At 59.4% G+C, this 461373-nt stretch carries 393 protein-coding genes, 6 tRNA genes, 11 pseudogenes and 2 riboswitches (2 of these 412 running past the window's edge); of the genes and pseudogenes, 203 read left to right on the top strand and 207 right to left on the bottom strand.

Features of this window, described 5'->3' with window-relative positions; all coding sequences use genetic code 11:
* The 9 genes from CFU_RS17550 to CFU_RS17585 form a co-directional block, all read left to right on the top strand.
* Positions 1 to 1421, top strand: partial view of a DNA cytosine methyltransferase gene (locus CFU_RS17550; RefSeq protein WP_014007354.1) — the 3' portion only. The gene continues 691 nt to the left of window position 1, outside the view; 1421 of the gene's 2112 nt are visible here — the last part of the coding sequence; the start codon falls outside the window, past its left edge; the stop codon is at positions 1419 to 1421.
* A 103-nt stretch (positions 1422 to 1524) separates the two neighbouring features.
* Positions 1525 to 2583 carry a hypothetical protein gene (locus CFU_RS25035; protein WP_014007355.1) on the top strand — a complete coding sequence of 353 codons (1059 nt, stop codon included), beginning with the start codon at positions 1525 to 1527 and terminating at the stop codon, positions 2581 to 2583.
* A complete protein-coding gene (locus tag CFU_RS17565) occupies positions 2580 to 2783 on the top strand; it encodes a hypothetical protein (RefSeq protein WP_041742299.1) in 204 nt (67 codons plus the stop codon). Before CFU_RS25035 ends, CFU_RS17565 begins: the two co-directional genes overlap by 4 nt.
* On the top strand, positions 2780 to 3259 hold the full coding sequence (locus CFU_RS17570) for a DUF1643 domain-containing protein (RefSeq protein ID WP_041742300.1): 480 nt from the start codon (positions 2780 to 2782) through the stop codon (positions 3257 to 3259). Before CFU_RS17565 ends, CFU_RS17570 begins: the two co-directional genes overlap by 4 nt.
* 61 nt (positions 3260 to 3320) lie before the next feature.
* Positions 3321 to 3452, top strand: a complete 132-nt coding sequence (locus tag CFU_RS25385; RefSeq protein WP_014007357.1) for a hypothetical protein — start codon at positions 3321 to 3323, stop codon at positions 3450 to 3452.
* Positions 3452 to 3685 carry a DUF4224 domain-containing protein gene (locus CFU_RS25575; RefSeq protein ID WP_190275171.1) on the top strand — a complete coding sequence of 78 codons (234 nt, stop codon included), beginning with the start codon at positions 3452 to 3454 and terminating at the stop codon, positions 3683 to 3685. Before CFU_RS25385 ends, CFU_RS25575 begins: the two co-directional genes overlap by 1 nt.
* Positions 3682 to 4782 (top strand): tyrosine-type recombinase/integrase, encoded by a 1101-nt coding sequence (locus CFU_RS17575; protein ID WP_014007358.1) that lies wholly within the window; start codon positions 3682 to 3684, stop codon positions 4780 to 4782. The genes CFU_RS25575 and CFU_RS17575 overlap by 4 nt, the downstream gene beginning before the upstream one ends.
* Before the next feature lie 353 nt (positions 4783 to 5135).
* Entirely contained in the window at positions 5136 to 5447 is a 312-nt protein-coding gene (locus tag CFU_RS17580) for a DUF1778 domain-containing protein (protein ID WP_041742302.1), read from the top strand.
* A gap of 15 nt (positions 5448 to 5462) precedes the next feature.
* Positions 5463 to 5903 carry a GNAT family N-acetyltransferase gene (locus tag CFU_RS17585; RefSeq protein WP_238531332.1) on the top strand — a complete coding sequence of 147 codons (441 nt, stop codon included), beginning with the start codon at positions 5463 to 5465 and terminating at the stop codon, positions 5901 to 5903.
* Between the two features lie 9 nt (positions 5904 to 5912).
* Here CFU_RS17585 and CFU_RS17590 read toward each other — a convergent pair whose 3' ends face one another.
* Entirely contained in the window at positions 5913 to 6554 is a 642-nt protein-coding gene (locus CFU_RS17590) for a LysE family translocator (protein ID WP_041742303.1), read from the bottom strand.
* 229 nt (positions 6555 to 6783) lie between these two features.
* Between CFU_RS17590 and CFU_RS17595 the strand changes: the two genes are divergently transcribed.
* Positions 6784 to 8367, top strand: coding sequence for a porin (locus CFU_RS17595; RefSeq protein ID WP_014007360.1), 1584 nt, complete (start codon positions 6784 to 6786; stop codon positions 8365 to 8367).
* A 59-nt stretch (positions 8368 to 8426) separates the two neighbouring features.
* Here the strand turns inward: CFU_RS17595 and cfa are convergent, their stop codons facing one another.
* The 3 genes from cfa to CFU_RS24225 are packed head-to-tail and all read right to left on the bottom strand — an operon-like array spanning position 8427 to position 11166.
* Positions 8427 to 9587 carry a cyclopropane fatty acyl phospholipid synthase gene (gene cfa, locus CFU_RS17600; protein ID WP_014007361.1) on the bottom strand — a complete coding sequence of 387 codons (1161 nt, stop codon included), beginning with the start codon at positions 9585 to 9587 and terminating at the stop codon, positions 8427 to 8429.
* Positions 9588 to 9636: 49 nt separating this feature from the next.
* Entirely contained in the window at positions 9637 to 10284 is a 648-nt protein-coding gene (locus CFU_RS24220; RefSeq protein ID WP_014007362.1) for a LysE family translocator, read from the bottom strand.
* A gap of 33 nt (positions 10285 to 10317) precedes the next feature.
* Entirely contained in the window at positions 10318 to 11166 is an 849-nt protein-coding gene (locus CFU_RS24225; RefSeq protein WP_014007363.1) for an aldo/keto reductase, read from the bottom strand.
* Here CFU_RS24225 and CFU_RS24945 point away from each other — a divergent pair.
* The 4 genes from CFU_RS24945 (at position 11102) to CFU_RS17625 (ending at position 14943) form a co-directional block, all read left to right on the top strand.
* Positions 11102 to 11356 (top strand): hypothetical protein, encoded by a 255-nt coding sequence (locus CFU_RS24945; RefSeq protein ID WP_190275272.1) that lies wholly within the window; start codon positions 11102 to 11104, stop codon positions 11354 to 11356. The genes CFU_RS24225 and CFU_RS24945 overlap by 65 nt on opposite strands.
* Positions 11353 to 12129: an isocitrate lyase/PEP mutase family protein gene (locus CFU_RS17615; protein WP_238531491.1), complete on the top strand. Its 777-nt coding sequence runs from the start codon at positions 11353 to 11355 to the stop codon at positions 12127 to 12129. Before CFU_RS24945 ends, CFU_RS17615 begins: the two co-directional genes overlap by 4 nt.
* A gap of 21 nt (positions 12130 to 12150) precedes the next feature.
* The gene (locus CFU_RS17620) at positions 12151 to 13020 is read left to right on the top strand and encodes an alpha/beta fold hydrolase (RefSeq protein WP_014007365.1); all 870 of its coding nucleotides are present in this window, start codon (positions 12151 to 12153) and stop codon (positions 13018 to 13020) included.
* Between the two features lie 153 nt (positions 13021 to 13173).
* Positions 13174 to 14943, top strand: coding sequence for a M14 family metallopeptidase (locus CFU_RS17625; protein ID WP_014007366.1), 1770 nt, complete (start codon positions 13174 to 13176; stop codon positions 14941 to 14943).
* Between the two features lie 672 nt (positions 14944 to 15615).
* On the opposite strand, the gene CFU_RS17640 is transcribed toward CFU_RS17625, so the two are convergent.
* From CFU_RS17640 to CFU_RS17690, 11 genes are all read right to left on the bottom strand, one after another.
* Positions 15616 to 17157 carry a GMC family oxidoreductase gene (locus CFU_RS17640; RefSeq protein ID WP_425304707.1) on the bottom strand — a complete coding sequence of 514 codons (1542 nt, stop codon included), beginning with the start codon at positions 17155 to 17157 and terminating at the stop codon, positions 15616 to 15618.
* Positions 17158 to 17376: 219 nt separating this feature from the next.
* On the bottom strand, positions 17377 to 17601 hold the full coding sequence (locus tag CFU_RS17645; RefSeq protein ID WP_014007369.1) for a hypothetical protein: 225 nt from the start codon (positions 17599 to 17601) through the stop codon (positions 17377 to 17379).
* Positions 17602 to 17732: 131 nt separating this feature from the next.
* On the bottom strand, positions 17733 to 18053 hold the full coding sequence (locus tag CFU_RS17650; RefSeq protein WP_041742307.1) for a hypothetical protein: 321 nt from the start codon (positions 18051 to 18053) through the stop codon (positions 17733 to 17735).
* 137 nt (positions 18054 to 18190) lie between these two features.
* Positions 18191 to 18841 carry a Pr6Pr family membrane protein gene (locus tag CFU_RS17655; protein ID WP_014007370.1) on the bottom strand — a complete coding sequence of 217 codons (651 nt, stop codon included), beginning with the start codon at positions 18839 to 18841 and terminating at the stop codon, positions 18191 to 18193.
* A gap of 27 nt (positions 18842 to 18868) precedes the next feature.
* Positions 18869 to 19495 (bottom strand): riboflavin synthase, encoded by a 627-nt coding sequence (locus CFU_RS17660; RefSeq protein WP_014007371.1) that lies wholly within the window; start codon positions 19493 to 19495, stop codon positions 18869 to 18871.
* Positions 19496 to 19512: 17 nt separating this feature from the next.
* Positions 19513 to 20601 (bottom strand): bifunctional diaminohydroxyphosphoribosylaminopyrimidine deaminase/5-amino-6-(5-phosphoribosylamino)uracil reductase RibD, encoded by a 1089-nt coding sequence (gene ribD, locus CFU_RS17665; protein ID WP_041742309.1) that lies wholly within the window; start codon positions 20599 to 20601, stop codon positions 19513 to 19515.
* A gap of 133 nt (positions 20602 to 20734) precedes the next feature.
* Positions 20735 to 21658 carry a PilW family protein gene (locus CFU_RS23420; RefSeq protein ID WP_014007373.1) on the bottom strand — a complete coding sequence of 308 codons (924 nt, stop codon included), beginning with the start codon at positions 21656 to 21658 and terminating at the stop codon, positions 20735 to 20737.
* Positions 21652 to 22206, bottom strand: a complete 555-nt coding sequence (locus CFU_RS23425) for a GspH/FimT family pseudopilin (RefSeq protein ID WP_014007374.1) — start codon at positions 22204 to 22206, stop codon at positions 21652 to 21654. Before CFU_RS23425 ends, CFU_RS23420 begins: the two co-directional genes overlap by 7 nt.
* A 97-nt stretch (positions 22207 to 22303) precedes the next feature.
* Positions 22304 to 22771 (bottom strand): transcriptional regulator NrdR, encoded by a 468-nt coding sequence (nrdR, locus tag CFU_RS17680; RefSeq protein ID WP_014007375.1) that lies wholly within the window; start codon positions 22769 to 22771, stop codon positions 22304 to 22306.
* Positions 22772 to 22964: 193 nt separating this feature from the next.
* Complete coding sequence (gene glyA / locus CFU_RS17685) at positions 22965 to 24212, bottom strand: serine hydroxymethyltransferase (protein ID WP_041742311.1); 1248 nt, start codon at positions 24210 to 24212, stop codon at positions 22965 to 22967.
* An 86-nt stretch (positions 24213 to 24298) separates the two neighbouring features.
* A riboswitch (ZMP/ZTP riboswitch) is annotated at positions 24299 to 24424 on the bottom strand.
* A 132-nt stretch (positions 24425 to 24556) separates the two neighbouring features.
* Positions 24557 to 26884, bottom strand: coding sequence for a TonB-dependent receptor (locus CFU_RS17690; RefSeq protein ID WP_014007377.1), 2328 nt, complete (start codon positions 26882 to 26884; stop codon positions 24557 to 24559).
* 279 nt (positions 26885 to 27163) lie between these two features.
* Between CFU_RS17690 and CFU_RS17695 the strand changes: the two genes are divergently transcribed.
* From CFU_RS17695 to CFU_RS17740, 10 genes are all read left to right on the top strand, one after another.
* Entirely contained in the window at positions 27164 to 27910 is a 747-nt protein-coding gene (locus tag CFU_RS17695; protein WP_041742314.1) for an SDR family NAD(P)-dependent oxidoreductase, read from the top strand.
* A 12-nt stretch (positions 27911 to 27922) separates the two neighbouring features.
* The gene (gene ybgC / locus CFU_RS17700; protein WP_014007379.1) at positions 27923 to 28381 is read left to right on the top strand and encodes a tol-pal system-associated acyl-CoA thioesterase; all 459 of its coding nucleotides are present in this window, start codon (positions 27923 to 27925) and stop codon (positions 28379 to 28381) included.
* Positions 28382 to 28618: 237 nt separating this feature from the next.
* Entirely contained in the window at positions 28619 to 29320 is a 702-nt protein-coding gene (tolQ, locus tag CFU_RS17705; RefSeq protein WP_014007380.1) for a protein TolQ, read from the top strand.
* Entirely contained in the window at positions 29320 to 29754 is a 435-nt protein-coding gene (locus tag CFU_RS17710) for a biopolymer transporter ExbD (protein ID WP_014007381.1), read from the top strand. Before tolQ ends, CFU_RS17710 begins: the two co-directional genes overlap by 1 nt.
* A 10-nt stretch (positions 29755 to 29764) precedes the next feature.
* Positions 29765 to 30691 carry a cell envelope integrity protein TolA gene (gene tolA / locus CFU_RS17715; protein ID WP_041742316.1) on the top strand — a complete coding sequence of 309 codons (927 nt, stop codon included), beginning with the start codon at positions 29765 to 29767 and terminating at the stop codon, positions 30689 to 30691.
* A 3-nt stretch (positions 30692 to 30694) separates the two neighbouring features.
* Positions 30695 to 31978 carry a Tol-Pal system beta propeller repeat protein TolB gene (tolB, locus tag CFU_RS17720; RefSeq protein WP_014007383.1) on the top strand — a complete coding sequence of 428 codons (1284 nt, stop codon included), beginning with the start codon at positions 30695 to 30697 and terminating at the stop codon, positions 31976 to 31978.
* 51 nt (positions 31979 to 32029) lie between these two features.
* Complete coding sequence (gene pal, locus CFU_RS17725) at positions 32030 to 32548, top strand: peptidoglycan-associated lipoprotein Pal (protein WP_014007384.1); 519 nt, start codon at positions 32030 to 32032, stop codon at positions 32546 to 32548.
* A gap of 2 nt (positions 32549 to 32550) precedes the next feature.
* Positions 32551 to 33297 carry a tol-pal system protein YbgF gene (gene ybgF / locus CFU_RS17730; protein ID WP_041742318.1) on the top strand — a complete coding sequence of 249 codons (747 nt, stop codon included), beginning with the start codon at positions 32551 to 32553 and terminating at the stop codon, positions 33295 to 33297.
* 90 nt (positions 33298 to 33387) lie between these two features.
* Positions 33388 to 33463 (top strand) — tRNA-Lys (locus CFU_RS17735).
* A 427-nt stretch (positions 33464 to 33890) separates the two neighbouring features.
* Positions 33891 to 34592, top strand: a complete 702-nt coding sequence (locus CFU_RS17740; RefSeq protein ID WP_014007386.1) for a pirin family protein — start codon at positions 33891 to 33893, stop codon at positions 34590 to 34592.
* Positions 34593 to 34654: 62 nt separating this feature from the next.
* Here the strand turns inward: CFU_RS17740 and CFU_RS17745 are convergent, their stop codons facing one another.
* The 5 genes from CFU_RS17745 to CFU_RS17765 form a co-directional block, all read right to left on the bottom strand.
* Positions 34655 to 35578 carry a LysR substrate-binding domain-containing protein gene (locus CFU_RS17745; RefSeq protein ID WP_014007387.1) on the bottom strand — a complete coding sequence of 308 codons (924 nt, stop codon included), beginning with the start codon at positions 35576 to 35578 and terminating at the stop codon, positions 34655 to 34657.
* A 25-nt stretch (positions 35579 to 35603) separates the two neighbouring features.
* A complete protein-coding gene (locus CFU_RS17750; RefSeq protein ID WP_041743639.1) occupies positions 35604 to 36527 on the bottom strand; it encodes a DedA family protein/thiosulfate sulfurtransferase GlpE in 924 nt (307 codons plus the stop codon).
* A 61-nt stretch (positions 36528 to 36588) separates the two neighbouring features.
* Complete coding sequence (locus CFU_RS17755; RefSeq protein ID WP_041742319.1) at positions 36589 to 37293, bottom strand: YoaK family protein; 705 nt, start codon at positions 37291 to 37293, stop codon at positions 36589 to 36591.
* Between the two features lie 116 nt (positions 37294 to 37409).
* Positions 37410 to 39275 carry an amidohydrolase gene (locus CFU_RS17760; RefSeq protein ID WP_014007390.1) on the bottom strand — a complete coding sequence of 622 codons (1866 nt, stop codon included), beginning with the start codon at positions 39273 to 39275 and terminating at the stop codon, positions 37410 to 37412.
* A gap of 191 nt (positions 39276 to 39466) precedes the next feature.
* Positions 39467 to 40930 carry a GGDEF domain-containing protein gene (locus CFU_RS17765; RefSeq protein WP_014007391.1) on the bottom strand — a complete coding sequence of 488 codons (1464 nt, stop codon included), beginning with the start codon at positions 40928 to 40930 and terminating at the stop codon, positions 39467 to 39469.
* Positions 40931 to 41119: 189 nt separating this feature from the next.
* On the opposite strand from CFU_RS17765, the gene CFU_RS17770 reads away from it, so the two are divergent.
* Positions 41120 to 42097, top strand: coding sequence for an NAD(P)H-quinone oxidoreductase (locus CFU_RS17770; protein ID WP_014007392.1), 978 nt, complete (start codon positions 41120 to 41122; stop codon positions 42095 to 42097).
* Between the two features lie 23 nt (positions 42098 to 42120).
* Here CFU_RS17770 and CFU_RS17775 read toward each other — a convergent pair whose 3' ends face one another.
* The 5 genes from CFU_RS17775 to CFU_RS17795 form a co-directional block, all read right to left on the bottom strand.
* The gene (locus CFU_RS17775) at positions 42121 to 43416 is read right to left on the bottom strand and encodes a c-type cytochrome (protein WP_014007393.1); all 1296 of its coding nucleotides are present in this window, start codon (positions 43414 to 43416) and stop codon (positions 42121 to 42123) included.
* Between the two features lie 16 nt (positions 43417 to 43432).
* A complete protein-coding gene (locus CFU_RS17780; RefSeq protein ID WP_148264876.1) occupies positions 43433 to 44188 on the bottom strand; it encodes a c-type cytochrome in 756 nt (251 codons plus the stop codon).
* A gap of 135 nt (positions 44189 to 44323) precedes the next feature.
* Positions 44324 to 44515: a hypothetical protein gene (locus tag CFU_RS17785; RefSeq protein ID WP_148264877.1), complete on the bottom strand. Its 192-nt coding sequence runs from the start codon at positions 44513 to 44515 to the stop codon at positions 44324 to 44326.
* Positions 44516 to 44669: 154 nt separating this feature from the next.
* The gene (locus tag CFU_RS17790) at positions 44670 to 45104 is read right to left on the bottom strand and encodes a glycine zipper domain-containing protein (RefSeq protein ID WP_041742322.1); all 435 of its coding nucleotides are present in this window, start codon (positions 45102 to 45104) and stop codon (positions 44670 to 44672) included.
* Positions 45105 to 45236: 132 nt separating this feature from the next.
* Entirely contained in the window at positions 45237 to 46535 is a 1299-nt protein-coding gene (locus CFU_RS17795) for an NAD(P)/FAD-dependent oxidoreductase (protein ID WP_041743642.1), read from the bottom strand.
* 346 nt (positions 46536 to 46881) lie between these two features.
* Here CFU_RS17795 and CFU_RS17800 point away from each other — a divergent pair, with 346 nt between their 5' ends.
* Positions 46882 to 47322, top strand: coding sequence for a universal stress protein (locus CFU_RS17800; protein ID WP_014007398.1), 441 nt, complete (start codon positions 46882 to 46884; stop codon positions 47320 to 47322).
* Positions 47323 to 47370: 48 nt separating this feature from the next.
* Here CFU_RS17800 and CFU_RS17805 read toward each other — a convergent pair whose 3' ends face one another.
* From CFU_RS17805 to CFU_RS17830, 6 genes are all read right to left on the bottom strand, one after another.
* Complete coding sequence (locus tag CFU_RS17805) at positions 47371 to 49434, bottom strand: PAS domain-containing sensor histidine kinase (RefSeq protein WP_050808633.1); 2064 nt, start codon at positions 49432 to 49434, stop codon at positions 47371 to 47373.
* 158 nt (positions 49435 to 49592) lie between these two features.
* Positions 49593 to 49928, bottom strand: coding sequence for a response regulator (locus CFU_RS17810; RefSeq protein ID WP_238531334.1), 336 nt, complete (start codon positions 49926 to 49928; stop codon positions 49593 to 49595).
* Positions 49929 to 50121: 193 nt separating this feature from the next.
* Positions 50122 to 50754, bottom strand: coding sequence for a response regulator (locus CFU_RS17815; protein WP_014007401.1), 633 nt, complete (start codon positions 50752 to 50754; stop codon positions 50122 to 50124).
* Between the two features lie 193 nt (positions 50755 to 50947).
* On the bottom strand, positions 50948 to 51214 hold the full coding sequence (locus CFU_RS17820) for a BON domain-containing protein (protein ID WP_050808763.1): 267 nt from the start codon (positions 51212 to 51214) through the stop codon (positions 50948 to 50950).
* A gap of 91 nt (positions 51215 to 51305) precedes the next feature.
* The gene (locus tag CFU_RS17825) at positions 51306 to 51857 is read right to left on the bottom strand and encodes a hypothetical protein (RefSeq protein WP_238531335.1); all 552 of its coding nucleotides are present in this window, start codon (positions 51855 to 51857) and stop codon (positions 51306 to 51308) included.
* A 58-nt stretch (positions 51858 to 51915) separates the two neighbouring features.
* The gene (locus CFU_RS17830; protein ID WP_014007404.1) at positions 51916 to 52125 is read right to left on the bottom strand and encodes a CsbD family protein; all 210 of its coding nucleotides are present in this window, start codon (positions 52123 to 52125) and stop codon (positions 51916 to 51918) included.
* 285 nt (positions 52126 to 52410) lie between these two features.
* On the opposite strand from CFU_RS17830, the gene CFU_RS17835 reads away from it, so the two are divergent.
* A complete protein-coding gene (locus tag CFU_RS17835) occupies positions 52411 to 54027 on the top strand; it encodes an FMN-binding glutamate synthase family protein (protein ID WP_014007405.1) in 1617 nt (538 codons plus the stop codon).
* Positions 54028 to 54079: 52 nt separating this feature from the next.
* Here the strand turns inward: CFU_RS17835 and maiA are convergent, their stop codons facing one another.
* The 7 genes from maiA to dusA all read right to left on the bottom strand — a co-directional run bounded on the left by maiA (position 54080) and on the right by dusA (position 60269).
* Entirely contained in the window at positions 54080 to 54742 is a 663-nt protein-coding gene (gene maiA / locus CFU_RS17840) for a maleylacetoacetate isomerase (RefSeq protein ID WP_014007406.1), read from the bottom strand.
* A 10-nt stretch (positions 54743 to 54752) separates the two neighbouring features.
* Positions 54753 to 55448, bottom strand: a complete 696-nt coding sequence (locus tag CFU_RS17845; protein ID WP_041742323.1) for a fumarylacetoacetate hydrolase family protein — start codon at positions 55446 to 55448, stop codon at positions 54753 to 54755.
* Positions 55449 to 55518: 70 nt separating this feature from the next.
* The gene (locus CFU_RS17850; protein WP_014007408.1) at positions 55519 to 56697 is read right to left on the bottom strand and encodes a pyridoxal phosphate-dependent aminotransferase; all 1179 of its coding nucleotides are present in this window, start codon (positions 56695 to 56697) and stop codon (positions 55519 to 55521) included.
* Between the two features lie 112 nt (positions 56698 to 56809).
* On the bottom strand, positions 56810 to 57280 hold the full coding sequence (gene nusB / locus CFU_RS17855) for a transcription antitermination factor NusB (protein WP_014007409.1): 471 nt from the start codon (positions 57278 to 57280) through the stop codon (positions 56810 to 56812).
* 72 nt (positions 57281 to 57352) lie between these two features.
* Complete coding sequence (ribH, locus tag CFU_RS17860) at positions 57353 to 57838, bottom strand: 6,7-dimethyl-8-ribityllumazine synthase (RefSeq protein WP_014007410.1); 486 nt, start codon at positions 57836 to 57838, stop codon at positions 57353 to 57355.
* Positions 57839 to 57936: 98 nt separating this feature from the next.
* The gene (gene ribBA, locus CFU_RS17865) at positions 57937 to 59049 is read right to left on the bottom strand and encodes a bifunctional 3,4-dihydroxy-2-butanone-4-phosphate synthase/GTP cyclohydrolase II (RefSeq protein WP_014007411.1); all 1113 of its coding nucleotides are present in this window, start codon (positions 59047 to 59049) and stop codon (positions 57937 to 57939) included.
* A 254-nt stretch (positions 59050 to 59303) separates the two neighbouring features.
* Positions 59304 to 60269: a tRNA dihydrouridine(20/20a) synthase DusA gene (gene dusA / locus CFU_RS17870; RefSeq protein ID WP_238531336.1), complete on the bottom strand. Its 966-nt coding sequence runs from the start codon at positions 60267 to 60269 to the stop codon at positions 59304 to 59306.
* 487 nt (positions 60270 to 60756) lie between these two features.
* Between dusA and CFU_RS24600 the strand changes: the two genes are divergently transcribed.
* On the top strand, positions 60757 to 61095 hold the full coding sequence (locus CFU_RS24600; protein WP_148264879.1) for a hypothetical protein: 339 nt from the start codon (positions 60757 to 60759) through the stop codon (positions 61093 to 61095).
* 213 nt (positions 61096 to 61308) lie between these two features.
* Here the strand turns inward: CFU_RS24600 and CFU_RS24605 are convergent, their stop codons facing one another.
* The 3 genes from CFU_RS24605 to CFU_RS17880 all read right to left on the bottom strand — a co-directional run bounded on the left by CFU_RS24605 (position 61309) and on the right by CFU_RS17880 (position 64470).
* Positions 61309 to 61806 carry a hypothetical protein gene (locus tag CFU_RS24605; protein WP_148264880.1) on the bottom strand — a complete coding sequence of 166 codons (498 nt, stop codon included), beginning with the start codon at positions 61804 to 61806 and terminating at the stop codon, positions 61309 to 61311.
* Between the two features lie 3 nt (positions 61807 to 61809).
* On the bottom strand, positions 61810 to 63075 hold the full coding sequence (locus tag CFU_RS23430) for a PAAR domain-containing protein (RefSeq protein ID WP_014007413.1): 1266 nt from the start codon (positions 63073 to 63075) through the stop codon (positions 61810 to 61812).
* Between the two features lie 327 nt (positions 63076 to 63402).
* The gene (locus CFU_RS17880; RefSeq protein ID WP_202946126.1) at positions 63403 to 64470 is read right to left on the bottom strand and encodes a M35 family metallo-endopeptidase; all 1068 of its coding nucleotides are present in this window, start codon (positions 64468 to 64470) and stop codon (positions 63403 to 63405) included.
* Between the two features lie 252 nt (positions 64471 to 64722).
* Between CFU_RS17880 and CFU_RS17885 the strand changes: the two genes are divergently transcribed.
* Positions 64723 to 66066 (top strand): aspartate aminotransferase family protein, encoded by a 1344-nt coding sequence (locus CFU_RS17885; RefSeq protein WP_014007415.1) that lies wholly within the window; start codon positions 64723 to 64725, stop codon positions 66064 to 66066.
* A gap of 99 nt (positions 66067 to 66165) precedes the next feature.
* On the opposite strand, the gene typA is transcribed toward CFU_RS17885, so the two are convergent.
* The 9 genes from typA to uraH all read right to left on the bottom strand — a co-directional run bounded on the left by typA (position 66166) and on the right by uraH (position 78906).
* A complete protein-coding gene (gene typA / locus CFU_RS17890) occupies positions 66166 to 68001 on the bottom strand; it encodes a translational GTPase TypA (RefSeq protein ID WP_014007416.1) in 1836 nt (611 codons plus the stop codon).
* A 256-nt stretch (positions 68002 to 68257) separates the two neighbouring features.
* Positions 68258 to 69211: a tRNA pseudouridine(55) synthase TruB gene (truB, locus tag CFU_RS17895; RefSeq protein ID WP_041742325.1), complete on the bottom strand. Its 954-nt coding sequence runs from the start codon at positions 69209 to 69211 to the stop codon at positions 68258 to 68260.
* 101 nt (positions 69212 to 69312) lie between these two features.
* Positions 69313 to 69702, bottom strand: a complete 390-nt coding sequence (gene rbfA / locus CFU_RS17900; RefSeq protein ID WP_014007418.1) for a 30S ribosome-binding factor RbfA — start codon at positions 69700 to 69702, stop codon at positions 69313 to 69315.
* A gap of 145 nt (positions 69703 to 69847) precedes the next feature.
* Positions 69848 to 72688 (bottom strand): translation initiation factor IF-2, encoded by a 2841-nt coding sequence (gene infB / locus CFU_RS17905; protein WP_014007419.1) that lies wholly within the window; start codon positions 72686 to 72688, stop codon positions 69848 to 69850.
* Positions 72689 to 72746: 58 nt separating this feature from the next.
* Entirely contained in the window at positions 72747 to 74306 is a 1560-nt protein-coding gene (gene nusA / locus CFU_RS17910) for a transcription termination factor NusA (RefSeq protein ID WP_014007420.1), read from the bottom strand.
* On the bottom strand, positions 74303 to 74788 hold the full coding sequence (gene rimP, locus CFU_RS17915) for a ribosome maturation factor RimP (RefSeq protein ID WP_014007421.1): 486 nt from the start codon (positions 74786 to 74788) through the stop codon (positions 74303 to 74305). The genes nusA and rimP overlap by 4 nt, the downstream gene beginning before the upstream one ends.
* 403 nt (positions 74789 to 75191) lie before the next feature.
* Entirely contained in the window at positions 75192 to 77198 is a 2007-nt protein-coding gene (gene rluB / locus CFU_RS17920; RefSeq protein WP_014007422.1) for a 23S rRNA pseudouridine(2605) synthase RluB, read from the bottom strand.
* The gene (gene scpB / locus CFU_RS17925; RefSeq protein WP_014007423.1) at positions 77185 to 78108 is read right to left on the bottom strand and encodes an SMC-Scp complex subunit ScpB; all 924 of its coding nucleotides are present in this window, start codon (positions 78106 to 78108) and stop codon (positions 77185 to 77187) included. The genes rluB and scpB overlap by 14 nt, the downstream gene beginning before the upstream one ends.
* A gap of 432 nt (positions 78109 to 78540) precedes the next feature.
* Positions 78541 to 78906 carry a hydroxyisourate hydrolase gene (gene uraH, locus CFU_RS17930; protein ID WP_014007424.1) on the bottom strand — a complete coding sequence of 122 codons (366 nt, stop codon included), beginning with the start codon at positions 78904 to 78906 and terminating at the stop codon, positions 78541 to 78543.
* A 146-nt stretch (positions 78907 to 79052) separates the two neighbouring features.
* Between uraH and puuE the strand changes: the two genes are divergently transcribed.
* The 4 genes from puuE (at position 79053) to CFU_RS17950 (ending at position 82290) form a co-directional block, all read left to right on the top strand.
* Positions 79053 to 80012: an allantoinase PuuE gene (gene puuE, locus CFU_RS17935; RefSeq protein ID WP_014007425.1), complete on the top strand. Its 960-nt coding sequence runs from the start codon at positions 79053 to 79055 to the stop codon at positions 80010 to 80012.
* A 127-nt stretch (positions 80013 to 80139) separates the two neighbouring features.
* Positions 80140 to 81240 (top strand): porin, encoded by a 1101-nt coding sequence (locus CFU_RS17940; RefSeq protein ID WP_041742327.1) that lies wholly within the window; start codon positions 80140 to 80142, stop codon positions 81238 to 81240.
* 96 nt (positions 81241 to 81336) lie between these two features.
* Positions 81337 to 82083, top strand: coding sequence for a class II aldolase/adducin family protein (locus CFU_RS17945; RefSeq protein ID WP_041742329.1), 747 nt, complete (start codon positions 81337 to 81339; stop codon positions 82081 to 82083).
* A 24-nt stretch (positions 82084 to 82107) separates the two neighbouring features.
* Positions 82108 to 82290 carry a 4-oxalocrotonate tautomerase gene (locus CFU_RS17950; protein WP_014007428.1) on the top strand — a complete coding sequence of 61 codons (183 nt, stop codon included), beginning with the start codon at positions 82108 to 82110 and terminating at the stop codon, positions 82288 to 82290.
* A gap of 69 nt (positions 82291 to 82359) precedes the next feature.
* Here the strand turns inward: CFU_RS17950 and CFU_RS17955 are convergent, their stop codons facing one another.
* Together CFU_RS17955 and CFU_RS17960 are read right to left on the bottom strand one after the other, a co-directional pair.
* The gene (locus CFU_RS17955; protein ID WP_014007429.1) at positions 82360 to 83988 is read right to left on the bottom strand and encodes an HAL/PAL/TAL family ammonia-lyase; all 1629 of its coding nucleotides are present in this window, start codon (positions 83986 to 83988) and stop codon (positions 82360 to 82362) included.
* Between the two features lie 104 nt (positions 83989 to 84092).
* Complete coding sequence (locus tag CFU_RS17960) at positions 84093 to 85346, bottom strand: urate hydroxylase PuuD (protein WP_014007430.1); 1254 nt, start codon at positions 85344 to 85346, stop codon at positions 84093 to 84095.
* A 421-nt stretch (positions 85347 to 85767) separates the two neighbouring features.
* On the opposite strand from CFU_RS17960, the gene CFU_RS17965 reads away from it, so the two are divergent.
* From CFU_RS17965 to CFU_RS17980, 4 genes are all read left to right on the top strand, one after another.
* On the top strand, positions 85768 to 86706 hold the full coding sequence (locus CFU_RS17965) for a LysR substrate-binding domain-containing protein (RefSeq protein WP_014007431.1): 939 nt from the start codon (positions 85768 to 85770) through the stop codon (positions 86704 to 86706).
* Between the two features lie 207 nt (positions 86707 to 86913).
* On the top strand, positions 86914 to 88308 hold the full coding sequence (locus tag CFU_RS17970; RefSeq protein ID WP_014007432.1) for a nucleobase:cation symporter-2 family protein: 1395 nt from the start codon (positions 86914 to 86916) through the stop codon (positions 88306 to 88308).
* Positions 88309 to 88408: 100 nt separating this feature from the next.
* Positions 88409 to 90169, top strand: a complete 1761-nt coding sequence (locus tag CFU_RS17975) for an allantoate amidohydrolase (RefSeq protein WP_041742330.1) — start codon at positions 88409 to 88411, stop codon at positions 90167 to 90169.
* 44 nt (positions 90170 to 90213) lie between these two features.
* Positions 90214 to 91575: an 8-oxoguanine deaminase gene (locus tag CFU_RS17980; RefSeq protein WP_014007434.1), complete on the top strand. Its 1362-nt coding sequence runs from the start codon at positions 90214 to 90216 to the stop codon at positions 91573 to 91575.
* A 67-nt stretch (positions 91576 to 91642) separates the two neighbouring features.
* Here the strand turns inward: CFU_RS17980 and CFU_RS17985 are convergent, their stop codons facing one another.
* Genes CFU_RS17985 through CFU_RS18000 form a run of 4 tightly spaced genes read right to left on the bottom strand, consistent with a single transcriptional unit; the run spans position 91643 to position 96145 of the window.
* A complete protein-coding gene (locus CFU_RS17985; protein WP_041742331.1) occupies positions 91643 to 92989 on the bottom strand; it encodes a 3-oxoacyl-ACP reductase in 1347 nt (448 codons plus the stop codon).
* 14 nt (positions 92990 to 93003) lie between these two features.
* Complete coding sequence (locus tag CFU_RS17990; RefSeq protein ID WP_014007436.1) at positions 93004 to 94296, bottom strand: acetyl-CoA C-acetyltransferase; 1293 nt, start codon at positions 94294 to 94296, stop codon at positions 93004 to 93006.
* Positions 94293 to 95210, bottom strand: coding sequence for a lipase secretion chaperone (locus CFU_RS17995; protein ID WP_014007437.1), 918 nt, complete (start codon positions 95208 to 95210; stop codon positions 94293 to 94295). Before CFU_RS17995 ends, CFU_RS17990 begins: the two co-directional genes overlap by 4 nt.
* A 2-nt stretch (positions 95211 to 95212) precedes the next feature.
* Positions 95213 to 96145 (bottom strand): esterase/lipase family protein, encoded by a 933-nt coding sequence (locus tag CFU_RS18000; protein ID WP_041742332.1) that lies wholly within the window; start codon positions 96143 to 96145, stop codon positions 95213 to 95215.
* 435 nt (positions 96146 to 96580) lie between these two features.
* On the opposite strand from CFU_RS18000, the gene CFU_RS18005 reads away from it, so the two are divergent.
* A complete protein-coding gene (locus tag CFU_RS18005; RefSeq protein WP_238531337.1) occupies positions 96581 to 97174 on the top strand; it encodes a TetR/AcrR family transcriptional regulator in 594 nt (197 codons plus the stop codon).
* Between the two features lie 85 nt (positions 97175 to 97259).
* Here the strand turns inward: CFU_RS18005 and pyk are convergent, their stop codons facing one another.
* The 5 genes from pyk to gcl form a co-directional block, all read right to left on the bottom strand.
* The gene (gene pyk, locus CFU_RS18010; RefSeq protein ID WP_014007440.1) at positions 97260 to 98681 is read right to left on the bottom strand and encodes a pyruvate kinase; all 1422 of its coding nucleotides are present in this window, start codon (positions 98679 to 98681) and stop codon (positions 97260 to 97262) included.
* Positions 98682 to 98804: 123 nt separating this feature from the next.
* Positions 98805 to 100103 carry a glycerate kinase type-2 family protein gene (locus CFU_RS18015; RefSeq protein ID WP_014007441.1) on the bottom strand — a complete coding sequence of 433 codons (1299 nt, stop codon included), beginning with the start codon at positions 100101 to 100103 and terminating at the stop codon, positions 98805 to 98807.
* A 185-nt stretch (positions 100104 to 100288) separates the two neighbouring features.
* Positions 100289 to 101176 (bottom strand): 2-hydroxy-3-oxopropionate reductase, encoded by an 888-nt coding sequence (locus tag CFU_RS18020; protein WP_014007442.1) that lies wholly within the window; start codon positions 101174 to 101176, stop codon positions 100289 to 100291.
* A gap of 49 nt (positions 101177 to 101225) precedes the next feature.
* A complete protein-coding gene (hyi, locus tag CFU_RS18025) occupies positions 101226 to 102005 on the bottom strand; it encodes a hydroxypyruvate isomerase (protein WP_014007443.1) in 780 nt (259 codons plus the stop codon).
* An 18-nt stretch (positions 102006 to 102023) separates the two neighbouring features.
* A complete protein-coding gene (gene gcl, locus CFU_RS18030) occupies positions 102024 to 103799 on the bottom strand; it encodes a glyoxylate carboligase (RefSeq protein ID WP_014007444.1) in 1776 nt (591 codons plus the stop codon).
* Positions 103800 to 104034: 235 nt separating this feature from the next.
* On the opposite strand from gcl, the gene CFU_RS18035 reads away from it, so the two are divergent.
* From CFU_RS18035 to CFU_RS18060, 6 genes are all read left to right on the top strand, one after another.
* The gene (locus tag CFU_RS18035; RefSeq protein WP_014007445.1) at positions 104035 to 104943 is read left to right on the top strand and encodes a LysR family transcriptional regulator; all 909 of its coding nucleotides are present in this window, start codon (positions 104035 to 104037) and stop codon (positions 104941 to 104943) included.
* A gap of 192 nt (positions 104944 to 105135) precedes the next feature.
* Complete coding sequence (locus tag CFU_RS18040; protein WP_041742335.1) at positions 105136 to 105675, top strand: glycine zipper 2TM domain-containing protein; 540 nt, start codon at positions 105136 to 105138, stop codon at positions 105673 to 105675.
* Positions 105676 to 105803: 128 nt separating this feature from the next.
* Positions 105804 to 106106 carry a hypothetical protein gene (locus CFU_RS18045; RefSeq protein ID WP_014007447.1) on the top strand — a complete coding sequence of 101 codons (303 nt, stop codon included), beginning with the start codon at positions 105804 to 105806 and terminating at the stop codon, positions 106104 to 106106.
* 606 nt (positions 106107 to 106712) lie between these two features.
* Complete coding sequence (locus CFU_RS18050; protein ID WP_041743646.1) at positions 106713 to 107966, top strand: HlyD family secretion protein; 1254 nt, start codon at positions 106713 to 106715, stop codon at positions 107964 to 107966.
* Positions 107963 to 110116: a peptidase domain-containing ABC transporter gene (locus CFU_RS18055; protein ID WP_050808765.1), complete on the top strand. Its 2154-nt coding sequence runs from the start codon at positions 107963 to 107965 to the stop codon at positions 110114 to 110116. The genes CFU_RS18050 and CFU_RS18055 overlap by 4 nt, the downstream gene beginning before the upstream one ends.
* Positions 110113 to 111534, top strand: coding sequence for a TolC family protein (locus CFU_RS18060; RefSeq protein WP_014007450.1), 1422 nt, complete (start codon positions 110113 to 110115; stop codon positions 111532 to 111534). Before CFU_RS18055 ends, CFU_RS18060 begins: the two co-directional genes overlap by 4 nt.
* A 45-nt stretch (positions 111535 to 111579) precedes the next feature.
* On the opposite strand, the gene CFU_RS18065 is transcribed toward CFU_RS18060, so the two are convergent.
* The 5 genes from CFU_RS18065 to CFU_RS18085 form a co-directional block, all read right to left on the bottom strand.
* Positions 111580 to 111655 (bottom strand) — tRNA-Glu (locus tag CFU_RS18065).
* Positions 111656 to 111811: 156 nt separating this feature from the next.
* Positions 111812 to 111887 (bottom strand) — tRNA-Glu (locus CFU_RS18070).
* A gap of 41 nt (positions 111888 to 111928) precedes the next feature.
* Positions 111929 to 112004 (bottom strand) — tRNA-Ala (locus CFU_RS18075).
* 71 nt (positions 112005 to 112075) lie between these two features.
* Entirely contained in the window at positions 112076 to 113518 is a 1443-nt protein-coding gene (gene gltX, locus CFU_RS18080; RefSeq protein ID WP_014007451.1) for a glutamate--tRNA ligase, read from the bottom strand.
* Positions 113519 to 113622: 104 nt separating this feature from the next.
* The gene (locus CFU_RS18085) at positions 113623 to 114030 is read right to left on the bottom strand and encodes a DUF4399 domain-containing protein (protein WP_014007452.1); all 408 of its coding nucleotides are present in this window, start codon (positions 114028 to 114030) and stop codon (positions 113623 to 113625) included.
* A gap of 140 nt (positions 114031 to 114170) precedes the next feature.
* On the opposite strand from CFU_RS18085, the gene CFU_RS18090 reads away from it, so the two are divergent.
* Positions 114171 to 114533 carry a cupin domain-containing protein gene (locus CFU_RS18090; protein ID WP_041742337.1) on the top strand — a complete coding sequence of 121 codons (363 nt, stop codon included), beginning with the start codon at positions 114171 to 114173 and terminating at the stop codon, positions 114531 to 114533.
* Here CFU_RS18090 and apbC read toward each other — a convergent pair.
* Positions 114530 to 115618 (bottom strand): iron-sulfur cluster carrier protein ApbC, encoded by a 1089-nt coding sequence (apbC, locus tag CFU_RS18095; RefSeq protein WP_014007454.1) that lies wholly within the window; start codon positions 115616 to 115618, stop codon positions 114530 to 114532. The genes CFU_RS18090 and apbC overlap by 4 nt on opposite strands.
* A 197-nt stretch (positions 115619 to 115815) precedes the next feature.
* Here apbC and metG point away from each other — a divergent pair, with 197 nt between their 5' ends.
* Positions 115816 to 117909: a methionine--tRNA ligase gene (gene metG, locus CFU_RS18100; protein ID WP_081466500.1), complete on the top strand. Its 2094-nt coding sequence runs from the start codon at positions 115816 to 115818 to the stop codon at positions 117907 to 117909.
* A gap of 12 nt (positions 117910 to 117921) precedes the next feature.
* A complete protein-coding gene (locus CFU_RS18105; protein WP_014007456.1) occupies positions 117922 to 118401 on the top strand; it encodes a GNAT family N-acetyltransferase in 480 nt (159 codons plus the stop codon).
* A gap of 92 nt (positions 118402 to 118493) precedes the next feature.
* Here the strand turns inward: CFU_RS18105 and bamE are convergent, their stop codons facing one another.
* Complete coding sequence (gene bamE, locus CFU_RS18110; RefSeq protein ID WP_041742339.1) at positions 118494 to 119000, bottom strand: outer membrane protein assembly factor BamE domain-containing protein; 507 nt, start codon at positions 118998 to 119000, stop codon at positions 118494 to 118496.
* A gap of 139 nt (positions 119001 to 119139) precedes the next feature.
* Between bamE and CFU_RS18115 the strand changes: the two genes are divergently transcribed.
* From CFU_RS18115 to CFU_RS18130, 4 genes are all read left to right on the top strand, one after another.
* Positions 119140 to 119349, top strand: a complete 210-nt coding sequence (locus tag CFU_RS18115) for a DUF3460 family protein (RefSeq protein WP_014007458.1) — start codon at positions 119140 to 119142, stop codon at positions 119347 to 119349.
* A gap of 38 nt (positions 119350 to 119387) precedes the next feature.
* Positions 119388 to 120251: a segregation and condensation protein A gene (locus CFU_RS18120; protein ID WP_014007459.1), complete on the top strand. Its 864-nt coding sequence runs from the start codon at positions 119388 to 119390 to the stop codon at positions 120249 to 120251.
* A 78-nt stretch (positions 120252 to 120329) separates the two neighbouring features.
* The gene (gene panC, locus CFU_RS18125) at positions 120330 to 121169 is read left to right on the top strand and encodes a pantoate--beta-alanine ligase (protein ID WP_014007460.1); all 840 of its coding nucleotides are present in this window, start codon (positions 120330 to 120332) and stop codon (positions 121167 to 121169) included.
* Between the two features lie 14 nt (positions 121170 to 121183).
* The gene (locus CFU_RS18130) at positions 121184 to 122098 is read left to right on the top strand and encodes a cobalamin-binding protein (RefSeq protein ID WP_014007461.1); all 915 of its coding nucleotides are present in this window, start codon (positions 121184 to 121186) and stop codon (positions 122096 to 122098) included.
* 14 nt (positions 122099 to 122112) lie between these two features.
* Here the strand turns inward: CFU_RS18130 and CFU_RS18135 are convergent, their stop codons facing one another.
* The 5 genes from CFU_RS18135 to CFU_RS18155 all read right to left on the bottom strand — a co-directional run bounded on the left by CFU_RS18135 (position 122113) and on the right by CFU_RS18155 (position 128524).
* A complete protein-coding gene (locus CFU_RS18135; protein WP_041742342.1) occupies positions 122113 to 122916 on the bottom strand; it encodes an ABC transporter ATP-binding protein in 804 nt (267 codons plus the stop codon).
* Positions 122913 to 123899: a FecCD family ABC transporter permease gene (locus CFU_RS18140; RefSeq protein WP_014007463.1), complete on the bottom strand. Its 987-nt coding sequence runs from the start codon at positions 123897 to 123899 to the stop codon at positions 122913 to 122915. The genes CFU_RS18135 and CFU_RS18140 overlap by 4 nt, the downstream gene beginning before the upstream one ends.
* A gap of 40 nt (positions 123900 to 123939) precedes the next feature.
* A complete protein-coding gene (locus CFU_RS18145) occupies positions 123940 to 125817 on the bottom strand; it encodes a TonB-dependent receptor plug domain-containing protein (protein WP_014007464.1) in 1878 nt (625 codons plus the stop codon).
* Between the two features lie 95 nt (positions 125818 to 125912).
* Positions 125913 to 126146: riboswitch (cobalamin riboswitch) on the bottom strand.
* A 43-nt stretch (positions 126147 to 126189) separates the two neighbouring features.
* The gene (locus CFU_RS18150; RefSeq protein WP_014007465.1) at positions 126190 to 127362 is read right to left on the bottom strand and encodes an HPP family protein; all 1173 of its coding nucleotides are present in this window, start codon (positions 127360 to 127362) and stop codon (positions 126190 to 126192) included.
* Between the two features lie 25 nt (positions 127363 to 127387).
* Positions 127388 to 128524, bottom strand: a complete 1137-nt coding sequence (locus tag CFU_RS18155) for an ABC transporter substrate-binding protein (RefSeq protein ID WP_238531494.1) — start codon at positions 128522 to 128524, stop codon at positions 127388 to 127390.
* 310 nt (positions 128525 to 128834) lie between these two features.
* Here CFU_RS18155 and CFU_RS18160 point away from each other — a divergent pair, with 310 nt between their 5' ends.
* The 8 genes from CFU_RS18160 to CFU_RS18195 all read left to right on the top strand — a co-directional run bounded on the left by CFU_RS18160 (position 128835) and on the right by CFU_RS18195 (position 138071).
* Positions 128835 to 129587 (top strand): FadR/GntR family transcriptional regulator, encoded by a 753-nt coding sequence (locus CFU_RS18160; protein ID WP_014007467.1) that lies wholly within the window; start codon positions 128835 to 128837, stop codon positions 129585 to 129587.
* Between the two features lie 12 nt (positions 129588 to 129599).
* The gene (gene ltnD, locus CFU_RS18165) at positions 129600 to 130493 is read left to right on the top strand and encodes an L-threonate dehydrogenase (RefSeq protein ID WP_014007468.1); all 894 of its coding nucleotides are present in this window, start codon (positions 129600 to 129602) and stop codon (positions 130491 to 130493) included.
* Positions 130494 to 130496: 3 nt separating this feature from the next.
* Positions 130497 to 131789, top strand: coding sequence for a 3-oxo-tetronate kinase (gene otnK / locus CFU_RS18170; protein WP_014007469.1), 1293 nt, complete (start codon positions 130497 to 130499; stop codon positions 131787 to 131789).
* Positions 131786 to 132460 (top strand): aldolase, encoded by a 675-nt coding sequence (locus CFU_RS18175; protein ID WP_014007470.1) that lies wholly within the window; start codon positions 131786 to 131788, stop codon positions 132458 to 132460. Before otnK ends, CFU_RS18175 begins: the two co-directional genes overlap by 4 nt.
* A gap of 69 nt (positions 132461 to 132529) precedes the next feature.
* Positions 132530 to 133852, top strand: coding sequence for an MFS transporter (locus tag CFU_RS18180; protein ID WP_014007471.1), 1323 nt, complete (start codon positions 132530 to 132532; stop codon positions 133850 to 133852).
* A 50-nt stretch (positions 133853 to 133902) separates the two neighbouring features.
* A complete protein-coding gene (gene otnI, locus CFU_RS18185; RefSeq protein ID WP_014007472.1) occupies positions 133903 to 134691 on the top strand; it encodes a 2-oxo-tetronate isomerase in 789 nt (262 codons plus the stop codon).
* A gap of 31 nt (positions 134692 to 134722) precedes the next feature.
* Positions 134723 to 135697: a D-erythronate dehydrogenase gene (gene denD, locus CFU_RS18190; protein ID WP_014007473.1), complete on the top strand. Its 975-nt coding sequence runs from the start codon at positions 134723 to 134725 to the stop codon at positions 135695 to 135697.
* Positions 135698 to 135872: 175 nt separating this feature from the next.
* Positions 135873 to 138071 (top strand): mechanosensitive ion channel family protein, encoded by a 2199-nt coding sequence (locus CFU_RS18195; protein WP_238531339.1) that lies wholly within the window; start codon positions 135873 to 135875, stop codon positions 138069 to 138071.
* A 1-nt stretch (position 138072) separates the two neighbouring features.
* On the opposite strand, the gene CFU_RS18200 is transcribed toward CFU_RS18195, so the two are convergent.
* From CFU_RS18200 to CFU_RS18210, 3 genes are all read right to left on the bottom strand, one after another.
* Positions 138073 to 138720, bottom strand: a complete 648-nt coding sequence (locus CFU_RS18200) for a class I SAM-dependent methyltransferase (protein ID WP_014007475.1) — start codon at positions 138718 to 138720, stop codon at positions 138073 to 138075.
* Positions 138717 to 140102: a chloride channel protein gene (locus CFU_RS18205; protein WP_014007476.1), complete on the bottom strand. Its 1386-nt coding sequence runs from the start codon at positions 140100 to 140102 to the stop codon at positions 138717 to 138719. The genes CFU_RS18200 and CFU_RS18205 overlap by 4 nt, the downstream gene beginning before the upstream one ends.
* 153 nt (positions 140103 to 140255) lie before the next feature.
* Positions 140256 to 141266 carry a molecular chaperone DnaJ gene (locus tag CFU_RS18210; RefSeq protein WP_014007478.1) on the bottom strand — a complete coding sequence of 337 codons (1011 nt, stop codon included), beginning with the start codon at positions 141264 to 141266 and terminating at the stop codon, positions 140256 to 140258.
* A 233-nt stretch (positions 141267 to 141499) separates the two neighbouring features.
* Here CFU_RS18210 and CFU_RS18215 point away from each other — a divergent pair, with 233 nt between their 5' ends.
* The 3 genes from CFU_RS18215 (at position 141500) to CFU_RS18225 (ending at position 143899) form a co-directional block, all read left to right on the top strand.
* Positions 141500 to 143095: an MFS transporter gene (locus CFU_RS18215; RefSeq protein WP_041743655.1), complete on the top strand. Its 1596-nt coding sequence runs from the start codon at positions 141500 to 141502 to the stop codon at positions 143093 to 143095.
* 163 nt (positions 143096 to 143258) lie between these two features.
* A complete protein-coding gene (locus CFU_RS25390) occupies positions 143259 to 143387 on the top strand; it encodes a hypothetical protein (protein WP_041742347.1) in 129 nt (42 codons plus the stop codon).
* A 53-nt stretch (positions 143388 to 143440) separates the two neighbouring features.
* Positions 143441 to 143899 carry a hypothetical protein gene (locus CFU_RS18225; protein ID WP_014007480.1) on the top strand — a complete coding sequence of 153 codons (459 nt, stop codon included), beginning with the start codon at positions 143441 to 143443 and terminating at the stop codon, positions 143897 to 143899.
* Positions 143900 to 143973: 74 nt separating this feature from the next.
* Here the strand turns inward: CFU_RS18225 and CFU_RS18230 are convergent, their stop codons facing one another.
* A complete protein-coding gene (locus CFU_RS18230) occupies positions 143974 to 144915 on the bottom strand; it encodes a CysB family HTH-type transcriptional regulator (protein ID WP_014007481.1) in 942 nt (313 codons plus the stop codon).
* A gap of 241 nt (positions 144916 to 145156) precedes the next feature.
* On the opposite strand from CFU_RS18230, the gene CFU_RS18235 reads away from it, so the two are divergent.
* The 7 genes from CFU_RS18235 (at position 145157) to cobA (ending at position 152138) form a co-directional block, all read left to right on the top strand.
* Entirely contained in the window at positions 145157 to 145930 is a 774-nt protein-coding gene (locus tag CFU_RS18235; protein ID WP_014007482.1) for a sulfite exporter TauE/SafE family protein, read from the top strand.
* Between the two features lie 105 nt (positions 145931 to 146035).
* Positions 146036 to 147733, top strand: a complete 1698-nt coding sequence (locus CFU_RS18240; protein ID WP_041742349.1) for a nitrite/sulfite reductase — start codon at positions 146036 to 146038, stop codon at positions 147731 to 147733.
* Entirely contained in the window at positions 147717 to 148250 is a 534-nt protein-coding gene (locus tag CFU_RS18245; RefSeq protein WP_041742351.1) for a DUF934 domain-containing protein, read from the top strand. Before CFU_RS18240 ends, CFU_RS18245 begins: the two co-directional genes overlap by 17 nt.
* A 2-nt stretch (positions 148251 to 148252) precedes the next feature.
* Positions 148253 to 149008: a phosphoadenylyl-sulfate reductase gene (locus CFU_RS18250; protein ID WP_041742352.1), complete on the top strand. Its 756-nt coding sequence runs from the start codon at positions 148253 to 148255 to the stop codon at positions 149006 to 149008.
* Positions 149009 to 149039: 31 nt separating this feature from the next.
* Positions 149040 to 149975 carry a sulfate adenylyltransferase subunit CysD gene (gene cysD / locus CFU_RS18255; RefSeq protein ID WP_041742354.1) on the top strand — a complete coding sequence of 312 codons (936 nt, stop codon included), beginning with the start codon at positions 149040 to 149042 and terminating at the stop codon, positions 149973 to 149975.
* Positions 149975 to 151330: a sulfate adenylyltransferase subunit 1 gene (locus tag CFU_RS18260; protein WP_014007487.1), complete on the top strand. Its 1356-nt coding sequence runs from the start codon at positions 149975 to 149977 to the stop codon at positions 151328 to 151330. Before cysD ends, CFU_RS18260 begins: the two co-directional genes overlap by 1 nt.
* A gap of 28 nt (positions 151331 to 151358) precedes the next feature.
* On the top strand, positions 151359 to 152138 hold the full coding sequence (gene cobA, locus CFU_RS18265) for a uroporphyrinogen-III C-methyltransferase (protein WP_041742355.1): 780 nt from the start codon (positions 151359 to 151361) through the stop codon (positions 152136 to 152138).
* A 24-nt stretch (positions 152139 to 152162) separates the two neighbouring features.
* On the opposite strand, the gene CFU_RS24950 is transcribed toward cobA, so the two are convergent.
* From CFU_RS24950 to CFU_RS25580, 4 genes are all read right to left on the bottom strand, one after another.
* A complete protein-coding gene (locus CFU_RS24950) occupies positions 152163 to 152339 on the bottom strand; it encodes a hypothetical protein (RefSeq protein WP_014007489.1) in 177 nt (58 codons plus the stop codon).
* A gap of 131 nt (positions 152340 to 152470) precedes the next feature.
* Entirely contained in the window at positions 152471 to 152671 is a 201-nt protein-coding gene (locus CFU_RS18270) for a hypothetical protein (protein ID WP_041742357.1), read from the bottom strand.
* A gap of 275 nt (positions 152672 to 152946) precedes the next feature.
* Positions 152947 to 153339 (bottom strand): hypothetical protein, encoded by a 393-nt coding sequence (locus CFU_RS23435; RefSeq protein ID WP_050808638.1) that lies wholly within the window; start codon positions 153337 to 153339, stop codon positions 152947 to 152949.
* A 470-nt stretch (positions 153340 to 153809) separates the two neighbouring features.
* On the bottom strand, positions 153810 to 153971 hold the full coding sequence (locus CFU_RS25580; RefSeq protein WP_167351421.1) for a DUF3563 family protein: 162 nt from the start codon (positions 153969 to 153971) through the stop codon (positions 153810 to 153812).
* A 170-nt stretch (positions 153972 to 154141) separates the two neighbouring features.
* Here CFU_RS25580 and CFU_RS18290 point away from each other — a divergent pair, with 170 nt between their 5' ends.
* Complete coding sequence (locus tag CFU_RS18290) at positions 154142 to 155053, top strand: LysR substrate-binding domain-containing protein (protein ID WP_014007492.1); 912 nt, start codon at positions 154142 to 154144, stop codon at positions 155051 to 155053.
* Here the strand turns inward: CFU_RS18290 and CFU_RS18295 are convergent.
* The 3 genes from CFU_RS18295 to lptF are packed head-to-tail and all read right to left on the bottom strand — an operon-like array spanning position 155034 to position 157779.
* Positions 155034 to 155465, bottom strand: a complete 432-nt coding sequence (locus CFU_RS18295) for a sirohydrochlorin chelatase (protein WP_014007493.1) — start codon at positions 155463 to 155465, stop codon at positions 155034 to 155036. The two genes, CFU_RS18290 and CFU_RS18295, sit on opposite strands and share 20 nt — an antisense overlap.
* Before the next feature lie 26 nt (positions 155466 to 155491).
* Positions 155492 to 156631, bottom strand: coding sequence for an LPS export ABC transporter permease LptG (gene lptG / locus CFU_RS18300; protein ID WP_014007494.1), 1140 nt, complete (start codon positions 156629 to 156631; stop codon positions 155492 to 155494).
* Complete coding sequence (lptF, locus tag CFU_RS18305; RefSeq protein ID WP_041742360.1) at positions 156628 to 157779, bottom strand: LPS export ABC transporter permease LptF; 1152 nt, start codon at positions 157777 to 157779, stop codon at positions 156628 to 156630. Before lptF ends, lptG begins: the two co-directional genes overlap by 4 nt.
* A gap of 37 nt (positions 157780 to 157816) precedes the next feature.
* On the opposite strand from lptF, the gene CFU_RS18310 reads away from it, so the two are divergent.
* Complete coding sequence (locus CFU_RS18310; RefSeq protein ID WP_041742361.1) at positions 157817 to 159328, top strand: leucyl aminopeptidase; 1512 nt, start codon at positions 157817 to 157819, stop codon at positions 159326 to 159328.
* 67 nt (positions 159329 to 159395) lie between these two features.
* Here the strand turns inward: CFU_RS18310 and xth are convergent, their stop codons facing one another.
* Positions 159396 to 160163: an exodeoxyribonuclease III gene (gene xth / locus CFU_RS18315; protein ID WP_041742363.1), complete on the bottom strand. Its 768-nt coding sequence runs from the start codon at positions 160161 to 160163 to the stop codon at positions 159396 to 159398.
* 168 nt (positions 160164 to 160331) lie between these two features.
* Between xth and ampC the strand changes: the two genes are divergently transcribed.
* The 4 genes from ampC to CFU_RS18335 all read left to right on the top strand — a co-directional run bounded on the left by ampC (position 160332) and on the right by CFU_RS18335 (position 164778).
* A complete protein-coding gene (gene ampC / locus CFU_RS18320) occupies positions 160332 to 161501 on the top strand; it encodes a class C beta-lactamase (RefSeq protein WP_014007498.1) in 1170 nt (389 codons plus the stop codon).
* A gap of 157 nt (positions 161502 to 161658) precedes the next feature.
* Positions 161659 to 162843 (top strand): NHL repeat-containing protein, encoded by a 1185-nt coding sequence (locus tag CFU_RS18325; RefSeq protein WP_014007499.1) that lies wholly within the window; start codon positions 161659 to 161661, stop codon positions 162841 to 162843.
* A 178-nt stretch (positions 162844 to 163021) separates the two neighbouring features.
* Complete coding sequence (locus tag CFU_RS18330; RefSeq protein WP_190275172.1) at positions 163022 to 163474, top strand: MarR family winged helix-turn-helix transcriptional regulator; 453 nt, start codon at positions 163022 to 163024, stop codon at positions 163472 to 163474.
* Positions 163471 to 164778 (top strand): MFS transporter, encoded by a 1308-nt coding sequence (locus CFU_RS18335; protein WP_014007501.1) that lies wholly within the window; start codon positions 163471 to 163473, stop codon positions 164776 to 164778. The genes CFU_RS18330 and CFU_RS18335 overlap by 4 nt, the downstream gene beginning before the upstream one ends.
* On the opposite strand, the gene CFU_RS18340 is transcribed toward CFU_RS18335, so the two are convergent.
* From CFU_RS18340 to prpB, 9 genes are all read right to left on the bottom strand, one after another.
* Positions 164775 to 165410: an esterase/lipase family protein gene (locus CFU_RS18340; RefSeq protein ID WP_014007502.1), complete on the bottom strand. Its 636-nt coding sequence runs from the start codon at positions 165408 to 165410 to the stop codon at positions 164775 to 164777. The genes CFU_RS18335 and CFU_RS18340 overlap by 4 nt on opposite strands.
* An 8-nt stretch (positions 165411 to 165418) precedes the next feature.
* Entirely contained in the window at positions 165419 to 165676 is a 258-nt protein-coding gene (locus CFU_RS18345) for a hypothetical protein (protein WP_014007503.1), read from the bottom strand.
* A 158-nt stretch (positions 165677 to 165834) separates the two neighbouring features.
* Positions 165835 to 166740: an RluA family pseudouridine synthase gene (locus CFU_RS18350; protein ID WP_238531340.1), complete on the bottom strand. Its 906-nt coding sequence runs from the start codon at positions 166738 to 166740 to the stop codon at positions 165835 to 165837.
* Positions 166740 to 167231, bottom strand: coding sequence for an arsinothricin resistance N-acetyltransferase ArsN1 family B (locus tag CFU_RS18355; RefSeq protein WP_041743661.1), 492 nt, complete (start codon positions 167229 to 167231; stop codon positions 166740 to 166742). Before CFU_RS18355 ends, CFU_RS18350 begins: the two co-directional genes overlap by 1 nt.
* 82 nt (positions 167232 to 167313) lie before the next feature.
* Positions 167314 to 169206: a propionate--CoA ligase gene (locus CFU_RS18360; protein WP_041742364.1), complete on the bottom strand. Its 1893-nt coding sequence runs from the start codon at positions 169204 to 169206 to the stop codon at positions 167314 to 167316.
* Between the two features lie 126 nt (positions 169207 to 169332).
* Positions 169333 to 170784, bottom strand: a complete 1452-nt coding sequence (locus tag CFU_RS18365; protein WP_041742366.1) for a bifunctional 2-methylcitrate dehydratase/aconitate hydratase — start codon at positions 170782 to 170784, stop codon at positions 169333 to 169335.
* Between the two features lie 104 nt (positions 170785 to 170888).
* Positions 170889 to 171293: a hypothetical protein gene (locus CFU_RS18370; RefSeq protein WP_014007508.1), complete on the bottom strand. Its 405-nt coding sequence runs from the start codon at positions 171291 to 171293 to the stop codon at positions 170889 to 170891.
* 108 nt (positions 171294 to 171401) lie between these two features.
* The gene (gene prpC, locus CFU_RS18375; RefSeq protein ID WP_014007509.1) at positions 171402 to 172562 is read right to left on the bottom strand and encodes a bifunctional 2-methylcitrate synthase/citrate synthase; all 1161 of its coding nucleotides are present in this window, start codon (positions 172560 to 172562) and stop codon (positions 171402 to 171404) included.
* A gap of 45 nt (positions 172563 to 172607) precedes the next feature.
* Positions 172608 to 173498 carry a methylisocitrate lyase gene (gene prpB, locus CFU_RS18380; protein WP_014007510.1) on the bottom strand — a complete coding sequence of 297 codons (891 nt, stop codon included), beginning with the start codon at positions 173496 to 173498 and terminating at the stop codon, positions 172608 to 172610.
* Between the two features lie 278 nt (positions 173499 to 173776).
* Here prpB and prpR point away from each other — a divergent pair, with 278 nt between their 5' ends.
* Positions 173777 to 175426: a propionate catabolism operon regulatory protein PrpR gene (prpR, locus tag CFU_RS18385; RefSeq protein ID WP_014007511.1), complete on the top strand. Its 1650-nt coding sequence runs from the start codon at positions 173777 to 173779 to the stop codon at positions 175424 to 175426.
* Positions 175427 to 175445: 19 nt separating this feature from the next.
* Here the strand turns inward: prpR and ntrC are convergent, their stop codons facing one another.
* From ntrC to glnA, 4 genes are all read right to left on the bottom strand, one after another.
* Positions 175446 to 176957: a nitrogen regulation protein NR(I) gene (gene ntrC / locus CFU_RS18390; RefSeq protein WP_041742368.1), complete on the bottom strand. Its 1512-nt coding sequence runs from the start codon at positions 176955 to 176957 to the stop codon at positions 175446 to 175448.
* 88 nt (positions 176958 to 177045) lie between these two features.
* Entirely contained in the window at positions 177046 to 178128 is a 1083-nt protein-coding gene (gene glnL, locus CFU_RS18395) for a nitrogen regulation protein NR(II) (protein ID WP_041742369.1), read from the bottom strand.
* Between the two features lie 259 nt (positions 178129 to 178387).
* Positions 178388 to 178849 carry a DUF4124 domain-containing protein gene (locus CFU_RS18400; RefSeq protein WP_337999059.1) on the bottom strand — a complete coding sequence of 154 codons (462 nt, stop codon included), beginning with the start codon at positions 178847 to 178849 and terminating at the stop codon, positions 178388 to 178390.
* Positions 178850 to 179258: 409 nt separating this feature from the next.
* A complete protein-coding gene (glnA, locus tag CFU_RS18405) occupies positions 179259 to 180674 on the bottom strand; it encodes a type I glutamate--ammonia ligase (RefSeq protein ID WP_014007515.1) in 1416 nt (471 codons plus the stop codon).
* Between the two features lie 416 nt (positions 180675 to 181090).
* Between glnA and CFU_RS18410 the strand changes: the two genes are divergently transcribed.
* On the top strand, positions 181091 to 181555 hold the full coding sequence (locus CFU_RS18410; RefSeq protein ID WP_041742372.1) for a rhodanese-like domain-containing protein: 465 nt from the start codon (positions 181091 to 181093) through the stop codon (positions 181553 to 181555).
* Between the two features lie 10 nt (positions 181556 to 181565).
* Here the strand turns inward: CFU_RS18410 and CFU_RS18415 are convergent, their stop codons facing one another.
* Positions 181566 to 182030 (bottom strand): GNAT family N-acetyltransferase, encoded by a 465-nt coding sequence (locus tag CFU_RS18415; protein ID WP_050808640.1) that lies wholly within the window; start codon positions 182028 to 182030, stop codon positions 181566 to 181568.
* A 186-nt stretch (positions 182031 to 182216) separates the two neighbouring features.
* On the opposite strand from CFU_RS18415, the gene CFU_RS18420 reads away from it, so the two are divergent.
* On the top strand, positions 182217 to 182696 hold the full coding sequence (locus tag CFU_RS18420; protein ID WP_014007518.1) for a DoxX family protein: 480 nt from the start codon (positions 182217 to 182219) through the stop codon (positions 182694 to 182696).
* Here CFU_RS18420 and CFU_RS18425 read toward each other — a convergent pair.
* The 8 genes from CFU_RS18425 to CFU_RS18460 all read right to left on the bottom strand — a co-directional run bounded on the left by CFU_RS18425 (position 182679) and on the right by CFU_RS18460 (position 190676).
* The gene (locus tag CFU_RS18425; RefSeq protein ID WP_041743663.1) at positions 182679 to 183614 is read right to left on the bottom strand and encodes a delta(1)-pyrroline-2-carboxylate reductase family protein; all 936 of its coding nucleotides are present in this window, start codon (positions 183612 to 183614) and stop codon (positions 182679 to 182681) included. The genes CFU_RS18420 and CFU_RS18425 overlap by 18 nt on opposite strands.
* A gap of 37 nt (positions 183615 to 183651) precedes the next feature.
* A complete protein-coding gene (gene lhpH, locus CFU_RS18430) occupies positions 183652 to 184662 on the bottom strand; it encodes a trans-3-hydroxy-L-proline dehydratase (RefSeq protein ID WP_041742374.1) in 1011 nt (336 codons plus the stop codon).
* A gap of 111 nt (positions 184663 to 184773) precedes the next feature.
* Positions 184774 to 185901 carry a branched-chain amino acid ABC transporter substrate-binding protein gene (locus CFU_RS18435; RefSeq protein WP_014007521.1) on the bottom strand — a complete coding sequence of 376 codons (1128 nt, stop codon included), beginning with the start codon at positions 185899 to 185901 and terminating at the stop codon, positions 184774 to 184776.
* Positions 185902 to 186143: 242 nt separating this feature from the next.
* Complete coding sequence (locus CFU_RS18440; RefSeq protein ID WP_014007523.1) at positions 186144 to 186959, bottom strand: transporter substrate-binding domain-containing protein; 816 nt, start codon at positions 186957 to 186959, stop codon at positions 186144 to 186146.
* A 9-nt stretch (positions 186960 to 186968) separates the two neighbouring features.
* Positions 186969 to 187742 carry an ABC transporter permease gene (locus CFU_RS18445; RefSeq protein WP_014007524.1) on the bottom strand — a complete coding sequence of 258 codons (774 nt, stop codon included), beginning with the start codon at positions 187740 to 187742 and terminating at the stop codon, positions 186969 to 186971.
* Between the two features lie 51 nt (positions 187743 to 187793).
* A complete protein-coding gene (locus CFU_RS18450) occupies positions 187794 to 188801 on the bottom strand; it encodes an ABC transporter substrate-binding protein (RefSeq protein WP_014007525.1) in 1008 nt (335 codons plus the stop codon).
* Positions 188798 to 189571, bottom strand: a complete 774-nt coding sequence (locus tag CFU_RS18455; RefSeq protein ID WP_014007526.1) for an ABC transporter ATP-binding protein — start codon at positions 189569 to 189571, stop codon at positions 188798 to 188800. The genes CFU_RS18450 and CFU_RS18455 overlap by 4 nt, the downstream gene beginning before the upstream one ends.
* 169 nt (positions 189572 to 189740) lie before the next feature.
* A complete protein-coding gene (locus CFU_RS18460; RefSeq protein WP_014007527.1) occupies positions 189741 to 190676 on the bottom strand; it encodes an SDR family oxidoreductase in 936 nt (311 codons plus the stop codon).
* Positions 190677 to 190687: 11 nt separating this feature from the next.
* On the opposite strand from CFU_RS18460, the gene CFU_RS18465 reads away from it, so the two are divergent.
* A complete protein-coding gene (locus tag CFU_RS18465; RefSeq protein ID WP_014007528.1) occupies positions 190688 to 191713 on the top strand; it encodes a CDP-6-deoxy-delta-3,4-glucoseen reductase in 1026 nt (341 codons plus the stop codon).
* A gap of 7 nt (positions 191714 to 191720) precedes the next feature.
* Here the strand turns inward: CFU_RS18465 and CFU_RS18470 are convergent, their stop codons facing one another.
* Both CFU_RS18470 and CFU_RS23440 read right to left on the bottom strand, forming a co-directional pair.
* Positions 191721 to 192269: a hypothetical protein gene (locus CFU_RS18470; RefSeq protein WP_041742376.1), complete on the bottom strand. Its 549-nt coding sequence runs from the start codon at positions 192267 to 192269 to the stop codon at positions 191721 to 191723.
* Entirely contained in the window at positions 192266 to 193342 is a 1077-nt protein-coding gene (locus CFU_RS23440; RefSeq protein WP_014007529.1) for a hypothetical protein, read from the bottom strand. Before CFU_RS23440 ends, CFU_RS18470 begins: the two co-directional genes overlap by 4 nt.
* A 387-nt stretch (positions 193343 to 193729) precedes the next feature.
* Between CFU_RS23440 and CFU_RS18480 the strand changes: the two genes are divergently transcribed.
* Together CFU_RS18480 and CFU_RS18485 are read left to right on the top strand one after the other, a co-directional pair.
* Complete coding sequence (locus tag CFU_RS18480) at positions 193730 to 194938, top strand: acetylornithine transaminase (RefSeq protein WP_041743666.1); 1209 nt, start codon at positions 193730 to 193732, stop codon at positions 194936 to 194938.
* A 17-nt stretch (positions 194939 to 194955) separates the two neighbouring features.
* Positions 194956 to 195438, top strand: a complete 483-nt coding sequence (locus tag CFU_RS18485) for a C40 family peptidase (protein ID WP_041742377.1) — start codon at positions 194956 to 194958, stop codon at positions 195436 to 195438.
* Between the two features lie 161 nt (positions 195439 to 195599).
* Here the strand turns inward: CFU_RS18485 and lpdA are convergent, their stop codons facing one another.
* The 10 genes from lpdA to CFU_RS18535 all read right to left on the bottom strand — a co-directional run bounded on the left by lpdA (position 195600) and on the right by CFU_RS18535 (position 206637).
* The gene (lpdA, locus tag CFU_RS18490) at positions 195600 to 197696 is read right to left on the bottom strand and encodes a dihydrolipoyl dehydrogenase (protein WP_014007532.1); all 2097 of its coding nucleotides are present in this window, start codon (positions 197694 to 197696) and stop codon (positions 195600 to 195602) included.
* A gap of 75 nt (positions 197697 to 197771) precedes the next feature.
* Complete coding sequence (locus tag CFU_RS18495; protein WP_041742378.1) at positions 197772 to 198365, bottom strand: MFS transporter; 594 nt, start codon at positions 198363 to 198365, stop codon at positions 197772 to 197774.
* A 108-nt stretch (positions 198366 to 198473) separates the two neighbouring features.
* Entirely contained in the window at positions 198474 to 199802 is a 1329-nt protein-coding gene (aceF, locus tag CFU_RS18500; RefSeq protein ID WP_014007534.1) for a dihydrolipoyllysine-residue acetyltransferase, read from the bottom strand.
* Between the two features lie 140 nt (positions 199803 to 199942).
* Complete coding sequence (gene aceE / locus CFU_RS18505; RefSeq protein WP_014007535.1) at positions 199943 to 202639, bottom strand: pyruvate dehydrogenase (acetyl-transferring), homodimeric type; 2697 nt, start codon at positions 202637 to 202639, stop codon at positions 199943 to 199945.
* A 443-nt stretch (positions 202640 to 203082) separates the two neighbouring features.
* Complete coding sequence (locus CFU_RS18510; protein ID WP_041742379.1) at positions 203083 to 203529, bottom strand: excinuclease ATPase subunit; 447 nt, start codon at positions 203527 to 203529, stop codon at positions 203083 to 203085.
* Between the two features lie 65 nt (positions 203530 to 203594).
* Positions 203595 to 204215, bottom strand: coding sequence for a glycerol-3-phosphate 1-O-acyltransferase PlsY (gene plsY / locus CFU_RS18515; RefSeq protein ID WP_014007537.1), 621 nt, complete (start codon positions 204213 to 204215; stop codon positions 203595 to 203597).
* Positions 204216 to 204246: 31 nt separating this feature from the next.
* Complete coding sequence (gene ybaK / locus CFU_RS18520; RefSeq protein WP_014007538.1) at positions 204247 to 204732, bottom strand: Cys-tRNA(Pro) deacylase; 486 nt, start codon at positions 204730 to 204732, stop codon at positions 204247 to 204249.
* Between the two features lie 114 nt (positions 204733 to 204846).
* On the bottom strand, positions 204847 to 205032 hold the full coding sequence (locus CFU_RS18525; protein ID WP_014007539.1) for a hypothetical protein: 186 nt from the start codon (positions 205030 to 205032) through the stop codon (positions 204847 to 204849).
* A 136-nt stretch (positions 205033 to 205168) separates the two neighbouring features.
* Complete coding sequence (gene xerD, locus CFU_RS18530; RefSeq protein WP_014007540.1) at positions 205169 to 206107, bottom strand: site-specific tyrosine recombinase XerD; 939 nt, start codon at positions 206105 to 206107, stop codon at positions 205169 to 205171.
* On the bottom strand, positions 206104 to 206637 hold the full coding sequence (locus CFU_RS18535) for a methylated-DNA--[protein]-cysteine S-methyltransferase (protein WP_014007541.1): 534 nt from the start codon (positions 206635 to 206637) through the stop codon (positions 206104 to 206106). Before CFU_RS18535 ends, xerD begins: the two co-directional genes overlap by 4 nt.
* 527 nt (positions 206638 to 207164) lie before the next feature.
* On the opposite strand from CFU_RS18535, the gene CFU_RS18540 reads away from it, so the two are divergent.
* Positions 207165 to 208058, top strand: a complete 894-nt coding sequence (locus CFU_RS18540; protein ID WP_014007542.1) for an AEC family transporter — start codon at positions 207165 to 207167, stop codon at positions 208056 to 208058.
* On the opposite strand, the gene queG is transcribed toward CFU_RS18540, so the two are convergent.
* On the bottom strand, positions 208055 to 209161 hold the full coding sequence (gene queG, locus CFU_RS18545; RefSeq protein ID WP_014007543.1) for a tRNA epoxyqueuosine(34) reductase QueG: 1107 nt from the start codon (positions 209159 to 209161) through the stop codon (positions 208055 to 208057). The two genes, CFU_RS18540 and queG, sit on opposite strands and share 4 nt — an antisense overlap.
* 47 nt (positions 209162 to 209208) lie before the next feature.
* On the opposite strand from queG, the gene tsaE reads away from it, so the two are divergent.
* Together tsaE and CFU_RS18555 are read left to right on the top strand one after the other, a co-directional pair.
* On the top strand, positions 209209 to 209703 hold the full coding sequence (gene tsaE / locus CFU_RS18550) for a tRNA (adenosine(37)-N6)-threonylcarbamoyltransferase complex ATPase subunit type 1 TsaE (protein ID WP_041742380.1): 495 nt from the start codon (positions 209209 to 209211) through the stop codon (positions 209701 to 209703).
* A complete protein-coding gene (locus CFU_RS18555; RefSeq protein ID WP_014007545.1) occupies positions 209667 to 211016 on the top strand; it encodes an N-acetylmuramoyl-L-alanine amidase in 1350 nt (449 codons plus the stop codon). The genes tsaE and CFU_RS18555 overlap by 37 nt, the downstream gene beginning before the upstream one ends.
* A 75-nt stretch (positions 211017 to 211091) precedes the next feature.
* Here the strand turns inward: CFU_RS18555 and CFU_RS18560 are convergent, their stop codons facing one another.
* A complete protein-coding gene (locus CFU_RS18560) occupies positions 211092 to 211739 on the bottom strand; it encodes a VTT domain-containing protein (protein ID WP_014007546.1) in 648 nt (215 codons plus the stop codon).
* Positions 211740 to 211989: 250 nt separating this feature from the next.
* Here CFU_RS18560 and mutL point away from each other — a divergent pair, with 250 nt between their 5' ends.
* The 4 genes from mutL (at position 211990) to CFU_RS18580 (ending at position 215595) form a co-directional block, all read left to right on the top strand.
* Complete coding sequence (gene mutL, locus CFU_RS18565) at positions 211990 to 213855, top strand: DNA mismatch repair endonuclease MutL (RefSeq protein ID WP_014007547.1); 1866 nt, start codon at positions 211990 to 211992, stop codon at positions 213853 to 213855.
* 5 nt (positions 213856 to 213860) lie between these two features.
* A complete protein-coding gene (gene miaA, locus CFU_RS18570) occupies positions 213861 to 214841 on the top strand; it encodes a tRNA (adenosine(37)-N6)-dimethylallyltransferase MiaA (protein ID WP_050808642.1) in 981 nt (326 codons plus the stop codon).
* Positions 214842 to 214927: 86 nt separating this feature from the next.
* Positions 214928 to 215004, top strand: a tRNA-Met gene (locus tag CFU_RS18575).
* Between the two features lie 375 nt (positions 215005 to 215379).
* The gene (locus CFU_RS18580) at positions 215380 to 215595 is read left to right on the top strand and encodes a phage integrase central domain-containing protein (RefSeq protein ID WP_041742384.1); all 216 of its coding nucleotides are present in this window, start codon (positions 215380 to 215382) and stop codon (positions 215593 to 215595) included.
* 293 nt (positions 215596 to 215888) lie between these two features.
* Here the strand turns inward: CFU_RS18580 and CFU_RS18585 are convergent, their stop codons facing one another.
* The 5 genes from CFU_RS18585 to CFU_RS18605 form a co-directional block, all read right to left on the bottom strand.
* The gene (locus tag CFU_RS18585; RefSeq protein WP_041742386.1) at positions 215889 to 216404 is read right to left on the bottom strand and encodes a DUF2059 domain-containing protein; all 516 of its coding nucleotides are present in this window, start codon (positions 216402 to 216404) and stop codon (positions 215889 to 215891) included.
* A 315-nt stretch (positions 216405 to 216719) separates the two neighbouring features.
* The gene (locus tag CFU_RS24010) at positions 216720 to 217667 is read right to left on the bottom strand and encodes a fimbrial protein (RefSeq protein ID WP_081466502.1); all 948 of its coding nucleotides are present in this window, start codon (positions 217665 to 217667) and stop codon (positions 216720 to 216722) included.
* A 166-nt stretch (positions 217668 to 217833) separates the two neighbouring features.
* The gene (locus tag CFU_RS18595) at positions 217834 to 220515 is read right to left on the bottom strand and encodes a fimbria/pilus outer membrane usher protein (protein ID WP_148264881.1); all 2682 of its coding nucleotides are present in this window, start codon (positions 220513 to 220515) and stop codon (positions 217834 to 217836) included.
* A gap of 199 nt (positions 220516 to 220714) precedes the next feature.
* A complete protein-coding gene (locus CFU_RS18600) occupies positions 220715 to 221482 on the bottom strand; it encodes a fimbrial biogenesis chaperone (RefSeq protein ID WP_014007552.1) in 768 nt (255 codons plus the stop codon).
* Positions 221483 to 221569: 87 nt separating this feature from the next.
* The gene (locus CFU_RS18605) at positions 221570 to 222142 is read right to left on the bottom strand and encodes a fimbrial protein (RefSeq protein WP_014007553.1); all 573 of its coding nucleotides are present in this window, start codon (positions 222140 to 222142) and stop codon (positions 221570 to 221572) included.
* A 625-nt stretch (positions 222143 to 222767) separates the two neighbouring features.
* On the opposite strand from CFU_RS18605, the gene CFU_RS18615 reads away from it, so the two are divergent.
* Both CFU_RS18615 and CFU_RS24015 read left to right on the top strand, forming a co-directional pair.
* Positions 222768 to 225122 (top strand): ESPR-type extended signal peptide-containing protein, encoded by a 2355-nt coding sequence (locus tag CFU_RS18615; protein WP_081466503.1) that lies wholly within the window; start codon positions 222768 to 222770, stop codon positions 225120 to 225122.
* A 294-nt stretch (positions 225123 to 225416) separates the two neighbouring features.
* Positions 225417 to 225956 (top strand): REP-associated tyrosine transposase, encoded by a 540-nt coding sequence (locus CFU_RS24015; protein WP_148264882.1) that lies wholly within the window; start codon positions 225417 to 225419, stop codon positions 225954 to 225956.
* A gap of 169 nt (positions 225957 to 226125) precedes the next feature.
* On the opposite strand, the pseudogene CFU_RS18620 reads toward CFU_RS24015, so the two are convergent.
* Positions 226126 to 226401 (bottom strand): annotated as a pseudogene (locus tag CFU_RS18620) (YceI family protein); the annotation flags it as partial.
* 330 nt (positions 226402 to 226731) lie between these two features.
* On the opposite strand from CFU_RS18620, the pseudogene CFU_RS25585 reads away from it, so the two are divergent.
* From CFU_RS25585 to CFU_RS24610, 3 genes and pseudogenes are all read left to right on the top strand, one after another.
* Positions 226732 to 226827 (top strand): annotated as a pseudogene (locus CFU_RS25585) (hypothetical protein); the annotation flags it as partial.
* A 1085-nt stretch (positions 226828 to 227912) separates the two neighbouring features.
* Positions 227913 to 229976: a tetratricopeptide repeat protein gene (locus tag CFU_RS18630; RefSeq protein WP_050808645.1), complete on the top strand. Its 2064-nt coding sequence runs from the start codon at positions 227913 to 227915 to the stop codon at positions 229974 to 229976.
* Positions 229977 to 229987: 11 nt separating this feature from the next.
* Positions 229988 to 230500, top strand: a complete 513-nt coding sequence (locus CFU_RS24610; protein WP_148264883.1) for a hypothetical protein — start codon at positions 229988 to 229990, stop codon at positions 230498 to 230500.
* A gap of 109 nt (positions 230501 to 230609) precedes the next feature.
* Here the strand turns inward: CFU_RS24610 and CFU_RS18640 are convergent, their stop codons facing one another.
* The 5 genes from CFU_RS18640 to CFU_RS18660 form a co-directional block, all read right to left on the bottom strand.
* The gene (locus CFU_RS18640; RefSeq protein WP_014007559.1) at positions 230610 to 231527 is read right to left on the bottom strand and encodes a glycosyltransferase family 2 protein; all 918 of its coding nucleotides are present in this window, start codon (positions 231525 to 231527) and stop codon (positions 230610 to 230612) included.
* A 208-nt stretch (positions 231528 to 231735) separates the two neighbouring features.
* Positions 231736 to 232581, bottom strand: coding sequence for a hypothetical protein (locus CFU_RS18645; protein ID WP_014007560.1), 846 nt, complete (start codon positions 232579 to 232581; stop codon positions 231736 to 231738).
* A complete protein-coding gene (locus CFU_RS23445; protein WP_014007561.1) occupies positions 232581 to 233045 on the bottom strand; it encodes a transposase in 465 nt (154 codons plus the stop codon). The genes CFU_RS18645 and CFU_RS23445 overlap by 1 nt, the downstream gene beginning before the upstream one ends.
* A gap of 209 nt (positions 233046 to 233254) precedes the next feature.
* Positions 233255 to 236863: a transporter substrate-binding domain-containing protein gene (locus CFU_RS18655; RefSeq protein WP_190275173.1), complete on the bottom strand. Its 3609-nt coding sequence runs from the start codon at positions 236861 to 236863 to the stop codon at positions 233255 to 233257.
* A 55-nt stretch (positions 236864 to 236918) separates the two neighbouring features.
* Positions 236919 to 237545, bottom strand: coding sequence for a response regulator transcription factor (locus CFU_RS18660; RefSeq protein WP_014007564.1), 627 nt, complete (start codon positions 237543 to 237545; stop codon positions 236919 to 236921).
* A 230-nt stretch (positions 237546 to 237775) separates the two neighbouring features.
* On the opposite strand from CFU_RS18660, the gene CFU_RS18665 reads away from it, so the two are divergent.
* Positions 237776 to 238960: an EAL domain-containing protein gene (locus CFU_RS18665; RefSeq protein ID WP_041742391.1), complete on the top strand. Its 1185-nt coding sequence runs from the start codon at positions 237776 to 237778 to the stop codon at positions 238958 to 238960.
* 16 nt (positions 238961 to 238976) lie between these two features.
* Here the strand turns inward: CFU_RS18665 and CFU_RS18670 are convergent, their stop codons facing one another.
* The 19 genes from CFU_RS18670 to CFU_RS23455 form a co-directional block, all read right to left on the bottom strand.
* Positions 238977 to 239597 (bottom strand): DUF2968 domain-containing protein, encoded by a 621-nt coding sequence (locus CFU_RS18670; protein ID WP_238531341.1) that lies wholly within the window; start codon positions 239595 to 239597, stop codon positions 238977 to 238979.
* A gap of 190 nt (positions 239598 to 239787) precedes the next feature.
* The gene (locus CFU_RS25240) at positions 239788 to 240363 is read right to left on the bottom strand and encodes a TolC family protein (protein ID WP_274377034.1); all 576 of its coding nucleotides are present in this window, start codon (positions 240361 to 240363) and stop codon (positions 239788 to 239790) included.
* Positions 240364 to 240373: 10 nt separating this feature from the next.
* Positions 240374 to 242479 (bottom strand): TolC family protein, encoded by a 2106-nt coding sequence (locus tag CFU_RS25395; protein WP_050808648.1) that lies wholly within the window; start codon positions 242477 to 242479, stop codon positions 240374 to 240376.
* A 4-nt stretch (positions 242480 to 242483) separates the two neighbouring features.
* Positions 242484 to 243731 (bottom strand): HlyD family type I secretion periplasmic adaptor subunit, encoded by a 1248-nt coding sequence (locus CFU_RS18680; RefSeq protein ID WP_014007569.1) that lies wholly within the window; start codon positions 243729 to 243731, stop codon positions 242484 to 242486.
* Positions 243732 to 243892: 161 nt separating this feature from the next.
* Positions 243893 to 246115 (bottom strand): type I secretion system permease/ATPase, encoded by a 2223-nt coding sequence (locus tag CFU_RS18685; protein ID WP_014007570.1) that lies wholly within the window; start codon positions 246113 to 246115, stop codon positions 243893 to 243895.
* A gap of 543 nt (positions 246116 to 246658) precedes the next feature.
* Positions 246659 to 248179, bottom strand: a complete 1521-nt coding sequence (locus CFU_RS18690) for an Ig-like domain-containing protein (protein ID WP_041742394.1) — start codon at positions 248177 to 248179, stop codon at positions 246659 to 246661.
* Positions 248180 to 248572: 393 nt separating this feature from the next.
* Positions 248573 to 248884 carry a helix-turn-helix domain-containing protein gene (locus CFU_RS18695; RefSeq protein WP_081466507.1) on the bottom strand — a complete coding sequence of 104 codons (312 nt, stop codon included), beginning with the start codon at positions 248882 to 248884 and terminating at the stop codon, positions 248573 to 248575.
* Entirely contained in the window at positions 248874 to 249155 is a 282-nt protein-coding gene (locus tag CFU_RS18700; protein WP_238531342.1) for a type II toxin-antitoxin system RelE/ParE family toxin, read from the bottom strand. Before CFU_RS18700 ends, CFU_RS18695 begins: the two co-directional genes overlap by 11 nt.
* A 345-nt stretch (positions 249156 to 249500) precedes the next feature.
* Complete coding sequence (locus CFU_RS18705) at positions 249501 to 249863, bottom strand: hypothetical protein (protein WP_148264885.1); 363 nt, start codon at positions 249861 to 249863, stop codon at positions 249501 to 249503.
* Positions 249864 to 250290: 427 nt separating this feature from the next.
* Complete coding sequence (locus CFU_RS18710; RefSeq protein ID WP_041743679.1) at positions 250291 to 251298, bottom strand: DUF475 domain-containing protein; 1008 nt, start codon at positions 251296 to 251298, stop codon at positions 250291 to 250293.
* Between the two features lie 388 nt (positions 251299 to 251686).
* Complete coding sequence (locus tag CFU_RS18715) at positions 251687 to 252643, bottom strand: OmpA family protein (RefSeq protein WP_014007575.1); 957 nt, start codon at positions 252641 to 252643, stop codon at positions 251687 to 251689.
* Between the two features lie 174 nt (positions 252644 to 252817).
* The gene (locus CFU_RS18720; protein ID WP_014007576.1) at positions 252818 to 259162 is read right to left on the bottom strand and encodes an Ig-like domain-containing protein; all 6345 of its coding nucleotides are present in this window, start codon (positions 259160 to 259162) and stop codon (positions 252818 to 252820) included.
* 765 nt (positions 259163 to 259927) lie between these two features.
* Complete coding sequence (locus CFU_RS18725) at positions 259928 to 261130, bottom strand: EpsG family protein (protein WP_014007577.1); 1203 nt, start codon at positions 261128 to 261130, stop codon at positions 259928 to 259930.
* A gap of 166 nt (positions 261131 to 261296) precedes the next feature.
* The gene (locus CFU_RS18730) at positions 261297 to 261725 is read right to left on the bottom strand and encodes a type IV pilin protein (protein ID WP_014007578.1); all 429 of its coding nucleotides are present in this window, start codon (positions 261723 to 261725) and stop codon (positions 261297 to 261299) included.
* Between the two features lie 36 nt (positions 261726 to 261761).
* A complete protein-coding gene (locus tag CFU_RS18735; RefSeq protein WP_014007579.1) occupies positions 261762 to 265271 on the bottom strand; it encodes a pilus assembly protein in 3510 nt (1169 codons plus the stop codon).
* Positions 265272 to 265287: 16 nt separating this feature from the next.
* A complete protein-coding gene (locus CFU_RS18740; RefSeq protein ID WP_190275174.1) occupies positions 265288 to 265815 on the bottom strand; it encodes a pilus assembly PilX family protein in 528 nt (175 codons plus the stop codon).
* 31 nt (positions 265816 to 265846) lie between these two features.
* Entirely contained in the window at positions 265847 to 266743 is an 897-nt protein-coding gene (locus CFU_RS18745) for a PilW family protein (protein WP_014007581.1), read from the bottom strand.
* Positions 266740 to 267285: a type IV pilus modification protein PilV gene (gene pilV, locus CFU_RS18750; RefSeq protein WP_014007582.1), complete on the bottom strand. Its 546-nt coding sequence runs from the start codon at positions 267283 to 267285 to the stop codon at positions 266740 to 266742. Before pilV ends, CFU_RS18745 begins: the two co-directional genes overlap by 4 nt.
* 21 nt (positions 267286 to 267306) lie before the next feature.
* The gene (locus tag CFU_RS23455) at positions 267307 to 267900 is read right to left on the bottom strand and encodes a GspH/FimT family pseudopilin (protein ID WP_148264886.1); all 594 of its coding nucleotides are present in this window, start codon (positions 267898 to 267900) and stop codon (positions 267307 to 267309) included.
* Positions 267901 to 268295: 395 nt separating this feature from the next.
* Here CFU_RS23455 and CFU_RS18760 point away from each other — a divergent pair, with 395 nt between their 5' ends.
* The 17 genes and pseudogenes from CFU_RS18760 (at position 268296) to CFU_RS18835 (ending at position 285929) form a co-directional block, all read left to right on the top strand.
* Entirely contained in the window at positions 268296 to 268646 is a 351-nt protein-coding gene (locus CFU_RS18760) for a hypothetical protein (RefSeq protein ID WP_050808651.1), read from the top strand.
* 38 nt (positions 268647 to 268684) lie between these two features.
* Entirely contained in the window at positions 268685 to 270025 is a 1341-nt protein-coding gene (gene miaB, locus CFU_RS18765) for a tRNA (N6-isopentenyl adenosine(37)-C2)-methylthiotransferase MiaB (RefSeq protein ID WP_041743684.1), read from the top strand.
* Positions 270026 to 270076: 51 nt separating this feature from the next.
* Positions 270077 to 271237, top strand: a complete 1161-nt coding sequence (locus tag CFU_RS18770) for a PhoH family protein (RefSeq protein ID WP_014007585.1) — start codon at positions 270077 to 270079, stop codon at positions 271235 to 271237.
* A 5-nt stretch (positions 271238 to 271242) separates the two neighbouring features.
* Positions 271243 to 271710, top strand: a complete 468-nt coding sequence (ybeY, locus tag CFU_RS18775; protein WP_014007586.1) for an rRNA maturation RNase YbeY — start codon at positions 271243 to 271245, stop codon at positions 271708 to 271710.
* A gap of 198 nt (positions 271711 to 271908) precedes the next feature.
* The gene (locus CFU_RS18780; RefSeq protein ID WP_050808652.1) at positions 271909 to 272544 is read left to right on the top strand and encodes a cytochrome b/b6 domain-containing protein; all 636 of its coding nucleotides are present in this window, start codon (positions 271909 to 271911) and stop codon (positions 272542 to 272544) included.
* A gap of 17 nt (positions 272545 to 272561) precedes the next feature.
* Positions 272562 to 273335 carry a molybdopterin-dependent oxidoreductase gene (locus CFU_RS18785; RefSeq protein ID WP_014007588.1) on the top strand — a complete coding sequence of 258 codons (774 nt, stop codon included), beginning with the start codon at positions 272562 to 272564 and terminating at the stop codon, positions 273333 to 273335.
* Positions 273336 to 273403: 68 nt separating this feature from the next.
* On the top strand, positions 273404 to 273718 hold the full coding sequence (locus tag CFU_RS18790) for a pentapeptide MXKDX repeat protein (protein WP_014007589.1): 315 nt from the start codon (positions 273404 to 273406) through the stop codon (positions 273716 to 273718).
* 176 nt (positions 273719 to 273894) lie between these two features.
* Positions 273895 to 274776 carry an HlyC/CorC family transporter gene (locus CFU_RS18795; protein ID WP_014007590.1) on the top strand — a complete coding sequence of 294 codons (882 nt, stop codon included), beginning with the start codon at positions 273895 to 273897 and terminating at the stop codon, positions 274774 to 274776.
* A 67-nt stretch (positions 274777 to 274843) separates the two neighbouring features.
* Positions 274844 to 276391, top strand: coding sequence for an apolipoprotein N-acyltransferase (lnt, locus tag CFU_RS18800; RefSeq protein ID WP_041742404.1), 1548 nt, complete (start codon positions 274844 to 274846; stop codon positions 276389 to 276391).
* A 116-nt stretch (positions 276392 to 276507) separates the two neighbouring features.
* Positions 276508 to 277488 (top strand): glycine--tRNA ligase subunit alpha, encoded by a 981-nt coding sequence (gene glyQ / locus CFU_RS18805; protein WP_014007592.1) that lies wholly within the window; start codon positions 276508 to 276510, stop codon positions 277486 to 277488.
* 11 nt (positions 277489 to 277499) lie between these two features.
* Positions 277500 to 279620 carry a glycine--tRNA ligase subunit beta gene (gene glyS, locus CFU_RS18810; protein ID WP_041743687.1) on the top strand — a complete coding sequence of 707 codons (2121 nt, stop codon included), beginning with the start codon at positions 277500 to 277502 and terminating at the stop codon, positions 279618 to 279620.
* Positions 279621 to 279730: 110 nt separating this feature from the next.
* Positions 279731 to 280288: a D-glycero-beta-D-manno-heptose 1,7-bisphosphate 7-phosphatase gene (gmhB, locus tag CFU_RS18815; protein WP_014007594.1), complete on the top strand. Its 558-nt coding sequence runs from the start codon at positions 279731 to 279733 to the stop codon at positions 280286 to 280288.
* Positions 280289 to 280346: 58 nt separating this feature from the next.
* Complete coding sequence (locus CFU_RS18820) at positions 280347 to 281090, top strand: lysophospholipid acyltransferase family protein (RefSeq protein ID WP_014007595.1); 744 nt, start codon at positions 280347 to 280349, stop codon at positions 281088 to 281090.
* A 20-nt stretch (positions 281091 to 281110) separates the two neighbouring features.
* Entirely contained in the window at positions 281111 to 282076 is a 966-nt protein-coding gene (locus CFU_RS18825) for a M48 family metallopeptidase (protein WP_014007596.1), read from the top strand.
* 87 nt (positions 282077 to 282163) lie between these two features.
* Positions 282164 to 282574 carry a lactoylglutathione lyase gene (gene gloA / locus CFU_RS18830; protein ID WP_014007597.1) on the top strand — a complete coding sequence of 137 codons (411 nt, stop codon included), beginning with the start codon at positions 282164 to 282166 and terminating at the stop codon, positions 282572 to 282574.
* Between the two features lie 439 nt (positions 282575 to 283013).
* Positions 283014 to 283094, top strand: a pseudogene (locus tag CFU_RS25590) (ESPR-type extended signal peptide-containing protein); the annotation flags it as partial.
* A 33-nt stretch (positions 283095 to 283127) separates the two neighbouring features.
* The gene (locus tag CFU_RS18835) at positions 283128 to 285929 is read left to right on the top strand and encodes a YadA C-terminal domain-containing protein (RefSeq protein WP_041742405.1); all 2802 of its coding nucleotides are present in this window, start codon (positions 283128 to 283130) and stop codon (positions 285927 to 285929) included.
* 43 nt (positions 285930 to 285972) lie between these two features.
* Here the strand turns inward: CFU_RS18835 and rsmA are convergent, their stop codons facing one another.
* From rsmA to CFU_RS18855, 4 genes are all read right to left on the bottom strand, one after another.
* Positions 285973 to 286746 (bottom strand): 16S rRNA (adenine(1518)-N(6)/adenine(1519)-N(6))-dimethyltransferase RsmA, encoded by a 774-nt coding sequence (gene rsmA / locus CFU_RS18840; protein WP_041742407.1) that lies wholly within the window; start codon positions 286744 to 286746, stop codon positions 285973 to 285975.
* Between the two features lie 105 nt (positions 286747 to 286851).
* Positions 286852 to 287922, bottom strand: coding sequence for a 4-hydroxythreonine-4-phosphate dehydrogenase PdxA (pdxA, locus tag CFU_RS18845; RefSeq protein ID WP_014007600.1), 1071 nt, complete (start codon positions 287920 to 287922; stop codon positions 286852 to 286854).
* 33 nt (positions 287923 to 287955) lie between these two features.
* Positions 287956 to 289335, bottom strand: coding sequence for a peptidylprolyl isomerase (locus tag CFU_RS18850; protein WP_238531344.1), 1380 nt, complete (start codon positions 289333 to 289335; stop codon positions 287956 to 287958).
* 68 nt (positions 289336 to 289403) lie between these two features.
* Complete coding sequence (locus tag CFU_RS18855; protein WP_148264887.1) at positions 289404 to 291755, bottom strand: LPS-assembly protein LptD; 2352 nt, start codon at positions 291753 to 291755, stop codon at positions 289404 to 289406.
* Between the two features lie 182 nt (positions 291756 to 291937).
* Here CFU_RS18855 and CFU_RS18860 point away from each other — a divergent pair, with 182 nt between their 5' ends.
* The 5 genes from CFU_RS18860 to CFU_RS18880 are packed head-to-tail and all read left to right on the top strand — an operon-like array spanning position 291938 to position 296976.
* Complete coding sequence (locus CFU_RS18860) at positions 291938 to 292990, top strand: aminoglycoside phosphotransferase family protein (RefSeq protein ID WP_014007603.1); 1053 nt, start codon at positions 291938 to 291940, stop codon at positions 292988 to 292990.
* A 22-nt stretch (positions 292991 to 293012) separates the two neighbouring features.
* Entirely contained in the window at positions 293013 to 293720 is a 708-nt protein-coding gene (gene murU, locus CFU_RS18865; RefSeq protein ID WP_014007604.1) for an N-acetylmuramate alpha-1-phosphate uridylyltransferase MurU, read from the top strand.
* A 45-nt stretch (positions 293721 to 293765) separates the two neighbouring features.
* The gene (locus tag CFU_RS18870; RefSeq protein ID WP_014007605.1) at positions 293766 to 295118 is read left to right on the top strand and encodes an aminopeptidase P N-terminal domain-containing protein; all 1353 of its coding nucleotides are present in this window, start codon (positions 293766 to 293768) and stop codon (positions 295116 to 295118) included.
* A gap of 5 nt (positions 295119 to 295123) precedes the next feature.
* Positions 295124 to 295780 carry an HAD family hydrolase gene (locus CFU_RS18875; RefSeq protein ID WP_041742410.1) on the top strand — a complete coding sequence of 219 codons (657 nt, stop codon included), beginning with the start codon at positions 295124 to 295126 and terminating at the stop codon, positions 295778 to 295780.
* Positions 295777 to 296976 carry an FAD-dependent monooxygenase gene (locus CFU_RS18880; protein ID WP_014007607.1) on the top strand — a complete coding sequence of 400 codons (1200 nt, stop codon included), beginning with the start codon at positions 295777 to 295779 and terminating at the stop codon, positions 296974 to 296976. Before CFU_RS18875 ends, CFU_RS18880 begins: the two co-directional genes overlap by 4 nt.
* A 76-nt stretch (positions 296977 to 297052) precedes the next feature.
* Here CFU_RS18880 and CFU_RS18885 read toward each other — a convergent pair whose 3' ends face one another.
* The 4 genes from CFU_RS18885 to CFU_RS18900 form a co-directional block, all read right to left on the bottom strand.
* The gene (locus tag CFU_RS18885; RefSeq protein ID WP_014007608.1) at positions 297053 to 298489 is read right to left on the bottom strand and encodes an NAD(P)(+) transhydrogenase (Re/Si-specific) subunit beta; all 1437 of its coding nucleotides are present in this window, start codon (positions 298487 to 298489) and stop codon (positions 297053 to 297055) included.
* Entirely contained in the window at positions 298486 to 298812 is a 327-nt protein-coding gene (locus CFU_RS18890; RefSeq protein ID WP_014007609.1) for an NAD(P) transhydrogenase subunit alpha, read from the bottom strand. The genes CFU_RS18885 and CFU_RS18890 overlap by 4 nt, the downstream gene beginning before the upstream one ends.
* 55 nt (positions 298813 to 298867) lie before the next feature.
* Complete coding sequence (panD, locus tag CFU_RS18895) at positions 298868 to 299230, bottom strand: aspartate 1-decarboxylase (protein ID WP_041742412.1); 363 nt, start codon at positions 299228 to 299230, stop codon at positions 298868 to 298870.
* An 80-nt stretch (positions 299231 to 299310) separates the two neighbouring features.
* Complete coding sequence (locus CFU_RS18900; protein WP_014007611.1) at positions 299311 to 300426, bottom strand: Re/Si-specific NAD(P)(+) transhydrogenase subunit alpha; 1116 nt, start codon at positions 300424 to 300426, stop codon at positions 299311 to 299313.
* Positions 300427 to 300754: 328 nt separating this feature from the next.
* Here CFU_RS18900 and CFU_RS18905 point away from each other — a divergent pair, with 328 nt between their 5' ends.
* From CFU_RS18905 to CFU_RS19015, 21 genes are all read left to right on the top strand, one after another.
* The gene (locus CFU_RS18905; RefSeq protein WP_014007612.1) at positions 300755 to 301240 is read left to right on the top strand and encodes an NUDIX hydrolase; all 486 of its coding nucleotides are present in this window, start codon (positions 300755 to 300757) and stop codon (positions 301238 to 301240) included.
* Entirely contained in the window at positions 301233 to 302354 is a 1122-nt protein-coding gene (gene mnmA, locus CFU_RS18910; protein ID WP_014007613.1) for a tRNA 2-thiouridine(34) synthase MnmA, read from the top strand. Before CFU_RS18905 ends, mnmA begins: the two co-directional genes overlap by 8 nt.
* 347 nt (positions 302355 to 302701) lie before the next feature.
* Positions 302702 to 302968 (top strand): DUF4148 domain-containing protein, encoded by a 267-nt coding sequence (locus tag CFU_RS18915; protein ID WP_238531345.1) that lies wholly within the window; start codon positions 302702 to 302704, stop codon positions 302966 to 302968.
* Between the two features lie 200 nt (positions 302969 to 303168).
* Positions 303169 to 304683 carry an efflux transporter outer membrane subunit gene (locus tag CFU_RS18920; RefSeq protein WP_014007615.1) on the top strand — a complete coding sequence of 505 codons (1515 nt, stop codon included), beginning with the start codon at positions 303169 to 303171 and terminating at the stop codon, positions 304681 to 304683.
* A 12-nt stretch (positions 304684 to 304695) separates the two neighbouring features.
* Positions 304696 to 306807, top strand: a complete 2112-nt coding sequence (locus tag CFU_RS18925) for an FUSC family protein (RefSeq protein WP_014007616.1) — start codon at positions 304696 to 304698, stop codon at positions 306805 to 306807.
* A gap of 2 nt (positions 306808 to 306809) precedes the next feature.
* Positions 306810 to 307013 (top strand): DUF1656 domain-containing protein, encoded by a 204-nt coding sequence (locus CFU_RS18930; protein ID WP_041742414.1) that lies wholly within the window; start codon positions 306810 to 306812, stop codon positions 307011 to 307013.
* A gap of 43 nt (positions 307014 to 307056) precedes the next feature.
* Positions 307057 to 307950: an efflux RND transporter periplasmic adaptor subunit gene (locus tag CFU_RS18935; RefSeq protein ID WP_014007618.1), complete on the top strand. Its 894-nt coding sequence runs from the start codon at positions 307057 to 307059 to the stop codon at positions 307948 to 307950.
* A 381-nt stretch (positions 307951 to 308331) separates the two neighbouring features.
* A complete protein-coding gene (locus CFU_RS18940; protein WP_148264888.1) occupies positions 308332 to 310038 on the top strand; it encodes a SulP family inorganic anion transporter in 1707 nt (568 codons plus the stop codon).
* A gap of 2 nt (positions 310039 to 310040) precedes the next feature.
* On the top strand, positions 310041 to 311042 hold the full coding sequence (locus CFU_RS23460) for a hypothetical protein (RefSeq protein ID WP_148264889.1): 1002 nt from the start codon (positions 310041 to 310043) through the stop codon (positions 311040 to 311042).
* A 230-nt stretch (positions 311043 to 311272) separates the two neighbouring features.
* Complete coding sequence (locus CFU_RS18955; protein WP_014007621.1) at positions 311273 to 311797, top strand: cytochrome b; 525 nt, start codon at positions 311273 to 311275, stop codon at positions 311795 to 311797.
* 29 nt (positions 311798 to 311826) lie between these two features.
* Positions 311827 to 312399 carry a YceI family protein gene (locus CFU_RS18960; protein WP_041742416.1) on the top strand — a complete coding sequence of 191 codons (573 nt, stop codon included), beginning with the start codon at positions 311827 to 311829 and terminating at the stop codon, positions 312397 to 312399.
* Positions 312400 to 312435: 36 nt separating this feature from the next.
* A complete protein-coding gene (locus tag CFU_RS18965) occupies positions 312436 to 313008 on the top strand; it encodes a YceI family protein (RefSeq protein ID WP_014007623.1) in 573 nt (190 codons plus the stop codon).
* A 147-nt stretch (positions 313009 to 313155) separates the two neighbouring features.
* Positions 313156 to 314772 (top strand): alkaline phosphatase D family protein, encoded by a 1617-nt coding sequence (locus tag CFU_RS18970; protein WP_014007624.1) that lies wholly within the window; start codon positions 313156 to 313158, stop codon positions 314770 to 314772.
* A gap of 102 nt (positions 314773 to 314874) precedes the next feature.
* Positions 314875 to 315243 carry a DUF2946 family protein gene (locus CFU_RS18975; RefSeq protein ID WP_014007625.1) on the top strand — a complete coding sequence of 123 codons (369 nt, stop codon included), beginning with the start codon at positions 314875 to 314877 and terminating at the stop codon, positions 315241 to 315243.
* Positions 315244 to 315314: 71 nt separating this feature from the next.
* A complete protein-coding gene (locus tag CFU_RS18980) occupies positions 315315 to 316340 on the top strand; it encodes a TonB-dependent receptor (RefSeq protein ID WP_014007626.1) in 1026 nt (341 codons plus the stop codon).
* Positions 316341 to 316691: 351 nt separating this feature from the next.
* Positions 316692 to 317234 (top strand): DUF3761 domain-containing protein, encoded by a 543-nt coding sequence (locus CFU_RS18985; protein ID WP_041743693.1) that lies wholly within the window; start codon positions 316692 to 316694, stop codon positions 317232 to 317234.
* 191 nt (positions 317235 to 317425) lie between these two features.
* The gene (locus CFU_RS18990) at positions 317426 to 317671 is read left to right on the top strand and encodes a GlsB/YeaQ/YmgE family stress response membrane protein (RefSeq protein WP_014007628.1); all 246 of its coding nucleotides are present in this window, start codon (positions 317426 to 317428) and stop codon (positions 317669 to 317671) included.
* A 245-nt stretch (positions 317672 to 317916) separates the two neighbouring features.
* Positions 317917 to 318351 (top strand): ATP-binding protein, encoded by a 435-nt coding sequence (locus CFU_RS18995; RefSeq protein WP_014007629.1) that lies wholly within the window; start codon positions 317917 to 317919, stop codon positions 318349 to 318351.
* 143 nt (positions 318352 to 318494) lie between these two features.
* Positions 318495 to 321197, top strand: coding sequence for a M1 family metallopeptidase (locus CFU_RS19000; RefSeq protein ID WP_041742418.1), 2703 nt, complete (start codon positions 318495 to 318497; stop codon positions 321195 to 321197).
* A 114-nt stretch (positions 321198 to 321311) separates the two neighbouring features.
* The gene (locus tag CFU_RS19005; protein WP_041742420.1) at positions 321312 to 323393 is read left to right on the top strand and encodes a M13 family metallopeptidase; all 2082 of its coding nucleotides are present in this window, start codon (positions 321312 to 321314) and stop codon (positions 323391 to 323393) included.
* 558 nt (positions 323394 to 323951) lie between these two features.
* Positions 323952 to 325118, top strand: coding sequence for an ABC transporter substrate-binding protein (locus CFU_RS19015; protein ID WP_050808768.1), 1167 nt, complete (start codon positions 323952 to 323954; stop codon positions 325116 to 325118).
* 74 nt (positions 325119 to 325192) lie between these two features.
* Here CFU_RS19015 and CFU_RS19020 read toward each other — a convergent pair whose 3' ends face one another.
* Both CFU_RS19020 and CFU_RS19025 read right to left on the bottom strand, forming a co-directional pair.
* Positions 325193 to 326125 carry a 2-hydroxyacid dehydrogenase gene (locus CFU_RS19020; RefSeq protein ID WP_041742424.1) on the bottom strand — a complete coding sequence of 311 codons (933 nt, stop codon included), beginning with the start codon at positions 326123 to 326125 and terminating at the stop codon, positions 325193 to 325195.
* 100 nt (positions 326126 to 326225) lie between these two features.
* Positions 326226 to 326867: a class I SAM-dependent methyltransferase gene (locus CFU_RS19025; protein WP_050808654.1), complete on the bottom strand. Its 642-nt coding sequence runs from the start codon at positions 326865 to 326867 to the stop codon at positions 326226 to 326228.
* A 153-nt stretch (positions 326868 to 327020) separates the two neighbouring features.
* On the opposite strand from CFU_RS19025, the gene CFU_RS19030 reads away from it, so the two are divergent.
* From CFU_RS19030 to CFU_RS19085, 12 genes are all read left to right on the top strand, one after another.
* Positions 327021 to 328376, top strand: coding sequence for a galactosyl transferase GMA12/MNN10 family protein (locus CFU_RS19030; protein WP_041742425.1), 1356 nt, complete (start codon positions 327021 to 327023; stop codon positions 328374 to 328376).
* A gap of 87 nt (positions 328377 to 328463) precedes the next feature.
* Complete coding sequence (locus tag CFU_RS19035) at positions 328464 to 329741, top strand: cation:proton antiporter (RefSeq protein ID WP_014007635.1); 1278 nt, start codon at positions 328464 to 328466, stop codon at positions 329739 to 329741.
* A gap of 317 nt (positions 329742 to 330058) precedes the next feature.
* A complete protein-coding gene (gene wecB, locus CFU_RS19040) occupies positions 330059 to 331249 on the top strand; it encodes a non-hydrolyzing UDP-N-acetylglucosamine 2-epimerase (RefSeq protein ID WP_190275176.1) in 1191 nt (396 codons plus the stop codon).
* 120 nt (positions 331250 to 331369) lie between these two features.
* The gene (locus CFU_RS19045; RefSeq protein ID WP_014007637.1) at positions 331370 to 332758 is read left to right on the top strand and encodes a glycosyltransferase family 2 protein; all 1389 of its coding nucleotides are present in this window, start codon (positions 331370 to 331372) and stop codon (positions 332756 to 332758) included.
* A gap of 2 nt (positions 332759 to 332760) precedes the next feature.
* Positions 332761 to 333822, top strand: a complete 1062-nt coding sequence (locus CFU_RS19050; protein ID WP_014007638.1) for a polymer-forming cytoskeletal protein — start codon at positions 332761 to 332763, stop codon at positions 333820 to 333822.
* Positions 333823 to 333850: 28 nt separating this feature from the next.
* The gene (locus CFU_RS19055) at positions 333851 to 334834 is read left to right on the top strand and encodes a hypothetical protein (protein WP_148264891.1); all 984 of its coding nucleotides are present in this window, start codon (positions 333851 to 333853) and stop codon (positions 334832 to 334834) included.
* The gene (locus CFU_RS19060; RefSeq protein WP_014007640.1) at positions 334831 to 336684 is read left to right on the top strand and encodes a hypothetical protein; all 1854 of its coding nucleotides are present in this window, start codon (positions 334831 to 334833) and stop codon (positions 336682 to 336684) included. Before CFU_RS19055 ends, CFU_RS19060 begins: the two co-directional genes overlap by 4 nt.
* Positions 336681 to 337760, top strand: a complete 1080-nt coding sequence (locus CFU_RS19065) for a YaiO family outer membrane beta-barrel protein (protein WP_014007641.1) — start codon at positions 336681 to 336683, stop codon at positions 337758 to 337760. The genes CFU_RS19060 and CFU_RS19065 overlap by 4 nt, the downstream gene beginning before the upstream one ends.
* Positions 337757 to 338584 carry a hypothetical protein gene (locus CFU_RS19070; protein WP_014007642.1) on the top strand — a complete coding sequence of 276 codons (828 nt, stop codon included), beginning with the start codon at positions 337757 to 337759 and terminating at the stop codon, positions 338582 to 338584. The genes CFU_RS19065 and CFU_RS19070 overlap by 4 nt, the downstream gene beginning before the upstream one ends.
* A gap of 77 nt (positions 338585 to 338661) precedes the next feature.
* Positions 338662 to 338928: a hypothetical protein gene (locus CFU_RS19075; protein WP_014007643.1), complete on the top strand. Its 267-nt coding sequence runs from the start codon at positions 338662 to 338664 to the stop codon at positions 338926 to 338928.
* Between the two features lie 139 nt (positions 338929 to 339067).
* Positions 339068 to 339874 (top strand): molybdate ABC transporter substrate-binding protein, encoded by an 807-nt coding sequence (modA, locus tag CFU_RS19080; RefSeq protein ID WP_081466510.1) that lies wholly within the window; start codon positions 339068 to 339070, stop codon positions 339872 to 339874.
* 101 nt (positions 339875 to 339975) lie between these two features.
* Entirely contained in the window at positions 339976 to 341037 is a 1062-nt protein-coding gene (locus CFU_RS19085; RefSeq protein WP_041742429.1) for a hypothetical protein, read from the top strand.
* Here CFU_RS19085 and CFU_RS19090 read toward each other — a convergent pair.
* The 3 genes from CFU_RS19090 to CFU_RS19100 form a co-directional block, all read right to left on the bottom strand.
* A complete protein-coding gene (locus CFU_RS19090; RefSeq protein ID WP_081466511.1) occupies positions 341023 to 341613 on the bottom strand; it encodes a hemerythrin domain-containing protein in 591 nt (196 codons plus the stop codon). The two genes, CFU_RS19085 and CFU_RS19090, sit on opposite strands and share 15 nt — an antisense overlap.
* A gap of 185 nt (positions 341614 to 341798) precedes the next feature.
* Positions 341799 to 342572, bottom strand: a complete 774-nt coding sequence (locus tag CFU_RS19095; protein WP_041742432.1) for a DUF3050 domain-containing protein — start codon at positions 342570 to 342572, stop codon at positions 341799 to 341801.
* A gap of 145 nt (positions 342573 to 342717) precedes the next feature.
* Entirely contained in the window at positions 342718 to 343146 is a 429-nt protein-coding gene (locus CFU_RS19100; protein WP_041742433.1) for a DUF3574 domain-containing protein, read from the bottom strand.
* Positions 343147 to 343294: 148 nt separating this feature from the next.
* Between CFU_RS19100 and CFU_RS19105 the strand changes: the two genes are divergently transcribed.
* Both CFU_RS19105 and CFU_RS19110 read left to right on the top strand, forming a co-directional pair.
* Positions 343295 to 343546, top strand: coding sequence for an energy transducer TonB (locus CFU_RS19105; protein ID WP_014007649.1), 252 nt, complete (start codon positions 343295 to 343297; stop codon positions 343544 to 343546).
* Positions 343547 to 343849: 303 nt separating this feature from the next.
* Positions 343850 to 345232: an NCS2 family permease gene (locus tag CFU_RS19110; RefSeq protein ID WP_014007650.1), complete on the top strand. Its 1383-nt coding sequence runs from the start codon at positions 343850 to 343852 to the stop codon at positions 345230 to 345232.
* 193 nt (positions 345233 to 345425) lie between these two features.
* Here CFU_RS19110 and CFU_RS24960 read toward each other — a convergent pair.
* Positions 345426 to 345548: pseudogene (locus CFU_RS24960) on the bottom strand (septal ring lytic transglycosylase RlpA family protein); the annotation flags it as partial.
* 542 nt (positions 345549 to 346090) lie between these two features.
* Here CFU_RS24960 and CFU_RS19120 point away from each other — a divergent pair.
* The 3 genes from CFU_RS19120 to CFU_RS19130 all read left to right on the top strand — a co-directional run bounded on the left by CFU_RS19120 (position 346091) and on the right by CFU_RS19130 (position 349941).
* On the top strand, positions 346091 to 346834 hold the full coding sequence (locus CFU_RS19120) for a Crp/Fnr family transcriptional regulator (RefSeq protein ID WP_014007652.1): 744 nt from the start codon (positions 346091 to 346093) through the stop codon (positions 346832 to 346834).
* Positions 346835 to 346948: 114 nt separating this feature from the next.
* A complete protein-coding gene (locus CFU_RS19125; RefSeq protein WP_148264892.1) occupies positions 346949 to 349030 on the top strand; it encodes a PAS domain-containing hybrid sensor histidine kinase/response regulator in 2082 nt (693 codons plus the stop codon).
* A gap of 74 nt (positions 349031 to 349104) precedes the next feature.
* Complete coding sequence (locus tag CFU_RS19130; protein WP_041743699.1) at positions 349105 to 349941, top strand: response regulator; 837 nt, start codon at positions 349105 to 349107, stop codon at positions 349939 to 349941.
* Positions 349942 to 349994: 53 nt separating this feature from the next.
* On the opposite strand, the gene CFU_RS25400 is transcribed toward CFU_RS19130, so the two are convergent.
* Positions 349995 to 350321, bottom strand: coding sequence for a hypothetical protein (locus CFU_RS25400; protein ID WP_041743700.1), 327 nt, complete (start codon positions 350319 to 350321; stop codon positions 349995 to 349997).
* Between the two features lie 425 nt (positions 350322 to 350746).
* On the opposite strand from CFU_RS25400, the gene CFU_RS19140 reads away from it, so the two are divergent.
* Positions 350747 to 351226, top strand: a complete 480-nt coding sequence (locus CFU_RS19140) for a GNAT family N-acetyltransferase (RefSeq protein ID WP_014007655.1) — start codon at positions 350747 to 350749, stop codon at positions 351224 to 351226.
* A 7-nt stretch (positions 351227 to 351233) separates the two neighbouring features.
* On the opposite strand, the gene CFU_RS19145 is transcribed toward CFU_RS19140, so the two are convergent.
* Positions 351234 to 352142 (bottom strand): LysR family transcriptional regulator, encoded by a 909-nt coding sequence (locus CFU_RS19145; protein ID WP_041742437.1) that lies wholly within the window; start codon positions 352140 to 352142, stop codon positions 351234 to 351236.
* A gap of 112 nt (positions 352143 to 352254) precedes the next feature.
* Here CFU_RS19145 and CFU_RS19150 point away from each other — a divergent pair, with 112 nt between their 5' ends.
* The gene (locus CFU_RS19150) at positions 352255 to 353133 is read left to right on the top strand and encodes an aldo/keto reductase family oxidoreductase (RefSeq protein WP_014007657.1); all 879 of its coding nucleotides are present in this window, start codon (positions 352255 to 352257) and stop codon (positions 353131 to 353133) included.
* Positions 353134 to 353272: 139 nt separating this feature from the next.
* Positions 353273 to 353785 (top strand): nuclear transport factor 2 family protein, encoded by a 513-nt coding sequence (locus CFU_RS19155; protein WP_081466513.1) that lies wholly within the window; start codon positions 353273 to 353275, stop codon positions 353783 to 353785.
* A 41-nt stretch (positions 353786 to 353826) separates the two neighbouring features.
* Here CFU_RS19155 and CFU_RS19160 read toward each other — a convergent pair whose 3' ends face one another.
* Complete coding sequence (locus CFU_RS19160) at positions 353827 to 354678, bottom strand: class I SAM-dependent methyltransferase (RefSeq protein ID WP_050808656.1); 852 nt, start codon at positions 354676 to 354678, stop codon at positions 353827 to 353829.
* Between the two features lie 302 nt (positions 354679 to 354980).
* On the opposite strand from CFU_RS19160, the gene CFU_RS19165 reads away from it, so the two are divergent.
* A complete protein-coding gene (locus CFU_RS19165; RefSeq protein WP_014007659.1) occupies positions 354981 to 355628 on the top strand; it encodes a hypothetical protein in 648 nt (215 codons plus the stop codon).
* A gap of 125 nt (positions 355629 to 355753) precedes the next feature.
* Here the strand turns inward: CFU_RS19165 and CFU_RS19170 are convergent, their stop codons facing one another.
* On the bottom strand, positions 355754 to 356392 hold the full coding sequence (locus CFU_RS19170; RefSeq protein ID WP_014007660.1) for an FMN-binding negative transcriptional regulator: 639 nt from the start codon (positions 356390 to 356392) through the stop codon (positions 355754 to 355756).
* A 141-nt stretch (positions 356393 to 356533) separates the two neighbouring features.
* Here CFU_RS19170 and CFU_RS19175 point away from each other — a divergent pair, with 141 nt between their 5' ends.
* From CFU_RS19175 to CFU_RS24625, 7 genes are all read left to right on the top strand, one after another.
* On the top strand, positions 356534 to 358051 hold the full coding sequence (locus CFU_RS19175; RefSeq protein ID WP_014007661.1) for a PLP-dependent aminotransferase family protein: 1518 nt from the start codon (positions 356534 to 356536) through the stop codon (positions 358049 to 358051).
* Between the two features lie 255 nt (positions 358052 to 358306).
* Positions 358307 to 358921 (top strand): ATP phosphoribosyltransferase regulatory subunit, encoded by a 615-nt coding sequence (locus CFU_RS19180; RefSeq protein ID WP_202946127.1) that lies wholly within the window; start codon positions 358307 to 358309, stop codon positions 358919 to 358921.
* Between the two features lie 614 nt (positions 358922 to 359535).
* Positions 359536 to 360804 (top strand): PAAR domain-containing protein, encoded by a 1269-nt coding sequence (locus tag CFU_RS23465; RefSeq protein ID WP_014007663.1) that lies wholly within the window; start codon positions 359536 to 359538, stop codon positions 360802 to 360804.
* Positions 360764 to 361297 carry a hypothetical protein gene (locus CFU_RS24620; RefSeq protein ID WP_148264894.1) on the top strand — a complete coding sequence of 178 codons (534 nt, stop codon included), beginning with the start codon at positions 360764 to 360766 and terminating at the stop codon, positions 361295 to 361297. The genes CFU_RS23465 and CFU_RS24620 overlap by 41 nt, the downstream gene beginning before the upstream one ends.
* 89 nt (positions 361298 to 361386) lie before the next feature.
* A complete protein-coding gene (locus tag CFU_RS25260) occupies positions 361387 to 361536 on the top strand; it encodes a hypothetical protein (RefSeq protein ID WP_238531346.1) in 150 nt (49 codons plus the stop codon).
* 132 nt (positions 361537 to 361668) lie between these two features.
* A complete protein-coding gene (locus tag CFU_RS25595) occupies positions 361669 to 361974 on the top strand; it encodes a DUF4359 domain-containing protein (RefSeq protein WP_190275178.1) in 306 nt (101 codons plus the stop codon).
* A gap of 89 nt (positions 361975 to 362063) precedes the next feature.
* Positions 362064 to 362789, top strand: coding sequence for a hypothetical protein (locus CFU_RS24625; RefSeq protein ID WP_014007664.1), 726 nt, complete (start codon positions 362064 to 362066; stop codon positions 362787 to 362789).
* 174 nt (positions 362790 to 362963) lie between these two features.
* Here the strand turns inward: CFU_RS24625 and CFU_RS19190 are convergent, their stop codons facing one another.
* The 4 genes from CFU_RS19190 to CFU_RS19205 all read right to left on the bottom strand — a co-directional run bounded on the left by CFU_RS19190 (position 362964) and on the right by CFU_RS19205 (position 367110).
* Positions 362964 to 363965, bottom strand: a complete 1002-nt coding sequence (locus CFU_RS19190) for an NADP-dependent oxidoreductase (RefSeq protein WP_014007665.1) — start codon at positions 363963 to 363965, stop codon at positions 362964 to 362966.
* A gap of 24 nt (positions 363966 to 363989) precedes the next feature.
* The gene (locus tag CFU_RS19195) at positions 363990 to 364844 is read right to left on the bottom strand and encodes an oxidoreductase (RefSeq protein WP_014007666.1); all 855 of its coding nucleotides are present in this window, start codon (positions 364842 to 364844) and stop codon (positions 363990 to 363992) included.
* Between the two features lie 88 nt (positions 364845 to 364932).
* Complete coding sequence (locus CFU_RS19200; RefSeq protein WP_014007667.1) at positions 364933 to 365553, bottom strand: TetR/AcrR family transcriptional regulator; 621 nt, start codon at positions 365551 to 365553, stop codon at positions 364933 to 364935.
* A 516-nt stretch (positions 365554 to 366069) separates the two neighbouring features.
* Positions 366070 to 367110 carry a hypothetical protein gene (locus tag CFU_RS19205; protein WP_050808657.1) on the bottom strand — a complete coding sequence of 347 codons (1041 nt, stop codon included), beginning with the start codon at positions 367108 to 367110 and terminating at the stop codon, positions 366070 to 366072.
* An 822-nt stretch (positions 367111 to 367932) separates the two neighbouring features.
* Here CFU_RS19205 and CFU_RS24030 point away from each other — a divergent pair.
* The 4 genes from CFU_RS24030 to CFU_RS19220 all read left to right on the top strand — a co-directional run bounded on the left by CFU_RS24030 (position 367933) and on the right by CFU_RS19220 (position 370936).
* Complete coding sequence (locus CFU_RS24030; protein ID WP_081466515.1) at positions 367933 to 368838, top strand: ankyrin repeat domain-containing protein; 906 nt, start codon at positions 367933 to 367935, stop codon at positions 368836 to 368838.
* Between the two features lie 300 nt (positions 368839 to 369138).
* Positions 369139 to 369777 carry a glutathione transferase gene (gene yfcF, locus CFU_RS24035; protein ID WP_081466516.1) on the top strand — a complete coding sequence of 213 codons (639 nt, stop codon included), beginning with the start codon at positions 369139 to 369141 and terminating at the stop codon, positions 369775 to 369777.
* Complete coding sequence (locus CFU_RS24635) at positions 369774 to 369992, top strand: hypothetical protein (RefSeq protein WP_238531348.1); 219 nt, start codon at positions 369774 to 369776, stop codon at positions 369990 to 369992. The genes yfcF and CFU_RS24635 overlap by 4 nt, the downstream gene beginning before the upstream one ends.
* Before the next feature lie 155 nt (positions 369993 to 370147).
* Positions 370148 to 370936 (top strand): SDR family oxidoreductase, encoded by a 789-nt coding sequence (locus CFU_RS19220; RefSeq protein WP_050808658.1) that lies wholly within the window; start codon positions 370148 to 370150, stop codon positions 370934 to 370936.
* 296 nt (positions 370937 to 371232) lie between these two features.
* On the opposite strand, the gene CFU_RS19225 is transcribed toward CFU_RS19220, so the two are convergent.
* Complete coding sequence (locus tag CFU_RS19225) at positions 371233 to 371580, bottom strand: hypothetical protein (protein ID WP_041742445.1); 348 nt, start codon at positions 371578 to 371580, stop codon at positions 371233 to 371235.
* Positions 371581 to 371866: 286 nt separating this feature from the next.
* Positions 371867 to 372388 carry a hypothetical protein gene (locus tag CFU_RS24645; RefSeq protein WP_148264895.1) on the bottom strand — a complete coding sequence of 174 codons (522 nt, stop codon included), beginning with the start codon at positions 372386 to 372388 and terminating at the stop codon, positions 371867 to 371869.
* A 182-nt stretch (positions 372389 to 372570) separates the two neighbouring features.
* On the opposite strand from CFU_RS24645, the gene CFU_RS19230 reads away from it, so the two are divergent.
* The 6 genes from CFU_RS19230 (at position 372571) to CFU_RS19255 (ending at position 376440) form a co-directional block, all read left to right on the top strand.
* Positions 372571 to 372644: transfer RNA gene (locus tag CFU_RS19230), tRNA-Gly, on the top strand.
* A 162-nt stretch (positions 372645 to 372806) separates the two neighbouring features.
* Positions 372807 to 373514 carry a tRNA (guanosine(46)-N7)-methyltransferase TrmB gene (gene trmB, locus CFU_RS19235; RefSeq protein ID WP_014007670.1) on the top strand — a complete coding sequence of 236 codons (708 nt, stop codon included), beginning with the start codon at positions 372807 to 372809 and terminating at the stop codon, positions 373512 to 373514.
* Between the two features lie 36 nt (positions 373515 to 373550).
* Complete coding sequence (locus CFU_RS19240) at positions 373551 to 374099, top strand: hypothetical protein (protein ID WP_014007671.1); 549 nt, start codon at positions 373551 to 373553, stop codon at positions 374097 to 374099.
* Positions 374100 to 374329: 230 nt separating this feature from the next.
* Positions 374330 to 375325: a thiamine-phosphate kinase gene (gene thiL / locus CFU_RS19245; RefSeq protein WP_014007672.1), complete on the top strand. Its 996-nt coding sequence runs from the start codon at positions 374330 to 374332 to the stop codon at positions 375323 to 375325.
* A complete protein-coding gene (locus CFU_RS19250) occupies positions 375322 to 375852 on the top strand; it encodes a phosphatidylglycerophosphatase A family protein (protein ID WP_014007673.1) in 531 nt (176 codons plus the stop codon). Before thiL ends, CFU_RS19250 begins: the two co-directional genes overlap by 4 nt.
* 78 nt (positions 375853 to 375930) lie before the next feature.
* Positions 375931 to 376440, top strand: coding sequence for a CinA family protein (locus CFU_RS19255; RefSeq protein WP_014007674.1), 510 nt, complete (start codon positions 375931 to 375933; stop codon positions 376438 to 376440).
* A gap of 2 nt (positions 376441 to 376442) precedes the next feature.
* Here the strand turns inward: CFU_RS19255 and pyrF are convergent, their stop codons facing one another.
* Complete coding sequence (gene pyrF, locus CFU_RS19260; protein WP_014007675.1) at positions 376443 to 377270, bottom strand: orotidine-5'-phosphate decarboxylase; 828 nt, start codon at positions 377268 to 377270, stop codon at positions 376443 to 376445.
* Positions 377271 to 377411: 141 nt separating this feature from the next.
* Between pyrF and CFU_RS19265 the strand changes: the two genes are divergently transcribed.
* From CFU_RS19265 to CFU_RS19275, 3 genes are read left to right on the top strand one after another with little or no spacing between them, the layout of a single operon-like run.
* The gene (locus CFU_RS19265; protein ID WP_041742446.1) at positions 377412 to 378011 is read left to right on the top strand and encodes a LemA family protein; all 600 of its coding nucleotides are present in this window, start codon (positions 377412 to 377414) and stop codon (positions 378009 to 378011) included.
* Positions 378011 to 378877: a TPM domain-containing protein gene (locus CFU_RS19270; protein WP_014007677.1), complete on the top strand. Its 867-nt coding sequence runs from the start codon at positions 378011 to 378013 to the stop codon at positions 378875 to 378877. The genes CFU_RS19265 and CFU_RS19270 overlap by 1 nt, the downstream gene beginning before the upstream one ends.
* Positions 378877 to 379380: a TPM domain-containing protein gene (locus tag CFU_RS19275; protein WP_041742447.1), complete on the top strand. Its 504-nt coding sequence runs from the start codon at positions 378877 to 378879 to the stop codon at positions 379378 to 379380. Before CFU_RS19270 ends, CFU_RS19275 begins: the two co-directional genes overlap by 1 nt.
* A 70-nt stretch (positions 379381 to 379450) precedes the next feature.
* Here the strand turns inward: CFU_RS19275 and dacB are convergent, their stop codons facing one another.
* The 3 genes from dacB to CFU_RS24650 form a co-directional block, all read right to left on the bottom strand.
* Complete coding sequence (gene dacB / locus CFU_RS19280) at positions 379451 to 380845, bottom strand: D-alanyl-D-alanine carboxypeptidase/D-alanyl-D-alanine endopeptidase (protein WP_238531508.1); 1395 nt, start codon at positions 380843 to 380845, stop codon at positions 379451 to 379453.
* Between the two features lie 232 nt (positions 380846 to 381077).
* A complete protein-coding gene (locus CFU_RS25270; protein WP_014007680.1) occupies positions 381078 to 381389 on the bottom strand; it encodes a hypothetical protein in 312 nt (103 codons plus the stop codon).
* Positions 381390 to 381440: 51 nt separating this feature from the next.
* Positions 381441 to 381623, bottom strand: coding sequence for a hypothetical protein (locus tag CFU_RS24650; RefSeq protein WP_148264896.1), 183 nt, complete (start codon positions 381621 to 381623; stop codon positions 381441 to 381443).
* Between the two features lie 323 nt (positions 381624 to 381946).
* On the opposite strand from CFU_RS24650, the gene mgtA reads away from it, so the two are divergent.
* Positions 381947 to 384709, top strand: a complete 2763-nt coding sequence (gene mgtA / locus CFU_RS19290) for a magnesium-translocating P-type ATPase (RefSeq protein ID WP_014007681.1) — start codon at positions 381947 to 381949, stop codon at positions 384707 to 384709.
* A gap of 147 nt (positions 384710 to 384856) precedes the next feature.
* On the opposite strand, the gene CFU_RS19295 is transcribed toward mgtA, so the two are convergent.
* From CFU_RS19295 to CFU_RS19310, 4 genes are all read right to left on the bottom strand, one after another.
* A complete protein-coding gene (locus tag CFU_RS19295; RefSeq protein WP_041742451.1) occupies positions 384857 to 385510 on the bottom strand; it encodes a DUF1345 domain-containing protein in 654 nt (217 codons plus the stop codon).
* Between the two features lie 162 nt (positions 385511 to 385672).
* A complete protein-coding gene (locus tag CFU_RS19300) occupies positions 385673 to 388759 on the bottom strand; it encodes an efflux RND transporter permease subunit (protein ID WP_014007683.1) in 3087 nt (1028 codons plus the stop codon).
* A 13-nt stretch (positions 388760 to 388772) separates the two neighbouring features.
* Positions 388773 to 389957, bottom strand: a complete 1185-nt coding sequence (locus tag CFU_RS19305; RefSeq protein WP_014007684.1) for an efflux RND transporter periplasmic adaptor subunit — start codon at positions 389955 to 389957, stop codon at positions 388773 to 388775.
* Positions 389958 to 389980: 23 nt separating this feature from the next.
* Complete coding sequence (locus CFU_RS19310; protein WP_014007685.1) at positions 389981 to 391462, bottom strand: efflux transporter outer membrane subunit; 1482 nt, start codon at positions 391460 to 391462, stop codon at positions 389981 to 389983.
* Between the two features lie 855 nt (positions 391463 to 392317).
* Here CFU_RS19310 and CFU_RS19315 point away from each other — a divergent pair.
* The gene (locus CFU_RS19315) at positions 392318 to 395539 is read left to right on the top strand and encodes a di-heme oxidoredictase family protein (protein ID WP_050808659.1); all 3222 of its coding nucleotides are present in this window, start codon (positions 392318 to 392320) and stop codon (positions 395537 to 395539) included.
* A 1142-nt stretch (positions 395540 to 396681) separates the two neighbouring features.
* Here the strand turns inward: CFU_RS19315 and CFU_RS24045 are convergent.
* A pseudogene (locus tag CFU_RS24045) lies at positions 396682 to 397062 on the bottom strand (helix-turn-helix domain-containing protein); the annotation flags it as partial.
* 544 nt (positions 397063 to 397606) lie between these two features.
* Here CFU_RS24045 and CFU_RS19320 point away from each other — a divergent pair.
* A pseudogene (locus CFU_RS19320) lies at positions 397607 to 397786 on the top strand (helix-turn-helix domain-containing protein); the annotation flags it as partial.
* A gap of 87 nt (positions 397787 to 397873) precedes the next feature.
* Here the strand turns inward: CFU_RS19320 and CFU_RS19325 are convergent.
* Positions 397874 to 398206, bottom strand: coding sequence for a hypothetical protein (locus tag CFU_RS19325; protein ID WP_014007688.1), 333 nt, complete (start codon positions 398204 to 398206; stop codon positions 397874 to 397876).
* A gap of 277 nt (positions 398207 to 398483) precedes the next feature.
* Here CFU_RS19325 and CFU_RS19330 point away from each other — a divergent pair, with 277 nt between their 5' ends.
* From CFU_RS19330 to CFU_RS19345, 6 genes and pseudogenes are all read left to right on the top strand, one after another.
* The gene (locus CFU_RS19330) at positions 398484 to 399614 is read left to right on the top strand and encodes a YopT-type cysteine protease domain-containing protein (protein ID WP_190275179.1); all 1131 of its coding nucleotides are present in this window, start codon (positions 398484 to 398486) and stop codon (positions 399612 to 399614) included.
* 43 nt (positions 399615 to 399657) lie between these two features.
* Entirely contained in the window at positions 399658 to 400062 is a 405-nt protein-coding gene (locus CFU_RS24050) for a TnsA endonuclease N-terminal domain-containing protein (RefSeq protein ID WP_081466518.1), read from the top strand.
* Between the two features lie 219 nt (positions 400063 to 400281).
* A complete protein-coding gene (locus tag CFU_RS24660) occupies positions 400282 to 400584 on the top strand; it encodes a site-specific integrase (protein WP_148264898.1) in 303 nt (100 codons plus the stop codon).
* Positions 400585 to 400684: 100 nt separating this feature from the next.
* Positions 400685 to 400957, top strand: a pseudogene (locus CFU_RS24665) (porin); the annotation flags it as partial.
* A gap of 181 nt (positions 400958 to 401138) precedes the next feature.
* The gene (locus CFU_RS19340) at positions 401139 to 402869 is read left to right on the top strand and encodes an alpha,alpha-trehalose-phosphate synthase (UDP-forming) (protein WP_014007691.1); all 1731 of its coding nucleotides are present in this window, start codon (positions 401139 to 401141) and stop codon (positions 402867 to 402869) included.
* Positions 402870 to 402894: 25 nt separating this feature from the next.
* A complete protein-coding gene (locus tag CFU_RS19345) occupies positions 402895 to 403857 on the top strand; it encodes an IS481 family transposase (protein WP_041742459.1) in 963 nt (320 codons plus the stop codon).
* A 261-nt stretch (positions 403858 to 404118) separates the two neighbouring features.
* Here CFU_RS19345 and CFU_RS19350 read toward each other — a convergent pair whose 3' ends face one another.
* The 4 genes and pseudogenes from CFU_RS19350 to CFU_RS25275 all read right to left on the bottom strand — a co-directional run.
* Complete coding sequence (locus CFU_RS19350; protein WP_014007692.1) at positions 404119 to 404376, bottom strand: helix-turn-helix domain-containing protein; 258 nt, start codon at positions 404374 to 404376, stop codon at positions 404119 to 404121.
* Positions 404377 to 404752: 376 nt separating this feature from the next.
* Complete coding sequence (locus CFU_RS24060) at positions 404753 to 405676, bottom strand: hypothetical protein (RefSeq protein ID WP_190275180.1); 924 nt, start codon at positions 405674 to 405676, stop codon at positions 404753 to 404755.
* A gap of 252 nt (positions 405677 to 405928) precedes the next feature.
* Positions 405929 to 406135, bottom strand: a complete 207-nt coding sequence (locus tag CFU_RS25600) for a transposase (RefSeq protein WP_148264899.1) — start codon at positions 406133 to 406135, stop codon at positions 405929 to 405931.
* A 68-nt stretch (positions 406136 to 406203) separates the two neighbouring features.
* Positions 406204 to 406512, bottom strand: a pseudogene (locus CFU_RS25275) (helix-turn-helix domain-containing protein); the annotation flags it as partial.
* 1037 nt (positions 406513 to 407549) lie between these two features.
* Here CFU_RS25275 and CFU_RS25605 point away from each other — a divergent pair.
* Both CFU_RS25605 and CFU_RS25280 read left to right on the top strand, forming a co-directional pair.
* Complete coding sequence (locus tag CFU_RS25605) at positions 407550 to 407696, top strand: transposase (RefSeq protein ID WP_190275181.1); 147 nt, start codon at positions 407550 to 407552, stop codon at positions 407694 to 407696.
* Positions 407697 to 407698: 2 nt separating this feature from the next.
* A pseudogene (locus tag CFU_RS25280) lies at positions 407699 to 408169 on the top strand (integrase core domain-containing protein); the annotation flags it as partial.
* Positions 408170 to 408327: 158 nt separating this feature from the next.
* On the opposite strand, the gene CFU_RS25610 reads toward CFU_RS25280, so the two are convergent.
* On the bottom strand, positions 408328 to 408816 hold the full coding sequence (locus CFU_RS25610; protein WP_190275182.1) for a YopT-type cysteine protease domain-containing protein: 489 nt from the start codon (positions 408814 to 408816) through the stop codon (positions 408328 to 408330).
* A 1204-nt stretch (positions 408817 to 410020) separates the two neighbouring features.
* Between CFU_RS25610 and CFU_RS19375 the strand changes: the two genes are divergently transcribed.
* From CFU_RS19375 to CFU_RS19405, 7 genes and pseudogenes are all read left to right on the top strand, one after another.
* Complete coding sequence (locus CFU_RS19375; RefSeq protein WP_041742465.1) at positions 410021 to 410773, top strand: hypothetical protein; 753 nt, start codon at positions 410021 to 410023, stop codon at positions 410771 to 410773.
* Positions 410774 to 411028: 255 nt separating this feature from the next.
* Positions 411029 to 411327 (top strand): annotated as a pseudogene (locus tag CFU_RS19380) (IS66 family transposase); the annotation flags it as partial.
* A gap of 643 nt (positions 411328 to 411970) precedes the next feature.
* Complete coding sequence (gene groES / locus CFU_RS19385; protein ID WP_041742468.1) at positions 411971 to 412264, top strand: co-chaperone GroES; 294 nt, start codon at positions 411971 to 411973, stop codon at positions 412262 to 412264.
* A gap of 108 nt (positions 412265 to 412372) precedes the next feature.
* A complete protein-coding gene (gene groL, locus CFU_RS19390) occupies positions 412373 to 414025 on the top strand; it encodes a chaperonin GroEL (RefSeq protein ID WP_014007697.1) in 1653 nt (550 codons plus the stop codon).
* Positions 414026 to 414357: 332 nt separating this feature from the next.
* Positions 414358 to 415407 carry a methionine ABC transporter ATP-binding protein gene (locus CFU_RS19395; protein WP_014007698.1) on the top strand — a complete coding sequence of 350 codons (1050 nt, stop codon included), beginning with the start codon at positions 414358 to 414360 and terminating at the stop codon, positions 415405 to 415407.
* Complete coding sequence (locus tag CFU_RS19400; RefSeq protein ID WP_014007699.1) at positions 415397 to 416050, top strand: methionine ABC transporter permease; 654 nt, start codon at positions 415397 to 415399, stop codon at positions 416048 to 416050. Before CFU_RS19395 ends, CFU_RS19400 begins: the two co-directional genes overlap by 11 nt.
* 66 nt (positions 416051 to 416116) lie before the next feature.
* Positions 416117 to 416926 (top strand): MetQ/NlpA family ABC transporter substrate-binding protein, encoded by an 810-nt coding sequence (locus tag CFU_RS19405; RefSeq protein WP_041742469.1) that lies wholly within the window; start codon positions 416117 to 416119, stop codon positions 416924 to 416926.
* A gap of 100 nt (positions 416927 to 417026) precedes the next feature.
* Here the strand turns inward: CFU_RS19405 and CFU_RS25615 are convergent.
* From CFU_RS25615 to CFU_RS24090, 3 genes and pseudogenes are all read right to left on the bottom strand, one after another.
* Positions 417027 to 421064, bottom strand: a pseudogene (locus tag CFU_RS25615) (ESPR-type extended signal peptide-containing protein).
* A 67-nt stretch (positions 421065 to 421131) separates the two neighbouring features.
* Positions 421132 to 425307, bottom strand: coding sequence for an ESPR-type extended signal peptide-containing protein (locus CFU_RS25620; protein ID WP_014007704.1), 4176 nt, complete (start codon positions 425305 to 425307; stop codon positions 421132 to 421134).
* A 726-nt stretch (positions 425308 to 426033) separates the two neighbouring features.
* Entirely contained in the window at positions 426034 to 436938 is a 10905-nt protein-coding gene (locus tag CFU_RS24090) for an ESPR-type extended signal peptide-containing protein (RefSeq protein WP_014007705.1), read from the bottom strand.
* A 355-nt stretch (positions 436939 to 437293) separates the two neighbouring features.
* On the opposite strand from CFU_RS24090, the gene CFU_RS24685 reads away from it, so the two are divergent.
* Entirely contained in the window at positions 437294 to 437566 is a 273-nt protein-coding gene (locus CFU_RS24685) for a hypothetical protein (protein ID WP_148264900.1), read from the top strand.
* Between the two features lie 739 nt (positions 437567 to 438305).
* Here the strand turns inward: CFU_RS24685 and ylqF are convergent.
* Positions 438306 to 439244, bottom strand: coding sequence for a ribosome biogenesis GTPase YlqF (ylqF, locus tag CFU_RS19450; protein WP_081466523.1), 939 nt, complete (start codon positions 439242 to 439244; stop codon positions 438306 to 438308).
* A gap of 152 nt (positions 439245 to 439396) precedes the next feature.
* Positions 439397 to 440335, bottom strand: a complete 939-nt coding sequence (locus CFU_RS19455; protein ID WP_041742474.1) for a histone deacetylase family protein — start codon at positions 440333 to 440335, stop codon at positions 439397 to 439399.
* Positions 440336 to 440647: 312 nt separating this feature from the next.
* Between CFU_RS19455 and CFU_RS19460 the strand changes: the two genes are divergently transcribed.
* The 4 genes from CFU_RS19460 to mltB are packed head-to-tail and all read left to right on the top strand — an operon-like array spanning position 440648 to position 445818.
* A complete protein-coding gene (locus CFU_RS19460) occupies positions 440648 to 441568 on the top strand; it encodes an AAA family ATPase (protein WP_014007709.1) in 921 nt (306 codons plus the stop codon).
* 19 nt (positions 441569 to 441587) lie between these two features.
* On the top strand, positions 441588 to 442595 hold the full coding sequence (locus tag CFU_RS19465) for a DUF58 domain-containing protein (protein WP_014007710.1): 1008 nt from the start codon (positions 441588 to 441590) through the stop codon (positions 442593 to 442595).
* Positions 442592 to 444703, top strand: a complete 2112-nt coding sequence (locus CFU_RS19470) for a transglutaminaseTgpA domain-containing protein (RefSeq protein WP_014007711.1) — start codon at positions 442592 to 442594, stop codon at positions 444701 to 444703. Before CFU_RS19465 ends, CFU_RS19470 begins: the two co-directional genes overlap by 4 nt.
* Complete coding sequence (mltB, locus tag CFU_RS19475; protein WP_014007712.1) at positions 444694 to 445818, top strand: lytic murein transglycosylase B; 1125 nt, start codon at positions 444694 to 444696, stop codon at positions 445816 to 445818. The genes CFU_RS19470 and mltB overlap by 10 nt, the downstream gene beginning before the upstream one ends.
* A 28-nt stretch (positions 445819 to 445846) precedes the next feature.
* Here the strand turns inward: mltB and CFU_RS19480 are convergent, their stop codons facing one another.
* Complete coding sequence (locus CFU_RS19480) at positions 445847 to 446383, bottom strand: YaeQ family protein (RefSeq protein WP_041742477.1); 537 nt, start codon at positions 446381 to 446383, stop codon at positions 445847 to 445849.
* A gap of 187 nt (positions 446384 to 446570) precedes the next feature.
* Between CFU_RS19480 and CFU_RS19485 the strand changes: the two genes are divergently transcribed.
* Both CFU_RS19485 and CFU_RS19490 read left to right on the top strand, forming a co-directional pair.
* Positions 446571 to 447173 (top strand): DUF1415 domain-containing protein, encoded by a 603-nt coding sequence (locus tag CFU_RS19485; protein WP_041742478.1) that lies wholly within the window; start codon positions 446571 to 446573, stop codon positions 447171 to 447173.
* Positions 447174 to 447559: 386 nt separating this feature from the next.
* Positions 447560 to 447895, top strand: a complete 336-nt coding sequence (locus CFU_RS19490) for a hypothetical protein (RefSeq protein ID WP_041742479.1) — start codon at positions 447560 to 447562, stop codon at positions 447893 to 447895.
* 39 nt (positions 447896 to 447934) lie between these two features.
* Here CFU_RS19490 and cysM read toward each other — a convergent pair whose 3' ends face one another.
* The 11 genes from cysM to aroA form a co-directional block, all read right to left on the bottom strand.
* Positions 447935 to 448837 carry a cysteine synthase CysM gene (gene cysM / locus CFU_RS19495; protein ID WP_041742480.1) on the bottom strand — a complete coding sequence of 301 codons (903 nt, stop codon included), beginning with the start codon at positions 448835 to 448837 and terminating at the stop codon, positions 447935 to 447937.
* A 206-nt stretch (positions 448838 to 449043) separates the two neighbouring features.
* Positions 449044 to 449367, bottom strand: a complete 324-nt coding sequence (locus tag CFU_RS19500) for a ComEA family DNA-binding protein (protein ID WP_014007718.1) — start codon at positions 449365 to 449367, stop codon at positions 449044 to 449046.
* A gap of 121 nt (positions 449368 to 449488) precedes the next feature.
* On the bottom strand, positions 449489 to 450430 hold the full coding sequence (gene rfaE1, locus CFU_RS19505) for a D-glycero-beta-D-manno-heptose-7-phosphate kinase (RefSeq protein ID WP_050808666.1): 942 nt from the start codon (positions 450428 to 450430) through the stop codon (positions 449489 to 449491).
* 4 nt (positions 450431 to 450434) lie between these two features.
* Positions 450435 to 451817, bottom strand: a complete 1383-nt coding sequence (locus tag CFU_RS19510; RefSeq protein ID WP_014007720.1) for a UDP-glucose dehydrogenase family protein — start codon at positions 451815 to 451817, stop codon at positions 450435 to 450437.
* Positions 451818 to 451866: 49 nt separating this feature from the next.
* Entirely contained in the window at positions 451867 to 453042 is a 1176-nt protein-coding gene (gene lapB, locus CFU_RS19515) for a lipopolysaccharide assembly protein LapB (protein WP_014007721.1), read from the bottom strand.
* A 98-nt stretch (positions 453043 to 453140) separates the two neighbouring features.
* Complete coding sequence (locus tag CFU_RS19520) at positions 453141 to 453455, bottom strand: LapA family protein (protein WP_041742482.1); 315 nt, start codon at positions 453453 to 453455, stop codon at positions 453141 to 453143.
* Positions 453456 to 453664: 209 nt separating this feature from the next.
* Positions 453665 to 453970, bottom strand: coding sequence for an integration host factor subunit beta (locus CFU_RS19525; protein ID WP_014007723.1), 306 nt, complete (start codon positions 453968 to 453970; stop codon positions 453665 to 453667).
* A 29-nt stretch (positions 453971 to 453999) separates the two neighbouring features.
* The gene (rpsA, locus tag CFU_RS19530; RefSeq protein WP_014007724.1) at positions 454000 to 455721 is read right to left on the bottom strand and encodes a 30S ribosomal protein S1; all 1722 of its coding nucleotides are present in this window, start codon (positions 455719 to 455721) and stop codon (positions 454000 to 454002) included.
* A gap of 171 nt (positions 455722 to 455892) precedes the next feature.
* Positions 455893 to 456591 (bottom strand): (d)CMP kinase, encoded by a 699-nt coding sequence (cmk, locus tag CFU_RS19535; protein WP_014007725.1) that lies wholly within the window; start codon positions 456589 to 456591, stop codon positions 455893 to 455895.
* Positions 456592 to 456647: 56 nt separating this feature from the next.
* Positions 456648 to 460163 carry a DEAD/DEAH box helicase gene (locus CFU_RS19540; RefSeq protein ID WP_014007726.1) on the bottom strand — a complete coding sequence of 1172 codons (3516 nt, stop codon included), beginning with the start codon at positions 460161 to 460163 and terminating at the stop codon, positions 456648 to 456650.
* A gap of 15 nt (positions 460164 to 460178) precedes the next feature.
* Positions 460179 to 461373: the 3' portion of a 3-phosphoshikimate 1-carboxyvinyltransferase gene (gene aroA, locus CFU_RS19545; RefSeq protein ID WP_041742483.1), read on the bottom strand. Its footprint extends 146 nt past the window's final position; the window shows 1195 of its 1341 coding nt (coding positions 147-1341); the start codon falls outside the window, past its right edge — the gene reads right to left on this strand; the stop codon is at positions 460179 to 460181.

A 461373-nucleotide genomic window follows, 5' to 3' on the forward strand; every position in this document is an offset into this window, starting at 1 on the left:
CGACGCATGCACCACGCGACTCCGAGGCCGTCAAGTCCGGCCGCTTGCTGCCGTATCTCAGTGCCGCCAGCTGCATCGACTGGTCGATTCCGTGCCCGTCGATCTTCGGGCGCAAGAAGGATTTGAAACCGGCCACCCTGCGCCGTGTGGGCAAGGGATTCGAGCGCTATACGAAGGACGCCGCCAATCCTTACATCGTCGGCCAGGGCGGTCCCGCGTATGCCGGGAAGCCGACGTCGACGGACGCCCCATTCGGCACGCTGACAACTGAGAACCACCGAGCCATAGTCATCCCCAGTATTGTTCCAATGACGCATCACGGAAGCGATCGCACTGGCTCGATAGATGAGCCACTGGCAACGGTCACTTGTGCGAATCGCGGTGAACTCGCACTGGCCGCTGTGTCCATGGTGCAGATAGGCTATGGCGAAGCACCCGGGCAGGCTCCCCGCGTTATGGATCTTGAATCACCGCTCGGGACCGTTGTGGCCGGCGGCGGCAAGCACGCAATCGTGGCCGCGCACATCACCAAGTTCAACACCGGCAGCGTCGGACATGCCGCCGACGAGCCGCTGGCCACCGTGACCTCTGGCGGCGGCGCTGCGCGTCCGGCCGGTGCCGCGCACGGGCTTGGAATCGTCGCCGCGTCGCTGGTCCAGTATTACTCCAACGGCAGCCAAAACCGCAGCATCCAGGATCCGATGCCCGCTATCGTTACCAAGGACCGCATCGGCGTGACGTGCGCCTATCTGGCAAAACACTATAAGGGCGTTGTCGGGGCCAGCGTCGAGCAGCCCATGCCCACAGTGACGACGTCGGACCACTCCTCGCTGATCACCGCTCACCTGGTGGGCATCGACAACCAACGTAACGGCGACCGCGACACATGGCCTGTGGAAAATCCGCTCGGCACCATCGTGACGGAGAATCGGCACGCACTGGTGACCAGCAACATGATCAAGCTACGCGGCGACAACGTCGGGTCGGCCAACCGCGATCCACTCGGCACGATCACCGCCGGCGGCCAGCACCACGCTGAAGTGCGCGCCACGCTGGTACCGGTTGGTGCGTACGAAGAAAAGCGCCACGCCATCCGCGAATTCCTTTGGGAATATTGCCCGAGCCTGAAAGACGTCGAGCGGCCGGAACTGCTTATGATCCAGGGCGTCATGATGGAAGTAGTCGACATCGGCTTGCGCATGCTCAAGCCGCGAGAATTGGCCAATGCGCAAGGCTTCCCGGCAGACTATATTCTCGATCCACTCTACACGAAAGTGAATAAGCGTGGAAAGACTGTAACGAAGCCGCTATCTGGCAGCGCGCAAGTGCGCATGATCGGCAATAGCGTTTCGCCACCACCAGCTGTGGCATTGATTCGGGCAAATTGCACTCACGAACAAGCAATTGCGAGGGCAGCATGAGACGTACCCAATATCAAATCTTCGTCATCAACACGCTAATTTTCCTAACTGCGCTGGTGACGATGGTCTTCCTACTGATTGAAGCAATGATGGAGCCTATTTTATGAATAACGATATTCAAACCACTCTCCTGGATGAGCACGCTGTCGATATATTCAGCAAAGCCATGAAGAAAAAACTGCAGTTCAAGCGCGAGCAAGGTTTTGGCGGCTGGAACGACATTACCAAATGCAGTGGAGACCGCCTAGCCGAATTACTTCTCGCCGCTGTGGCCAAGGGCGACCCTGTCGATGTGGCCAACTTCGCAATGATGCTGTTCTGCCGGCACGAAAGCCATGACGCCCTGAAAGACGCATGTGCAGCTGCACTGACCGCGCCGCAGCGCAATCCATGGCAGGAATTGAGAAATGCAATATCGCCAGAAATGGATGCTGCTTTCGATAGAGCGGCCGGCGTTCACACAATGCCGATCGCTAAGCTAGAATCGGCGGCGCAGGCTATTAGTGATGGCCGGAATGAAGATGCAGCGAGATTAATCACCTTAGCGACATCGCAAACGCTACCGTTCCAACAGCGCGTTCAACCATGGATGATGGAATGCTTCGGTTCTGAAATAGCAGCCGATCGAAAGGAGCGCAATCATCGCTTCTTCGAAGAGGCAACAGAGCTGATCCAGGCTTGTGAGATGACGCGCAGCGAAGCCCATCAACTTGTGGACTATGTCTATGCCAGGCCGGTCGGCGACGCGCGGCAGGAAGTCGGCGGTGTCATGGTGACGCTGGCGGCGCTTTGCCTCGCGCAAGATATGGACATGCATGCTGCCGGCGAAATAGAACTTGTCCGCATCTGGACGAAAGTCGATCAGATCCGTGCCAAGCAAGCTGCCAAGCCGAGACACTCGCCATTGCCAGCGGTGCCAGCAGATCCGGTGCTGAGTGATGAGGATGCGGAGCATATGCAAGCGGCACGCAAATCCTTGTCAGAATTGCGCGAAGCTGTCGAGTTGTGCGGCCTAGCGCTCGGTCGTGGCGAAGGCTTCGATGAGGCATGGCAGATCGTTCAGGAAAAGGAAATAGCAGCCTATCAGTGGCTGCTTGCCGACGTGCCGCGTGTACCAGCGCGTCAGCACGCTATCGCCCTACTCGCCAAGGTGCGGCCATGAGCGAAACTCGTGAGCACAGGTTAGATCGTCAAGCCGAATTTGGCATGACGCAGTCGGAAAAAGACGAGTACGACCGGCTTGCAGAAGCGCAATGGCGTGCCGACATTGCCCATCGTGAGGCGCACCAAGCATTGATCGACAAGGCTTATGCGAATTTGCCAAGCTCCGAGCCTATCAATGAAGTGTGGTGGTTACCATGAGTGCGATCATCAGCGAATGTGGTCAATACCGCTACCGGCTCTCTCGAGACCCGCACGACCTATATACGACGTGCGGCCCGGCGCTCTTTATTATGCTGAACCCAAGCACCGCTGACGCGGCGCTGGACGATCCGACGATTCGTCGCTGCCATAGTTTCGCCAAGTCCTGGGACTGCGCCGGCATCATCGTTGCCAATCTCTACGCACTGCGAGCTACGAACCCGGAAGATTTGTGGATCAGCCAAGATCCTGTCGGTCCCGATAACGATATGCACCTCGCGGCGCTGATCCTGGAGCATGAAACCGTTGTTTGCGCCTGGGGAGCAAATGCGCGGCCAGAGCGTATCGTTGCGGTCGCCAAGATGTTCAGCAAGCGAAACCGTCCAATGTGCCTTGGCATAACAAAGCATGGCGCACCACGTCATCCGCTCTATGTGTGTGGCAATCAACCACTGATCGACTGGAGCCAACCATGAGCGACCGTGACGACATCTGTACCCTCTGCGGGCGCGTGGGGCACCGGCCAGCGGACTGCCCGTGGCGCAAGTCGACAGTGAATTTTTTGATGCAATGGAGAGTGCGATGAAAGAACGTCCAATTTTATTTACCGGCGCCAACCCATGGGTATGGGTTGTGGATTTTCAACGTGTTACCGATCGGGTGGAATAATGGACGACTACTTAACAGCTAGTCAAATCGCTACTCTCGTAGGGTGTAGGAATAATAGTTATTCCTGCATGCGCCGGTGGTTGGATAAAAACAGCTGGCCATATGCCAAAAGCATCACTGGCTTTCCGATCGTCAGTCGCGCATACCACGATGCGCGGATGTCAGGTACTCAAACTGGCAAGCCAAGCGGTAAAGTACGCGTAGAGCCAAATTTTGGAGCATTGGCAGCATGATCGGAAGAAGAAAATCACCGGATGGCATGCCATTCCGATTATACGAGCGGATCGGCAAGTTTAAGGTTAGCTATGGCTATAAATTGCCAGATGGAACATGGCATTTCCGCCTGACTGCGGGAGTCAATAACCCAGAGGCTGTCGCTGCCATTCGACGCGAAGCGATTTCCCGCGCTGAGGCACTCAATGGCAATTCTGTCGCAGTTGGAACAACCGAAGCATTGATAAAAAAGTATTTTGCTTGGCAAAATTCAATGCCGGTAGATAGTGAAATGCGCAAGGCGACGATCACGCTCGATGAAAACGTAGTTGAATCAAAAAACCTAGTCAAAGTGTTCGGCAAGACCAGCCCGGAAGACATCCGGCCGAAAGATATCTACGGTTATCTCAGCGCACGTGCCGCCCTCGGTGCACCATCAAAAGCAAACAAAGAGATAGCGTTACTTTCTGCAGTGCTGGAGTATGGACGACGTCTCGGCGAGCTTGAGGACAATCCGTGCCGCGGCATTAAATATAACAAGACAAAGCCACGGCAGAAATATGTCGGCCCCCATGAAGTCGACATGATGATGGCGACGGCACGTGTTCACGGAGGTAGCTACCTGATACTCGCGCTTTGCCTATATACCGCCTATCTGACGGTGAGTCGCCCTACCGAGATGCGCACCCTTGCCCGCCAGAACGTGAAACCAGGGCTAGGCATCGAGATTGCGATCGGCAAGCGCAAAGCCGGCCAGGCGCAGCGCACGAAGCTGATTCACTGGTCGCCAGCATTAAAGGCCACTGTGGACGAAGCATTGGCCTTGCAACGCATTCCGGGTATCTACGTGTTCGCCAACAGCTCCGGCCAAGTGTACACCCGCAGCGGCTTCAATACGATCCTGACACGACTGATGAAACATTGCGAAGCCAAAGCGAAAGCGGATGGGACTGATTTTGTGCGCTTCACCCTGGCCGACATGCGCCCCACCGCTGTCACCGATCGGATGGACGGTGGCGACACGCATATCACCGACGCCACCGGACACAGCGATGGCAGGATGGTAGCAAAGGTTTACGATCGCCGTAAAGTGAAGACGGCAAAGGCGACAAAATGAAGTCTGATTTCTTTGGAAGATTGCATAAACGGCCTAGCGTTCATGCTGGTTTTCGGGCTGTTCATGTTCCAACAAATCATTGTAATCTATTGATTGTATTGAAAAATATGATAGGATTGTGATTCCTGTTGTCGCGGGTTCGAGTCCCGTCAGCCACCCCAATAAAATCAAACACTTAGCCCGCTCATTGAAGCGGGCTTTTTGTTTTCTGACCCGCCCTTTCTTTCATCATGCTCTAGCCGCAGGCCATGGTGACAATTTGGCACCACATACAGTACAATAATTCAGTCCGCTGAAATGCAGGACAAACTTATTTAATTGGCAATTAGAATATACCTGTAGAGGTTCCCAAAATGCATGCAATCGAAGAACGAGGCCGGATAACGGCAAGAGTTTCTCAGCCGGTAGCGGAGAAACTGCAAGAGGCAGCGGATTTGACCGGTGCAACGGTGAATCAATTCCTGGTTCAGGCGGCGCTGGAAAAAGCGGAGAAAATCATTGATCGGGAAAGAGCGATCAGATTGACGCTTGAAGACGCGGCCATGCTGATAAACCTGCTTGAAAACCCTTCGAAGCCCAACAGCGCACTTTTGGGAGCCTTCGAACGATTCAAGGACAAGGTCGAAAATGGCGCATTCCGTAGTAACTCTGGATCAGGCACATGATATAAAAAGTTTTGATTGCGGAACAGCTGTTTTAAACATCTGGTTGCAGACAACTGCACGCCAGCACCAAAAAAATCGCTATCGAGTACATTCGTACTGGTTGATGACGACAACCCTGATCGCATCATAGGCTTCTATACCCTGGCGATCCGCGGCTTGATGCCCATTACTGAGTTGCCCTCAACGATGGCAAGCAGACTGCCCTTGCACATACCGGGATTGACCCTTGCTCGCTTGGCCATAGCAGCGTCACATCAGAGCAAGGGCTATGGAGAACTTCTTCTTGTGGATGCAATGCTGCGAGCAAAGGAAGTGGCAAAACAAACCGGTGGCTTTGCTCTTTTTGTAGACGCAAAAGACGACAAGGCAGCAAATTTTTACACCAAATATGGCTTTGCCCCTTTGGTCTCTTACCCGCCCACACTCGCGATCCCAATTGCTTCAATCACGTTGTAACTGATAAATTCAAGAACTCCGCTTAACAAAAAATAAAGCCGTCCCCACTCCCATCAACACGCCGCCGAAGAAACGATTCTGCCTCTTCATCGCGCGCGCATCGCGGAAATACCCCTGCATGGTCGACGCAGCAAAAGCGTAGCTGTGCATCACCACCAGGTCCACCGTGCACATGGTCGCGGCCAGCAGCAGCAACTGCGGCAGCAAGGCGCTGTCGCCGCTGATGAACTGTGGCAGCACCGCCACCATGAAAATGATTCCCTTCGGATTGGTGGCATTCGTCATGAAACCCAGCAACATGCGCTTGCGCAGGGTCGGCGGCATCGATTGCAAGGCCGGTTCAGGCTGCTGCAGCGTGACGGCATCGACCTTCGCCCGCCATTGGCTCAGGCCGAGGTAGATCAGGTACAGCGCACCAATCGTCTTCACCACCGTGAACATGGTTTCGGATGCCAACAGGATGGAGCCGACGCCGGCGCCAGCCACGAACAAGATCAGCAGCAGGCCCAGCTGCAGCCCGGCGATGGTGGCGGAGGTTTTCTTGACGCCGTACGACAAGCCATGCGACATCGACAACACGGCGCCGGAGCCGGGAGAAATGGCGATCAGCCAGCAGGCTGCAAAAAATGTAAACCAGGTATGGAAGTTCATGATCAAAAAAAGCGTATTTGGCGGTCTTGGATGGAATTCAGCAGGATAACACTGACCGTCAATCCTGGCGTCCACACAGGCGCGGCAAAATTACCACAAAGACTTTTCATTACGCGCCTCGCGTCGCAATTATTTTTAAAAACTTGAGCCAGGTCAACGCAAGGCGTCCGCAAACGGCCGCACTCTGAACCCGTCGTACATACAAATATTCTATAACGATGGAGACAACATGACGTTCAAACTGAAGCCGCTGCAAGCGGCATTTATTGTTGCATTTTCCCTTCCCTCACTGACGCTGTCCACCGCGGCCAAGGCCGACGCAGCAACCGACGCCCGCATCGAGGCGCTGGAACAGCAGGTAAAACTGCTGACGACAAAACTGGAGCAGGTGTCCACCAAACAAGAAGCTCCCGCCGCCGCGGAAGTTGCCGCTGCAACACCTTCCGCATCGCCAGCGCTGGGTGAACGGGCGCGCAAGTTCTTCGAAGCGATCAAGGATGTCGAGTTCTACGGCAACCTGGATGTATCGATCGACGGCAGCACCAAAGGTTTGAAGAATTCATACAACGACGTCGGCGGCAACCGGGTGGTGTCTCCGGTCGGGCAAAACGGCTGGCAATCCGATCTGTCCACCAACCTCTCTTATGTCGGCATACGCGGCAAACATCCGATCGGCGACACCTTGTCGCTGGTCTATCAGCTGGAAACGCAGATCGATATCACCGCCACTGCCGGTTCCTCCAATTCCACCAGCGCCCAGGATACGACTGTCAAAGGCGCGCTGACCGCGCGCAACAGCTATCTCGGCCTGGCCGACGTCAGGTGGGGCGCAGTCAAGCTCGGCAAAACCGACGCCCCGTACAAAACTTCCACCGCCCGCATGAATCCTTTCTCCGGCATGTGGGGCGACTACTCGGTCATCATGGGCAATACCGGCGGCGACAACCGGGTCGAATTCGGCACCCGCCTGGACCACGCGCTCTGGTACGAATCGCCCAAGTGGCATGGCTGGAGTTTCAATGCGCTGATCTCGCCGGGCCAGAACCGCGGTTATGAAAACTCGATCCAGGCCAGCGGCGAATCGAGCTGCACCGGCGGCAATATCCCGGGCAGCGGCGGCGGCGCGATTGCTTGCGTCGACGGCAGTTACGGCACTGCGTACAGCGCCAATGTCGCCTATGAGAACGGACCGTTGTATGTAACCGGCGCCTATGAACTGCATTCCAGGGTTAACCGCAGCGGCGATGTCGGCGGCACGCCGCAAGCACTGGTCAATCCGATAGGACTGGATCCGAACGATGTCGGCAATGAGTATGCCTATAAAATCGGCGCGCAGTACGCCTTCCCGACAAAAACCACCCTTAGCGCCATCTACGAGGTGATGCGCAGGAATATTCCGGCTTACCTGAACGAGCAAAACGAACGCTCGCGCAACGGTTACTGGCTGGCGCTGACGCAAGAGCTGACGCCGGACGACAGCTTGTCGATCGGCTGGGCCCACGCCAACGCCACGCCCGGCGATCCGGGCCAGCACAATACCAGCGCGGCCGACAGCATAGGCACCATCAGCCCCGACAATGCGGCCAACATGTACACCCTGGCGTATAAACACAAGATCGACAAGCAAACCACCTGGTATGCGAACTATGCGCTGACTGCCAACCACGCCCTGGCCCACTATGACCTGGGCGCAGGCGGACGCGGCGTGACTGCCGATTGCCACGACGGCCAGACGATTGCAGCCGGTGCACCGAACTGCTATGCAGGAGGACGTTTACAGGGTGTATCGGCAGGCGTGAATTACAAATTCTGATGCAGCGCAAGGACGGCTGCCTGCGGCGAGATGGCCGTCCTGTTTGCCCTTACCGCAACTTATCGTATTGAACGATAGGGAGCGCTGCGCCCGCGCTTGCTCAATACAAGCTGCCAGAGCTGGCCTTGACCCGAGCGGAAAAATCCCGCCGAAGAAAGTATGAAATATTTCCACATGCGATAAAAGCGCTGGTCGTATTTTTCCGCCAGCCGCGGCCAGGCGCGCTCGAAATTGTCCCACCAGGCCATCAAAGTCAGGTCGTAGTCGCGACCGAAATTATGCCAGTCTTCGATCAGGAAGCGCCCTTCCAGCACCTGCGTGATTTCCTTGGCGGATGGCAGGTGGCCGTTCGGGAAAATATACTTGTCGAGCCAGACATCGCGCTTCTTTTCGGTGACGTAGTTGCCGATCGTATGCAGCAGGAACAAGCCTTCTGGCGTCAGCAGTTTTCCAGCAACATCGAAGTAGGCGGCATAATTCTTGGCGCCGACATGCTCGAACATGCCGACTGAAACAATCTTGTCGTATTGTCCGCCGAGCTGACGGTAGTCGGTCAGTTCAATCGTCACCGGCAGTCCGGCGCAGCGTTCTTGCGCGAGTTTTTGCTGTTCTTTCGAGATCGTGACGCCGGTCACTGTCACCTGGTAGTGTTCCGCCGCATAACGGGCCAGGCCGCCCCAGCCGCAGCCGATGTCCAGCAGGCGCTCGCCCGGTTTCAGTTCCAGCTTGCGGCAGATCAGTTCCAGCTTGTGCTGCTGCGCCTCGTCGAGATTGGCGGCGCGCGGCCAATAGGCGCAGGAATACATCATGTACGGATCGAGCATGCTTTCGAACAGGTCGTTGCCGATATCGTAGTGCTGCTCGCCGACCTGGAAAGCGCGGCCCCGGGTTTGCAGGTTGAAAAAATTCTGGCGCAGGATTTCCAGGAAAAAACCGATCTTTGCAGGGCCGACCACTGTCTGTTCCAGGTCGTGGCCGGTGACCCTGAAGAAAAATTCGTCCAGCTTGTCGCAATCCCAGTCGCCGTCCATGTACGACTCGCCGATGCCGAGCTCCCATTTGGTGAACATCTTCTGGAAGAAAGCCGGATCGTGGATCTGCATGTCCCAGGGCTGGTCGCCGTTGAGCCGGATGCCGGCATGTTCGAATAGCTGCTGGATGATTCTCGGCGCATTCGCCTTCATGTCAAACGTCGCAGGGACAGCCTTCACTTTATCCATGTAGTACTTCCTTCAGAGGCAGCGCTATGGAACAGAACGGACGTATTTATCAGCTTGCAGGACGCCGCAGCAACGCCAGCAGCAGGCCGAATCCTATCATCAGCGTACCGCTGGCGCGGTTGAACCAGCGCAATCGGCCGGCGGCGTTGGTGAAGGTCCCGAGCCTGGCGCCGATAGCGGCATAGATGGCGATCGCGATCAATTCAAGCAGCAGGAAAGTCGCGCCCAGCACGATAAAACTGGTGGCGTAGGCCGAGCGGTCGACAAACTGCGGGAAGAACGCGGTGAAGATGAGGATCGCTTTCGGGTTGCCGGCGGCTACCAGGAACTCTTGCCGGGCGAGTCTGCGCAGCTTGTCCGCCGGCGTTTCGGGCCTGAGCTCGATTTTGCCGGAGGCGGCTGCCAGCTCGATCGGCGCGGAACGGAACAGCTTGACGCCCAGCCATACCAGGTAAGCCGCGCCACCGAATTTCAATAGTGTGAACAGCGTTTCCGACGCCAGCAGCAATGCTCCCAGGCCCAGGCCGGAAATGGCGATCATGGCCGCAAACGCCAGCAACCGTCCAAACGCCGCGAGGACCGAATAGCGCATGCCGTCGCGCGCGCCGTTCGACAGCGACAGCATGTTGTTCGGCCCGAACGCCATGTTCAGCGCAAAGCAGGCCGGCAGGAAAAGCCAGTAATTCTGGAATGACATCAGATTTGCCTCTCGGTGTTTTTAGAAAAACGCTTATCTCATGTCCAGCGCACTGCCGTGCCGCGGAGGCGGGAATGCCCGGTCAAGCTCCGCCAGGTCCTGCGCCGTGAGCACGATATCGAGCGCCGCGCGATTCTCGCGCACATGCGCCGGAGCGACTGCCTTGGGAATGACGATGACCTGCTCTTGCTGCAACAGCCACGCCAGCGCGATCTGCGCCGGGCTCGCCGTATGCCTTGCCGCCACCGCCAGCAGATGCGCGTTGCCGAGCAAGCGCTGCTGTTCGCTGGCGGACGATTCCAGCGGCGAATACGCCATCACGGGTATCGCACGTTCACGGCACCAGGGCAGCAGATCCCACTCGACGCCGCGCCGTTTCAGGTTGTACAGCACCTGGTTGACTGCAACCTGTCCGCCGCCGGGCAGCTCGCTGGCTTCCTGCATGCCGTCGCGGTCGAAATTGCTGACGCCGAAGTCGCGTATCTTCCCTGATTGCTTGAGCGATTCGAATGCTTCGAGGGTTTCCGCCAGCGGCACCGAACCGGGCCAGTGCAGCAGGTAAAGATCGATATGGCCGCAGCCAAGCCGCTTCAGGCTGCGTTCGCAGGCGGCCTGCATGCCGCGCCTGTCGGCATTATGCGGATATACCTTGCTGACAACGAATACCTCGTCGCGGCGGCCCCGGATTGCTTCGCCCACGATTTTTTCGGCGCCGCCGTCGGCATACATCTCGGCCGTATCAATCAACGTCATTCCGAGGTCCATGCCCAGCTGCAGCGCGTCGATTTCGCGCTTTTTCCGGGCCGGATCTTCTCCCATGTACCAGGTTCCCTGTCCCAATACAGGAATGACAGCACCTGAAGGTAAAAGCAAGGTCTTCATTGTCGAGATTGCGATTCAAAAGGTTATTTTTGCACCAGAACAGCAGTTTTTTCCAAGTTTTGGCGCTGCATCGCTCCTAAACTCGATTTCATTCTACAACGTAATCAAATGGAGAAAACCATGCAATCCAGCGCAGCCCGGAAGCAGTCAAACATTTTTCATCAGTTGCACCTCGGCCCTCAACCGTTGACTTTATTGAATGCCTGGGATGCTGCCAGCGCACGCATCCTCGAACGCGCCGGGGCGCCAGCCATTGGCACCACCAGCGCCGGCATGGCGTGGGCGGCCGGTTATGCCGACGGCGAGCGGATGCCGGCTACCGAACTGATCGCTGCTTGCGCCCGCATCTGCCGTGTCGCCGGCGTTCCGGTGAGCGTCGACATCGAACGCGGATTCGGCCGCGGCGCCGAGGAGGTGTGCGATGTAGTACGGGCATTGGTGGATATGGGCGTAGCCGGCGTCAACATCGAGGATGGCGTGCTGCCAGGGACAGGCCAGCTGGCGCCGCCGGAGATCCTGTGCGAACGGATAAGCGCGCTGCGCAAGATGCTGGCGCAGATGGATGCGCAGCTGTTCATCAATGCCCGCAGCGACACCTATTTTGTCGCCAACGACGATCCGGTGGCTCGTTATGAAGACACCGTCCGGCGCGCGCAAATGTATGCCGCGACCGGCGCCGACGGCATCTTCGTGCCCGGCATGGCGAACATCGACGACATAACGCGCTTCACGCAGACGGTTTCCTTGCCAGTGAACATCTACGCCGGTTACGCCGGCGCGCCAGATGTCGATGTGCTAGGGCAGGCTGGCGTGCGGCGCATCAGCGTGGGTTGCGGCCCCTTGCAATCCGCGCTCGGCCTGCTGCAGAGGATTGCCGGCGAAGCGCTCAGCCAGGGCAGCTTCCATGCCATGGGCAGCGGCATGCTTTCCGGCGGCGAAATCAATGCCCTTTTCCCCCAGTAACTTCATAGAAAGCACACGACCATGAACAAGAATGATTTTGAAGCACTGCGCAAGTTCATCGACACGCCTTCGGGCCGCATCAGCTATGTCGAACAAGGTACAGGGCCGGTTGCCTTGTTCGTGCACGGCGTGCTGGTGAACGGCTATTTATGGCGCCACCAGCTGTCCGAGCTAAGCGCGATACGGCGTTGCATCGCCGTCGACCTGTTGGCCCACGGCGCGACCGAGATCAAGCCGGACCAGGATGTGTCGTCGGCGGCAAACGCCCTGATGCTGCGGCAGTTCCTGGATGCGCTGGAGATCGACAGCGTCGACCTGGTCGGCAACGACGGCGGTGGAGGCATGGCGCAGATTTTTGCCGCAGCCAATCCACAGTGCGTGCGCAGCCTCACCCTGACCGACTGCGATACCCACGACAACTGGCCGCCGGAGGCATTCAAGCCGTTCCTGGCCCTGTCCGCCGGCGGCGGCCTGAGCGGGGCGCTGCATACCATGCTGTCCGACAAAGGATTCTACCGGTCCGTCAACGCACTTGGCCCGGCGTACGAAGATCCGGCCAGCGTGAGCGATGAGGCAATCGAAATCTATTTGCGCCCCCATCTGGCCAGCGCCGAGCGTACGCGCGACCTGGAACGGTTCCTGGCGGCGTTCGATTGCGCGGATACGGTGTCGGTGGAAGCGCAGCTAAAAAAACTCCACGCGCCGACGCTGATCGCCTGGGGCAGCGACGACATATTTTTTGACGTGGAGTGGTCGCACTGGCTTGAGAAGACCATTCCTGGCACACGCCGGCGGGTGCAACTGGATGGCGCCCGCCTGTTCTTCCCGGAAGAGCGCTGGCAGGCATTCAACGCGGAACTGCGCGCGCATTGGCGGCATGCGGCTGCCTGAAAAATGCACACGGCGGCGCCCTCGATTGCATCCGCGGACGCTGCCAGGCAGACAACTGAATGCCATTGAATGCCACTAAGCAATATTCCGGCAGGCGCGCTAGAATCCTCCAACCATTTTGTTATTCATCATCCAACCGTTGGAGCTTGATTCATGCTGCGTTCTGCTGTGTTGTCCGCCCTGCTTACCCTTTCCGTCACTCCCTTCGCCCAGGCCGCCGATCCGCTGAGTACGGTGGCCGAACGTTCCGGCTTCCAGAAAACCGGGCGTTACGAAGAAGTCATCGCGCTTTGCGCGGCTTTTCAGAAAGCTTATCCGAAGCAGGTGCGCTGCACCGAGTTCGGCCGTACCCCTGAAGGCCGGCCAATGCTGGCCCTGATCGTCTCGCGCAGCGGCGCGTTGACTGCGGAAGCCGCGCACCAGCGTAATTTGCCGGTGCTGCTGATACAAGGCGGCATCCACGCCGGCGAGATCGACGGCAAGGACGCCGGTTTCCTGGCCCTGCGCGAGGCCTTGCAAGACACTTCCGCCAACAGCGTGCTGAACAAGCAGGTGCTGCTCTTCGTACCGGTGTTCAATATCGACGGCCATGAGCGCTTCGGCCGCTGGAACCGCCCTAACCAGCGCGGTCCGGAAGAAATGGGCTGGCGCACCACCGGCCAGAACTTCAACCTGAACCGCGACTACGCAAAAGCCGACGCACCGGAAATGCAAGCCATGCTGCAGCTGGTCAACCGCTGGGATCCGCTGGCTTATATCGACCTGCACGTGACTGACGGCGCCAAGTTCGAGCATGACGTTTCGATCCAGGTCGAGCCGGTGCACGCCAGCGACCTGGCCCAGCGCAAGGATGGCGAGGCGCTGCGCGACGCCGTGATCAGCGACTTGAGCAAGCAGGGTTCGCTGCCGCTGCCGTTCTACATGTCGTTCAAGGTCGACGACGACCCTAGTTCAGGTTTTGTCGACGGCGTCTCGCCGCCGCGCTTTTCCACCGGTTATTTCCATCTGCGCAACCGCTTCGGCATGCTGGTCGAAACCCATTCCTGGAAAGACTACCCGACCCGGGTGCGCATCACGCACAACACCATCGTCTCGATCATGGCGCAGATCGCTGCGCACGGCGACGCTTGGCTGAAGACCGCGCAGCAGGCAGACCTGCGCGCCGCCAAGCTGGGCGGCCAGCCGGTTGCGCTGAGCTACGAGGCAAGCGAAAAGACCCGCCCGGTGGCGTTCCGCGGTTATGAATATACGCGTACCCAGTCAGATATTTCGGGCGCGCTGATGACGCGCTACGATGAGAGCAAGCCGCAAATCTGGAATGTCACGGTGCGCGACGAGCTGCTGCCCGACGTCAGCGTCAACGCGCCGCAGGCCGGCTACCTGGTGCCGGCAGCGCACGCTGCCTGGGTCGGGCAAAAACTGCAGCAGCACGGCATCGCTTTCCGCGTACTGCCGGCGGCGCTGAACCGGGTGGCGCTGGAAACTTTCCGCGCCACCAAAACCAGTTTCGCGGCGCAATCGATGGAGAGCCATCAGCTTCTCAAGCTGGAAGGGACATGGCATGGCGAAACCCGCGACCTTGGCGCCGGCGCCCTGTTCGTACCGATCGCCCAGGCCAAGGCGCGGCTGGTGATGGCATTGCTGGAGCCGCAGGCGCCGGACTCGCTGGCGGCCTGGGGCGAATTCAACAATGCGTTCGAGAAGAAAGAATATATGGAGGCGTATGTGGCGGAGGATGTCGCGCGCGAACAGCTGGCGGCGGATCCAGTGCTGGCGGCCGAGTTCAAGAAGAAATTGGCGGACGATCCTGAATTTGCCAAAGACCCGGCAGCGCGACTGGAGTTTTTCGCGCGCCGCCATTCTTCCTGGGACGAGCGTTTTAACCTGTACCCGGTGATGCGGACCGCGGTCGTGCCAGGCTAAGCGCGGGTCTTGTTGACCGGCTTGCGACTGGCCGCTCTGGGCTACGGCAACCCGGCTGCCGGCCGAGAATTACTTCTGGCTGTTGCCGATTTTTTTCGACAGGTAGAAACGCAGGGCAAAAGCGGCGACAACGGCGAGTAAAGGCAGGGCTTGAACGAAAGTCATAGTAGGGCTCCGGTTAGATAGACTGTGTTGATGCATCGCAGCATATAAAAACCAGGCACATATGGCCAATTCTTATTTCTGATTCCTTATATAAGGTTCATGAATATCAGGCCGGCCGCCGAACCCATCCTGGAATATAAAAAGCCCGCTATCTTTAACGATGCGGGCTTTCCCTGTCTCCTCACCTCTAGAGAGATGGACTCTTTTTTGCGTGAAGCGATACTGATCCAAAAAACTTTAACAGTCATCATGCGCCGCAACATAGCGTTGTTTTGCACCAACAAGCGCATATACCACTTGTCTTGTCAGGCTATTTTCGCGTAGCGATAGCGATATTCGCCGCTATTGTCATTTTTGAAATAATCGGCATTGGTAACAATGCCGTTTGAAGCCCAGTCGGATACAGCGCCGCGGCGTGCGCAGCCACCAGCGGCTCCAGGATCAGGTGCCGGGTAAGCAAGATGGTGTCCGCCGGTTTCGAGCCCTGCGCGGCCTGGTGAGCCGGCATCATCGTCCTTGGCGGATGAAGTCCACCGCCTTTTCAGCGATCATGATGGTGGGCGCATTGGTATTGCCGCCGATCAGGGTGGGCATGATCGAGGCATCGACCACGCGCAGGCCCTGGATGCCGCGCACCCGCAAGGTCGAATCCACCACGGCGGCCGGGTCGACGCCCATCTTGCAGGTGCCGACCGGATGGTAGACCGTATCGACGTGCTGCCTGAGGATGGCGCGAATCTGCTCGTCTGATTCCACATCCGCAGTGCGCATGTCGCGTGTGCTGTAGGCAGCCAGGGCCGGCGCCTCGAGCAGTTTGCGTGTCATCTTGAAAGCATCCACCATGTCTTCCAGGTCTTGCGGGTGGTCCAGGAACTTGGGGTCGATCAGCGGCGCGTCCTGCGGATTGGTGTTGCGCAGACTGACGTCGCCCTTGCTCTGCGGCCGCAGCAGGCAGACATGGCAGGAAAAGCCGTGGCCGAGATGCAGCTTGCGCGCATGGTCTTCGACGCCGGCCATGACGAAATGCAGCTGCAGGTTGGGTGCAGGCAAATCCGGCCGGGTCTTCAAAAACCCGCCGCATTCGGCGAAATTACTGGTGAGCATGCCGCGCCGCTCATGGCGGAAGCGCTTCAGTTCCTTTAGCATGCGCAGCGAACCGCTGGCCGAGATGCCGAAGGTATCCAGGCTGTCCGATTTGTGGCAGAACACAAAATCCGGATGGTCTTGCAGGTTCTTGCCGACGCCGGGCAAATGATGGCGGACCTGGATGCCGAGCTTGCGCAGTTCGGTGCCGTCGCCGATGCCGGACAACATCAGCAATTGCGGCGATTGGAAAGCGCCGGCGGCCAGGATCACTTCGCGCCGCGCACGCAATATGCGCAACTTGCCGCCTTGCCTGACTTCGACGCCGACCGCCCGCCCCTGCTCGATGATCAGGCGTTCGGCATAGGCGCCGGTTTCCACCAGCAGGTTGCTGCGCTGTCCCAGGTGCGGCATCAGGTAGGCGCGTGCCGCGCTCCAGCGCTCGCCGTTTTTTTGCGTGACCTGGTAAACGCCCAGTCCTTCTTGCTGCTCGGCGTTGAAATCCGCACTGAGCGGATAACCTGCCTGGCGCGCGGCTTCCAGGTAGTGCTGCTGGATCGGGTTGTCGCTGCGCAGGTCGCTGACCCACAAAGGGCCGTCCTGGCCGTGCCAGGCGTTGGAAAACTGTTCGTTATGCTCTGATTTCTTGAAATAAGGCAGCACATCGTCGAACGACCAGCCGCTATTGCCGAGCTGGGCCCAATGATCGTAATCGGAGCGATGGCCGCGGATATAGACCATGGCGTTGAGCGCCGACGACCCGCCCAGCGCCTTGCCGCGCGGCTGGTAGCCGCGGCGGCCGTTGAGGCCGGGTTGCGGCACGGTTTCGAAAGCCCAGTTGTTGATCCGGGTCGGCACCATGGCAACCGCGCCGACCGGCATCTTCACCATCCAGCTGTCGCCGCTGCCGCCAGCTTCCAGCAGGCATACCGATATTTCAGGATCTTCCGTCAGGCGGCCCGCCATGACGCTGCCGGCCGAACCGCCGCCTATCACCACAAAGTCGAACTCGTCATTCACTGTGCGTCTCCCGCTCTGGTTATATTTATGCGACTGGACAAGCCAACGGCAACAAATTTAACAGCTGCGGGAAGATCGCGCCATGTGGTGAGTTAGAGCATTTGTTTCAATTACGTAAAATATCCAATCGAAAATCCATTCAATCGGGACAATGCCGCAACAGCGTCAGTGCGCTTTCGACATGACCACCAGCCATTTGCGGAACAGCAATATTTCAAGATGGCCAGCCTGGATGCCGGCATTGCATTCGAGTATGGGGTTGCTTCGATAGAGGCGCTTGTAGAAATCGCGGCAGATGAACAGCTCACGTTTGCCGAAGCGCATCAGGATTGAGGAAGGGGTAGACTCCATACCAAAGCGGGAGCCGGAGGTAATATCCAAGTTCGTCATGGCAGCAATTCCAATCTCGTTGAGGGGAATTGCACTGTACCATAACTACTGTATATGCATACAGTAAATTGCAGGGTGTCTGTTTTTAGTCACGCCGCAGGCCAGAGGCCGGCAGCGTGGCCTGATGCAAATCAACGGCGCCAGCCGCGGTCATGCCAGTAATGGTCATGCCAGCCGCGGTCTCCGCGCCAGTAACCCGGACGGCCGTAATAAGCCGGCGGATAGTAGCCAGGAGCGCCGTACACCACGACCGGAGGCGGCCGCACGTACACTGGCGGCGGCGGTGCGTAGTAGACCGGCGGTGGTGCGTAATAGACCGGCGGCGGTGCGTAATAAGCAGGTCCCGGCACACCGATATTCACCGACCAATGGGCTCCGGCAAACGCCGGGGCTGCCGAGAACAGGCTGACGGCAAGCAGTCCGAGCAGGGCAACGCGCATGGGATTTTTCATGGCAGGTCTCGATGGCTTTGAGTTAAACATGACTATATTTAACCTAATTTTCGAAGGCTGCGCTAGGTACAAGTCGTAAGGCCTGTAACAACATGTATCTCTCTATGCAAATTGTGGCCTTTTTCGCACGGAGAAGCTTAATCAATCGCCAAGTCCTGGCGTCTATACCGGGCGATGGCGACCAGGGCCATCGCGATCAGGAAAAATCCCATCAGCAGCATGGCGGCATTGGCCATCACTCGCGGATAACCGAGCTGGATGACATTCAGGAACGGATAGGGATAAAACCCCGACAAGCCGCCGCGCACCATCGCCATCGCGAAATAAGCCAGCGGGTAGATCAGCCACAGCAGGCTGTCTTTTGCCTGCAAGCCGCTCTTTGCGGAAAACAGCAGCCAGTACAGGACGAACAGCAACGGCACCACGGTGTGCAAACCCTCGTCCGACAGCCGGTGCAGGCCGGTGAACGGCGCGTGGTTGCGCAGCAGCAGGTTGTAACCAAGCCCGACAATGATGATGTACAGAGTCATTGCAGTGAGCACCCCAGGCCGGGAAAAGAAACGCCCAGGCGTGGAATCCGGCTTGAGCAGCAGCAGCGTGCAGCACACCGCCAGCAGGACATTGGTCAGGATGGTCAGGTAGCCGAACATGCGCCAGACGGCTTCACCGTAGGTCATGCCCTTGGCCAGCAGGATCGGGATGGAAATGGAAAATTGCGCGGCGATGGAAAACCACGCAACCAGCGTAATCAGCAGCAGCAACAACTGCGGTGCGATGGCTTTTTTCATGAGCGAATTCCGGGATAGCCGAGCGTCTTAGGGAACCACGCCCTGGTCGACGCTCAACATGCGTTCTACATAGCGGGCGATCAAGTCCACTTCCAGGTTGACCTGCTTGCCGACCTGCAGGTGTTTCAGCGACGTCACTTCAATCGTGTGCGGGATCAGGTTGATCGAAAACAGACAGCCGTCGGCCACGTCGTCGACCCGGTTTACCGTCAGCGACACGCCGTTGACCACCACCGAACCCTTGTAGGCGAAATATTTGGCAAGATCGCGCGCAGCCTTGATCACCAGTTCCCAGGACTCACCCACCGGTTCGAATTTCTGCACCAGCCCGAGGCCGTCGACATGGCCCGACACCAGATGGCCGCCGAGGCGGTCGGCCAGGGTCAGGGCCTTTTCCAGGTTGACCTCGCCGGCGGCATCGAGGCCGACGGTGCGGTTCAGACTCTCGCGCGAAACGTCGACTTCAAAGCTGCCGGCGTCCTTCTCGACCACGGTCATGCAGGCGCCGTTCAGGGAAATCGAATCGCCCAGCGCAACATCGGCCAGCGATAAGGCGCCGACGTCGATCTTCAGCCTGACGCCATCCTCGGCGCTGGAACCCAGCGGTTTAACGGAAGTGATTTTGCCGACGGCGGCGACGATACCAGTGAACATGATGACAATATAGAAAATTAACGGAATCGTGCAAGGATACGCAAATCCTCGCCAACCTGCTTGATTTCATGGAATTTCAGGCTCAGCTTGTGGTCCAGGTTCTCCAGCGCCGGCAGGCTGAACATGCCGCGGCCGTCGCCCAGGATGGACGGCGCCAGGTAGACCAGCAATTCGTCGACGCAATGTTCGCGGATCAGCGAGGCATTCAGCTTGGAGCCGGCTTCGACATGCAATTCGTTGACCTGGCGTTTGCCGAGTTCGAGTATCACCTGCGGCAAATCGACCTTGCCGTCAGCGTTCGACAGCACCACGACCTCCGCGCCTTGCTGCTCCAGCAAGGCCTGTTTGTTGGCATCGGCGGTAGCGCTGAAAATCAGGTTGCCGCCGCCCGCCAGGATTTTTGCATCCGGGCTGATGCTGAGCTTGCTGTCGACGATCACCCGCAGCGGCTGCCGCAGTATCGGCGGCACGGTGCGCACCGTCAGTTGCGGATTATCTTCTTTCACAGTGCCGATGCCGGTCAGGATGGCGCCGGCGCGGGCGCGCCACATGTGGCCGTCGTCGCGCGCCGCCTGCGAGGTGATCCACTGGCTCTGGCCGTTATGCAAGGCGGTCTTGCCGTCCAGGCTGGCCGCCACTTTCAGCCTGACCCAGGGTTTGCCGGTTTGCATGCGCGTGAAAAAACCGATGTTCAGCTCGCGCGCCTGCGCTGCAAGGACGCCGGATTCGACCGCGATTCCCGCCGCCTGCAGGCGCGCCATGCCCTGCCCTGCCACCAGCGGATTAGGATCGCCTATCGCCGCCACTACCTTTGCCACGCCGGCCAGCACCAGCGCATCGGCGCAAGGCGGCGTGCGGCCGAAATGGCTGCACGGCTCGAGCGTGACATACACCGTGGCGCCGCGCACATCGTGGCCCTTGGCGGCGGCATCCTGCAGCGCCTGGATCTCGGCATGGTTGCCGCCCGGCGGCTGGGTGAATCCACTGCCGATGACCTGGCCGTCCTTGACGATCACGCAGCCGACGGCGGGATTCGGTGCGCTCGACAGCAGGCCGTTTTCGGCAAGCTGCAGAGCCTGCGACATCAACTGCTCAACCGCGGTCATGGGAAAAGCCTGGAAATCATGTAAAAGCCGTGAGAAAGGAGAGATGCAATGATTGTACAAAATATGCCGCCGCCATCGTTAATTAATATGCGATACAGTTTATAAGCGGTTTATAAGCCATTCTATAGCCGGTTCAAGGCATGGCGGCGGCGCGGTTGCGCAAGGTCACCACTCGCTTGAATACGGCGCGCAGACGGCGATCGCTGGCCACCCTGGCGCTGCCGGCGCAATCGACATAGCGCTGCGGATCGATGGCCAGGTTGTTCTCGCCGCGCAGCTGCAGGCACAGGCCGACGCGGACCACCCGTTCCCAGTTTTGCCGCTGGTCGTCGGACAAGGCGGCTACCTGGGTTGCGTTCAGGAACTGGTGCCGCGTTGCGTCGCCAGCCGCAGCCACGCCAAAGGTCAGCTGCAGGTCTTCGACGTTGTTGACCACCGGTTGCGCGCTGCCATTGCCCTGGCAATAAAGAGAGTTTGCACTGCCGCCGACACGCGTCGCGACAAAATAAAGATTGCGCGCAATGGTCACGTGCGGCCCCAGCATATAGGCCGGATGGTCGGGCGGCACGGCAATCGCGGCCAGCCGCGCGCCGTTGCAGTCGACGCCGGCGCCGCTGGACGGATCGGAGTAGTCGTCCGAGCGGTAACTGACTTCAAAAGCGGCCATCCCGGCCTCCGGGCTGCACGAGAAATCTTTCGTTCCCGGTCCCAGCGGCTTGACGAAGCCGTGCTCGCAGCCGCGCAAGCCTTGCGCCGGCGAACCGTCGTCGAGGATGAAATCGGTGATGGGCGCCGTACCTGCGGGCGAGACCGCGCTCGCCACATTGCCGAACCAGGCTTGCCGCAGATCCCTTTCCATCAGGATCATGGCGTAATTGCCGTCCTGGTACAGGCGCCGCTTGTCTTCGTTCAGGCGGAAGCTGGCTTTGCCGCCCAGGTAGAGCGTCGTGCTCAACAGCAGCAGACCGGATGCAATCGCCAGCGCCGCCAGCAATTCCACCATCGACAGCCCACCGTGGACACAAGCTTGCCTGCGGCGGCTAGCGATGTTCAGCATTTGCTGGCATCCGGCTTTACGCTGATGCGGCCGGTGTTGGCGATGCATATCGTGCGCGCAAATTCATCGTTATGGCTGACGACCAGCTTCGTGAAGCTGCTGCTGGTGTTGCCGCCGCTGTGGTAGGTGATCGTCGTCCTGCCGGCAACAACCTGGACATCCTCATCCAGCGCGCCGTGCCGCAACAATATTTGCCGGCTGTCGGCCGCCAGCACCAGCCAGCCGGCGCCCCAGTCGCCAGCGGCGCGCGTGGCCGTGGCTGCCGCGCTGCATAGCGCATCGGCAGAATCGGCATCTATGCTGCGGCAGAGCTGCACCGCGCGGCCGCGCTGGATGGCCTCGCTGCGCGCCAGGGTGAGTGCGGCGACCAGCTGGCTGGTATCGGCGGCCAGCCGGTTCTGGATCACGAACGCCCGCATGGACGGCAACGCCAGGCCCAGCAGGATGCTCGCGATCGCCAGCGTGATCATGGCCTCGACCAGGGTCAGGCCAGAATCCGGCGCAATTCCGGTTGCATCAGCGCGCAGGGAGGATCGCGGCAAAGGCATATAGAGTTCCCGGTTATTGGATTTTTTATTTCACTTTTATCAATCATTCTGACAAAAAAATAGCGCCGGACTGAGCGGCGCTAGCGTATTTAAGAATTTACTTTCGTCGGCTCGGCGGCCCGGAAAACTCTTCGATCATGTTCTGGAATTCGGCGACGTCTTCAAAGCTTTTGTAGACCGAGGCGAAACGGATATACGCAATCTTGTCCAGGCGCTTGAGTTCCCGCATCACCAGTTCGCCGACATGGCCGGACAGCACTTCGCGCTCGCCGCTGGACAGCAGTTTTTCCTTGATGCGCTGCAAGGCCTCATCCAGCGCCTCCACCGATACCGGACGCTTGCGCAGGGCCAGCATCAGGCTGGCGCGCAGCTTGAGCGGATCGAAGTCGGTGCGGCTGCCGTTCTTCTTGACGATCACCGGCATCGCCAGCTCTATCCGTTCAAAGGTGGTGAAGCGTTTGTCGCATTGCATGCAACGGCGCCGGCGGCGGATCGAATCGCCCTCTTCCGACACGCGCGTGTCGAGCACCTGGGTTTCTTCATGCTGGCAGAATGGACATTTCATGATGGCGGTAATCCGAAGGTTATAACGGCGTGCAATGTCGGCAGTTCCATCTCTACATTATTCCTTTTCGTGGCCGCGCGCCAAACTGGCCAGACTGGCGTCATATGGCGCATGGGCCCGGGCAGAAGCTGCACCGGGCCCATGACTTCTCTCGATTGCCGGCCTGCCCCGCGGCACACCGGCAATCGCTGCATCAGGCTGCGTATACCGGGAAAGCGTCGGTCAGTTTCTTGACTTCGGCCTTGACCCGTTCGATGGTCGCTGCGTCATGCGGATTGTCCAGCACGTCGGCGATCAGGTTGCCGACCTTGGTCGCTTCCGCTTCCTTGAATCCGCGGGTAGTGAACGCCGGGCTGCCGACACGGATGCCGGAAGTGACGAACGGCTTTTCCGGATCGTTAGGAATCGCGTTCTTGTTGCAAGTCATGTGCGCCGAACCCAGGATCGCTTCGGCTTCCTTGCCGGTGATCTTCTTGGCGCGCAGGTCGACCAGCATCACGTGCGATTCGGTACGGCCGGAAACGATGCGCAAGCCGCGTGCGATCAGTGCTTTCGCCAGGGCGTCGGCATTCTTCACCACCTGCTGCTGGTAAGCCTTGAATTCCGGCGTCAGCGCTTCCTTGAACGCTACCGCCTTGCCGGCGATGACGTGCATCAGCGGACCGCCCTGGATGCCTGGGAAAATCGCCGAATTGATGGCTTTTTCGAACTCGGCCTTCATCAGGATGATGCCGCCGCGCGGGCCTCGCAGGGATTTGTGGGTAGTCGACGTCACGAAGTCGGCGTGCGGCACCGGATTCGGATATTCGCCGGCGGCGATCAGGCCGGCGTAGTGCGCCATGTCGACCATGAAGTAAGCGCCGACCGCCTTGGCTACTTTAGACATGCGCTCGAAATCGATGCGCAGGGCGTAGGCCGAAGCGCCGGCGATGATCAGCTTCGGCTTCTTTTCGTGCGCCAGGCGTTCGAATGCTTCGTAATCGATTTCTTCTTTTTCGTTGAGGCCGTAGGACACCACGTTGAACCATTTGCCAGACATGTTCAACGCCATGCCGTGCGTCAGGTGGCCGCCTTCGGCCAGCGACATGCCCATGATGGTGTCGCCTGGCTTGAGCATGGCGAAAAACACGCCTTGGTTGGCTTGCGAGCCGGAGTTAGGCTGGACGTTGGCGGCTTCGGCGCCGAACAGTTCCTTGACGCGGTCGATCGCCAGCTGCTCGGCGATGTCGACGAATTCGCAGCCGCCGTAATAACGCTTGCCTGGATAACCTTCAGCGTACTTGTTGGTCAGCTGCGTGCCTTGCGCTTCCATCACGGCAGGCGAAGTGTAGTTTTCCGACGCGATCAGCTCGATGTGTTCTTGCTGGCGGTGGTTTTCTTTCTGGATGGCGCTCCACAATTCCGGATCGACATTGGCGAGGGTATGGTTTTTTTCGAACATATGATACTCCAATCGATAAGGGTGTGCCTAAATCGAATGAGGGCCAGGGTATTTTGGAATGCGGCAGCCTCAGTCGTACTTTCCATTAGGGCTGCCCAGGCGCACGGCGGATGAAATCTCACGCTTCCCGGTGGATGCCCACCTTTTGCCGAAGCCGCCGCGATCTTATGAATCCGCGCGGTCCGGTTTTTTCGCCAGTCACGTGAGACGAAATGGTGCGGCTATTGTAAGCGAAGCACCTGGTTTGGGCAAGATTGGCCCTGGCCTCGGCGCTGGATAAAAAAAGCCGCCCCGGAGGACGGCTTTTGCGTGAAATTTACCAAAAAAACAATAATTACAAGCGTTTATATCTTTCCCGCCAGGCTGATGCCTATCGTGCGCGGCGCAATCCGGTAGCCTTCCGATACCGACTGCACGTTCGGACGCTGGATCACCTTGTCGCTATTGGTTGCATTCTTGACAAACAGGGTCAGTTCCCAGCGATCGAAAGTGGCGCCGACGCTGGCGTCGACGGTGCTGTAGGCCGGGCGCTGGTAATCCGGATCGGTAGCCACCAGGGTGCCGTGGCTGCTGCCGGTCCAGTGCGCGGCGGCACGGGCAAAACCGTAATAATCGCCGGTCAGGTTGAAGCTATATTGGCCGGTCAGGCTGACGTTGTATTTAGGCACGCCCTGGATCGGATCGCCGGCGTGCGCTTTCAGCGACGGCACGTCAGACGACAAGGTCGCCTTGGTGTAGCCGCCGGACAGGCCGAGCAGGATGTTGGACGTCGGCTTGCCCTTGATCTCGAACTCGGCGCCATAGCTCTTGGCCTTGCCGACGTTGGTTTCGTAATCGAAGCCGCAGCCGGGCAGCGCGATGTCCTGCTGCAAGCCGTCCCACTGGATATAAAAGACCGATGCGTTGACCGACAGGCGGTTGCCCAGCAGGCGCGACTTGTTGCCCAGTTCATAGCTCCACAGCTTGTCGGACTTGAACGAAGTCGGCGCTTCGCTAATGCCGAGATTGGCGAAGTCGGACGCGCACAGCGACGCCGGGATCGGACGGGTATTGCCGCCCAGGCGGAATCCTTCGGTGGCCGAGGTGTACACGGTATTGTTAGGATCGACTTCCCAGATCAGAGAAAACTTCGGCGTCAGCTTGGAAGAACTGCTGCTGACCGATGAACTGGTCGGGCCGCCGTTCCAGTAATCGTCGCCGTTGCGGCTCAGGCTGTCGGTAGCTTGCAGGTAGCGCAGGCCGACGGTGCCGTGCACGGTCGGCACGAAATAATAATTCAGCTCGCCGAACAGCGCTTTCTGCTCGGTGCGGTAGTGGCGCTCGCTGAAATAGGAATTGTCGTTCGGGAAGGCGATCCCGAGCTGGCTCGGATCGGCCGGATTGGCGCCGAACGCGGCGTAAGTCGCATTGAGGCCGAAGATCGGTTCGTTGTCGGTCACATTGGTATGCAGGTTGGCGTAATAGACGCCGCCCAGCCAGGTGAACGGCGAGACTTTCTGGTCATACGGCTTGGAAGTGACGCGGAATTCCTGCGAGAACTGCCGCACCTGGTTCTGCAGGTACACCGCCGATGGCAAGGCGCCGATGGCAGCGGCGAGGCCAGGCGGCGTGTCCGGCACCGCCGAACCGAGGTTGTTGACGGTGGTGCCGTCCTGGGTGCGGTTGAAGGTGCGCTGGTAGAAACTGGAAACCGAGATCAGGTCGGCCTGGCCCAGGTCGTAATTGACGGTCAGGCTGGGCACCAGCAGGCGGTCGTTGCCTGGCTCGCGCACCAGCTTGCTGGTCTGGTTCTTGGGCAGGTCCAGGTAGGAGGCGTCGATATCCTTGGAATTGACTTCCTGGTAGAACACCGAGGGCGTGATGCTCAGGTTGCGGGTCGGCTGCCATTTCATCGCCAGCTTCACCACGCTCGAATCCTGGGCGTTGATGCCGGAAGCGATCACATTGCCGGTGGTCGGCGATACCTGGTCGATATAACCGCTCTCATGGCCGGTCTGGATGCCGATGCGCAGCGCCAGTTCGCCCGGGATCAGGGGCTGGTTGACGACGCCGTTGACAGTGTAGTTGGTGCCGCCGCCCTTGGTTCCCGAGACTTCGGAATAGACGCTGGCTTCGCGCTCCTTCAGGTTGGGCTGGTTGCTGATGAACTTGATGGTGCCGCCCATCGAACTGGCGCCATATAGCGTGCCCTGCGGGCCGCGCAGCACTTCGATGCGGTCGATGTCGAAGAACTTCGGTTCGGAACTGCCCATGCTGTACAGGTTGCGCGTGGTCATCGAGACATCGTCGAGGTAGACGCCGACGGTGGCCGAACCGGCGGCTGAACTGATGCCGCGGATTTCGATGTTGCTCAGGCCCGCGCCGGAACCGCTGGCGCCGGAGAACGAGATGTTCGGCATGGCCCGCGTCACGTCTGCAAAATTGTTGATGTGCGCGGCTTGCAGTTCCTCGCCGCTGATCACCGAAATGCTGAGCGGCACCTTGCTGGCATCTTCCTTGCGCTTTTGCGCCGTAACGAGCACAGCTTCAATCTGGTCGCTCTGCTTCGCCGATTTTTTTGTCTCGGGCGCATCGGCGGCAAGCTGTTGCGCTGAAGCCGTAGCCAGCAGTAGTGTGGAAGTTGCTGCGGCCACAGCAATCGCACAGGTCAGATTCGAGGAACCAGGTCTCATTTTTTTATAACCCTATGGTAGGCAGCGGTGAAAAATACTTATCAGCAATATTTATGCCACGCCCGGCATTCCTCCAAAAGGGGCATTACTGCCAGCAGCACCCCAGGGCGCCAAGTTCAGGGGCTGTTTTTATGTCACGTTCTGGTGCGGCTTGCACCAAAGCAAATATACGACCGTACTACCGCACTTCAGCGATAGGGAATAGCGCGCCGGCAAATTGGGCTACAATTTCCGGCTGGACCGACACGCAACCGATAAGCAACAACAGGAGCATTGACCATGATTGTCTTGATTACCGGCGCAACCGCTGGCTTCGGCGCCGAAATGGCGCGTAAATTCACCAAGAACGGCCATCAGGTCATCGCTACCGGCCGCCGCAAGGACCGGCTGGACCAGCTGGCCGCCGAACTGGGCGCGGCAGTGTTGCCTATCGTCATGGACGTCACCGACAAGGCCTCGATCAGCAGCGCGCTGGCTGCGCTGCCGCCGGCATGGCAGGAAATCGACGTGCTGGTCAATAACGCCGGCCTGGCGCTGGGCGTGGAATCGGCGCAGCAAGCCTCGCTGGAAGAATGGGAAACCATGATCGAGACCAATTGCAAGGGCCTGGTGACCATGACCCGCCTGGTGCTGCCCGGCATGGTGGCGCGCGGACGCGGCACGGTGATCAACCTCGGTTCCATCGCTGGCGAATACCCTTATCCGGGCGGCAATGTGTACGGCGCCACCAAGGCTTTCGTCAAGCAGTTCACGCTCAACCTGCGCGCCGACCTGGTGGGCACCGGCGTGCGCGCTACCGATATCGCGCCGGGTTTGTGCGGCGGCACCGAGTTCTCCAATGTGCGCTACCGCGGCAACGACGAAGCGGCCGCCAAAGTCTATGAAGGCACACAGCCGCTGACGCCGGGCGACATTGCCGATACCGCCTACTGGGTCGCGACCCTGCCGGCCCACATCAATATCAACCGCATTGAAATGATGCCTACCTGCCAGGGTTTTGCCGGCATGAGCATCAAGCGCAACTAAGCAAGCCAGGCAATGAGCAAGATGACTCCCCTCCCGCATGCAGACTTCAGCTGGCGTATCCGGGTCTACTACGAAGACACCGATACCGGCGGCGTGGTGTTCTACGCCAACTATCTGAAATTTTTCGAGCGCGCCCGCACCGAGTGGCTGCGCGCGGCCGGCGTCGGCCAGCGCACGCTGGAACAGACCGACGGCGTCATGTTCGTCGTGAAAAACACCAGTGTCGATTACCACGCGCCGGCCAAACTGGATGACGAACTGGAATTGACGGTAGTAGTCGAGCGCCTTGGCCGCGTCGGCGTCGATTTCATCCAGCAAGCTTGGCGCCTGGGCGAGGATAAGCCAACCCTGCTGGCGACCGGCCGCATCAGCGTAGCCTGTGTCAACGCCGTCACTTTCCGGCCGCAAGGCATTCCGAAACCGGTATTGCACAACATCAAACCCGGCGCCCGGCATGCTGCAGCGGCATAAAGCTTGCTTTAATGCACTCAGTGAAAATAGTTCATTACAGCAACCCTTGAACCTTCGGACGCCCGCTGTGGTCTGAGCAACATTGCAACAAAATCCGGGGCAAGCGATAACGTCTGGTAACAATTCCTTCACCAATTGCTAATTTGGCGGTAAGCACTTTACGTTTACAATTCGTTGATTCGTTGTTTAATAAGGTCTTTTACTTAAACCTAAGACCATTCCTCAAGACCGCTATCCATGAATGTCACCCAAGATCTTTCGTTTATCACTCTCATCACCAATGCTTCAGTATTAGTACAGCTAGTCATGGCGCTGCTGCTGGCAGTCTCCGTGATGAGCTGGACTTACATTTTCCGCAAGATGTTCGCGATCCGCAGCGCCCGTTCGCAGACGGAAGAATTCGAGCGCGCATTCTGGTCCGGCGGCAACCTGGCTACCCTGTACCAGGACGCCACCTCGAACCGGCGCAAAGGCGCCGGCCAAACCGGTGCCCTGGAACGCATTTTCGAAGCCGGCATGGATGAGTTCAACAAGGTCAAGGCTTCGCTCGGCCACAAGAGCGCGGGCGATTCCGCCGCCTTGCTGGACGGCGCCCGGCGCGCCATGCGCGCGGCTTACCAGCGGGAAATGGATGCGCTGGAATCGCACCTGGCCTTCCTCGCCTCGGTCGGTTCGGTATCGCCGTATGTCGGCCTGTTCGGCACCGTGTGGGGCATCATGAATGCGTTCCGCGGCTTGGCAAACGTGCAACAGGCTACGCTGGCGGCGGTTGCGCCCGGCATCGCCGAAGCCCTGATCGCCACCGCAATCGGCCTGTTCGCCGCGATTCCGGCGGTGGTTGCCTATAACCGTTTCTCGCATGATGTCGACCGCCTGGCCATCCGCTTCGAGAGCTTCATCGAAGAATTCTCCAACATCTTGCAACGTCAGGCGCGCTAATGTCCGGCTCCTCATCCATGCGCGGCGGCCGCACCCGCAAATTCAAGGCGGACATCAACGTCGTTCCGTACATCGACGTGATGATGGTATTGCTGGTGATTTTCATGGTGTCGGCGCCGCTGACCAATCCGAGCGTGATCAATTTGCCGAACGCGGCGAAATCGGCGACGCCGCCGACCGAATACATCGAAATCACCCTGAAACCGGGCGACCTCACCAGCGTGCGCATCAACAGCCAGAAAAGCGGCACCAGCAAGGCCGAGAGCGTGCCGCGCAACGGCCTGAAGCAGAAGCTGCAGCTGCTGCATGCCGACAAACCCGACATGCCGGTGATGATTTCGGCCGACAAGGACATCAAATACGACGAAGTGATCAAGGTCATTTCGGAAGCCAAGATGCTTGGCATTAACCGCGTCGGACTGGCGACAAAGTGACGATCAGGTTATGACAGGCAACTCCCCGTATTCCGTACCAAAAGAACCCGGCAGCATACGCGCCATCTTGCTTGCAGCGGCGGTGCATGCCGCCTTGTTTGCCTTCCTCTGGTTCGGCATCCACTGGCAAAGTACGCAGCCGATAGCCGTCGAGGCCGAAGTCTGGGATCCGCAGATCAAGGATGCCGCGCCGACGCCGCCGGAACCAGTGCCGCAACCGACTCCGGAACCGAAGCCGGAACCGGTGATCCAGGACACCACGCCGCCGAAGGTGGTGGCGCCGCCGTTGCCGGATCCGGAAATCGCGCTGGAACAGGAAAAGAAACGCAAAGAACAGGAACGCAAGGACCTGCAGCGCCAGGAAGAACTGGAAAAGCAGCGGAAATTGCAAAAACAGCAAGACGAACAAGAGCAGAAAGACAAGCTGAAGGCCGAGGCTGAGCAAAAAGCTGCCAAGGACAAGGCCGCGGCCCAGGAAAAACAAAAACTGGATGCCGCCAAAAAGACTGAAGCCGATGCCAAGAAGAAACAGGCAGCTGCAGAGGCCGCCGCCGAAACCAAGCGCCGCAGCGATGAAATGAAGCGCATGCTGGGCCAGGCAGTCGGCAACGGCCCGGCCAACAGCACCGGCACCGCGGCCCAGTCGCAAGGGCCGCGCGGCGATCCTGGCTATGCGCAAAAGGTCGCCAGCAAGATCAAGTCGAACATCATCTTTAACGTGCCCGAAGGCTTGGCCGGAAACCCGGCAGCGGAATTTGATGTCCAACTGCTGCCGGACGGTTCGGTAGCGAGCGTGCGCCTCAGGAAATCCTCTGGGGTTTCCGGTTTTGACGAGGCAGTCAAACGAGCGATTGAGAAATCGGCGCCTTATCCAAAAGACAAAACGGGTTCTGTTCCGTCCAGCTTCATCGGAACCCATAAACCGAAAGATCAGTAAGCCATGAAAAACAAACTGCACCAACTATTCGCAGCCGTGGGGCTTGTGCTTGCCACGGTGGCGTTCAGCGCCCCGGCCAACGCCCAACTGCGCATCGAAACCTCCGGCGTCGGCGCCAGCCAGATTCCGATCGCCATCGCCGGCTTCAGCAACGAAGACCTGGCGCCTCAACAGGTTACAGCGATCATCAAGGCTGACCTGGCGCGCAGCGGATTTTTCAAGATTATCGACACCGGCGATGTCATCTCGGAAGCGAGCCAGGTCAACCTCGGCGACTGGAAAGCGCGCGGCGCCGACGCCCTGGTGGTCGGCAGCGTGCAACGCCTGGCCGACGGCCGTTTCGACGTCCGCTACCGCCTGATGGACACCGTCAAATCGGCCCAGCTGTCGGCGCTGGCGATGGCTGCCGCGCCACAGTACACGCGGGTCACCGCCCACAAGATCGCCGACGACATCTATGAAAAACTGATCGGCGCACGCGGCGCATTTGCTACCCGCATCGCTTACATCATCAAGGCCGGCAAGGAATACCGGCTGGAAGTCGCCGACTCCGACGGCGAAGGCACCCAGGTCGCGCTGCGCTCCAACGAACCGATCATTTCGCCGGCCTGGTCGCCGGACGGCACCAAGGTCGCCTACGTCTCGTTCGAAGCCAAGAAACCGGTGGTCTACGTGCAGAACCTGATCACCAAGCAGCGCATCGTGGTGGCCAACTACAAGGGCAGCAATTCGGCGCCGTCGTGGTCGCCTGACGGCAGCAAGCTGGCGATTGCGCTGGCGCGCGACGGCCTGACCCAAGTCTACGTGGTGAACTCCGACGGCGGCGGCTTGCGGCGCCTGACCCAGACCAACGGCATCGACACCGAGCCGCAATTCTCGGCCGACGGCCAGAACATCTACTTCACCAGCGACCGCAGCGGCGGCCCGCAAATCTACAAGATGAGCGCCAGCGGCGGCGACGCCCAGCGCGTGACCTTCGGCGGCACTTACAACATCAGCCCGCGGATTTCGCCCGACGGCAAGACGCTGGCGTATATCTCGCAGCGCGGCGGCCGCTTCCAGCTGTATGCGCTGGACCTGACCAATGGCCAGGAACAGCGTTTGTCGGACACCGTCAAGGATGAATCCCCGAGTTTTTCGCCGAACGGCAAATACATCATGTACGCCACAGAATCGGGCCGCCGCGGTTCGCTGGCAGTGGTCTCAGTTGACGGCCGCGTAAAACAGCGCTTAACTATGCAGGCAGGCGATATACGGGAGCCTACTTGGGGTCCTTTCATGAAATAATCACGTAGTTACTTTGAATCGACGTTCGTTTCCCACTCTGGAGAATTAAAAATGCTAAATATCAGAAACTTTGCCCTCGTCGTTGCCAGCGCCATCTTGCTGGCCGCTTGCTCGTCCCCTGTCAAGCTGGACGACAAGGCAGTCCCAGTCGTCGACAGCGGCGCTACCGGTGCTGATACCCGTTCCGTCAATACGGTTGACGCCGGTTCCAGCGATCCGCTGAACCAGCCAGGCGGCATCCTCTCCAAGCGCAGCATTTACTTTGACTTCGACAGCTACACCGTCAAGGACGAGTTCAAGTCAGTAGTTGAAGCGCACGCCCAGTATCTGAACAGCCACAAGAACCGCAAGATCATCATCCAAGGCAATACCGATGACCGCGGCGGCCGCGAATACAACCTGGCGCTGGGACAAAAACGTGCCGAGGCAGTACGCAAGGCATTGGTGTTGTTAGGCGTATCGGACACCCAGGTCGAAGCAGTTTCGCTGGGCAAGGAAAAGCCTAAGGCGCTCGGCAGCGACGAAGCGTCCTACGCTGAAAACCGCCGTTCCGACATCGTTTATCAATAATGATGCGGACGTTCTTCAAAGCCACGATGACTGCGGCCATGCTGGCCGCGGTTTTTTCCGCTCCGACCGCCCGCGCCGGGCTGTTTGACGACGATGAAGCACGTCGGGCGATATTGGATATACGCAGCAAGATCGATGCGGTGAATGCCAAGGTCGATACCAAGGCGGACAAGACCAGTTCCCTCAACCTGTCCGACCAGAATGATCGCCTGAACCAGGAAATCGCCAAGCTGCGCGGACAGATCGAAGTGCTGACCAACGAGCTGGCAAATACCCAGCAGCGCCAGAAAGATTTCTACGTCGACCTCGATACCCGCATGCGCAAGCTGGAGCCGCAGAAGGTCAGCGTCGACGGCCAGGAAGTGAGCATCGGCGCCAACGACCAGAAGGCCTACGATGCAGCGCTGGCGACCTTCAAGGCTGGCGACTATAAAACCGCGGCAACGGCGTTTTCGAATTTCGTGCGCTCCAGCCCGGACTCAGGCCTGGCGCCATCCGCGCAATATTTCCTGGGCAACTCGTATTACGCCCTGCGCGATTACAAGAATGCGATTGCAGCGCAGCAGGTGGTGGTCAGCAAGTACGCCGACAATCCCAAGGCGGCCGACGCACTGTTGACTATCTCCAGCAGCTACACCGAGCTGAAGAATAAGCCGCAGTCCAAGCGCGCACTGGAACAGCTGCTGTCGCAGTATCCAAACACGCAGGCGGCCCAGACAGCAAAGGAACGCCTTGCCACGCTCAAGTGAGCGGCAAAATCTAATTTTGCAGATTATATAAATAAAAGTGCATATGGGTTTGACAGCTCATATGCACTTTACATATAATAGCGGTCTTTCGGGTCGTTAGCTCAGCTGGTAGAGCAGCGGACTTTTAATCCGTTGGTCGCAGGTTCGAATCCCGCACGGCCTACCACGAATAAGCAGCAAGAAACAGAAACGCAGAAGCAGCCGCTTGCAGAAATGTAAGCGGCTTTTTTGTTTTTGCCTGCCCGCTTTTCCGTCATCGCGGCGCCCTCTTTCCTTCTTCAAATCCCGGCGGCTGGCCGCGCATTTGTTGTAAATAATTTCCATCCAGCTATCTATTTTCGAATTTTATGTTGTAATGCCCGTTTTTTTAATCTTTACGGCGCTCACAAAGATTGATGTATGGCCCGGTCAGCCGCATAAACAAAGGCATTTTCATAATGTTCGATAAATTCGAACATACACCCCTATTTTTTCCGTTTTTCTTTTGATTTGGCAACGCGCATACTTCTTCCAGTTGCTTCAACACTGCAGCCATCGCTACCATTCTTCATAGTGAAAAATGGCGCTGCCTGCAGTCACTGACGGAGAAAATCATGCTTCAAATTCGTAAAAGCGAAGAACGCGGCGTCGCCGATCACGGTTGGCTGAATTCGCACCATACATTTTCGTTCGGCCACTATTTCGACGCTGAACATACCGGCTTCGGACCGCTGCTGGTGATCAACGAAGACCGGGTAAAAGCCGGCCAAGGTTTCGGCACCCACGGCCACAGCGACATGGAAATCATTTCCTATGTGCTGGACGGCGCGCTGGAACACAAGGACAGCATGGGCACCGGTTCGGTCCTGCATTACGGCGATGTGCAAAGGATGAGCGCCGGCAGCGGCGTACGCCACAGCGAGTTCAATCACTCGGCTGCCGCGCCTGTGCATTTCCTGCAGATCTGGATCAAGCCGAATGTCACCGGCATTCCGCCCAGCTACGAGGAAAAGCATTTCACGGTTGCGCAAAAGCAGGAACAGCTGCGCCTGATCGCATCGGCCGACGGCCGCGACAACTCGGTGCTGATCCATCAGGATGCGTCGATCTATGCAGCGATCCTGAACGGCGGCGAGCCGCTGCGGCACACGCTGGCAGATGGACGCAACGCTTATGTGCATGTGATACGCGGCCGCGTCAGCGTTAACGGCGTCGAGCTGAACGGCGGCGACGCGGTGAAGGTGACGGCCGAGAATGCGGTCGTGCTGGCCAACGCCGAAGCCGCAGAAGTATTGCTGTTCGACCTGCCTTATTGATCTGGCGGGCGAAGCAGAGGCCGGGCAGGCCGGAACAACGCTACGTTGTCCGGCCTGTTTTTTTAGAGCGCTCCCGGCACATGGCGGATCAGGCGCGCCATGGCGTCGCTGTCGCGCATGCGCGCCATCCACCAGCTCAAGGCGGCGCCGTCGTCGCCGGTGCGCCACGCCAGCGAAAAGATTTCATCCGGCTTCGGCTCCTCCACTTCTTTCACGATCAGGGCGCCCGAAGCAATCGCCGCGCTTGCGCACGGCTCCGGCAAAAAGCCGAAGCCGATGCCGGCCAGCTGCAAGTCGTATTTGCTGCGCATGTCAGGCACCGTCAGCGTATCTTGCCCAAACAGCAGGCCGACCGTGCGCGACGCCATCTTGCGCGCCGAATCGGCCACGCTGATGGCGCGGTGCGGCAGCAGCTCGGCCTTGCCCAGCACCCGCTTCACCTTGGCCAGCGGATGCGTCGGCGCCACCACGAATACAAAAGAGATCGTACCCATCTGCTCGGCGATGTAGCCGCCTCCCGCCGGTCCCTGCCCTGGCGCTGCGATCAGCAGATCGACGCGCCGTTCCAGCAAGGCTTCCCAGGTGCCGGCCAGCGATTCCCTGGCGACACGCAAGCGGGTTTTATCGGCGACGCTGCAAAAAGCGGATATGTCGGACTCCAGGGCCGCTACCGAAAACAGCGAGTCTATGCAGACCGTCAGTTCGGTTTCCCAGCCGGAAGCCACGCGGCGCACACGATGCTCCAGGTCTTCCGCCGCTTTCAGCAGATAGCGCCCTTCCTTCAGCAATTCGGCGCCGGCGCGCGTAAGGGCCACCTTCGGCCCTTGGCGCTCGTAGACCTGCACGCCCAGGTCCTGTTCCAGTTTCGATACGGTGTAGGAGATGGTTGAAGGAACCCGGTGCAATTCACTGCCGGCGGCGGAGAACGAACCGCGGCGGTCGATGGCGTCAAGGATCAGCAGCGCATCGAGACTGATTCTGAACATGGAGCTCCCGATAGAGAGGAAAGGATTAGGAATCGATCGCGTAGCCGGCCGCGATCCAGGCGTCTATGCCGCCAGACAGCGGCCGCACCTTCTTGTAACCCCTCAGCATCAGCTGCTTGGCGACCAGCGCCGCCGAAGCTTCGTTCGGGCAGGCGCAGTAGACGATCACTTCCTGGTCCACCGGCGCATCGAATACAAAGCTGTTGATTTCCTGGTGCGTGATGGTGCGCGCGCCAGGGATGCGCCCGGCCTGCTGCGAAGCCGGCGAGCGGACGTCGACGATGGCCGGCGTAATGCCCTGCTTGAACAGCTGGTCCAGTTCCGCCACCGAGATGCGCGCCATGCGCAGGGACATGCGGAAACGCCGGCGCTGCCACCATTTGCTGGCGACGAATATTGCAAAGCCGGCGGCGACCAGCATCATGCCGTACTGGCCGAGCTCGGTCAGCACGCTCAGCAGGTCGTCGATGGTGGTGCTGAACAGCGAGCCGAGGAAAATCGCCAGGCCGGCCCACAATGCCGCGCCTATGCTGTCGTAGAGGATGAAGGTGGTGCGGCTGGTGCCGATGGTGCCGGCCAGCGCGCTGGCGATGGAAGCAAAACCCGGGATGAACTTGGCGACCAGCAGCGAACGCGCGCCCCAGCGCGAATAGATGGACTCGGTTTGCCGCACGCAGGAATCGGGCGACAGCGAAATCCGGCACAAGGTAGACAGCACCTTCCTGCCGTAACGCCGGCCCGCCATGTACCAGAGGAAATCGGCGATCAGCGCCGCAACCACCGCCGTCAGCAACAGCACCGGCGCAGAATACTCGCCGCGGTGCATCAGCGCGCCGGTAATCACCAGCGTCGGATAAGCCGGCACCGGCGCTCCCAGCTGTTCAGCCAGCACATTGAAAAAGACGATGACCAGCCCATATTGCTCAATCAAATGAAACAGGTAGGTCATTTCTTTCGTCGCCTCGGTCAAGGATTGCCAGATCGGCAATATCGCCGTAATTCCTCGACCATTATAAAGTTGATGGCGATCCCGCTTCGCCCTTTTCTGAAAGATATTCCGTCACCGCCAGCCAGACCAGCAACGCCGCCGGCAACAGCAGGGACAGGAACAGCAGGTACTTGTAGGCAAAGGCGCCGCCGATGGCGCCGACGCCGAACATCACTACCGGCCAGAAGAATTTGATGCAGCGCTGGCGCACCGCTTCATCCGCCGCACCGCGCAGGATATCGACCAGGTCAATCACCAGCTGGGTGACATTGCCGGTCATGACCGTGGTTGGCGTCAGGTGCTGCAGCACCAGGCGGCTGCTGGCGTTCTGCACACCCATGCAAGCCGCGCCGCAGATGCCTGCCAGCAGGGCCAGCGGCGCTTCCGTGTCGCCGAGCGGCTGCGCCAGGCAGCCGGCGGTCATGAAGCCCAGCAAAAAAATCAGCTGCAGCATCAGCAGATAAGGCATCGGCGGCCGGGCGCCGCGCTCGAGCCAGATCAGCGTGACGCGCGTGAGCGCCACCGCGAATATAAAGGCCGGGAACGCCAGCAGCTTGATCAGCACGCCGTGCGAATGGTTGGCCAGCTCGCTGCCGATCAGCACGAAGTTGCCGGTGACGTGGGCGGTGAACAGGCCGAACAGGGCGACGAAACCTACGGTGTCGACATAACCGGCCAGGAAGCTCAGTACGACCGATTGATGGGTCCTGCGATTGCTTGCCTGCATCGTGCGTCCTCCGTCAAGCTTAGGGCCGGTTAACATGTGATTTTCGTTTTGTATAGCGCATAGTAATCCTCAAATCGTTCCCAGGCCGGACTTCCACCGGGCCGTCCGCAATAAGCCTAAAAAGCGAAACAGCTGCAACCCAACGCGCCCCAGAATCCCGAATAGTCCGAAATCGGCACCGTCGATTTTCTTGCTGCATCGTGCGCATGAGCGTGCACGCCGCAGGCGCCCGCGCACTGATGCGGCAGGGCCTGGCGCTGCTGCGGCACCGGACGATAATGACCCGGCACATTCTTCACCGGCGACCAGTCCGGCAATACCGGGATCGGCGGCGGCGCCAGCGGCCCGAATTCTGCGGCGCCGTAGACGATCTTGCCGCCCACTACCGTCAGCACCGATTCCAGCGCCTTGATGCTGTCTTCATCGATACTGAAGAAGTCTGCCGACAGCACCGCCAGGTCCGCCAGCTGCCCTTGCCTGATGCGGCCCTTCTTGCCCTGCTCGCTGGAGAACCAGGCGCTGCCGTTGGTCCACAGTTCGAGCGCGGTTTCGCGCGGTAGCCGGGCTGCGCTGTCATACAGTTTCATGCCGCCGACGGTGCGTCCCGATACCAGCCAGTACAGCGCGGTCCAAGGGTTGTAGCTGGCCACCCGGGTGGCATCGGTGCCGGCGCCGACCGGCACGCCCATCTCCAGCATGCGCGCTATCGGCGGCGTATGGGCGGCAGCTTCGGCGCCATAACGGTCGACAAAATATTCGCCCTGGAACGCCATCCGGTGCTGGATGGCGATGCCGCCGCCCAGCACGCGCACCCGTTCGATGTTCTGCGGCGTGATGGTTTCCGCATGGTCGAAGATCCAGTGCAGGCCGTCGAAAGGAATCTCGCGGTTCACTTTTTCAAACACGTCCAGCATGCGGCTGATCGATTCGTTGTAGGTAGCATGCAGGCGGAACGGCCAGCGCTGCGAGACCAGGTGCCGCACCACTTTTTCCAGTTCGTCTTCCATGCCGGCCGCCAGTTCCGGCCGCGGCTCCAGGAAGTCTTCAAAGTCCGCCGCCGAAAACACCAGCATCTCGCCGGCGCCGTTATGGCGGTAGAAATCGTCGCCCTGGCCGGGCGTGACCATGCTGGTCCATTTCTGGAAATCTTCCAGCTCCTGCCCTTTGCGCTGGGTGAACAGGTTGTAGGCGATGCGTATCGTCAGCTGCTGGTCGCGCGCCAGCTGGTCGATGATGGCGTAGTCTTCGGGATAATTCTGGAAGCCGCCGCCGGCATCGATGGCGCTGGTGAGGCCCAGCCGGTTCAGCTCGCGCATGAACTGGCGGGTGGAATTGACTTGCAGCTCGTGCGGCAAGGCCGGGCCTTTGGCCAGGGTTGCATACAGGATCATCGCATTCGGCTTGGCGATCAGCATCCCGGTCGGATTGCCGGCGGCGTCGCGCTGGATTTCGCCGCCCGGCGGATTCGGCGTGTCCTTGGTATAGCCGACGGCGCGCAAGGCGGCGCGGTTGAGCAAGGCGCGGTCGTACAGGTGGAGGACGAACACCGGCGTGTCGGGCGCGGCGGCATTGATTTCTTCCAGGGTCGGCATGCGTTTTTCGGCGAATTGGAATTCGGTCCAGCCGCCGACCACCCGCACCCACTGCGGATGCGGCGTGCGCAGCGCCTGCTCTTTCAACATGCGCAAGGCGTCCGCCAGCGAAGGCACGCCTTCCCAGCGCAATTCCAGGTTGTAGTTGAGGCCGCCGCGGATCAGGTGCAAGTGGGAGTCGTTCAAGCCGGGGATCGCGGTGCGGCCGTTCAGGTCGATCACCTGGGTCGCCGCGCCGCGATGACGCATCGCCTCTTCCGCATCGCCCACCGCAATGAATTTGCCATCCTGTATCGCCACCGCCGTCGCCAGCGGCTGCGCCTTGTCGACCGTGTGGAAGCGGCCGTTCAACAAAATCATGTCTGCGCTTATGGTTTTTTCGGTTGGCATGATATGTCCTTATGCAATTAATTCGAAATTAAAAACAGGCATCGGTTTCTTCCGACTGGCGCTGATACAGCACCGGTGAATTGCAGTATGGCCGAGGGAAAATTAAAAGAAAAACGGAAAATTTACGGGAAAGCGATCGAATTCATCGATTATTGATTTAATGATATTTCCAGCAGGCGGACTGCCTCGCTTCAAGCCATCTCATCCAGCAGCGTATGGCCGTATACCGTGAAGCGGCTTTTGCCCTGGCGCTTGGCCTGGTACATTGCTTCATCCGCCTGGCGCATGGCGGAATCCCATTCCATGTTTTCAGCCTGGCACAGGGCGATGCCGATGCTGCAGCCGATACCGTCGCCGATGGCGGCGACGCGGCTGACGATGCGGCCGGCGACCGCGGTGGCGGTAGCTTTGATGACGGCGGCGGGCGCCACCAGGCACACCACGAATTCGTCGCCGCCGACACGGCCGGCGATATCGCTGTCGCGCAGCACCGATCTGAGGGCGGCAGCCACTTCGATCAGCACGGCATCGCCGCGGTCATGCCCGAGATCGTCGTTGATGCGCTTGAATCCGTCCAGGTCAATGAATAGCAGCGCCACCGCATGGCGGCCCGGCAAATCGCGGCTGCGCAAGGTTTCCGCCAGCTCCAGGAACAGGGAACGGCTGGGCAGCCCGGTCAGGTCGTCCAGCCGCACCTGGTCCATCCTGACTTCCAGCATGGCGTTGTTCAGCGCCAGCAAACGGGCATCCTGCACCGTCTTCAGATAGACCTGGTTCATTTCGCGCAGGTAGATCAGCAGCAGCAGCGTGGCGGAAACCAGTGCGTTGCAGCGGCCGACATACCAGCCCACGGAAAACTGGCTGCCGCCGGCCATGGTGATGGCGTTGTCGCATAGTAGCGCGACCAGTGCTACCCCCAGCCACACGTGCAAGACCGCCCGAAAGCGGGTGGCCTGCCACAGCACCAGCAAGGCTAAAGCGGTGATCCCTTGCAGCAAGGGGCCGACGCCACTGCTGACCACGCCATGAAAGTCGCCGTTGTTGTCGAGCACCGGCAACTGCTCATGGAATGCCGTGACCAGCGCCAGGCTGGCGACCAGCGCCGCCATCACCGCGGCCATCAGCCATTGCGCCATGCGCTCGGGATGGTAATGCGCCAGGGCCGGGCTCCACCAGCGGCTGGCGGCATAGGCCAGGATGCCCAGCGCCAGGCCGGCATGCCAGAAAAACCATAGCCAGATCGTGGTCTGCGGCCCGCCCAGCAATGCTCCCTGCGGCAGGAACATGTCGGGCAAGGCCAGGAACTGCAGCAGGAAAATCCCGGCGCAATAAAAGCAGGCGGCGCCGATATACAGCAGATCGAGCGTCCTGGTGGCGCGGTAGTGGGCAAAAATCAGGTAGGTGATGATGATGTAGGCGACCACGGTCGCGGTCTGGTAGGAAGGCAGGAAGGCCGGCACCCGCGGCCCCATGACCGCTGCCGCCGGCAGCAACAGCAGCGTTCCCAGCACGATGCCGACGCAGACCCACAATGCGCGCCGCCGCTGGCGGCTGCTCGCCTGCCGCGTCGCCGGCGACGCGCTGATAGGATGCCAGGCCGGCTTGGACATGGCTTTGTTGCCTGCATTACGTGCATGATGTGCGCGGTCGGTCATCGCCTGTTCTTTAAGCCCTTGACTTTAAGTCCCTGACTGATTGAATTTCCATAAAGAAATCTTACCCAAGAGCATCAAAATAATAACGTGAATACTTATGCCGGGCTAATACAGAAAAGCTATTACTTGTGCTTTCAAAAGAGAAATTGGACTTGTCATACAATGGTTCTTTTACCTTGAGGCCATGTCATGCGCGCTATCGAAATCACCCATCCCGGCGGCCCAGAAGTACTGCAGATCTGCGAACGTCCCCTGCCCTCGTTCAAGCCAGGTGAAGTCCTGATCAAGGTGCAGGCCGCCGGCATCAACCGGCCGGACGTGTTCCAGCGCACCGGCAACTATTCGCCGCCGCCCGGCGCTTCCGATTTGCCGGGGCTGGAGATCGCCGGCGAAATCGTCGACGGCGATTTCGCCGGCAGCCCCTTCAAGAAAGGCGACTTGGTATGCGCCCTGGTGCAAGGCGGCGGTTACGCCGAATACTGTTGCGCGCCAACCGCCCAGTGCCTGCCGCTGCCAGAGGGATGGAGCGCGGTGGAAGCGGCGTCGCTGCCGGAAACCTTTTTTACCGTCTGGAGCAATGTCTTCGACCGCGCCAAACTGGCGAGCGGCGAGACCCTGCTGGTGCAGGGCGGCAGTTCCGGCATCGGCGCGGCGGCGATCCAGATCGCCACGGCGCTCGGCCACCGGGTATTCGCCACCGCCGGCTCGGATGAAAAATGCCGCGCCTGCGAAGCGCTGGGCGCCGAACGCGCGATCAATTACCGCACTGAAGATTTCGCCGCGGTCATCAAGGCCGCCACCGACGGCAAGGGCGTCAACGTGATCCTGGACATGGTGGCCGGCGATTACGTGCCGCGCGAAATCAGCTGCCTGGCCGACGACGGCCGCCTGGTCTTCATCGCCACCCTGGGCGGCAGCAGCGCCAATATCGATTTCCGCCACATCATGATGCGGCGCCTGACGATTACCGGCTCGACCCTGCGGCCAAGGCCGATCGCCTTCAAGGCTGCCATCGCTGCCCAGCTGCAGGAGCGCGTCTGGCCGCTGCTAGCGGCAAAAAAAATCAAGCCGGTGATCTTCAAGACTTTCCCGCTCGAGCAGGCGGCGCAAGCGCATGCGCTGATGGAAAGCAGTTCGCATATCGGCAAGATCATGCTGACTGTGTAGGGCGGGCACGCCTCTGTGCCCCCTTACTCCAGCGGCACCGCGCGATAACGATTGACCTCGGCCGCGCTCACGATCGGCGCCTTGTTGCCCCAGCTGTTGCGAATATACGAGACCACTGCCGCCACTTCGCTATCGCTCAAGGCCGGCCCGTAAGGCGGCATGCCGTAAGGACGCGGATTGGCCGCGGTGCTCGGCGCAAATCCGCCGTTGAGGACCACCCGGATCGCATTCACCGGCGCCGGCATGGTGATCGCGTGATTGCTTGCCAGCGGCGGATAAGCCGGCCACTGGCCTTTGCCGGAAGCCTGGTGGCAATCGATGCAATGGTTTTTGTAGATCTTCTGGCCCAGCTCCATCACCCGCGCCACTTCGTCCGGACTGGCACGCTCCTTGGGTTCCGACGCTTCCTTCTGGCGCGGCAAGGATTTCAGGTAGACCGCCATGGCGCGTACGTCCTGGTCGCTCAGGTGCTGCAGGCTGGCGCCCACCACTTCCGCCATCGGTCCCAGCACCGTGCCGCGCGGCGAGACGCCGTTTTTCAGCAGGCCCGTGATGTGCTCGATATCCCAGTTGCCAAGGCCGATTTCCTGGTCCGAAGTGAGCGACGGCGCATACCAGTTGACCACCGGGATAAAACCGCCGCCCAGGTCGGCTTTCAAGTCGGTGCCGCCCAGGGCATTGCGGGTAGTGTGGCAAGCGCTGCAATGGCCCAGTCCCTGCACCAGGTAGGCGCCGCGGTTCCATTCGACCGATTGCCGGGTCTCGTCCTGATACGTCCCAGGCCGGAAATACAGGGCGCGCCAGCCGTAGAGCAGGAACCGGTTGTTATAGGGAAAACGCAAATCGGACTGGCGGTTCTTCTGCTGCACCGCCGGCACGCTGCGCAGATACGCAAACATGGCGTCGGCGTCGCTGCGTGTGACCTTGGTGTAGTTCGTGTACGGGAAAGCCGGATACAGCAGGCTGCCGTCTTTCGATTTGCCGTTGTGCAGCGCTTGCCAGAAATCGTCAGCCGACCAGGAGCCGATGCCGGTTTCCCTATCGGGCGTGAGATTCGGCGCATAGATGGCGCCGAACGGCGTCTGTATTGCGCGCCCGCCGGCCAGTTCCTTGCCGCCGCGCGCCGTATGGCAAGCCATGCAGTCGCCGCCCTGCACCAGGTAAGCGCCGCGGCTTATCTGCTCGGCAGGATTCGCTGCCGCTTGCGCCGGCTGCGACGGCGCGCTGCGGTCATCGGCATTCAAGGCCACCACGACCGCGACAGCCGCAATGATCAGTAACAGCAAACCCGCCAGCAGCCACTTGAGTAGTCGTTTCATTCTGCGCTCTGTTTGATCAAGGGTTGGCCGGAGGCAGGAGGATGCTGCCGCAAGCCAGCGGCAGCTTGGCGGTGGTGGGAGCGGCCGCCGTAGCGTCGGCAGGCACCGGCTGCGCCGCCAGCCAGGACGCCACCGCGCCGATGTCTTCCGCGCTCAGGCGCTGCACTACCTGCGCCATGCAGTCGGGCGCCACGGCGTGGCGCGCACCGGTTTTCCAGGCGCCGATCTGGCCCACCAGGTAATCGCGCGGCAGGCCGAGCAGGCCTGGCGTGGTCGGCAAAACGCCGGTCATGGCGCTGCCATGGCAGGCGATGCAGGCCGGGATCTTCTTGGCAGAGTCGCCCCGGTTGACCAGGATTTCGCCGCGCGCCCGCGTCGCGCTCGACGGATCGGGAGGCTGCGGCGGTGGATAAGGCGGATGCTGGTCGGCAAAATACTGGGCGATTTCCTGCAGGTAGGCGTCCGACAGATGGTCGACCAGGTAAGTCATCATCGGATACTGCCGGCGTCCTTCGCGAAAATTGTGCAGCTGGTTATAGAGATAACCGGCCGGCTTGCCGGCGATGCGCGGGTAATAACCGTCGTTGGTGGCGCGTCCCTGCTCGCCATGGCAGGCGGTGCAGGCGGCGAGGCGTTGTTTAATGGTGTCCGGCACTGGACCTGCATCCGCGTCGGCCGCAGTGACGAGGACAGGCGACAGCGCGGCCGCAAGGAAAAACAGGAACTGTGCGCCAAGACGGCGCTCGGCCGGTCTTACCGAAAGAATCGACATGATTTTCCTGCTTATTGTTGGATTTTTTGGGAAGGCGTTCTCAATGCGATTATAGCCTAGCAAATGAGTAGCAATTCGGCCCGGCAGCAGCCATGAGGGCTTTTCCGGCTGGACAAATTGTCCCAGGCGGGACGGTCATTTCGGCGGTTTCTGCGGCACCAGCGGCTGGTCGATGGTGGTGCCAGGCTCGTTCACATACATCTGCTCTTCGACGATATCGAGCTGCTGGCTGCCATCCAGCGCGTGCCCGGTCCAGCGTTCGGCGGGATTCACCGGCTGCATTTTTTTCTGAATTTCTTTCTTACTATGCTTGATGTTTTTTTCCACAGCAGTCTCCTCCATGTATTGGCCAGCTGTCGCTGGCCTTTTCAATATAGGACGTATGGCGCCTGGCGCATAGCAAAGAATCCGGCGCGCCAATAAAAAACGCCGGTCCAGATTCTCATCTGGGCCGGCGTCCCTTGTTTAATTCAGCCTCGGATCAGCGCTCGTAGTAACCGCCCCGATATTGCTGGCGATAGTAATCGCGGTTTTCCACATAGACCGGAGCTGGGCGGTAATACACAGGCTGCGGACGGTAATACACCGGGGCAGGCCGATAATAGACCGGCGCAGGCTGGTAATAAGTCGGCTGAGGACGGTAGTACACCGGCGCAGGCTGCGCATAATAACCTTGGCCGCGATCGTAATAGCCGCGGTTGTCGTCGCGGTAGCCGCCGGAAGTTGCGCCCACGGCAGCACCCAATACGCCGCCGACGATAGCGCCGTTACGGCCGCCCACGGCGCCGCCGATGACAGCACCCGCCACCGCGCCGATGGCGGTATTGGCGCCATCGTTGTATGCCAGGGCAGAGGTTGAAACCGCAGCAGTCGTGCTGGCCAGCAGCGCAACACATATCCATTTTTTGTAAAGCATGATTGACTCCTTCAAGGGTCGTATAGTCACAGACCGCTAAGTCCACGGCTGTTGATTTGAACTATAGACCAACTTTCAGGGAAAGCACGCAAACGATACATACTTTTACATCTGAACAACATGCTTACAAAGTCAGTGCAACTTGACTGAGGGCTTGGCATGCTTCATCAGGCTGCTGGCGGCGGCGGTGACGCCGGTGCGCACCGGCCCCAGCAGGGCGTTCAGGTGCATCAGGTGCAGGCTGGAATACATCATGCGGGCGAAGAAACCGTCGACAAACCAGCCGAGCTTGGTCAGCGAGCCCATGAGGGTGCCGACCGAGGTATTCCGGCCGAACGACACCAGCGAGCCATGGTCCTTGTAGACGTAGGGCGTATCCTGCGCCGCCTGTCCTTTATTCGAGCGCACGAACATCTCCAGCAGGTAGTCGGCCTGCTGGTGCGCGGCCTGGGCCCGCGGCGGCACCATTTTGCCGTCGGGGCCGACGCAAGCAGCGCAATCGCCCAGCGCGTAGATATTGTTGCTGCCGGCGACCTTGAGCATGCCGTCGACTTCCAGCTGGCCCGATTTGGTCACCTGCAAGCCCAGGGTCTTGAGGAAATCGGGCGCCTTGATGCCGGCCGACCATACGCACAGGTCGGACACATAATTGTTGCCGTTGGCGTCGGTCACGAAATTCTCCGCGATGGCGGCGACGCGGCAATCGGTGACCACCTTCACTTCGCGCTCCTGCAACAGCTTGGTGGCGGCCTTGGAAACCCGCTCGGTCAGCGGCGCCAGCAATCGCGGCGCGCCTTCCAGAATGGTGATGCGGACGTCGCGGTTGGGGTTCAGGTGCGGGAAATCGTAATCGGTATAGACGCTGCTGGCGTCGCGCAATTCCGCCGCCAGTTCGACGCCGGTGGCGCCGCCGCCGACGATCACGATGTCGACGCCCGCCTCCGGATCCTTTTCTTTCTGCAGGTCCGCCAGCGCCAGCATTTTCAGCAGGCGCAGCCGGAAATGTTCGGCGTCTTCGGTCGTGTTGAGCGAGATCGTATTTTCTTCGGCGCCGCTGATGCCGAAATAGTTGGAAACGCTGCCGACCGCAATCACCAGCTTGCTGAAGCCAATCTGGCGCGGCGGGATCAGTTCCAGCGCCGACTCATCCAGCACCGCATCCACCGTGATCGTGTTGTTGACGCTGTCGAGCGCAGTCATGGCGCCATAGACGAAGCGGAATTTATTGTCATGCGCCAACATCTGGTAAGACAGGCCTTCCTGATGGATATCGCGCGTACCCGCGGCAACTTCATGCAGCGACGGTTTCCAGATGTGGTACAGCGCCCGGTCCACCAGCGTGACGTGGCCGCTTCCCAGCTTGCGGCCGAGCTTGCAAGCCAGTTCCAGGCCGCCGGCGCCGCCGCCGACAATCACGATTTCATCCGACATCCATTTTTCCTTCGACTTTTTATTGATCAATCACGTTGCGAAACGCTGCAGCTTGCGCAGCCCAGAATCGGCGCGCTACGCGCCAAGTCTACTTTTATAGTGCTGCATAGCGCAATAGTGCCGTAGTTTTACCGCTTTTTGATCAGGCGCGGCCAATTTGCAGTATTCGGGGAAACCCGCAACGCGCCAAAAACGGCATCGGCAGAATCCGAAAACCCCCTTTCATCATGCAAAACAGGCGCTGCAAAACATCGCTGCAAATACCCAAATGGCCTCTGGTTGACAGCCGCAGACTGCGCTATGATGAAAGCAGAGACCATTGCAAATATAATTTTCAGGAGGGTATATGTACCGGAAAATTCTCGTCGCCTACAATGGCACGCCCGAAAGCCGTTCTGCCCTGTATTCCTGCATCCAGCTGGCGCCAGGCGCTGACGTCGAGGTCCACCTGCTGGGAGTCATCAACCTCGCCACCTACCTGATGGCAGGCGAATTTGTCGCCGAATCCGCCATCAGGGCTGAAAAAACCCTGCTCGAACAAGAACTGATCAAGGGCCACAAGCTGCTCAGCGACGCCGGCATCAAGGCGATCGACCATTTTGAAAGCGGTGAACCGGTGAACGTGATCAGCGACCTGGTCAGCAAACTGGCGATAGACCTGGTAATCGTCGGCCATTCGCGCAAGAAACCGATGGCGACCCGCTGGTGGCGCGGCTCGGTCGATACCCTCCTGGTCGAAAAAGTACCCTGCAGCGTACTGGTGGCGACCGATCCCTGTCCGCCGTAAGCCCGCACCAGGCTGGTGCTCCCAGCCTTCCGCCCTGCCATCGCCTGCTTATGCCTTAGGCCCATCCGCCGGCGCCTGCTCAAGCACCGGCAATTCGATCACCACCGTCGTGCCCTTGCCTTCGCCGCCGCCAAAGCGGACTTTCCCACCCAGGTAAGTGGCCCTTTCATGCAGGCCGCGCAAACCGTGGGTGGTGGTGTTTTCAAAACGCTGCTGCGACATGCCGACGCCGTTGTCGCGCACCGTCAGCGCCAGCCGGTCTTCGTCGATGTCGAGAATCAAATCGACCTGGGTGGCCTGGGCGTGCTTGGAGACGTTGTTCAGGATTTCCTGCAGCATGCGATAGACTGCGATTTCGATCTTGTGATCGACCGTAATGTCCTCATCCGGCAAGCTGGATTTGCAGACAATCTCGGTGCGCCGGCCAAAATCTTCCAGCTGTTCGAGAATCGCCGCTTTCAAGCCGAACAGCTCAAGCGTGTTCGGCCGCAATTCAACCTGGATCCGGCGCGTGGTCGCCACCAGCGAGCTGAGCAGGGTTTGCATCTGCGCCTGGCGCTGCTGCCAATGCTCATTCTCCGGCAGGATCTTGTAGACACCTTCCAGGTGCATGCTGAGCGCCGTCAGGGATGCCCCCATGTTGTCGTGCAGCTCGCGCGCAATCGCCCGCTTCTCTTCTTCCCGTATGGTTTCCATATGGTTGGCCAATTCGCGCAGCAAGGCGGTGCGCTGGGCGATAGTACGCTCCAGCTCCAGTTCGCGCTGCCTGAGCGAATCCTCGGCGCGCTTGCGCTCGCTGATGTCGGTGGCGATGCCGACCACGCCCATGACCCGCCTGTGCTGGTCGAACCATGGCGCCTTGGTGGTCTGGAACGTCGCTATGTCGCCTGGCAGTTGTACCGTCTGTTCCAGCGTTTCCGAGACCCCGCCGCTCATGATGCGGGCATCATCCCTGTCGATGCGCACCGCATCTTCTTCGCACGCGAACAGTTCGCCGCTGCTGCGGTGCTTGGCCTCTTGCCACGTCAGTCCAAGCTGGCGCAAATAAGCCGGGTTGGCGAAAATCAGGCGTCCCTGGTGGTCTTTCACGAAAATCGGATCGTTGGTATTGTCGCTCACGGCAATCAGCAAGGCGGTGGCTTCGGCCAGCTCCGCCGCGCTTTGCAGGCGGGCGCCGTATTCGCGGTCGACCTTGCCGGCGGTGCGCCAGAAAATGAACAGCACCAGCACGCCGTCGATCAAGGTCAGCAACGGCGGCACCGAGGTACGGTCGTAGAAACCGTGGCGCGCGCCCCAATCCGCCAGCCAGTGCAGCGCGACCAGCAGCACCAGCATCTGCGGCAGGGAGCGGCGCAGCATCTGCCCCCCCGGCGCATGGCGCGTGATGATCGCCATCAGGCGCCGGTGCGGGCGCGACATCAGCAGTGCTATACCGAACAACAGGAAAGCGATGGCCGACAGCCCCGGAATGCTCGTTGCGTAGACCATCTGGGTCATTGCCGCAACGTTGTACAGGTAACCCAGCAGCGGGATCGCGCTCAAAAATATAAGGGAGATCGCCAGGTATTCGGCCAGGTGGCTTTCCTTTTTGCTGCGGCGGTCAAGCAGGAGCAAAGCCAGTCCGCACAAAATGAACCCGATAGCCACCATGGGATGCAGGCCGCTCGGGTTGTGCAAACCAGGCTGCGGCGCCAGCGCCGCAAGGAAGATCTCAAGCCAGGCGGCGTTATGGAAGGCTTCTTGCCAAAGCGCGGCGCCGGCAAACAGCAGCAGCAACACAGCCAGCACTTGCGCGATGAACCGGATCGCCTGTTGCGGCCTGGCCGTCAGGCACCGCAGCAGCAGGCTGCCGGCAGCCAGTAAAAACCCGGCTGCGGTGTTGGCCCGCATCAGTGGCAGCTGCGAAGTCGGAAACGGCAGCGTTACCTGGCAGACGCAGGCAATCAGCACCACGGCGGACACGATCATCAGCGCCGTGCTCACGACGATGGCGGCGATGGTGGTGCGCGACACATAGGTGCGGGTAGTGGCGAGACTTTCCAGCGCGCGTGTCTTCAGCAACTCCCGGTAGTGCGGATTGCCTAGCCCAGCCTCGGGGCTGTCTGTCGTCAAGTCGCCTCCAGCAAGTAGTCGGTCAATGCGTGCGGTCAATGCGTGTCGGTCAATACCTCCAGCACTGGTCATGTCATGAAAGCACAAAACCCGCTGGCTGCCAGCGGGTAAGTATGACTGAAAGCGCTGCAAACAGCCAGCGGACGGCAACCGCCCGGTCAGTGATCAGGCAATCCCGTCCCCAATGCTGCCAGCAGATCGCGCAGCTGGGTGAATTCGGAACTTTTATCGAAGAAGAAACGCACGCCGTATTTCGCGCCGGCATTGCGAAAAGCGTTGCTGACGTTATTGCTGAAAATGATTTTCAGGGAATTGAGCGGTTTGTGCGCTTCCGCCAGGGTGCGCAACAGGCTCATGCCATTGCCTTCCTTGAGTTCGATATCCAGGATCAGCACATCAAACGGCTCGGCATCGATTTTTTTCAATGCATCGCCTTCCCCCTCGGCAAACCCGGCAAATACCACACCGGGAATTTCGCTCAAGGTATCAATCATCAAATTCCTGACAGCCGCTGAATCTTCCACCAGAAAAATCCGCAACGGCGTGGCGCCGGATTTGGCAATATCGGAGGTTGTTGTATGGTCCATTTTTTTGGCGACTAGCTTGCAACACCCCTCGCTTCAATTCATGCATTGCGCCAGGCCGGAGGGCAACTGGCATTCCTTGCATACGGCACGATCGCATCCTCTAATCGATCAGGTTGTTCTTGATCGCATAATAAATAATGTCCGCGTTGCTGGCCATGCTCATTTTCTGCAGTACGCGGGTACGATAAGTACTAATGGTCTTTACGCTGAGACAAAGCTCCTCGGCAATCTTGGTTACCCCTTCGCCCTGGCTCAATTTATAAAAAATCTCGTATTCGCGCGCTGACAGTGTTTCATGCAGCGGCGTGTTTTCATTGCTGGCGGGGTCCGCCGTCAACAGTTCGGCCACTGCATAGCTGATGTACTTGTGGCCTTGCAGTACGGTCTCGATTGCTTTCACCAATTCTATCGCCAGCGCCTCTTTCTGCACATAACCGTCAGCGCCGCTGCGCAGCACCTGCACCGCGTAACGGCTCTCCGGATGCATGCTCAAGATCAGCACCGGCAGTAGCGGCTTCTCGCGCTTGATCTGTTTCAACACTTCCACTCCGCTCTTGTCCGGCATTGCGATGTCGAGCAGCACGATGTCATAATCCTGCGAACGGATCAGCCGGATCGCTTCCTGCGCATTGGCGGCTTCCCCGGTGATTTCCATCTCCGGGATGTCGGCAATAAAATACTGGACGCCGGCACGGACTACCGCATGGTCGTCAACCACCAAAATTTTTATCATCTATTCAACCGTCGCAATCAGATAAGTTATCCGGCCAGCGTGTGACGCAATCCGACTGCCGTCAATGTAAATGCTATAAATTCAGTGTATATCCGTTTCCTGCATCTGTTCAATACCTTACCTTGCACTTCACCCGGAATTCCTGTCCGCCGGACGCTTCCCATTCTGGCTCACGCCGGCGGACAGGCACAACCTATTTCAGCAAGATATTGTTTTTCACCGATTTCACGCCCTTGACCCCGGCCGCCACTGCGGCAGCCCTGGCGGCGTCATCCCGCTGCGCCACGAAGCCGCTCAGCTGCACCACGCCCTTGAACGTCTCGACATTGATTTCAGCCGATTTCAAGCTTGGCTCGTTGAAGATTTCAGCCTTGACCTTGGTCGTGATGACAGCGTCATCCACATAACCGCCGGTGCCTTCCTGCGTCGAGGTCGCAGCGCAGCCGACCAGGGACACCATGCAGAGTGCGAAGAAAAATGCCGAAAAGCGTTTATAAAAAGTGGTCACGGATAGTTCTCCTTAAAATGGTGGGGCCAATCTAGCTCGCTTGTTATTTACCAGCGTCTGCCTTGGCTGCGGCAACACAATCATCCTTGGCGGCGCCTGCCAGCGCATCGCACTTGGCCATGGCTACCTTGTAGCGCGCATCTGCCCGTTCTTCCCGGGCGTCGGCCTTGGCCTTGGACACATCTTTCTGGGTGTTGGCGTTGGCTACGGCATTGGTCTGGTCTGCCTTGGCCTGCTTGACGCAGACATCCTTGGCGTTACCTGCCAGCGCATCGCATTTTTCCTTGGCTACCGCATAGTCGGCGTCGGCTTCGGATTTACGCGCGCCTGCCACGGCCTTTGGCGTGTTTTTATACTCGGCCTTTGCGTCTTGCTTGGTATGCTCACGGGTGGCCTTGGCTTGCTTGAGGCAAACATCCTTGCCGTTGCCGCTGAGCTCGTCGCATTTTGCCTTGTCGGCCTTGTAGGTAGCGTCGGCCGCATCTTCCGCCGCCTTGTAGCTGGCTTTGGCGCTGTCGGCCGCCAAGGCCAGCGAGGTGCCGCTGAAGCCGGCAACGCCGATCAGCATGGTCGCGAGGATTTTGTTGATAGTCATGTCAATGTCCTTTCTTCGACTGATGAATGTCATTGCCCAATCATGGTGAAAAAAGCCTTCAGAACTGGTCCTTCTGGCGCTTTTCGAACTCGCGGATCTGTTTTTCAACTTCATCCTTCTCGATCCCGTAGGCTTCCTGGATGCGCCCTGCCAGCTGGTCGCGCTTGCCGGCGATCCTGTCCAGGTCGTCGTCGGTCAGCTTGCCCCACTGCTCCTTGACGTTGCCCTTGAATTGTTTCCAGTTGCCTTGAATAGTGTCCCAGTTCATTGTGTACTCCTTGATGGTTGTCAATGTGCGTTATCGATTTATGCCAGGGTGGTCCGCAGAGCGATGCGCCCGGTCGGCGTTGCTACCCTTGCATCGGTGAATCCATACTAACCAGCCCTCCCATGCGGCGCTATAGGACAGGGACCGATGTCCTTGTAGGACAAAAGGAAGCGCCGCTCGCACGAAATCGACCGCCAATGTGTAAAATTGTCAGCCTGCTACTGCCCGATGCGGTTTTCCACCAGCGAACCGCCATGCCAGCGGCAACCTTAAAAGGAAGGAATCATGAGAGTCAGTCGTTATCTAAGTTTCTGGGCAGTGCTGTTGCTGACTTTGCTGCTTGCCGCCGGCGCCGCGGCCGGCAAGATGGGATGGTGGTGGGCGCTGCTCCCTGCCCTGCTGACCGGACTCGGCATCTGGGACATGAACCAGCGCAGCCACGCGATCCTGCGCAACTATCCGCTGATGGGACATTTCCGCTTCCTGTTTGAAATGATCCGCCCCGAGATGCGCCAGTATTTCTTCGAGAGCGACAACGACGGCGCGCCGTTTACCCGCAAGGAACGCAGCCTGGTCTACCAGCGCGCCAAGGGCGAAGTCGACAGCCGGCCGTTCGGCACCGAGCTGGACGTCAAGCTGCGCGGCTATGAATGGGTCGGCCACTCGCTGGCGCCGACCATCATCGCCAGCCACGATTTCCGCGTCACGGTCGGCGCCGAACGGGCGCAGCCGTATTCAATGTCGGTCTTCAATGTTTCGGCGATGAGCTTCGGCGCACTGTCGGCCAATGCGATCCGCGCGCTCAACCGCGGCGCCAAGAAAGGCGGCTTCGCACACGATACCGGCGAAGGCTCGATCTCGCCCTACCATCGAGAATTCGGCGGCGACCTGCTATGGCAGATCGCCTCCGGCTATTTCGGCTGCCGCAACGGCGACGGCAGCTTCAACGAAGAAAAATTCGTGGCGCAAGCCACTACGCCGCAAGTCAAGATGATCACGGTCAAGCTATCGCAGGGCGCCAAACCTGGCCACGGCGGCGTGCTGCCGGCGGCCAAGATCACGCCGGAGATATCGGCCACGCGCGGCGTGCCGATGGGCGTCGACTGCATCTCGCCGGCCACTCACTCTTCGTTTACCAATCCTATCGGCTTGCTGGAATTCATCCAGAAACTGCGCACGCTGTCGGGCGACAAGCCGGTCGGATTCAAGCTGTGCGTCGGCCATCCCTGGGAATTTTTCGGCATCGTCAAAGCCATGCTGCAGACCGGCATCCTGCCGGACTTCATCGTGGTCGACGGTTCCGAAGGCGGCACCGGCGCGGCGCCGCTGGAGTTTGTCGACCATGTCGGCATGCCTTTGCAGGAGGGTTTGCTGCTGGTGCATAACACCCTGCTCGGCGCCGGGCTGCGCGACCGCATCAAGATCGGCGCCAGCGGCAAGGTGATCACCGCCTTCGACCTGGCGCGCACGCTGGCGATCGGCGCCGACTGGTGCAACTCGGCGCGCGGTTTCATGTTTTCGCTCGGTTGCATCCAGTCGCAGAGTTGCCATACCGACCGCTGCCCTACCGGCGTCGCCACCCAGGATGTCGGCCGCCAGAAAGCGCTGGTGGTGCCGGACAAGGCCGAGCGCGTGTACCGGTTCCACGAAAGCACGTTGCATGCGCTGCAGGAACTGGTGCAAGCCGCCGGCCTGCCGCATGCTTCTGCGCTACGCGCGCATCACATCGTGCGCCGCACCTCGGACCATGAGGTGAAGCTGATGTCTGACTTGCTGCATTATCTGCAGCCGGGGGATTTGCTGAACCAGAAATACCGCTACCCGGTATTCGAAAAATACTGGCCGATCTCGCGCGCAGAAAGTTTTCATCCTGCAGCGCCGATCCAGGCCAGCGTCGGATAAAAAAAAGCCAGGGTTGTTCGTAACCCTGGCTTTTTTGTTTTCTGGCGCTGGTTCAGGCCTCGGCATCCGGCTGGTTCTGCGGCGCCGCCTTGATAAAGGCATCCAGTTCCTGGCAGTTCTGGTAGATGCCCATCACGGTCGGCATCGCCGACAGATCGCATTTCAGGCGCTGCGCATTGAAAATCTGCGGCACCAGGCAGCAGTCGGCCAGCGTCGGCGTGTCGCCGAAGCAGAATTTGCCGGGCCGGCCATCGCGGGCCAGCGTTACTTCGAGCGCCGCCAGGCCGCTTTCGCACCAATGCCGGTACCAGGCATTCTTGGCGTTTTCATCGATTTTCAGTTCGTGCACCAGGTAACGCAATACACGCAAGTTGTTCAGCGGGTGGATATCGCAGGCAATCGACAAGGCTATGCTGCGTACGAATGCCCGGTCCAGCGCAGCCGCCGGCAGCAATGCCGGCGCCGGATGGATTTCTTCCAGGTACTCCAGGATTGCCAGCGACTGCGTCAGCACCGCCTGGCCGTCGACCGCATCGTCGTCGACCATGGTCGGCACCAGGCCGTCGCTGTTCAAGGTCCGGTACATCTGGCTCAGCTGTTCGCCGCCATGTTTCAGCAGATGCACGGGAACGGTATCGTAGGACATGCCTTTCAGGTTCAAGGCGATCCGTACCCGGTAAGAGGCGGAGCTGCGGAAATAACTATACAGTTTCATCGGTATCTGCTCAGACCAGGCGTACGCGCAGATCGCCGACGCCGGCTACCGAGCCTTCCAGCAGGTCGCCCTTGCCGACAGCCGCAACGCCGGCCGGGGTGCCGGTAAAAATCAGGTCGCCGGCCTGCAGTTCAAAGTAGGCGGACAGTTGCTCTATGGTCTCGGCGATGTTCCAGATCATCTGCTTGATATCGCCTTTCTGGCGCAACGTGCCGTTTACATCCAGGTGGATATCGCCTTGCTCGATGACGCCAGTGGCGCCGACCGGATGGATCGGTGAAATCGGCGCCGAATAATCAAAGCCCTTGCCGGTGCACCATGGACGCCCCAGTTTCTTGGCCTCGCCCTGCAAATCGCGGCGCGTCATGTCGAGCCCGACGGCGTAGCCCCAGATGTGCTTGACCGCTTCCGCTGCCGGGATATTCTTGCCGCCGGTGGATAAAGCCACCACCAGTTCGATTTCGTGATGCAGGTCCTGCGTCATCGGTGGATAAGGCATCTCGCCTATGCTGCCGTGGGCGACCGGCAGCACCGCATCGGCAGGCTTCATGAAGAAGAACGGCGCTTCACGGCCGCTGCTGCCCATTTCCTTGGCGTGTTCGGCATAATTGCGGCCGACGCAATAAATCCGGTGCACCGGAAACAATTGATCGCTGCCGGCTATGGGGACGGCTGCTGCCGGCTTGGGAGGAAAAACGAATTGCATGGAAGCTCCTTTTTCAATACCGCCGTCATGCCGGCAGCAAACAATGTCTGAACTCAGGGTCTGTTGATATTTAACTCTTGCCGAGAAACTGCCCCAGGCGACGCACTGCTTCTTGCAGGTTCTCCATCGAGGTGGCATACGACAGGCGAATGTAATGCTGCGCGGTGTACGGGCCGAAGTCGAGGCCGGAAACCATGCTGACGCCGGCCTGGTTCAAGGCTTCCTTGACGAACTTGTCGGCGTCGTCGCCTTCCTTAAGCAGCCCGCTGCAATCCGCATATACATAAAACGCGCCGTCCGGCAGCACCGGCACCTTGAAACCCAGTTCGACCAGCGCCGGCACCAGGTAATCGCGGCGGCGCTTGAATTCGCTCCTGCGCTCTTCGTACAGGGCCAGCGAAGCAGGCTCGAAGCAAGCCAGCGCTGCGTGCTGGGCAATCGCCGAGGGGCAGATGAACAAGTTCTGCGCGAGTTTTTCGATAGGCGCCACCAGCGATTCCGGCAGCACCATCCAGCCGAGACGCCAGCCGGTCATGTTGAAGTATTTGGAGAAGCTGTTGATGACGATGATGTCGTCGCCCAGCGACAGCGCCGAAAACGGCTCGCCTTCGTAGCTCAGGCCCTGGTAGATTTCATCGACGATGGAATAGCCGCCCTTGCCGCGCACGGTAGCGATGATCTTGGCCAGCTCGCTGTGCAGGATCGAAGTGCCTGTGGGGTTCGACGGCGACGCCAGCAGCACGCCGCGCGTATGTTCGCCCCAGTGCTCCTGCACCATCCGGTCGGACAGCTGGAAGCGCTGCTCCGGGCCGCTGGCGATCATTTTCGCCTGGCCGTCGAAAGCCGCGACGAAGTGGCGGTTGCAAGGATAGGACGGATCCGGCATCAGCACTTCGCTGCCCTTCTCCACCAGTGCGGCGCAAGCCAGCAGCAAGGCGGCCGAAGCGCCGGCGGTGACGACGATGCGGCCGGGTGCGATATCGAGGCCGAATACCCGGCGGTAATGGGCCGAAATCGCTTCCCGCAACGCCGGCAAGCCGGTGGCAGAGGTGTATTGCATCTTGCCGTCGGCCATGGCCTTGGCGGCGGCTTCGATCACCAGCGGTGCCGCGGTGAAATCAGGTTCGCCGATACCCATGTGGATAATGTGGCGGCCTTGCCGTTCCAGCGCCGCAGCCATTTTTGCCAGCTCCATCACATGGAAGGGTGCGATGTTGTCAAGGCGGGAAGCCAGTTGCGAGAATGTCATGGATGCTCTTCCGAATGGCGTGGCGCCACTCGCTGGCGCCTCGCCTGAAACACGGAACCGGAAGCGATGCGCTGACGCGGCATCCGCGGCTCCGCCTACATTGATTGCTGGATCAGGCTTTCTTGCCGGCGCCGATTTCCGTGGCGCGCGTCTTGGCGGCAAACTTGTCCAGCACGCCGTTCACATATTTGTGGCCATCGATGCCGCCGAACGATTTGGTCAGTTCGACCGCTTCGTTGATCACCACGCGATAAGGAATTTCAACGTGGTTCTGCAGCTCGAAAGCGCCGATCAGCAAAGCCGCATGCTCGACCGGCGACAGTTCGCTGATCTTGCGGTCGATCAGCGGCTCCAGGCCGGCGCGCAATGGGACCGCGTCCTTGATCGCACCGTACAGCAGCGAGTTGAAATGCTCGGCGTCGGCCTTGTCGAAACCGTGCGCCTGGCGGATGTTTTCGCTGATCGCTGTCACGTCTTCATTGTTCAACAGCCATTGGTACAGGCCCTGCAACGCGAATTCGCGCGCGCGGTGACGTGGCGTGCGGCTCTTGCTCGGATTGGCGTGCAAAGTTTTATTAGTCATAATTTTTCCAGCTATCGTTCACATACAAAAATACACGGCCGGCGCCGGCGGCGCCCAGCCTGGCACAACATCTTATTCTTCGCTGGTGGCTTCCGCCAGCTCTTCCAAGGCGATCGCCAGGTTGGCCATTTCGACCGCCACCCGCGCGGCGTCGGTGCCCTTCTCTTCCATCCGCGCTTCTGCCTGCTCGTCGTTCTCGGTGGTCAGCACGGCGTTCGCAATCGGGATGCCGGCATCGAGGCCGACGCGTGTGATGCCGGCGCCGGATTCATTCGAGACCAGCTCGAAATGGTAAGTCTCGCCGCGGATCACGGCGCCGATCGCGATCAGCGCGTCGAACTGCATGGTTTCCGCCATCTTCTGCAGCGCCAGCGGGATTTCCAGCGCGCCGGGCACGGTGACGTGCAGGATGTCTTCATCCGCCACGCCCAGGTGCTTCAGCTCCGCCAGGCAGGCCGAGATCAACCCGTGGCAGACATCTTCGTTGAAGCGGGCTTGCACAATACCGATGCGCAAATCTGCACCATCCAGATTGGTTTCGTAAATTCCGACAGTCATGGCTTTCCTCTTATGCGCACCTGGCGCTTATCTACTGATGATTTACAAAAAAACGTTACGGGAACACGTTGCAACAACCACTGCTACGGCCCTGCTCTTCAGGCATTCGGCTTGTTCTGGTAGCCGGTGACTTCCAGGTCGTAACCTGTCATCGACGGCATCTTGCGCGGACTGGCCAGCAATTTCATCTTGCCGACGCCGAGGTCCTTCAGGATCTGTGCGCCGATGCCGTAAGTCCGCAGGTCGACCCGCGGCGGCGGCGGCTTGACGCCGCTGCAGGCGGCTTCCAGCGCGGCGAACTTGGCGAAAATCTGGTCGGCCGATTCTTCGCAATTGAGCAATACCACCACGCCGCACGGCGAAGCGGAGATGGCGGCCAGCGCCGACGCCATGTTCCAGGAATGGTTGGTGGCTTCGGTTTCCAGCAAATCCAGGATCGATACCGGCTGGTGCACGCGCACCAGGGTTTCCACATCCGGCGCCGGCGTGCCGTGCAGCAGGGCCAGGTGGGCGCCGCCGCTTGGCGTGTCGCGATAGGCGATGGTCTTGAACGTGCCTTGGGCAGTATGGGTAGTGCGTTCGGCCAGGCGCTCGACGATGCTTTCATGCTGGCCGCGGTAATGGATCAGGTCGGCGATGGTGCCGACCTTGAGGCCGTGTTCCTTGGAGAATTCCAGCAGGTCCGGCAGGCGCGCCATGGTGCCGTCTTCCTTGAGGATTTCGCAGATCACCGCGGCCGGCGTCAGGCCCGCCATTTCGGTCAGGTCGCAACCGGCTTCGGTATGGCCGGCGCGCATCAGCACACCGCCCTTGCGTGCCTTGATCGGGAAGATATGGCCAGGCTGCACGATATCGCCAGCCTTGGCGCCAGGCGCCACCGCTACCTGGATGGTGCGGGCGCGGTCAGCCGCGGAGATGCCGGTGGTGACGCCTTCGGCGGCTTCGATCGATACCGTGAAATTGGTGCCGTAGGCGGTGCCGTTGCGGCTGGTCATCATGCCCAGGTTGAGCTGGTCGCAACGTTCTTCGGTCAAGGTCAGGCAGACCAGGCCGCGCGCATATTTCACCATGAAATTGATGGCTTCCGGCGTCACAAAATCGGCGGCGAGCACCAGGTCGCCCTCGTTTTCGCGGTCTTCCTCATCCACCAGAATCACCATGCGCCCGGCACGGAGTTCAGCAATGATTTCCTCTGTTGTTGCAATTGACATGTTTCGCCTTGGAGATAACCGGCACGGAGGCCGCCTTGTGGGCAGCCTGGTCCGGCTTTGCTATAAATCTTGCTATGAAGGTTGCGGTTTACGCGCCCATGGCTGCGGCTGAGCAGGCCAGGTAAAGCAAACATAAACCAGAGGTCGCTATTTTAAAGGATTTAGCAGACTGAAAATGTTTTACGGACACCAGTTTGCCGCTGTTTTATGCCAAGAGCCGGCCAAAACCCGCGATCGTCGGCATCCAGACTGGTTTAGGCCGCCAATGGTTGCATGTTTGCCAATGCATCTGTCAGCAACCGAGGATCGCCCAGGGCCAGCCTTTTGGAGTCCGACAGCGCCTGCCGGAACGATTTGGCGCCTGGCACGCCGGCCATCAGGCCCAGCATGTGGCGGGTGATGCTGTTGAGGCGCAAGCCCTTGCCGTCGTGCCCGTGCAGCGCCAGCTGCTGGCGGATATAAGGCAGCATGGCTTCGATCACCTCGGCGCGCGTCTTCGGTGCGGCATCGGCGGCGCCGTAATAGCGGGAATCGAAATCGGCCATCAGGTAAGGATTGTGATAAGCCTCGCGGCCCAGCATCACGCCGTCGACATACTGCAGGTGGAAATCGATTTCTTCGGTAGTCTTGATGGCGCCGTTGATGATGATTTCCAGCTCCGGAAAATCGCGCGCCAGCTGGTAGGCATATTCGTACTTGAGCGGCGGGATTTCACGGTTTTCCTTGGGACTGAGCCCCTTCAGGATGGCATTCCGGGCATGCACGATGAAGGTCTGGCAACCGGCTTGCGCCACGGTGCCGACAAAATCGCGGACAAATTCATAGGATTCGGTCTTGTCGATGCCGATCCGGTGCTTGACGGTAACATCGATGCTCACCGCATCGCGCATCGCCTTGACGCAATCGGCCACCAGCTCGGCCTCCGCCATCAGACAGGCGCCGAACGCACCCTTCTGCACCCGTTCGGACGGGCAGCCGCAATTCAGGTTAATCTCGTCGTAACCCCATTCCTGGCCCAGCTTGGCGCTCTTGGCCAGGTCGGCCGACTCGCTACCGCCCAGCTGCAGGGCGACCGGATGCTCCACGTCGCTGAAATCGAGGTGGCGCGGCACATCCCCGTGCAGCAAGGCGCCGGTGGTCACCATTTCAGTGTAGAGCCAGGTATGCCGGGTGATCTGGCGGTGGAACACGCGGCAGTGGCGGTCGGTCCAGTCCATCATCGGCGCGACAGATACTAAGCGCTTGTTTATTAAAGGATTTTTAGTACTCATTTACTTCTATTTGCACACTTTGTGTACACGATATGCATACGGGGTTAATAATTGGTACATATTCTGTACATCGTTTGACACACACAAATTGCACACATGGCTACATTAACTCTACTAAAAAGCGGCTCATGGAGGGTACAAGCTAAAAAGAGATGCTCAATTGTGGGCGTCGGCAGTAGAGATGCAGGCAACCCACATTATAGCAAGCGGATATCCGATGCCTAAATATGCAGCACCATCGGCGGAGAATCCTGAGAACTCCAAGATGGCACTACAAAAAAATTAATAATCTTCAGGCATTTACGTTAAATCAGATAAGCATTATCGACATTTGACGTCCTTAGCTGCCTCTTCCGTTTACCCGCGCCCATAAATTTATCATTACAACGAACTGCAAATAGTAAAATGTCATCATCGATAATATAAGGGGAGCTCTATGGAGACAATTCAATTCTCGGTTCAGGGATCAGCGGAAGTGCCCTACGAAGTAACTTTTATTCGTGATGAAGACGGCCTATTTGCAGCATGTACATGCTCTGCGGGCACCATGGGAGCGTCATGCAAGCATCGTATCTCAATATTGGAAGGCCATAGAACTGACATCGTAAGTGCGAATATCGAGCAAGTTGCGACCGTCGCCAGTTGGTTACCAAATTCCCGTATCGCCGCATGCATTGATGAAATCACAGTTGCTGAACACGAATTTGACCGCGCAAAAAAGCAGGTTTCTGCTGCGAAAAAGAGATTAGGTGCAGCAATGTCGGGGAAGCAGTAATTCTGTAAAACGCATTAGCTGGAGATATGTCAAAAATGGTGGCCGATTTTAGTTACTGCGTTTTCCACAGCAATTGGCAATTGATATCTAGGTCGTACATGATTCTTCACACCCGGCTGGCAAGAAACAATTCGTAGCAGCGTTTGATGTCGTCAGTGCCATAGCGCACCTGGCAATATTTGGACAGGCTCTTTTTTCCACTGTCATCTACCGCTAAGGCTTGTTGGTTTCGTTTAATGGCACATCTGTGCAATGATCGCCATCCTTAGCCCACTTAGTAAGTAGTGACTGTCCGCTTGTATTTTTTGACAGGCAAAATGCAACGCGAAAAAGGTACTTTGTTCCGATATCAGCGCGATAAGGGACTGCATATTTCAAGGGAGATGCTTCTTTTAGCACCTTTCCCGTAGGCCAATTATCGCCATACTTGATGCATTGCTCAACACTGGACGGCATCGGTGCAAGTCCGCGGTCATCGTAAATGTGCCATACCTTTTCACCGCGATTTACTCTTACTTCAAACGATTTATATTGCGAAACTTTGTCGTCGCCGGCTATCGTCGCAAAAAAACATGGAACACCGTCCTTCAAAATTACTTGTGCTGGTGCATCATAGCCGCTAGACATTGCGCTCGATTGGCCTGACGTAGCAGTGCCAACGACAAGCAAAATACAAGCAATTTGCAGTTGCAGAAAATTGCGAAAAGACATTTTTCAGTCCTCAATATGAGTTGTTTTCGGCAACAACGAGGTATCCGATGGATTGCGTATAAATTCGGCAAGGACACTTTGAAGGAATGGCAAAATTTGAACACGTTGCCAGTGCGGTGCGTATCCCTCTCCTGATAGATATATAGCATCAAAATAGTGCGAGACCAAATCCCCTTGCTGTTCCATATTGAAATCAGACATAGTTTTGCCGAAGTCCGCAGTGGGATCATATTTATAGGCGCGAGCCACTGTTTGACCAGGGTTGTATTTATACCCGCCTTTGAGTTGAATTTTAATCCCACCCCATTTAACGCTGTAACCCAGTTGATATTGCCAGACATGTGTCATTTCATGAATGAACCATATCCGATCAGAATCGTCGTTGATTGAAAAATCAGCTTGATAATAGTCACTTGGAAAATACATTTCTCCATTAGGCGTCATTGCATTGGAGCCAGCGCCCACCATGTAAGCCCCGTTGTGGACCTTGATCTTAGAGTAATCCACCGAGGTACCGAATACCTTCTTGGCCAAATCGATCTCGCCTGGTGTCAATGGCCTGACTTTTTCTTCCACTTTGTGTTCTATCACTGATGAGCCAAGGGCGCTCGCGTTTGTTTTGACGCCACTCAATTCGACGTCGATACCACCTTCGCCGCCGCCTTCAGAATTTTCAGCCTGTCGGGCGCAACAAAATGCCACATTGGGCAGCAAGTTAGCCTGAGTGATCGTGCGCGGTTCGGTCGTTGTGATCCGCTCGGTTCTACCATCGGCATCAGTTGTTCCGCTAACCGTACTGCCGTCATCAAGCGTCAATGTGTAAGCCGCGCCAGCCAGGGCCGTTCCTGAACCGAGCAGGAACTTAATCTGCTCGTCATAGCGTTTCGTTTGAGCCACTAGTTGATCGTCGGCCATGGGCATGCTGGCGGCAGAGGTAGCGGTTGGAGGAGGCACTACACCTTGAGACTCTGCTTGGTCGTCGTAGGTCATTGTTTGGTGGAGATTTGATATGAGCTTCGGAGGGACGGGACAGCCGCAAATCACGATGTCGTTTTCCAGGGCTACTTCTCCCATAAAGTTCATTCGGCGTGGCCCGCCAGCCTTGGCAATGGTCCCAACGCCTTTACAGGCTAAGCAGGTTGCCTGTCCCCCGATTAGTGCGACCTTGTGACCAACATCGCCAACTGAAAAAGTTGAATTCGCGTTCGGCAGAATTACGCCGCTAGTAGTCGTCTTGTCGCCCACAACGACAATTTTCCGCATTGTCATAGATAGCCCTTAAAATTGCTTCGGAGCCATCTTTGCAGAAGATTAACTATATTGCAAGTAAATTTGCTGGCGGTCGCCGAAGCAATAGGGAAACAATCAGGAAACGAGGGTATTCTGATTCGCGCAAATTCGGCGAAAGACCGTAGCTTATCGGCAAGTCGGCCTTCGCCAAAGACCCTGCCCTAAACCTGCGACATCAACGCCATCGAGGCAGATTCCACAAACTTGCACCACAAACAAAAATGCCGAGCACAGCCCCTGAGCCGTGCTGGGTCTGGTTCAAGCTAGACGAGATGCGCGACGCCGCATCTCGCCCGGCTCCTGCCTTTACTGCCGTGCAGGTGTATTTTCAGCGAAGTATTCGTGGTTGTCGGCGTTGTCGACGGCATTGGTCGGATTGCTGACAGCCAGGTTGTGCGCGCCGGTCTGGCCGTACACATGGTCGCTGGTGCCGGCCACCACGGTGAAGTGGCTGGTTTCATGGACCAGTGTGCCTGCCTTGGAATCGGTGCCGTTGGCCGGTGCATTCCAGTAGGCGCCGCACAGGTAAACCGTGTACGGCTGGTCTGGATAGACATAAGCGTAAGTATCGGACTCGGTGCAGCTGCAGTCGAATTTATACGCCTGGTTGCCGAGTACGCTGCTGATGTTGGTGTAGTGGCTGGTGACCGTTGTATAACGGCCGCTGGTGACCGCGCCGAACCACCAGGTGTAGCGGCTGCCGGTGTTGTTTGCATTCAGGTAGCTCTTGGCGTTGGTAGCTATCGAAGTAGCGTCGGCGCGGGCTGTGGTCAACGCGGTTTTCTGGCTGTTGCTGCAGCTGGCGAAGGTAGTGGATGCCGCTGCAGCGCCATTGATTGCGCCCAGCAGGTCGGAAGAAGCCAGCTTGGACGATGGCGCAGGACCGCCGTCGACCGACAGCGGGATCGCATTGGTTTCCAGCGTGACGGCCGGAGCAGAAGCAGCAGCGCCGCTGGCCTTGGCGGCGACGGCGTTACCGGCTTCGCGCACCAGGGTGTCGGCGCTGCGCTTGTACTTGATCACGTATTGGCCGGCGCGATACATCTCGTAGTAGGCGCTGAGGTCTACTTCAACCACACGGCTTTCGTTCGGCTTGAGCGTGATGTAATCCTTGTCGGTAGCCGGTTTGCGTTTCACCAGGCGTCCCACATAACGCACCGGCTGACCGCCCAGGGCGACGCTGAACAGGTCGCCGCTGACGCCGTTCAATGGCGTTTCCCAGTTCAGCACATGCAAGGGCGCGGCGCTGGTGTTGGTGATGGTGTAGAGCACCTTGCCGGAGCCCGCCGCGCCTTTCGCACTGGCCTCCTGCAAGGTCACTTCGATATCGGCCCGCGCTGCATAAGCCGAGCCGCTGACAGCGATTGCTGCCACACATGTAACGCCTGCCAACCATTTTCGAAAACTGTGCATGGATCACTCCTCTTGTAGAGTTAAATGAGCCCCTGCCTTATGGGCATAGGGAAATTTATGCTAGCACGCACATTTCCATGCGGAATCCTGTCAAAGTTGACAGGGTGCCGCGACCTTATCGGAGAAAACCGCGTTTATATGCGAAGCGGCTCCAAACGTACTACCATCATCGGCAAGAGCCTGAAATCCGCCAACCGCCGCCAAGGAGACGCCATGCCGACCACCCTGAATACCGACCATTTCTGGATGCCGTTCACCGCCAACCGCCAGTTCAAGAGCAAGCCGCGCTTGCTGGTCGCCGCTTCCGGCATGCATTACACGACCGACGACGGCCGCCAGATCCTCGACGGCACCGCCGGCCTGTGGTGCACCAACGCCGGCCACTGCCATCCGAAGATCGTCGAGGCGATCCAGCAGCAGGCGGCCAAGATGGACTTTGCACCGGTGTTCCAGATGGGCCATCCGCTGGCCTTCGAAGCAGCCAGCGCGCTGGCGGCGATCGCGCCGGAGGGACTGAACCGCGTGTTCTTTTGCAACGACGGTTCGGAATCGGTCGATACTGCGCTGAAGATCGCGCTGGCATACCATCGCGTGCGCGGCGACGGCTTGCGCACGCGTTTGATTGGCCGCGAGCGCGGTTACCACGGGGTCGGCTTCGGCGGCATTGCGGTGGGCGGCATCGCCGGCAACCGCAAGCATTTCGGTCCGACGCTGGCCGGCGTCGACCATTTGCGCCATCCGCTGGATATCGCGCGCAATGCGTTTTCACACGGCTTGCCGGAGCATGGCGCCGAGATCGCCGACGAGTTTGAACAACGCTTGCTGGCGCTGCACGATCCGGCCACGGTGGCGGCGCTGATCGTCGAACCGGTGCAGGGTTCGACCGGTGTGATCCTGCCGCCCAAGGGTTACCTGCAAAAGCTGCGCGCGGTCTGCGACAAGTACGGCATCCTGCTGATTTTCGATGAAGTGATCACCGGCTTCGGCCGCCTCGGCGCGCCATTCGCGGCAGACTACTTCGGCGTGATGCCTGACATGATCTGTTGCGCCAAAGGCTTGACCAACGCCAGCGTGCCGATGGGCGCGGTGATCGTGCGCCAGGATATCCACGACGCCTTCATGAGCGCCGCCGGCGAAAACGCTATTGAATTCTTCCATGGCTATACCTATACCGGCCACCCGCTGGCAGCGGCAGCGGCGATCGCCACGATGGCGGTCTACAAGAGCGAAAACCTGTTCGACCGCGCGGCTGCGACAGCGCCGTATTTCGAACAGGCCGCGCATAGCCTGAAAGGCCTGCCTTTCGTCAAGGACGTGCGCAATCTGGGACTGGTGTGCGGAATTGAACTGGAGCCTGTCGCCGGCAAGCCGGGCGCGCGCGCCTTCGATGCCTTCTTGAAATGCTTCTGGGAGAAAGGCGTGCTGATCCGCACCACCGGCGACATCATCGCCCTGTCGCCGCCGCTGATTATCGAACCGGGACAGATCGACCAATTGTTTACGGCAATCGGCGATGTGCTGAAGGAACAGCATGCGGCGAGCTCGACAGTGGCCTGAACCCGGAAAGTAAAAAACCCGCCGGTGCGTGCCCTGGACAAGGGCGTGCACCGGCGGGTTTTTAGTGGCGGAGCCCGAAGGCCCGGTTCACTCGACAGCTTACGCGTCGCGCGAAGCCTTTTTACGCTCATGTTCCTTCAGGTAACGCTTGCGCAGGCGGATGCTCTTCGGCGTGACTTCAACCAGTTCGTCGTCGTCGATGAATTCAACCGCGTATTCCAGCGACATTTCGATTGGCGGCACCAGGCGCACCGCTTCGTCGGTACCCGAAGAACGGACGTTGGTCAGCTGCTTGCCCTTGATCGGGTTGACCACCAGGTCATTGTCGCGCGAGTGGATGCCGATGATCATGCCTTCGTAGACCGGGTCGTTGTGGCTGACGAACATGCGGCCGCGATCTTGCAGCTTCCAGATAGCGTAGGCAACGGCAGCGCCGTCGTCTTGCGAGATCAGCACGCCGTTGCGACGGCCGCCCAGTTCACCCTTGGAAGTGTCAACCGGTGCGTATTCGTCGAACACGTGGCTCATCAGGCCGGTGCCGCGGGTCAGGGTCATGAATTCGCCCTGGAAGCCGATCAGGCCGCGTGCAGGAATACGGTACTCGAGACGCACACGTCCCTTGCCGTCCGGTTCCATGTTTTGCAGGTCGCCGCGGCGACGGCCCAGTTCTTCCATGACGCCGCCCTGGTTGGCTTCTTCGACGTCGACAGTCAGGTTTTCGTACGGCTCTTGACGCACGCCGTCGACCATCTTAAACACCACGCGTGGACGCGAAACGGCCAGCTCGTAGCCTTCGCGACGCATGTTTTCGATCAGGATGGTCAGGTGCAATTCACCGCGACCCGACACTTCGTAGGTCGAATCATCGCCTTCAGCCTGTACCACGCGCAATGCCATGTTGGCTTTCAGTTCGCGGTCCAGACGGTCCTTGATCTGACGGGTGGTGACGAACTTGCCTTCGCGGCCAGCCAGCGGCGAGTTGTTGACCATGAAGTTCATGGTCAGGGTCGGCTCATCAACCTTCAGCATCGGCAAGCCTTCCGGATGGTCCGGTGCGCAGATGGTGGAGCCGATGCTGATTTCTTCGATGCCGTTGATCAGCACGATGTCGCCGGCCAGCGCTTCATCTGCCAGTACGCGGTCGAGGCCGCGGAAAGTCAGCACCTGGTTGATGCGGGCCTTGGTTGGCTTGTCGTCCGGACCGTTCATCCAGACTACGTCTTGCAGGGCTTTGACTTTACCGCGCAGGATACGGCCAACGCCGATCTTGCCGACGTAGGAAGAGTATTCCAGCGAAGTGATCTGCAGTTGCAGCGGGCCGTTAGGGTCGTCTTCACGCGCTGGAACGTGCTTCAGGATCGCGTCGAACAGCGGTTCCATGTTGCCGTCGCGGACGGTGTCTTCCAGGCCTGCATAGCCTTTGAAGCCCGATGCGTAAATGATCGGGAAGTCCAGTTGTTCGTCGGTTGCGCCGAGCTTGTCGAACAGTTCGAAAGTAGCGTTCACAGCCTTTTGCGGATCGGCGTTTTCGCGATCGATCTTGTTGACCACGACGATAGGCTTCAGGCCCAGGGCCAATGCTTTACGCGTCACGAAACGCGTTTGCGGCATCGGGCCTTCTTGCGCATCGACCAGCAGCAGAACGCTGTCCACCATCGACAGTACGCGCTCGACTTCACCGCCGAAGTCGGCGTGGCCCGGGGTATCAACGATGTTGATGTGGGTGCCCTTGTATTCGACTGCGCAGTTCTTCGACAGGATCGTGATGCCGCGTTCTTTTTCAATATCGTTCGAATCCATCACGCGTGCATCGACGTGCTGGTTGTCACGGAAAGTGCCGGATTGACGCAGCAATTGGTCAACCAGAGTGGTCTTGCCGTGGTCAACGTGGGCAATGATGGCAATGTTGCGGATGGCGCGAGGTGTGTTTGACATGGTCAGTTTGGAGATTGAAGAACTTAGTAAGGGCGCAGGTAACGATTGCGCAGAAAATATATAGCTACAGATTATATGACTACAAATGCGGCGGCCAAAAATGCTCGCTAAGGCACTGCACAGAAGTACGGCAGATGTAGCGGAATTTGGGAGGCCGCGCATTATAGCATGACGCGCTGCACTACTTTATGAAAAGCCTTGTAATTTCAAAGAGTTGCTGCCTCAATCGCAGCACAGACATTGCTAAAAACATATTTTACGCAGGCTGCGCGGTGGCGATCAGGCGTTCGGGAGCCAGGACCCCGTACTCATGCAGTTGCGCGGTGCCCAGCAGTTGCCGGACGGAGACTGCATCCGCAGGCTGCAGGTAGACCCGCACGCGTCCGGCGTCTGCCGGCAGGGCCACGCCTTCTTTTGCCAGCGTCAAGCGCTGGCCTTGCAGGAAGCGTTTGGCCAGTGGTTCGGATAACAACACCTCGGGAAAAGTCAGCAGCAGGCTGTCGACCGGCGCCAGCAAGGCGCTGCGCTCGGCCTGGCCGGTGGCGTCCAGCTGCTCCAGGGTGACGCAGCCATCCAGCGTCAGGTGGCCCACCTGGATCCGCCGCAACTCCTGCAGATGCGCGCCGCAGCCCAGGGCAGCGCCGATGTCTTCGCCCAGCACGCGGATGTAAGTGCCTTTGCTGCAGGCCACGCGCAAACGCAGGAACGGCGCCTCGTAGGCCAGGAATTCCAATGTGTGGATGCTGACGTCGCGCGCTTCGCGCTCCAGGGTAATGCCAGCCCGGGCGTATTCGTACAGCGGCTTGCCGTCGCGCTTGAGCGCCGAGTACATCGGCGGCACCTGCTTGATCGGGCCGCGGAACTGCGCCAGCACGGCATCGATCTGCGCGCGGCTGACGCTGACATCCTTGCGCTCCAGCACTTCGCCTTCGGTATCGCCGGTGGTAGTGCTCACTCCCAGGTGGATCAGCGTCTCGTACGTCTTGTCGGCATCCAGCAGGTCCTGGGCAAACTTGGTGGCCTCGCCGAAGCACAGCGGCAGCACGCCAGTGGCGAACGGATCGAGGGTGCCGGTATGCCCGGCCTTCTGCGCATTGAGCAAGCCTTTGGCCTTGATCAATGCGTCGTTGCTGGAGAAGCCGACGGGCTTGTCCAGCAGCAGGACGCCGTTGAGCGGGACACGGATTCTTTTGGGTGGGCGTGATGCCATTGGTAGCGGATGCAAAAGGAGAAAGCGGAAACGGCTTGCTGTGCCAGGCCGCATCGAATTTTAACGGTGACCGTTAGTCAATTTATCAACTAAACAATCGTTTAGTCTTGGCCGTCGTCCTTGGAACGGGTCGCATTCGCCAGGTCGATCAGGCGCGACATCTCGACGCCGCGGGCGGTCGAATTGTCATGGATGAAATGCAAGGCCGGCAAGGTATGGATAGACAGGCGGCGGCCTAGCTGGTTGCGCAGGAAACCGGCAGCCTGGGTCAGGCCCTTGACGGTATTCGCAATCGCTTCCAGATCGTCGTTCAGCATTGTGAAAAACACCTTGGCATGGGCGTAATCCGGCGTCACCTGTACTTCGGTAATCGTGATCATGCCGACCCGCGGGTCTTTCAGCTCGAAAACGATGATCTCGGACAAGTCCTTCTGGATCTGGTCTGCAACCCGCAAACCGCGGCCAGGGATGGATTTACTATGTTTAGCCATGCTTTTATTCAGCGCTTCTACACGCTTTGTCTTTCACAAATGAACTGCCAACCAACGTTACACAGGTTACTACAAAATGAAAATCGGGCTGTTAGGCCCGATTTTCCTGCCTACGCACATTCCTGCCGTGCGTGTGCTTGCGTTATTACAGAGTCCGCGCGATTTCTTCGACTTCAAAGATTTCGAGGTGATCGCCTTCTTTGATATCGTTGAAGTTCTTCAGGGTCAGGCCGCATTCGAAGCCGGAACGGACTTCCTTGACGTCATCCTTGAAGCGTTTCAGCGAATCCAGCTCGCCTGTCCACAAGACCACGTTGTCGCGCAGCAGGCGGACCGAAGCGCCACGTTTGACCAGGCCTTCGAGCACGTAGCAACCGGCGATCGCGCCGACTTTGCTGACCAGCAGCACCTGGCGAATCTCGACCAGGCCGAGGTTCTGTTCGCGCTTCTCTGGCGACAACATGCCGGACATCGCTGCCTTGATCTCATCCACAGCATCGTAAATGATGTTGTAGTAACGGATGTCGACACCGTTGGCTTCCGCCAGCTTGCGTGCCGACGCATCGGCGCGGGCGTTGAAGCCGATGATCACGGCCTTGGAGGCGACCGCCAGGTTGACGTCCGACTCGCTGATGCCGCCGACGCCGGCGTGCACCACTTGTACCCGGACTTCGCTGGTCGACAGCTTCTGCAAGGACTGGACCAAGGCTTCTTGCGAACCTTGCACGTCGGTCTTGATGATCATCGGCAGGTTCTTGACTTCGCCTTCGGCCATCTGGTCGAACATGTTTTCCAGCTTCGCGGCTTGCTGCTTGGCCAGCTTCACGTCGCGGTATTTACCTTGGCGGAACTGACCGATTTCGCGCGCCTTGCGCTCGTCTGCCATGACCATGACTTCTTCGCCGGCAACCGGCACTTCCGTCAAGCCCTGGATTTCGACCGGGATCGATGGGCCGGCTTCGGAAATCGCCTTGCCGTTTTCGTCCAGCATCGCACGGACGCGGCCGTAAGCCGAACCCGCCAGCACGACGTCGCCGCGCTTCAAGGTGCCTGACTGCACCAGGATCGTTGCAACCGGGCCACGGCCCTTGTCGAGACGGGCTTCCACCACCAGGCCGCGGGCCGGTGCGGCAACCGCTGCCTTCAGCTCCAGCACTTCAGCTTGCAGCAGTACCTGTTCCAGCAAGTTGTCGATGCCTTCGCCAGTCTTGGCCGATACCGGCACGAACGGCGATTCGCCGCCGTATTCTTCCGGCACCACTTGTTCCGCGATCAGTTCCTGCTTGACGCGGTCCAGGTTGCCGCCCGGCTTGTCGATCTTGTTGATCGCCACCACCAGCGGTACGCCGGCGGCTTTCGCATGGGCGATCGCTTCCTTGGTTTGCGGCATCACGCCGTCGTCGGCAGCGACCACCAGGATCACGATATCGGTCGCCTTGGCGCCGCGGGCACGCATGGCGGTAAACGCTTCATGGCCCGGGGTGTCGAGGAAGGTGATCATGCCGCGCGGTGTTTCCACGTGATATGCACCGATGTGCTGGGTAATGCCGCCGGCTTCGCCGGATGCAACCTTGGCGCGGCGGATGTAATCGAGCAGCGAGGTCTTGCCGTGGTCGACGTGACCCATGACAGTGACCACCGGTGCGCGCGGCAGCAGTTCGGCGTCGGCATGTTCTTCGCCGTCGACCAGCAGTGCTTCCGGATCGTCCAGTTTCGCAGCGTGCGCGGTGTGGCCCATTTCTTCGACCAGAATCATCGAAGTTTCCTGGTCCAGCACCTGGTTGATGGTGACCATCTGGCCCAGTTTCATCAAATGCTTGATGACTTCCGAAGCCTTGACCGACATCTTGTGCGCCAGTTCGGCGACAGTAATGGTTTCAGGGACATAGATGTCCTTGATGACCGCTTCCGTCGGCACCTGGAAATTGCTTTCATGATCGTCGTTGTGCGCATTGCGACGGCCCTTCGGACCGCCACGCCAGCCATCGCGACCGCCGCCGGTATTGCCGCGGGTCTTGATGCCGAGGCCGCGCTTCTTGGCCGCATCGTCTTGCCAGGTGGAAGAAACGTTGGCGGACTTGATCGACTTCTTGTCGACCACGACTTTCTTGTCGTCTTTCTTCTCGCCAGGCTTCTTGTCGGCAGGCTTGTGCAACGTGCCTTCGGCAGTCTTGGCCGGGGCTGCGGCAGGCGCAACCGGCTCAGGCGCCTTGATGACGCGGCGCGGCGCATTCATCATGGCCTTGATCTGCGCCACTTCATCTTGCACGGCCTTGCGGGCGCGTTCAGTCGCGGCCGATTTCTCGGCAGCTTCCTTGGCGGCCAGCGCGACCTTTTGCTTGGCTTCTTCGTTCGCCAGGCGTTTCTTTTCTTCAGCCGCAGGGTCTTCCTGCTTCTTGACCGCATCGGCAGCTACCGGGGCGGGAGCTTCGGCAGCCGCTTTTTTAGCTTCGCTTTCCGCTTTCTTGGCCTCGTTTTCCGCTTTCAGCGCAGCCTTGGCTTGCGCTTCCTTTTCCGCTTCCAGCTTGGCCAGGCGTTCCTGTTTTTCCAGCAGTTCGGCTTCCTGGCGAGCGATCAATTCGGCCTGGCGGCGCGTTTCTTCGATGCGGCGCGCCTGTTCAGCTTCATCGATGACCGGCGCGGCAGGCGCAACCGGTGCGGCCGCAGCTTCGGCAACCGGCTCGTCACGCTTGACGAAAGTACGCTTCTTGCGCACTTCAACCTGGATCGTGCGCGACTTGCCGGTGGCGTCAGCCTGCTTGATCTCGGTGGTTTCCTTGCGGGTCAGCGTGATCTTCTTCTTTTCGCTGTCTGGCACCGCACCGTGCGAACGGCGCAGGTGTTCCAGCAGGCGATCCTTGTCTTCTTTCGACAAGGCGTCGTCAGTCGAATTTTTCTGGACGCCAGCCGATTGCAGTTGTGTCAGCAGGAGATCCGCTGGCATTTTCAGCTCGGTGGCAAATTGGGCTACATTGTTACTCGCCATTCAGTCCTCTTTTTCTATGTGGCGCGGCAGACGATACGGAACCTCTCGGATCACTCGATCACTTGGCTTCCGCTGTATTCCATGCCTTGGCCTGCAGGGCCTTGGCATGATCATCGTACTTGGCATCGATGAGTTTCATCTCATCGTCGGTCACATCTTTAAACTCTTGTTCAATCAAATGACGCGCACGGTCGGCCGATAAAGCCAGGATCGCGCCAAACTCGTCATACGCCAGGGCGGCGAAGGCAGCCAATGTCTTGACTCCAGCCAGTCCCAGCTTGCCGGCGGTAACCCGGTCCATGCCTTCGAAGTTGACCAGGGCATCTTCCATGCCTTCCAGTCCTTCTTCCGAGGCAATCGCTTCTGTCACCAGCGCATCGCGAGCCCGGTTACGCAATTCGTTGACGGTGTCTTCGTCAAACGAATCGATTTCCAGCATTTCGGTAATCGGCACGTAAGCGATTTCTTCCAGGCTGGCAAAACCTTCTTCCACCAGGATGTCGGCGACTTCCTGGTCGACGTCCAGTTTTTCCATGAACAGGGCGCGGATCGCGGCGGTTTCCACCGCCGATTTGTCGGCCGACTCTTCCGCTGTCATGATGTTGATCTGCCAGCCGGTCAGTTCTGCCGCCAGGCGCACGTTCTGGCCGCCGCGGCCGATGGCGATCGCCAGGTTTTCTTCGTCGACCACGACATCCATGGCGTGCTTCTCTTCGTCAACCACGATCGAAGAAACGTTGGCAGGAGCCAGCGCGCCGATGACGAATTGCGCCGGGTCTTCCGACCACAGCACGATGTCGACGCGTTCGCCGCCCAGCTCGCCGGTCACGGCCTGCACGCGCGAACCGCGCATGCCGACGCAGGTGCCGATAGGATCGATGCGCTTGTCGGCGGTGAATACAGCGATCTTGGCGCGCACGCCAGGGTCACGCGCCGCCGACTTGATTTCCAGCGAACCTTGTTCGATTTCCGGCACTTCCAGCTCGAACAGCTTCATGATGAATTCCGGCGCGGTACGCGACAGTATCACTTGCGGGCCGCGTGCATTGCGGTCGATACGCAGGATGAAGGCGCGGACACGGTCGCCGATACGCAGGTTTTCCTTAGGAATCGTCTGGTCGCGCGGCAAGCGCGCTTCGATCTTGCCCGACTCGACGATGGCGTCGCCGCGTTCCATCCGCTTGATGGTGCCTGTGACCAGCGAATCGCCGCGTTCCAGGAAATCAGCCAGGATCTGTTCGCGTTCAGCATCGCGGATCCGCTGCAGCACGACTTGTTTGGTGTCTTGCGCAAAACGGCGGCCGAAATCGACCGATTCGATCGGCTCTTCGATGTGGTCGTCGACTTCGACGTCTTCAATCTGTTCCTTGGCTTCGAACAAGAGGATTTCCTGGTCCGGCAGTTGCAGGCCGGCTTCGTCCGGCACTACGTGCCAGCGGCGGAAGGATTCGAATTCGCCGGTTTCACGATCGATCGTGACGCGGATATCGACGTCGCCCTCGTAGCGTTTTTTGGTTGCCTGTCCAAGCGCGTGTTCGAGCGCACCGAACACGACATCCCGATCGACGTTTTTTTCATGCGCGAGCGCATCGACCAACAATAAAATTTCGCGACTCATGCTTTGCGACTCCTAAAATCCACTTGCGGCACCAAGTGTGCCTTGTCTACGTCAGCGAGCGTGAAATCCAGCAGCGCCGACCCATCTTTTGTTTCAAATTCGATTTTCAAGTTCTCGCCATCCGGTTCACCCAGGACACCCTGGAATGATTTGCGATGCGCGGCGCCTGGCATCGGCACACGCAATTTCACGATGGCTTCCTTGCCGGCAAAACGCACATAGTCCGCCAGTTTCTTCAGCGGCCGGTCCAGGCCCGGCGAGGATACTTCCAGACGTTCGTACACGACGTTTTCGACCGTCAGCACATGCAGCAGTTGATGCGTCACTTTTTCGCAATCTTCTACCGTGATCTGGCCTTGCTCGGCATTTTCAGGCGTGAAGTCGATGTATACGCGCAACACGCCACGCGCCGCCTTTTCGAATTCGACCAGCTCGTAGCCCATGCCTACCACGGTTGTTTCAATTAGCTCCAGCAACTGCAAAGCAACTCCCTATAAATATAACTGCAGGCCCGACAACTACAGGCCTGATGTCTGCACACCTACAAACTAAAAGCAGCTAAAACGAAAAGCAAAAAAAAAATGGGCATCTGCCCATCTTCTTATCGTTTGTCATTTCGAGCAGTTTCACGAGATCGGCTGCGAATCGGCTCTTCGAGCATCCGAGAGATTTAATTCCCCGATTTTCTTTTCTCGTTAATGACTTCTGTTAACTTGTAAATTATAAACGATTAGGCTATGGACCGCAACGTAAGCGAGTGCAGGAAATTTGCATTTATTGACAATCTGCCGTCAACAGACGGTAAATTGATCATTATTGCAACACTCCCCGCCACTTCTTTCAGCCATCCAAAAGCGGCAAATGCCGCCAGGACGAAAACACCAATCAGCCGCGGGGACGGCGGCGCGGCCCGCCTTGCGCGCCGTAATGCCCGCCGCCGGTTTGTCCGCCAGCCGCTTTGTTGGGGCGTGCCGGACGCGCAAAACCGTTACCGCCGCCATTGCGTCGTTGCTGTCCTGCATCAGGGAAGCCCAACGCGGTCTGCAACGGATCCGGCTGCCGGCTGCGCGGCGGCTGACCGCCGCTGCCACCTTGCGGACGGCCCTGGCCGCCACCCGGGCCGCGGCCTTGATTGCCTCGCGGCTGACCGCCAAAGTTGCCGCGCGGCTGGCCGCCAAAACCCTGGTCGCCGCCACGGTAACCACCGCCGCCCGGGCCTTGCGGGGCACTATCCGCGCGATTGCCGTTAGGCTGGCGATCCTTGTTGAAATCGGGACGGCCTTTGCCGCCGCCGGCGCCTTGGCCGGCAGCCGGCTTGTCCAGGCCGTGCGCAGCCAGCATGTCGCGTACTGCGTTTTCATCCAGTTCTTCCCAGCGGCCGCGCTTGAGGCCGCGCGGCAGCGTCATGGCGCCGTAACGGGTACGGATCAGGCGCGACACGGTCAGGCCGATGGCCTCGAACATGCGGCGCACTTCGCGGTTGCGGCCTTCGCCGATCACCACGCGATACCATTTATTGATGCCTTCACCGCCGCCATCGGCAATTTTCGTGAATTGCGCCACGCCGTCTTCCAGCTCGACGCCGGCCAGCAGTTTCTGGCGCATGCCCTGCTCCAGTTCGCCTAAGGTACGCACCGCGTATTCGCGGTCGATGCCGTAGCGCGGGTGCATCAGGCGGTTAGCCAGGTCGCCGGAGGTGGTAAACAGCAGCAAACCTTCGGTGTTGAAGTCCAGCCGTCCGACGGCCAGCCATTTGGCCGCCTTCATGTTCGGCAAACGGTCGAATACCGATGGCCGTCCGTCCGGGTCGTTGTGGCTGACGATTTCGCCGGCCGGCTTGTGGTACACCAGCACTCGCGGCGGACGCTTGCTGACTTTACGCTGCAGCAGCTTGCCGTTGATGCGGACTTGATCGGTTGGCAAGATACGCTGGCCGATATGGGCCGGTTCGCCATTGACCGAAACCCGGCCGGCGATGATCAGCTCTTCCATGTCGCGGCGCGAACCGAGGCCGACATCCGCCAGGACCTTGTGCAATTTTGGTGCATCGTCTTCGGCGGTGAGGTCGCGCCGCACGCTTTTCTGCGCCTGACGGCCGGCGGCATCTTCTGCCGTGACCAGGGTATCGAACGATTCTGAGGTAACAAACGAGAATGCTTCGTCGGCGTCGCCGCCACGGCTTGGCTTGCCGCCACGCGGCCCCTGCCCTGGCTTGCCGTTCTGCGCCAGCGGCTTCTTGCCCTTTGGCTGACGCTCGCGCGAATTGCGTTCGCCGTTGCGGCCAGCGCCGTTATTGCGGTCGCCGCGCTGCTGGCGCGGTTCGCCTGCCGCCGGATCGCCGGCCGGCGCTTGGACTTGCGCAACACTTGGCTGGCCTTCCGTCACGGCGGCGTTGCCCGCTTCAGCAGCGGAACTGGCCGCTGCCGCCGATTCTTGCGCACGCTGGGCGGCGCGATTGCTGCGCAGGGCGCGCGGACCGCGCACGCCGCGCTTGGCAGGCCGTTCCCTGGCTGGCGCCTCCGATATTTCCTGATTTGCAACAACCGGAACAACAACCGCCGGCGCCGCCTCCACCACAAATTCAACCGCAGTACTCGGTTCAACCACGACCTGGACCTTCTTGCGCGGCGCAGCCTTGGGCTTGGCCGGCGTAGCTGTTTCGGCGGCGACAGCTGTTTCAGCCGCGCCGGACTCGGCTGCCGCAACAGCTTTCTTGCGCGGCGCGCGGGCCGGCTTGGCCGGCTCTGCCGCAGCCGCTGCCGGAACAGCGGCGTCCGCCGCAATCGGCGCATCAGCCGCAACCTTGCGCGCTCTAGGCTTTTTAGCTGGCTTCGGGTCAGTGGTGGCAGTCAGGTCGACGACCGGTGCATCATTGGAACTAGGTGGGTTCATTATTCAGGTGTTGGTTATGCCGACCTGGCGTGGCTTCATCATCCGATTCGGACGCGTGGTCGTTGGTGTGGGTTTCATTCGATGCAAGCGATTCTATTTGCGAATGAGCAACTTCCTCATCCTCTGGCGCTGCATTTTCCGTCATGACTGCATCTACGACACTATCTTCTGTAGCTGGTTCTGCTGTCGGCAACTCATCGGTTGCAATATGGTCTTGCTCATCCTGGCTCATTTGTTCGGTCATCTGCTCGGATTGAAGCTCGTCGGCGGCGGCATCTTCCGCTTCCAGCGCCGCGGCAGCGTCGAGCACCGCGCTGGCTTCGATACTCGCTTCCAGCGCCTGCAATTCAAGCAGGTTGCCTTCCTGCATGTCATTCCTGGCAACTTGCTGCAGCGGCGGCAGCTGGTCCAGCGAGGTCAGGCCGAGATCGTCCAGGAACTGCTTGGTGGTGGCAAACAATGCCGGGCGTCCAGGCACGTCGCGATGGCCGATGGCCTCGATCCAGCCGCGCTCTTCAAGCATTTTTACGGTCTGCGAATTGACTGTCACGCCCCGGATTTCCTCGATATCGCCGCGAGTGACCGGCTGGCGGTAAGCGATGATCGCCAGGGTTTCCATGGTCGCCCGCGAATATTTCGGCGGTTTTTCCGGATTCAGCCGCTCCAGGTAGATCTTCATCTCGGGCCGGCTCTGGAAGCGCCATCCGGTCGACAGGGCAACTACCTCGATGCCTTTGTCGACCCAGTCTTCACGCAATTCTTCCAGCATCGATCTGATCGTATCTGCATTGATTTCGCCGTCTTCTTCGCCGCCGGCCATGTACAACTTTTTCAAGTCGTTAAGCGACAGCGGCTCGTGAGCGCAGAGCAATGCAGTTTCGAGGACTTTCTTGGCCTCAATAATATTCATGTACGACGTAGTTTATTTAAATTTTATTAAAAATTCGCAGAGCTCATGTTCAACGGCAGGCCGGGCCTGGTCAAAGAGAAAGCTGTTGATACTGCTGTCCAGCGCCCGTTAGAGGAGGATTAATGAGGGCGGGGACGATAAGACTGGAATAAGACGGGTAACTGCGCCGCTCGTTCTTTCAATTTTGATCTGACCGGCGCCGACGCTGTAACTACGCTACCGGAGCCGATCCTGCTGCCAATCAAAAATGTTGAGAGACAGTTTAGCACAAAGCAGATGGGAAGGCGCACTGATCTTGCGGATGTGGTTATTTGACGATAGCCGGCAAACGGGGAATCGGCCGATCCGCTATCGTCGGCGCCGGCAGCCTGCCGGGCCACCAATGTTCACCAATGCCCACCAAGGTCGCCTGCTGGCAAGAAAGTTGCTTAATTAACTTCCACGATAAGTTGAGTAAGACCAGGGCGACACTACCAGGGGGACATGATAATTCTGATCGGCATGGGCAATCCCGAAAGCGAGCGTGACGCGGTCGACAAAACGCGGGCTTGGCAGGTCGATGCCTTGCGCGGCGAAATAGTCGCCGGCCGAGAACACCAGTTCATATTGGCCGGCCTGCATTTCCTCGCCCTGCAGCAAAGGCGCGTCGACCCGGCCGTCCTGGTTGGTGACGGCGCTATTGAGCAGGTTGCGGCCGGCAGGAGTGACTGCATATAGTGCAATTTTGACACCGGCGCCCGGCTTGCCCTGGGTGATATCCAAAACATGTGTACTTAACTTTCCAAAAGCGTTTCCCATGGCATTTCCCTATATCGATTAGTTGAAAACGAGTATCGATCAAATGATATACCGCAGGGTTCAGGTCAATATACTATCCGGCATATATTAATCATGGCTGCAGCCCACATAATCCAGAACACCAGATCAATACTCCAGGCCAAGCAATGACTATCAATACCGACCCCAATTATCCGCGCGACATGACCGGCTACGGCCGCACGCCGCCGCACCCGCAATGGCCGAACCGGGCCCGGATCGCCCTGCAGTTCGTCCTCAACTATGAAGAAGGCAGCGAAAACTGCGTGCTCGACGGCGACGCCGGCTCGGAAACCTTCCTCTCCGAGATCATCGGCGCCCAGAGTTTCCCGGCGCGCCACATGAGCATGGAATCCATATACGAATACGGTTCGCGCGCCGGCGTCTGGCGTTTGCTGCGCATGTTTGAAGAGCGCCGCCTGCCATTGACCGTGTTCGGTGTTGCGCGGGCGCTACAGCGCAACCCGGAAGCGACCGCCGCCTTCCAGGAACTGGGCCACGAAATCGCCTGCCACGGCCTGCGCTGGATCAGTTACCAGAATATCGACGAAGCGACCGAACGCGCCCATATTGCCGAAGCCGTCGCCGTCATCAGGCAATTGACCGGCAGCGCCCCGCTCGGCTGGTACACCGGCCGCGATTCACCCAATACGCGCCGACTGGTGCTGGAACACGGCGGCTTCAGCTACGACGCCGACCACTACGGCGACGACCTGCCGTTCTGGGAACAGGTCCAGGTCAGTAATGGCACCGGCGAGACCCTGGTCAAGCCGCAGCTGATCGTGCCATACACGCTGGACACCAACGACATGCGCTTCGCCGCCATGCAAGGTTTCAATTCCGGCGCCCAGTTCTTCGATTACCTGAAAGACGCTTTCGACGTGCTGTACCGCGAAGGCGATCCGCACGGCCTGAACCAGCCGAAGATGCTGTCGATCGGCCTGCATTGCCGGCTGGTCGGCCGGCCCGGCCGCGCCGCCGCGCTGGCGCGTTTCCTCGATTATGTGCAGAGCCACGGCCAGGTATGGATCACTCGCCGCATCGACATCGCCGACCATTGGCGGGCGATCCATCCGTTTTCGGCATAACGTTTTTTAACCCGTCGTGGCGGTTCCACGGACCTTGCTTGAACACGGACGCGTGTTATTTCAAATGAATAAAACCAGAGATTTATTTTCCACTTATTTGCGATCTTATAAAAACCAGGAGACAGGGATGTACCCAGCTAAAAACAGATTACGAACACTGCAAGTTGCTGCCGCTCTCGGCGCGGCGGTCGCGCTGCCGGCGATGGCGCAAACTTCGGTGCAGGTCACCGGCCTGGTCGACACCTACGTCGGCTCGATGAAATACAGCGGCGACTCAGGACGCACCAACGTCGTCAACAGCGGCGGCCTGACCACTTCCTGGATCGGCTTCAAGGGCACCGAGGATCTCGGCGGCGGACTCAAGGCGAAGTTCAACCTGACCTCGTTCTTCCGCGCCGACACCGGCCAAGCCGGCCGCTTCGACGGCAATGAAACGCTGTTCTCGCGCGACGCCAATGTCGGCCTGATCGGCGGCTTCGGCGCCATCTCGCTGGGCCGCGACCTGGCGCCGAATTTCCTGCCGTCGATCCTGTTCAACCCGTTCGGCGATTCGTTCCAGCTGTCGCCGCTGATCCTGCACATGGACGTGCCTTGGTTCAATGCCTCCGGCTGGACCAACTCGGTCGCCGGCGATACCGGCTGGAGCAACGAAGTCATCTACACGACGCCAGATTTCGGCGGCCTGAAAGCCAACTTCCACTATCAGTTCGGGGAACAGGCAGGCAATACCGGCAAGAACAATATCGGCGCCAATGTCTTGTATTTCCACGGCCCGCTGGCGCTGACCGCCTACTACCAGCGCGTCAAGGTCAACAATCCGCTGGAACTGTCGCCGGGCAATGTGCAGCCGACCACCAACATCCCATTGCCAAGCGGCATGGTCGCCGCCCGCCAGTCGGCATGGTTCCTCGGCGCCACTTACGACTTCACCGTGGCCAAGCTGTTTGCGACCTACGACCAGACCTCGCATGACATCGACCTGAAAGACAAGACCCTGCAGCTCGGCACCAGCATCCCGCTGGGCCAGGGCGCGGTGCTGGCCTCCTGGGCCAACACCAAGCGTTCCGGCGCCGCGGTGGGCGAATCGCTCAAGCGCAATACGGCATCGCTGGGCTACGACTACAACATGTCGAAGCGCACCGACCTGTATGCGATCTACATGTACGACAAGATCACAGAGCAAACCGTCGGCAACAGCGTTGCCCTGGGCATCCGCCATCGCTTCTGATCGGCAGACAATGCAATAAATAAAGTGATACAGTAGTTGCATCGATGCGCGCCGATCGCTTTGCCGACCGGCGCGCATTTTAACGTTTGGATTCCTATGCCGGCAGATTCCGCCATCAGCAGCGCCGAGTGGCAGGTACGCAAGGACCTGGCTGCCTGCTATCGCCTGTGCGCCCTGAAGCGCTGGGACGACCTGATCTACACCCACATCTCGGCCTCGGTGCCGGACGAACCGGGGCATTTCCTGCTCAATCCGTTCGGCTATCGCTTCGATGAAGTATGCGCATCGAACCTGGTCAAGATCGATGCCCGGGGACAGGTCGTCGGCGCTTCGCCGTACCAGGTCAACGTCAGCGGCTTCGCGATTCACGGCGCAGTCCATGCGGCCAGGCCGGACGCCGTGTGCGTCATGCATCTGCACAATGTCAACGCGGTCGCGGTCAGCACCCTGGCCGACGGCTTGCTGCCGATTTCCCAGCACGCGCTGCGCTTTTATGAACAGATCGCCTATCACGACTACGAGGGCCTGGCGCTGACGCCGACAGAACAGGATCGCATGGTCGAGCGGCTGGGCCAGCTGCCGGCCATGCTGCTGCGCAATCACGGCAGCCTGGTATGCGGCCGCACCGTGGCCGAAGCCTACGTCCTCATGGATACGCTGGACAAAGCTTGCGAAATCCAGCTCAAGGCCAATGCCGGCGGCCGCCGCTTGAACATGCCGGCGCAGGACATTTGCCGCAAGACGCGCGACCAGCTGCTCGGCGACGGCAGCCCTGAAGGCCTGCTGGAATGGCCTGCCCTGCTGCGCCAGCTGGATGCCATGGCGCCCGGCTACCAGCACTGACCATTTTTTACAGAAAGGATTTTTATGCCGACTTTTAACGTACAACTTTTCGAAGGCCGCAGCACCGAGCAAAAACGCGCTTTTGTCAAAGCCATCACCGAAGTCACCTGCCAGACGCTGGACTGCGGGCCGGAATCGGTGGACATCATCATCCAGGAGGTCAAACGCGAAAACTGGGCCACCGCCGGCAAGCTGTGGTCCGACTGAGCTTGTAAAACATCGCTACATGAAAAAAGGAGCCGAAGCTCCTTTTACCGCGGCAGTCAGATACATACGTCAGGCAAACTCGCCGATCTTCTCGACCACCGCATGACGCACCGAACCGCTCACCACAAACGACTGCGCCACCGCGATATCGTTGTGGAACCAGCGGTCGCCTTCCAGGCAAGCCGGGATCTGGCGGCGGATTTCCTGGTACGCCGCTTGCGTGCCTTGGCCCAATACGAAACCAGGCAGCAAATCTTCCGTCATGGTCAAGGCCTGCGCCGCCAGCAGCATCTCGACACCGATGATGTATTGCGTGTTCGCCACTACGGTGGCCGCCTTGCGTGCGCACCAGGTCGAGTTCGAGACGTGGTCTTCGCTGTTGCCCTTGGCCGGGATGCTGTCGACGCTGCCCGGCATGCACAGGGTGCGGTTTTCCATCACCAGCGAACTGAGCGAACATTGCACCACCGGATAGCCGGTATTGACGCCGCGTACGCCGCTCATCAGGTTGCGCGGCAAACCCCACGACAAGGTCGGATCGATCAGGCGCGCCACACGACGTTCGCAGATGCTGCCGAGGTCGGTGATCGCCATGGCCAGCAAGTCCATCGCCTGCGCCAGGTACTGGCCGTGGAAATTGCCGCCGGAGATGATCTCGAAGCCGCCGCCTTCCTTATCGAAGATCAGCGGGTTGTCGGTGGCGGAGTTGATTTCCTTGTCGACAATGTTGTCGATATAGTCAAGGGCATCGAACACCGGGCCGTAGACTTGCGGCGAGCAGCGCAGCGAATACACATCCTGGATACGGGCGGTGTAGGGAATATCGGTGCGGCGCAGTTCTTCCGGAAACTGCACGGCGCGCGCTTCATGCGTGGTGCGGGTCGATCCCGACAGCAGCTTGCGGATGATGGCGGCGGTCTTGATCTGGCCGGCGTGCGGACGCGCTTGCTGGATACGGTGGTCGAACGCCGCCATTTCGGCGCGCATCGCTTCCAGCGTCAGGCCCAGCGATAAACAGGCATCGCTCAGCAGGTTGCGCGCATCGTGGGCCACCAATACCGCCACCGCCAGCGAGGCGGTGCAGCCATTGATCAGGGCCGAGGCGTCCTTCGCCTTCAAGTCAAACTTGACCGGACCGACGCCAGACTTGGTGATCGCCTCAGGCGCACGCATGCGCTGGCCCTGGTACATCACTTCGGCTTCATCGAAACCGGCAATCGCTGCCGCCAGGTAGGACAACGGCGCCAGATCGCCGGAAGCGCCGACCGAACCCTTCTGCGGCATGATCGGATGGATGCCGGCATTGAGGAAAGCGAGCAGGCGATCCACCACTTCCACCCGCGGCGCCGAATAGTTGCTGGCGAAGGCGTTGGCGCGCAACAGCATGGTGGCGCGGCTAACTTCTTCCGAGAACGGTTCGCCGATGCCGGCGCAGTGGGCCTTGATCAACTGGGTCTGGAACAGTTCGATGTGTTCGACCTTGATCCGGGTGTCTTTCAGCAGGCCGACGCCGGTGTTGAAGCTGTACATCATCGGCGCTTCGTCGTGCATCCAGGTCGCTTCGATGTAGTCGCGGCTTTCTTTCAGGGCGGCGCGCGAGGTGTCGGCCAGGGCCACCGGCAGGTGCGGTGCGCGGGCGACGTCGACCACTTGCTGCGCAGTCAGGTTGAAGCCGTCGATGGTGATGGTTTGGGACATGAAAACTCCAGATTTAAATATGGGAGGACGAGCGCGGAAGCCGCTTGAGCATGATTGCTCAATCAGCTTCCGGCTTCCGGGATGAGAATGGGGTACCGCCCGGCTTACTTGGCGCCGGAGGTATACCAGGTGCCGATCAGGGCCCGCTCTTCGTCGGTGATGTGAGTCAGGTTAGCCAGCGGCATCGCCTTCAGTTGCACGGCTTGCTGGTAGACCTTGTCGGCATGCTGCCGGATCTGGTCTGCAGTCTGCAGCATCACGCCGGCCGGCGCCGTGGCAAAACCCGGCTGGGTCGGCTGCGCCGAATGGCAGGTGGCGCAACGCTGGCCGATGATTTCCTGGATATGCGCCATGTCGGCGCTCGGCGCCGCAACTGCTGCGGGAGCGCCGGCCACGGCAGCCTCTGCCTTGGCCACAGGCGCCACCGGCGGCACCGGACGCGGTGCAATGGCGATCGCTACCGCCAGCAGCAAGGCCACGCCGGCAATCGGATAACCGAACGACACGCGGCCGGCATGGCGCAGGTTGAAGAAGTGGCGGATCAGGGCGCCGGCGGCAATGATCGCAGCCAGGATCAGCCAGTTGTACGGATGGCTGTAGGTCATGCCGTAGTGGTTGCTGATCATGATGAACAGCACCGGCAGCGTGAAGTAGTTGTTGTGCACGCTGCGCTGTTTGGCTTTCTTGCCGTAGATGGGATCCGGCGATTTGCCGACGCGCATCGCTTCCACCAGCTTGCGCTGGCCCGGGATGATCACCATCAGCACGTTACCCACCATCATGGTGCCGATCATGGCGCCGACATGGATATAGGCAGCGCGGCCGCTCAGCAAGTGCGACAGCACATAGGCGGCGGCCACGATGAACAGGTACATGACGATGCCGAGCAGGCCTTCGCGCTTGCCCAGCGGCGAGCGGCACAGCAGATCGTATACGGTCCAGCCGATCACCAGTGTGCCGAGGCCGACGCCGATCGCCTGCCAGGTGCTGAGGTCAGCCACATCCTTGTTGATCATCATCGCCGACGCATTGAAGTAATAGACGATGAACAGCATGGCGAAGCCCGACAGCCAGGTGGCGTAGGCTTCCCATTTGAACCAGTGCAGCTCTTCCGGCAGCTCGGCCGGCGCCACCAGGTATTTTTGCGGATTGTAGAAGCCACCGCCATGGACCGCCCACAATTCTCCGGACACGCCTTTCTTGGCCAGGTCGGAGCCGGCTTTCGGCGGCCGGATCGAATTGTCCAGCCAGACGAAATAGAAGGACGCGCCGATCCAGGCGATGCCCGTGATCAGGTGCAGCCAGCGGACCAGCAGGTTGAGCCATTCGACCCCGTACGAAACTAACAATGCATCCATGTCTTCCCCAACGATTATTACTCGTCTGCCACCGCGGGCTCTGCAAACGATAGAGGTTATTTCGCTTTATATTTGAACCGATAACTGCGTTGCTTCGCCTTGCCGTGCTACAGCACTGTCTGCGGCTTTGCGCCTTGTTCTCGCTTCAAATAAAAACCGAAATATTTACCTCCAACACGGCCGCGAACTTTTATAACGCCTATCTCAGCTCCGCTACGACCAACATGATCGGATAAGCAAGATACCTGCCTGCCCAGCCTTCATTATTCCCCTGCCTGCGCTCTCAAATTAAAAGCGTGCCAGATTCACGCAAGATAAACGTATTGCGCCATCAAAACATGGATTTTCAGATATATTTGACATACTCATATCCATATAACAAAATGAACTCTGATAATACCTAAAAATAGTAGGAGACAACATGGCCAAGCTGCCGGACCACCTGGATATCCACCTGATACGTATCCTGTATCTGCTGCTGTGCGAAAAGAACGTCTCGCGCGTCGCCCTCAAGCTGAACCAGCCGCAACCGTCGATCTCGGCCTCGCTGCGCAAATTGCGCGAACTGACCGGCGACCCCCTGCTGGTGCGTGGCGCGCGCGGCATGGTGCCGACCCAGCACGGCGAAAGCCTGCTGAAGCCGGCCAAGCGCATCCTGGAAGAAACCGAGCGGCTGTTTGTGCAAAAAACCGCCTTCGTGCCCCAGGCTGAAGCACGCACCTTCCACATCGCCGCGCCAGATTACATGAATACGCCGTTCTTCCTGGAAGTGGTGGCGCGCCTGCGCCGCGAATCGCCCAAGAGCCGCATCGTGATCCACGCCTTGGGGCCGGAAACCGACTACGTCCGCCTGCTGTCCGACGGCGACCTCGACCTGGTCATCGCCAACTGGGACGAGCCGCCGCCGCACCTGCACCTGTCCAAGCTGTTCGACGATCCCATCGTCTGCCTGATGCGCGCCGACAGCGCCTACGCCAAGCGCACCGCGCCGGACCAGATGACGGTAGAAGACTACCTGTCGCTGCCGCACGTGGCGCCATGGCAGGTGCTGCCCGGCTATCACGGCATCATCGATTCTTTCCTCGATAGCCAGAACCTGAACCGCAACGTGGTGGTCGAATCGGCCTATTTCGGCATGCTGCCCTACATGGTGGCGCAAACCGACCTGGTGCTGACCACCGGCCGCCAGTTCGCCCTTTTTTATGAAAAGACGCTGGCGCTGAAAAGCTTCACCCTGCCGATCAAGTTCCCGCCCATGCGTTTTTACCAGCTCTGGCATGAGCGCGTGCATCAGGCGACCGAACACAAATGGCTGCGCGAGCAGATCGGCATTGCCGCCAAGGCAATGCTTGCCAAGTAAACCTCATATATCCAAATACATAAATCAACTATCAGCCAGTATATATATCGTGAGGGGCTGGGCAAAGTAGTATCGGACAGCACAAGCCCTGCCCATGCGGCAGGAGATTTGTGAGGCTGTTGCGCATCGGTCCGGCCGGGCAGGAAGTAAAAAGGCCGGATCGATGTTGCCGCAAGCACTAAAATAACTGCACCCAGGAGACACACGATGAACAGCAGCACAGATCCGGTAGATGAAAAACTCCCCGTAGGAAAACTCGCTGCGCTCGGCATGCAGCACGTGCTGGTGATGTATGCCGGCGCAATCGCCGTGCCGCTGATCATCGGCGGCGCCCTCAACCTGGCCAAAAGCGATATCGCCTTCCTGATCAGCGCCGACCTGTTCTGCTGCGGCCTGGTGACCCTGATCCAGAGCCTGGGCTTCTGGAAATTCGGCATCAGGATGCCGGTGATGATGGGCGTCACCTTCGCCGCCGTCGGTCCAATGGTGGCGATGGCCGGCAACCCGCAGCTGACGATTGTCCATATCTACGGCGCGGTGATTGTCTCCGGCATATTCTGCGTCTTTGCCGCGCCCTACATGAGCCGCCTGATGCGCTTCTTCCCGCCGGTGGTGACTGGCACCGTGATCAGCGTCATCGGCATTTCGCTGATGGGCGTAGGGATCAACTGGGCGGCCGGCGGCCAGCCCGTGATCGGCACCCTGGTCGACGGCGTCTTCACCAAGATTCCCAATCCCGACTACGGCTCGCCGACCAGCCTTGGCATCGCGCTGGTGGTGCTGATTTCGATTTTGCTGATCACCAAGTACGTCAAGGGTTTTATCGCCAACATCTCGGTGCTGAGCGGCATGATCATCGGCTTCATCATCGCCATGGGGATGGGCAAGATCAGTTTCTACGGCCTCGGCAACGCCGAATGGTTCGCCTTTATCCGGCCCTTCCATTACGGCTGGCCGAAATTCGACATCGGCTCCATCCTCAGCATGTGCCTGGTCATGATCGTGACCATGATCGAATCGACCGGCATGTTCATCGCCCTCGGTGAAATCGTCGGCAAGAAAATCGACGACAAGACCCTGGCGCGCGGCTTGCGCGTCGACGGCCTGGGCAGCGTGATCGGCGGCATCTTCAATACCTTCCCCTATACCTCGTTTTCGCAGAACGTCGGCCTGGTCGGCGTCACCGGCGTACGCAGCCGCTATGTCTGCGCCGCAGCCGGCGTGATCCTGATGCTGTTCGGCCTGTTCCCCAAAATGGCGCACGTGGCTGCCTCGATTCCCCAGTTCGTGCTGGGCGGCGCCGGCATCGTCATGTTCGGCATGGTGGCGGCGACCGGCATCAAGATCCTGTCGAAGGTCGATTTCCAGCACAACCGCAATAACCTGTTCATCGTCGCCGTCAGCTTCGGCGCCGGCATGATCCCTATCGTGGCGCCGACCTTTTTCGACAAGATGCCGGTATTCCTGTCGACCATCCTGCATAGCGGCATCTTGCTGGCGTCCAGCATGGCGGTCTTGCTGAACCTGTTTTTCAACGGCAAGGGGTCCAGCGAAGACAGCCGCTCGCACGCGCTGGCGGCGGCGCAAAGCTCCGATCACTAAGCCGTTTTGCAGTAAATTGAAGTAAGGTGGGTCCAACCCGTATTTGAAATGGCAGCGATTTAACCGAGGAAGAAGCGGGTCGGACCCGCCGATGATACAAATGACAACTTTAGAACAATTGAACAACAGCGATGTAACGGCATTCGTGGCGACGCTGCACGGCATCTACGAGCACTCGCCGTGGATTCCCGAACGCGCCGCCGCGCAGCGGCCGTTCGCCAACATCACCGCCTTCAAACTGGCGATGCAGGCGGTGGTCAGCTCGGCCACCAGGGAAGAACAGCTGGGCCTGATCCGCGCCCACCCGGAGCTGGCCGGCAAGGCCGCCATTTCCGGCGAACTGACCGCCGAATCGACCGGAGAACAGGCCAAGGCCGGGCTCAATAATTGCAGCCCGGAAGAATTCGCCACGCTGCAAAAACTCAACGCCGACTACAACAAGAAATTCGGCTTTCCGTTCATCCTCGCGGTCAAAGGCGCCGACGGCCAGGGCCTGTCGCGCCAGGCCATCATCGCCACTTTCAGCCGGCGCCTGAAAAACCAGTTCGACGACGAGCTGGGAGAAGCGCTGCGCCAGATCGGCCGCATCGCCGAAATGCGCAGCAACGACCTGCTCGGTTATGCGCCGCAGCTGGGCCAGACCATCATGCAATGGGCCGAGCAGATCGGCGCCTGGAGCGATGACGACAGCGGCCTCACCTGCGCCTACATGACCGACGCCCACCGCCGCACCGCCGCGCAGATTGCCGGCTGGATGCGCGAAGCCGGCATGCAGGCCGAGACCGATGCAGCCGGCAACGTGGTCGGCCGCTACCTGTCGGACAATCCGGCCGCCAAGACCTTGATGACCGGTTCGCATTACGACACCGTGCGCAACGGCGGCAAGTACGACGGCCGCGAAGGCATCCTGCTGCCGATCGCCATCGTCAAGCACTTGCACGAGCGCGGCGAAAAGCTGCCTTTCCATTTCGAAATCGTCGCTTTCTCGGAAGAGGAAGGCGTGCGTTTCAAGAGCACTTTCCTCGGCAGCAACGCCATCATCGGCCAGTTCAACCTGGAGTTGCTGAACACGCTCGACCGCGACGGCGTCAGCATGCGCGACGCCCTGCTGCAAGCCGGCCACGATCCGGCGGCGATTCCCGCCATCGCCCGCAATCCGGCCGATTTGCTGGGTTACGTCGAAGTCCACATCGAACAAGGGCCGGTGCTGCTGCAGCGCGACCTGCCGGTCGGCATCGTCACTTCGATCGCCGGCAGCTGCCGCTACATGGTGCAGCTGAAAGGCGTCGCCAGCCATTCCGGCACCACGCCGATGCCGATGCGCAAGGACGCCGCCGCCGCCGCCGCCGAAATCCTGCTGTACGTGGAACAGCGCTGCGCCCAGGACCAGCAGGCATCGCTGGTGGGCACCGTCGGCCAGCTGCAGGTACCTAACGGTTCCACCAACGTGATTCCCGGCGCCTGCGTATTCTCGCTGGATATCCGCGCCGCCGACGACGCTATCCGCGACGCTGCCGTGGAAGACGTGCTGCGCCATATCGAAACGGTATGCGAACGCCGCTGCATCGAAGCCAATGTCGAGAAGATGGTGTCGGCGCCCGCCGCACCGTGCGCTTCGTGGCTGATGGACCAGTTGTCCGCGGCCACCGAACGCGCCGGGGTCAAGCCGTTCAAGCTCGCTTCCGGCGCCGGTCATGACGCCATGACCATCGCTAAAATAACCGACGTCGCCATGCTGTTTACGCGTTGCGGCAACGGCGGCATCAGCCACAACCCATTGGAAACAATGACTGCGGACGATGCCGAAGTATCGGCGCAAATCTTGCTGGATTTCCTACGCCGCTTTACACCCAAGCCTTGAACCAGCGCATCTGGATCTAACCGGATCTAATTGGATCAAACGCAATGTCTAAAACCTTACTGATAAAAAATGCGCGCGTGGTCGTCACCATGGACGAAACGCGCCGCGAAATAAACGGCGGCGCAGTCTTCATCCGCGACAACGTGATCGAACAGGTCGGCAGCAGCGCCGACCTTCCGCAGACCGCCGACGAAGTCATCGACGCCGGCAATCACGTCGTCATCCCGGGCCTGGTGAATACCCATCACCATATGTACCAGAGCCTGACGCGCGTGATCCCGGCGGCGCAGAACGGCGAGCTGTTCAACTGGCTGACCAACCTGTATCCGATCTGGGCCAACCTGACGCCGGAGATGATCCAGGTCTCGACCCTGACCGCGATGGCGGAACTGATCATGTCCGGCTGCACCACCAGCAGCGATCACCTGTACATCTATCCCAACGGCTGCAAGCTCGACGACAGCATCGAAGCGGCGCAGCAGATCGGCATGCGTTTCCACGCCGCCCGCGGCTCGATGAGCGTCGGCCAGTCGAAAGGCGGCCTGCCGCCGGACCGTGTGGTGGAAGATGAAAAATCCATCCTGCAAGATACGCAGCGCCTGATCGAGACCTACCACGACAGCAGCCGCCATGCGATGCAGCGCATCGTGGTGGCGCCCTGCTCGCCGTTTTCGGTGTCGCGCGACCTGATGCGCGAATCGGCCGTGATGGCGCGCCATCACGGCGTCTCGCTGCATACCCACCTGGCGGAAAACGTCAACGACATCGCCTACAGCCGCGAGAAATTCAACATGACGCCAGCCGAGTACGCGCAAGACTGCGGCTGGGTCGGCCATGACGTCTGGCATGCGCATTGCGTCCAGCTCGACGATGAAGGCATCTACATGTTCGCCCGCACCGGCACCGGCATCGCCCACTGCCCCTGCTCCAACATGCGGCTGGCCTCCGGCATCGCGCCGATCCGCAAGATGGTCGACGCCGGGGTGCCGGTCGGCATCGGTGTCGACGGCTCTGCCTCTAACGACGGCGCCCATATGCTGGGCGAAGTACGGCAAGCGATGCTACTGCAGCGGGTCGGTTTCGGTCCGGACGCCATGACCGCGCGCCAGGCGCTGGAACTGGCGACGCTGGGCGGCGCCAAGGTGCTCAACCGCGACGATATCGGCGCCCTGAAGCCAGGCATGTCGGCCGACCTGGTGCTGTTCGATCTGAACAAAGTCGGGTTTGCCGGCGGCTGGCACGATCCGGTGGCGGCGCTGGTGTTCTGCACGCCGGCCGATGTCGCCTACAGCATCATCAACGGCCGGGTGGTGGTGCGCAACGGCCAGTTCACTACTGTCGATCTGGGCAATGTACTGGAGCGCCACAACAAGCTGGCGCTATCGCTGGCTGAAGCCGCGCGCTGAGACGCGTTTTCGGAAACAATGGCCGCCGGCGCAATGCGGCGGCCATTGTTCCATCTGGGACGGTTATTCAGGCGCCGACCAGGCCCTGGCCGCAAACACGAATGGTTTCGCCGCTGATGCCGCAGGCGCCAGGGGTGCACAGGAAGGTGATCAGCTCCGCCACATCGCGCGGCTGGCCGCCCTGTTTCACGGAGTTCAGGCGGCGGCCGATCTCGCGCGCCATGAACGGCATGTCCCGCGTCATCGCGGTTTCGATAAAACCGGGCGCCACGGCGTTGACGCAGATGCCGCGCCCGGCGAGCAGCGGCGCCTGCGCCGCGACATAGCCGATCAGCGCGGCTTTTGTCAGCGCATAGTTGGTCTGTCCGAAATTGCCGGCTACGCCGCTGATGGACGACAGGTAAACCAGCCGGGCCTGGTCGCGCAGGATATTTTCCGACAGCAGCATGCGGTCGATTGCCGCCATGGCGGAGAAATTGATGTCCACTACCTGGTCCCAGGACTGCTCTTTCATGTTGGCCAGAGTCTTGTCGCGCGTAATGCCGGCGTTGTGCACCAGGATATCCAGGCGGCCGAACCGTTCCTTGAAAAAATCCATCAGCTGGCGCGGCGCATCCGGGCTGGCGATGTTCAGCAGCAGCGGTATCGCGCCGATCGCCCTGCAAGTCTCATGCAAGGCCGCGCTGGCCGCCGGGATATCCAGGCAGATCACTTGCACGCCTTCTTGCGCCAGCCGCTCCGCGGTCGCCCGGCCGATGCCGCGTGCGCTGCCCGTCACCAGCGCCACCTTGGCCTTGAGCGCTCCGTGGTAAACCAGCGACGCCGGTGCAGCCACCTGGGAAGTGACATGCAGCGCTTGTCCGGTCACATACGTTGTCTGCACGCCGCAAAAAAAATGCACAACGCCCACCAGGCGATCGATCGCATCGCTGGCGACATAGGCGAGGTTGACAGTGGCGCCGCGCGGTCCCAGTTCCTTGGCCAGCGAGCGGCTGAATCCTTCGATGCCGCGCGCCGTTGCCGCCGCGATCGGGTCGCCGCTCGCCGCAGGCAAAGCTGCCACCATCAGCACCCTGGCGTTGCGCGCTATCGAGCGCATCAGCGGATGGAAAAAATCGTAGAGCGCACGATAGTCGGACGGATTGGTGCAGCCGGTGGCGTCCATGATCAGGATGTCGGGGCCGCCATCGGCGCTTTCCAGCGGCACGGCGCCAGCATCGCGCGCGATCTGCCGCAGGCGCTCCATGGCATAGCCGTTCTGCGAACCGCCCAGCAGGATTTTTTTCCCCGTCAACGGCTGCTCTGCATAAGGCCCTTCGCTGCGCGCCAGTTCAACCGGCGCCGGCAATCCCAACAGCTTGACGACACCGGCGCCGAAGCGGCTGCCGGACAATTTGATTAACAGGTCGGACATGGATACTGCTTTCTCTACTTTTCTAATATTGCGGTGACGCCTTGTCCGCCTGCGGCGCAAATCGAGATCAAGCCACGGCCGCTGCCTGCCTGTTCAAGTATTTTCGCCAGCGTCGCCACCACGCGCGTGCCGGTGGCGGCAAACGGATGGCCGGTGGCGATGGAACTGCCTTTGATGTTGAGCCGGCTGCGGTCGATGGCGCCAAGCGGCTGCTCCAGCCCAAGCCTGTCGCGGCAGAAATCGGCCGACTCCCAGGCCGCCAGGGTGCATAGCACCACCGCGGCAAAGGCTTCGTGGATTTCGTAAAAATCGAAATCCTGCAAGGCCAGATCATGCTTGCGCAACATGCGCGGGATGGCATAGGCCGGCGCCATCAGCAAACCTTCGTGCTCGTCGATAAAATCCACTGCGGCGACTTCGCCCGCAACCAGGTAAGCCATTATCGGCAAGCCTTTTTTCTGCGCCCACTCTTCTGACGCCAGCAGCACGGCGGAGGCGCCGTCGGTGAGCGGCGAAGAATTGGCTGCGGTGATCGTGCCGTTTTGCCGGTCGAAGGCTGGCTTCAGCTTGGCCAGCTGCTCCAGGGAAGAATTGGTGCGCAGGTTATTGTCGCGCGTCAGGCCGTGATACGGCATCACCAGGTCGTCAAAAAAACCTTCGTCGCAAGCTTGCGCCAGGTTGACGTGGCTGGCCAGGGCCAACTGGTCTTGCGCCTCGCGGCTGATGCCGTAGCGCGCGGCCGTGATCTGCGCATGCTGGCCCATCGATTTGCCGGTGCGCGGCTCGGCATTGGCCGGAATTTCGGGGATCAGGTAAGACGGCTTGAGCAGGCGCAACATCGCCATCAGCTTGTCGCCCCTGCCGCGCGCTGCATTCAGCTTCATCAAGCCGCGCTGCAAACCGGGATTGACGCCGACCGGCACGTCCGAGGTAGTGTCCACGCCGCAGGCTATGCCGGCCTCGATCTGCCCCAGGGCGACCTTGTTGGCCACCAGGATGGCGGCTTCCAGCCCGGTGCCGCAGGCTTGCTGGATGTCAAAAGCAGGAGTGGCCGGATGCAGGCCGCTGTCCAGCGTACATTCGCGCAGCATGTTCCAGTCGCGCGCATGTTTCATTACCGCGCCGCCGACGACTTCGCCCAGCAGTTCGCCCGCCAGTCCGTACTTGCCGACCAGACCGCGCAGGGTGTCGGTCAACATGGTCTTGTTGCTGAGTTCCGCATAGGCGGTATTCGAGCGCGCGAACGGAATCCGGTTGGCGCCGACGATGGCGACCCGGCGCGCAGGCAGCTTATTCATGGGGCTCATTTTTCATAGGCAGGCAGGCGTTTTTGTTCATTGGCGTCAAACATCCTGTTTCTCAGTTCCGCGATGGCGTCGGCATTGCTGAGCTTACTACGTTCTGCCAGGTAAGCGCTAATCCGGCTTTTCCAGGCCGCTTCGCCCTGGTCGACTTCCGCCATGCGCGCCGCCGCTTCCGGCGACAAGGCTGCCGCCCGCATGCGATAGACATCGTCTTCGCTGGCGCCCTGCTGCCGCATCTTGGCCGCGTTATCCTCCAGCTTGACGATTTTCAGGGGCGCTGCCCGCGCTTCCCGCACCGACGCCGGCAAGGCGGCGTCCAGCGCGGCCAGCTTTGCCTGCTTCTGCGCCTCGCTCAGCGATTTGTCCTGGCCGATTTCCATCCTTGCCAGCGTATCCATGTCTTCGGTATCGCTGGAACCGAACATGCCCTTGCTTTCCGCCGGGCTGAAAAAACGGGCGCGCAATTCCTGCATTTTTTCCATGCGCTGCCGGATCGCTGCCAGGCCGTTGCCGCCCAGCTGCGGATTTTTATCCAGTTCGACCAGCGCGGTCTTGTATTCGATGTAATTTCCCAGCAGGCGCTTGGCCTCGCCGGCGGCGTTCGGCGTCAGGCGCCGTTCGAGTTCCTGCTCGATTTCCCTGCGGATTGCAGCCAGCGGTTTCTCGCCCATGGCGCTCAGGTAATAGTCAAACAAGTCCACCAGTTGGGCGTCGACCACCAGCACGTCGCCGGCGGCAACCTTGATGTCGCCATCGGGGTGGGTTCCTTGCAGCGATTTCACGAATGGGAACAGGTCGGCTTGCGCGGCGGCTTTTTTGGGCGCGGGCGGCTCCTCGCGCGTCATCAGCAACGGCACGGCAATGGCGGCGGCCAAAGCCGCCGCCCCGATCCAGACAAATGGATGTCGGATTTGCATGTTTACAGTCCCAGGCCTTTCAAGCGGTTGGCTTGCTGGCGATAGACCGTCTTCGGGCTGGTTTCAAAAATGTTCACCAGGCCAAGCACCTGGTTCACTTCATCCAGGTGGTTCATGCCGTAGTTGTCGCGGATCACGCGGCCCAGATGGCTGCCGCAGCTGCTCACCAGGCCGTCGCTCTTGGCGCCGCCATACGCCAGCGAAAGCAGGCCCATGCTGGCGTCGCTAGGATCGAGCATATTGGTCAGAGGCTGGCCTCCGCTCCAGGAAAAATAATACACGCCGCCCACCTGGTAATCGCCTTCGCCGCATGCGGTTGCAGGCAGGCCTTCAGGATGCGCCAGGTTGAACTTGGCCATGCCTGCGGTAGTCAGCGAATCCAGTGCAGCGACCGAATTCTGCGGATTGCCGCCGCCCGACAGCGCATCGATCAGCGTCGTGAAGCCATTGACAACCGATCCCAGTATCGCCTGGGTAAAGGAACCTGGAGCCACCACGCCGCGCACGATGTCAGCCACCGCCGCACCCTTGTTAGGGCCGGCCACGCTGGACACTGAAGCCACCAGCTGCGGCGCCACCGAGGCGACGTAACGGATGGTTGGGCCGCCGTGGCTGTGTCCGATCAGGTTAACCTTGGAGGCGCCGGTAGCCGCCAGCACCTGCTTGACGTAAGTCAGCAACTGTTCGCCGCGCACCTCGGTGCTGTTGGCAGCCGATACTTCGGCCACGTAAACCTGCGCGCCGTCGGCATGCAGCGCTTCAGGGATGCCATAGAAATACTCGACCGGACCGATCTTGTCGAAACCGAACAAGCCGTGCACCAGGATGATCGGGTATTTGGTCTGGGTGTAGCCGGTAGCCGCCCAGGACGGCGCCGGCAAGACGGCCAAGACAACCAGGGCGGCGCCAAGCCATTGCAAGAATTGCTTTTTCATTTTATGTATCTCCGAAAATTTTATGAACTCGTTACGAGTGAAACCACGTTCTGGATTACCTGCTGGATTTCTCCTTTCCATTGTCAGCATCCTCGGTTTCCTGCCACTTCAACGAAGCACCGCTCTGCGGCGGCGTCTCATTTCCTGCTAAAAATATCAATCTGACATCGCAGGCGGTCATCTGCCTGATGCACTCTAACATAGGCTAGCCTATTTAAACATAGGGTACCCTATTTTTGTAGTTCGACGTCTTTTGAGGGCCGCCAGGAAGATCGTTTATTGCGGTCCGGCCGTCGATTCTTCGCGGGAAGCATGAACTATAATGAAGGGCAGCCGGTCGCCTCGTACCAGGATCCGCAGCCGGCAGGCGCGGGCGCCCCGGTTTGTACAACATGCCGTATCAGGGGAGAAACTGGAGTGTCGTCCGAAGAAACAATGCCTGAATCACCACGCCGTGCGAAAACAAAAAAAATCCTGTCCCCCGATGACTGGATCGATGCGGCAACCGAACTGCTGATCAGCAAAAGCATCGACGCCGTGCGGGTCGAATCGCTGGCGCGCGAGCTGGGTATTACGGTGGGAAGTTTCTATTACCACTTCAAGGACAGGAACGACCTGCTCTCCAAGCTGCTGAAAAGGTGGCATGAGAGAACCACGACGCAAGTACTGCGCACATTCGAGGGACGCGTATTTTCGGCCGAGGAAGTGCTGGACGAAGTGCTGGCCCTGCCCTTCCATGGCCTCACGGCGCGCCGCGCGGCGATGATCGAGTTCGCCATCCGCGCCTGGTCGCGGCGCGACGACATGGCGCGGCAAGCGGTGCGCGAGGTCGACCAGCAACGGCTTACCTACTACAGCAAAGGCTTCCAGGGCATGGGTTTTGGCAAAGCGGAGGCCAACAGCCGAGCGTTTACTCTGTACAGCTTCCAGCTGGCGCAGTCGCTGCTGTGGGACCTGAATGACGACAAGGCCCGCAAAAGGCAGCTGATCTTCACCAAGGAACTGCTGCTGGCGCCGCGCCAGAAGTAACCTGCCGCTCGCCGTCTCGAACGATCCCGCAAATAAAATGCCATGCATCAGCATGGCATTTTTATTATTTAACCTGCAGATAGCTTTACTGCGGCCAGATCTCCGCCAGGCGCAGCAGGTTGGTGCTGCCCGCTTCGCCGAACGGCATGCCGGCGGTGATGGCGATCTGGTCCCCAGCCTTGGCAAAACCTTCCTTGACAGCGGTCTGGCAGGCGGCAGTCACCATTTCGCTCTCGTTATGCACCTGGTCGCTGATGGTCGAATGCACACCCCATACCAGCGCCAGCCGGCGCGCCGTCGACAGCTTGGGCGTGATGCTCAGGATCGGCGCCATCGGCCGTTCGCGCGCAGCGCGCAGGCTGGTGTGGCCGGAACTGGTATAGGTCACCGTGGCTTTGGCGCCGATGATGCGGGTGACGTCGCGCAAGGCCGAGCAGATGGCGTCGCCGCGGGTCGGCAGCGGCGACTCATGCTGCGCGTCGAGCATGTTCTGGTACAGCGGGTCGCGCTCGACTTCAGTGATGATGCGGTCCATCATCGCCACCGCCGGCAGCGGATAAGCGCCGCTGGCCGATTCGGCCGACAGCATCACGGCGTCGGCGCCGTCGTAGATGGCGCTGGCGACGTCCGAGGTTTCGGCGCGGGTCGGCACCGGCGAGGTGATCATCGATTCCAGCATCTGGGTGGCGATCACGGTCGGCTTGCCGTGCTGGCGGCAGACGCGCAAGATGCGCTTTTGCGCCCCAGGCACGCGCTCCGGCGGCAGTTCGACGCCAAGGTCGCCGCGCGCCACCATGATGGCGTCGGATACCTGCACAATCGCATCCAACTGGTCCAGCGCCGCCGGCTTTTCCAGTTTCGACAAGATGCTGGCGCGGTCGCCGATCAGGGCGCGCGCCTCCAGCACGTCTTCCGGCCGCTGCACGAAAGACAGCGCAATCCAGTCGACGCCCAGTTCCAACGCGAATTTCAGGTCGCGCTTGTCTTTTTCGGTCAGGGCCGGAATCGGCAATACCGCATCCGGCACATTGACGCCCTTGCGGTCCGACAGCGAGCCGCTGTTGATTACCCGGGTGTGGATAGCCTGGCCGTCGCAGCTCAGCACCTGCAGCCGCACCTTGCCGTCGTCCAGCAGCAAGGACTGGCCGCCGGCGATCACCTCGAACAGCTCGGGATGCGGCAGGCACACGCGCTGGCTGCTGCCAGGCGTGACGTCGCGGTCCAGCGTGAATTCCTGGCCGGCTTGCAGCGCTATCTTGCCGTCGGCGAAAGTGCCGATGCGCAGCTTTGGTCCTTGCAGGTCGGCCAGGATGGCGATCGGGCGGCCGACGATTTTCTCGACCGCGCGCACGATGTCATAGCGTTGCTGGTGATCGGCGTGGCTGCCGTGGCTGAAGTTAAAACGGAAGACATCGGCGCCGGCTTCGAACAAGGCCAGGATGGTTTTCTGGTCCGCGCTGGCGGGGCCGAGCGTGGCGACGATTTTTGCTTTACGTTGACGGCGCATGATGAGCTTTCTGTAGAGGATCGACCGGTAGATCGGCCAGTTAAGCGGCGGGAATACCTGCGTCCACCCGGAATGGCGTCAGACGCAGCATTTTCATGATTGAGGAAGTCAGCTCCGGCGCAATCAGAGAATCAGGATGGCGCGGAAATCATTGACGTTGGTGCGCGTCGGCCCGCTGACGACCAGGTCGCCCAGCGCGCTGAAAAAACCGTAGCCGTCGTTGTTGTCGAGCATGGCGCGCGGGCGTAGCCCCAGTTCCGCCGCCTTGCGCATGGAATCCGGCTGGTAGATGGCGCCGGCGTTGTCTTCGGAACCGTCGATGCCGTCGGTATCGCAGGCAATCGCGTGGATATCGGGAAAGCCGTCCAGCGCGGTCGCCAGGCTCAGCAGGAATTCGGCGTTGCGGCCGCCGCGGCCTTTGCCGCGCACGGTGACCGTGGTTTCACCACCGGAAATCACCACGCAAGGCTTGCTGAACGGTTGCCCGCGCCGTGCGATCTGGCGCGCCAATGCTGCGTGCGCCAGGCCGATGTCGCGTGCTTCGCCTTCCATTTCGTCGGACAGGATATATGGCGTCAGGCCGGCAGCGACAACGGTAGCCGCGGCGGCATCCAAGGCGTCTTGCGCAGTGGCGATCACATAGTGCTGGTTACGCTCCAGGCGCGGATCGCCGGGCTTGGCGGTTTCGCCGGCGCCGGATTCCAGATGCTTGAGGATCGCTTCCGGCGTTTCGATATTGTATTTGCGCAGCACCGCCAGCGCGTCGGCGCAAGTGGTCGGATCGGCCAGGGTCGGACCGCTGGCGATGATGCCGGGATCGTCGCCCGGGATATCGGAAATCATCAGCGTCACGACCCGCGCCGGCGCGCAGGCCAGCGCCAGCCGGCCGCCCTTGATGGCGGACAGGTGCTTGCGCACGCAGTTCATTTCAAAAATATTGGCGCCGCTTCTCAGCAAGGCTTTGTTGATCGCCTGTTTCTGTTCCAGCGAAATGCCCGGCGCCGGCAACGCCAGCAGGGCCGAGCCGCCGCCGGAGATCAGGCACAGCACCAGGTCGTCGGCAGTCAGCCCCTGGACCAGTTCCAGCATGCGCGCCGCCGCCTTGCGGCCGGCTTCGTCCGGCACCGGATGGGAAGCTTCCACCACTTCGATCCGCTTGCAGTCCGCTCCGTGGGCGTAACGCGTCACCACCAGGCCGGAGATATCGCCCTGCCAATGATCTTCCACCGCCTTGGCCATCGCTGCCGCGCCTTTGCCGGCGCCGATCACCAGCGTGCGTCCCTTGCCGCTCGGCGCAGGAATCCTGGCCAGGTATTCGGGCAGGCATTTGGTGGCGCTGACGGCGTCGACCGCGGCCTGGTACATATCGAGGAGGAGTTGGCGAGGTTTGATGCTGTTCGCGGCGCTGTTGGCAATAGTCATGCTGTTATACCTTGATCCATGAAGCAGAGTGTCTCGAAAATTTTTGTATTTATGGTGGTGCGACCGCAGCTTTTGTCAGCTGGCTTGTTTTATAAAACGATAACATATATCGCGGACCGGAGCGCCGCGCGTTCCGATCCGCCAGTTTAACGGACGCAATTCAAGCAGCCATCTTACGCCTTGAATCAGGCCTTGGCGATTTCGTGGTTGGACATGATCTCGATCGCACGGCACAGCGCCGAGTGGTCGAGCCCGCTCAAGCCGTTGGCGGCGCAGGAATTCATCAGCTCTTGCGCCACCGCGGTGTTCGGCAGCGATACGCCGAGTGCCTTGGCGCCCTGCAGGGCCAGGTTCAGGTCCTTCTGGTGCAGTTCGATGCGGAAGCCTGGATTGAAAGTCCGTTTTACCATGCGTTCGCCATGCACTTCCAGGATGCGCGATGCGGCAAACCCGCCCATCAGGGCTTGCCGCACACGGGCCGGATCGGCGCCTGCCTTGGAAGCAAACAGCAAGGCCTCGGCCACCGCCTGGATGTTCAGCGCGACGATGATCTGGTTGGCTACCTTGGTAGTCTGGCCGTCGCCGTTGCCGCCGACCAGGGTGATGTTCTTTCCCATCAGTTCGAACAAAGGCTTGGCGTCGTTGAACGCGCCTTCGGAGCCGCCCACCATGATGGTCAGCGATGCCGCCTTGGCGCCGACTTCGCCGCCGGACACCGGCGCATCCAGGTATTCGCAGCCCAGCGCGTTGATCTTCTTGGCGAAACCCTTGGTGGCGATAGGCGAAATCGAGCTCATGTCGATCACGACCTTGCCGCCGGTCAGGCCTTCGGCCACGCCCTTTTCGGCGAACAGCACCGCTTCCACGTGCGGCGTGTCCGGCACCATGATGATGATGACGTCGGCGCGCTTGGCGACTTCGGCGCCGGAGGTGCAGACGGTGGCGCCGCCGTCGATCAGCGCTGCCGGCGGATTCTTCTGGTCATGCAGGTACAGTTTGTGGCCGCCGCGCTGCAGGTTTTCCGCCATTGGCGCGCCCATGATGCCGAGTCCGATAAAGCCGATTTTTGCCATGATATTTCTCCGTAATTTTAAGAATGCCTGCCGCTGTTAGAGATTATGCTTAGAGACCGTATGCAGCGCGCCAGCCCAAGCCGTCGACGGTGCCGGCCTTCGGCTTGTACTCGCAGCCGATCCAGCCGTCGTAACCGATCTCTTCCAGGAACTTGAACAGATAGTGGTAATTGATTTCGCCTGTGCCCGGCTCGAACCGGCCCGGATTGTCCGCCAGCTGCACATGCTTGATCTGCGCCAGGTTGGCCTTGATGGTATTGGCCAGCTCGCCTTCCATTCTTTGCATGTGATAGATGTCGTACTGCACGAACAGGTTGCTGGAACCGGTGGCCTTGATCAGGTCCAGCGCCTGCCTGGTGCCGGTCAGGAAAAAACCCGGGATGTCGAAGCTGTTGATCGGTTCGATCAGCAAACGGATCCCCGCGGCCTGCAATTTATCGGCAGCGAATTTCAGGTTGCCGACCACGGTGGCGCGCGCCAGTTCGGCGCTGACGCCGGCCGGCACGATGCCGACCAGGCAGTTCAGCTGCTTGACGTTAAGCACCTTGGCGTAGCGGATCGCATCGTCGACGCCTTGCTGGAATTCGCTGACGCGGTCCGGGTGGCAGGCAATGCCGCGTTCGCCGGCTTCCCAGTTGCCCGCAGGCAGATTGTGCAGCACCAGCTCCAGGCCGTTGGTGGCCAGCTTGTCAGCGATCTGCTCCGCGCGGAACGCATACGGAAACAGAAATTCCACTCCCTTGAATCCGGCCTTGGCTGCGGCGTCGAAGCGGTCCAGAAAGGACAGTTCGGTGAACAGCATGGTCAGGTTGGCGGCTAGTTTTGTCATGTCGTTTCTCCTGAAAGGTCAGTCCAGCAAGGACACGGAAGTCGGTGCGTGGCTGCGCTGCGTCGCCAGTTCTTCGAACTCGTTGATGTTGTCGATCTCGGTGCCCATGGAAACGTTGGTGACGCGCTCCAGGATGATTTCCACCACTACCGGCACGCGGAATTCCTTCATCCAGCGCTTGGCCTGGGCGAATGCATCCTGGATCGCATTCGGATCGGTGACGCGGATCGCCTTGCAGCCGAGGCCCTCCACGACCGCGACATGGTCGACGCCATAACCGTTGAGTTCCGGCGCGTTGATGTTTTCAAACGCCAGCTGTACGCAATAGTCCATCTCGAAACCGCGCTGCGCCTGGCGGATCAGGCCGAGGTAGGAGTTGTTCACCACCACGTGCAGGTACGGCAGGTTGAACTGGGCGCCTACTGCCAGTTCCTCGATCATGAACTGGAAGTCATAGTCGCCGGAAATCGCCACCACCTCGCGCTTCGGATCGGCGACGCAGACGCCGAGCGCTGCCGAAATGGTCCAGCCCAGCGGACCGGCCTGGCCGCAGTTGATCCAGTGGCGAGCGTGGTACACGTGCAAGAACTGGGCGGCGGCGATCTGCGACAAGCCGATAGTGCTGACGTAGCAGGTGTCGCGGCCGAAAGCGCGGTTCATTTCTTCGTAGACGCGCTGCGGCTTGACCGGCACGTTCTCGAAATGGGTGCGGCGCTGCAGGGTGCGCTTGCGTTCCTGGCATTCACCCAGCCAGGCTGAACGGTCAGGCAGCTTGCCCGCTGCTTTCAATTCCTTGGCGACTTCGACGAACAGGGTCAGCGCCGCTTTTGCATCCGACACGATGCCGTAGTCCGGACCGAATACGCGGCCGATCTGGGTCGGTTCGATATCGACGTGGACGAACTTGCGGCCCTTGGTGAAGACTTCGATCGAACCGGTATGGCGGTTGGCCCAGCGGTTGCCGATGCCGAGCACGAAATCGGACGCCAGCATGGTGGCGTTGCCGTAACGGTGGCTGGTCTGCAAACCGACCATGCCCGCCATTTGCGGATGGTCGTCAGGGATCGCGCCCCAGGCCATCAAGGTCGGGATCACCGGCACCCCGGTCAGTTCGGCGAATTCAACCGCGAGGTCCGCCGCATCGGCATTGATGACGCCGCCGCCGATGGTCAGCAGCGGCCGCTCGGCTTCGTTCAGCATGGTCAAGGCTTTTTCGATCTGCGCCCGCGATGCCTTCGGCTTGTACACCGGCAAAGGTTCGTAGGTGTCGGGATCGAATTCGATTTCCGCCATCTGCACGTCGAACGGCATGTCGATCAGGACCGGGCCTGGACGGCCGGAACGCATGATGTGGAAAGCCTGCTGGAATACGCGCGGCAGCAAGGCCGGTTCGCGTACCGTGACCGCCCATTTGGTGACCGGCTTGGCGATCGATTCGATGTCGACTGCCTGGAAATCTTCCTTGTACAGGCGAGCGCGCGGCGCCTGGCCGGTAATGCACAGGATCGGGATCGAATCGGCCTGGGCCGAATACAGGCCGGTGATCATGTCGGTGCCGGCCGGGCCGGAAGTGCCGATGCAGACGCCGATATTGCCTGGATTGGCGCGGGTGTAACCCTCCGCCATATGGGAAGCGCCTTCGACGTGGCGCGCCAGCGTGTGCTGGATGCCGCCGTGCCGTTTCATCGCAGAGTAGAACGGATTGATTGCTGCGCCAGGCACGCCGAAAGCTTGCGAACAGCCTTCTTTCGCCAATACGTGCATTACTGCGTCCACTGCTTTCATCTTTGCCATGTTGCCTCCAAATTGTCTGAATTATTGCCAATGATTCATTGCCACTGCCTGCGGCTCGTGTCCCCTGGCCCCGTTTTCCGCGCCATATGCTGCGGACGGAGGGATAGCCTGAAGACTGCCGAGTGGATGAAGCACATGCTATAACCAAACATATTGTTTGATAAGAACACAAACAATCGCTTTATTCGATACATCAAGTATGGAATACTAAGGAAAAATCAAATATGGAAGAGACATGGACAAACTCAAGCAGATTGAAGCTTTCGTCAGCGTGGTCGAGAAAGGCAGCCTGGCCAGCGCGGCGCTGGAGCAGAACATTACGCCGGTGATGCTGGGCCGGCGCATCGACGCCCTGGAGAAACGGCTGGGCACCAAGCTGATGCACCGCACTACCCGCCACTTGACGCTGACCGAACAGGGCACAGTGTTCCTAGACCATTGCCGCAAGCTGCTGACCGAACTGGACATTGCCGAGAAGATCATCTCGGAAGGCCGCCACAAGGCTACCGGCCACCTAGTGGTGTCGGCGCCGGCGGCGTTCGGCCGCAAGCATGTGGCGCCGCATGCGCCGGCGTTCATCGCCACCAATCCGGAAGTGCAGATCTCGTTCAACCTGACCGACCGCGTGGTCGACCTGGTGCGCGAAGGCTACGACATCAGCATCCGCATCGGCGGCGCCATCGATCCGAATTTCGTCGCGGTCAAGCTGGCCAGCAACCGCCGCGTGGTATGCGGCACGCCGGAGTACTTTCACCGCAACGGCATTCCCAAGACATTGGAAGACATCGCCGACCACAACTGCCTGTCGTTCAACCTGCAGGGCGGCCAGCAGCGCGGCTGGTATTTCCAGCAGGGCGGCAAGCCGGTGATCATCAAGACCGCCGGCAACCTCGACTGCAACGACGGCGAATTGCTGCACCGCTGGGTCAGCGAAGGCCTGGGACTGGGCTGGCGCTCGACCTGGGAAATCGAATCGCAGCTGGCTTCGGGCGAACTGCTGACGGTGCTGGACGAGTTTGCGCTGCCGCATTACGACATCATGGCGGTCTATCCGCAGCAGCGCCACCTGCCGGCCAAGGTGCGCTTCTTCATCGATCGCCTGAAATCGATTTATGCCCAGCCCGACTACTGGAGCAAGGGTTGAAAGCAAGGATTGAAAAGTCGTGCCGGAAAACAAGACTGATTGCCGAACTGTAAGTTTCGTAACAATCTCGCCTTACCCCGGCGAGCCAGTCAACCGAGCCGATCCCTGCACCGTTTTAGTGTGGTGAATCGCACATATGCAAGCCATTCGAAGTACTACACTGAATATACCAACCAACACAATGAGGCAGCTATGACAATCCGCAAAACAACTCAACAAGCCATGCTGGCTGCAGTCATCGGCGGCGCGCTGCTGCTTGGCGGCTGCGCAGCGCCGTATGGCGGACAAGGTTATGGCAACCAGGGTTATAACAACCAAAACTACGGCAACCAAGGCTACGGCAATCCGCAGCCGCAAAGCTATCCCGGTTACCAGCAAGGCGGCTACCAGCAGAACCGTGAAAACAACTATGGCGTGGTCGACGCCATCGATGTCGTCAACACGCCTAGCCAAGGCATAGGCGGCGCCGTCGTCGGCGGCGTGCTGGGCGGCGTGGTCGGCCATCAGGTCGGCCATGGCACCGGCAATACCCTAGCGACTATCGCCGGCGTGGTCGGCGGTGCGGTAGCCGGCAACCAGCTTGAGGCGCGCAACAGTCCCGGCTCCACTTCCTACAATGTGCGCGTGCGCATGAACAACAACGGCTACCAGACTATCAGCGTCGGCAATCCGGGCGATTTGCGGGTGGGCGATCGGGTACGCGTTGAAAACGGCCAGATTTCCCGCTACTGATAACGCGGCGCGATTTTCCTGAGGCAGCTGGAGGCCGCTGTTCTGCTGTTCCAGCCGGGCGCAACCATGCGCCCGGCGAGTTGGTTGGCAACCGGCATCCGCCGGCTGTATAAAAACAAGGAGGCATCATGAACATGCAACTTAAACCGCTGTGGCTGTCGCTCTTTATCGCCGCCAACGCCTTTGCGCTGCACGCCAGCGCAGCGGAAGAAAACGTGCAGTACAAAGACCCGCCGCGCTGGCGGGTCGAGGACCGGACACCGCAAGCGCGTTTCCAGACCATGAAAAAGGAAAATACCAACGCCTATGCGCAAGCCCTCAACGACTGCCGTGCAATGCGCGGCCGCGCAGCCGGCGATTGCCGCAAGGATGCCCGCATGAATTTCGACCGCGACATGCAACGTGCGCGTGAGATGACCAGCCGCAGATAGAACTCACCAAGCGCGATCGACGTGGTTGCGCGCAAGCAGGGAGATCGGAAGGGCCGCATATGCGGCCCTTCCGGTTTTTGACGCTTGCCCGGCAACTTTGCCAGGAACAGGATTGCAGCCCCGCCCCCTCATGCTGCCATGGCCGACTCCCCACATTTCAAATAAGCAATTGTCAACAATTGTTATTTATATAACTTTCAGATTGCCACTTCAGCGGCCGGACGTTAATAATGCCGCTGCAATAATTCATTGATTTTTTAGCATCTCGACACGGCCTAAGATTCAATGTTGTTGCACGTTTGTCTCGCTATGCGGCAAAGGGTCGCCGTTGGCGGCATTTTTCTTAATATCAAGGAGTGAGTATGGCTATTCAACAGTTGTCCATGAAGGAAATCGATGAAGTAAGCGGCGGTTGTTTCCTGTTCAGTTTGTTCAGCAACTGTTTCAGCAATTTTTTCAGAAGCTGCCGCCCGGCCCCGCCAAAAAACTGCGTCCGTCCGACACCACCGGTCCCGCCTAAGCCGCCAGCTCCGGTCGTCCCTTAAAAGCACTTCCTGAAAAAACACGGCATATCCCCCTGCCGTGTTTTTTCATTACAAGAACAATATGAGTTTATTCCGCGAACAAGCGCTTGCCGCGCAGCAGACCAAGTGGCTAGGCGACATTGTCCTGGTGCGTCCGCTTTCATACACTTTCCTGACCGCTTTTGCCGTGTTGCTGGCGGCGATGATCTGCGCCTTCCTGGCCTGGGGCAGCTACACCCGGCACAGCACCGTCAGCGGCCAGCTGATTCCGGATGCAGGCCTGATCAAGGTCTATGCGTCGCAGACCGGCATCGTCATCGAACAGCATGTCAAGGAAGGCCAGCAGGTGAAGGCCGGCGAAGTGCTGTACGTGCTGTCCAGCGAACGCCAGAGCAGCACCTTGGGCCCGACCCAGGCGGCGATCAGCAGCCAGGTTGAACAGCGCCAGGCCAGCTTGCGCGATGAAATGCAAAAGACGCGGCAGCTGCAGCAGGAAGAGCGTGCCGGCCTGAACAACAAAATTGCCGCGCTCGGCAACGAACTGGCCAAGCTGGACAACCAGATCGCCGGCCAGCAGGACCGCGTCAAGCTGGCGCAGGAAACCTTGCAGCGCTACCAGGGCTTGCTGCAGCAAGACTACATCTCGAAAGAACAATTCCAGCAAAAGCAGGAAGAGCTGCTTGACCAGAAGAACCGCCAGCAAAGCCTGGAGCGCGACCGCATCACTGTCGGCCGCGAATTGTCGGCGCAGCAAACCGAACTGAGCGGCCTGTCCTTGAAACACCAGAACCTGCTGGCGCAGATCGACCGCACCCTCACCAGCACCGGCCAGGAACTGACCGAAAGCGAAGCCAAGCGGCGCATCGTCGTCACCGCCCCCGGCGCCGGCATCGCCACCGCGGTTATTGCCGATGCCGGCCAGTCGGTCGACGGCAACCGGCCGCTGGTGAGCATCGTGCCGGCCGGCGCCACGCTGCGCGCAGAGCTGTATGCACCTAGTCGCGCCATCGGTTTTATCCGCCCTGGCGACCAGGTGCTGATCCGCTACCAAGCCTATCCCTACCAGAAATTCGGCCACCAGAAAGGCGGGGTGGCGTCAGTAGCGAAGACTGCGTTGCCCAACAATGAATTGAATGCCATCGGCACCTCCGGCAGCAGCAACAGCGAACCGATGTACCGCATCGACGTCCGGCTGGCGTCGCAGCAAGTCACCGCCTACGGCAAGCCGCAGGCGCTGCAGGCCGGCATGCTGCTGGAAGCCGATGTCCGGCAAGAAAAACTCCGGCTCTATGAATGGGTGCTGGAACCTCTGTACAGCCTGACCGGCAAACTCTGACCATGCTCAACCGACTCTCCTTCGGCTTCAAGTCGATCCTGCCGCTGATGCTGCAAACCGAAGCGACAGAATGCGGCCTCGCCTGCCTCGGCATGCTGGCCGGTTATTACGGTTACCGCACCGACCTGGCGACATTGCGCCGCCGCTTTCCGGTCTCGCTCAAGGGCTCCACCCTGCGCGACCTGATCGCCATCGCCGGCCAGCTGGAACTGGCGACGCGTCCTCTGAAACTCGATCTCGAGGACCTGGCGCAACTCAAGCTGCCGTGCATCCTGCACTGGAATTTCAATCACTTCGTGGTGCTGCAGGAAGTCGGCCCGCGTTCGGTGACGATCTACGATCCGGCCTTCGGCATCCGCAAGCTGTCGATGGACGAAGCGGCCAAGGCCTTTACCGGCGTGGCGCTTGAACTGTGGCCGAATCCCGGCTTCAAGCCGGCGGAAGAAAAACAGACGGTGCGCCTGCGCGGTTTGCTGGGGCGCGTTAGCGGCCTGTACCGCTCCTTCGGCCAGATCCTGCTGCTGTCGCTGGCGCTGGAAGTGTTTGCGGTGGTCAGTCCGTTTTTCCTGCAATGGGTGATCGACAACGTGCTGGTCTCGGCCGACCGCGATTTGCTGACGACGCTGGCGCTGGGTTTCGGCCTGCTGATGCTGATGCAGCAGGCAATCACCATCGCCCGCAGCTGGGTCCTGATGTACATGAGCACCACGCTCAATGTGCAATGGCAAGCCAATGTGTTCACCCATCTGCTGCGGCTGCCGGTGGCCTATTTCGAAAAGCGCCATCTGGGAGACGTGGTGTCGCGCTTCGGCGCCGTCGGCGTCATCCAGCACACGCTGACCACCTCCTTCCTGGAGGCGATCCTGGACGGCGTGATGACCGTCGTCACGCTGGCGCTGATGTTCATCTACAGCCCGCTGCTGGCATGGATCGCGATTGCGGCGATGGCCTTGTACGGCCTGGGGCGCTGGGCCTGGTTTGCACCGCTGCGGCACGCCACCGAAGAAGAGATCATCCATGCCGCCAAACAGCAGACCCATTTCCTGGAAACCATCCGCGGCGTCAAGACCATCAAGCTGTTCCAGCGCCAGGACGAGCGCCGCGCTACCTGGCTGAGCCTGCTGGTGGACCAGGTCAATGCCGACCTGCGCACGCAGAAGCTGAGCCTGCTCTACAAGTCGCTCAACGGTGTGCTGTTCGGCATCGAAAACATCCTGATCATCTGGCTCGGCGCCAGGCTGGTCATGGACGGCAATTTCACGGTGGGCGCCCTGATGGCGTTCAACGCCTACAAAGGACAGTTCGACGGCCGCGTCAGTTCGCTGATCGACAAGTTCGTCGAGGTCAAGATGCTGCAATTGCAAGGTGAACGGCTGGCCGATATCGTGCTTCATCGACCTGAAACGACGCATGCCCGGAATGTGGATGAGCGTGAGACAGCCCTGACACCGTCCCTGGAAGTGCGCGGCTTGCGCTTCCGTTATGCCGAACAGGAGCCCTACGTGCTGGACGGTGTTTCTTTCCGCATCGCCGCCGGCGAATCGGTCGCCATCGTCGGGCCGTCCGGCGGCGGCAAGACGACGCTGATCAATATCTTGCTGGGGATACTGGCGCCGACCCAAGGCGAGGTGCTGATTGGCGGCCAGAACGTCAGCCATGTCGGGCTGGACACCTTGCGCCGGATGATCGGCACGGTGCTGCAGGACGACGTGCTGTTTGCCGGTTCGCTAGCCGACAACATCAGTTTTTTCGATCCCCAGGCCGATCATGCCTGGATCGCGGAATGCGCCCGTCTGGCGGCGATCCACCAGGATATCGCGGCCATGCCGATGGGCTACAACACGCTGGTCGGCGACATGGGCACCATCCTCTCGGGCGGCCAAAAGCAAAGGGTGCTGCTGGCGCGCGCGCTCTACAAGCGGCCGCAGATCCTGTTTCTCGACGAGGCCACCAGCCACCTGGATATCGAACGTGAGCAGCTGGTCAACAACGCCATCAAATCCATCAGCATCACGCGCGTGATCGTGGCGCACCGGCCGGAAACCATCAACAGCGCCGACCGCGCCATTGTGCTGGTAGGCGGCAAAGTGGTCGAGGACCCGCAGTTGCCAGCCGAAGCGGAACAGATGGACGCGGCGCCGGCACAATGATTTCACTGAAAAACGCCTTGCCGCTGCTGGCGCTGGCTGCCGCCATCTCCGCACCAGCCTGTGCGGAATCGATCTGGTCCGATCCGCTGCGGACAGCAAACAATCTCTCCGGCACGCCGGCTGCCACGCTCACCAGCAGTTGCGGATTCGATGCGCAACTGCCGGTCCCGCTGACCTTGCTGGACGCGGTCGAACGCGCGCTCTGCCGCAATCCGCAGACGCGCCAGGCCTGGGCCAATGTCAAGGTGCAGACAGCCGCGCTAGGCGTGAGCCGCGCCGCCTACCTGCCAACCTTGACTGCGGCCGGCAGCTGGAGCAAGGCCGATAATCGTTATAGTTATCCGGATTTTCCAGAGAATAATTCATCGCTCAAGACCCACAGCAGCAATGCCAACCTGAGCTTGAACTGGGTACTGTACGATTCCGGACTGCGCGCCGCCAACCTGGAAAATGCGCGACAGTTGTTGAACGCCGCCAGCGCGGCCCAGGACGATGTCCTGCAGACCGTGTTCCTCAATACCGTGCAAAGCTTTTACCAGGCGCAGGCAGCGCAAGCAATGCTGAGCGCAACCGCCGATGCCGAACTGGCTGCGCAACAAAGCTTCAAGGCCAGCGAAGCCAGATACCAGGCCGGCGCAGGCGCCCTGGCTGACAAGCTGCAGGCCCAGACCTCTTATGCGCAGGCAAGCCTGAAACGGGCGCAGGCGGCAGGCGACCTGCAAAGCGCGCTCGGCACCCTGGCCATCGTCATGGGCTTGCGGCCGAACATTCCAGTGGCGCTGGCCGACCTGGGCTTGCAGGCTACCGACGCACCTTTGCTGCAGCAAGCCGCCGACGACCTGATCGCCGATGCGGTGCGCCGCCATCCAAAGATACTAGCGGCGCAGGCGCAATTGAAATCCGCCCAGGCGCAGGTCGACGCCGCCCGCGCCGAAGGCCGGCCGACGCTGTCGCTGTTCGCCACCGGCGACCGCAACGACACGCCGATCAACCAGGTGTCCTCCAAACAAACCATCACCAGCCGCAGCATCGGCCTGCAGGTCAGCATTCCTTTATTCGACGGTTTCGGCCGCAAATACAAGGTGCGCGGCGCGCGGGCGCAGGCCGAAAGCAGGCAGGCCGACCTGGAAAATATCGAGCAACAGGTGATGCTGGAAGTATGGAAAAGCGACCAGGCGCTGCGCACCGAAGCCGAAAACCTGAACACTACCGACATTCTTTTACGCAGCGCGAAACAGTCTTTCGATGTGGCGCAAGGGCGCTACAGGGCCGGTGTGGGAAACATTCTTGAATTGCTGAAAGCGCAGAGCGACCTGGCGTCGGCACAGCAGCAGCGAATCCTGGCGCTGACCAGCTGGCAAACCGCGAGATTGCGACTAGCGGCTAGTCTGGGGCGATTGAGGATGGATGGAATTTGAGCATGCCGAAAACAAAAAAGCCCGCTTGCGCGAGCTTTTTTATTCTGGCGTCCCCAGGGGGATTCGAACCCCCGTACTCACCGTGAAAGGGTGATGTCCTAGGCCTCTAGACGATGGGGACAATAATCTGTCCGTACTGGCCTTGCTCATACTTTGTTGCTGCCTACAAAAACAATAAAGGCCGCAGCGGGCGGCCTTATCGATTGTATTGAATACATTCAGCACCGGAAATCTGCGGCCGGTTTCTGCCGCTTACCTGTCGATGCCAAAAGAATTCTGGCGTCCCCAGGGGGATTCGAACCCCCGTACTCACCGTGAAAGGGTGATGTCCTAGGCCTCTAGACGATGGGGACATTTACTGTCCGTACTACGTTGCTGCCTTACTACAATGTGCTGGTGGAGGTAAGCGGGATCGAACCGCTGACCTCTTGCATGCCATGCAAGCGCTCTCCCAGCTGAGCTATACCCCCGTTTGCAGAAGCGAGATTATAGCAAGCTTATTTAGAGCTTGTAAATCCCGATTTGCAGATTTATTGCAGTTTTACACCAGATGGGGCTGCAAACGTGCCATCACCGCCTCGCGGCCCAACAATTCGAGCACGGCATCAATCGCCGGCGTCTGCAACTGTCCGGTCAGCATCAAACGCAATGGCATCGCAATCTGCGGCATCTTCAGCGCATGTGCAGCCAATACTTCCTTGATCATCGGCGCCAGGCTTTCCTTGTTCCACTCGACGCTTGCGCAGCGTGCGGCGAAATCGGCCAATGCCGGCTTGACCGCATCGGTGAAGTGTTGCGCCAGCAATGCTGCATCCGGCGCCGGCTTGCGATAGAACAGCATGGCGGCAACCCCGATTTCATTGACGGTATGGGCGCGCTCTTTCAGCAGGCCGATCACTTTTGGCAATGCCGGCGCATTGCTGAAATCGGCGCCGTCTTGCTCCATCAACGGCTTGACCAGCGCCGCCAGGCGTTCATTGTCGGCCAGCTTGATGTAATGATTGTTGATCGAGGCCAATTTTTCCGGATTGAATTGCGCCGGCGATTTCGACAAATGATCGAGATCGAACCATGCGCAAAATTGCTCCACGCTGAAAATCTCTTCGTTGCCATGGCTCCAGCCGAGGCGCGCCAGGTAGTTCAGCATCGCTTCCGGCAAATAACCCTGCGCCGGATAATCCATCACGCTGACCGCGCCATGGCGCTTCGACAGTTTTTCGCCGTCTGCGCCGAGGATCATCGGCACGTGGCCGTACAGCGGCAGCTCGGCACCCAGGGCCTTGAGGATGTTGATCTGGCGCGGCGTGTTGTTGACATGGTCGTCGCCGCGGATCACGTGGGTGATCTGCATGTCCCAGTCGTCCACCACCACGCAGAAATTATAGGTCGGCGTGCCGTCCGGACGAGCGATCACCAGGTCGTCCATTTCACGGTTCGAGATGGTGATGTTGCCTTTGACTACATCGTCCCAGCTGACATCGCCATCCAGCGGATTCTTGAAACGCACCACCGGTTTGCGGTCGGCCGGCACCGGCGGCAGGGTCTTGCCCGCTTCCGGACGCCAGGTGCCGTCGTAGCGCGGCTTTTCGCCGGCGGCGCGCATGCGTTCGCGCATCGCTTCGACTTCTTCCGGCGATGAATAACAATGATAGGCCGTGCCCTGTTGCAGCATTTGTCCGATCACTTCGCGATAGCGGTCCATGCGCCGCATCTGGTAGAACGGACCTTCGTCGTGTTCCAGCCCCAGCCATTGCATGCCGTCGATGATCGCCTGCACTGCCTCTGGGGTCGAACGTTCGAGATCGGTATCTTCGATGCGCAGCACGAAAGTGCCGCCGAAGTGGCGCGCGTAGGCCCAGGAAAACAGCGCGGTGCGGGCGCCGCCCAGGTGCAGGTAACCGGTCGGGCTTGGGGCAAAACGGGTGCGTACCGGTTTCAATGCGGGTTTCAACGAAGAATTGGATGCTGGAGTGCTGGCGGTCATGATAAATAAAAACGGCCTTGGATTGCCAAAGCCGTTATCAAGGAAAACCCCATTTTACCGCGTTGCAGCAGCGGATGGAAACGGGGATGGCCTCAGGCTCGGGTCTATTTGACGGTGACGTTGATGGTTTTGCTCAGCTCCGGGCCGTAAGACTGGTGGGCGCCGTTGGCGAATTGCATGGTCAGCTTGTATTCCCCTGGCGGCAGCGTGACGCTGGTTTCGGTCTGACCCTTGCCAAAATGCAAATGCTTGTCGTCGATCGGGATCGACTGCCCGGCCGGGATGCTGTCTTCGTTGATCAGCAGGTGGTGGTGGCCGGTATTGGCCGTCATGTCGCCGGCCGGCTTGACTTCCATGCCGCTGACGCCGAACTTGACGGTGAACGGGCTGCTCACCACCGCGCCGTCGGCCGGTTCGATGAACGAAACCGACGCAGCGTGGGCCAGCTGCGGCAACAGGCTGGCGCTCAGCAGGGTTGCAGAAAACAACAGCGAAAAAATTCTTGATTTCATTGCCTTGTCCTTGAGGTGAAAAATGCGGTGGAAAATGCGGTGAAAAATCAGGTGGAAAACCTACATAAAATCCGCGCAATGCATTGGGTGCAATAACTGAGTGCAATAATACAGCGCAGCCAAACTACCAGGAGACCATCATGCCAGCCGTCCATGGCAATCTGTTGACCGAGTTGCCGGCCGACGGTTCAACCGAAGTATTCGAACTCCTGCACGAACGGGCCGGCCTGAAAATCGAACGCATCGTCTCCAGCGGCCAGGCCAGTCCGCCCGGCTTCTGGTACGACAACCCACAGGAAGAATGGGTGCTGCTGCTCAGCGGCAGCGCCGGACTGACGCTGGAAGGCCAGGCCGGCGAGCATGTCATGCAGCCCGGCGCCTGGCTGCATATCCCGCCGCACTGCCGCCACCGCATAGAGTGGACCGATGCAGCGCAGCCTACAATCTGGCTGGCCATACATCATGATGATGCACAGGCATTGGCGCCGAAGCTTCCCCTTTAGTCGTTCTTGATCACGATGGTAGGGAATTTGCTGCTCATGTCCTTGGCTTTTTCCGCCACCTTGATCGCCACCTTGCGCGCAATCTCTTTATAGATATGCGCCACCGGGCCGTCGGGTTCGGCCACTACCGTCGGTGTGCCGGAATCGGTCTGCTGGCGGATCGACATGGTCAGCGGCAAGGCGCCCAGGAATTCAACGCCGTACTCGCCGCACATCTTGGCGCCGCCACCTTCGCCGAAAATGGCTTCGGCATGGCCGCAATTGGAGCAGATATGGGTGCTCATGTTCTCCACGATGCCGAGAATCGGAATGCCGACCTTCTCGAACATTTTCAAACCCTTGCGCGCATCCAGCAAGGCAATGTCCTGCGGCGTGGTGACGATCACGGCGCCGGTCACCGGCACTTTTTGCGACAAGGTCAGCTGGATGTCGCCGGTGCCGGGCGGCATGTCGACGATCAGGTAATCGAGGTCGCGCCAGTTGGTCTGGTCCAGCAGCTGCTGCAAAGCCTGGGTGACGATCGGGCCGCGCCACACCATGGGCTCGTCCGGATCGACCATGAAACCGATGCTCGACACCTGCAAGCCGTGATTTTCCAGCGGCTCCATGGTCTTGCCGTCCTTGGTTTCCGGACGGCCGCTGATGCCCATCATCATCGGCTGCGAAGGACCGTAGATATCGGCGTCGAGGATGCCGACCTGGGCGCCTTCCGCCGCCAGCGCCAGCGCCAGGTTGACCGCGGTAGTCGATTTGCCGACGCCGCCCTTGCCGGACGCCACCGCGATGATGTTCTTGATATTGGACATCAGCTTGACGCCGCGCTGCACCGCATGCGACTGAATTTTCGAATAGACATGCGGGCTGACCTTGCCGACCCCGTCCAGCGCGCCGACCGCAGCGATAGCGGCATCGCCGATCAGGGCAAACTGACTCTTCGCCGGATAATCCAGCTCGATATCGAACAGCACCTCGGCGCCCTCCAGCCGGATATTCCTGGCCGACTTGCTGCTTACCAGGTCCTTGCCGGTATTCGGATCGATCACACTGGACAACGCGGCCTTGACCGTTTCAATCGTGAAGCTCATTACTTTTCCTCTGCGCGTTCTGTATAAGATGCGCCAAGTCTAAACCAAATCGGCGTTTTTCCGCTGGCGCGGCCCTGGCGCAGAGCCGGATTGGTGCAGGGATCAAAACAAGGATTAAAGCAAGGACCGGCCGGTCACTGCTAAAATCACTCTTTTATTCCAACCAGCAGCGCTTGACGTTGCAAAATTATTGCCAAATGAGCATCGCTTTGACTTCAACTCCCCGCCAATTATTCGTCACTACCGCCCTGCCTTACGCCAATGCAGCGTTTCATATCGGCCACATCATGGAATACATCCAGGCCGACATCTGGGTGCGGTTCCAGCGAATGCAGGGCCATGAAGTCAATTTCGTCGGCGCCGACGATGCGCACGGCGCGCCGATCATGATCGCCGCCGAAAAGGCCGGCATCACGCCGCAGGAATTCGTGGCGCAGATCGCGGCCGGCCGCAAGCAGTACCTGGACGGCTTCCATATCGCCTTCGACAACTGGCACTCGACCGACGGCCCGGAAAACCACGAGCTGTCGCGCGACATCTATCGCAAGCTGAAAGCGGCGGGTTTCATCGCGACCAAGACCATCGAGCAGTTCTACGACCCGGTCAAGAACATGTTCCTGCCGGACCGCTACATCAAGGGCGAATGCCCGAAATGCGGCGCCAAGGACCAGTACGGCGATTCCTGCGAAGTATGCAGCTCGGTGTATGCGCCGACCGACCTGATAAATCCCTACTCGACGCTGACCGGCGCGACGCCGGTGATGAAATCGTCGGAACACTTCTTCTTCAAACTGTCCGATCCGCAATGCGTGGAATTCCTGCGCGGCTGGGCCCTGGGCAACGCCGACGGCAAGCCGCGCCTGCAATCGGAAGTCGCCAACAAGGCCAAGGAATGGCTGGAAAGCGACGGCGGCATGGGCGACTGGGACATCAGCCGCGATGCGCCCTACTTCGGCATCGAGATCCCGGACGAGCCGGGCAAGTATTTCTATGTCTGGCTGGATGCGCCGGTCGGTTACCTGGCTTCGCTGAAAAACTATTTCGGCAAGACCGGACGCGACTACGACGCCTTCATGGCCGATCCAAGGACCGAGCAGTACCATTTCATCGGCAAGGACATCACCTATTTCCATACCCTGTTCTGGCCGGCGATGCTGCACTTCTCGGGCCAGAAGGTGCCGAACAATGTGTTCGTGCACGGCTTCCTGACCGTCTCCGGCGAAAAGATGTCGAAGTCGCGCGGCACCGGCATCTCGCCGCTGCGCTACCTGGAACTGGGCATGAACCCGGAATGGATGCGCTACTACATCGCCGCCAAGCTGAGTGCGAAAGTGGAAGACATCGATTTCAATCCGGAAGATTTTGTGGCGCGCGTGAATTCCGACCTGATCGGCAAGTACATCAACATCGCCAGCCGCGCCGCCGGTTTCATCGCCAAGAAATTCGACGGCAAACTGAGCACTGCCTGGGCCACCGACAGCGATCCGTTCCTGGCCAGGCTGCGCGGCGTCGCCGCCGATATCCAGGCGCTCTACGACGGCCGCGAATACGGCAAGGCGCTGCGCGCAGTGATGGAACAGGCCGACCTGATCAATGCCTATGTCGACGCCAACAAGCCATGGGAACTGGCCAAGGATCCAAGCAAGGAAGCGGCCCTGCACGAAGTCTGCAGCCGCCTGCTGGAAGCGTTCCGCATCCTGACCATCTACCTGAAACCGGTGTTGCCGGCGCTGGCGGCCGAGGTGGAAAACTTCCTGCAAATCCAGCCGCTGGCCTGGGCCGATGTCGGCCAGCCGCTGGCTGACGGCCACAAGATCAACGTCTATACCCACCTGATGACGCGGGTCGAGCCGAAGATGCTGGACGCCTTGTTTGACGCGCCTGCAGCCGCGGCGCCGGCAGAAGCTGCTGCCGCAGATGGCGCCAGCAGCGCAATCGAGCCGCTGGCCGCCGAAATCAAGATCGACGATTTCGTCAAGGTCGACCTGCGCATCGCCAGGATCGTCAATTGCGAACATGTGGACGGTTCCGACAAACTGCTGCGGCTGACCCTGGACGTCGGCGAAGGCCGTTTGCGCAATGTATTCTCCGGCATCAAGTCGTCCTACCAGCCGGAAGAACTGGTCGGCAAGCTGACGGTGATGGTGGCCAACCTGGCGCCGCGCAAGATGAAGTTCGGCATCTCGGAAGGCATGGTGCTGGCCGCTTCGGCCGCCGACGGCAAAACCAATCCAGGCATCTACGTACTCAACCCGTGGCCAGGCGCAGAACCGGGCATGCGGGTCAGTTAAGAGCGACGCCTGATGAACCTGCAAGTCCGTGAAGCCCATACCGACGACGCCACATTGATCGCCGACCTGACTCGCGCCTGCTGGGCCGAGCGGGTCGCGGCCAGCTCCAGCGGCCACCGCGAAAGTACCGAACGTGTGCTGCACGACCTGCAGCGCGGCGGCGGCTTTGTCCTGCAACTGGATGAAAAACCGGTAGGATCGGCGCGCTGGCTGCCCACCGATACCGAAACCGATGTCTGGGAAATCCTGCGCATGGGCGTGCTGCACACCTATCGCGGCCTGGGCTTGTCGCAGCACCTGATGGAAGCGCTGATCCACCGCGCCCGCAGCGCCGACGTCAACGAACTGCGGCTGGCGGTGCGCGCCGACCAGACCCGGGTGGCCGACCTGTATGCAGTATTCGAATTCGAACTGGCGCCGGAACTGGAATATACCCGCGCCAATCCGCTGGAAGAGCCGCCTATCGTGATGCGGCGCTGGCTGAAGCGGTAGGGTGGGCACTCCGTGCCCACGCGGAAGATGGACCGCCCTAGCCCGCCTCCTGTATTCAAAATCCGGCGTGGGCACGGAGTGCCCACCCTACGCTAATGCCCGTAGACCTGCGACACTGAAGTGCCGGTCACCAGCCCGCTGGTGATGTCCATGTGCACGTTGAAGAAAGCCTGGCTGGCGTCGGCCTGGGTATAGCGCCAGTCCCACACTTCCTCGTTCTTCCGTGTAAATTGCACCACGGTGCGCGGCCGGCCCAGCATCCGCCGCACCTCCTCCTTGTTCATGCCGACCTTGATCCTGGCGAAGTTCTCTTCGGTCAGCACCTGCTTGTAATCGCTCAGCTTGCCGTCCTTGCCGATATAGAAAATCCAGGTGCGGGCGCCGGACGGTCCTTTCGGATATTCCAGCGAACGCTCCCCGCTTTCCGCCTCCCAGACGGTATCCGGCTGGCCCATGGCGTTGCGCACGTCGGCTTCGGTGGATACTCCGCGGCTCAGTTTTTCCAATCCGGCCTCCTGTATGAAATTGCCATTCTGATCACAAGCCGCGATCATGAACGGCAGAACGACTGCCAAAACGCTGCGTATCCATAATTTCATGCTAACTCCCTCATTCGATACTGCTCTAGTATATCGTTCATCAATTGCCATATGGATATTACCGCCGACGACAAACCGCTGCGGCGGCCGGGAAATAGCATAAAATAGCGGCTACTCCCACCGAATTATCAAAGCAACCATGACATTCTCCAAACAGATTAACGGTTATCAGTCCGACATCACCAAGTTCGTCGAAGAACTCAAGCAAAAAAATCCTAAGCTGGAAGAACAGCAGCTGGCCGGCCGCGCCCTGCTGTGGGACAAGACCCCGATCGACCTGGACAGCCAGTTGCGCTCCAAGGAATCGCGCGTCGATCAGCAACCCTACGTGTATCAGAACAATCACTAAGCAACCACTAAATTCCTCCCGGATCAGGTAAAGACCAGATGAGCCAGAATTTGTCGGACGCCGCTGAGCTGACGCTGGAGGGCCAACCCGATTCGACGCCGAACGTGATCGACGGCGTGGCTTTTGCGCGCCTCTATGGCGAGCCGCTGTTCCGCATGCCGACCGATCTCTACATTCCGCCGGATGCGCTGGAAATCTTCCTGGAAGCATTCGAAGGTCCGCTCGACCTGCTGCTGTACCTGATCCGCAAACAGAATTTCAACATCCTCGACATCCCGATGGCGCAAGTCACTTTGCAATATCTGGAATACGTCGACCAGATCCGCATCACCAACCTCGAGCTGGCAGCCGAATACCTGCTGATGGCGGCCATGCTGATCGAGATCAAGTCGCGCATGCTGCTGCCGGTGCGCAAGACCGACAGCGAAGAAGCCGAAGATCCGCGCGCCGAGCTGGTGCGGCGCCTGCTGGAATACGAACAGATGAAGCTGGCCGCGCGCGAGATCGACGCCCTGCCGCAGCTCGGGCGCGACTATGTGCGCACCCAGATCTACATCGAACAAAACACCGTCACGCGCTGGCCGGACGTCAACCTGGACGACCTGCAGGCAGCCTGGGCCGACGTCATCAAGCGCGCCAAGCTGACCGCCCACCACACCATCAGCCGCGAAGAACTGTCGGTGCGGGAGCACATGACCGGGATCCTGCGGCGGCTGCAATCGGCGCGTTTTGTCGAGTTTGCCGAACTGTTCGATCCGTCGCGCGGGGTGCCGGTGTTGGTGGTGAATTTCATCGCCATGCTGGAGCTGGCGAAGGAAACACTGATTGAAATCACCCAGGCCGAACCGTTCGCGCCTATTTACGTACGACTGGCTTATTCGCCGACATACGCGTCGGCATAAAGCCGACTTTGCTCCGGTCTTGCGTTATTCACGACACGCCACGCATCAACAACCAAATAACTCACCCTCGATTTACACATGAAAATCATTTCCTCGATTGAAGAGCTACGCGACCAACTGCGCGGCCAACTGCGCACCGCCTTCGTGCCGACCATGGGCAACCTGCATGAAGGCCACCTGTCGCTGATGCGGCTGGCGAAAAAACACGGCGATCCTATCGTCGCCTCGATCTTCGTCAACCGCCTGCAGTTCGGCCCTAACGAGGATTTCGACAAATATCCGCGCACCTTCGCCGCCGACGTCGAGAAACTGGAAAAGGAAGGCGTCTACGTGTTGTTCGCGCCGACCGAAAAAGACTTGTATCCGGAACCGCAGGAATTCCGCGTGCGGCCGCCTGACGACCTCGGCAATACGCTGGAAGGCGAATTCCGCCCCGGCTTCTTTACCGGCGTCACGACGGTCGTGCTGAAACTGTTTTCCTGCGTCCAGCCGCGCGTTGCGGTATTCGGCAAGAAGGATTACCAGCAACTGATGATAGTGCGCAACATGGCCAAGCAGTTCGCCCTGCCGACGGAAATCATCGCCGCCGAAACCTGGCGCGCCGACGACGGCCTGGCGCTGTCCTCGCGCAATATGTACTTGTCCACGGAAGAACGGGCGGAAGCGCCGGCGCTGTTCAAGACCCTCAACCAGGTCGCCGATGAAGTACGCGCCGGCCACCTCGACATTTTCGAGCTGGAAAAACAAGCGATGGCGCAGCTGCGCGGCCGCGGCTGGCTGCCGGACTACATTTCGATCCGCAAGCGCTGCGACCTGCAGGCGCCGGCCGCCGGCGACCTGGCGCAAGGCGAAAAGCTGGTGGTGCTGGCCGCCGCCAAGCTGGGCGGCACGCGCCTGATCGACAATCTCGAAATCTGAATCCGGACCTGAACGTGCAGCGGCCCGACCGCAACAAACCACCGCGCAGCTGGCCTGCGGTAATGATGGCAGCGGCGGCAGTGGCGCTGTCGCTGGCCTCGGCTGCGTCCGCGCAAGCCATCGCCGTGCGCGACGATACGCAACATGCAGTCGTGCTGCATCACCCCGCACATCGCATCGTCAGCCTGGCGCCGCATGCCACCGAGCTGCTGTTTGCAGCCGGCGCCGGCGCTTATGTGGTCGGCGTCAGCGACTATAGCGACTACCCGCCCGAGGCCAAGCAGATAACCTCGATGGGCAGCAGCAGCGCGCTCGATATCGAACGGATCGTCGCCCTCAAGCCGGACCTGGTGGTGGCCTGGAGCAGCGGCAATTCCGCCAGCCAGATCGCCAGGCTGCGCGCCATCGGCATCCCGGTGTTCGAAAGCGAACCGCGTCAGCTGGAAGCCATCGCTGCGTCGCTGCTGAGGCTGTCGCAGCTGGCCGGCACGGAAGACAGCGGCGCCGCGGCGGCGGACGCCTTCAAGACGCGCCTGGCGCAGCTCGACGCCACCTACCGCCAGCGGCCGCCGGTGCGGGTGTTCTACCAGATCTGGAAAAAGCCGTTGATGACGCTCAACGATAGCCACATGGTGTCGAGCGTGATCGCCCTGTGCGGCGGTGAAAACGTGTTCGGCAAACTGCCGCAGCTGGCGCCCACCGTCAGCACCGAAGCCGTGCTGCAAGCCGATCCGGAAGTGATCTTCGCTGCCGACGGCGGCAGTTCGCCCAGCGCCGGCTGGCGGCGCTTTCCCAAACTGACGGCAATCGCCGCCGATAACCTGTTTACCCTGACGCCGAACTGGATGAGCCGCCCCGGGCCGCGCATACTGGATGGCGCCGCCGAGCTGTGCCAGAAGCTGGACCTGGCGCGCAGCCGGCGCCGCTGATTTGTTCTAATCTCTTAAGATACGCTGGCGACCGGCATGAACAAGCGCCGCGCACCGTTTTCCACCACTTCGAACGAACAGCCGAATGCGGCCTGCAGGATTTCCGGCTGCAGCACGCTGCCGGCAGTGCCTTGCCACACCTGGCCGTCGCCCAGCAGCAGCACATGGCTGGCGTAGCGCGCCACCAGGTTGATGTCGTGACAGGCTGCGATCACCGCTTTTTGCGGCGGCAGCGCATCTGCTATCTCATTTGCTATCTTTTGCAGCAGCGCCATCACCACGATCTGCGCCGCGGCGTCCTGGTGCGCGGTCGGCTCGTCCAGCATGAACAACAGCGGGTCTTGCACCAGCAAGGTCGCCAACCCCACCCGTTGCCGCTCGCCGCCCGACAGGCGCATCACGTCGTGTGCGCTGAAAGCCGCCATCCTGACCTGCTCCAGCGCCTGCAACGCCAGCGCGCGGTCGTCCTCCATGTCCCAACCGAAACCGAACTGGTAGGGATGGCGCCCGGCCACCACCGCCGCCAGCACGCTGCTGGAAAACGCATCGGCCTGCTGCTGCGCCAGCAAGCCGCGCAAGCGCGCCAGTTGCTGGGCTGAAATAGTTTGTATGTCGCGGCCTTCGATCAGCACCCTGCCGCCGGCCGGCCGCCGCAAGCCGGCCAAGGTATGCAATAAAGTGGTCTTGCCGATGCCGTTGCGGCCCAGCACGCACCAGAACTGGCCCGGCGCGACTTGCCAGTCCAATCCGCTGCACAAGGTTTTATGACCGACGCTTACACTCAGCTGTTCGGCGCTCAGCAATGGGGCGACGTTCATGAACGGCTCCTGGCCAGCAGCCACAGGAACACCGGCACCCCGACCAGCGCCGTGATTACTCCCACCGGCAACTGGGTAGGCGCCACCGCGGTGCGCGCCGCCAGGTCGGCCAGCGCCAGCGCCGCGCCGCCCGTCAGCACGCTGGCAGGCAGCAATATGCGCTGGTCGTTGCCGACCAGCAGGCGTATCGCATGCGGCACCACCAGGCCGATAAAACCGATCGTGCCGGCCACGGTGACTGCAGCCGCGGTCGCCAGCGAAGCCGCACACAAGGTCAGCAAACGCAGGCGCAATACCGGTACTCCCAGCAACTGCGCAAAACCTTCGCCGCGCGCCAGCAGGTTCAGCTGGCGCGCGTTAAAAATACTCCAGATCAGAATCAGTAACAGCAGCACTGCCGCCGGCAGCAACAGGCGGCCATCTTCCAGGTCGCCCATCAGCCAGAACAGCATGCCGCGCAGCTCGCCGTCAGGCGCCAGCGTCAGCACCAGCGTCACGATCGCACCGAAGCCGGCGGCGATCATCACTCCGGTCAGTATCAGGCGGTGGCCGCTGTGCTGGCCGACATCGGGCAGACGACGCAAGGCCTGGCGCGCCAGGCCGAACAATAAAAGTACCGCCAGCCCGGCCCCGACCGCTGCGCCCAATGCAGCGGCAGCATCGCCCATGAACCCGAAACGGCTGGCTACAAGCAAGGCCGACAAGGCGCCGGCGGCGGAACCGCCGGACAAACCCAGCACATAAGGATCGGCCAGGGGATTGCGCAACAATACTTGCATCAATGCCCCAGCCAGGGCCAGCAAGCCGCCCACCACAAACGCAGTCAGCGCACGCGGCAAGCGCAAGGACAGGTAAACCTGGTCGACCGCCAGCCCGCAACCACTGCTGCCGCAAGAAACCGCGAGCGCCAGCGCCAACGCTGCGAAAACTGCCAGGCAGCAGAGGATGGCGAGGGCGCGGCGTAAGGTGGTAATACTGGTCAATGGCGTGAACGATTCACTGGTTGGTCGGCCGGTTATTTGCTTACTGCTGCCAATTTACACCAACAAACAGACCCCGTGACGGCTGGTTATAGCCATAAGCGGTCTGGTAGTCGCGGTTGAACAGGTTGTCGATACGGCCGAACAGCGACAGCTGCTTGTTCAGCTGGTAGCGCGCATTGGCGTTGGTCAGCCAATATGTTCCCAGCCGCGGATTGCCGGGAATGTCGGTGCGGCTGTCGGTGTATTGCACATCGGCACCGAGACGCCAGGCGCCGAAGCTCTTCGCTGCGCCCAGGGAACCGAGGGTCTTGGCGCGGCGCGCCAGGATCTGGTTGCTGCTCTCGTCCTTCGGATTCTGCAAGGTCAGGCTGGCGCGCCAGTCGATTGCAGCCAGCACGGTGCTGGCGCTCAGTTCCAGTCCCTGGTTCTTGGCGCGGGCGATATTGATCGTTTGCGATGTCAGCGGATCGTAGCCGAACTGGTCGCGGGTACGGGTATCGAACAGCGTCGCCCGCAGCAAGGTGTCGCCGGCGGCGTACTGCACGCCCAGTTCATACGACTTCGAACGTTCGGCCTTGAGGTCGGGGTTGCCGTAAATCGGCTGGTACAGCTGCACCGGGGTCGGCGCATTGAATGCGGTCGATGCATTGGCGATCAGCTTGACGCTGTCGGTCAGGGCGAAACCGTAACCCAGGTAACCGGTGTTGTCGGAACCTGAACCGCCGACATCGTCATGGCGCAGGTTCAGCTGCAACTGGTGCGGGCCGATCTTGCCGAGCGCGCCGGCATATACGCTGGAGGTCGAGCGCGAAAAGCTGTTGCTGGAATTGCCGAAGCTGCTGTTCGAACTGACGTCGGCCTTTTCGCGGCCGGCATCGACGCCCGCAGTGGCTGTCCACAGTGGCGACAAACGCAGTTCATTGGCCCATTGCAGCAGGTTCTGGGTGCTCTTGTAGGCATTGCTGCTGTTGCCGAAGGCGCCCTCGCCGTCGAGATTGTCGCGGTTGATGTTTTGCGACAGGGTCAGGGTCGAAGTCCAGTCCTGGGTGAAGCGGTTCTTGCTGAACAGCGCCAGCGACTGGCTCTTCGAATGGCCGTTGTTCTGGTCGGTCGGCGTGCCGTAGGCATCGTCGTAGGTGTATTTGGCATCGTTGGCGTAAATGCGGACGCCGACTTCATTGCCGGCGCGCCATTCCTGCGAGACCGAACCGGAGACGCTGGTATTGCCGTCGCCATTGCGATCGGGATTGACGTTCGGGTTCTGCAAGGGATTCTGCGCCGAAAAGCCGTTGGTCTTGAAGCGGGTCAGCGACAAGGCGTAACGCGTGTCGCCGCTCTTGCCGCTGACGCCGACGTTACCCTCGTATGTGCCGCGCGAACCGGCTTCGACCGATGCGTTGAACGCCGGCGCGCCGTTGCCGCGCTTGGTGAATATCTGCACCACGCCGCCGATGGCGCCGGAACCGTAGATCGCCGAGACGTTGCCGCGCACGATCTCGATGTGGTCGATCTGGTCCGGCAGGATGTTTTCCAGCGCCGGCAGGCCGAACGAAGCCTGGCGCCGGATCGGCACGCCGTCGATCATGATCAGGGTTTCCGAAGAGTTGGCGCCGCGCATGAACAGCGAAGCCTGCTGGCCGGGGCCGCCGACACGGGTAATCTGCAGTCCGGCTTCGCGTTGCAGCAATGCCGGCAGGTCCGGCGCCTGCGAATTGCGGATGTCTTCGGCGCTGATGACCGTGGTGTGCGGCAAGGCGTCGGTTTGCGGCTGCTCGATCCGCGCCGCGGTCACCACCACTGGCACCAGCGGCTGCTCCTGGGTAGTCTGCGCCAATGCGACAGTAGTAGAAAGAATGGCTGAAGCAAGCGCAAGCGGCTTCAAGGTCGCGCCGCAGCGGCGTGATAAAGATGAGGTCATGGTTGGTTACGAGGTTACGATAGAAGTCCCCAGCCTGCCTCCCCGCAAGCCCGGTTTAACGGTAGTAGCAAATAAGCCCTTTACAGGTTTTATTTTTTACTCCACCTGCTTTGGCCGGTATCCGGGCTAACAAGTCCAGGCGCATAACCTTCCCATGCAAACGCACAGTGGTGTGAGACACGCTCTGTCGCTGGTGACTATATACAGCGACGCTTGTTTTACCGTTGCGGGGGCAGCACACGTTGGCTAGCGATCTTGCCGAGCATCGTGTTTCCCGTTTAACTGCGGACATGGACATGTCCGCGTGCACCAAAACCCCGCCATTGTACGGCCCGCGCCGGTTTGCGGCAATTGCCGCATGCCGGAACGGCGTCAGGGTGTGGTTAAATTCGCATTCCCGCGATACAGCGCCGCCACCATGTCGGACTGCGTGACCATGCCAACCAGGCGCCGCTGGCCGTCGACGATCGGGATATGGTGTATGCCGGAATCGGACAAGGGCTGCACCAGCTCGACGATATGGGCGTCGGCCTCGGCGCTCTGCACGGCGCTGGTCATGATCTGGCCGACCACTTCCGGCTTGTCAGAGTGGGTACTGGTGGTGCGCCGGATGAACTGCTTCAGTTTCTGGTCGAAGCCGGTATACACTTGCAGGTTCGCCTGCCGCATAAAATCGGTCTGGGTGATGATGCCGATCAGGCGCCGCGCCGAATTGATGACCGGCAGCGCCTTGATACGATGCTTCAGCAACAGCGCCCAGGCGTCTTCCAGCGAAGTGCCGTACTCGACGCTGACGACATCGCGCGACATGATGTCGGCGCAGGTGATCGCGCCGAAACGGCGCTGGTAGGCATGCAGCTCGGTTTGCAGGATCAGGTTTTCCAGGTCGTCGCGGCTGACATCCAGCACCTGGTTGTATTGCTGCAAGACATAGTCCAGGTCTGCCTGCGTGAAACCGACGCGCCGGCCGCTGGGCTGATCCTTGGTCTGGTGCAGTTTGCCAGGATCGGCATGGGCCACATGCGGATAACGGCGGCGCGTGGCGTTATTGAACAGCAGAGCCACCAGCAGCAGCAAAACAGAATTGAGCAGCACCGGCGCCAGCACGAAATGGAATCCCAGCCCGGTCACCGCCGGCCCGCCCAGCACCGCGGTCAGCGCTACCGCGCCGCTGGGCGGATGCAGGCAGCGCAGAGCAAACATGGCGCCGATTGCGGCCGACACCGCAATCGAAGTGGCAAACAAAGGATCCGGAATCCAGCGCGCGCAAGCGACGCCGATCACCGCCGCCACCAGGTTGCCGCCGATGATGGACCACGGCTGCGCCAGCGGGCTGGCCGGCACGCCGAACAGCAGCACGGCGGAAGCGCCCATCGGCGCAATCAGCAAAGGCAGCGCCGCCGTCGGCCCCAGCGCCCAGTGGCTCACCAGGCCGGTCAGCAAGATCCCCAGCAAGGCGCCGCAGCAGGCGCGCAAGCGCTCGGTGCTGTTGACCATCATCGGCCCCGGGATGAAACCGCTCAGCCACAACCTTATTTGATCCATCTTTTTTTACTTTCTTTTTTACAGCCTAGCCGCCATATGCGTAGGTAAATTTATTGTTGACGATCCGCCCCATCACGCGCGAACGCTGGTCCAGCCCGACATGGTCCTTGGCATTCATGTTGACCACGCCTTGCGGGATGGTCAGGTCATGGGTGTTTTCCAGCGCGCTGCGCAGCGCCGCGCGAAATTGCCTGGTCCCCGGCTGCCCCGATTTCAGCGCCTGCGGCACGGCATTCGCGATCAGCATGTAAGCGCCCCAGGCGTCGGCGGCGAATTGCGTCATGGTGTCGGCGCCGTAAGCCGCTTCATAACGGCGGGTAAACTCGAGCGCGGTCTTCCTGACCGGATTCGAGGCCGGCAGCTGCTTGGCCACCACCGCCGGCCCGGTCGGGAAGAACGTGCCTTCGACATCCTTGCCGCCGACTTTCAGGAAATCCGCGGTGGCGATGCCATGGGTCTGGTAAATGCGGCCCTTATAGCCGCGCTCGACCAGGGTCTTTTGCGGCAGTACCGCCGGCGTCGCCGAGCCGGCGATCAGCACCGCGTCCGGCTGCGCCGACATGATCTTGAGGATCTGTCCGGTGACGCTGGTGTCGTTGCGGTTGTAGCGCTCGCTGGCCACCACCTTGATTTTGCGCAGCTCGGCCAGGCGCGAGAATTCGCGCCACCAGCTGTCGCCGTAAGCGTCGGCAAAACCGATGAACCCTACCGTCTTGATGCCGTTGTCGGCCATGTGCTGGGTCAGGATGGTCGCCATGTGCGAATCGTTCTGCGGCAGCTTGAATACCCAGGCGCGCTTGGCGTCCTGCGGCTCGACGATGGAGGCCGAGGCCGCCAGCGCCACCAGCGGCGTTTCCGCCGCGGCCGCCACATCCAGCATGGCCAGCGCCGCCGGCGTGGTGTTGGGGCCGACGATCAGGTCTACTTTTTCCTCGCTGACCAGCTTGCGCGCGTTGCGCACCGCATTGGTCGGATCGGAAGCGTCATCCAGGATGATGTACTCGACTTTCTGCCCAGCGATTTCCTTCGGCCACAGCAGAATGGCGTTTTTGGTCGGCGCACCGATCGCGGCGGCGGGGCCGGTGACGGCGATATCCACGCCAATCCGGATTTGCGCCGAGGCCGAAGCACTCCACATGGACAAGGAAACGGCAGATAACATCAGATAAGCGCTTGCGGTTCTGTTCATCGAATATATCCATCCTGATGGCATGACACGGGGAGATTTCCACAAGGACAGGATTCTACTGGAATGTGACAACTGGCAGTTTTGCATCACTGTGATCTTAGTCATCATGGCCGGGCGATTCCTTGACCCAGGGCAAGAACCATATTGTTAGCAAGATTGACAATACCCGTCATGAAACAACAAATACGGATGGAATGGCCTTGAAACAAATCTTGATTTTTCCAAAAATTCGTATGATGATATGGTCACTTTACGATAAAAACACGCTGTTGGAAGAGACACAATGTTCAATAAGCTGAATCCCAACCGGACTTCCCTGAGCGATACCGTGGCCCAGGAACTGCTGAAAAAGATACAGACCGGCGAATTCGGTCCGGGCGCCAAGCTGCCGACCGAACCGGTGCTGTCGGAACAGTTCGGCGTCAGCCGCACCGTGGTGCGCGAAGCGATTTCCCGTCTGAAGAATGAAGGCGCGGTCGAGCCGCGCCAGGGCAGCGGCGTGTACGTCAGCCAGCAAGGCCATCTGCGGCCGTTGCGCATCCAGTTCGACCAGGCTTCGTCGGCCGACGCCGTGCTGCAGATCGTCGAACTGCGGCGCGCCATCGACGCCGAAGTCGCGGCGCTGGCCGCCACCCGCCGCACGCCGCGCCAGCTGAAAGCGATAGAAACCGCATTGAAAGGCATCGCCGCCGATGTCGATGCCGGCGGCGACGGCGTGCTGGCCGATGTCATGTTCCACCGCAGCATCGCCGAAGCCACCGGCAATCCCTTCCTGCTGCAGACGCTGGCCTTCCTCAGCCAGTACCTGGAAGCCGCTACCGCCGTCACCCGCAGCAACGAAGCGCGGCGCGACGACTTCATGCGCCAGGTCTACGAAGAACACGCTGCCATCGCTGCCGCCATCGCTGCCGGCGATGCGCTGGCTGCGCGCAATGCGGCGCAAAACCATATGTTCAATGCGGCGCGCCGCCTGGCGCAGGGCGCTGCCGACACCAAGGCTGCACAGAAACCCAAGAACAACATAAAAACCCGCTAATCAGGATCGACAATGACTATCAACGTAGGTGTAATCGGCCTTGGGGCCATGGGCTTGGGCGTCGCCCGTTCTTTGCTACGCGCAGGCTTGCGCACGCATGCTTGCGATGTGCGGCAGGAAGTATTGCAGCAGTTCGCAGGAGAAGGCGGCATCGTCTGCGGCAATCCGGCTGAACTGGGCGCCTTGTGCGAAGTGGTGATCACGGTAGTGGTCAATGCCGCGCAAACCGAGCAGGTGCTGTTCGGCGAACAAGGCGCCGCGGCCACCATGCAACCCGGCAGCCTGGTGATCGCCAGCGCCACCGTGGCGCCGGAATATGCGGCCAAGCTCGGTGAGCGGCTGGCCGCACTTGAATTGCTGTTCCTCGATGCGCCGCTGTCAGGCGGCGCCGCGCGCGCCGCTTCCGGCGAAATGACGATGATGACTTCCGGCCCGGCCGCGGCTTACGCCAAGGGCGAAGCGGTGCTGTCGGCAATCGCCGGCAAGGTGTACCGGCTGGGCGAAGCGCACGGCATGGGTTCCAAGGTCAAGATTATCAACCAGCTGTTGGCCGGCGTGCATATCGCTGCCGCGGCGGAAGCGATGGCGCTGGGACTGCGCGAAGGAGTCGACGCCGACTCCCTGTATGAGGTGATCACCAACAGCGCCGGCAATTCGTGGATGTTTGAAAACCGCGTGCCGCATATCCTGAAAGCCGATTACACACCGCTGTCGGCAGTCGATATTTTCGTCAAGGACCTGGGACTGGTGCTGGACACCGCGCGGACTAGCAAATTTCCGCTGCCGCTGTCGGCCGCCGCGCACCAGATGTTCATGATGGCGTCCACCGCCGGCCATGGAGCAGAGGACGACGCCGCCGTGATCAAGATTTTCCCCGGCATTCAATTGCCGACTGCGCGGGAGTAAACCATGCCGGCACAGACAACTCCCCTGCTCGGCTGCATCGCCGATGATTTCACCGGCGCCACCGACCTCGCCAACATGCTAGTGCGCGAAGGCATGCGCACCGTGCAGACCATCGGCGTACCGGACAGCGCGCCGCAGGATGTCGACGTCATCGTGGTGGCGCTCAAGTCGCGCACGGCGCCTGCCGCAGAAGCGGTAGCCGACTCCCTGGCTGCGCTCAGCTGGCTGCGGCAACAAGGCTGCCGCCAGTTCTTTTTCAAATACTGCTCGACCTTCGACTCCACCCCGCAAGGCAATATCGGCCCGGTGACCGACGCCCTGCTGCAAGCCCTGGGCAGCGATTTCACGATCGCCTGCCCGGTGTTCCCGGAAACCGGACGCACCCTGTATCGCGGCCATCTGTTCATCCAGGACCAGCTGCTCAGCGAATCGGGAATGCAGAACCATCCCTTGACGCCGATGACCGATCCGAACCTGGTGCGCGTGCTGCAGCAGCAGACTGCTTCCAAAGTGGGCCTGATCGGCTATCCGGCAGTGTCCCAGGGCGCCGAACAGATCCGCGCCGGAATCGACGTGCTGCGCCGGCAAGGGGTACGGATGGCGATTGTCGACGCCCTGGAAAACCAGGACCTGTACGCCATCGGCGCTGCCTGCGCCGATTTGCCGTTGGTCACCGGCGGCTCCGGCATCGCGCTCGGCCTGCCCGGCAACTTCGTGCGCACCGGGCTGCTCGATCCGCAACAAGGCGCGGCAGCCGGTGAACTGCCGGCGGTAGAAGGTTTATCGATGGTCCTGGCCGGCAGCGCATCGAAAGCCACCAACGCCCAGGTAAAAGCCTGGATGGAGAAGCGCCCGGCATTCCGCATCGATCCGCTGGCGCTGGCTAGCGGCGAACCGGTAGTCGCGCAGGCATTGGCCTTCGCCCGCCAGCATCTGGAGAGGCAGCCGGCGCTGATCTACGCCACCACTACACCGGAACAGGTGAAACAGGTACAGGCCGAGCTCGGCGTCGAGCGCGCCGGTTTGCTGATCGAACAGGCGCTGGCCGATATCGCCGCAGCCTTGCTGGAAAGCGGCGTGCGGCGCTTCGTGATTGCCGGCGGCGAAACTTCCGGCGCGGTGGTCAAGGCGCTCGGCGTGCGCGCTTTGCGCATAGGCGCACAAATCGATCCCGGCGTGCCGGCGACAGCATCGATCGGGACCACGCCTTTGGCGCTGGCACTGAAATCCGGCAATTTCGGCAGCATCGATTTTTTTGAAAAGGCGCTCCGGCACTTGGGCGAAACGCGACTATGAGCACTCAAAAAACCCAGGCCGGCGGCAGCGCCACGCTCAAGGAGCAGGCGCTGCGCGAAGAAATCTGCGAGACCGGCGCCAGCCTGTACCAGCGCGGTTACACGGTCGGTGCGGCAGGCAACATCAGCGCCCGCCTCGACGACGGCTGGCTGATCACACCGACCGACGCCTGCCTCGGCAGGCTGGCGCCGGCGCAGATCGCCAAGGTCGACCTCAATGGCCAGTGGCTCAGCGGCGACAAGCCGTCGAAGACTCTGGCCTTGCATCGCGCAGTCTACGACAACAACCCGCTGATGCAAGCCGTGGTGCATACCCATTCGACCAGCCTGGTGGCGCTGAGCCTGGCCGGCGTCTGGCATGACAGCGCGGTGCTGCCGCCGATCACGCCGTACCAGGTGATGAAGGTCGGGCGCATTCCCCTGATCCCTTACCGCCGCCCCGGCGATCCGCAGGTGGCGGAACAGGTCCGGTTGCTGGCCGCTGCCGTGCGCGGCGTATTGCTGGAACGGCTGGGGCCGGTGGTGTGGCATGAAAGCGTTTCGCAAGCCGCATACGCGCTGGAGGAACTGGAAGAAACGGCGCGCCTGTGGCTGATGGTAAAGGATAAACCGGAGCCGCTGAGCACAGAGGCGCTGGACGAGTTGTATCGGGTATTTGGAGCGCGCTGGTAAACGTTGTCAAATAAGTTCAAAAAAAAATAGAAACGTCCGGCCTTTAAAAATCAAACTGGTGGAGACAAGATGTCAGCAACAATCACGAACAAAGGCGCGCAGGCAACTGCAAGCCTGCCGGCTGAACAAGCCGAAAACCTGTACAAGAAAGTATTCTGGCGCTTTGTACCGTTCATCATGCTGTGCTACGTGGTGGCCTACCTGGACCGCGTCAACGTCGGCTTCGCCAAGCTGCAGATGTCGCAAGACCTGGGTTTCAGCGAAACCATCTTCGGCCTCGGCGCCGGCATATTTTTCCTTGGCTACTTCCTGTTCGAACTGCCCAGCAACCTGATCATGAACCGGGTCGGCGCCAAGCTGTGGATCGCCCGCATCATGATTACCTGGGGCATCTTGTCGGCCTGTTTCGCCTGGGTCCAGACGCCGACACAGTTCTACGTCCTGCGCTTCCTGCTGGGCTTGGCCGAGGCCGGTTTTTATCCCGGCATCATCCTGTACCTGACTTACTGGTTTCCTTCGCATCGCCGAGCCAAGGTGGTGGCCACCTTCATGGCGGCGATCCCGGTATCCGGCATTTTCGGCAATCCGCTGTCCGGCTGGATCATGCAATCGTTCCACGGCTCCAGCGGCTGGCACGGCTGGCAATGGATGTTCATGATCGAAGCGATACCGGCGATCCTGGTCGGCATTGCCGTGTTTTTCGTGATGGACAACAGCATCCGCAAGGCCAAGTGGCTGACGGAAGCGGAGAAGGACTTCCTGGAAGCGGAAATCCGCGCCGACCAGAAAGACAAGCAAAGCCCGAAGTCGACCGCTGCCGTGTTCAAGGACATCCGCATCTGGCACATGTGCCTGATCTACTTCTGCATCGTCATGGGCCAGTACGGCCTGACGTTCTGGCTGCCGACCCTGGTCAAGGCTTCCGGCGTCGTCGGCGATTTGAAGATCGGCCTGATCAGCGCCATTCCTTTTGTCTGCGCGGTGTTCGCCATGATCCTCATCGGCCGCCGCTCCGACCGCATGCGCGAACGGCGCTGGCATCTGATCGTGCCGGCCTTGCTGGGCGCCGTCGGTTTTGTGGTATCCGCGATTGCCGCCGACACTACCGTGATTGCAATCGCCTTCCTGTCGCTGGCCGCCATGGGCGTGCTGACCTGCTCGCCGCTGTTCTGGTCGCTGCCGACCGCCTTCCTGTCCGGCACCGGCGCCGCGGCCGGCATCGCGGTGATCAACTCAGTCGGCAACCTGGCCGGTTTCGTCAGCCCGTTCCTGGTCGGCTGGCTGAAGGATACGACGCACAGTAACCAGACCGGCATGTTCATGCTGGCCGGCATGCTGGTGCTAGGTTCGATTGCGATCTTGCGCACGCCGCCCAAGATGGTCAACCGCTGACAACGTATTTTCGGGATAAATTTTCAGGACGAATTTTCAGGAGCCATGCAATGCCACGTTTTGCCGCCAACCTCACCATGATGTACAACGAGCACGCTTTCCTTGAGCGCTTCCCGGCTGCGGCCAGGGATGGCTTCAAGGGTGTCGAATTCCTGTTCCCGTACGAGCATGCCGCCGCCGAGCTGCAAGCCCGGCTACGGGACAATGGCCTGACGCAGGCGCTGTTCAATGCCCCTCCGGGAGACTGGGCGGCCGGCGAGCGCGGCATTGCTTCCTTGCCCGGACGCGAAGATGAATTCAAACGCAGCATCGCCACGGCCTTGGAATATACGCAAGCGCTCGGCAATAAAAAATTGCATGTCATGGCCGGCCTGATCCAGCCGCAGCAGGACCGCGCCCGCCATCGCGCCGTGTACCTGGAAAACCTGGCCTATGCGGCCGCACAAGCTGCCGCGCTCGGCGTCACGATCGTGATCGAACCGATCAATACGCGCGATATCCCCGGCTTCTTCCTGAACCGCCAGGACGACGCGCAGGCGATCTGCGCCGAGGTCGGCGCGTCCAACCTGCAAGTGCAGTTCGATCTCTACCACTGCCAGATCGTCGAAGGCGACCTGGCGGTCAAGCTCAAGCGCGACATGGTGCGGCCGCAGGCCGGCATCGGCCATATCCAGATCGCCGGTGTGCCGGAGCGGCATGAACCCGATATCGGCGAAATCAATTATCCATATCTGTTCGAACTGATCGACACCCTCGGCTACCAAGGCTGGGTCGGTTGCGAATACCGGCCGCGCGCCGCCACTTCCGACGGCCTGGGCTGGCTCAAGCCATGGTTATAAACAAGCTTCGAACGTTCAACAAGGAATTGTCATGCAAGTAGTCATCACCGGCGGCGCCGGTTTCCTCGGCCAGCGCCTGGCGCGCAGCCTGCTCAAACAGGGCAGCCTGCCGGACCGCAACGGCCAGCTGCAAGCCATCAGCAAGATCACCCTGGTCGACGTCGCCGCCGCCGGCTTCGACGACGCGCGGCTCGAGCAAGTCATCGGCGACATCACCGACCCCGCTTTGCTGGAACGCGTGATCACGCCGCAGACGGCGGCGGTGTTTCACCTGGCGGCGATTGTCAGCGGCCAGGCCGAAGCCGATTTCGACCTCGGCATGCGCATCAACCTGGATGCATCGCGCCTGCTGCTGGAATGCTGCCGCGCCTGCGCCAATGTGCCGCGCGTGATTTTCACCAGCTCGGTCGCCGTGTTCGGCGGCGCGCTGCCGGCCGTGGTGCAAGACCACACCGCACTCAATCCGCAATCGTCATACGGCACGCAAAAGGCGATCGCCGAACTGCTGCTCAACGACTACAGCCGCAAGGGATTCGTCGACGGCCGCGTGTTGCGCCTGCCGACCATCAGCGTGCGTCCCGGCAAACCCAACCAGGCCGCATCGTCTTTCGCCAGCGGCATCATCCGCGAGCCGCTCAACGGCCAGCCCGCCATCTGTCCGGTGGCGCCGGACGTACGTTTGTGGCTGCTGTCGCCGCGCAAGGTCATCGCAGCGCTGATCCACGGCTATTCGCTGGCCGCCGATGCGCTGGGCCAGAGCCGCACTGTCAATCTGCCCGGCATCTCGGTCACGGTGGCGGAAATGGTCGCGGCGCTGGAACGGGTCGCCGGCAAACCGGTCGCGGCACGGGTCGAGTGGGCCCATGATCCGGCCATAGACCGGATCATTTCCAGCTGGCCCGGGGCCTGGGACACCACCCGTGCAAACGTGCTGGGTTTTGTCGCCGACGCCGATTTCGACGACATTGTCCGCGCCTATATCGAAGACGATTTGCCGGCGGCATAAGCCTTGGACGCAGGCCCATGAAAGCATTGATGTTTTTTTGACATGCAACAATCCGATTTTCTGTAGTGAAGCAGGCTGCCTCGGTGCGGTAAGATCATCACTTTATGACTTTTGCCAAGCCGACATGAAGACCAGCACCTTTCAGTCCGTAGCACGCCTGCGAATGGACCTGTTAATGGGCCTGCTGCTTTGCTTGCTGCTGGCAAACAGCGCTCCGGCCCATTCCGCCGCAGCAGCGGCCAGCAGCACCAGCGCGCCGGCGTCCGCTGCCTCCTCTCCGCTGGACTCGCTGTCCAAGGTCCTGCAAAGCAATCCCGGCACCGGCAGCCTGGTAGCCACGCTGATCCAGGCGGAGCAGCAGAACAGCAAGGCTTCGCCCGAGCAAAAAGGTTTCATCGGCCTGATTTCCAACAGCCTCGACGCTTTCCAGGCACACCTGCAGCAGGTGGTGACGCCGGAAAAATTCTGGAACCAGCAATTTTCCCTGGCCTGGGGAGACCTGTCGACCATCCTGCAGCGGCAGAAATCGGAAACCGGATGGCAGGCGCTGGGCAGCTTCCTCGCCATGCTGGCCCTGTTCGGCGCGGTCGCGATTGCCCTGTACTATCTCGGCAAGTGGCTGCAGCGGCGCTTCAAGGTCGAGACCACGCTGTCGCCCGATCCCAGCATGAAGGAATTGCTGCTGTATATATGGCGCCACATCGCGCCGATACTGCTGGCGCTGGTGGTGGAAATCTCGGTGACTGTCAGCCTGGATAGCGCACACGGACAATCGCTGGGACGCACCCTGGCCACCGTGCTGCTATACACCCTGGTCGGCGCGCGCCTGTTCCAGGCCATCTGCGCCATCATTTTTTCGCTATCGCACGGCGGCCACCGCATGGTCGCGGTGCATATCCTGTACCAGCGCGGCTTCAAGCTGCTGTATGTGATCGGCTGCGCCGGCTGGCTCGGCGACGCCCTGGACAATCCACAGGTGAACCAGATCATCGGCGTCCACCTGGCCGGCGTGGCGGCGACCCTGGCCAGCCTGGTGGCGGCGATACTGGGCGGCGTGTTCGCCCTGCTGTTCCGGCGCCCGGTGGCGCACATCATCCGCAACCGGCCGCTGGCGGTGCGGCGCGAACATCCGGCACGCATGGAAACGCTGGAAGTGGTCGCCGCCTTCTGGTACATCCCGATACTGCTGCTGAGCATCACCGTCAGCGTCGCCACCATCCTCGATTTGTCGAGCAACAATTCGGCGCTCAATCATGCGCTGGCCAGCGCCGCATTGCTGATCGCCATGTTTTTCATCGGCGCGCTGCTGCAGCGCATACGCGCCCGCAAGGCGACTACCGTGGCGACACGGCGCCCATCTCCTTACATCCTGCGCCTCAGCAACGTCGGCTTCAGCCTGCTGCAGCTGGCGTTGTGGATTGGTTTTTTCGAATTGCTGACCAGGATCTGGGAACACTCGCTGCTGGAATTCGCCAACGCTACCCTGATCGGCAAGATGATCGTCTCGGCGCTAGGCAAAATCGGCCTCACGCTGGTGGTGGCCTGGCTGGTCTGGATCCTGCTCGACACCTTCATCCAGGAATCCATCAACCCGACCCGCAACAGCCGTTACGCGCGCAAGAACCCGAGCACCCGCATGCGCACCATCCTGCCGCTGCTGCGCAATGCGCTGATGCTGCTGATCCTGACCATCACGATCATCACCACGCTGGCCAACCTCGGCATCAACGTCACGCCGCTGCTGGCCTCAGCCGGGGTGGTCGGGCTGGCGTTCGGCTTCGGTTCGCAATCGCTGGTGAAAGACCTGATCACCGGCGTTTTCATCCTGATGGAAGATTCGATGTCGGTCGGCGACTGGGTCGACGTCGGCAACGGCCATGCCGGCACGGTGGAAAACCTGACCATCCGCACGGTGCGCCTGCGCGACGGCAACGGCTCGGTGCACAGCGTGCCGTTTTCACAGATCACAGCGATCAAGAACGATTCGCGCGAATACACTTATGCGTCGCTCAAGCTGAGCATCACCCACGATTCGGACGTCGACCAGGCGCTGCGCCTGATGCGCGAAACCGGCGCAGAGATGCTGGAAGACCGGCGCCTGCGGCGGCTGCTGCTGCAGCCTATCGAGATCTACGGGGTCAATGGTTTCGACTTGAACGGCGTGGCGCTGCTGGCCGGCATCCGCACCAAGCCGCAAACCCAGAGCGAAGTCATGCGCGGCTTCAACCTGCGCATCAAGAAAAAGGTGGATGACGAGCCGAAGGTGCACTTCGCCACCGAATGGGCGAATTTCCCGCTGGCGGCAGCGGACGCTGCCACTGCTGCGGCGCCGCCCGACTCTGCGCCGCCGGCGCCTGCCAGCGCCAAGAGCTAGCTTATTTGATGCGGCAGCTCAGCAGCCAGTAGTATTCCAGCCGCAGGATGCGCAGCTCGCGCGTGATCGGCGCCAGCTTCTTGCGCAAGCCGCTGTCGGTCGGGAAGTTCTTCATGACTTCGTAGCGTTCGCCGTTGGGCAAGGTGCGGAACTGGTAGGTGTTGCCTTCGGCATCGGTGCGGGCGATCGGCGTGCTCTGTTCTTCAACGTAGCCGTTGTCTATCATCACCAGCAAAATGTCCTTGCCCAGCTTCTCGCGCAGCTGCGCGATGAAACGCACCTGGTCCTGGCGTCCCACATGCGACCACCAGAATCCCAGGAAGCAGGCGGTGAAGGGCCGCTCCGGCTGGAAGGTGTTGATGTCGGCCAGCGCGAAAGTCGCCTTGCCGGCCGGCAGCTGCTTGGCGTTTGCCAGCGCAATCATTTCCGGGTTGATATCGGTGGCGTAGACCGATTTTGCCGAAGCGGCGATCTGTTCAGTCCAGAACCCGGTGCCGCAAGCCAGCTCCAGCACGTCGTGGCCTTCCATCAGTTCCTGCACCCGCACCTGCAGGGTCAGCAGCTCATCCTGGCGCTCCGGGCGCTGGTAAATCTCTTCGTAGGTCGAAGCACGTTTGGCGTAATAAGCCACCATATCTGTATTAATCATTTTCCCGACTCGTTTTCTAATTGCCTGACTTCTGTTTTTTCCAAATTGACGAGCGCTGCATCGGCAGCAACCCGGTAGCGCTCTGACAGCGCATCGTACAGCGGCGGCACAAACAGCCGCGACACCCGGCTGGCGATCAGGGCCGTCGCCATCAGGGAGATCACCAGCGCATGGCCGTTGATCATTTCCATCACGATCACGAACGCGGTGATCGGCGACTGCGTGACCGCCGCCAGGTAACCCACCATCGCCAGCGCAATCAGCATCGGCAGCGAGGTGTGGCTGAACACTTGGTGCAGCAGGTTGCCGAAACCGGCGCCTATCGACAGCGACGGTGCAAAAATCCCGCCGGGGATGCCGGGCAGGTAGGACGACACCATCGACGCCATTTTCAGGAAGGGATAAAACACCGACAGGTGCTGCTGCCCTTCCAGCACACCCTTGGCCTCGACATAACCGCTGCCGAAGGTAGCGCCGCCGGCAATCACGCCGATCACCGCCACCAGCAAGCCGCACAGCGCGCCGAAAGCGATCGGGCGGGTGCTGCGCAAATGCTGGATCCGGGCCGGGATCCAGCGCTTGGTATTCAACAGCAGCCAGCCGAACATGCCGCCGGCGACGCCGGTCAGGATGCCGGTCACCAGCACCGCCAGCGCCACCATGTTGGTCAATGCGCTATCGATCTGTATCGTGCCGAAATAGGTGTAGTTGCCGTTCAAGCCCAGCGCCACCGCGCCGGCAAAAATGATCACCGTAATGACGACCCCGCTGGCGCGATGTTCAAAACTGCGCGTCAGTTCCTCGATCGCAAACACGATCCCGGCCAGCGGCGTGTTAAAGGCCGCCGACAAACCGGCCGCCGCCCCCGCCAGTATCAAACGCCGCTCCAATGCTGCGCTGGCGCGCGGATAGAGGCGCCGCAGGTTGAACATCAGGGCGGCGCCGACCTGTACCGTAGGGCCTTCGCGGCCGATGGTGAAACCGCCCAGGATGCCGACAAAGGAAATGCCGATCTTGCCTGCCAATATCTTCAGCGACAGCAGCGATGCGCCGCGCTTGCTGGTGTCTTCTTCCAGCGTCGCGATCACTTGCGGAATGCCGCTGCCTTCGGAACCGGGGAAATAGCGGCGCGTGGCCCACACGCACAAGGCGCCGATCGCCGGCGTGACAAACAGCGGCAGCCAGAAGTGCGACTGCTGCATGGAGCGGAACATGCCGAATCCGACATCCATCAGCCAGGCGTAGAGCACTGCAATCAAGCCCACCAGCACTGCGCCCAGCCATAAAATGCCGTATTTGCGCCAGGCGCGCCGCACTTGGCGCAGGGTCTGGTCGGAAAAACTGGGGGGCAGCGGATTCATGGGAATTGGGCGCAAAGACATGATTATAAATTATCCATGCGTAATTCCCGCCAAATTGGCCATCCGCATGTCGATCAATCCGGCGCCGGCGCGGCAGGCCGGCCCTGTCGGCACATGATAAAAACACAATTTACCGTCCCGATTGAAGCATGCCGCTCCAGAGAGACAGGCGCTCTAGATGTGATAGCTTTTGAGCCAGGCCTTGATGTTTTTGATGTCTTCAAACGCCAGCAAGTCATTCTTGAGCACATGGATGTTTTGCTGGATGCCCTTGGCCGCGCTTTTCAGATGCCGCATCGCCAGCAGCGGCGACATGGCCTCTTGCAAGCCCAAGTTGAAGCGCATCCGGAACTCCGCCTCCATGCCGGCAATCTCGTCGCGCAGTTCTGCCGACTGTTCGCTCAGCACCTTGCTGTAGTGCTGCAGCTGCCGTTCCGACAGGGAATTGATGCGGCTCTGGTCGATCTGCTCGATTTCCAGCTGCAGTTCCAGCAAGCCGAGCAGATCTTTCTTGTCATAGGCGATATTCACCCTTTGCATCAGCGCGGTCTTGCGCGCGTGTTCCAGCGGATCCAGCTCGCGGTCGGGATGCAGGGCGCTGGCCAGCTTGCGATAGACTTCACGCACTGACTGGCTGGCCTTGTGCAGCTCTTCCTGCTGTTTGGCTTCCCTGGCGGCAGCCTTGGCCGATTTTTTTCGTTTTGCAGCGCGCGCATGTTCACGTTGGTGTTCAGCCGACGCATGGAGGCCGCTATCTGGCTCCTGCCCGGATTCCGCAAAGTCCTCCTGCTGCTCTTCCGCCGCATCGACATCGGCGCCGCCATGCATCCGGTAGATCCGTTTCAGATCCGCGGCATCGCTGTCGCCGATGATGGCGGCGCCGACGGAACAGATGATGTGGCTGATTTTTTCCTGATCGTGCCGGCTCAAGCCTTTCGCCGAATAGGCATTGTCCAGCAGGCGCACCAGCTGCGCCAGCAGCGCGTGGTAGCTGCGCATCAGCGGCTGGTACTGATTGGCATAGTACTGCTGGTGCAAGGGAATCGTTTCCTGCCATGCCGCCAGCAGCTGGCGTTCGGTCTCCAGCTTCCTGAGCAGCGCATTGAAGATTTTCTGGCCTGGCGACAGGCTCGCTTGCCCATGCTGTTCGACGACGTTGAGCGCCTTGTTTTCTGTTTTTTTCATCGCTTGCTTTATTGCGGATCGGTGTGTGATGCTTCAGATGAAAAATGGAGCGCGGCGGCGTGATTATAAGTTGGCTCTGGCGGCGCGCAGCAGAAACCGGCCAAGGGGCGTATGATCTTGTCTTCGTAATAAGTATCTATCCGTATTTTGCTCCGTTCCGCTGTGCCTACAGCAATCACACAGATTTCCATGCCCTGTTCCACCAACCGGCGACTCCGCCGATAAACAATCATATGGCCATCCATTCTGCCTCCGCGCATTCAAGCGACCAGGTACTGCCCTTCCGTGAATCATTGCTTGCCATGCTAGGCATCGCCTTCGTGGTGATGCTGGTGGCGCTGGATTCGACCGTGGTCGGCACCGCCTTGCCGACCATTGTTGCCGAATTAAAAGGTTTTGAGCTGTACGCCTGGGTGGCGACCTCTTACCTGCTGACCTCGGTGATCACCGTGCCGATTTTCGGCCGGCTCGGCGACTTTTACGGCCGCAAGCCCTTCGTGCTGGTCTCCATCCTGCTGTTCACTACCGCCTCAATCTTGTGCGGCATGGCCGACAGCATGCTGTGGCTGGTGATTGCCCGTGGCTTGCAGGGCATAGGCGGCGGCATGCTGGTGGGCACCGCGTTTGCCTGCATCCCCGACCTGTTCCCCGGCGCCCACGTGCGCCTGCGCTGGCAAGTGATGATGAGCACGGCGTTCGGCATCGCCACTGCGGTGGGACCTTCGCTGGGCGGATTCCTGACGCAATACTGGGGCTGGCGCTGGGTGTTCTATGTCAACCTGCCGGTCGGCGTGCTGTCGCTGTTCTTCGTCTACAAATACCTGCCGCATCTGCGCCACACCCATCCTGACGCCAAGATCCGCCTCGACTGGCCAGGCGCCCTGCTGATCACGGCTTCGCTGGGATGCCTGCAATTGTTCGTCGAGATGCTGCCCAAACACGGTCTGTCGTTAGGCATGCTGGGCCTGCTGCTCGCCAGCATCGTGGCTTTCGTTGCACTTTGGAAATGGGAACACTACACGCCGCAGCCCATCCTGCCGTTTGATTTGCTGGTCGACCCCAGGCTGTCGATCCTGTTCCTGCTGTCGGTGCTGAGCGGGTTCTCCATGTTTTCGCTGATGTTCTACGCGCCGCTGCTGTACCAGGGCGGTTTCGGCCTGTCGCCGCAGGAAGCCGGCCTGCTGATCACGCCGCTGGTGGCTTGCATCATGGTCGGCAGCATTTCCAACGGCCGCATCATCACCAAGATCAAGAATCCGAACGTGATGCTCTACATAGGCTTTACCTTGCTGGCGCTGTCCTGCCTCGGCGTGGTGATCTCGAACCGCTGGACTTCGCACAGCGTGATCGCTGCGTTCATGCTGATTGGCGGCCTCGGCCTCGGTTTCATCTTGCCGAACCTGACCATCTTCATCCAGCAGGAAGCCGGCCGCGAACACCTCGGCATCGCCACCGCACTGATGCAATCGCTGCGCATGATAGGCAGCATGCTCGGCACCGCCATCATCGGCACCTTGATCAATCACATGTACGCCGGCAGCGTGCGCCAGGCGCTGGCGCAGGACAAGGCGGACAGCTGGTTTGGCAGTTTCGCCGACCCACAGATCCTGATCAGCCACGAGACCCAGGCCACGGTGCTGGCGCAGCTGGCAGCCGCCGGCCATCAAGGCCAGCTGTTGCTGGAAGCGGCGCGCGAGGCGTTGATCGGATCGATACACATGGGAGTCGGGCTGGCGGTCGTGGTCACCGTGATCGCGTTGTGGCTGGTGAGCAAAGTGCCGCTCATTACTTTGCATGTCAAACCCGAAGCAGGTGCAGTCACGGAGTAAGCAAGCAGGCAGGCCGTGCTTGCGGCAATCCCGCCCGGTCTGCAGCTCTGGCTTGAACGCCGGTACACAAAGCGTTACATCTCACACCGTCTCGAAGCACTTGTATCAGCCCGCCGATGGCATCCTGAAGTCCTGGCAACTCACTTCACTCAGGACGCACATCATGAAAAAGCTCATCGCCTCACTGGTGCTTGGCACCATCCTCAGCACCTTGCTCAGCGGCTGTATCGTGGCGCCGATCGGTCCCGGTTATTACCGCCCGCATTACTACCATCCTTATGACCGTTACTAAGAGCTGAATTCCTGTCGAATATATTTCCATACAAAAATAAATACGGAGCCTTTATGAAACTGATCCACAAACTCGTCCTCCCCTTGCTGCTGGCGCCAGCGCTGCTGCCGCTTGCCGCGCACGCCGACGAACCCGGCCATCACGGCGCCTATCTGCACGCACTGGCGGATTTGCACGTAGCTCACTGGCTGATTGAGCATCGCCCGGGCGACAACTGGGCCATGGGACGCAACGAGCAGATCGCCCTGTCCGAGATCGACGCCGCCACGCGCGAGATTACCCAGCTCGGCGCCGATGTCGGCAAGGATGTCTATCGGGAAGAACGCCCGGACGCCCGTCCGGACCGCCGCGGCCGCCTGCATGATGCGGTAGAGGCGCTGGAACGCGCGCGCAGCGATGTTGCACAGCGTGAAGACGATCCCCGCGTATTCGGCCTGCAGCAGCACGCCATGCATCGCATCGAGATGGCCAAGCATGCGACTGAAGATGCCATGCGCGACGCCGGCTATTAGTGTTAATTAGGGTCAGAGTCGAATATTCTTTCACGGGAATATTCGACTCTGACCCTAATTAACTGCTGCGATGTTTACAGCTCGTACATATCCTTCTCGCCGTTCATCACCTGCTCGATCAGCTTGCGGTTCATGGTCGGCGCCAGTAGCTCGATGAAGGTATACACATAACTGCGCAGGTAGGCGCCCTGCTTGACCGCCGCCCGCGAGATATTGGTGCCGAACAGATGGCCGACCGGAATCGAACGCAGCCCGGTATCGCGCTCGGCATCGAACGCCATGCCGGCAATGATCCCCACCCCCATGCCCAGTTCGACATAGGTCTTGATGACATCGGCGTCAATCGCTTCCAGCAGTACATCCGGTTTGAGGTTGCGCAATGAGAACGCATGGTCGATCTTGGTGCGGCCGGTAAACGCGCTATCGTAGGTGATCAGCGGAAACGCAGCGATCTCTTCCAGCGTGATCGCCTTCGATTGCAATAAAGGATGGTCCGGCGGCACCACCACCACATGCTCCCACTGATAACAAGGCAAGGTCACCAGGCCGTCGGCATTGACGATAGCCTCGGTCGCCAGCGCCAGATCGGCCTGGTCGTTGCGCACCATGTCGGCCACCTGCTTGGGATTTCCTTGCAATAAAGACAAGCGTACCTTGGGGAATTTCTGGGTGAACGCCTGCACCACCTTGGGCAGCGCATAACGCGCCTGGGTGTGGGTGGTGGCGATGGTGAAGCTGCCGCTGTCATGCGCCGCGTATTCGTTGCCGATGCGTTTGAGGCCGTCGATTTCCTGCATGATCAGTTCGACCGACCGCAATACCGCCCGGCCAGGCTCTGTCAGCCCGCGAATACGCTTGCCATGGCGTGTAAAAATATCAACGCCCAGCTCTTCTTCCAGCTCGATGATCGCCTTGGACACTCCCGGCTGCGACGTATACAGCGCCTTGGCCGCCTCGGTCAGGTTGTAGTTCTGGCGCACCGCCTCACGGACAAAACGGAACTGGTGAAGATTCATGGATTTTCCTTGGTTTTTCTTTAAAGAATCTGTTCAGCACAGCCGGGAGACCTGACAAATACATGCCCCGGAACATTGCCACAAAACAACTGCGTCCTGCCGCTCCCTGCTTTCCGCGTCCCAGATCAAGCGTATTTGCCGTATTTGCATATATCAAATACGCATATAAGCAAATAAATAGTCTGTAGTTGGAGATATATGTGAAGTTTATTACGATTCTAGGTGTTTCGTACGAGGTGATATGACTGTTTCTTATGTAGTGAGCGGTTTTGCCGTCGGATTACTGGTTGGATTGACTGGCGTCGGCGGCGGCTCGCTGATGACGCCTATACTCACCTTGCTGTTCGGCATCCATCCAAGCGTTGCGGTCGGCACCGACCTGGCGTTTGCGTCGGTGACCAAGGTCGCCGGCACCGTCGCCCACCGCTCGCGCGGCACGGTGCGCTGGGATATCGTCAGGCTGCTGTCGCTGGGCGCCTTGCCGGCCGCCGTCGCCACCGCCCTGGCGCTCAAATACCTGGGCGGGATCAGCGCCGAAATCGGCCAGGTGATACGCTATTCGATCGCGGTCTCGGTATTGCTGACGGTGGTCGCCCTGCTGTTCAAAGGCAAGCTGCAGCACTGGCTGAACGCCCATCCAGAAAAACACCTGCAGGGCAGGAAACTGACCGCGGCCACGATTTTTGCAGGACTGGTGCTGGGCGCCCTGGTCACCATGTCGTCGATCGGCGCCGGCGCAGTGGGCGCCACTATCCTGGTGCTGCTGTATCCGCGTCTGACGCCGGCGGAAGTCGCGGGCACCGACATCGCCTACGCAGTGCCGCTGACCGCCATCGCCGCCCTCGGCCACTGGTGGCTGGGCTCGATCGACTGGAACCTGCTGGGGGCCTTGCTGCTCGGTTCGGTGCCCGGCATCACGCTCGGTTCGCTGGCGGCGCGCGCAGTGCCGGAAAAATTCCTGCGCGGCTTGCTGGCGCTGACGCTGACCAGCGTTGCGGTAAAACTGATTTACTAAGTTACTGAATTACGAAAGGATTGCGCCAGCGCAGTCCCTGCATCTATTGATAAAGGCGTGGCCGGTTCGTTACGATATCGGCTACAACCCATAAGGAAGACGAAGATGTATCGCTACGATCAATACGATCACCTGATAGTCAAGGAACGGGTCGCCCAATACCGCGACCAGGTAAGACGCCGCCTGGCGGATGAACTGACGGAAGAAGAATTCCTGCCGCTGCGCCTGCAAAACGGCCTGTACATGCAGCGGCATGCCTACATGCTGCGCATCGCCGTGCCTTACGGCATGCTGTCCTCGCCGCAGGTGCGCATGTTCGCCCACATCGCCCGCAAGTACGACCGCGGCTACGGCCACCTGACCACGCGCCAGAACATCCAGTTCAACTGGATCAACCTGGAGCAGTCGCCGGACATCCTGGCGGAACTGGCCACGGTCGAAATGCATGCGATCCAGACTTCCGGCAACTGCATCCGCAACACGACTTCGGACGAACTGGCCGGCGTCGCCGCCGATGAAATCATCGATCCGCGTCCGTATGCCGAAATGATCCGCGAATGGAGCACCTTCCATCCCGAGTTCGCTTTCCTGCCGCGTAAATTCAAGATCGCCATCAGCGGCGCCGAACAAGACCGCGCCGCTACCGCCGTGCACGACATCGGCCTGCATGTGGTGAAGAATGCAGAAGGCGAAGTCGGCTTCCGCGTCCTGGTCGGCGGCGGCATGGGCCGTACTCCTATCATCGGCAGCGTGATTCGCGAATTCCTGCCGTGGCAGCATGCGCTGACTTACCTGGAAGCGATCCTGCGCGTCTACAACCAGCACGGCCGCCGCGACAACAAGTACAAGGCGCGCATCAAGATCCTGGTGAAAGCGTTGAGCGCCGAGGAATTCGCGCGCCAGGTGGAAGCCGAGTGGCTCGACATCAAGGACGGCCCGGCTACGCTGACGGCTGAAGAGCTGCAGCGGATTGCGCAGTACTTCACGCCGCCGCCGTATGAAACGTTGCCAGCCACCGATGCCGGCTTCGAAGGGCAGAAAACCGACAACAAGGGTTTCGCCAACTGGCTCAAGCGCAACGTCAAGGCGCACAAGGTGAGCGGCTATGCAGCGGTCATCTTGTCGGTGAAAAAGACTGGCGTGCCGCCGGGCGACATCACCGCCGCCCAGCTCGATTTCGTGGCCGACCTGGCCGACCAGTACAGCTTCGGCGAAGTGCGCGTGACGCACGAACAGAACCTGGTGCTGGCCGACGTCAAGATCAGCGAACTGTTCACGGTGTGGCAAGCAGTCAAGGCGCAAGGACTGGCGACGCCGAACATCGGCCTGCTGACCGACATCATCTGCTGCCCCGGCGGCGATTTCTGCTCGCTGGCCAACGCCAAGTCGATCCCGATCGCGCAAGCCATCGCTGAAAAATTCGACAACCTCGATTTCCAGCACGACATCGGCGACATCGAACTCAATATCTCGGGCTGCATCAATGCCTGCGGCCATCATCACGTCGGCAATATCGGCATCCTCGGCGTCGACAAGGACGGTTCCGAGTGGTACCAGGTTTCCATCGGCGGCGCGCAAGGCAACAACACCAGCATCGGCAAGATCATCGGGCCGTCGTTCTCGGCGCAGCAAATGCCGGTGGTGATCGAACGCCTGCTGAACGTGTATGTGCAGCAGCGCACCGAGGAAGAACTGTTCATCGATACAGTGCAGCGCCTGGGCATTGCGCCGTTCAAGGAATTTGTCTACGCCAGCCCGATCCCGACCGGCTACACCCATGGAGAGGATGCTTGTGTCTACTAACATCATAAAGAACAGAGAAGTCGTCGCCGACGACTGGAGCGTGCTGCGCCTGAACGAAGGCGACAGCGCCGACAGCGTCAGTATCCCGGCCGGCAAGGTGATCGTGCCGTTCAGCGTCTGGAACGCCCGGCGCGCGCAGTTGCTGGAACGCGCGGAAGTCGGCGTCTGGCTGGGCAGCGATGCGCAAGCGGATGTGGTGAAAGACGACCTGGCGCATTTTTCCCTGGTCGCGGTCGATTTTCCCAAGTTCACCGACGGCCGCGGTTATTCGATCGCCTACAACCTGCGCACCCGGCTCGGCTACAACGGCGAATTGCGCGCCATCGGCGATGTCTTGCGCGATCAGCTGTTCTACATGCAGCGGGTGGGTTTCAACGCCTTTGCGGTGCGCGCCGACAAGGATATCAACGACGCCCTCAAAGGCCTCACCGATTTCTCGGAAAAATACCAGACTTCGTGGGACGAGAAGACGCCGCTGTTCCGCCGCGTGCAACGCCAAGCCGTCAGCCAGGATTGACCATGAGCAGCCCGACCCCGACTCTACCGTTATCGCTGCCGGAACTGGTCGCCGCCACCAAGGCGACGCTGGAAAAAATCGCCGCCGAATATACGCCGGCGGTGTTCGCTTCCAGCCTCGCGGCCGAAGACATGGTGCTGACCGACCTGATCCTGCGCAACCGGCTGCAGGACAGGATTGCCATCTTCACCCTGGAAACCGGCCGCCTGCATGCCGAAACGCTGGGCATGCTGGGCCGCATCAAGGAAACCTACGGCTACGACGTCACGCCGTACCGGCCGCAGCCTGAAGCTGTCGCCGCCTATGTCGAACAGAACGGCTTGAACGCGTTTTACGACAGCATAGAGATGCGCAAGGAATGCTGCCGCATCCGCAAGATCGAGCCGCTGAACCGCGCCCTGGCCGGCAACAAGGCCTGGATCACCGGCCAGCGCCGGGCGCAGTCGCAGACTCGCGCCGAGCTGCATGTACAGGAGCAGGACGAAGCGCACGGCATGGCCAAGTTCAATCCGCTGGCAGACTGGTCGGAAGACGATGTCTGGCAATACATCCGCAGCAACAATGTGCCGTACAACCCGCTGCACGACAAAGGTTATCCGTCGATCGGCTGCGAACCGTGCACGCGCGCCATCCAGCCAGGCGAAGACGTGCGCGCCGGCCGCTGGTGGTGGGAAAACCCGGATTCGAAGGAATGCGGCTTGCATGTGGTCGACGGCAAACTGATCCGCATCAAATCCGTCTCACAGCAAAACGCTTGAATCATCGTATCTTCAAATGACAAGAACCGACATGAACACAGTTGTTGAAAAATTTTTCCTGGACAAGGCCGCCAACCGCCATCTCGACTGGCTGGAATCGGAAGCGATCCACATCATGCGCGAAGTGGCGGCCGAATGCAGCAATCCGGCATTGCTGTTCTCGGGCGGCAAGGATTCCGTGGTGCTGCTGCGGATTGCGGAGAAAGCTTTCCGGCCGGGCAAATTCCCTTTCCCGCTGGTGCACATCGATACCGGCCACAACTTTGAAGAAGTCATCACCTTCCGCGACAAACGCGTGGCCGAACTGGATGAACGCCTGATCGTCGGCTCGGTCGAGGATTCGATCAAGCGCGGCACCGTGCGCTTGCGCAATCCGCAGACCGATTCGCGCAACGCCGCGCAAGCCGTCACCTTGCTGGAAACCATTGCAGAGCACAAGTTCGACGCCTGCATCGGCGGCGCTCGCCGCGACGAAGAAAAAGCGCGCGCCAAGGAACGCATCTTTTCTTTCCGCGACGAATTCGGCCAATGGAACCCGAAAGCACAGCGCCCTGAACTCTGGGACCTGTACAACACGCGCGTCCATCCAGGCGAAAACATGCGGGTATTCCCGATTTCGAACTGGACCGAGCTGGATGTCTGGCAATACATCGCGCGCGAAAAACTGGAACTGCCGCCCATCTATTTCGCCCACCAGCGCCAGGTAATCCCGCGCAACGGCCTGCTGGTGCCGCTGACCGACCTGACGCCGGCCAGGGAAGGCGAAACCCCGGAACTGCGCGAAGTGCGCTTCCGCACCGTCGGCGATATTTCCTGCACCTGCCCGGTGGCGTCCGATGCGGCTACCGTGGAAGCCATCATCGCTGAAACCGCGGTAACCCAGATCACCGAACGCGGCGCTACCCGGATGGACGACCAGACGTCGGAAGCCTCGATGGAAAAACGCAAGAAAGAAGGATATTTCTGATGAACGCCGTTGTAAAAAACACTGTTGCAGCGACAACCCCTGCCGACGCCGGCAATGCGCCGCTGGAGCGCGGCTTGCTGCGTTTCATTACCGCCGGTTCGGTGGATGACGGCAAGAGCACGCTGATCGGCCGCCTGCTGTTTGACAGCAAGGGCATTTTCGCCGACCAGCTGGACGCCATCTCGCGCGCCAAGCACAAACGCACCGTCGGCGACACCATCGACCTGTCGCTGCTGACCGACGGCCTGGAAGCCGAACGCGAACAAGGCATCACGATCGACGTCGCCTATCGCTATTTCGCCACGCCGAAACGCAAGTTCATCATAGCCGACACCCCGGGCCATGAGCAGTACACACGCAATATGGTGACTGGCGCCTCGACCGCGGATGCGGTCATCATCCTGATCGACGTCTCCAAGGTGAAACTGGGCGACGACGGCAGCGTCGAGCTGCTGACCCAGACCAAGCGCCATTCGACCATCGCCCACCTGCTGCAGATCGAGCACGTGATCGTCGCCGTCAACAAGATGGACCTGGTGAACTACGACCAGTCCGTGTACGACCGCATCGTCGCCGCCTACCAGGAATTCGCCGCCCAACTGGGCTTGCGCGATGTCCGCCCGATCCCGCTGTCGGCGCTGGCCGGCGACAATGTGGTGACCGCTGGCGACAACATGCCGTGGAACCAGGGGCCGACCCTGATCGAGCTGCTGGAATCGCTCAGCGTCTACGATGAATCGCATGACGAACCTTTCCGTTTCCCGGTGCAGCTGGTGGCGCGCCACAACGGCCACGAAGCGAACGATTTCCGCGGCTACATGGGCCGCATCGAAGCCGGCAAGGTGCACAAGGGCGACAAGCTGGTGGTGCAGCCGAGCGGCCAGAGCGCCACGGTGAAAGACATCCTGGTGCTGGAAGGCTCGCTGCCGTCGGCGGTGGTCGGCCAGTCCGTGACCTTGCTGCTGGACGAATACCTGGATATCTCGCGCGGCGACATGCTGACTTCGGTAGAGCGCGCGCCGGCCTTGCTGAAAACCGTCAGCGCTGACCTCTGCTGGCTGTCGGAAGATGCACTCGACCTGCGCCGCAAATACTGGCTGAAGCACAGCACCAAACAAGTCGCGGCGCGCATCGCCAAGGTCGATACGCTGCTCGACATCAATACCCAGGAACGGCGCCCGGCCGAATCGCTCAAGCTGAACGACATCGCCCGCGTATCGCTCAACCTGCAGCAAGCCATCGCTGCCGATTCCTACGATGCGATCCGCGCTACCGGCGCCTTCATCCTGATTGACGAAGTTACGCACCAGACGGTCGCCGCCGGCATGATTCGGCTATCACCCGGGTTCGACTAACCGACGCGAAAAATTGGACAGGCAAGCCATGCAAGCTACTCACTCCTCCCGCAAACCTGCCTACGGCAAGGTTTACCTGATCGGCGCCGGCCCCGGCGCGGCCGACCTGATTACCGTACGCGGCGCCAGGTTGCTGGCGCAGGCCGACGTGGTCTTGCATGACGCGCTGGTCACCGAGGAAATGCTGGCGCTGTGCCCGCAGGCTGTGAAAATCCCGGTGGGAAAACGCTGCGGCAAGCTGTCTACCGCCCAGCAGTTCATCAACAAGCAGATGATCGACAGTGCGCGCAAGTACGCGCTGGTGGTGCGCCTGAAAGGCGGCGACCCGATGCTGTTCGGCCGCGCCGACGAAGAATTGCGGGCGCTGGAGCAGCATGGCATCGCAGCGGAAGTGGTGCCAGGCATCAGCGCCGCACTAGCGGCCGCCGCGACCACCCAGCAGCCCTTGACCAAGCGCGGCGTGGCGCGCAGCGTCGCCTTCTTCACCTCGAGCACGGCCCCCGGCGAATCGGACCAGGTCAATATTCCTTCTTGCGACACGCTGGTGCAGTACATGGGCGGACGCGAAGCGGCGGCAACCGCGCAGCGCCTGCTGGCGCAGGGCCGCGCTGCCTCGACGCCGGTGGTGGTGGTGGAAAACTGCAGCCGCGACAACCAGCGCATCCAGCGCTTGCGCCTGGACCGGCTTGAGTCAGGCTTGCAGCTGTGCGAAGGACCGGTGCTGGTGATGATAGGCGAGGCTTTGGCCAGCCGCCCGCAACAAACGCTGATAACAGCCGACGGGCAAGACGAGCAGAACGCAGCCTGAAATCCAGTTTCACCCCGCGCGCGCTCAGCGCGGCAGCGGCTTGGCGGGCGCCGTCGAGGCCAGTGCTTTTTGCAGGACCCGGCCGGATTGATCCGCACGGTCTTCGGGCGACAAAACATTGATCCAGCTGACCAGGCCGGCGGCGGCTACGGTCAGCACCAGAAATACTGCAGCTCTCTTATTCAAAAATTCCCATTTCATTTATTACTCCTTACCTGCGGCGCCGGCCCTGCGTTGCCGCAACGCCAGGAAACTGCCGCATTCAAATAACAAGCCGTCCTGCCGGGGCAGGACGGCTTTCAAACATCTCTCTGCCAACGGGGCTCAGGCTCTCAGCGCCCGTTATGATTGCGCGTCGCCAGCACGCCGTAGACGCCGACCTGGCGTTCGCCCTGGCTGGCTTCATGCTTGGTCCCGCTCTTTGTGTTAGCGGAAAGCGTAGACGCCTGGCTTGGGGTCCAGCCGAAAGTCCAGCTGCTGCCACTGTTATTGCGACTGTTGGGGCTCATGCCCAGCAGGGTTTTAATAGTCATGATTTCACCTTTTCATGTGTTGCTTCCGTTCCGGAAGCAAGGTCAGCATGTAAAGCGTGGCGCGGGTCAGGTCCTTGCCGGCAATGGCACGGACGACTGCGACGAAGACATTCCGTCGTCGATTGCAAGCTGTCCAGCCTGGCCAATCGACACCGGAAAGGTGCGGATGGCTAGGCGGGGACAGGCAAACGTGCGCCTGCTTTACTATTTTCTGCTGCTAGTTTTTCAGTCCGGTAGCGCGGACAACTGGAACAGTCCATTTCACTAACTCCTGGTTATGCCGGCTGCGCGGCAGCGTGCCCAGTGCGAGACGCCGCCCGCTCCTGGACAGGACGCACCGAACGCTGGGGAATGCTTTCCCAGCGTACGCTGCGCACGCTGATTTCCTGCGCCAGGCGCGTGACCAACTGCACCAGTCCGCCGCGCTCGCGCACCGAACACATCACTTCGACCGTGATGCTCGTCAGATGCGCCTGTACCGCAGGTTCGCTGCCCTGGTAAGTCACGTGATAGGTTGCCAACAGCCGCCGCATCAGCTCTTCGAGCTTGGCCACTTCCGAGCCGCGGCAAGTGGTCACGATGCGGTAAGGCAAAGCTGTCTCGTGGCTGTCATGGGACGCAGCGAAACGGCGCTTGTTGAAAAATGCATGCAATTTAGCGAATGGCATGGCGATCTCCTTCCTACTTCCGTCAGCCGGGATGCCGGACGACGTATTGCCGCGGCCGGCGCCGAGCCTGTGCGCCTGAGGCAAACACACGGTCGAACACAGCCGTACGCAATCCGCCGGATGGCAGCACGAAAAACGGTCTTGCAAAAAAACGGATGGGAGTATCACTGCGGCCTGTCTGCTACGACAGGCTTACTATGACACTACAGCTCGGAATAAGCACAAGCTGTAGCGGAGGGAGGTCTGCTAAAGATTATGCGCTATGTGCCGGGCTGAGGACCCATCCACGCTTACTACTAGAACAACTGTCCAAGATATGGATCTCCATGTGATGCAATGCCAAGGATTATATTTCCGGCTAGCCATTCTGTCAAGTAAAAACCCTTTACTTTCACCACAAAATATGTATCGACGGGTCGTCACAAGCCGTACCGTACCGTCACGCCAATAACGACCGGCGTTCGGCAGAATCAATAAGAACGGACTTTCATGACCCGCAAAGTATGCAGGAGCGATCCGTGCCGGCAATCCAGCACCCGCAAGCGCCGCTCCAGGTCCTGGTGATCCTGGGCGGCGGCGAGATAAGCCTGCTCGGCATCCGGCGCGCTGCTTGCCTGGGCCAGCTTTTTCATCCAGTCCTGCAATTTACTGTTAGAAAATATATTGGAAAGCGACATATCAAACTCCAAGCGGTGGATATAAAAATCGATGGCATTGCATCTGGTTGCCATGGATGTAGAATAGGCCGATTCGGTTTTTCCTTAAAGCCGTATTATCTATCCTCAATATAAGTTTTTTTAACATGAAAACACGTCTGCCGCCGCTCAAGCCGCTGCGCGTATTCGAAGCCGTGGTGCGTACCGGCAGCTTGACGCTGGCTGCCGCCGAACTGCACCTGACGCACAGCGCGGTAAGCCAGCAGATCAAGCTGCTGGAGCAGCATTTCGACCAGACCTTGTTTGTCAGGGGACAGCGCGGGGTCGAGCCGACGGCGGCGGCGCGGATATTTTTTGCCGACGTCAAAGCCGGCCTGGACCGTATTTCGCTGGCGGCCGAGCAACTGCTCAATACGGGAAAAGTGCGCATCATCCGCGTCAGCTGCACGCCGTCGATGGCGATGCGCTGGCTGATTCCGCGGCTGTCGTCGTTTCAGATAGAAAATCCGCGGGTCGAGATCCGCGTCACGACATCAACCGTTGCGGTCGACGCCCTCAAGGAACCGTTCGATGTACTGATACGGCGCAGCCCGATGCATCGCGCCGAGTATGAATGCATACGATTCCTGGACGATGTGCTGACGCCAGTGGCGTCGCCGCGCTACCTGCAGCAGCACCCATGCAAGACCCCGGCCGATTTGTTGCAAGCTTCCCTGCTTCATTTATCGACCCGGTCGGAAAGCTGGACGCGCTGGTTCAGTGAGGTCGGCGTACCGGTCAAAGGCCAGCTGTCTGGCCAGATCTATGAGCATTTTTTCTTGAGTTTACAAGCTGCGCTTACCGATCTCGGGGTGGCATTGGGATCGCTGGCCATGATCGAGGAAGACCTGGCGCATGGCAGCCTGTTGCCGCTGTTTCCAGATTTGCTGCTGCGCGACAAAGGATTTCATTTGCTGTACCGCCCGAGCCACCAGGATCCGCAACTGGCCAACTTTATCGCGTGGCTGCAATTGAAAGGAAAGCAGACTTCCGCCAGCATTATCGCGGCGGCAAAGTAGAAATACAGTATTGAGCGATGGCATCCTGCACGTCCGGCTGCTCGCCGACCGCCTGCGCCACCGTGATGGCCAGTTGCGGATGCTGCTGCCGGGCCTGTGCGATCAATGCCGGCAGGTCGCGCCTGACATGGCCGCCCTGCCCCAGGAATACCGGCACCACGCTGGCTTCGCTGACGCCGGCGGCGACCAGCTGCTGCAGCAGCTGCGGCAGGTCGGGCTGCATCAGTTCAAGGAAAGCCAGCCTGACCAGCAGTTGCGGCCGCTGGCGCTGGATCAGCTGCTGCAAGGACTCGAACGGCGCCGCCCAGGCCGGGTCGCGGGCGCCGTGGGCGAACAGGATGAGCGCTTGCTGCGGTATCGACTGAGATGCGGACTGAGAAGCGGACTGAGAAGCGGACAGAGATTCAGACATGGATCACCCGATCTTCAAACAAGGCTCTAACTTCGCTCGATCTTCCACAAGGCGCCGATGGCGATCAGCAGGAAGATGGTGCTCGGCAAGGCCGCGGTGAAAAAGGGCGGCCAGGTATTGAGCAAGCCGAGGTGCGAAAACAGCGTGTTCACCAGCTGGAAGCTTACACCGATCATGATCCCGGTAAAGATCTTCAGGCTGACGCCGCCAGTACGGAAATGCAGGTAGGCGAACGGCAAGGCCAGCGCCATCATCACGAATACCGACAAGGGGTACACCAGCTTTTTCCAGAACGCGATGTCGTAGCGCTCGGTATGCTGGTTGTTTTCCGCCAGATGCTGGGAATAAGACCATAAATTGTAGGCCGACATATGGTCCGGGTCGGCAAACAGGACCGACAGGATCTCCGGCGTGATTTCCGACACCAGGTCCTTGCTCGGGAATTTCTTGGTGGCGATCGCGGTGGTGATGTCTTCGGTCGAGGTGCCGTTGACAAAATCGGTCTGCACCACATCGGCCATGCGCCAGGTGTGCTTGCCCTGGTACTCGGCATGGGCGGCCAGGATCAGGGACGTCATGTGCAGGTTGCGGTCGAATTCATACAGCTTGACGCCGACCAGCTGGCCGTCCGGCCGGATTTCGCCGATATTGATAAAGCGCGAACCGACGATGTCGCCGCTGGCGCCGTCGGCGCCGGCCCGTATCACATCCTTGCTCCACAAGCCGGTCTTGAATTTCTGCGAGATCGACGAGCCCCTGGCTTCCAGCTTCACTTTCTCGGCAAACTCGGCGCTCTTGGGGGAAACGAATTCTCCGATCAGCACCGTGGCGATCACAAACAGCAGGCCGATCTTGATCAGGATCTTGGCGGTCATCATGGTCGACATGCTGGAGACGCGCATGATGGTGAATTCGGAGCGCGCGGCGAATTGCGACAAGGTATAGATGGTGCCGATCAGGGCTGCAATCGGCATCAGCTCATAGGCATAGCTCGGCAAACCCAGCAAGACGAAAAAGAAGGCGTGCTGCAGCTTGTAGCCGCCGCGGCCGACCGACGGCAGTTCGTTCATCAGGTCGAAGAAGGCGAACAGCGCCAGGAAAGCCGCCAGCGTGAACAGGACGGAACGGACTATCTCGGAGGTGAAATAACGCTGCAGGACCTTCATGTTGCCGCCGTTTTTTTAATCGTTTTTTTGTCTTTAATCAGGCGCGCATGCTTGACAGCCGACCACATGACCAGGGGGTGACAGCGGCTGTTGACATTGAGCCTCCACATGAACAGCAAACCGATGATGATCAGCACCACCAGGTGCATCGGCCACCAGGCGATGCCGAACGACATCCGCCCCTGCACCACCGAAGCCTGGAAAATATTGGTCACGTTGCTGTAGGTGATGAACAGCAGCAGCGCGATCAGCAAGCTGGCCGAACGGCCGACGCGCGGATTGACGAAACTCAGCGGTATCGCCAGCAGCATCAGGCACAGCGCCATCAGCGGCAGCGACAGGCGCCACAGCAGCTCGCCCATGTTGAAGCCGTTGCGGTCTTTCAGCAGGTCGCCGGTAGGCAGGGCGCGCGCCGACTTGTCGCCGTTCACCGCCTGCGAATTGCTGGCCACCAGCACGCCGTAACGCTCGAATTCCATGATCCGGAACTCGTTCTGGCTGGAGAGGACGTCATAGCGCCGCCCTTTCGACAGGATCAGGAATTTGTCGCCGTTCTTGTCCAGCTCGATATTGCCTTCCTTGGCCACCACGATGCTGTTCCTGCCGTCCTGCTGGGTATTGACGAAGACATTCTTGACCTTGCTGGCGTCGCCGGCCAGCCCTTCGACGAAGTAGATGCGGTTGGCCGAGGCCGATTCCTGGAACTTGCCGGGCGATACCCGGGAGATGTCTTCGCGCTTTTCGAAGCGCTCGCGGTACTGCGCGCTCTGGCTGTTGGCCCAGGGCGTCGCCACGAAGCTGAGGAAAGTGGTCAGGATGATGAGCGGCAGGCCGAACCACAGCACCGGCTGGATCCAGCGCACCAGGCTCTGGCCGGAAGCGAACCAGACCACCATTTCCGAATCCTGGTAGCTGCGCGTGACCACCAGCAGCACCGAAATGTAGCCGGTCAGGATCAGCAGGATCGGCATGTAATTCAAGGATTGGAAACCGATCAGCGCGACCACGTCCTGGGACGCAATCTGTCCTCCGGCTGCTTGTCCCAGAATCTTGATCAGCATCACCGTGATGATAATTGTGAAGAGCGTAGTAAAAACTGCACCAGCGGTGCTAATTAATTCGCGTCGGAGTGCGCGCTGAAAGATCATTGGGGAATATAATTGCGGATCAAAAAAAGGAGTAGTGATGGACTTTAGCATAAAAACCATTGACGCAAAAACCTCAATTGCCTCTCTGAAAGCCGGCTGTATCGCAGTCGGGATCTATGAAAACAAGAAACTCTCGCCACAAGCGCAGGCTCTTGACAAATCTGGTGAAATCACTGCTGCCCTAAAGTCCGGAGACATTTCCGGTAAACCAGGCTCCACCCTGCTGTTGCGCAAAATCGCCGGCGTCGCCGCCGAGCGCGTGCTGCTGATCGGCCTTGGCGCCGACGGCGAGCTGAGCGACAAGGTCATGTCGATGGCCGCCCTGTGCGTGGCGCGCGTCATAGCGACCCTGGGCGGCAACGACGCCGTGCTGGCGCTGCCGTTCGACGCCATCAAGGAACGCGACCTGGCATGGGCCATCCGCAGCAGCATCCTGGTGCTGCGCGAGAGTAGCTATCGCTCCGACACCCTGAAAAGTAAGAAAGAGACAACATTATCCGGCGTCAAGAAGGTCGCCTTCCTGGTCGCCGCCGCCAAGGCGGCTGTCGCCAAGGAAGCCGTGGCGCAAGGCCTGGCCCTGGCCAACGGCATCGACCTGACCAAGGAGCTAGGCAACCTGCCTGGCAACGTCTGCACCCCGACCTACCTCGCCAACACTGCCAAGAAACTGGCCAAAGAATTCAAGCTGTCGGTCGAAGTGCTGGACCGCAAGCAGCTGGAAGCCCTGAAAATGGGCAGTTTCCTGTCGGTTGCGCGCGGCGGCGGCGAAGCGCCGAAGTTCATCATCATCAAGCATCTCGGCGGCAAGGCCAAGGATGCGCCGACGGTACTGGTCGGCAAGGGCATCACTTTCGACACCGGCGGCATTTCGCTCAAGGGCGGCGCCGGCATGGACGAGATGAAATACGACATGTGCGGCGCCGGTTCGGTGCTGGGCACGATCCGCGCCATCGCAGAACTGAAGCTGAAGCTGAACGTGATCGGCGTCATTCCCGCCACCGAGAACATGCCGTCCGGCACCGCCACCAAACCGGGCGACATCGTCACTTCGATGTCGGGCCAGACCATCGAAATCCTGAACACCGACGCCGAAGGCCGCCTGGTGCTGTGCGACGCCCTGACTTACGTCGAGCGTTTCAAGCCGGCTGCCGTGGTCGATATCGCGACACTGACCGGTGCCTGCGTGACCTCGCTCGGCCATCACAATTCCGGACTGTTCACCCGTCACGACAGCGCCCATGACGCCCTGGCCAACGAGCTGCTCAGCGCCGGCAAGGCGACCGGCGACACCGCATGGCGCATGCCGATCGAAGACAGCTACCAGGAACAGCTGAAGTCGAATTTCGCCGACATGGCGAATATCGGCGGCCCGGCCGGCGGCAGCATCACCGCAGCCTGTTTCCTGGAGCGCTACACCAAGAAATACACCTGGGCCCACCTGGACATCGCCGGCACGGCATGGAAAAGCGGCGCAGCCAAGGGTGCTACCGGACGGCCGGTAGCCCTGCTGACCACTTTCCTGATGAATCGCGCTGCAGCAGCCAAGTAATCGGTAATCAGATGGCAAACGGGGCGCCGGCAGCAATGCCGGCGCCCCGTTTTTATTTGCTCCTTGTTTAGCCCAGCGTCGCTATCACCGGCGCATGGTCCGACGGCTGCTCCCATTTGCGCGGCACCCTGTCGATCACGCAAGCCGTGCACTGCGCCGCCAAAGGCGGCGACAGCAGGATATGGTCGATCCGCATGCCGCGGTTGAGGCGGAATCCCATCTGCCGGTAATCCCACCAGCTATACAGTTTCTCCGCCTGCTCGAACATGCGGAAGGCGTCGGTCAGTTCCAGCCCCTGCAAGCGGACGAAGGCGGCGCGCTCGGCCGGCGACACCAGGTTCTGCCCTACCCAGGCGGCCGGATCGTGGACGTCGCGGTCTTCCGGCGCGATATTGTAGTCGCCCATCAAGGCCAGCTTCGGATGCAGCTTGCACTCGTCCTGCAGCCAGTCGTGCAAGGCGTCCAGCCACTTCAACTTGTACTGGTACTTCTCTGATTCGAGCGACTGGCCGTTGGGAATATAGGCGCAGACAATCCGCATGCCGTCTATGGTGGCGGCGATGATGCGCTGCTGCAGGTCTTCATAGCGCGGGTTGTTCTTGACCACGTCGGTGATCGGATGGCGCGACAGGATGGCCACGCCGTTATAGGTCTTCTGGCCGCTGAACACCACGTGGTAACCGGCCGCCTCGATTTCCGCCGCCGGGAATTTGTCGTCGGTCAGCTTGGTTTCCTGCAGGGCCAGGACGTCGACCGGATTCTCGGCCAGCCATTGCAGCACCTGCGGCAGGCGTACCTTGAGCGAATTGACGTTCCATGTAGCGATCTTTTGCATTTCTTCCAAATCCTTATTTAATATGTGGCGATGTTACCGCAAGCTAGCATTGAAGTAGAGTCATAAGATTTTCTTTAGTCTTACCGAAATTATTCTCGCTTGCGAGCAACTCGCCAAGGGAGGATATTTTCGTCTTTACAAGACTTTAAGCGATAACCGCAAAAAACCATGAGCATATTGAAAGTACTGTCCTTTTCAGCTTGTTTTCTCGTTGCCGGCAGCTGTGCCGGCGCCGGCCTCGACCAGTCCGGCATTAAAACCGCTGTAGACAGCGCCATCCAGCCGCTGATGCAAAGCTACGCTATCCCGGGCATGGCGGTCGCCGTCACCATCGACGGCAAGAACTATTTCTTTAACTATGGCGTAGCGTCGAAGGAAACCCGGCAACCCGTTACCAACAGGACACTCTTCGAAATCGGCTCGCTCAGCAAGACATTCACGGCGACGCTGGCTTCCTATGCCCAGGTCGACGGCAAGCTGTCATTGAGCGACAGCGCCAGCAAATACCTGCCGTCCTTGGGCGGCAGCAGCTTTGACAATATCAGCCTGCTCAACCTGGGCACCCACACTGCCGGCGGCCTGCCGCTGCAAGTCCCGGACGATCTCGGCAATACCGGACAGCTGATGGATTATTTCAAGCATTGGCAGCCGGCCCATGCCGCCGGCACATACAGGAAATACTCAAATCCGAGCATCGGTTTGCTCGGCATGATTGCAGCCAAGAGCATGGACATGTCTTTTGACGACGCTATTGAAAAGAAGCTTTTCCCCGAATTGGGAATGACGCACAGTTACATCAACGTACCAGCTGGCCAGATGAAGGACTATGCGCAAGGCTACACTACAAAAGATGTCCCGGTCAGGGTGAATCCCGGCGTGCTGGCGTCTGAAGCGTATGGGGTGAAATCCGGTTCGGCCGACTTGATCCGCTTCATCGGCGCCAACATGCAGGCAATCAAGCTTGAAGCGAAATTGCAGCGCGCAATCACTGATACGCATACAGGATATTTCGTCTCGGGAGAGTTCACGCAGGACCTGATCTGGGAACAATACCCCTATCCGCTAGAACTGAAGCGGCTGTTGGCAGGCAACGCTACCACAGCCCTCTACGACGAATTGCCAGCCGCCAGGCTAAACCCCGCGCTGCCGCCGCAGGCTGACGTGCTGATCAACAAGACCGGTTCTACCAATGGTTTTTCAAGCTACGCGGCTTTCGTGCCGGCCAAAAAGATCGGCATCGTGATCCTGGCGAACAAATCCTATCCGATCGACCAGCGAGTCACTGCGGCATACCGGATATTGACCCGCCTGGACAGCGAGGCCGCATCGAAAAATTAACCGTCGACCGCACAGGAGTCGAATCGGCTGGCGGCGCACACCACGATGGCGCAATTCCAGCCACGCCAACTTTGCTCCCAAGAAAGCCCTGGAATCCGGTAATATTCTCGTATCGATTTGTCATCAGGCATATCGGAGTTAACCTACCAGAGACCACATGCGAGTTGTAAAACTACCTGCCAGGCTGTCCCTCTGCTTGCTGGCCCTGATCCTGGCGGCCTGCTGCAGAAACGACCAAACCACCGACCAAGCCAGCTGCAATGCAAGCACGCCGAATACGGCAGCCGGCAGCAGCGACGGCAGCGGCAGCAATGTCAGGTTCAGCCAGCCCGGCGCTATCGCGGTCGACGCCGGCGGCAACCTGTTCGTGGCCGATACCGCCAACAACACCATCCGCAAGATCACTGCCGCCGGCGAAGCCAGCACGCTGGCCGGCAGCGCCGGCAATTCCGGCAGCAGCGATGGCAGCGGCAGCCGGGCGCGCTTCAACCAGCCGGGCGGCATCGCGGTCGACGCCGGCGGCAACCTGTACCTGGCCGATACCCAGAACCATACGATCCGCATGATCACCAGCGCCGGCGTGGTGACGACCATCGCCGGCAGCGCCGGCCAGGCCGGGCAGAATGACGGCACCGCCGGCGATGCGCGCTTTAACCAGCCCTGGGGCGTGGCGCGCGACGGCGCCGGCAACCTGTATGTCACCGATACCGGCAACGCTACCGTGCGCAAGATCACCGCCGCCGGGGTAGTGACGACGCTGGCCGGCAGCGCCGGCAGCCAGGGCAGCTCGGACGGCAGCGGCACCCGCGCGCAATTCAACCTGCCGCGCGGCATCACGCTCGACAACGCTGGCAATTCAACCGGCACTGCGGTCAATCTCGCTGTGAATATCTATATCGCCGACAGCAACAACAACACCATCCGCAAGCTTGACCAGAATGGCAATGTCAGCACCCTGGCGGGGACGGCAGGCAGCTCCGGCAGCGCTGACGGCAGCGGCCAGCGCGCCCGTTTCAACCAGCCGTATGGCATTGCGCTGGACAGCGCCGGCAATATCCGCGTCAGCGACAGCGGCAACCAGCTGATCCGCACCGTGTCGCTGACCGGGGTGGTCAGCACCCTGGCCGGCGCGGCCGGGACCGCGGGCAGCACCGACGGCAGCGGCAACAAGGCCCGCTTCAACCAGCCCGAAGGCATCGCTGCCGATGCTGCCAACAATATCTATGTCGCCGACACCAGCAACAATCTGATCCGCAAAGTGACGCCCGATGCGCAGGTCAGCACCTTGTTCGGCGGCGGCAATTCAAATTCCTCATCGTGCCTGTGCCTTTTCAAGCTCTAGCGGGCTGTTGCAATCGGCCGCACATGCCGCTCTTGCCTGAACGATAAGCCGCGCGGGCGGCTGCGGCCGCCTCCCCCTTCCCTCTCCACGCACAAATAACAACAAGCCTGTTGACACCGTCCTGTCATCGCCATTAGTATGCATATACATGGATGCATATGCATGAAAAGGATTGTTTATGATGAAAAACGAATGCAGCTGCACCACCCTGCGCCAGCTGACGCGCAAGATGACGAATATCTACGACCACTACCTGGCCGCCGATGAACTCACCATCAGCCAGTACTCCTTGCTGGCAAGGATAGGCAAATACGGTCCGATCGGCGTGATCCCGCTGGCGCACAACATGGGCATGGATCGCAGCACCATGAGCCGCACGCTCAAGCCCCTGATCGGCGCGGGCTGGATCGAGACCGTCGACCTGCCGCTGGAAATGCTGACCGACAAGCGTTCCTTCGGTGTCCGCCTGAGCGCCGAAGGGGAGCGCAAGTGGAAACAGTCCAAACCTAACTGGCGCAAGGCGCAAGACGTCATCAACACGATATTGGGCGACCAGACGCATCATGCCTTGATGAGCCTGGTCGATGATGCAAATGTGAAATTCGAACAAAACGAAAACGCCACTTTATGAACCAGACCATACACGCCATCATGTCGCGCACACGTTTCAGCTACGTGTGGATCATCGTCGGCATCACTTTCCTCGTACTGCTTGCGGCTGCCGGCATCCGCGCCACGCCCTCGGTGATGATCCTGCCGCTGGAGCATGAATTCGGCTGGAGCGTCACCACCATCTCCTTCGTCATTTCGGTCAACATCGCGCTGTACGGCCTGATCGGGCCATTTTCGGCGGCGGCCATGCAGCGCTACGGCATCCGCCCCATGGTGCTGGGAGCGCTGGTGCTGCTGGCGGTGGGTACTTTCGTCAGCACCTTCATGACCATGCCATGGCACATGGTGCTGGCCTGGGGCATCCTGGTGGGATCGGGCAGCGGCGTCGCCGCCAACACGCTGGCGGCTACCATTGTCAGCCGCTGGTTCGAGACTCGGCGCGGACTGGCGATGGGCTTGCTGACGGCCAGCTCGGCCACCGGCCAGATGGTGTTCTTGCCGCTGATGGCCTATATGGTCGAACACTACGGCTGGCGTTCGGTGGCGATGCTGGTGGCCAGCGTGGCGGCCCTGGCGATCCCGCTGGTGGCGATTTTCCTGCCTGAGCGGCCGCAAGACATCGGCATGAAACGCTACGGCCAGTTCGAAGAACTGCCGCCGGAAGCGGTCAGCAAATCCAAAAATCCTTTGTCCATCGCTTTCGAAGCCCTGGGCAAAGCGGTGAAAATCCGCGATTTCTGGCTGCTGTTCTTCAGCTTCTTCATTTGCGGCATGAGCACCAACGGCTACATCGGCTCGCATTTCATTGCAATGTGCGGCGACTACGGCATTTCCGCCGTCGGCGGCGCCAGCATCCTGGCCACCATGGGCTTGCTCGACCTGTTCGGCACCACCATGTCAGGCTGGCTGTCGGATCGTTTCAATGCTCGTGTGCTGCTGTTCTGGTACTACGGCTTGCGCGGCGTTGCGCTGATTTTCCTGCCGCACGCTTTCGGCCTCAGCTATTTCGGCTTGCCGGTGTTCGCCCTGTTCTACGGTCTCGACTGGATCGCCACCGTGCCGCCTACCGTGCGCCTGGCCAACGATGTGTTCGGCCGGCTGGCCGCGCCTATCGTATTCGGCTGGATCGTCGCCGGCCACCAGTTGGGCGCCGCCAGCGCCACCATGCTGGCCGGTTCGCTGCGCAACAGCCTGGGCAGCTACACCCTGTCGTCGGTATTGATGGGGGCAGCCTGCATCGTGGCCGCGGTGATGGTGTTGCGGATCAAGGGCCACCATGCCGGCGGCGACCTGATACCGGCGACGCCGGCATTGAATCGCTAACGGGTCACGACGGTGGCCACGATATCGCTGGCCACCTGGCGTGAATTCATGATGACGGTGTGAATGGTCGGCAGCAGCTGCACCGGTATTTCTCCCAGCTGCACCTCCTTGACCGACAGGATGCCGTCGTTCGGTTCGTCGCCGAACGGCATCCAGCTGCCGCGCGGCCCTTTGATGCCGGCATACACGCGCAATGGAATATCCGGGACCGGCAAGCTATCCATGAACTCCTGGCGCGCCAGCAGCTGTCCCATTTCACCGGTCAGCAAGCGGAACACGCGCCATCGGGACAGCTTGATGGCGTAGCTGGAAGCCATGGTCGGCGGCGCCAGGAATACGCCGAGCTCGGGCGCCCGCGCCAGGCTTGGCAATACGGCGCGCGTCAGCACGCAGCCCAGCGAATGGCCGACAACGATGAAGCGCTGCTCGCCGGCGCGCGCTGCAATGAATTTGCGCAAGCGTTCGACGCAAGGCAGCCAGCGTTCAAACGCGGCCGAATAGGCAAACAGGTGGGGTGTGATGCCTGCCGCGCGCAGGCGCCTGGCAAGCAGCAGCATCGACACCGGCGTGCGGCCCATGCCATGCACCAGGATGGCGTGTACGCCTGCACTGGCGGTCGGGCGGGCGCTCATTGGTACGGCTAGTCTTTTTTCTGCAGCTGTTTTTCAAAAGCGACATCCAGCTTGCTGATGCGCTTCGGTTTTTGCGGGCCGTAGGCGTTGACGAAGCGGACGAAAGCGTCCAGCTCCAGCGCTTCGCTCAAGCGGATCGGCGCCTCGAAACCGGCGTTCTGCGTCAGGTAAAACAATTCCTCTGCGGTCCTCACCATCGAATAGCGTACATCGGTGCTGCGGGCATTGAGACGTTCGACCGCCGCTGTGGCTCGGGTTGATCTCATTGCATTCTCCTGGTATCTACTGATACTTGCTTAAATCATGAAAACTCTTGTTTATCCATCGCTCTCGTAGGGTGGACACGCGTGCCCACGCGGATGTCGACGGCACTGCGTGGGCACAGGTGCCCACCCTACCTCGTCTGTTATCCAACGTTCATCTTTTACAGTTCGCGCTGGCTGGCGAAATGGCGGCGCCGCCCGTCCAGCGGATCGACAAAAGCGATTTCCCGCGCCAGCAGTTTCAAGGGCGCCGACAAGTCGTCGCCCTTGCAAGGATGTACCTCGGGATAAAAAGCATCGTTGATGATCGGTATCCCCAATGCTGCCAAATGTACGCGCAACTGATGTTTCTTGCCGGTCAGCGGCCGCAGCCGGTAGCGGCTGCAGGTTTCGCGCTGCTCGATCAGTTCGATACGGGTCTCCGAATTCGGCTCGCCGGCTACCTCCTGCATACGGAAAAACGGCGTGCCCTCCACCATGCGGCTGCGATACACCAGCGGCAGCACCAGGCCCGGCGCGCTCGGCGCCAGCGCCTCGTAGGTCTTGTCGACCAGCCGTTGCTGGAACAGCGACTGGTAGGCGCCGCGGCTGGCCACGTCATGGGAAAAAATCACCACGCCTGCGGTTTCCCGGTCCAGCCGGTGGATCGGCGTCAGGTCGGCCAGGCCGGTTTGCTTCTTGAGGCGGACCAGCAAGGTCTCGTGCAGGAAACGCCCGCTCGGGATCACCGGCAGGAAATGCGGCTTGTCGGCCACCAGTATCCGCTCATCCTGGTACAGGATCGAAGCTTCAAACGGAATCGGCGTCTCGGCCGGCAATTCACGGTAATAGAAAATGCGCATGCCGCGCCGGTACGGGCTGCCCGGCGCCAGGCGCACGCCCTCGCCGTCAACCACTTCGCCGCGCGCCATTCGCGCCACCCAGGTAGCGCTGCTTATAGCAGGGAAACGCTGTTCCAGGAAACTCAGCAGATCGGGCCATTCGCCCGCCGGCAGCCACAGGTAGCTTGGCGCAACGCCGTCAATAACCGGTAACGGCGCCGGCAGCGGCTGGCGTAGCTGCATCATCACAATACCCGTTGCCAATACCCGACGTCGATCCAGCGATCGAATTTCTTGCCGACCTGGGCGAAGTGCGCCACTTTTTCGTAGCCCATTTTTTCATGCAAGGCGATGCTGGCGGCGTTCGGCAAGGCAATGCCGCCGATCACCACGTGCACCGGCAGTTTCTGCAGTTCAGCGATCAGGGCCCGATACAGCGCACTGCCGAGCCCCTTGCCGGCGGCCTCGGGCGACAGGTACACCGAGGTCTCGACAGCATGCTGGTAGGCCGCGCGCGTGCGCCATTTGGTGGCATACGCGTAGCCGAGGATCTGTTCGTTCTCTGCACATACCAGCCACGGGAAACTGGCGGTGATATCCAGGATGCGATGCTTTATCTGTTCCGGTGTTACGGGTTCTGTTTCGAAACTGATGAAAGTATCGCGGATGTAGGGATTGTAGATGTCGCAGATGGCGGCGGCATCGTCGGTGGTGGCCGGGCGGATTGTGTGGGTCATGGCAAAACTCAGCTTATACAGGCGAATGCACAATCATACCGCGCAATCGCCCGTACTGAGGACATCGGCCAAATACGCCGCATCAGGCCAGCAAGGCGTCCTTGACCTGCTGCAGGGACGACGGGTCTTCAATGGTGGTCAGGTCGCCCGGATCGCGCCCCTCGCAGATCGCCTGGATCGAACGGCGCAGCAGCTTGCCGGAGCGGGTTTTCGGCAGCAGGCCGACCACATATACGCGCGCCGGGCGGCCGACGCTGCCGATCTGCCTGTCGACCGTGCCCATGATCTCTGCTTCCAGCGCAGCCCGCCCCTGCGCCGTATCGACCGCCGCCTTGGGAATCACGAAGGCCACCGCCACCTGCCCTTTCAGCTTGTCTTCAATGCCGACCACCGCCACTTCCGATACGTTCGGATGGCTGGAAATGCTCTCTTCTATTTCGCGCGTGCCGAGCCGATGGCCGGCGACATTGATGACATCGTCGGTGCGCCCGAGGATGAAGTAATAACCGTCGTCGTCGCGGATGCCCCAGTCGAAGGTTGAATAAGCCGGGTTGGGCGAGCCCGGCACTTGCGTGGCCCAGTAGGTATCGATGCAGCGCTGGTCGTCGCCATAGATGGTTTGCATGCAGCCCGGCGGCAACGGCCATTCGATCACCACCACGCCTTTTTCGTTGGCGCCGCATAACTCGCCGCTAGCTTCGTTGAGCAGCCGCACTTTATAGCCGTACATCGGCACGCCAGGGCTGCCCAGCTTGCTTGGCTTGTCCTCGACATTCCTGGCGATGGTCATGATCGGCCAGCCGGATTCGGTCTGCCAATAATTGTCGACGATGGGCACCCCGAGCGCCGATGAAATCCAGCTGGAGGTGGTTTCGTCCAGCGGTTCGCCGGCCAGGTATAGCGCCTGCAGGGAAGACAAGTCATATTTCTTCATCAGTTCCGGCGGCTGTTTTTTTAGCACCCGGATCGCGGTCGGCGCCGAGAACATGCGCGTCACCTTGTATTTTTCGACGATGCTCCACCAGACGCCGCCATCCGGACGGATCGGCAGACCCTCGTACAGCACCGTCGCCATGCCGGCAATCAAAGGGCCGTAAACGATGTAGGAATGCCCGACTACCCAGCCGATGTCGGAGGTGCAGAAGAATGTTCCTCCCGGTTTGCTGCAAAAGATGGTGTCCATGGAAGTCGCCAGCGCCACCGCATAACCGCCGACATCGCGCTGCACGCCCTTGGGCTTGCCGGTGGTGCCGGAGGTGTACAGGATATAAGAAGCTTCGTTCGACTCCAGCCAGACTGCTGGCACCTTGGCATCCATATGCAGCCGGCGCTGCTCGGCATAATCCACATCGCGGCCGGCCACCGTTGCCATCGCAGCCAGGCCGCGATCGACCATCAAGACATGCGCCGGCTTGTGCCGCGCCAGCTTGATCGCCTCGTCCAGCAAACCCTTGTAGGGCAATATCTTGCCGGCGCGCGAACCGGCGTCGGCGGAGACGACCAGCTTGGGCGTCGCATCGTCGATGCGGCTGGCCAGGCTGTTCGAGGCAAAACCGCCGAACACCACCGAATGGATGGCGCCGATGCGGGCGCAGGCCAGCATGGCGAATACTGCCTCGGCGATCATCGGCATGTAGATCAGGACACGGTCGCCGCGGCCTACGCCCAGCGCCTGCATGATGGCGGCTGTGCGGTTGACCTCCGCATGCAGCTCGCGGAAGGAATAGGTTTTTTCGGTATTGGTTTCAGTCGAAACCGCGATCAGGGCGGCCTGCTCGCCGCGCGTCGCCACCCAGCGGTCGACCGCGTTGTGGCACAGGTTGGTGGCGCCGTCGACAAACCACCTGGCGAACGGCGGCCGGCTGCCGTCGAGTACTTGCGAGAACGGATGGTGCCAGTCGATGCGCCTGGCTTGCTCGGCCCAGAAAGCGGACGGATCGTCGACCGAGCGCTGGTAAAAGGTGGCGAAACTCATGCTGTCTCCTCGTTTCTTATAAAGAACCGCAGGGTATGGAGGCTCCCCGTGCGAGTGCGCATGCTTCTGCGGCATGTTTCCGGCACCCGTCGCAAATGCGCCCCGTCAGAGCGGGGCGCAGTTTCTTTAGATCACATACAGATCAACATATTCGTTGACCGCCATGTCTTCCAGTTTCTTCTGGTCCAGCGAAACTTCCAGGATCTTCTGCTGCTGCTTGACCGACAGCTGGCGCGCCAGGTTGATCTTGAACTTGGCTTCCAGCAGCGGAATGCCATCCTTGCGGCGGCGCGCGTGGCCGATCGGGTATTCGACCACGATTTCCTTGAGCTTCTTGCCGTCCTTGAATTCGACCGTCAGCGCATTGGCGATCGAACGCTTCTTCGGATCGTGGTAATCCTTGCTGAAAGCCTTGTCTTCGACGCAGACGATCTTGTCGCGCAGGATGTCGATGCGCTTGTCGGCAGCGATCTTGTCTTCATAGTCGCCGGCAGTCAGGCGGCCGAAAATCAGCGGCACGGCGACCATGTACTGGATGCAGTGGTCGCGGTCGGCCGGATTGTTGAGCGGACCCTTCTTGTCGATGATGCGGATGCAGGCTTCGTGGGTGCGGATGGTGATCTTCTTGATGTCGTCCACCGACTTGCCGGCCTTGGCCAGTTCCGCATGCAAGGTCATCGCCGCTTCCACCGCGGTCTGCGAATGGAACTCGGCCGGGAAGGAAATCTTGAACAGCACGTTTTCCATCACATACGATTCGTACTTGCGCTGGAACTTGAACGGCTGGCCTTTGAACAGCACGTCGTAGAAACCCCAGGTCTTGGCGGTCAGCACCGACGGGTAGCCCATTTCGCCGCTCTTGGCGATCAGCGCCAGGCGTACCGCGCGCGAGGTAGCGTCGCCGGCCGCCCAGGACTTGCGCGAACCGGTGTTCGGCGCATGGCGGTAGGTGCGCAGCGACTGGCCGTCGACCCATGCCAGCGACACCGCATTGAGGATTTCCTCGCGGGTCAGGCCCATCATTTCGGCCACGACCGCGGTCGAAGCGACCTTGACCAGCACCACGTGGTCCAGGCCGACCTTGTTGAAGGAGTTCTCCAGTGCGATGCAGCCCTGGATTTCGTGCGCCTTGATCATCGCGGTCAGCACGTCTTTCATCTTGAGCGGCTTCTTGCCGGCGGCGATGGCGTTGCGCGAGAGCCAGTCGGCGGTGGCCAGGATGCCGCCCAGGTTGTCGGACGGATGGCCCCATTCCGCGGCCAGCCAGGTATCGTTGAAATCCAGCCAGCGGATCATGGCGCCGATGTTGAATGCGGCCTGGATCGGATCGAGCTGGAACTGGGTGCCCGGCACCTTGGCGCCGTTAGGCACCACGGTGCCCGGTACGATCGGTCCCATCAGTTTCTTGCAGGCCGGGTATTCCAACGCTTCCAGGCCGCAGCCCAGGGTATCGATCAGGCAGTTGCGGGCAGTATCGTAGGCGACCTTGGAAGTGATCTTGTATTTGGTCACGTAGTCGACGATATCGACCAGCACTTTGTCGTATTTCGGGCGGACGTTGGAGATGTGAGCGGACATTGTTTTCCTTGATGGTGAAAAATTAAAACGAACAGTTAAAACCAAAAAAATAAAGCAAGAATACCGCCGCCGTCACTCCCGCAACGCCTGCCCGGTTCAGGGCATCAGCGCAGCTTGCACTCGTTGGCCAGCTGCTGTCCCAGCTTGGAGTTGAGCAGCATCGACTTGGCCGGGATCTGGATCCACACCAGGCCGCTGGCCTTGTCTTCCAGGCGCACTGCGCCGGTAGTGGTGCTGACCGTGGTCATCGGGTAGCTGCGGCCTTTCCAGTTCAGCTTGACTTCGCTGCCGGCGCCGCCGGCCAGGTCGACCCGGTTGCCCAGTTCGCAATAGAAATTACCGGTCAGCAGGCTTGCCGACGGCGTCGGCTCCAGCTTCAGCAGGTTCGGCAAGGTCGGCTCCGGCTTGGTTTCGGCCAGCGGCACGCTGGAGCCGCAAGCGGCCAGCAAGGCGGTGAGTGTCAAAGCGGAAGCGATGCGGTAGGTATTCAATGCGTTAAAAGCGATCATATGGTCCCGGCCCTAAGGCGTTAAGTAAGCAGTGGCTTCCATCGCTTGCGTGATGGAAACGTCTATTGGCTCGCTTTTGCGCCTGTATTGCCATTTTACCTACAGGCGCTATTTGCGTTTGCCAATCGGGACAAATTTTAAATCTTCTGGGCCCACATAATTCGCCGATGGACGAATAATCTTGTTGTCGATTCTTTGCTCGATAATGTGCGCCGCCCAGCCGGAAGTACGGGCAATCACGAACAAAGGCGTGAACATGGCGGTCGGCACGCCCATCATGTGGTACGAAACGGCCGAAAACCAGTCCAGGTTGGGAAACATCTTCTTGATGTCCCACATCACCGTTTCCAACCGTTCGGCGATATCGAACATCTTCAGGGAGCCGGCATCCCTGGACAAGCTGCGCGCCACTTCCTTGATCACCTTGTTGCGCGGGTCGGATATGGTGTACACCGGATGGCCGAAGCCGATCACCACTTCCTTGTTTTCGACACGCTTCTTGATGTCGGCCTCTGCCTCGTCCGGATTGTCGTAGCGCTTCTGGATTTCGAAGGCGAACTCGTTGGCGCCGCCGTGCTTGGGGCCGCGCAAGGCGCCGATGGCGCCGGTGATGGCCGAATACATGTCGGAACCGGTGCCGGCAATCACCCGGCCGGCGAACGTCGAGGCATTGAATTCATGCTCGGCATAGAGGATCAGCGAAGTGTGCATCGCCTTTTCCCACAGCGCGGACGGTTTTTCGCCGTGCAGCAGGTGCAGGAAATGGCCGCCTATCGATTCGTCGTCGGTTTCCACATCGATACGCTTGCCGTTGTGGCTGTAGTGGTACCAGTACAGCAGGACGGAGCCGAGCGAAGCCATCAGGCGGTCGGCGATGTCGCGCGCGCCGGGCGCATTATGGTCGTCTTTTTCCGGCAGGATGCAGCCCAGCGCGGAAGCGCCGGTGCGCATCACGTCCATCGGATGCGAAGCCGCCGGCAGCCACTCGAGCGCGGCCTTGACGTTGGCAGGCAGGCCGCGCAAGGCCTTCAGCTTGGTCTTGTAGGCTTTCAGTTCAGCGCTGGTGGGCAGCTTGCCATGCACCAGCAAATGGGCGATTTCTTCAAATTCGCAGCTGTCGGCGATGTCCAGGATGTCGTAGCCGCGGTAATGCAGGTCGTTGCCGGTCTTGCCGACCGTGCACAGCGCGGTGTTGCCGGCGGTGACGCCGGACAGGGCTACCGATTTTTTAGGTTTGAAAGGGGTCGCTGCGGGCTGTTGTTCACTCATGTAAATCTCCTATGCGATTTGATAGACCAGGATCCGGGGTGCCGCTTATTTCGCCTTCTGCTGCGCAAACAAGGCATCCAGCTTTTGTTCGAATTCGTGGTAATTGATGCGCTCGTAGAGCTCGGCGCGGGTCTGCATGGTGTCGATCACGTTTTTCTGGGTGCCGTCGCGGCGCAGCGCGGTATAGACGTTTTCGGCGGCCTTGTTCATGGCGCGGAACGCCGACAGCGGATACAGCACCAGGCCGACATCGGCGGATTTCAGCTCATCGACCGTGAACAGCGGGGTGGAGCCGAACTCGGTGATGTTGGCCAGCACCGGCACCTTGACCGCCGCCGCGAAGGCCCGGTACATGTCGAGCTGGGTGATCGCTTCCGGGAAGATCATGTCAGCGCCGGCTTCAACGCAAGCCACGGCGCGTTCCATCGCCGCTTCCAGGCCTTCCACCGCCAGCGCATCGGTGCGCGCCATGATGACGAAGTTGTCGTCGGTACGGGCATCGACGGCAGCCTTGATGCGGTCCACCATTTCCTGCTTGCTGACGATTTCCTTGTTGGGCCGGTGGCCGCAGCGCTTGGCGCCGACCTGGTCTTCGATATGCATGGCGGCGGCGCCGAACTTGATCATGGCCTTGACGGTGCGTGCGACGTTGAACGCCGACGAACCAAAGCCGGTATCGACATCCACCAGCAGCGGCAGGTCGCAGACATCGGTGATGCGCCGCACGTCGGTCAGGACATCGTCCAGGTTGGAGATTCCCAGGTCAGGCAAACCCAGCGAACCGGCCGCAACGCCGCCGCCGGACAGGTAGATCGCCTTGAAACCGGCGCGCTTGGCCAGCAAGGCGTGATTGGCGTTGATGGCGCCGACTACCTGCAACGGCGATTCGTCACGGACGGCTTGCCTGAATGCGGCGCCTGCGGAATATTGGGTCATGTCGTCACCTTGTAGTTACTTTGTAATTGCAGTGTACTGAACGAGTTTCATGGGGAAACCGATACAGCAATATTGCAATCGCCATGCCATAACCGCCATGGAAGGCTGCCAGTCCCCATCCTGCTTCCCGCAGCAGGACGACTATGCATTTGAAATCAGGCACTTGCGCTGATTGCCTTGCGCCCAGGGGGCAATTGCATTCCCGGCTGCGATGTTCCATACTATGTTTCAAATATTTATTTGAAACAAATGTGAAACACAAATGAAACAACGATAATATGGCCCGCCCCCTGCACTCCTCCAGCAACCGCGACAACGACCTGCCGGTCATCTGGACCGTTTCGGTATCGCGCCTGTTCGACCTGTTCCGCGACATCACGCTGGAATTCGACCACCAGGCCAATATCGCGCCTATCCAGCTGGGCTTCGAAGACGCGGTCCAGCACATCCGCGAACGGCTGGCGACGGAACGCTGCGACGCCGTGATCGCCGCCGGCTCCAACGGCGCCTACCTGAAGAGCCGCTTGTCGGTGCCGGTCATCATCGCCAAAGCCAGCGGCTTCGACGTCATGCAGGCGCTGGCAAGGGCGCGCAGGATCACGCCGCGGGTCGGCGTCATCACCTACCAGGCGTCGATGCCGGCGCTGGCCGAGTTCCAGGCCGCGTTCGACCTCAGCATCGAACAGCGCAGCTACGCCACCGAGGAAGATGCCCGGGCCCAGGTCAACGACCTGAAAGCGAGCGGCATCAAGGCGATTGTCGGCGCCGGGCTGATTACCGACCTCGCCGAGGAAGCCGGGCTGAGCGGCATTTTTGTCTACTCCGCGGCCTCGATCCGGCAAGCGTTCAACGATGCGCTGGAGCTGGCGCGCTTGTCCCAGCTGCAGCTGGAATCGACCGGCGGCCGCAGCTATCCGGCCAGCTATTCGGAAAATGATACGCTCAGGGCCAAGCACGGCATCAGCGATTTGCGCGGCCCATCCGACGCCATGGAAGCGATACGCAGGTCGGTCACGCTGTTTGCGCGCTCGCCGGCCAACGTCCTGATCCATGGCGAAACCGGCAGCGGCAAGGAGCTGGCGGCGCAGGCGATCCATCGCGAACATCCGCTGGCGCAGGGTACGGCCGGCGCCCGCGGCAGCCGGCCTTTTGTAGCGGTGAATTGCGGCGCGATCGCCGAATCGTTGCTGGAGTCGGAATTGTTCGGCTACGAAGAAGGCGCGTTCACCGGCTCGCGCCGCGGCGGCCGCGCCGGCCTGTTTGAGGCCGCTCACCGCGGTACCCTGTTCCTCGATGAAATCGGCGAAATGCCGCTGGCGCTGCAAACCCGGTTGCTGCGCGTGCTGGAAGAGCGGGAAGTGGTGCGGGTAGGTTCCACCCGCCCGATCGCGGTCGATGTCCGCATCATCAGCGCCACCCATTGCGACCTTGAGGAAAGAGTACGCGACGGCCGTTTTCGCGCGGACTTGTTTTACCGCATCGGCGTCTTGCGCCTGAATTTGCCGCCGCTGCGCGCGCGTCCGGACGACCTGGTGGCATTGGCGGAATGGTGCCTGAAACAGGCGCTGGCGTCGCTCGACGTGCGGCCGCACGCCAACCTGCACGCCGAGGTTGTGGCTTGCGCACCGCTGCTGGAAAGTTATGCCTGGCCCGGCAATGTGCGCGAGCTGCGCAATGTGATGGAACGGGTTGCCCTGTTCCTCTCGGCCGAGCCATTGCGCTCGATGACGCCGGCCTTCCTGCTGGCGGCGGCGCCGGAATTGGCGACCGGGGCTGCTGCGCTGCCGGCGGCTGTAGCGCCGGCAGTGGTGGAATCCGCGGCGCAGGTGCTGGCAAGATTTGACGGCAACCGCGCGGCGGCGGCGCAGTACCTTGGCGTCAGCCGCACTACCCTATGGCGCAAGCTGAGGGAACAGCAGGAGCGATAATCTGCCCCTGCCTTAAGGGTCAATCGTCCTTGGCGCCGGCTATGCCCAGTTCCTGGATCTTGCGCGTGATGGTATTGCGGCCGATGCCGAGGCGTACCGCGGCATCGTTCTTGCGCCCGTGCGTGTGGCGCAAGGCAATCTTGATCAGGGCCGATTCGAACTGCCGTCCCAGCACATCCATGACGTCGGCGTCGCCATTGCTGAGCATGTGCGCCGCTTCAGCCTCGAGCAAGGCAATCCAGCTCTGCTTTTCGCCGGCGGCTTGCGCGGCAGGCGCCAGGATTTCCGGATAGTGCGCGGCGGCGGCCGGCGCCGCCAGGTGCGGATCGAACGCCACCGGCCTGCTGGCCGGGCTTTCCAGCTGCATGCTTTGATCGCGGCCGCCGACCAGGTCTTGCGGCAGGTCCTTGATCTCGACGGTCTGGCCGGGCGCCATCACGGTGATCCAGTTGCACAGGTTTTCCAGCTGGCGCACATTGCCCGGCAGGTCGAGGCTGCTCATGAAACGCATGGCGTTGTCGGAGACGCGCTTGCTTTCCACGCCCAGCTGCTTGGCGCTCTGGCTCAGGAAATAACGGGTCAGGATCGGGATGTCTTCGCGCCGTTCGCGCAGGCTCGGCAGGCGCAGCCGGATCACGTTCAGGCGGTGATACAAGTCTTCCCGGAACAGGCCTTCGCGGACCCGGGTCTCGAGGTTCTGGTGGGTCGCGGCGATGACGCGGACGTTGGCTTTCAAGGATTGGTGGCCGCCGACGCGATAGAAATGGCCGTCCGACAAAACCCGCAGCAAACGGGTCTGCAAATCAAACGGCATGTCGCCGATTTCATCGAGGAACAGGGTGCCGCCTTCGGCTTGTTCAAAACGGCCGCGGCGCGAAGCCTGGGCGCCGGTGAATGCGCCGCGCTCATGGCCGAACAGTTCCGACTCCAGCAAGTCCTTCGGAATCGCCGCGGTATTGAGGGCGATGAACGGCTGCGAAGCGCGCGGGCTGTGCTTGTGCAGGGCGCGTGCCACCAGCTCCTTGCCGGTGCCCGATTCGCCGGTGATCAGCACCGTCACGTTCGATTGCGACAGGCGGCCGATGGCGCGAAACACGTCTTGCATGGCCGGTGCCTGGCCCAGGATTTCCGGGGTCTCGGCGGATGCCTGCTCGACATTCGCTTCACGCAAGCTTTCTTCCAGCGCGCGCCGTATCAGTTCGACTGCCTTGTCGACGTCGAACGGCTTGGCCAGGTATTCGAAAGCGCCGCCCTGGAACGCGGCAACCGCGGAATCGAGGTCGGAAAAAGCGGTGATGATGATCACCGGCACGCCGGGAAACTTGGCCTTGACGGTTTGCAGCAGCTCCAGGCCGGAAGCGCCCGGCATGCGGATATCGGAGACCAGCACTTGCGGCGTGCTCGATTGCAACGCTTCGATCGCATCGCGCGCATTGGAGAAACTCTTGGTGCTCAGGTTTTCGCGGGCCAGCGCTTTTTCAAGCACCCATCGAATCGATTCGTCGTCGTCAACAATCCAGATTGGTTTCATGTGTGTTGTGCTGCGCCAGGAGCGCAGTCCGTTAAACTCGTAGTCGATTACATTTCTCATCGCCATCACGGCCTACCTGCTGCAGGCATCAGGGCAGAGGTATAAGAATCCTGAAATCTGTATATCCCGGCCGGCTCTCGCATTCGATGACGCCCATGTGCTGTTGCACAAAGGTTTGCGCCAGCGTCAGGCCCAAACCGCTGCCGCCGTCGCGTCCCGATACCAGCGGATAGAAAATGCGTTCTTGAATCTCGGCCGGGATGCCAGGTCCATTGTCGATGATATGCAAGTCTAGTGCCAGCCGGTAACGGACCTTGGCCAGCGTCACCTGGCGCACTATCCGGCTCTGGAAAACCAGTTCGGCGTCGCCCGCCTTGATGCGCTCCTGCAACGCTTGCGCGGCGTTGTGGGCGATGTTCAGGATTGCCTGGATCAGCTGCTCCTTGTCGCCGCGGAATTGCGGGATCGACAGGTCGTAATCGCGCTTGATGCTCAGGCCGCTCGGGAATTCGGCCACGATCAGGCTGCGCACCCGCTCGCATACCTCATGGATATTGACGTCGCCCACGATCTGCGCCAGCCGGTGCGGCGCCAGCAGGCGATCCACCAGGGTCTGCAGGCGATCGGCTTCCTTGATGATGACTTGCGTGTATTCGCGCAATTCCTTGACATGGCGCTCCGGCAGCTCGAGCTCCAGCAGCTGGGCGGCGCCGCGGATGCCGCCCAGCGGATTCTTGATTTCATGGGCCAGGTTGCGGATCAGCTCCTTGTTGACCTGGCTCTGGTCGATCAGGCGCTCCTCGCGCTCCAGCTTGAGCTGCTGCACATTCTCGCGCAGCTCGATCAGCACCGGCATGTCGGGATTGTCGAGCGCGGTGACGATGGTGTCGACCCACAAGGGCTCGCGTCCCACGCGTTCCAGGATCAGGTCCTGGCGCGAATCGTCGAACTGGTGCTGCAGGGCCTGTTCAAAGATCGCCAGCAGCTGGTCCGGATTGAGGAACAGGTCGGACAGCGTCTGCTGCTGCAGCAGGCGGCTGGAACTCTCCAGCAGGTTTTCCGCAGCGGCGTTGGCGAACACCAGGCGTCCGTGCTGGTCCAGCACCAGCACCGCTGAGGCCAGCAGATCGAGGCTGGCGAGCGCATTCCGTTCGGCGGGTTTTATTGACATCCTGGCATCCTTGTTAACAAACCTGGTCCAGGCAAAGCGCGGCGAGGCACATCGGCGCCAACGCCAGTAAGACTGTCGGTGTGATTGAAATAGTGCATTTTCCGAGCATAACAAGCTTTGTAAGCAATGTCGGTGGGTAATATGCCGGATCGCCACATTATGGTGCGTCCGGCCTGGCTTTATTCTAATCCGGGTAGGCAAAAATAAAGGCCGCGAAGGCGGCCTTATGCATTAAGCAAGGTTGATACCATGCTGGCGATTACTTCAGATTCGACAGTTCCCGGTTGAGTGCGTCGATATTCTTTTCGCTGCGGGAAATGTCTTCTTTCATCGACGCCACCCGTTCCTGGTACTTGGCGTAGTTTTTCTCGTTGCCCTGGCGTTCCGGCGTGCCGTCGTTGTAGTCTTTCTTGAGCCCGGCCAGGCGCTGCTGCTCGTTCTTCAATTCATCCTGCAGGATCTGGCGGCGATCGTTGTCGCGCGCCTTTTGCGTGCCGTTGTCCACTTTCGGGAAGTCGGTCGGGGTGGAAGCTGCCGGTTTGCTGGCGGCGGCGCCTTCGCGCGCCGGCTTGCCGCCGGACGAAGTCACGGTCAGCGGCGGTAAACTGACGCGCTTGCAGCCCTTGGTGTCGCCCGTGTTCTTGTATTCCTTGACGCCGTTCTGGTCCACGCACAGAAACACCTCGCTTTGGGCGTGAGCAGTGCCTGCGGCGATGCTCACGGCCGCCAATAGCAGAAATCCTGGTAAAAGACGCTTCATAGACTTTCTTCGCAAGTGCAATTCAATCGAGCCAGTAGTGTAGCGCTTCGCAAACGATGAAACCACGCAAGTAGCGTCTTTTTGCACCAGGCGTTGTTGCAAATCCTCGCGATAGTCCCACTATCGCTCCGGTTTGCGCCTAGCCTGGCACAAAAATCCACTACTTGCGTGGCTCCCTCGCTTACGAATCGCCACACAGTTTACGTCAAGAAACATGCAATGACAAACCATCCTGCAGAATATAGTTTGCGATATGCAGGTAGTGAAAACAAGCGTGTAAAAAAAACAAAAGGACAGGGAGATCCCTGTCCTTTATCTTGCAGTCCGCCCTTGCATCTGGCAAGAGCGGATTGCAAACTTGCGAACCGACTTATACCGAATAGTACATGTCGAATTCGATCGGGTGAGTCGTCATGCGATAGCGCTGGACTTCCTGCTTCTTCAAGTCCAGGTAAGCATCGATCATGGTGTCGCTGAAGACGCCGCCGCGGGTCAGGAACTCGCGGTCCTTGTCCAGCGCTTCCAGTGCTTCTTCCAGCGAAGCGCAGACGGTCGGGATCAGCGCGTCTTCTTCCGGCGGCAGATGGTACAGGTCTTTCGACGCTGCTTCGCCCGGATGGATCTTGTTCTGCACGCCGTCCAGGCCTGCCATCAGCAATGCCGCGAAGCACAGGTACGGGTTCGCCAGCGGATCCGGGAAACGGGTTTCGATGCGGCGGCCCTTTGGATTGGCCACGTGCGGGATACGGATCGAAGCCGAACGGTTACGCGCCGAATAAGCCAGCTTGACCGGTGCTTCAAAGCCTGGAACCAGGCGCTTGTACGAGTTGGTGCCTGGGTTGGTGATCGCATTCAGGGCCTTGGCGTGCTTGATGATGCCGCCGATGTAGAACAGCGCGAATTCCGACAGGCCGGCATAGCCGTCGCCGGCGAACAGGTTCTTGCCGTCTTTCCAGACCGACTGGTGCACGTGCATGCCGGAGCCGTTGTCGCCAACGATAGGCTTAGGCATGAAAGTGGCGGTCTTGCCGTAGGTGTGGGCAACGTTCCAGACTACGTATTTCAGGTTCTGGGTCCAGTCGGCGCGCTCGACCAGGGTCGAGAACTTGGTGCCGATTTCATTCTGGCCGGCGCCGGCCACTTCGTGGTGATGCACTTCAACCGGGATGCCCAGCGATTCCAGGATCAGGCACATTTCCGAACGCATGTCCTGGAAGCTGTCGACTGGAGGAACCGGGAAATAGCCGCCCTTGACGGTTGGACGATGGCCGGTGTTGCCGCCTTCGAGCTTGGCGCCGGTGCTCCATGCAGCTTCTTCCGAACCGATCTTGACGAAACAGCCGGACATGTCGGCGCCCCAGCGGACGTCGTCGAAAATGAAGAATTCCGGTTCCGGGCCGAAATAGGCGGTATCACCCAGGCCGGAGGATTTCAGGTAGGCTTCAGCGCGCTTGGCGATCGAACGCGGATCGCGGTCATAACCCTTGCCGTCGGATGGCTCGATCACGTCGCATTGCATGAACAAGGTGGTTTCTTCCATGAACGGATCGATGTTCGCGGTGTTCGGATCAGGCATCAGCAACATGTCGGAAGCTTCAATACCCTTCCAGCCAGCAATAGAAGAACCGTCAAATGCATGACCCGACTCAAATTTATCGATATCGAAATGAGAGACAGGGACAGTTACGTGCTGTTCCTTGCCTTTGGTGTCAGCGAAGCGAAAATCAACGAATTTGACTTCGTTGTCTTTTGCCATTTTCAAGACTTCTGCGGCCGTCATTGCCATGTGAATCTCCTAAATATGAAAGGTACTGCAATTTTTAAATTGTGCGCCCTGCTCAGGATCTGTTGCGCGCAGTTTTCAGCGTCGCAGTAACATCATGATGTACAGGTAGTGAGCAAACCATGACCGGACAGCAATTCAGTACGACCAGAACTCAGTGCAGGATGATAGCAGAATCCATGCCACCATCCGTTCATCGCGGCTTGCTTATTCGATCCTGTAATTAGCTTGCGTAGAACGCAGTATCAGCCTTTTTCGGGCTTGCCCTCGTTATCAAAAATCACCATTATGGTGCAATGAAAAACGTGAGCACCTTTTTTGTGCGTCAGTCTTGGCGAATCGAGGATTGTCACCATCATGGTGCGACCAGACATTGAATACCAACTTGTTGAAAAACCATCATTTTTTTGGAGATGCCCATGCCCACCACCGACGAACTCCTGACCACTGCCCGGCAACGCGGCCAGAACGACCACTTGCCGTATGCCGGCGCCGTCACCCCGAGCGAGGCGTTTGCCTTGCTGCAGGCAGACGTCGCCACGATCCTGGTAGATGTGCGCACCAATGCCGAACGCGACTGGGTCGGCCGGGTCTCGATCCGCGACCCGCAGCATGCGGCGGTGCAATGGTCGCAATATCCCGGCGGCGTGCAGAATCCCGATTTCCTGGCGCAGCTGGCGCAGATCGCTGAAAAAGGCACGCCGCTGCTGTTCTTGTGCCGTTCCGGCGTGCGCTCGCAACATGCGGCCAAGCTGGCCACCGAAAACGGTTATGCCAACTGTTTCAATATCCTGGAAGGTTTCGAGGGCGACAAGGACAATAACGGCCACCGCAAAAACCTCAACGGCTGGTGCAAGGCCGGCTTGCCTTGGCTGGGGGCTTGACGGGATTCTTTCAGGCGGCCTGATAGGCCAGTACGCGGTTCTCGTATTTCTGGCCTTCGAATTCGTGCCAGGCGGTGCCGATGTCGATGAAACCGTAAGCGCGATAAAACCCCAGCGCCTGTGCGTTGCCGGCCCAGGCCGTGAGCCAGAGCCGGGCGCCGGCGCTGCCGATCGCATGGTCCAGCAGCGCGCGGCCGATGCCGCGGCCATGGAAATGTTCCTGCACGTATAGCGTGTCGACTTCGACTCCGCCGTAGTTTTTTTCCGCGCAGGGCGATTCCAGGTCGAGCAGGACGTAACCCAGCAGGTTTTCGCCGTCCGCTTCGACAAACAGCCGGTAAGCGGGATCGGCGATGATGTCGCGGAAATACCCGGGAGTAAAAGTCGACAGCACCTCGCGCGCCAGGTCATCGCTGACGCCTTCGGTGGCGTAGGCATGCAGCCAGACCTGGATCGACAGCGCGGTCAGGCTCATGCAATCGGCTTCTGCCGCGTCTCGAATCAAATTTCTCTCCTTGGCTGTGCTTCATTTATGCAGCGGTTTCAGCGACGGACAGCGCGAGCCCGTACTTGAAACTTATGCAAGCTGACGACAGTCTACTACCGCTCCCTGGCTGCCGAGAAATCCGCAGCCGTAAAATGTTTTGCCACCGGAACCCCCATGATTGCCATTGACCGCCTGATCCAGATCCGCCAGTCCCTGCACTGGCTGCCGCTAGTGTTCGCCCGCATCAATGTCGGGCTGTTCTTCTCTATCTCCGGATACAACAAGCTGTTCGTGCCGGCCAACCAGGCAGCCATGCTGACGACCATGCAGCACGCCGGCATTCCATTCCCGGAATTCAATGCGGTGTTCGTCGCCATCCTGGAATTTGTTTTCGGCGGCTTGCTCGCGCTGGGCTTGCTGACCAGGGCCAGCGCGCTGGTCCTGCTGGCGATAGTCGGCGTCGCGACTTTCTCGGATGGCATCCACAAGATCCCGGCCGGCCTTGGCCCGCTGGACTGGTACGACTGGTTCCTCTACCTGCCCGAGGTGCTGTACGGCCTGCTGCTGTTCTGGATATTGTTTGCCGGCGCCGAGCGTTTTGGCGCGGACCCTGTGCTTGTAAAACGATACCCGAAGTTACGCCGGTTTATATAAATCGAGCGAGGCAATCGCCACCCGCGCGGCAGCCAGGTCCCAGGCGGCCTGGCCGACGGTTTTATATACCGGCAAGACTGCCTGCCGGACAAAGCCGTGGGCCAGCACGTCGGGCAGCTCGCGCACCTTGCTCCAGTCGATCTGCGCTTGCAGCAGATCGCCGGCTTCATGTTTCGCTCCCGCCAGGCAATCGACCACTACGGTGCGGCTGTGCAAAAGCTCGGCCGGAAATTCCACCATGTCCGGCTTGAAGGCGCCGACGCCTATCGCCAGCGTAGTCGCGGCGATGCTGACCGGTATCACGGCGGTGCGCGAAGTGGTCAGGGCGATCACGACATCGGTGTGCGGCAAATCGGTGGCTAGCGCAGCGGCGGCCATGGCCTTGACGGCAATCTGCGGATGCCGCTGCTGCAAGGCTGCGCAAAATGCCTGCGTTTTTTCCAGGTCGCGCGCGGCGACCCAGAATTCGGTGACGCCGAAATACTCGGCCAGGCCGTCGGCATGAGCGATGGCCTGCACACCGGTGCCAATCAAAAATGCCGATTTTGGCTTTGACGGCAGCAAAGCTTCAATACCGAGCAGGCTTACCGCGGCCGTTCGCCTGGCGGTAACGGTGGGGCCATGCAACAGCGCCAGCCGGCGGCCGCTGGCGGCGTCGAACACCACTACTTCGCCCTGGATCGCCGGCAGCTGGTACTGGGCGTTGTTGGCGTGCACGGTGATCAGCTTGGTCATGCCGATGTCGGCAGCGACAGCCGGCATGCATAGCAGCACGCTGGCCTTGTCGATTTCCACCACCATGCGTTCGGGCGCATTGATCTCGCCTTGGCGCAGCTGCTGTGCGACCTTGACCAGCGCCGGCACCAGTTCGGCATACGGCAAGGCGGCGGCGGTGCTTTCAGCGTCGAGGATTCGCATATATTGGTCCATCCAAAATCGGCCCATCCAAAATTAATCAGCGCAGGAAGAAACCTTGCGGGAACGGATCGCTGTCTTCCAGCACCCACTGGTTGAAACCCATGATGTGCGCATTGCCGGTGACTTCGGTATGCACTGCATCGAACTCGCCGACCTTGGTGGTGCCGGTCACACGCACCCGGAAACAGCTGCCGACGATGCTTTCATTCACCAGCACCTGGTTCAGCGCCAGCTTCTGGCGCAGGAACAATTGCGCGGCGCGGCCTGAGGTACCGGTGCCGGTCGGCGAGCGGTCCACTTCGCGGTCGGCGAAGATGCAGACATTGGCCTGGTCGGCGCCGGCATCGTTCGGCGCGCCGTCGATGATGGTGCCGTACAACGTATCCAGGCCGGGCTCCAGCGGATGCTGGATTTTTACCTGGTCCTTGACTGCCTGCTTGGTTTCCGCGCCCAGCTGTATCAGGCTGCCCACCTGTTCCGGCTTGATCTTCACGCCAGCCTGGTCGGCGTTCATGTAGTAATAAAAAGCGCCGCCGAACACGATGTCGCCAGTCACCTTGCCGAAGCTCGGCGTCTCGACTTCGACGTCGCGCTGGTAGATGAATGCCGGCACGTTGCGGAAGGTGACGGCGCCGGCGCGCTGGCCGTCCCATTCGACCTGGGCTTCGATGAAACCGGCCGGCGTATCAAAGCCGATGCGCGTCAGCGGCATGCTGCGCTCGACATGGTTGAGCTCCACCAGCACCTTGCCCAGCGCGATGATGCCGTGGCCGCACATGTCGCTATAACCTTCGTTATGGATGAAGATCACGCCGAAATCGGCGGCCGGCGTGACCGGCGGCAACAGGTAGGCGCCGTACATGTCGGCATGGCCGCGCGGTTCGTTCATCAGGAACTGGCGCAGGTCGTCGCGCTGCGCCTTGAGCCAGCAGCGGCGCTCGAGGATGGTCTTGCCGGGCACCGGCGGCAGGCCGGAAATAACGATGCGCAGCGGCTCGCCGCCGGTGTGTGCATCTACCGTATGGATGGTGCGTGTATAACTTAGCATGGGAAATTTTGTACGAAGAGAACCGCGGGCGAGACGTGGGCAAAAAAACCTGCCCACCCTACTTCGCTTGCCTGGAGGTAGGGTGGGCACCTGTGCCCACGCGTTGGTTGCTTAGTAGCTGGTCAAAGCTTCCGGCACGCCGCCCTTGAAGCGGAACACGGTTACAGGCGATTGCTTCAGGTCGTGGTTGGCGTCGAATTCATAAGAGCCGGCTACGCCCTTGTAGTGAATCTTTTCCAGCGCCGATACGTATTGCTTCGGCTCTACCGAGTTGGCGTCCTTCATCGCCTGCGCGATCACCATCATGCCGTCGTAGAACGAAGCAGCGTAGGTTTCCGCAGGACGGTTGTAACGCTTCTGGTAGTCGGCCGCAAAGGTTTTGCCCGAAGCCAGCTTGTCCAGCATGGCGCCGCCCTGGGTGCAGTACACCTGGTCGGTAATCGCATCGCCGCCCAGACGGCCCATCTCCGGCGCGCAGATGCCATCGCCGCCGAGGAACTTGGCGCTTACGCCCAATTGCTTCATCTGGCGCATCATCGGTCCGCCCTGCGGCGAGTAGCCGCCGTAGAAAATCGCGTCCGGTTTCTTCGACTTGATGGAGGTCAGGATAGCGGTGAAATCGGTTGCCTTGTCATTGGTGAAGTCGTTGCCGAGCACCTTGATGCCGTTGGCCTTGGCGACTTTCGAAAACTCTTCCGCCAGGCCCTGGCCGTAGGCGGTGCGGTCGTCGATGATCGCTACGGTCTTGACCTTCAATTCCTTGGCTGCGTACAGCGCCATCTTGCCGCCCAGCTGGCTGTCGCTGGCCGCTACCCGGAATACCGAGTGGAACCCTTGCAGGGTCACTTTCGGATTGGAGGCCACGGTGCCCATCACGATGCCGGCGTCGTTATAGACGCGCGAAGCAGGAATGGTCACGCCCGAGTTGTAAGGACCGACCACTGCCTTGACGCCCATGTCGACCAGCTTTTGCGCTACGCCGACACCGGCGCGCGGATCGGCCTGGTCGTCTTCCATCTGCGCTTCGAACTTGATTTTCTTGCCGCCGATGACCATGCCCTGGCTATTGAGCTTGTCGATCGCCATGGCCAGGCCGCCCTGGTTGTCGCGACCGGCAGATGCCTGCGGGCCGGTCAGCGGGCCGCTGAAACCGATCTTTACTACTTGTGTCTCCTGCGCCATAACGAGCGCTGGGAATGCAGCCAACATCACCATCATCAGTTTGGTCCGTGCGTACATGGCGTATCCTTTCGTCTGTCTTTAATAATAGTGTTTTTTTAATATCGGCACCCATCGTCAGGCGTGGGAAACCGGGGACGTCTCTTGCAGATCGAATCCTAGCAGGGACGCCGCCGCATTAAATTCTTTTATGCGGCGGCTTCTCCGTAGATTCGATGGCAAAATGACTCGATCCAGCAGGAATTCTAGTTGCTATCCCTGCGGCAGGGGAAACAAATTGGCCGGGGCCGGAATCGGCGTGGCTAGTGGCAATCGGGCACGTTCTGGTCCAGGTAGACCTCGAAGGCGACGTTGCTGATCCATTTTTTTCGATTGCCGGCCCAGTAGCTGCTGTCCAGCGCACTGGCCGTCTGCTGCAGGTAATCGCCCAGTCCGGTATCGGCCGGCCTTACCGCAAAAGTCAGCGTGGCCGGATTGGCGGGCAGCGGCAAGCTGGCTGAAAACTTTTTCCATTCGGGTAAATCCAGCATGCCGTTCAGGACCGCGTCGTCATGGACGGCGGCGTCGCAGGCTCCGGTCCGGAGCGCCAGCAAGGCGTCGGCCGGCGCTTTATATACTTTTTCAACAGCGCCATAAGCGGCCGCCATGCTGCCGACGTAGGCCCCGCCCTGCGCCACGCAGATGCTGCGCCCGCGCAGCTGCGCCAGGCGCTTGATGTCGGTATCGCTGCGCATGATCAGTTTGGGGTTGGCCTGGTAGGCTGTCGGCAGCAGTCTTGCGCTGGCGCCGAACGTGTCGGCGTCGGCCTGCTTCAGGTTCAACAGCAGCAGGTCGACCTTGCCTTGCGCCAGCAGCTGTTGCCGGTCCCGCGCCGTCACTTTCACCGTGCGCAGCCTGACGCCCAGGCGCTGCGCCAGGTCGGCGGCGACGGTCGTGTCGAAACTCTCGGCCGTGCGGTATTTTGCGCCGGCGACATGGGCCGGCGCGACATAGCTGACGCCGACCACCAGCTGGCCGCGCTGCCTGATTTGCTGCAAGCTGGCCGCCGTCGCGCTGAGCGGCAGCGCGCAGGCCAGCAGCAACAGTAAAAATCGGCGGAAGAAAAACGGCGGTTTCATGAACTTGGATCAGACGTATTGATAACGCAGCACCCTGTGCTTCAGGTTTTCCAGGATGAACTGGTCGATCAACGCAGCCAGGATTGCAATGGCTAGGATGTTGGTCATCACGCCGACCATGTCGGCGGTTTCGCCGGCGTAGGCCAGGGTCCGTCCCAGCCCCTTGCCGAAGCCGATCAGCATCTCGGCTGAAATCAGCGCGCGCCAGGCATTGCCGAACGCCAGCTGGGCGCCGGTGATCAGCTCCGGCATCACTGCCGGCAGGTACACCCGTTTCAGCATGTCCCAGCGCGTGGCGCCCATCACCCGCGCCGCCGAGACGTGCACTTGCTGCACGCTCTCGGTGGCGTTCATGACGCTCAGCGCGGCCGGGAAAAAAGCCGCCATCGCCACCACCACCATGATCGGCAGGTTGCCGAAGCCCATCAGGATCAGGAACAAGGGCACCCAGGCGATCGACGGGATCGATTGCAGGATGATGATGGCCGATTTCAGCACTTCGCGGAAGAAAAACAGCACCGCGCCGACCAGGCCGAAGCCGATGCCGAACAGCATCGCCGCCGCATAACCGCCGCCGAGCCGGGTCAGGCTGCCCCACAAGGCGGTGCGGAATTCCGGCGTCAGCGCTTCCTGCCACAAGCGTCCCAGCACCGGCAGCACGCCCGGCATCAGGAAATCAGGCAGCGACCAGGCGGCGATCTGCCACAGCAGGAAAATCAGCAGGATAGCCAGCAGCATGGCGAGTTTTTTGCGATAACCGACCAGCCGGCTTTGAGTGCTCATAGATAAACCAAAACAATTCTTGTGTAATGAAAAAAGCTGATTGCGGAACGATCAGAGCTTGCGGCTTTTTTGCCAGTCGAGGTCGATGATCGCATTTACATCGAACGGCTTGCCGTCACGCGTTTTCAGCGAACCCTGGTCTTGCAGGATATTCGCCAGCTCCTGCATGCGCGCCAGCTCCTTGGCGGTCAGCACGGCGCTGAAGGTCTGGCTCTTGATGGCGTCGCGGATCACCGTTTCGCGCGGCAGCTCGCCCTGCTTCAGGGTTTTCAAGGTGGGATCGGCGATGAAGTAGCTGGCGATCAGCTTCGACGCCGCGGCCGGATCTTTCTGCAGGAGTTCGATCGCTTCACGCTGCGCATCCAGCGATTTCCACACCGCGTCGCGGCGCTTCGCCAGCGTTTCGCCGGAAGTGATCACCACCATGCAGGGGAAAGGCCAGACTTCGCCGACTTCATAAATCTGCTTCACCGGCGCCACCAGTTTGGCGATGCTGGCTTGCGGCTCGAACAGGAAAGCAGCGTCGACCCGTTTGCCAACCAGCGATTGCACCGCCACCTGCGGACTGACGCCGAGGATGTTGACGTCGTCGGCTTTCAGGCCGGCGTTCTTGAGCGTCACGCCTTTGAGTACGGTGTCGGCGGTGCTGCCTTCGGCCTGTGAAGCCAGGGTGTGTCCCTTCAGCCCGGCCACATCCTTGATGCCGCTGTCCTCACGTACCACAATCGCGTGATAGCCGTGCTGGGCGCCGGCCACTACCTTGAGGTCGGCGCCTTTGGAAGCCCACGCCGCGGCATTGGTGAAACCCAGCACGCCGCTATCGAGCTGGCCGCCGACGATGGCCTTGATCAGGTCGGTGCCCGACTTGAACTCGACCAGTTCCACTTCCAGGCCGTGCTTCTTGTAGAAGCCGCCTTCAAAGGCGGCAATCGCCTGCGCATCGTCCATGACGCGCAGATAGCCGATCTTGAATTTTTCGGCGGCGCCGGCGTGTCCAGCCAGCGTCAGCAAAAGCGCCGGCAGGATGAACAGCCGTTTTAGTTTGACGTTAAATATCATGCTGCGATTCCCTCAAGTTTTTTTGCGAATGCGTCTTGCTCTGCGTGAATCCCGAGCAGGCAAAGAATTTCCCGACGGATGGCGGCAAATTCGGATAGGTCGTGGGTTTTCTCGTGGTGGTTCAGGTTGAACTCGCGCAGCACCGTGGCCGGACGCGGACTGAACACCAGGATGCGGTCGGCCAGGAACAAGGCTTCGTCGACATCGTGCGTCACCAGCAGCACGGTCGGCCGTTCTTCGCGGATCAGCTGGCGCAGGGAATCCTGCAGGGTCATGCGGGTCAGTGCATCCAACGCGCCAAACGGTTCGTCCAGCAGCAATACTTTGGGTTTGGTGATAAAAGCGCGCGCCAGCGCCGCGCGCTGCCGCATGCCGCCCGAGACCTGGTGCGGATAATAAGCTTCGAAACCTTGCAGGCTGACTTTGGAGAGCCAGTCGCGCGCCTGCTGGCGAGCGCTGGCCTTGCCGACTTTCTGCAGCTCCAGCGCCAGCGCCACATTCGCCTCCAGCGTCAGCCATGGATACAGCGCGTTTTCCTGGAACATCAGCATGCGTTCGGGATGCGGCCCCTTGATCGCCTGGCCGTCGGCCAATACCGCGCCGCTGCTGGCAGCGCCGAGACCTGCCGCCAGATGCAGCAGGGTCGACTTGCCGCAGCCGGAAGGACCGACCAGGGCGACCAGTTCGCCCTCCTCGATTTCACGGCTGAAATCGGCGATCACCGGCAAGCCGGAGAACTGCTTGTTGACATGTTTGAACGATAACTTCATGGGGAAATTGGCGCCTTTGCGTCGTACGGCAACGCTAAGCCTAAGTCGGCGAGCGCATATAAAGTGGATTTTTTATTCATTTTCCACTTTATCGATCAACTTTCCGGCTTACAACAACTTATAACTTCTATGCTTATGCTAAAAACAGATATAGAAGCTTGTCATAGAATTATTGCTGAGCAGTTGGTCCTGCGGCCGCAGCCATGGCAGGCAAAGCCGCCGGTACGTCCGCATAACGCAAGCGCACGCCCAGCTCCAGCTTGATGCGCCGGTTCTGCAAACGGCGCGACTCCGACATGAACGACAGCAGCATCGGCGACACCACCTGCTCCAGCTCGGCGCGCGGCAGCCGCGGCGACGGCGGCAAGCTGAAAGCCTCGGCCACCAGGTCGAAGTATTCCGCCATCTTCAGCTGCGAATCGTCGCTTGCATGGTAGACCCGCAAGGGGGCGGCCTTGAAAATCGCGGCCACGATGATGCGCGCCAGGTCATCGGCATGGATGTGGTTGGTATACACGTCGTCGGCGGCGATCAAGGCCGGTGTCGCCTTCTGCAAGCGCGCCAGCGGCAACCGGTCGGCGGCGTAAATCCCCGGCACCCGCAGGATCGCCAGGCGTCCGCTGCGGCGCCGGGCCCAGCCGCGCAATACCTGCTCGGCATCGACACGGCGCCTGGCGCGGCCATTGTGCGGGGCCAGCATCCGGGTTTCGTCTATCAGCGCGCCGCCGCAATCGCCATAGACGCCGGTGGTGCTGATGTAAACAAGAGTGGCCCGCTCGGGTAAAATGGCGGCCAGGTTACGGCTGCGCCGGTCTTTTTCTCCGGCCGACTGCGGCGGCGCCAGGTGGACCACGATCTGCGCCAGGCGGGCCAGCCGAGCCAATGTTGCCGGCTGATCAAGATCGGCCACCAGTGGGACAGCGCCGGCGGCGCGCAATTCGGCGCAGCGCGCCGGCTGGCTGGTTACTGCAAATACGCGAAACCGCTGTGTCAGCAGCGCCAGCAGGCGCAATCCTACGTCGCCGCAGCCAAAGATCAGCAAGCGCGGCTTGCCCAGTTTGTCGCCAGGGTGTTGTTTTATATTTTTCTGCTTTATATTTTTCATTCTAGGATTGTATGAGTTTTCAGATAACTGTCCAGCCTAGCGGCCGTCAATTCAGCTGCGACGAAGGCGAGACCATCCTCACCGCCGCCATACGCGCCGGCGTCGGGCTGCCTTACGGTTGCAAAAACGGCGCTTGCAGCTCATGCAAGGGCAAGCTGCTGGAAGGCGACATCAGCCATGGCGCCCATCAGGAAAAAGCCTTGCCGGTGAAGGAAGAGCAACTGGGCTTCGCCCTGTTCTGCTGCGCCACGCCGCATTCCGACGTCACCATCGAAGCGCGTGAAGTGGCCGGCATCGGCGAGTTCCCGGTGCGCAAGATGCCGACCCGCGTGGTCAAGCTCGACAAGGTGGCCGACGACGTCATCGTCCTGTCGCTGCAACTGCCGGCCAATGAACGTCTGCAATACCTGGCCGGCCAGTACGTCGAATTCATGCTGCGCGACGGCAAGCGGCGCAGCTACAGCATGGCCAACGCGCCTTACAAAGATGAATACCTGACGCTTCACATTCGCCACATGCCGGGCGGCCTGTTCACCGACCAGGTGTTTACCACCATGAAAGAACGCGACATCCTGCGTCTGGAAGGCCCGCTCGGCACCTTCTTCCTGCGCGAGGATTCGGACAAGCCGATGGTGCTGCTGGCCTCCGGCACTGGCTTCGCGCCGATCAAGGCCCTGGTCGAACAATGCGCCCATACCGGATCGCAGCGGCCGATCACCTTGTACTGGGGCGGCCGCCGGCCGCAAGACCTGTACATGATGGCGCTGTGCGAAGAATGGGCCGCCACGCTGCCGGACTTTACTTTCGTGCCGGTGATTTCGAATGCGCAGCCGGAAGACCAATGGCAGGGCCGCAACGGCTTCGTGCACCAGGCGGTGATCGACGACTTGCCCGACCTGTCCGCTTACCAGGTGTACGCCTGCGGCGCACCGGTCGTGGTGGAATCGGCGCAGCGCGATTTTGTCGCCCTGTGCAAATTGCCGGCCGAAGAGTTTTATGCGGATTCGTTTACTTCGGAAGCGGACCTGGCCTCCTGAACAAATCCTAGTTGAGGGAGCCGGCCGTCAGGCGTACATGGCGCGTGAGCGTTACTTCATGCATGACAATCTGTTGCTGCGGTACCGGATCGCGCCGTTCCGCACCCTCCGCCGCTGACCTGACAGGGCCGACGGGCTCGTTCACGCTTGCGGCCGCAACTCGCGACGGCAGATGAGGAGCCGGCCGGCGCTGCTTTGGCGGCGTTTTGAAAACGACCTTCCCCTTGTTGTCTTGCACCGGCAAAACGCTGGCGGCTACGGGCTTGTCCTCTACAGGCACGTCCTCGATTACCTTATCAATTGCAACAGGCTGGACCCGCTTGTTTTCCGCAGTACCGGCATCTTTCGCCGCCAGTATCTTCGCCGGCTTTTCCAGCGCGGCGGCGGGGACGTCCGTTTGCTGCCAGTAACGGTTTCCCAGGAAGCCGAGCACCCCTGCCATCAATACCCCCAACAACATCAACGGCACGCCAGAATGCGTTTGCGGGCGCACAAAATCCAGCTCCGGGCTGGCGTCCGCCGATCTCATCCTGACCCCTTGGCGCAAATCGCTCATTGCCGCCTCTCCTGCCATGGGCCGAATGGTAAACCTGGCTTGGCATAAGCCACGCCCTGGGCGGAACAGTCCAAGGGCTGGCGCCATGCCAGCTTGCCCCATGCGCCGTAGCGTCCCGACTGTTCCGCCACCAGATTATCCGCGGCCCAGTAGCCCCACTTATAGCGGCCAGCCGGCACGCCAGGCTTGCCAGGGGGCGCAGCAAACGCCGGGCCGCGCGCATGGTTGCGGGTGAAACCATCCGGATAATCTTGGCTGCCTTGCAGCCAGGGATGCGCCGCCGCCAGCCAGCGTACCGAGGCGGAATTGTCTCGCCCCTGGCGCAGGCTGCCGGAAAATGGCGCCACCGCCAGCACCGGGACGGCATTTTCGCCGGCGCTATCCGCCCGCGCCAATTGCGCGGCAGCGGCGATGCTGTCAGCCAGCGCTGCGCCTGGCGCCACCGCTATGCCGCAAACGCCCTGCCATGTACCCTGCTTTCTGAATAGGCATTCGAGCGCGCCGTGTTGCGGCAGGCTCAGCACACAATCGTCTTCCAGCATGTCCCAGTGACGCTGTACCGCTGCCGTCAGCAGCGACGTGCACGAGACCAGCCGCAGCTGGTGCGTCTTGGCCAGCGCCTGCAAGCCCCGTATCAGCGCGGCATCGGTTGCCGCCGCCAGCCGCGGCTGGCCGGACGGCGCAGGATCGACCACCACCTGGCGGCCGGGATAGGCGCTGCCGTCCTGTTCATCGAATACGGCGTTGGCATAAGCTTGCCAGTCCGCCGCCCGCGCCAGCCCGGTCTGCCACGGCAACACCGTGTGCCGCACATACGGATAACCGAGCAGCACGGTCAGTTTGTCGGCGATTTTTATGCGGCCGCGCGGGGTGCGTTCGAATAGATCGGCGGCGGCCGATAAAGGATCGGACAATGCGGCCGGACTCCCCTTGAGTTCGCCGCTCCAGACATTGCGCTCGCGGGCGAATGCGGAACGGCCTATCCAGGTAAGCTGCCCCCCTTGCAGCAGCATGAGGTGGTGCATTACCAGCGGTGGCGACGGCTTGAATGATTTGCTAGGGGGAAATGACACAATGCACCTCCTGTGCTCAGAGCGGTAACGATTTCGCCGGCATTGAATTGCTTAAAAGCATGATTATGGAAGATATCAGATTTAATTGCCTTTTGAGAACTATTTTAATCATTTCGCTATCCGGCCCCGGCTGCTGTCGCCAGTTGTGGGCGGATGACGAACTTTCCCTATCAAAGACTGGCCACAGCTACGCAAATTTTTTTTGACGCACCACACAAAAAGTCCTAATATTTGCGTCATGAACATGATCCGGACATTGTTGCGACGCCGTAGCCCATTGCCTCTGCCAGGTAAGCCGTGCGCGTGACCGTCGATTGATCACGAAGCCACAGGCGCTGCCTGTGGTTTTTTTTTGCCCTCATTTGGAGTAACCATATGGAACACAAGGTGGAATTCAGCGAATACCCGGTCAACGACCTGATGTACATCACCAACCGCCCGCCCCTGGTGTTTACCGAAGGCGACGGCATGTGGATGACAGATCACACCGGCAAGCGCTACCTGGATTATTTGCAGGGCTGGGCAGTCAATGCCCTGGGCCATTCGCCGCAATGCATCCAGGATGCGCTGCTGACGCAGTCCAAGAAGATCCTCAATCCGTCGCCGGCTTTCTATAACGCGCCCTCGATTGAACTGGCCAGCCTGCTGACCGCCAATTCCTGTTTCGACCGCGTGTTCTTCACCAACAGCGGCGCCGAAGCCAACGAAGGCGCGATCAAGCTGGCGCGCAAGTGGGGCAAAAAGAATCCGAACCAGGCCGGCCAGCACCGCTTCGAAATCATCACGTTCAACCACAGCTTCCACGGCCGCACGCTGGCGACCATGTCGGCCAGCGGCAAACCCGGCTGGGACACCATTTTTGCGCCGCAGGTGCCGGGCTTTCCGAAAGCCGAGCTGAACGACCTGGCCAGCGTCGAAAGCCTGATCAACGACAAGACCGTGGCTGTCATGCTGGAGCCAGTGCAGGGCGAAAGCGGCGTGATTCCGGCCAGCCGCGAATTCATGCAAGGCTTGCGCGAGCTGACCAAGAAGCGCGGCATCCTGCTGATCGTCGATGAAGTGCAATCCGGCATGGGCCGCACCGGCGAATTGTTCGCTTACCAGCTGTCGGGCATCACGCCAGACATCATGACCCTCGGCAAGGGCATAGGCGGCGGTGTGCCACTGGCGGCGCTGCTGGCGCGGGAAGAGATCGCCTGCTTCGAAGCTGGCGACCAGGGCGGCACTTACAACGGCAATCCTTTGATGACAGCGGTCGGCGTTGCGGTGATCAACACCTTGCTGGCGCCGGGTTTCCTGCAGTCGGTCAAAGACAAGGGTGCTTACCTGAGCAGCGAATTGTTGAAACTTACCGCGAAACACGGACTCGAAGGCGAGCGCGGCGAAGGTTTGCTGCGGGCGCTGAAACTGGGCAGCGACATCGGCCCGCAGATCGTCGATATCGCGCGCGACCTGAATCCGGTCGGCCTGTTGCTGAATTCGCCGCGGCCAAACCTGCTGCGTTTCATGCCTTCGCTGAATGTGACGATTGCAGAAATCGACCAGATGATCGCGATGCTGTCGGACGTGATCAGCCAGCTCAAGAAGCAAGATTGAATAAAGGTAAGTGCTTGATGACGATCAGAAATCTCTTTATCTGTTGCCTGGCTTTGTTGCTGGCGGCCTGCGGCGGCACCGGTTCGGTCCGTCCGGGCTCTGAGGACAATACGCCGGTCAGCGACAAGGGCAACGACATCGTCATCTATTCGCTGGGCCTGATCGACACCAACTACCGTTTCGGCGGCAAGAATCCGGAAGCCGGGCTCGATTGCAGCGGCATGGTCAGTTACGTGTACAGGCAGGCGGCGGGCCTCAAGGTCACCGGCAGTGCGGCAGACATTGCGCGCCAGGGGCGGTCCATCTCCAAGGCTGAACTGCGCCCCGGCGACCTGGTTTTTTTCAATACCATGCACCGCGCGTTTTCGCATGTCGGCATCTACATCGGCGATGGCCGCTTCATCAATGCCCCTTCGACCAACGGCAAGGTGCGCATCGACCGTCTCGACAACAGCTATTACGCGGCGCGCTTTGAAGCGGTGCGCAGATATTTCGACTGATTGGGTTTAGCTGCCAATAATAAAAACGCCGCTCCGATGCAAACCGGAGCGGCGTTTTTTTGTAGGGTGGGCAGGCTTTCCTGCCCACGCTGAATGTTGATAGACCGCACCAGCAAAATTTGCGATCCGCGTGGGCACGGGGTGCCCACCCTACCACCTGCTTATTTTTTCTTTGGAATGAACAGGTCAGTAATCGTACCCAGGCCCATCTCCGCCGCAAACATCGGCGTCTCCGACAAGGTCGGATGCGCATGGATGGTCAGCGCCAGATCTTCCAGGTCGGCGCCCATTTCCATCGCCAGCACGGTTTCCGCCAGCAGCTCGCCGGCATTCACGCCGACAATGCCGGCGCCGATGATGCGCTTGGTGCTAGGATCCCACAACAGCTTGGTCATGCCGTCGTCGCGCCCCATCGCCAGCGCACGGCCGCTTGCCGCCCACGGGAAATTGGCTTTTTCGAAAGGAATACCCTTGGCCTTGGCTTCGGTTTCAGTCAAACCCATCCACGCGATTTCCGGATCAGTGTAGGCCACCGAAGGAATCGTCATGGCGTCGAACTCGACCTTGTGGCCGGCGATCACTTCGGCGGCCACCTTGGCTTCGTTGGTGGCTTTGTGGGCCAGCATCGGATCGCCGCAGATATCGCCGATGGCGAAGATGTGCGAGACGTTGGTGCGCTGCTGCTTGTTGGCCGGGATGAAACCGCGCTCGTTGACGATCACGCCGGCCTTCTCGGCGGCGATGTCCTTGCCGTTAGGACGACGCCCCACCGCCACCAGCACCATGTCGTACAGTTGCGGTTCCGGCGCCGCGGGAGAGCTGCTGTCGGCGCCTTCAAACGTTGCGCGCAGACCTTCTTTCAGAGCTTCCAGCTTGGTCACCTTGGTTTTCAGGTAAATCGCTTCGTAGCGTTTTTCGATGCGTTTCTGCAGCGGCTTGACAATGTCGCGGTCGGCCGCAGGAATCAGGCCGTCGGCAAATTCGACCACCGTGACCTTGGAGCCGAGCGCGTCATACACGCAAGCCATTTCGAGGCCGATGATGCCGCCGCCGATGACCAGCAGTTTCTTCGGAATCTGGCGCAGCTCCAGCGCGCCGGTGGAGTCGATCAGGCGCGGATCGTCGTAAGGGAAGCCAGGAATGCGGGCCACCGAGGAACCGGCGGCAATGATCGCGTTCTTGAAGCCGACCACTTTCGGGCCGTCGGCAGTGGCTACCGTAATCGTATTGGCCGAGCTGAATTCGCCCTTGCCGGTCAGCACCTGCACTTTGCGCGCCTTGGACAGGCCGGACAAACCGCCGGTCAGTTTCTTGATGACGCTTTCCTTCCAGCCGCGCAAGGCGTCGATATCGATTTCCGGCGCCGACATCTTGACGCCGAAATGCGCCATTTCTTCCGCTTCGGTAATCACCTTGGCCGCATGCAGCAGCGCCTTGGACGGGATACAGCCGACGTTCAGGCAAACCCCGCCGAGGCTTGGGTAGCGCTCGATCATCACCACGCTTTGGCCGAGGTCGGCAGCGCGGAAGGCAGCGGTATAGCCGCCGGGGCCGGCGCCCAGCACCATGGTGTCGCATTCGATGTCGACCTTGCCGGCGAAACGGACGGCCGCCGGAGCCGCCACGGCTGGCGCTGCTGGCGCAGCTGCCGGAGCAGGAGCTGCGCCAGCCGGTGCGGCTGCAGCGGCGCCGGTGGTTTCCAGCAGCACGATCACCGAACCTTCGCTGACCTTGTCGCCTACCTTGACTTTCACTTCCTTGATGACGCCGGCCTGGCTGGAAGGAATTTCCATGCTGGCCTTGTCCGATTCGACGGTGATCAGCGACTGGTCGACCTTGACGCTGTCGCCTACCTTGACCATCAGCTCGATGACATCGACTTCCTTGACGTCGCCGATATCCGGCACTTTGATTTCGATGGTGCTGGCAACGCCGGCGGCGGCCGGGGCTGCGGCGGCCGCTGGCGCAGCGGTTGCTGCCGGCGCCGGAGCTGCCGCTGCCGGAGCTGCCGCGGCGGCGCCGGCGGCTTCCACCACCAGGATCAGCGAACCTTCGCTGACCTTGTCGCCTACCTTGACCTTGATTTCCTTGATGACGCCGGCCTGGCTCGACGGAATTTCCATGCTGGCCTTGTCCGATTCGACGGTGATCAACGACTGGTCGACCTTGACGGTATCGCCTACCTTGACCATCAGTTCGATGACTTCCACTTCCTTGACGTCGCCGATATCCGGGACCTTGACTTCAACCATACTCATAGCGTTTGCTCCATGCTCGCTCCTCCGTCGGGAGGAAAAAATTGTTGTGTGCCGTGCGCCGCTGCCGTGTGCCGCTTATGCGCCAGGCTCGGCGTCAGGCGCGGTTTTCATTTCAAAACTGTGGATGCGCAAAGGCATGGCAGAGCTTTTATCGAATTCAACGCCGGCATGAATTCCTACCTCGGCGATATGCTGTGCGCTGACGTCCTTGTCATACACCGCATACATCGCGCCCAGGGCAAAATTGCGGCCGCTGCCTATGCCCCAGAAACGATCGAAGCTGAACACCTCGCGATAGGAATACACGCCGAAGATGCCGTAAGGATTGGCGACCAGGGACGTGATCTGCGACGATTCGTAGGGATCGTCTTCATCCTCTTTGGTGTTCAGGAAATACTGGTCCTTGAGGATGGTGTGCACCTTGGAAAAGGTGTCGAACACCTCATCGCGGCTATTTAGCCTGCACTCTTCGCCCATCGCCGTCAGCAGCTTGCGCATCACGGGGAAATGGGCGGCGGTGCCGGCCAGCGTGATGTACGATTCGCCGATCTGGAAAATCTTGTTGTTGACCTCGTAAGCATGCGACAAGCGGGTATCGCCGAACGTCACCAGCGAGTCCGATGCAATCGCGATCTGCCCATTTTTTTTGACGACAACGCAGGTAGTCATAATTGCTCTCCATCTGTATGCCAATTGACCCGTAGGGTGGGCACTCCGTGCCCACGCGGATGCGCGTGTTACGGATACAGCGCGTGGGCACGGAGTGCCCACCCTACATTACAACAATGTCTTGCGCATGTCGGCCAGCACTTCGGCCAGGTAGACGCTAAAGCGCGCACCCATGGCGCCGTCGACCACGCGATGGTCGTAGGACAGGGAGGTCGGCATCATCAGGCGCGGCACGAACTGCTTGCCGTCCCAGACCGGTTTCATCGAGGCTTTCGACAAACCCAGGATGGCGACTTCAGGGGCATTGATGATAGGCGTGAACGCCGTACCGCCGATGCCGCCCAGCGATGAAATCGTGAAGGTTGCGCCTTGCATGTCGGCCGGTTTCAGCTTGCCGTCGCGCGCCTGTGCGGACAACTCGCCCATTTCCTGGGCGATCTGGCTGATGCCTTTTTTGTCGGCATCCTTGATCACCGGCACCACCAGGCCGTTCGGCGTATCGGCAGCAAAGCCGATGTTGTAGTACCGCTTGAGGATCAGGTTTTCGCCCTTGCCGTCGAGCGAGGCGTTGAACGCCGGGAATTTCTTCAGCGCGGCGACGCTGGCCTTGATCACGAACGCCAGCATGGTCAGCTTGACTGGCGACTTGGCCTTGGCGAAGCTGTCGTTGGCTTGCTTGCGGAATTCTTCCAGTTCGGTGATATCGGCTTCGTCGAATTGCGTGACGTGCGGGATCATGACCCAGTTGCGATGCAGGTTCGGGCCGCTGAGCTTCTTGATGCGCGACAGCGGCAGCAATTCGGTCGGTCCCTGCTTGCTGAAATCCAGCGACGGCCATGCCAGCAGGTCGAGGCCGACGCCGCTGCCGCCCTTGCCGCCCGCAGCAGCTGCGCTGCCGCTGGCCGCGCCGGAAATCACGCCCTTGACGTAATTCTGCACATCTTCGTGGGTGATGCGGGCCTTGATGCCGGTGCCGGCCACTTTGCTCAGGTCGACGCCCAGTTCGCGCGCGAACTTGCGCACCGACGGCGACGCATGCGGGATGCTGCCGCCGGCTGGCGCCGGAGCTGCTACCGGTGCCGGCGCGGGAGCGGCCGGCGCTGGCTTGTTTTCCGCGACTGGCGCAAGAGCCGGAGCGGCTGCTGCAGGCGCCGCAGCTGGTGCGGCGGCCGCGGCACTAGCCGGCGCCGCTGCGGCAGCATCGGCTTCCAGCACCAGCACCAAAGTGCCTTCCTTGACCTTGTCGCCCAGCTTGACTTTCAATTCCTTGATCACGCCCGCATGGCTGGACGGGATTTCCATGCTGGCCTTGTCGGATTCGACCGTGATCAGCGACTGGTCGACCTTTACCGTGTCGCCGACCTTGACCATCAATTCAATGACTTCAACTTCACTGACGTCGCCGATATCCGGGACTTTGACTTCCACCATACTCATCGCTTAGCTCCATTCATTCTGCCCGCTGTATAACGCGGGCCTGAGTTTCCTTTCAGAAAATTCAGACCCGTGCTGCACAGCCGTGGAAATTTTAATACTGGCTTAGTACTGCTTATTGCTCAGTTATCAAGACCAGTACCTTATTGCGTGACCGGATTCGGTTTCTCCGGATTGATACCATACTTGGTAATCGCATCGGCGACAACCGAGGCTTTGATCTTGCCTTCGTCGGCCAGCGCCTTCAATGCCGCCACCGCCACATAATAACGGTTGACCTCAAAGAATTCACGCAGCTTGGCGCGGGTGTCGGAACGGCCGAAGCCGTCCGTGCCCAGCACCTTGTAGGTACGGCCGGCTGGAACGAAAGCACGCGCCTGCTCAGCGAAGGTACGCATGTAGTCGGTGGAAACGATGATCGGACCGGCGGTGTCTTTCAGGCACTGGGTGATGTGCGCCAGACGCGGTGTTTCGGTCGGATGCAGCATGTTCCAGCGCTCGACGTCCTGGCCGTCGCGGGCCAGCAGGGTGAACGACGGCGCCGACCAGATATCGGCATCGACGCCCCAGTCGCTGGCCAGCAAGGCCGCGCCTTCGATGACTTCGCGCAGGATGGTGCCGGAACCCATCAGCTGCACGCGCAGCTTGCTCTTCTTGCCGCCTTCCTGCAGCAGGTAGAGGCCCTTGATGATGCCCTCTTCCTGGCCTTCCTTCAGGCCCGGATGGCTGTAGTTCTCGTTCATCAGGGTCAGGTAGTAGAACACGTCTTCCTGGTTGGTGACCATGCGGCGCAGGCCGTCATGCATGATGACTGCCACTTCGTGCGAGAAGGTCGGATCGTAAGGCACGCAGTTCGGGATGGTCGACGCCAGCACGTGGCTGTGGCCGTCTTCATGCTGCAAGCCTTCGCCGTTGAGCGTGGTGCGGCCGGCGGTGCCGCCCAGCAGGAAGCCGCGGGCGCGCATGTCGCCGGCTGCCCATGCCAGGTCGCCGATACGCTGCAGGCCGAACATCGAGTAGTAGGTGTAGAACGGGATCATGACCCGATTGTTGGTCGAGTACGAGGTCGCCGCGGCAATCCACGAGCTCATGCCGCCGGCTTCGTTGATGCCTTCCTGCAGAATCTGGCCAGCCTTGTCTTCACGGTAGTACATCACCTGGTCTTTATCGACCGGCTCGTACAGCTGCCCGACCTGGCTGAAAATGCCGATCTGGCGGAACAGGCCTTCCATGCCGAAAGTACGCGACTCGTCGACCATGATAGGCACCACGCGCTGGCCCAGGCTCGGGTCGCGCAGCAGCGTGTTCAGGATGCGTACGTAAGCCTGGGTGGTGGAAATCTCGCGGCCTTCGGCAGTCGGTTCCAGCGCGCCCTTGAATGCCGACAGTTCCGGCACGATCAGCTCTTCGTCGGCCTTCTGGCGGCGTTGCGGCAGATAGCCGCCCAGCGCTTTGCGGCGAGCGTGCAGGTATTGCATTTCCGGGGTGTCGTCGGACGGCTTGAAGAACGGCACGTTCGGCAGCTGGTCGTCGGAAATCGGCAGCTGGAAGCGGTCGCGCATGGCCTTGATGGCTTCGTCGTCCAGCTTCTTGGTGTTGTGCGCGGTATTGCGCGCTTCGCCCGATTTGCCGAAGCCGTAGCCCTTGATGCTCTTGACCAGCAATACGGTAGGCTGGCCCTTGTGTTCTTGCGCCACCTTGAAGGCAGCGTAAATCTTGTGCGGATCGTGGCCGCCGCGGGTCAGGTGCCAGATGTCGTCGTCGGACATCTTGCTGACCAGTTCCAGCAGCTTCGGATGCTTGCCGAAGAAATGCTTGCGCACGAACGCGCCATCTTTCGCCTTGTAGTTCTGGTATTCGCCGTCGACGGTTTCCATCATCACGCGCTGCAGGATGCCTTCCTTGTCGCGCGCCAGCAGGTCGTCCCAGCCTGCGCCCCAGATCACCTTGACCACGTTCCAGCCGGCACCGCGGAAATCGCTTTCCAGTTCCTGGATGATCTTGCCGTTGCCGCGCACCGGACCGTCCAGGCGCTGCAGGTTACAGTTGACCACCATCACCAGGTTGTCGAGGCGTTCGCGGCCGGCCATGCCGATTGCGCCCATCGATTCCGGTTCGTCCATCTCGCCGTCGCCGCAGAAAGCCCAGACCTTGCGGTTGGCGGTATCGGCGATGCTGCGTGCATGCAGGTACTTGAGGAAACGCGCCTGGTAGATCGCCATCAGCGGGCCCAGGCCCATCGATACGGTAGGGAATTGCCAGAAATCCGGCATCAGCTTCGGGTGCGGGTAGGAAGACAGGCCTTTGCCATCGACTTCACGGCGGAAATGCAGCAGTTGCTCTTCAGTCAGGCGGCCTTCGAGGAAAGCGCGGGCATAGACGCCGGGCGACGAGTGGCCCTGGATGTACAGCAGGTCGCCGCCGTGGTTTTCGGAAGGAGCGTGCCAGAAATGGTTGAAGCCGATGCCGAGCATGTTGGCCAGCGAAGCAAAGCTGGACAGGTGGCCGCCGAGGTCGCCGTCGAGACGGTTGGCCTTGACCACCATCGCCATCGCATTCCAGCGCATCCACGAGCGCAGGCGCTCTTCGATCTCCAGATCGCCCGGGCAATGCTCGCCCATGTGGGCAGGGATAGTGTTGACGTAAGCGGTATTGCTGGAAAACGGGATCTGGGCGCCGCGGCGGCGGGCCAGGTCGACCATTCTTTCCATCAGGTAATGGGCGCGTTCAGGACCCTCGGTTTCAATAACAGCTTCGAGCGCGTCCAGCCACTCTTGGGTTTCAATGACATCTGGATCGTTGGCGGCCTGGGCCAAAACCTGGTCGAGCTGGGCTGACATGCTGAGTCTCCTGAATATGTGCGCTTGTCCGATCTGGCACCGGACTGGCGGGTTGGGTCGCAAGCATCTACGTCACTATGTAGACGGGTGCCAAATTCTAACAGGAGTTTTTTTGATTTCCAAATAGCGATATTTGATTTCACAATACGAAAATATGCTGCATAGCAAGACGAACTCACATAAAACAACGCCTATCCCTTTTCAACTTCATGGGATCAGAAAGCCGAATCTCGGACACATTTCTCATGGCGCAATGCAACAATAATTGCATATAAACATCATTAAAATTCGACTTATAGCTAATTCGATATAACAACTGCGGGAAATCTAAGTAAAAAAGCGCTAAACCCAAGATGGCTAGCGCTTTTTTATTTGCCCGGGAAACGACTTCGGCAGGATGCAAGCCGATTATCGGCCTGATCAGCGGCTCTCTTTAGCCGGCTTTATTTGGCGATTCTGGCAAATTCGCCCTTCAAGGCCACGCCAGCCATGATCGCGCCGACATGGCATTCGAATTCGGTGGCGCTGGCATGCTCTACATTGTTATAGTTGCTGACAATATTGACCACCGCATTCGCCCCCAGATCCTGCGCACGCTGTTGCAAATGCAGCATCGCTGACAGAAACACCCAGTTGCAGGCTTTCTCATCGGATTTGCCAAACGCGTTGGTCCTTTGGCTGGTCTTTTCACCACCAAACTTCTCCAACACCTTTGGCGTCCGCTGGTCGCCAAAATAAAAACGGACGCTGTCGCCCAAGCGGCCTTGGGCGTCGTTAACGGCCAACGCTCCTGCAACGGGCAGCATCAGTGTCCGGTCAGCCGCCTGCGCCGATACGGCGCTCAGCAACATGCCAGCGCTCACGGCAGCTATCAGAATCAGCTTCTTCATGTTTTCTCCTTGGATTAATAATTGCCGGGCGCCGACATTCCCGGTTGCGATTTTCCTGGTTATTATCATGCCGCATTACCACTCTTCTTCTTGGCGCCGATGCGGCTTTCCTTGCCGGCCAGCAGGTTGCCGATGTTCTTGGCGTGGCGATAGATCAGCAAGGCGCTCATCACCACTATCGCCAGTAGGATCATGTCCGGCCCTTCCATCAAGGCATAGAAAAAAGGCGCGAAGACGCTGGCGATCAGGGCTGCCAGCGAAGAATAGCGAAATGCGTAAGCCACGATCAGCCAGGTCGCGATAGTCGCCAGGCCCAGCCACAGGCTGATGCCGATCAGGATGCCGAACAAGGTCGCCACGCCCTTGCCGCCGGCGAAACGGAAAAAGACCGGCCACAGGTGCCCGAGGAAGACCGCCACCGCAACCAGCGCCACCGAACCGTCGCCAAGGCCGAATTGCGGCCCGTACCGCTGCGTCAGCCAGATTGCCAGCCAGCCCTTGAAACCGTCGCCGAGCAGGGTCAGGGCGGCCGCGGTCTTGTTCCCGCTGCGCAGGACATTGGTGGCGCCGGGGTTATTCGAGCCATAGGTGCGCGGATCTCCCAGCCCGAACAGTTTGCTGGTGATGATGCCGAACGATACCGAACCGATCAGGTAGGCGGCAACCGTGAATAACAATATGTACATGCGTGTCTCTTTCTTTTGGTTGGTTCAGGACCTACTCGTCCAGCGCGCACTGGACTGTCTTGGCCTGCAGCAGGTCGGCCACGCTGTGCGGCGCCATGCCGATCAGGTAGCCGCGCCGGCCACCGTTAATATATATCTTCTGCAAGGCCAGGATGCTCTCTTCGATATACACCGGCAGCGCCTTGCGGGTGGCGAACGGCGAGGTGCCGCCGATCAGGTAGCCGGAATGGCGGTTCGCCACTTCCGGCTTGCAGGGTTCCACCGACTTGCGGCCGATCTGCCGCGCCAAGTTCTTGGTCGACACCTTGCGGTCGCCGTGCATCAGGATGATCAGCGGCTTGGCCGCCTCGTCCTGCATCACCAGCGTCTTCACCACATGGTGTTCGTCCACGCCCAGCGCGCGCGCCGACACCGTGGTGCCGCCGTGTTCTTCATATGCATAGGGATGTTCTGAAAAGACCGCGCCGTGCTTGCGCAAGAATTGCGTCGCCGGGGTCTCTGAAATATGTTTTGTCATACCGGGCTACTTGAGTGCGGCGGGCCGCAGCGTCTGCTGGCAAATCATGTTGTCGCCAGACCCGATGCAGCGACAATCCCTGCCGCTGATCTGCGCTGGCCAGGCTGGCGGCGCTTAAGGCTGCTTAGGCTCATCGGAAGCAGGTTCACCGCTTGCCGGCAGTTCGGATTCGGCTCCATCCTCTGTTTCAACTTCGGTGGAAGAACCCTTCTCCAGCTTGCGCTTCAGCTTTTCTTCCTTCTTTTTCTTCTTTTCTAATTCTTTTTGCCGTTTTTCATACTGAAAATTCGTTTTTGCCAATTGCGCCCCCTAAATAGACTCTTGAATGATGTACTACAGGATACAGGAGAATAATTGCGAGGATGCAGAATTCAACGCCAAAAAAAGTTGCATTATACCAATAAAACTATCCTCCTCCAGCAGTTTCAACCGCGTTTCAGCCGCGCGGATGATGTGCGGCATGCAGCGCCTTCAGGCGCTCGCGCGCCACATGGGTGTAAATCTGGGTAGTCGAGATATCCGCATGTCCCAGCAGCAGCTGCACTACCCGCAGGTCGGCGCCGTGATTGAGCAGATGGGTGGCGAATGCATGGCGCAAGGTATGCGGCGACAAGGGCGCGTTGATCGCGGCCTTGGCGGCGTATTTCTTGATCAGGGTCCAGAACATCTGGCGCGTCATGGCGCCGCCGCGCGCGGTCACGAACAGGGCGTCGTCCATCTGGCCGTTCATGATCTGGCCGCGCGCATCTTTCAGATAACGCACGATCCAGTTGCGCGCCTCTTCGCCGAACGGCAGCAGGCGCGTCTTGTTGCCTTTGCCGGTAATCCGCAGCACGCCTTCGTTCATGCCGACCTCCAGCGATTTCAGCAGCACCAGCTCGGATACCCGCAAGCCGCTGGCGTACATCAGCTCCAGCATGGTGCGGTCGCGCAAGCCCAGCGGCGTGGCGACGTCGGGCGCCGCCAGCAGCGCTTCCACCTGAATTTCGGACAAGATCTTGGGAAAGCGCGGCGCCTGTTTGGCCGAACGCAGGTGCAGGCAAGGATCGGCACTGATGCGGTTTTGCCGTAAGGCTAGCAGGTAAAAGCGCTTCAGCACCGCCAGCCGGCGGTTCGATGAAGTGGCCTTGCTGCTGTCGTGCCTGGCCAGGAAATAGGCATTCAGGTCGCCGGCATGGACTGCGAACAGCGATTTACCGTCCGGCTGTTCCTGCAGCCACAGCGCAAACAGGGTCATGTCGCGCCGGTATGCCTCCAGCGAATTCTTGGCGAGGCCGTCTTCCAGCCACAGGTTGTCGCAGAATTCGTCGATCGCGGTTTGATGTTCGGCGCTCAGCGCCGGTTTGGCTTCGCTCTGTGCCTTGGACCTTCTCACAGGCCGGCCACGCCTTCGTGCTCCAGCAGCCAGCGCTTGACCCGCAAATGGAAACCGTCGGCCTCGTCGTGATGGGAAAAACCGCCGATGCCGCCGGCCGCCGTCACGCGATGGCAGGGAATCACCAGCGGAAACCAGTTGGCGCCGCAGGCCTGGCCCACCGCGCGCGGCGCCGACCCTATCAGCTTGGCGACCTGGCCGTAAGTGAGCACTTCCCCGCGCGGTATCGCTGCAATCGCTTTCCAGACCTTGTGCTGGAAAGCGGTGCCCAACGGCGCCAGGGGCAGGTCAAAACGAAAATCCGGCTGCTCCAGGTAACGGCCGATCTGCTTTGCAGCGCGATCGGCCAGTGCGTCGGTGGCGTCTTTTTCGTGGAAGGTGGGAGGCAGATAGACCAGTTCGTAAACCAGGCCCGCTTCAGTGCGTATCCCCATCGCACCGAACGGCGCGGCGATTACTGCCGTGAAGTGCTGCGCGGGCAGCTGGCCGCCTGTAACGCGCTTCAACGGGTTATCTGAAATTATATTCATACCCGAAGGATAAAATAAAAAAGGCGCATCTGTCGATGCGCCTCAAATTACTTCGTTATGCACTCCCGGCTGTTTAGACAGCTTCATTTGGAATGCACGGTCTCCTCAGTATCCCCGGTATCAATTACCGTTCTTATGCACCACCACCTACAATCCCATTGATTCAATCTTGTTGATTCAATCCCGCTGGCAAATCCCTCGCCGGACGTGGACTTAAATTCTGTGCTACATAAAACTACTTGCCGGAAACCGGAATCCGGTTCATCTAGTTACTTGCTGCTTTTGCAAGCCGCAATCTCTAGTGTGGTCGCACTGTAACAGGTGTTACCCGGATTTAACAAATAATTTATATGAATCATTTTGACTAAACAACATAGGTTTACACTAAACCCTTATCAAACTAATACTCATCAATTTTCGCTAAATTTCCCTCAAGAAACTAACTTTAGCGCCTAGCCCCGGGAATTATTCAGGACGGCCCCGCGTGTCGACAATCGAGCTCACTTTTTAACAATATCCGCCACTCCATGTATATCGTCAACCTGTTGTTTCCTGATTTTTCGCTGATCCTGCTGGGAGCCGTCTTGCACCGCATCAGCAATTGGGGCGCTGAGTTCTGGACCGGGGCGGAAAAGCTGGTGTATTTCCTGCTCTTCCCTGCCCTGCTGTTTTATTCCACCGCCCGCACCCCGCTCAGCTTCGACACCAGCGGCAAGATGCTGATGATCGGCATGGGCGCGCTGCTCGGCGCCATCTTCCTGACCTGGCTGGGCAAACCGTGGATCAAGGCGGCGCCGATGGACTATGAATCCGGCATGCAAACCGGCTACCGCTTCAATTCATACATGGCGCTGGCCCTGGCCGCCAGGCTGGGCGGCGAACAGGCCACCGGCATGATGGCGATGCTGATCGGCTTTGGCGTGCCCTTGTGCAACCTGGCTGCGGTCCATGCCCTGGCGCATAAAAGCGGTGGCCTGTTCAAGGAACTGGCGCGCAATCCGCTGCTGATCGCTACCGCCTGCGGGCTCTTGTACAGCTTGTCCGGATTGCCGCTGCCGGAAGTCGCGGGCGCGGTCTTGTCGCGGCTCGGCAACGCCGCATTGGCGCTGGGCTTGCTGCTGGTGGGAGCCGGCCTGCGCCTGAGCGGCGTGCAGCGGGCCAAGGCGCTGGCCGGGTATTTCCTGGCGATCAAGCTGCTGGCGCTGCCGGCCATGGCCTGGCTGCTGGGGCAGTGGCTGGGACTAGCGCCGTCGCAACTGCAGCTGGTGGTGCTGTTCTGCGCCCTGCCTACCGCCTCCAGCGCTTATATCCTGGCGGCCCGGATGGGCGGCAACGGTCCTCTGGTAGCGTTCATGATTTCCGCCGGCACCATGTTGTCGGCGCTGACTTTGCCATTCTGGCTGTGGGTGCTGCAGCACTAATCGATGCCGTGCTGCTGCAGCGCCCAGGCTACATGCTCGCGCACCAGCTCGGACGGATAGTCGCTGCGCTGCTGCAAGGCGGCAATGATCTCTGGCGAGCCGGCGCCTGCCGCTGCGGCATTACCAAGGCCGACCGCCATGTTGCGCAGCCAGCGCTGGTAACCGATGCGGCGGATCGGACTGCCTTCCATGCGACTGTTGAACTGCTCTTCGCTCCAGCCGAACAGCTCCACCAGCGTGGCTTGGTCAAGACCGTTGCGGACGTCGAAATCGCCCAGCGTCGACGGCTGCGCAAACTTGTTCCATGGACAAAACAGCTGGCAATCGTCGCAGCCGTAGACGCGGTTGCCGATCAGCGGCCGCAGTTCCACCGGGATGCTGCCCTTCAGCTCGATCGTCAGGTAAGAGATGCAGCGGCGGGCGTCGAGCCGGTAAGGGCCGACGATCGCCTGGGTCGGGCAGACATCGATGCAGGCGCTGCATTGCCCGCAATGCGAGCTGATGGCCTGGTCGACCGGCAATGGCAGGTCGGTCAGGATTTCGCCAAGGAAGAAAAACGAGCCGGCTTCGCGATTCAGCAGCAAGGTGTGCTTGCCGCGCCAGCCCAGGCCGGCCTTCTGCGCCAGGGCTACCTCCATCACCGGCGCCGAATCGGTAAACACGCGATAGCCGAATTCGCCGATTTCGCCCTTGATGCGGTCCGCCAGCTGCTGCAGACGCGAGCGCAGCACCTTGTGGTAATCGCGGCCGCGCGCATACAGCGAGATAGTGGCGCTGCCGGCGGCTGCCGGCGCCAGCCGCGCCTGCTCGCGCGGGCGCCAGCTGCCCTGGTCATCCTGATAGGCGCGCGGCAGGTAATCCATGCGCACCGCGATCGCCCGGATCGCGCCGGGCACCAGTTCGGCAGGCCGGGCGCGCTTCATTCCGTGCGCTGCCATATAATCCATCTCACCGTGATAGCCCAGCTCCAGCCATGCCTCGAAACCAGCCTCCTGCTGCGCCAGGTCGACATCGCTGATGCGGACATCGGCAAAACCAAGCTCCCGCCCCCAGGCTTTGATGGTGGTGGCTAGCGCGCTTAGATTTTGGTCGATTACTGCCATGGCTGGTGTGTTTCAGAAAGACTAGATACAAAGGACTATGTTACGAGATGCCGCATTTTACAACCCACCTGCATGACGAGGCCGGAACCAACGCGCTGGGCGCCGCCTTGGCCCGGGCTTTGCTGCCCGGACTGGCGATCCACCTGCACGGCGACCTGGGCGCCGGCAAGACCGCGCTGACCCGCGCCCTGCTGCATGCCGCCGGCCACCAGGGCCACGTCAAGAGCCCTACTTACACCTTGGTGGAACCTTATACGATCCAGATAGCCCAACAGGCGGTCGAAGTGATGCACTTCGATTTGTACCGGATGGCCAGCCCGGATGAATTCCTGGAAGCCGGTTTCCGCGAATACTTCAACCCCGACACCATCTGTATCGTCGAATGGCCGGAAAAGGCGGACACCGCGTTGCCGCCGCCCGACATCAGCGTATTACTGAGTGTTTCCGATGTTTCCGACAAGGGACGTGATGTAGAATTGCAGGCGTTATCTGATAAGGGTAGTCAATGTCTCGCTCGACTGAAATTTGCACCAAACCTCTAAAATCAAAAATCCGCCGCACCATCCTCAAGGCCGGCGGTACTTTGCTCATTTCAGTACTGGCGCCGCTGTCGGCGCGCGCCGCGCAGATTGTCGCGGTACGGGTCTGGCCGGCGGACGACTACACCCGCGTCACCCTGGAAAACGACGCCGAATTGAAAACCACCCATTTCCTGGTGCAGAACCCGGACCGCATGGTGGTCGACATCGAAGGCATCGAACTCAATCCGACCTTGAAGGAACTGGTCGCCAAGATCCAGCCTAACGATCCCTATATCAAGCAAGTCCGGGTCGGCCAGAACCGCCCGAATGTGGTGCGGCTGGTGTTCGACCTCAAGGAAGAAGTCAAGCCGCAGGTGTTTACCCTGGCGCCGGTAGGCGGTTACCAGCACCGGCTGGTGTTCGACCTGTATCCGGTCAATCCGCCCGACCCGATCCAGGCGATGATAGAAAAAGGCGAATGGCCGTCCGCCAACCCGGGAGAAATCGCGCCGCCGGTGGCGCAAACCAAACCAGAACAAAAACCGACGCCGCCGTTGCAGCCGCAGCCCGAGCAGCCACCGGTGGCCCGCATCGACCCGAAACCGGACCGCACCACGACCCTGACGCGCATGATCACGATCGCGCTCGATCCCGGCCACGGCGGTGAAGATCCCGGCGCCACCGGGCGCGGCGGCAACCGTGAAAAAGACGTCGTGCTGTCCATCGCCAAACGGCTCAAGGCCAAGATCGAGCAGCAGCCGAACATGCGGGTGATGCTGACGCGCGATGCCGATTTTTTCGTGCCGCTCGGAGTCCGTGTGCAAAAGGCCCGCAAGGTGCAGGCCGACCTGTTCGTCTCCATCCACGCCGACGCCTTTGTCACGCCAACCGCACGCGGCTCCTCGGTATTCGCCTTGTCAGAAAAGGGCGCCAGCTCCACCGCCGCGCGCTGGCTGGCCAACAAGGAAAACTCGGCCGACCTGATCGGCGGCATCAACATCAAGAGCCACGACCGCCAGCTGGCCAGCGTGCTGCTGGATCTGTCGACCACGGCGCAGATCAACGACAGCATGAAGCTCGGCAGCGCGGTGCTGAGCGAAATCGGCGGCATCAACAAGCTGCACAAGGGTGCGGTGGAACAAGCCGGTTTTGCGGTGCTGAAAGCGCCGGACATCCCGAGCATTCTGATTGAAACCGCCTTCATTTCGAACCCGGAAGAAGAAGCCAGGCTGACCGACAATGCCTACCAGGACCAGATGGCCGATGCGGTCCTGAAAGGCATCAAGAAGTATTTTGCCCACAATCCGCCGCTGGCGCGGAACCGCCTGACCTGATCCGGCAGGCTTGAAAACAACAAGGGCGCGCTGCAAAAGCTTGCAGCGCGCCCTTGTTTCATCCGGCGTCGGCAGTTATGCGCCGCCGCGCATTTTCTTGTAGAACTTCCACAAGCCGCCAAGCGCCACCGGCACCACCGCCGCGCCGACGCCGATCAGCACGATGGTGTTCAGGTGATCGCGGATGACCGGGATGTTGCCGAAGAAGTATCCGGCCGAGACCAGGCCGACCACCCAGATCAGGGCGCCGGTGATATTGAAGAACTGGAATTTGGAGAAAGTCATTTCCGACACGCCGGCCACAAACGGCGCGAAAGTCCGCACGATAGGCACAAAACGCGACAGGATGATGGTCTTGCCGCCGTGGTGTTCATAGAATGCGTGGGTTTTTTGCAGCGCCTTCTTGTCCAGCCATCGATAGTCGTGAGTGTAGACTTTATGCCCGATCAGGCTGCCGATCCAGTAGTTGAGCGTGTTGCCGGTAGTGGCGGCGACGATCAGCAGCCCCATCAGCGCCCAGATGTTCATCTCGCCGTTGGCGCAAAACGCGCCGCCGATGAATAACAGGGTGTCGCCAGGCAAGAACGGCAACACCACCAGGCCGGTTTCGCAGAAAACGATCAGGAACAGGACTATATAGATCAAGGCACCATATTCCTTGATCAGGAAGCCAAGGGATTTGTCGACATGCAGGATGATGTCGACGAATTGCATAAAGTCCATAGTCCGTGTTCCTCAGTTAAGCGCTTTTATGATTGGAAAGTCTTATGCACACTGACTTTCTTTTGTTGAATAAAGTTCACCTCTTTGGCAACGACGCTGCCAGGAAACCCGGACCACTTTTCCTCAGGGTGCGCCGGAATAATACACTACCGAAGACAGCGTAAACTTAGATTCGGCAATTGCCTGCGCCGGCACAGGCGCATACAACCGCCGGCCCCGGCTTCGGCTGCAGCTTCGGTATAATCGCCAAATGAATCCACCGCTCTCCCCTATCCGCGCCATCCAGCAGCTGCCCGACAACCTGATTTCGCAAATTGCGGCAGGCGAGGTGGTCGAACGGCCGTCCGCCGTGGTCAAGGAACTGCTGGAAAACTCGCTCGACGCCGGCGCCAGCCAGATCACGGTACGGCTGGAGCAAGGCGGCGTCAAACGCATCGCCATCACCGACAACGGCCGCGGCATAGCCCCGGAACAGCTGCCGCTGGCGCTGGCGCGCCACGCCACCTCAAAAATCAGCTCGCTGCACGACCTGGAAAATGTCGCCACGCTGGGATTCCGCGGCGAAGCGCTGGCGTCCATCGCCTCGGTATCGCAGCTGACCCTGAGCTCGCGCACCGCCGACGCCGGCCACGCCTCGGAAATCGACGGCAGCACGCTGGCCGTGACGCCGTCCTCGGGCGCCCAAGGCACCACGGTCGATGTCCAGGACCTGTACTTCAATACCCCGGCCAGGCGCAAATTCCTGAAATCGGAGCAGACCGAATTCGGCCACTGCGCCGAAGTGGTGCGGCGTATCGCGCTGGCGCGCCCGGATGTGTCGTTTTCGCTGACCCATAACGGCAAGACCGTCGACCACTGGAACATCACCGAAATCGCCAAGCGCAGCGCCAGCATCCTCGGCAACGAGTTCGCCAACGCCCGCCTGGCGCTGGACGAAGGCGCCGGCCCGCTGCGCCTGCACGGCTTTGTCGGTTTGCCGACTGCCTCCAAGGCACGCGCCGATGCCCAGTATTTCTATGTCAACGGCCGCTTCGTGCGCGACAAGCTGCTGGTGCATGCCGTGCGCGCCGCCTACCAGGACGTGCTGCACGGCGACCGCTACCCCTCGTATGTGCTGGGACTGGACCTCGACCCGGCGCTGGTCGACGTCAATGTCCATCCCTCGAAGATCGAGGTGCGCTTCCGCGACAGCCGCTCGGTCCATCAGTTTGTATTCCACGCGGTCAGCCGCGCGCTGGCGCAAACCTCGGCCACCTCGTTCGGCGCGACGCCGGCGCCGCTGCCGTCGCCCAGCGGCGCGATGCCCTGGATACGCGGCTCGCAAGAACATCTGCAAGCGATCCTGCAGCCCAATGCGCAAGTACCGCAGCAGCAAACCTCGTTCGGGCCGCAGTTTGCCCCCGCCGCCAACGGCGTGGCGCAAACCGCCGCCAATTACGGCGCGCTGTTTTCCGGCAATGAACGTACCGCGGACGGCGCAGCAATTTATCCGGCAACGCCGCAGCTTGCCAGCCAGACCCTGCCGAGCGACGACTTCCCGCTGGGTTTCGCGCTGGCCCAGCTGCACGGCATCTATATCCTTGCGCAAAACACCAAGGGCCTGGTGCTGGTCGACATGCACGCCGCCCATGAACGCATCCTGTACGAACAGCTGAAAGGCGCATTGGACGAGGATGCGATGCAGGTCCAGCCGCTGCTGATCCCGGTCACCTTCTTTGCCGACGCAGTGGAAGTCGGCACCGCCGAAGAAAACCGCGACACCCTGCACGCGCTGGGCTTCGACATCGCCGCGATCTCGCCCACTACATTAGCCGTACGCTCGGTCCCGGCCCTGCTGAAAAACGCCGACGCGCAGACGCTGGCGCGCGACGTATTGCGCGACGTGCGCGAATTCGGCGGCTCGCGGGTCCTGGTCGAGCGCCGCAATGAACTGCTCGGCACCCTCGCCTGCCACACCGCAGTACGCGCCAACCGCAGCCTGACGGCGCCCGAAATGAACGCCTTGCTGCGGCAGATGGAAGCCACCGAACGCGCCGACCAGTGCAACCACGGCCGCCCCACCTGGAGTCAGCTGGCGCTGTCGGACCTGGACAAATTATTCTTGCGCGGCCAATAAGCGGTATGCCTTCACAACCCGCAACATCAACCTCGGCCACAGCGAAGCCGCTGGTAATCGCCATCATGGGCCCCACCGCTTCCGGCAAGACCGCCGCCGCACTGGAAATCGCAAGACACATCCCGTCCGAAATCATCTCGGTCGATTCAGCCCTGGTGTACCGCGGCATGGATATCGGCACCGCCAAGCCCAGCCGCGACGAACTTGCCGCGGCGCCGCACCACCTGATCGACATCATGGAACCGACGCAATCCTATTCGGCCATGCAGTTCCGCGACGATGCGCTGCGCCTTTCCGCCGAAATCCATGCGCGCGGCAAGCTGGTGCTGATGGTCGGCGGCACCATGCTGTATTTCAAGGCCCTGCGCGACGGCCTCGACGACTTGCCGCAAGCCGATCCCGCACTACGCGCCAGGCTGGATGCCGAGGCCGCCCTGATCGGCGTGCCCGGCATGCACGCCAAGCTGGCGCAGCTGGACCCGGTGACCGCCGCCCGCCTGAAACCCAACGACAGCCAGCGCATCCAGCGCGCCCTGGAAATCATCGAACTGAGCGGCCAGACCATGTCCTCGCTGCTGACCGACCGGCCGGCGCCGGAACTGCCCTTCGACATGTTGCCGATCGCCCTGGAACCGTCAGACCGCAGCGTGCTGCATGAGCGTATCGCGCGCCGCTTCGACCTGATGCTGGATCCGCAAAGCGGCGGCCTTATCGGCGAAGTGGAAACCCTGCGCGCCCGCGGCGACCTGCACCTCGGCCTGCCGTCGATGCGCTGCGTCGGCTATCGCCAGACCTGGGAATACCTGGATGGCCTGTACGGCTACCAGGAACTGCGCGAAAAAGGCATCGCCGCCACCCGCCAGCTGGCCAAGCGCCAGCTGACCTGGCTGCGCTCCATGCCGGAGCGGACCGTGATTGACTGTATTGGCGACCGTGTCGCCGATACGGTGCTGGAGACGGTGACAACGGCCCTCAAACAGCGATAAGGTCACAAAATTGCCCTTGGGAAGCGCACGGAACCTGTTTTTCTTGACAGCATTTGGAGAAATGCTTCATAATTTAGGGCTTCATTGGTGATATAGCTCAGTTGGTTAGAGCACAGCACTCATAATGCTGGGGTCGGTGGTTCAAGTCCACCTATCACCACCAAGAACACGTTTCAAGAAGTCCAGCAACGTACAATAACCCGCCTCTAGCCTAGTGCTGATGCGGGTTTTTTGTTTGTCGGGTACTTTTAGGGTCCGTTTACATCCAACTTTTTTACATCCATATCTATGGATCATCAAACTACTTGGATGCAAAATGCCTAAATTAGCCACTCCACTCACCGATATACAGGTCAAAACCCCAAAGCCAAAGGACAAACCCTGTACGTTAGCCTACGACGGTGGCATGTACTTTGAGGTTATGCCCACCTGCTCAAAGATATGGCGCATGAGTTATCGCCAGTAGAACGGTAAAAACAACCGCCTGACGTTCGGCACCTATCCCGAAGTCTAGCTCCTGGATGCACGCAAAAAGCGCTTGGATGCAAAAACACTTAAAGCGGCAGGAAATGACTCAGCTCAGGCCAAACGGATAGAAAAGCTAAACAAAGCTACATCCAGGGCCAATGCCTTCGAGGCCGTGGCGCGTGAGTGGCATACAAACAAGCTCGATACCTGGCAGGCACGTACTGCGATCAATATCTTGCACCGGCTGGAAAAGGACGTATTGCCGACGAGCGCGGTGAGGAAGTAATCGACATCCGACACCGAATGGAAAAGGCCCGTCGCGACGGCATCAAAGAAATAGCAGACAAATATGGCATCTCAGAAAACACTGTGCGCACATATCATGAGGCAAAAAAAAACAATCGATTGGGTTTGGTGCGTCGCCGGGAAAAACTCCATGCGAACGTCCGACGGAACAATTATTTCCGAGCTCCTGGGTGATCCCCACGAACTACAAAGATCCGCCCTTGTTCGAGCGCGTGGGGTTCTTCAATATCCAGAACTACTTTTGACCATTTGACGTGCGCTAGAAATGAAAAATTACTTCTGGCATTTGCACTCTTGGGTTAGCAGTTGAAGACGCTCGATGAAATTATGCGTGGCGCGCTCAAGCAAAGGCTTAGTCAATGCGGAAAAGTGCTCGGTTAATTTAGGCAATGCTTCTTGAGCGGCCATGACGTCTTTCTTGCCAAGGGGGGACGTGTAAAAAGCCACGAGGCCGTCAATTTCTTGGTCACTGAAACGCTCACCATAAACCTTCGCCCAGACGGCAACAATGTCTTGAGCGGACCAAGGCGTCTCCACTGACTTCAGAAATTCATCAAAGGCGAACCTGAAACGCGCGTCAAATTCTTTGGTTGGTTTGAGTTGAGCCATAATTTGGCCCAGCGCAGCCTTAGCTTGTTTCCTCTGCTCCAATCGTCCGGAGTCGATTTGTTGTTGAAACATTTGGACAAGTCCCTGAGCCTCCATAAGTGTGCGAATTTTTTCCGTACGGTCAACGGCAAAGCACGTCGACGACACAAGGATTAACAGGAAAAGTGCAATGGTGCGCATGAGACTCCTTTTATGATTTCGTATATTGTTGGTGAAGGTGTGTCACACAAATCCGCTTGAGACAAGTTTGCCACAGGGAAACAACAAAACTCTAGATTTGACCTGACACTTCATGCCACGTCAAGTGTGAGTTAGCGCATCTGATGGGATAAACCGTTTATCCCATCGACCCGTTTTTTCTTTTCCGCTTCAAAAAAATATGATGCTCTCCATCGACACGGGCTTACCGCGTCGGATGACTCGCAAACACCGAAAGGATTTCGTGGAGAAGATTGGAGATCGACTTAACTGAACGGTATTACCCTTGCATCCGGCTCAGTTGTAGGTGATGGTGAAAGTGGCAGCGCTGTTAGCCACGCCAGGGCTGACGGTGGCTGCCGTCTGGTAATACCGGGCAACCAGCGGGATGTTGTAGTTTCCTGCCGCGGCGGCGGTACCGGTAGCAATCGGAACGCCCAAGGCAACCGGTGTACCGCCATGCAGCAGCTGCACCCCCGCGCCTTGCGCGGTCGTGCCGGCCGAAGGGGACAACGCCAATACGCCCGCGATGCCGGAACTGTCGTGCGTGCCGTCCAGCGTGATATTGACCTTGGTTCCTGCGTCACAATCAAGAGCGACGTTAAAATTGGAGCCTGGTGTCTCCACAGTGGCGCCAGGGCCGGTAAACCTGTTCAGATTGACGTCCCCCAGCGGCACCGAGATCGCGGCGTTGGAGACGGAACAAGAGACAGGAACGATTTGTCCCCCGCTTCCTGCATTGATATAAGTAATCCAATAGTTGCTCTTAACAGCAAAACCCGCATACCGGCCCAGGGTTATCTGTCCAACAGAAACAGGGCCGGTTTTGATCAGTTCGACGGTCCAATTTGCATTAATCAATGAAAAGGTTCCAGCGATGGTAGCTAGCTCAAATGGAACAACTCGTGGAGTGGTCTGGTTGACAAACGTAATACGGATTCCGACACCCGCCACATTTGTCGGGGCAATGCCACTCACTGGAACCCAGCCGTTTGTATAGGCCGAATTTAATAAAGTGCTAGCGCCTGTACAACTCAGATACTCCTGGGTGCCGGCCACCAAAGGTGTAATTATTGAAGATATAGTGCTGCCAACCGGCAAATCTCTTTGAACAGGGATAGTCGCAGGGAAGTTGAAGGTTATTGTTTTCCCGCTCCACCCGTTGAGAGCGGAACACGCTGCCATCGACGGCAATGAGTAGATCGCCAATAAACAAGCTACCCCGGTTAATAATATTTTCTTCATGCAATGGCTCTCTATATAAAATTTCTTCGTTCGATATCTAAAAGCAGTAGGGTGGGCACCCGTGCCCAAGCAGTGCCCCGGGCGTTCGTGCCGCGAGCGTTCGAGCTACGTACCGTCCGCGTGGGCACAGGTGCCCACCCTACCTGCTCGCATGCAAGACAATCGCTCATGGACGGGGGCTGCAAACTCCCTCGGCCAGTGTTGCATTCATTTGCCGCTTGCCTTCCGGCGGCAGCACATAGCTGATGCGGCACTGGCTGCCCGGCGCATCGCCCCACTTGACGGTCAGGCTGCCGCTATCGGCAACACCGCGCACGAAGGCCTTGCTGCCCTGTCCGACCACGCCGACTGCCTGCCCGGCTTCATCCAGCACCTCGGCCGCAAACGGCATCGGCTGGCCATCCTGCTGCAGGGCCTTGAGCACCACGGCGCGGCCGCTGACCGTCTCGAACTTGAGCAGGCTGACCGCGCCCAGCGTCGGCGCCACGGTCTGCGTGGTTTCCTTCAGCTCGACGCTGTCGGCCGTGCCCTTGGGATCGACGCCGACGACATTGTTCTGGAACGGCGTCAGGTACGGCACCACGCCGTAGCCGCGGCGGTCCAGGCTGACGTTGGAAACGTTGGTGAGGCCGGCGCCTTCGGCATCCGGCGCATGCACCAGGCCGATGGTGTCGCCCAGGCTCTGCGCCAGCGCCACGCCGCCGCCATGCACCACCACGCCGCCATCGGCGCCGAACGACAGTTGTCCGCGGTCGCCGTACTGGCTGTAGCCGGCCCGCAACAGGGCGCTGCTGCCGCGATAGCCGCCGCTGAGGTTAAAGGCATTGCTGTTGCCACCGTCGCCGCTGCGGTGGTCGGCGGAGACGGCATAGTTGAGGTTGCCCTGCTCGCCCAGGCTGCCGTTGACGCCGACATTGAGCCGGTTGCTGCTCTGGTCGCCGCTGTTGCGGGTCAGCGTGCTGGTCATGTTGGGCGCGCGGACAGCACGGCCCAGCGGCATGCTCAGGCTCAGCATGATGCTGTTGTCGATGCGGCCTTTGTCGTAACCCGGGCCGAAGAAAACGCTGTCGCTTTGCTGCTGCTCCCCATCCAGCGGCGCGGCCTGGATGCGCGAGCGCTGCACCGATACATTCCAGCTGACGCTGTTCCAGGTTGATCCGTAGCCGGCGGAAAACGAGGTCTGGCGTCCCTGGCGGTTGCCCCAATAGTCGACCGAACTGCCGTACAGGCTGAGCGTGCCCGGGCCGACTTTCTGACTCAGGCTGAGGTCGAGGCGGCTCTTCTGGCGCGCATACTGGTTGATATCCTGGCCGCGGCTGGCGAGGTCGCGCAGGTTCACTGCATCCGGCAAGCTCAGGTAGCCGCTGGTCGAAAAACGATAGGCGCCGAGCGCGAAATTGGTGCCCGTTTCCGGGATGTTCTTGTTGTAAGCAACGCCATAGCTTTGCCCCTGCAACGCGCCGTGGCCCGCCACGCTGGTGCGCGAGGCCGTGGCATCCATCGAGATCGCGCCGACTGGCGTAGCGAACGCGGTGCCGAGCTTGGCTTGCGTATAGCCGTTGGAGACGGTGGCGCCGCCGTACAGGGTGACGGCGTTGCTGACGCCATGCTGCAGCGTGGCCTGCATCACGAACGGCGTATCGCCTTCGACGCCATATTGTTTCAGCTGGCCGGCGGCCACGCTGTACTTGGTGGTATCGGCGCGCAGTAATTGCGGCAGCGCTGCGTAAGGCACGACAAAGGTATTCTTGCGGCCGCTGGCCTCGGTCACCGTGACCGTCAGGTCGCCACCGTAACCGGTAGGATAAAGATCGTCGATGACAAACGGCCCGGGCGCCACCGTGGTTTCATAAATCTTGTAGCCGTTCTGGTGGATGCTGACCGTGGCGTTGCTCTCCGCAATCCCGCGCACCACCGGCGCATAGCCTTGCTGCGATTGCGGCAGCATGCGGTCGTCCGAGGCCAGGCGGACGCCGCGCAGGCGCACGCTGTCCATGATCTGGCCGCTGCTGAAGCTGTCGCCGATGACCAGCTGCGATTGGATGCCGGCGATGCTGCGCTGCAGATAGGTCGCCGTATTCTGGTAGGCAGTGCGGCCGCGCTGCGAATTCCAGCCCTGCGAACCCTGATGGCGCAAACGCCATTCGCCCATGTTCACACCGCCCGTCAAGCCCAGGTAGGATTGCGTGCCGCCGTCGCCGCTGGTGGCGGCGGAACTGCTGAAATTGTAAGACAGCATGGCGGCGTTGATGCCGTTGTCCCAGTGCGACGGATCGACATAGCCTCGCGCCGACAGGTTCATGAAGATTTGCGGAATGCTGACCGACAATACCTGCTGGCCGGCATCGAACGCGGTGGTGGCGCCCGGTATCCAGTTATCCAGGTCGCCGCATAACGGGCCTTCCGGGATCTGCCGCTCAACCACGTCAGCCGTGTCGGCCGCACCGGGACGGCCGCCGCCGCGCGCTACCTTGTCCGGATCGACGCCCAGCTGCACCAGCATGGCGCGGTCGAAACAGGCTGCCGCGCTGTCCTTGCCGTCGACAGCGCTGAAGCGGACATCGCGCCGCCCTTGCAGGTTTTCATTGACGATCACATCGACGCGATAGGTCCCGGGCAACACCACGTTGCCCTTTTCGAAACGCGAAAAATCGGCCCCTGCCATGCCGCCGTTGGCAAACATGCCGACGTCGAACGACATCGCCGCGGCTTTTGGTTCTGCAGCCACAGCCGGCGCCGCCAGCACGCCGGAAAACATGCCGCCGATCAGCAAGCTCAGCAAGCGCGGCTGCAGCAGCGGTTCGGCAGCTGCAGTACGGCGGGTAGTCGGCTTGATGGATGGCGGCATTATTTTTCCCAAAAATCGGTAGGGTGGGCACAGCGTGCCCACGCGGAAATTCACATTGTCTATCCGGACTGGCGCTCCGGTTATTACTGTCCAGCGTGGGCGCTACCCGCCTTACGGCTTCATGCATTACCTGTAGGGTGGGCACCTGTGCCCACGCGGACGTAACGCGCACCGCGTGGGCAAAAAAACCTTGCCCACCCTACGGCTGCAACGCCGCTTGCATCGGCACGAAAGCGCCGTAGTCATTGATCATCGAAAACTGCACATGGGCGCCGGCCGGCAAGGCGCCGACCTTGTCCTTGAGCAGGTAACGCTGGCTGCCGCCGGGGGCGACCATTTCATACTGATCGCTGTGGTTCAAGCGAGCATCAGGCTGGGCGCCAAGCGCCAGGGCGACATCCTGAAACGACACGTAATAGGGCGAGGGATTGCGCACTTCCAGCACACTGCCCTGCTCAGTCTTGAGCAAGGACCAGCGCAGCTGGGCTGCCGCATCCTGCGGCGTGCCGGGCAAACCCTGGGGACGGAAAAACACCTTGGTGCGGATGCGGAAGCCGAAACGCAGCTGGTTCTCGCCGTTCTCCAGCTTGGGCGGCACCTCCAGCACATTCAGCCAGAATGCCGATTCCTTGTCGGCCGGCAGCGGCTCCTTGGTATAGACCATGCGCAAAGACTGGCTTTTGCCAGGTTCCATGCGGAACACCGGCGGCGTGATGGTAAACGGCACATCGCTCTGTTCCGGCGTCAGTTTTTCATTGCCGCTGTCGAGCCATACTTGCACCAGGCGCGGCAGCTTCTTATCGTCGTTGGTCAGCTGGATGGTGATTTCCCGGCTCTGCGCCGGATAGATCTGGCGCGTGCCGCCGATCACCACGCCGGCCTGTGCCGGCAACATCGTCAGCCAACCCGCAACACACAATACGGCCAGGCTCAGGGTGCGTCGCAACGCATGACTTGGATAGCGCATTTTATTTTCTCGGTAGACGGTAAGTTCGTCCGGCCAGCGTGGCCGGACGAAGACGGCCCCGCTTAGCGGAGGCCGAAGCGGTTTGATTTAAGGAAAAACCACGGTGTAACGGACGTTGGTGTCCACCAGGCCGACGGTAGATGCACCGCCGACGGCGATGTACTGGGCCTGGAATGGCAGCACTGCAGTGTTGCCAGCCACTGTCACTTCAGCTGAAGGAGTGCCGGTAGCCAGGTTGAGTGGCGCATTGGCAGCGTTGCTGTCGAGGATTTGCACTTCAACGTTGGTGGCAGGGGTTCCAGTAGCCAGGTTTGCCAGGTTGCCGGTGGCCGGGTTGATCGCTGCGCTGGTCGTGTCGAACAGGATCGCGGCACGGGTGCCGTCCGGGCAGGTAGCGCCAGGGCCAGTGCCCAGCATGATGGAGAAAGGCTTGGCGGCAGCGACGTTGCCGGCAGCTGCCAGCGCCGTTGTTTGCACAGGCAGCAAATCGACAGAGAAATCACCGCCGGTGCCTGGCGTGGTGCCAGGGCCGCCGCTGACGGTGCAAGTCAGGCCTTTGATTTCACCGGTGATGGTGATGGTGCCGTCCACGGCGAAAGCCGGGGTTGCGATGAAGCCGGCTGCTGCCAGCAAGGCAACGATTAATGCATTTTTTTTCACGATGTATTCCTGGTGGGTTAAAGAAATCTCCTGTTTAGGAGCCAGGGAATTTTATTTTTTGTGAAGGAAAAAAGATGGAGGGGAAAGATGATAGATGTGTAGGAAAAGTCCTCAAATAATTTCTTTGTAAGCTTTTACTTAAGCAGTGTTTCGTATCCCCCCACACACCGGAAAGCTAGGTAGCGTCGGACAACGTACCCAAGAAGCCACGACAGCGCCCTAGCCCGGGCGTGGATCAGAACCAGAGCCTCGCATTCGGCATCGGCTGCAACACCGTGGGCGAGGGTGTTTCCAGCTGGTAGGGTGGGCAAGATTTTTTTGCCCACGCGGTACCGCACGATGGCTGCGTCCGCGTGGGCACGGAGTGCCCACCCTACGACTCCGGCGGTGCGAGGATGGTCTCGGGAGCCGCTCAAGCGCAGGTTTCTATCACGAAGAAACATCGGCAATTGCAAAATTGTTACACCTTTCACAATTCCTTACACTCCTCCCGGCAAACATCCAGTTAACAGATTTTTCCTACAGATAGGCAGGACTGCGCCGACAGATATCCACGTCGTTGAAACCTAAAATCCGTCCGTCAAAAGTTTTTTCGTTCCATTCATTGTTATCAATCGGAGGTTTTATGAATCAATCGTTTCGTGTCATTTTTCAAGCGGCCAGCGGTACTTATGTAGCGGTTTCTGAACTCACCAAGTCCAAAGGCAAGACCAAGTCCAGCCGTACCGTGCGCCATGCTGTGGTTGCTGCAGTGCTGGCGTTGGGCTCTGTTTCGGCGATGGCCAGTGAGAGCTGCGACCTGAGCGACGGCACAAGTGGCATCAAGAACAGCGACGGTATTTGTGTGATCGACGTCAGCCAAAGCCCGCTGCCTGGCATTGGAGCACGCTACGCCGCTGGCGGAGGTACCGCATCGGATGCTAATTCTGTAGCGATTGGCACGGGTGCAAGAACTACCCTCGGTGCTAGTGGAACTACTGGCACTGGCGTCGCCGTCGGCCTCAACTCGTTGGCCTCGCAGGCATCTGTAGCTATCGGTCCAGTTGCCATTGCAGGCGTCAACTCCGTAGCGCTTGGCAATAGTGCGAACGCAGAGGATAGCAGTGTCGCTGTCGGTACATTAAGCATTGCCTCCGGCGCTACGTCTGCAGCGTTCGGTCGTGGCAGCCATGCCACTGGCGACTCGTCAGTGGCACTTGGCTTCGGTTCAGTTGCCGACCGTGACAACAGTGTGTCAGTGGGTACGGCCACGGCACAGCGCCAGATCACCAACCTCGCCGCCGGCACTGCCGCCACCGACGCGGTCAACTTCGGCCAGCTGACTTCGCTGTCGACCACCACTGCGACCGGTCTGAGCACCGCGCAAAGCAACATCGTCAACAACACCAACAGCATCGCCAATCTGAGCACCGGCTTGGCGACCACCAACAACAATGTGACCATCAACACTACTTCCCTTAGCACTCTGAGCAGCCAAATCAACAGCGGCGGCGTCGGCTTGGTGCAGGTGGCAGGTGCCGGCCTGACAGTCGGTGCTCTGGCTGGCGGCACAAGCGTCGATTTCACTGGCACTGCCGGCCTGCGCACCCTCACCGGGGTGCAGGCCGGCAGCCTGGCGGCCGGTAGCACCGAGGCTGTCAACGGCGCACAGCTGTCGACTTCCAACAGCAATATCACCACCAACACCACCAACATCAGCGCGCTGACCACACGCATGGGCACCGCTGAATCCAACATCAACGACCTGGCCGACCAGATCGGCAGCGGCACTGTCGGCCTAGTGCAGCAAGCTGCAGCCGGTGCCAACGTCGCGCTGACCGTGGGCGCCAATACCGACGGCACCGAAGTCAACTTCGCCGGCACCAGGGGTGCGCGCACGCTGAGCGGCGTGGCCGACGGCGTCGCCGCCAGCGACGCCGCCACCTTCGGCCAGTTGACCACCACCAACAACAACGTTGCAGCACTGGACGGCCGGGTCGGCATCGCCGAAACCAATATCACCGCCATCAACACCACGCTGGCCGACCTCGGTGCGGGACTTAACGGCGCAGTGGTCTACAACGCCGACAAATCGGCCGTCGCCCTGGGCGGCGTCAACGGTACATTGATCAACAACCTGGCAGCCGGCCTGGTCGGCGCCGGCAGCATGCAAGCCGTCAACGGCGGCCAGCTGTTCAGCATGAAGGCAGACCTGGATGCGCAGCTGCAAAACATTATTGACAACGCCGATGCCGCGATCGGCATCATCGGCGACAGGCTCGATGGCCTGACCGGCGTGGTCGGCGAACAAGGCGACAAGCTCAATGACCTCGATGACCGTGTCGGCACGATTGAAACCGGCATCGCCGACGGCACGATCGGCGGCGGTGGCGGTGGCGTCAATCCGGCTGGCAACGCGCAAGTCGGCGTTGGCGCGGACGCTTCGGGCAAAAACTCGTCGGCCATTGGCAGCGGCGCCGTCGCTTCCGGCGAGAACAGCACCGCAGTCGGCGCCAACTCGTCGGCCACGGCCAAGGACAGCACCGCACTCGGCGCTGATTCGAAGGCTACCGGCAGCAACTCGGTGGCCATCGGCGCCGGCTCCGTTGCCGACCGCGACAACAGCGTCTCCTTCGGCTCAGCCGGCAATGAGCGTCAGCTGACCAACATCGCCGACGGCACCGCGCCTACCGATGCCGTCAACAAGCGTCAGCTGGACGGCGCGATTGCCGGCGTCAACGACCGAATCGACCGCCTCGACACCCGTGTCGACGAAATGGGCGCGATGAGCTCGGCCCAGGCGCAGATGGCGATGAGCACCGCCGGCCTGCTGGGCAATAACCGCCTCGGCGTCGGCATCGGCGCCCAGAACGGCCAGTCGGCCCTGGCGCTGGGTTACCAGCGTGTGTATGGCCAGGGTACCCGTACCTTGAGCTTCGGCGGCGCGGCTTCGACACGCGGCACGGTGTCGTTTGGCGCCGGCGCAGGGTTCGCCTGGTAACAGCTGCCGCGGTCCTTTTCCCATCATGGGAAAGGGACCGATGGTTTCAGATTTACTCTCTCCGTTTGGCCTTCCTCAGTTTCTGGGGAAGGCTTTTTTTATTTGGATCACCGATCTTCATCCATTTCTTAAAATGAGAAATGACGGATCGATTCTGAAGGTAATTGCAGTACAGTCAGGAACTGCGTGGGCACAGGTGCCCACCCTACAACAGCCGGCCCGCGTATATTGGACATAGGGTGGGCAGGTTTTTCTGCCCACGCTGCTGCGGCCATCCACCAATCCACTGAAACCATGTCCCGTTACCGTCGCTCACAAGCTGCTGGAAGCACCTTCTTTTTTACCGTAGTGAGTTACCGCAGGCAACCGATCTTGTGCGATGAAACATTGCGCTCTGCCCTGCGCGAAAGCGTCGCAATGGTCAGGGCAAAACGTCCATTCAAGATCGATGCCTGGGTATTGCTGCCGGACCATTTGCATTGCATCAGGGCTCTGCCAGCCGGCGATGCCGATTTCTCGACTCGATGGGGCATGATTAAACGAACAGTATCAAGAGCCTGCCGCAATGTGTATCGTCGATCTAAATGGCTTGAACCCACAAAATCATCACATAGAGAATCGACTATCTGGCAGAGGCGGTTCTGGGAGCATCAAATTCGCGATGACACTGATTTTGCTCGCCATGTTGACTATCTCCACATGAATCCGGTCAAGCACGGCCATGTGCAACGCGCCGTTGACTGGCCGTACTCAACGTTTCATCGTTATCTTCGGCAAGGTTTGCTTGCCGCGGATTGGGCTGGCGATGCCGATTTCGACATGGGATGCGAGTGAATACCGGTTCCGCATCGCCGGCGTGTGCATATTGGCCGTAGGGTGGGCAGGTTTTTCTGCCCACGCTGAATTGGATACCTGACGCGTGGTTCCGCGTGGGCACGGGGTGCCCACCCTACCTTGAATACGGGACGCGCGGTTCCGCTTGGGCATGAGTACCCACCCAACATCAATCGGCCTTCACGCCTTCGACCTGGATCTGCAACTTGGTCAGCATGCTGAAACCTTCCGACTTGCCGTAATCGACGCCGAAATCGGCACGGTTGAATTCGGCGGTGGCGTTGGCGCCGCAGACTTCGCGCTTGAGCATGGGATCCATGGCGCAGGCGTCGATCTTGAGGTTGAGCGGCTTGGTGACACCATGCAGGGTGAAAGTGCCGATGACCTCGGCCGGCTGTTCGCCGTTGAAGCGGATCGATTTGCCTTGGTACACGGCGCCGGGGAACAGTGAATGAAACAGTACCTGAAGCAGGAGATGGCTTAAAAGCCTGTAGGAAAAATCCCTATCATCGTTTCTTTGTCAGTTTCACCCGATTCTTTCTTCATAATGACGGCTTGACTCAATGCGCCGGCAATGTGGCTTCCCGACCGGACGCAAAACCTCTCCTCGCACGCAACAGATAGGTGAACTCGCAGCGACCGCATGCTGGTTTTCACGGAGGAGCAATCCGCAGAAAGAAGACACATGGCAAAGAACAGAATACCGGCCCGGCGCGGCAATCCGCAGCCGGCACAGATGCAAGCACGCCTGCAAAAGCTGGCGGCCGATTTCCGCATGGCGTTGGCCAATGGCGACCACGCCGCCGGCCGCAGCCTGGCGGAGCAAGCGCTGGCCATCGTGCCGGGCAACATGACGGTGCTCGGCGATTATGCGCTGTGCCTGATGCGCACCGGCGCCTACCAGCAGGCCTACCAGGTCTACATGCAGATCCACGACGCCCCTGCCGCACAGCGGCAGCAGGCGTCAGCTACCTGGCTCGACGGCCTGGCGGAAGTCTGCGGCTGGCTAGGAAAAAGCGACGAGTTGCGTACCTACGGCAAGCGTTCATTGACCGAGGCCGACGCCCGATTCAGCCAGGGCCATCAATGGCCGCTGCCGCCAGGCAAACCGCCGGCGTTCGATCCTTCCCTGCCGCAGCAAAATGTCATTGCCTACAGTCTGTACGGCGCCAATCCGCGTTATTGCGAGAGCGCGGTAGTCAACATCCAGGCCGCCAGCGAGCTGTTCCCCGGCTGGAGCTGCCGCATCTACCTCGACGACAGCGTGCCGCAGCACGTGCAGCAGCGGCTGCAGCAGGCCGGCGCACAGGTAATGCCAATGGGCTTCGGCCCCGGCATGCCGCCGGTAATGTGGCGCTTCCTGGTGATGGACGATCCCTCGGTGCGGCACTTCCTGGTGCGCGACGCCGATTCCCTGCTGTCCGAGCGCGAACCCGCTGCGGTGCAAGAGTGGCTGGACAGCGGATGCTGGTTCCACCACATGCGCGATTACTTCACCCATACCGAACTGCTGCTGGCCGGCATGTGGGGCGGCAGCAATGGCGTGTTTCCGGCAATCGCGCCGCTGATACAGCAATACATCGCCAGCTACCAAGGGCCGGCGCGCTTTGTCGATCAGTATTTTCTGCGCGAAGCCCTGTGGCCCACAGTACGCCAGTCGCTGCTGTGCCACGATGAACTGTTCGATTTCCACGACGCCCGGCCGTTTCCCCCGCACCAGCCGATCCGCTGGAACACTGATAAATTCCATGTCGGCAGCAACACCAGCTACCAGCAGATTGGCGGCGCCAGCACGCTGGCCGACGGCGCACTACAGCCGCTGCTGCTGTGGCGGCAAGGACTGTCGCAGGCGCTGGCTTACACGGCCGTCGTGCGCAATGGACAATGGAGTCTCCACCTGCCGTTTTTCCTGGTCGATGCATTCGCTGCCGGCAGCCTGCGAGTGGAGATTGCCTGATGAAACATCGACACGCTCAAGTAAAAAAGCTTTCTCCCCACCAGCAGGCGGACGAAAATCTTTACAACCGTGCGCTGCAAAGCTACCAGCAGGGCAATTACGACAGTGCCCTCAAGGATTGCCAGCGCCTGCTGGCGCGGCCGCTGATGGCGGGCCGGGTGATCTTGCTGGTCGGCGTGATCCAGTACCTGCAGGACGATCTGGCGGCAGCGGAGATATCGCTGCGCGAAGCGGTCAAGAAAAATGGCAACTCGGAAGCTTACTTCAATCTGGCGCTCACCCTCGGCGCACAGCACAAATCGCAGGAAGCCGAAGCGGCCTACCGTAAAACGCTCACGATGAATCCCGCGCAGGCGCAAGCCTGGAACAATCTCGGCAATATCTTAAGGCACGGCCATGATCCGCTGCGCTTCCAGGAGGCGGTGGACTGCTATCAGCGCGCCTTGCAGATCCGTCCGGACTATACGCGCGCGCATACCAATCTTGGCTTGACCTATGTGCAGCTGGAAGACCGGGAAAACGCCGAACGCCATTACCGCAAGGCGCTGGAACTGGAGCCGCATTTTGTCCCGGCGCTGACCAATATGGCGGCGTTCCAGGAGGCTGGATCGCAGCCTGAGCTGGCGCTACCGTATTATCAAGAAGCCCTGCGGCAGCACCCCGAGAGCATCAGGTTGATGGCGAACGTCATTTCGCGGCGCCGGCAACTGGCCGACTGGTCCGACCAGAACGGTCCGCAACCGGCCGACCTGGTGCAACGCATGTCAGCCGGCGACGACGAGGCGTTCGGCCCTCTTCACATGCTGGCCTGGCCGGAATTTTCCGCAACCTCGCAGCGCGAAGCAGGGCGCCGCTTCGCGCGCTCGCACCTGACGCGCGAACTGGCCGAGCCCCCCCTGGTATCCGCAGTCTCGCCCTACGCAGGACGGCGCATCAGGCTGGGCTACCTGTCCGCCGATTTTCGCAACCATCCGGTGACGCATCTGATCACTGACGTCATAGCCCACCATGACCGTGAAAACTTCGAAGTTTTCCTGTATGCCTATGGCCCCGTGGTGGAAGATGCACAGCGCAAGGCCCTCCGGCAGGCGGCCGAGCATTTCATCGATGTCAGCGGCATCTCGGACAGCGACGCCGCCCATCGCATCAGGGACGACGGCATCGACGTCCTGGTCGATCTGACCGGATACACTACCTTCGCCCGCCTCGGCATCACCGCAAGGCGGCCGGCGGCGGTGATCGCATCCTGGCTGGGTTATATCGGTTCATTGGGCGAGCCGCGCCTGGCCGACTATGTGATCGGCGACGCCGTCGCCACGCCGCCGGAACATGCGGATGATTTCAGCGAATCGCTGGCGCTCATGCCGCACTGCTACCAGCCCAACCAGACGCTGGCGCCCATCGCAGCGCCGCCCGACAGGCAGTCGGAAGGATTGCCCAACGATGCTTTTGTCTTCTGCAGTTTCAACCAGTGCTTCAAGCTCACACCAAGCCTGTGGGACGACTGGTGCCAGATCTTGAACGCCGTGCCGCACAGCGTGTTATGGCTGGCGCCGATGAACGCTGCAGCATGCAGCAACCTGCGCCGCGAAGCGCAGCAGCGCGGCGTGGCGCCCGAGCGCCTGGTGTTTGCGGCGCGGCGCCCGCTGGCGCAGCATCAGTCGCGCCTGGCGCTGGCCGACCTGGCGCTGGACACCATGCCCTACAACTCCGGCACCACCGCCAGCGACGCCTTGCGCGCCGGCGTGCCGCTGGTGACGGCGGCGGGCAGCACCTTTGTCAGCCGCATGGCCGCGAGCCTGTTGCATAACCTGGGGATGGACGGATTGATTGCAGCCGACCGGCGCAGCTATGTTGACCTGGCCATCGCGCTGGCCAGCGATCCCCTGCGCTTGCAGGAATGCCGCAGCACTCTGGAAAATGCCTTGCAGGCTTCCAAACTGTTTAATCCAGAAATTTTTTCCACCGACCTGGAAAACCTGTTCCGAGCAATGCTGGCCCAACGTGCGCGCGGCCAACGCGGCGTCGTGACAACAAACGATGCGCTAAACAAACGCAGCTAACTGGGGTCGGAGTGAACTTTCTGCGCGCTTTTTGCAGAAACTTCACTCTGACCCCACTTAGCGGGCCAAGAAGTACATGCTTCAACGTTAAAAGAAAAAAACTGCGTCACGCATCCTTTCTTTCTCCGAATCCGTCATGTGGGTCTGAAAGCCCTGGCGGCACATTCACACTCGCCGGTATTTTCCAATTACATCGTCGCCAAGCCGGCGTATTGGATAAAAAAATCGGGGCGAACACTATCTACGGCTCGGCAGCACATGAAGCGCCGATGAAGACATTCATACAGGAAAGGATTGCCACGCTGGTGCTTGCGCAGAATGATCTTGAAGTCGCAACAATGGACTTCGGCGTACATGGCGGCATCTTCACCAGGATATTCAGCAATGATCAGCGCACACGCCGCTTGCTTCAAACCTGCGATTTACTCAAGCAATTGTATTGCGCGAGCGGCGATGAGGAATATTTATCGACATTCAGGAAAACCCGGGCGCTGGTTCCGACAAAATTCAACTTGCTGTCCTGACGTCTGCGCAACGACACTTTTATTTACGAGGATTGGTAGTGTAGGCATCCGTGCCCGCGTGCAACGTCGAGGAGGCATTCAGCGTGGGCAGAAATCTGCCCACCCTACCTCAACTTGACTGCGGCAAAGCCGCTAGAGCCTTGCTCCATCTTTGCTCACAGGCGTTCAGGAAATGATGCACTACCGCACGGTCCTCCCCCAGTACGCTTTTTTTAAGGGATTGCGCTTTAGGGATCAAGGCCAAACCTGCCTGCACCTCGGCGCTTGCCAAATCTGGCGGCATGGCCCATTGCAGCAGCGGCTCCAGCAGAACGCGCTCATCTGCGCTCAACTGTGGGAACAGCGGCGCCATGAGGCGTAACCGTATCGCCGCCAAGGTGGTGCGGAGACTGCCCTGGTCCCTGGACTGCTGCCCTTCATGGATCCTGTAGTGAATCAGCGTATCCGGCAGGTTGGCAAATCTTGCACCCAGTTTCGCCGCTTCGACGAAAAATCCCCAATCAAAGGCGCTCTTGTCGGCGGCTTGCCACCTGATGCCGTGCCGTACCAGAAAATCGCGCCGCATCATCACTGTCGGGTTGTACATATTGCCTGCGCCTGACAGCAGCCTGGCCTTGATGCCGGCATCATCCAGTGGCACTTTGGCTTCGACGTCGGCAGCCCCAAAACATATCATCTGGCCGCCGGCAATCGTAATGCGAGGTTGTCCGTTCAGGAAACGCACCTGCTTTTCAAGCCGCTGCGGCAGCGCGATATCGTCCTGGTCGAGCAAGGCGATGAATTTGCTTGCCGACGCCTCCAACCCGGTGCAAGTCGCTGCGGCTGTACCACGATTTTCTGCATGCGCCAGGTAGCGCAAGCGTCCATCCTTGATCGCCAGGATCTGCTCTTTCGAAGTGTCGGTCGAGGCATCGTCCACCACGATCAGTTCGAAGTCCGTGAACGATTGCGCAAGCACGGAAGAAATGCTTTCTTCAATGTATTTCGCTCCGTTGTAGACGGGCATGATGATGGAAACTTGTGGCATAGCAGGTCAGGTTAGTGGCGATTGTGGAAAAAATTCATTAAGCGAGTCAATATCCATCGTTAAAGAACAAAGCGCGTGATGCGCCTTATCTTTCTCCGAATCCGTCATGTGGGGTCAGAGTCAAGTTTCGCGATAAAGCGCCGCGAAAGTTGACTCTGACCCCAGATGACTATTTCAGTGTAACGCCAGGTTTGCCAAATGCAATGGTTCAGGTTTGTTCCTGGAATGTCTTGGCAATCGTGCTGCGCAGTTCCTTGTCTCTCGCCAGCACGTATAGGCCGGAAAGAAGCAGCCCAAGGAAGAATCCGATCACCGCCGCGATACTCTTTTTAGGATAGACCGCATGCTGCGGCACATACGCCGGGGCGACTGCCTTGGTGTTGAAGGTGCGGTAAGGGCTGAGCTGTTCGTCGAGGTTATTGATCTGTTCGCGGAACACGCGGATTTCCGATTCGCTCGATTTCAGCATGGACGCCAGCAGGATGCTTTCGGAAAATTTCCGTTCTATAGTGCCGTCGCGGTTGAATTTTTTTATCGGCTCCAGGATGGCGCTGCGCTCATCTTCCATTTTCTGCAGCGCGGCCTTGGCGTCGGCAAGGTTCTTTTCCAGCTTGGTGACGGTCGGTTTCAACAGCTTTTCATGCTCGGCCTGCAGCACCTGGAATGCAGCCAGGAGATTCTCCTTCGCCTCTTCCGGCGAGCGGCCCAGGACACGCATCTCCAGCAGGTTGCCGCCTTTGGCGATGCTGGCCGCCAGTGTTTTCCTGATCATTGCGCTGCGTGCATCGAGCGACGCTTCCAGCGGCAGTTGCTCTGCCTGCAGCACCTGGTCGATAAAACCCGGGAACTTGATGCGTTGGACGACATTGTTCGGATCCGTCAGCAAGCTGCCGGCGGAGCCGATCTGGCCGACCTGGAACAGCATGGTGGCGGGCCATTGTTTCGGAATCAGGAAGGCGATGCCGACGGCCATCAGTGTGCCCAGGACGGCCCATGCCAGCAGCAGCCTGAGATGGCGTCTGGCGGCGCCGAACAGGGTTGGTGGCGACGTCATCAGGAACTGAGCAAACCGACCCAGTGCGAGGTCGACTCGTCCACCGTCGGCGCCCGCGCCGGAACGGCGGCGGTGCCAGTCATCGCCCGGTATGAAGCTTTCTTGGCCTTGCGGCTGAGACGCTGTTCGAGGCGACTGGTATACAAATCGCCATAACTGACGATGGTGTCCAGCATGGCTTGCAGTCCGGCGTCGCCGACCTTGCTGCCAGCCAGCTGGCGCCAGAAATCGCATTCGTTCCAGCGCCGGAAGCGCATGTAAGCCGTGCTCGAGCGGCCGAACTCGGGCGGCAGCTTGGACCACGGAGCGTGATTCAATACTACCCACAACAAGGCTTCGATAAACCTGCGGTTGTCCTTGGCGCTGACGCCGGGGTCGCCGGCGCGGCCGATCAGCAACGGCTCCAGCATCTGCCATTGTGCATCGCTGAGCTTCATCTCGTATTCAGGTGTGTCGTTCATCATGAGGTCATGTTTTTCTTTGTAGACCAGTGTAATGATGAGGTACTTTGCAGTGGGCAGATAGCGGATTTGGCGTCAATTATTGTAGGAAAAATCCTATAAAAACGCTGGCGCCTATGCCTATCATTGCCGCGGCACATCCGCGTGGGCACAGGTGCCCACCCTACAAGTTGCTCGTAGGGTGGGCAAGGTTTTCTGCCCACGCGGTGCGCTCAGGTTTCGCCCGCCTCTTCCAGCAGCCAGCTTTCCAGCGACTGTTCCAGGTGCGTGATTTCAGCCAGCACCACCGATGCCGCCTGGCGCAGGTCGCCGTCGGCGGCGCCGTCGCGGCACAAGCTCTCCAGCTCTGCCGCAGCTTCCGACAGCACCTGGGCGCCGACAATGGTCGAAGCGCCCTTGATGGAATGGGCGACATCGCCTGCCGCCAGCCAGTCGGCGGCGGTGACGCGCTGTATCAGCAGCAGGCTGTCGTTGCGGTTGGAATTGATCAGCTCCTTCGCCAGCCTGGAGACCAGGGTGAAATTGCCGCCCGTCATGGCTTCCAGCGAACTGGCGTCGAACAGCGAATCGGCCGGCTTGGGCTTGGCGTCGACGACATTGTGCGGCAGGCCGACCGTCAGCCGCCTCTGCAGATCATCGAGTCCGATCGGCTTGAACAGGCAATCGTCCATGCCGGCCGCCTTGCAGCGCTGGATTTCCTCCGGCTGGGCATTGGCGGTATAACCCCAGATCACGCAGCGCGGTGTCTCAGTTTCATTGCGGATTTCACGCGCCAGCTGGTAGCCGCTCATCACTGGCATGTTGCAATCCGTCATGACCAGATCGAAGCTGCCGGCACGCCAGATCTGCAGCGCTTCCCGGCCGTCTTCCGCCGATTCGACGTCATGCCCGAGGTATTGCAACTGCTGGCACAGCACCAGGCGGTTGGCGACATTGTCGTCAGCCACCAGTACGCGCAGGCGGCCCAGCTTGGGCGCTACCGTCGTCGCTTGCAGCTGCGGCGTGTCGAGCGGCTCGACAGTGGCCACGGTAAACTTGACCAGGATCTGCGTCCCCACTCCCAGCTCGCTCTGCAGCGCGATGTCGCCGCCCATCATCTGCGCCAGCCGGCGGCTGATGGCCAGCCCGAGGCCGGTGCCGTTTTCGGCCGAACGCGGACGCGTAGCGCTAGCCTGGACAAACGGCGCGAACAGCTTGGCCTGTTCATCCTGCGCGATGCCGGAGCCGGTATCGCTGACCTGCAGCTGCAGCGCCAGGCGGCCGTCCTTTTCCTCCTGCACATCGAGGCGGATGGTGACCTCGCCTTCCTGCGTGAACTTGATGGCGTTGCTGACCAGGTTGGACAAGATCTGCTTGAAGCGCATCGGGTCGACCAGCACCTCGACGCCGGCATTGGCGTCGATGAAAGTGCGCAGGGTCAAGCCCTTTTGCCGCGCCAGGCCGTCGAACACACGCGCCACGGCTTCCACCAGCTCGCGCAGGTTGGCGCGTTCCGGCACCAGCTCCAGCTTGCCGGATTCGATCTTGGCGATGTCGAGGATGTCGCCGATCAGGCCCAGCAGGGTCTTGGCGGAATCGTAGGCGACCTTGATCGAAGGCCGGTCCCACAAGCCGTTCTCGCCGCGCTTGAGCACCAGCTCCAGCATGCCGATGATGGCGTTCATCGGGGTCCGTATTTCGTGGCTCATGGTGGCCAGGAAAGTCGATTTGGCGCGGCTGGCTTCATCCGCTTCTTCCTTGGCCAGCTGCAGCGCGCCGATCAGCTGTTCGCGTTCGGAGATGTCGATCCAGCCGCCGATCAGGCCGGCCGGCTTGCCCCGGGTATCCTTGAACGGCAAGGTCCAGTGATAGATCCTGAGATGGCGCTCGCCGAAGGTCATGTCGCGGTCGGCGAACACCGGTATGCCATCCTGCATGGTCCGCAGGTACATGGCATGGAATTCCTGCGCCGTTTCCGGCGGGAACACGGTCGATTCCGGCAACAGCTTGCCGATCACCTCGCTGCGCTCGCCGCCCATGGCTTCCAGGTAGCTGCGGTTGCATTCGATCAGGCGGGCATTGAGGTCGCGCACATAGATCGGGTGCGGCGTGTCGTCGATCATGGCGCGCATGAAGGCGAGCTGGTCGCCCAGCGCCCGCTCGGCCAGTTTGCGTTTGGCGATCTGGCGGCGCAGGTAGGCGATCCAGAACAGGCTGGCCAGGATCAGCAGCAGCGCGCCGGCGCCGATCTGGTAGATCTCCCAGCGGTAGGTATTCCAGGAACTTGGCGCGGCATCGTTCTTCTCGCGCCAACGGTTGGTCAGCATGATGGCGTCGTTGGGCGGTATACTGCGCAGCACCTTGTTGAGGATGTCGCGCAGCTCCGGCTCGCTGCGCCGCACGCCCATCGCCAGCCGCGCCATGTCCTCGCCGACCGGCGCCGCGATGCGCAGCTTGCCGCGGAACGGTCCCTCGATAAAATAACTGGTGGCGATCTGGGTCTGGATGGTGCCGTCCACCTGGCCTTGCGCCAGTTTTTCAAATGCCGATATCGCCTGGTCTACCAGCACCAGCTCGATGCCGGGATACTGCTTGCGCAGCTGCGGCACCATGGGATTGCCGCCCTGGATCGCCAGTTTTTTGCCGTTCATCTGAGCCAGATCGGTGATCGCCGTGTCGCTGCTGCGCGCCACCAGCACCAGGTTGTTGAGCAGGAAGGGCTGCGTAAACGCCAGGTCGGCCTGGCGCTCGGGACTCATCAGCAAGGCGCCCACCATGTGCGCCTTGCCCTCACGCACCGCATTGATCATGTCTGGAATCGAATCGATGCGCACCACCTCGAAGTCAAGGCCGGTACGCAATTCGATCAGGCGCAGGTAATCCGACACCAGGCCGTCGAACTGGCCGCTTTGGGTGTAGAAGGTCAGCGGCGCGAACAAGCCGTTGACCGCCACCCGGACTTTCGGATGCTGGGCGATCCACTTGCGCTCGGCGTCGGTCAAGACCAGCGGCGTCGCGGTGATCCGGAAATCCAGGCCCACGCCCCAGCGCTGCAGCATGCTGCGGTGCAGCGATTCCGGAATCGCCTTGAGCAAGGTATCAAGCACCCGCAGCAAGACTGTGTTCTGTTTCTGTACGGCGAAGCCGACGTCGCGGTTGCTCACCGGCGCAAAACCATCCGTCCGCAGCACGCTGAAATAACCCTTGTGGATCAGGAAGCTGGCGCCGATGGCGTCGCCCAGGAAAATGTCGGCCTCGTTATGAAGCACGCCCAGAATCGCCCTGCGGACGTCGGGATAGGGCTTGAAGGTGGCGAGCGGATACAGATTGTGCAGCTCCTGCTCGGACAGGTAGCCGGGCACGACTGCCATGCGCAGGGCGGCGTCAGGCTTGCTGGCGATTTTATGTTTGCCGATCGGCAGCACGATCGCGGTGCGGTTGACAGCATACGGGCGCGACAGGACGAAATCCTGGCCGGCCAGCTCGTTCTGGATGGTGTTGCCCAAGATGTCGATATTACCCTTGGCCAGCGCCATGTTGGCGGCCTCGCGCGTCGGGTAGCGCACGACTTCGACGATCAGCCCCATCTGCTTCGCCAGCAGCGCCACATAGTCTGCCGTCAGGCCATCGAAATCCTGATGGCTGTCGCTGAAATCGAAGGGCGGATGGTCCGGGGCGACCGTGCCGAGCCGCAGCACGCGTTTTTTGCCGAGCCAGCGCCAGTCGTCTCCGGATAAATTGAAAACCAGGTTCTGTTCAAGCGGCCGCTCGATGATTTGCAAGCGCTCGGCTGCCGGATCGGTATCCAGCGCCAGCACCGCTGTCGCGCTGCAATACAGCACGGATAGGAGCAGAATCCGGAACAGAAACCGGAGCAACTGCCGGCGCAACATGGTTTCAGACCAGGCCATTGCGTCGCGCAATGTCGATCAGCTCCACCAGCGACTGGGCATGCAGTTTTTCCTGCAGGCGCGTCTTGTAAGTACTTACGGTTTTCGGGCTGATCAGCATGCTGACCGCGATATCTTTGCTCGGCACGCCGTTGGCCAGCTGCTGCAGCACGTCCAGCTCGCGGTCCGAGAGACGCTCGATCAGCTCGTCTTCGCTAGTCTGCAGGCCGCGCTTGCGCTTGCCCTGGAACGCCAGGTCCGGGAAATAGCGGTAGCCGCCGAGGATGGCGTAGGTAGCGTTCTGCAATTCGGCCAGCTGCTGCTGCTTGCTGATGAAACCGGCGGCGCCGGCTTCCATGCAGCGGTAAGCGAAATGCTGGGCGCTTTGCGAGGTCAGGATCAGGATGCGGCTGGGGAAATCCAGCGCTTCCAGCCGTGCAATCACTTCCAGGCCGTTCAGGCGCGGGATGTTGATATCGAGCACGATCATGTCCGGCTTGTGTTCACGCGCCAGCTGCACCGCATCCACTCCATTATTGGCTTCCGCCACGATTTCATGGCCCGCCGCTTCCAGCAGGCCCCTCACGGCCATGCAAATCACTGGATGGTCGTCAACAATCATAATTCTACTCACGTATTACTCCGTCAAGAAAACAAAACAACAATACCCCTCTCGCCGCTATCTTGCTCTCGGATTAAGACAAATCCTACATGCAATTCGGCAACTTGTGGGGACCATGGCATAGCGACAATATTTCAGGAAAAATCCGACACACTGAATCGCGCCTCCCTACATCGTTTCTGCCGCAACAGCCGGACAATCGATTTCTCGAAATCCACCTGTCAATACCCAACACCATCGTGATGAACCAACAGCAATCCATCCTCGTCCTCGACGACAATCCGGCCCAGCGCATGGCGATGCTGCTGCAGCTCGGCATGCTGGGCTACCACAACACCTGCGAAGCCGCCAACGGCGCCGCCGCGCTGGCCCAGATCGACCGCCTCGAGCAGCTCGACGTCGTCATCTGCGATATCCGCATGTCGCAGATGGACGGCATCGAATTCCTGCGGCGCCTGGCTGCGCACCGCCTGCGGCCGGCGATCCTGATCTGCAGCGCAGTCGAAGAAAGCCTGCGCCGCTCGGTGCTGTTCCTGGCCGCGCAGTCGGGCTTGCCGGTGCTGGGCGATATCGGCAAGCCGATACCCACGCCCCTGCTCGGCAAACTGCTGCAGCGCCAGCCGCCCGCAGTGTCTCCCGCAGCCCTGCAACCGACGGAGCTGCACGACGCCCTCGGCGGCCATGTATTCCTGGGCGACTTCAGCGCCTATTACCAGCCACAGTACGCCTTGCACACGCTGGACATGACCGGTTTCGAGATCCAGTGCCGCTGGCAGCATCCGCTGCACGGCCTGCTGTCGCCCGCGCTGTTCATGCCGCAGCTCAGTGCCGACCAGCGCTACACCGTCAACCGGCACATCACCGAACAGGGCTTGCGCTTCATCTCCACCCTGCAGCGGCGCGACCTGACGCTGAACGTCTCGGTGCCGCTGGCGGATGTGCAGCTGCAGTCGGCCGGCCTGCCCGATATGGTGCAGGACTACCTGGAACGCTACCGTCTGTCGCCGGCTTCCTTGTCGCTGGAAGTCAACGCTGCCGATTTCGCCGAGGCGCCGCTGGTGACCATGGAAAACCTGGTGCGCCTGCGCCTTACCGGCTGCCACTTGACGCTGCAGGCCGATCCAGCCAACCTGCCGTCCCTGCAACGCCTGCATGAGCTGCCTTTCGACCAGCTCAAGCTGGATGCGCGGCATACCCGGCCAAGCCGCGATCACGAAGACTGCCGCGCTGCCATGACCGCCGCGATTGCCAGCGCAGCGTCGCTGGGGATCCAGGTCATCATCGACGGCGTCCATAACTGGCAGGAAAACCAGGTGCTGCTGCACCTGGGATGCCAGCTGGGCAGCGGCGACTGGTATGCCGAAGCCATGGACGAGCAGGCGTTTTCGCAATGGATACAGCCTGCCCTGCGCCAGCGCCTGGGCTGAACTGCCGCAGCTTTCTTCAGTTTGCCGGGCCGTGCACGCCCGACAGCTGAGACTCCAGCTGCCGGATATTGCGCTGCAGCTGGTCCAGCTGGATCTGGTATGCCCGCCGTTCGATTTCCGAAGCCCTGGCCTGGCTCTGCGCCGCCTGCCGCCCTTGCTGGATGCGCGCCTGCTCGCTCTGCATGATCTGCATGTCCGTATTCAAGGCCGCCAGGCGCGCTTCGCTTTCCAGCTTCGAGCGTTCCAGCGCCTGGCTCTGCGCATTCAGGACCTGCAGCCGGATTTCTTCGCCGGCCCAGTCGGCGCTGCGCTGCGACAATTGCGCGTAGCTGCGTTCGGCCAGCGCCAGGTTGTCGAAGCGCAGCACGCGCCACAAGCTTTTCTGGTTCAGCAACGCCACGTAAAACACAGGGGCGTTGTCGGCCATCAGCAGCGTTGTGCCGTATTCGCCGCTGTAGCTGGTGCGCAATTCCCGCACCGACTTGTTGCTCAATCTCTGCTTCAGCTCCGCCAGCGAGCCGGGGCTGGCGCCAGGAACGCCACTGGCAGGCGCCATGGCTGGCATCGCGCCTGCCGCCAGGGCGGCGCCGCTTAACGGCGCCAGCCCGAGCAGGGCAAGGCCGATAATCTTGTGCATGGAAAACTTCATCGCTGGCCTGGATCGCATTCTTATCTCCGGAAATCAGTTGATACAACTATTCGTTTTTGCATAGATGCATTTCGTTCATTACCCGTAGGGTGGGCACCTGTGCCCACGCGGATGTGACGCACACCGCGTGGGCAAGAAAACCTTGCCCACCCTACGCCGCACCCTGAGCCATCACCTATCATTTAGGCTGCGGTCCGCGCAGCCAGCTGGCCAGCTGGCCAGCGCCGGTATATTCCTGCAAGATCGACTGGTAGCCGTCGAAACGGCTGGCGATCTCGCTGACCCGGTTGTTGTAGTGGTCGCTCTCGGCCGACAGCACGTCGAGCAAAGTGCGTTTGCCAAGGTGGTACCACTGCTCGAAGAAGGCCTTGCGCACGCCGTCGGTTTCGCCGGTCAGGTTGTGATACAGGTCGGCGCGCTGCAGCGACGTCCTGGCATTCTGGTCGGCGTTGCGCACCTTATATTCCAGGTCCAGCAGCTGCTGGCCTTTCTTTTCGCGGCTGGCGGCGGCGCGCTGCGAAGCTGCTGCCTGCTGCGCGCGTCCCGAACCGCCGCGGAAGGCGGCCCAGTTGATCGACAGCATGGTCTGCACCGGCTGCTCGCGGCCCAGCGTATCGCGCGCCGTGCTCTTGTTGACCACCCAGTTCAGGGCCGGCTTGGAAGAAGCCTTGATGGCGTCGACATTGAGGTCGGCGGCATCGGCTTCGGCTTCGGCCTGCTTGATCGACGGATGGTCGTTGATGGTCGCCAGCATGGCAGGCAGGTCAGCGGGCTGCAGCGGCCACACGCGGCCCGGCAGCGCCGGGATAGGCGCATCGCCGATCAGCTTGCGGATGTTCAGTTCGAATTCCTGCACCTTGGCCGCCACGCTGTCGCGGTTCGATTCCGCCTGCAGCAAGGCGCGCCTTGGCCTGGGTCAGTTCGCTCCCGCGGCCGCGGTCGACCTCGACGATTTCCTTGAGCATGCTGACCAGCATGCCCATGCGTTCCACGTATTGCTGGCTGATGTCGACGGTCAGGCGGTTTTTCGCCAGTTCGGTCAGGTTGCTGGCCACCGTGAACGCCGAATTCTCAAGCTCCGCCTCGTAGCGCTGGCGCGTAGCCACGGCCAGCTGTTCGCGGCTGGCGATGGTTTTCTTGTTCTGGCCCCAGTCGAATACCGTGGTAGTCAGGCTCAGGTTGACGCCAGCGCTGCTGTTATCGTTGTTGGCGCTGCCGCCGCCAAGCGCGACTGCCTTGGAATTGGTGCCGACATTCAATTGCGGCCAGCGCTGTCCCTTGGTCTCGTCGACGTCGGCCAGCGCGGCTTCGTATTCTGCATAAGCCTGGCGCACCAGCGGGCTGTTCTGCGCCGCCTGTTCGACTGCGCGGTACATCACCTGGCGCAAGCCGGCTTCGTTCATGGTCGGCACCAGTTTTTCATTGTCGGTATCGCCAGCAGCCGTCAGCCATTGCGCAAAGCGCGAGCTGGCTGCATCGGCGACCTTGGTCTGCGTCGCATTCAAGGGTTTGACCGGCATAGGTTTGCCTGTCACGGCAACCGGACTTGCGCTTGCAGTATGCATCGTGAGATCTTCGTCGTTGCCTGACGCCAGGCGCGACGGCATCGTCAGGTTGAGCGGCGCACGGCCAGCCGGCTTCGACGGCGCAGGCACCATTTGGGCTGCTTTCGTTGCCAGAGCCAGCGTCGCGGCTTCAGCCTGCTCGTCCAATGCAGCTTGCTTCGCCATTTCAGCTTGCTTTACTGTTTCAGCGTGCTTTGCCTGCTTCGCCAATTCGGCTTGCTTTGCCATTTCGGCTTGCTTTGCCATTTCAGCTTGCTTTGCCATTTCAGCTTGCTTCGCCAATTCAGCTTGCTTCGCCAATTCAGCTTGCTTCGCCATTTCAGCTTGCTTTGCCAATTCAGCTTGCTTTGCCAATTCAGCTTGCTTTGCCAATTCAGCTTGCTTCGCCAATTCAGCTTGCTTCGCCAATTCAGCTTGCTTCGCCAATTCAGCTTGCTTCGCCATTTCAGCTTGCTTCGCCAATTCAGCTTGCTTCGCCATTTCAGCTTGCTTCGCCATTTCAGCTTGCTTCGCCATTTCAGCTTGCTTCGCCATTTCAGCTTGCTTCGCCATTTCGGCCTGCTTTGCCATTTCGGCTTGCTTTGCTGCTTGAGCATCCCTCGCCGCCTGGGCTTTCTGGGCTGCTTGGGCTGCCTTGATAGATGCTGCCGACGGCGGGGCGGCCGGGATCAGCGTCACGAAAGACGGCGCTGGTGGCGTTTCAGGCACCGGTGGAGAAATCGACGGTGTTGCTACTACCGGTGTAGCGACCTGCCGTGCCGGCGCCGGAGCGGCCGCCACGGTCGGGGCTGGCGGTGTAACCGGTGCGGGCAGCGGCACTGGCTTGTTTTTACTCAATGCAGCACGAGCGAAACTCTTTTCCGGCGGCGCGCTGGCGGGAATCAGGGTCACCAGCGTCGGCGCTCCAGGTGCCGGAGACGGCGCTGCCGGCGCCATGACTGCCGGCGCGGCGGCTGGCCGTACCGGCAACGGCAGGGCCGAAACATTTTCAGCCATGCGCATCGGTTCCAGCGGCGCAGGTTTTTTCTGCGCCGTCACCGCGACGGTGCGGGCTGGCGCTGGAGCGGCAACATGGACCTGCGGCGCAGGCGCAGCAGCAACCGGCTGGCTGGCGCGCAGGACGGGCGCCGGAGCGGCCGCTGCAACGGGCTGGGGCGCGGCGACGACAGGCGTCGCCACCTGCACTTCGCTGGCCCACTCCAGCAGCGGACGCTGTATCGTCAGCTGCTGCGCATGCAAGGGCTCCAGGCCGGCGACCGCACTCAGGCAGCCGCCAATCGCCAGGCAAATTGGACGGAGTTTCATGATCTCACCTCTCCCGGAAGGCTTCACGCGCCTTGAACACCGGTTTCAGCAGGTAATCCAGGATGGTTTTCTCGCCAGTGCGGATTTCCATCGTGGCCGTCATGCCGGGAATGATCGGCAAGCGCTTGCCGCCTGCCTCCAGGTAGCTGCTGTCGGTCAGCACCTGCACCCGGTAATAGGTGGCATCGCGGCCGGCCGCGGCCTTGGCGTCGTCCGTCAGCGTATCGGGGCTGATCAGTTCCACGGTGCCCTTGAGGCCGCCGTACACGCCGTATTCATAGGCCGAGACTTTCACGGTGGCGGGCAGGCCCGGCCGCAGGAAGGCGACGTCGGCCGGCTTGATCTTGCCTTCGACCAGAAGCTGGTCTTCCAGCGGCACGATTTCCATGATGTGCTCGCCCGGCTGGATCACGCCGCCTATGGTATTGACCTTGATGTTCTTGATAGTGCCGCGCACCGGCGCCAGCACCGTGGTGCGCTCGACGATATCGGCGCGCCCGACCAGGTTCTCTGTGGTCTGCGACAGTTCCTGTTCCAGCTTGCTCAGCTCGGAATTGGCGTCGGCCTGGTACTTGTTGCGCCGTTCCACCATCTGCGATTTCAGTTCGTTGGCCTGGCGCCGCATGCGCAGGATTTCCACTTCCGACACCAGGCCCTTGGCTGCCAACGGCTCGGCCAGGCCGATTTCCCTGGCGCTCAGGTTGTAGCTGTTCTGCAGCGACGACAAACTGTCGTCCAAGGCGTGGCGACGGGCGTTATAGGCCAGCGTTTCCTGCTGCACCACGGCCGGATCTTTCTTGACGATGTCCGGGAACGCCAGCGGTTGCTGGTAAGCCTCGGCGCGCAAACGGGCGATCGAGCCTTCCAGGCCGATCTGCTTGGAGAGCGCTTCGCGATAGCTGGCCTGGGCCCGGGTCGGATCGATCTTGAGCAGGATCTGCCCCTTCTCGACGATGCCGCCTTCGCGCACGTCCATCGCCGCCAGGATGCCGCCTTCCAGGCTCTGGATCACCTGTTCGCGGCTCTTGGAAATGATCTTGGCTTCGCCCTGGGTGATCTCCTCGACCTTGGCGAATTTCGCCCAGGTCAGGCCCACTACCATGACTACCGCGATCAGGTACAGGACGGCTTTCGAACCCGGCGTAGTCTGGGTCAGCAGCGATTCCCGCAGATCGTTCATGAACGCCGCGTCGCCCGGCTGCAGCTGGGCAGCATCGGGCTTGCTTCGTCGAATCCATTGCATCCATTTCATAACTACACCTTTTGTCCAAATATTCCGTTAATTGATTGCGCGGCAGCCGCCGCTTTTTCTTGTTCGTCCAATGCCTCGTAGGGTGGGCACAACATGCCCACGCGGAAATTTTCTATATATCCATTTCGTGAGCACGAGAGACGGCGCTCCGGTTATCGTGGTCACGCGGCCAGCGGCGTCTTTTCTTCTGCGCTCTTGGCTGCAGCACTGTTGCCGCTGAGGGCTGCCATGATTTTCTGTTTCGGTCCGTCGGCGACCACCTTGCCATCGTCGACCACCACGATGCGTTCGATCATCGACAGCAGCGACGGACGATGGGTCACGATCACCACGGTATGGCCCTCGGTAGCGCGCGCCAGATGCTGCATGAAGATCGCTTCGGTCTGGGTATCCATGGCGCTGGTCGGTTCGTCCAACAGGATCAGCTGCGGATTGACCAGCAGGCAGCGCGCCAGCGCCACCAGCTGCCGCTGGCCGCCCGACAGGCCCTCGCCCATTTCACCGATCGGCAGGTTGATGCCCATCGGATGCTTGCTGGCGACGGCGTCGAGGCCGGTCAGGCGCAGCACGTTCAGGAATTCTTCGGCCGGCGCGTCGGGACGGCCGATCATGATGTTTTCACGCAGGGTGCCGTAGAACAGGCGTGCTTCCTGGCCGACGTAACCGACCGCCTTGCGCCAGTCGGCCGGATCGATCTGCGCCACGTCCAGGCCGTCGGTGAACATCTGGCCGCCGACCGGCATGTAGAGTCGCGCCATCATGCGCAGCAGCGTCGATTTGCCGCTACCGATACGGCCCAGGATGGCGACCCGCTCGCCGGCCTTGATCGACAGGTTGATTTTCTTGAGCACCTGCGGATTCGGCTTCATCGGCGGCGCCGGGTAAGCGAAGCTGACATCTTTCAGCGTCAGCTGGCCGTTCAGCGGCGGCTTGGCCAGGTATTCCATTTTCGGATCGCGGTCGATCGGCATCGCCATCAGGCGGTTCAGCGACTGCAGGGCAGCCTTGGCCTGCTGGAAACGCACGGCCAGGCCGGCCACCTGGTTCAGCGGCGCCACGGCGCGGCCGGCCAGCATCACGGTGCCGATCAGCGCGCCCTGGGTCAGGGTGCCGTCGCCGATCAGGTAGACGCCGAAGACGATCAGCACCACGGTCTGCACCTGCTGCAGGGAAGTCATCACGTTCATCGCCAGGCTGGAAATCATGCGCGATTTCATGCTAGTGGCCGACTGGGCAGCGCTGAAGGTTTCCCAGCGGCGCTGCATGTAACCTTCGCCGCCGACCGATTTCAGGGTTTCCAGGCCCTCTACCGATTCAATCAGAACGCCCTGCTTGAGCGAGGATTCGCGCAGGTTCTCGCGCATGGTGCGGGCCAGCGGCCACTGCACGAAAATGCTGATGCCGATGATCAGCGGGATCAGCGTCAGGGGTACGAAACCGAGCCAGCCGCCGACCGAAAAGATGACAGCGACAAACAGCAATACAAACGGCAGGTCGGAAATCGCCGACAAGGTGGCCGACGTGGCGAAATCGCGCACCGATTCGAATTCGCGCAACTGGTTGGCGAACGAACCGGAAGAAGCCGGCTTGTGCTCCATCTGCACCGACAGCGCCTGGCGGAACAGCATGGTGCCCATCACCAGGTCGGCTTTCTTGCCGGCCATGTCGAGCAAGTGCGCTCGCACATAACGCGATACCGCTTCGAAAATCATGGCGATGACAACGCCGATGGCGAGCGACCACAAGGTGGCGTAAGCCTGGTTCGGCACCACACGGTCATACACATTCATGGTAAAGAAGATGCTGGCCAGTCCCAGCACATTGATCAGCAGCGCGCCGAGGGCGGCGCTGTAGTAGTAACGGCGGTAGCGCCACAGCGTGGTGAACAGCCAGTGGCCTTCGCTGCGCGCGGTTTCTTCGCCGGCGCGGGCATCGATCTTGGCTTGCGGCTTGACCAGGATGGCGTGGCCGGCATACCACTCATTGAGCTCTTCCTGGTTGACTTCGACGATCTCGTTGCTGACTTCAGGCATCACTATCTGATAGATGGGCTTGCGCTCTTCGTTCAGGCGGCGGCCAGTCAGGATCACCGCGCCGCGGTCCTGGCGCAGCAGGATCAGCGGCATCAGGTGCGGCGACAGCTCTTGCACGCGGCGCTTCACCAAGCCGCCGCTGAGGCCGGCATTGGTCAGCGCGGTCAAGGCCAGCGCCGGCTCCAGCAGGCGGCCCTTGGGCAGGCCGGCGCACATGGCTTCGGCGCTGCGGCCGACGCCGTAGTAATCGCAGATCAGCATGGTGCATGCCAGCATGGTGTCGACCACGCTGGTCGTCACCGGAATATCAGCTTGCTCGACGGGCGCTGCAGGAGTTGTTTCTGTTGACATGATGGGTTGTACTTTTCAAGGTAACTTTTATTTATCCGGACCGGCCTGATGCACACAAAGCTGTCCAGCCGAAAGAATCCATTTGCGAGCGCCGATCCGGCATATCAGCTGCGGAGGAACACCTCAGCGCTTTCAAGCCCGGTCGCCGGAAAAACCTTACGTGATTGCGGCGTCTCGACACAGAGCGGATTTTAGAGGGGGGATGACGTTAGGTCTGTAGGGGGCGGCGGGCGCCGTTGGGGAAAATATCCGTCATGTATGTAGGAAAAATCTGATGCCAGGAAATATGGCTGACGGGCATGGTCTGGCGTATGTCACATGCGTTGCCGTCGCCCATTCAAGCGCCCCGTAGGGTGGGCACCCCGTGCCCACGCGGTACCGCCGGCATTCGTATCACGGACGTCGTGTCCCGGAACTCCGCGTGGGCACAGGTGCCCACCCTACGAAAGGCATGCCGAGGACATTCGCATCCCGGCGCGCCCACATGGACACCGGCGCCCATGGTAGGGTGGGCACCTGTGCCCACGCTGTACTGACGGCCATTTAAGCCGGCTGGTTCTCGGCGCCGTATTGTTGCAGCCAATCGAGGCCCTGCGCTGCTGGCTGGTAAGCGCTGTAGGCCTGGCCGCCAAGCGCGTCTGCGGCATGCGCCCAGTCGCTGCTGTCGGCCAGCAGGTCTTCCAGGACTAGCGTAGCGCCGGCATGGTCATGGCTCGTTGTGGTATCGGCGGCGAACAGATCCTTGGCGCCCGGCTCCAGCACGTCGCCGAGTGCCAGAGTCAACGGACTGCCGCCCGCCTCCGCCACTGCAGGCGCCTGCAGGCCATGGAACAGCGCGCTCAGATCGAACACCTGGCTGGCGCTATCCAGTTTCAGGACGCTGCTGTCGTCGGCGCCTTCGACCTGCATCTGGCCATCGTCCGGTAGCGAGAATGCGGCATATTCCGACACTGCGCTCGGGTGCGCGAGATCATCCGCAGACGCACCGGCTGCCGACAGCATCGCCGAGAGAGCGTCGAAATCAGCCGCAAAACCATGGCCTTGCAGCGCCTCCGGCACCAGGCCGGCATTGAAACCATCGGCTGTCGCAAGGGAGGCATTGTCGGCCTGCGGTTCCGCCTGTTCGGCCACCACTATCGTCAGATTCGACGCCACCGTCTGGTTGCCTGCGGCGTCGGCCGCCATGGCGGTGAGCTGGTGCGCACCTTCACCCAGCTGCGGCGAGGCGCCCCAGTTGCCGTCGGCGTCGGCCTGCACGGTATCGACCAGCGCGCCGTTGTCGTACAGGGACACCCTGGCGCCCGGCTCGACCTTGCCGCCCAGGGTTGAGCCGGTGTCCGCGGGGTCGCTGGCCGACGGCTCGGCCGGCACAGGTTCCGGCATCGACTGGACCGGCGCCGCGACAGCGCCGAGGCTGTCGCGGCCGGCAAACAGCTGCCCGCCAGTCTCGCTGACCGTAATCTCATGTGCGCTGTCGACGATGGGGGCAATCTTGTGCACGCCTTCCGGGTGCGGGATTTCATGGATGAAGTCCCACGTGTGTTGCTCGTCAGCTATCGCCGGCGTGGCGTGGTGGCCGCTGTCGGCCGCCGGCTCCGTCCTGATCGCCACTTCGATTTCGTGGTGCAGCGCCGACCAGCTCTCCTCCTTTCCGTGGTTGTTGGCTGCCACGCCCGGTTTCTTTTCCGTGTTGTCAGCAGCGCCGCCGAGCGCCAGGTGGCCGACCCCGCTGTCGCCGGCTTCATGGTGCTCGCCCTCGCCCAGCATGGCCCCGGCCGTGCTCAGCACACCATGGTTGAACTGGCCCAGGCCGTGGCGGCCGGCTGCATGGCCCTGCCCTTGCGCCTGCCTCTGGCCTTGCGCCTGCGCCGCACCCAGGGCATCGCCCATCATGCCGCTGTCGTAATCGCTTCTGGCGTCGACAGCCGTGTATTCATGGTGGGCGCCGGCGTCAGCCTCGCCCGCCGGCCGCGCATGCGCGCTGTCCGGGCTCAGGGCGGCAAACACCGCATCTTCCAGAGAGGCGTGCGGATCGTTGCCGGCGAGTGATGTGTCTGCGTTCATTGCCCTGTCCATTCCTTAGGTAAGCCGATAAGGCTGCTGCCTGGCCGGGATATCCGGGCGCACGGCAGCCGCTTGTGGCGCGATCCCTTGCTGGCGAAACACGTTCTTCGCTCACCATAGATCGATATACAGGAGATTTTAGAGAGGGGATGAGGTGCGGTCTGTAGGGAGTGGCGTCCGTCGGCCGAGGATAAATCCGACATGATTGTAGGAAAAATTCTCTTGAACGAATGGACATCCAGGTATGCCTCTAGCATCAGGGCAAGTCCGCCGGGCCACAAGTCGGATCGGCACACTGTGACGCGAAAGTACTCCTGAAATCCGTGGGCAAGATTCCTTGCCAGCGCTAGCGGTCAGCTTTATGGGAAGCAGAAGCTATGCTGGCAAACAGCGTTACACCAGATGCACTTCGAGGCGTTTTCCAAGCGCTGCCGCATATTTGCGTAATGTATTGATGCTAGGAGAGTGCTTACCCGAAGCTAATGAACTTTCCAGGCGCGCCACGGCTGGCGCCTTGGTTCCCATACGTTCGGCAATCTGTGCCTGGGTGAGTCCAGCCGCTTTGCGTGCCGCTAAAATTTCGTCAAGAATGGCAAACTCCTCGCGATTCAAGCGTTCGTATTCAGCCTGGACAACGGGATTCTGCAGCATCCGAGCCTGCATTTCTTCATGCGTCATGGTCGGGGGAATACGTTTAGCGCTCATTTTTAACTTCCCTCATGCGAATTTCTGCAATCCGTTTTTCCTTAAAAGGAATTTTTTGTGTCTTCTTGACGAAACTGTGCAGCATGACAATCTGCTTCCCGACCATCGTGCAATAAAAAACACGGGCAATGCCTTCCGCGCCCTTCAAGCGTAACTCAAGCAAGCCATTGCCAAGCACCTTGGTATGAGGCTCCCCCAAATGAGGGCCGTAAATCTTCATTCTGGCGGTCAAGCTGAGATAGCGTGCCTGCAGCGTTGCCGGCAAGGACATAATGTCTGCCTGGATCTGTTGGCTATAGTAACTAACCTGATATTCGATAATAACATATTTGTTACAATTTGACGTGTATTTCTGTAACCTCATGACTACACAAATACTTATCTCGTGGCACCACTCCGACCTCGCATGACGGATTCGGAGAACGACACAGCGTGTTACGCGGTTTTGTTCTTTTTAGGATGAAGCATGTACTCCGTAGGCCGCTAAGTGGGGTCGGAGTGAAGTTTCTGCAAAAAGCACTGCGAAAGTTCACTCCGACCCCAGTTAGCTGCGTTTGTTGAGCGCAACGAAAAACCGGGGTTGGGCGTTGCCGTTCTATGAATTTCTCGATAGTGGTCACGTTGCCCTTTCGTGTATACCTTGACTCGCCCGTTCTGTATGCCGTTGATTGAGAACGTCGATACGTCTTCCGGCCTGTTCCGCCAGCATGCCGGCGGCGGCCATCGTCAGGCGCGTCAGGCATTCGGTATCGGCGGCATTGAGCGTCGGCGGGCTGGCGGGATCGCCTTCCTCGCGTGCCTGGTTGCTGGCATGGATCAGGCCCAGGCAGGTTTGCATGCCTTGCGCCATGTCCAGTGTGTGCGCCAGGAATTGCATCGCGGCGTCGACGCGTAGTTCTTCAGCCAGCCATGAGAATGGCTGGTGATCGGCTTTGATTGAGGGGTGGGGAAATTGTGCAGACGTGTCGAGGCTAGCCATGATGAGCTCCATAATTGCGGTTAAGCCGGCTCTCGCTGCTAAACGGGAGGACGGCAGATGGCGGGGTTAGCAGACCGGTGCAAAAAGGAAAACCGGCAGCCCGAAGGCTCCCTACCATTGCCGTCCATTGAGACGTACAAAGGTTACACACAAAAAAACCGCACGGCGCGGTTTTTTGTGCGCTTTTTGCATTCCAGGCTGCTAAACCTGATCCCCATTTTTTTCAGGGACAACCAACCATAAACGCGATTCTTTCCTTCGACAATACGCATTTGACCTAAACAGTTCGCGTAGGGTGGGCACCTGTGCCCACACGGACGTGACAAGATACAAAGCTCCGTTACACGAATATCCACGGCACCGCGTGGGCAAAAAAACCTTGCCCACCCTACCAAGCTGTCAGCGGAAGAAGAAGCTTGCCGCGCGATCAGGCCACGGCGCATTTTTCGTCATTTTTCCTGGCAATCATCGAACTTACTATAGCCAGTCCGATCAACGCAGCGCCGGCCAGGCCAGTGACGACAGCAGGAACGTGGTAGCTGACATTGACAAACATGATGGCGCCCAGCACGCCGATGGCCCAGAAGGCGCCGTGCTCAAGGTATTTGTATTCGACCAGAGTGTTCTTGCGCAGCAGCACCAGGGTCATGCTGCGGATGTAAGCCGCGCCCACGCCCAGGCCGAGGGCGATCACGACAATATTGTTGGACAAGGCAAAAGCGCCGATCACGCCATCGAAGCTGAACGAGGCATCGAGCACTTCCAGGTACAGGAAACCGGCGGCGCCTTCGCGCACCACGCGGTCGCCGCTGCCGTCGCCCAGCAGGCTGCCGATGCCGTGGGCAACCACGAAACCGATCACGCCGGCGATACCGGCCAGCAGGAAAGCCACCTGCTCCGCAGCCGCCACCTGGTAAGACGCCAGCACCACCACGCCCAGGGTCAGCGCGACATCGATGGCGGCGACGCGGCCCAGCCATGCCAGCGGCGCTTCCAGCCAGCCCAGCCAGTGCGCCTCCTTGTCCCGGTCCAGCATGAACTGGAAGAACACCATCAGCAAGAATGCGCCGCCGAAAGCGGCGACCTGGTGATGCGCCGATTGCAGGATAGCCGCGTATTGGGCAGGCGATTCCAGCGCCAGGGTGAGCGCCGACCAGAAATCCATATTGGCCAGGATCGCCACGATCAGCAGGGGAAAGATGAAGCGCATGCCGAACACGGCCACCGGCAGGCCGTAGGTCATGAAACGGTCCTGCCATTTTTTCGACCAGTTTTTCAGTACCGAGGCGTTGACCACGGCATTGTCCAGCGACAGCGAAATTTCCAGCACCAGCAGGATGGCGACGATCAGCATGTCTTCCACGCCGCCCATCAGGTAAGCGATCAGCAAGGCCAGCAAGGTCAGGGACAGCGGGATTTTGAAATTTTGCAGCAGCATAGGATTTCTTTCACAAGGAGACAGGACGCATGCGTCATCGTCGCGGCAGTCGCTGCCCCGAACCTCCAACGCTGCCGTGCCGGCAGATATCGATGGCCGGCCACACTGCCATCCGCAGATCCAGTGTGTTGAAGAGGCGATTGTAGGGAGGGCGCGATGTGGGGTCTGTCGGGAAAGATTGGCATCGCCAGGAAATAAATCCGAAGGATGTGCAGGAAAAATCCTATGTTGCACGTTGCTTGTCCTTGGCCGCCTGCGAGCCCGCCCACATTACTGATGCTTGCCTGACCAAAAAATGAGGGCCGCTTAGCATATGGTGCTAAGCGGCCCTGACTACATGCATCCAGAGGTAGGGTGGGCAGATTTCTGCCCACCCTACGGCCAATCAGTTCTTGCGCTGTCCTTCAACCCGCACCACCACGCGCCGGTTCGGCTCGTTGCAGGCGATGTTGGCTGGCGTGGCTGTCTTGCGGCAGCTGTCGTCGACCGGTTCGGTATTGCCGCGGCTTTCGGTCTGGATCAGCTGGGCCGGGATACCGTTCTCGGCCAGGGATTGCTTGACCGTCGCTGCGCGGGCTGCACCCAGGCGTTGTGCTGCATCGGCTTTACCGATCAAGTCGGCATGGCCGATCACGGTGATGTGCTTGATGCCTTCAGGCTGCGCCTGCAGGGTCTGCGCCAGCTTGGCCAATTCGGTACGGCCGGCGGCGCTGATGTCGCGGTAGCCGGATTTGCCGAAGGCGAACAAGACGTCGCTGCTCAGGGTGTAGTCTTTATAGGCCGGCGCTGCTACCGGGGCAGCATAGGCGGCGCCGTTGTTGCAAGCCTGCACCGCAGAAGCGCGCGACAAGGCGTGGATCTGGTCACGGGAATTGGCGAGTTCACGCTCGGCAACATCACGCGCAACCGGCACCGGGGCGCCGCTGCTGCCGTCTTCCGTCGCTTTCAGGAAGTAGGTGGCGCCGTCAGCCAGATTGGCCTTGAACAGATCCACGGTCTTGCCCTTGTACAGCGGCTGGTCGTTCAGATAAGCGCCCAGGGTGTGGGAGCCGGGAGCGACACAGAACACTGAGTAGCCGCCTGGCAGCAGCGAGGTCTGGAATTCGCCGTCCACGTACACGTGGGCGCCGCCTGCTGTGCGCTGGCCGGCCGGGATGGCGCGGTAGTACACCACCTGGGCCTGGCCTGGCTTGACGGTCGGCACCGGGCTGTAGGTGGCGCCGAAAATCTGGCGCTCCGCCTTGCCGGCTTGCGCTTCTTGCGCCGCGGCCGGCATGGCGGCGGCGAACAGCAGCGCACCGCTCAATGCCGCGCTAAAGATAAATTTCGAATGTTTCAACATGGTTTAGCTCCAGTCCGGCAACATGGCCGGACGAATAAATTAAAAAAAGACTTCAATGAAGGCTGCAAGGAACTGCGTAGGGTGGGCAGGTTTTTCTGCCCACGCTGTATTGCTCAAGGAGCACACCGCGTGGGCACAGGTGCCCACCCTACGTCTTGCCGCAGAGAGAAAGCGTTAGCTCAGGTTGGTGGTGACTCCCTGCTGCACCAGCAGCTCGGCCTCGAGGCCGGTATGCTGGTACACGTTGTACGCCACGCCTTCGACTGTCACCGAGCCGGCGGCCTGGGTCCAGTCGCCTTCAGCATTGACGCCTTCCAGCAAGTCATCCAGGTTGACGACGTCGCCGGCATCGCCCTTGACCATCATCTGGGTCTTGCCGTCGTCGATGAACAAGCCCTTGCCGCCCTGCTCCAGGACGTCGTTGAGCGACAGGTGCAGGGTGTTGTCGCCGGTGCCGGTGATGTCAATCACCTTGACGTCGGCGACCTTGGCCTGCTCGGCCGCAGTCAGCGCAGAGATATCCAGCACCTGGTTGGCGCCTTCCAGCACCAGCACAGGGCTGTCGCCTGCTTGCTCGACGTGTACCTGGACATCTTCCTGCACGGTGAACGACGCAGCCCCCTCAATCACTGGAGCCGGATCGTCAGCAGGATTGTGCGTGCTGGTCGTTGCATCGTCGTCATTCGCCGTCGCATCGTCCTGGCCTGCAGTGGCATGCGTCAGACTGTCTACGCTGCTGGCATCCTGGGGCACTTCTTCCGTTCCAAAGGTGCCAACTGGGGGATACAGCACTCCGTTGACCACGATGTTGTCATATGTCCACCAGTCCATGCTTCCCGCATCCGGCCCATTGACTAAAATGCCTGGCGTCATTCTGAAACTGCTGAAATAAGAGCCCGCAGGAAGATTGAAGCTAATCTGCTGGAAACCAGTATCAAAGCCAGCATTGATTGCTTGTGTTCCTACCACAGCCCCGTTTTTATCCAGGAATTCGATCATGCCAGGGCCCATATTCGTATTGATGTTACCAATCCGGATTGAAATCCCTGTTGCCTCTCCAGCATTGTCAATAGCAACCGTAACAATGCCATTTGCGGCCAGCTTATTGCTGGTATTTCCCGGATCGAAAGTAGGGTCGGCTGGACCGATGCCGTTAAAACTATTCGGTGTTTGTAGATTAGTAACGGAAAAACGCAATCCGTTATGGACAAACGATTGGTCTGCCGTACCAAAATTAGCAGTAGCCATTGCGTCGAAATTCTCACTCAATGCCACCGGAGCAAACGGCACGACATTCAAACCGTAGGGGGCTGAATCCGGACTTGTATTGCCCGCCACATCGGTTTGCGTTGCGGTATAGGTATGGCCGCCCACTGGCGCATTCACATCGATGGTCCATGTGCCGTCCGGCCGGACTTGCGCCGAGCCGACTATGTTAGCGCCGTCAAACAGCGTCACGATAGCGCCAACCTCGCCCCTGCCGCTGATCGTCGGGGTGGAATCATCAGTCGTGCCGCCGTTGCCGATGTTGCCGGTAATCCCAACGTTATCGAGCACATTGTCAATCGTCGGTGCCGCTGGCGCCGTGGTATCCAAGATCAGATCATAGTTGTTCGACACCGGGCTAGAATTGCCCGCTGCATCTTCCGACACTGCGGTGAACGTATGGCTACCATCGCCAGCCAGTGCCGGAACGTCAAATACCCAACGATCCGTACCGCTATCGGCCGTGGCCGAGCCGATGACGTTGGCGCCGTCACGGATGAAGACGATGCTGCCGCGTTCTGCTGTACCGCTCAGCTGCGGGGTGTTGTCATTGGTGAGGCCGCCGCTGCCGATATTGCCGGTATGTCCCAGCACATCGTCGAAGGCGTTGTCAATCGTCGGTGCCGCTGGCGCATCGGTATCGATGACGATATCCCATGGATCGGACGGTTCGCTGGTGTTGCCGGCCGGATCTTCGACCACGATGATGAACTCATGGTCGCCAGGATTGAGCGGCGTGGTCGGGGTGAATTCCCATCTGCCGTCGTCACCCACAATGGCAGTGCCGATCGGATCGCCGCCATCGCTGATGATGACCTTGTCGCCCGGATCGAGGCCATCGCCGACCAGGGTCGGGGTGGTGTCGTCGGTGACGCCGCCGTCGCTCGGGATGGTGCCGGTATGGTCGCCAACGTTGTCAATGACGTCGCCGATGGCTGGCTTGCCTGGCGCGGTGATGTCCACTGTCAGGTCGAACTCATTGCTGTCGCTGACCACGCCGGCGGCGTTGGTAGACGTAGCCGTGATGGTGTGCGGACCTTCGGTCAAGGTCGGAGTGAACTCCCAGTTGCCGAGGCCATCGGCCATGACTGAACCGACCGCAACCGGGTTGCCGTCGACGTAGATGTGGACCAGGCTGTTGGCGGTAGCCGTGCCGTGCACGGTCGGCGTGGTGTCGTCGGTGACGCCATGGTTGGCGATCGGTCCAGTGATGCTGCCCTCGTTGTCATCGACCTGGGTGATGGCAATCGCCACGGCGCTGGTGTCGACGATGAAGTGGGTCGGAGCCGAGACCGGGCTGGTGTTGCCAGCCTGGTCCACTACCTGGTTGCTGATGGTGTGCGGACCGTCGGCCAGCGGGGTCTCTGGCGTATAAGTCCAGTTGCCGCCGGCGTCGACCGGCACGGTCTTGACCGGCACGCCATCGACGATGACGACCACGCTGGTGCCTGGCTCGGCCTTGCCGCTGTAAGTCGGGTTGGCGTCGTCGGTGGTGTCGTTGTCGGCAATTTCGCCGGTGCGCGCACCGATGTCATCGATCAGGGTCAAGTCGGTTGCAGCAGCCGGAATACCGGTATCGATATTGATCGGGTATTGGCCGGTCGACACGCCGCCAGCGCTGGCGGTAAAGTTGTGCAAGCCGTCGGCCAGCGGGCTAGCCGCTGGTACCGGGAAGCTCCAGTTGCCGTCCGCATCGGAAGTCGCTGAACCCAGTGGCGCCGGGTTACCGTCGACATAAACCATGACCACAGAACCGGCCGGTGCAGTACCGACTACTACCGGGGTATTGTCGTTGGTGAAGCCGTTCTGGGCAACATTGACCGGGCTGGCGCCGTCGTCGTCGATCACGCCGATGATGGCGGGCGCCGTCGGCACGCCGCCGGTGGCCACATCCAGGTCAAACTGGTTGCTTGGATCGCTGACGTTGCCGGCAGCGTCGGTGGCCTTGGCGGTCAGGTTATGCGCACCCAGGTCGAGCGGGAAGTCTGGCGTGATGGTCCAGTCGCCGCTGGCGTTTGCCTGGGTGGAACCGACGGCTTTGTCGCCATCGTACAAGGTGACGATGCTGCCAGGTTCAGCCTTGCCGCTGACGGTCGGTTGCGCATCGTCGGTGGCTGGGCCGCCCGAAGTCAGCGGGCCGGTCGAAGCGCCCTGGTCGTCGATGACCAGGTCGATGGTCGGCGCATCCGGCACACCGGTATCGATGACGATATCCCATGGATCGGACGGATCGCTGGTGTTGCCGGCCGGATCTTCCACCACAATGGTGAACTCATGGTCGCCCGGGTTCAACGGCGTGGTGGGGGTGAATTCCCACTTGCCGTCGTCACCCACGATCGCGGTGCCGATAGGATTGCCGCCATCGCTGATGATGACCTTGTCGCCCGGAGTGAGACCGCCGCCGACCAGGGTCGGGGTGGTGTCGTCGGTGACGCCGCCGTCGCTCGGGATGCTGCCGGTCTGGGTGCCAACGTCGTCGATAACGTCGCCGATTTCCGGCTTGGCTGGGGCAGTGGTGTCGACCGTCAGGTCGAACTCATTGCTGTCGCTGACCACGCCGGCGGCGTTGGTCGAGGTTGCCGTGATGGTGTGCGGACCTTCGGTCAGGGTTGGGGTAAATACCCAATCGCCGTTGCCATCGGCCATCACTGAACCGACTGCAACCGGGTTGCCGTCGACGTAGATGTGCACCAGGCTGTTGGCGGTGGCTGTGCCGTGTACGGTCGGTGTGGTGTCGTCAGTGACGCCATGGTTGCTGATCGGACCGGTGATGCTGCCTTCATTGTCATCGACCTGGGTGATGGCAATCGTTACGGCGCCGGTGTCGACGATGAAATGGGTCGGGGCAGAGACCGGGCTGCTGTTGCCAGCCTGGTCCACTACCTGGTTGCTGATGGTGTGCGCACCGTCGGCCAGTGGGGTCTCTGGCGTATAAGTCCAGTTGCCACCGGCGTCGACCGGCACGGTCTTGACCGGCACGCCATCAACGATGACAACCACGCTGGTGCCTGGCTCGGCCTTGCCGCTGTAAGTCGGGTTGGCGTCGTCGGTGGTGTCGTTGTCGGCAATTTCGCCGGTGCGCGCACCGACGTCATCGATCAGCGACAGATCGGTCGAGGCGCCTGGCGCCGTGGTATCGATGTTGATCGGATATTGACCGGTCGACACGCCGCCAGCGCTGGCGGTAAAGTTGTGCAAGCCGTCTGTCAGCGGGTTAGCCGCCGGCACCGGGAAGCTCCAGTTGCCGTCAGCATCGGACGTGGCCGAACCCAGTGCGACCGGGTTGCCGTCGACATAGATCATGACCACGGAACCGGCAGGTGCAGTACCGATTACCACCGGGGTATTGTCGTTGGTGAAGCCGTTCTCGGCAACAGGGACAGGCGTTGCGCCGTTGTCGTCGTTCACGCCGATGATGGCGGGCGCCGTCGGCACGCCGCCGGTAGCCACATCCAGGTCGAACTGGTTGCTTGGATCGCTGATATTGCCGGCAGCATCGCTGGCCTTGGCGGTCAGGTTATGCTCACCCAGGGACAGCGGGAAGTCTGGCGTGATGGTCCAGTTACCGCTGGCGTCCGCCTTGGTGGAGCCGACAGCTTTGTCGCCGTCGTACAAGGTGACGATGCTGTTCGGTTCGGCCTTGCCGCTGACGGTCGGTTGCGCATCGTCGGTGGCTGGGCCGCCCGAGGTCAGCGGGCCGGTCGAAGCGCCCTGGTCGTCGATGACCAGGTCGATGGTCGGTGCATCCGGCGCCAGGGTGTCGATGTTCACGGTCCATGGATCGGACGGATCGCTGGTGTTGCCAGCCGGATCGGTAACAACGACGGTGAAGTCATGCTTGCCGTCATCCAGCGGCGGCGGGGTGAATTCCCACTTGCCGTCGTCGCCCACGATCGCGGTGCCGATAGGATTGCCGCCATCGCTGATGACCACGGTGCTGCCAGGCGTCAGGCCGCCACCGCCGCCGCCGCTCAGGGTCGGGGTGTTATCGTCGGTATCACCGCCGTTAGGGATGGTGCCGGTCTTGCTGCCGACGTCGTCAGTGACGTCGCCGATGGCTGGCTTGCCTTCCATGGTGTCGACCACGACCACCCAGTCTGCCGATGGCAGGCCGACATTGCCGGCGGCGTCAGTCGCCGTGGCGGTGAATTTGTGCGGGCCGTCAGGCAGTTCGCTGGAGGTGATGGTCCAGTTGCCGTCAGCGTCGGCGACAATGCTGCCAACCTCGTTGCCGTCGGCGTACAGCTTGACCAGCGAACCGGCTTCAGCCTTGCCGCTCAGGGTCGGGGTCTTGTCGTCGGTCATGGCGCCGTTGTCGAGGAAGCCAGTGCTGCTGCCGGCGTCGTCCAAGGCCGATTCGATCAGGACCTGGGCTGGCGCGACCGTGTCGATGATGATATCGCGGCCGTCCGATGGCGGTTTGCCGTCTTCGATCACGACGATCTCATGCGGGCCGTCGTCCAGAGGATTGTCAGGGGTAAATGTCCACTTGCCGTCGTCGTCGACGATGGTCGAGCCGATCGGCTTGCCGTTGTCGATGATGGTGATGACTTTACCCGGGGTGCCGCCGTCGCCGATGATGGTTGGGGTGTTGTCGTCAGTGCTGCCGCCGGGAGGAATCGAGCCGGTGGTGGTGCCGACGTTGTCGGTGATGTCGCCGATGGTCAGCTTGCCGTCGCCAGGATTGCCTGGGTTGCCGCCGTCGCCGGGATTGCCTGGGTTGCCGCCGTTGCCGCCGCCGTTATCGCCAGCAAGCGCCGCGCCGATCAGGCCCAGCGCGCCCAGGCCGAACAGGCCAAGGCCAAGCCAGCTCATGCCGGCTGCAGGCACCAGGCCGCTGCCGAAGCCGACCAGCGGGTTGCGGCCGAGCACCAGCGGGGAACTCACGCCTTCGCCCAGCATGCCGGCTTCATGGTTAGCTTCCGCATCGGAAGCGATGTATTCGTAATATGCGCCGTCTTCGGCCACGCCGACCAGCTCTTCGCCCTGCCCGTCTGCGCTGTAGAAACCTTCGATGATCAGCTCAGGATCTTCGTAACCGGTACCTTCCAGGGACACGTGCAGGTCGTTGCCGACGCGGTGTACGGTGATGTTTTCCGGGGCTGCGCCGGTGTCGGCATCGGCCAGGATGAATTTGCCGCCCTTGATGGCTTTCACCTTGGTGGCGGAACCTTGCTTGGTCGTGCGGAGGTCCACGCTCTGCGTGATTTCCTTGCCATCGACCACGATTACTTTAACTGCGCTTGCTGCCATGATAATAATTCCTTAAAAGACTGAATTGCTTAATGTGAACGGTGGTAGCGACGGTACGCCACAACACGGTTGTGCCGCTTGAGACTGCGGTCTTGCGCGTGCCGGCGTGTCCGATAAAATCAGCTACACCCCATGCGCAGTAAAACCCGGCCGTGAAAGACATCTTTCGTGGTTGCCGAGCTTCGACGTAGAGCGGATTTTAGAGATGAGACAACTTGCGGTCTGTAGGCTCGAATTGACTTCGGCAGAGGAAAAATCCGCAAAGAAAGTAGGACAAGTCCGAGCGTCGTCAGACCGTCGTTTTAGCGTGATAGCGCTGGGAGCCAGTACCTGTCTATGAGACAGCTATCGCGGCGATAGCCACGGCCGGGGAAATTGATTGTTCTATTGCTGAAGAGCGGCGGCGTCATTGCGGATTCAGGTATTTACAACGCGCAGAAATTGTGCAAAACATTGTTAAATCCATGTCACACAATTGCCTGGTGGCGATGACGACATGAGGTACCGATGGACGATTCATTTGCGCCCCTCTGATCCAACACGTGGGTGCCGAGAAACTAGAATAGGGGCAATCTGACGTCTGAAAACAACGACAGTTATGCACCATGCCGGTTTTTATCGATTATCCAAATCCGCTCAAACCATTACCGTACCTGTACGAAGTCAGGCTGGCCAGCCACGGGATCTGGAACGACAAGATGCTGCTACTGGCGGGGCGCAGGATAAAGGACGTGATTTGAGGGAGGCAAGCCAGATTTGGCGCACTCATTGATATCGAATAGCGGGATGACATCTCGATTTAGGGCAGACCTTTTTATCAATCATGATGTTGTAGTCTTCCAATCTTTTACGTCCGTCGCCTGAATCAGTCGTATAGATAAAACGCATACTTGACTGATATGGCAGATATGGGCGAGCTGACTCATTCAGCAGTGGTTTTATCAGTGCAGCGATGCTCAATGTGAAAACAAGCGCTATTTGAATGGTTTTATGTAATGGCCCTACGGTTTCCCATGCCTTGTATAACAAGATTCCTTGAGCTACCACTACAAAATATTGGGTTCGATTCCAAAGCAGGGGAAATTGCCAGAAAACTGCTTCTACAATGATCATCAAAAGAAGCGACAGCATCAGTGATTTTTCTAGGCGAGAATTGACATCGACAATTTTTGAAAAATAAAAAAAAGTAAAAATATTAACCAGAAAATATGCTGTTGCACCCAAACTTTTGGGAGCAGGTCCGATGCTCTGATAGTCCTGAATTTTTTTTGCGATAAAGCTGAAATGAATATGCTCAGCTATTATTCCCAAAACATCGAACAAACCGAATCCGGAAAAGAAAAAGGCTGCCAGACCCAACAAAATTGGAATTTTGAATTCAATGATTTTCTTATAGCCAAAAGTGAGAAATATCGGGGCTAGCATTACGCTGGAATACTGAAAACACATCCCAATCAAGAACAGTACTAATGTAGAAAAATATCTTGATTTGTCGAACCTGATAAGGGCAAGCATGATGAATGACAGTGCGATCGACTGCCTGACAATCCCCATCTGAACCAGCAGATATACCCAGCAAAAATAAATGGCAAATGAAAAAATAATGTTCGCCCGGCAGTACCTGACAAAAACATAGAATGTGATGCCATTGAAAAGAGCGACGATAAAGTAAAGCGTCTGGATCGTGCCACCAAAGGTCTTTATTGTTGAAAGCAAGATGACGAATAAAGGCTCCATTGGTTTAAGCGCATCTGGCAGATGGAAAAAGGATAATCGCAAAAGCGTGGGCGCCGCAGTCACCGCTTGCTCATAAGCGATCCAATCATATCCGGTCTCCCAGCGCAAACCCGCAAGCGCCACAAAAGCGAGGATGACAATACCGGCCAGCAATGGATACAGATCTTTACGATATTCGGCAACAAGGACAAAAAGCCAAAAAACAAGCGCTAGGGATAAGTAAAAGATCAAATTTCCACCATTCTTTATCAGTCAAAATAATATTGCTTTTAAGTAAAAATTATAACTGACGAACTCTTGCCTCCGTAGTCGACGATAGCTATACCCTGCCCGTTACAAAAATGGCCTGTCTAAGACAGGCCATTTTTGTTTTATCACACACTAAATCCGTCAGGCATCATCGTCCAGCCCAGCAATCCGCAGTGCTTGCGGCGGGTGCAGCCCCGTTCTTTGTCGTCCTCGTGCCAGTATTATCCAAAAGAAAAGTCCCGCATTTATCGTTCTTTACTGGTGCTGCCTGCAGTGTAAAAGTGCTAGCAGTCGACGCACTGATAGTAAAAGCATATTTGGGGTTGGCGCTTGCTGGCATTGCTGGCAAGGTAAGGGCCGCGCCTCCGGGCTGATAACTATTGTTAACGGTGTACTGCTGCTGCATCCAGTTGGCATACTGCAGCAATGCCGCCATCGCTCCAGCTCGATCGCCACGCTGCACGTAGGACCGATAACTAGGGACGGCAACGGCGGCAAGAATAGAGATCACTACTACCACGATCATCAGTTCGATTAACGTAAAACCACGCTGCTTGTTTGCATTTCTGAATTTCATCGATATCCCCTTGATTCAAACCTGTATCTGTATTTCTTAATTTGGCTTGATCGATAATTGTCGCCAGCGGCGCACGGCTACACCAGACAGCTTCACGTCAAGACAACTGGCCACCCCATCAACACCGACCGTTCGTATGCACTGTGGCGACGGAGGCGGATTCGGCGGCCATACCCCACTACCTGTCGTACCCGGAATCGCAGCCGCACTCCAGTTGGTATCGGTTGTCGTCCCAGGCTGGGTTATCTGGTACTGCGGTGCATAAGCTCCTGTCAAGAAATTCACGCCCATGCTGAATGACACCCCGCCACCAGCACAAGGATCTGTAATATTGGGAGTAAACGAAGTCGTCAGCATAAGAATATTTTTCTGAAGCTGCAGATCGCCGACGGTGCGCTCGCCCGCGTCAAGGTAATCGATGTACCAGCCACGTTGCGATGCCCATGCAATGGGATTTTTACTCAGGGTCCGGCCTACTGCGGTTCCCCCGATCGAAACGCTCGTCAAAACTTGCGCCTGCAGTTGGCCACGGCCAGTTACGGCTGCTGCTCCAGGTTTATCCCAGATGCCATACACGCTCTGAATTGCGGTAGAGGCTAGATCTGTCGTCTCATAGAATTTCCCGGTACCGATCATCACCATATAGCCACCCATCGGATGGACTGCCAATATCGGTTTTTGTACAATCGGCTGGATGACAGAATTCGCATTCTTCGCAACAAACAATGAACTGGCGGTCCATTTCGTAGTATCGGTAGCATTGCTTAAATCAAACTTCCAGAGATTTCCTTGCAAATCCCCCGCATACGCGCCAACCAGCTGACGGCTGGCATTGAACAACAAGGCTGGAGCCGATAAGCCGTTCGGCGCTGTGGAGCTGCCTACCCCGGTGTCAATTTTTTGAATCAGAGCGCCTGTCTGGACATTCACCACATATAACACCGCATGACCATTGGCACTGTTGTAGCCATTGCCAAAAATGGCTGCCCATTGCCCATTGGCCAGCAGCACCATAGCCGGAGCACCTAGCACATTGCCCATATCGGCGTCGGTACCGGAGTTATTGTATTCCCACATAACACTGCTCTTGCTCAAAGAGCCCGGCGCCGTGACATCTATAGCAAAAACGCTGTTCGCACCGGCTCCAGTAGTTCCCAGCAAAATATTCTTCCAGGTGCTGCCGATATAAGCGTCCCCTTCGGCCAACGGTCCATCAACAAAATAGTGATGGCCGTAATTAGGATCGCTCAAGGTTTTCAGATTCGGGTAAACACTGTTCGGTACGAAAGCGAATTTTTCAGTGCCGTCGCTTGGGGAAAACGCGTGCAACATGCCATCGTTGGCGCCCACATACAACATTGCGCTACGCGTAGCCTTGGTGCTATTGACGAAAGTTGCATAAGTGCTACCTCCATTTGCCGCCGGCAACACCGAATATCCCGAGTCGCTGGTTTGGACGTACAAAGGAGCCGAGTTGACGATATCTCCAAGTTTATACTGGCGATAACGGAAGGTCCCGGTGCCGGTACCGTCAGACGCCTGCTCCAAGGCCGAATTACCTCTCAGGTAATCCACGACGTCGCTTGATCCCAATGCGGTTTGCTGGCTGTTGGTGCCAGATGTCAAATTACCCCAGGAAAAATCAACGCCGGCTTTCGACGTAGGGTTCCAGGTAACGATGTTCCGTTTCGTATGATCCGTAGGCAGCAATGTCGCCGCATCCCACTGAAATGCCCCAGTAGATCCATCAGATGTAATAGCATTGGCCGTCAAATGCCCGATCCAGACGCCCGCATCAAAACTCGCGGTGTAAGCATACGTCGTACTTTGAGCAACACCACCCTGGTTATTCGCCTGGCCGCCGCCGGAACCGGTGCTGCGGCCTATCTCTGCCAAAATGCTGTTAAGGCCGGCCCGCAGAGCCTGAGGGCTCTTTGCGCTGAAATAGCTGCCATGGCCGTTGACTGCAGCGTGCCATAAATCATCAATTGCCGTTTTGCTGTCCGCCACAGGTTTTGGCCAGTTGGCGGCTCCGTTCTTGATGTCAAAATAAGCGCCGCTGGTTGCCGTCTTATAATCCGATCGATACGTTAGCTGGCCGTTAGCGCCAAGACCAATGGTATGGGTCGTCATGTGCTGCCAGGTTGCAGGGTCGGTCGCCGTCGCCTTGATTTTTCCTGCCGTACTGGTAATCCCGGACCTGATGCCCACGTCGGTAACCCAATATTTCATCGCTGTATCTGCCAGCGTATTCGAATAGGCTGTCGGTCCTTGATAAAAAGGCCTTGGGAACTGGCTATTTGTCGTCAACGCGCCGCCAGAAACCGGGTCCTTAACGACCGGTGCAGGCAACGCAGGCACCTTGCCATCCTGATCGCCTATTGACGTGGGAACAGTCCCGTTCCAATAACCATCGGTGGAAAGAATTGTGAAATTGGCCTGGCATTTCAATTGAATCGGATCCGGCGTCCCACTTGGCGCGCCGTTCATGCCGTTACCTGTGTAATATTGTCCTACCTGATTCAGGGCATCAATGAGCGGTGTCCCACCGGAGGGTGCGATGGCGTACAGTTTGCTGTACCACTTATTTTTCTGAGTAGTATCGAAACTGTTCAGCGCCAGAAAATTGCTGGAGTTGGCGTTAATCGTCGCAAAGCCGACACGGAAGCGATTATTAATGCCGGCGAACGCCAATCCCAGCGAAGTTTTTGTCATCAGAATCCGCGTCCGATAGTAAGAAAACCAGTTGGCAAAGTTTTGAAGTTCTTCGGCATAGCTGCAACTGGTTGTGCTTGCAACGCAATCCTTGCGATCTGCACCGCGTGGATATGTGGCGCCAGAAACAATATCCACACGTTGATAGTTCGTGAGGGAATTTTGAGAATCAGAGCCATCTGGTATCCCGCTTCCAGCTACTGTCGATAGTTTGGTTCCCGTTTGGGTCCCTTTTTCCGTTCCTATCCAGTTGTAATAAAAGGCATAGCGCGCGCCAAGGGTCGGTTTACTTGAGCTCTGGCTGTTCGGGCAGTTCGTAGTATTTGCGGCGAAGGACTTTGCATCGTAAAGTGGGAGCGTGGTAGGTGATCCTCCGTAGTAACACTTCGCCCCCAGATCGCTCAAAGTGTTTGTGCTATTCAGATAAGGATCAATAATGGTCGTCTTGGTGTTGGCAGGAGACATGGAACTGACGCCATCAACCTTCGATACCCCTGGGGTGTACAGAATCGCTGGATTATAGTAAATCTGATTCCAGCTGCTGGAGTAGTAGGCGATTTTGTCTTTAAGGCCGTCAGTACTATTTGGATAAGGTGCCGTATACTCATAAGTGGCATCTTCACCGGTAACGCTTCCCCACGCCATACTGCCGGAGTTGTCCAGCATGTACATGATGTTTGGCGGCGGCGGCACCGGCAGGAATAACGGCGCTTGGGCGATTTCGGCGAGCGCTACTCCCGAGATCGCGGCCATTCCCAGGCATGCGCAATGCGCGGCCAGCTTCAGCAGCCGGCCAAGCGGCATATGCCGCGATACACTCATTCGTAACATGACGTACTCCCTACACTCAGAATTTTAGATAACTTTGCAGTAACACCACTGCATTATTTGTGACATCCGTGCCGCGCCCGGTTATCCGGTATACCTTGTCGGTCAAGTCGCGCTTGGGCTGCGTCGGTCCCAGCCCTATCGTGGCTGTGACATCTTCGATGATGCATTGCGGCTGCGGAGGAGTCCCGCCAGTCCAGGAAACGCCGTTAGGCAGGGTAACTGCGGGCAGCTTGGCGGTTGTCGCCGGCGCCGATGTTCCCCAGGTTGCACTGTTGTCCCATACGCTTGGACTGGTGGTCGAAGTCGTCAGCATGCTGCTCAAGGCTTTGCCGCCGATAGAATTGTTTTGCGCTCCGGCTTCGCAATACCGCAATGCCCTCTCGGCCGCCTGGAAAGCCGCCTGCTGGTTGCGTGTATTTGCCGCCATCTTTTCATCCAGTGTCACATTGCGGATAGCGACTGTGCCAATCAGCATCATGACGACCAGGAAAATCAGCACCATCGGCAGTGCAATACCTGATTGCTGGAGTTTTGTCTTTTCCATAAACATGTTTGGTCAGTTGGTCCGGTGCCGGTTAGTTGATCAGGCTGGGAGTAGCGTTGTTACGCAAGGTAAATACCTGCGTCATGGTGGTATGCAGCAGATGATCCGATGCAGTAACCGACTGGCCGCTGCAATTGGTGTACGTTTGGCCCGCGCTTGTCGATATCACATTGTTGGAACTGTGAATATCCAGGCATACGGTGGCCGTTATCACCGTGCCCCATCCAGCCCTGTTATTGTCATTAAAGGCCACCGCGCCAGCAGTGCTCGCATTCACCCCCGTTTGCGTGGGTACATACTTGCTGGCGGTATCAACTCCATAAGTAACTTTCATCTGGTCGACATTACTTAATATCTTCTGGGGGGTGCCGCCAGGATTTCCCATGCAATACAAGATCGAGGTGGCGGCGTCGCGGTAAAAGCTATTGGTAATGAGGCCACCCTGTGTGGCCGTTGCGCCGATGGCCTTCACGCCGCTGCAATCGATTCCCGCTCCGCTGATCGGACTATTGGTCGCGTCGTATGGCTCACTGGTGTAGCTGACAGCAAACGCCGAATCGGTGCCGGCCGCGCTAGCGCAGGCTGGTACCGCTGCAATCGGCATTGCAAAACCGTTGTCGCAACCGATCAAGCCGGTCAATGTGGGGGCGCTCACTGGCGGAAAATCCGTCGTATTGCCCGTGAGCATGTTGCCGTAGCCGGCCTGCATCAAGCTGCGGCCAATCAGATTCAGGGCGAAGCGGCCGTCTTCCTGGATGCGCGCGTTGTCATCATTCAGGCGCGAGCTGGATTTGCTATTGAAATACAGGCTGCTGAGAAATAACATAAGGATCAGCCCTATCGTCACCGACACCAGCAATTCGACCAGTGTAAAACCCCGCATGCTGCGACGCAGATTGCCTGTATTCATTTGAGAAATCATCATCATGGCGTCACCACAGTCAAAAAGCAGCGCATTGCAGCTTTATCGTTAGCGCTGAACCCGCTGGGGAACACTGAACTGTCACACCCTGAGTCCGTGGCTGTTTTATCTGGTTCGCTGAAATAAACCGTCACGACAAAACCATTGGTGCTGTCGCCGGACACCGTGCCCCAGCCACCCGCCATTGCATTGCTCATGGCCAGGCGCCAGTTGTAGATATCCTGGACGGCGATCTCTGCCGGTGTGCAGGCCCCGCTCACCGCACAAGCCGCCGCGTTCGAATTGTCCGGATATGTTTTGTCGGTCGTGTACCCGCCAGCATTGGCGCCTGCAGCATTAGCGCGTATCCGGTCGCCGATATCGGCGCTGTACTGGCTGGCCAAAGAACGGAAATTCGCTACCTTTTGATAGCGCAATGCCGCTACCTGCAAGCCAGCAAGGCCGAGCAGCGCAAATGCCGAGATCGTGATCGCAATTAATACTTCGATCATGCCGACCCCGCGTTGCCGGCCAGACCTATGCGATATTTTTTTGTTGAGAAAAGCCATGTTCCCTATCTCTCTTCCGTCTTAACATGCATCGCCAGGCTTGATAGCCCTGGTTCGCCCGCTTGGATCAAAACAGACCAGTCGTGAAAATTTGGTGTTGAATGAAAATGCAAAGGAAGCAGGCGGCGCCGCTATTGGCGCGCCCATGGCGTTATAGGTGATCGAAGTCGCTGTTGTCGCAGGTACAAGGCTGGTGCCGCTGGTAAAAGCCCCTTGACGCGCCAGAATCAGATGGGCTGACCCTGCTGCAGTGGTGGGGGTATCCGACGCTGTGCCGACATACACCAGCCAGCCATCTTTCCAATCGCTGCCGCTGGTGTCGCAGACATTTGATCCGGTTTCTGCTCCAACACTGCGGCAAATAGTTACTGCGCCAGCGCGTTGAATCGCTTCGGAGCGAGTCAGCATGGTGGCGGCAATGAATTCATTTACGTTGCCGGATAAACGATTCTGGCTGATGAAATTACCCATCGCAGGCATTCCCACCGCAGCCAGGATGGCAACCACAGCGATAGTGGTGATCAATTCGAATAAGGTAAAACCTTTGCTGATATCAGGCATGGTGTACTTGCTATTTTTTTCAAAAGATAAGGCAGTCTCAGCATTTCTTTGCACGCTACACTCCCCCCGAAAACGTCAATTGCAACCGATGCCGAATTATAGGTTTTGCATTTCCACAAAGAAACCATTTGGAGCCCCGTCCGTCGCCGCCAAAATACCACTCATCATCAATAATTACCAAAAACACAATTACATACATATTCCCTTGCATTCCCGGCCGGCTGCCGAGCGCCAGAGCCTTCCCTGACTCATCAATCCACTCGCCAAATGCTATAATCCGCGCTTCCCGCAAACGGGCCGACTGTCCCCCGGAACGCGGCCCGGCATCGACGCAACAAGCGGATCGCGCATGCGCGTCCGGCAATGCTGGCCACTTTGAGCTGTCCCTAAAATATTGTTTTCAACACCACGCGCAGATGCGGCGTGGTTTTCATTGAATGGAGTTTGCTATGTCGGCAACAATGCGGCCAGTCCGCCTGCTCATGATGTTCCTGCTGGCGACGCTGGCCTTTTCCGCGATGGCGGTGGATCGTGATTTCCCGGCCTCGGCCTTGCGCGGAAAATTGACCATCACCGCTTACCCGATCGTCACCGTCAATGGCAATACGCTGCGGCTGTCGCCCGGTTCGCGCATCTGGAACACGCAGCAGCTGACCCAGATCCCCAGCTCTTTGGGCACAGATACTTACCAGGTGAACTACACCCTGAACATACAAGGCGACATCGACCGCGTCTGGATCCTGACCGCGGATGAAGCCGGCCAGAAGATAGAAGCGCAGCGCAACGGCATGAAGCGCTAGTTAAAAAAGGTAGTTAACAGGCAGTCATGGAAAAACCGATGCAAAAGAAAGTATTTATCAAGACCTTCGGGTGCCAGATGAACGAGTACGACTCGGACAAGATGGCCGACGTCCTGAACGCCTCCGACGGCTTGATCAAGACCGATCGCCCGGAGGATGCCGATGTGATCCTGCTGAATACCTGTTCGGTGCGCGAGAAGGCGCAGGAGAAAGTGTTTTCCGACCTCGGCCGCCTGCGCGAACTGAAACGCAACAATCCCGACCTGCTGATCGGCGTCGGCGGCTGCGTGGCTTCGCAGGAAGGCGCGGCGATCGTCAAGCGCGCGCCGTATGTCGACATGGTGTTCGGCCCGCAAACTTTGCACCGCCTGCCGGAGATGATCAGCCAGCGGCGCGCCACCGGCCATTCGCAAGTAGATATCAGCTTTCCTGAAATCGAGAAATTCGACCACATGCCGCCGGCCAAGGTCGAGGGGGCGACCGCATTCGTGTCGATCATGGAAGGCTGCAGCAAATATTGCAGCTACTGCGTGGTGCCCTACACCCGCGGCGAGGAAGTCTCGCGCCGGTTTGAAGACGTGCTGACCGAAGTGGCGGGGCTGGCCGAGCAAGGCGTCAAGGAAATCACTTTGCTGGGGCAAAACGTCAACGCCTTCCGCGGCGCCATGGCGGATGGCGAGATTGCCGATTTCGCGCTGCTGATCGAGTACATCGCCGAGATTCCCGGCATCGAACGGATCCGCTTCGTTACCAGCCATCCCAAGGAATTCACCCAGCGCCTGATCGACACCTACGCCAAGGTGCCGAAGCTGGTTGACCATTTGTACCTGCCGGCGCAGCACGGCTCGGACCGCATCTTGTCAGCGATGAAGCGGGGCTATACCGTGCTGGAATACAAGTCGGTGATCCGCCGCCTGCGCCAGGTGCGTCCCAACATCACGATTTCCAGCGACTTCATCGTCGGCTTCCCGGGCGAGACCGATGCCGATTTCGAGGCGCTGATGAAGCTGATCACCGACATCGGCTACGACAACAGCTTCAGTTTCATTTTCAGCCCGCGTCCCGGCACGCCGGCCGCCAACCTGGAGGACGACACGCCGCATGAAGTCAAGCTGAAGCGGCTGCAGCACTTGCAGGCGACGGTTGAAGCAAACATGGCCAAGATCAGCGCAGCGATGGTCGGCTCTGTGCAGCGCATCCTGGTGGAAGGCCCGTCCAAGAAGAATCCGGCCGAGCTGCAGGGCCGCACCGAGAACAACCGGGTGGTCAATTTCAACGCCGGCCCGAATGGCGCGCGCCTGATCGGCGAGCTGATCGATGTCACGATTACAGAAACATTGACCTATACCTTGCGCGGCGAAATCGTCGCGGCAGAATAGTTTGCGGCATTGCGCTCACCGACCAATCAAACAAGATAAACACAGCCCAGTTTGAAAACTAAAACCCCTACCCAGCCGCATTACTTCATCCCGCAGCCGCTGGACAATACGCGGCTGGCGCACCTGTGCGGACCGCTGGATGAAAACCTGCGGCAGATTTCCGCGGCGCTGGATGTGTCGATTTTCCGGCGCGGCGACAAGTTCGTCGCCGCCGGCGGCAATGCGGAACGCGCGGTGGAAATCCTCGACCAGTTTTACGCCATCGCCAACAAAGTGATCTCGGTGGATGAAATCCAGCTGGCGCTGGTCGAGCAACGCGCCAAACTGGGCATGAAGCCGAAAGCCACGAAAGCCGCCAAGGGCAACGGCAAGGCCGCCAGCGAAGCTGGCGCCGACGCCAATGCCGACCTGGCGGATGCAGAGCTGAGCGAGACGGATATCGAAAGTCCTGTGCTGAAAACCCGCCGCAGCGACCTGCGCGGCCGCACGCCGCACCAAAGCCAGTACATCCGTTCGATCCTGGAACATGACGTCACGCTGGGCATCGGCCCGGCCGGCACCGGCAAGACCTACCTGGCGGTTGCCTGCGCGGTAGACGCGCTGGAACGCGATGCGGTCAAGCGCATCGTGCTGACGCGGCCGGCGGTCGAGGCCGGCGAGCGGCTGGGTTTCCTGCCTGGGGACCTGGCGCAGAAAGTCGACCCCTACCTGCGTCCCCTGTACGACGCGCTATACGACTTGCTGGGTTTCGACCGCACCCAGAAGATGTTCGAGAAGCAGGCGATCGAGATCGCGCCGCTGGCTTACATGCGCGGCCGCACGCTGAACCATGCTTTCATCATCCTGGACGAGGCGCAAAACACTACGCCGGAACAGATGAAGATGTTCCTGACCCGGATCGGCTTCGGCAGCAAGGCCGTGGTCACCGGCGACGTCACCCAGATCGACTTGCAGCGGGGCCAGAAGAGCGGCCTGATCGATGCCATGAACATCCTGAAAGACGTGCGCGGCATCGCTTTTACCCGTTTCAACAGCAGCGACGTCGTGCGCCATCCCTTGGTGGCGCGCATTGTCGACGCCTATGAATCGGCGGCGCAGGCAGCGCCGGTGGCGTCCACCCATGGCGTCATCGAAGCCGCCACGCCGCAAGCCGTCAAACCCGCCAAACCGGTGCAGACCGGGATTACCAAAACAGCCCGGAATCGTAAGTAAGCGCAATGCCAAAAAAAAATAAACTCTCCCTGTCGGTGCAGTACCCTGATCCGCGCCTGCAAGAAAGCGTGCCGCGCCCGCAGCTGCGGCGCTGGGTGCAAGCCGCGCTGCTGGCGCCGGCCGAACTGACAATCCGTTTTGTCGACGCCGAGGAAGGGCGTGCCCTCAATCGCGACTATCGCGGCAAGGATTACGCCACCAATGTGCTGACCTTCGCTTACTCGGAAGACCAGGAGGAAAACGACAACGGCATTACCCAGGCCGACATCATCCTGTGCACCGACGTCTTGCAGCGCGAAGCAGAAGAACAAGGCAAGACGCTGGTGGAACATGCCGCCCATCTGGTGGTGCACGGCGTCCTGCATGCGCAAGGTTATGACCACGAAGACGATGAAGAAGCGGCGGAAATGGAAAACCTGGAAATCGAGATATTGAACAGCCTGGGCTGGCCTAATCCCTACGCCGACCGATAATTTCCCCGCTCCACGATAAAACGCCGCTTCTGCGGCGTTTATCATTTCTGCAGCCGAATTCTTATTTTCAGTTAAGAATCAATGGCTTGCGGGAATAAATATTGCCACCAAGACATTACACATCTTCGCTTATCTTTTTTATTAATAAGATTATGATGAATTCATGTAATGAACCGAGCTGGCCCGCGACTAAGCCACATGAAAACCAACATTGCTCAGTTGCCGGAGGCTATCGTGAACCAAATCAAGCCGCCTGTCGTTCACCCGATCTGGCTGCGCGTCACCCACTGGCTCAACGCGCTGGCCGTGATCATCATGATCCTGAGCGGCTGGCGCATTTATAACGCCTCGCCGATCTTCCCGTTCCGTATTCCCAGCGAATGGACGCTGGGCGGCTGGCTGGGCGGCGCCTTGCAATGGCATTTTGCGGCGATGTGGCTGCTGTTCTTCAACGGCCTGGTTTACCTGCTGCTGAATACCGGCAGCGGCCGCCTGTGGAAGAAATTCCTGCCGCTGCGCCCGACTGAAGTGGTGCAAGACTTCGTCAAAGCGCTGCGCGGCAAACTGCAGCACGACGCGCTCGACCACTACAACGCAGTCCAGAAACTGGCGTACGTGTCGGCCATCCTGGACTTGATCCTGCTGGTGGTGTCGGGCCTGGCGATCTGGAAGTCGGTGCAGTTCCCGGTGTTGCGCGAACTGATGGGCGGCTTCGACAACGCCCGCGTCGTGCATTTCTGCGCGATGGCTTTCCTGGTCGCATTTATCGTAGTGCACATCATCATGGTGGCGCTGGTGCCACGCACGCTGCTGGCCATGCTGCGCGGCCGTTAAGGTGAATTGAGACAATCATGTTCAAGAAAAACATTAACCCGGCGCTCGACACCGAATCGATATTGAAAGACGCCCAACGCGAACTGGCGTTGCCCTCGCGCCGCCTGTTCGCAAAACGCGCGCTGACCCTGGGCGGCCTGTCGCTGCTGACCGGCTGCAACATCACCGACGAGCCGTCCGTCAACCGCATGCTGGAACGCATCTCGCGCATGAACGACGGCGTGCAGGGATGGCTGTTCGATCCGAAGCGCCTGGCGCCGACTTATACCCAGGCTGAAATGACCCGGCCCTTTCCCTTCAATGCGTTTTACGCCATCGAGGAAGTACCGGAAATCGACGGCGCCGACTATCGGCTCGAAGTCAGCGGCCTGGTGAGCGACAAACGCTCCTGGACATTGCAGCAGCTGCACAAGCTGCCGCAGAACGAACAGATCACGCGCCATATCTGCGTCGAAGGCTGGAGCGCCATCGGCCGCTGGGGCGGTGTTCCGTTCTCTTATTTTCTGAAGCAGATCGGCGCCGACCTGAGCGCCAAATATATCGACTTCCAATGCGGCGACGATTACCACACCAGCATCGACATGCCGACCGCATTGCATCCGCAGACCCAGCTGACCCTGACTTACGACGGCCAGATCCTGCCGCCGAAATACGGTTTCCCGATGAAACTGCGGATGCCGACCAAGCTCGGCTACAAGAATCCGAAACACATCACTTCAATTGAAGTAACAAACACGTACCCCGGCGGTTACTGGGAAGACCAGGGGTACAACTGGTTCGGCGGTGCTTAGGCTGGCGAGCAGCCGGCAACATTCGCTGATTTTTACGGCACTTTTGCCACTTTTACCTGGAGATTCACATGAAAAAAAGCCTCACAACCCTGTTGGTTACCTGCCTGATGATGACAGCCGGCGGCGTCTATGCCCAAGATGCCATGTCGAAGGATGCCATGTCCAAAGACGCCATGTCCAAGGATGCGATGTCCAAGGATGCGATGTCCAAGGACGCCATGTCGAAAGATGCGATGAGCAAAGACGCCATGGACAAACCGGGCATGGCCAAAGATGCAATGAAAAAGAAAGCCCACACCAAAAAAGACGCGATGTCCAAGGATGCAATGGGTAAGGACGCCATGGGCAAGGACGGCATGGCTAAAGACGGAATGAGCAAATAATTATCTTTATTGCCATCCTGCGGACCATGTTTTCGGGCATGGTCCGCTTTTTTATGCAAAAAATTTCCGTACGGAACTGCGATCTGGGCCTGTGGGCACACGCGTTTCGTCGTCCTGTCACATATTTGTTGTATGCTATTGCTTCCAAAACAATGTGAAACCAAGGCTAACGCCATATGCCAGAGCACCCTAGTAGCGTCAAATCATTTGACGCTAAACCCCACCGGTCGTTATTCGAACGCCTGACCGCACTGATTTCTCCCGAACCTGAAAACCGCGCCGAACTGCTCGACGTGCTGCAAGACGCACACGAACGCAACCTGATCGACGCCGACGCGCTGTCGATGATCGAAGGCGTGTTCCAGGTCTCCGACCTCTCCGCCCGCGACATCATGATCCCGCGTTCGCAAATGGACATGATCGACGTCACCAAACCGATAGAAGACTGGATGCCGGAAGTCTTGTCGACCGCCCACTCGCGCTTTCCTGCCGTCGACGGCGAGCGCGACAAGGTGATCGGCATCCTGCTGGCGAAAGACCTGCTGCGTTATTACGCCGAAGAGTCGTTCGACGTGCGCGACATGCTGCGCCCCGCCGTCTTCATCCCCGAATCGAAACGCCTCAACGTCTTGCTGCGCGATTTCCGCGCCAACCGCAACCACATGGCTATCGTGGTCGACGAATACGGCGGCGTCGCCGGCCTGATCACGATTGAAGACGTGCTGGAACAGATCGTCGGCGATATCGAGGACGAGTACGATTTCGACGAAGAAGAAGACAATATCCTGGCCATCCGCGACGGCGACCACGGCGGCCGCTGGCGCGTCAAGGCGCTGACCGAGATCGAACAGTTCAACGAAACGCTGGAGACGGCGCTGGTCGACGAAGACGTCGACACCATCGGCGGCCTGGTCGCCAACCACCTGGGGCGCGTGCCGCGCAAGGGCGACGAGTTCACGATCGACAATGTGCGCTTTGAAGTGCTGCGCGCCGACGCGCGCCAAGTGCATGTCTTGCTGGTCGAAAAACTGTCGGAATCGGCTCAGGAAGAATCCTGAAAAAAATGTGGGTCGGCCCGCTTGCTGTGCCGACCCACTCCATCCAAGAGCAAGATCAACATTGCCCATGAGTTTCCGCCTGACTTCGATTCCCAAACTTCCCCTGCTGCTACCGCTGGCCGCCCTCACAGGCGCCATCAACGTGTTCGCCTTCGCGCCATACGGACTGTGGCCGATCCAGCTGCTGACGCTGGCGCTGTTCGTGTTCTGCCTCATCCGCGTCCCCACCATCAAGCATGGCGCCCTGATGGGCTGGGCCTACAGCTTCGGCTGGGTGGCGCACGGCGTCTACTGGATTTATATTTCGCTGCACGATTTTGGCGGTTTGCCGGGCTGGCTGACGGCGCTGGCGATAGCGTTGCTGGCGGCGATCATGGGGCTGTACACGGCCATGGGCACCGCCGCCGCGCTCTGGCTGCGGCGCCGCTGGTCGGCTTCGCCGCTGCTGTTTGCGCTGGCGATTTTCCCGGCGCTGTGGACGCTGACGGAATGGCTGCGCGGCTGGCTGTTTACCGGCTTTCCCTGGCTGATTTCTGGTTATGCCCACACCGCCGGCCCGCTGGCCGGTTACGCGCCGCTGGTCGGCGTGTACGGCATAGGCGGCATTGCAGCCTTGGTCGCCGGCGGCCTGGCCTTGCTGCCGCAATATAAAAAGCCGGCGATCGCGCTCGTCCCTGTGCTGGTGCTGGCTGCGGGCCTTGGTTTACATCAGGTCAACTGGACTGCGCCGCACGGCAAGCCGATCTCCGTGCGCCTGCTGCAAGGCAATGTGCCGCAGGAAGAAAAATTCGACAACGCACAGATCGTCAATTCCCTGCGCCTGTATATCGACATGATCCGCTCCGCGCCGGCAGACCTGATCGCCACCCCCGAGACAGCGATACCGATCCTGCAAACCCAGCTGCCGCCGGATTATGTGCCTGCGCTGGCCGACTTCGCGCGGCAGAGCGGCAGCCACATCGCATTAGGCATTCCCTATACCGACGGCCCCGAGCGCTACGCCAACAGCGTGATCGGCATCTCGCCCCAGGCCACGGATCCTGCCTATCGCTACGACAAACAGCATCTGGTGCCGTTCGGTGAATTCGTGCCGCTCGGGTTCCGCTGGTTTGTCGACATGATGAACATCCCGCTCGGCGATTTCACCCGCGGACCGGCGGTGCAGGCGCCGTTCGCGGTGAAAGACCAGTGGGTGCTGCCCAACATCTGCTACGAAGACTTGTTCGGCGAGGAAATCGCCGGCCAGCTGGCCGCCACCCAGGCGTCCGGCAAGCCCACCGCTACCCTGCTGCTGAACCTGTCGAATATCGCCTGGTTCGGGAACACGATTGCATTGCCGCAACATTTGCAGATATCGCAAATGCGCAGCCTGGAAACCGGCCGCCCGATGCTGCGCGCGACCAATACCGGCGCCACCGCGCTGATCGATCCTCACGGCGTCGTCAGCATCCAGCTGGTCCCGTACAGCCGCGCCACGCTGGCGGTGCCCGTGCAGGGGTATAGCGGGACAACGCCGTACATCCTTCTGGGCAATCGCCTGATGCTGGCGCTGGCGCTCTCGATGCTGGCCGGCAGCTGGTGGCGGAGCCGCCGCAAAGCGCGCCGGCAGCCCTAAAGCGGTCAAAACCCGCTAAAATCGCTGGTTTTAGCGCTCATCTTCTTGCGCCCTTTGTTATCCCTGGATTTCGCCCGATTCGTCGGCACCTTACCGTATGGAAAAGCAACAAAACGATGCTTACATTTCAACAAATCATTCTTAAATTACAAGATTACTGGGACGCCCAGGGCTGCGCCCTGCTGCAGCCCTACGACATGGAAGTCGGCGCCGGCACCTCGCATACCGCGACCTTCCTGCGCGCCATCGGCCCCGAACCCTGGCGCGCGGCCTATGTGCAACCATCGCGCCGTCCCAAGGATGGCCGTTATGGCGAGAATCCGAACCGCTTGCAGCATTACTATCAATACCAGGTAGTACTCAAGCCTGCGCCGGAAAACATCCTCGACCTGTACCTAGGCTCGCTGGCAGCGCTCGGCCTGGATCTCAAGCGCAACGACGTGCGCTTCGTCGAAGACGACTGGGAAAACCCGACCCTGGGCGCCTGGGGCCTGGGCTGGGAAGTCTGGCTGAACGGCATGGAAGTGACCCAGTTCACCTACTTCCAGCAAGTCGGCGGCCTCGATTGCAAACCGGTGCTGGGTGAGATCACCTATGGCATCGAGCGCCTGGCGATGTACTTGCAGGGCGTGGAAAATGTCTACGACCTGGTGTGGACCGAATGGGTCGAGAATGGCGTGACCAAGAAGCTCAGCTACGGCGACGTCTTCCACCAGAACGAAGTCGAACAGTCGACTTATAACTTCGAACACGCCAACACGGAATTCCTGTTCCCGCTGTTCGGCAACTACGAAGCCGAAGCCAAACGTCTGCTGGCGGTGCCGCTGGCGTTGCCAGCTTACGAGATGGTACTGAAAGCCGCGCATACTTTCAACCTGCTGGATGCGCGCGGCGCGATCTCGGTCACCGAACGCGCCGCCTACATGGGCCGGATCCGTAACCTGTCGCGCGCGGTGGCGCAGGCATATTACGATTCACGGGCAAAACTGGGTTTCCCGATGTGGGAGATCACCAAGGAAAACGGCGATCTGTTGTTGCAAGAATTTGGAGATGAATACATGGCGGCTGTAGCGCAGCGTGCGGGAGAAGCAGTATGAAGGACACGCTTTTGAACCAGACCCTGCTGATTGAAATTTTCACGGAAGAACTGCCGCCGAAAGCATTGGCGAAACTCGGCGATGCTTTTGCCAGCGGTATTTTCAACGGCTTGAAGTCACGCGATTTCCTGGACGACGGCGCCGTCGCCACTGCCTTCGCCACGCCGCGCCGGCTGGCGGTCGCCATCAGCAATGTGCGCGCCACCTCACTCGATAAAACCATGCGCGAAAAAGTGCTGCCGGTATCGGTGGCGCTGGATGCCGAAGGCCGCGCCACGGCGCCGCTGGTCAAGAAACTGGCGGCACTGGCCGCACAATGCCGCCAGGCGGTGATTACCCCGGCCGAACTGGAACGCGCACCTGACGGCAAGGCCGAAAGTTTTTTCTACAGCTATACCGCCAAAGGTGTGGCGCTGCCTGCCGGTTTGCAAGTGGTGCTGGAAGATACCGTGGCAAAATTGCCGATCCCGAAAGTGATGAGCTACCAGCGCCAGCACGGCCACGCGGCCGGCCATACCGTTCGTTTTGTGCGGCCGGCGCACAGCCTGGTGGCGCTGCACGGCGAACAGGTACTGCCTTTGACCCTGCTCGGCCTGGATGCGGACCGCCTGACCGAAGGCCATCGTTTCCTGTCGCCAGGCCGCATCACCCTGGCCGACGCCGACAGCTACGCAGTAACGCTGGCCGAACAAGGCAAAGTCATCGCCAGCTTCAGCGAACGCAAGGAAAAAATCCGCAAGGACCTGTTGGAAGGGGCAAAAAAGTCTGCGGCCGACGACCAGGTGCTGATGCCGGAAGCGCTGCTGGACGAAGTTACGGCGCTGGTTGAATGGCCGGTGGTGTATGCCTGCAAATTCGAAGACGAATTCCTCAGCGTCCCGCAGGAATGCCTGATCCTGACGATGCAGACCAACCAGAAGTATTTTGCCCTGACAGATAGCGCCGGCAAGCTGCGCTCGCGTTTCCTGATTGTCTCCAACCTGCAGACCAGTGAACCGCACTACATTATCGAAGGCAATGAGCGCGTGGTGCGCCCGCGCCTGTCCGACGCCAAGTTCTTCTTCGAGCAGGACCAGAAAAAGAAACTGGCCGAACGCGTACCTCTGCTGGCCAATGTGGTCTATCACAACAAGCTCGGCAACCAGCTGCAGCGCACAGAACGGGTCAAGACCCTAGCCGCGGCGATTGCGTCGCTGCTCGGCAGCGATGCCGCACTGGCCGAACGCGCGGCGCTGCTGGCCAAGGCCGACCTGCTGACTGACATGGTCGGCGAGTTCCCTGAACTGCAAGGCATCATGGGCAATTATTACGCACGCCACGACGGCGAAGCGGACGACGTCGCCCTGGCCATTTCGGAACACTACCAGCCGCGCTTTGCCGGCGACGCCCTGCCCACTACCGACACCAGCGTTGCAGTGGCGCTGGCGGACAAGCTGGAAACCCTGGTCGGGATCTGGGGCATCGGCTTGCAGCCGACCGGCGACAAGGATCCGTTCGCCCTGCGCCGTCATGCGCTGGGCATCCTGCGCATGCTGCTGGAAAAACGCCTGCCGATATCGCTCACGCAGTTGCTAAGCAATGCCGCCCAGCAGTTCGCCGGCAACAGCAACTTCAAGGATCCAGGCAGCGACGTACTGCCGTTCCTGTACGACCGCCTGCGCGGCCTGCTGCGCGAACGCGGTTATGCGCCGAACGAAATTGAAGCGGTAGTGGCGCAGCAGCCAGAGCGGCTCGACAACATCATCGAACGCCTGGATGCGGTGCAAGCGTTTGCCGCCTTGCCAGAGGCGGAAGCGCTGGCCGCGGCCAACAAGCGCATCACCAACATCCTGAAAAAGACCGAAGGCGTCGGCAGCACGGTGCAGCAAGACCTGCTGCGCGACAGCGCCGAACAATCGCTGTTCGCGGCGATGAATGCGCTCAAGCCGGAGGTCGATGCCGCCTTTGCCAAGGGCGATTTCAGCACCGCCTTGAAAGCACTGGCGCGGCTGCGGGAAAACGTCGACGGTTTCTTCAACGATGTGATGGTGATGGCCGACGACGAGCAATTGCGCAACAACCGCCTGGCGTTGCTGGCGAACCTGCATGTAATGCTGAACCAGGTCGCCGACATTTCCAAACTGGCTGCTTAAACATTGTTTGCTTCGCGATTTAACCGTGCTGTCTAATCAGTTGAGGACAGAGTAATTCGCCACGCTGCGGTGGCTCTTAAACTCTGTCCCGCAAATGGATACAATGCACCATGAAATTAATCATCCTCGACCGCGACGGCGTCATCAACCACGACTCGGATGCCTTCATCAAATCACCGGATGAATGGATCCCGATCAAAGGTTCGCTGGAAGCCATAGCCCGCCTGAACCAGGCAGGCTATCGGGTGGTGGTGGCGACCAACCAGTCGGGCATCGCGCGCGGCTTGTTCGACATGCCGACCCTGATGGCCATCCATCAGAAAATGCATGAAGCAGCGCAGCTGGTCGGCGCCGAAATCGACGCCATCTTTTTTTGCCCGCATGCCGCCGACGACAACTGCGATTGCCGCAAGCCCAAGGCTGGCATGTTCCACGACATCGGCAAGCGCTTCGAGATCAGCCTGCGCGGCGGCGTGGCGACGGTAGGCGATTCGCTGCGCGACCTGCAGGCAGGTTTTGTCGCCGGCTGCGCACCTTACCTGGTGCTCACCGGCAAAGGCGAAAAGACCCGCGACAAAGGCGGCCTGCCGCCCGGCACTCTGATTTTTCCTGACCTGGCGGCGGTGGTTGAATTCCTGCTGAAGAAACCGGTGGAGCTGGCGGTTTGATGAACGGACGGCTCTGTCCTGCAAAAAGATAGCTTATTTAAAAATACCTGGAGTCTGCATGTCGCGTTTTTTCCTGTTTTTACGTTCCCTACTGTTTTTCCTGCTGATGACGATCCTGACAGTGGTCTGGTCGATGGCTTGCCTCTTATTCGCTCCCTTTCCTTACGCCCGGCGCTATTACCTGACGGCGCGCTGGAATGTCATCGTGGTCTGGATGGCCAAAGTGATCTGCGGGATCCGTTACGAGGTCAAGGGTTTTGAAAACTTCCCCGACGCCCCTGCCGTGGTGCTGAGCAAACATCAGTCGGCATGGGAAACGATTTTCCTGCTGCAGATGACGCCGCGCCCGCTGGTGTTCGTGTTCAAGAAATCGCTGACCTATATCCCGTTTTTCGGCTGGGGCATCGCCTTGCTGCGCATGATTCCAATCGACCGCAGCAAGGGCCGCGACGCCTTCGCCCAAGTGGTGGTGCAAGGACGCAAGCGGCTGGCCGACGGCCAATGGATCATCATGTTCCCGGAAGGCACGCGGATTCCGGTTGGCCAGACCGGCAAATACAAGAACGGCGGCACGCGCCTGGCGGTGGAAACCAACACCGTGGTGGTGCCGATCGCGCACAACGCCGGCGAGTGCTGGCCAAAGAATTCCTTCATCAAGAAACCGGGCCTGATCACGGTCTCGATCGGCAAGCCGATTTCACCGGAAGGCCTGGATAGCAGCGAGCTGATGGCGAAAGTCGAAAATTGGATAGAATCTGAAATGCGCGTGATTTCACCGCATGTTTATTCCAAGCAGCAATAACCCCTCCAGTTTGGACACCATTGAAATTATTGCATCAAAAGCCAGCAAAGCCGCGCCTGGGACCGCATGGTCGGCCCCAGGGCAAGGCACAGCAGCAGCAAGCGCTGCAACTGGACTTGTTTGCCGACGGGTTTGCCAGCGACGCGATCGCCAGCACGCCGCCTGTGGAGGCGCCGCCTGCCAATTCACAGCCGGGGTTGCAGCCACGCTTGCAGCCAAAACCGCAAGCCCTCGCACCTGACGAACCGACGGCCCTGGCGCCCGGCAAGCGCCGCCTGCGCTTCGGCGAACATGTGCTCGACTACACCCTGCTGCGTTCCAAACGGCGTTCCATCGGCTTCCTGATCAGCGATGACGGCCTGCGCGTCACTGCTCCCAAGTGGGTGACCCTGGGCGATATCGAAATCGCCATACGCGAAAAGAAACGTTGGATTTTTACCAAGCTGAGCGAATACCGCGACCGCTCGACGCGCCGCATGCAGCCGCAAATGCAATGGCGCGACGGTGAGACCCTGCCGTATATGGGACGCAGCATCACCCTGCGTATCCATGCCACCCAGAAGGCCGGCATCCACTTCGACGACACCAGCGACCAGCTGATCGTCTGCCTGCCGGCCGACGCCGGCGAGCAGCAGCTCAAGGACCGCGTGCTGGGCTGGCTGCAGCTGGAAGCCAAGCGCGTATTTGCCGAACGGCTGCCGATCTATGCCCAGAAACTCGGCGTCACCTACCAGTCGTTCGCGCTGTCGTCGGCGACTACCCAGTGGGGATCCTGCACTTCGGAAGGCAAGATCCGGCTGAACTGGCGGCTGATGCATTTTGCGCTGCCGCTGATCGACTATGTGATTGCACATGAGCTGTCGCATCTGCGCGAGATGAACCATAGCCCGCGTTTCTGGGCCACCGTGCAATCGATTTTCCCTGAATTCGAAACCGCCAGGAAAACCCTGCGCGACAGCGCCCAGGAAACCCTGCCGGTTTTCTAGGGCAAGCTCTGCCCGATTTGTTCCCACGATTTAAAATATCGGCGTAAGTCTAAGCATTACCTCTCTTCCCAACCATCGAGAACAACCATGCGAATCCTCCATACCATGCTGCGCGTCGGCAACCTGCAACGCTCCATCGATTTCTACACCAAGGTGCTGGGCATGAAACTGCTGCGCACCAACGACAATCCGGAGTACAAATACACATTGGCGTTCGTCGGCTACGGCAGCAATCCCGATCATGCAGAACTCGAACTGACGTATAACTATGGCGTCGAAAGCTACGATCAGGGCACAGCTTTCGGCCACCTGGCGGTGGCGGTTGAGGATGCCTACAAGGCCTGCGCCGACGTCAAGGCGCAAGGCGGCAACGTGACGCGCGAAGCTGGTCCGGTCAAGGGAGGCAGTACCGTCATTGCCTTTGTGCAGGATCCCGACGGCTACAAAGTCGAATTGATCGAACGCAAGGATGGCATTTCCGCCAGCGCTACTTTATAAGCTCCGACAGCAATCATCATCCGCCGCCTGGCGGATGTATTTTATGCACCATGCACACACGTGTTGTAGCATCAGCTTTGCAGCACATCATTCATCGACGGCGCCCCATCTCCCGGACTGACCGCATCCTGCTGCCAGCCTGATCCAGACAAGAACCATGCGCGGCTTTGCCCTGCCGCCTCCTCATCGATCCCACCTCCGCCGCACTCTCTCTCCAGCCGTAGTGCTGGTCAACCCGCGTCTCTGCAATTTCTGCCGCATTGCATTTTAAAAACGCAAAGCTCAAGCCGATCCGGCCAGCTCTGACATCGCTCCTTCGCCGCCTGGTCCGGCCGTGGAAACAACCTACAGAAATCTCGGAATTTTCCTATTCACGGGGGAAAAAATACATTCCATGCTTCAACTGTAGTTATCAAAAAAACATACAAAAGGAGTCATCATGAATCAGTCATATCGCGTGGTTTGGCAAGCATCTACGAATATCTTCCGTGTCGTCCCGGAACTGGCAAAATCAAAAGGGAAATCCACATCCCGCAAGACAGGACGCGCCAAAATGCTGATCCGTATCGCCGCCGTCAGCCTCGGCATGCTGGGAGCGGACGCCGCGCTGGCCAATGCCGAAACCACAGAAGAGATAGGCGCCGGCAGCCAGTTTCGAGGCAGTTGCCTTGGCCCGGACGAGCGTACACAACGCCACCGCAACGCCGACGATAAGAATGACTGCAAGGACAGCACTGCCAAAATCAATCCTGACAGCTCTGCAGTTGCGCGGCAAGAGCAGATCGCCACCTCGCCGACTCCTTACGCCAGCGAGCAAGCCGGTACACGGTTTGCCACACCTTCCCCTGCTGCCGGCATCGAGCTGGCCGCCGAGGCCACTGGCGCGCGCACTACAACCGGAAGCAACGCGATGCCCGACGCCGTCGACAGCATCTCCGCAGGCAAAGCCGGCAGCGAACGGCAGATCACCAATCTTGCCGCCGGAACCAGAGACACTGATGCGGTCAATCTCGGGCAAGTGAAGCTATTGGCAGGCGACGGCAGCAGCCAGCGCTACCTCCAGGTCAACGGCAAGAACGACGGTAGCGACAATGCCCTGGCCAGCGGCTACAACGCCGCCGCAATCGGCGTCCAGGCAGCAGCCACCGGGGCCGGCGCAGCGGCGCTCGGTTCTCAAAGCCATGCCCTGGGCGATTACAGCATCTCCAGCGGTTACGGCTCAGTCGCCAGGGGTGACAACAGCATTGCCTCCGGTTATTCGGCTGTGGCCAACGACGAAGCAGCCGTTGCCATAGGAAAATTCAGCACAGCCAAAAGCGCCCGTAGCGTCGCTATAGGCGCCAATAGCATGGCAAGCAATGTCGATGCCTCAGCGGCAGGCGCATTTAGCAGCGCAGCAGGGATTGGCGCATCGGCATTCGGCGCCCACGCCCTGGCCGGAGGCAACTATAGCATCGCGGCAGGCAGCAACGCTCAGGCGCTGGGAGAGGCGAGCAGCGCTTTTGGCGGCGACGCAAATGCGACTGCCTACGGCAGTAGCGCCATCGGTGCCAGCGCTCGGGCCGCCGGCATCGGTTCGGTCGCGGTCGGCATTAACGCCAACGCCATGGCCCTGGAAAGCAGTGCCTTGGGTGCCGACAGCGTCGCCAAAGCTTACCGCTCTACTTCCGTCGGTTCACAGTCCTATGCCGCTGAAGATCACAGTGCCGCTTTCGGCGCAAGTGCTGCAGCGCTGGCGATCAACAGCAGCGCAATCGGCGCCGCCAGCCGGGCCGAAGCCAACAATAGTGTCGCGCTGGGGGTCGATTCCGTGGCTGACCGCGCCAACTCGGTGTCGGTCGGCAGTGCCGGCAACCAGCGTCAGATTGCCAATGTCGCAGCGGGTACGGAAGCTGGCGATGCCATCAACAAGGCGCAATTGGATGCCATGGCTGACAGCGTGAGCAGCGCCAGTCATTATTTTGCGGTCAGCGGCAGCAACGATGGCAGCAACAATGCCACGGCCTCAGGCGACAACAGCATGGCGGCGGGCTCGTCGGCATCAGCAGTGGGTGACGGTGCCAGCGCATTCGGCACCAGCACCTTGGCCGCCGGAACGGGTTCGCTGGCGTTGGGTGCCGGCGCCACCGCCGTTTCAGATCCTGACAGCGACGCCAATATCGCCATCGGCGCCAACGCGCGCGCGATGCATCCTGCCGGCGGCGGCATCGCCATTGGCACCGACGCCGCAACCCAAGCCAGCGGCATTGCCATGGGTACTTCTGCATTAGCCTATGGCAGCGGCAGCCTCGCCTTGGGAGCGGCAACCGTGGCCGAAGGCAATAGCTCGGTAGCGATTGGCGGCAGCTATCAATTTATAGACGGCGACGACCCCGGGGTGATTGAGAGCACCACTGCCGTTGGCCGGAACAGCATTGCCTTGGGAGCCAGCGCGCGCGCCAACGGCGACAACAGTGTCGCCATCGGCCCACGTGCGACCGCCAGCGGCAATGGCTCGGTGGCCCTGGGACTGCTCTCCTACGCAGACCGCGACAATACCGTATCGGTCGGCAACAGCCTGACCGGGAGCACGCGCCAGATCACCAACGTGCAAGCCGGGACGGAAGATTATGACGCCGTCAACGTACAGCAAATGAACAGCGCCGTTGGCAGCCTCAGCGGCAGTCTCGACAGCGTTGCCAGCATCCTGGGCGGCGGCGCGATGATGGGAGCAAACGGGTTTACCGGTCCGATTTTCGCTATCCAGGGCGGCAACTACCACACTGTCGGCGATGCGTTCGGCGCCCTGGACGGCGCCCTGGACTCTCTCGGCAATCGCGTCAGCGATCTGGAAAGCGGCCACACGCCGGCAGCGGCACAAGACAGCAAGCCAGTTGCGAAAATGTCGCGTGAGGCTGCGCCAGCGGCCAGCGGCGTCAAAGCGGAGGCTGACAGCGGCAAGGATATCGCCACCCAGGATCAAATCGAAGAAGTCCGGGACTATGCCGATGCCGGCGATAAACAGACTTTAAGCAGCGCTAATCAATATACCGATAGCAAGATGGCGGACAAGGTTAGTCAGAGCGACTTCAACGAGTTCAAGGGCAATGTCGACCAGCGCTTTGACAAGGTCAACAAGCGGATCAGCCGGATCGGCGCCATGGCCAGCGCGATGGCCGGCATGGCGGGCGCCATCGCCGCAGCTCCCGCCAACGAAAACCGCGTCAGTGCGGCGCTCGGCGGTTATGGCGGACAAACGGCACTATCGTTAGGTTACGCCAAACGCATCTCCAACAGGGGCGCGCTGCTGATCGGCGGCTCGATTGCCAGCGGCGGCGAATCGAGCGGTACGGTCGGCGTCAGTTTCGGCTGGTAAGGCAGGAACGTATCCCGTCTCTCGCCAGCGAGAGACGGGATCTTCACGGCAGGCGGTTAGCTAACGCTACAAACAATTCCATCGCTATGGTTTCCGGCCGCGCTTGCGGATCGACGCCAGCATCGATCAGCTCGTTCTCGGTAAACATGCCGGCCAGGCAGTTCCTGATCACCTTGCGCCTTTGCGTGAAAGCTTTCAGCACCACGTCTTCCAGTTTCTTCTGGTCGCAAGCCAGCGGCTGGGCAATAGGGATCATCCGTACGATGGCCGATTCCACTCGCGGCGGCGGATCAAATGCCGTCGGCGGCACGATGAACATCAGCTGCATGGTATAGCGCCATTGCAGCATCACCGACAAACGGCCAAAAGCCTTGCTGCCCGGCGCGGCGACCATGCGTTCCACCACTTCCTTTTGCAGCATGAAGTGCTGGTCTTGCACTTGCGGCGCGATTTCCGCCAGATGAAACAGCAAGGGACTGGAGATGTTGTAAGGCAGATTGCCGACCACGCGCAATTTTTTGCCGCCGTTCAGCGGAATGCTGTTGAAATCGAATTTCAGCGCATCGGCGGAATGCACATGCAGGCGCGCCGGATCGAAATTCTTTTGCAGGCGCGCCACCAGGTCGCGATCCAGTTCGACCACATGCAACTGCCGCAGCGATTCCAGCAGCAAACGCGTCATCGCTGCCAGGCCTGGCCCAATCTCGACCATGTTGTCGTCGGCTTGCGGATCTATCGCGCTGATGATGTTGTACAGCACGGTGTCGTCGGTCAGGAAGTTCTGGCCGAAGCGCTTGCGGGGAATGTGATTCTTCATATTTTTCTTTAATTGGTAGGGTGGGCACACCGTGCCCACGCGTGAATTCACGCCACGTACATACCTGTTTCGGCGCTGCTTGGGACCGCTCTCCGGTTATCGCGGTCACGCGTGGGCACGATGTGCCCACCCTACGCGCACCATCTGCGCTGCAACGCTCAGCGCCGCCAGCATGCTGCCGTGGTCGGCGCGGCCCAGGCCGGCTGCAGCGAGATCCAGCGCCGTGCCATGATCCACCGAAGTGCGGATGAACGGTAAGCCCAGCGTGATGTTGATGCCGTGTCCAAAACTGGCGTATTTCAGTACCGGCAAGCCCTGGTCATGATACATCGCTAGCACGCAATCGGCGTCCGCCAGGTATTTTTGCTGGAACAGGGTATCAGCCGGATAAGGGCCGCTGACGGCGATGCCGCGCGCTTTTGCGGCTTCCAGCGCCGGCGCGATGATATCGATTTCTTCGCGTCCCAGGTAACCGCCCTCGCCGGCATGCGGATTCAGGCCCGTCACCAGGATGCGCGGCTGCGCCAGGCCGAATTTTTTCTGCAGGTCGGCGTGCAGGATGTCGATAGTGTGGCTGAGGCTGTCAAAAGTGAGCGCCGCCGCCACGTCTTTCAGGGCCAGGTGAGTAGTCGCCAACGCCACCCGCAACGGCGGTGTGGTGCGGTCGGTGGCCAGCATCATGACCACCTGCGCCGTTGCGCTCTTCTCGGCGAGGTATTCGGTATGGCCGGTGAACGGCACGCCGGCGTCATTGATCGTGCTTTTCTGCAGCGGTGCGGTGACCATGCCGTCGAAAATTCCCTGCTGCGCGCCGTTGATGGCGATATCCAGCGTGCGCAACACGGCGCGGCCGTTGCGTGCATTCAGCAGGCCCGGCTGCACATGCGCATCGAGCGGACAATCGATCACTGCGATCTGGCCAGGAGGAAAATTCGGCAAACCGTTGTTGCGCAAGGCCTGCTGCGACAACGCTACGAGCCGGATCTGCGGGTCGATCTCGGCCGCGATCATCGCCAGGAAAGCGGCGTCGCCGATCAGCACGCTGTTGATTTCATCGCGCAACTGCCAGGCCGCCCTGATCGATACCTCAGGGCCGATGCCCGCCGGTTCGCCGCAAGTGACGGCCAGTATCGGCCGCCTTTGCGGTTTCAGCAGAACGGCGGATGATTCAGACATGCACTACTCTCAAGGCTGGCTGGTGCGCCGCAATCAACGGTCGTCGCCGCGGTATTCCACATAGGTCCGGTCGCGCAGTTGGCGCAGCCAGTCGTTAGTAGCTTCTTCGGTCTTACGTTCACGAATCGCCAACCGCGCCGTCAGGCGCTGGCGTTCCTTCGATACATCGTTGGCCTTGCGCTCCACCACCTGGATCAGGTGGTAGCCGAACGGCGACTCGATCGGATCGCTGATCTGGCCCGGTTTCAGCGCATCCATCGCGCGTTCGAATTCGGGTACGGTGTCGCCCGGGTAAACCCAGCCCAGGTCACCGCCCTTGGAGGCCGACAAATCGTTCGAATACAATTTGGCCAGATCTTCAAAGGTCGCCACCTTGTTGTCGATACGTTCCTTCAGGTCGGCCAGGCGGCGGCGCGCTTCTGTCGCCGTCACGGTTGGCGTCACCTTGATCAGGATATGGCGCACATGGGTCTGCTGGACCGGCGCTGCTGCCGTATCGGTCGCGGCTGCCGCGGCAGCTGCACGCTTGTTGACCAGCTTGATGATATGAAAACCGTTGGCGCTTTTCAGGATGCTCGACACCTGGCCCGGATTCAGGTTCGCGACCGCTTCCACAAACAGCGCCGGCAGGCGGTCCTGTGCGCGCCAGCCCATATCGCCGCCGGTCAGGGCGTCGCTGGCGTCGGAATAAGCAGCGGCGACGGCGGCGAAATTACCGCCGGACTTGATCTGCTGCATGGCTTCTTCGGCGCGCTTGGCGCGTTGTGCAATCTGCTCGGCCGAGGCGTTTTCCGGCACCCGGACCAGGATCTGCGCCAGGTCGAGTTCCTGCGCGGTTTGCTTGTTGGCGTTTTCAGCGGCGATATAGTTGTCGACTTCCGATTCCGAAATCTGGATCTTGTTGTCGACTTCGCGTTCACGCAAGCGCTGCAACAGCATTTCCTGGCGAATTTCTTCGCGGAAGGAGGCGTAAGGAATCTTGTCCTGCGCCAGTTGCTTCTGGAAATCGCCCATCGACAATTTATTCTGTTCGGCGATCCGGCTGATCGCCCGGTCCAGCATGACGTCGTCCACCGACAAGCCGTTTTCTTTCGCCAGTTGCACTTCGGCGCGCTCCAGGATCATGCGTTCCAGCAATTGCTTCTGCAGTTCGGCCACAGGCGGCAATTCGATGTTCTGGGCACGCATGCGTTGCGTCACGTCGCTCATGCGCTTGGCCAATTCCTGCTGGGTAATCACGTCCGTGTTGACCACTGCGACAATCGCGTCGACAGTCTGCGGATTGGCTTTCGCCGCAGCTGGCTTGGCGGCCGGCGCGGCAGTTGGCGCAACCGCCGGCGGCGCGGTTTGCGCCGTCGATGCGGCTTGGGCCCAGGCGCCGCCGGCAGTAACGGACAACAGCGAGAATGCCATTGCAGCGAGTTGGATTTGATTGGTTTTACGCATAATTGGAAAAACGTTCATAAGTGAAAATGACGGATTCAACGGCTGATGAAAGAGTCGGGTTGATTAACATTCTGATAACCTGGGACACTGCTGCGCAGGGCTTGGATCGGATTGGACCCGATGCTTGACAAACCATTCAACTCAAGTTGCACGAATATACCCGTAGTCGAGCGGGTTGACGAGGTCGGCGTACGCTGGCCGACCACGCGGAACACCCAGCAATCCGCTTTGTATTCCAGCCCGAGCAGGCTTTGGCCAACTGTCTTTTCCTGCAAGGAATAACTGACGCGGCCGACGCCATACCAGCGGCGGCTCAGCGGCCATTGGGCGGATACGTCGAATTGCTTCAGGTATTTATTGTCCAGCAGCAGCGGGTCGACGTTGTTGTGATCCAGCTGGTAGGAAAAATTGATGACTTTTTTCGGGCCCGGCTGCCATTTGATGTTGGAGCTGGCGCGCACCCACTGGTTATTGCTCGGGCTGTACTGGATCGTATTGTCGATGCCGAGCGCCTGGGTCACCTGCCCGCCCGCCGTCAGCAGCAAATCCGAGCGGCTGGTGGTGATCGTGTCGGTAGTTCCCCCCAATGTAACGCGCGGCGGGGTAAAGTAAAAACGCTGGCCGATACCCAGGCGCAAGCGTTCTATGCCTGATTCCTCGATAAAGCGCGAAATCACTGCGGCGGTCAACTGGTTGGCGTCGCCGATGCGGTCATGGCCGGTATATCGGTTTTCAGTGAAAATCTGAGCAAAATTGAAATCCGCAACGCCGCTATCAAACAATGGATATTGGCTCTGGTCACGGTAGGGAGTACGCACATAGAACAGGCGCGGCTCCAATGTCTGCGTCATCTGGTTGCCGAAAAACTTGGCGTCGCGCTCGAAAATCAAACCGCTGTCCAGCGAGAAGGTGGGCAGTACCCGGTTAAAGTTATTGCCGATCGGCGCCTGATCCGCTGGAGTTGGGGAAACAAGCGGATTAGGTACGCCAAATTTATTCGGCGTGATGCTATAGGAGGTCGCATCCAGCTGGATCTTCGGTGTAATAAAATAACCAGGACGGATGATCGGATAGGAAAGCTGGGGGTTGATATAAATACGGTCGCCGCCCAACGGCAACAGCAGCGTGCTGGCTTGCGTCGTGCCGCTGCCTTGCGGGAAGTCGTATTGGCTATTCCTGAAGCGGGTGTATTGCGCGGTCACGTTCCAGTCAAACCCGTAAATATCCTGCTTGGCTGCAGCCACGGTAACTTGAGGCAGGCGGTCATATGGACGGCTCAACGTCGGATTTCCATTGGCATCGAAATCCTGCAATACCTGATAGCGCGAAGCCAGTGCCGCCACGCTCCAGAATGAACCGCTATAGTTCAAATCGAATTCCCGGTTCAGTACGCGTGCAGAACTTTGGGTAATCGAACGCGTGAAATCGTCGGGGTAATTGTTATCCGAAGCAAAATTGACATTCCAGCCCATGGTCAAACCGGGCGCCAGCGTCTGCGAATGGATCGACTGCACGGCATAACGGTTGGTCTTGGTCAGCTTGTCGTCCGGCAGGTACTCGATCTTGGTCTGGCCGCTGTAGCCATCCCCTATGTAGCGTGCGTCTCCGCCCATTTGCAAACCGCGCTGGGTAATGATGTTGGGGTACAGCGTGAAATCGCGGTTAGGGGCGATATTGAAATAATAAGGCAGGTTGAACTCAAAACCGCCGTTGTTGGTGGTCCCTATAACCGGCGGCAAGACACCGGACTGGCGCTCGTTCGACAAGGGAAATGACAGCACCGGCGAACCAAGGATAGGCACGCTCTTGAAATACAGCACGCCGTTGTGGGCAACCCCTTCGCCCAGCCCGCTGTCGACATCCAGCGTACTCGACTTGATATACCAGTCCGGCTTGGTGCTCGGGCAGGTGGTGTAAGTGCCGGTGATGATCTTTGATTTGTCCTCATCGATAAAATCGATGCGTTCCGCGCTGCCGTGGCCGTCATTGGCCTTGAACCAGTAGGTCGGGTTGGTCAGGAAACCTTGCCCGGAATCCATGTTCAGTTTGAGGTCGTCGCCGGTGTACTTGTCGCCGTAGCGGTTCATGCGCACGCAGCCGTGCGCTTCCGCCTCGTTTTCTACAATCCGGTAAGTCGCCTTGTTGGACTTGACGTTGGTCTCGCCGCGCGTCATGTCGACATCGTTATCCAGGTTGATCAGCCGGTCCGGGCGGCCGGTCATCTGCTCGGCCTCTACCGTGGTCGGCGCATCGCTATCGTTGACGCGCGGCGGCTTGGTGCTGTTTTGGGTGGTGGGGACAGTCGGCGTGACCGTTTCAGTCGTTTGTGCCCATGCCCACACAGGCATGGACGCCGCCGCGACGACCGAAGCCACCAGGACAGTCATGCGCCGCAAGGCCGGCAATTGGGACGCGGCCCGACCTGGACGTGACTGGGATTGCTTAGGGAGCGCTGAGGAGGACCGGGTCATGAAATGAATTTGGCAAACACCATAGCAGGCGATTTTTTGAAATTAATCCCTTATTATATGGGAACTCACCACCGATAACCGTAATACTGGATTGCTCAATGCCTTTGTCCCCGTCTGCCCCTGCTTTGCCTGATCTGCGTCAGACCCAAATTGTCGAATGGTTAACTGCGCTCAGCGCCGTCCCGACCCTCCCTGCAACCCTCCGCCCTGCCTCTGCCGACGCCAGTTTCCGGCGCTATTTCAGGGTTGATGCGGCCGCTCCAGGCACGGCTGACGGCGGCACACTGATCATCATGGATGCGCCGCCGCCGCAAGAAGATGTGCGGCCGTTCATCGAGATTGCCGGGCTGCTCGCCGGCATCGGCCTGTCGGTGCCGGCAATCCTGGCGCAAGATGTCGAACGCGGTTTCCTGCTGCTGTCCGACCTCGGCTCCACCACCTACCTGCAGCAACTGAACGACGACAGCGCACCGAAACTGTATATGGACGCCATCGACGCCCTGGTGTTGCTGCAAACCAAGAGCCAGCCCGACGTCTTGCCGGAATACGACCGCGCCTTCCTGTTGCGAGAATTGCAAATATTTCCCGAATGGTATTTGGGCAAACACCTGAAGGCAACGCTGACCGACCAGCAAACCACGGATCTGAACCAGGTGTTCGACGCCATCCTGGCCAACAACCTGGCGCAGCCGCAGGTATTCATCCACCGCGATTACCACTCGCGCAACCTGATGGTGCTGCCGGCCGGCAATCCCGGCGTACTGGATTTCCAGGGCGCGCTGTACGGCCCGATCACCTACGACATCGTCTCGCTGTTGCGCGATGTCTACATCCAGTGGGACGAAGCGCAAGTGCTCGACTGGATGATCCGCTACTGGGAACGCGCCAAGCGCGCCGGCCTGCCGGTCGCCCCGGATATCGACAGCTTCTACCGCGACTTCGAATACATGGGACTGCAGCGGCACCTGAAGATACTCGGCCTGTTCGCGCGCCTGTATCACCGCGACGGCAAGGAAGCCTACCTGAAAGACATCCCGCTGGTCATGGATTACGTCCGCAAGACCGCGCTGCGCTACCGCGAGCTGATTCCGCTGGTGCGGTTGCTGGACAAGCTGGAAGACAAGACCGTGCAAGTCGGTTATACCTTCTGATGGCAGCCAGGACAAAACATCCATGAAAGCCATGATTTTTGCCGCCGGCCGCGGAGAGCGCATGCGCCCGCTGACCGACACCACTCCCAAACCCTTGCTCAAGGTGCGCGGCCGGCCGCTGATCGTCTGGCACATCGTCAACCTGGTGCGCGCCGGCATTACCGAGATCGTGATCAATCACGCCCACCTCGGGCAGATGATCGAAGACACGCTGGGCGACGGCAGCAAATTCGGCGCGACCATCGCCTATTCGCCGGAAGCGGTGGCGCTGGAAACAGCCGGCGGCATCGCCAACGCCCGCCACCTGCTGGGCGAGGCGCCGTTCGTGGCGATTGCAGGCGATGTCTACTGCCCGCATTTCGATTTCGCACAGGTCAAGCATACGCTGGAAGATAATGACATCTGGGGCCAGCCATATGCCCTGGACAAGCGCGACAATGCCTGGCTCTACCTGGTAAAGAATCCGCCGCACCATCCGCAAGGCGATTTCGGCCTGCACAGTTTTTCCGTCAGCAACGATGGCGAAGCTGGCCATACCTACACGTTCTCCGGCATCGGCGTATATCGCCCGGACATGTTCGACGCCGTCAACGCCGGCCAGCCGGAAAAACTGGTTACCCTGTTGCGCGAATACGCCGCGCGCGGCCAGATCGGCGGCGAGATATATCGCGGCGAATGGACCGACGTCGGCACCATCGAACGCCTGAATCAACTGAACGCGCCGCTGTAGACGACAAAGCGGCAGCAGACCAACCTACTCCAGAAAGACGCCAGCATGACTCCTTACAGCACACGCCGCAGCAAACTGATTGCGCAAATGCAGGCCATGGGCGGCGGCGTCGCGATTGTCTCGACCGCGCCCGAGGCAGCCCGCAACGCCGATTCCGATTTCCTTTACCGCCACGACAGCAGTTTCTATTACCTGTCCGGTTTCACCGAACCGGATGCCGTGATCGTGCTGGTCGCCGGCAAGGATCCCAAGGCTGTCTTGTTTTGCCGCGAAAAAAACCTGGAACGGGAAATCTGGGACGGCTTTCGTTTCGGCCCCGACGCCGCGCGCGAACAGCTCGGTTTCGATGCCGCCTACGCCATTGACGCCATCGACGAAGAAATGCCGAAACTGCTGGCCGATGCACCCGCAATTTTTTACGCGCTAGGCAAACAAGCCAAGCGCGACGCCCAGTTGCAAGGCTGGCTCGACAAGCTCGGCGGCCAGGCCCGCGTCGGCATCAGCGCACCGTCCACCATCCATAGCCTGGATCCCCTGCTGGCCGAAATGCGGCTGTTCAAGGATGCGGGAGAACACGCGATCATGCAGCGCTCGGGGCAAATTGCCGCCGGCGCCCATTGCCGCGCGATGCGCATGGCGCGCCCCGGCCTGCGCGAGTACCACCTGGAAGCGGAAATCCTGCATGAATTCCGCAGCAACGGCGCCGAATCGCCTGCCTATACCTCGATCGTCGCTACCGGCGCCAACGCTTGCGTGCTGCACTACCGCGCCGGCAACACCGAACTGAAGGACGGCGACCTGGTGCTGATCGATGCCGGCTGTGAATTCGAAAGCTATGCGTCCGACATCACCCGCACCTTCCCGGCCAACGGCGTCTTCTCCGGCCCGCAGAAAACCTTGTACGAAATCGTGCTGGCGGCGCAGCACGCGGCGATCGCCGCCACCCGGCCGGGACAGCGCTTCATCGACGGCCACAACGCGGCGCTGCGGGTGCTGGCGCAGGGCATGCTGGATACCGGCCTGCTCGACAAGAACAAGACCGGCACGCTCGACGATGTGATCGCCAACGGAGACTACCGCCAGTTCTACATGCACAGCACCGGGCACTGGATAGGCCTGGACGTGCACGACGTTGGCGCATATCGTGAAAAAAACGGCGAACCTGGCGAAGCGGCTCCCGAAGGCCAGCAAAAACCGTGGCGCAAGCTGCAGCCTGGCATGGTGACCACGGTCGAACCCGGCATCTACGTGCGTCCCGCCGAAGGCGTGCCGGAGCAATACTGGAATATCGGCATCCGCATTGAAGACGACATCCTGGTCACCGCCGACGGCAACCTCAACCTGACCAGCGACGTCCCGACAGCGGTGGCCGAGATCGAAGCGTTGATGCGCAAGTGACGTCCATGGCACACACGACTGCGGCAACTACAGCTCCCACCATCGTCGTATTCGACCTCGGCGGCGTTCTGTTCGACTGGAATCCGGACTACCTGTACCGCAAGCTGATCGCCGACGAAGCCGAACGCCAGTGGTTCCTCGCCAATATCTGCAATGGCGAATGGAATGTCCAGCAGGATGGCGGCCGTTCACTGAGCGAAGCGACCGCTGCGCTGAGCGCGCGCCATCCGGATCATGCGCAGCTGATCGGCGCTTTCTATGCACGCTGGACCGAAATGCTGGGCGGCACCCTGGCCGGAGGCATGGCGATTTTCGAGGCGCTGGAAAGCGCCGGCGTACCGCTGTATGCGCTGACCAACTGGTCGGCCGAAACTTTTCCCTACGCCCGCAACACCCATCCGTTCCAGCCCGTGCTGCAGCGTTTCAAGGATGTGCTGGTGTCCGGCGAGGAAAAACTGATCAAGCCCGATGCCCGCATTTACCAGCGCATGCTGGAGCGCATCCGCAAGCATTATCCGGCTGCGCAGGCGCAGCATCTGATATTCATCGACGACGTCCAGCGCAACGTCGAGGCCGCGCGCGCACTCGGCTGGCGCGCCATCCACCATACTGATCCTGCCGCCACCGCGGCCCAGCTGCGCAACTGGGGTTTGCCGGCATGAGTCAATCCACTGAGCATATTGATCAGCAGCGGGCCGAAGTCGATATCGCCATCTGCGGCGCCGGTCCGGTCGGCCTATGCCTGGCCGCCTTGCTGGTCAAGCGCGGCGTGGCCGCCGACCGCATTGCCCTGATCGACGCCAAGACGGTCGAGCAGGCAAGGCAGGATCCGCGCTCGATTGCACTGTCCTACGGCAGCCGCCAGATCCTGCAAGAGGTCGGCGCCTGGCCGATTGCGGCCACTGCCATCCACCAGATCCACGTATCGCGCCGCGCGCATTTCGGCCGCACCCTGATCCAGCGCGAAGAATTCCAGCTGCCGGCGCTTGGCTACGTCACGCGTTACGGCACCCTGGTCACCGCCTTGGCTGCATTGCCGGCGCTGGCCGCCGTCCATTTGCTGAGACCGGTGCAAGTCAGTTCCAGCACCGAACAAGACGACGCTGTGGAACTGCAATTGTCGGACGGCCGTACGCTGCGCAGCAAACTGCTGGTGCAGGCCGAAGGCGGCCTGTTCGGCGCCCAGGACGACAAGTCGCTGCAGCGCGACTACCAGCAGATTGGCATCGTCGCCCACGTCCAGAGCAGCGCGCCGGTTGCGCACCGCGCATTCGAACGCTTTACCGACCAGGGTCCGCTGGCGCTGCTGCCGCAGGATGACGGTCACGGCAACAACTATGCCTTGGTATGGTGTGTGCGCCCCGCCATGGCAAACGAACTGCTGGCGCTGGACGATGCGGCGTTCCTGGCTGCGCTGGCGCAGGCTTTCGGCGGCCGCCTCGGGCGATTTACCAAAACCTCGGCCCGCAACAGTTTCCCGCTCGGCCTGAATGCGCGCCCGGCAGCCACCGCCAGGACCGTCGCCATCGGCAATGCCGCGCAAACCCTACACCCGGTCGCCGGCCAGGGTTTGAACCTGGGTCTGCGCGACGCCACGGTGCTGGCGCGTTTGCTGGCCAGCGAGGCCGGCAGCATTGGGCCAAATATCGGGCCAGATGCGCTGCATCAGTTTGCCTTGGCCAGAAAGACAGACCGAAGTTTGACCATCCACCTCACCGACGTCATGGCGCGCATCTTCGCCAGCGCTCCCGACGGCGCCCTGTCGCAAACCCTGCTCGGTTTATCGCTGGGGCTGGTCGATGTGGTGAAACCCGCCAGGCGCCTGCTGGCGCAGCAAATGATGTTTGGCCGACGCTGAATCACGCCCGCTCGCACGATAAAAAAGCCGCAGCAGTTTTACCTGATGCGGCTTTTTTAACGAGAACAGTCAGCGTCTATTCAACTGCTTTCACCATATCTTCAATCACCTTCTTGGCGTCGCCGAACACCATCATGGTCTTGTCCATGTAGAACAGTTCGTTGTCGAGCCCGGCATAGCCGGCAGCCATCGAGCGCTTGTTGACGATCACGGTCTTGGCTTTATAGACTTCCAGGATAGGCATGCCGGCGATCGACGATTTCGGATCTTTCGCGGCAGGATTGACGACATCGTTGGCGCCCAGCACCAGCACCACGTCGGCCTGGGCGAATTCGCCGTTGATGTCTTCCATCTCGAACACCTGGTCGTAAGGCACTTCCGCTTCCGCCAGCAGCACGTTCATGTGGCCAGGCATGCGCCCCGCCACCGGGTGGATCGCGTATTTGACGATCACGCCCTTGTGCGTCAGCTTCTCGGTCAGCTCCTTCAAGGCGTGCTGCGCGCGCGCCACCGCCAGGCCGTAGCCCGGGACGATGATCACGGTTTCCGCATTGCCCATCAGGAAAGCGGCGTCATCGGCCGAACCGGATTTCACCGGCCGCTGCTGTTGCGCCGCGCCGCCGGTGGCAGCCGCCGCATCGCCGCCGAAGCCGCCCAGGATGACGTTAAAGAACGAGCGGTTCATGGCCTTGCACATGATGTAGGACAGGATTGCACCGCTCGAGCCGACCAGCGAACCGGCGATGATCAGCATCGAGTTGTTCAGCGAGAAGCCGATGCCGGCAGCCGCCCAGCCGGAATAGCTGTTGAGCATCGAAACTACCACCGGCATGTCGGCGCCGCCGATCGGGATGATGATCAGCACGCCGAGGATGAAAGCGATCAGCGCCATCAGGATGAACGGCAGCCAGGCCTGGGTCAGTACAAAAATGATGCCGAGGCCGATCATCGCCACCGCCAGCAGCAGGTTGATGAAATGCTGGCCGCGGAAACTCACCGGCGCGCCCTGGAACAGGCGGAACTTGTATTTGCCCGACAGTTTGCCGAAAGCGATCACCGAACCGGAGAAGGTAATCGCGCCGACGAAGGTGCCGATGAACAGTTCGATGCGGTTGCCGGTCGGCAGTGCTTCGCCGTGCGCAGCGATACCGAAAGCCCAAGGCTCCGACACCGCGGCGACCGCAATACACACTGCCGCCAGGCCGATCAGCGAGTGCATCGCCGCCACCAGCTCCGGCATCTTGGTCATCTCGACCCGCTTGGCCAGCATGGCGCCGATGCCGCCGCCTACCACCACGCCGCCGGCCACCAGCCAGAAGCCGAGGCCGGCTCCCTGCGATTCAGCCTTCAGCTTGACGATCAGGGCAATCGTGGTCACCACCGCGATCGCCATGCCGGCCATGCCGAATGCATTGCCGCGCCGCGCCGAAGACGGATGCGACAAACCCTTGAGCGCCTGGATGAAGCAGACCGAGGCGATCAGGTACAACAAGGTCACCAGGTTCATGCTCATTGCTGCGCTCCCTCTTTGGCGGCAGGTTTTGCCTTAGGCTCTTTTTTCTTGAACATTTCCAGCATGCGCTGGGTCACCAGGAAGCCGCCGAATACATTGACGGCCGCCAGCGCCACCGCCAGCGTGCCGGCGATCTGGCCGACGATGCCTTCGGTCAGGCCGGCCGCCAGCATGGCGCCGATGATGATGATGGCGGAAATGGCGTTGGTGACTGCCATCAGCGGCGTATGCAGTGCCGGTGTAACGGTCCAGACCACGTGGTAACCGACGTAGATCGCCAGTACGAAAATGATCAGGTTGGTGATGGTGTGCGTGACTTCCATGGTTTCCCCTTGATAGAAGGACAGCGCCGCCGATTTGCGCAGCTGGCGCTTCGCCTTAGATTTTCTTCAGGCCGGTAATCCGGTTGTTGTCGTCGACAAACACCACTTTCGGCACGTAACTGCCGGCCTCTTCATTCGAAAGCGGAGCATAGGTGCAGATGATCAGCAGGTCGCCCAGGTGGGCGCAGCGGGCAGCCGCGCCGTTCAGGGAAATCTCGCCGCTGCCGCGCTTGCCGCGGATCGCATAAGTCGAGAAACGCTGGCCGTTGTTGACGTTGTACAGCTCGATCTTTTCAAACTCGCGGATGTCGGCCGCTTCCAGCAGGTCTTCATCGATCCCGCAAGAGCCCTCGTAGTGCAGGTCAGCCTGGGTGACGGTTGCGCGATGGATCTTGGCGCGCAGCATGATGCGTTGCATATCTTGTTTCTCCAATTTTATGTCTTTACAAAGAGCCCCAGGCCAAAGCCTGGTCGCCCCTTTACAACCATTGATTAATTTTATTTGCGCAGCACTTCGCCGCCGCTGCACAGCAAGGTGGCGGCCACGATATCGTCCTCGCGGTTGATCACCAGGCCGCCTTCGGCGTTGATGATCAGCTTGAGGAAATCGAGCAGGTTGCGCGCATACAGCGCCGAAGCGTCGGCCGCCACCAGCGCCGCCAGGTTGCCTTCGCCGATGATGTGGACGCCGTGCCTGATGACAGTTTTTCCGCTTTCCGACAGCGGGCAGTTGCCGCCCTGGTCAACCGCCATGTCGAGGATCACCGAACCCGGCTTCATCGCCTTGACGGTGTCTTCGCTGATCAGCACCGGCGCCTTGCGGCCGGGAATCAGGGCGGTGGTGATGATGATGTCGGCCTGCTTGGCGCGTTCATGCACCAGCTCGGCCTGGCGCCGCATCCAGTCGGCCGGCATCGGCCGCGCGTAGCCGCCCACGCCCTGGGCGATTTCCTTTTCTTCATCGGTGATGAAAGGCACGTCCAGGAATTTCGCGCCGAGCGACTCGATCTGTTCTTTCACTGCAGGCCGCACATCGGAAGCTTCGATCACGGCGCCGAGGCGCTTGGCGGTGGCGATTGCTTGCAAACCAGCAACACCGGCGCCCATGATCAGCATCCGCGCCGCTTTCACGGTGCCGGCGGCGGTCATCAGCATCGGCATGAAACGCTGATAGGTATTGGCCGCCATCAGCACCGCCTTGTAGCCGGCGATGTTGGCTTGCGACGACAGCACGTCCATCGATTGCGCACGCGAAGTGCGCGGCGCCGCTTCCAGCGCGAAGGCGGTCAGGCCATGGCTTGCCATAACAGCAATATTGTCGGCATCAAAAGGGTTCAACATGCCGACCACGACCGTGCCGCTTTTCAGCAACGCCAGTTCGTCGCTGCTGGGGGCACGCACCTTGAGCACGGTTTCCACGCCGAATGCCGCCGCCGCGGTGACTACCTCGGCGCCGGCCGCAGCGTAAGCTTCGTCGGTGATGCTGGACGAAATGCCCGCGCCAGACTGCACCAGCACCTGGTGTTTGGCCGCCACCAGCTTCTTTACCGTCTCCGGAGTCGCAGCAACCCGGGTTTCGCCAGGCCGCGTCTCGGCGGGGATGCCGATTTTCATGTACTTCTCCCACTATGTTAAGAATTCTTTGGATTTGCCGAGGACAGGATAACTCGCCACCCGTCGAGGCCAGGCGGCGCTTAAAGTCTGCCTTGTCAATTAGCTGTATGGAATCTTACACGGAAAAATTGCGGCTCAACAACCAGAGGTCTTGATGTAGGTTATTTATCCTAAAATTAATCCGTCGTTGCGAATATGGCTACAATCACCTCCGCTTTCGTGCTAGGACGCTGCAGGCGCCATCCTTGGCCCGCTGCCCCCTGCTTCTGGCCGGCTTCTCATCGAAAACCGGCAGGCAAGTTAAAATATCGGATTAACCGAGGAATTTATGACTGACGTTTGGAAACCCGCCGTCACAGTTGCCGCGATCATAGAGCGCGACGGGCGCTTCTTGCTGATTGAAGAAGCGACCAGTGACGGCATCCGCATCAACCAGCCAGCCGGCCATCTCGATCCCAACGAGTCGCTGGCGCAGGCGGTCGTGCGCGAAACGCTGGAAGAAACGGCGCATGACTTCACCCCTACCGCGCTGGTCGGCATGTACATGGCGCGTTATGTATCGGTGCGCACCGGCAAAGCGGTCACTTACTTGCGTTTCGCGTTCTGCGGCGACCTTGGCGCCCGCCACGATCAGGCGCTCGACCATGGCATCTTGCGCACCCTGTGGATGTCGCGCGACGAACTGGCGGCCTGTCCGGAACGCCACCGCAGTCCGCAAGTGCTGCTGTGCATCGACGATTACCTGCGCGGCCAGCGCGCGCCGCTGTCCATGCTGAACACCCATCCAAGCGCCTGCGGGGTGGCCCATGTCTAGTAAAAAACGCGTGGTCATCGGCATGTCGGGCGGGGTCGATTCCTCCGTTTCGGCGTGGATGCTGAAACAGCAGGGTTATGAAGTGATCGGCCTGTTCATGAAGAACTGGGAAGATGACGACGATTCCGAATACTGCTCGACGCGGCAGGACTGGATCGATGCGGTCAGCGTGGCCGATGTGATCGGTGTCGATATCGAAGCAGTCAATTTCGCCGCCGAGTACAAGGACCGGGTATTCGCCGAATTCCTGCGCGAGTACCAGGCCGGGCGCACGCCCAACCCGGACGTGCTGTGCAATGCCGAAATCAAGTTCAAGGCCTTCCTCGACCATGCCATGAAACTGGGCGCGGACCTGATCGCCACCGGCCACTACGCGCGCGTGCGGCAGGCCGATTCCGGCCGCTTCGAACTGCTGAAGGCGGTCGACGCCAGCAAGGACCAGAGTTATTTCCTGCACCGCCTGAACCAGTCGCAGCTGTCGCGCACCTTGTTCCCGCTGGGCGAAATCCAGAAAACCGAAGTGCGCAAGATCGCCGAGCAGATCCAGTTGCCGAACGCCAAGAAGAAGGATTCGACCGGCATCTGCTTTATCGGCGAACGGCCGTTCCGTGAATTCCTGAACCGCTACCTGTCATATAAACCGGGGCCGATGAAGACACCCGATGGCGATGTGGTGGGCGAGCATGTCGGCTTGAGTTTTTACACGCTGGGCCAGCGCAAGGGCATCGGCCTGGGCGGCATGAAAACGCACAAGAATGCCGGCGGCGACAGCGATCCCTGGTATGTCGCCAGGAAAGATGTGGAAAACAACACTTTGTACATCGTTCAGGGCCATGATCACCCATGGCTGCTGTCGTCGACGCTGCAGGCGGGCCAGCTCAGCTGGGTCGCGGGAGAAGCGCCGGGCAGCGGCCAGCTGTCGGCCAAGACACGCTACCGGCAAGCCGACATGGCTTGCACGTTTGACAGCCTGCGGTTGCCTGAAGCGGAAAATTTCGCGCTCAGTTTCAGCGATCCGCAGTGGGCCGTCACTCCTGGACAATCTGCCGTGCTGTACGATGGCGATATCTGCCTCGGCGGCGGCATCATCGAATCATCCGGCAACATCGCCTGATTTCCGGTTTTTTCCTGGTTTTGCATCTTCCTGATGCAAAACCAGCGTCCCGCTACAGCCGCCTGTCCTGGTTCGCGCTGATTTCCATTCCTGCCTAACGTAATTGGGTTGCGCATTGCACCAAAAAGTTCCTTTTTATTATTGCCATTTTAGGAACAGTCAATTTCCAATATGGCCATTTATTGTTGATCGTGAAGCCTCTACACTTTGTTTCATCGATGGACGCAACACACAAGCAACCGCAGCAAATGCAAGTGCGCCGCTCACCGAGGCAGGACCCGACGGGCTGCACCAAGCCTGTTCCGCCGAGCCCGCTGCCATCAACCTTATCGGAGAAAAAGATGAACATGAAACAAGTTATCGCAGGTTTTGCAATTTTGGCTGCCGCTGGCAGCGCTTTGGCCGACGCTCCATATCCTCCTGAAACACCGTTTGCGTCGACCAAATCGCGCGCCGATGTCCAGGCTGAACTGGTGCAGGCCCAGAAAGACGGTTCGCTGGCAGTGGCCCGCAACCAGTACCCTGTCGTTGCAGCCGTAGGCCAGCCGGAAACCCGTGCCGAGGTAGTGAGCCAGCTCAACAAGGCAGAGCCGTCGGTCTATAACGGCAACTAAGCTGCAATTAAGTTGTAGAAGCATCTGATGCAACACTGATCCAGCGAGTTTCAGAGTTACACAAAACGCCAGCCTAGCTGGCGTTTTGCTATTATTCAGTCACATCCTCGTTCACCGCGTAACCCGGGGTTTTAGTGTAGTGCAAGCGCTGCCGGCAAATAAGCGTTCAGACCTCTCTAATCATTACAATTTGGGTTCCCATGCGGTCATATCCTGTCTTCCAGCGTACCCCCTCAGCCAGGCTGCTGCTCGCCGCTTCCCTGGCGCTGCAGTTGCTGCTGTTAAGCGCCTGCGCCGACTTTTCCGGCATCGACAAGCAATCCAGATTGACCGATGGCAACTCGCTTTCCGGCGGCGCCACACTGGCCAACCTCAGCCAGACCGCATGGCCGACCGGCGCCTGGTGGCAAAATTATCGCGATCCGCAGCTCGATACCCTGGTGCAGCAAGCCGTGGCCGGCAGCCCCAGCCTGAAGATCGCCCAGGCGCGCATCCGCCAGGCGTCGTCGCTGGCCGGCGTGGCGCGCGCCGCTACCTTGCCCAAGGTCGGCGCCGAAGCGACCAGCACGCGCGGCTTGTATTCCTCCGAATATATCTTCCCGCCGCCGCTGGGCGGCAGCTGGAACTGGGACAATGAAATCACCGTCAAGGCCAGCTACGATCTCGACTTGTGGGACAAGGACCGCAGCGCGCTCGAATCGGCGCTCGATACCGTCCACGTCAGCGCTGCCGAAGCCCGCAGCGCCCAGCTGAACCTGGAAGTGGCGGTAGTGCGCGGCTACCTGCAGCTGGCGACCCAATACGCGCTGCGCGATATCGCCGTCACCACGCTGGCGCAGCAAACCTTGATCGCCAGCTTCGCCCAGCGCCGGCTGGCGGCAGGTCTCGGCACCCGGCTGGAAGTCAGCCAGGCCGAAACCGCGTTGCCGGACGCGCGCGCCAACATCGAAAAAATCGATGAAAACATCGCCCTGCTGCGCAACCAGATTGCAGCCTTGAGCGGCCAAGGCCCCGGCAGCGGCGAAGCAATCCAGCGGCCGCAGCTGGCGGCCCGCCTGGTCGGCGCCGACCACAGCGCGCCGCTGGCTATCGGCTTGCCCGACAATGTGCCGGCGCACCTGGTCGGCCGCCGTCCAGACGTGATTGCGCAACGCTGGCGAGTGGAGGCGATGGACAAGAATATCGATGTCGCCAAGGCCGCGTTTTATCCGGACATCAATATTTCCGCCTTCGTCGGCCTGCAAGCGCTCGGCTTCACCAACTTCCTCAGCGCCTCGTCCGCGGTGCGCGGCGCCGGTCCGGCGATTTCGCTGCCGATTTTTGAAGGCGGCCGCCTGCGCGCCAACCTCGGCGCCCAGACCGCCGCCCTCGACGGCGCCATTGAAAGCTACAACAACACGCTGGTGCAGGCGCTGCAAAGCGTGGCCGACCAGATCATCAGGCTGAAATCACAGCAACAGCAGCGCGCGCAGTCGGAACAGGCGCTGGCGCTGTCGAAGCAATCCTATGACCTGGCCATGCGCGGCTACCAGGCCGGCCTGACTGCCAATATCAATGTGATCCAGACCCAGCTGGTCCTGCTGCAGCAGCAGATACGGGTAGCGCAGATCCGCGCCAGTTACCTCGACAGCTGGGCGCAGCTGATGCAGGCGCTGGGCGGCGGCCTCGGCGACGATTTGCCGCAACCGGCCGATGCGGTCGCGGCGGAAAAATAAGCGGCGCCCATCATGACAATCGTGAACGACGTCGCAAGCAACCGCGAAAGCTGGCCGGACCACCTGAAACATGCCGCCGTCAGCTGGCTGGAAGGCCATGGCCAGAACCTGCTGTATGTCAGCAAGATCCTGCTGGCGACCCTGCTGGCGCTGGGCCTGTCGCTGCTGTTCGACCTGTCCAAGCCGGGCACCGCGATGGTCACCGTGATCATCGTGCTGCAGCCGCGCAGCGGCCTGGTGCTGGCCAAGGGGTTTTACCGTTTCATCGGCACCGCGGTCGGCGTCATCATGTCGATCATCCTGGCCGCCTCGTTTTCGCAGCAGCCGATCCTGTTCCTGGCGGCCGGCGCCTGCTGGCTAGCGTTCTGCACCGCCGGTTCGACCGTCTTCCGCAACTTCCAGTCGTATGCCTTCGTGCTGGCCGGCTACACCCTGGTCATCGTCGGCCTGCCGGCGGCGCTGCAGCCGGACCAGGCTTTCGACATCGCCATGACGCGCCTGAGCGAAGTGATGCTGGGCCTGCTGTGCGCCGGCGTGGTCAGCGACGTGCTGTTTCCCAAGCGCCTGTCCGACGTCCTGCTGCTGACGGTGCGCAAGCGTTTCGCCGATTTCAAGACCTTCATTGCCCTCGATGACGTAGCCCCCAGTTCCCGGCCGGCGCGCGAACGCATGGTGCTGCGCTTTATCGGCGAAGTCATTACGCTGGAAGCGCTGCGCACCTCATCGGTGTTCGAAAGCGCAACCGGCCACCTGCAAAGCTTGCAGCTGCGCCAGCTGAACAACGCCTTCATGACCGCCTCCACCACATTCCATTCGCTCGACCAGCTGTTCGGCCGCCTGCAAAACGGCGGCAAGCAAAGCACGCTGAAAGCCTTGCTGATGGAGTACCAGGCCATCGTGCGCGCCCTCTCCAGCCAGGACCGCACGCTGCTGGCGCAAGTGCGCCGAGGGCTGCCGCAGCGCCTGACAGCCCTGCGCCGCGGCCTGGCGGCGGCCCACAACAGCGCCAGCGATAGCAGCCATATCCTCGATTTCGACTCTGCCACCGAGTTGCTGGCCAGGTTCGCCGATGAGCTGCAGGTCTATGCAAGAATCCATGCCGTCGTGATCCAGGCCGACATGCACATGCCCGACGACGTCCAGCTGCCGGCGCATTATGTAGCACGCACCGACCCGACGCTGGTGGTGACCTCGGCGCTGCGGGCGGCGATCGGCTTCGGCATATCGTCGCTGTTCTGGCTCGAATCGGGCTGGGTGTCGGGCGCCGATGCGGTGGTCATGGCGACGGTCGTCAGCGCCCTGTTTGCCGCCGCGCCCTCTCCCATCAAGATCGTGCGGCAATTCATGATCGGCGGCGCGCTGGGCGGATTTTTTGGTTTCCTGTCGGCCTACTACCTGCAATCGCAAGCCGAAAATTTCACCATGCTGTGCATCGCGCTGGCGCCGTTCATCCTGATCGGCGCCTGGCTCACCACCACCAAGAAATATTCCGGCGTCGGCACCGGCATCCTGCTTTTCTTCTTTTCCTACGCCAGCATCGGCAACAACTACCAGTTCGACATGCTGGCGCTGCTCAACGGCATGGCCGGCGGCCTGATCGGCGTCGCCGTCGCATCGGTCCTGTACCAGATCATCGATCCTTCCGACAGCCGCTGGATCAAGCGCCGCCTGGCCCGTGCCCTGCGGCGCCAGGTGGAGGAAGCCTGCGGCCGGCCGCTGCCAGGTCTGCTGGGACGTTTTGAAAGCGGCACCCGCGACCTGTTGTCGCGTTTTGCCATCACCCACTCGCTGGATAATCCGGATGACCGCGACATCATGACCTGGCTGCTGTCGGTGCTGGAAATCGGCCGCGCCGTCATCCAGCTGCGCCTGGAGATGCTGGCCGTCGCGGACCGCCAGGCGCATGACAAAATCGCACAATGCGTACGCAGCATCGCCTACCTGTTTGCCCGCCCCAGCCAGGTCCGCCTGCGCGCCGCGCTGGATGCCGTGCTGGCGGCGATCGCGGTCTGCAGCGAGCTGCCGGCGGTGCTGGCCAACCTGCACCTGATGCGTGGCGCCATGCTGGAGCGTGTCACCGTGCTGACGCCGGCCGAAACCTCAACCAATACTTCGGAGACTTGACCATGCCGCGCGAAATCGCACTACTCGATGCGCTCATCCCGACCTTGCTGCTGGTGTTCATCGGCTGCCTGTTCCTGCAGATGGCGATCGACTGGATCTTCACCCGCCTCGGCCTGTTCCGTTATGTCTGGCATCCCAGCCTGTTCCGGATCGCCCTGTTCTTTTGTATTTTCGGCGGCGCCGGTTTACTGTTGCACGCCGCCTGATTTGCCATAAAAATTCGCCGTAAAAATTTACCTTTAGGTCGACATGAAATCTTCAAGCATTATAAAAACCCTGCTGCAAGTGGCGATTACGCTGATTGTGGTGCTGATTGCCTTCCTGCTGGTGCGCGCGCTGTGGGACCGCTACATGAATACGCCTTGGACCCGCGACGGCCGGGTACGCGCCGACGTCATCAGCGTTGCTGCCGATGTCTCCGGCATCGTGGTGGCGGTGCCAGTGGTCGACAACAGTTATGTACACAAAGGCGACCTGCTGATGAAGATCGACCCGGCGCGTTATGCGCTGGCGCTGGCGCAAGCCGAAGCGACGGTAGCCGAACGACGCATCGGGCTGAGCACCAAGCAGCGCGACGCGGCACGCCGCGCCAAGCTGGACGGCGACGTGATTTCCAATGAAAACCGGGAAAATTCCAGCGCCGACGCCTCCGCCGCCCAGGCCCAGTACCAGGCCGCCCTGGCAGCGCGCGACAGCGCCAGGCTGAACCTGGACCGCACCGAAATCCGCGCTACCGTAGACGGCTGGATCACCAACCTCAATGTGCATGCCGGCGATTTCGCCCAGGCCGGCACGCCCAAGCTGGCGGTGATCGACGCCAATTCGTTCTGGGTGTACGGTTATTTCGAAGAAAACAAGCTGCCCTTGATGAAGGTCGGCGACGCCGTCGACATGCGCCTGCTCGGCAGCGAGCAACTGATCAACGGCCATATCGACAGCATTTCGCGCGGCATTACCGATCGCGACAATGCGCTGGGCAGCTACGGCCTGGCGAACGTGAATCCCAGCTTCAACTGGGTCCGGCTGGCGCAGCGCGTGCCGGTGCGCATCCATATCGACAAGGTGCCGGACGGCATCACGCTGGCGGCCGGCATGACTTGCACAGTGATCGTCAAACCCGGCGAGCCAAAGCCGCAAAAATGACTGGCGGCCGCTTCCTGTCCTAATCCGCCCGCATCTAGGGCGTAGGGTGGGCAGGTTTTTCTGCCCACGCTGAATTGGCGCGCTCCCGCGTGGGCACAGGGTGCCCACCCTACCAGTTCGTACAAATAAAAAAATGCCGTTCAGGTTTCACTGAACGGCATTACCGCTATGCGCGATTTGTTTCCTGGGAAAAATCCCTGCAACAAGCAAGGATATTTGACTTAAAATCAATAACAATCATCTGCAATGAAAACTGCTGCGGCAAATCCGGTCGGAAGCTGCTTTGCCGTTGCTTCTGTCTTGAAGGTTTGCCGGCCGCCGGATCGCCGGCCGCCGCAACCGCATAAAACCAGGATATCCATATCCACCTTCAGGAGGCACATGAGCGCTGCACCATCACAACATGCCGACCTGAATCCGCCGCCGGCCGCCAAACGCGCGTACCTGGCGGACCTGGTAGCCGGGCTGTCGATCGCCGGCCTGCTGCTGCCGGAGGCGGTCGCCTATTCCAGCATCGCCAACCTGCCGCCGCAGACCGGGGTGATCGCCTTGTTCGCCGGCCTGCTATGCTACGGCCTGTTTGGCAGCAGCCGCTTTGCCATCGTCTCCGCCACCTCTTCCTCGGCCGCGGTGCTGGCGGCGGCCACGGCATCCATGGCAAACGGGGACACCGGCCTGCGCATGACGCTGGCAATCGGGCTGGTGATGGTTACCGGGCTGTTTTTCCTGCTGGCCGGGCTGGCGCGGCTGGGCGGCATCACCGATTTCATCGCCAAGCCGGTATTGCGAGGTTTCGCATTCGGCCTGGCGCTGGTCATCATTCTCAAGCAGTTCGCCGGCGTGGTCGGGGTCCATCCGCTACACAACGACATGACCCGCTTCATCCCCGAGCTGGCGGTGCAGATCGGCAGCTGGAACTGGATCAGCGTCGCCGTGATGGCGGCGGCGCTGGCGTTGCTGTATCTGTTTGCACGCCTGCGTCGGCTGCCGGGCGCGCTGCTGGTGATCGTCATCGGCGTCGCCGCCGGCCAATGGCTGCACCTGACCCAGTATGGCGTCGGCCTGGTCGGCAGCATCCACCTGCAGCTGGCGACGCCGGCGCTGCCGCTGCTGTCGCGCGCTGACTGGCTGCGCCTGGGCGAGCTGGGTTTCGCCATGGGCATGATCCTGTATGCCGAATCGTATGGCGCCATCCGCAGCTTCGCCATCAAGCATGGCGACCCGGTGGCGCCCAACCGCGACCTGCTGGCGCTGGGCGCATCCAACCTGCTGTCCGGCCTGTTCCACGGCATGCCGGTCGGCGCCGGTTATTCCGCCACTTCCGCCAACGAAGCCGCCGGCGCCACCTCGCGCCTGTCGGGCTGGGTGGCGGCGCTGGTGATGCTGGCGATTGTCCTGACCTTGCTGCCGGCGATTGCCCTGACGCCGGAACCGGTGCTGGCGGCAATCGTGATACACGCCGTCGGCCATACCCTCAATCCGGCCATCTTCCGCCCTTACTTCCTGTGGCGCCGCGATCGCCTGGTGGTGATCGCTTCCGTCATCGCCGTGCTGCTGCTGGGCGTGCTGGACGGCTTGCTGGCCTCGATCGCGATCAGCCTGCTGATGATGCTGCGCCAGTTTTCAGAATCGACCATCTCGGTGCTGGGCCAGCTCGGACAAGGCCACGACTATGTCAACCTGCGTACCCACCCGGAAGCGCAGGCGGTGCCCGGGGTCATGATCCTGCGCCCGAACGAACCGCTGTTTTTCGCCAACGCCGAGCGCATCCTGGGCCAGGCGCGCCAGAACATCTTGACGGCGGCAGCGCCGGTGCATACCGTGATCCTCAGCCTGGAAGAATCGCCCGACCTGGACAGCTCCAGCCTGGAAGGCTTGCATGACTTTTTCGTTTTCGCCGGCAGCCGCGGCTTGCGCCTGTTGCTGGCGCGCCTCAAGGATCCGGTCTACGACATCATGAAAAATGCAGTCGCCCCCGGCTTTCCACTGGCGTCCCTGAGCGCGCTGAGCGTAGCGGAAGCGGTGCACCTGGCGCGAGCCGCCCAGCAGGCTGCCAACCAAACTATCGAAACACGACCCGGAGAATGACCATGCGTGCATGCTGGAAAACATTGGCGGCCTCGCTGTGCGCCGCATTGACGATCACTGCCGCGGCGGCAGCGGATGCGGCAGAGATTGCCTTTTCCTCTCAGCGCGATTTCACCGAAATCAGCCTGACCATCAAGGATACCTATAACGCCAACCCGGATTCGGTTGCGCTGGAAATCACGCTCAGCCAGGATGCCCAGCAGCGCATGGCCGCGGCCAGCGGCGCCGCGCTGGAGCAGGACCTGACCGTGCTCATCGATGGCAAGGCGGTCAGCACTTCGCATGTGCAAAGCGTGGTCGATACGCCGCAATTGCGGGTGGCCATGTCGAGGCAGGCTGCCATGGATCTGTTGCCGGCCCTGCTCGGCATGAATGCCGCGGCAAATCCGCAAGGCGGACCGGCGGCGCCGGTGGTGCTGGCGGCGCCCGCAGCGGCCGATACCCATGCGCCCCTGCTCGCTGCCGCGCCATATGTGGTCCAGGCTCATGAGGTGACGCCGCCGTCGGTTGCGGAATCGCCGGCAGAAGCCGCGCCGATGCTGGCGCCCACGGCGCAAGAAGCGGTCCTGGCGGCGGGCGCGCCGCCGGATCTTGCAACGCCTCCCGCGCCAGATCCGGCGCCGGCGGATGCCGTGCCGGCACTGCCGCCTCCTCCGCCGCCACCGCTGGCGATCCCTTCATGGGCGCTGGGAGCCTGGCTGCCGACCAGCGCCACCGCTTCGCCCTATGCCGACATCAACCAGGGCGACCCGGTGGCGATCTACGCCAACGCCGTCGACGCCATCAACTGCAACCGCGCCAGGCTGTCGATACTGGACAGCAGCAATGCACGGGTGCGATTGCAGCTGGCCCCGGACAGCCAGTGCGTGATCTCCGGCGTGCCGGTCGACCGGCTGCAGCTTTCGCCGGCGCTGGAACCCGGCAAGATCGCGATTTCACTTTATAGCCGGCAAGACGACATGAACGGACCGCCATCCAAAGAGAGCATTTATCGCCGCAGATAAGCGGGCTGCCGGGTGGCCCAGCAAACGCCGTTGCGCGCGGGCACGCGGCAACGGCGTTTAAGAATTTCCGATACTATAGCGGATCGATTGGCAAATTAGCAGAATGACATCGCGTACCTGAAACTCATTGCAGCTTTACGAGTCTCAGCCAGGCGGGTGACAGTCATGTGAAATACCACGGTGCTGTAGCGTCTCCGGACTTCTGATCAATCTATTCACGGCCAATATTTATGCAACGCTACACAACCCCCGCCATTGTGCTGCACTGGCTGGTCGCCATCCTTATCGTCGCCACCTTTGCCCTCGGCCTGACCATGGTCGATATCCCGGGCCTGACGCCCACCAAGCTGAAATATTTTTCCTGGCACAAATGGCTGGGCGTGACCGTGCTGGGGCTGGCCTGCGTGCGCCTGCTGTGGCGCAAGACGCAAGGCGCGCCGCCTTATCCGGACAGCATGCAGCCATGGCAGCAGCGCGCCGCGCACGGCCTGCACATCCTCTTGTATATCCTGATTTTTGCGGTGCCGATCTCGGGCTATTTCTACAGCCTGGCCGCCGGCGTGCCGGTGACCTATCTCGGCCTGTTTCCGATGCCGGTGCTGATAGCGCCGAATCCGGACCTGAAACCGGTCCTGAAACTGGTCCATTACACACTCAACATGATCATGCTGGGCGCGGTTTCCCTGCATGTGCTGGCGGCGCTCAAACACCATTTCATCGATCGCGACGGCGTGCTGAAACGCATGCTGCCTTGAACATACCTATCCATCACAAGGAATACTCCATGACACATTTTCTGTTGCGCACCACTGCCCTCGGCCTGCTCGCCCTCGGCGCCGCCCTGCCGGCCATCGCCACTCCCCTGAAACCCGACCTCGCCAAGAGCAACGTCACCATCGTGTTCAAGCAGATGAACGTACCGGTGGAAGCCAAGTTCAAGCAGTTCACGGCGCAGATCGATTTCGACAGCGCTCAGCCTGCAGCCGCCAAAGCCAGCGTCGACATCGCCATCCCGAGCTTCGACCTGGGCGATCCTGAATACAATAAAGAAGTGCTGAAGAAAGAATGGTTCAACGCTGCCCAGTTCGCCAAGGCCAGTTTTGTCGCCAGCTCGATCAAAGCCAGCGCAGGCGCGCCGGCCGGCAGCAAATACGACGTCGCCGGCAAGCTGACCATCAAGGGCAAGACCACCGATGTCAGCTTCCCGCTGAGCGTCAAGAAAGAAGGCGGCGCCCAAGTCTTCGACGGCAGCCTGCCGATCAAGCGCCTCACCTACAATATCGGTGAAGGCGAGTGGAAAGACACCAGCATGGTAGCTGACGAAATCGTCATCAAGTTTCACCTCGTAGCAAACTAACAGCGTATTTTTCTCTCATCCAAAGGGTAATCAATAATGAAACTGAAACTCATCATCGCCTCTTTGCTGGCGGCCAGCGCAGCCAGTGCATTCGCCGCGGCCGACACTTACACCATCGACCCCAACCATACTTACCCGAGCTTCACCGCCGACCACATGGGCATCTCCTTCTGGCGCGGGAAATTCGAAAAGACCAGCGGCAGCGTGACGCTGGACCGGGCCGCCAAGACCGGTTCCGTCGATATCCGCATCGATGCAAGCTCGCTCGATTTCGGCCATGCCAAGATGAACGAACATGCATCCGGCCCTGACATATTCGACGTCAAGAAATACCCTGACGTCACCTACAAAGGCACTTCGGTCAAATTTGACGGCGACAAGCCGGTCGCGGTCGACGGCGAACTGACCCTGCACGGCGTCACCAAGCCGGTCACGCTGACCATCAATTCGTTCAAGTGCATCCAGCATCCGATGCTGAAACGCGAAGTCTGCGGCGCCGATGCAAGCGCCTCCTTCAACCGCAGCGACTTCGGCATCACCTACGGCTTGCCGATGTTCTCGCCGGAAGTGAAGCTGGCGATCCAGGTCGAAGGCATCAAGACCAACTGATCCGGTTACAGCCTGTAGCTGGCATGAAGCCGAGCGGCATGTCGCCGCTCGGCTTTTTTCATTTCCGGGCCAGAAACGGCAATTCATCGTCATGTAACACAGGCCCGATAAAATCCTGGCTTCGCTTTCCATTTCGCGGAGCAAGCCATGTCCTCCAGCAATTCCCCTGCCTTCAAACGCCGCAATTTCCTGCGCACCGCCGCTGCCGGCGCCGGCGTGCTGCTGACCGGCGCGCCGCTGCACAAGGCCATCGCGCAGAGCGGCGCGCCGGCCCTGGTTACTTCGGACCGGCTGCGGCCGCAACTGCCCAGCGGCGTGATGAGCGGCGACATTACGCGCGACAAGGCGATTATCTGGAGCCGCGCCGACCGCCCCTCGCGCATGGTGGTGGAGTACGCCAGCAACGAAAATTTCCAGGATGCGCATACGCTGCAAGGGCCGCTGGCCCTTTCCGGCAGCGACTATTCGGCCAGGGTCGACCTCACCGGCCTGCCCAGCGGACAAACCGTCTTTTATCGCGTGCGCTTCCAGGACATCCAGAATCCGTCGGTCTACAGCGCACCGCTGAGCGGCAGCCTGCTGATCCCCGGCGGCGCCGAGCGCGACATCACTTTCGCCTTCTCCGGCGACGAGGCCGGCCAAGGCTGGGGCATCAACGAGGCCTGGGGCGGCTACCGGATCTATGAAACGATGCGCCGCTTCAAACCCGATTTTTTCATTCACTCAGGCGACCAGATCTACGCCGACGGCGTCATCGAAAAAGAAGTCAGGCTGGACGACGGCACGCTCTGGCAAAACCTGGTGACGCCGGCCAAGTCCAAGGTAGCCGAAACGCTGGACGACTATCGCGGCAATTTTGCCTATAACCTGCTGGACGCCAACAAGCTCCGCTTCGCCGCGGAAGTGCCGTTCCTGGTGCAATGGGACGACCACGAGGTGCGCAACAACTGGTATCCGGGCCAGAAAATCGGCGCGGCGGAAAAACGCTACCAGGAACGCGACCTGTCGACCTTGGCCGTCAACGCCAAGCGGGCGATGTTCGAATATAACCCGTTCCGGATCGAACCCAGCGATCCCGAACGGGTTTACCGCATGTTCAACTACGGCCCGCTGCTGGAAGTGTTCATGCTCGACGAACGCAGCTACCGCGGCGCCAACTCCAGCAACCGCCAGGGCGTCCTGACGCAGGATGCGGCTTTTCTCGGCGCCGCCCAATTGCGCTGGATCAAACAGGCTTTGCTGCGCTCGCGCTCGACCTGGAAAGTGATCGCCAGCGACATGCCGATCTCGATCGTGGTGCCGGACCTCAACCCGGATGTGCCGCAAGGCACGTTCGAGGCCTGGGCCAACAACGACCACGGCAAGCCGCTCGGACGCGAGCTGGAAGTGGCCGACCTGCTCAAGTTCATCAAGCAGCACGACATCAAGAACGTGGTGTGGGTCACCGCCGATGTGCACTACGCTTCGGCCACCTACTACATGCCCGAGAAAGCCAGCTTCACCGACTTCAAGCCGTTCTGGGAATTCGTCGGCGGCCCGCTGCATGCCGGTACTTTCGGTCCGGGCGAAATCGACCGCACTTTCGGCCCCGACGTGCGCTACGTCAGCATCCCCAGCGACATGAAACAGAACCGCCCGCCCAGCGAGCTGCTGCAATTCTTCGGCGTCGGCAAGATCGACGCCAAAAGCAAGGTCATGACGGTATCCCTGCACGACATCGACGGCAAGGACCTGTTCAAGATCGACCTCCATCCCGAGGTGTAGCAATTACCCTGTTGGCCCGGCTCCAACAGACAGTGCCGGCTTGCTCGCGCCGGGGTGAAGCGCTACCATACGGCTGACTTTGCCAACCCGTGATGCGCGCCCATGTTCCGCCTGCCCCGTTCCTTGCGTCAGCTAGCTGTCTGCCTGGCCATGTTTGCAGCATTGCTGCCAAGCGTGGTGCAGCTGCTGCCGGCCGCCCACGGCCAGCCGCTGGGACTGGGCGAACTGTGCAGCACTGCCGGCCACGTCAAGGCGCCTGGGCCCGACAGCCCGGCGGCGCCGGACCAGGACCATCAAGGCCATTGCCTGCTGTGCTTCATCCACGCGGCCGACCTCGGCCTGCCGCCCAGCCTCAACCTGTGGCAAGCCACTGCCAGCACCGGCGTCGACCTGGCGCCAACCTCATCCATTCCGCACGCCAGTGTCGTCTGGCTCATGCCGCAATCGCGCGGCCCGCCCGTCTTTTCTTGATTTTGTCAGCTAGTGCAAGCTCCCTGCCCGGAAGTTTGCCTTTACACCTTTCAATTTGAACAAGGAATGCCATGGCTACGCCATCACGCCGCCGCATCCGGCCAGCAGTACTGCCGCTTGCCGCGTTTTCCGTTATTGCGCTGTTTCCTCATGCTGCCCTGGCTTGCGCCAGTTGCGGCTGCACGCTCAGCTCCGACTGGGACAACCTCGGCCTCGGCAGTTCGTCGGGACTGAAAATGGATATCCGCTACGATTACCTGAACCAGAACCAGCTGCGCAGCGGCAGCAGCACGATTTCGCCCGGCGCCGCCAGCCGGATTTCGAATAACGGCGATCCGCAGGAAGTCGAAAAATATACCCGCAACAATTACCTGACGCTGGGCCTCGACTACAGCATCAATCCGGACTGGGGCGTCAGCCTGCAACTGCCCTACATCTTGCGCAGCCATAGCACGCTGGGCACGGCGTCGGACGGCGTGACGCCAGGCGACGGCGGTGGCCAGTACGATTCGAGGACGTCCAGCATCGGCGACCTCAAGATCATCGGCCGCTACCAGGGTTTTACGCCGGAACACAATTTCGGCCTCATGTTCGGCTTGAAACTGCCGACCGGCAGCCATACCGACACCGCCATGTCCAGCGATCCCGGTGCGCCAGGCCCGGTGCCTATCGACCGCGGCCTGCAGCCTGGCACCGGCACCACCGACGCCATCCTCGGCGCCTATTACATGGATACGCTCAACAAGGATTGGGATTATTTCGTGCAGGGCATCGTGCAAAAAGCGCTCAATTCCAGCGATCAATACCGCCCCGGCGACGGCGCCAACCTGAACCTTGGCCTGCGTTACATGGGCAACGCTGATTTCACGCCGCAAATCCAGCTGAATGTGCGGCGCGTGCTGCACGATACCGGCGCCGATGCCGACACCGTCAGCACCGGCGGCACCCTGGTCTATCTCAGCCCGGGAGTGACGGTGCCGCTCAGCCAGCAAATCTCTGTGTACGGTTTTGTGCAATTGCCGGTCTATCAGAAGGTCAACGGCGTACAGCTTGCTCCCCGCTATACCGCGACCCTGGGCATGCGTTACTCGTTCTAGCCGGTACGCGCGGGCCGCCAAGGGGCGGTTCGCGCTATTCCCCCGCTCTTTCCCGAATATGAGTTAGTTCTTTATCAACGATAAACGGGTATGTATCCGGTCAATCGGGTGTTGCCTTAAATGCATGGACCAAGAGGCATGCGGTAGAAATATCACAATTGTTTTCAATTGTATCGATAGTCATGTCAGCCATATCCAATCCGACAGCGTTTAATACCTACCTCGGTCATATTGCCAGGTGCGGCGCACAACATTGCTTAGTCGTGCTGCGGTAGACGGATTGATAGATTGATACATAAGGTGCGCCAGCTGCAAGGCCACATGAGCTTCACCAACTCCATGGAGAAAAAAATGAAAGCATTGTTTATTTCAGCAGCAGTTGCAGCAGCCTTACTGACATCGGCAGCCAGCTTCGCCCAGGCTCCGGCCGCAGCGCCAGCCGGCACTACCGGCCTTTGCAAGGACGGCAGCTATTCTTCCAACGCTACCAAGAAAGGCGCTTGCTCTGGCCATAAGGGCGTAAAAGAATGGTATTCCGCCGCGCCAGCGGCCGCCGCACCTGCAGCAGCAGCCCCGGCAGCAGCGGCTCCTGCCCCAGCCAAGGCAGCAACTCCAACGCCGGCCCCAGCTGCGGCTCCTGCCCCAGCTCCCGCTAAAGCAGCAGCTCCGGCTGCTGCCGCACCAGCCGCGATGGCGCCAGCCAAACCGGCTGCCGCAGCCACCGCTCCTGCAGCCGGCGGCGGCGCCGGCAAAGTCTGGGTCAACAGCGCCAGCAAGGTATATCACTGCGAAGGCAGCAAATACTATGGCAAGACCAAGGCCGGTTCTTACATGACGGAAGCAGAAGCCAAGGCGGCAGGCAACCATGCCAACCATGGCAAAGCCTGCAGCTGATAGCTGAGCGCAACGGGGCCTGCTGGCCCCGTTGTCGTTTCTGGCCAATGCGAATGAAAACCGGCAGTGCGGCAGCCGATAAAATCGGCTTCGGTTTTATCTATCTTTAACAATTGGGCCGCTATTTTTGATGCTTTTTACGCTACTCTTGCCGGGTAGTCTAAAGATGGTCAACTCTGAAAGGAAATCTCATGGGCTTTATCGCTTGGTTGATAGTGGGCGCGATTGCAGGATGGCTGGCAGGCGTCCTGGTCAAGGGCGGCGGCTTCGGTGTGCTGGTCGACATCATCGTTGGTATCGTCGGCGCTTTCATCGGCGGCTGGCTGGCAGGTATCCTGGGCATCCAGGTTGGCGGCGGCTGGATTGCATCGATCGTGACGGCCACTGTAGGCGCCGTGATCCTGCTGTTCATTCTGCGGCTTATCAAGCGCGCCTGAGCTATAGCTCTGATTGCAGCACTGATGTACAAAAAACCCGCGTAAATGCGGGTTTTTCTTTTTCCGGGCGCAGGCGCACAGGCCGCCAGCCTCTATTTAAAGTCGCAAGCCATTTGCTCCTTCAGCGGCAATGCTTGCGCACTGCGATGGCAACGGCCGAGATAGTCGAGAAATGACGGCGCTGGCGAATTGCTGACGCTAAGCATGCTGGAACAGTCGTCGCTGGCCGAGCCCAGGGAAAAATCATGCTGGAAGATTTCCTGCGCTCCGCCACCGGCAACACCGGCGAAGAACTGGCCCTGCACCGCAACGCCATCAGCTGGCATATTGACGCCGCGCTGAAAGAGATCGACACCGAACCGCGCAGCCTGGGCCGCGCCTTCTCCAACCTGGTGCGCAATGCATCGCGCTATGCTCGTAGCACCATCAGGGTGCGCGCCGAGCCCGGCGTCGACAGCTGGATGCTGATTGTCGAAGACGACGGCGTCGGCATCCCCGAGCAGGAACGGGAGCGGATTTTCGAACCGTTTTGCCGGCTCGACCGCAGCCGCGACCGCGCCACCGGCGGCTACGGCCTGGGCCTGGCGATCGTCAAGAAGATCGCCGACCGGCTGGGCGGCACGGTCCGTGTCGACAGCTCGCACCTATCACCTTTACTTATTCCAAATAAGGCAAGCTGACAGCCATGCACGCACGGGAAGCACCAAACACGCCAGGCCATCAGGAAAGCATTTTTGCTTTTTTTATTCATACTATTTCCCTAGCGAATCAGCGTGGCGCGCGCTAGAATCCCAAGACCAAATTTGGGAGGATTTCATCTGTGATGTGTACTACCCGTCGTTTCACATTAACCGCTCTCGCCCTTGGCATTGCATCGTTCAACGCCGCAGCGGCGACCCCGAACGATTCCGCGCCGCTGGGAAAACTGCCGCGCTGGGCCCAGCCGCTGGCCTATCAGCTCGACTTGCGCGTCGATCCGCAACAGTCCGACTATAGCGGCAGCGCCACCATCGACATCGACCTGAAACAAGCCGCCGACCACTTGTGGCTGCATGGCCAGGACCTCAACGTCAGCAAGGTCACGCTGACCGACAGGCGGAAAAAAACCTACGCTGCGCAATACAAGGTAGCCGCGCAAAAAGAAGGCGTGGCGGCGATCGAGTTCGGCCAGACGCTGCCGGCCGGACGCTACAGCGTCACGCTGGAATACAGCGCGCCGTTCAATCAGCAGCTGGAAGGCGTGTACAAGGTCAGCAGCCAGGGCGCGCCATATGTCATCACGCAGATGGAAGCGATCAGCGCGCGCTACGCTTTCCCTGGTTTCGATGAACCTGCCTTCAAGACGCCGTTTACACTCAGCCTGACCGTGCCGGAAAACCAGGTTGCCGTCGCCAACACCCGCCAGGTCGAAGAACAGAAACTCGACAAAGGCTGGCACAAGCTGAGCTTTGCCCCGACCAGGCCGTTGCCGACTTACCTGGTGGCGTTCGCCGTCGGCCCGTGGGATGTGGTCAACGGACCGGAAATTCCGGCAACCAAATGGCGCCCCCAGGCGACGCCGCTGCGCGGCATAGCGCCGCACGGCGAAGGCGAGCGCATCAAGCCTGCGCTGGCGCAGACGCCGGCCATCATCACCGCGCTGGAAGATTATTTCGGCTTCGGCTATCCGTTCGACAAGGTCGACCTGCTGGCAGCGCCTGACTTTGCCGCCGGCGCCATGGAAAACCCGGGCCTGGTGACTTTCCGCGATTACCTGATGCTGCTCGACGCCAACTCGCCGGCGCACAACGTGCGCGGCTCGTTCAATGTCACGGCCCACGAACTGGCGCACCAATGGTTCGGCGACACCGTCACCATGCCATGGTGGGACGACCTGTGGCTCAACGAAGCGTTCGCCACCTGGATGCAAAGCAAGATCACGCGCCAGCTGCACCCTGAATACCGCGCCGACCTGGAACTGATCGGCGGCGCCAGCTATGCGATGCAAAGCGACAGCCTGGTCAGCGTACGCCGCATCCGCCAGCCGATCACCGGCAACGGCGATATCGAAACGGCGTTCGACGGCATCACCTACCAGAAAGGCGCCGCCGTATTGAACATGTTCGAACGCTACCTCGGCGCGGAAACCTTCCGCCAGGGCGTGCGCGCGTATATCAAGCAGCACCAGTTCTCCAGCGCCACCGCGGACGACCTGGTGGCGGCGCTGGCCAAGGCTTCTGGCAAGGACCAGCGTTTTGCGAAAGCGATGCAAAGTTTCCTCGACCAATCCGGCGTGCCGCTGGTCGACACCAGGCTTAGCTGGGAAGACGGCAAGGCCGTGCTGCGCCTGAAACAGCAGCGCTACCTGCCGCTCGGTTCGACCGGCGAAGCCAAGCGCCTGTGGGGCATTCCGGTATGCGTGCGCTATGGCGTCGCCGACAGCAGCGGCAACGACAGCGCCAAGACCCAATGCGAACTGCTGGACCAGGAACAAGGCAAGATGGTGTTGCAAGGCGCATCGGCCGGCAGCTGGTACATGCCGAATGCAGATGCCGCCGGCTACTATCGCTTCAACATGGCGCGTGACGACCTGGCGCGACTGACCGCCAGCCTCGGCCAATTGCCGGACACCGAACAGCTGGCCTACGCCGATGCCGTCAACGCCGGTTTCGACAGCGGCGCCCTGGATGCCGCCGCCGTACTGGCTGCGGCGCCGCGCCTGGCGCAGTCAAACACACGCGAAGTGGCGACAGCGCTGATCCCTACGCTCAAATGGCTGTCCCGACACGAAGCCCGCAACCCGGCCCAGCAGGCACGCCTGGTTGAACTGGCGCGCCAGATGTACCTGCCGCGCCTGCAGCAGCTCGGTTACCAGCGCCGCGCCAATGAAAGCCAGGACGATGCGCTGCTGCGCGCCTCGCTGGCGAGTTTCCTGGCGCTCGACATGAAACTGCCGGAAGTCCGCCAGGCCCTGCTGGCGCAAGGCAAACAAGCGTTGCAGCCGAATGCCGACGGCCAGCTCAAGCTGGCGGCAGCCAATCCTGACCTGCTGCGTTCGGTGCTGGCGGTCAGCACACAAGATAGCGGCGACAGCGCCATCGACGTCTTGATCAAGGCGCTCGGCAACACCAGCGAACCGGCGCAACGCATGGCGATCCTGAGCGGCCTCGGTTCCGCCAAGGCCGCCGGCAATGCCGAACGCGCGCGCAACCTGGCGCTCGATCCGCGCGTCAAGGTCGGCGAAATCAGCACTCTGCTGTACGCCAGCCGGGAAGACGGCGAAGGCCGCGACGCCATGTGGAAATGGTTTACCGCCAACCATGCGCAGCTGATCAAGCGCAGCGGCGATTCGTCCGGCGGCAAGCTGCCTGGACTGGTGGCCGGCGACAGCTGTTCGCAGCGCGAAGCGGACCGCCTGACGACCTTCTTCCAGCCTTTGCTGAAACAGTTGCCCGGCGCCGAACGCGGCCTGGCGCAGACCCGTGAAAAGGCTCTGCTGTGCACCGCTTTGCGCGACAAACAGGATCCGGAGGCAATCCTGCGCTGACGCTGGCTCCAGCAAACGCCGGCATTTGGGCGTATAAGCTGAGCTTTGACCCGATTTTTAGAATGCCTTACAAGGCTGTTTTTTCCGATGACTTCTCATAAGGATTATTTACTCGTGAAACGCTCTCTGATTTGTGCAGCAGTGCTGACACTGGTTGCAGGCTATACCAGCTCCACCGCCAGTTTCGCCCAGACCCCGCGCACCGTGGCCGCCGCTATCGTCGCGCCGGCATCGCCGCTGGCCAGCGGCATCGACATGCAGAACGCCGACCTGGCGGTACGCCCCCAGGACGACTTCTATAGCTACGTCAACGGCAGCTGGCTCAAGAAAACCGAAATCCCCGCCGACAAATCGTCTTGGGGCGCGTTCTACGAGCTGCGTGAAAATTCCCTGAACCAGCTGCACACCATCGTCGATGCGGTCAGCGCGGAGAAGAACATCGCGCCCGGCTCCAACCAGCAGAAAATCGCCGACCTGTACGCCAGCTACATGGATGAGCCGGCGCTGGAAACACTCGGCGCCAAACCGCTGGATGCCGAGTTCGCCAAAGTCGACGCGCTGAAGGACAAGAAACAGATCCCCGCCCTGATCGCCCACCTGAACAGCATCGGCGTCAATGCGCCGTATGACATCGGCATCCACCAGGACGCCAAGGATTCCAGCAAGGTGATCGCCGACCTCGGCCAAAGCGGCCTCGGCCTGCCGGACCGCGACTATTACCTGAAAGCCGACGACGCCAAGCTGAAAGACACGCTGGCCAAGTACCGCGCGCATATCGAAACCATGCTGGCGCTGTCCGGCGACAAGGCCGCGAAGAAAAACGCCGCCAGCATCGTCGCTCTGGAAACCGCACTGGCCAAGGTGCAATGGACCAAGGTCGAGAACCGCGATCCGGTCAAGACCTACAACCGGGTCGAGCTGGCGCAGCTGCATGCACTGGCTCCGCACTACGAGTGGGACGGCTACCTGTCCGGCGCCGGCCTGAAAGACAAGGTGACCTACCTGGTGGTCAGCCAGCCTAGCTATATCAAGGGCTTCGACAAGATCCTGGAAAAGACCCCACTGCCGGTCTGGAAAGCGTATTTCAAGTGGCACGTGCTGAGCAGTTTCGCCTCTGACCTCTCCAAGCAGTATGTCGACCAGAACTTCGCATTCAAGGGCACCGTGCTGCGCGGCGTACCGGAAAACGAACCACGCTGGAAGCGCGGCATCAATGTGGTTGAAGCCAGCGTCGGCGAGGGCCTGGGCCAGCTCTACGTGCAGCAGTTCTTCCCGCCTGAGAACAAGGCGCGCATGGAAAAGCTGGTGGCCAACCTGATCGCCGCCTACAATCATAGCATCGACGGCCTCGACTGGATGGGCGCCGACACCAAGAAGCAGGCGCAAAAGAAACTGTCGACGCTGATGCTGAAGATCGGCTATCCCGACAAATGGCGCGATTATTCAGCCCTGAGCATCAAGCGCGACGACCTGGTCGGCAACGTGATCCGCGCCCGCGAGTTTGAATTCAAGCGCAACATCGACAAGCTCGGCAAACCGGTCGACCGCACCGAATGGGGCATGACGCCGCAAACCGTGAATGCCTACTACAACCCGGAGTTCAACGAAATCGTGTTCCCGGCGGCGATCCTGCAACCGCCGTTCTTCAACGCCAACGCTGACGACGCGGTCAACTATGGCGGCATCGGCGCGGTGATCGGCCATGAAATCAGCCACGGATTCGACGACCAGGGCAGCCAGTACGACGAAATCGGCAACCTGCGCGACTGGTGGACCAAGGAAGACCACGAGAAATTCGCGGTCAAGACCAAGGCCCTGGTGGCGCAATACGGCGCCTACAGCCCGGTTCCCGGCTACAAGGTCAACGGCGAGCTGACCCTGGGTGAAAACATCGCGGACAACTCCGGTCTGACCATCGCCTACAAGGCTTACCACCTGTCCCTGGACGGCAAGACGCCACCCGTGATCGACGGCCTCACCGGCGACCAGCGCTTGTATCTGGGCTGGGCCCAGGTATGGCGCGGCAAGGTGCGCGACGCCCAGGCCATCGTCTATGTAAAAACCGATCCGCACTCGCCGCCGCGTTTCCGCGGCAACGGCACACTGGGCAACCAGCCTGGTTTCTACAGCGCGTTCGACGTCAAGCCGGGCGACAAGATGTACCTGCCGCCGGAGCAACGCGTCCTGATGTGGTAAACACCGCAGTCATTGCTGTGATCCGGAAGCCATCGACTCTGTCGGTGGCTTTTTTTATTTACCGTAGGGTGGGCATAAAGGCGTGCCCACCCTACACAAGATAATTGTTGCGAACCCGTTCGACATCGATCTCGAGCACCTGGCGCAGGTAACGCTCCATGCCGCGATGCGACGCCCGTCCGCAGCCAGGTAGCCGCCCAGGTCGCGGACATTCCGGATCGCCTCGAAACCGAGCTCGCCATGGCCAGGCCCGGGGTTCAGCATGCGCCCCACTGCGCGCCGGCATATTTTGAAAGCATCCTTGCTCCTTATCATTTGACAATGCATGAAGGCTATCATCAAGCCAAAGAGACGGTCCAGCACGGGTCCGGCACAGCTCCAGCACAAGACAGTCTGTTGGTTTTAGTAAACCCGCAAAACCTCTAATTACCGTCAAAACCACGTCTTCTTTTGTTTTCATCAAGCAATCTCTCTATAATACGCGACGGCGCAATGGGGGAAGGTATGATTCATGCCTACCCTGCTGCATCGCTTGATCAACATCAGAAAGTGGCAATCATGCATCTTCACCGTCGTCTTTTTTCCGGTTTTCTCTCCTTCATCCTGCCGCTCGTCGTCGGCGCCGCCCTCCCGCTGTCGGCCAGTTTTGCCGAATCCGGCGTCACCGACCAGAAAATCATCCTGGGGCAATCCGCGGCATTTTCCGGCCCGGCCGCCCAGCTGGGCATCCAGATGAATGCCGGCGCCAAAGCCTATTTCGATTCCGTGAATGAGCAGGGTGGCGTGTTTGGACGACAGATCGAAATCATCAAGGCCGACGATAAATACGAAGCCGACCTGGCCGCAGCCAATACCAAGCGCCTGATTGAAAAAGACGATGTGTTCGCCTTGTTCGGTTATGTCGGCACGCCTACCAGCAACGCCGCCCTGCCGATTTTCACGCAAGCCGGCGTGCCGTTCTTTGCCCCGGTCACCGGCGCCCAGTCGCTGCGCGAGCCGCTGAACCGCCAGGTTTTCAACATCCGCGCCAGCTACTTCGACGAAACCGAGCACCTGGTGGAAAAACTGGCCAACGTCGGCATCAAGAACATTGCCGTGTTCTACCAGAACGACGCCTATGGCCGCGCCGGGCTGGAAGGCGTGCAGCGCGCGCTGAAGAAGATGAACCTGGAACTGGTCGAAGCGGCCACGGTGGAACGCAACAGCACCGACGTCAAGGGGGCCGTCAGCAAGATCCTGCCGAAACGCCCTGCCGCAATCATCCAGATCAGCGCCTATGCTTCCTGCGCCGCTTACATCAAGGAAATGCGCAAGGCCGGCTATAACGGCCAGTTCTACAATGTCTCGTTCGTCGGCAGCCAGGCTTTGGCCGACGCCTTGGGCAAGGATGGCGAAGGCGTGGTGATTTCCCAGGTGGTGCCGTTCCCGTGGAGCTCGTCGACCCCGGTGCTCGCCGAATATACCAAGCTGATGCAGAAAGCCGGCGTCAAGGAGCCTAATTTCTCCAGCCTGGAAGGTTTCATCGCCGCCAAGGTATTCGTCGAGGGCTTGAAGCGGGCCGGCAAGGACCTGACCCGCGCCAAGCTGGTCAAGGCGCTGGAAACCATCAACATGAAGAACTATAACGGCGGCGGCTTCGACGTGAATTTCAGCGGCAGCAACCACAGCGGTTCGAAATTTGTCGAAATGACCATGATCACCAAGGACAAGAAGTTCCTGAACTGACGATTGCGTCAGGCATCGCAGAATAAAAAATCCGGCCTGATGCCGAATTTTTTATGGCTCAAATATTCATTGCCTCAAATCGGCGTCAATACCGCCTGCCCGGAAAAATGCCGCCTGGCGTTTTCCAGGAACAGGCGGACTGTCTCGGCCACCGACTCCGGCGACCAGCCGGCCACATGCGGCGTCAGCACCGCGTTCGGCAGATCGAGCAGTTCCGCCGGCGGCAGCGGCTCGCTCTCGTAGACATCGAGGCCGGCGCCGGCAACCCGCCCTTCGCGCAAGGCCAGCGCCAGCGCCGCGGTATCAATCACGCTGCCGCGCGCGATATTCACAATAAACCCTTGCGGCCCCAGGGCATCCAGCACCGGGCGGTTGATCAGGTGGCGGGTAGCGGCGCCGCCGGGCGTGGCGACCACCAGGAAATCGGCCCATTGCGCCAGTTCCAGCACCGAAGCGAAATAGGCGAACGGCGTCTCGCTGCGCACCGAACGGTTGTGATAGCCGATCGTCATGTCGAAACCCGCGGCACGGCGCGCAATCTGTTTGCCGATGGTGCCGAGTCCGATGATGCCGAGACGCTTGCCGGATACGCTGGGCGGCAAAGGCAAGGCGTCGCGCCAGATGCCCTGGTGCAGGGCCACCCCCAGCTGCGGAATGCCGCGCACCGTCGCCAGCAGCAAACCCATGGCATGGTCAGCGACGCAGGCGTCATTGGTGCCGGCGCCGTTGGATACCGTGATGCCGCGCTCGCGCGCAGCGGCGACATCGATGTTCTCGAAACCGGCGCCCAGCGCGCAAACCAGTTCCAGCTTGGGCAAGGCGGCGATTTCATTGGCGTGCAAGCCGATCGAACCGATGGTCAGCACCGCCCGTATGGCATCGGCGTGGCTGGCGATGGCGGCGCCGCGCTGCTCGGCGGTGGGCGCATAGACTATCTGGAAGTCTTGGCCGATGCGTTGCAGGCCTTGGTCGGACAAGGGATTGAGGATCAGGAGAGTAGGAAGCATTGGCGGCCGGGGCAAGAAATGTTGTGGGCAAGCTGCGCCGATAGCGCAGTGCCTACAATGATAATCTCGAAACCGTATTTCCCGCTTGGCCGGCGGGAATTCAGATCAGCGCCAGCCGCTTCTTGATCTGGTCGATGGGCCAGACGCCGATCACCTTGTCCGACAGGCGCCCTTCGCTTTCGTCGGTGCCTTCGATGATGTAGCGGCTAGGCGCGGGGAAATGGAAAGGCCCCAGTTCCAGGTTCAGGCGGCGCCATTCGCCCAGGGCGATCTCGCCGTTCGCTTCAAAGCCGCGGAACGAATAACTGGAGGTCAGCAGGTAAAGGGCGCCGCTGTCGCAGATGTTCTTCAGCGCGGAAAAAATCCCTTGCAGCGGCAAATGCACCAGGCAGTCCCGGCAAAACACCGCATCGGCCCGGGGCAACGGGGTATTGATCAGGTCGAGCTGCACGAACTGCCGCCCGGCCTGGCCGAATTTCTCGCGGTTGCGCTCGACCAGCTGCGGCACGATATCGGCGCCGATATAGTCGACCCTGGAGAGGTCGACATGCTGCATCCAGTTGAAATCGCCGCAGGGCAAATCCAGCATCGAGCGGATATTGAACTCCTCCAGCAGGTACGGCAGCTCGCGCTGCAGGTGCCGGGTCCGGTACAGCTCGGAGCCTGGTCCGGAAACCGATTCGCTGCTCCCCCAATTGTTACCTTGATAGATCTCGGTAAAAACCTTCTCCGCTTGGCTCATGGTTCACGCTTTCTTTCGTCATTGTTTTATTATCGACAGGCGCTGCTGGCTGAGAGCAATTTACTGAACAATGGCGATAAAAGCAATTTGGATGTCAAAATACGTGTTGCATGCTCGCCCTGTCCGGAGCTGCGCTATAGGAGAGAGGTAAAAATGGCTTTGTGCATCAGCGTGTTTGAACGGCTGGACCCGCAGGTTCTGCGTAATCATCAGCATTACTGCAGCCTGTTCGGCTATCCCCACCGCTGGGTAGAAACCGCGCACATCGCCCATCCCATGCTGCGCCAGGCGTACCGCTACCACGTGCTGCTGCAGGAATTGCGGCAAGCCGCCGACAACGACTGGGTCCTGCTGCTCGATTGCAACGCCGTCATCGTCCATCCGCTGGCGATGGATACCCTGCTGGCCGGGCGCGACGCGCTGCTGGTCAAAGGCCCTACCCGCAGCCCGTCGGGCGAACCGCGGGTCGTCATGAACAACATGCTGGCGCTGCGCAATACCGCAGAAAACCGCAAGATCCTGCACGACATCGTTTTTATCCTGCACAAAGCCCTGATCCGGGATGAAATCGGGAGAAGCGAGCTGAGCCTGCTGGAGCAATTCCCGGCGCTGGATGTCAACGCCATGATCGGCGACGGCTACGTCAACGTCAGCTGGTACATCTCGAAATGGTTCGACGCCCGCATCTTCGTGCTCAACCTCGGCCCCTGGCCCTCGGCCGAAGGCGAACCGGACCATGACATCCTGTTCGACCTGCGCATGAAAAACCTGCTGGTGCGGCAAGTCAACGGCGCCTTGATCGACGGCTTGCCGCTGCTGAAGACACCGGCCTACCCGGCGCTTTCCGAGGAGCCGCTGTCCAGTTTCAATCCGCAAGGAAAAATCGCGCTGGTGACGCTCTACACCCACCACATCGCTGACTACGCGCGCATCTCCGAGCACAATGTAAAACGCTACTGCGACCGCCACGGCTACGCCTACCATGTGTATCGCGCCATTCCGGAACAGCTCGACAGCAGCATATCCGGATCCTGGGTCAAGAGCTGGCTGCTGGCGCGCCACCTGGCGGAGCACGACTGGGTGATCTGGATAGACGCCGACATCCTGTTCACCAATCCATCCAAAAAGCTGGAGCCGCTGCTGGCAGGCCGCGACCTGCTGTTCGCCAAGGACATCGGCGGCTGGGAACTGAATTCCGGCGTGATGGCTTTCCGCAATACGGCCGAGAACGCCGCATTGCTGGAACAGATATGGCAATGCGTCAACCAGGTCGACGACAAATCCTCGGTCTACAGCAGCCAGGGCGACCAGTTCCACACCATCGAAGCATTGCGCGCGGCCGGCAAGCTCAACGAGCAGTCGATTGTCGATTGCCTCGCCATCAATACGCCGCCGCAGTTCAGCACCAGCGATACCCTGCTGACGCACTACTTCGGCTGGGGCGAGCCGTACCGCTCGGTGTATATGGCGGACGACGACACCATGTCGCAAAGAAACCGCGGAAACTAATCACTGCGCCGTACGCAGCTTTCCCTCATATCGGCAAACGCATGCGCGGCGCATGCGTTTGCCTTCGAATCATTTTCTGGAACCGGCATGCAAATTTTCCTCGTACAGCTCAGCGTCATCATCCTTGCCGCCTTTATCTGCGGGACCGCGGCGGAAAAGCTGGGCCAGTCGCGGGTGGTCGGGGAAATTGCCGCCGGCCTGCTGCTCGGCCCCTCCGTCCTCGGCGCAATCGATATCCATGCCTATGATTTCCTGTTCGGCAGCGCCAGCATGCCGGCCTCGGCCCTGTCGCAGCTGGGAGAACTCGGCCTGGTGCTGCTGATGTTCCAACTTGGGCTGCATCTGGACCTGAAGAGCTTGCAGGGACGACGCCAGGCGAACGCGCCGTTGCTGGTCGCCCTGCTGGGAATGCTGATCCCGTTTGCCCTTGGCTGCGCCATCGGCGCCATCTCCAGGCCATGGATTGCACCGCACGCCGAAGCTGTCGGATATGTGCTGTTTTGCGGCCTGGCGCTGTCGATATCGGCAGTGCCCGTGATGGCCAGGATCGTCATGGATTTACGCATGGCCGATTCTTATCCGGCGACCGTCGCGCTAGCCTCGGCGACGCTCACGGACATACTCGGCTGGCTGTTGCTGGCGGTGATCGCCGCCTTCGCGGCCGGCACGTATTCATTCAGCCGCACACTGCACGACCTGGCCCTGCTGGCGGTGTTTGTGGCTTTTTCCCTGTTGCTGGCCAAACCGCTTTGGCGCAGCGTGCTGAGCCGGGGCAAGACGACCGAAGCATCGGCGCCGTCCGCCGGGATATTGGCATGCGTAGCCTGTTATGTGCTCCTGTCCTCATGGGTCACCGCGGCGATCGGCTTCCACAGCGCCTTCGGCGCCCTGATGGCGGCCCTGGTGCTGCGCGGCCACGCCGATCTGGCGCAGGCCTGGCGGCGCCAGGTGACGGGTTTTGTCGAACTGGTCCTGATGCCGGTTTTTTTCGCCTACGCCGGCATCCACGTGTCGCTGGGCAGCGTGCAGTCGCCCGATTTCTGGCAATGGTTCCTGCTGTTCCTGGCGGCGGCGATCCTGGGAAAATTCGGCGGCAGCTACCTGGGTGCGCGCTGGTCCGGCATCCCCCACCGCGATGCCAGGATCATCGGCGCGCTGATGAACACTCGCGGCCTGATGGAACTGATCGTGCTGACGATAGGGCTGCAACTCGGCATCCTGCCGGTTTCCGTGTATTCGATGCTGGTGCTGATGGCGCTGGTGACAACGGCGATGACCGTGCCGCTGCTGCGGTTCTGGCGGCGCCAGGACAAGGTGCTTGCAGGCGGCCGCAAGGCGAACGGCGCCGACCAGATGTCAACTTAAATAACATCATCCAAAACCTCATAATTTTTAACATTCGTTAACAATAAAAAAATAAGCAACAGCCCTTTTTATTATAATATTTACATTAATATCAATATAACTCTATAATGAGTATATATTTCCACAAGGAAATATATTTATAAAACAGGCAAGCATGGATACCGTGCTTGCTACAGCTCCCCCCAGCCACCCGCTGCTGGCCAAGGGTGGCTCACTTCCCTTCCTTCTCAGGGCTCCCGCCGGATAGGCATTGGCAACAAACTGTACTCGCGAGTGACAGCGAGGCCGCTTTTAACTCGACTAGACGAGTGTTTAAAGTGAAAGTGCTCTCTATCTTCGGTACGCGTCCGGAGGCCGTAAAAATGGCCCCTGTGGTCAAAGCGTTGTCCAGAGAAACAGGCATGCAGTCGCTGGTCTGCGTCACCGGCCAGCATCGGCAAATGCTGCAACAGGTGCTTGACCTGTTCGCCATCAAGGTCGATTACAGCCTCGATGTGATGCTGCCGGACCAGACCCTGAACGGATTGAGTGCGCGCCTGATCGGCCTGCTCGACCCGGTGCTGGAAGCATGCAGGCCCGATCGCATCCTGGTGCACGGCGACACCACCACCGCCATGATGGCGGCGCTGACGGCATTCCATCGCCGCATACCGGTGGCGCATGTCGAAGCCGGCCTGCGCACCGGCGACCTGAGCCAGCCCTGGCCGGAAGAAATGAACCGACGCTATGTCGATATCGTATGCGACCTGCTGCTTGCCCCCACCGCGCAAGCAAAGAACAACCTCGCGGCAGAACACCTGGCCGGCCGTGTCGTCATCACCGGCAATACGGTGATCGATGCGCTGCGCCTGACGACCAAACGGATCGCCTTCGACGAACAGCTGCGCAACCAGCTCGATGCCCATTTCCCCTACCTGGTTCCAGGCCGGAAGCTGCTGCTGGTGACCGGCCACCGGCGCGAGAATTTCGGCTCCGGTTTCGCCGAAATCTGCGATGCGCTGGCGACATTGTCGCGCCGTTCCGACCTGCAGATCGTTTATCCGGTGCACCTGAATCCGAACGTGCAAGGACCGGTGCTGGCGGCCTTGTCGCATCTGCCGAACATCCATCTGATCGAACCGCTCGACTACCTGCTGTTTGTGCGCCTGATGCAGCGCTCGCACGTGATCCTGACCGACTCCGGCGGCGTGCAGGAAGAAGCGCCTTCGCTGGGCAAGCCGGTGCTGGTGATGCGCAATGTCACGGAACGTCCGGAAGCTGTGAGCGCCGGCACGGTGCAGCTGGTGGGCACCGACCCGGCGCGGATTGTCGCCGCGGTAACGCGGCTCTGCGACGACGACATTTTCTGGCAGCAGGCAACGCAACGCGTCAACCCTTACGGCGACGGCCGCGCGGCGGAGCGGATCGCCAGCGTGCTGTGCGGCAGGCCGATCGCTGAATTCGGCATGGATCAGCGTGGCCCCGCCAGGAAAGCGCAGCTCGCGGCAGCGGCGCTGCAACCCATCTAACTGTTGGCGTCATTTTCGAGGAGCCGCACCATGCCTTCTTCGCCATACACTCCTCGCAAGGCGGCTGCGCACCGAAGGCCGTCACGCATTTCGGCGCCCTGTGCATTTTTTCCGCTCATGATGCTGATTGGGCAAGCGCGCTCATCCCCGCTAGAACTCGACGCTCGCACAATTGAACTGGATCTGATGACTGCCATATTGGGTGGCATCATCGTCCTGCTGGTGGTCTATACGATCCGCCACTACCTGTTCACCCTCAACCGCCTGTTCGGACGGCAACGCCAGCCTTACCTCGATATCGAGCAGGCAGCATGGCCGCCGGTGGTGGTATGCGTGGCCGCCCACAATGAGGAAAGGGTGATCGCCGATGCCCTGCATGCCCTGCTCGAAGTCGACTACCCGCGCGACAAGCTGGTCATCATGCCCGTCAACGACCGCTCTACCGACGCCACGCGGGCCATCATCGACCGCATCGCCGACGCCAATCCAGGGCGCTTCACGCCGTTCCACCGCAGCGGCGGACGCGCCGGCAAGGCCGCTGCCTTGCGCGACGCCACCGAGAAAATCCAGGCCGAAATCATCATCGTCTTCGATGCCGACTATCTCCCCGCGCGCGGCCTGATCAAGCAGCTGGTGGCGCCGTTTTTCGATCCTGAGGTGGGCGCCATCATGGGCCGCGTGGTGCCCATCAACGCCGGCGCCAACCTGCTGACGCGCCTGCTCGACCTGGAACGGGCCGGCGGCTACCAGGTCGACCAGGCGGCGCGCATGAACCTGGGCCTGGTGCCGCAGTATGGCGGCACTGTCGGCGGCGTGCGGCGCTGCGCGCTGGAGGAAATCGGCGGCTGGAACAGCGACATGCTGGCCGAGGACACCGATGTCACCTTCCGCCTGCTGCAGCAAGGCTGGAAAACGGTGTACCAGAACCGTTCGGAATGCTACGAGGAAGTCCCCGAGGCGTGGCCGGTCCGGATCCGGCAAATCAGCAGATGGTCGCGCGGACACAACCAGGTCATGAGCCACAACCTGATGCGCCTGCTGAAGAATCCGCGCATCAGCCTGCGCGAAAGGGCGGACGGCGCGCTCCTGCTGTGCGTCTTCATCATGCCGCCGCTGCTGGCCATCGGCTGGACCTTGACCATCATCCAGTTCTTCATGACTTCGCACCAATGGCTGTTCGGCTGGCTGGCCTTGAGCGGCATGGTGGCTTACGGCGCCTTCGGCACCAATGCGGCATTTTTTGAAATGGCGGCGGCCGCTTACCTGGACGGCAACCGCAACCGCATCCGCCTGCTGCCGCTGAACATATTCGGCTTCCTGGTCAGCCTGGTGTCCATCTGGCGCGCGGCAATCGCGCAAGTGCTTGATGCGCTGCAAAAGCGTGAACTGGTATGGCATAAGACCGAAAGGTTCAGGGTGCTGTCCGCAACCCCGGTGCAAGACCCTATGTCGCCTCTCGACATTTTGCAGATAAGCGGCGCCGTCGAATTGCATGGGGAGATTTCCTGATCATGGCTTCCTCAGCGCTACTCATGGTCAGCGTGCTGCTGATCTTGTTCCTGCCGTTTATTCCGGCCATCTCCGAGTGGCTGCGCCCGACCGACGTCGCCCCTCTGCCGGTCAGGAGAAACGAGATCAACAACCTGCGTTATTTCGCCGACAGCTTCCGGCAAACCATCGCCCGCATGCCGGCCATCGATTTACCGCAATTGCAGAAGCTGCAAACCGACCGCACCGTCCGCGTCAGCAACAACCTGCATGTCGTGCACCGGCAGCTGGGCGCCGATGCCGGCTACCCTGCGGCCACCCTGGAGATACTGCAAAAAAAGAACGGCATAGTCATTTTCCTGCACGACGCCTGCCTGCCGCCGGACAGCCACAGCCAGGCCGACCTGTTTGCCGCCGCCGACTTGCGGGTCGGCGCCGGCGCCAGCCTGCGCGCCTGCTCCGCCCAAGGCCTGATCACCCTTGGCCCGGACACGGTGGTGCATCGCTGGATCGACGCGCCCGCCATCCGTGTCGGCAGCAATGCAGCTATCGACGGCCGCATCACCGCCGTCAAGGAAATCGATTTTTCCTGCGGCAGCCGTTTTATACGCGCCGGAGCGCCCAGCATGCGTTTCGGCGATTGCCGCAATGCCGCTGGCCCGGCTCCCCAGGCGCCGTCGCCGCGGCCGCGCCATATCCTGGACGACAGCGCCGGACAATCCGCCGAAAACCGCCAGGACGGCGACTTCGTGGTGCGCGGCGCCCATCGCATACGCCCCGGGACCACGGTCTTCGGCAGCATCAAGACCTACGGCGACCTGCAGCTGGGAGAGCGCTCCTGCGTCGCCGGCAGCCTGGTTTCCAACCGCGATATCGTGCTTGGCCAAGGCTGTTCGGTGCTCGGTCCGGTCATCAGCCAGAACGATATCGTGGTCGGCCCCGACTGCCGCATCGGCACACCCGGCTCGGCCACCACCATGGTCTGCCGGAAACTGACGATTGCCGCGGGCTGTATCGTGCATGGCGTGATTACCACGCTAGACGGAGCCACCGTGACCGCGCGCGAGACCCGCCATGGCGCCTGATGTCCATGCCGCACTAACGATAACGAGGATGCTGGCCGCCGTTTTCTGCCTCGGCTGCCCGGCGCCGGCAAGTGCAGGAGAATATGCGCCGCCCGCCTCCAACGTTGCTGCGTTTGCCGATTTTACGTTGCCGGACGGCGCCATCACCGTCTTCCCCAAGGGCGACTACGTCGAGCCGTACTTTGCGCTGACGGCTTTGCTGGCCGCGCATGGCCTGGGCCTCGACGTCGCTCCGGCAGCCTCGGCATTCGCCCACTGGCTGCTGCCGTTCCAACAGGCCGACGGTCCCTTTCCGCGCATCTGCCGCAGCGGCGCGACGGACTGGCTGGCCTGCGGTCCGGCAGATGCCGACGACTCCCTCGACGCCCTCTGGTGCTTGCTGGCAGCGCAAGTCTTGCCGGCAGACCGCGTGCTGGCCGCCAGCTGCGCCCGGTCATTGGCGCACCTGGCCAGCCTGTGGAACCCGGCGCAACAGACCTTCCACGCCTTGCCGGGCAACAGCGCCGCTTATTTTGCCGACAATGTCGAAGTGATAGGCGCCCTGCGCCAGCTGCGCCGGCGACCGGCAACGGCGACCCGCTTCGCAGTCCAGCTGGCGGCATTGCCCAGCGCCGCCGGCATGCTCCAAGGATTGCGGCGCAACTATGGCTACGATGCGGATGGCGCCCTTGAGCCACAACGCGCCAGCATGCCGCCGACGCCGCCCGGCTTCTATCCGAGCGCGGTGGCGCCGGTTTACCTGTGGCTGTACGACCTGCGCAGCGGAACCAGCGGCCAACGTTACTGGCATGCCTGGATGGAGCGCTACGGAAAACAATGGCTAGCCGGCGAAAGCGATCACTATCCGTGGGGCCTGATCGCCTGGGCCGCTTACCGGACCGGCGATGCGCCGACCGCGCGCAGCTGGCTGCAAAACTGCGATGCCTGGCGCGCCGCCGGGCGCTGGAACGTTGTCGAGGAAGGCGTGCGCATCGGCCTGGCCAATGCGCTGGATAGCAAGCCGCCATCATGAACGCCGCACATCGACCCAGGCTAGCCAGAATACTGCTGGCCTTGCTGGCCGGCGCCGTGATTGCCGCGGCGGCGGCCTGGATTTATCGCATCGGCCAACTCAGCCCGGCGCAATGGCAAAGCGATCCCATCGCCCTGCTGCTGCCGGACGACATGTCGGATGCCAACCGGCTGTTTGCCGCAGCCTGGCTGGACGCCGCCGCGGAAGAAGGAATCCGCCTGCAAGCCATCACCGCATCGGCGTTCTCGCGGCACGGCTTGCAAGGCGAACGGCCGTTTGCCGGCGTGATCTTGCCGGACACCATCCATCGCCGCATCAGCACCGCGTTTGCCAACCAGGTCAGCCGCTTCGTGGAAAACGGCGGCGCCCTGATGCTGGTCGGCGATGCCGGCGTGCTGGACGAGAACGGCTACTACGCCGAACCGGCCTCGCGCCTTTCCGCGCTGGCCGGCACCGACTACGCGATGTACGGCAAGCTGCAGGAACGCATGTCGTTCAACCCGACCATCGCCGGCAGTCCGCTAATCATGCAGGCGCTGCATATCCCGCCGGGGCGCTGGATCAAGGATGGCGCGCAGGCGGTACTGTCGGGTTACGGCGAAGATACGCTGCGCTACCCGGTGCTGCACACCGCCGACAGCTATGCCGGAACGGTGCTCATGCAAGCCGAAGGAAAAACCGTGATCGCCGGCGAACATGCCTACGGCAAAGGGCGTGTGCTGTTCGTCAACCTGCCCCTTGGCTACCTGAAACTGCGCACCGACGGCATCCTGATGCATGGTTTCCTGCACTACTTCGCGAACCGTATCATGGGCCAGCCGCAATTGTCGGCCGCGCCGGAAGCGATCGGCGGCCTGGTGCTGAACTGGCACTGCGACGCCAAGATCTGCATTCCGGCCATGGAGCAGCTGATCAAGGCCGGCGTATTCAAGCGCGGGCCGTTCAGTATCCATGTCACCGCCGGGCCGGACCAGCGCGCATTCGGCGACGGCCTCGGCGTCGACCTCAGCCACAACCGGCCATTCCAGGCATTGCTGCAGTCCTTGCGCGACCAGGGCAATGAAATCGGCAGCCACGGCGGCTGGATACACGACTGGTTCGGCAAGAACCTGGCCGATGGCAACCAGGAACAAATGACGCCTTACCTGCAGCAAAACGCCGACGCCGTGGCGCGCCTGATCGGGCACCGGCAAACCGAATATTCGGCGCCTACCGGCAACCAGCCGGTCTGGGTCACCGAATGGCTCGACGGGCAGCAGGTACTGGCCTATTACTTCACCGGCAATATCGGCCAGGGACCGACCCACACCTACCGCGACGGCCGCCGCGATCCGCATATCTGGTCGTTCCCGGTGCAGACCTACGGCCATATCAGCACCATTGAAGAAGCCTATACCGAACATGTGCCGGAAAGCGAAATCAGCAGCTGGCTGACGTCGCTGGTGCAATTTACCGAGAATAGCGAGCAGATCAGGCTGATTTATTTCCATCCGCCAGGCGCCGTGCTGTATCCCGACGCCATCAACCAGCTGATGCTGGCCGCCGACGCCGCCGCAAAAAAAGGACGCTTCCGCTGGCGCACCATGACGGATCTGGCACGCTTCATGAATCGCCGGGAACAGACAGTATGGAATATTTCTAATGACAATCGTGCCGTAGTGGTCGATGCTGCCAATGCGGCCTCATTGAACCAGCAAACCTGGCTGTTCCCGGTTGCGCTGTACGCCGAACCGCGCATCACCGGCGGCAAGGCCAAGGTGGAACAGCGCAGCGATACCTGGGCCGTGATTGCCGCAGACGTGAGGCAACTTCGCATTTCAACGCCGTTGATAGAGAAAGCATCGCCTTGAATACAGCCGCCAAGAACCGTCGTTTGCCGGGTTCGGATCGCCATGCGGCGCCGGCAGCCAGGACCGCCATGGCGGCATTGGGGCTATCGCTCTGCTGTGCCTCGGTTCCCGCCGGCGCGGCAACCGGCGAAAATCCCGGGATACTGGTGCCACGCTTGCAGCATGAACGCCTGCTGTCGATCTACAGCGCGCCGGCACAAGCGGTCGCTACCGTTCCTGCCGCTCTTGTTGCCCCGGCAGCGGCGCCGCCGGTTCCGCCCCCGGCGGCCGACGCCAAACCCGCCGTGCTGGCGCTGGCCGCCCCGGTCGACGCCGCCATGCCGCTGACGCCGGCCGAGGCGCCTCCCGCCGCCGGGCAGGAATTGCCACCCGAGCGTGCCGCCCTGGAACTGGTCGGCGGCGACGGCAGGATGAGTAACGGTTATGGGCATGCCCGCCTGATGTCGCTGCGCGGCATGGCGGTGACATCGCTCGGCGTGGTGCAGGGAGAGCTGACGCAGCAGTCTCGCTTCGGGTTCAGCGGCAACTACGGCAATGTCTCGCTCACCCACGATTTGTCAGAAGACTATTACACCACCATCGGCGTCGGCGTCGGCAACAGCCCGCTGTTTTCCAGCTGGCGCACCGATGCCGCCGCCTACCGTAAATTCGGCAGCGAACGCCAGTATGTCGCCGGCATCGGCGGCTACTATGCCAAAGGCAATGAAAGCGCGCGCTCCGACAAGGGCTTGCTGTTCACCGGCATCGCCTACTTCAGCGGGCTGGTGGTGGAAGGCGGCGTGCGCCTGAACTGGGCCGATCCCGGCGCGATACTGGGGCCTAGCCAATACATCGCTGCTACCTTCGGCAATGACGACCGGCGCGCGATCATCGTTCGTTATGAGCACGCCAAGGAAACCTACAAGGTATTGCCAGGCGGCCCCGAACTGGTCAACTTCAAAAGCGAGACCGCCAGCATCCAGTGGCGCCAGAGAATCAGCCGCGACAGCATGCTGCTGGCGGCGCTGGAGTATTACCAGAGCCCGGTCTACGACCGTCTCTCGTTCAGCCTCGGCTGGCGCTGGAGCTTCAGATGAAACCGGCGCAGGACGACAAATCCGTCAAGGCAAAAGTCCATGTCAAAACGCGCAGGGACGCTGCGATCAACCCTCGTTTCGCCGGTTTTGGCGGCCAGCTGATCCAGACCCACCGCGCCCTGCGCCGCCTGTCTTTTCCACGCTCGCGCTGGATAGACGTGCTGCTGGTGCCGGCGCTGATTTTCTTTTGCACCCTGCTTGCCTGGCCCTTGATAACGGACCTGTGGTCGGGAATCATCCACTTCTGGGCCAGCGGCCTCGGCGACGGCATGATGCTGAAAGCCGACAAAACCTCGTTTCCGGGCATTCAATCAGTGCCCTACGCTTATGTCCAGGCCGCGCTGCCGACACCAGTGCAATGGTGGACCGGCATGCTGGCCAGCATCGCGCTCCTGCTGGCCACCGCTTTGCTGCCGGCGCGCATGCTGCCGATCTCTTACACGTTGCGTGTGATGGCCATGATCCAGCTGGCCAGCCAGTTCTATTTTTATTTCTGGGCGGCGGAATTTCCCTACCAGTCGGCATCCTCCATTTCCGCACTGACGCAGGCGTCGATGGTGCTGCTTCTCCTGACGCCCTGGATTTACGGCCTGCTTTACAACATTTTCGATTTCGGCATTCCCCGCAAGATCCTGCTGTCGCTGATGGCGGTGTTTTACCTGATCGTGCTGACACCGTTCCAGTACACGTTTGCGGCCTGGGTGATGCTGCAATATTCGCTGCTCTGGCATCCCCTGATCTATCTGCTGGGATCCAGCCTGCTCCAGTTCGGCGCGCTGGTCGGCTTTTATTCCTGGGCCATGAGCTGGGAACGGCGCGAATAGCATCAATGACGCGGCGCCGGCCCGGCGTGGCTTATACTGCGCGCAACGCGTATTGTTAATCTACAAGGATATCCATAATGAAAAAAACAGGAATGGCCAAGAGCGACGCCAAGAAGCTCATGGGAAAAATGACCGCCCCGGGCGCTTCCGCTTTTGGCGGCGGCGATGCGGCAACGATCGACCGCCGCGAGCAGCGCAAGCGCGACCAGGCGGCAGGGCTGGTGCCGTTTGCCGTCAAGCTCAATGGCGCTCTGGTGCTGCAATTGCAAACCCTGGCGAAAGAGCGTGAGCTGGACCTTAACCAGTTGGTGGCCGAACTGCTGGCCAAGGGTCTCGACGCCTGAGCAAGCAGATGGGATAGATGCGCGCGGATTGCGCATCTTGATGCAAAGGCGGAAACGATTGCCGTTCTCCTGCCTGTCGCTATATATCGTAAAATACATCGAAATCGGAAATCCGACCCCATCCCGACAGACCCGACCCATGCCGACTTTCTTCCGCCGCACACTGCTTGCACTCGCCATGCTGGGCGCCACCGCCAACGCGGCCTTGGCGCAAGATTCGGTCAAGGTGTTTGCTGCCGGCAGCCTGGCCGGCCCGCTCACCGTGCTGGCCAAACAGTTCAGCGCCAGCACCGGCGCAACGGTTGATGTGGTGTTCGGCCCTTCGGGCCTGTTGCTGGAACGGATAGAGCAGGGAGAAAACGCCGACGTATTTGCCTCGGCCAACATGGCGCATCCACAGCAGCTGGCGCGCGAAGGCAAAGCGCTGCCGGCGCGGGTGTTTACCCGCAACAGCGTGTGCGTGCTGTCGCGGCCCGAGCTTCAGCTGAATCCGCAAAACCTTCTGGACAAACTGCTGGACCCGGGTGTCAGGATCGGTACCTCGACACCGCAGGCGGATCCCGGCGGCGACTATGCCTGGCTGCTGTTTGCCAAAGCCGGGGAAATCAGGCCAGGCGCCAAGGAACTGCTTGAAGCCAAAGCGCAGCAACTGGTCGGTGGCCGCCATAGCCCGGCCGTTCCGGCCGGCCGCGACCCGGTAAAGTATTTCCTTGAGCAAAAACAGGTCGATGCCTTTATCGGTTATTGCAGTTCCCGCCAGACCGTTGCCGACACTGCATTCCCTAAAGTCGCCTTGCCTTCGGAGCTCGCGATTACAGCCGATTTCGGCCTGACCGTGCTCAACAGGCATGCCGGTTCACACGACGCGGCGTATCGCTTCGCCCTCTTCCTGCTTACCCCCGAAGCGCAACAAACCCTGGCCGCCTATGGCTTTTCACCGCTCTAGGGCGGGTTGTCGATTAGAATATCGGTCCGGCAGGAATTTATCCGGCCACCAGGATCCCGTCTTGTGGCTGTATTTCCTGTATCTCCCCATACGATAATTTGATGATCACCTCAACCGCGAACGACGCCGCCGGCACCATAGCCGTGGAAGCAATTGACGCTGCGGAAAAGCACCTGCGCGACATTCTCTCCCTGGCGATCCGGCACGCGCCGCCGCACGCCGCCGTGGTGGTGTCGGATGCGCGCTGCGAACTCGCCGTGGCGCTCACCGAAGCCTACCGGCGCTGCCTGCCTGCGGCCACTTTCATCGATTTCGACGCCGTCGCGCCGGATGCCGTGCTGGCTGCGTTTGCCGCGCTGGAAGCGAACGATCTGGTGATCCTGGTCCAGTCCACCAACTTCCGCCTCGAGGCGTTCCGCATCCGCGTCGAGCTGTTCAAGCGCGGGTTAAAGGTGATCGAGCACCCGCACCTGTCGCGCATGCCGGGCGCGCAAGCGCTGCATTACATCGCATCGCTGGCCTACGATCCAGGCTACTACCGCGGCGTCGGCTACGCCTTGAAAGCCCGCATCGACAAGGCCAGCATGGGCGTGGTCGACAGCGGCGGCGAACGCCTGGTGTTCGCCTCGCGCTTCGAGCCGGCCAAGCTGAACATCGGCGACTACAGCGAGATGAACAACGTCGGCGGCCAGTTCCCGATCGGCGAAGTGTTCACCGAAGCGCAAGACCTGGAAGCCGTCAACGGCCGCGTGCGGATTTTTGTGTTCGGCGATACCTCGTTCCGGGTCAACCGGCCAGAGCAGCCGATCACGCTGGTGATCAGCAAAGGCCGGGTCAGCGAAGTATTGGATTCAACACCCGATTTCGACCAGGTGCTGGCCAATATCCGCGCCGATGAGGGCGAAGTGTGGCTGCGCGAGCTGGGTTTCGGCATGAACCGGGCGTTTTCGCGGGAACGGCTGGTGAGCGACATCGGCACGTATGAACGCATGTGCGGCATCCACCTGTCGCTGGGCGCCAAGCACGGCGTCTACAACAAGGCCAACATCAAACGCGCCAGCGCCCGTTACCACATCGATGTGTTTGCGGTGACCGAGGCGGTCTACCTGGATGACGAGCTGGTCTATCGCGATGGCGCCTGGCAGCTGTCAGGGGATATATAAAGGGTAGAGGATATTTTCTTCGCGCGTGATGCGGTCCACCAGCACCTTGCCCAGGTTTTCGAATTCGGCCTTGAAATTCGAGCGCGCATCCGGCAGCGCCAGCCAGTCCTTGCCCTGGTACTTGTCGAAAAAATCAAACGCAACGCGGCCGATGCCATCCATTTCCCGCTTATAGGAACGATAGACATCGAGCAGGTTCGGCTCTTCGGCCAGGCTGCGCCGCATGTATGAGTACAGCTTGACGCCCTCGGTCAGCAAATGACCGTACATCGCCATGCGCATTTCACGCAAGGTAGCCGGCACCGCATCCCAGGCGCCCGCGTTCATCCGGTTGGCCACCGAGGAGTACATCAGCAGCAGGGCCGCATGATCGCCCTTGAGCTGGGGGATCAGCTTATCGTCGTACTGGATCTGGTTGTTGGCGCTTTTAGCCGGCTTCAGCAGTTCTGCACGCTCGGCTATCGGCATTGTTTTTCTTGCTGGCGGCTGGGTGGCGGCCGGTATTCTGGCAACTTCATGCGCCCCCTCGTCTTGCGTACTGGTTGCGGGTTTGTTGAAAATGGACTTCAGCCACATGGTTCGCCTCCCCAGTTCACAAAAAGATAACACTTGCTCGTTCTTATAATTGCCTATCCGCAACAATAATACATTAGATTCCACGCGGAAATAGATTTCTTATTTGCAATTTACAGATATTTTTTGCAACACTGACGTCCGGGGCCGGACAGCCATGCGGCCCCGGACGGCAAACCGGCTAGCGCTCAGGAAGCTGAGCGCTGCAGGGCAGCCAGCAAGCTGTCCCACAGCTGGTGACGCTCATCGATAGCGAGGATGCCGGCCTCAAGCACCTCGCGCAACTGGACCGGATCGTTGCCGGTAATCTCGTCTATCATGCGCTGCGCGGCCGGGCCGTGATCGCCCGAATCGACCTCGATATGCCGCTCCAGATAGAAGGTCAGCTCAGGCACGCTAGCCGGGTCGATGCGCCAGGTTTGCAACAATGTCTGGAACATGTCCGGGATCACGTTTTCGCGCCCATAAAAAAAGCTTCCCACCACCTGGTGCGTCTGGCCGTCCTTGCAAGTATCGATGGTGGAGGTCACGAAGCGCTGGATCGGCGCCACGGCTTCCGCCCGGCTGAGCGCGGCGGCAAGCGCATCGCCCTTCCTGATCATCGCCAGGAACTGTTCGATCTGGCGCGTCGAAGCGCCGATCTCTTTCATCGCCGACAGGTAAAGGTCAAAATGCGTCATGGCGCCCTTGGGCGTCAGGTCCGATTCTTCGCCAAGCACGATCTCGTTGATCAGCCGCGCTGCGTGCGGGTTGGCCGGGGGATACCACGGCACGGCGGTGGTGGTCAGGTCTGCCTGCAGCCGCTTGACCAGCGACATGAAATCCCAGACGGCAAACACATGCCATTCCATGAACAGGCGCAGGTCTTTCTTGGTGCGTATGGCGGAAAAAACAGCATGATTTGTCAATGACTTGTGCTTGTCCTTGAGGATAAGTTGCAGTGATTCAACGGTCGTTGTCATGTCATCTCCACATTGGGTTACACACGGATGTGTGCAAAACGACAATGACATATTTATTGCCGTACGGCAATAAATATATGTTAATCGGTTGACATCAAACCACAGTCCGGGCTAAAAACCGGCGGGTATCAGCGCAGGCAGGGATTCAGAACGATGCGCACAGGCGGGACACCAGCAAACCCACCGCATCCTGGTGGAATTGCCCGGTGTAAGCGCTGCGGATCTGCGCCAGCCGCTCCAGCGTTTCCGGTGTCTCCGGAGCGACGATGCGGATCACGAAACTATCCTCGCGGATAGTCTGGCCGGAGGCTGCATCGCGCCACTGGCCATGGGTGTCCCAGGTGGTCAGGCCATCGGGAAAACGCGGCGTCACGATCTCCGCCATGAAGGCGCTCCGTTCCGCATCGGTGACCTGCCCCCGACCCTGGATATCGCGCCCGAACAGCAGTTCGGCCTGCAGCTGCGCGCTGCCGTGCACCTGCTGGCAGGTGCCGCCGCTGCCGCCGTCAGGGAAAGTGGCGCAGGCGGAAAGCGTTACGGTGCAGATCAGGCTGCAGATCAGTTTCAGATGCATGGCGGCCTCCTTGATGGCTGGGAATGCCACATGCTATCGCAAATATTGCTACCGAGAATCAAAGCCGGCAAGCGGGCATGTAATTACTTTCGCCAGCGCCGTATAATTTCCCTGCAGCGCCGCAACCAACCATGCCAGACAAGGATCCATGAGCCTCATTAACAAACTGCTAGCAGGAACGGTGAAATCCGCCCCGACCTCGACGGACAAGGTGCTAGTGCGGGTTTACCTGGATACCGGCGGCCACGTCACCGATGTCACGATCAGGAAAAGCTGCGGCGACCCCGAGCGCGACGCCCATGCGCAGCGCGAAATCATGGCCATGCGCTTCGCCAGCAAAAGAAAAGGGGCAAAAACCTCGCACAACTGGCACGACCTGACCTACACCTTTCACGAATAAACGGTACGCAAGCGCGTCCCGCCTTCCCCTCTTCCGCCGCCCTCTCCGCAAGCAGCCCTGCGGCTGCGCCGCCCGTTCTCCGCATATGGAAATGCAAATGGCGGCTATTAAGCTCCCATGATGGGTGCGCTGCCGTCCATACCCTAAGCTGTCTTCGCCGAGCTCATCTTCCTTTCAAATGACGAGCAGCCTGGCGACCAGAGTTCGGCATCGGGTTGCAGGCTATTCAAAAACATAACACGAGACACCCTGATGACGGTCGAGTGACGGCCGCTTCAAGGACATATAAGGAGCAGCTCGATCATGATGGAACAACAACTCCAACCCTCCGCGGGTCTGGGAGAACCTATTGCCGTCGCCGAAGGAAAAATCGACCAGTACTTCCAGATCACCGCGCGCGGCAGCACCCAGCGCCGTGAGGTAGTCGCCGGCATCACCACTTTCCTGGCGATGGTGTACTCGGTATTTGTCGTGCCCGGCATGCTGGGCAAGGCCGGCTTCGATGTCAGCGCGGTGTTTGTCGCGGTCTGCCTGACCACTGCGTTCGGCTCGCTGCTGATGGGTTTGTGGGCGCGTTTGCCGATCGCCGTCGGCTGCGCGATTTCGCTGACCGCTTTCACCGCCTTCGGACTGGTGCTCGGCAAAGGCTTGTCGCCCGCAGTTGCGCTCGGCGCGGTGTTCCTGATGGGGCTGGTGTTCACTGCCATTTCCGTGACCGGCGTGCGTTCCTGGATCCTGCAGAACCTGCCGTCGGGCGTCGCGCACGGCACCGGCGTCGGCATCGGTTTGTTCCTGCTGCTGATCGCCTCCAACGACGTCGGCCTGGTAGTCAAAAACGCCGGTCCCGGCTTGCCGGTAGCGCTCGGCCACATTACCGCGTTCCCTGTCGTGATGAGCATCGTCGGCCTGGCCGCGATTTTCGGGCTTGAGCGGCGCCGCGTTCCAGGCGGCATCCTGCTGGTGGTCGTAGTCTTGTCGATCATCGGCCTGATCTTCGATCCGGCCGTCAAGTTCACCGGCATATTCGCGGTGCCGGCGCTGAGCGCTCCTGGCCACGCCTCATTGATCGGCGCGATGGACATCAAGGGCGCACTCAGCATGGCCGTGCTGCCAAGCGTGCTGGCGCTGGTGATGACCGCGGTGTTCGACGCCACCGGCACGATCCGCGCGGTAGCCGGCCAGGCCGGGCAAGTCAATGAAAAGGGTTATATCCACAACGGCGGCAAAGCGCTGACAGCCGATTCGCTCAGCTCGATTTTCGCCGGCCTGGTCGGCGGCGCTCCTGCTGCCGCCTACATTGAATCGACCGTAGGCACAGCCGCCGGCGCCCGCACAGGCCTGACTGCGGTCGTGGTCGGCCTGCTGTTCCTCGCGGTCATCTTCTTCTCGCCGCTGGCCGGCCTCGTGCCTTCTTACGCAACCGCTCCGGCGCTGATGTATGTCGGCCTGCTGATGCTGGGCAGCGTGAGCCGCATGCACATGGATGATACGGTCGACGCGCTGGCCGGTTTGCTGTGCGCGGTGTTCATCGTCCTGACATGCAATATCGTGACCGGCATCATGCTTGGCTTCTGCACGCTGGTGATCGGCCGTGTGGTGTCGGGCGAATTCTGCAAACTGAATTTCGGCACGGTCGCCATTGCAGTTGCGCTGGCTGTTTTCTACGGCGGCGGCTGGGCGATTTAAGACCATACATCTATCCGGGTAACGTCGACTGTTCGGATCTCCTAGAACAGTCGATTCATGGCAGCGCCCGCGGGTGCTGCCTTTTTGTTTTTTGGCTATGCGGCAGCCATCCGGTTTTTCATTTCACTGGGGATTGAGCCGCCCCGCTGGCTTCGCTAGGCGATAGCTTGCGCAGTTCGATCTGGGCGGTGCCGTTGCGCACCAGCACCCAGCTTTGCAGCGGCAGGCTCGGATGCGCCGCCGTCATCGAATACATATTGAAGCGCTCGCCGCTGGCCGATTTACGGCCATGGAAACCGGGGCCATGCCAGGAAGCCTTCGGTGTTGCAATGAGAACGGCCGTTTCACTGAACTCATACCCGGCTTGGATAAACGAATCCAGCGCAGGCGGTTCGTCCCCGACTACAGCCCACTGGAAAGCGCGATGCTTGATGCGCGGCGGAGCGCCGATAAATTTGGCAAAGTCCGATTCCAGCTTTTCCAGTTCGCCATTTTGCGGAGCGCGGTCCAGGACCAGCAGATTGCCAAAATAGTAGTCCGGCGCGCCAGGCGTCCGCATCACCGTGTACCCCCGTTCCGGACCGTTTCGCCGAAGACCCGGTTAAACATGAGATCGGTATCGATACCCCAAATAAGGAGCCATTTTCTTGATTTCCACAGATGTTGTCGAAGCAGGCCGCTAACGTTGTTTTTTGGCACTGTTTCACCCTCGTATCCGCAATAACGTTGATTCCAGGGCGTCTCGGCACAATCAGTCCAGACTGACGGATCAAGTATGTTACCTTGGCTAACGCGGCCCTTCTTTCAAGTCCCGCTTCTACCATCAGCCGGTCAAAGACCGGGAGCAGGAAGAAGGTTATGTTCACCGCACCCGACCCAAACCAGAACCACCTGCTGGCAGCCTTGCTCGACGCTGAATTCGATCGCCTGGCGCCGCACCTGGAGCTGATCCCGATGCGGCTGGGAGACCTGCTCTACGATTCCGGCGGCAAGCTGCAGTATGTCTATTTTCCCACCACATCGATTGTCTCGCTGCTCTATGTCCTGGAAAACGGCGGATCTTCCGAGATCGCCGGGGTCGGCAACGAGGGTATATTGGGGATTTCTCTTTTCATGGGCGGCAATACTACGCCCAGCCGCGCGGTGGTGCAGACCGGCGGCTTCGGCTACCGGCTCAAGTCGCACATATTGATGGAAGAGTTCAACCGTGCCGGACCGGTGATGCGCCTGCTGCTGCGCTATACCCAGGCGCTGCTCACGCAAATGAGCCAGACCGCCGTGTGCAACCGCCACCATACGCTGGATCAGCAATTGTGCCGCTGGCTGCTGCTGACGCTGGACCGCCTGCCCACGAACGAATTGACGATGACCCAAGAATTGATTGCCGGCATGCTGGGCGTGCGGCGCGAAGGCGTCACCGAGGCCGCAGGAAAATTGCAGAACCTCGGTTTTATCCGCTACCGGCGCGGCCATATCACCGTGCTGGACCGGGCTGGCCTGACCGACAACGTCTGCGAATGTTATGGCGTGGTCAAGAAGGAATTTGCGCGCCTGCTGTCGGACGTGCATCAGCGGCAAGGCACGCCGCCGCCGGCCAGATAGGCAAGAGAGACAAGACAGGCCAAGTATTTGCAGCACTACGGATTCGCAACCACCTTGTTTGAGCCGAGGCTAGCGCTCAGTTGCATGCCAATCAGAGCTGGATTCACACCCATAATGGAAAATACATCTGGAAATGCAGCGCAAGCCGTGCAGCAACCGCTGCTGAAAGCCGGCGCCTTGCAAAACGCCATTTTCAACAGCGCCAATTTTTCCTGCATCGCCACCGACGCCCAAGGCGTGATCCAGATTTTCAACGTCGGCGCCGAACGCATGCTCGGCTACAAGGCAGAGGACGTGGTAGACAAAATCACGCCGGCCGGGATTTCGGATGCGCAAGAACTGATTGCGCGCGCCGCATCGCTCAGCCTTGAGCTCGACACCCAGATCACCCCGGGCTTCGAAGCGCTGGTGTTCAAGGCCTCGCGCGGCATTGAAGACATCTACGAACTGACCTATATCCGCAAGGATGGCAGCCGCTTTCCGGCGATGGTGTCGGTCACCGCCCTGCGCGATGCCCAAGACAAGGTAATCGGCTACCTGCTGATCGGCACCGACAATACGGCGCGCAAACAGGTCGAAGCGGAACAGGCGCTGCTTGACCAGCGCCTGCGCGACCAGCAGTTCTACACGCGCTCGCTGATCGAATCGAATATCGATGCCTTGATGACCACCGATCCGCGCGGCATCATCAGCGATGTCAACCAGCAGATGGAAGCGCTGACCGGCTGCACCCGTGACGAGCTGATCGGGGCGCCGTTCAAGAATTACTTTACCGATCCGGAGCGTGCCGAGGCCGCCATCACACGCGTGCTGCGCGAAGGCAAGGTGACCAACTACGAGCTGACCGCCCACGCCGTGGATGGCACCGAGACGGTGGTCTCGTACAACGCGACCACCTTCCACAACCGCGACAACCAGCTGCAAGGCGTGTTCGCGGCGGCACGCGACGTCACCGACCGCAAGCAGTTCGAATATACGCTGCAAGAAAACAATATCGAACTGGAAAATGCCAGGGCGGCAGCGGAAAAAGCCAACCTGGCAAAATCGGATTTCCTCTCCAGCATGAGCCATGAATTACGCACCCCGCTCAACGCCGTGCTCGGATTCGCGCAGCTGATGGCGTCCGATACGCCGCCGCCGTCATCGGCGCAAAAATTGTCGATCGACCAGATCTTGCAGGCCGGCTGGTATCTGCTGCGCCTGATCAACGAGATCCTCGACCTGGCGATGATCGAATCGGGTAAAGTGACACTGTCGCAGGAATCGATGTCGCTCACCGAAGTGATACAGGATTGCCAGGCAATGATCGAGCCGCAGGCGCAAAAGCGCGGGGTGCAGCTGACCTTCCCTCTTCTCGACAACCTGTTTTATGTGCATGCCGACCGCACCAGGGTCAAGCAAGTGATGGTCAACCTGCTGTCGAATGCGATCAAATACAATCGGGCCGAGGGCAGTGTGGTTGTCAAATGCGCGACGAGCGGCAGCGACCGGGTGCGCGTCAGCGTTACCGATACCGGAACAGGCTTGACGCCGGAACAGTTGGCGCAGCTGTTTCAGCCTTTCAACCGGCTCGGGCAAGAGAGCAGTGTCGAAGAAGGCACCGGCATCGGCCTGGTGGTCACCAAGCAGCTGGTCGAGTTGATGGGTGGCGTCATCGGCGTCGAAAGCAGGGTCGGCGCCGGCAGCGTATTCTGGGTGGAATTGCCGGCGGCGAGCGCGCCGGAACTGGCGCTTGACGACATCGACAAGATCGCCGTCGATAAATCGAATCGCGCCGCGGCAGATCAGCTGCAGTCCCAGCGCACGCTGCTCTATGTCGAGGACAATCCGGCAAACCTGGTCCTGGTCGAGCAACTGATTGCGCGGCGCGGCGACCTGACGCTGCTGACGGCGATCAACGGCCACCTGGGAATCCAGATGGCACGCGCGCACCAGCCGGACGTGATCCTGATGGATATCAACCTGCCCGGCATCAGCGGTTACGGCGTCCTCAAAATTTTGCTCGAAGATGTGGCAACGGCCCACATCCCGATCATGGCGCTGTCGGCCAACGCCGTGCCGCGCGATATCCAGAAAGGCATGGATGCGGGTTTCTTCCGCTACCTGACAAAACCGATCGAGGTGGTCGAATTCATGGACGCCCTCGACGTCGCGCTGCGCCATGCGGAAAAGAACGGCTTGCCGAGCGGAGCATAGGCAGCAACGAAATGCGGCTTGCGAATTGCAGCATGATTTATCAGCAGGTGAACGATTTTTCTGGGAACAACGCAATGCTTATATCCGAAATCCTGAAGGCCAGCATCCTGATCGTCGATGATCAGGAAGCCAATGTCATGCTGCTGGAACAAATGCTGCGCAAAGCCGGTTATGCACACATCACGTCGACGATGGATCCGCACACGGTCGTCCCGCTGCACCTGGCGCATCGCTACGACTTGATCCTGCTCGATCTGCAAATGCCGGAAATGGATGGCTTCCAGGTCATGGAAGGCCTGAAGGAAATCGAAACCGCGGGGTATCTGCCGGTGCTGGTCATCACGGCGCAGCCGGCGCACAAGCTGCGTGCGCTGCAAGCGGGCGCCAAGGATTTTGTCAGCAAGCCATTCGACCTGGTTGAGGTGCAAACGCGCATCCACAACATGCTGGAGGTGCGGCTGCTGTATCGGAAACTGGACAACTACAACAAGGTGCTGGAACAGACCGTGCTGGAACGCACGGCAGAACTGCGCGAGAGCGAAGCCCGCTTCAAGAGTCTGACGGAACTGTCTTCGGACTGGTACTGGGAACAGGATCCGCAAGGAAAATTCACCAAGGTATCCGGCCCGGTTTTCGACATGCTCGGGATCGATGCCGACAATACGGACGGTGCGCTCAGCATTGCGGCGGCAGGACGCTGGAACGAGGCCGAGCGAGTACAGCTGGAAGACAACATTGCAAACCGCCGTCCCTTCCTCGATTTCATCTACAGCCGCCGCAATGCCGACGGCACCCTGCAATACCTTCAGGTAAGCGGAGAGCCGATGTTCGATTCAGCCAGCCTTTTCATCGGCTACCGCGGCATCGGCATGGATGTCACCGAGCGCATGAACCGCGACCTGGAAAAATAGCAGCTTTATAGTGCGACCCGGCGCACCCGACGGTGCGTCCGGGAGTAAATCTATTACTTCTCGGCAGGCACGACAACGACCGTGCTGCCGCCGGTTTTCCCGGTATCGCCTTTGCTGCCGTCAGCACCCGCAGCGCCGTCATTCCCCGTCGCCCCGGTTGCGCCGGTAGCGCCAGCCGGGCCGGGAACAGCCACGCCGGCGCCTGTTGCACCTGTGGCGCCAGCCACACCCTCGGAACCGGTCGCTCCGGCCGGCCCAGGCGCTCCCGCCGGACCAGGAACTACTACCACGGATGGCGTAGGGCTGCTGCTTGCAGGCTTGTCGCAAGCGGCAAGGCCAAACGTGACGACCAGCGTTGTCAATAACAATGCATGTTTCATATCGATCCTTTTAGGTAGCAAGAGAAAAAAGCGCGCGATGGTACGGTAGAGCGCCATTCGAATCACCTTGTGAAAAGATGGTTCTGAAATTCGTCTGTTTGCAGATTAAGCGAAAGCGCGGAGGTTCTCTGTGTGCTGCCGCACGGATTGCTGCCGGAATCAAGCCTATAACATGCCATGTCGCGCTTCAGATCTCGGCCACCATAGAGCAATGTTGCGGAACCTGACGAGCCGGATTTGATGCCGTTGCAAAATTGACTGATTTTTTATTTCCACTAACTGAGAACTGATATGAGAACATTCATACATTTGTATCGTTATTATCGGCGAGGCGGGTACCATATGGTGCCGGCAATGAAACGAGCCAGCCGCGCATGGAGCCATGGATTTTGAATTAACATCTTGCCGCTGACTAACCGTAATCGATGAGCGCACACATTATCCGTCCTCTTGTATCTTTGGATTACGAGTTCCTCTCCTCCGTAGTCGATGACTGGTGGGGCGGCCGTCCTGTCCGTGCGCTGGTCCATCGCATATTTTTCGACCATCTGAACGCAAGCAGTTTCGCCATAGGCCCGTCGGACGCTGTCCAGGCATTCCTGATCGGCTTTGTGTCGCAGTCCGATCCCAAAGTGGCATACATCCATTTCGTCGGCGTAAGCCCTGCGGCACGCGCCGGCGGCCTCGCCCGCATGCTTTACGAACATTTTTTCAACGTGGTCAGCGCCCAAGGCTGCACAGAGGTGCGCAGCATCACATCCGCGGTCAATACCGGCTCGATCGCATTTCATCGCAAACTGGGATTTACACTTCTTCCCGGATCCGGCGAAATCGGCGGCGTCCCGGTTACTCTCGATTATGCCGGGGAAGGACAACATCGCGTCCTGTTCCGTAAAGCGCTGTAATCCAGCACTAATGATCGACGGCTGGTCCCTTGATAAAATCGATGAATGCGCGCAAAGGAGCCGGCACCAGGCGGCGTCCGGGATAATAAAGGAACGGGCCGGAAAAGCCCATCCACCACGGCTGCAGCAGCGGCTCCAGCGCGCCGCTGTCGAGATGGGGACGCAGCCAGTCCTCGAAGAGATAAACGATGCCGCTGCCCGCGATCCCCGCCTCGACGGCGAGATCGATTCCTCCGCCCACTTGTACGATCAGCGGCCCCGTCGGCTCCACCCGCACCATCTCACCGTTCCGTTCAAACTCCCACGGCGGCATTGAACCGCTGGAAAAACGGCCGCGCAGGCAGGCATGGCCGAGCAGTTCGCGCGGGTGTTGCGGCCGGCCATGCCGGTCAAGATAGGCGGGAGAAGCGGCGGTGGCAAAACGCTGGACGCGCGGCCCGATCGGCACCGCGATCATGTCCTGCTCCAGCCGCTCGTCGTAGCGGATGCCGGCGTCGCATCCGGCCGCGATCACGTCGACAAAACTTTCTTCGGTGATGATCTCCATCTGAATGTCGGGATAAGCAGCGAGAAATGGCGGTACGATGCGGCCCAGCACCAGCCGCGCCGCACTGATCGGCACGTTGAGACGCAACGTGCCGGCTGGCTTGTCACGAAAACCGTTGACCACGTCGAGCGCAGCCTCCATCTCGCTCAAGGCCGGACTGAGCCGCGCCAGCAAGCCCTGGCCCGCTTCGGTCGGCACCACACTGCGTGTGGTGCGGTTGAGCAGCCTCACGCCAAGCTGCGTCTCCAGGCGACGTACCGCTTCGCTGAGCGCAGACGCGCTGCTGCCGTTGACGCGCGCGCCTTCGCGAAAGCCTTTGGCACGCGCCACCGCCACGAAAGCGTTCAGATCTTCCAGGTTGACCTTCATTGCCTCATCTCCACTGTCCGCCAATCCGCACAACCCGTCTCGATTGTACCCAATTATCAAGAAGGAGGAAGACGCCTACCATGGGTCGTCTTTCATCTAAAAGAGGGTAATCATGTCCAGCATCGAACAATCCGGCACATTCGCGCTTGGCCACCGCACCGTAAAACGACTCGGCTACGGCGCCATGCAACTCGCAGGACCAGGCGTGTTCGGCCCACCCAAGGATCGCAACGCGGCGCTGGCCGTGCTGCGCGAAGCCGTCGCGCGCGGGGTCAACCACATTGACACCAGCGACTTCTACGGCCCGCACATCACTAACCAGCTGATCCGCGAAGCGCTGCACCCTTATCGCGATGATCTTGCCATCGTCACCAAGATCAGCGCCCGGCGCGGCGACGACGGATCGTGGATTCCAGCCATGTCGCCCGAAGAACTGACCCAGGCGGTGCACGACAACCTGCACAACCTGGGCCTGGATGTGCTCGACGTGGTTAACCTGCGCAGCATGCTCGGCATCCACGGACCGGTCGAAGGATCGATCGAAGAGCCGCTCACGGTTGTAGCCGAGTTGCAGCGGCAAGGACTGGTGCGCCACATCGGGCTCAGCAACGTCACCCCGGCGCAGGTCGCGGAAGGACGCAAGATCTGCGAAATCGTCTGCGTGCAAAACCACTACAATCTCGCGCATCGGCAAGACGACGCCATGGTCGACGAGCTGGCGCGGGACGGCATCGCCTACGTACCCTTCTTTCCGCTCGGCGGCTTCACCCCGCTGCAATCTTCGACCTTGTCGGGCGTCGCTGCACGCCTCGGCGCCACGCCCATGCAGGTCGCGCTGGCCTGGCTGCTGCGCCGCTCGCCCAACATCCTGCTGATCCCGGGCACCTCGTCTATCGCCCACTTGCACGAGAACCTGGCCGCAGCCGAACTGGCGCTGCCGGACGATGCAGTCAAAGAATTGGACAGCGTGGCGAATATCAGCGCCACTTGAGGCGTACCAAATGCGCGCCTGCACATTCAAACGGCGCGCATTTGGAGGTCTTCCGTGTGTGATGACGAAATCCGGGATATTCTGCAAGCGGAACAAGATTCCTGCCATGTAAATAATCCCGCGCCCAACCATTTCAGCCATGACTAAATTCAGCCGCTACGCACTTGCCATCGCCCTTTTTGCACTTTCACCGCTTGGCCATTCGGCAATGGCCGACGACCGTCCGTCATTGAATGGAGGAACCGGTCACATGCCGAGCGAAGATAGCCGAAAACAGATCCAGGAAGTGTTGGATAACTATGCCAAAAGCGTAACGACTGGAGACCGCGCGCTTTTCGAATCTCAGCTGCTGGACGAGAAAATACCTTTCTTCGGACTTGGGGAAAAATTAAGTCCGTCATTCGAGCCAAATCTGCAGAGTTTGCAAGATTACGCCGGATTTCGGAAAGCGGTCTTCGAGAGCGGTAAAAAATACAGTCAAAAAATTTCTAACATCGACATCAAACAAGACGGCGATCTGGCCCAGGTGTCTTTAGACTTTGAAACGACTCTCGTCGAATCCGGCAAGGGTGTGCATGGCTGGAAAATCCTGCAATTGCTGAGGGTTCGGGGACACTGGAAAATTGTCAGCGAACTGTATACCGTGCGGTGAAAATCGGGCGCCATTTAGATATAAACAGCCGCGCAGCAGGTTCAAGGCTTGCGGGCGATAAGCAGCTGACTCTTCGGCAAAGCTTTATCAAGAGCGCTGGTGATCCGCAAGCCATCTTTGCATTTCAGTAAAGCGTCCCAGGTAGTGGCCCATGCATCCAATGCCGGATGCCTTGGCGTCGGCCCGTCTTGCCAGTCGGCCCAATAGAGTGCCCACCAGATCGTGAAGTAGATGCCGTAAGAATCGCGCGCGACCACTTCCAGCCCTGCATCGGCGACAAGTCGCTCAAACTCCGTATGCTCGATAACCCGGATATGGTTGGGATGTTCGAAATAGGACGGATGCGCGACTTGTTTATATATTTCTTCGGCTGCCGGATCCGGCACCGCCAGCAAATAAAGTGCGCCCGATTTGCCGACGCGAGCCAGCTCCTTCAGGAACGAGCTCGGATCGTCGACATGCTCGATGACTTCCGTCGATACAATGCGCGTGAACATCCCGTCGGGGAGCGGGAGCGGATTGGCGTCGGTGACAATGGCTTCGATTTTTCGTGCTGCGCTGTTTTTCAGTATCCGCTCGGTTTCTGCAACCATCTTGCTGTCGATGTCAGCAAAAACGATATGCGCGCCGCGACTTGCACAGAAATTCGCGTTACCGCCGCCGCCGCATCCAACGTCCAAAATGACATCCGCTTCGGATACCGGAAAACCTCTGAACAATTCACCCGTTTCATGATTGAACCAGCCACTGGCCTGCATGCTTTTTCCATGCACTGTGTAAGGGTTGAATGATTCGGGATTACTGACGTCTGGCGCAGCCGCGGCTACCGGAACGGATTCGGGAAGAAGGACTTTGTTAGAGCGGAACAACCTATTAAAAACATCAATTAACATGTGTGTATCCGGCAACAAAAAACTGATTATAAGCTCCTTTATTGCCGAATCATAATGACCATCTTCTTTGATAACGCTACGCGCGCACCGCTGAAATTGAGCAAGGAATTGCGCATTGATTCTCCCGCGAATCGCCAACTTCGCACGCAGGTTGAGCTTGCGAGTTTCTCAGAATGGCGCTGCTCCGCCAACACTGCCTTTTGACCTTCAAGAATTCAATATTGCTTTAATGATTACACAGTGGCAACATGCTTTGCTCGTGCGATTAACTGTGCGCGAACCTCCGCGATGGCGCTTCCACGATGTGCGTCGCAAAGGGCCTGAACATCTGGGACGAAATCATAAAAGGACAAACAATGAAGAGAGCGGGATTAGTCGCTGGTTTGCTGGTGTTGTTAAACGGATGTACCTCAGTGGGGCTACTGGATGGCACCACACCAGCGCCGACGGACAACGAATCGATTTTTATTATGGGCGTGACTCCAGATAACTATCGAGTCTCATTATTTCCTGGCTCAATAAAAGACGGCGTATTTCATCAAAATATATTTAGATCCGCAGCTGTCTACGCAGCAGCCAAGGACGGTTATGTCATCGGAAAGTCGTCGGCAGGCGATGTACTGGCGATAACTAACGTGCGCGTTGTCAAAGACAGCAGCTCGGTGCTTCAGGGTGCCAACTTCAAGCCCTGTGGCAATGTCAAAACCATGGTTTTTGCAGTACCAAAGGGCAAGGTTATTTATTTGGGCGATGTTGCGTACCAATTCGTCGGTCAAAAGGTGGAAGTGCGTTACGGCCAGAACATCGAAGCCGCGCAAGCGTATCTAGATAAAAACTTTCCGGCATTGCGCGGAAAACTGGAACCCCTTCCTGTTGATCTATTGCCATCTCAAACTTCATGTACCGCGACGCCAATGTATTTCCCTGTATATATTGGTAAAAGCAGATAGGTTGCTATCGAACAAGTCATGGCTCTCGATCGAAGATGGTCATGAAATGACGGGGTATTGGTGACTTTCAGGCGAGGGCCTGCGTCCGCCGGCTCGTGGGTTCTAATTGTAAATAGACAGAAAATTCATGCCGGCTTGGCATCAGCACAAGCCAGCATGGCGTCGCCAATCATATGGTCACCTTGGGTCTTGAGCGCCTCGCCGACGCCGCGGATATCACGCACTTCTTTGTTCTGGCTCAGTTTTGACTTGCCGACCAGGCGCGTGATTTCAATCTCCAGGCCCACGATAGCCTTGAGCATCGCGTCAATGTCCTCCTTGGCGCTGTCCGTCATCTTCCATGGCGCCGGCTGCGACGCTTCATGGGTTCGGGTCAGGCGGGCAACCACGCTGCGCACGAAGCGCTCGTCGTCGCGGATGGCGATACGTCCGTAGGCATGGGCCACCATGTAATTCCAAGTGGGTACCTGTTTGTGGAACTCGTGCTTGGACGGATACCAATTGGGCGAAACATACGCATCGGCGACCCGAAAGACCACCAGCACCTCATCGCCGTCAGATACGTCCTTCCACACCGGATTGGCGCGCGCCACATGGGCATTCAATACACCCATCCCGCCGCGCTGGGGATCGAGTTCGAAAGGAATATGGTTGGCATCCAGTCCACTCGCGCCATGCGTGAACAGTATTCCAAAGGGGTGTTGCTTGATGAGGTCATGCAGCACTTCTGTACGAGGCTCATCGAAATGGGTGGGTACATACATGTCAGTTCTCCCGGTTTAATCCTGATTGAAACGCTTATGCCTTTGCAGGCGGTACTGGCTGATTATCCGATCTGGATTATGGCTATTTTCTGGATTACTATATAGGTCCACAATTCATCAATTTCAGCAGGCCAGAATCGTATGCCACGACGCCCTCAGGCTGTTGATTTGCCGCCCATCAGCGGCTTGGACCGAACCAGCGGGCATCTTGGCCGCCAATTGACGCACGCTTTGCGCGAGGCAATACGTATTGGCAGCTTGAAACCTGGCGATCTTCTGCCGTCAACCCGTCAGCTAGCCGGCGCGCTCGATATTGCGCGCGGCACGGTCATGGAGGCGTACGAACAACTGATCGCCGAGGGATTTTTCGATGCGCAACCCAGGGCGGGCACGCGGGTCGCTTCCGCGTTGGCCCAATCGCGGCCAGTTGCTGGCGGTTCGCAAAAGCCGGCGACACACGCGACGCCCACTTCACTCCCGGCGCCTGCGGCCGCCTTCGCCAAAGTCGCGGAGCAATTTAAGCCGCTCCCACCGGTGCCCTTTGCCGTTTCCATTCCCACCGGTCCGGCAGCACCCGATGCAGCGTGGCGACGGCTTGGCAACCGCATCCGCGCCCGCGGACCAGGCGCGCCCTCGGGCTATGACGATCCTCAGGGTGTCAAGGCCTTGCGCGAAGCCGTGGCGGAGTATGTGCGGAGGTCGCGCTCGGTGCAGTGCGACGCTGCACAAGTCATCATCACGACGGGGACCCAGCAAGGGTTGTACGTCGCCTGCCAGGTGCTGCTGGGCGCCACCGACGTCGCCTGGGTGGAAGACCCCGCCTATCGGGGCATTACGGGAATTCTCGAAAGCACAGGACGGCAGGATCGCATGGTGCGCGTTCCAGTTGACGATGCCGGCATCGACGTCGACGCAGGGGTGGCAATGGCAAAAGACGCGCGTGCGGCGTTCGTCACGCCTTCGCATCAATATCCGTTGGGAATGCCGATGAGCATGGGGCGCCGGAATGCATTACTGGCTTGGGCAAGGAAGAACGGTGCGTGGATCGTAGAGGACGACTACGACAGCGAACTGCGCTATGCCGGCCATCCGTTTCCGTCACTGCAGGGGCTCGCACCGGATCGCGTCGTCTACCTTGGCACCTTCAGCAAGATCCTGTTTCCGTCGCTGCGCCTTGGCTACGCCATCGTTCCCGAAGCTTTGGTACCCGCCTTCTGCGGTGCGCGTGTACTGATGGACCGGCATACGCCAAGCGCCGACCAGCACGTCCTCGCCGCCTTCATTACCGAAGGTCATCTGGATCGGCACATTCGACGCATTCGCGGCGTATACGCTGACCGGCGAAGCCAGCTGGTAGGCATGCTCGAGCGATGGATCCCGAAGGATCTTGGATGGCTGCAGCCAAGCGACCAGGGCATGCACCTGGTGCTTTGGCTATCGCACGGCATCGACGACGTCCTGCTAGCGTCACGCGCCGTAGAAGCTGGAGTCGCTGTGCGTGCAGTGTCTCCAATGTATTCGGAGGGCAATGGCCGCCCCGGACTCGTCCTCGGTTTAGGTGGGTTCAGCAATAAACAGATGGAGGCAGCAGTCCGGATCCTTGCCTCAATCATCCTGTCGATGAGAAAGACTACGCCGCACATGCAGACTACTTCTTAACCGCGCGTTGACAGAGCGAGATGTATCGTGCCATTATCAAAAAATGGAATGTACAAAAACCCAGCTCGCCAAACACCATCATCGGTCAATTTTTTGCGCCGGGATCTGTTACATCCATAAGGCCACTCTTCAGCGATAAGTGCATCAGGAGTGAGTCAAACCAGATCAAAGGCGCCGATGGCGCCTTTTTTATTGTCCGCTAAAAACCAGCCAAGGAAACCATCATGACCATGATTCGAGGAACCAGATTTATCGTTGGACAAGAAGCCGCCGCGCTGCGCAGCATTGAAGCAACCTTTCGGAGCTTTCTTCATTGAGGCTCGCGGGCAAGAAGTAATCGTTCCTGCATTGTGGGGACAAGATACATTTATTGAGAAGGCAAGAGGAAGTGAAGTCCTCGGACAGATGTGGGCATTCGACGATAAAAAAGGTCGTCCATGCTGTTTGATTCCAGAGGCTACCGCGCTTTTTCAGGAGCGAGTTACAGACCTGCTTGGCAAAAAAAACGAAGCAACATATTTCTATGTCGCCAGATGCTATCGATATGAGCGTCCGCAAGCCGGTCGTTACCGAGAGTTTACACAACTCGGTTTCGAGATTCTCACGAGGCAACCAGAAATCGGTCTCGAAATGAGCCAGGACTTGTGTGTTGGATTCCTCGATTCTTTGGGACTTGAATACGAGATTGATATAGCGGCGAAACGTGGGCTGACATACTATCTGCAAGGTGAAGGTTTCGAGATCCGTTGTCCAGAACTGGGGGCGCAAAAACAAGTAGTGGGAGGCGGCGCTTATCGCGAAGGAGCTGGCTTCGGCATTGGCCTTGACCGACTATACCTTGCGTTGCAAGCCCAAGGAAAATTGACCTGATGACATCATTCGCCAGGTTGTGTAAATGTGATGAAATCACGGCCTGGCAGTTACAGATTGCTTTAACAAACCGTTGGCGGCTTGATGCATCCACCACATTTTCGATAACGTCGCTTTGGGTATTTCGCTTTACAAAACTGTTCGAAAACAATGTTTAGGTGCGAAGAATGAAAACTATCGTCAACCGTCATAGTGCTATCGATTGTAGGGCTGTTGGCATTCACAAATCCTAAACTAGACAGCTATGAACGACACATACATCAAGTAATCACTCAGGAAGCCAATAAACGGGATGACTTAAGCCGGACACTGGGAACGTTATTTGGAGGAGTGGCTAGCAGTTTCATAGCGAACAGCACCGTGAGAAATAATTATGTTCTGTTCAGCACTTACGACTCGAACCAGGAAATCAACATCTGAAATTGTAGGTATTCTTGGCTTTTTTTTCAAATAGGGGCCAAGAAATTGCAACAAGCCCCTCCAATTAGGCCAATAGCAATTGCGCGGCGGCCATCGGATCTCTTACAGCAATTTTTGTAATCTTATTAGCTTGCAATGTTTTGTTGTTTAACGGTACTCTGTGAATTGACTCAATAGCAATTTGGGGAATACCTATGGTGATGCGAAAGGTTGTCGTTGTAGGCGATAAAACCACGACAAGCGGTGTGATTCTTCCTAACGCGAACTCAACTTTTTCAGTCGGCGATGCTGCCCACAAGGTTGCGCTTATCGGGGGGCAGGCAACCTGCCTAGCCTGCAAAGGCGTGGGAGTCATCGCCAAGGCAGGCGGACCACGCAGGATGGACTTCATGGGGGAAGTAGCTTTGGAGAACGACATCGTTATCTGCGGCTGTCCTGTCCATCCAAAGCTCGTGTCCAATCTCCACCAAACCATGACCCACGACGACCAAGCCGAGTCTCAAGGTATACTGCCGCCCCCAGCCGCTGCCTCTGCCGCCGGCATACCTATGGCGGACAATCAACCAGCGGCTGAAACGAAACGTTATGACGAGCAAATTAAATTCCTGCTCGGTTCAGGGACGGCGCTAGCTGGTGCTGCATACACGTTGACGCTTGATGACGGCAGCAAGGTTACCGGAACAACTGATGCCGATGGTAAGACAGAGCGAGTGACGACGCCCGAGCCGCGCACGATCACCCAGGCCAACTTGCAACCCAACGTTGCATTTTGCTGCGCTCGGCAAGCTGAAAATTCTGGCGATGGCGGCGTAAATAGCATCGACGTCAAATTGAGCGGCATAAAAACCAACGCCGACGCTCTAGGTTCATCCGTGACAGAACACAAAGTGGAAGAAAAAGTTCGCCCGTTGACGGCCGGAGAGATTGATCTGGCAAAAAAAATATTCCGCGACTCCGTAGATTATTCCAAGGTCAAGGTCCACAACGGCGCTTACATGATAGGCGCCGGTGATAATGCCATGACGCCGAATGGCGAAATGTATTTTCCAAGTGACTATTACAAACCAGATTATTCGGCGGGAAAAAATTCAGATAAGGTCTGGTTTATTCATGAAATGACCCACGTTTGGCAGTATCAACTGGGGTACAGCGTCAAATGGGGCGGCATCAAAATACAAATAAAAGGCGGATATAAGTACGATGCCGGCCAAGATGTCGCACGAGCGTATAAATACAATCCTAGCCTTGATCTCGATAAGCCTATGTCAGATTTCAATATGGAGCAGCAAGGAGATTTAGTTTCACACTATTTTGATGGCATGTTTCTTGACGATGATGGTTCAATCCGAGACCATTCGCGGCACGTCGCAAATATGAATTTTTACGCACGTTCACTGATCAATTTCCTGAGAGATCCTAAAGATGCATCGTCTCTTCCAAAAACAACTCATATTGAAGACTAGCTTAGGCTTGGCGCTGACAATCACAGCTATGTCGGGCGCAATGGCGATGTCGGGGCCTTTCGAGCATCCGGCTCAAGTGATTCTGAAAGATGGATCCCCGTGTTTTTTTTCAGATTTTGGAGAAAGACCTTGGAGCGGCTACAACTTGACCGTGGAAATCAACAAAGGCAGTTCAGCAGGCATGGTTTGGGTAATCAGCACGGCTGAAAACGTTGAAAAGCCTTCCACTGTCCAAAATTGCGTTCGGTACGGACAAGCTGCCGGGCCGGCCAAAACTATCAAGCCAGCAGCTCCGCTGCGTGAGGGACTGCCATATTTAGGGATTATAGATACTGGCGACCGCGCACGATACGGGATTCCGTTTTGCATAGGCCGAGATTCTCAAACTAATCCAATTCTTACAAAATGGAACGAAAATGGTGATGGATGCACAGAAGTACCATTGAACCAAACCGACAAACCATCGTTGTTCAAGCGATGGTTTAGCAAGTGAGAACCGTGTTGAAAGAAAATAATCCTTGTGTTGGTAAACTTGCATTCCGCTGTGTCGTAAATCACGAACAAAACAGGAAGGATCTGCCAATGAAACATCTCATTACTCTAGGATGCTTAACGGCTGCAGTAGCCATGTACATTCTCGGTTTAGAATCGGGGGCAGCAATTCTCTTTGCAATAGGTATTCTATTCGAGGTGACATTTTGGAAGAGAGTATTAAATTTGCGCAAAAATTGAAATGCCATCCGTACCAAAAGATCGCAATAGCAACGAGTGGAAACAATTCGTTGCGTGGGTGATTGGCACATCAGTTTTTCCTTTCGCTGCATACCCGTTTATCAATGAAGCGACACCGGATAGATGCGAAGAATGAAACTATCATCAACCATCGTAATAGTGTCGATTGTAGGGCTGTTGGCATTCACAAACCCTAAACTAGACAGCTATGAACAGCACATACATCAAGTAATCACTCAGGAAGCCAATAAACGGGATGATGTAACGCGGGCGCTGGGCACGCTATTTGGAGGAGTGGCTAGCAATTTCATAGCTAGCAGCACCGTGAGGAATAATTATGTTCTGTTTAGCACTTACGACTCGAATCTCGGGAATCAACATCTGAAATTTGTAGGAATTCTTGGTAATTTCTTTCAGATTTCACAGTCGCATAGCTAGCCATTTACTGCCAGCGACGATTCTACTTACTCCGAAACTCTCATTCGCAATATTTCCTTCGACTATTTTCATCCAGCTTTTGTGAAACCATGAACAAAAATGCCACTGTGCTTGTGATCGGATTGTTCATTTCGTCGCACGGATTCACACAAGGTGTTATGCCTTCGACCGGAAACTACATTAGCGAAGGCGGATGGGGAAATCTGTCAATTCGACAGAAAAATCCCGAAGGAATTGTCTTTGAGATTCATGCGTTTGGCGCTAACGCACATAGCTGTCAGCTTGAAGGAGAAATCCGCAACGGGAGAGCCACGCTGGAGTCCTCAGAAAAGGAGAAGCCGTGCTTAATTGATTTTCAGCCTTCAAGTCGTGGCGTAAATGTCGTTCCGCAAACACCGCAGGAATGCAGGGAGTATTGCGGAATGCGCGCGAGCTTTGACGGACTCTACCTAAAACCTGTTCGAGGATGCGAAGACAAAGATCGACAAGCAACGGAAGATAAATTCAAGCACCTGTATGACAGTCAGAAATATCAAGATGCGCGTTTAACGATTGAAGCCCTTCTTAACAGCTGCAGCACAACCTTGCATCGATATGAATTGGGGGCGATCAGAAATGATCTGGCTATCACTCAGTACCATCTTGGTAATTTCTCCGGTTGTTTAAATACACTGGAGCCATATGCCGAAGACGCAGCCATGACGACCAACGAAGCTCTTAAGGATTATCCGCCCGCAGATGCAGAAGCTTATTCGGGAATACTGGATTCAGCTCGCACAAATATCAAGTTGTGTCGTAGAAAATTGCGCAAATAGGGACCGCGAAGTATCGGTTGCCATTGATGTATTGCTGCTTCTATGGGCAGGTCAAATTTCGAGCCGTGCTCCTGCGGAGGAGTCGGGAAGCAGAGCGAACCGCTGCATGTGATTTCTCCCGAAACACCTCCTCCGGGACGATCACATGGCTCGACAACTTCGTCCGAGTGCTCGCTAGCGCACTTTGATAACGACCTTCCCTTTCGTACGCCCCGTTTCTACATAGTCCAAAGCCTGTTTGGTTTCCTCGAAGGGGAAGATGCGGTCGACCACCGGCCGGATGTGGCCGGCTTCGATCAGCCTGGTGATTTCGCTCAGTTGCTGGCCGCTGGCCGTCATGAAGTGGAAAGAGTAGCTGGCGCCGCTGCGCCTGGCCGCTTTCCGGATGCTGTAACTGAGCAGCCGCATCACCAGCCTGACAACACCGTTCATGCCGCGCAGCCTGGCAAAATCGGGATCTGGCGGGCCGGCGATGCCGATCAGCTTGCCGCCTGGCTTGAGAACGTTCAGGGATTTCTTCAGTGTGTCCCCACCCTGCGTGTCGAGCACCAGGTCGTAGTTTTGCAGCTTGGTAGAGAAATCGTCCTTCTTGTAATCGATGACGATGTCGGCGCCCAGGCCCTTCAACATGTCGGCGTTGGCCGCGCTGGCGGTGGTGGCGACCGTGGCGCCGATATGCTTGGCCAGTTGGATTGCAATCGTGCCGACACCGCCCGAACCGGCGTGAATCAGCACTTTCTGGCCCTTCTTCAGCTGACCTTTTTCGACCAGGGTCTGCCATGCGGTCAGCGCCACCAGCGGAATCGACGCGGCATCCTCCATCGTCAGGTTGACCGGCTTGAGAGCCAGAGAATCTTCCCTGATTGCGATGAATTCGGCAAACATGCCGATGCGGTCGTCGTCCGCCCGTGCATAGACTTCATCTCCTACCTTGAAACGGCGCACGCGCGCACCGACGCGCACAATCGTGCCAGCCAGGTCGCAACCCAGAATCAGCGGCATCTTATATGGCAACAGCAGCTTGAATTCGCCGTCTCGGATTTTATTGTCCACCGGATTGACGCCGGCAGCGTGAATCTGCACCAGGACGTCATCGTCGCGCAGTACCGGCTCGGGCCGATCGCCCGAGATGAGCACATCCGATTTGCCGTAGCTGTTGATGAAGTAGGCTTTCATGTGCTTCTCCCGTTTTATCGTAAATTATTGTGGTACAGCTGTGGTGAGTTTGCGCAGCGCTGGCTGGGAGTCAAGCCGCAAGTCCTTGCGCACGCCGGCTTCGACCAGCCCGGCGGGCGCGAATCGGCGCAGGAAACGCAGGCGGCCGGCCAGCGCACCCGAGGTGTAGCGTACTTTCGGCGTCGCCGCCAGCGCCACCTGCACCACTGTCTTGGCCACCACGGCCGGGCCATCCGCGCCTTCCAGCGCTTCCTTCACGCGTAAGTCCAGTCCCACGCGCAGGTCGCGATACTCGTCGAGCGCCTGGTCAGGCTGCAGCTGGTTGGCGTCGAACGCCGACTTGATGTAGGCCGGTTCGACCAGCGAAACACGGATGCCCTGGGTGCGTAGCTCTTGGTCCAGCGATTCCGAATAGCCTTCCACCGCGTGCTTGGTGGCCGAGTACAGCGCCATGTACGGCATCGGCACAAAACCCAATACCGAGCTGATGTTGATGATACGCCCGCTGCCGCGCTGCCGCATGTGCGGCACGACGGCGCGGATCATCCGCACGGTCCCGAAGAAGTTCGTGTCGAAGATGGCCTGCGCCTGCCGGATCGAGCTTTCTTCGGCAGCGGCGGGCGCGACGCCAAAACCGGCGTTGTTGACCAGCAGGTCGATACGCCCTTCAAGTCGCAGCACTTCGTTGACGGCGGCGGCTACCGATTCGTCGCTGGTCACATCCAGCGCCAGCATCTGGAATGCGCGCTTGCCGCTTTGCCCTTGCGCGCCGCGGCGGCTGGTTCCGTACACCTTGTAACCCGCCCTGGCGAGCTGCTCGGCGGTGACTTCGCCGATACCCGATGACGCTCCGGTCACGATTGCGATCTTGCTGTTCATTGTGTTTCCTCTCAGTGCAACTATTTAATATGACGATCATCATATTATTTGTCAAAAAAAAGCCCGAAAATGGACTGCCAAGCCGGCCTTACTTGCCAACCTCTGAAAAATGCTTGAGCGCCGCTTCGCGCAACGCCGCGGACAGCCTGGGATCGTCGACCGCGCGCGCCATCACCATCGTGCCGACCATCGAACTGACCATGAACATGGCCTGCTCGTGCGCACCGGGCGTTCCCCAGTCAGGCAGCTGGCGGGCCACCACATCGATCATCTCCTTGATGTGACGCGTAGCCGCATGCCGCACTTCCGGCGCCTGGCGATGCATCTCGGAGCCAAGCGCGGCCACCGGACAGCCATTCTCAACGTCTTCCAGGTGCGGCTGCGACAAGTAGGCCCGCATCACCGCCTGCAAGGACTGCCCCGGCGCTGCGGCAGCGGCGATGTCAGCCGACATGCTCACCGCATCAGCGCCGGCGCTGTCGGCCGCCTCGGCCAGCAGCGTCTCACGCGAGGCGAAGTGCGCGTAAAAACCGCCGTGCGTGAGCCCCGCTTCCTTCATGATATCCGCCACCCCGGTGCCGGCATAACCGCTGCGCCGGATCGCGCGCGCGGCCACCTCTACGATACGGTCGTGCGTTGCTTCCTTGCGGCTCTGAGTGGCACGCTTGGCGTTTGGATGGATTGATTTCATCGGCATGACGATCATCATATATGATTTTCAGAAAGCGTGCACACCCTACATAATTTTTCTTTTTGACAATCTTCGTTGCCGTTACAAAGATCTGACCTGCACACTATATTTGAATCGCCAAGATCCGGATGTTGCTTTTGTCGTTTATTTTCTGGTCGACATTACGTGGTAAACCACTACTTAACCTACGATCAAATTTTCCGAATCACCGCTAGTTGATTGATGCATTTGGCGAACGCAAGAAAACATATTTTTACAGCTTTAGAGAACATACCGTCGACTTCTACAGGGATTTTTCGATAAATGGAACAAGCACCATTCATTGACACACTTCGTACGTAACCATCGTTCCGCAATTCTCTTGGTAGAGTGGGTTCTGTCCCAGAATTTCGAAATTCCTTGGTACCAATTCTCGGACTTCCGCATCGCCTCTCACAGAGTGGGGGCGTCGACAACTTCCCCGTTTATCTATTCCATTGCACTGTACCCAGATTGGAATTAACCCGCCGGAATACCGAGTTCATCGGCGCCAGTTCACTGGGTATCCGTGTGCAGCGATTTGTCGGATGTCGCTTGCTCGGCATACGCCCAATCCTTGCATTGCTGGAAGTCCGATATCTGATCCCATGCGGCCATCAAAGGTGGAGTATCCATGCGGCTGATTAACTCTGCCGTTTTTTTCTTGTCGCCAGACAGGCAAGCGAATCTCGCGAAGTTATTGATATTCCAGTTATCCGGATACTTCTTCAATACGTCATCGATACCTTTTTTCATCACCGGCCAATCGACAAGAGAATCGGAAAACAATCTATCGTCGTAGTTTGTTTGCGACGCCACCCAATAAATGCGCGCATACATGCCAAACCCTTCAGACGACTGAGTTCGCTTGAGTGCTGCTTGCGCGAACTTCTCGATCGACTCTGCGTTGCCTCCCCATTTCGGTCCGTAGTATCCGATGGCGGCAAAGTAAATTTGATAGAAGGCAGGATATCGTTCCAAGCCTTCGTTAATTAACTTGGAGAACTCACGCTCTGGCCAGCTTTGCTGTTTTGCAACGACCGCCATGAGTTCGTACCAGCTCGGGTCTTTCGCCGCAATTGTTTTATGGGTTTCAAGATAGGTTCGCGCCTGTTGAGTGTACTCCGCGAAAGGCGCCCAATTCTGAGCCTCTACATCCTTTGCATAGCCGGTTCCCCGGAAACTCCATCCGTGATTGAGCAACATCTGTGCATATGCAATGTGGGCGGCGGGTGATTCAGGATAGTGTTCAACCCAATTCCTGGCCCATTTCTCTGCCAAGGCCCAATAAGCCGGGCCCTTATGGCGTGAGTCGAAGGCCAGACTAATGGCAGTGTTGAACACAGTCAGTTTCCAGATTCCGCTGGATGTTCTTGCTTGGGTACTCAAGTAAGTAGAAGAGAGAGCCTCCAGCTCTGTTACGTTTTGTGTTTGCATCATGAGTTTCACATATTTATTCATTGATGCCCGCTCTGATAGCTCATCGCAGTGCCCTGGAACTGAGATTACTAGACCAAAAGCCACCAAGAAAGACAAATACATTTGCTGTAATTTCATTATGTTTTTTGATATTAAAGAGAATGTCGCATCAACATGAAAAGTTCGGCACAAAAGCCATCTGGCTTTTACGGCGAGCTGCCGCTCGGGCCTGAGAGACCACAAGTCGGCGAAAAATGCGGCATGGGAACGACATGCGCAATCCGGCAAAATGATTGCGAAGACGGCCAAGACCAGGCATCACTTGTTTTCTATATTTTTAACCAAGGTCTTATCGTATAGCAGCCACCAATAATTGTCCATTGGCAACAATTTATAGGGGGGGAGTGAAGATGCCTGTAAATTGGGGTCGCCAAATATCGATGAGCCAGCTTGATGTCATCCCAAAAAATTATGCCGCAATGCCCCAGCCGAGAAAATATGCGACTGACGGGAATGGCGGTTGCTGACGCATCGCTTAATGAAAATTCATTAGACGTTCGCCACTACTTATTCCGTGCCAAGAACATTGTTGGTAAGTGTTGCGGCAGGCTGTAGGCACAGCCAAAAGCAATACCACCGATTATTGACATCGCGGCGCTCAGTGGGACAAGAAAATGAAACGTCGAGTAAATTAGCTTACGAAATAAAATCTCTGGCTGCGATGTGTTTCTCCATAAACACGCTCAGTGGGTCGTTCGTGTACCGGCTTCGTTGAAAATCGGGGATGTCTTGTTTCTGCTCTTACCGGACGGGTAAAACTGGGTAGAACCGAATGAAGATGCAATAATCGCTGTGCTGATCCATACTAATATTTTGCGGCATAAAAATACAATTCGCATTCGGTATCTAACGTGGTTTCACAATTGGTTAATCGAAGTCAAGCCTCAGCCAAGGAACTGCATGAAAATCATGAACCTCGTATCGAGATTGCATTACACACTTTTCACTGCAATCATTTTGGTCTTTCCATTACCAAGTTTTGCGACTGTGTCCGTTCCTGAAAATTTCTACCCATGCACCGAATTCAAAGATTTCCCTCCGAATAAACAGGCACTCTACGAGGCGGTGAAATCAAACGACACAGATATTGCGTTGAAGATTTTACCAACGGTGGAAGACGTTAATTACTGCACACCCTCCAATGATTTGAGACTGCTAGACTTCGCGATCGGCCGTCGAAATTTATCTCTTGTAAAGGATCTACTTGAAAAGGGAGCTGATATTAATTGCGAAGGCAATTGCAGATCAGCGATGCTGTACGTCATTGACCAGCCAAATAGCAACGAAAAAGAAGAAATCCGAGCTATTGAAATTGGAAATCTATTACTTACGAATGGAGCATCTTTAGAGCACTTCAATTTTGCACCACTAATTGATTCCGCTGCGCCGAGGGGCCGACGATGTGCTTCGGTAGGTTGTGCAGCAAGAAATGGGAATAAAGAGACTGTAAAGTGGTTGCTGGACCACGGCGCAGCGATAAATTCTGAAGAAGATCATTGGACTCCACTAAGTTATGCCGCCGTTAGTGGCGATGTCGCAACAGCCAAAGTGTTATTGGATCTGGGGGCGAATCCAAATGGCCTTCATGATGCTTCCAACGTTTTCGGTAGCCCGCTTATATACGCCGCGTCCAAGGGTTATCCAGAAATGGTTGCTTTGCTGATTTCTCATGGCGCAAACGTTAACCAAATCATCCATTCGGGTTCCGAAATCGTGACGCCGCTTAAATGGGCTCGTAAGTGCGCAATGGCGCAACGTTGTGACGTAATCGTAGAAATGTTAATTAACGCTGGCGAGAAGGAATAGAGAAGTACATTCATTCACACAAAACCTGCATCGTTTAAGACAAATCGCGAGCATGTCAAACATGTGAAATCGATTGCGGCAGGAAAGGCCAACAATACATGTCCGAAATGTGGAATCGAGTTGATATTACGGACGGTCAGTCCGGCATAAATACCGAATCGCACACTTCAATGGATACACGAAATTTCCTGCCCGTCGTTACACAACAAACTAGGTAATAATTGACGGTCACACCGAACAGAATCTGATCGGAGAAATGCGGCAGTAGGTTCAATAACTAATTGAAGAGGACAGACGAAGATGTCGAACCATGGTATCAAGTTATACGTTGACTCACAATTTGCAAGCCCGTACGCAATGTCCGCGTTTGTAACACTAAAAGAAAAGGGAATTCCGTTCGAAATCCTGACAGTTAATTTGGGCACTAACGAGAATCACCAACCTGACTATTCACAGCTTTCACTGACTCGCCGAGTACCAACGCTTAGTCATGGCAGCTTTCACTTGTCTGAGTCGTCTGCAATTTCCGAATATTTGGAAGAGCAATTTCCAGCACCGGAATATCGCATCGTTTATCCGCATGATGTTCAGAATAGAGCAAGGGCAAGACAAATTCAGGCGTGGCTGCGGAGCGACTTCATGCCCATTCGTGAAGAACGGTCGACCGAAGTCGTTTTCTTCAAACCAACTGAAGAGCCGCTTTCTGATGCAGCACAAGCTTCCGCTGCCAAACTGTTTTCTGCGGTTGACAGTCTTCTTGGAAATGGCGCGTTGAATCTTTTTAACGAGTGGTGCATCGCGGACACCGATCTTGCACTGATGCTCAATCGTCTTGTGATGAATGGCGATAACGTGCCGGGAAAATTGGTTGCTTATGCACGCCATCAATGGCAACGGCCATCTGTCCAATCATGGGTAAAGCAAGAACGTTCGAAATGAACAGCATAGAGCTAGCAGCAGATATACAGGCCTTCCGGTTTTACGATCTTCGTGCAAAAGCTGCTGATGACACATCTGACGACGTGGCGACCAAGCTGCGAGTGATTTATTGGGCCATGACAATGTTAAAACCACGCAGCGGCATCACCTCCGTAGAGGCAAGATTGTGGAGCCCACTAAGTAATTTTCAGAATGCAACTTTTGGATTATACTGAATTTATATAAATAGTTTCCATCTAGCTCCACAAGGCGTTTTGGTATTGTATTGAGCACATGATGGCACCGGCTGATCCATTCTGGCGGTGTCTCATTTCGGATTTTCGTTTCGAGAATTTAGAACCCACGGCAGTGTTTACTAGACTCCGGCCCGATGGACGAGATTCAGACAATGACAGCGAGAGAGAATCGGCGGCTCGACGGCCGCATCTGCGTGGTGACCGGCGTCGTCGGTGTGCTGGGCGAGGGCGTGGCACGTCGATTTGCCGAAGAAGGCGGGGTTGTCGTTGGGATCGACCGAAAAGCGCATGCAATCGGCTCGCTTGCATTGCAGGCGGACCTAGCCGATGAGGAGCAAGTGCGGGCCGCCTATGAACGTGTTCATCGTGATCTCGGGCGAGTCGATGTTATCTACAACAATGCCGGATTAGTCGATTCAGAAGATCACTCAGCGCTCGACACCAGTTATGAAACCTGGCAGCGCGTCTTCGCGGCCAATCTCACCACAACCTGGCTCAGCTGCAAGCATGGCATACCCTTCATGCTGCGCAATGATCCCGCGAAAGGCTCGGTCATCAACACCGCCTCGTTCCTGGCGGGAATGGGCGCGGCGTCGGCCCAAATGGCTTTCAATGCCGCTAAGGCTGGCGTGGAACAACTTTCCCGCGATCTGGGCGTCCATCTTGCCCGGCGCGGCGTGCGCGTGAATGCCCTTGCCTTGGGTCCCATAGAGACACCCCAACTCAAACAGGCCTTCGACCGCATCGGTCCAGAGGAGGTTTCCCGTCGCTTCATACATATGCCAATGGGACGTTTTGGAACCGTTCAGGAACTTGCTGCGACCGCCGCCTATCTCGCGAGCGACGATGCCGGGTTCGTGACAGCTTCGACCTTCCCCATCAACGGCGGCATTCCCGGCGCTTTCACTGTCACTACCGCTTGACCGATCTGATGGATCGCGTCGGCGAGCCGAAACCTTAGGATGGTCCGAGCCTGATAGCGAGCGCACCGGCATCCACCAATAGGCAAGATGCATACTGAGACACTACCCTATCCCCGCACGTGGAACGAGTTTTTAGACCGGTTCGCATCGGAGGAAGAGCGCGCGGCGTACCTAGAGGACCTGCGACGGCCGGCACCATCTTTGACAAGACACGTAGTGCTCCCATCATCTGGAATCAACTGCGCCGCGTAATTTGAACGCGTTTAAATACTTATGAGTAGCACTTCCGTTTTTTATCAGAATTTTGGTTGCTGAGCTTTTTCGCAGTGGTAGGTTGGCAAAGGGGCTGCATATACAACACCTTCGGTCCACATACGATAGGTTCCAGCTAGTCGGTTGAGTTCGTGCCGATTGACCATATTCATTTTTCTATAAGGGTCAAATTCATTGTCGGACCACGTGATCATCGTCTCATTAATGACGGCACTTTTCCCATTCACGGCTTTGTCTCGATAATTCACTACAAGATTTTGAGTTAAGAGTTGGCCACCGATAGTCGCCTTACATAACAATATGAAGGGAGTGCCAACATCAGGCGCAATCGCAAGCTGAGTAGCTAGGGCCAATTGGGTAGTTACGCTCATTGATGTAAAAAAAAATTGCAGCGAGATATCTCATTTTCCAGCCTCAATTATTTTTGACCTGTTTGACTGCAATGCATTTAACCCGTTGGCATTACAGATCATTCAATCAATTTCGCCAAACGGCTGGACTCCGAAATCACCTAGTAGCGGACGTCCCTGACATCAGACGTACTCGATCCGCCTCGCTTAAAACAATATTAGATACCCATTGACGACGGCACTACCCAGATCGATCACATTATCGTGTCGAAGTTTGGCATCTTTGTGATTGAAACGAAGAACACTTTCATGAATTATTCACATGTTTTTTTGCCGGGTGGAGATCATTAATTTTTTCTTTTACAATTTGTCCATCCACCACGGATAATTTGACAACTGTCAAACTGCAACCTCCTATTCCACCTAAAAAGCGCATCTCATATTGCTGATTTTTTCTTGGCGTAAATGCAGTACCTACAATGCATATGTTTGTCGAAGCGCCCTGATATCCAGCAAAAAAATTTGTGTCCTTTTCCGCTTCGACTACACGTTCTATTACATTGCTTTTGTTTTCGTATTCTTGACTTCCATACATATCGGCTCTGCTCTTATCAACTTTATAAAAAGTGCTGAATGAGGCGATGCTTTTAGCCGACGAAACACCGCACGTCGTAGTGGCGGAGACATCAGAAGTACCCATACTATTGTTGATGACTCTAATTTTTGCAGTGTCACCAGAAGTAGGCGATATATAAGGTTTTGGTGCCGCGCATCCTGTGAGTGCACTAATAACGATTAATGAGGCAAATCTCAACGCACTTTTTTTCATTTTTAAGTAGATAACTTCCAGTTAATTACTACGGACGCCTTGATCGATTCAGGAATCTAAGCTTAAATTAATAAACAATCAAGCTTCCACACCTCAGAGAAATCGGCCATCACATTCATCATCCCCTCAAACACCTTTCAAATTTGCAAACCCCGTCAAATCCCGCGTAAAATGCGCCTATCGCGGGTGTAGTTCAATGGTAGAACGAAAGCTTCCCAAGCTTTAGACGAGGGTTCGATCCCCTCTACCCGCTCCAGATCAGCGCTGGCGCCCGTATCACAGGGCGCCATTTGTATTTTTGAGGCGACCTGTCGCCTGGCGTTACAATGACGCCATGGCCCATGGCAGCTCAATGGCAACTAAATGACAATTGAGCGCCCGCCTCACCTTAACCCTAGCCTTAGCTCGTCTATCAAGCATGTCAGAAAACAAATCCGGCAAACCCCTTTTTTACGATCCGACCGAACACCGGATCCGCAGCTTTGTCACGCGCGCCGGGCGTTTGTCGACGGCGCAGGCGCGCGCCATCGAGGAATTGGGGCCGCGCTTTTGCGTGCCTTACGACAAGGCCGTGGTCGACCTCGGCCAGGTTTTCGGGCGCAGCGCGCCGACTGTCCTGGAAATCGGCTTCGGCATGGGGGAAACCTCGGCCAAGATTGCCGCCGGCATGCCGGAAAAGAATTTCCTCGGGGTCGAAGTCCATACGCCTGGCGTCGGCAGCCTGCTGAAGCTGATCGGCGAGCAGCAGCTGGACAACCTGCGCCTGGTCCAGCATGACGCGGTGGAAGTGCTGACCAACATGATCGCTCCCGGTTCGCTGGCCGGCGCGCATGTGTTCTTTCCCGATCCCTGGCACAAGGCGCGGCACAACAAGCGCCGCCTGATCCAGGGGCCGCTGGTCAGCTTGCTGGCCTCGCGCATCGCGCCGGGCGGTTACCTGCATTGCGCCACCGACTGGCAGGAGTATGCTGAGCAGATGCTGGAAGTGTTGAGCGCCGAACCGCTGCTGAAGAACAGCGCCGAGACTTACGCAGAACGGCCGGATTACCGGCCGGTGACCAAGTTCGAGAACCGCGGCTTGCGGCTCGGGCATGGCGTCTGGGACCTGGTGTTCACGCGCGTTTGAACTGAATTGCCATAGCTGCTATAGGAAGCCTGCGACATGTTGATAACCCGAGTTTTTTCCCGCATCGACAAGCGACTCGCCACGATGGGCGCCTCGGCGTTGCTGCTTGCCCTGTCCCACCTTTCGCCGGTGCAGGCGGGTGAACAGGCGCCGCCGCTGCCGCCTGGAACGATCACGGTTGAAGACACCCATTACCGGCCTGCCGCTCCCGGGGCGCCGCAGCTGCCGGCGTCCTCCGGCCGGCCGTCGGCCGAGGGCATGGTCGAGGCAGCCAAACGTGATGCCGGCAAGATCGACCGCGACCTGCGCAAGGACGCGCCGCCCAAGGACGCAAAGACGGCTGAGCCGACCATGCAGCAAAAACTGGAAATGGGCCTTGCCCCTCCGGCCCCGCCGCCGCCAAGCTCGCCGAAAGACACCACCATGGAAGACATCACGCTGCCCAACGGCCAGCGCGTCACCAAGGTGACCGGGCCGAACGGCACCTATTGCGTGACCCAGATCTCGGTCGGCAATACCAAGGGCGAGGACATCATGCAGAAAGGCGCCATTTCGCGCACTACCTCTTGCGGCTCGGGTTTTTGATGCCTCTGGCGCCAAGACCGGTAGGGTGGGCACATCGTGCCCACGCGTGAACTCACTCCGCACAAATGCCTACTTCGGTGCTGTGTAAGCCCGCACTCCGGATATCACGGTAACGCGTGGGCACAGGTGCCCACCCTACGCGCAGGGCTTTGAAGCAAGCTCGGCCATAGCCGACAAGCAATTTCAGCGAATTACCCGTCTAGCAGCCCGCCATTCGGTACAATCTGCCTATGTTGTCCGAATTCGACCTGATCTCCCGCTACTTCACTCGCGCGCCGCGCAGCAATCTTGCCCAGATTGCGCTCGGCGTCGGCGACGATTGCGCACTGCTGATCCCTGGCGCCGGCAAGCAGCTGGCGATCTCCACCGACATGCTGGTGGAAGGACGCCATTTCTTCCCCGATGCCGATCCCTTCACGCTCGGCCACAAATGCCTGGCGGTGAACCTGTCCGACCTGGCGGCGATGGGCGCGCGGCCGCTGGCGTTTACGCTGGCGCTCGCCCTGCCCGCCGTGCATGAAGAATGGCTGGCGGCGTTTTCGGGCGGGCTGCTGGCGCTGGCTGACGAGCATCAGTGCGAACTGATCGGCGGCGACACTACCAAGGGCCCGTTGAATATCTGCATCACGGTGTTCGGCGAAACCGCGCCCGGACAAGCCCTGCGCCGCGATGCTGCCCAGGCCGGCGACGATATCTGGGTCTCGGGCACGCTGGGCGACGCCCGTCTGGCGCTGGCGGTGTACCGGCAAGAACTCGGCGCCGAGCTAAGTGCGGACCTGAAACTCGGCAGCGACAGTTTCAAACTGGCCGCCACCCGCATGCATCAGCCGACGCCAAGAGTCGCACTAGGCCAGGCCCTGCGCGGCATCGCCCATGCCGCCATCGATATTTCCGACGGCCTGGCCGGCGATCTCGGCCATATCCTGGCGCGCTCGTCCGTCGGCGCCACGCTGGCGGTCGACAGCCTGCCGGCCGGTGCGGTGCTGGGCCGGCAAAACCTGGCGATCCGCCGCCATTTCACCCTGGCCGGCGGCGACGACTACGAATTATGTTTCACCGCCGCTGCCGATCAGCGCGGCGCCGTGCTGGCGGCAGCCCAAAGCGCCGCCACGGCGGTCACCCGCATCGGCAGCATCGACGCCCAACACGGTTTGCGCCTGCGCGACGCTGGCAACAGCACGCTAGACCTGCAACTTGCTTCTTTCGACCACTTTCTCTCAACATGACCCAAGCAACGACCCAAGCAACTGCGCCGTCTCAACCGATCAAGGCCAGCGCCCGCTTCATGCTGTCGCATCCGGCGCACTTGATTGCCCAAGGTTTCGGCAGCGGGCTCTCGCCCATCATGCCGGGCACCTTCGGCACCTTGTTCGGCTGGCTGTCATATGTGGTGCTGACTACCCGCTGGCCGGAAATTTTCACGCCGCTGAACTGGCTGGTGATCATCGCCGCCGGCTTCATCGTCGGCATCTGGACCTGCCAGAGCACCGGCCGCCACCTGGGCGCGCCGGATCACGGCAGCATGGTGTGGGATGAAATCATCGCGTTCTGGCTGGTGCTGGTGCTGGTCACCCCGGCCAACCTGTCGGCACAGTTCGGCGCCTTCATCGTGTTCCGTTTTTTCGACATGGTGAAACCGCCGCCGATCGCCTATTTCGACCGTCATTTCAAGGGCGGTTTCGGCGTCATGTGGGATGACATTGTGGCAGCGTTTTATACACTGCTAGCGCTCGCTTTGTGGCGGGTGATTTAGGACGGCGATTGCATCCGCCGGCAACAAGTGGCAGTATGTACTGACCCAGCCGGCAGAACAGCAAACAGGAGTTGAGACATGAACACCAGCACTGTAGTTGAAGGCAACACCGAGCAAATCCTCGATCTGGCGGCGCAAGTCGGCCGTACCCTGCAAGCCAGGAACTGGTTCCTGTCGACCGCCGAATCCTGCACCGGCGGCGGCGTGTCGCAAGCGATCACGGAAATCGCCGGTTCTTCGGAATGGTTCGATTGTGGCTTCGTCACCTACTCCAATGCGTCCAAGACCGAACTGCTGGATATTCCTGAAGCCGAGATTGCGCAGCACGGCACGGTGAGCGAAGAAATTGCCGCCGCCATGGCTGAAGGCGCGCTGGCCAACAGCAATGCCGACGTCAGCGTCTCCACCACCGGCATCGCCGGACCGGGCGGTGCGGTGCCGGGCAAACCGGTCGGCACGGTCTGCTTCGGCTGGTCAGTCGGCCATCGCACCCACACCGAACGGCTGGTGTTTGCGGGCGACCGCCACGCGGTGCGCGAACAGACCGTGATCCATGCGCTGCAAGGGCTGCTGCGCTTCCTGAAATAAACTCAAATACGAAAGCGATTGATAGCGTCGCGGGTTTCCTCTGCCACGCGGCGCGCGGCCTGAGCGTAGTCTTCGCCGGCGGCCTGGTCAGGCTTGGCGTACAGGATCGCGCGCGACGAGTTGATCATCATGCCCGTGCCGTTCGCCGTTTTGCCGGCGTTCACGGTCGCCTGGATATCGCCGCCCTGGGCGCCGATGCCCGGCACCAGCAACGGCATCTCGCCGATGATGCTGCGCACTTGCGCCAGTTCCTGCGGGAATGTCGCGCCCACCACCAGGGCGCACTGGCCGTTGGTGTTCCACTTGTCAGCCACCAGGCGCGCCACGTGCTGGTAGAGCGGAACGCCATCCACTGTCAGGAACTGCAGGTCGGAACCGCCGGCGTTGGAGGTGCGGCACAGGACAATGGCGCCGCGGTCCTTCCATTCCAGGTACGGTGCGACCGAATCGAAGCCCATGTACGGGCTGACGGTAACGGCGTCGGCGCCGTAGCGCTCGAATGCTTCGCGCGCATACTGCTCGGCGGTGGCGCCGATGTCGCCGCGCTTGGCGTCCATCACGATCGGGATCTGCGGGTAGTTTTTGCGCAGGTAGTCGCAAATCGCTTCCAGCTGGTCTTCCGCCCGAATCGCCGAAAAATAGGCGATTTGCGGCTTGAACGCACAGGCAGTGGCGGCGGTGGCGTCTATGATTTCTTTGCAGAAAGTGAAGATCGCGTCCGGCTGGCCCTGCAAATGTAATGGGAATCTGGCAACATCCGGGTCCAGCCCGACGCACAGCAGGGAATTGTTGGCGCTCCAGGCGGCGGATAGTTTTTCGATAAAAGTCACGGTGAAGCCTCAATAATACAAACCCCCGCATTGTAATTCCAATTTAGCCGGGAATAAGCGGAGTAGTCGCTATTTAACACTTGAGCGGCCTTCGATAGTTTGCTAACGTGCATTACATTGTTTCTTTTATCAGGGATATCCATGAAAACTTTCTTCAAATGGCTGGCAATTGTTACCTTCGCCTCGCTGCTCAGCGCCTGCGGCTACAATGATTTCCAGACCAAGGATGAAGCTGTGAAGGCCGCCTGGGGCGAAGTCGTCAACCAGTACCAGGGGCGCGCCGATCTGGTGCCGAAGATCGCCCAGATCGTCAAGGCCTATGCCACCCATGAAGAAGCCACCTTCGAAGCCGTGACCAAGGCGCGTTCGGCCGCGACCAGTTTCCAGATCACGCCGGAAGTGCTGAACGATCCTGCCGCCTTCGAGAAATTCCAGCAGGTCCAGGGCCAGCTGTCGTCGGCCTTGTCGCGCCTGATGGCGGTGTCCGAGAATTATCCGCAGCTGAAGGCCGACGGCCTGTACCGCGATGCCCAATCGCAGCTGGAAGGCATAGAAAACCGCATCAAGGTGGCGCGCAACCGCTACATCGTTGCGGTGCAGGACTACAACGTGCTGGCGCGCAGTTTCCCGACCAACCTGACCGCGATGGCGATGAGCTACAAGGTCAAGCCGTCGTTCACCGTGGATAATGAAAAGGCGATCTCGACTTCGCCTGACGTCGATTTCGGCGGCAAAAAATAATGTCGCTGAAGGTGATCCCGGCGCTCCCAGCAATCCGCCTGTGGCTGCCGGCGCTGGCCCTGTGGCTGGCGCTGTTTGCGGTACCCGCCTCGGCGCAGACGCAAGTGGCGGTGCCGCCGCTGCAAGCGCACGTCACCGACCTGGCCGGCATGCTGCAGCCGGCGCAGCGCGATGCGCTCGACAATACCTTGAGTGAGTACGAGGCGCGCACCGGCAGCCAGATCGCCGTCCTGCTGCTCAGCAAGACCGAGCCGGAAGGCATCGAGGACTATGCCGTGCGCGTTGCCGACGCCTGGAAGCTTGGACGCAAAGGCATCGACGACGGCGTCATCCTGCTGGTGGCGAAAGACAATCCGAAAGCCTTGCGGCGCATGATGATACTGACCGGACGCGGCGTGCAGGGCACGCTGACCGACGCCCAGTCCAAGCGTGTGCTGCAGGAAATCATCGCGCCGTATTTTTCCAAGGGCGATTTCTATGGCGGCCTGACCGCCGGCATCTCGGCCATCATGCCGTTGCTGGACCAGGAAAACTTTGCACCTCCCAGCCGTAAATCGGGGCCGGCGCAAGAACCCTCCTCCGACTGGCTGGGCGCGCTGGCGCCGCTGCTGTTCTTCGGCTTCATCATCCTGATCACCATCATTTCACGCGCACGCAGCGGCGGCGCCGGTTCCGGCCGTTCGCTCAACAGCAATGTCTGGGGCAACGCCGCCGGCGTCATCATCGGCAGCATCCTGAGCCAGGGTGGACGCGGCGGCGGCGGTTTTGGTGGTGGCGGCGGAGGTGGAGGTGGAGGATTTGGCGGCGGCGGTTTTTCCGGCGGCGGTGGCGGCTTCGATGGCGGCGGCGCGTCGGGAGACTGGTGATGGGAAAAACTCTACAACGCATCTGGCGTCATCTGCTGACTACCCGGCGCAGCGCGCGGCGCGCATTTCCGGCGACCACGCTCAAAGCCATCCAGCAGAAAATTGCCGATGGCGAAGTCACGCACCGCGCCGAAGTCAAAATGATTGTCGAAGGCTCGCTAAGCCTGCCCGCCGTGCTCAACGGCGTCACCTCGCGCAACCGCGCCCATGAACTGTTCTCGCACTACCGGATCTGGGACACGGAAGAAAACGTCGGCGTCCTGCTCTATGTGAACCTGGCCGACCACAAGGTCGAAATCATCGTCGACCGCGCCATCGGCCGCGCCACCAAGTCAGCCGAATGGCAAGCCGTGTGCAAGACCATGACCAAGGAATTCGCCAACGGCGCATTCCACGACAGCACACTGGCCGCGCTGGAACAAATGAACGACATGCTGACCCAGCACTTCCCCGACGAAGGCCGCAAGAAAAACGAACTGTCAGACAAGCCGCTGCTGCTGTAACGTCCAATTAATTCGACTCTGACCCTAATTAATTTATTAGGGTCAGAGTCGAATTTTTTAGCCGCGCATTTTAGCCGTTTTCGTAGACCCACTGCAGCAAGCCGTCTTGCGCCGCCTGGCCGCGAGGGGCGTTGGGGTGGTTGATCAGGCAGACTACCGCGTAGTATTTGCCGGAGGCGGCCAGTACGTAGCCGGCGATCGCCCTGACGTCGTTCAGGGTGCCGGTCTTGACGTGGGCCTGGCCGGCGACGCTCTGGTTTTTCAGGCGCTTGCGCATGGTGCCGTCGTAGCCTACCAGCGGCATCGAGGAAACAAACTCAGGCATGACCGGCGACTGGAAGGCGGCGGCCATCATGCGGCCCATGGTCCTGGCGGAGATCCTTTCGTTGCGCGACAGGCCTGAACCGTTTTCGATCACCAGGCCGTTGGTCTCTATGCCCTTGTTGCTGAGCCAGCTTTGCACGGCGCGCGCGCCACGGTCCGGGGTGGCCGGGACTTTCAGGATGTCGGCGGCAATCGTCAGCAGCACTTGGCGCGCCATCACGTTGTTGCTGTATTTGTTGATGTCGCGGATCACTTCCGGCAGCGTCACCGAATTCCATTCGCTGACCAGGGTGCTGCCGGCCGGCGCCACGCCGTTTTTCACCACGCCGCTGAAACTGCCGCCGAGGTCGGTCCACATCTGGCGGAACACCGCGCCGAAGTATTGCGTGCTGCTCATCTTGTAGGGATTGATATACCAGGTCTTTTCACCGCAGGAAGCCGGCAGCGCGCCGTTGAAACTGGCGCCGTCGGCGTCCACCGACGCCTGCAGCTTACCCTGCCAGTCGTCGCAGTTGCCGCTGCCCAGGCGCGGCGGCGTGATCGGGTAGCCGCTCATCGGCGGATCGATCAGCACGTTGACCTGGCGCGTTTCCGGATTCGGCACGAACTGGAAGGTCAGCGCCTTATAGTTGAGCAGCAAGGCATCCGGGCCGACGTTATACGGCTTCATCGGATCGCCGTCGAATTCGGAGGGGTCGTAGGTGCTCTCGTCAAACGTACTGCGATCCAGCACGATATTGCCGCGGATGTCGCGGATGCCCTTGGCGCGGATCTGGCGCAGGAACAGCCAGAAATTTTCCAGCACCAGCTTGGGGTCGCCGTTGCCCTTGAAGATCAGGTCGCCCTGCAGCACATTGCCGACCTGGCTGCCGTTGGTGTATGCCTGGGTCTTCCAGCGGTAGGTCGGCCCCAGCAGTTCCAGCGCGGCGTCGGTGGTCACCAGCTTCATGGTCGAGGCCGGGTTGAACGGCGTGCCGGCATTGGCGGACGCCATCACCTTGCCGGCGCCGTCGACTTCCTGTACATAAACGCCGACGTTTTGGGCTGGAATCCCGGCAAGCTGCAAGGCCTTGCTGAACGATGCCGGCGGCGTGACAGAAAGGGCAGCGGACGATTCCTGCGCCTGGACGCCAGGCAGCAAGACGGAAGACAAGAGGAGGACACTGATCGCGTGGAGTTTATTCAAGTGGGCACCGGTGAAAAAGAAGGTTTGCACGGGATTATCCCATGCGTTCACGCGATGCAAAAAAAGGAGTCGTGGCCGGCTGCGGAACAAGCTGTAAAGCAGCGCCAGCAGATGTGCGGAAAATCAGAAAACAGTATCGCTGCGGGATGCCGTCAGCGATCCCGACATGCACTTCAAGACTGCGGCGTCAGAGCAACGCTGGTATGGCTTCCAGGATAATCAACGCCAGCAGCGCGCCGCACACAGCGCCAATAGCGCGCAGGCTGCCGCGGGCAACTTTGGAGGCAACCGGCACTTCGCCGCACAACACCACGCCGGCGATGGCTGCCGGCACAAAAAACAGCAGGTTGTTCATCACCAGGTTGACCATGGTCATCTCCTTTATATATTGTAATTTCAGTATAGTTTTCTCATGCTTAAAGGCAAGGCGGAATAATTGATTGACAACAGGCCGGGCATAGCCAAAGCAGTATGGGATTAAACCGATGCTGTCCTGCACAATCTTCTTGACCGCCCTGCCCGGCGCGGCTACTATCCACCAGTCTAAATTTTATGGAGTCCCTTTAATGGGCACTTGTTCGAGTGACAGTTGTAGCCAGACCCGTTCTGGCGCCGCCTCGGCAAGATAACGCAGGACTTCCCCTGCCGTCATCTCGCCGCCGGCGAATGATGGTATCCCAGCTTCCGGAGCGTTTCCGGGCGCACAGTATTCCACCACCTGATCTTGTTTCATCCACAGTTGCGCCGTCGCATCGGCAGCGCGCTAGGCTGATTCTGGCCTCGACCACGGCTAATGCCGCCGTCGAGGCCATCGAACACTTGCATTCAGCGCTGCATCCAGCGTTTGAGATAGATACGGATTGTCATCAAGATGTCACCGATCGAATTTACAGTCTGGTGCCGTTCTAGAACTTTGCGCTTTTTGCCGACAGGCTGTCATCCGTATGGGTTGCCAGTCGTTAACATTAAGTTAAAAGCGATAAAACCACAGGCAAGCAGGCAGCGACACACCGATCGACGACAGCCGACCGCAATGCATGAAAAAAGAAGAAGACCATGAATCTGAATATTCTGAGAGAAACATTCGTTAGCTTTGTCCGCAGCCACGGCATGGATCGCCACTTCCGCCGCCTTGGCGCCGACATGTTCCGCAGCACGCCGGTCAGCAAGGACGTGCCGCCGTCGCTGGCGGAAACCCTGTCCAGCGCTGCCCGCGTCGACATCAGCGAACTGTTCCAGACTCTGCACAGCCGCGCCGACGGCCTGACCGAAGCGGAAGCGGACACTATCCGCGCCAGCGCCGGTCCGAATGAAGTCGAGCACGAAAAGCCGATCTCGAAATGGGTGCACCTGTGGCAATGCTACAAAAACCCGTTCAACCTGCTGCTGACCGTGCTGGCCGCCGTGTCCTACCTCACGGAAGACATGAAAGCCACCATCGTCATCGGCTCCATGGTCGTGCTGTCGACCATGATGCGCTTCATCCAGGAGTCGCGTTCCAACACCGCCGCCGACAAGCTCAAGGCGATGGTCAGCAACACCGCCACCGTGCTGCGCCACGACCTGGCCGAAGACATCGCCGAGGAAGCCCTGCGCTACTTCGACGTCACCCTGCATCCGAAGGGCGCGCGCCGCATCGAGCTGCCGATCAAGAAGCTGGTGCCGGGCGACATCGTCCAGCTGTCCGCCGGCGACATGATCCCGGCCGACCTGCGCCTGCTGACCGCCAAGGACCTGTTCATCAGCCAGGCCGCCATGACCGGCGAATCGCTGCCGGTAGAGAAATTCGTCGCCCACCGCGGCACCGCCACCAGCAACCCGCTGGAGCTGGACAACCTGTGTTTCATGGGCACCAACGTGGTCAGCGGTTCGGCCACCGCGATCGTGGTTACCACCGGCAACCGCACCTACTTCGGCGCCCTGGCCGAGCGCGTCACCGCCACCGACCGTACGCCGACGGCATTCCAGTCCGGCGTCAACAAGGTCAGCTGGCTGCTGATCCGCTTCATGATGGTGATGACGCCGGTAGTGTTCCTGCTGAACGGCTACACCAAGGGCGACTGGGTCGAAGCGTTCCTGTTTGCGATGTCGATCGCGGTCGGCCTGACGCCGGAAATGCTGCCGATGATCGTCACCTCGACCCTGGCCAAGGGCGCCGTCGCGCTGTCGCGCAAGAAGGTGATCGTCAAGCGGCTGGACGCAATCCAGAACTTCGGCGCCATGGACGTGCTGTGCACCGACAAGACCGGCACCCTGACCCAGGACAAGATTTTCCTGGAACGCCATACCGACATCCTCGGCGAGCAGGACGATCTGGTGCTGGAATACGCCTACCTCAACAGCCATTACCAGACCGGCCTCAAAAACCTGCTGGATGTGGCCGTGCTGGAACACGCCGAACTGCAACGCGAAATGGCGCTGGCCTCGGCCTACCGCAAGGTCGATGAAATCCCGTTCGATTTCCAGCGCCGCCGCATGTCGGTGGTGGTCAGCGAACGCGAGGATCACCATGAGCTGATCTGCAAGGGCGCCGTCGAAGAAATCGTCTCGGTCTGCACCCACGCCCGCCATAACGGCCAGGTGGTGCCGTTCACCAAGGAACTGCTGCAGGAAATCTACGAAACCACGTCCAGCCTGAACGCTGAAGGCTTGCGCGTGGTGGCGGTAGCCGCCAAGGACCTGCCGCCGACCAAGGAAGTGTATGGCGTGGCCGATGAAAGCGACCTGGTCCTGATCGGCTACATCGCCTTCCTCGATCCGCCGAAAGAATCGACCAAGCCGGCGCTGGACGCGCTCAAGGCACACGGCATCACGGTCAAGATCCTGACCGGCGACAATGAACTGGTGACCGCCAAGATCTGCCGCCAGGTCGGCCTGGCCGTGGACGGCATGTTGCTCGGCAACGACGTCGAGAAAATGAGCGACGCCGAGCTCGCCATGGCAGTCGACACCACCACCGTATTCGCCAAGCTGAGCCCGACCCACAAGGAACGCATCGTGCGCGTCCTGCATGACAAGGGCCACGTGGTCGGCTTCATGGGCGACGGCATCAACGATGCGCCAGCGCTGCGCGCGGCCGACATCGGCATCTCGGTCGACACCGCGGTCGATATCGCCAAGGAAGCGGCCGACATCATCCTGCTGGAAAAGAGCCTGATGGTGCTGGAAGAAGGCGTGCTGGAAGGCCGCAAGACGTTCGCCAACATGCTGAAGTACATCAAGATGACGGCCAGCTCCAACTTCGGCAACGTGTTCTCGGTATTGGTTGCAAGCGCGTTCCTGCCGTTCCTGCCGATGCTGCCGTTGCACCTGCTGGTGCAGAACCTGCTGTACGACATCTCGCAGATCACGATTCCCTTCGATAACGTCGACAAGGAATTCCTGGAAAAACCGCAGCGCTGGAATGCCGGCGAAATCGGCCGCTTCATGGTGTTCTTCGGTCCGATCAGCTCGATTTTCGATATCACCACATTTGCCCTGATGTGGTACATCTTCGGCGCCAACACGCCGGAACACCAGACGCTGTTCCAGTCCGGCTGGTTCATCGAAGGCTTGCTGTCGCAAACCCTGATCGTGCACATGATCCGCACCCGCAAGATCCCGTTCTTCCAGAGCCGCGCTTCGTGGGCGCTGATGAGCATGACCCTGATCATCATGATGGTCGGCATCCTGCTGCCGATGTCGCCGCTGGCCCACTACTTCAAACTGCAGGCTTTGCCGCTGACCTACTTCCCGTGGCTGCTGCTTATCCTGGTGGCCTATGCGGTGCTGACGCAGGCGATGAAAGGCTGGTACGCCCGCCGCTACGGCTGGCAATAACGTTCACGCGTGGGCACGATGTGCCCACCCTACCTACTTCCCGTGCTGCTGCTATGGCTCGTGATAACACGTAGGGTGGGCACCTGTGCCCACGCGTGACCCTGATAACCGGAGTACAAGCAACAGCGTGGGCACGGGGTGCCCACCCTACCCAACCAGGCCCGCCGCGATGTTGATCGACAAACCCAGGATGGCGGAATTGAACAGGAACGTCAGCACCGACTGCATCAGCACGATCTTGCGCATGGAGCGCGTCATGATGCTGACATCGGAAGTCTGGACCGCCACCGCCATCGTGAACGAAAAATAGAGGAAATCCCAGTAGTCGGGATTTTTTTCGTCGTCGGGAAAACGCAGCGGCAGCTTGTCGCCGGCGCAGGCGTAAAACAGGCGCGCATAGTGCAGCGCAAAGATGGTGCCCACCAGGAACCAGGAACCGAGCACCGTCATGCCGGTAAACATGTACCTGAGCTCTTTCGGGCCCGGCAGGAAATCCTGGGTATGCGCCAGCCCCAGCACCACAGCGCCGATGCTGCTGACCGCGGCGACGCAAATGATGACCAGTATCGTGGTATCGTTTTCGTCCTCGACGGCGGCGCGCCTTTTCACCTGTCCCGCGTTGGCCCGGACCATCATCCACCAGAGCGTCGCCAGGTAGCTCCAGACGCCGGCGTTCCAGCCGATCAGCAGGCGTGTCAGGTGCGAGCTGGTGGGCTGGATCGCCCACACTGCGAAGCCGATGATCAATGCAATCATCAGGCGCGGGTGGGTATGGAAAACCAGGCGGCGGAAATTATTCATGCTTGTCCTTTTTGAATCCGGTATCAATGCTTCTGAATCGACAGCATATTGCAACTGCGGGTTTCCGTGTGTTTTCCTTGAATCTGGCGTGCGTACCAGGAAAACGCGGCAAAAAAATAAAGCGCCCTGGCAGGCGCTTTATCGTTTTCGAGGAACAGAAAATTACATGTCGGACGTATGCAGCTTGCCGCCGACTGCACTACCGCCCGCTTCGTCAAGGCGTTCGCCGTGATGGTGCTTGCGCCGCAGCTTGCGGCCCGCCCATACCAGGAAATCGTCGACGTAAGTGAACACCACAGGGATGACCAGCAGGCTGAGGAAGGTCGAAGTCACCAGGCCGCCGATCACGGCAATCGCCATCGGACCGCGGAAGCTGGAATCGGCGCCCAGTCCCAGCGCGATAGGCAGCATGCCGGCGCCCATCGCGATAGTCGTCATGACGATCGGCTGGGCCCGCTTGTGGCAGGCATCCATCAAGGCGTCGAAGCGGCTCAGTCCGTGATCGCGGCGGGCCACGATGGCGTACTCGACCAGCAGGATCGAATTCTTGACCGCAATCCCCATCAGCATCAGCAGGCCGATCAGCGACGGCATGGAGAACGAGTTGTGCGTGATCAGCAAAGCCGCAAACGCGCCGCCGATCGACAAGGGCAATGCCGCCAGGATCGTCACCGGCTGCAGGAAACCCTTGAACAGCAGCACCAGTACCATGTAGACGCACAGCACGCCGGTCAGCATCGCGAGGGCGAAACCGGAGAACAGTTCCTTCATGACTTCGGCATCGCCCAGCGCGCCGCGCTTGACGTTAGGCGGCAGGTTGTTCAGGCTCGGCAAGGCATTGACCTTGTCCATCACCTCGCCCAGTTCATGGCCGTTCAGTTCGACGTGGATGATCACGCGGCGGTTGCGGTCGATGCGGTCGATGCGCGCCGGTCCGCTGTCGAAACGGATATCGGCCACCGAGCTGAGCGGCACATTGCCGCTTTTCCCCTGCACCGACAAACGTTCCAGCACACTCATGTCATGCCGCGCGTCTTCCGGCAGGCGCACCCGGATCGGCACCTGGCGTTCCGGCAGGTTCAGCTTGGCGACCGACTGGTCGTAGTCGCCCGAGGTCGCTATGCGCAAGGTTTCGCCGATGGCGGATGCGGTGACGCCAAGGTCGGCCGCTTTCGCGAAGTTAGGCGTGACGATGATTTCCGGGCGCACCAGGCTGATGCTGGACGTCACGTTGCCGAGATCGGGAATGGTGCGGATCTCGCGCTCCACCGCCTGCGTCACCGCGCTCAGCGCCTGCGGATCGTCGCCCGACAGCAGCAGCTGCAATTCCTCGCCGTTGCCGCCGGCGCCGACGGTGTAGCGCAATCCAGGCAACTTGGTCAGCAGCTTGCGCAGCTCGATATCGACTTCGCTCTGTTTCTTCTTGCGCTCCGGCGGATCCTTGAGCAGCACGGTCAGGGTGGCGCGCCGCGCATCGTCGCCGCCGATCGCACTGTATACCTGCGACACATCCTTGTTAGTCAGCAGCAAGCTGCGCGCATACTCGGCGCTGGCGCGGGTGTTCTCCAGGATGCTGCCGGGCGGCAGTTCCAGCGTCACCTGCGTCTGCCCGCGGTCGCTGGCCGGGATGAAGCCGGTCGGCAGGAACGGGATCATCGCCAGCGATGCGATAAAAAACAGCGCCGCCATGCCCATGGTCTTGACCCGGTGCCGCATGCACCAGGACGCGATCACCAGGTACTTGGCCATCAGGCGGCTTTCCTTCTTTTCATGCAGGATAGGCTTGAGCAGATAGGCCGCCATCATCGGCGTCAGCAGCCGCGCCACCACCAGCGAGGTGGTCACCGCAATCGCCGCGGTCCAGCCGAACTGTTTGAAATATTTACCAACGATGCCGCTCATGAACGCCGTCGGCAGGAACACCGCCACCAGCGTAAAGGTAGTCGCCACCACCGCCAGGCCGATTTCGTCGGCAGCTTCCATCGCCGCCTGGTACGGCGTCTTGCCCATGCGCAGGTGGCGCACGATGTTTTCGATTTCAACGATCGCATCGTCGACCAGGATACCGATCACCAGCGCCAGCGACAACAAGGTCACGCCGTTGAGGGTGAAGCCGAGATAGTTCATCACCATGAAGGTCGGGATGATCGACAGCGGCAGCGCCGCCGCGGCCACCAGCGTCGCGCGCCAGTCGCGCAGGAAGAACCAGACCACCAGCACCGCCAGCAGCGCGCCTTCATACAGCAGCGACATGGAGCCGTCGTAGTTTTCCTGGACCGCGTCGACGTTGTTGAAGGCTTCCTCGATCTTCACATGGGAAGCTTTCTCGCCCAGCGCCGCGACCGCCTTCTTCACCGCCTTGGATACCGTGATTTCGCTGGAACCCTTGCTGCGCGTGATTTCAAAGCCGACCACCGGCTTGCCGTCGAGCAGCGTGATGGCGGTACGTTCGCCGACGCCGTCGGTCACCTTGGCGACCTGGTCCAGCCGGATCACATGGCCGTCCGGCAAAGCCATCTGCAAGGCAGCGATTTCCGCTACATTGCCGACCGTGCCGATGGTGCGCACCGATTGCCGGGCGCCGCTGATATCGGCCTTGCCGCCCGGCGCTTCCTGCTGCACGCGCTGCAGCTGGCGCGAGATCTGCGCCGCCGACACGTTCAGGGCCGCCATCCGCTCCGGATCGAGTTCCACCAGCACTTCACGGTTGACGCCGCCGACGCGGGCGATCTTGCCGACGCCAGGCACCGACAGCAAGGCCTTGGATACCTCGTTGTCGACGAACCAGGACAAGGCTTCTTCATCCAGCTGTTCGGACTTGACGGTGTAGGTGATGATAGGCTGGCCCGAGGTGCTGGCCTTGCCGTAGACCGGATCGCGGACGTCGATCGGCAAATCGCTGCGCACGCGGTTGACCGCATCATGTATATCGTCCATGGCTTCCTGGATATCTTTTTCCAGGCGGAATTCAATATTGATGTTGACCACGCCATCGTTGATGGTGGTGTAGATATGGCGGATGTCGGTGACGGTAGCGACCGAATTTTCAATCTTGCGCGCCACCTCGGTTTCCAGCTGCGAGGGCGAAGCGCCCGGCAAGGCGGTGGAAACAGAAATGAAGGGAAAATCGATATCGGGCGAATCCTGGACCAGCATGCTTTTGAAACTCATCAGCCCCATGACGGTGAGCATGATGAACAGCAGGATGGCGGGAACCGGGTGCTTGATCGACAGAGCGGAAAAATTCATGGCGGCTCCCGGGTTACTTCAAGGCCAGCGGCGCGGCGTTGGCGGCGACCGGCTTATTTTCGGCTGGATTCGCGGCCGGATTCGCCACGCGCACGGTGTCGCCGTCGGCCAGGAAGCCCGCGCCCTTTTCAATCAGCACCATGGCCGGCGTGATGCTGCTGGCGCCGTCGACCACTTCAATCCGTTCGCCGACACGCCGTCCCAGGTTGACCTTGGTCTGGATGACTTTATCGTCCTTGCCCAGCTGATAGACATAACTGAAACCGTCGCGCATCACCACCGCGCTTTGCGGCAAGGTCAGCGCCTCGGCGCGGCCAAGCAGGAACTGGCCGGTGCCGAACATGCCGGCGTGGGCGCTGCCCGGCACCGGCAGGTCGACATACACCAGCGCGTTGCGGGTAGCCGGATCCACCGTCGGCGCAATCATGCGCACCTTGCCGTCGACCAGCACGCCGTTGGTGACACGCAGTTTCACCGCCTGCCCGACCTTGATCTGCAGCAGGTCGGTAGCGTTGACTTCGGCGCGCCATTCGAGGCGGCTCTGGCGGATCAGCTTGAACAGTTCCTGGCCCTGCGACGCCACCGCACCGACGGTTGCGCTGCGTGAAGAAATGACACCGTCGTCAGGCGCGATCACCTCGGTCTGGCGCAGCCGGATCTGCTGCATTTCCAGGCTGGCCTGGGCCGACAGCAAACGCGCCTTGGCGCTGCGTTCAGCCACTTCATACTGCGTGGTTTGCTGGCCGCTCAAGGCGCCGCTGTTAACCAGGGTGCGCGCCCGCTCGGCGTTGGCGTCGGCTTCCGACAAAGCCGCGCGCGCTTCCTCCACCGCGGCTTTTTGCTGGGCCACCTGGGCCGCCACGCTTTCATTGGTAAAGCGCGCAAGCACCTGGCCGCGTTTGACCACATCCCCGACATTGACCCGCACTTCCGACAGCAACAAGCCGCCCAGCTCGCTGCCCACCACGGCTTCCTGCCAGGCGGCGATGCTGCCGTTGGCGGTCAGCGACAGCGGCCAGTCGACGGTTTGCGCCTTGGTGGTGGTGACGGTGAGCGAGGCCTTTGGCTTGGCCGCTTCCTTGTTGCCCGCCTTGTCGCCTGATTTGGCGTGGTTGCTGGTAGTGGCCCAGAACGCGCCGCTGGCGATCACGACCACGGCGGCGACGATTGCTGCTTGCTTGAAAGATGGCTTTTTCATGACAGGATTCTTTACGGATAGTATTAAGAACGATCGGTGTCTGGCGCGCGTGCAGGGGTAGCTGGTGTTACTGCAGCCTGCTCCTTGCCATTACGCCAGCCTCCGCCCAGGGCCTTGTAGAGTGCAATCCAGGCGGTCACATGTTCGCGTTGTACGCTGATTTGAGTCTGCTGCGCCGACAGGAAAGTGCGGCGCGCATCTTCCAGTTCAAACAGGCTGCCGCTCCCGGCCTTGAATTTGTCGTCGTTGGCGCGGAAGTAGCTCTCGTATTCCTTCGCCGCCAGCGCCGCATCGTCTTCGCGCCGCGCAGCCGCATCCAGCCGCACCAGCGCTTCTTCGATTTCACGCGCCGCAGTGCGCACCTGCAGCTGGTAGCCGGCATAGGCCTCGTCGTAACGGCCGCGCGCCAGGTCGACTTGCGCCCTGAGCAGCCCGGCATCGAACAGCGGCAGCTTGAGCGACGGACCGAACGACCAGGTGTCGGAACGGGAGCTGCTGCCGTCGAAGCGGAAGCCGCCGATGCCGATGCTGCCCAGCAGCGAAAGGCTCGGATAGCGGTTGGCCTGGGCGACATTGATCTCGGCGCTGGCGGCCGCCAGTTCGCGCTCGGCGACAGCGATGTCAGGCCGTTGCGACAAAGCCTGCGCCGGCACGCTCTCGACCACGAAACCGCGCGGCGTCGGCAGACGCTCGTTGACCGCAAGCTTGGTGCGCAAGGCCGGTTCGGCAATGTCGGTCAGCGCCACCAGGGCCTTGACGTCAAGATCGCACTCGGTACGCTGCACCACCAGTTTTTGCCGGGCGTCCGCGGTAGAGCCGTTGATCAGCGCACCGTCCGCCGGCGCCGTAAAGCCAGCCTTGACTTTCAGCGCCGTCAGCTGAGCGGTCTGTTCGCGCGACTTCAGGTCCTGCGCCAGCATCGCCGCAATGGCGACACAGGCACGGTAGTTCACCAGGGTACTGCCGACTTCCGCCGCCAGCGACACTTTGGCGCCGTACCAGTCGGCGTTGCGGGCGAACACACGCGCATTGGCAGCTTCGGCCGTCTTGCGCTTGCCGCCAAACAGGTCAAGTTCCCAGCTGGCGTCGAAGGCGGCAGTGCTGTTGGTGGTGATGATGCTGGCGCTGCCCAGGCCGGTGGTGCCGGTGAGCGATTTGCTGCGCATGCTGCTGGCGTCGGCAGCCACCGAAGGAAAGAGCGCACTGCCGGCGGAACCCGCCGCGGCGCGCGCCTGCGCGATACGCGCCAAGGCCTGCGCCAGGCTCGGGTTGCTGGCCTGGGCTGTTGCCACCAGTTCGCTCACCAGCGGGTCGTCGAACTGCGACCACCAGTCCGTCAGGTTGGCCGCACCATTGGCGGCGGTTGGCGGGAGGCTGGCCTGGAATTGCGGCAGCACGGCTTGTGACGATGTAGCTGGCGAGGGTTCCTGGTAGGTAGGCCCGACAACACAACCGGCGATCACGGACAGCAGGGGTACGCTGCCGAGCATCTTGAATAAACGCATCCTTTTCCCTTACATGATTTTTTGAGGGGCTCCCAAATGCGGGATTTTTAATTGTTTTGTGCTGCTTTACTGGCTGTAACGCTGTCTCTGGCTATTTGCTGCAACTCTCCAATGTACAGTGTGTGCCGCCACTGTAAAGAGGAAAATTGCTGTCCGGTACGCGATTGCGACAAGCTGCTGAATCGTGGGGATAAACCGGCTAAAACACGGGATGAAATGCAATCGGGCATATCGCAGGAAATATCCGCGAAATATTATCAAAAAATTACTAAAAAAGGCATCCCGTAAAATTTCTGCGCTGCAATAATAGCGTGCTTCTGCCCTGTTTAGTAAGCCCCATACCACTTTAGTGGCATGGGCTGGCGGCTTCGGGGAGTCATGCATGATGCCCGGTTTTTTTGCCCGATCATTAATCGATCGTGAAGACAGCAGGACAAGGGGGTTAAAACGGCATAACGTAGGGCGGGCAGATTTTCTGCCCACGCTGAATCTGCTCCTCGAATGATCGACGTTCCGCGTGGGCACAGGTGCCCACCCTACGAGTTTCCTGTCTTCATCTCCCGCCTTCTCCACCTTTACATGCCTGAAAATGATGTCAACGTTGAGTAACTAAACAAATAAAACATCTGCTTGCCGCATATATCCGTTCCGACGACAAAAAATGTCAGTTATTGACCAATGAATGGCAATAAATTTTTTATTGCCACTAAATGTCAAAAAAACAGCGTCAATATTGCTGGTACGACACTTGCTCATATGCAAGTTCCTGCACCGCCACTGCGGCCCGTTTATTGAGCCAGCTAAACAAATCGTTTTTTGACCAGAAACGTAATAACAAAAACAAAGGAATGCATCATGAACAAAGTGCCATATCAGCGTCGGCCGAAATCGGAGCCGAATTTCGGACCGTTATGTAAACAAGTACTGCCTCTCGCCCTGGCATTGCTGCTGGCAGCCTGCGGCGGCGGGAGCGACGATCCTGCCGCCCAGGATGCCGCGGCGGCCAAGTCGTCCAAAGCCCTGGCCGCGGCGAGCTCAGCGGCGGAAACCGTGCTCACGCCAGTGAGCGCCAGCGCCAGTTCGGCGGAACGCGGCGACCTGTCCGCCGCTGCGGCCATTGACCACAACGAGAGCACACGCTGGGGCAGCGGCTTCTCCGACGACGAATACCTGACGCTGGATTTCGGCACATCGCAGGTCATCAACCGCGTCCATATCGACTGGGAAAACGCGCACGCTCTGCAATACCTGCTGCAGGTTTCCGACGACAACGCCAACTGGACCACGATCAAGACCGTGGACAACAGCGGCGGCGGCTCCGAAGACTGGACCGGGCTCTCGGGCCAGGGCCGCTTCCTGCGCATGAAGGGCATCAAACGTTCGACCCAGTACGGCTATTCGATCCTGGAGATCCAGGCTTTCTCCGGCGCCCCGGTTGCGCCGCCGGTCACCGATCCTGTACCGGTGCCGGCCGACACCAGCAAACCGGGCCTGATCATCACGCCCGTCGCGGCGACTTCGTCGGCCCTGGAAAACCAAGGCTTGTCGGCGGCCATGGCGATCGACGGCAAAATGACTACGCGCTGGTCCAGCGCCTCCGAGGACGGCGCCTGGATCCAGTTCGACTTCGGCGCCAAGACGCAGGTCGGCTACATGAAGCTGCTTTGGGAAAACTCCTACGGCAAGCAGTACGCGCTGCGCGTGTCGGATGACGGCGTGACCTGGTCGCAGTTGCGCTACGTGAGCAACGGCCAGGGCGGCACCGAGGAATTCTTCAACCTCGGCGTCAATGCCCGCTATATCCGCTTGCAGGGTGTGGCCCGCGCCACGCAGTATGGCTATTCGCTGTTCGAGGTGCAGTTCAAGACGCCGGGCAGCGACAACACGCTGCCCAACAACGCCACATCGGCCCTGAAATTCCCTGCCAGCGGCAGCGGCTGGGCGCCATTGCCGGGATCGGCCGAGCCGCTGGAAACGCTGCAGTTCACGCTGCCCGACGGCACGCTGGTCACCCGCTTCGGCGCCCGCGGCCTGGCGCGCCATGGCCGCGAGCGCGGCGAGGACTGGAATGAAATCGGCTACGGCCCGAACGACACCGTCGACCCTGCCACCGGCGCACCGGTGGACAAAGGTCCGGGCAATTACCTGACTTTTGTGCCGCAGTATTTCAAGAACCGCACCTGGGGTTTCGAGGTGGTCGACAATAGCCGCGTGGCGGGCGTGACCAAGCCGACGTTGAAAGTCAACCAGTACTTCCAGCAGGCCCAGCTGCCTGGCGGCGTGGCCTGGTTCCGCGCCTTCGACCGGCCTGGCGTTACCGGTTACGGCTGGATGAATCCCGGCGAGCTGGTCGACCGCAATCTCACCATCTGCCCATCCGTGCCCTACCCGCCGAACGGCAAACTGGCCAACGCCGGCATATACAACAACGGCTGCAGCCTGACTGTCAGCGGCTACCCGGGGCACGGCGCGCTTGGTGCCGACGGCTTCCCCAATGGTGGCAACGTCCCTGGACGGCCGCTGGTGGTGGGCGACATCATCGAAGTCTCGCCATCGTTCTTCTCGACCAAGGACGCCATGCTGGCCAAAGGCGACGACGGCGGCATCCGCTACTATTCGGCTGAATGGATCTACGTGGTGGGAACCGGCCTGCGGCCCTGGTACGGCGTACAGCCGCGCCTGAATTCGGTGCCGCTGCCGGCCGAGACCTTGTCGGGCGGGGTGGGTTCGATATCCTACAACTACTCGGACAATGGCTTGTTCATGTTCCAGCAGCCGCAGAACAATATCGGCATGCAGAACATGCAGCGCTTCGTCGAAGGCCGGCGTTTGGTGCATACCAACTTCACCACCGGCGACCACAATGAGCCGGGCAACGACCGCTACGCGCCGGCTGTCGGGCTGCAGGGAGGACGATTCAACCAGTCCGCCTGTATCGCCTGCCACGTCAACAATGGCCGCAGCATCGCGCCGGGCGGATTGAACCAGCGGCTCGACAGCATGTCGGTGCGGGTGGCGATGATCGATGCCTCGGGGCAGCAGCTGCCGCATCCGCAATATGGCACCGCGGTGCAGATGAATGGCGTCTCGGCCAGCGGAACCTCGCAGAACTGGGGCAATAGCGTCAGTGTCGGCGGCTTCGAATCCCGTTCGATGACGCTGGCGGACGGCACAACAGTCGCACTGCGCAAGCCGACGCTGGCGTTCGAGGGGCCGGTGCCGGATGCCGTCTCGCTGCGCGCCGCGCAACCAATGATCGGCACCGGCTTGCTGGAAGCGGTGCCGGAAGCGGACATCCTGGCGCGCGCCCGGACCACGCCGGATGCGGATGGCGTCAAGGGCTTGCCTAACTTCGTTTTCGATCCGGAGTCAGGCGCCGTGCGTGTCGGCCGTTTCGGCTGGAAGGCATCCAAGGCGACGCTGCGCCAGCAGGCCGCTTCCGCGCTGCTGCTGGACATGGCGGTGACCTCGCCGGTCTACCCCAACCGTGCCTGCAACACCGACCCTGCCGGCTGCGCTGCCGCCGGGGCGCAAAAGGGCATCTCGGAATCCGACCTGCAATCGATCTCCAACTATCTGTCACTGGTGGGCGTGCCGGCCCAGCGCAGTATCGCCAGCGGTTTCCCCAAGGGCGTGGCGCCGCTGGATGAACACCGCGTCGATCCGGCACAGGTGAGTAGCGGCTCCAAGATCTTCCAGGGCATCCGCTGCACGGCTTGCCATGCGACCGAGATGAAGACCGGACCGGGCCATCTGTTTGCCGAGTTGCGCAACCAGACCATCCATCCTTATACCGACTTGCTGCTGCATGACATGGGCACCGACCTGGCCGACAAGTTTACCGAAGGCCAGGCCAAAGGCGGCATGTGGCGTACCGCGCCTTTGTGGGGCATCGGTTATACAGACAAGGTCATGGGCAACAGCGCCAAGGTCGGTTATCTGCATGATGGCCGCGCCCGTAGCCTGACCGAGGCCATCCTCTGGCACGGCGGCGAAGCGGACCGTTCCCGCCAGCGCTTCCAGGCCCTGTCGGCGACCAACCGTGATGCGCTGCTGGCGTTCCTCAGGTCGCTGTAGCTGTACGGTGGGCAGATCTTCTGCCCACCCTGCGCACCAATAAAAATGGTTTTAAAATTACAACATAAATCCAGCGCGTCTCTCCGGATTCGCTGAATACTCACAGAAAGATGGTGGCTCCGGCCATCTTTCTCCATAGGAAAAGTCCGGGCTAAATGAATTCGGGCATGAAGATTATCCCGCGAAGCTGTCCGCGATCATAAATATCCACAATAGTGCACATTCTAACCAATTGATTTATAAGGATATTAACAACAATTAATTAAAAATGTCCGAAATATTACATTAAATTTCTCCGAAATTTTAGCCGTTGACAAGCAATAATCTCCGAAAGTTTTCGCCCACCTTGAACTACTATTCCTTGCAATTAAAATCAAAAACAGGCCATTAAAGTCGAAAATAGATGATCGGTATTACCAACCGAAACAATAACATCTCTTGGAAGACTGTTAATCCGCAGGCCCCTGGGTCGAGTCCAGGTCGGAGAGCCAGGATACATAAAGGTCAGCTACATGCTGGTCCTTTTCTGTTTACGGCTCTTGCGCCATTTTTGCGCCATTGGGTCTCCAACCTCGAGACTTTTAACATGGCATAAATCCGTAAGCGCGGTTCATCACAGTATCAAGCACGTACTCGCATCAAGGGACACCCTGAGGCCTGTCAAACATTCCCCTCTAATACCGAAGCTGCTATTTGAGCTACACAACGGGAACAGCAATTGCTCCGAGGTCTGGGCAGTATCTACCAATATATAACTAAGTATATGTATGTATAACAAGCAATTGATATACTTTGGAGTGAGCCCCTCGGGCTCGGCCAAGGTTTTCTCAGCATGTCGGCGTATCGAAACGGTTAGTTTTCGACTTTATTTGTTGGAAGAATGCCGACTTCTTGAGCTTGCAGCAATGTGTTTTCGACTTTGGACAATTTGTAGCTGGATCCGCAAGGTCTGGAACCCGCAAGGATGCTATGGCCATGTTTTCGACTTTAATTGGTCGGAATAACTACGCTGTCTTCAGTCCGCTTAAAGACGATATTAATGTTGCCAGAAATTCATATGCAGACCAGCGCACATGAGCCAGGAATGTCTATCCGAGTGGAGCGATTGGGCCGTCCAGCGTCCATTTTGACCGGGATGCTGGAATAGGGGTAACTGTTCCTTTGCTTGCAGAATTGACCCTATCCAACTGATCCAGGCGCCACTGTCGCGCAAAGGCGGCAACCCGGTCGTACGATCCCTCAAAGCCTAACGCACATAGATCTGCATGGATCTGTTTCAAGCTGCGGCGCTGCTTTCGAGATTTGGTCGCTTCGGTTTTAAGCCAGGATGAAAGTTTGAAGGCGTACTGATCAAGAGCACTGGGAGTGCGTCGATCCCTGTAAGCCGGCTCTATGATTTCAGAGCGTAGATAACGTCTGACGGTGTTTCTGGAGATGCCTAAGCGCCTGGCGATCTCCCTCAGGGAGACCTGGTCGCGAAGGTGCCAGCGTCGAATAATGCCTAATAATGCCACGTCGATCACTCCAATCTCCCACTCACTATATTGAGTAGGATTGTGGTCTATACGTGGGTCAATTTTCGATGCAAATTATCCCGCTAAGTGGGTCAGTTTTCGACGCAAATCAACAGTGGTTGTTCAAAATTTGCTGGTACACCTTCTATGTGGGGTTCGACCCGAGCGGATACTGCAGTCTGACTGATCAGTCCAATTGGCTCGTTCCCCCAGCTATTAAAGAAAAGGCCCTGCTTTGCAGGGCCTCAGGTTGTTGACGAACCCACCATTTTTTGGTGGGTTTTATTTTTTGTGGGTTGAATTGCGCCGCGACACTAAAAAACAGGCGGTCGGCAGAGAAATGCGTCGTGCCAGAGGAAATGGCGCATTAAGGCATATGTGCGGTCGAAATAGAGATTTAAAGAAGCTAAAAGCCGCGCCAGCAGCAGCGCGATCTTCTTCATATTCTGGCAAGCGGCCCCCAACAGGCACTGCTCGGCGAGCTTGCGCATTCGATCAGGTGCGCCAGGCCTTGATCGGCCTGCCGACGGCGAAGAATGCATTCGAGATATCTTTTCTGGCCTGGCGCATGGCGATGGCCAAGGATCTGCTGCGGCGAAAAGAGGGTGGCGTTGCGGAGATGGCTGAGCGGGTGGGCTATGGCTCTGCGAGCGCGTTCAGCGTTGCGTTTACCCGGCATGTGGGATTGGCGCCGGCGCGTTATGCGCGGGAGGTGAATGATCCCCATCTGTGACCTGCGATAATGGCCATGGACGCGTCATTTTCCGCATGCATGGCCACCATCTTGATTGCAGCCGCGACGTTCACGGCGTGATGCTGATTACTTAGGTGCAGCTTCTTTCACATCGGCCTTGGCAACAGGCGCCTTGATGTCAGCCTTGGCTGCCGGTGCTTCTGCCTTTTCTTTTGCGACAGGTTTTTTTGCTTCCGACTTGGCTTTTACAGCCTTGTGGTGAGCCTTGCTGGTCGCGGTCTTGACCTTGGCTTCAGCACCAGCGGTCTTTGCTTCCGTCTTTGCATCAGCCTTGACTGCCGGGGTAGTGGCGGCAGTAACTGCGGCAGGTGCGGCTGCCGGTGCAGCTGGCGCAGCGCCTTGGGCGAAAACAGAAGTAGCAAACAAGCCTGCGATCAAAGTAGCGATTAATTTGTTCATTTGTGCACCTTTACGTTATCTTGATTACCCCCGGATAATTCCTGAGGACCTGAGCAATTAACGAGTGCTGCAAAGGAATTGTTGACGCACATTACACGCGGTTACAACTATGCCATGAAGCTCCTGGGAGGGAGGGAGGCAGGCAAAGAAACGAGTGAAGAGATATTCAGCGGAACGCCGGTTTCGGCCTGGCGGAACATGTTTCGTTTCTTCTCGATGCCAACCAACATGGCGTCATAGGATACGAGCATGTCAATCCATGTGCTATAGAAACGTTATGCCACCCAAAGTGTCTTCGGCTGCCGAACATCCCGTTTTTTCCCCGGTCGATGAGCTTTCTTCGGTTGACCGTGAGAACGCTTCCGCTCAGCCCGCCCGGCCTGTTGCACGACAGCGTCGCGGTGAGTCGTTTGATGGATTGCCGCGCCGGGTATCCAGCGCGACGTCGGAGATCCGGCCGGAACCGGCGCGCAGGTCCGCGCGCCTCCCTTTTGTCAGGGACGTTCGCAGCCAAGGCCCGCACGCAATTCCATCGGCGCAACAGATTGAGTCAGACAGGAACTGGGGAGGTGACCTGCTTCCGAGCCTGAAGACTGCGTTGCTGGCCCGAACCAATCAGGGTGCAGCATTCTTAACTCATTTCAGCGACGAAGAGATGAGCCGCTGGGAAGGCGCCTGCAATGGGCAGTGCCATATATGGATGAGATTGCGTGAAGCTAGTCCGCTAGCCGCCGCCACGGATCGGCTCAACGCGCTGGCATCGTTCGAGGGTGCGGTCCATGCGAATATCCATCAGAGCGCCTATAGCGATAATCGCGCCGACGATTTCAGCATCGGACGCCTGCTTGGCATCGATGCGTGGAGTTCGAAGCCTGGCACCCACGATGCGATCTACACCAAGACCATCAACGACCTCAATCGCATGGCGCTGCATGTCAACTCGCATTCCAATCTACGCATGGAGGCGCTTCCCAGCGCGCTTGAAACAATCTCCGGGTATGCGATGTTGCGGCTCAGTCTTCCGGGGCGCCAGTCGCCGCGGCACACCTGGGCAATCCATAATGCTGGCCAAGGACACATGACATTGTTCGATCCTAACTACGGAGAATTTCATGTTCCCAATCATCGGCTGCCTGATTTTCTGAAAACGCTGAATGAACAAATCAAGTTGGATCTCGGGAACACCGTTGCCCAGATCGACATTGCACCGTGTATCGTCAGCCCAGAATTCGACGATACTCCTGTCGCTGCACTATGTCGAAGCCTGCACGACAGCGGCCCAACTTCCGCGCCATCGCACTCCAACCTCAACAGTGAAAGGCAATCTGTTACCGAGATTGATCTGGCAGAGAAGCCGTCTTCGATGAGCCACACCGATTTGCGTCGCCGTGGCGGCTGTAATATCTAGTATTAAATGAGAAGATAGATGAAATTTCTGACAGAATTTATATATGGACATAATCCTAGCCTGTGAACCAGCTCGAAAAATCCGCTCCGGCAATCGGGGCGTCCGCGGTAACGTCCCAAAATTTGGCCGTTTTGAATCGACGTTGGAGCGGGAGTTAATGGAATTGTTGCGATTTAGCAACTCGGTTGAGAGATTCAAACCGCAGCCCATCACCATACCTTTGAGATGGCGGGGCCGTCTGAGCAAATACACCCCCGATGGCCTGATTGTCTTCAAGCGCGAACTGCGGCATTCGCCAATCTTGTATGAGGTGAAATATCGTGAGGGCTACCGAAACAAGTGGCGAGAACTCAAACCTAAGTTTCGTGCGGCGCGCGCGCTTTGCCGAAAAAAGCTGCTCACCTCCCTGCAAACAACCTATCCCCAAAAACGTCGGCCATACACCTGATAAGGCTGGTCGTGCGCTCAATTGCGCCACGATCAATTATCTCCATACCTACCGGGAAACCCAAAATCAACCGACATATGATTCGATTAGGGCCCCGTTTCTTGAGGGGGAACAGAATCGAAACGTGGGACATTTGAACAAGCGACAAATAATGCGCTAGTGAGGCCGTAGGACCCAAGCCCCCTGCTGCTTTCGCCCTCCGATTGTAGAAGTGGTTAGTTGTCGGAAGCAGAATTCAAGCGCGTCGTAAATTTGACCAAAAAGAAAGCACATGCAAAACGGAATATCGCATTGCTCTATTGTTCGTTCGGACTCGGACTACGGGCCAAAGAAATGGTATCGTTAAAAGTGAGGCATGTTCTCGGCATAGATGGCGAACTGCTGGAAGAAATCAACCTCGATAGTTCGATGACCAAAGGCAAAAAAAAGCGCCATGTTTTTTTGACGAACTCTCGGGTCATCGACGTCGGTCTCGAATCTCCTCAGTGCCGTCGCAGTCCTGGTTTGTGCCCTGCTGATTGACCGTGTCGGTCGCCGGCGTTGGGCAATATCGTGCTTCATTATCAGTGGCGCGTTGTTGGCGCTGCTCGGGTTGCTGAAAGCAGAAAGCGCTTGGTCGGTAATGCTCTTGGCGTCCCCCGCCTATGCTGTAATGGGTACCACCACGGTACTGCTCTATCTCAGCAATGTTGGTGCTGCAAAGCAAGGATTAGTGCGGATGCCAAACCTGACTGGAACAACGCCCTCGCGAATCGGATTCCGCGGTATCGAAGACTTGGGTAATGGTTTGAAGGGTATATTCATGCTCGAAAACGGCTTCGCCCCAGATTCGGGTGCTCTCAATCAGGGTGGCCGACTGTTTGGGCGTGTTTCCTACGTTGGCTTGAGCGGCCAATTATCGGCCGATTCAGATTCTTCAAGGAGGGTGTACAGAGCGAGTTTTTCATGTATTTCGTGCATCAAAGCTTCGCCGTGAGACTCAAGTTTTCGCTGCTCACTCGAGGCGCTTCGAGTCGATCCCGTCTAATAACGTTAGGGAATAACAAACTATAAATAAAAATTCAGAAAGTTAATAAATGCACATCAATAACAATCAAATTTTAGCCAGCCCCGCCAATACAGATACCCAAACTAACGACGAGCTTTCCATATCAACACAGGAACGTTTACCTTCCACACCAAGCAGCTCATTCGAGCTTGCAGGTTTGCCCCCACGCAAAAAGCGCAAGATGCCTGAGACATCGAGGTCATCGAATGTGCCGAAACGGCAGGTCGTTGTGTCGAACCGGTTGATCGACCCCAAAAAACCTGCGGCAGTCATTCCCTCACTCCGCAGTGTGCTCTTTGTGTCGAACGCAGGGGTCAACGTTAATTCTCCACAAGCGGAAGGTACAGGAGGCGGACTGGTACCAGCAGTGGCTTCGGTAGCCAAGCTGCCCGGAAATTTTTGGCTTTTTACGAACAAAAAAGTTAGTGAAGTATTCACTGTCGCAGAAAATACTTTTGTCGATGGAGGAAAAGTAAGACAATTTCCTCTGAGCCACAAGCAGCATATTGGGTTTTATGAAGAATTCGCGAACCAAGTAATTTGGCCTGCCTGCCATTACAGAGCGGATTTGATAATGCCAGCCCCCAAGATAGAGACCTATCGGGAGGTCAACGACTTATTTGCGCTGCAGGTAATCGACCGGCTGAACGTGGCGCCGGACTCAATTGTGCTTATTCAGGATTATCATCATATGGTGCTTCCAAAAATCCTGCGGGAAAAAGGCATCGAAAATCCGATAGGCTACTTTCACCATATACCGATACCGACGCCTGCAGAGGCCTACAAAATGCCTAACCACAAGGAATTGATGTCGTCGCTGCTCTCCTGCGATCTCGTCGGGCTACAGACCAACAATGACGTGGAAAATTTTTGCAATTACGTGAAAGAGCATTTAGAAGGTACCACGGTGAGGCTTGAAGACGGTTCATATGACGTGATCGTTTCCGGCAAGGCAACCAGCGTAAAGTCTTTTCCTATCGGGATTGATGTTCCAGAGTTCTTAAGCGGCAAAACAGACGAGAATGACCGGGCCTTACTAACCAAAGTAGAAAATGAAGTTACACTGGGACGCACGGTGATAGGCGGCGTTGATCGGGAAGATTGGACTAAAGACATTCTCGGGCGCCTTCAAGCGTATGCTGATTTGCTTGAGGTGAATCCCTCTCTTTACGGACAGTTGGTATTTGTCCAAGTTGCGGCGCCATCACGGTCAGATTTGCCCGCATATAAGGAAGCTCACGATGAGATCGCAAAGTTGGTGGCGGAGATCAATAATAAGTATGGAACTAAAAACGACCATGGAACTACATCTTGGACGCCTGTCATTTACCACAACGAATTGGTGAGTCGCGCGTCTTTGCCAGAACTTTTTCGGTTGATCGATATATACGTGGCATCGTCTCCGTGGGATGGTCAGCATCTTGGGGTCAAGGAATTCGCCGCTGCGCAAGGCGCTGGTGCGCCAGGCCAGGATGTACATCCTGGCGTCATGGTGATGTCCACGGGTGTGGGAGCGTCAGAAGAATTCTCTCAAACCTCGGAGCAATTCCGTCAGCGTAGTATGTTCCCATCAGGGGATATTCCCGCTCTCGCCGTTTATTTAAGAAGTTTGATTGGCATGACGAAAGAGGAACGCAAAGAAATGAGTGAAAAAATCCGTGAATCTGTGAATACGTATAACGTACATGGGTGGCTCGCACCTCAGTTAGAATTTCTGTCCATGGTCAATCGCCCTTCGGATAAGTTGTGTGATTCATAGACATCGTTTCAATTAAAATGGCGTAATGAATGACGATATCCGGAAGCGGCTACGATGGGTACAGCTGTACGAGGAACTTGGCAACGCAGGCGTTGTATGCCTGCGTTGCGGTATCTCGCGGCCGACGCTGCGGAAGTGGTGGACCCGGTATCAAGAACATGGAGAGGCAGGCCTGCAAGACGAAAGCCGCCGGCCCAAGTCTTCTCCATTCAAGAAAGTGTTGTCAGCGCATGAGCAGCTGATTGCAGATCTCCGCAAGCGCAAACTAGGGCATCGGCGGATCCAAAATGAGCTGCGGCGCCTACACGAGATCTCGCTATCGACTGCGACGATCCATAAAGTCCTGGAGCTCATTGGCAAGCCGATACTGAATCACAAACGGCTCTACAGAAAACAAGTCATCAGGTACAGCCGGCCCACACCAGGTGACCGTGTGCAAATGGACGTTTGCAAGATCGCGCCTGGCATCTATCAGTACACGGCTATTGACGACTGCACACGCTACAAGGTCCTACGGCTTTTTCGCCGCAGAACAGCAAACAACACGATGGAGTTCTTCGACGCAGTGATCGAAGAAATGCCGTTTGCGATCCAACGAATTCAAACAGATCGCGGGCGCGAGTTTTTCGCCACAAAATTTCAGGAGCGGCTTCTGGAGTGGGGAATTAAGTTTCGCCCCATCAAGCCCGCATCGCCGCACCTAAACGGCAAGGTGGAAAGGTCACAACGAACTGATCTCGACGAGTTCTATTCCACGGTCGATATCAGAGATCCATTGCTGCCCGATTTGCTGGCGGAAAGGCAGCACTACTACAACTGGGATAGACCACATAGTTCTCTCGATGGCAAAACGCCTATCGAGCGCCTTGCCGAACTCTCCGACAAGGCGCTGCTATGGGAGGAGGTTAGTGCTAAATTCGACCCATCGAAAGAGCGTCTTCAGGAACAGAATTATCGTGCTGAACTAGCGCTGCGAAAATTGAAATGATGTCTGTGAATCGCACAGATAAGTCGACCGGCAAGCAATGATTTTTTTACCATTTCACTGCTAGTTCGCGCCGCTTTTTTTTGATCCGCTTCCGAAATAACGTACATCAGCACGCTACCTGCGAATTTCTCCACCTCCAACCTTGGTCGGTAAGGGATGGAATCTTTGGTGACGTGCCAGCCCGACTACGGAGCGAGCTTAGGAAGTCGTTTCACCACGCGCTGGATCTCCAGGTTATCGACGCAAACCAATAAACACTTGTTAATCACGCTTGTCGATGACAAACGGTTTTTTGCCAACAGGCTCGTCGGATTGCAGCAACTTGTCGACCAGCGACGGCGGTGCGGCGATTCCCGAAGGCTGGCCAAGGAACCGGCCGCCAGACCGAACAAAATTCTCGAGGTCCGGCCGCAGCGACTTCGGCACCAGCATCAAGTCCATGCCGAGTGCGCGCGCAAGGACCAGAACCGTCGACAGGCGTGGGGCAATCTTCCCCGTCTCGGTACGCTGAACCGTCATCCGACTTACGCCTGTGCGCCGCGCAAGCTTGTCGTGGGTCAGGCCGGTGGCCTTTCGTGCGTTTTAAAACTCATTCAAGATTTTGCTCATGATAATACTCATTTATCTTAAATTGAGTATTAAGAGTAGCAATATACTTATCTATAAATATCAGCATATATAACTACTCATAAGCGCAAAGGGTGGTCGCCGCCCGCTTGGCCAAATCAATTCCGAGAATGTCGATATCCATGACAGACCTCCACACGTAAATTGGATGAAACGCTAGTTTGATCCTATTGGTCGTGTCGGGTCCATCTCAGTAAACCAACACCCCGGGCACAAACAGGTCAAATTTCCGGCCTGGAATCACTTTTAGTTCAACATTTTAAATCTTTCAACCACGCCCCCTTCTCTGACGGTTAATAACACGGAGAGAAATATCATCGAAGGTATTCCCAGAATGCGTATGATCGTCTGTGTATCTTGTGCTAGGGTCAGTTGCAACGCGTACGTCAAATAGCTGTGGACGCCCACGGCGAACGTTCCCCTGCTCTTCCTGATGGATATGGGCCACAAGTTGCTCTCCAATTGCTGGCAAATTTTTCTTCATGAGTTTCTTATTAACTTTCTCCGTATCCATCGGTTGGATATTCTCCATGCGTCTAGCATCTTTCTTATCCAGAGCTCTCTCGGTCCATGTCTCCTCTCTCAATTCACCGGATAATCTGACCAATGGGAGTGCATTCCCGGTCTTGGCGTCGTAGAGTACGGCTTGGTCGAGCGTACAGGCGCTTGGATGACCCGGCCATGGATCGACCACAACCGTATTTCGATCGCCCCATTGGCTTACTCTTGGGTCACCTATAAGCAAGAATTCGTGGCTATTCCCGTTCGGCAAAGTCTGCCGCCTGCGTTGCAGCGGAGCAGTTAACGCAGATTTTTCTAATACGGCGACGGCGACGGCTGCATGAACTGGACAATTGCCACCTTGCGTGACTTGTGCCCGCTGCAATTGGGGAAGCTTTGCGTCCTGTCCGAGAATTTCTCGTGCCCAACTTTCGCCTGATGTGGCGTGGATATCGGTTTCCTGGTTTCCCGCCCCACTATTCAGTATTTGCTTCGAAACTCGGTTTGCCCATGATGCTGCTTTAAGATGTTCAAGCGCGGGAGATGATACCCGCACCGTCCGATTCGCATATGAGTTTAAGCCAAGTGCTCGTGCGTTCACATTTTCATGTACCTTAACGATGTCTTGCTCTGCATTCTCAAGCGGGTTCCACGCATTACTCGAAGATCCTTTTCCAAATACCTTAAACATAAAATTTATATCCTCATTTACATTGATGAATTGACCGGACAGATGATGGCTTGTGCAAGGTACATTTTTTTGCTGACAAATGCCTGGCGTGGAAGCGAAGAAGAGTTCGGATAAACGAAGGCGAGTCGAGCGAACCAGGTAGGCCGTGCATCTGATGTTGTGCGCCATCGAGCAACGACCGACCAAGCAGGACTTAACGTTGTACTCGTATGAGAAAGCGCCGACTCCAAGAGCAGCACAGTCTTCTCACCATCAGGACACGTTCTGATAGCCCACATCTTCGGAATGATCCAGATCGAGAATCAAATTTTTCGGCGGGCTAGAAAAGCTGGCGATGAACTGTTCCACGAGCGCCTCGCTGATACGGCAAATATCCTGGCGGCTCGCTGGGTGTTCGAAGCGAGAAATCGTCGCCCCGGACGCGGATGGACGACGAGTCGGCGAGCCCGCAGAAGACAATTCACTTTCGGCGCGTTCAGGAACGGCAACCCCCTGTCGTTCAACAGATCGGCTGCGGTGATTGGTGGGGAAACAAAAACACTACGCTTACGCAGTTCGTTCGATACACGGACTTGGCCGAACGCCGGCCGTTCCAGGGCGAATTGAGCTACGGCCACTTTAGTGGCTTCTTCAACGCGATTTCTGAGGTTGGGCTTTCTGCGGTTGGCATCAATCAGGGCGTCCACACCGCCTGTCTCTACTGCCGTTTGATAGCGATAAAACGTGTCGCAGGAAAATCCCATCACCTTGCAGGCACGGGACACGCTTCCAAGTTCTGCAGCAAGATTGAGCACGTTGACCTTGTGCTTGATGACATTCTGAGGAACACTACGCATGGGGTTACTCCTTGGCGTTTACGCGCTGGTTTAATAAAGATTCGCCCCCCTATCAAACTGGGTAACCCCACCCTTTGGCAAGGCCTTCTGTCCGATCAAGTCGGAACTACTACACCTGAAGCCAGCCTATATCAATCTGATTACTACTGTAGTCGTTCGGTGAACGATTTCATCATCAACTGCTAAGTTGACTACTTTGCATTGCCCGTTACACTAAGGCGCGACTTCTGACGACCAACTCCCGCTCACGGCTCAACAAGCCCGGGGCTAAGACATTTCCGTTCTGATTCCACCTTAGGTTCCCCAAATTCAGTGACTCCCATCCAACCGGATTTCCTATACCGATGCAGTTATTCTTATTCCCGGCTGCATGCCCCCCCCCGGTGCCGAGCATTACGTGAATTAGCCTTTCATTATCAAAAAACCCAATGGCATGTCCCGTCGGCAGATGAATTAGCGCTTCAGGGCTATCAATTCGGCGATCTGACTGCGAAACTAGTCCATGCTGAGCATTTAGCGTGTGTAACGGGACTCCCGCCGTTGTTGCGCACAGCTTCACTGCATCCCAACACATAGCAGACGAAAGCTCCAAATAGAGTGGATGATTATAATCAGTAGCGTCTCCTGCGAGTTGCTCCATTGTCTGGAGCAGATCCGCCGGTTTCGCTGTATTGTTTTCGCTTTTTCGCCGATGAATCCCACTGCTAGCTAGTCCTTGCAATTGTGAATGTCTGTGCGCTGGACGCTTTGTTCTCAAATTATTGGATACTGTTTCAACCGCGTTTTCGCTGTCTGAGCGTTGTAACTGAGTGTGATGAAGCGAAGACGAACGTCCACTATTACCACCGATGCAATTCCCCATTTTTGCTCTCAAGAAAATAAAGGCTACATAGTAGCCAGTCCATCTTTATTAGGATGTCGAGAGGCGAAAAAGAAGCGCCTTAGGCGAAGCAAGTTTTGCTGGTCGTTGAGATAGCCCCTGAATGACCGGACACAGTTTATGCGTTATCTTTACGCATAGGAATACGACTGTAAATATGACTAGAAATAACCAAACAATCGAAGTAATCACTGTGACGGAGCAACGTCGGCACCGGTGGTCGGCGCAAGAGAAGGCCGCCCTGGTTCGGCTCACCTACGAGCCGGGGATGAGTGTTTCCCTTGTAGCACGGCATAGGGGCTAGTCACCTTCACCAAGGATTGCTGTGATCGCGAAATCATTGCCTGGCGAGCCTGGTCGGGCCGCGGTCTATTTGGCGAACCGTTGCGTGAGATGCTCATTGAAGGGGTGGAGAAATGATTCGGCGATGTCGATGCAGGTCCGGCGACATTGGAGTTCCTAAGCGACAATAGTGGAGCTTATCGGCCCATGAGACGCATGCCATTGCCAAACAGTTGGGTCTGACGCCGACCCACACGCCAGTCCGCAGCCCGCAGCCCGCAATCGAACGGCATGGCGGAAAGCTTCGTCAATACCTTCAAGCGAGACCATGTCAACCAGATGAATCGCAGTACCACCGCCGCAGTTCTCGACCAACTGCCAGACGCCTTCGAGCACTTCAATGAAGTTCATCCGCATTCAGCTTTGAAGTGGAAAGCGCCTCGCATGTTCAGGAGGGAGTTAGGGCGTCAGACTCAGGTAAATGACGCAATTTAGGCGCTAACCTGTGTCCGGTTATGCAGGGGCAAGATCACCATAAAAACTGCCCATATTTTCCGCGTAATGAGCGAAATATGTTGCTGCTGACCGGACGTTGATCAGGGACGGAGAAAAATAAAATTAGATTACATTGTTGTCGCTCAGAAAATGGATTGTTAAGCTCTCATTGGCAAAATGCAAAGCTCAGGAACAGCAAAGTGCATTGAGCTTCTGGCAACAATTTCACGCATGACGACAGGTACTTCTGATAATTTTAGGCGAAACTCGCCTATATTGGGATCAAACAAAACAACGCGGCCGCCAGTTGCGTGGGAAGCAATTACGTGATTGCTGGCTGAGTTGGGGTCTACATTTCCCAACCATATTATGTTGGAGGTGCCCGGCCTATTCAGAATTTCCGAAAGTGAGGTCATTGCGGCTTCTTCATCTGTAAGAATATCGACAGCAATGGTGTTTCCAGCTGGACTAACCCCTAATGCTCGTGCCGTCTGAATAAGTGGATCCTCTTGATTATCAGGATCATTGTTGCATTGGAAAACCCTGTTTGCGTATTCCTGGTGCAACTGAAGCACTTCAGTAGTTGATTGACTTAGAGAATTCATTCTGGAAGAGGCATTGCCAGACTGCTTGGCAATTTTATTCATCCAAAGAAAGCTGTATATGACACATGCCCCTGCATGTCCGGGCGCCTCATGTTCCAATATATCACCTTGAACAAACGGCGCGGTTCTATGTACCGCCCAGCTTGACGAACCTCCCACATATGAGTGCTCGTCAACTCGTGGCTGCGACGAACATATGCCATTTAAAACTGCTATTTTTCTAAAGGACGAAATAGAATCGGGGCGATTGGTAGATGTCCGCTTTGGCAGGCTATCCAATATTGATTTCGATTTTTGATAAGACGACGGACTCTTTTTCTCTAATGCTTCAATATTCTTGGAATTCCTCTGTGACGAGGTTGGGTCGATCGATGGATGATATTGGCCCGTAATGCGAAAGTTTTCCATATTCTACCGAATTGAGTTATTTAATCACCATCATCTCATGGACAAAAAATTCACCTCACCCTCATGCGAAATTTTTGACCGTAAAACGTATTCAAGACTATAACTTCTGCTGGCAACTATTAATTTCAGTGTTGATTTACTGAGATGGCCCCGACACCACCAATAGGATCAAACTGGCGTTTCATCCAATTTACGTGTGGAGAACTGTCATAGATATCGACATTCTCGGATTTGATTTGACCAAACGGGTGTTCCAATTGCACGGCGCTGATCGTCACGGCTATGCGCGGTATGGCGCCAAAGTGAGCTGTCCATAATTGCACATCAATACGACTCCCCCTGCATAACCGCATCAATATACCTGTTGCGCGGCGTGACGGTGAGTGCTGAGCAACATCTTCGTCAAGCGGTTGTGGCGCAGTGTAAAACACGACGCGTTTCGCAAAACGGCAGTTTCTACGGAAAACACACGCCTGTCGATAATATCTGTTAGCGATACAGATGGAATCAAGACCACTCAGCGACCGAATTCATGCATCAAGCCATTGGCTAAAGTTCTTACTCAAGGGGGCGGCGGGTGCGCTAGTTTCGTCACTGGATTCGTGATTTCGCTCTCCGGCCGTGTGTAAGCGCTGGATTGTGTCAAGCTCGTCTGCCCCCCCCCCAAAAAAAAATAGCGGAGTATGAAAAAATGCCTCTCAACAGACCCGGTTCGTCACGCTCTTCAGTCGTGCAGGAGTATTCACCACTTTCGGACGTGAGAGATTCACGTCTTGACGCCATCGTTGGCACTCCCGCGCCTAATCGGCTTGCTGTATCCAAAAAGACATTCGAAGCCATGGGCATTGCCAGCCGAGTGGTCAAAAAGACCGGCTATGAAACCTTCCCGGATGGGCCGGCCAATCAAGAAGCGGCGATCTGGACGAGCGGGGGACGGAGTTGGACGCGGATGAAGCTCGCGCGTGACATGATCAAGGGCGGGCACTGCGCCAATGAGGTAGAAGAAATCAAAACGCTCAAGGAGATGGGAGGCGGCAGTTGCGGCGAACATCGTCGACTGGCAGCGGCGGAGCTTCGCCAGATGCATCGCACTTTGCCAGTATTTCAGGTCAAAGAATCGAACGAGGACCACAATTACGTCATCATAGGTGATTGGCGGGACCGAGAAGTCGGAAATCACGCGGTCGTGGTTGATCCTTGGCCAATGATCAAAAAGGTATATACATACGGCGAGCGGATTAATACCACTGAGCCGATTCGGCTTTTCACCACGCCCCCCGGACCGCCTGAACCCAACGAGGCCCTATCCGAGGCACTCTCCGCAAGCCCAGCCGACAATTCTCGAATGGATCGCTTCACGAAAATGAGAGTGAAGCGCCCAGCCGGCCCCGAAGCTGCCGGGGCCATTATTCAGGCATTAAGAAATAACGATGACGTATGGGATCAAGCGGCGGGAACAAGGAACCTCTATACGGAATATGTTGATCCAGACGGCCGTGTCTCGGCGTTCAACGATGTGCCGCCTGACTACCTCGATCACTACCTCGACGCCAAAGAGCAACTGAGATACACCTTGCCCATACGAGGCTAGGGCATGTCTCTCTGGACACGACACACATCTACGCCGAGGTAGACCTGGAGATGAAAGCAAAGGCGGCTTGCCAGCGTTGACATCTCGGGACTGTCTGCAACGTCGCGTCGTGCAGCCACGTTGCCTTCGCTCATGGCATTTCTGAAGCAACTTTAGTTTGTAGGCCATTTCTTATGTGCGGGCACGAGTCAGCGGTCATTGCAGAAATTCTGACTCGAAACCGCCGCCGCAACATAAATTCCGGTACAACATAACGCCGGCTTCAATGCGTTGTTTGAAGACGGTACGATCCGCGAAGCAGCATGCTGGGCGCACATGCGGCGCAAGTTCTACGATCTGCACGCGGCCGGCCGACGGCCTTGACTACCGAAACGTTGCGCCGGATCGCCGAGCTGTATCTGATCGAGGTCGAAATCCGGGGCAAACCGCCCGACGAACGAAGACAGATTCGCCAGGGCCATTCTCGCCCGCTGGTCGACGACCTGGAACGTTGGTTGCACGCCACACTGGAGACGTTGTCGCGCAAGTCCGACACGACGGCGGTGATCCTGTATCTGTGCCTTCATCAATTCCTTTGCGCGGCATAGTTATTCTGACCTTGACGATTTTGCACAGGGGATGACGGCAAGCGCACAATTTTCCTCCACTGCAATCCAAAGAGACCGCCTTGTCGATCAAATTAATCTGATACCGACCGAACGTTCATATCGTGTCGAAATGACGTAAGTCTATTGCCGCATTTTACCACCACAAAAATATTGCAAATTAGAAATAATATTTCGTTCCTTCGTTGGAGAGATTCGATCGCGGTCTCACCAACTCAGCTGTAATGACGTTGTTAGTTCGTAGCGAAAATAAAATAAATTCCAGCTTTAAAAACAAATGAAAACAAATGCAATCGCTTTTTAACATACTGGCCTCACAAAAATACTATAAATCGTTGATTTAATAGAGAAAAAACTTTCGGAGAAATTTAATCGAATTTCGGAGAAATTTAATCGCGGACAGAAGCCGAATGCGGGCTTGAAAAATCGACAGAGCGTCCCTATACTTAGCACTCGTTAGGAGAGAGTGCTAACAATCTCCTCGACCTAGTCACTGTGCGGCGCATCCATATAGCAAAGCAGAGCGGTCAGTCCACTTTGCTGCGATGTTGCTGCAAATACAAATAACCTGTTGAATCTCAAGGAGTCACATATGAATCTTCGTCCTTTGCACGATCGCGTCATCGTCAAGCGTCTCGACCAAGAAACTAAAACTGCATCCGGCATCGTGCTGCCAGACGCTGCTGCTGAAAAGCCGGACCAGGGTGAAGTCCTGGCCGTAGGCAACGGCAAGATCCTGGAGAACGGCAACGTCCGCGCGCTGGCAGTCAAGGTTGGCGACCGCGTTCTGTTCGGCAAATACTCCGGCCAGGCTGTCAAGATCGACGGCCAGGAACTGCTGGTGATGCGCGAAGAAGACTTGTTTGCCGTAGTCGAAGGCAAGTAATTTCGGTTAATCCGGGATTTTCCGACTGACCGGCGCCTGGCGCCCCTTTCGGATCCCTGCGTTATCCAAGCTACACAATCGAATTCAACCTATTCAGGAGAATAAAACATGGCAGCAAAACAAGTAATTTTCGGCGATGAAGCACGCGCCAAGATCGTCAACGGCGTCAACATCCTGGCTAACGCAGTCAAGGTAACGCTGGGTCCTAAGGGCCGTAACGTGGTCCTGGAACGCAGCTTCGGCGCTCCTACCGTTACTAAAGACGGTGTGTCGGTCGCTAAAGAAATCGAACTGAAAGACAAGCTGGAAAACATGGGCGCGCAGCTGGTGAAAGAAGTCGCTTCCAAGACTTCCGACAACGCTGGCGACGGCACCACTACTGCAACCGTGCTGGCGCAAGCCATCGTGCGCGAAGGCTTCAAGTACGTTGCCGCCGGTTTCAACCCGACAGACCTGAAGCGCGGTATCGACAAAGCTGTTGTCGCCATCGTTGCTGAAATCAAGACACTGTCGAAGCCAACTACCACCAGCAAGGAAATCGCTCAAGTCGGTTCGATCTCGGCTAACTCCGACGCTGACATCGGCGAAATCATTGCCAAGGCAATGGACAAGGTCGGCAAAGAAGGCGTGATCACTGTCGAAGACGGCAAGTCGCTGGAAAACGAACTGGACATCGTCGAAGGCATGCAATTCGACCGCGGCTACCTGTCGCCATACTTCATCAACAATCCGGAAAAGCAAGTTGTTGCGCTGGAAAATCCGTTCGTCCTGCTGTTCGACAAAAAAGTATCGAACATCCGTGACCTGCTGCCGATCCTGGAACAAGTCGCCAAGTCGGGCCGTCCTCTGCTGATCATCGCAGAAGATGTCGAAGGCGAAGCGCTGGCTACCCTGGTTGTGAACAACATCCGCGGCATCCTGAAGACTGCAGCTGTCAAGGCCCCAGGCTTTGGCGACCGCCGCAAAGCCATGCTGGAAGACATCGCTATCCTGACCGGCGGCCAAGTGATCGCTGAAGAAGTCGGCCTGACTCTGGAAAAAGCTACTCTGGCTGAACTGGGCCAAGCCAAGCGTATCGAAATCAGCAAGGAAAACACCACCATTATCGACGGCGCCGGCGAAGCCGTCACCATCGAAGCTCGCGTCAAGCAAATCCGTGCGCAGATCGAAGAAGCCTCTTCGGACTACGACCGTGAAAAACTGCAAGAACGCGTTGCCAAGCTGGCTGGCGGCGTTGCGCTGATCCGCGTTGGTGCTGCAACCGAAGTTGAAATGAAAGAAAAGAAAGCCCGCGTTGAAGATGCTCTGCACGCTACCCGTGCAGCAGTAGAAGAAGGCGTTGTGCCAGGCGGCGGCGTTGCATTCCTGCGCGCACGTGCCAACATCAAGGACCTGAAGGGCGACAATGCTGACCAGGAAGCCGGCATCAAGATCGTGCTGCGCGCGATCGAAGAGCCACTGCGCCAGATCGTATTCAACGCTGGCGACGAGCCATCGGTTGTGGTCAACGCAGTCTTGGCTGGCAAGGGCAACTACGGTTACAACGCTGCCGACGGCACTTATGGCGACATGATTGCACTGGGCATCCTGGATCCAACCAAGGTTACCCGTTCGGCACTGCAAAACGCCGCTTCGGTTGCTGCCCTGATCCTGACTACTGAAGCGATGATCGCTGAACAGCCAGAAGACAAGTCGGCTGGCGGCATGCCAGGCGGTATGGGTGGCATGGGCGGTATGGGTGGTATGGACGGCATGATGTAATTACAAAGGCCGGCACTCTTCCGGCCTTTGTAAAACATCTGTTGTTGCTTTATGAAAAAGCCTGCGATGGTTATCCGTCGCGGGCTTTTTTACATCGCGCTCCGTAGTCCGTTAAATGGGGGCGGAGTAATTTTCGCAAAAAACGCGAAAAAAACTCCGACCCCATTTAACTGCGTCTGCGGTGTTTGCATAGACACGACGGTAATAACGCCATGCCTAAATGTTCCTTCCCATGGTTGATAAACGCTTATAAAATAAGCACCTACTAAAATACATAACGGCGGCGAGATTGTTGATGTTTATGCAATCAGCTGCCTTTTTTTCATTCTGAGATGATAGAAATCAAAGCAGTCACCCAGCGCTTCAACGGCGCCCGCGGGCCGGTCGATGCGGTGCGCAACGTCAGCCTGTCGATCCGCAAAGGGGAAATCTTCGGCATCATCGGCCGCAGCGGCGCCGGCAAGAGCACTCTGGTGCGTTGCCTCAACCTGCTGAACCGCCCTACTTCCGGCAACATCATCGTCGACGGCAAGGACCTGACCGCGCTCGACGCCGAACAGCTGCGCGGCGCGCGGCGGGAAATCGGCATGATTTTCCAGCACTTCAACCTGCTGTCGTCGCGCACCGTATACGACAACATCGCGCTGCCGCTGGAACTGGCCGGCTTGTCGAAAAGCGAGATCGCTAAAAAGGTCACGCCGCTGCTGGAACTGGTCGGGCTGACCGCGCTCAAGGACAGTTATCCGGCGCAGATCAGCGGCGGCCAGAAGCAGCGTGTCGGCATCGCGCGGGCCTTGGCGAATGAGCCGAAAGTCTTGTTGTCGGACGAAGCCACCTCGGCGCTCGATCCGGAAACCACCCGCTCTATCCTGGAACTGCTGCGCAAGATCAATCGCGAACTGGGCTTGACCATCGTCTTGATCACGCACCAGATGGAAGTCATCAAGATGATCTGCGACCGCATGGCGGTGATGGAAAGCGGCGAAGTGATCGAGCACGGCGAAGTGCTCGAACTGTTCCGCTCGCCCAAGCACGAAGTCACGCGCGCCCTGATCGGCGACGTGATTGCCCAGGAACTGCCGCAAGGCGTCTTGCAGCGGCTGCGCGCACGGCTGGCGCAGAGCGATGCCGGTAGCGGCACCGACCACCTGTTCCGGTTTGCCTTCACCGGCTCCGGCGTCGACCAGCCCCTGCTGTCGGAAGCGGTGCGCAAGTTCGACCTGGATTTCAATATCCTGCACGGCCAGATCGATGAAATACAAGGGCAGGCGTTCGGTTCGCTGGCGATCCTGGCCAACGGCACCAGTGAAAACATCGCCGCCGCCATGGCTTACCTGACGGCCCAGGGCGTCACCGTTGAGGAGTTGAACCATGTCATCTGAAATGCTCGATCTGTTCTTGTCGTCTTTCGGGGAAACCCTGATGATGGTCGGCATCTCCGGCATCCTCGGCGCCCTGCTTGGCGTGCCGCTGGGAATCGCGCTGCACCTGACCGGCCGCGATGGCGTGCTGCCGCATCCGCTGTTCAACCGGGTGGCCGGGCTGATCGTCAATGCGGTGCGTTCGACGCCGTTCATCATCCTGCTGGTGGCGGTGATTCCGTTCACGCGCTTTTTTGTCGGCACCTCGATCGGCACCGCGGCGGCGATCGTGCCGCTGACGATCGCTTCCGCGCCGTTCATCGCACGCCTGGTGGAAACCGCGTTGCGCGAAGTCGAGCGCGGCCTGATCGAAGCAGCGCAAGCGATGGGCGCCACCACCTGGCAGATCGTCTACAAGGTGCTGGTGCCGGAAGCCTTCGCCGGCATCGTCGCCGGCCTGACGATTACCTTCGTCAGCCTGGTCGGCTACTCGGCGATGGCAGGCGCCATCGGCGGCGGCGGCCTGGGCGACCTCGGCATACGCTACGGTTACCAGCGTTTCCTGCCTGAGGTGATGCTGCTGGTGGTGGTGATCCTGATCGTGTTTGTGCAACTGGTGCAGACGCTGGGCGACATCCTGGTGCGCCGCCTCAGCCATCGCTGATTTTTTCGGGACCCTGCGCACGCAGTTGCTGGCGCCGGACCTGCCATGATTTTTGAAAGGAAGAAAATGAATCGTCGTCAATTAGTACAGTTCTTTACCGGCCTGGGCCTGATCGCAGGCTTGAGCGCTGCTCCCGTCAGCGCTGTCTTCGCGCAGGACAAACCGATCAAGATCGGCGCCACCGGCGGTCCGCATGCGCAGATCCTGGAAGTGGTCAAGAAAGTCGCGGCCAAGGATGGCTTGACTATCCAGATCGTCGAATTCAGCGATTACATCCAGCCCAACGCCGCACTGGCTGCCGGCGACCTGGACGCCAACAGCTACCAGCACTTGCCTTACCTGGAAGCGCAGATCAAGGACCGCGGCTACAAGCTGGTCAATGTCGGCTACACCATCACTTTCCCGATGGGCGTGTATTCGAAGAAAATCAAGTCGCTCAAGGACCTGAAAACCGGCGCCCGTGTCGGCGTGCCTAACGATCCGACCAACGGCGGCCGTGCCCTGCTGCTGCTGCAGGCGCAAGGCGTATTGAAGCTGAAAGCGGATGCCGGCTTGAAAGCGACGCCGCTGGATATCGTGGACAATCCGAAGAAACTGAAGATCGTCGAAATCGATGCGGCCCAGCTGCCGCGCTCGCTGGATGACCTCGATGCAGCAGCGATCAACGGCAACTACGCCGAATCGGCCGGGCTGGATCCGACCAAGGACGGCATCGCCATCGAAGCAGCGAAAGGTCCGTACGCCAATGTCATCGCAGTGCGTGCCGCCGACAAGGACAAGCCGTGGGTGGCCAAGCTGGTCAAGGCTTACCACAGCCCTGAAGTCAAACAGTATGTCGTGGACCAGTTCAAGAGTTCGGTGATTCCGGCCTGGTAATCCAGGTTAAAAACACACGACAAAACACAAAAGCCCGCGCTGCATATGCAACGCGGGCTTTTTTTTCGCCGCGATTTATCTCATCGCGGCGAAAAAGCGCTTACTGCCACCGCAAGCCGTAGCCAACGCTCAAACCGGTATTGGTGCCGGTGGAGCTGACACCGATGCCCCAGGCGCTATTGCCCTTCTTGCTGACCGACCTGAATTGCAAGGACAGCGCACCGTAACCCTGGTAGGAGCCGATGCCGACGCCCAAGCCCTTTTCGCCGCCGTACAAGGTCGGCATCACTGCACCCGTCGCGGCCATGCTCATGGCGATGCCGGCATAGGCGATACGCTTGATGTCGCCGATCTGGTTCTGTATGTCGCGCAGCTGGGACACATTCACGGCGTCGGTCAGGTTGATCCCTGGCGCGACGTTGGTGATGCGGCGTTCGCTGCCGGCGGCGCCGACCGATACTGTATTGGCCTGGTTCGCTATCGAGTAGGCGCCCAGCGCCACCGAACGGTTCGCCGTAGCCTGGGCGCCGGCGCCCAGCGCTACTGCGTCGTTGCCGGAAGCCAGTGCATCGTTGCCGACTGCCACGGTCGGATCGCCGGTGGCGCGGGCGTTATAGCCGATCGCTACCGAACCTGCTTGCGACGCCAGGGCGCGGAAGCCGACTGCCGTAGTGTTGGTGTCGGTCGCTTGCGCATTCGAACCGATCGCCGTTGCGCCGTCCTTGGTCGCTTGCGCACACAGGCCCAAACCGGTGGCGTCGACGCCGCTGACACTACCGCAGGTGGCGGCGTTCACATTGTTGATGGTCGTGCCGCTGGTGCCGCGGGTGCGTACGCTGCCGTTGCTGTTGGCGCCGCCTATGGTCGTCGCGCCGATGGTGGCGCCATTAGCGTTAGCTGCCGTGGATGCGTCGACCAGCGGCTTCAAGGAAGTCGATAATGAAGCCGCGCCATTGGCCATATTGCTGAGGCCGGTCGACAGCGAACCCACTTGACTCAGGCCTGTCGACAAGGAAGAAATTCCTGTCGACAAAGAGGCGATACCGCTCGATGTCGAGCTCGACAGCGAACTCACATTGCTGGTGGTGGCGGACAATCCCGTCGACAAGGAATTGACGTTCGACGTATTGCTGGACAGTCCGGTCGACAGCGAATTGATGCTGCTGGTGTTGGTCGACAAAGCGGTCGACGTCGAGGTCGACAGCGAACCGACATTGCTGTTGGTGGTGCTCAGGCCGGTCGACAGCGAACCGAGGCCGGCCGAGGTCGAAGTCGACAGCGAGTTCAACTGGCTGACGTTGACCGCGTCGAAGTTTTCCGTACCGGCGGCGACGTTGATGATCTGCCGCTCCTTGCCCACCGAACCGACCGACACCACATTGTCACGGTCTGTACCGAGCACCGACTGATTGGCCGAATTAGCGCCGATCGCCACCGAATTCGAACCGGTGCTCACCTTCGCATCATCCGAACCATCCAGCTTACCGTCCGCCTTGAAATAATTGGCGACACCCGATTTCTGCAGGTTGGAAACGCCGGTCGACAGTGAACTTACATTGCTGTTCACGGTGCTCAAGCCGCTCGAAGTAGAAGTCGACAGGGAATCCACGTTGCTGTTGGCGCTGCTCAGGCCGGTCGAAGCCGAGGTCGACAGCGAGGCGATACCGGTTGATGTCGAGGTCGACAGCGACGAGACGTTGCTGCTGGTTGTGCTCAGGACGGTCGAAGTTGAGGTCGACAGGGAATCCACGTTGCTGTTGGCTGTACTCAGGCCGGTCGAAGTCGAGGTCGACAACGACGAGACATTGCTGTTGGTCGTGCTCAGGCCGGTCGAAGTCGAGGTCGACAGCGAAGCGATGCCCGTCGAAGCCGAAGTCGACAACGATGTGACATTGCTGTTGGTGGTGCTCAAACCTGTGGAAGTCGAGGTCGACAGGGAATTCACATTGCTGTTGGCGGTGCTGAGGCCGGTCGAAGTCGAGGTCGACAGCGATGTCACGCTGCTGTTGGCCGTGCTCAGGCCGGTCGAAGTCGAGGTCGACAGCGAAGCGATGCCGGTCGAAGTCGAAGTCGACAGCGATGAGACATTGCTGTTGGTTGTACTCAGGCCGGTCGAAGTTGAAGTCGACAGCGAATCCACATTGCTGTTGGCTGTGCTCAGGCCGGTCGAGGTTGAAGTCGACAAGGAATCCACATTGCTGTTGGCGGTGCTCAGGCCGGTAGAAGTCGAGGTCGATAGCGAACTGATGCCGGTGGAAGTCGAGGTCGACAGCGATGAAACGTTGCTGTTGGTGGTGCTCAGGCCGGTCGAGGTTGAAGTCGACAGCGAATCCACGTTGCTGTTAGCGGTGCTGAGGCCGGTCGAAGTTGATGTCGACAGCGACGTCACGCTGCTGTTGGCGCTGCTCAGGCCAGTTGAAGTCGATGTCGACAGCGAAGTAATGCCCGTCGAAGCCGAAGTCGACAGCGACGAAACGTTACTGTTGGTAGTGCTCAGGCCGGTCGAGGTTGAAGTCGACAGGGAATCCACGCTGCTGTTGGCTGTGCTCAAGCCGGTCGAAGTAGACGTCGACAGCGACGTCACGCTACTGTTGACAGTGCTCAGGCCGGTCGAAGTCGATGTCGACAGCGAAGTAATGCCGGTCGAAGCCGAAGTCGACAACGATGTGACATTGCTGTTGGTGGTGCTCAAACCTGTGGAAGTCGAGGTCGACAGGGAATTCACATTGCTGTTGGCTGTGCTGAGGCCGATCGAAGTCGAGGTCGACAGCGATGTCACGCTGCTGTTGGCGGTGCTCAGGCCGGTCGAAGTCGAGGTCGACAGCGAAGCGATGCCGGTCGAAGTCGAAGTCGACAGCGATGAGACATTGCTGTTGGTTGTACTCAGGCCGGTCGAAGTTGAAGTCGACAGCGAATCCACATTGCTGTTGGCTGTGCTCAGGCCGGTCGAGGTTGAAGTCGACAAGGAATCCACATTGCTGTTGGCGGTGCTCAGGCCGGTAGAAGTCGAGGTCGATAGCGAACTGATGCCGGTGGAAGTCGAGGTCGACAGCGATGAAATTAATTAATTAACGGTCGAGGTTGAAGTCGAGAGTGACTTGACATTGCTGTTGGTGGTGCTCAAGCCTGTGGAAACGGAGGTCGACAAGGAAACGATGCCGGTCGACAGGCTGCTCACGCCGGTGCTCAATTGCGCCACGGTCACTATATCCTGTGCTGCCGAGCCATCCGCAACGTTGGTAATGCGGCGCAATGCACCAGAGGATCCTACTGAAACTTCGGAAAGCGGAGCGGCCGTGCCTGTCAGGAAACCGGTGCCGGTCGGCGCTGCTGCGCCGGTGACCGAACCAGCACCAAGCGCCACGCCATTGGCGTATGACACAGTGGCGCCAAGTCCCAGCGCCACGCCCGCGGTTGCTGTCGAAACCACCGACGACTGGCCGCCGATGGCGATTCCGTCCGTCGCCAGTGCCTGCGCGCCCTTGGTTGCATTGCCGCCGATCGCCACCGCGCCGGCCGCGCCAGCCTGGGTGGAATTGGCGATAGTCGGCGCAGTAGTGCTGCCGCCCGAACCGATGGCGACTGCAAAAGTCTGCGTCGCCTGGCTCAGCAAACCGAGCGCTACGCTGCTGTTTCCTGTAGCTGTTGCTTGCACGCCGACAGCCGTAGCCTGCGTCCCGGCCTGGGCCATGAAACCCATGGCCGTACCGTAATTACCCTTGACCTGGGTGCCTGTTCCGAACAATGTCACAGAAACGAAACCGCCACCGCTGGCGCCGCAACCTGCAACTGTGGAAGCATAGTTGCTGCCATCGGTTTGATACATGGTCGCCGCGCCAGGGGCGTTAAACACCGTTCCGTCCAGGCCGGTATAGCTGGCGCCGCAACCCGAACCGCCGCCGTTGGCGATAGTGGCGGCATATCCGGACAAGGGCAGCGCCAGCGTCAGCGCCAGCACCGAGGTCTTGAGCGGAAACCCGCCGGCCAGCAGCGATCCCCACACCGAGCCGGTTACCGTAACCGGCGCGCTCGCCGTACGGCTGGAACCGGATCGTTTGCCCTTGGCGGCAGCAAGTTCGGAGACCGCAATCCAGGCCCCCAGGACTTGGCTGTACACAGTGCGGTAAATTTTATTCATGGTTGGCTCTATACAAAATGACTACGGTTTGCGACAAAGGATCAGGCGGAAATCAGGCGGCAACATCTTATTTCCACTTGAAGCCGTAGCCGGCGCTGAAACCTGTCGCACTACCGGTGGTGCTGGTGCCGGCGCCCCACGCGCTTTGGCCGTTCTTGCTGATAGCCTTGAACTGCAAGGCCAGTGCACCGTAACCCTGGTAAGAACCAAGACCGACGCCCACTCCCTTGTCCCCCGCATCCAGGGTCGGCATCACCGCGCCCGACATGGCCATGCTCATGGCGATACCGGAGTAGGCAATGCGCTTGACGTCGCCCAGCTGGTTCTGCACATCCCGCAACTGGGACACGTTGACCGCATCGGTCGGATTGATCCCCGGCGCGACGTTGGTGATACGGCGCTCGTTGCCGGCAGAGCCGACCGACACCGTATTGTCCTGATCGGCCACCGAGTTCGCGCCCAGCGCCACCGAACGGTTCGCCGTGGCTTGCGCGCCGGCGCCCATCGCCACTGCGTCGTTGCCCGACGCCAGCGAGTTCTGGCCGATCGCCACGGTCGGGTCGCCGGTCGCCCGGGCGTTGTTGCCGATCGCTACCGAGCCGGCTTGCGAAGCCAGGGCACGGAAACCCACGGCGGTGGTGTTGGTGTCGGTCGCTTGCGCGTTCGAGCCGATCGCCGTTGCACCATCCTTGGTCGCCTGTGCGCAGAGGCCGGTGCCGGTAGCGTCGACGCCATTGACGCTGCCGCAGGTGGCGGCATTCACATTGTTGATGGCCGTGCCAGCGGTGCCGCGGGTCCGCACCGTGCCGTCGCTATTGGCGCCGCCGATGGTGGTGGCGCCGATGGTGGCGCCGTTGGCAGTAGCGGCATTACTGCCGTCCACCAGGGGCTTCAGCGCCGTCGACAGGGAATTTGTGCCATTGGTGATGTTGTTGAGGCCGGTGGAGAGCGATGTCACAGTGCTCAAACCGGTCGACAAGGAAGAAATGCCTGTCGACAGCGAAGCAATCCCGCTCGAGGTTGAAGTCGACAGCGAACTCACATTGCTGTTGGTGGTGGACAAGCCGGTCGACAGCGAACCCAGGTTCGAGGTGGTGCTGGAGAGGCCGGTCGACAGCGAATTGATGCTGCTGGTGTTGGTCGACAGGCCGCTTGAGGTCGAAGTCGATAGCGAACTGACGTTGCTGTTGGTGGTGCTCAGGCCGGTCGACAGCGAACCGAGGCCGGTCGATGTCGAAGTCGACAGCGAGTTCAGTTGGCTGACGTTGACCGCATCGAAGTTTTCCGTACCGGCCGCGACGTTGATGATCTGCCGTTCCTTGCCCGCCGAACCGACCGACACGACGTTAGAGCGATCTGTGCCGACGACTGACTGGTTGATCGAATTGGCGCCGATCGCCACCGAATTCGAGCCGGTGCTTACCTGCGCATCGTCCGAACCGTCCAGCTTGCCGTCTGCCTTGAAATAATTGGCGACACCCGATTTCTGCAGGTTGGAGACGCCTGTCGACAGCGAGCTCACATTGCTGTTGACCGTGCTCAGGCCGGTCGAAGTTGAGGTCGACAGCGAATTGACGTTGCTGTTGGTGGTGCTCAGGCCGGTCGAGGCCGAGGTCGACAAGGAAGCAATTCCGGTCGAAGTCGAGGTCGACAGGGAATCCACATTGCTGTTGACTGTGCTGAGGCCCGTCGATGTTGATGTCGACAGCGATGTGACGTTGCTGTTGGTGGTGCTCAGGCCAGTCGAGGTCGACGTCGACAGCGATGTGACGTTGCTGTTGGTAGTACTCAGGCCAGTCGAGGTCGACGTCGACAGCGAGGCGATGCCGGTTGAAGTCGAGGTCGACAGGGAATCGACATTGCTGTTGACTGTGCTCAGGCCGGTCGAAGTCGAGGTCGACAGCGACGTGACGTTGCTGTTGGTGGTGCTCAGGCCCGTCGAAGTCGAGGTCGACAGTGAAGTCACGCTGCTGTTGGTAGTGCTCAGACCGCTCGAGGTCGATGTCGACAGCGAGCCGATGCCGGTCGAAGTCGAGGTCGACAGAGAATCGACATTGCTGTTGGTAGTGCTCAGACCCGTCGAAGCCGAAGTCGACAGCGACGAGACATTGCTGTTGGTGGTGCTCAGGCCGGTCGAAGTCGAGGTCGACAATGACGTGATATTGCTGTTGGTGGTGCTCAGGCCGGTCGAGGTCGAAGTCGACAGCGAAGCAATGCCTGTAGAAGTCGATGTCGACAGCGAGGCAACGTTGCTGTTGGCGGTGCTCAGGCCGGTCGAAGTCGATGTCGACAGCGAGGCAACGTTGCTGTTGGTGGTGCTCAGGCCGGTCGAGGTCGAAGTCGACAGCGAGGTCACGTTGCTGTTGGTAGTACTCAGGCCGGTCGAGGTCGAAGTCGACAGCGAGGCGATGCCGGTCGAAGTTGAGGTCGACAGAGAGTCCACATTGCTGTTGGCTGTGCTCAAGCCGGTCGAAGTCGAGGTCGACAGCGACGAGACATTGCTGTTGGTGGTGCTCAGGCCGGTCGAGGTCGAGGTCGACAGCGAAGTCACGCTGCTGTTGGTGGTGCTGAGGCCGCTGGATGTCGACGTCGACAGCGAACTGATACCGGTCGAAGTCGAGGTCGACAGGGAATCCACGTTGCTGTTGGCTGTGCTCAGGCCGGTGGACGTCGAGGTCGACAGCGACGAGACATTGCTGTTGGTGGTGCTCAAACCAGTCGAGGTTGAAGTCGACAGCGACGTCACGCTGCTGTTGGTGGTGCTCAGGCCGCTGGATGTCGATGTCGACAGCGAGCTGATGCCGGTCGAAGTCGAGGTCGACAGGGAATCCACATTGCTGCTGACCGTGCTCAGGCCGGTGGAAGTCGAAGTCGACAGCGAGGCGACATTGCTGTTAGTGGTGCTCAGGCCGGTCGAGGTAGACGTCGACAGCGAAGTCACGCTGCTGTTGGTCGTGCTCAAGCCACTGGAGGTCGATGTCGACAGTGAGCTGATGCCGGTCGAAGCCGAGGTCGACAGGGAAGCGACGTTGCTGTTGGTTGTGCTCAAACCTGTGGAAGTCGAGGTCGACAGCGAGGCGACGTTGCTGTTGGTGGTGCTCAGGCCGGTCGAAGTTGAAGTCGACAGCGAAGCAATGCCGGTCGAAGTCGAAGTCGACAGCGATGTCACGTTGCTGTTGGCGGTGCTTAGGCCGGTCGAACTGGAGGTCGACAGCGACGATACGCTGCTGTTAGCGGTGCTCAAGCCGGTGGAGGTGGAGGTCGACAGGGAACTGATGCCAGTCGACAGGCTGCTCGCGCCGGTACTCAATTGCGCCACGGTCACTGCATCCTGTTGTGCCGAACCGTCCGCGACATTGGTGATGCGTCGGCGTGCAGTTGCGGAACCAACCGAGACTTCAGACAGCGGAGCGGCCGTGCCTGTCAGGAAACCGGTGCCGGTAGGCGCCGCTGCGCCGGTGACCGAACCGGCGCCAATCGCCACGCTATTGGCGTATGACGCATTGGCGCCAAGCCCCAGCGCCACGCCCCCAGTCGCTGTACTTGCCACAAACGATTGGCCGCCAATGGCGATTCCGTCCGCCGCCAGTGCTTGCGCGCCCTTGGTTGCGTTGCCGCCGATCGCTACGGAGCCGGCCCCTTTAGACAGGGTGGAACTAGCTATAGTCGGCGCGGTGGTGCTGCCACCCGAACCGATGGCGACGGAATTGGTTTGCGTTGCCTGGCTCAGCATGCCGACCGCCACGCTGCTGTTTCCCGAAGCATTCGCTTGCACGCCGACCGCCGTCGCTTGCGTGCCAGCGATGCTCATGAAGCCGTTTGCGGTGCCGTAATTTCCCGTCACCTGCGTGCCCGAACCAAACAGCGTCACGCCAGTCAAGAGATTACCGTTGGCGCCGCAACCTGCAACCGTCGAATAGAAACCGCTGCCATCGGTAAAAGTACCGGTGGTACTTGTGCCGTCCACGCCGGTAAAGGCAAGTCCTATATTGGTGTTACAGCCAACCGGGGTAATGGTGGAGGCGTAACCTGACAAGGGCAGCGCCAATGCCAACGCCAGCACCGACGTCTTTAAGGGGAAGTCCCCGCTCAGCAGATATCTCCAGCCGGCGTCCCCTGCCGAAACAGGCGCGCTCGCGGAACGGCTCGAACCTGTTTGTTTACCCTTTGCGGCGACCAGTTCCGAAACGGCAACCCAGGTACCCAGGATTTGGCTGTAGACGGTGCGGTAAATTTTATTCATGGTTGGCTCGATGCAAAAGTAGATACGAAAAATAGATGCGAAAGTAGGCGCTGCTTACAGCAAGAGATCAGCTTGATCACGCAGGAAAAAGGGAAAAACTAAGCGGCGAACAGATAGCGGACGGCGGATAACGAGCACTCTGCGGCGCCTGTGGAAAACGTCATGCCCAGGGGGAACAGCAAAGCCAGGCCGGCAAGGCCAAGGGCTGGTATAGCGTTAAAAGTCACACTTGCAGATGGTGTGGCGCTTGGCACCCGACGTAATTTGTTCATTTTTCCCTCCCAGGAAACTCAGCGTTGTTATTACCGCAAGGAACTCTTTAATCACATCAAGGTGGCGGAGGCGAGGTGATCGGCGTCACGTTCGTCTCAACTGCCGGTATCAAGAGCCCAGACAATTCAGAAGACAGCCGAAATTTATCACCGCATCTCGTTCCATTTTTCGCAACTTAACAATCTTTGACACCGTGTAACATTGGTTCACACTTTCTTTTCCGCATGGCAACTTTGTGTCTCCTGAACGCCACTGAGCTAAGCATTTAATGAATATTATTTTGACAATGTTTTAAAAAACAAATGTCAAATGCATCTCCAGGCGCACGGCCGGCAAAATCGCAAGACGATAAAAAACCCGCAACAACTTGGCGTCATTGCGGGTTTTTTCGGTACTGCCGACGTATTTCTTATTTCATCCTGGTCCGGCCGATCTGGCGGCCGCTGAGGCAGGTCACCACAGCTTGAAGTCGACCCCGGCCGATACGCCCCAGACACTGCCGGTGGTGCTCACGCCGACGCCCCAGGTATTGTTGCCGCTGGCGGTTTTTGCCCTGAATTGCAAGGCCAGCGCGCCATAACCCTGGTAAGAACCGATACCTACTCCCATCCGCCCTTCTCCGCGCTCCAGCGCCGTAGTCACGGCCCCCGCCATCGCCATGCTCATGGCGACGCCTGAATAAGCGATCCGCTGTACGGTACCAATCTGGTTTTGCACGCTATGGAGCTGCGACACATTCACGGCATCGGTCGGGTTGACCCCCGGCGCCACATTGGTGATGCGGCGTTCGTTGCCGGTGGAGCCGACCGATACCGTATTGGCCTGGTCCGCCACCGAGTACGCGCCCAGCGCCACCGAACGGTTCGCCGTGGCTTCCGCCCCTGCTCCCATCGCTACCGCATCATTGCCCGAAGCCAGCGCATTGTTGCCGATGGCTACAGTAGGGTCGCCGGTCGCCCGGGCGTTATAGCCGATCGCCACCGAACCGGCCTGCGACGCCAGGGCACGGAAGCCCACCGCGGTAGCGTTAGTATCCGTCGCTTGCGCATTCGAACCGATCGCTGTTGCGCCATCCTTGGTCGCTTGCGCGCACAGGCCAGTGCCGGTGGCATCGACGCCACTGACGCTGCCGCAAGTGGCGGCATTCACATTGCTGATTGCCGTGCCGCTGGTGCCGCGGGTCTGCACGGTGCCGTTGCTATTGGCACCGCCGATGGTCGTAGCGCCGATGGTCGAGCCGTTGGCGCTGGCAGCATTCGCGCTATCCACCAAAGGCTTGAGCGACGTCGACAAGGAAGTGGCGCCATTGGCGATGTTGTTCAGGCCGGTGGAGAGCGACGTCACCGTGCTCAAACCGGTCGACAAGGAGGATATGCCTGTCGACAGGGAAGAAATCCCGCTCGAGGTCGAGGTGGACAGCGAACTGACATTGCTGTTGGTGGAGGACAGCCCGGTCGACAAGGAACCCAGGTTCGAGGTATTGCTCGAGAGGTTGGTCGACAGCGAATTGATGCTGCTGGTGTTGGTCGACAGGCCGGCCGAAGTCGAGGTCGACAGCGAGTTGACGTTGCTGTTTGTCGTGCTCAGGCCGGTCGACAGCGAGCCAAGGCCGGCGGAAGTTGACGTCGACAACGAATTCAGCTGGCTGAGATTGACTGCATCGGTATTCTGCGTACCGGCCGCGACGTTGATGATCTGCCGTTCCTTGCCGGCCGAACCTACCGACACCACATTGATGCGATCTGTGCCAGCGATCGTTTGATTGATCGAATCGGCGCCGATTGCCACCGAATTCGAACCAGTGCTCACTTGCGCATTATCGGAACCATCCAGCTTGCCGTCCGCCCTGAAGTAGCCGGTCACACCTGAGTTCTTCAGGCCGGTCGACAGGGATGTAACGTTGCTATTGGTGCTGCTCAAGCCCGTGGACAAGGATCCTACATTGCTGGTAGTGGTGCTCAATCCGGTCGACAGGGATCCGATGTTGCTTGTGGTGGCGCTAAGGCCGGTTGACAGCGACGATACGTTGCTATTGGTTGTACTCAGGCCTGTGGACAGCGAAGCGACGCCGGTTGATGCTGAGGTCGACAACGACGTCACGTTGCTATTGGTTGTGCTCAGGCCAGTGGACAGTGAAACGACGCCGGTTGATGTGGAGGTCGACAACGACGTCACGTTGCTATCGGTTGTGCTCAGGCCAGTAGACAGTGAAGCAACGCCTGTTGATGTCGAAGTCGACAGCGACGACACGTTGCTGTTAGTTGTGCTCAGGCCAGTGGACAGCGAAGCGACACCCGTTGATGTCGATGTCGACAGCGAAGAAACGTTGCTGTTGGTTGTACTCAAACCAGTAGACAGCGAAGCAACACCAGTCGACGTTGAAGTCGATAGCGATGTCACATTGCTGTTGGTTGTGCTCAGGCCAGTAGACAGCGAAGCGACACCTGTCGATGTCGAGGTCGACAGCGACGAGACATTGCTATCCGTCGTACTCAAACCGGTGGACAACGATGTGATACCGGTTGACGCCGAGGTCGATAGCGACGAGACATTGCTGTTAGTTGTGCTCAGACCAGTGGACAGCGAAGCGACACCCGTTGACGCCGAAGTCGACAGCGACGAGATATTGCTATCCGTCGTACTCAAACCTGTCGATAACGATGACACACTGCTGTTAGTTGTACTCAGGCCAGTAGACAGTGATGCAACACCAGTCGATGTCGAGGTCGACAGCGACGAGACATTGCTGTTGGTTGTGCTCAAACCGGTGGATAGCGAAGCAGCGCCCGTTGAGGTCGAAGTCGACAGCGACGACACGTTGCTGTTGGTTGTGCTCAGACCAGTGGACAGCGATGCGACACCCGTTGACGCCGAAGTCGACAGCGACGAGACATTGCTATCCGTCGTACTCAAACCTGTCGATAACGATGACACATTACTGTTAGTTGTGCTAAGGCCAGTAGACAGTGACGCAACACCAGTCGATGTCGAGGTCGACAGCGACGAGACATTGCTATCTATCGTACTCAAACCGGTGGACAACGATGTAATACCGGTTGACGCCGAAGTCGACAGCGACGATACGTTACTGTTGGCTGTACTCAGACCAGTGGACAATGAAGCGACGCCAGTTGATGTCGAGGTCGACAGAGACGAGACATTGCTATCCGTCGTACTCAACCCAGTGGACAACGATGTAATGCCCGTCGAAGTCGAAGTCGACAACGACGAGACATTGCTGTTAGTCGTATTCAAACCTGTCGACAACGATGACACGTTACTGTTAGTTGTGCTCAAACCCGTAGACAGTGACGCAACACCAGTCGAGGTTGAAGTCGACAACGACGTCACTTTGCTATTGGTGGTACTCAGGCCGCTCGAGGTTGACGTCGACAGCGAAGCGATGCCCGTAGACGTCGAGGTCGACAACGACGTCACTTTGCTATTGGTGGTGCTCAGGCCGCTCGAAGTTGACGTCGACAGCGAAGCGATGCCCGTAGACGTCGAGGTCGACAACGACGTCACTTTGCTATTGGTTGTGCTCAGGCCGGTCGAGGTTGACGTCGACAGCGAAGCGATGCCCGTAGACGTCGAGGTCGACAACGACGTCACTTTGCTATTGGTGGTGCTCAAGCCGGTCGAGGTTGAGGTCGATAGCGAAGCGATGCCCGTAGACGTCGAGGTCGACAACGACGTCACTTTGCTATTGGTGGTGCTCAGGCCGGTCGAAGTTGACGTCGACAGCGAAGCGACACCAGTCGATGTAGAAGTCGACAGCGACGATACGTTACTGTTGGTTGTGCTCAAGCCCGTCGAAGTGGATGTCGACAGCGAAGCGATGCCCGTGGACGTCGAAGTCGACAGCGATGAGACATTGCTGTTGGTTGTACTCAGGCCGGTCGAAGTGGATGTCGACAGCGAAGCGATGCCCGTAGACGTCGAAGTCGACAGCGATGAGACATTGCTGTTGGTTGCACTCAAGCCAGTAGACAACGAAGCGACACCAGTTGATGTAGAAGTCGACAACGACGTGACATTACTGTTCGTGGTACTCAAGCCGGTCGAAGTGGAACTCGACAGCGACGAGACATTGCTGTTGGTTGTACTCAGGCCAGTCGATGTAGAAGTCGACAACGAAGAAACATTGCTGTTCGTGGTGCTCAGGCCGGTCGAGGTTGATGTCGACAGCGAAGCGATACTGGTTGATGTCGAGGACGACAATGACGAAACGTTACTGTTCGTGGTACTCAAGCCGGTCGAAGTTGATGTCGACAGTGAAGCGATACCGGTTGATGTCGAAGTCGACAGCGACGAGACATTGCTGTTCGTGGTGCTCAGACCGGTCGAGGTTGAAGTCGACAGCGAAGCAATACCGGTTGATGTCGAAATCGACAATGAGGAGACATTGCTGTTCGCAGTACTCAGGCCGGTCGAAGTCGAGGTCGACAGCGAAGCGATACCGGTTGATGTCGAGGTCGACAGTGACAACACGTTGCTATTCGTAGTACTCAGGCCAGTAGACAACGAAGCAACGCCAGTAGATGTAGACGTCGACAGCGAGGCGATGCCTGTGGACGTCGAAGTCGACAGCGACGAGACATTGCTGTTGGTTGTACTAAGGCCAGTAGAAAACGAAGCGACGCCAGTCGATGTAGAAGTCGACAACGAAGAAACATTGCTGTTCGTGGTGCTTAGGCCGGTCGAAGTGGATGTCGACAGCGAAGCGATGCCAGTAGACGTCGAGCTCGACAACGACGTCACGTTGCTATTGGTTGTGCTCAGGCCAGTAGACAGCGAAGCGACACCAGTTGATGTGGATGTCGACAACGAAGAAACATTGCTGTTCGTGGCGCTCAGGCCACTCGATGTTGAGGTCGACAGCGAAGCGATACCGGTTGATGTCGAAGTCGACAGCGACGTCACGTTGCTGTTAGTTGTGCTCAGGCCAGTGGACAGCGAAGCGACACCAGTCGATGTAGACGTCGACAACGAAGAAACATTGCTGTTTGTAGTGCTCAGGCCGGTCGAGGTTGACGTCGACAGCGAAGCGATACCCGTAGACGTCGAGGTCGACAACGACGTCACGTTGCTGTTAGTGGTGCTCAAACCGGTAGACAACGAAGCAACGCCAGTCGATGTGGACGTCGACAACGATGAGACATTGCTGTTAGTCGTGCTCAGGCCGGTCGAGGTCGAGGTCGACAGCGAAGCAATGCCGGTTGATGTCGAAGTCGACAACGAGGAGACATTACTGTTCGTGCTGCTCAGGCCGGTCGAGGTTGATGTCGACAGAGATGTTACGTTGCTGTTGGTTGTACTCAGGCCAGTAGACAACGAAGCAACGCCAGTCGATGTAGAAGTCGACAACGACGAGACATTGCTGTTAGTCGTGCTCAGGCCGGTCGAGGTTGACGTCGACAGCGAAGCGATACCCGTAGACGTCGAGCTCGACAACGACGTCACGTTGCTGTTGGTTGTGCTCAAACCGGTAGACAACGAAGCAACGCCAGTCGATGTGGACGTCGACAACGACGAGACATTGCTGTTAGTCGTGCTCAGGCCGGTCGAGGTTGATGTCGACAGCGAAGCGATACCCGCAGACGTCGAGCTCGACAACGACGTCACGTTGCTGTTGGTTGTGCTCAAACCGGTAGACAACGAAGCAACGCCAGCCGATGTAGAAGTCGACAACGACGAGACATTGCTGTTAGTCGTACTCAGGCCAGTCGAGGTTGACGTCGACAGCGAAGCGATACCCGTAGACGTCGAGCTCGACAACGACGTCACGTTGCTGTTGGTTGTGCTCAAACCGGTAGACAACGAAGCAACGCCAGTCGATGTGGACGTCGACAACGATGAGACATTACTGTTAGTCGTGCTCAGGCCGGTCGAAGTTGACGTCGATAGCGAAGCGACACCAGTTGATGTAGAAGTCGACAACGACGAAACATTGCTGTTAGTCGTGCTCAGGCCGGTCGAAGTTAATGTCGACAGAGATGTTACGTTGCTGTTGGTTGTACTCAGGCCAGTAGACAACGAAGCAACGCCTGTTGATGTAGAAGTCGACAGCGAAGCGATGCCGGTTGATGTCGAAGTAGACAGCGACGAAACATTACTGTTAGTCGTGCTCAGGCCGGTCGAGGTTGACGTCGACAGCGAAGCGATGCCCGTAGACGTCGAGGTCGACAACGACGTCACGTTGCTGTTGGTTGTGCTCAGGCCAGTAGACAGCGAAGCGATGCCCGTAGATGTCGAGGACGACAGCGACGAGACATTGCTGTTCGTGGTACTCAAACCGGTAGACAGCGACGCTACCCCCGTCGAGGTCGAAGTCGACAATGAGGCGATGCCTGTGGATGTCGAGCTCGACAACGACGAGACATTACTGTTCGTCGTGCTCAGGCCAGTCGAGGTTGATGTCGACAGAGATGTTACGTTGCTGTTGGTTGTACTTAGGCCAGTAGACAACGAAGCGACACCAGTTGATGTAGAAGTCGACAACGACGAGACATTGCTGTTAGTCGTGCTCAGGCCGGTCGAGGTCGAGGTCGACAGCGAAGCAATGCCGGTTGATGTCGAGGTCGACAACGACGAGACATTACTGTTAGTCGTGCTCAGGCCGGTCGAAGTTGACGTCGACAGCGAGGCGATGCCTGTGGATGTCGAGGTCGACAGCGACGAGACATTGCTGTTGGTTGTGCTCAGGCCAGTGGACAGCGAAGCAATACCAGTCGATGTAGAAGTCGACAATGACGAGACATTACTGTTAGTCGTGCTCAGGCCGGTCGAAGTTGATGTCGACAGAGATGTTACGTTGCTGTTGGTTGTACTCAGGCCCGTAGACAACGAAGCAACGCCTGTTGATGTAGAAGTCGACAGCGAGGCGATGCCTGTGGATGTCGAGGTCGACAGCGACGAGACATTGCTGTTGGTTGTACTCAGGCCGGTAGACAACGAAGCAACGCCAGTTGATGTAGAAACCGATAACGACGAAACATTACTGTTAGTCGTGCTCAGGCCGGTCGAGGTTGAGGTCGACAGTGAAGCGATACCGGTTGATGTCGACGTCGACAACGAGGAGACATTGCTGTTCGTGGTGCTCAGGCCAGTTGAAGTGGATGTCGACAGCGAAGCAATACCGGTTGATGTCGAAGTCGACAACGAAGAAACATTGCTGTTCGTGGTGCTCAGGCCAGTTGAAGTGGATGTCGACAGCGAGGCGATGCCTGTGGATGTCGAGGTCGACAGCGACGAGACATTGCTGTTGGTTGTACTCAGGCCAGTAGACAACGAAGCAACGCCAGTTGATGTAGAAGTCGACAACGAAGAGACATTACTATTCGTGGTGCTCAGGCCGGTCGAGGCTGACGTCGACAGTGAAGCGATGCCCGTAGACGTTGAGGTCGACAACGACGTCACGTTGCTGTTAGTTGTGCTCAGACCAGTGGACAGCGAAGCGACACCCGTCGATGTAGAAGTCGACAATGACGAGACATTACTGTTAGTCGTGCTCAGGCCGGTCGAAGTTGACGTCGACAGCGAGGCGATGCCTGTGGATGTCGAAGTCGACAGCGACGAGACATTGCTGTTGGTTGTGCTCAGGCCAGTGGACAGCGAAGCAATACCAGTCGATGTAGAAGTCGACAATGACGAGACATTACTGTTAGTCGTGCTCAGGCCGGTCGAGGCTGACGTCGACAGCGAGGCGATGCCCGTGGACGTCGAAGTCGACAGCGACGAGACATTGCTGTTGGTTGTACTCAGGCCAGTAGACAACGAAGCAACGCCAGTTGATGTAGAAGTCGATAACGATGAAACATTACTGTTAGTCGTGCTCAGGCCGGTCGAGGTTGACGTCGACAGCGAGGCGATACCGGTTGACGCCGAAGTCGACAACGAGGAGACATTACTGTTCGTGGTACTCAAGCCGGCCGAGGTTGATGTCGACAGCGATGAGACATTGCTGTTGGTTGTACTAAGGCCCGTAGACAACGACGTGACGCCAGTCGACGTCGAGGTCGACAACGAGGACACATTGCTATTGGTTGTACTCAAGCCGGTTGACAGTGAAGCCGCACCGGTCGATGTAGAAGTCGACAGCGACGAGACATTGCTGTTGGTTGTACTCAGGCCAGTAGACAACGAAGCAACGCCCGTTGATGTAGAAGTCGATAACGACGAGACATTGCTGTTAGTCGTGCTCAGGCCGGTCGAGGTCGAGGTCGACAGCGAAGCGATACCCGTAGACGTCGAGGTCGACAACGACGTCACGTTGCTGTTAGTGGTGCTCAAACCGGTAGACAACGAAGCAACGCCAGTCGATGTGGACGTCGACAACGACGAGACATTGCTGTTAGTCGTGCTCAGGCCGGTCGAGGTCGAGGTCGACAGCGAAGCAATGCCGGTTGATGTCGAAGTCGACAACGAGGAGACATTACTGTTTGTGCTGCTCAGGCCAGTCGAGGTTGATGTCGACAGAGATGTTACGTTGCTGTTGGTTGTACTCAGGCCAGTAGACAAGGAAGCAACGCCAGTCGATGTAGACGTCGACAACGACGAGACATTGCTGTTAGTCGTACTCAGGCCAGTCGAGGTTGACGTCGACAGCGAAGCGATACCCGTAGACGTCGAGCTCGACAACGACGAGACATTACTGTTAGTCGTGCTCAGGCCGGTCGAGGTTGAGGTCGACAGTGAAGCAATGCCGGTTGATGTCGAGGTCGACAGCGACGTCACGTTGCTGTTGGTTGTGCTCAGGCCAGTAGACAACGAAGCAACGCCAGTCGATGTAGACGTCGACAACGAAGAAACATTGCTGTTAGTCGTGCTCAGGCCGGTCGAGGCTGATGTCGACAGCGAAGCGATACCCGTAGACGTCGAGGTCGACAGCGACGTCACGTTGCTATTGGTTGTGCTCAGGCCAGTAGACAACGAAGCGACACCGGTCGATGCCGAAGTCGACAACGACGAAACATTACTGTTAGTCGTGCTCAAACCGGTAGACAACGAAGCAACGCCAGTCGATGTGGATGTCGACAACGAAGAAACATTGCTGTTCGTGGTGCTCAGGCCACTCGATGTTGAGGTCGACAGCGAAGCGATACCGGTTGATGTCGAAGTCGACAGCGACGTCACGTTGCTGTTCGTGGTACTCAAACCGGTAGACAGCGACGCTACGCCCGTCGACGTCGAAGTCGACAGCGAAGCGATGCCCGTAGACGTCGAGCTCGACAACGATGTCACCTTGCTGTTGGTTGTGCTCAAACCGGTGGACAGCGAAGCAACACTAGTCGATGTAGACGTCGACAATGACGAGACATTACTGTTCGTAGTACTCAAGCCGGTCGAGGTTGACGTCGACAGCGAGGCGATGCCCGTGGACGCAGAAGTCGACAGCGATGAAACATTGCTGTTGGTTGTGCTCAGGCCAGTAGACAACGAAGCAACGCCTGTTGATGTAGAAGTCGACAACGACGAGACATTACTGTTAGTCGTGCTCAGGCCGGTCGAGGTTGAGATCGACAACGACGTCACGTTGCTGTTGCTTGTGCTCAGACCAGTGGACAGTGAAGCGACACCAGTTGATGTCGAGGTCGACAACGAGGAGACATTGCTGTTCGTGGTGCTCAGGCCGGTCGAAGTGGAAGTCGATAATGAAGCGATACCCGTAGACGTCGAGGTCGACAACGACGTCACGTTGCTATTGGTTGTGCTCAGGCCGGTGGATAGTGAAGCAACACCGGTCGATGTCGAAGTCGACAACGACGAAACATTACTGTTCGTGGTACTCAACCCGGTGGACAAAGAGGATTCCGCCACTCGTGACGTGCTAATACCAGTAGAGGTAGAGGTCGACAGCGACGAGACGTTGCCGTTAGTTGTGCTCAGGCCGGTGGACAGCGAAGCAACCCCCGTCGAAGTCGAAGTCGACAGTGACGACACGTTGCTATTGGTTGTGCTCAGACCCGTGGATAGCGAAGCGACGCCAGTCGATGTAGAAGTCGACAACGACGAGACATTACTGTTAGTCGTGCTCAGGCCGGTCGAGGTTGATGTCGACAGAGACGTTACGTTGCTATTCGTTGTACTCAGACCAGTGGACAACGAAGTAATACCAGTCGATGCCGAAGTCGATAACGACGACACGTTGCTGTTCGTTGTACTCAGACCAGTCGACAATGAAGCAGCGCCGGTTGATGTCGAAGTCGATAGCGATGTCACACTGCTATTCGTTGTACTCAATCCAGTAGACAAGGAGGATTCCGCGACTCGTGACGTACTGATACCTGTGGAGGTTGAGGTCGACAGCGATGTCACACTGTTATTCGTTGTACTCAATCCGGTAGACAGCGAAGCAACACCAGTCGAAGTCGAGCTCGACAACGACGACACGTTGCTGTTGGTTGCGCTCAAACCGCTGGACAACGAAGAGACACCGGTTGATGTCGAAGTCGACAGCGACGATACATTACTGTTAGTCGTGCTCAGACCTGTCGAAGTGGATGTCGACAGCGAAGCGATACCCGTAGACGTCGAGGTCGACAACGACGTCACGTTGCTGTTCGTTGTGCTCAGACCAGTTGACAACGAGACGGCACCAGTTGACGTGGACGTCGACAGCGATGTCACGCTGCTATTCGTGGTACTCAACCCGGTGGACAAAGAGGATTCCGCCACTCGTGACGTACTGATACCAGTAGAGGTAGAGGTCGACAACGACGAGACGTTACCGTTGGTTGTGCTCAATCCGGTGGACAGCGAGGTGATGCCGGTTGACGCTGAAGTCGACAACGATGTCACGTTACTGTTAGTTGTACTCAAACCAGTGGACAACGAAGCAATACCAGTCGATGCTGAAGACGATAACGACGATACGTTGCTGTTCGTTGTGCTCAAACCCGTCGACAACGACGTGACACTGCTGTTGGTTGTGCTCAGTCCGGTTGATAACGACGTGATACCGGTTGACAGTGAATTGACGCTCGTTGACTCCGAGGTCGATAGCGAGGAGATACTGCTATTGGTTGCGCTCAGCCCAGTCGATAGGCTGGTTACCGTCGTTGACGTGGAGGTCGATAAACTGTTGAGGTACACCCTGGTGTTGTTTACATAATTAACACAGGAAGCCGTGCCGCCATACATGGTGCCACCTGAACCTGCCGTACACACCGCTTCTGGCAGTGTTTGCGCAAACACGTAATTCGGCGTAAACAAAAATAACTGCACGCAGAGCCCTGCAGCCCCCATCACAGCAGTAACGGCTGAGCCACTACGTTTCCCGCGAGCCGCCGTATTTTCAGACACGGCAATCCACGTGCCAAGGACTTCGCTATAAACGCTACGGTAAATCTTATTCATGACTGGCTCTATGCAAAAGGTGGCACGGCTTGCGGCATAGAATCAGACCGATTGCGCAGGCAAAACCACATGGAATATAAAAATCTGGGGAGTATCTGAAGACAGCTGAGGCCGCAGTCACTTTGGAATCGCGCTGTAGCTGGTTCTGCCGGCCAGCTTCATCCGCCTGAGCGACCGGCGAAACCTGCTACCCGGGAGCCCTGCACTATCGACCATGGTTCTAACTAATATCATCTGATGCAATTTACTCATCTTTTCACCTTGAAAATCTGACGTTCTATGACCTAAAAGAACTCGGCTTCATCGCATCAAAGACAGCAGGTTCAAGTGACTTGGATACTTGCCTCGACCTCGATTGAAAAATCTGGAGCTCAGACATTTTGCTGGACAGGCGGAATCCAGCCCCGCAACTCTCTTATTTAAAATTAACAATATTGGATTTTATTTAACATTCTTTGATGTTTTAAGTTCTTCTTGCCCACCGTTTGATCGCATAGAAAACAGTCAACCCAAACTCGCATCCGGCCAGCCCCGTCGAGGCTCCTGGCAGAAAAATGAAGGTATTGGAATTTGCGTAATACCGATTTATGTCAAGACGAGCAACACTTCATCCGTTGCTGCAAAATGAACATCATTAAATGTCCAAATTCATAATTTATTGCAGGTGCCAAATGTTAATTTCAATTAACATTTATGTCATCAAAATAAGTTCCCCAAAGTCGCCAATAAACAACGAATAAATTTGTATATGACGATGGATTTTTCGGGGAAAAACTTAATTTTCTTTAGTTATCCTTCCTATTTTTTCCAAAAATATTCTGTAAGTGCTTATAAAGACTGGATTTTATTAGATATACGAATCTGAAATGTCCATAGTCATAAATTTCCAAAAACACAAAAATAATAAATGTAAATAATTTGTTGCCACAGAATAAAAACATGTTATACAGAAATAAAGTAACGCAATGTTTCTGCTTGGAAATGATAAATAGTGTTTCCTGATATTAATAAATTGCAGTATGGGGAATTATCCGGTTGGAGATTAAAAGCACGCTCCAACGCAGCAGTTTTCCATCTACAGGAAATGCTATTTTATCTGGCAATAATTGCAACTTTATATCCAGGAACGAGAAGAAGCGCTGAGGGTTGACCCACCATATGACGCAGCTGAAATGGCGAGACTACGTTAAGCGCAGGATTGATTAAAGATTTTTTATTGCGCCACTGTAAGATGCCGCTTCGTCAATGGAAATGTAAAGTCGGCTAATGGTAGGCGCGTGATTACGCCATGACCACGCAGCCGGCCAAGGCAATAAAAAACCCGCAACAACATGGTCATTGCGGGTTCATTGCAGAGTTGAAGCAGGCTATCGGCTGTCGTCCTGCCGATCGTTTTCCGCCTCGGCCTCGGCCTCGGCTTCAGCCTGGCGCCGTGCGATTTCTTCCTGGTGGCGCGCCAGCAAGGCGGCCCGCGTTTGCGGCGTTTCCAGGCTGATGCGGCCTAGCGCGCCGGTACGATAATCCTGCAGCAAGGTATGTGCCGCCTTCTCCAGGTCAAGATCGCCGCCCTTCAGGCGGAAACCGCGCCGCACCGCCACGCCTTCGATCACGCTGACGCCGTCGATGCCGTCTGTCTTGATGCCGTAACGCGCAGCCAGCAAGGGCGCGTAGCGAATCAGCAGCTCGTCGGCCAGGAACGTGGCGACCTCTTCTTCGATCAGGGCGTTGGTGCCTATGGCGTGGCTGGCGGCAAGCATCAGGCCGTCGCTCGGATGGGCGATCTTCGGCCACAGCATGCCGGGCGTATCGATCAGCACCATATTGTTGCCCAGGTACAGGCGCTGCTGCACCTTGGTCACGGCCGGCTCATCGCCTACCGCCGCCACACGGCGTTTGAGCAAGGCGTTCATCAATGTCGATTTGCCGACGTTGGGAATGCCCATGATCATCATGCGCAAGGGCTTCAGCGGCGTGCCGCGGTGCGGCGCCAGGGTCAGGCACAAACCCGGGATCTTGGCTACATCGGAAGGCTTCTTGCAGCTCAGCGCTACCGCATGCACGTTTTTCTGGCTGTTGTAATAGGCAATCCAGGCCTGCGTGACGGCCGGATCGGCCAGGTCGCTCTTGTTCAGGATTTTCAGGCAGGGGCGCTGGCGAAACACGCGCAGCTGCTCGATCATGGGATTGCAGCTGGCCTGCGGCAAACGGCCGTCGAGCACTTCGATCACGAGATCGACCTTCTCCATGGCTTCCGCCGCCTTCTTGCGGGCGGCGTTCATGTGGCCGGGGAACCATTGTATGGACATGCGTTGTCTTGTCTGGCTAAAATAAACCGCTATTGTACGGACTTATTCCGGTTCCACCTCAATCCCGAGGCCGCACATTGCCTGGCGCAGGGCGCTAAACCTCGCGCGGCCCGGTGCTTTCGGCGCTTTTCCATGGCCCTGCGGCAATACGATTACTCGAGTTCGGCCAGTACTTTCAAATGCGCCACGGCGCTGCGGCCCAGCGCCGACAGGTTGTAGCCGCCCTCCAGGCAGCTGACGATGCGGCCCTCGGCATGCTCGGCAGCGACTTCCATGATTTGCCTGGTCAGCCAGGTATAGTCGGCCTCGACCAGGCCCATCTGCGCCATATCGTCCTCCCGGTGCGCGTCGAAACCGGCTGAGACAAAGATCATCTGCGGCCGGTGCGCATTGAGCGCCGGCAGCCATTGCTCGGTCGCCAACTTCCGCACTATGCTGCCGTCGCTATAGGCCGGCACCGGGATGTTGACTGCATTGTCGCCTTCCGGCTCGGTGCCGCAATGGGGATAAAACGGGTGCTGAAAAAAGCTGGCCATCAGCACGCGCGGATCGCGCGCAAAGATCTCTTCGGTGCCGTTGCCGTGATGGACGTCGAAATCGATGATCGCCACCCGCTCCAGGCCATGCGCTTCCAGTGCGTGGAGGGCGGCCAGCGCAATGTTATTGAACAGGCAAAAACCCATAGAGTTGTACGAGGTAGCGTGGTGTCCTGGCGGCCGCACCGCACAGAACGCGTTGCTGACCTCGCCCGCCATGACGGCGTCGGTCGCGGCCAGGGCCGCGCCGGCAGCGCGCAGCGCTGCTTGCCAGCTATGTCCATTGACTGAGGTATCGGGATCCAGCGGATAGAGGCCAGCCTTGCCGGCCAAGGCCAGGCTGTGCTCGCGCACCAGGGCAATCATTGCTGCGCTGTGCGCGCGGACCAGATCGACTTCCTGCGCCAAGGGCGGACTGCGGTAATCCAGCAACTGGTCGATGCGGCTGGCGATCAGCTGGTCTTCGATCGCCTGCAGCCTGGCCGGCGATTCCGGATGGCCGGGGCCCATGTCGTGCAGCTTGCAATCGGGATGCGTATAGAAAGCAGTAGTCACTTGATCTCGCAGTCTTGCTGAAAAGGGAACGGCAACGCTATTAGTGTACCCAAGAACCGCGTAGGGTGGGCACAACGTACCCACGCGTTATCGCGATATCCGGAGTACGGGCTAATCCGACACCAAAGTGGATTCACGCGTGGGCATATGTGCTCCCTACCAAACTCCCAAATTGAAGATCAACAGGCCCCAGGCTCCAGATCGTATGAAAAAACCGTAAAATTTCCACAAAGGAACTAGGTGAATCGCGGGGAAGTTTGTATGATTCTCTCTCCGATTCCCTCTCCCATAACGGCCTCATCAGACAAACCCATGTTCGCAAAAATCCACGCAGTTGCACAGCAAGTCGGTCAGATCGTCGTCGGCAAGGATCATCAGGTCCGCCAGGCATTGGTATGTTTGCTGGCCGGCGGCCATCTCCTGATCGAGGATGTGCCCGGGGTCGGCAAGACCACCCTGGCGCACGCGCTGGCGATTTCCTTGGGGCTGCGCTTCAACCGGCTGCAGTTCACCAGCGACCTGCTGCCGGCGGACGTGGTGGGAATTTCGGTGTTCGATCGCGAGAAGAGCAGCTTTGTATTTCACCCGGGGCCGATATTCACCCAGGTGTTGCTGGCCGACGAAATCAACCGCGCTACGCCCAAGACTCAGTCGGCGCTGCTGGAAGCGATGGAAGAACGCCAGGTCACCGCGGAAGGCGTGACGCGCGACCTGCCGGAACCGTTTTTTGTCATCGCAACCCAGAATCCGGCGCACCAGGTCGGCACTTTCGCGTTGCCCGAATCGCAGCTGGACCGTTTCCTGATGTGCCTGTCGCTGGGTTATCCCGATGCCGCCGCCGAACGCGCACTGCTGATGGGAGAGGACCGCCGCGTCTTGCTGAAATCGATTGCGCCGGTGATGCAGGCGGCGGAACTGATCGAAGCCCGGCAGGCATTGAAGCAGATCCATACCTCGCCCTCCCTGATCGACTACATACAGGCGCTGGCCCACGCTTCGCGCCAGAATGGCCTGTTCGCGGAGGGCATGAGTCCGCGCGCCGCCATCGCGCTGCTGCAGGCGGCACGCGCCTGGGCCGCCATGGAAGGCCGCAACCACGTCATTCCCGAGGACGTGCAGGCGGTGCTGGTGCCAGTGACGGCGCATCGCCTGCGTCCGCTCAAGGCGCATGCCGGCAGCACCCTGGGCGCGCGCGACCTGGTATTGCAGCTGATGAAGTCGGTCGCGGTTTAACGCGGCGGCCAGGGCCTCCATGCTGACCTCTCTCCGCAAGCGCTTCCGCGACTGGCTCGACCGCTCCTTGTTCCAGCTGCAGGACGGCAAGGGCGAAGCCGGAGAAGTGCTGCTGACCCAGCGGCGCGTGTTCATCGTTCCGAGCCGCCCCGGGCTGGCGTTTGCCGTCATGCTGGTGGTGCTGTTCTTATGCTCGGTCAACTACAACCTGAGCCTCGGTTTTGGCCTGACTTTCCTGCTGGCGGCCTGCGCTGTCATCGATATGCACCTGACGTTCCGCAACCTGGCTTATCTGTACCTGACGCCGGGCAAGGCGGCGGCTGTATTTGCCGGCGAGGACGCGCTGTTCGAACTGCACCTGACCAATCGCCGCAAGCACGCCCGTTATGCGATCCTGCTCGGCTTCATCGGCCGCGGCCTGCCCGCCATAGAACGGGCGATGGATGTCCCGGCCCACAGCACCAGCCACCTGACGCTGGCGCTGACCACCACCCACCGCGGCTGGCAGGCCGCTCCCAGGATACGCTTGCGCACCCGCTTCCCGCTCGGCTTGCTGCGCGCCTGGAGTTACTGGCAGCCTGACAGCCGGGCGCTGGTCTACCCGCAGCCGGAAGCCTCGGCATCGACGCCGCCGCTGCCGTTGGCGCCGATCGAAAGGAGCGACGGCAACGGCGCCGCCGGCCACCAGGATTTTGCCGGCGTGCGCACCTACCAGAGCGGCGATTCGCTCAAGCACCTGGCCTGGCGCCAGATCGCCCGGCTCGACACCGATGTCGACGCCAGGCTGATCACCAAGCAGTTCGAAGGCGGCGCGGTCAGCGACCTGGCGATCGATTTTGCAGCCCTGCCTTATGACATGGCGCTGGAGGACAAACTGTCGCGCATGACGCGCTGGATACTGGAAGCGGAAGCACGCCAGCTGCCCTATGCCTTCCGCCTCGGCGACAGCGTGTATGCGGCAGCGCTGGGGCCGGCCCACCAGCGCGCCTGCCTGCGGGCGCTGGCGCTTTACCAGGTCGAGCCATGAACACCAGGTCCATGCAACAACTCAAGGCAGAGCTTGAGGACAAACCCTTGTTCCGCATCTCGAGCACATACATGCAATCCCTGCCGCGCGACAAGAGCGACACCCTGTTGCTGCTCGCCGCCTGCGCCATGGTGCTGCTGCCGCATTTCCTGCACCTGACCTGGTGGAACTCGCTGATCTGCGGCGGGCTGCTGCTGTGGCGCGCCTGGATCACCTTGCGCGGCCAGCGCCTGCCGCCGCTGTGGCTGCTGTTGCCGCTGGCCGCGCTGACCATGGCCGGAATCTATATGGATTACCGCACCTTGTTCGGACGCGACGCCGGCGTTGCCATGCTGGCGCTGCTGCTGACCTTCAAGCTGCTGGAAATGCGCGCGCGGCGCGATTTGTTCGTGGTGCTGCTGCTGAGTTTCTTTTTGCTGCTCACCACTTTCTTCTATTCCCAAAGCATGTTGTCCCTGTTGTGGATGATGGCAACCCTGGTGCTGCTGCTGACCGCGCAGCAATCCTTCCAATACACCGGCATAGTGCCGCCGCTCAAACGGCGGCTGCGCCTGGGCGCGACGATACTGGCCATGGCGCTGCCGCTGACGCTGATCCTGTTCCTGCTGTTTCCGCGCATCCAGGGACCGTTGTGGGGCTTGCCCGGCGATGCCCACGGCGGGCGCTCGGGCTTATCGGACAACATGACGCCTGGGAATATCGGACAACTGGCTTTATCCGACGATATTGCATTCCGCGTCAAATTCTCCGATGCGCCGCCGGCTCCGGCCAAGCGCTACTGGCGCGCCGTGGTGCTGAACGATTTCGACGGCCGCACCTGGACCGAGGGACGCGCCGGTCGCGGTGCAATCGAAAACGAGGCTCGCATCCAGCCGGTGGCCGCGCCGGATCCGGCGACTGTGGTACACCAGCAAATCACGATGGAAGCCAATGGTCAGCGCTGGCTGTTCGCGCTGGAGACGCCGCAACTGGCGCCGACCCTGGACGGCATCCCGGTACGGCTGACGGCAGACCACCAGCTCCGCGCAGTACGGCCGATTACCGAGCGTGTCCGCTACGACGTGGTATCGAACCTGAAACCCGCGGCGGCAGAACAGATCACCAGCAGCGGCATGCAGCAGGCGCTGGCATTGCCGGCCAATTTCAATCCGCGCGCTCTGGAATTTGCCGCCAGCCTGCGGGAAAAATGGCCGAGCAACGCAGCCCTGGTGAATGCAGTACTGAATTTCTTCCGCCATGAAAAATTCAGCTATACGCTGGAACCGCCGCTGCTGGGCAGGGATAGTGTCGACGATTTCCTGTTTTCCAGCCGCGCCGGTTTTTGCGAACACTACGCCAGCTCATTTGTAGTGCTGATGCGTGCGGCAGGCATTCCGGCGCGCGTGGTAACCGGTTACCAGGGCGGTGAAATCAATCCGGTCGACGACATGATGACGGTGCGCCAGTCCGATGCCCATGCCTGGGCTGAAGTCTGGCTGCCGCCGCACGGCTGGGTCCGGGTCGACCCTACGGCGGCGGTGGCGCCGGACAGGATCGAAACCCAGCTCGGCAACGTGCTGCCGCGTTCCTTCTTCGGCAACCTGTTGGGCGGACCCGCCGGCAAGGCCAACTGGTGGTCCGGCCTGAACGACTCGGTGGCGCTGCTGCGCGCCAACTGGGAAGCGCTCAGCAACGGCTGGAACCAATGGGTCCTGAATTACACGCCGGCGCGGCAAATGGGCTTGATGCGCTGGCTCGGGCTGGATGAACTGGACTGGCGCAGCCTCGGCATCGTGCTGCTGGCGATAGGCACGGTGGCGGCCGGCAGCGTCACCCTGCCCTTGCTGCTGGCGCGAAACAAGAGCAACCCGCTCGATACGGTATACTCCTCGCTGTGCGCGCAGATGGCGCGGCGCGGCATGGCGCGCAACAAGCATGAAGGACCGGCCACTTACGGCCGCCGCTTATGCGCCAGCGGCTCGCCGCTGCCGCCCTCTGTCAAAATGGCGGTCAAGCGCTTCATGGCCTTGTACGAGGCCCTGCAATATGGCGCCGACTACGGCCCGCACAACAAACCGCCGGCGCCCTTGATGGCGCAATTAAAATTACTGCTTTCTCAATGTCGATGAAATCAACTCCAGGTCTCCTTACCGCCGCCCAGCTTTGTGCTCTTGCCCTGGCGATCGCCGTCAGCCCCAATCTGCTGGCCCAGCAAAACAATCCCGGTAAAACGGCGTCGGCAAAAATCCGCAAAGCCAGCAGCACTGCCGACGATGGCGAATTCGCCAACTTCGCCGACTGGAAAGAGGTCTCTTCCTTCATCGACCAGATGGTCGAAAAAAACGGCTTCGACCGAAATGAACTGGTCGCCATGTTTAACAAGGTGCGTTACGTCGACACCGCGATCCAGCTGATGAAGCCGGCTCCAGCCAGCAAACCCAAGAACTGGGCAGCTTACCGTGCCCGCTTTGTCGAGCCGGTGCGGATCCAGGCCGGCGTCGATTTCTGGAATACCTATGCTGACGCCCTTGGCCGGGCCGAGGCGCAATACGGCGTGCCGGCTGAAATCATCGTTGGCATCATCGGCGTGGAAACCGTGTACGGCCGCAATGTCGGCAGCTTCAGAGTGATGGACGCCATCACCACGCTGGCGTTCGATTATCCGAATACGCCCACGCGCGAAGCGCGCATGACTTTTTTCCGCAGCGAGCTGGAAAGCACCCTGCTGTACGCCAGGGAGTCGGGCATCGATCCATTTACCTTGCTGGGTTCATACGCCGGCGCCATAGGCTGGCCGCAGTTCATGCCGAGCAGCATCCGCCAGTACGGCGTCGATTTTGACGGCAAAGGGAAAATCGACTTACGCAATTCACCGGTCGATGCGATCGGCAGCGTGGCCCATTACCTGGCCGAGCACGGCTGGAAAACCGGCCTGCCGATCGTGTTCCCGGCCACCTTGTCGACCGACACCAGCGCCGAAAACCGCTGGCAGGCATTTATCGGGCAAGGCCTGGAAGCCAGATTTCCGCTGGATGAATTGATTGCGGCCGGCGTGGTGCCTGGCGTGGTGCCGCCGAACGACATACGGTACGGCCTGATTGACTTGCAGAACGGCCAGAATCCGGCCGAATACTGGCTCGGCACCGATAATTTCTTCGCCATCACGCAATACAACCGCAGTTTCTTCTATGCGATGTCGGTGGTCGACCTGGGACGTGCGGTGCGGGTGGCGCGCACGCAATAATCGATGCAACAGCCGACGCAACCACCGATCAGGAATTGCTGACGCTGAACTCGACCTCGACGGTCTGGCCGTTGGCGCTCAGCCAGATCTGCGCATCCTGGATAGTGCATTGCAATTGCATGTTGCGCTGGGCGAAGCCGGTCAGTGCTTCGCTGCTGGCGGCGGCGATATTGATGACGGTCAGGTTGCGTGCACGCGCCACCCTGCTGCTGATCTGGTTCCACCAGATGTGGCTGGTGCTGCTGTAGCTGTAGACCACCACTTGCGCGGCCCGGCCGCAGGCTTTGAGAATGCGTTTTTCGTCAGGCTGGCCGACTTCGATCCAGAGATCGATGGCGCCGGTCAGGTCCTTGGCCCACAGATCGGGTTCCTCGGCGTCCGACAAGCCTTTGCCGAATACCAGCGCAGCCGATGCATGACGCGCGAACGCCAGCAGGCGCACCATCATGCGCTCGTCGGTTTCCGAGGGGTGGCGGGCCAGCGTCAGCGCGTGCTCCTGGTAATAATGACGGTCCATATCCGCAATTTGCAGATCGGCCTTGAAAATAGTTGCTTTAAGGGCCATAACGCCTATTGTTATATATAGTTGAATCAAACCCGGTGTGTCGCAATCACGGGATCGGAAGAATAACCCGATTTGCGCTGCCTGGAGTACATATATGCGCGCCGGGCGTAGCGGCAGCGATGCTTGATGCAGCCAGATACACCCTTATATTCGTTTTAACTGTTTGCAGATAAATGCTATCCATCTTATGAAAACTGTTTCACCAACCGCTGCTTCGACCAATGCAACGCCATTCTCCGGCGAAGTAATCGCTCACACAAAATTATGGCTGGAGCGCGCCGTGATCGGACTTAACCTCTGTCCGTTTGCCAAGGCGGTGTTTATCAAGGACCAGATCCGTTACGTCGTCAGCGCCGCGCAGTCGCCCGAAGAACTGCTGGCGGACCTGATGACCGAGCTGGAATTCCTGCAGCAGGCAGATCCGGAGGCGATCGACACCACTTTGCTGATACATCCCGATGCGCTGCGTGACTTCCTCGACTACAACGATTTCCTTGATGTCGCCGATGCCGCGGTCGATGAGCTCGGGCTGGATGGTGAAATCCAGGTCGCCAGCTTTCATCCCGAATATCAGTTCGCCGGCAGCGACATAGACGACATCAGCAACTACACCAATCGTGCGCCGTACCCGACTTTGCATCTGTTACGCGAAATCAGCGTCGAGCGCGCGGTTGACGCATTCCCCGATGCTGCCGAGATATTCGATAAAAACATGCGGACCCTGGAACAACTGGGATTAGATGGCTGGCGGAAGCTACTTGGGGAGGGAGGGGAACAAAAACAGTCTTAATTATTATTTTGGCAATAATAACATGTTGTAAAAATGGTATTCCTTGCGATTTTTACGGAAAGTTACTAAATAGTAATAGACATCGTAATAAGAAAATTTTAAATTGAGCTTGTGCAACTTATTTGTATATTTGGTCACTAAACAAAGGTAGGTTGTTTGTTACCAATGTAATGTACAACATGCTGTGCAATGTTCTTAGCGGTATCAGCTGTTCCATGAAGAAAAGATCGGGAGTTTCTTTATGATAAATATGTGCTCAAAATCAGTATAAAATACGGCGAGTTGTACTTTCGCCAATAAAACTGGGAGGTGCACTTGGTAATAGTTCGCTACATATTGCACAAACACTTCCCATATATCAACTAGGATAACGGAATCAATTGATTATGACTAACACTACGCCAGACGCACCAATCAGCAACAAGCTCGATGAACAGGTGACTTATGATCCAAACCACCTGCTCGATTCTTTAATCGACAAGTTGCATTTGAAGAATGATGCTGCACTGTCGCGCTCACTCGAAGTGGCGCCGCCGGTCATCAGCAAGATCCGCCATCGCCGCTTGCCGGTCGGCGCTTCGCTGCTGATCCGCATGCACGAAGTGAGCGACCTGACGATTCGTGAACTGCGCGCCTTGATGGGCGATCGCCGGGAGAAATTCCGTATCAGCGACAAGCAGTTCAAGCCAAAGAGCAAGATCGAAGCCGAAAAACTGAAGTAATCAGCATGCCGGCATTATCCCTGTCTGGAGCTTAACGCTTCAGGCAGGGAACACGCCAGTAGACAGATAGCGGTCGCCGCGATCGCAGACGACGAATACAATCGTCGCGTTTTCTACTTGCTGTGAAATTCGCAACGCCACCTCGCAAGCCCCAGCTGCGGATATTCCGCAGAAAATCCCCTCTTCACTCGCCAGCCTGCGCGCCATGTGCTCAGACGCCGCCTGGCTGACCGACTCCGTCTGGTCTACCCTGGAATGATCGAATATCTTGGGCAGATAAGCTTCCGGCCACTTCCTGATGCCAGGAATCTGCGAACCTTCTTCAGGCTGGGCGCCGATGATGCGGATCGCCGGATTCTGTTCTTTCAGGTAGGTGGAAACGCCCATGATGGTGCCGGTGGTGCCCATCGCGCTGACAAAATGGGTAATGCGTCCTTCGGTGTCGCGCCAGATTTCCGGGCCGGTGGTTTCGTAGTGCGCCAGCGGATTATCCGGATTGGCGAACTGGTCGAGGATCAGGCCTTCGCCATCCTTCTGCATTTTTTCCGCCAGGTCGCGTGCATATTCCATGCCGCCGGTCTTTGGCGTCAGGATGATCTTGGCGCCGTATGCCGCCATGCTCTGGCGCCGCTCTTCGCTCAGGTTTTCCGGCATCAGCAGCACCATCTTGTAGCCGCGCATGGCGGCCACCATCGCCAGCGCAATCCCGGTGTTGCCGCTGGTTGCCTCGATCAGGGTATCGCCTGGCTTGATCTGGCCGCGCGCTTCGGCGTGCTTGATCATCGACAATGCCGGCCGGTCTTTCACTGAGCCTGCAGGATTGTTGCCTTCCATCTTCCCCAGGATGATGTTGTTACGCTGCTCGGCGTCGCTGCCGGGGATACGTTTGAGTTGTACCAGGGGGGTATTGCCGATGGTGTCTTCGATAGTCAGATAAGGCATAGTGTGATCAGGCGTCTTGTGCAAAGAGCCCATTTTAATATGAGACTTTGTTATGCGTATGAAAGCCTGACAAACCAACCTAGGGTGAGCACCTGTGCCCACGCATGACCGCGATAACCGGGGTATGGAGTCAAATCGGTAATCAAATAGGCTTGTACGTGGTGTGAATGCACGCGTGGGCACCAGAGGTGCCCACCCTACAACCCCTACTTGCCCTTGGCAGCCGGCTTGGCGGCGGTCTTGGGGGCCGCTGCAGCCTCTCCGGTCTTCGGCTTGCCGTTCACCAGCAAACCGGCCTGCGACAGCTTGAGCGACTTTTTCTCGCCAATGCCCGATACGCGGCTCTCGAAATCGGCCCAGTCCTTGAAGTTGCCGCCCTTGCTGCGCTCGTCGAGTATACGTTGCGCAGTGGAGGAACCGATGCCCTTGATGCCGTCCAAGGCAGCCAGGTCGCCCTTGTTGACGTCAACCTGGGCAAAACTGGCGGTGGCCGTCAGCATGCACAATACCAGCAGTATTTTTTTCAGCATTTCGTCTTTCTCCCATGAGTGTGTGGATGACTGAAAAGATCAATCAGACGCGAAAACGTCCAATTGATTATAATCAGCGGCCCATGGAAAATTGACATTTAGACCACAAACAAGACTTCGCTTATCCGAGTAGTTCGTCACGGCTGACGGTGGCCGTGCCGAGTTTGCCAACCACGATGCCGCCGGCCCGGTTCGCCAGGGCGACCGCATCGGCAATCGGCAATCCTGCGCCCAGCATCAACGCTAGCGTAGCGATCACGGTGTCGCCGGCGCCGGAGACATCGAACACCTCGCGCGCCATGGCCGGGAAATGACGGATTTCCTGGTCCGTGTATAAGCTCATGCCTTCTTCCGAGCGGGTCAGCAGCAAGGCTTCGAGCTGCAGCGATTCACGCAGCTTTTGCGCCTTCAGCGTCAATTCCTCCTCAGTCTTCCAGCTGCCGACGATGTGCTTCATTTCCGACTTGTTCGGCGTCAGCACGGTGGCTCCGGCATAGCGCGAGAAATCGTCGCCCTTGGGATCGACCAGGATGCATTTGCCGGCCAGGCGGGCGGCGGCGATCATTTCCGCGACGTTGACCAGGCTGCCCTTGGCGTAATCGGACAGCACCACCACTTGGTATTGCGGCAGCAGGGTATTGAAGCGGGTCAGCTTGTCGCGCAGCACGGCGTCGGTCGGCGCTTCTTCAAAATCGATGCGCAGCAGCTGCTGCTGGCGGCCGATCACGCGCAGCTTGATGATGGTCGAAATGGTGGCATCGCGGGTCAGGAAGCTGTTGACGCCCATTTCCTGCAGCATGCCGTCGACGGTGTCGCCGGCTTCGTCCTGCCCCACTACGCCCAGCAGTCCGGAACTGCCGCCCAGCGTGGCGATATTGCGCGCCACGTTGGCGGCGCCGCCCAGGCGTTCTTCGCGCTTTTCAACGCGCACGACAGGCACCGGCGCTTCCGGTGAAATGCGGCTGACTTCGCCAAACCAGTAACGGTCCAGCATGACATCGCCGACCACCAGGATCTGCACGTTTTTAAAGGAAGCAGGCAATTTGTAGGCTGATGTACTCATGTTCTTATCCGCGCGCCAGCACCGAACGGCCGATGCCGTAATATTCAAAACCCAGCTCGCCCATTACCGCGGGTTCATACAGGTTACGGCCGTCGAAGACGATAGGCGTCTTGAGCAGGGTCTTCACCTGGTCGAAATCAGGACTGCGGAAGGTTTTCCACTCCGTCACGATCACCAGGGCGTCGGCGTTTTGCAGGGCGTCTGTCTGGTTGTCGCAAAACCGGATGCGCTCGAAGGCGCCGGGACTCGCGGCAAGATCCAGCGCCAGCACCCGCTTGGCCTCGGCCATCGCCACCGGGTCATGCACCGCCACCGTGGCGCCGCGCGCGATCAGTTCGCCCAGCAGCACCCGCGACGAAGCTTCGCGCATGTCGTCGGTATTCGGCTTGAACGCCAGGCCCCACAGCGCAAAATGCTTGCCGCTCAAATCGGCGCCGAAACGCTCGCCTATCTTTTGTCCCAGCACATGCTTCTGGTTGTTGTTGACCTGCTCCACCGCGCGCAGGATATGCAGTTCCTGGCCGTAGGCACGCGCCGTGCGTTCCAGCGCCTGTACATCCTTGGGGAAACAGGAGCCGCCGTAGCCGCAGCCGGCATACAGGAAACTGTAGCCGATGCGCGGATCGGAACCGATGCCGTGGCGCACGGCTTCGATGTCGGCGCCGACCTTGTCGGCCAAGTTGGCCAGTTCGTTCATGAACGAGATGCGGGTCGCCAGCATCGCATTCGCTGCGTATTTGGTGAATTCGGCGGAACGCACATCCATCCAGAAAGTACGTTCGTGGTTGCGGTTGAAAGGCAGGTACAGCTGCTTCATCAGCGCTTGCGCCTGCTGGCCCGAAGCGCTTTCGTCGCAGCCGATGACGATGCGGTCGGGGCGCATGAAATCTTCGACTGCCGCGCCCTCTTTCAGGAACTCCGGATTGGAGACGACGGAAAACTGCAATGCCGCGCCGGCCAGCTTGCGCGCGCCCAGTTCTTCCTGGATCGCGACGCTAACCTTGTCAGCAGTCCCGACCGGCACAGTCGATTTGTCGACGATGACCTTGAAGCCGGTCATATGTTTGCCGATGTTGCGCGCGGCCGCCAGGACGTACTGCAGGTCGGCCGAACCATCTTCGTCCGGCGGCGTGCCCACCGCAATGAACTGCACCTGGCCATGGGCCACGCTGGCGGCGATATCGGTAGAGAAATGCAGGCGTCCGGCAGCGCGGTTGCGGCTGACGATTTCCGCCAGGCCCGGTTCGTGGATCGGGATGCCGCCGCTGTTGAGTAGCGCGATCTTGTTCTGATCCAGGTCGAGGCAGAAGACATCGTTGCCCAGTTCGGCCAGGCATGCGCCTGTGACCAAACCGACATAACCGGTACCGATAATAGTAATTTTCATGTTGTTCCGTGAATGCGCTGCCCGATATGGCGTAGCGGGCCGGCGGGTTTTAATTCATTACGTTCAGTTCTTCCGTGCGGCGCGGCGGGTAGGTTTCCCAGCGGCTGCAGCCCGGGCACTGCCAATAGAACTGGCGCGCCTTGAAACCGCAGTGGCTGCACTGGTAGCGCGCCAGCTTCTGCGTATAGCCATGCACCAGGTTCTTGACTACCGACAGTTCGGTATGCATTTCCGGGGTTATTTTCATCAGACGCGCTTCCAGCAGCTTGTCCAGCCCGAGCAGGGTCGGCGTACGGCGCAGCTCATCGCTCACCAGCTGGTTGGTGGCTTCCACGCCGTCCAGCTCCAGCACCGCCTTGAACACCACTTCCAGCAAATCGATGGAAGATGCCTCGGCCAGGTAGGAGCGCAGCAGGCTGACGCCTTCATGCGGCCGGCCGACGGCGCGGTAGCCATCCATCAGGCGCTGCGCCACCAGCGCCACGTGCGGCACGCTTTGCTGCTCGACCCGGCGCCAGACATGCAGGGCCGCCTCGACGTCGCCCTGCGCCAGATACACATCGCCCAGCAGCATGGTGGCGCGTACGCTGTTGCGGTCGTTGCTCAGTGCTTTTTCCAGCAGGGACATGGCGGCTTCGGGACGGCCATCCACCAGCTCATCCTGCGCCAGTTCGCAATAAAACTGCGCGATTTCCTTTTGCCGGCCGCCGGCGCCCGATTGCTGCAAGGTCTGGGCCGCTTCGATCGCCCGCAGCCATTCTTTTTCGCGCTGGTAGATCTCCAGCAAGGCGCGTCCCGCTTGCGCGCCGTACTGGCTGCCGGCAAGCAGGTTGAAGCTCTCTTCGGCGCGATCCAGCAAACCGGCTTTCAGGTAATCCTGCCCGAGCTCGTATTGGGCATGCAGGCGATGTTCCTGCGCCAGGTCGGGACGCGCCAGCAGATTCTGGTGGACCCGGATCGCGCGCTCGGTTTCGCCGCGGCGGCGGAACAGGTTGCCCAGGGCGAAATGCAGTTCTGCGGTTTCCGGATCGAGCTTGACGATTTCGATGAAGGCGTCGATGGCTTTGTCCGGCTGCTCGTTAAGCAGGAAATTCAAACCCTTGAAATAACCGCGGGGCAAGCTGCGTGATTCGGATATCAGCTGATTGATATCGACCCGCGCGGCAATCCAGCCTAATCCAAAAAAGACCGGGATACCGAGTAACCACCAAATTTCAAATTCCATACGGGCTGTTGTGCTTTATGCGTGACCTGAACGTCAGGTGTGGAGATGCCGACAAGCTGCCGCCGTAGCATAAGGCGGCAAGTTGATACCTAGCGGCATTATATATTCTTGATGCTGTCCGGTTGCGGTGCTTGTGACTCTGCCAGACGCTGCGCCTCTTGCTCTTTTTGCATCGAGCTCAGGGCTTTTTTGGTTTTTGTAGCATTGCGGCGGTGACGGAATACCGACGGCGCCATCGCCAGCACGCCAAGGATCGCGCCGAAGACAAAGAACCCCAGCAAAAACAGCACCAGCGGCCCCTGGATGGTCGTGCCTGGGAAGAACTGCAGGTCGACATTGCCCTTGTTCTGCAAGGCGAAGCCGAAAAATACAACAAACAGCAAGATCGAAAGAATTCGGGAAATGATTTTCATGATGCCTTTCCGTGTGATTGGATAATGGTGTAGCTGAATTTGCCGACGATTGGCGCTACCATTGTCATTTTTGCAAATCCCCACCAAATACACAAACAATATAACTTTAAATGATGCGAAATTATAGGGCTGTCCCATGTAAAAAAAACGGCATCCGAAGATGCCGTTTCTATTTTGCTCGTACAAGCTGCTTGTACAAAACTGATGACTCAGTCTTCCCGGATCGGTTGCCCGACCATGGCATCAACGCGCTCACGCAATTCCTTGCCTGGCTTGAAATGCGGCACCCGTTTTTCGGGCACCATCACCTTGTCGCCGGACTTGGGATTGCGCCCGATCCGCGGTGGCCGCCGATTCAGCGCAAAACTGCCGAATCCACGAATCTCGATACGCTGGCCGGTCGACAAAGCATCGGCCATTGCATCGAGTATGGTTTTCACCGCGTAATCCGCATCCTTGGCTACCAGTTGCGGATAACGTTCGGCCAAGCGGGCAATCAGCTCCGACTTTGTCATTAGCTTGACTCGCTTACTTTAAGTATTGCTTAGTTCTTGCTGTTATCGAGCTTGGCCTTCAACAGAGCGCCCAGGCTGGTTGTGCCGGAAGCTGCATTGGAGTCCGAAGCCGAGGACAGCTTTTGCATTGCTTCTTGCGTTTCAACATTGTCTTTCGCCTTGATCGACAGCTGGATGCTGCGAGCCTTGCGATCGATGTTGATGACCATGGTTTCGACTGTGTCGCCGACCTTCAGGTGCGTACCGGCATCTTCCACGCGATCGCGGGAGATTTCGGAAGCGCGCAGGTAGCCTTCGACTTCATCCGACAACTGGATCACTGCGCCCTTAGGCTCGACCGACTTGACGGTACCGGAAACCAGTGCGCCCTTGTCGTTCATTGCAGCGAAGTTGTTGAATGGATCGCCTTCCAGCTGCTTGACGCCCAGGGAAACGCGCTCGCGCTCAACGTCGATTGCCAGCACGATGGCTTCCAGCTCGTCACCCTTCTTGAAGCGGCGAACGGCTTCTTCGCCGGTTTCAGTCCAGGACAGATCCGACAGATGCACCAGACCGTCGATGTTGCCGGCCAGGCCGATGAACACGCCGAAGTCGGTGATCGATTTGATCGCGCCCTTGACCTTGTCGCCCTTTTTATGGGTAACAGCGAAGTCGTCCCAAGGATTAGCCTTGCACTGCTTCATGCCCAGGCTGATACGGCGGCGGTCTTCGTCGATTTCCAGAACCATGACTTCAACTTCGTCGCCCAGTTGGACAACCTTGTTTGGCGCCACGTTCTTGTTGGTCCAATCCATTTCGGAAACGTGGACCAGGCCTTCGATACCTTGTTCGACTTCGACGAATGCGCCGTAGTCGGTGAGGTTGGTGACTTTACCGAACAGGCGGGTGCTTTGCGGGTAACGACGGGACAGACCGGTCCAAGGATCGTCGCCCAGTTGCTTGACGCCCAGGGAAACGCGATTCTTTTCTTGATCGTACTTCAGAACCTTGGCAGTGATCTCTTGACCGACCGTCAGCACTTCCGAAGGATGACGCACACGACGCCATGCCAGGTCGGTGATGTGCAGCAGGCCGTCGATGCCGCCCAGGTCCACGAACGCGCCGTAGTCGGTGATGTTCTTGACGACGCCGGTGACGATGGTGCCTTCTTTCAGGGTTTCCATCAGCTTCTGGCGCTCTTCGCCCATCGAAGCTTCGATAACCGCACGGCGCGACAACACGACGTTGTTGCGCTTGCGATCGAGCTTGATGACCTTGAATTCCATGGTCTTGCCTTCGAACGGCGTAGTGTCCTTGACCGGACGGGTGTCGACCAGCGAACCCGGCAGGAAGGCACGGATGCCGTTGGTCAGGACAGTCAGGCCGCCCTTGACCTTGCCATTGACAGTACCGGTAACGATCTCGCCGGACTCCATCGCTTTTTCCAGCGAGAGCCACGATGCCAGACGCTTGGCCTTGTCGCGCGACAGGATGGTGTCGCCGAAACCGTTTTCCAGCGATTCGATTGCGACGGAGATGAAATCGCCGACAGCTACTTCGAGTTCGCCGTTGTCATTTTTAAATTCTTCGATTGGAATGAAGGCTTCCGACTTGAGGCCTGCGTTGACGATAACGAAGTTATGGTCAAGGCGCACGACTTCAGCAGAAATCACTTCACCAGAACGCATGTCTTGACGTGACAGCGATTCTTCAAACAGCGCGGCGAAAGCGTCAGCGCCGGCAGATGCAGGGGACAGAACAGTGATGGACATAGTTTTGACTAGTTGGCCAGTATTGCCGCGCAAGGTACTTACTAGTATGCGGTCAATAAAGGGTTAGGTTTTTCAACGTCCGGACAGACTTTGCGTCAGGCCGGACACCAAGGTGCTGCAAAAAAACAACGTATTAACTCATGTTTGAGACTAAAACACCTCTCACACTACTCATTCAGACTGCGCATGCAGTGCCTTGGCAGCGGCATACCATTCGAGCACTTGTGCCACCGCCTGATCGGCAGTCATTGCAGAAGTATCCAGCAGATACGCCCCTTCCGCGGCCTTCAACGGCGCCGAGCTGCGGTTGCTATCGCGCGCATCACGCTCCGTCAAATCCTTTGAGAGGTCTTCCATATTAGCAGAAAAACCCTTGTCAATCAATTGCTTATAGCGCCGCAAAGCCCTCGCTTCGACACTGGCGGTCAAAAACACTTTCAGGCCGGCGTGCGGAAAAATCACGGTGCCCATGTCACGGCCGTCGGCCACCAGCCCGGGATGTTGCCGAAAACTCAACTGCAAGCCGTATAAAGCCTGCCGCACCGTTGGTATGGCGGCAATTTTCGAGGCCAGGTTGCCGACTGCTTCGGCCCGGATATCGTTCGACACATCCTCGTTCGCCAGGAAAATGTGGGCGCCGCTGAAATGGCAATGCAAATGCTCGGCCGCCTTGGCCAGAGCGTGCTCATCGTCGAGCGGGATGGGGTTCCCATTAGCGCGCCGCATCACCGATAAGGCCGTCAGGCGATACAAGGCGCCCGAATCGAGGTAATGGAATCCCAGGTGCTGCGCCACCCGCTGCGCCACCGTGCCTTTGCCGGATGCCGTTGGGCCATCGATGGTGATGACGGGAATGGGTGGATTAGACATAGGGATACTCGACAGTGATGGATTGATAAAAATTATTGTCAGAAAGAATTTTTCCGTTATTCGCCCAAAGGCGCAGCCAAGGGTGCAAAGATTGCCTGCAAGTCGTCTTGCGTCAATCCGATGTTCTGGGTCTCGCCTTCAGGGGATAGCATGGCTTGTGCCAGGCCGGCTTTCTTCTGCTGCAGCAGCTGGATGCTTTCCTCTACCGTGCCCTTGGCGATCAGCTTGTACACGAATACCGGCTTGTCCTGGCCGATGCGCCAGGCGCGATCGGTAGCCTGGCTTTCCGCCGCCGGATTCCACCACGGATCGTAATGGATCACGGTATCGGCCGCGGTCAGGTTGAGGCCGACGCCGCCGGCCTTGAGGCTGATCAGGAACACCGGCACTTCGCCGTCCTGGAAGCTGCGCACCGCCTCCGCCCGGTCCAGCGTAGCGCCGGTCAGCATGGCATAGCCGATGTCGCGCTGGCGCAGTTCGGCGGCAATCAGGGCCAGCATACTGGTAAATTGCGAAAACACCAGGATACGCCGGTCTTCCTGGCGCAGCTCGTCGACCATTTCCAGCAGCTCCAGCAGCTTGGCTGACGGTATTTCGTCCGCCTCTTTCCCTGCTTCCGCCTGTGTTTCTGGCAGGTCGGTCTTGAGCAGACGCGGATCGCAGCACGCCTGGCGCAATTTCAGCAAGGCTTCGAGGATCACGATATGGCTGCGGGCGACGCCTTTCTTGGCGACTTCTTCACGCACCTTCTTGTCCATCACCAGCCGCACGTTTTCGTACAGGTCACGTTGCGCGCCGCTCAGCGTCACCGAACGCAGCATCTCGGTTTTCGGCGGCAGCTCCTTGGCTACCTTGTCCTTGGTCCGGCGCAGCAGGAAAGGCTTGATGCGACGAACCAGCAAGGCGCGCCGGGTGGCGTCGCTATGTTTCTCGATCGGCTGCCGGAAATCGCGGTTGAAGGTTTTTTCGTCGCCCAGCAAACCCGGCAGCAGGAAATGGAATTGCGCCCACAGTTCGCCCAGGTGGTTTTCCACCGGCGTGCCGGTCAGGCAGAGGCGATGACGGGCGTTCAGCAAGGCCGCGCTCTGCGCCACTTTGGAGCGGGGATTCTTGATGTAATGCGCCTCGTCCAGGATCAGCAAATGGAATGCATGCCGGCGCCAGTGTTCTTCGTCGCGCGGCAGCAAGGCATAGGTGGTCAGGACCAGGTCGAACTGGCCGACCTGATCGAACTGCTCCAGCCGCTGTTTCCCCTGCAGCACCAGCACCCGCAGCTCGGGCGCAAAACGCAGCGCTTCCTGCTGCCAGTTGTCCATCAGGCTGGTAGGCGCAATCACCAGCGCCGGCGCGGTCAGGCGGCCGCTCTGTTTTTCGACCAGGATGTGGGCCAGGGTCTGCACCGTCTTGCCCAGCCCCATGTCGTCGGCCAGGATGCCGGCCAGGTCGTATTCGCGCAGGAACTGCATCCACGCCAGGCCTTCCAGCTGGTAATCGCGCAAGGTCGCCTGCAGGCCGGCCGGCGCCGCGATTTTCTTGACGCCGCCGAAGGTATGCAGTTTTTGTCCCATGCTGCGCAGGCGGTCGCCGCCTACCCAGCGCAGCTTGGCGCCGGCCTCCAGTTCCGCCAGGCGGGCGGCGTCGAGCGCCGACAGGCGCACCGGGCCATCCGATTTTTCGGCGAAATACAGTTCGCCCAAGGTATTCAGGATAGGTTTGATCCTGCCCCACGGCATGGCGACATGGATGCCGTCGGATAAACGCACCAGCAGTTCGTCCTGGTCGTCGCGCAGCGCCATGGTGCGCGGATCGAAATCCTGGGGCGCGTGGCGGATCAGGTCGACCAACAAGGGCAGCAAAGGAACCCGCTGGTGATTGACGACGATGCCCAGTTCCAGATCGAAGGAAGCGTTGCCCGGCTGGCCTTCCGCTTCGTCGATCTCGGCGTACCAGTCGTCCACCGCAACCACATCGAAACGGTATTCCGCCCGCTTGTCGATCAGCCATCCCTGGCTCGCCAGCTGCGGCAAACCCTCTTTCGCGAACCGCAGCCAGGACGACTGGTCCGGCTGCATGAACATGCCGGGCATCATCGCCAGCGGGTGTTGCGTATCTTGAAGCGGTAGCATGCCAAGCGCCAGCAACGCCTGGGTAAACACATTCTCGGCATCCTGGTCGCGCACGATCTGTTCGATGCCGGCCGGCGTATTGCGGCTCAGCGTCGGCGTGAACTGGGTCGAGGCGATTTCACCGTCGTAGCGGAAATGCAGCTCGGCGAAATCCTGCATCAGCGGATTGCTGACGCTGGGCAGACTCCCCAGCACCAGCAAAGGCTGCGGCCGGATATCCTTGCGGATCGTCTGCGGCACTTGCGGCGGGAACGGGATCACGTCGTTCAAGCCCTGGGCCAGCAGCTGCTGGGCGACGGCCAGGCGGTCGTCAGGGTCCAGCAGCGGCGCCTGTATCACCAGGTCGTTGAGCGCCTTGCTAGAAATCCTGGCGTCGCGCTGCGGCAGCACCAACTCGCCGCACGACAGGTTGTCGACATACCAGGGCGGCTCGGTCGGCAGCAGGTAATCGACATGTTTGCCGACCTTCTGACCCTCGCGGCTCGATCTTCCCTCGGTTCCCGGCTCCGCTTCGAATTGCCAGCCCAGCTGCCACATGTCGCGCACCACGTCGCGGCTGTCCTCCACTGTTTCGTACCAGGCCAGGCTAGCCCGGCGCGTGGCGGCCAGCTGCAAAGGATAGGCGGTGCCCTTGGCCAGGTCCGCCAGGGAATTGGCCCATAACAGGCGCTGTTGCTGCAACAAGGCCTGCAGCAGCTGCGCACCGAGCTTGCCGCTCAATTCGCAAGCCGCGTGCTGCGCATGGTTGCCGTCGTTCTGGGCGACGAACAGGCCGATCAGGTCGCGGTCTTCCGGACGCAGGAATACGGCGGGATCGGACAGCAGGCGCGGCACGTCGGTCACTGGCTGAGCCGACAGCGATTGGCCGTTCGGGCGCTGCTGCGCCTTGCATAAATGCAGCACGGCTTTCTTGCCGTTATAGGCGGCAGACAATACAAACAGCACTTGGTGGGTGGCGGCTTTCTGGCGCAAACCGGATGGCTGCGCCGGCGCCGATCCGGCCGCGGAAACTTCGCCTTCCACCCGTGTCAGCCAGGCTTCCATGGTCCGCGCCAGCGCTTGCACCGGCGCCGGGCTGGCTTTGGGCCCGGCGGCCGGCTTTATCGGATTTATCATCGGCGCCGCCGGCTGCGCCAGCTTGGCGGCAGGGATCGGCAGCTGGTCCGTGGACGGACGCTGCAGGTATTCAATCAGAGCCGCCGCCACATGCTTGCAATTGGAGCCGACCGGACAGGAGCAGACGCTGTCGATATCCGGCGCATCGCGGAATACGGAGAGCGTGATTTCCTGCTGGTAGACGTTGCTCCCGCTGCCCTGGACCGTGGCGTTGAGGACGTCGCCGTCCTGCTCCACCGCAAGCACACGGCGCTGGCGCACGTATTCCTGGCCGCGGTCATAAGTTGCCTGGTGCAACACATCGCGCACATCGGCAAGTGTCAGGTTCATGCGCGGCCCGTCGCTTTACAATAAAGTCTGCTCGGCGATTTGCGCGAACACGGTGAAATAGTCAGGAAAGGTCTTGGCGACGCATTGCGGATCGTTGATGCGTACCACAGTCCCCCGCAACGCAGCGCCATCCAGCGAAGCCAGCGAAAAACACATCGCCATGCGATGGTCGTCATAGGTATCGATCGCCGCGGCCTGCAGTTGCGCCGGCGGCGTCACGCGCAGGTAATCGCTGCCCTCTTCAATCGTCGCGCCCAGTTTGCGCAGCTCGGTCGCCATGGCGCTGAGGCGGTCGGTTTCCTTGACGCGCCAGCTGGCGATATTGCGCAAGGTGCTGGGGCCATCGGCGTACAAGGCAGCCACCGCAATCGTCATCGCGGCATCGGGAATATGGTTGAAATCGGCGTCGATGGCTTTCAGCACGCCGTTCGACGACGCTTCGATCCAGTTGTCGCCCATGGTGATGGTAGCGCCCATCTGCTGCAAGGCTTCGACAAACCGGACATCGCCCTGGATGCTGTTGTTGCCGACTCCCTCCACCCGCAACGGACCGCCGGTGATCGCGCCGGCCGCCAGGAAATACGACGCGGAAGAAGCGTCGCCTTCGACGTGGATGGTGTCCGGGCTCCGGTACTGCTGGCCGGCCGGGATGGTAAACGACTGCCAGCCGTCGCGCTCGACGCTGACGCCGAAACGCTGCATCAGGTTCAGGGTGATTTCGATATAAGGCTTGGAAATCAGCTCGCCGACTACCTCTATGGTTACCGCCTCATGCTTCGCCATCAGCGGCGCCGCCATCAGCAAGGCCGTCAGGAACTGGCTGGAGACATTGCCCCGCACTTGCATGCGCTGAGTATGCAGCTGGCCGCGCTGGATATGCAGCGGCGGGTAGCCGGCAACGCCGGTGTAGGCGATGCGGGTGCCGACGGCATTCAAGGCGTCGACCAGGTCGCCGATCGGCCGCTCGTGCATGCGCGCCACGCCGTGCAGGGTATAGTCGCCGCCCATCGCAGCCAAGGCCGCGGTCAGCGGACGGATCGCGGTGCCGGCATTGCCCATGAACAGGTCAGCCTGGTGCACCGGGAAGCTGCCGTCGCTGCCATGCACGGTATACGTCTGCGTGCCTTCCGCCTGTTCCCAGGCCACGCCCAGTTGCTTGAGCGCCATCAGCATGACCAGCGTATCGTCGGACGCCAGCAGGTCATGGATC

Origin of the sequence: Collimonas fungivorans Ter331, assembly GCF_000221045.1 — a bacterium.
In the GTDB taxonomy this organism is placed as follows: Bacteria; Pseudomonadota; Gammaproteobacteria; order Burkholderiales; family Burkholderiaceae_D; genus Collimonas; species Collimonas fungivorans_A.

Bases quoted from the DNA above. Each gene is read 5' to 3' on its own strand.
- CFU_RS17660 (WP_014007371.1), bottom strand. From the start codon at position 19,495: ATGTTCACTGGTATCGTCGCCGCCGTCGGCAAAATCACTTCCGTTAAA.
- CFU_RS17590 (WP_041742303.1), bottom strand. From the start codon at position 6,554: ATGAACTTCCATACCTGGTTTACATTTTTTGCAGCCTGCTGGCTGATC.
- cysD (WP_041742354.1), top strand. From the start codon at position 149,040: ATGAACACAGTTGTTGAAAAATTTTTCCTGGACAAGGCCGCCAACCGC.
- CFU_RS25240 (WP_274377034.1), bottom strand. From the start codon at position 240,363: ATGCTGGCGACCATCAACGACCATCCGTCGATCAAGCAGGCCGAAGCC.
- CFU_RS17580 (WP_041742302.1), top strand. From the start codon at position 5,136: ATGCATGCAATCGAAGAACGAGGCCGGATAACGGCAAGAGTTTCTCAG.
- CFU_RS19145 (WP_041742437.1), bottom strand. From the start codon at position 352,142: ATGAAGGTCAACCTGGAAGATCTGAACGCTTTCGTGGCGGTGGCGCGT.
- CFU_RS18145 (WP_014007464.1), bottom strand. From the start codon at position 125,817: ATGACCTCATCTTTATCACGCCGCTGCGGCGCGACCTTGAAGCCGCTT.
- rsmA (WP_041742407.1), bottom strand. From the start codon at position 286,746: ATGAAGAATCACATTCCCCGCAAGCGCTTCGGCCAGAACTTCCTGACC.
- CFU_RS19520 (WP_041742482.1), bottom strand. From the start codon at position 453,455: ATGAAAATCATTTCCCGAATTCTTTCGATCTTGCTGTTTGTTGTATTT.
- CFU_RS18925 (WP_014007616.1), top strand. From the start codon at position 304,696: ATGACAATCGTGAACGACGTCGCAAGCAACCGCGAAAGCTGGCCGGAC.
- CFU_RS18440 (WP_014007523.1), bottom strand. From the start codon at position 186,959: ATGAAACCGCCGTTTTTCTTCCGCCGATTTTTACTGTTGCTGCTGGCC.
- CFU_RS18970 (WP_014007624.1), top strand. From the start codon at position 313,156: ATGTCCTCCAGCAATTCCCCTGCCTTCAAACGCCGCAATTTCCTGCGC.
- CFU_RS19460 (WP_014007709.1), top strand. From the start codon at position 440,648: ATGTTCGCAAAAATCCACGCAGTTGCACAGCAAGTCGGTCAGATCGTC.
- CFU_RS17795 (WP_041743642.1), bottom strand. From the start codon at position 46,535: ATGTCGGATGAAATCGTGATTGTCGGCGGCGGCGCCGGCGGCCTGGAA.
- puuE (WP_014007425.1), top strand. From the start codon at position 79,053: ATGACTATCAATACCGACCCCAATTATCCGCGCGACATGACCGGCTAC.
- CFU_RS19035 (WP_014007635.1), top strand. From the start codon at position 328,464: ATGCAAATTTTCCTCGTACAGCTCAGCGTCATCATCCTTGCCGCCTTT.
- CFU_RS18260 (WP_014007487.1), top strand. From the start codon at position 149,975: ATGAACGCCGTTGTAAAAAACACTGTTGCAGCGACAACCCCTGCCGAC.
- CFU_RS19295 (WP_041742451.1), bottom strand. From the start codon at position 385,510: ATGAATAATTTCCGCCGCCTGGTTTTCCATACCCACCCGCGCCTGATG.
- CFU_RS17625 (WP_014007366.1), top strand. From the start codon at position 13,174: ATGCTGCGTTCTGCTGTGTTGTCCGCCCTGCTTACCCTTTCCGTCACT.
- rfaE1 (WP_050808666.1), bottom strand. From the start codon at position 450,430: ATGAGTACATCAGCCTACAAATTGCCTGCTTCCTTTAAAAACGTGCAG.
- CFU_RS19140 (WP_014007655.1), top strand. From the start codon at position 350,747: ATGAGCGCACACATTATCCGTCCTCTTGTATCTTTGGATTACGAGTTC.
- CFU_RS17770 (WP_014007392.1), top strand. From the start codon at position 41,120: ATGCGCGCTATCGAAATCACCCATCCCGGCGGCCCAGAAGTACTGCAG.
- CFU_RS18330 (WP_190275172.1), top strand. From the start codon at position 163,022: ATGATGAAAAACGAATGCAGCTGCACCACCCTGCGCCAGCTGACGCGC.
- ltnD (WP_014007468.1), top strand. From the start codon at position 129,600: ATGACTATCAACGTAGGTGTAATCGGCCTTGGGGCCATGGGCTTGGGC.
- CFU_RS17990 (WP_014007436.1), bottom strand. From the start codon at position 94,296: ATGAGCCCCATGAATAAGCTGCCTGCGCGCCGGGTCGCCATCGTCGGC.
- CFU_RS19025 (WP_050808654.1), bottom strand. From the start codon at position 326,867: ATGAGCCAAGCGGAGAAGGTTTTTACCGAGATCTATCAAGGTAACAAT.
- CFU_RS17790 (WP_041742322.1), bottom strand. From the start codon at position 45,104: ATGCTTTACAAAAAATGGATATGTGTTGCGCTGCTGGCCAGCACGACT.
- plsY (WP_014007537.1), bottom strand. From the start codon at position 204,215: ATGTACATATTGTTATTCACGGTTGCCGCCTACCTGATCGGTTCGGTA.
- CFU_RS19165 (WP_014007659.1), top strand. From the start codon at position 354,981: ATGTGCGTCGCAAAGGGCCTGAACATCTGGGACGAAATCATAAAAGGA.
- CFU_RS17850 (WP_014007408.1), bottom strand. From the start codon at position 56,697: ATGACATTCTCGCAACTGGCTTCCCGCCTTGACAACATCGCACCCTTC.
- CFU_RS18050 (WP_041743646.1), top strand. From the start codon at position 106,713: ATGAGTTTATTCCGCGAACAAGCGCTTGCCGCGCAGCAGACCAAGTGG.
- CFU_RS18340 (WP_014007502.1), bottom strand. From the start codon at position 165,410: ATGAGCGCCCGCCCGACCGCCAGTGCAGGCGTACACGCCATCCTGGTG.
- CFU_RS18465 (WP_014007528.1), top strand. From the start codon at position 190,688: ATGAGTTTTCAGATAACTGTCCAGCCTAGCGGCCGTCAATTCAGCTGC.
- CFU_RS18995 (WP_014007629.1), top strand. From the start codon at position 317,917: ATGCTGGAAGATTTCCTGCGCTCCGCCACCGGCAACACCGGCGAAGAA.
- CFU_RS18000 (WP_041742332.1), bottom strand. From the start codon at position 96,145: ATGAAAAAGCAATTCTTGCAATGGCTTGGCGCCGCCCTGGTTGTCTTG.
- maiA (WP_014007406.1), bottom strand. From the start codon at position 54,742: ATGAAACTGTATAGTTATTTCCGCAGCTCCGCCTCTTACCGGGTACGG.
- cysM (WP_041742480.1), bottom strand. From the start codon at position 448,837: ATGCCTTATCTGACTATCGAAGACACCATCGGCAATACCCCCCTGGTA.
- CFU_RS24015 (WP_148264882.1), top strand. From the start codon at position 225,417: ATGTCCCGTTACCGTCGCTCACAAGCTGCTGGAAGCACCTTCTTTTTT.
- truB (WP_041742325.1), bottom strand. From the start codon at position 69,211: ATGGCATCACGCCCACCCAAAAGAATCCGTGTCCCGCTCAACGGCGTC.
- CFU_RS19470 (WP_014007711.1), top strand. From the start codon at position 442,592: ATGAACACCAGGTCCATGCAACAACTCAAGGCAGAGCTTGAGGACAAA.
- CFU_RS19510 (WP_014007720.1), bottom strand. From the start codon at position 451,817: ATGAAAATTACTATTATCGGTACCGGTTATGTCGGTTTGGTCACAGGC.
- CFU_RS18245 (WP_041742351.1), top strand. From the start codon at position 147,717: ATGCTTGTGTCTACTAACATCATAAAGAACAGAGAAGTCGTCGCCGAC.
- miaB (WP_041743684.1), top strand. From the start codon at position 268,685: ATGCAAAAGAAAGTATTTATCAAGACCTTCGGGTGCCAGATGAACGAG.
- CFU_RS24010 (WP_081466502.1), bottom strand. From the start codon at position 217,667: ATGAAGAAAATATTATTAACCGGGGTAGCTTGTTTATTGGCGATCTAC.
- CFU_RS19160 (WP_050808656.1), bottom strand. From the start codon at position 354,678: ATGTTAATTGATGTTTTTAATAGGTTGTTCCGCTCTAACAAAGTCCTT.
- CFU_RS19350 (WP_014007692.1), bottom strand. From the start codon at position 404,376: ATGACGGTTCAGCGTACCGAGACGGGGAAGATTGCCCCACGCCTGTCG.
- gcl (WP_014007444.1), bottom strand. From the start codon at position 103,799: ATGGCAAAGATGAAAGCAGTGGACGCAGTAATGCACGTATTGGCGAAA.
- CFU_RS18335 (WP_014007501.1), top strand. From the start codon at position 163,471: ATGAACCAGACCATACACGCCATCATGTCGCGCACACGTTTCAGCTAC.
- rbfA (WP_014007418.1), bottom strand. From the start codon at position 69,702: ATGGCTAAACATAGTAAATCCATCCCTGGCCGCGGTTTGCGGGTTGCA.
- CFU_RS18880 (WP_014007607.1), top strand. From the start codon at position 295,777: ATGAGTCAATCCACTGAGCATATTGATCAGCAGCGGGCCGAAGTCGAT.
- aceE (WP_014007535.1), bottom strand. From the start codon at position 202,639: ATGTCAGCCCAGCTCGACCAGGTTTTGGCCCAGGCCGCCAACGATCCA.
- CFU_RS18355 (WP_041743661.1), bottom strand. From the start codon at position 167,231: ATGACCCACACAATCCGCCCGGCCACCACCGACGATGCCGCCGCCATC.
- CFU_RS17740 (WP_014007386.1), top strand. From the start codon at position 33,891: ATGCTTCAAATTCGTAAAAGCGAAGAACGCGGCGTCGCCGATCACGGT.
- ybeY (WP_014007586.1), top strand. From the start codon at position 271,243: ATGCCAAAAAAAAATAAACTCTCCCTGTCGGTGCAGTACCCTGATCCG.
- CFU_RS18060 (WP_014007450.1), top strand. From the start codon at position 110,113: ATGATTTCACTGAAAAACGCCTTGCCGCTGCTGGCGCTGGCTGCCGCC.
- CFU_RS19540 (WP_014007726.1), bottom strand. From the start codon at position 460,163: ATGAACCTGACACTTGCCGATGTGCGCGATGTGTTGCACCAGGCAACT.
- tolA (WP_041742316.1), top strand. From the start codon at position 29,765: ATGACAGGCAACTCCCCGTATTCCGTACCAAAAGAACCCGGCAGCATA.
- CFU_RS17765 (WP_014007391.1), bottom strand. From the start codon at position 40,930: ATGACCGACCGCGCACATCATGCACGTAATGCAGGCAACAAAGCCATG.
- CFU_RS19095 (WP_041742432.1), bottom strand. From the start codon at position 342,572: ATGACAACGACCGTTGAATCACTGCAACTTATCCTCAAGGACAAGCAC.
- CFU_RS19090 (WP_081466511.1), bottom strand. From the start codon at position 341,613: ATGTGGCTGAAGTCCATTTTCAACAAACCCGCAACCAGTACGCAAGAC.
- nusA (WP_014007420.1), bottom strand. From the start codon at position 74,306: ATGAGTCGCGAAATTTTATTGTTGGTCGATGCGCTCGCGCATGAAAAA.
- gloA (WP_014007597.1), top strand. From the start codon at position 282,164: ATGCGAATCCTCCATACCATGCTGCGCGTCGGCAACCTGCAACGCTCC.
- CFU_RS19130 (WP_041743699.1), top strand. From the start codon at position 349,105: ATGCTTATATCCGAAATCCTGAAGGCCAGCATCCTGATCGTCGATGAT.
- CFU_RS19310 (WP_014007685.1), bottom strand. From the start codon at position 391,462: ATGCGTTTATTCAAGATGCTCGGCAGCGTACCCCTGCTGTCCGTGATC.
- CFU_RS17955 (WP_014007429.1), bottom strand. From the start codon at position 83,988: ATGTCCCAAACCATCACCATCGACGGCTTCAACCTGACTGCGCAGCAA.
- CFU_RS18665 (WP_041742391.1), top strand. From the start codon at position 237,776: ATGAACCAACAGCAATCCATCCTCGTCCTCGACGACAATCCGGCCCAG.
- CFU_RS25035 (WP_014007355.1), top strand. From the start codon at position 1,525: ATGAATAACGATATTCAAACCACTCTCCTGGATGAGCACGCTGTCGAT.
- CFU_RS19525 (WP_014007723.1), bottom strand. From the start codon at position 453,970: ATGACAAAGTCGGAGCTGATTGCCCGCTTGGCCGAACGTTATCCGCAA.
- lpdA (WP_014007532.1), bottom strand. From the start codon at position 197,696: ATGAGTATGGTTGAAGTCAAGGTCCCGGATATCGGCGACGTCAAGGAA.
- CFU_RS24050 (WP_081466518.1), top strand. From the start codon at position 399,658: ATGGACATAATCCTAGCCTGTGAACCAGCTCGAAAAATCCGCTCCGGC.
- CFU_RS18555 (WP_014007545.1), top strand. From the start codon at position 209,667: ATGTCTCGCTCGACTGAAATTTGCACCAAACCTCTAAAATCAAAAATC.
- CFU_RS18885 (WP_014007608.1), bottom strand. From the start codon at position 298,489: ATGAGCATGAACCTGGTGACCTTGTTGTACCTGATCGCCTCGGTCTGC.
- gltX (WP_014007451.1), bottom strand. From the start codon at position 113,518: ATGACCGCCAGCACTCCAGCATCCAATTCTTCGTTGAAACCCGCATTG.
- CFU_RS18700 (WP_238531342.1), bottom strand. From the start codon at position 249,155: ATGTCCTTGCCGGCAACGCTGCAGGCACGCTATCTCAGCTTGACCGCC.
- CFU_RS19120 (WP_014007652.1), top strand. From the start codon at position 346,091: ATGTTCACCGCACCCGACCCAAACCAGAACCACCTGCTGGCAGCCTTG.
- CFU_RS18290 (WP_014007492.1), top strand. From the start codon at position 154,142: ATGAAAACACGTCTGCCGCCGCTCAAGCCGCTGCGCGTATTCGAAGCC.
- CFU_RS19345 (WP_041742459.1), top strand. From the start codon at position 402,895: ATGAATGACGATATCCGGAAGCGGCTACGATGGGTACAGCTGTACGAG.
- tolQ (WP_014007380.1), top strand. From the start codon at position 28,619: ATGAATGTCACCCAAGATCTTTCGTTTATCACTCTCATCACCAATGCT.
- CFU_RS18175 (WP_014007470.1), top strand. From the start codon at position 131,786: ATGAGCACTCAAAAAACCCAGGCCGGCGGCAGCGCCACGCTCAAGGAG.
- CFU_RS18680 (WP_014007569.1), bottom strand. From the start codon at position 243,731: ATGAAATGGATGCAATGGATTCGACGAAGCAAGCCCGATGCTGCCCAG.
- CFU_RS18935 (WP_014007618.1), top strand. From the start codon at position 307,057: ATGAAATCTTCAAGCATTATAAAAACCCTGCTGCAAGTGGCGATTACG.
- CFU_RS19250 (WP_014007673.1), top strand. From the start codon at position 375,322: ATGACCCAAGCAACGACCCAAGCAACTGCGCCGTCTCAACCGATCAAG.
- yfcF (WP_081466516.1), top strand. From the start codon at position 369,139: ATGTCGAACCATGGTATCAAGTTATACGTTGACTCACAATTTGCAAGC.
- CFU_RS18495 (WP_041742378.1), bottom strand. From the start codon at position 198,365: ATGACTACCTGCGTTGTCGTCAAAAAAAATGGGCAGATCGCGATTGCA.
- CFU_RS18785 (WP_014007588.1), top strand. From the start codon at position 272,562: ATGTTCAAGAAAAACATTAACCCGGCGCTCGACACCGAATCGATATTG.
- CFU_RS17775 (WP_014007393.1), bottom strand. From the start codon at position 43,416: ATGAAACGACTACTCAAGTGGCTGCTGGCGGGTTTGCTGTTACTGATC.
- CFU_RS19110 (WP_014007650.1), top strand. From the start codon at position 343,850: ATGATGGAACAACAACTCCAACCCTCCGCGGGTCTGGGAGAACCTATT.
- CFU_RS19200 (WP_014007667.1), bottom strand. From the start codon at position 365,553: ATGATGATCGTCATGCCGATGAAATCAATCCATCCAAACGCCAAGCGT.
- CFU_RS19015 (WP_050808768.1), top strand. From the start codon at position 323,952: ATGCATCTTCACCGTCGTCTTTTTTCCGGTTTTCTCTCCTTCATCCTG.
- miaA (WP_050808642.1), top strand. From the start codon at position 213,861: ATGCCTTCACAACCCGCAACATCAACCTCGGCCACAGCGAAGCCGCTG.
- ylqF (WP_081466523.1), bottom strand. From the start codon at position 439,244: ATGTCCATACAATGGTTCCCCGGCCACATGAACGCCGCCCGCAAGAAG.
- nusB (WP_014007409.1), bottom strand. From the start codon at position 57,280: ATGACTAATAAAACTTTGCACGCCAATCCGAGCAAGAGCCGCACGCCA.
- CFU_RS17595 (WP_014007360.1), top strand. From the start codon at position 6,784: ATGACGTTCAAACTGAAGCCGCTGCAAGCGGCATTTATTGTTGCATTT.
- CFU_RS17800 (WP_014007398.1), top strand. From the start codon at position 46,882: ATGTACCGGAAAATTCTCGTCGCCTACAATGGCACGCCCGAAAGCCGT.
- panD (WP_041742412.1), bottom strand. From the start codon at position 299,230: ATGCAACGCATCATGCTGCGCGCCAAGATCCATCGCGCAACCGTCACC.
- CFU_RS18705 (WP_148264885.1), bottom strand. From the start codon at position 249,863: ATGGCTAGCCTCGACACGTCTGCACAATTTCCCCACCCCTCAATCAAA.
- tsaE (WP_041742380.1), top strand. From the start codon at position 209,209: ATGCCGCATTTTACAACCCACCTGCATGACGAGGCCGGAACCAACGCG.
- CFU_RS17975 (WP_041742330.1), top strand. From the start codon at position 88,409: ATGACAACTTTAGAACAATTGAACAACAGCGATGTAACGGCATTCGTG.
- CFU_RS19105 (WP_014007649.1), top strand. From the start codon at position 343,295: ATGAGCCTCATTAACAAACTGCTAGCAGGAACGGTGAAATCCGCCCCG.
- glyA (WP_041742311.1), bottom strand. From the start codon at position 24,212: ATGTTCGAAAAAAACCATACCCTCGCCAATGTCGATCCGGAATTGTGG.
- CFU_RS18740 (WP_190275174.1), bottom strand. From the start codon at position 265,815: ATGGAAAAGACAAAACTCCAGCAATCAGGTATTGCACTGCCGATGGTG.
- CFU_RS18670 (WP_238531341.1), bottom strand. From the start codon at position 239,597: ATGCACAAGATTATCGGCCTTGCCCTGCTCGGGCTGGCGCCGTTAAGC.
- CFU_RS18540 (WP_014007542.1), top strand. From the start codon at position 207,165: ATGTATATCGTCAACCTGTTGTTTCCTGATTTTTCGCTGATCCTGCTG.
- CFU_RS19175 (WP_014007661.1), top strand. From the start codon at position 356,534: ATGCCACGACGCCCTCAGGCTGTTGATTTGCCGCCCATCAGCGGCTTG.
- CFU_RS18310 (WP_041742361.1), top strand. From the start codon at position 157,817: ATGGACTTTAGCATAAAAACCATTGACGCAAAAACCTCAATTGCCTCT.
- CFU_RS19500 (WP_014007718.1), bottom strand. From the start codon at position 449,367: ATGCTGAAAAAAATACTGCTGGTATTGTGCATGCTGACGGCCACCGCC.
- CFU_RS17750 (WP_041743639.1), bottom strand. From the start codon at position 36,527: ATGACCTACCTGTTTCATTTGATTGAGCAATATGGGCTGGTCATCGTC.
- CFU_RS18415 (WP_050808640.1), bottom strand. From the start codon at position 182,030: ATGAGCCTGACCGCGCTGTCGATCCAGGTCTGGCTGCATGCCTACGCC.
- CFU_RS19330 (WP_190275179.1), top strand. From the start codon at position 398,484: ATGCCACCCAAAGTGTCTTCGGCTGCCGAACATCCCGTTTTTTCCCCG.
- CFU_RS25595 (WP_190275178.1), top strand. From the start codon at position 361,669: ATGAAACTATCATCAACCATCGTAATAGTGTCGATTGTAGGGCTGTTG.
- CFU_RS17960 (WP_014007430.1), bottom strand. From the start codon at position 85,346: ATGGATGCATTGTTAGTTTCGTACGGGGTCGAATGGCTCAACCTGCTG.
- CFU_RS18155 (WP_238531494.1), bottom strand. From the start codon at position 128,524: ATGTTATCTGCCGTTTCCTTGTCCATGTGGAGTGCTTCGGCCTCGGCG.
- CFU_RS19375 (WP_041742465.1), top strand. From the start codon at position 410,021: ATGGGCATTGCCAGCCGAGTGGTCAAAAAGACCGGCTATGAAACCTTC.
- ribD (WP_041742309.1), bottom strand. From the start codon at position 20,601: ATGACCGCGGTTGAGCAGTTGATGTCGCAGGCTCTGCAGCTTGCCGAA.
- CFU_RS18735 (WP_014007579.1), bottom strand. From the start codon at position 265,271: ATGTTACGAATGAGTGTATCGCGGCATATGCCGCTTGGCCGGCTGCTG.
- aceF (WP_014007534.1), bottom strand. From the start codon at position 199,802: ATGAGTATGGTGGAAGTCAAAGTCCCGGATATCGGCGACGTCAGTGAA.
- CFU_RS19325 (WP_014007688.1), bottom strand. From the start codon at position 398,206: ATGAACAAATTAATCGCTACTTTGATCGCAGGCTTGTTTGCTACTTCT.
- CFU_RS19070 (WP_014007642.1), top strand. From the start codon at position 337,757: ATGAAACCGGCGCAGGACGACAAATCCGTCAAGGCAAAAGTCCATGTC.
- CFU_RS18685 (WP_014007570.1), bottom strand. From the start codon at position 246,115: ATGTCAACAGAAACAACTCCTGCAGCGCCCGTCGAGCAAGCTGATATT.
- CFU_RS18455 (WP_014007526.1), bottom strand. From the start codon at position 189,571: ATGAAGTTATCGTTCAAACATGTCAACAAGCAGTTCTCCGGCTTGCCG.
- lptG (WP_014007494.1), bottom strand. From the start codon at position 156,631: ATGAAGGTCCTGCAGCGTTATTTCACCTCCGAGATAGTCCGTTCCGTC.
- CFU_RS18630 (WP_050808645.1), top strand. From the start codon at position 227,913: ATGAAACATCGACACGCTCAAGTAAAAAAGCTTTCTCCCCACCAGCAG.
- ampC (WP_014007498.1), top strand. From the start codon at position 160,332: ATGAGCATATTGAAAGTACTGTCCTTTTCAGCTTGTTTTCTCGTTGCC.
- CFU_RS18510 (WP_041742379.1), bottom strand. From the start codon at position 203,529: ATGAAGAAGCTGATTCTGATAGCTGCCGTGAGCGCTGGCATGTTGCTG.
- CFU_RS18240 (WP_041742349.1), top strand. From the start codon at position 146,036: ATGTATCGCTACGATCAATACGATCACCTGATAGTCAAGGAACGGGTC.
- glnL (WP_041742369.1), bottom strand. From the start codon at position 178,128: ATGTCAATAAAACCCGCCGAACGGAATGCGCTCGCCAGCCTCGATCTG.
- CFU_RS17690 (WP_014007377.1), bottom strand. From the start codon at position 26,884: ATGAGACCTGGTTCCTCGAATCTGACCTGTGCGATTGCTGTGGCCGCA.
- CFU_RS17760 (WP_014007390.1), bottom strand. From the start codon at position 39,275: ATGCCAACCGAAAAAACCATAAGCGCAGACATGATTTTGTTGAACGGC.
- CFU_RS18640 (WP_014007559.1), bottom strand. From the start codon at position 231,527: ATGCCACAAGTTTCCATCATCATGCCCGTCTACAACGGAGCGAAATAC.
- CFU_RS18780 (WP_050808652.1), top strand. From the start codon at position 271,909: ATGAAAACCAACATTGCTCAGTTGCCGGAGGCTATCGTGAACCAAATC.
- CFU_RS17950 (WP_014007428.1), top strand. From the start codon at position 82,108: ATGCCGACTTTTAACGTACAACTTTTCGAAGGCCGCAGCACCGAGCAA.
- CFU_RS17565 (WP_041742299.1), top strand. From the start codon at position 2,580: ATGAGCGAAACTCGTGAGCACAGGTTAGATCGTCAAGCCGAATTTGGC.
- mltB (WP_014007712.1), top strand. From the start codon at position 444,694: ATGTCGATGAAATCAACTCCAGGTCTCCTTACCGCCGCCCAGCTTTGT.
- groL (WP_014007697.1), top strand. From the start codon at position 412,373: ATGGCAGCAAAACAAGTAATTTTCGGCGATGAAGCACGCGCCAAGATC.
- CFU_RS18915 (WP_238531345.1), top strand. From the start codon at position 302,702: ATGAAACAAGTTATCGCAGGTTTTGCAATTTTGGCTGCCGCTGGCAGC.
- prpC (WP_014007509.1), bottom strand. From the start codon at position 172,562: ATGAGTGAACAACAGCCCGCAGCGACCCCTTTCAAACCTAAAAAATCG.
- CFU_RS18200 (WP_014007475.1), bottom strand. From the start codon at position 138,720: ATGATTAATACAGATATGGTGGCTTATTACGCCAAACGTGCTTCGACC.
- CFU_RS19155 (WP_081466513.1), top strand. From the start codon at position 353,273: ATGACTAAATTCAGCCGCTACGCACTTGCCATCGCCCTTTTTGCACTT.
- CFU_RS19030 (WP_041742425.1), top strand. From the start codon at position 327,021: ATGGCTTTGTGCATCAGCGTGTTTGAACGGCTGGACCCGCAGGTTCTG.
- CFU_RS18410 (WP_041742372.1), top strand. From the start codon at position 181,091: ATGCCCACCACCGACGAACTCCTGACCACTGCCCGGCAACGCGGCCAG.
- CFU_RS18760 (WP_050808651.1), top strand. From the start codon at position 268,296: ATGTCGGCAACAATGCGGCCAGTCCGCCTGCTCATGATGTTCCTGCTG.
- ntrC (WP_041742368.1), bottom strand. From the start codon at position 176,957: ATGAAACCAATCTGGATTGTTGACGACGACGAATCGATTCGATGGGTG.
- CFU_RS18820 (WP_014007595.1), top strand. From the start codon at position 280,347: ATGTCGCGTTTTTTCCTGTTTTTACGTTCCCTACTGTTTTTCCTGCTG.
- CFU_RS18960 (WP_041742416.1), top strand. From the start codon at position 311,827: ATGACACATTTTCTGTTGCGCACCACTGCCCTCGGCCTGCTCGCCCTC.
- CFU_RS17995 (WP_014007437.1), bottom strand. From the start codon at position 95,210: ATGCAAATCCGACATCCATTTGTCTGGATCGGGGCGGCGGCTTTGGCC.
- CFU_RS19270 (WP_014007677.1), top strand. From the start codon at position 378,011: ATGTCGCTGAAGGTGATCCCGGCGCTCCCAGCAATCCGCCTGTGGCTG.
- CFU_RS19205 (WP_050808657.1), bottom strand. From the start codon at position 367,110: ATGAAATTACAGCAAATGTATTTGTCTTTCTTGGTGGCTTTTGGTCTA.
- CFU_RS19000 (WP_041742418.1), top strand. From the start codon at position 318,495: ATGTGTACTACCCGTCGTTTCACATTAACCGCTCTCGCCCTTGGCATT.
- lnt (WP_041742404.1), top strand. From the start codon at position 274,844: ATGAGTTTCCGCCTGACTTCGATTCCCAAACTTCCCCTGCTGCTACCG.
- xth (WP_041742363.1), bottom strand. From the start codon at position 160,163: ATGCAAAAGATCGCTACATGGAACGTCAATTCGCTCAAGGTACGCCTG.
- queG (WP_014007543.1), bottom strand. From the start codon at position 209,161: ATGGCAGTAATCGACCAAAATCTAAGCGCGCTAGCCACCACCATCAAA.
- otnI (WP_014007472.1), top strand. From the start codon at position 133,903: ATGCCACGTTTTGCCGCCAACCTCACCATGATGTACAACGAGCACGCT.
- rluB (WP_014007422.1), bottom strand. From the start codon at position 77,198: ATGAACCCACCTAGTTCCAATGATGCACCGGTCGTCGACCTGACTGCC.
- CFU_RS19255 (WP_014007674.1), top strand. From the start codon at position 375,931: ATGAACACCAGCACTGTAGTTGAAGGCAACACCGAGCAAATCCTCGAT.
- CFU_RS18990 (WP_014007628.1), top strand. From the start codon at position 317,426: ATGGGCTTTATCGCTTGGTTGATAGTGGGCGCGATTGCAGGATGGCTG.
- pilV (WP_014007582.1), bottom strand. From the start codon at position 267,285: ATGGCTTTTCTCAACAAAAAAATATCGCATAGGTCTGGCCGGCAACGC.
- CFU_RS18350 (WP_238531340.1), bottom strand. From the start codon at position 166,740: ATGATGCAGCTACGCCAGCCGCTGCCGGCGCCGTTACCGGTTATTGAC.
- CFU_RS17885 (WP_014007415.1), top strand. From the start codon at position 64,723: ATGCCGACCACCCTGAATACCGACCATTTCTGGATGCCGTTCACCGCC.
- CFU_RS24620 (WP_148264894.1), top strand. From the start codon at position 360,764: ATGCATCGTCTCTTCCAAAAACAACTCATATTGAAGACTAGCTTAGGC.
- CFU_RS18160 (WP_014007467.1), top strand. From the start codon at position 128,835: ATGTTCAATAAGCTGAATCCCAACCGGACTTCCCTGAGCGATACCGTG.
- CFU_RS18015 (WP_014007441.1), bottom strand. From the start codon at position 100,103: ATGACTATTGCCAACAGCGCCGCGAACAGCATCAAACCTCGCCAACTC.
- cobA (WP_041742355.1), top strand. From the start codon at position 151,359: ATGCAAGCTACTCACTCCTCCCGCAAACCTGCCTACGGCAAGGTTTAC.
- CFU_RS24950 (WP_014007489.1), bottom strand. From the start codon at position 152,339: ATGAAATGGGAATTTTTGAATAAGAGAGCTGCAGTATTTCTGGTGCTG.
- CFU_RS18150 (WP_014007465.1), bottom strand. From the start codon at position 127,362: ATGGATCAAATAAGGTTGTGGCTGAGCGGTTTCATCCCGGGGCCGATG.
- CFU_RS18955 (WP_014007621.1), top strand. From the start codon at position 311,273: ATGCAACGCTACACAACCCCCGCCATTGTGCTGCACTGGCTGGTCGCC.
- CFU_RS23465 (WP_014007663.1), top strand. From the start codon at position 359,536: ATGGTGATGCGAAAGGTTGTCGTTGTAGGCGATAAAACCACGACAAGC.
- CFU_RS18115 (WP_014007458.1), top strand. From the start codon at position 119,140: ATGACATTCTCCAAACAGATTAACGGTTATCAGTCCGACATCACCAAG.
- ribH (WP_014007410.1), bottom strand. From the start codon at position 57,838: ATGACTGTCGGAATTTACGAAACCAATCTGGATGGTGCAGATTTGCGC.
- CFU_RS17940 (WP_041742327.1), top strand. From the start codon at position 80,140: ATGTACCCAGCTAAAAACAGATTACGAACACTGCAAGTTGCTGCCGCT.
- murU (WP_014007604.1), top strand. From the start codon at position 293,013: ATGAAAGCCATGATTTTTGCCGCCGGCCGCGGAGAGCGCATGCGCCCG.
- pyk (WP_014007440.1), bottom strand. From the start codon at position 98,681: ATGCGCCGTCAACGTAAAGCAAAAATCGTCGCCACGCTCGGCCCCGCC.
- CFU_RS18975 (WP_014007625.1), top strand. From the start codon at position 314,875: ATGTTCCGCCTGCCCCGTTCCTTGCGTCAGCTAGCTGTCTGCCTGGCC.
- CFU_RS19220 (WP_050808658.1), top strand. From the start codon at position 370,148: ATGGACGAGATTCAGACAATGACAGCGAGAGAGAATCGGCGGCTCGAC.
- CFU_RS19020 (WP_041742424.1), bottom strand. From the start codon at position 326,125: ATGCTTCCTACTCTCCTGATCCTCAATCCCTTGTCCGACCAAGGCCTG.
- CFU_RS19225 (WP_041742445.1), bottom strand. From the start codon at position 371,580: ATGAGCGTAACTACCCAATTGGCCCTAGCTACTCAGCTTGCGATTGCG.
- CFU_RS18860 (WP_014007603.1), top strand. From the start codon at position 291,938: ATGCCTTTGTCCCCGTCTGCCCCTGCTTTGCCTGATCTGCGTCAGACC.
- CFU_RS17835 (WP_014007405.1), top strand. From the start codon at position 52,411: ATGAGAGTCAGTCGTTATCTAAGTTTCTGGGCAGTGCTGTTGCTGACT.
- CFU_RS24030 (WP_081466515.1), top strand. From the start codon at position 367,933: ATGAAAATCATGAACCTCGTATCGAGATTGCATTACACACTTTTCACT.
- CFU_RS25390 (WP_041742347.1), top strand. From the start codon at position 143,259: ATGAAAAAGCTCATCGCCTCACTGGTGCTTGGCACCATCCTCAGCACC.
- CFU_RS19275 (WP_041742447.1), top strand. From the start codon at position 378,877: ATGGGAAAAACTCTACAACGCATCTGGCGTCATCTGCTGACTACCCGG.
- CFU_RS19150 (WP_014007657.1), top strand. From the start codon at position 352,255: ATGTCCAGCATCGAACAATCCGGCACATTCGCGCTTGGCCACCGCACC.
- cfa (WP_014007361.1), bottom strand. From the start codon at position 9,587: ATGGATAAAGTGAAGGCTGTCCCTGCGACGTTTGACATGAAGGCGAAT.
- CFU_RS18230 (WP_014007481.1), bottom strand. From the start codon at position 144,915: ATGAATCTTCACCAGTTCCGTTTTGTCCGTGAGGCGGTGCGCCAGAAC.
- CFU_RS18365 (WP_041742366.1), bottom strand. From the start codon at position 170,784: ATGTCCGCTCACATCTCCAACGTCCGCCCGAAATACGACAAAGTGCTG.
- glnA (WP_014007515.1), bottom strand. From the start codon at position 180,674: ATGGCAATGACGGCCGCAGAAGTCTTGAAAATGGCAAAAGACAACGAA.
- CFU_RS19490 (WP_041742479.1), top strand. From the start codon at position 447,560: ATGACTAACACTACGCCAGACGCACCAATCAGCAACAAGCTCGATGAA.
- CFU_RS17645 (WP_014007369.1), bottom strand. From the start codon at position 17,601: ATGACGAACTTGGATATTACCTCCGGCTCCCGCTTTGGTATGGAGTCT.
- CFU_RS17845 (WP_041742323.1), bottom strand. From the start codon at position 55,448: ATGCAATTCGTTTTTCCTCCCAAGCCGGCAGCAGCCGTCCCCATAGCC.
- CFU_RS18470 (WP_041742376.1), bottom strand. From the start codon at position 192,269: ATGAGCGATTTGCGCCAAGGGGTCAGGATGAGATCGGCGGACGCCAGC.
- CFU_RS19240 (WP_014007671.1), top strand. From the start codon at position 373,551: ATGTTGATAACCCGAGTTTTTTCCCGCATCGACAAGCGACTCGCCACG.
- CFU_RS19400 (WP_014007699.1), top strand. From the start codon at position 415,397: ATGTCATCTGAAATGCTCGATCTGTTCTTGTCGTCTTTCGGGGAAACC.
- CFU_RS18210 (WP_014007478.1), bottom strand. From the start codon at position 141,266: ATGAAAAAAACAGAAAACAAGGCGCTCAACGTCGTCGAACAGCATGGG.
- otnK (WP_014007469.1), top strand. From the start codon at position 130,497: ATGCCGGCACAGACAACTCCCCTGCTCGGCTGCATCGCCGATGATTTC.
- ybgF (WP_041742318.1), top strand. From the start codon at position 32,551: ATGCGGACGTTCTTCAAAGCCACGATGACTGCGGCCATGCTGGCCGCG.
- CFU_RS19340 (WP_014007691.1), top strand. From the start codon at position 401,139: ATGCACATCAATAACAATCAAATTTTAGCCAGCCCCGCCAATACAGAT.
- CFU_RS17985 (WP_041742331.1), bottom strand. From the start codon at position 92,989: ATGTCCGACCTGTTAATCAAATTGTCCGGCAGCCGCTTCGGCGCCGGT.
- CFU_RS17640 (WP_425304707.1), bottom strand. From the start codon at position 17,157: ATGGCGGGCCGCCTGACGGAAGATCCTGAAATATCGGTATGCCTGCTG.
- CFU_RS18485 (WP_041742377.1), top strand. From the start codon at position 194,956: ATGACGATCAGAAATCTCTTTATCTGTTGCCTGGCTTTGTTGCTGGCG.
- CFU_RS18120 (WP_014007459.1), top strand. From the start codon at position 119,388: ATGAGCCAGAATTTGTCGGACGCCGCTGAGCTGACGCTGGAGGGCCAA.
- CFU_RS24645 (WP_148264895.1), bottom strand. From the start codon at position 372,388: ATGAAAAAAAGTGCGTTGAGATTTGCCTCATTAATCGTTATTAGTGCA.
- CFU_RS24945 (WP_190275272.1), top strand. From the start codon at position 11,102: ATGTACCAGGTTCCCTGTCCCAATACAGGAATGACAGCACCTGAAGGT.
- CFU_RS19195 (WP_014007666.1), bottom strand. From the start codon at position 364,844: ATGAACAGCAAGATCGCAATCGTGACCGGAGCGTCATCGGGTATCGGC.
- CFU_RS17965 (WP_014007431.1), top strand. From the start codon at position 85,768: ATGGCCAAGCTGCCGGACCACCTGGATATCCACCTGATACGTATCCTG.
- CFU_RS17710 (WP_014007381.1), top strand. From the start codon at position 29,320: ATGTCCGGCTCCTCATCCATGCGCGGCGGCCGCACCCGCAAATTCAAG.
- CFU_RS17810 (WP_238531334.1), bottom strand. From the start codon at position 49,928: ATGATTGATACCTTGAGCGAAATTCCCGGTGTGGTATTTGCCGGGTTT.
- metG (WP_081466500.1), top strand. From the start codon at position 115,816: ATGAGCATCGCTTTGACTTCAACTCCCCGCCAATTATTCGTCACTACC.
- CFU_RS18855 (WP_148264887.1), bottom strand. From the start codon at position 291,755: ATGACTGTCCTGGTGGCTTCGGTCGTCGCGGCGGCGTCCATGCCTGTG.
- CFU_RS17755 (WP_041742319.1), bottom strand. From the start codon at position 37,293: ATGCAGGCAAGCAATCGCAGGACCCATCAATCGGTCGTACTGAGCTTC.
- CFU_RS18035 (WP_014007445.1), top strand. From the start codon at position 104,035: ATGGACAAACTCAAGCAGATTGAAGCTTTCGTCAGCGTGGTCGAGAAA.
- CFU_RS18295 (WP_014007493.1), bottom strand. From the start codon at position 155,465: ATGTCTGAATCTCTGTCCGCTTCTCAGTCCGCTTCTCAGTCCGCATCT.
- CFU_RS18180 (WP_014007471.1), top strand. From the start codon at position 132,530: ATGTCAGCAACAATCACGAACAAAGGCGCGCAGGCAACTGCAAGCCTG.
- thiL (WP_014007672.1), top strand. From the start codon at position 374,330: ATGTTGTCCGAATTCGACCTGATCTCCCGCTACTTCACTCGCGCGCCG.
- CFU_RS18420 (WP_014007518.1), top strand. From the start codon at position 182,217: ATGATTGCCATTGACCGCCTGATCCAGATCCGCCAGTCCCTGCACTGG.
- CFU_RS18195 (WP_238531339.1), top strand. From the start codon at position 135,873: ATGGGCCTGCTGCTTTGCTTGCTGCTGGCAAACAGCGCTCCGGCCCAT.
- mutL (WP_014007547.1), top strand. From the start codon at position 211,990: ATGAATCCACCGCTCTCCCCTATCCGCGCCATCCAGCAGCTGCCCGAC.
- CFU_RS18370 (WP_014007508.1), bottom strand. From the start codon at position 171,293: ATGATCGCTTTTAACGCATTGAATACCTACCGCATCGCTTCCGCTTTG.
- CFU_RS18045 (WP_014007447.1), top strand. From the start codon at position 105,804: ATGAACATGCAACTTAAACCGCTGTGGCTGTCGCTCTTTATCGCCGCC.
- CFU_RS19075 (WP_014007643.1), top strand. From the start codon at position 338,662: ATGAAAAAAACAGGAATGGCCAAGAGCGACGCCAAGAAGCTCATGGGA.
- CFU_RS18965 (WP_014007623.1), top strand. From the start codon at position 312,436: ATGAAACTGAAACTCATCATCGCCTCTTTGCTGGCGGCCAGCGCAGCC.
- CFU_RS18980 (WP_014007626.1), top strand. From the start codon at position 315,315: ATGGCTACGCCATCACGCCGCCGCATCCGGCCAGCAGTACTGCCGCTT.
- CFU_RS19190 (WP_014007665.1), bottom strand. From the start codon at position 363,965: ATGAAAGCCTACTTCATCAACAGCTACGGCAAATCGGATGTGCTCATC.
- cmk (WP_014007725.1), bottom strand. From the start codon at position 456,591: ATGTCTAATCCACCCATTCCCGTCATCACCATCGATGGCCCAACGGCA.
- CFU_RS18690 (WP_041742394.1), bottom strand. From the start codon at position 248,179: ATGAACGCAGACACATCACTCGCCGGCAACGATCCGCACGCCTCTCTG.
- prpB (WP_014007510.1), bottom strand. From the start codon at position 173,498: ATGACCCAATATTCCGCAGGCGCCGCATTCAGGCAAGCCGTCCGTGAC.
- nrdR (WP_014007375.1), bottom strand. From the start codon at position 22,771: ATGAAATGTCCATTCTGCCAGCATGAAGAAACCCAGGTGCTCGACACG.
- mnmA (WP_014007613.1), top strand. From the start codon at position 301,233: ATGTCTAGTAAAAAACGCGTGGTCATCGGCATGTCGGGCGGGGTCGAT.
- CFU_RS18920 (WP_014007615.1), top strand. From the start codon at position 303,169: ATGCGGTCATATCCTGTCTTCCAGCGTACCCCCTCAGCCAGGCTGCTG.
- infB (WP_014007419.1), bottom strand. From the start codon at position 72,688: ATGGCGAGTAACAATGTAGCCCAATTTGCCACCGAGCTGAAAATGCCA.
- typA (WP_014007416.1), bottom strand. From the start codon at position 68,001: ATGTCAAACACACCTCGCGCCATCCGCAACATTGCCATCATTGCCCAC.
- CFU_RS18445 (WP_014007524.1), bottom strand. From the start codon at position 187,742: ATGAGCACTCAAAGCCGGCTGGTCGGTTATCGCAAAAAACTCGCCATG.
- CFU_RS18435 (WP_014007521.1), bottom strand. From the start codon at position 185,901: ATGTACGCACGGACCAAACTGATGATGGTGATGTTGGCTGCATTCCCA.
- CFU_RS18425 (WP_041743663.1), bottom strand. From the start codon at position 183,614: ATGCGAATCCTCGACGCTGAAAGCACCGCCGCCGCCTTGCCGTATGCC.
- CFU_RS19060 (WP_014007640.1), top strand. From the start codon at position 334,831: ATGAACGCCGCACATCGACCCAGGCTAGCCAGAATACTGCTGGCCTTG.
- CFU_RS18905 (WP_014007612.1), top strand. From the start codon at position 300,755: ATGACTGACGTTTGGAAACCCGCCGTCACAGTTGCCGCGATCATAGAG.
- CFU_RS17655 (WP_014007370.1), bottom strand. From the start codon at position 18,841: ATGAAAAAAGCCATCGCACCGCAGTTGTTGCTGCTGCTGATTACGCTG.
- CFU_RS18235 (WP_014007482.1), top strand. From the start codon at position 145,157: ATGACTGTTTCTTATGTAGTGAGCGGTTTTGCCGTCGGATTACTGGTT.
- lptF (WP_041742360.1), bottom strand. From the start codon at position 157,779: ATGATCTTTCAGCGCGCACTCCGACGCGAATTAATTAGCACCGCTGGT.
- CFU_RS17980 (WP_014007434.1), top strand. From the start codon at position 90,214: ATGTCTAAAACCTTACTGATAAAAAATGCGCGCGTGGTCGTCACCATG.
- apbC (WP_014007454.1), bottom strand. From the start codon at position 115,618: ATGAGCTTCACGATTGAAACGGTCAAGGCCGCGTTGTCCAGTGTGATC.
- CFU_RS17570 (WP_041742300.1), top strand. From the start codon at position 2,780: ATGAGTGCGATCATCAGCGAATGTGGTCAATACCGCTACCGGCTCTCT.
- CFU_RS17970 (WP_014007432.1), top strand. From the start codon at position 86,914: ATGAACAGCAGCACAGATCCGGTAGATGAAAAACTCCCCGTAGGAAAA.
- CFU_RS18135 (WP_041742342.1), bottom strand. From the start codon at position 122,916: ATGAACGTCGCCCCATTGCTGAGCGCCGAACAGCTGAGTGTAAGCGTC.
- CFU_RS17695 (WP_041742314.1), top strand. From the start codon at position 27,164: ATGATTGTCTTGATTACCGGCGCAACCGCTGGCTTCGGCGCCGAAATG.
- CFU_RS18535 (WP_014007541.1), bottom strand. From the start codon at position 206,637: ATGAATATAATTTCAGATAACCCGTTGAAGCGCGTTACAGGCGGCCAG.
- CFU_RS18900 (WP_014007611.1), bottom strand. From the start codon at position 300,426: ATGAAAATCGGCATCCCCGCCGAGACGCGGCCTGGCGAAACCCGGGTT.
- CFU_RS19170 (WP_014007660.1), bottom strand. From the start codon at position 356,392: ATGTATGTACCCACCCATTTCGATGAGCCTCGTACAGAAGTGCTGCAT.
- lhpH (WP_041742374.1), bottom strand. From the start codon at position 184,662: ATGCTAAGTTATACACGCACCATCCATACGGTAGATGCACACACCGGC.
- CFU_RS19265 (WP_041742446.1), top strand. From the start codon at position 377,412: ATGAAAACTTTCTTCAAATGGCTGGCAATTGTTACCTTCGCCTCGCTG.
- CFU_RS17620 (WP_014007365.1), top strand. From the start codon at position 12,151: ATGAACAAGAATGATTTTGAAGCACTGCGCAAGTTCATCGACACGCCT.
- CFU_RS18460 (WP_014007527.1), bottom strand. From the start codon at position 190,676: ATGAAAAATATAAAGCAGAAAAATATAAAACAACACCCTGGCGACAAA.
- CFU_RS24060 (WP_190275180.1), bottom strand. From the start codon at position 405,676: ATGTTTAAGGTATTTGGAAAAGGATCTTCGAGTAATGCGTGGAACCCG.
- CFU_RS18645 (WP_014007560.1), bottom strand. From the start codon at position 232,581: ATGACGTCGCCACCAACCCTGTTCGGCGCCGCCAGACGCCATCTCAGG.
- CFU_RS17780 (WP_148264876.1), bottom strand. From the start codon at position 44,188: ATGTCGATTCTTTCGGTAAGACCGGCCGAGCGCCGTCTTGGCGCACAG.
- CFU_RS24650 (WP_148264896.1), bottom strand. From the start codon at position 381,623: ATGAAACAAGATCAGGTGGTGGAATACTGTGCGCCCGGAAACGCTCCG.
- modA (WP_081466510.1), top strand. From the start codon at position 339,068: ATGCCGACTTTCTTCCGCCGCACACTGCTTGCACTCGCCATGCTGGGC.
- CFU_RS17820 (WP_050808763.1), bottom strand. From the start codon at position 51,214: ATGGTGTCCCTGGTCGGCTGCGCTGCGACCTCGACGCAGGAAGGCACC.
- panC (WP_014007460.1), top strand. From the start codon at position 120,330: ATGAAAATCATTTCCTCGATTGAAGAGCTACGCGACCAACTGCGCGGC.
- CFU_RS18085 (WP_014007452.1), bottom strand. From the start codon at position 114,030: ATGAAATCAAGAATTTTTTCGCTGTTGTTTTCTGCAACCCTGCTGAGC.
- CFU_RS24600 (WP_148264879.1), top strand. From the start codon at position 60,757: ATGGAGACAATTCAATTCTCGGTTCAGGGATCAGCGGAAGTGCCCTAC.
- CFU_RS25580 (WP_167351421.1), bottom strand. From the start codon at position 153,971: ATGAAAAAGCTGGCCCAGGCAAGCAGCGCGCCGGATGCCGAGCAGGCT.
- CFU_RS25400 (WP_041743700.1), bottom strand. From the start codon at position 350,321: ATGAAACATGCATTGTTATTGACAACGCTGGTCGTCACGTTTGGCCTT.
- CFU_RS19050 (WP_014007638.1), top strand. From the start codon at position 332,761: ATGGCTTCCTCAGCGCTACTCATGGTCAGCGTGCTGCTGATCTTGTTC.
- CFU_RS18020 (WP_014007442.1), bottom strand. From the start codon at position 101,176: ATGGCAAAAATCGGCTTTATCGGACTCGGCATCATGGGCGCGCCAATG.
- CFU_RS25260 (WP_238531346.1), top strand. From the start codon at position 361,387: ATGAAACATCTCATTACTCTAGGATGCTTAACGGCTGCAGTAGCCATG.
- CFU_RS25395 (WP_050808648.1), bottom strand. From the start codon at position 242,479: ATGAAACTCCGTCCAATTTGCCTGGCGATTGGCGGCTGCCTGAGTGCG.
- CFU_RS18730 (WP_014007578.1), bottom strand. From the start codon at position 261,725: ATGAAATTCAGAAATGCAAACAAGCAGCGTGGTTTTACGTTAATCGAA.
- CFU_RS24090 (WP_014007705.1), bottom strand. From the start codon at position 436,938: ATGAATAAGATTTACCGTAGCGTTTATAGCGAAGTCCTTGGCACGTGG.
- CFU_RS23420 (WP_014007373.1), bottom strand. From the start codon at position 21,658: ATGCTGAACATCGCTAGCCGCCGCAGGCAAGCTTGTGTCCACGGTGGG.
- CFU_RS18040 (WP_041742335.1), top strand. From the start codon at position 105,136: ATGACAATCCGCAAAACAACTCAACAAGCCATGCTGGCTGCAGTCATC.
- CFU_RS18600 (WP_014007552.1), bottom strand. From the start codon at position 221,482: ATGCGCTATCCAAGTCATGCGTTGCGACGCACCCTGAGCCTGGCCGTA.
- CFU_RS17575 (WP_014007358.1), top strand. From the start codon at position 3,682: ATGATCGGAAGAAGAAAATCACCGGATGGCATGCCATTCCGATTATAC.
- CFU_RS17650 (WP_041742307.1), bottom strand. From the start codon at position 18,053: ATGAAAAATCCCATGCGCGTTGCCCTGCTCGGACTGCTTGCCGTCAGC.
- CFU_RS19485 (WP_041742478.1), top strand. From the start codon at position 446,571: ATGAAAACTGTTTCACCAACCGCTGCTTCGACCAATGCAACGCCATTC.
- CFU_RS25575 (WP_190275171.1), top strand. From the start codon at position 3,452: ATGGACGACTACTTAACAGCTAGTCAAATCGCTACTCTCGTAGGGTGT.
- CFU_RS18225 (WP_014007480.1), top strand. From the start codon at position 143,441: ATGAAACTGATCCACAAACTCGTCCTCCCCTTGCTGCTGGCGCCAGCG.
- CFU_RS19085 (WP_041742429.1), top strand. From the start codon at position 339,976: ATGATCACCTCAACCGCGAACGACGCCGCCGGCACCATAGCCGTGGAA.
- CFU_RS18720 (WP_014007576.1), bottom strand. From the start codon at position 259,162: ATGGCAGCAAGCGCAGTTAAAGTAATCGTGGTCGATGGCAAGGAAATC.
- CFU_RS25605 (WP_190275181.1), top strand. From the start codon at position 407,550: ATGACTAGAAATAACCAAACAATCGAAGTAATCACTGTGACGGAGCAA.
- CFU_RS19305 (WP_014007684.1), bottom strand. From the start codon at position 389,957: ATGAAAAAGCCATCTTTCAAGCAAGCAGCAATCGTCGCCGCCGTGGTC.
- CFU_RS19300 (WP_014007683.1), bottom strand. From the start codon at position 388,759: ATGAATTTTTCCGCTCTGTCGATCAAGCACCCGGTTCCCGCCATCCTG.
- pal (WP_014007384.1), top strand. From the start codon at position 32,030: ATGCTAAATATCAGAAACTTTGCCCTCGTCGTTGCCAGCGCCATCTTG.
- CFU_RS19125 (WP_148264892.1), top strand. From the start codon at position 346,949: ATGGAAAATACATCTGGAAATGCAGCGCAAGCCGTGCAGCAACCGCTG.
- CFU_RS19045 (WP_014007637.1), top strand. From the start codon at position 331,370: ATGCTGATTGGGCAAGCGCGCTCATCCCCGCTAGAACTCGACGCTCGC.
- CFU_RS18105 (WP_014007456.1), top strand. From the start codon at position 117,922: ATGAACCTGCAAGTCCGTGAAGCCCATACCGACGACGCCACATTGATC.
- prpR (WP_014007511.1), top strand. From the start codon at position 173,777: ATGGCCCGCCCCCTGCACTCCTCCAGCAACCGCGACAACGACCTGCCG.
- CFU_RS18615 (WP_081466503.1), top strand. From the start codon at position 222,768: ATGAATCAATCGTTTCGTGTCATTTTTCAAGCGGCCAGCGGTACTTAT.
- mgtA (WP_014007681.1), top strand. From the start codon at position 381,947: ATGAATCTGAATATTCTGAGAGAAACATTCGTTAGCTTTGTCCGCAGC.
- CFU_RS17825 (WP_238531335.1), bottom strand. From the start codon at position 51,857: ATGACTATCAACAAAATCCTCGCGACCATGCTGATCGGCGTTGCCGGC.
- CFU_RS18890 (WP_014007609.1), bottom strand. From the start codon at position 298,812: ATGGAAGTCACGCACACCATCACCAACCTGATCATTTTCGTACTGGCG.
- CFU_RS18250 (WP_041742352.1), top strand. From the start codon at position 148,253: ATGAGCAGCCCGACCCCGACTCTACCGTTATCGCTGCCGGAACTGGTC.
- CFU_RS25610 (WP_190275182.1), bottom strand. From the start codon at position 408,816: ATGAATAAAATTGCCAAGCAGTCTGGCAATGCCTCTTCCAGAATGAAT.
- tolB (WP_014007383.1), top strand. From the start codon at position 30,695: ATGAAAAACAAACTGCACCAACTATTCGCAGCCGTGGGGCTTGTGCTT.
- ribBA (WP_014007411.1), bottom strand. From the start codon at position 59,049: ATGTCAATTGCAACAACAGAGGAAATCATTGCTGAACTCCGTGCCGGG.
- CFU_RS23430 (WP_014007413.1), bottom strand. From the start codon at position 63,075: ATGACAATGCGGAAAATTGTCGTTGTGGGCGACAAGACGACTACTAGC.
- CFU_RS19405 (WP_041742469.1), top strand. From the start codon at position 416,117: ATGAATCGTCGTCAATTAGTACAGTTCTTTACCGGCCTGGGCCTGATC.
- scpB (WP_014007423.1), bottom strand. From the start codon at position 78,108: ATGAATATTATTGAGGCCAAGAAAGTCCTCGAAACTGCATTGCTCTGC.
- gmhB (WP_014007594.1), top strand. From the start codon at position 279,731: ATGAAATTAATCATCCTCGACCGCGACGGCGTCATCAACCACGACTCG.
- CFU_RS18270 (WP_041742357.1), bottom strand. From the start codon at position 152,671: ATGACTATTAAAACCCTGCTGGGCATGAGCCCCAACAGTCGCAATAAC.
- CFU_RS18695 (WP_081466507.1), bottom strand. From the start codon at position 248,884: ATGAGCGCTAAACGTATTCCCCCGACCATGACGCATGAAGAAATGCAG.
- CFU_RS18345 (WP_014007503.1), bottom strand. From the start codon at position 165,676: ATGAGATCAACCCGAGCCACAGCGGCGGTCGAACGTCTCAATGCCCGC.
- CFU_RS18745 (WP_014007581.1), bottom strand. From the start codon at position 266,743: ATGATGATGATTTCTCAAATGAATACAGGCAATCTGCGTCGCAGCATG.
- pdxA (WP_014007600.1), bottom strand. From the start codon at position 287,922: ATGTCTGAATCATCCGCCGTTCTGCTGAAACCGCAAAGGCGGCCGATA.
- CFU_RS19465 (WP_014007710.1), top strand. From the start codon at position 441,588: ATGCTGACCTCTCTCCGCAAGCGCTTCCGCGACTGGCTCGACCGCTCC.
- CFU_RS18005 (WP_238531337.1), top strand. From the start codon at position 96,581: ATGCCTGAATCACCACGCCGTGCGAAAACAAAAAAAATCCTGTCCCCC.
- rpsA (WP_014007724.1), bottom strand. From the start codon at position 455,721: ATGTCCATCACTGTTCTGTCCCCTGCATCTGCCGGCGCTGACGCTTTC.
- ybaK (WP_014007538.1), bottom strand. From the start codon at position 204,732: ATGACAAAACATATTTCAGAGACCCCGGCGACGCAATTCTTGCGCAAG.
- CFU_RS18715 (WP_014007575.1), bottom strand. From the start codon at position 252,643: ATGTTGAAACATTCGAAATTTATCTTTAGCGCGGCATTGAGCGGTGCG.
- trmB (WP_014007670.1), top strand. From the start codon at position 372,807: ATGTCAGAAAACAAATCCGGCAAACCCCTTTTTTACGATCCGACCGAA.
- CFU_RS19315 (WP_050808659.1), top strand. From the start codon at position 392,318: ATGAACAAAGTGCCATATCAGCGTCGGCCGAAATCGGAGCCGAATTTC.
- CFU_RS18985 (WP_041743693.1), top strand. From the start codon at position 316,692: ATGAAAGCATTGTTTATTTCAGCAGCAGTTGCAGCAGCCTTACTGACA.
- ybgC (WP_014007379.1), top strand. From the start codon at position 27,923: ATGAGCAAGATGACTCCCCTCCCGCATGCAGACTTCAGCTGGCGTATC.
- CFU_RS18870 (WP_014007605.1), top strand. From the start codon at position 293,766: ATGACTCCTTACAGCACACGCCGCAGCAAACTGATTGCGCAAATGCAG.
- CFU_RS18090 (WP_041742337.1), top strand. From the start codon at position 114,171: ATGCCAGCCGTCCATGGCAATCTGTTGACCGAGTTGCCGGCCGACGGT.
- CFU_RS19395 (WP_014007698.1), top strand. From the start codon at position 414,358: ATGATAGAAATCAAAGCAGTCACCCAGCGCTTCAACGGCGCCCGCGGG.
- CFU_RS19055 (WP_148264891.1), top strand. From the start codon at position 333,851: ATGCTGGCCGCCGTTTTCTGCCTCGGCTGCCCGGCGCCGGCAAGTGCA.
- bamE (WP_041742339.1), bottom strand. From the start codon at position 119,000: ATGAAATTATGGATACGCAGCGTTTTGGCAGTCGTTCTGCCGTTCATG.
- CFU_RS24605 (WP_148264880.1), bottom strand. From the start codon at position 61,806: ATGTCTTTTCGCAATTTTCTGCAACTGCAAATTGCTTGTATTTTGCTT.
- CFU_RS24635 (WP_238531348.1), top strand. From the start codon at position 369,774: ATGAACAGCATAGAGCTAGCAGCAGATATACAGGCCTTCCGGTTTTAC.
- dusA (WP_238531336.1), bottom strand. From the start codon at position 60,269: ATGATGGACTGGACCGACCGCCACTGCCGCGTGTTCCACCGCCAGATC.
- CFU_RS18795 (WP_014007590.1), top strand. From the start codon at position 273,895: ATGCCAGAGCACCCTAGTAGCGTCAAATCATTTGACGCTAAACCCCAC.
- CFU_RS18930 (WP_041742414.1), top strand. From the start codon at position 306,810: ATGCCGCGCGAAATCGCACTACTCGATGCGCTCATCCCGACCTTGCTG.
- CFU_RS18560 (WP_014007546.1), bottom strand. From the start codon at position 211,739: ATGGACTTTATGCAATTCGTCGACATCATCCTGCATGTCGACAAATCC.
- hyi (WP_014007443.1), bottom strand. From the start codon at position 102,005: ATGACAAAACTAGCCGCCAACCTGACCATGCTGTTCACCGAACTGTCC.
- CFU_RS18790 (WP_014007589.1), top strand. From the start codon at position 273,404: ATGAAAAAAAGCCTCACAACCCTGTTGGTTACCTGCCTGATGATGACA.
- CFU_RS24225 (WP_014007363.1), bottom strand. From the start codon at position 11,166: ATGAAGACCTTGCTTTTACCTTCAGGTGCTGTCATTCCTGTATTGGGA.
- CFU_RS18835 (WP_041742405.1), top strand. From the start codon at position 283,128: ATGCTGATCCGTATCGCCGCCGTCAGCCTCGGCATGCTGGGAGCGGAC.
- lapB (WP_014007721.1), bottom strand. From the start codon at position 453,042: ATGGAATTTGAAATTTGGTGGTTACTCGGTATCCCGGTCTTTTTTGGA.
- CFU_RS17830 (WP_014007404.1), bottom strand. From the start codon at position 52,125: ATGAACTGGGACACTATTCAAGGCAACTGGAAACAATTCAAGGGCAAC.
- CFU_RS24625 (WP_014007664.1), top strand. From the start codon at position 362,064: ATGAACAAAAATGCCACTGTGCTTGTGATCGGATTGTTCATTTCGTCG.
- CFU_RS19480 (WP_041742477.1), bottom strand. From the start codon at position 446,383: ATGGCCCTTAAAGCAACTATTTTCAAGGCCGATCTGCAAATTGCGGAT.
- groES (WP_041742468.1), top strand. From the start codon at position 411,971: ATGAATCTTCGTCCTTTGCACGATCGCGTCATCGTCAAGCGTCTCGAC.
- CFU_RS18595 (WP_148264881.1), bottom strand. From the start codon at position 220,515: ATGCCGCCATCCATCAAGCCGACTACCCGCCGTACTGCAGCTGCCGAA.
- CFU_RS17945 (WP_041742329.1), top strand. From the start codon at position 81,337: ATGCCGGCAGATTCCGCCATCAGCAGCGCCGAGTGGCAGGTACGCAAG.
- CFU_RS18850 (WP_238531344.1), bottom strand. From the start codon at position 289,335: ATGGCATTCTCGCTGTTGTCCGTTACTGCCGGCGGCGCCTGGGCCCAA.
- CFU_RS18450 (WP_014007525.1), bottom strand. From the start codon at position 188,801: ATGATATTTAACGTCAAACTAAAACGGCTGTTCATCCTGCCGGCGCTT.
- CFU_RS23445 (WP_014007561.1), bottom strand. From the start codon at position 233,045: ATGATGAACGACACACCTGAATACGAGATGAAGCTCAGCGATGCACAA.
- CFU_RS17815 (WP_014007401.1), bottom strand. From the start codon at position 50,754: ATGATAAAAATTTTGGTGGTTGACGACCATGCGGTAGTCCGTGCCGGC.
- CFU_RS23435 (WP_050808638.1), bottom strand. From the start codon at position 153,339: ATGCCATTCGCTAAATTGCATGCATTTTTCAACAAGCGCCGTTTCGCT.
- CFU_RS23460 (WP_148264889.1), top strand. From the start codon at position 310,041: ATGCGTGCATGCTGGAAAACATTGGCGGCCTCGCTGTGCGCCGCATTG.
- CFU_RS18940 (WP_148264888.1), top strand. From the start codon at position 308,332: ATGAGCGCTGCACCATCACAACATGCCGACCTGAATCCGCCGCCGGCC.
- CFU_RS18875 (WP_041742410.1), top strand. From the start codon at position 295,124: ATGGCACACACGACTGCGGCAACTACAGCTCCCACCATCGTCGTATTC.
- CFU_RS18325 (WP_014007499.1), top strand. From the start codon at position 161,659: ATGCGAGTTGTAAAACTACCTGCCAGGCTGTCCCTCTGCTTGCTGGCC.
- CFU_RS18360 (WP_041742364.1), bottom strand. From the start codon at position 169,206: ATGAGTTTCGCCACCTTTTACCAGCGCTCGGTCGACGATCCGTCCGCT.
- glyQ (WP_014007592.1), top strand. From the start codon at position 276,508: ATGCTTACATTTCAACAAATCATTCTTAAATTACAAGATTACTGGGAC.
- CFU_RS18215 (WP_041743655.1), top strand. From the start codon at position 141,500: ATGGCCATCCATTCTGCCTCCGCGCATTCAAGCGACCAGGTACTGCCC.
- CFU_RS18585 (WP_041742386.1), bottom strand. From the start codon at position 216,404: ATGCGCACCATTGCACTTTTCCTGTTAATCCTTGTGTCGTCGACGTGC.
- CFU_RS19100 (WP_041742433.1), bottom strand. From the start codon at position 343,146: ATGCATCTGAAACTGATCTGCAGCCTGATCTGCACCGTAACGCTTTCC.
- CFU_RS25620 (WP_014007704.1), bottom strand. From the start codon at position 425,307: ATGAATAAAATTTACCGCACCGTCTACAGCCAAATCCTGGGTACCTGG.
- uraH (WP_014007424.1), bottom strand. From the start codon at position 78,906: ATGGGAAACGCTTTTGGAAAGTTAAGTACACATGTTTTGGATATCACC.
- denD (WP_014007473.1), top strand. From the start codon at position 134,723: ATGCAAGTAGTCATCACCGGCGGCGCCGGTTTCCTCGGCCAGCGCCTG.
- CFU_RS23425 (WP_014007374.1), bottom strand. From the start codon at position 22,206: ATGCCTTTGCCGCGATCCTCCCTGCGCGCTGATGCAACCGGAATTGCG.
- CFU_RS24220 (WP_014007362.1), bottom strand. From the start codon at position 10,284: ATGTCATTCCAGAATTACTGGCTTTTCCTGCCGGCCTGCTTTGCGCTG.
- CFU_RS17745 (WP_014007387.1), bottom strand. From the start codon at position 35,578: ATGTTCAGAATCAGTCTCGATGCGCTGCTGATCCTTGACGCCATCGAC.
- CFU_RS18205 (WP_014007476.1), bottom strand. From the start codon at position 140,102: ATGTCTTTGCGCCCAATTCCCATGAATCCGCTGCCCCCCAGTTTTTCC.